Origin of the sequence: Caballeronia sp. Sq4a, assembly GCF_023170545.1 — a bacterium.
Classification (GTDB): Bacteria; Pseudomonadota; Gammaproteobacteria; order Burkholderiales; family Burkholderiaceae; genus Caballeronia.
The window spans coordinates 569953-1025595 of the sequence record NZ_CP084251.1 but is presented as its reverse complement, the minus strand read 5'-3'; the positions used below and the strand labels follow the sequence as shown (position 1 = coordinate 1025595).

The window sequence follows — 455643 nt, the reverse complement described above, 5'->3', positions numbered from 1 at the left end:
GCACACGAATCTCGGCCGCGCGTTGCTGCCGGACGAAGCCGTACGCGCCGTGGCCGACGTGCTCACGCGTCCCGCGAATCTCGAATTCGATCTGGATACCGGCGCGCGCGGCGATCGCGACGACTTGATCAACGGGCTCATTTGCGAACTGACGGGCGCGGAAGCGGCGACGGTCGTGAACAACAACGCGGCGGCCGTGCTGCTCACGTTGTCCGCGCTGGCGCCGAGGAAAGAAGTGATCGTGTCGCGCGGCGAGCTGGTGGAAATCGGCGGCGCGTTTCGCATTCCGGACATCATGAGCCGCGCGGGCGCGAAGCTGCGCGAAGTCGGCACGACCAACCGCACGCATCTGAAGGATTACGACGAGGCGATCAACGCGAAGACCGCGCTTCTGATGAAGGTCCATTGCAGCAATTACGCGGTGACCGGCTTCACGAAGGAAGTCACGACAGCCGAACTCGCGCCGCTCGCGCATGAACGCGGCTTGCCGGTCGTCGTCGATCTGGGCAGCGGCACGCTTGTCGATCTCACGCAATGGGGCCTGCCGCGCGAGGCGACCGTGCGCGAGACGGTGGAAGCCGGGGCGGATCTCGTCACGTTCAGCGGAGACAAGCTGCTCGGCGGACCGCAAGCGGGTCTCATCGTCGGGCGCAAGGATCTGATCGCGAAGATCAAGAAGCATCCGCTCAAGCGCGCGCTGCGCGTCGGCAAGCTCACGCTCGCGGCGCTCGAAGCGGTGCTGCGCCTGTATCGCACGCCCGAGACGCTGCAAGCGCGCCTCACGACGCTGCGCCTGCTCACGCGTCCCGCCGACGCCATGCGCCTTGCCGCCGAGCGCATCCAGCCCGCGTTGCAGCGCCTGACAGGCGACGCGTTCGCCGTGACGACCGAGCCGATGTTCAGCCAGATCGGCAGCGGCGCATTGCCGGTAGACGTGCTGCCGAGCTACGGCCTCGCCGTGCGGCTCGCGAGCGGCAAGCGCGGCGGCGGGCAACTGAACCGCATCGAGCGCAAGCTGCGCGCGTTGCCGCGTCCGGTTATCGGGCGCATCGCAGACGGGGCGCTCTGGCTCGATCTTCGTTGCCTCGAAGAAGCCGACGAAGCCGCATTCATCGCGCAGCTCGACGGGCAGGGCCGGAGCGAAGGCGCATGATCGTCGGCACGGCGGGGCATATCGATCACGGCAAGACGACGCTCGTGCGCGCGCTGTCCGGCGTGGACACCGACCGCCTGAAGGAAGAAAAAGCGCGCGGCATTTCCATCGAACTCGGCTACGCGTACGTGCCGCTCGCGGATGGCGGCATGCTCGGCTTCATCGACGTGCCGGGCCACGAAAAGCTCGTGCATACGATGGCGGCAGGCGCGAGCGGCATCGACTTCGCCCTCGTCGTGATCGCGGCTGACGACGGCGTGATGCCGCAGACGCGCGAGCATCTCGCGATTCTCGAACTGCTCGGCGTGACGACGGGCGCGGTGGCGCTCACCAAAACCGATCGCGTCGACGAAAGCCGCGTGCGCGAAGTCCACGCGCAGATCAGAACGCTGCTCGCGCCCACGCCGCTGCGTGACGCGCCAATCTTCGACACCAACGCCAACGCCGCCGACGATCCCGGCGTGGCCGCGCTCAACGCGCATCTTCGCGATGCCGCCGCGCACTGGCGCGCGCGCCGCGACGATGGCTTCTTCCGTCTCGCGGTCGATCGCGTGTTCACGCTGTCGGGGCAAGGCACCATCGCGACGGGCACGGCGTTCGCGGGGCGCGTGAGCGTCGGCGACGTGCTCGCGCTCGCGCCGCGCGAATCGGCGAACGAAGTGCGCGTGCGCAGCATTCACGCGCAGAATCGCCCAGCGGAGGCGGGTCACGCGGGCGAGCGTTGCGCGCTCAATCTCGCCGGCATCGAGAAAGATGCGCTCGCACGCGGCGACTGGATCGTCGATGCGCGCATCGCAAAGGCGTCGGAGCGGCTCGACGTCGAACTCACGCTGCTCGCCGATGCCGGGCTCACGCTTGCGCACTGGACGCCGCTGCATGTGCATCTGGGCACGACGCATCGCGTGGCGCACGTCGCGCTTCTGGAAGCGGACACGCTCGCGGCGGGACAATCGGCGCGCGTGCAGCTCGTCTTCGATCAAACGGTGTGCGCGCTGCCGGGCGATCGCTTCATCGTGCGCAATGCGCAGGCGAGCCGCACGGTAGGCGGCGGCCGCGTGCTCGATCCGTTCGCGCCCGCCCGCAAGCGCCGCACGCCGCAGCGTCGCGCGTGGCTCGACGCGCTGGCCGCCTGGCTCGACACGCATCGCGCCGATGCGCTTTTCGATGAGTCGCCGTACGGCTTGCCGCGCTCGCTCGTCGAGCATCTGTGCGGCCGTCCGGCGGCATCGGTCGCGCTGCCGGACGGCTTGCGCCGCGTGCCCTTGTCCGACGATGCGCTTTTCATCGCCGCCGCGCATTGGGACGCGCTTGCCGCGCGTCTCACGAGCGCGCTCGCCGCTTTCCACGAACGCTTTCCCGACGAGCAAGGCCCCGACGCCGCGCGTCTGCGCCGCATGGCCGCGCCGCTCGCGCCGGATGCGCTGTGGCGCGCCCTGATCGACGACGCCGTGGCGCGCGGGACGATCGCGCGCAGCGGGCCGTGGCTGCATCTGCCGTCGCATACGGTGGCGCTCGATGCGGCCGAAGAGACGCTCGCGCAGGCGGTGCTGGCGTCGATCGAACGCGGACGTTTCGATCCGCCGTGGGTGCGCGACCTCGCGCGTGAACACGGCGCGCAGGAAGACGACATGCGGCGCCTCCTGCGCAAGCTCGCGCGGCGCGGCGACGTGTTGCAGGTCGTGCGCGATCTCTTCTATTCGCGATCCGCGATCGCGGAACTCGCGCGACTTGCGGCCGAACATGCGCACACGCGCGACGGGACTACGAGTGCGGCGAGCGGTATCGGCGCAGCAGAGTTTCGCGATGCGAGCGGCCTCGGCCGCAAACGCGCGATTCAGGTTTTGGAGTTCTTCGACCGGGTTGGTTACACTCGCTTTCATCGCGACCTGCACCTGTTGCGCACCGACAGCCGCTGGCACGAGCCGGTCTGAGCGGCTCCCGCCACGCCCTCTGCGCTTTTTGCGCCAGGCGAACCGATGGAGCATTCCTACTACGCGCTGCTGCATCTGCTGTCGGGCCATCCCGAATGGACGCTCGCCGTCGTGCTGCTCGCGTCGTTTCTCGAATCGGTCGCGTTCATCGGCACCTTCGTGCCCGGCAGCACCGCGATGTTCATCGCGGGCGCGCTCGTCGGCGCGGGCGCGCTGAATCTCGGCTGGGTATTCGTCTGCGCGATCGCGGGCGCGATTGCCGGCGACGCCGCGAGCTTCTGCTTCGGCGCGCGCTATGCCGATGTCATCGCGCAGATGTGGCCATTCCGCCGCCATCCGGGCGCGCTCGCCGCCGGCAAGCGGTACTTCCACTCGCACGGCGCGAAGAGCGTGGTGCTCGCGCGCTTCGTGGCGCCGATGCGCGCCGTGGTGCCGGTCGTCGCGGGCCTGTCGGGCATGACGCCCGCGCGCTTTCTGGCCGTCAACGTTCTGAGCGCGCTCATCTGGGCGCCGCTGCATATCCTGCCGGGCGTGGTGTTCGGCGCATCCATCGAACTGGCTGGCGCGGTGTCGATCCGGCTGGTCGTCATACTCGTGGCCGTGACGGCGATCGGCTGGCTCGTCTTCAATCTGGCGCGCGTGATCGTCGGACATGCAAAGGGCTGGACGGTCGCTTCCCGCGCCAGGCTGCTCGCGTGGGCGCAGCGCAACGACGGCGCGCCGGCGCGAGTCGTGTCGCGCGCCCTCGATCCGGCGAATCCCGCGACTTCGCTCATCGTTGCCATTTCCGTGTTGCTGCTCGCATCGGCGATGGCGTTCTTCTACGTGATGTCGAACGTGGCGCGCGGCTCGTCGCTCGTGCAGGTGGATGTCTCGACGTACCGCCTGTTGCAGTCGTTCCGCTCGACGTGGGCCGATTCGATCCTCGACGGCGCCGCCGCGCTCGGCAGCACGCCGACCTTGCTTGCGGTCGCGGCGACCGTCATCGTCTGGATGATTTTCGAGCGGCGCTGGCGCACGGTCGCGTACTGGGTCGTCGCGGTCGTGTTCTCGCAACTGCTCGTCGCCGCGATTCGCGTGACGGCGCATCACCGCTTGCCGCTGTCGTTCGCGCCGGTGGAGCACACGTTCCCGAGCCCGCATCTCGCGGCGGCCGTCATCATCTACGGCTTTCTGGCGTTTCTGCTGCTGCGCCGCGTGGGCATGCTGACCGGCGTGTGCATCGCCACGGCGACGTCGGGCATCGTGACGGCCATCGCGCTCGCGGGCCTCTACTTCGGACGCTTCACCATCTCGGACGCGCTCGGCAGCGCGGCGCTCGCGGCCATGTGGGTGTTTCTCATCGCGCTGACGGCCGTGTGGCGGCATCCGGGCAAGCCCAGACGCCGTCCGCTGATGCCATTCGCGATCCTCGCCGTGATCTGCGCGAGCGTCGGCTTGCAGTTGAGCGACGACACGCAGGCGCACAGCGCCGCGCCGCCGACTGTCGTCATCACGCCGATCCAGTGGATGGACACCGTGTGGCGCACCTTTTCATGCTACCGATCGAGCATGGACGGCGACCGCCGCGAGCCGATTACCGTGCAATGGGCCGCGACGCCCGCGGAGATCCGCGCGCAGCTGTCGAGCCGCGGCTGGACGCAAGCCACGGGACTGACGATGAAGAGCGTGATGTCGGTCGTCTCGCCGAATGCGCCCGCGACCGCGCTGCCGGTGCTGCCGCGCCTGAACAACGGCGAGCCGTCGAAGCTCATGTTCACGCGCTCGCGTCGCGGCGCCGACGAGCGCGACGTGCTGCGCTTCTGGCCGACGCGCTATGTGCTGAAGGAACGCGCCGATGCCACGCCGACGCCTATCTGGCTCGGCTCGATCGTCCACGAGCGGCTGCGCCGTCCGTCGTGGCCGTTCAACGTGCTGCGCCCGGACCGGCGCGTTGATTCGATGGCGCTGGACCGTGGCGATGCGTCGTCATGGCACGGCATCGAAATTGCGAACAGCGCCGGGTGCGGCAGCGTGCCGGTGATGCTGGTCCAGTCGAGGCCCTGATGATCTTTGGAAGCGAATGCCGACGCGCGCGCCGCGGAGGTGGCAGTTGATTCAGATTCCGCCGTCGGCGATTGCGCAGTGGGGCGCGGCCGCGGTCTTCGGCAACGTGCTGCTGACGCGGCTGGGCGTGCCGTTGCCGTCGGCGCCGCTGCTCGTCTTCGCCGGATCGATGATTGCGAGCGGGCGGCTGTCGCTCTCGCATGTGCTGATCGCGGCGGTCTGCGGCGCGCTGCTCGGCGACAGCGCGTGGTTTTCGGCGGGGCGCATCTACGGACGGCGGCTCGTGGCCGCGCTCGCGCGCCGCTCGTATGCGATCGATTCCGGCATGCGCACGACGAGCGAGCTTTTCGAGCGGTACGGCGCGCCGATCATCGCGGTATCGAAGTTCGTGCCGGGACTTGGACTCGTCACGCCGCCGCTGATGGGCACGACGCGCATTGCCGCGGTCGTCTTCCTTCTCTGGGATGCGTCGGGCATTGTCGCGTGGTCCGCGTTCTGGGTGCTGGGCGGCGCGTTGTTCCAGCGGCAATTGCACGTCGCGCTGGTGGAGTTGCAGATGCATGGCGCGACCGTCATCGATCTGCTCGCGCTCGTCGCGTTGCTGTACTGCGCGTATCGTCTGCTGCGACGACGCACGCCGGGGCAGTCCGGCGACGATGCGCGCTGACGCGTGCGTTTTTCGTTCCGCCGCTATAATCGTGGGCTTCGTTTGTTTCAGCCGGGGAAGGCATTCGTATCCGGTGGTGCGGCTGGGCTTCAAACCCAGTTGGGGGTGTCAGACACTCCCAGGTAGGTTCGACTCCTGCTGCCTTCCGCCAATGCGCTTTGGGCGTGATGGGATGATTCATGCGCGCCGCGCGAGAAGCTTGGATGCGTGGGGAACGCAATCGACGTTTTACGCTACCAGCTAACCTCGAATCAATTCAGCCAGTCGTTCGTGACAAGTACGCAAGCGCGTCGGTCGTCGCAACCGAGCATGCCGCCGTTAGTCGGCTTTCGCGTCGCTACACCGTAACGGCCGGTGCCTAGCGTACAGCCGACGTCGCCATGTCAGCGACGATAGGCCTTCTCAGCGACTTGATAAGCCAATCTAAATAAATTACCCAGGGAGGAGGCTCAAACCGCCACCGTGAGGGGCGGCGAAGCCTGCTTTCACGGCGTTCGCATCTCCTACCATTGCAGCTAGTGCTGGCTACGGTAAGCGCAACGTTCTCGGCGTCATCTGCCGCTCGCTCCGTCGAAATGACTAGAGCCTCATAGCATGCGCCGTTGCTTCCGATTGTCGAGACCGTGTCGATCTTGCGCCATTCACTGATGACGCGATCGGCGTTCCAAAATAGCGGCCGGCGCACAAGGCATACAACACGAGAATCGCCACCGTGTAAGTCACGAACCTCGGCGACAATCCGATGAGCACGATCGCGACGACCATGAGCACCGCTTCGCCACGCTGGCCGAAAACCGAGAGCGGCATGGTGTGCGGTGCCTCGAATGTCGTGCCAAGCAAGATAAGCAAGGGAATAACCGTGATGACAAGGTGCACTGACTCCAGCACCGGAGATGCGACCAGTATGGTCGTGGTCGCGAGTGCATAGTCAAGGCGGGTATCGGCCTGTCGACGCGTGACCAGATAAGCGCTGAACAGGCAGACGGCCGCCGCAAACATAACGGAAACGGCGGCGAGCGCTCTTTCAGGAAGCGAGAACCCCAAGCTCGCGGAGAGCGCAGCCAGCGCGCCGCGCACCGAACTATTGAAAGGCGCCAAGCCGTCCTGTACCAACAAGAGTTGCGCGTGAAGCCTCGGAAGGTCGGACGCAAAGTAGTGCAGAATCACGTTCCCTCCGATGATTGCTGCCGTTACAGCCGACACGACAAGCGCAGTCAGACACGCCGAAATGACCGTGCGCCACTCACGCCGCAATAGCAATAGCCCCGCGATGCCTACGGGTGTGAGCTTAAGGACGATCGCGATGCCGAGCAACACGCCCGCTTCGTAGCGGCGGCCACGCTCGACGAGATAGAACGTTCCCGCAAGTAGAAAAAGGAGAAGCGCGTTCGATTGCCCCCAGTACAACTCGTTGAGAAGCGGGCGGCCGAGAAGTGCGACAGCAACCAGAAGGACATAGACGCTCTTGCGGTCTCCGCGGTAGGCAAGACGTGTCACGAGGCCGATTCCCATGACGAGAAAGACGATGGACATCGAAGCCCATACAATCTTGGCGCCGGACATATCAAGCAAGCTCAGCCACGAGAAGAGCACGGCAAACTGCGGCGGATAGCTGTAGAAGCTGTGCACCCCTAATTCTCTTATGCCCGCCTGCTGGAGAAAGGCTAACAAGTGGTCGGGGTCGTACATCAGCCACGCGTCGAGATGATGCTGCGCTGCGACCGTGAACGCGTAGTAGTAGAAGTTGAAGTCGCCAAGATTGTCCGCACCCCGTAACTGCATCTCACGGATGAGGTGCGGCAACCGCGCGACAGTAAAGACGACTGCGATCGCGAGCAGCACAATCGCGCATAGATCGAATGTCGGCAACCGCCTCTCGCGGAAAATCGCAGTGCGCATGGTGACCTCCTGATGGATAGCCTGAGGCCGTGCCCAGCAACGGCAGAATGCCAAATCCTGCCTGGCATAGCCGCGGCTGGAACGAACAGCCCGCTTTCACGCAACAGCATGTTGACTTCGGCGTAACGCTTGGACTTCGCAAGGCGGGAATCGACGCCTCGAATGCGGTGCCCTGTGACTCCGATGCGCGCGCCAATGCTTAGCAATGCGATACAAGCATCGGCGAGAGAATGGGCATGTCGTTCGTCCACTGATCGACCCGCGAGTTCTTGACGATGGTGGGCAAAACAACGTTTGGAATGGAAGGAGAAGATCGCAGAGTTCGCTCTCGACGTTGCATCGGCAATGTGCCGATAACCACCGCGATCACACTCCTCCTCACGACGCGTGAGTAAAGTGTAGCTCTTCGAATCAAAAGAAAACAATGTCAGGATCACAAAACGTCGCGAAAAAGTTGACTCGGCCGAATGTCGGATGTTTTATTGGGCCAACAGATGTGACGAAAACGATCCGATAGACGCGACAGGTATTCTTCGTTGGATTAGCCGTAAAGTCTGCTGAATAACGTAGAGGAACGCGATGATTTCTTTCTGGAAGACGATGACGTATGCGGCGGTCACCGTTCTATCCCTTGAGACTCGCGCGATTTCATGGCGCATACGACGTGGTCCGAACGAGCGTTCATGCGATGACACGGTTACTCGTCTTACGAGAAATGTGCGGCACTCATCATAGGAACGATCGGGCGCAACTCACAGTTGCAATTAAATAGTTGAATGGTTTCGAAGTTGTTGCCGAGGTATGGAAAACTAATAAGTCAGTTGATTAGCGCTGTAACCCACCTTGCCAAGTCCGAAAGCGGAACGATGTGTGCGGAAGAAAACATACGTGCGCAAGGACAAGTGACGAAGCCCCTGAAAACATGCATCAGGAGAACGACAAACTGCCTTCCAGTTCCGGAAAGTAGATAGGATTCCATAGTAGTGCGGTAATCTTGGCTCAGCCGCGCGCTGTCAATTATGCAACCATGGACCTCGTGAAGCGTGCAGAGGGTATTCCTGTCTATCTACAGGAGACGTCCATCCCTACATGGATCCCATCGGTATATGGACGATCGGCTGGGGCCGCGCGATCGCCTTGCTGCGGGATATCGGTAGCTCGACCTCGCTTTCTTTGGACCAGCGAACGTTCAGTCTCGCCCGCACGAAAATGGCGTGGTGGACGCTGATTATCGTGGGGTCCTACACTTATGAGTGGATCGCTTCCGGCACCATGCCGCCGCTTTCGGCGCAGGCGCTTGCGCTGATGGGCATTTACAGCGTGCTGACCGTGGGCTCGCGCAGCGTCGATCTGGCGCGTGAAACGCATTTCCCGCCGTCGGTGCCGCTCTTTTTCCGCGACCTCGTGAGCGACGAGAGCGGCGTTGCGATCCACCGGCTTCAGATGCTCGTCTTCACGGTCATCGTCGGCCTCATGTTCGTCCATCAAGTCCTGACGACCGCGTCGAAGCCTGCGCTCGAACCTTATACGTTATCGATCATCGGCATCAGCGAGACAGCCCGTCTGGACGAATCGACTGACTGGACGCACGTCCTGTCGCTGGGCGAGCAGCAGCGCTTGGCATTTGGCCGACTACTGCTTTCCCGCCCGGCTGCGGCCTTCCTTGACGAAGCGACGTCCTCAATGGACGAGGGCATGGAGGATGCAATGTATCAGCTAGTGCGCGCGCGGTTACCCAGCATGACCCTTGTCAGCGTCGGTCATCGCAGCACTCTGCTAGTTCACCACCGGTTCCAGCTAGAGTTGGATGGTGAAGGGCGCTGGAAAGTCGGCGACTGTGGGCCGTCGGCGTTACGGTCAGACCAGATAAGTGCTAGTGAAATTCTACAGACCGAAGATTATTCTAGCAACGATCGATAATGCTGATGAATCGCCGAATCGGCACAAGGTGATGATGTTCGACGTTGAGCAGCATCGCGGCGAATCATTGGCATTGATGGTCACGAGCAGGCTGCGAATCGACGGTATCGGTTGATAGGCTCGCCAAGCGGCTGCGGCAGTACTGCCGTCCACCCTCGAAGAGATCGACGTCCAATACAACGTCACGGGGCTCGTGATGTTGGGCGAGTGACGCTCCGTACTTGGCCTCGGGTACGGCTGTGCTGCGCTGGACGCGTTTATCTGCGCGCACATAGGTTCACGATGCGGACGAAGACATCGCACAAGGACTTCAAAGAAGGGCGGGTCCAAATGTAGTCAAGGCGACGCGGCTGGGAATAGTCAGTTTCCCATGTGAGAGGTTCGCTCGCGAAGGAATGTGGTCGGGAGACAGCCTGAAATCTTGTCGCTGTTACTCGAAAGTTTGGAATCTGTATCGACACACGTCAGTGACCTCGAAGCGCTTCTTGATGAGGGTCACCTTTGCGTCTTTAAGCGGCTCATCGGAAGTGATGGTAGATGCAGATACCTGACGTCGCGGGCGGTCCGGTGACCGCCATGACAGCCGTTATTTGGCGCACGTTCAGTCCGATACCCTCCGAACCTATTTACGAGCCGCCCCTCGAGGAAGCGCTGACGATCTTTAACGCGCCCCTAGCTGGATTCGCCTACCGGCGAGGTGCAGCAGGTGTTTGTGTAGATTCTGAAGATTGAAGCAAGATGAGATTGGAGCGAAGTCTCTATGGGTTGCTCCTGTTTTTTTCACGGCGGCAAGCGCATATGCGCTGGATATGCGAAGCATGCCGCCTTCAGGGCCGCCGTCTGACGTGCAGACAACTGTGCCGATGGGTTTCCAGGCGCTGACGAGCGAGCGTATCCGCCAAGTCGTTACGCGGTCAGGGCTCGATCCTGATTCGGAGAAGGGGCATTTGCTAGCGGCATTGATCGAACGGTACACGGCCGATGCAGAGTTCCGCAACGAATTCAGCACTTTCTCGAATTCGCAGGCCATGTTCGGCTTGAATCTACCTCCCGACGATCGTTTGCGAGTGCTGCACTTGTTGAAAGATCTGATGCAAGGGCCAGAGAGTGATGGCGACGCGCTTGCTGCCAACGGACGCGACTTCATGTTGATGGCAAAAGCGCTTTCAACGCGAGGCTTCAAGGATATGCTGGAGATACTCGAGCTTTACGTCAGTCGCAACGTTGCCGACGCGAACGACGAGCAATACAGCATCACTGAGCTGCTCGATGCGGAATCGGAACTCGAGTCCGAAACTGGTGTCTCGAAGTCGCCACGAGGCTCCCAACGAAGGCCCGCAAGCAGGCGGCGACAGCTTCGCGAAGAATGCACCATCAACATCCGCGCTCATACTGCATCGTTCGACGGCTGTGCTTTGCAGGAGGCGATAGATTCGGCAAGCGCGGTGCCAGGCCTGCAACCGCCAAAGGCTCGAGGCCACTAGTGCGAGGACCGAGCCCACACCTGATGGCCTGCAGTGCCGGTGACTTCGGTATGCAGCGATAGAAACGCCGCCAAAAGCAAAAGCGGCAAGAAAGGAAAACGCGACCATTGGCGACGACACGCCGATGATTTGCCGGGTCTTATGATTGAGCCAAGTAACGAGCGAATACCAGTTGCCCGGTTGGCTCAGTACGGCGGTGACTTCTATGCCGCATTCGACTCGGCCCCGTCCAGCGATACGCAACCTCGTAATAGCGTAGTCCATCGATGGTCGCGTTGAACATGGTCACCGGTGACCGGCAGTGGTGACCATTTGCGACACGTCGTCGAGCGTCGTCGGTGTGGTGGGTCGTTGAATGAAATTGCGTGTCTGAAGGCGGTCGGGGTGGCGGGTAGATCGTTTTGTCCGGCTAGATCTGCTTGGCAAGATAGGTAGCCATTGTCAAGAGAACGTCGTTGCCGTCACGTGGGCTACGGTATGGTTAATTAAAGCACGGTCCTGCCATCGTTGCACTTGCTACCCCTCGTTCAATAGAATAACGGTGCGACATTCGGAGCGCATTCATCGACGACTAGAGGGGCGCAAACACGTAAGTGTAGGTTCCGCATCCGAGGCGCGATAACTTCATTCATCGTTGCCTCCGGATACCGCTGTTGATTACAAATCGGATGTCGGTCGTCGCCGCTCGATCGACGACCGACTCGCGCTCGGACTCTGGAAGCCTCGCGGCTTCGGCCCTAACGACGGTGAGTTCTCGACGCCCCGCCCCCTCACAACCCCATCACCGCGGATGATTCCGCACAAAATCCCGATAAGACGCATACGCCGGCTTCTGCGTATGCCCGTCGCCCCGCATCATTCCATACGCGCCTTCCGCATCGTCGTAGAGCTCGTATGCCTGAATCGACTGGATGTTGTACTTCGAAGCGACGTTCACATATTCCGACATCATGTCGCCGCCCGTGAGATACCTTGCGATCTGCAAAAGCGATCCCAGGCTCGGGCGCACGCCGAATTCATTGATCCATATCGGCTTGCCCATTTGATGCAGCACCGCGAGCACGTCGTGGCAGCCCGTACCGCCGCAAGCGTTGGTGATATCGCCTTCGTTCGAGTACCAGTGCCATGCCGTAATGTCCCAGTTCACGGTTGGATGGCCCCACGAGCCGTCAGGCTGCGAACCATCGCCCAGCATCTGGTAGAACGCATAGTGCAGCCACGTGCCGCCCAGAACGATCTTCCCTTCCGTGTCCTCCGACCTGACGCCCGCAATCAGGCCGCGAATGATGCCTCGTGCAATCTCGTAGCGGTGATTGTCGTAGTGTTGCCAATAGACGCCGTCGACATTTCCGTTTAGCGTGCGCGCCTCCAGTTCGTTGCCGACCTCGTAGTACTTGTAGTGGTAGGCGCTCGCCGTCTGTTTGCCGAGCCTATAGCCCGCGTTATACGCATCTTGCTCGTTGCTATAGCCAAGACCCAGCAGCATGACCGGATAGACGGTCACGCCGCCGTCCGCCATGGTTCGTGCAATGCCCGCGAGCTTGTTCGCCGAAGCCTCGTTGTAGACCTCGTTCCGGTAGATCGTCGCGCCGAGATCGCGGAGTTGCGAAAGCTGCGTCTCAGGGCTGGAACGGTCGTATGCGCCGCCGCTGTTGTTGTGGCCATTCATGCCATAGAAGATCGAGCCGTTGGTGTTCGCACTTTTCACCGTCGCTGCGAGCGTGCTGCTCTTGTCGGTGGCTGCGTCAACGGAACTTCCGCTTTCTCCGCCGCAGGCTGCAAGCAACAGGCTCGTCATTACCGCGCTGACTACCGCGCCGCGCCTGAGCGACGTGAAGGGCCGGGTAACGAAGGAGCAAGGACGAGTCGATTTTTTCATGGTTATTAGTTGTACTAAATGCATGCCGAGTCCGCACGATGGGAGTGTGCTTTCATCGTCTCAGATGGCTCGGACGTAAAGGGAAGCAGGCCGCGCTGAAAAGGCATCGCGGCGCACATCAACCCACGAATGGATGAAGCAGATGGTTGAAACTCACTGCCAGCCAGAAGCAAGGCAGTCAAGGGCGAACAAAAAGATCGCCGATGCGTTCGGTCATGCGCGACTCATCGCACATGAAAGGCGGATTCGCGGCGATGCATGCAAGCAGCGCGGTCGATCCACGCTGACTCGAATCCGCCGCATCGATACTGAGCAGTCAGATTTACCCGTTCTATGCGAAGCGATGCGTCAAATAGGCAAGCGTTGCCGGGAACCCGAGGCAGCGGCGAAAGATTACTTCGTTCTCGCTTCGATGTAAACCTTCAGCGCAAATCATTGCGTGCGGACTCGCCAGACATTTCGACATCCTTATTAAAGTGACATCATGCGGCGAAACGGCGTATCCATTGAGGGAAAAGAGATTCACCGCGTTCTGCATTGATTCGGACAACGAATGACGGACATCGATATGAGGATTCGTGTGTGCGACTGAGAAAAGTGCGCCAGGGAGCAATTGGCGCCGACTGCTCGCGCCGAGCCCGATCATGATAGCCTCTCGTTTTTGTCGCGGCGGCGGGGCATGGGCCGCTGCCAATCTAATCGCACATCACGAACATGACGTACAGAAGTCCGCAAGTCGCCGAGTTGATGGCGCAAAGGGAGTCGCTGGAGAAGGACCTGGCCGAAGCACGGCGCAAAGAAGAGCGCCTCGCGCTGATCGAGATCGTCCAGAAGATGCGTCAGTACGGCATCTCGTTGAACGAACTGATGGGCCGTAAGCCGGGCACGCAGTATTCGGCACCGGACGCGGCCATCAAGTATCGCGATCCGGAAAGCGGTGCGACGTGGAGTGGGCGCGGTCGCGCGCCGCAGTGGATTGCGGGCAAGGATCGCAACGCGTTTCTGGTCGAACGGTCCGCGAGCCTGTCGCCGCGACAGGCTTCACAGGCTTCGCTTTTCGCGGACGAAGACTGAAGCGCGCACAGGGCTGAAGGCTTCGCGTAAGCCCATCCCGCGCGCGCGAGCGCCGTCTTACTGCGCCAATACGACTTGGGCGATCAGGCCGGTCGCTGCGGCGACGAGCACGTAGTCCGCGCCGACGCCGACCCACTGATATCCGCGCGGCGGCTGACGCAGGCCGTGGCCGCGCCAATCGTCGACCACATACTGATGGTCGCGATATTCGCTCGAAAGGCGATCGCCCTTGTGCCAGTCCGGATGACCGCGGTCGCGATCCGCATGCTCCGGCGGGCGGGGCCCGTCGTGTGCATCGTGGCCGTCGTGTGCGTCGTGGCCGTGCATCATCGGCGCGTGATTGGCTCCAGGACCGTGATTCTCATCCGGGCCGTGCCACTGCTGCGCGAAACTCGCGCCCGCAGAAAGGCCGAGACCAGCAGACAACAGCGCAACGATGATTCGTTTTTTCATGGAACGTTTATCCTCGTAGAGTAGTGATTGATCGCTCGCCAGGGTTATTGCCCTTGTGCGCGAACAGGCGGTCACTCTACTTTGCAAGGCGGCGCGATGACGTGAGATTGTGTAAGCAACGCTTACTTCGCATTACGCGCATCGGGCAGCAAGCTCGAACGGATCGACAATAGCGACGTCATATCCGCCCATAGATGACGCTGAATAAGAACAATAAAAATGTTTTTCTATCGTCGAGCGGCTTTCTGGCTCACCATGAAACGATTTAATAAAGCATGGAGCGAGACATGGAAAGCAGAGCGGATTTGAAGCGCTATGAGTTATTGATAGGCGGCGAATTCGTCGCGCCGAGCGGCGGCGAATATTCGACCAATCTCGATCCCGCGACCGAAGAGCCCATCGCGTATGTCGCGCAGGGCACGTCGGCCGATGTGGACCGCGCCGTGCAGGCAGCGCGCGCCGCATTGAAACCCTGGAACGCCATTCGCGCCGCCGAGCGCGGCCGCATCTTGATGCGGCTTGCCGAGCTGCTCCGCGAGAATCAGGAAGAGCTCGCCGCGCTCGAAAGCCTCGATGCGGGCAAGCCCATTGCCGGCGTCCAGCGCCAGGACGTGCCCGCCGCCATCGATACGCTCGCGTACTACGCCGGCTGGTGCGACAAGATCAACGGTCAGGTCGTGCCGGCGCGGCCCGACGCGCTGACGTACACGGTGCGCGAGCCGGTGGGCGTAGTGGGCGCCATCGTCCCGTGGAATTTCCCGCTGATGATCGGCATGTGGAAGATCGCGCCGGCGCTCGCGTGCGGTTGCACGCTGATCGTGAAGCCCGCCGAGATCACGCCGCTGTCCGCGCTGATGGTCGGCCGCCTCGCGCTCGAAGCGGGCGTGCCGCCGGGCGTGCTGAACATCGTCACGGGCAAGGGCTCGGTGGTCGGAGATTCGATGGTCGCGCATCCGGGCATCGACAAGATCACCTTCACCGGTTCGCCTTCGGTCGGGCGGGGCATCCTGCAAGGCGCGGCGGGCAACTTCAAGCGCGTGACGCTGGAGTTGGGCGGCAAGTCGGCCAACGTCATCTTCGCCGATGCCAACATCGACAGCGCGGTGCGCGCCGCGGCATCGGGCATCTTCTTTAACGCGGGACAAGTGTGCTCGGCGGGCTCGCGCGTGCTGGTGCAGCGCGCCGCCTACGACGACGTGGTCGAGCGCCTTTCCCAGCGCGCGCAAACCATCAAACTCGGCGATCCATCGAAGCGCGAGACGAACATGGGACCGCTGATCTCCGCCAAGCAGATGAAGACCGTGCTCGATTACGTCGATATCGGCAAGGGCGAGGGCGCGTCGCTCGTGACGGGCGGGCGGCGCTCGGGCGAGCGCGGCTACTTCGTCGAGCCGACGGTGTTCGCGAACGTCGAGCACGAAATGCGCATCTCGCAGGAAGAGATCTTCGGTCCGGTGGCGAGCGTCATTCCTTTCGACGACGAAGCGGACGCGCTGCGCATCGCCAATGGCACCGCCTACAGTCTCGCCGCCGGCGTGTGGAGCGCGGATATCGGACGGGTGCATCGCATGGCGGCCGGACTCAAGGCGGGCACTGTCTGGGTCAATACCTACGGCTACACGGACGTCCGGTTGCCGTGGGGCGGCTCGGGCGATTCAGGCTTCGGCCGCGAGCATGGCGACGTGGCCATCGAGAACTTCACGGAGCCGAAGGCAGTGTGGGTGTCGCTGACGCCCTGAGCGACCGATGACCGCCGCGCGTCGAACACGCGCGGTGGCTCTCGAACAAAGCGCAAAAGGCGGCCGAAGCCGCCCTGAGTACATCGACGAGGAAAGACTTAAACGCGCGCCTGCGCTCCTTCCTGGTCGCGCGCCCGCCAAAGCCGAGCGCGCTGCGTGCTGTCTTCGTATTGAACCGTGTTCTGCCGGCACGCCTCGATCGTCATGTTCTTGCGCTCGACGATCGCCTGGCAGAGAAACTCCGCGCTATACGCCTTGAGCAAATGCGGACACTGCGTTCCGATGTACTGCGCGATCTTTCCGTAGTCGCTGTCCGCCGATGCCAGCGAGCGATACGTGTCCGCGTCCCAGCGGAACATCAGGTCGAGTTCTTCGAAAGCGGTATTGAACGCGCAGACTTGCGCCTGAACTTCGCGGTCGTCGTTGTGCATGGCTTGGCTCATGATCGTCTCCTCAGTGGCCGCAGGGCATACACGCAGGATAGAAAAAGCCATTCATACAGGACAGTCAAAGTTTCTTCGGCTATCCATTTAGCTTCGGTTATGAATCGGGTTTACCCGTCTTGGCGACGATATGCGTGATCGCTTCGATCTGCGCGGCGCCTTCTTCGATCAGAAACCGTTTGAACGCGAGCGCCACCGGCGGCAAGCGCTTGTTGTTGCGATGCACGACAAACCAGTTGAGCATCACGGGAAAGCCTTCTATATCCAGCACGGCCAGTTTGCCGACTTGCAATTCCATGCTGATGGTATGCGCGGATAAAAAACTCAGTCCCATTCCGGCGATCACGGCCTGCTTGATGGTCTCCGTGCTCGTGATCTCCATCGCGACGTTCAGATTTGTGAGCCTGCCGGCGAAGCCTTCTTCCATTGAATTCCACGTATCGGAGCCACGCTCGCGCACGATGAAAGGTTCATCGGCAAGCGACTCCAGCGGAATATCGCTTTGTCCGACCAGCGGATGGTCCGGCGGCGCGACGATCACATAAGGGTGCGGCGCAAACGACACATTGACCGTATCCATATCGCGCGGCGGACGCACCATGACGGCGAGATCCGTCAAATTGTCGGACAGTTGATGCAGCAGTTCCTCGCGGTTATGCACGGCGAGATTGAGGCGGACATCCGTATTACGTTTAGTGAATTCGGCCAGCAGACGAGGAAAGAAGTAATCGCCCGCGCTGATCACGGCGACGTTGAGCGTGCCTCCGGAAATACCCTTGAGACGCGCCATTGCGTCGTCGGCTTCGCGGAATTGCTCGAGGATCGCCCTGCTGTAATGGAGCATTTCGTTCCCGGCCGGAGTGAGATAGATTTTCTTGCCGAGCTGTTCGAAAAGAGGCAAGCCGGCGTGCTCTTCGAGTTGCTTGACCTGCGTGGAGACGGCCGGCTGCGTGAGATAGAGCTCTTCCGCCGCCCGCGAAAAACTCAGGCGTCGCGCGACCGTTTCGAAGATTTTGAGTTGGCGCAGAGTGGCATTTCGCAGCACGGCAGGCCCTCATCCATTCACGATAGCTAACTTATACAATAATTTTTTTTAACTTTCCTTAATCATTTTTGTCCCCCACGATGCTTTCACGTGCCCCGCAGTTGTAAGCCAGTTTTCAGCCGACGCAAGAGCGCCGCAGAGCACGCAGCATCGAGCCCGACAGGGCTGCATCGACCATCCGGACTTCTTGGGAATCGCTCGAAATGATTCTTCGATCGCCTAACGCGGATGTTGGCCCCCAGGGCGAACCCATCGCCCTTCTGGACACGCGACGCCACGCCCGCGCCGCCTGGCCGGAGCACCTTCCCTGACCGACCGCAACGCCCGCCGGCCCCGCGCCGGTGATCTCGCTGTACACCAAGCGCCGCACGAGCGCAGAGACAGATATCGGAGACAGACATGGCAAGCGCAGACACGGTGGTGTCCGGGCAGTCGCACGGGCGTCATCACAACCGTTGGATCCAGCTGGCGATCGGCATTCTATGCATGGGCCTCGTCGCCAATCTCCAGTACGCCTGGACCCTTTTCGTCGTACCGATGGATGCCAAGCACCATTGGGGTCAAGCGGCCATCCAGACGGCGTTCACCATCTTCATCGTCACGGAAACCTGGCTCGTGCCGGTCGAAGGCTGGCTCGTCGACAAGTTCGGGCCGCGTCCGGTCGTGATCGGCGGATCGGTGTGCGCGGCCATCGGCTGGGTCATCGACGCGCACGCGACGAGCCTCGTCCATCTCTATATCGCGGCGGTCATCGCGGGCATCGGCGCGGGATGCGTGTACGGCACGTGCGTCGGCACGGCGCTCAAGTGGTTCCCGGACAAGCGCGGTCTCGCGGCGGGTCTGACGGCGGCGGGCTTCGGCGCCGGCGCGGCGGTCACGGTGATCCCGATCTCGAACATGATCCAGTCCTCGGGCTACGAGCACGCGTTCATGTTCTTCGGCATCTTCCAGGGCGTGTGCATCTTCCTGCTCGCGCTGATGCTCGTGCGTCCGAAGCCCCCGGTGCATGTGGCGCCGGCCAAGCGGATTGTGTCCACCAAAATCGACTACACGACCGGACAGATGGTGCGCTCGCCGCTCTTCTGGGTGCTCTACCTGATGTTCGTGTTCGTCGCGGCGGGCGGCGTGATCGCCACGGCGCAGTTCGGGCCGATCGCGAAGGAATACGGCTTCGCGAAGATGCCGGTGAACCTGTTCGGCATCACGCTGCCGCTGCTCGCGATGACGCTTTCCATCGACAATCTCTGCAACGGCTTCACGCGTCCGCTGTGCGGCTTCATCTCGGACAAGATCGGCCGGGAGAACACGATGTTCATCATCTTCCTGGGCGAGGGCGTGGCGCTGCTCGGGCTGATGCAGTTCGGCCATCATCCGTATCTCTTCATGCTGTTCGCCGCGATGACGTTCCTCTGCTGGGGCGAAATCTTCTCGATCTTCCCGGCGACCTGCGCGGACACCTTCGGCAGCAAGTACGCCGCCGCCAACGCGGGCACGCTGTACACGGCGAAGGGCACGGCCTCCATGCTGGTGCCGCTGGCATCGGTGCTCGCGTCGGTCGGATCGTGGAATGCGGTGTTCATCACGGCCGCGACGACGTCGATCTGCGCCGGTCTGTGCGCGAAATTCGTGCTCGCTCCGATGAGAAAGCGCTGGATCGAGAACACGGTCGCCGCCACCTCGGGCGATTCGTCGATCAACGCGTCGTTTCAGGCGGGCTGGCCCGAAGCGCCGGGCAAGACGTCGGTTCAATAACCAACGCTGAGGAACGCAGCGCATGCGCGAACGCCCGGCCGCTCCCGCGCATGCGCTTTCGGTGTCGCTGCATCAGTTGCGGCTTTTCGTGACGCTCGCGCGATACCGCAGCTTCACTCGCGCCGGCGACGAATTCGGCATTACCCAATCGGCGGTGAGCCGCAGCATTCGAGAACTCGAAGACGAAATCGCGCTGCGGCTGTTCGACCGGACCACGCGCCAGGTCACGCTCACCGACACCGGACGCAAGCTGCTGGCGCGCATCGCGCCGCTCGTCGAAGAACTGGAAGCGACGCTGCGGCCGCGCGCCGACAGTCAAGGGCAGGGCATTGTCCACGTGGCGAGCAGTTGCGGCCTGACGGCGAGCGTGCTTCCCGCGCTGCTCGCATCGTGCAAAGAGCGGCTGCCGGATCTGTCGATCACCGTGATCGACCGGCCGCAGAGCGCCGTGCTGCAACTCGTGCGCTCGGGCGAGGCGGAAATCGGCGTCGTCATTGCGCCGGACAATCTCGACGAACTCGCCTTCGAACCGCTCTTCGCCGATGGTTTCGCAGCGGTGGTCGGCGCGTCGCATCGGCTGGCGGACGCCGCGCGTCTGGAGTGGACGCAGTTGCGCGGCACGCCGCTCCTTCTGCTCGACGACGACACCGCCAGCCTCGCCGCCGTCGAAGCCACGCTCGCGCGCCACGCGGTGGCGGGCGCAGTGCGACAGCGGCTGACGCAGCCGGTGGCGGTGACGCGCATGGCGGAGGCCGGTCTCGGCGTCGGCGTTTTGCCGATGCACGCTCGTCTGTCTTGCGACAGCGCCCGCACGCGCTTCATTCCCCTCGTGCCCGACGCCGCTCGCGCGGTCATGATCGTGCGTCGCCGTGGCCGCGCGCTGCGCGAGGGCGCGGCGCATGTCTGGTCACACTTCATCGCATCCTCGACGCATACTCTCAACACGTCACAGGCCGTCGAGGCCTGAGCGACGCGTCCGTTCATCCCGACGACACCGCAAGGCCGCCGCCGCATGCGGGTTTTCGCGTCTGCCGCCGCACGAATCGCCTTGTCCTGGGTGAACGTGGAATGTAGTATCTTGTATATCAGAAGCGTGCGAGACTACGACTCTAGGAGACGAGCATGAAGATCTGCGTGTATGGCGCCGGAGCCATCGGCGGTTACATGGGTGCGCAACTCGCGCGGGCCGGAGCGGACGTCAGCTTCGTGGCGCGCGGGCCGCACCTCGCGGCGATGCAGGCGAACGGCGTGCGGCTTCGAATCGATGGAGAAGAGCACACCGTCAAGGTGCGCTGCACGAACAATCCGGCCGAGCTCGGGCCGCAGGACTACGTGATCATCGCGTTGAAGGCGCACTCGGTGCCCGGCGTGGTCGACCTGATGCCGCCGCTGCTCGGCCCGGATACGGCCATCGTCACCGCGGTCAACGGCTTGCCTTACTGGTACTTCTATCAGCACGGCGGCGCGCTTGCCGGCACGACGCTGCAAAGCATCGATCCGGGCGGCAGGCAATGGAGCGTCTTCGGGCCGGAGCGGGCCATCGGCTGCGTGCTGCTGCCGGCGGCGGAAATCGCGGAGCCAGGCGTCATCGAGCATCACTACGGCAAGAAGTTTCCCATCGGCGAGCCGAGCGGGGAGATCACGCCGCGCCTTCAGGCACTGCACGACATCATGGCGGCCGCCGACATGGAAGCGCCGATGCGCGACAACATCCGCGATGAAATCTGGCTGAAGCTCTGGGGCAACCTCTGTTTCAATCCGATCAGCGCGCTCACGCACGCGACGCTCGATGTCCTCACGAGCGACCCCGGCACGCGCGCGCTCTCGAAGGCGATGATGCTGGAAGCAAAGGCGATCGGCGACAAGATCGGCGTCAACTTCCGCGTGGACGTGGAGCGGCGCATCAACGGCGCGGGGGCGGTCGGCGCGCATAAAACGTCGATGCTGATGGACTGCGAAGCCGGCCGGCCAATGGAAATCGACCCGCTCATTACGGTCGTGCAGGAAATTGGCCGCCTGGTGCACGTGGAGACGCCGATGATCGATGCGGTCCTCGCATTGATCAAGCTGCGCGAAGCGGTGAATCAGGGAACCGCGCGGGCTCCAGCGCCGCCGCAGACGCAAAAAGCGGCCTAAACTGGATCGAAGGACGCCGGCGTTGTTTCTGATATACAAGATGCAAAATATGTTGCGTCCTGCTGCGACGCAACATATACTAGAGGCTCTTGAGTGATTTTGACCGGAGCCTGAAATGAGCATCGCCTTGTTGGTAGTCGTTGGAATCGCGCTGGTTGCCGTGGGTGTGAGCGTTACGTTTATGATTGCGTCGGCGGTGCCGCAGGACATGCTGCAGCGCGCACAGGAACACGGTCGCTTTGCCGGACTCGCGGCGGACGACCAGAACGGCGGTTCGGGCAAGCGCGTCGTCGCGGACCGTCCGCAAATGGGAAACCAAGCCATCAATGCCATCTGATACTCAATCCGTAGACAGGCCGGAAGTTCGCCCGAATGGGCTGACGCTTTCGCTGGAGCCGATCAACGCCACGGTTTCGCTGCGCGATCAGGCGTACGCGAAACTGCGGCAGGCGATTGCGGAGGCGGACATCTACCGTTCGCGGGAAGAAATCCGTCTGGACGAAAAAGAGCTGACGGAAGCGTTGGGCGTCTCGCGAACGCCTATCCGCGAGGCCATGACGCTTCTGGAGCAGGAAGGCTTTCTGCGCACGGTGCCGCGCCGCGGGGTGTATATCCTGCGCAAGACCAAGCGCGAGATCGTCGAGATGATCCACATGTGGGCGGCGCTCGAAAGCATGGCGGCGCGCCTTGCCACGCAGCGCGCGACGGACGAGGAAATTGCCCAGCTTCGCCACATGTTCGACAATTTCCGCGACAGCACGCCGGCCGAGCATATCGACGAGTATTCGGAAGCGAATATCGCGTTCCACCAGGCCATCGTGCGGCTGTCGAAGTCGCAGATCATCTTCGACACGATCAAGAACATCTTCGTGCACGTGCGCGCCATCCGGAAGATGACGATCTCGCAGAGCGACCGCGCGTCGCGCTCGATCGTCGATCACATGCGCATCATCGAGGCGCTGGAGAAGCGCGACACCGAGCTCGTCGAGCGGCTCGTGCGGCAGCATTCGCTGGATCTCGCGGCGTTCGTCGAGGCGAATTGCGACTTTCTGGACTGAGTTTCAAGCAGCGCGAGCAGTAAAGCAAAAGGCCGCACGGCAATCGCCGCGCGGCCTTTTTTTGCGCCCGCAAGACGCGCTAGCGCATCGCCCGCAGCATCGTTTCGCCGAGCGCCGCGGGCGAATCGGCGACGTGGATGCCCGCCGATTTCATCGCGTCGATCTTCGCGCTCGCCGTGCCCGATCCGCCCGAGATGATCGCGCCCGCGTGGCCCATGCGGCGTCCCGGCGGCGCGGTCGTGCCGGCGATGAAACCGACGACCGGCTTTTTCGTTTTCGCGTCCCTCAGGAACTGCGCCGCTTCTTCCTCCGCCGATCCGCCGATCTCGCCGATCATGATGATGCCTTCCGTCGCGTCGTCGGCGAGAAAGAGCGACAGGCAGTCGATGAAGTTCGTCCCGTTCACCGGATCGCCGCCAATGCCGATGCACGTCGTCTGGCCGAGCCCGGCCGCGGTGGTCTGCGCGACAGCCTCGTAGGTCAGCGTGCCCGAGCGCGACACCACGCCGATTTTCCCCGGCTGATGAATGTGTCCCGGCATGATGCCGATCTTGCACGCGCCCGGCGTGATGACGCCTGGACAGTTCGGCCCGACGAGCCGGCTCGCCGACCCCGCGAGCGCGCGCTTCACGCGCAGCATGTCGAGCACCGGGATGCCTTCCGTGATGCAGACGATCAGCGGCACTTCGGAGTCGATGGCTTCGAGGATCGCATCGGCGGCGAAGGGCGGCGGCACGTAAATCACGGACGCGTCGGCGCCCGTTTTCGCGACCGCATCGGCCACTGTGTCGAAGACCGGCAGGTCGAGATGCGTCGTGCCGCCCTTGCCGGGCGTGACGCCGCCGACCATTCGCGTGCCGTAGGCAATCGCCTGTTCGGAGTGAAAGGTGCCTTGCGCGCCGGTGAAGCCCTGGCAGATCACCTTCGTGTTCTTGTCGATCAAGACGCTCATGGTGGCTTCCTTTCAGTGGTGGACGGCGCTGACGATCTTGTCGGCGGCATCGGCGAGATTGTCGGCGGAGATGATGGTGAGACCGGACGTGCGCAGAATTTCGCGGCCCGCATCGACGTTCGTGCCGGCCAGACGCACGACGAGCGGCACGCGCAAGTCGACTTCGCGCGCCGCCGCGACGACGCCTTGCGCGATCACGTCGCAGCGCATGATGCCGCCGAAGATGTTGACGAGGATGCCTTGCACCTTCGCATCGCGCAGAATCAGCTTGAACGCGGTGGCGACGCGTTCCTGCGTCGCGCCGCCGCCCACGTCCAGAAAGTTCGCGGGCTCGCCGCCGTACAGTTTGATGATGTCCATGGTGGCCATCGCCAGGCCCGCGCCGTTCACCATGCAGCCGATGCTGCCGTCCAGCTTCACGTAGTTGAGGCCGTGCTTCGCGGCTTCGATTTCGGCGGGGTCTTCTTCGTCCTCGTCGCGCAGGGCTTCGACGTCCGGATGGCGATACAGCGCGTTGTCGTCGAAATTGAGCTTCGCGTCGAGCGCCATCACGTCGCCCGAACCGGTCACCACGAGCGGATTGACTTCGACCACGGAAGCATCCAGATCGACGAACGCCTGATACAGCGCGGCGATGAACTTCGACGCCGCTTTCACCTGATCGCCAGTGAGCCCCAGCCCGAACGCGACCTGCCGCGTATGAAAAGGCTGAAGGCCGGTCGCGGGATCGATCGCGACCTTGAGAATCTTTTCGGGCGTGCGATGCGCGACTTCCTCGATCTCCATGCCGCCTTCTGTCGACGCCATGACCGTGATGCGCGACGTCGCCCGATCGACCAGCATGCCGAGATACAGCTCGCGCGCAATGTCGCAGCCTTCTTCGATATAGAGGCGCTTCACTTCCTTGCCGGCCGGTCCGGTCTGCTTCGTCACGAGCACGGACGAGAGCATCTTCCGCGCGTTCTCGCGCACGTCTTCCACCGACTTCACCACGCGCACGCCGCCTTTGCCATCAGGATCGTTGGCAAAGCGGCCCGCGCCACGTCCCCCCGCATGAATCTGCGACTTGACGACCCAGACCGGGCCGCCGAGCGCGCTGGCGGCATCGGCGGCCTCCTGCGTCGTGAAGGCGACGCGGCCTTGCGGCACCGCGACGCCGTACTTTCGCAGCAGCGCCTTCGCTTGGTATTCGTGAATGTTCATTGCGTCTCCTGTTTCGTCCGGCGCGTGCTGACAGCGAGCGCTCCGGTCGTTGTCGTGGATGCGCGTGACGATGCAGTGGTCCGCGCTGATATCAGATATATCACATATCAGAGCCGTGAGGATAGCGAGCAGTCGTTTTGCGTCGCAGCAAGAACAAACGTGAAAAGCAGTTACAGCAGCAGGAAGCGTCGATCATGCACCGCATCACAGGGTTTGTTCCAATCAGAACATCGTTGACTAATACTGTGTGTGGAATATTGTATATCACAGCAACGGGACAACAGCGCGAGGTCCTGAGCGAAAGAACATCACCCCATTCGAGGAGGAGACAACACATGTCCGAAGTCGTCAGCAGCCGTCCGGAAGTCGCTCCAGCCACCACCACCGCCGATGACACGCTCAAGCAAAAGACGCGCGGCGCGGGCGTCGTCTCGGGCGGCCATCTCGTTGCGCGCGCCCTCAAGAACGAAGGCGTCGATACCATCTTCACGCTGTGCGGCGGCCACATCATCGATATCTACGACGGCTGTGTCGATGAAGGCATCCGCATCATCGACGTGCGCCACGAGCAGGTCGCCGCTCACGCCGCCGACGGCTACGCGCGTCAGACGGGCAAGCTCGGCTGCGTCGTGACGACGGCCGGCCCCGGCTGCACGAACGCGGTCACGGGCGTCGCCACGGCGTTTCGCTCGGAAAGCCCGATCATCCATATCGGCGGGCAGGGCGCGCTCACGCAGCACAAGATGGGCTCGCTGCAAGACCTCCCGCACGTCGACATGATGTCGCCCATCACCAAGTTCGCGGCGACCGTGCCGAGCACCGAGCGCGTTGCCGACATGGTCTCGATGGCCGCCCGCGAAGCGTTTAACGGCGCGCCCGGCCCGGCGTATCTGGAGATTCCGCGCGACGTGCTGGACCGTGAAATCGACGTCAGCAAGGCCGTGATTCCGCAGCCCGGACGCTATCGCGCATCGACGAAATCGGTCGGCGATCCAAAGGACATCGAAAAGCTCGCCGATCTGCTCGTGAACTCCGAGCGCCCGGCGATCCTTTACGGCCAGCAAGTCTGGACGGCGCGCGGCCACGAAGAGGCCATCGCGCTGCTGCGCGGCCTCGACATTCCCGGCTACTTCAACGGCGCGAGCCGCGGCCTCTTGCCGCCGGGCGATCCGCATCACTTCGACCGCACGCGCTCGCAGGCTTTCGCGAAGGCGGATCTGATCGTGATCGTCGGCACGCCGTTCGATTTCCGCATGGGTTACGGCAAGCGCATCAGCAAAGAGCTGAAGCTGGTGCAGATCGACATGGACTACCGCACCGTCGGCAAGAACCGCGATATCGACCTCGGGCTCGTCGGCGATCCGGGCGCGATTCTCGGCGCGGTGCTGCAAGCCGCGAGCGGCCGGCTGAAGAACGACAAGCGCCAGTCGCGCCAGGCGTGGATGCGCGAACTCGCGGCGGCGGAAGAAACCGCGACCGCCAAGCTCATGCCGCTCTTCACGTCGGATGCGAGCCCGATTCATCCGTATCGCGTCGCGCACGAGATCAACCAGTTCCTCTCCGACGACACCATTTATATCGGCGATGGCGGCGACGTCGTGACGATCTCGGCGCAAGCCGTGCGTCCGCGCCGCCCCGGCCAGTGGATGGACCCCGGCGCGCTCGGCTCGCTCGGCGTCGGCACGGGCTTCGCCATCGCGGCGGGTCTCGCCAATCCGGAGAAGGAAGTGCTCTGCTACTACGGCGACGGCGCGTTCTCCATGACCTCGTTCGACATGGAAACGGCCAACCGCTTCGGCGTGCCGTATATCGCGGTGATCGGCAACAACTCGGCGATGAACCAGATTCGCTACGGCCAGCTCGCGAAATACGGCGAGGAGCGCGGCAACGTCGGCAATCTGCTCTCGGACGTGCCGTATGGCCGCTTCGCCGAAATGCTCGGCGGCTACGGCGAGGAAGTGTACGAAGCGTCGAAGATCGCGGGCGCGTTGCAGCGGGCGCGCGAGTCGATCGCGAAAACCGGCAAGAGCGCGGTCATCAATATCTGGGTCGATCCTACGGTATACGCCCCTGGCACGATGGCCCAGACGATGTACAAATAAAGAACGCGATCGAAGACACAGGGAGACAGCCATGAACACCTCGGGCAAGGCACTGGATGGCGTACGCATCCTCGATTTCACGCACGTTCAATCGGGTCCGACCTGCACGCAGCTGCTCGCGTGGTTCGGCGCGGACGTCATCAAGGTGGAGCGCGCCGGCGCGGGCGACATCACGCGGGAGCAACTGCGCGATATCCCCGATGCCGACAGCCTCTACTTCACGATGCTCAATCACAACAAGCGGTCGATCACCATCGACACGAAGAATCCCGAGGGAAAGAAAGTGCTCGAAACGCTCGTCAAGAAGTGCGACGTGCTCGTCGAGAACTTCGCGCCGGGCGCGCTCGACCGCATGGGCTTCACGTGGGAGCGCATCCAGGAGCTGAATCCGGCGATGATCGTGGCGTCCGTCAAGGGCTTCGGGCCGGGGCCGTACGAAGACTGCAAGGTCTACGAGAACGTTGCGCAGTGCGCGGGCGGCGCGGCATCGACCACCGGTTTCGACGACGGCCCGCCGACCGTCACCGGCGCGCAGATCGGCGATTCCGGCACGGGGCTGCATCTTGCGCTCGGCATCGTGACGGCGCTGTATCAGCGCAACCGCACGGGGCGCGGGCAGAAAGTGCTCGCGGCCATGCAGGACGGCGTGCTCAACCTGTGCCGCGTGAAATTGCGCGACCAGCAGCGGCTGGAACGCACCGGCGTCATGAAGGAGTACCCGCAGTATCCGAACGGCAAGTTCGGCGACGCGGTGCCGCGCGCGGGCAATGCGTCGGGCGGCGGCCAGCCGGGCTGGATCCTGAAGTGCAAGGGCTGGGAAACCGATCCGAACGCGTACATCTACTTCATCACGCAGGCGCCGGTGTGGGGCGAGATCTGCAAGGTCATCGGCAAGGAAGAGTGGATCGAGCATCCGGATTACAAGACGCCGAACGCTCGCCTGCCGCGTCTGAAAGAAATCTTCGCGGAAATCGAGCGCTGGACCATGTCGAAAACCAAGTTCCAGGCGATGGAGATCCTGAACAAGCACGACATTCCCTGCGGCCCGATTCTCTCGATGAAAGAAATCGCCGAAGAACCGTCGCTGAGAAAGACCGGCACGGTCGTGGAAGTGGACCATCCGGTGCGCGGCAAGTACCTGACGGTCGGCAACCCGATCAAGCTCTCGGACAGCCCGACGGAAGTCGTGCGCTCGCCGCTGCTCGGCGAGCATACCGATGAAGTCATGGCCGAGCTCGGCTACACGCCTGACCAGATCGCCACGCTGAAGAGCCTCGGCGCGATCTGAGCTTTCACTCCCGATGCGCCCTTCGCGCGCTGCCCGCAACGGGCGGCGCGCGGTCCAGACTCGTCCTCGAATACACGGAGACACGCCAACATGAACAGCACGGTCGTCCAGGAACGCAGCGAAACAGTCCAATCTTCCACGCCGGCATCGAACGTCGTGCCGTTGCATGCGGCCGACGCCAAGCGCCGCGTCGCGGAAATCTTCGAGCGGGTGAAGGCCGAAGGCCGCGCGTCGCTGACCGCGCCGGAAGGCAAGCTCGTCTGCGACGCCTACGGTATTTCGGTGCCGCAGGAAGGCGTCGCGACCAGCGCCGACGACGCGGCCAAGCTCGCGTCGTTCATCGGCTTTCCGGTGGTGCTGAAGATCGTCTCGCCGGAGATTCTGCACAAGACGGAGGCGGGCGGCGTGCTCGTCGGCGTGAAGAACGAAGCGGACGTGAAGGCGGGCTTCGCGACCATCATCGAGAACGCGAAGAAGCACGACGCGAACGCGACCATCGTCGGCGTGCAGGTTCAGCAGATGGTCGGCGCGGGCCAGGAAGTCATCATCGGCGCGGTCACGGACCCGTCGTTCGGCAAGCTGATCGCGTTCGGGCTCGGCGGCGTGCTCGTCGAAGTGCTGAAGGACGTGACGTTCCGCCTGGCTCCCGTCACGCGCGAAGAGGCCGCGTCGATGCTCGACGGCATTCAGGCCGCCGATGTCCTGCGCGGCGTGCGCGGTTCGGAGGCCGTGAATCGCGAGGCGCTCGTGACGCTGATCGAGCGCGTGTCGCGCCTCGTCGACGACTTCCCGCAGATCTCCGAGATGGACCTGAACCCGGTCTTCGCGAGCCCGAACGGCGCCGTGGCGGCGGACGTGCGCATCGTGATGGACTTCGAGCCGGCCGAGCCGCGTTATCGCCCGACGCAGGAGCAGATCGTCCGGCAGATGAACCGCATCATGAAGCCGGATGCGGTCGCGGTGATCGGCGCGTCGAACGAGGACGGCAAGATCGGCAACTCGGTCATGAAGAACCTGATCAACGGCGGCTATCAGGGGACCATCTATCCGATCCACCCGAAGGCCGACGAGATCATGGGCCGCAAGGCGTACAAGAGCGTGAAAGACGTGCCGGGCGTGATCGACGTGGCCGTGTTCGCGATTCCCGCCAAGTTCGTCGCGCAGGCGCTGGTGGAGGTGGGCGAGAAGCAGATTCCCGGCGCGGTGCTGATTCCATCAGGATTCGCCGAAACGGGCAATCAGGAGGGACAGGAAGAGCTCGTGCGCATTGCGCGCCAGTACGACATCCGCATGATGGGCCCGAACATCTACGGCTTCTATTACACGCCGAAGAACCTTTGCGCGACGTTCTGCACGCCGTACGACGTGAAGGGCAAGGCCGCGCTCTCGTCGCAATCGGGCGGCATCGGCATGGCGATCATCGGCTTTTCGCGCTCCGCGAAGATGGGCGTGTCGGCGATCGTCGGGCTCGGCAACAAGAGCGATATCGACGAAGACGATCTGCTCACGTTCTTCGAGCAGGACGACAACACGGAAATCATCGCGCAGCACTGCGAAGATCTGAAGGACGGCCGCGCTTTCGCCGAAGCCGCGCGGCGCGTGTCGAAGAAGAAGCCGGTCGTCGTACTGAAGGCGGGCAGAACGAGCCTCGGGGCGCGCGCGGCGAGTTCGCACACGGGCGCGCTCGCCGGCAACGACAAGATCTACGAGGACGTGTTCGCGCAATGCGGCGTGATCCGCGCGCGGTCGCTGCGCGATCTGCTCGAATTCGCGCGCGGCATTCCGAAGCTGCCGACGCCGAAGGGCGAAAACACCGTCATCATCACCGGCGCGGGCGGCTCGGGCGTGCTGCTCTCGGACGCCTGCGTGGACAACGGCCTTTCGCTGATGACCATGCCCGACGATCTCGATGCCGCGTTCCGCAAGTTCATCCCGCCGTTCGGCGCGGCGGGCAATCCGGTCGATATCACGGGCGGCGAGCCGCCGACCACGTACAAGAACACGATCAAGCTCGGGCTCGAGGATGACCGCATCCATTCGATCATTCTCGGCTACTGGCACACGATCATCACGCCGCCGATGGTCTTCGCCAAACTCGTGATCGAAGTGAAGGAGGAGATGAAGGCGCGCGGCATCGAAAAGCCGATCGTCGCGTCGCTGGCCGGCGACGTGCAGGTGGAGGAGGCCGCCGAGTATCTGTACGAACACGGCGTGCCGGCCTACGCGTATTCGACCGAGTTGCCCGTCGCGGTGCTCGGCGCGAAATACAAGTGGGCGCGCGGCGCGGGCCTGATCTGATCCGATTCGATCCCAGGGAACGGCGCGGGCCGCGGCTCGCGCCAATTAGAAAAGGAATGCCGTGACCACCTGGATACGTTTTCGCGATGCCGACGGACATATCGGCTTCGGCACACTCGACGAGCGCTCGGGGCGCGTCGTGCAGCACGACGGCGCGCTGTTCGATCAGCCGCGCCCGACCGACATCTCCTTGCCCGTGGACGACCTCACGCTGCTCGCGCCCTGTGAGCCGAGCAAGGTCATTGCGCTCTGGAACAACTACTACGCGCTCTCGCAGAAGCTCGACAAGGCGCCGCCGCAGCATCCGCTCTTTCTGATCAAGCCGCCGATGTCGGTGATCGGGCCGAACGAGTCGATTCGCCGGCCGAAGAATTATCACGGCAAGATTGCCTACGAGGGCGAACTGGGCATCGTGATCGGCAAGGCGGTGTCGTGCGCGTCGGTGGAAGAAGCCGAGGATGCGATTTTCGGTTTTACCTGCGTGAACGACGTCACCGCCATCGAACTGCTTCAGGAAGATCCCAACTTCGCGCAGTGGTGCCGCTCGAAGGGCTTCGACACGTTCACGTGCCTCGGGCCGGGAATCGTCAGCGGGTTCGACTGGCGCAGCGCGAATGTCGTGACCACGGTGGAAGGCGTCGAGCGCCAGAACTACCCGCTCGACGACATGATCTTCTCGCCCGCCGAGCAGGTCAGCCTGATTTCACACGACATGTCGCTCGCGCCGGGCGATGTGATCGCATGCGGGACGTCCATCGGCGTCGGGTCGATCAAGGACGGCGCGCGCGTCGATGTGTCGATCGCGGGGATCGGCACGTTGTCGAATGTGCTCGCCGCGTAGAGCATAGGACCGCCACAAACGACAAAGCCGGCGCGCGAGACGCCGGCTTCGTCGCTCAAACGCGTGCGCGCTGCGGTAATGCGCAGCGCGTCGCGCCTGAAGACTACCGATCGCGATTCCACAACGCGCCCAGCAGGAACCCGACGGCCGCGGCGATCAGAATGCCGTTGATCGGCTGATCCGAGACGGCACTGCGAACGTTGTCGAGCGTCTGCCCGTACGTCTGCTGCAGCGAGCCGAGCGCCTGACGCGCCTTGCCCTCGACCTGCGTGCCGGAATCGCCCGTCAGCGCGCCGACCGCGTCTTGCACCTTGCCGACCACGTTTTGAGCCGTGCCTTCCACTTGATCTTGCACCATGGTGCCTCCCATTCTCGTTGAAGCGGTTTGCGTTGGTATTGCCCCGTTACTGCTTCGATTCAACCGGCAGCGCCGGAACGGACGATAGAGCACGCTTCGTGCCCACCGCGCCGCGCGCTCATCTGCGATTCGCCAGATCCGCCACCAGCGCGAGCAAATCGTCGATGGAAAGCGGCTTTCTGCGGAACCGCGCGTCGGGATGGTCGAGTTCCGGCGCGTTCGCGGCGGCGCTCATCAGAATGACCGGCACCTTGTTGAGCGTATCGCTTGCCGCGAGACTGCGGATCAACTCGACGCCGTCCATGTGCGGCATCATCCAGTCGGTGATGATGACGTCCGGCGCGTTCAGCTTGGCGGCGTCGAGCGCGATGCGTCCGTTCGACGCCGTCGTCACCTCGTAACCTTCCATCTCCAGCACGAGCCGCCAGGTGGTCAGGATGTCGAATTCGTCGTCGACGACAAGGATCTTTTTCATGTGCGCGGGCCGGGATCGGTCACGGACAGCGCAGGCGAGAGCGACGGATGGCCGGACAGGATGCCTGTCGGCCCGATGAAGCTCTCCGTGATATGCAGGCCGCGCGCATCGATGGTCAGGCGGCGGATGCCGGAATCGTGCGCGCTCTCGCGCTGCTTGACGACCGACACCATCCGGTAGAGCGCGGAATTGGCCTCGACGTAGCGCATGAGGACGATGTTCTCGGTCATCGCCGACGCGCGCATGGTGGTGGGCGGCGCGGTTTCGCCGTAAAGCGGCAGTTCCTCCGTGACGATGGTCGTGACGCCGGCATCGCGCAGTCGCAAAGTGAGCGCGTTCAGAAACAGTCCGAAACGTTCCGCGCGGTTGGCCGACTGATGAAAGCCGTCGATGCCGTCCACCACGAGCCGCGAAGCATCCGTGCGCGCGACGACGCCGAGCAGTTGCGCGGCAAGTTCGTCGATGGACAACTCGACTGCCGAATGCCACTCGATCGCGAGGCGGCCGTCCTTCGCCGCGTCGGTCAGATCGATATTCACCGACCGTGCCTTCGCGATCAGCCGGTCCGGCGATTCGTACAGGCCGAAATAAACGCAACGCTCGCCCCGTTCGACGCCCGCCTGCAGGAACTTGAGCCCGAGCAGCGTCTTGCCGACGCCCGACGGCCCGACGAGCGTCGTCGTGGAGCCGCGCGCCACGCCGCCGCCCATCATGCGGTCGAACTCGGGGAAACCGAACGAGAGCTTCGAATCGTAATGGCGTGGCGCGTGCTGGTTCGCGGCCGATGCCTCCAGACGCGGGTACGCCATGACGCCGCTATTCGAGATGCTGAAGAAATGCTTGCCGAGCAAGTGGTCGCGGGCGCGCAGCTTATGCACTTCGATCTCGCGCGCGCGGCGCATGCCGGTGCTGAAGCGGTTCAGTTCGATCAGTCCGTCGACGAGCGTGTGCTCCGGATGCGGCTCGTTGCCCGAGAGCGGGGCGAGAATCAGCGTGGTGCACCGCGCCGCGCTGACGAACGCCGACAGCTCGTGGATGAACTGCGAGAGTTCCAGCTCCGTCGAACTGAACTCGCGCGCGCTGCGAAAGCCGTCGATCACCATGAAGCGCGGGCGGCTCGACTTGATCGTGGAAGCGATCAGCGCGAGAAAGCCGGAAAGACCCTCGCGCATGAGTTCGTGGTAGCCGCTCACGAACAGCATGCGGCCGGAAATGGCGTTGGCGTCGTAGAAGGACAGGGCGCGCAAATGCGAGAGCAGCTTGGTGTGCGATTCCGCGATGAGCGTGATGTACAGCACCTTGTCGCCCTGCGCGACGCGATGAAAGCCGATTTGCGATGACAGGATCGTCTTGCCCGCGCCCGCCATGCCTTCGATCATGTAGAGCCCGCCTCCGACAAAGCCGCCGCCGAGTATCTCGTCCAGGCCCGGGACGCCCGTGGTGACGTTGTCGTCGTTCGCGGCGCGCTCGGGTGAAGATTCGGCGGGGAGATTGTCGTCTTGGCTCATGAAATTTTCGTTTTTACTTGGCGCACGGGCTCGTAAAGAACGCGAATTATGGCTGACTACCGGCAACGTGTCGCCGTTTGAATCGCTCGCATTCCTGTGCGGGCTTTGAGCGGGCGGCTGCGTTGAGCGTCCGCGCTGCCGTCGCAAGCGGTCCTCATAAGTGCGCCGGCGTTTCGGCCTCGCATAATCCGAGCCCGTGGCGCCCAGGGTCGCCGATTTGTCGCGGACAACGGCTGTTTGAGAACCCTCTCATGGGCGGCGGACGTCGCCGCTGGTCAAATACGGTCTTCGATGTCGTGGAGCCGCGCGTTCTCGGGCTCCGCCTCCCGGCGCGTTGCGCCAGCCTCCGTTTAGCCAGCCATGAACCGTTCGCACTCGATCTGGAGCGCCGTCGCGCTCGCCGCCTGTCTGACTTCTTACCTGCTCTCGTCGGCTACGCCTTCAAGAGCGGCCGAGCCGTTGCCGGACTCGCATATTTTTTCGGCCGCGCCGTTTGCGTTCAGCGCCGATCGCGGCATTTTCTCGCCGATGCCCATTTCACCTACGGACTCGCGCATATTTTCTCCGCTTCAAACGCCGGTTGGCCGCGAAACGGTCGAATTATCGGAAGCGCGAATCAGGCATCAGCAATTCGCATAACGCCGGTCAAAAACCGGCTCGCATTCATCGCGGCGTCTCGTCATAATCCGGGCTGATTCCATTGTCGATGGTCCGGGGATAATGCAATGAAACGCGTGCCTGTTTCGAAAGTGGCGCTGATCGCGGGCTGGTGCGTGCTGTCGATAAGCGTGCGCGCCGCGCCCGGCGAAGCGCAATCCGCCCGCGTGCCCGATACGCCGGACAATGCCTTATCTGCAAACGGCGACGTCGCCGAATTAGAAGCGCTGACCCGCGACGGAAAAATCATCACTCTGCGCAAAACCGTGAACGGCAGTTACGGCGCGAGTCTCGCGTATTATCGCGAGCAAATGACGTATTACGCGGCGTTGTTTCAGCTCGATAAAGTCTGGCGCGTGCTGAAGACGCAAAACGAGGCGCGCGCCGAATCGGTTTATTCGGATTTCGCGAAGTCGTCGGCGACGCTGGCCGATGCGGAGATTCGCCGCATCAATCTCGAAGCGCAAACGCCTTACGCCCAACGGCAGATCGCCGCGCAACAGGAACGGGCCAATCGCTTGCAGGCTGATCTCGATGTCGCTCGCGCGCAGCAAAGCGAAGTGGCGAGTCATCAGCAAGGGAGCAGGACGCCATTCGCCAATTGCGCACCGAGCAGGCGGCGGCGCAAGCTCAGCTTCGCGCGCTGCAATTGCGCGTGCTGGAATTGCAGAAGCAGGCCGACGGCGATCTTCCCGCGACGGGCAAATAACGCCTCATTCTCGGCTCGGAAAAGTTCGAAAAATTGGGATTTATCCCTGCGGGAGACGCAAAACGCGTTGCTAGAATCGCAACGCTTCAAAACGCCGCATCCCTTCCAGTCGGGAAAGCACGCGTCACTCGTATCTCAAGCGCGCCTGATTCCAGGCCTCGCGTTCTCAAGTCGAATCAAAGATGCTCAAAAAAACCGTTGCTGTCGTTTTCGCCGCCGTCGTTGTGCTCGCCGGTTGCTCCACCACTTCCGGACCCACGTTCAATATCAATGAAATCCAGACATCGGGCGGGCAGAAGGCGTTCCGTTCTGAATGCTACGGCGTGTTCCAGAACGGCAGTGCGTGCATGCAAGCCGCGCAGAAAATGTGTGGAAATCAGCCGGTCAATGTCTTGCAAAACGTGGAAGGCACGAATGGGCCGGGCAACGCAGGCGAAATCGTCTTCACGTGCGGGATGCCGCAGCCAGCCGCGGTTGCGCAGACGCCCGTTCAGCAAGCCGAACCGCAGCCGGTGGTCGCCGCGACGCCGGTCGCTGCGCCGGTGCGCAAGGTCACGCTCGACGAGAAGACCAACTTCGCGTTCGATAGCGCGCAACTCACGCCGAAAGCCCGCGCCATTCTCGACAAGCTCATCACCGATGGTCGCGGCGTGACGTTCTCGTCGGTGGTGGTGCAGGGTTATACGGATTCCATCGGTTCGGCGTCGTACAACGTCGCATTGTCCCAGCGCCGCGCGCGCGCCGTGCTGGAGTACCTGAAGACCCACGGCCTGCAGGCGCAGGACTTCGCGACCAAGGCTTACGGCGAGTCGCATCCGATCGCATCCAACGCGACGAGCGTCGGCCGTGCCGAGAACCGTCGCGTGGAAGTCGTGTTGACGCAATAACGCGCTGAGGCGTCGTACTCAGACAAAAGCAAAAGCTCGCGGACCACACAGTCCGCGAGCTTTTTTTCGTCGTCGCGGCGCTCAGAAGAGGGCGAGTTGCGCGCGTCCGCGGCCGCCTTCGAGCGTCAGGAGCGATCGCTTCCGGTCCACGCCGCCGGCATAGCCCGTCAACTCACCGTCGCCGCCGATCACGCGATGACACGGCACGATGATCGCCACCGGATTGCGCCCGTTCGCGCCGCCCACGGCCCGCGATGCGCCGGGCGGCAAGCCGAGCCGCCGCGCGAGATCGCCGTAAGTCCACGCATCGCCGAAAGGAATCTGGCGCAAAAGATCCCAGACCTGCTGCTGAAACGGCGTGCCGCGCAGCCTGACCGGGACTGAAAACGTCAGCCGCTCACCGGCGAAATATTGCGCGATCTCATCGCACGCGGCTTCGATCACGCGCGGCGCGGGCCGGCCGTCGTGGACAATCTCGTGCGGCGGCAGCCCGGCGGGGAAGTGCTTCTGCCCGACGAAGAAGAGGCCGGTCAGACACGCGTCCTCGGCGCGATACAGAATCGGGCCGAGCGGACTCGGGCGGACGTGGCATTCGATCACGCTGCGCTCTCCTGACGCGCGATGCCGTCAGATGAACGGATTGTCGGCCGTGCCGGTGGGCGCGGGCGGCTCGTCCGGCAGCTTCGCCGGCAGATGCGCGTCCTTCGCGAGCGACTCGACGATCGCGCCGAGCGCGTCGTGCAGCGCCTTCGCGGCGGCGAGGCCGGCCTGGTCCCGCGCAATCGTCAGATCGCCGCTGATCGTCACGCGCGTCTTGCCGTTGACGATGTTGATGGCGTCGCCCGCAATGTTCAGGGCGTCGGTATCGTTGGCAAAGGGCTTAAACACCTCGCAATCCTCCAATTCGTTTGTCCTTGAGCGCGTCCGGAATGCCGGGAAACGCGAGACCGCTCATGGCTTCGAGTTCGCGCACGGTCTTCATCGTATAGGTATTCGTCGGCGCGTTCTCGACGACCACCGCGAACGCGATCTGACGCTGCGGCAAATACACGACCTTGTACAACTGCGTCGGCACGAACACGCGCGATTCGCCGATCGTCTGCAATTGCCGGCCCGAGAACAGCGGCCCGGTGACGACGTACGCCTCGCCCGATTCCTCCGTGAGCCGGCGCACCGCCTGCTCGATGCGCGACCAGATGCGCCGGTTGTTCGACGGGTCCTGAGGCACGATGTTCGCGAGCGAGAACGATTCGGCCATGCCCTGCTTGCTCGCACGGTCGCCCGCCGGGCTCATGTGGCCGCGGTCGTAGCCGCTGCGCTTGTAGTCGTCGAGTTGCGCGCTGTCGCCGCGCGGCAGCCGCTTGTCGACGAAGAAGCGATTGGTGCGCGTGTTGTCCTTCGCGTCATCGACGCTCTGCGCCGTGAGATGTTCCGCCGACCACAACGGCCCGTGCGTGACGCCCGAGTGCAGGAGCGCGAAGTCCGAATAGCAGATTTCCTGCGTGGACGCGCGCATCTTCGCGTTCGTCACCACGGGTTCGCGCCCGGACGGGCTGAACTGCGGGCAGTCGTTCGCGACCGCGCTGATGCACGCGGCGCCGAGCAGCGCGGCGACGAGTGCCTTGAACCTTGCTTGCATGCTTTGAAAATCCCGACTGATTGCGATGCCTCGAAACGCCCGTCGCTTGGCTGCAATCGAAACGCGGCCAGCGGGGGCGGCACAGTATAAGGGCTTGCCGCGCGCTAGAATCGCTCGGGCCGTTCATCTCGATAAAAACAGCCCATGAAATCGATGCCTCTCTTCGCGCGCTCCCTGCTGCTGGCTCTGGCTTCGTGCGCGTCGTTGATCGCGGCAGCGCCCGCATCTGCCGATGAACCCGCTTACGGTCCCGAGTTGCAGGGCTTCGACTATCCGTATCCGGTCGCGCGCTTCGCATTCACGTCGCAGCGGCAGGTGCTGCGCATGGCGTATATGGACGTGCATCCGGCGCACCCCAACGGGCGCACGGCGGTGTTGCTGCACGGAAAGAACTTCTGCGCGGCGACGTGGAAACAGACCATCGAGACATTGTCCGATGCGGGCTATCGCGTGATTGCGCCGGATCAGATCGGGTTTTGCAAGTCGACGAAGCCCGAGCGGTATCAGTACAGCTTCCAGCAACTGGCGCGTAACACGCACGCGCTGCTCGGCGCGCTCGGCGTGAATCGCGCGACGCTGATCGCGCATTCGACGGGCGGCATGATCGCGGTTCGGTACGCGCTCATGTATCCGCAGGAGACCGAGCAACTCGCGCTCGTCAATCCGATCGGGCTGGAGGACTGGAAGGCGAAGGGCGTGCCGTCCATTTCCATCGACGACTGGTATGCGCGCGAGCTCAAGACGAGCGCCGAGGGCATTCGCAATTACGAGAAGAACACGTATTACGCGGGTCAGTGGCGCGACGACTACGAGCCGTGGGTGCAAATGCTCGCGGGCATGTATCGCGGGCCGGGGAAGGATATCGTCGCGTGGAACTCGGCGCTGCTGTACGACATGATTTATACGCAGCCCGTCGTCTACGAATTCGACCGCATCCAGCCGCCGACGCTGCTCCTGATCGGCGACAAGGACACGACGGCGATCGGCAAGGATCTCGCGCCGCCCGAGATTCGCGCGACGCTCGGGCGTTATCCCGAATTGGCCAAACAGGCGAAGGAGCGGATTCCAAACGCGACGCTTGTCGAGTTTCCGGACGCCGGTCACGCGCCGCAGATGCAGGAGCCGCTGGAATTTCATAAAGCACTATTGTTCTGGCTGGAGACTGCGCCGACGCGTTTTTCATAACTTATTTCACGATTTGATTCAGAAGTATGGATTTGATCATATTTTGGTTGATCTTGGGCCGTCTAGCGGAGCAATAACTAACCTCGCCCTATTGAGTTGTGATAGCTACTTTATACCTGTAACTCCAGATCGATTTTGCGCGCAGGCGGTTGATGCTCTCGCGAGACTTATTAAGGTATGGATAGAGCGGCATGAAAAGACAATTTCAACATTTCCTCCCTTTGGCATTTCATCCTTTCCCGGAGAACCAGTCTTTCTAGGGGCCATTAGCCAAAATTTTAAGGCATATGCGGGCAGAACGAGGCGCCCATACCAGTATTGGGAAGCAGAAATACTTGAAATTGTCAGAGACAGGATTGTTGCTGAACTCCCGTCTGGATCGGGCAGCGAAGAGTATGTTGCCACTATCAGGGACTTCGGTGGACTGGCCCCTGTCGCGCATATCGTAGGAAAGGCGATCTTCGATCTCAATCGTGAGGATACCAAGTTCGCATCTGCAGAAGGCGCGGCTTGGCAGGGTGTTGCGCTCGAGAGTTGGTTAACTCGGGCCGCAGAATACGGGGCGGAGATAGAGAAGATTGCAAAGGTTGTTGGCAATGGCTGATTATTCCCATATGGCATTTCTCGACATACTTGGCTACAAAAATTACTTGGATACTGATATTAAAAACGGTACGCAAGTGTTTCGAGAGAAAATGATCGCGGCTTTTCGCGTCTTTGATGGCGTTAATCAGGCCAATTTCTCCCATAAGGCAATATCGGATTCGATATTTATTTCCTGCTCCGATCGTACGGCGGCACCCGAATTAATTTGCGTCCTAAGGGATGTGTTTGCGTCATTTCTAGGTCAAGGACTATTGATTAGAGGCGGGGTTTCTTACGGTGAGCATTTCCAGAATCAGACGATCACTTACAGCCCGGTCCTCACAAAGGCTTATACGTTAGAGTCTGCGGTTGCCGATTTTCCGAGGATAATGATTGATCGAAATATCGCCGATATGTTCCCGGCTCTCGGAAGCGACCGCACGATACTGCGTACGGGAGAATACTGGTATCTCAATGTTGTGACTCCGGAAAACTATGAAGCGCTTTGGATAAGCGCGCGTGCGACTTTCGAAAGTAACATAGAGGAGATATCAAAAAATGAGAAAGTTCGGATAAAACACCGCTGGCTTCAAGATTATTTGATCGAGGTGGGGGAGATAATGGGGTTGAGTCGCAAACATCGATACCTGAAGACTTTCGACGTCGGTCCATGAGTTCGGTTTGCGTGGATTGATTTTGTGATGAGAAGCGGTTCTCGAGCGTCCTGAGTACGCCGACATAACGTACGGTGCGGTCGTGCGTTGCAAGTCGGCAGATGAATCAGTGCGGATTCGAGAAAGGATGCTTTGTTCCGTCGCCTCACTGCCGTTTCGCGCGAGTCCCTGTAGGACGAGAATATCGGAGGTATCGGCGAAAAGCCTATAGATGTACGTGGCTACAGCAGCCCGTCGTCTACGAATTCGACCGAATCAAGCCGCCGACGCTGCTCCTGATCGGCGACAAAGACACGACCGCGATCGGCAAGGATCTCGCGCCGCCCGAGATTCGCGCGACACTCGGGCGCTATCCAGAGTTGGCCAAACAGGCGAAGGAGCGGATTCCGAACGCGACGCTCGTCGAGTTTCCGGACGCCGGGCACGCGCCGCAGATGCAGGAGCCGGCGGCGTTTCATAAGGCGTTGCTGGAGGGTCTCGCGGCGTTGCATCCGAAAGCCGAATGACGCTTCAGCGCGAATCGCCCGCGCACGACGCCCGCTCGATCGACGGCAGCTGAACCAGCAGCGTGACGCCTCGCGCGACCATGAAAACGGTGAGCGCGAGCCATAGCCCGTGATTGCCGAGCGCGCCCGTGAAGGCCCAGGCCGCGAGCAGAAAGATCGCGGCCGATGCGGCCATCGCGCGCATCAATTCCCGCGTGCCGGTCGCGCCGATGAACACGCCGTCGAGCTGAAAGCCTGCGACGGACACGAGAGGCAGGATCGCTGCCCACGGCAGGAAGCGCAGCGCCGCCGCGCGCACGGCGGCCTGGTCCGTCAGCCGTCCGATGATCCATTCCCCGCCCACCCAATAGACGACGGAAAAGCCCGCCGCGCCGATGGCGGACCACAGCATCGTCACCTTGACGGCCTGACGGAACGCGTGCCGGTCGCGCGCGCCGGCGGCCGCGCCGACCAGCGCTTCGGCGGCGTGCGCGAAGCCGTCGAGTCCGAATGCCATGAACGTCTGGAAGTTCAACAGGAGCGCGTTCGCGGCGAGAATCGTGTCGCCCTGACGCGCGCCGACGTGCGCAAACCAGCCGAACGCGCCGAGCAGACACAGCGTGCGCACGAAAATATCGCGGTTGAGGGCGACGAGGCGCCTGATCGCGCGTGCATCGATTAAACTGCGGGGGACGAGCGGCGGCAAGCCGCGCTCGCGCAGACGCCAGAGGATCGCGAGTCCGAACCCGAAGCCGCAGAAGTCCGCGAAGGCGGTCGCCGCGCCGATGCCCGCGATGCCCCAGCCGAAGCAATACACGAAGAGCAGCACCGCGACGATGTTCACCGCGTTGATGAACACCTGCGTCGCGAGCGCGAGCCGCACGCGCTGGCAGCCCAGCAGATAGCCGAGCACCGCGTAGTTGCCGAGCGCGAACGGCGCGGCCCAGATGCGCGCGTGGCAATACGCGCTCGCCGTCTGCTGCACGGCCGGGCTGCCGCCGAGCGCGGCGAGCGCATAGCGGATGATCGGCGCTTGCAGCCCGAGCACGGCCACGCCGATCGCGAGCGCCAGCATCAGCGCGCGCAGCACGTGCGCGCGCAGCGCGGCGGCATCGCGCGCGCCGAACGCCTGCGCGACGAGCCCGGTCGTGCCCATGCGCAGAAAGCCGAAGCCCCAGAACACGAAGCTGAAGACTAGCCCGCCGAGCGCCACGCCGCCCAGATATTGCGGGCCGTCGAGATGGCCGGCGACGGCGGTATCGACCGCGCCGAGAATCGGCTGAGTCAGATTCGCGAGGACGATGGGAAAGGCGAGCGTCAGGACGCGGCGATGCCAGTGCGTGGGCAGGGCGGCGCGTTGCGAGGGATCGTCGGGAGCGGTCAAATCGGGTTCGAAGGGCGTCGTTGGCAAACGCGACATTGTCGTCAGCGCGCGGCGACGGCGCAACGGTCGCGCACGCAGCCGATAATGCGAATCCAGTCAGCGCCTTCGCCTTCGATGAGAACATTCCTGCTGTATGTCGCGACCGCCGTAGCCGAGATCGCGGGCTGCTATTTCCCGTATCGATGGCTCAGAGGCGGCGGCTCGCCGTGGCTGATCGTGCCGGGCGCGCTGTCGCTCGCGCTTTTCGCGTGGCTCTTGACCTTGCACGATGCCGCCGCCGGACGCGTCTACGCGGCGTATGGCGGCGTCTATATCGGCGTGGCGATTGCGTGGCTGTGGGCGGTCGAGCGCATCCGGCCGAGCGCGTGGGACGTGGCGGGCGCGGCGATCGCGCTCGTCGGCATGTGCGTGATCGCGTTTCAGCCGCGTTGACGCGTCACGTCGGCATCACGCATCACGCATTACGCATTACGCATTACGCATCACGCTTCGAGCGCGAGCAGCGCGAAGGTCGCGAGCCAGTGCTCGCCCATGTAATCGCCCGCGACGTGTTCGATGCCGGACGCGAGATGCTCGGCGGCGCTCGCCTCCAGCACGGCGACGCGCGCATCGCCCGCCGGCAGCGCCCGCGCGATCGTGCGCTGGCACCACGCGCGGCTCAGGTTCAGGCCGTCGAGATGCGCGAGCTTGCCGTCGCTGCGGTCCGTGACGGTGGCGGGCACGAAGAGCGTCGCCGGTTCCCGGTCGGAGAGACGCGGCAGGAAGGCGTCGAGCCAGCCGGCGAAGCGTGCGTCGGGCAGGACGTGGCGCATGAGTACGGCTTCCATCAGCGAAGGCGACAGAAACTCGTCGCCCGCCGGCTCCCACGCCTGACACCCCGCATCGTTCTCGAACCAGCGCCTCGCGGTTTCGACGAGCAGCCGTTCGAACGACGCATTGCCGACGGCGCGCGCGTAGCCGAGCGAGAGCGTCAGCGCGAACGCCATGTTGAAATGCGTGCCCACGCGCAGCGGATACGTCGACTTGGGCAGGAACTCCGTGAAGCGATCGACGAACGCATCCGCGAGCGGTTGCAGCGTGCGCGCCCAGCGCGCGCCGTCGTCCGATTGCATCGCGTGCAACTGGCCCGCGAGCGCAAGCAGCCACGCCCAGCCGTACGGCCGCTCGAAACCGCGCGACGCGGGCCGCTGCAGATAAGCGACTTCGGCGGCGACATTTGCCTCGGTGAAATGCTCGTCGATGACCGCGCGAATGCGCCCGGCTTCGGCCAGGCCGGGAAAGCGATCGAAGAGGCGCGCGATCAGCCAGTAGCCGTGCACGCACGAATGCCAGTCGAAGCTGCCGTAGAAGATCGGATGCAGCGCGCGCGGGCTTTGCGCGTCGGCATCGCTCGCCAAGACGTGATCGAGCTTGTTGGGGTACTCGCGCGTCAAATGGCCGAGCGCCACTTGCGCGAACTTCGACGCGAGCGCGGCGTCGAGCGTGACCGGTTTCTGCTTGTCCATGCAAACCTCGCGTTTCCGTTATCCGATTCGGCCTGAAACCGAGACTTTATCGATAAATGCTCGATAAAGTCTCTCATTGGGGAAATCACCTAGCCACGGGCGAGAAGAACGCCGCTCGTCCGCCGCCCGCCGTGCCTACACTCGTTGCAAGCTGTGCGAAAGGGCTTCGCGCCGATCCGCCGATTACGGGACAAGCCGTTTCGCGCGCCGACGCGCCGACGCGTCGTTTAAACTTGCGCCCGAACGCCGAAAGAGCGTTCCGTCCCGGACTCAGGCGCCGGGCTTGCCATCCGACAGAGACAAAAGAGTTCAGCACACATGACCGATCTTCCCCAATACACCGCAGAAGACACCCGGCGACGCGTTTTCGCCATCGTCGGCGCATCGTCGGGCAATCTCGTCGAATGGTTCGACTTCTACATCTATTCGTTCCTCGCGCTGTACTTCTCGGCCGCGTTCTTCCCCGGAAGCAATCCGACCGTGCAACTGCTCAACACGGCGGGCGTATTCGCGGCGGGCTTCCTGATGCGCCCGATCGGCGGCTGGCTGTTCGGCCGGATCGCCGACAAGCACGGCCGCCGCAACGCGATGATGATCTCCGTGCTGATGATGTGCGGCGGCTCGCTCGTCATCACCTTTCTGCCGACTTACGCGAGCATCGGCGCATGGGCGCCGCTCCTGCTCTTGATCGCGCGGCTGTTTCAGGGCTTGTCGGTGGGCGGCGAATACGGCACGAGCGCCACATATATGAGCGAAGTGGCGCTGCGCGGCCGGCGCGGGTTCTTCGCGTCTTTCCAGTACGTCACGCTGATCGGCGGGCAGCTCGCCGCGCTGCTCGTGCTCGTCGTCCTGCAGCTTTTCCTGTCGACGGAAGAACTGAAGGCGTGGGGCTGGCGCATTCCGTTCTTCGTCGGCGCGTGCGCGGCGCTCGTTTCGCTGTATCTGCGCCGATCGCTCAATGAAACCACGACCGCCGAAATTCGCGAGCGCAAGGAAGCCGGCACGCTCGCCGGGCTGATGCAGCACAAGGGCGCGTTCATGACCGTGGTCGGCTTCACGGCGGGCGGCTCGCTCATCTTCTACACGTTCACCACGTACATGCAGAAGTATCTGGTCAACACGGCGGGCATGCATGCGAAGACCGCGAGCAACGTGATGACGGTCGCGCTCCTCGTCTATATGCTGTTGCAACCGGTCTTCGGCGCGCTGTCGGACCGCATCGGCCGCCGCCAGTCGATGCTGTGGTTCGGCGCGCTCGCCACGCTGTGCACCGTGCCGCTGCTGCACGCGCTGCGCGACGTGACGAGTCCGGTCATGGCGTTCGTGCTCGTCGTCGCGGCGCTCGCCATCGTGAGCTTCTATACGTCGATCAGCGGTCTCATCAAGGCCGAGATGTTTCCGCCGGAAGTGCGCGCGCTGGGCGTGGGTCTTTCGTATGCGGTGGCGAACGCCGTGTTCGGCGGATCGGCGGAATACGTCGCGCTCAAGTTCAAGACGGAGGGCATGGAGTCCGGCTTTTACTGGTATGTGACGGTGATGTGCGCGATCTCGCTCCTGGTCTCGTGGCGCATGATGGACCCGAGCAAGGAAGGCTATCTGCGCAACGAACCGTAAGCTTTCTGCCGCGTCCGGACCGGCGCGGCATTCTCAATCCGGCGCGCCCGGCGCGGACATCGAAGTCCGCCCGGCTTGCCGATGTCGGTAGTATGGTGTTTTATGCGGTATGTATCGGTAGACGACGCGCCGGGCCCGGCGCGCGGTGGCAATTGGAAACAGGATAAGCATGCGCGCGGCCGGATCGCGCGCTACAGCGAGGCGCGGCGTGCTGCGTCCCGGTCTGCAGGGAGCCTGTCCATGGAAGATTTCGACGAAACGTTGTTTGTCGTCTGGCGATCGAACCTGAACGTTCTGGTCGGTTCGCCCGGCGGCGCGGCGCGTCTGGCGCGCATGATGAACTTCTCGCCGTCGTTCATGAAGCTCATCGTCGCGGGTCAGCGGGACTTCAACGAGGAGTTCGTGCGGGGCATCGAACTCGTGTCCGGCCTGCCGCCTCACTGGATGGACGAGCGCCGCAGCGCCGCCGACGTGCCCGCCGAAGTCAAGCGCGCGCTCGACGAAGAAAGGCCGTTCGCCGTCTTTCGCGGCACCGCACACCCCGCGCCGAAGCGTTCCGTGTTGCGCGGCCCGGAGCCGCTTCTCTCGCAGACGGAAGCCACGCGGCGCGTCGCCGATCTCGCGCAGCAGCAGGCCGAGGTGAACCGGCGCGATCTGCTTTTCAGGAAGAACCGCGAACTGCTGTCACAGGATTTGCGCCGGCTGGAACGCCAGCTCGGACTGCTGCAAGTCGAACCGATGCTGCCGCGAGCCGACGAACTCATCGCCTCGGACCGCATGAGCGAAGCGGCAAAGGCCGATCTGTCCGGGCGGCTCGAACAGATCGACAAGCACGTGAAGCTGTTGCATCAGCACGTCGAGAAACTGGTCGCGCTACTTTCGACGCCGGACGAGCCGGGTCCGAACGACAGCTGATTTACTTAATTCACTTCTTCGCTCGCTTGTCTTCGGCTTGCGATTCCGGCTCAGGATGCACCGCGATCGGATCGCTGGCCGGGAACGTCTCTTCGAGGGCTTCGTCGAGCAAGTCCTCCTCGTTCGCCGGGTTCTGCTTTTTCGTCGCTTCGGTCTGGCGTGGCTGGGTCATGGCGCGCTCCGCAATGTGAATCGGACGTCTCAATATAGCAGTCGCGCCATTAGCGCGCCCACCGGTAGTCCGCCGGGCGCACGCCTGTCCATTTGCGAAACGCGCGCCGGAACGCGCTGGGTTCCGAGAAGCCGAGCGCGGCGGCGATCTCCGGAATGGTCTCGTTCGTGTCCGCCAGACGCGAGATGGCGAGGTCGCGGCGCAGCGCATCCTTGATCGCCTGAAGCGTCAGCCCTTCCTGTTTCAGGCGCCGCCGCAGCGTGGCTTCGGCCATATTCAGCGACAGCGCCATGCAATCGGCGTCCGGCCAGTCCGCTGGCGCCGTCTCGCGCAGGCGCTTGCGGATGCGCGCCGCGAGCGACTCGGGATTGCGATACTTCACGATGAAGTTCGCGGGCGCGTCGCGCAAAAACGTCTTCAGTGTCGATGTCGTCTGCACCACGGCAAGCGCCGCGCACTCGGGCGCGAGATCGACATAGCTTTGCGGCTGATCGAAGCGCATCGCGTCGCAAAACATCAGGCGGTACTCGTCGCTGTCGTCTGGCTCGGCGCAGCGAAGGTTCGCGGCGAGCACCGGAATGCGCCGTCCGACCAGCCAGCACAGCAAGCCATACACGAGGATAAAGCCCGTCGCGTACGCGAACATCGTCTTCGGCGCGTGCGCGTCGCGCAGCACGATCCGCACGCGTTTCTCGTCGATGTTCGGCTCGAACGTCAACTCGTCGAGCACGAGCCGCATGAAAGTTGCGATACGTCCGAGCGCCTGCGCGCCGTCGCGCGCGCCGAGCGCCGCCTGCGACATCAGCACGAAGCTGCCGCGCCGCATCGGGTGCGGGTCCTGGCCGAAGAATTCGTCGTCGAGGGCGTCGGCTATCGCGTGCCACAGCCGGCCGTACTGCGCGGGCGAAACGCGGGCGCGCGGCGAATCCAGCATCGCCGGCGCGATGCCCGCGTTCTCTAGCAGCGTCGCGCGCGCCATGCCGCGCGCTTCAGCGCACCGCAGCGCCGCGTCGACGAGACTGATGGCGATCGAATCGCGCTCGAATTCTCTTCTGCGGATTGGGGTTGTCACTAGGTGGCGAAAGCGTTCAGTTAGCGTGATCGTTCTGGTCATCGGCCGGGCGCGGACGATTGCCTAGACTGGCGAAGCGCCCGCCGCTGACCGGCGAGCCAGTGTATCCGAACGACTGACGAGGCCATTTGCGAGTTCAACCATGATCGACAGTTTTCTCACCGAAGAGCAGCGCATGATCCGCGATGCGGCGCGCCAGTTCTCGGCTGAAGTGCTCGCGCCGAACGCGGGCCAGTGGGACAAAGACGGCGCGATTCCCGACGCCGTCGTGCGCCAGTTGGGCGAACTCGGCCTGCTCGGCATGATCGTGCCGGCGGAACTCGGTGGCACCTACAGCGACTACACCGCCTACGCGCTCGCGATGGAGGAGATCGCCGCCGGCTGCGCGTCGTGCGCGACGATGATGAGCGTGCACAACTCCGTCGGCTGCGGGCCGATTCTCGCGTACGGCACCGACGCGCAAAAGGCCGAATGGCTGCCGAAGCTCGCGAGCGGCGAAGTGATCGGCGCGTTCTGCCTGACCGAGCCGCAAGCCGGCTCCGAGGCGAACAACCTGCGCGTGCGCGCGGTCGAGCGCGACGGACAGTGGATCATCTCGGGCAGCAAGCAGTTCGTGACCAACGGTCGGCGCGCGGGCGTGGCCATCGTGTTTGCCGTGACGGACCCGGAAGCGGGCAAGCGCGGCATTTCGGCGTTCATCGTGCCGAAGAACACGCCGGGCTTCAATGTCGGACCGCCCGAGCACAAGCTCGGCATCCGCGCATCCGATACCTGTCCGATCACCTTCGACGACTGCGCGATTCCCGCCGCGAATCTGCTCGGCGCGCGCGGCGAGGGGCTCAAGATCGCGCTGTCGAATCTGGAAGGCGGGCGCATCGGGATTGCGGCGCAGGCGCTCGGCATCGCGCGCGCGGCCTTCGATGCAGCCCGCGCCTACTCGCGCGATCGCGTGCAGTTCGGCAAGCCGATCCGCGAGCATCAGTCGGTCGCGAACATGCTCGCGGACATGCAGACGCAGATCAACGCCGCGCGGCTTCTGGTGCTGCACGCGGCGCGCATGCGCACGGAAGGCGTGCCGTGTCTGTCGGAGGCGTCGCAGGCGAAGCTGTTCGCATCCGAGATGGCCGAGCGCGTGTGCTCGGACGCGATCCAGATTCACGGCGGCTACGGCTATCTTCAGGACTACCCGGTGGAGCGGCATTATCGCGATGCGCGCATCACGCAGATCTACGAAGGCACGAGCGAAGTCCAGCGCATGGTGATTGCGCGCAACGTCTAGCGGCCTATAAAAGGAGACGCCATGAATCGAGCCCAGCCGTTCATCGAAGCGAGAGACTTTCTGCTGCGTCACCGTACCGACTACGACACCGCCTATCGCGAGTTCAAGTGGCCCGTGCTCGACCGCTTCAACTGGGCGCTCGATTATTTCGATCCGATGGCGCGCGGCAACGACGCGCCCGCGCTTCGCATCGTGGATGAAAGCGGCGATGAAACGCGCCTCAGCTTCGCGGAGATGAGCGAGCGGTCGGCGCGCGTCGCGAATCACCTGCGCGCAATCGGTCTGAAGCGCGGCGAGCGCATTCTGCTGATGCTGCCCAATCGCGTCGAGTTGTGGGAAACGATGCTCGCCGCGATGAAGCTCGGCGCAGTCGTGCTGCCCGCGACGACGCAGCTCGCGAGCGCCGACCTGCGCGATCGCATCGCGCTTGGGCGCGTGGATCACGTCATCGTGGATGCGAACGAGACGCACAAGTTCGACGGCATCGACTTGCGCGGACTGCGCATGTCCGTCGGCGGCGCGCGCGACGGCTGGCTCGGCTACGACGCGGGGTACGATGCATCGCCCGAATTTCACGCGGACGCCGAAACCAAGGCGAGCGATCCGTATCTGTCGTACTTCACATCGGGCACCACGTCGAAGCCGAAGCTAGTCGCGCATACGCACGAAAGCTATCCTGTCGGCCACCTTTCGACGATGTACTGGATCGGCCTGCAACCCGGCGACGTGCACTGGAACATCAGTTCGCCCGGCTGGGCGAAGCATGCGTGGAGTTGTTTCTTCGCGCCGTGGAATGCGCAGGCGTGCGTGTTCATCCATAACTTCAGCCGCTTCGATGCCGCGCGCACGCTGAACGTGCTCGTGACGCACGACGTCACCACGCTCTGCGCGCCGCCGACCGTGTGGCGCATGCTCGTGCAGGAGCCGCTGGCGTCGTACAAGGTGAAGCTGCGCGAGATCGTCGGCGCGGGCGAGCCGTTGAATCCCGAGGTCGTCGAGCGCGTGCAGGCAGCGTGGGGCGTGCCGATTCGCGATGGCTACGGGCAGACCGAAACCACGGCGCAGATCGCCAACTCGCCGGGCCAGCGGCTCCTGCCCGGCTCGATGGGACGTCCGCTGCCGGGGTATCGCGTGGTGCTGCTCGATCCGGAAGGCAATCGCGCCGACGAAGGCGAGATTGCGCTCTCGCTCGATCCGCCGCCGCTCGGTCTGATGACCGGTTACGCGGACAACCCCGCCGCCACCGAGAATGCGATGCGCGGCGGCTTCTATCGCACGTCGGACGTCGCGGCACGCGGCGCGGACGGTTATTTCACGTATGTCGGCCGCGCCGACGACGTATTCAAGTCTTCCGATTACCGTCTGAGCCCGTTCGAACTGGAGAGCGTGCTGATCGAACACGAAGCGATTGCCGAGGCCGCCGTCGTGCCGAGTCCCGATCCGCTGCGGCTTTCGGTGCCGAAAGCGTTCGTTACGCTGCGACACGGCTTCACGATGGGCCCGGACCTCGCGCGCAGCGTCTTCGCGTTCTCGCGCGAGCGGCTCGCGCCGTACAAGCGCATCCGGCGCATCGAATTCGCCGAGTTGCCGAAGACGATTTCCGGCAAGATCCGGCGCGTCGATTTGCGGCGACAGGAAGCGGCCCGCGCGCAGGACGGCGCGCGCGGCGCATTCGAATTCTGGGAGGACGATTTCCCCGAACTGCGACAGTCGGGCGTGGCCGATGCCGCGAAATGATCGGGCGGGGCGTTGCATCGACGGTCGGAGGAATTGGCAAGCAAATGTAACGCGGGGCAGCGCGCCGCGAACCGTCGGGAAGGCCGCTGGTCGAAACGGCTCATTCACGTCGGAACATTCGAAGGAGGAACCCGATCATGTCGAATCGGTCGCTACGGATCGCGCTTTTTGCAACGGCTCTCGCAGGCGCGCTCGCGACGCCGGCCGCGTCTTACGCACAAATCAATCTCCAGCAGTTCGGCTTCGGCAACAAATCGGAGTCGTCGGGACAGGCCGGCGATAGCGGGGCGCAGCCGTCCGCGCTCGGCTCGCTCGTGCAGAACTATCTCGGCGCGAACCAGCAAGTGCTGAGCGGACAGTCGAGCCTTGCATCGGCGATGGGCATGGCGAGCGTCGCGAGTCAGGCGCAGTCGGCGGCGGGCATGTTGTCGAGCGCGACGAGCGGTGGCGCGCCGAGCACCAGCATGTTGTCGCAGCTCGGCGGCACGCAGCAGAGCGTCTCGCAATCGCTGATGCAGGCGTTCGCGAACAAGTCGGCAACGCCGCCGACCGCCGCGAGCAAGCAGACGTTCACGGACGGACTGGCGTCGTTGGGGCAGGGCGTGAAGCAGTACGCGGGGCTTCAGTCGGACCTGGGCGCGGTGAAGGACACGATGAACGTGTCGTCGCTACTGCAGGCGGGATCGAACCCGGCGACGGCGCAGGCGGCCAGTTACATCGCGCAGTCGGCGCCGGGGCAACTGCAATCGCTCGTGCAAACGTTGACGCAAGCGGTGCAGTACGCCAAGACGAACGGCATCTCGGTGCCGTCCATTGCGAGCTCCGCGCTCGGCATGGGCAAGTAAGCGGCGGTATCGCGAACGAAAAAAGGCGAGGCACGGGGCCTCGCCTTTTCATTTCTTTAGTTCGCTATTTTCGATGACTACATCGAAGCACGCCGCAGCGACAGCCGCGTCAGGATCGGCAGCGTATGCGCCCGACGCTGCTGCGATACCAGCGGCGGCAAAAAAGAGATCTCGGCGCTCTCCGCCAGATGCATGCGCGGCTCCGGGTCGAGCACTTCCAGCGCGGGCGGCTCGACGAGTTCGTCGACTTCTTCTGCCATCAGAACTTGCGCGGGCTCTTCGGCCTTGAGCCCGAGCGAACGACGCACATCGACGCCACGCGTGCGGACGGCGAAGCCCGCGCTGCGAATGAGACTTTCGCGCGTTCTCCAGAACGCGGCGGCGGACGGGGGCATGGCGTGCATCGAAACGTATTCGATCACGATTTCATAACCGCGGACTTTGGGATAATTTAGCAGTAATTTACCCGACCGGATATGTCGGGTGTAGCGGTCGATTTTCTTCGTCAGTAAATCCTGATGCAGTTCTTCGTCTTGCCAGTCGAGTTCGTCGAAAAGGCCAACATATACCTGCTTGAACAGAATATTGATTCCGATGTAATCGATGGCGTCCACGTCGCGCAGAGACATGGTCATTCCCCTACGCCCTTCAGCGGGCAAGTATCAAAGACCCGCATTGTAATGGATGTGTGCCGTCGATTTCGCGGGAAACGCCGTGGGCTGTAAGGCGCAACAGCGTTTTTAGTCACACTCCTAAGACACATTTGGAATAAATCCGACAATTGTGCGTGATTCTGTAAAAACTCATTTTGAGATAAATCACGGACGCGGCCGCGACGCATCCGCCAAACCCTTTTCTGGCGCGGCGCGGGCGATTTCCTCGTTGGCAATTGCGTCGACTTGAGGCATGGACGGCTGTTCGTTAATCCACGCATTCAAAATAGTGGACGTAACCGCAAGAATAACGGGCCCGATGAATAATCCGACTATTCCGAATGCGAACATGCCGCCGAGTACGCCGGACAGAATCAGCAGCATCGACAGATTGACGCCGCGCTGAATCAGGAGCGGACGCAGGAAGTTGTCGAGCATCGCGATCATGAGCGACCACACGAGCAACAAAGCCGCCGCGACGTGCGAGCCGTGCCAGAAAAGCCATGCGACGCCGCCGAGCAGCGGCAGAAGCGGGCCGATCTGCGCGAGACACAGCATGAGCATGACCGCCGTGATGACGCCGGCGGCCGGCACCCCGGCGATCCAAAGACCGATACCGCCGAGCGCCGACTGCGTGACCGCCGTCACGACGATGCCGAGCGCCACCGCGCGCACAGCGAGCCCGGCGAGCTTGACGGCCTCGGCGCCGCGCTGCGCCGCGACGCGCGTCGCGAAGCGCACCACGAAGCTGCCCGCCGCCTCGCCGCGCGTGTACAGAATCCCGGCGATGATGATGGTGATGACCATGTGCATCACGAACACGCCGACGACCGCCGCGTGCGAGAGCATCCAGCGCGCCGCGATGGTCACGTAAGGCTCGAGCTTCGCGAGCATGCCGCCGGGGCCGGCGTCCGAAAGCGATTGCCATTCGGTCGAGACGCGCTGCCCGACGAGCGGAACGTCGTGGACCCAGGCGGGCGGCGGCGGCAGCGCATACGTCGGCAGGCTCTTGATCGCGGACATGATCTCGCCGCCATGCAGCGCGAGCGTGCTGATCGCCTGATAGAGCGGCAGCACGATCACGATCAGCAGCCCGAGCAGCATGACCGTCGTCGCGATCCAGCGGCGATTGCCGCAGCGACGCTGCACCGCGAGCATCAGCGGCCACGTGGCGACGACGATGGTCGTCGCCCAGATGAGACCCGGCAGAAACGGACGAAGAATGAACAGGCTGCCGGCCGCGAGCGCCGAAAGAATGGCGATCACGAGCAGAATGCGGGCGATGTCGACCGGCTGTCGCGGATTCAAGTTCGGCTGCCCGTTCGGAGAGATTTGCATGATGCGAGCGTGTCGGGATGATTCGATGAGCGCGGCGAGCGGCGCATCCGCTAAGGAATAAGCCAAAGCGGTTGCGCAAGCAAGCGCCTTGCAGCGGAAGACCGCGATCATACGGTATCCGATGCATGGCGCGCCGCCGCCCGACCGCTCAATCGTAGCGGTACACGCCGCGTTTGCTCTTGCGTCCGAGATGCCCGGCGGCGACGAGTTCGCGCAGCAACGGGCACGCGCGGTATTTGGAATCGCCGAAGTCTTTCAGGAAGACGTCCATCACGGAGAGGCATACGTCGAGGCCGATCAGATCCGCGAGCGCGAGCGGGCCGATCGGGTGATTCGCGCCGAGTTTCATGCCCGTGTCGATCTCCTCGGCCGTTGCCACGCCTTCGTACAGCACGAAAAACGCCTCATTGATCATCGGCACGAGCACGCGATTGACGACGAAGCCGGGCGAATTGCGCACGCCGATCGGCGACTTATCGAGCTTCTCGGTGAGTTCGCGCACGGCGGCCACCGTTTCATCGCTCGTCTGCACGCCGCGGATCACTTCCACGAGTTGCAACAGCGGCACCGGATTGAAGAAGTGCATGCCAATGAAGCGCTCCGGATGCGCGAGCGTGGCGGCAAGCGCAGTAATGGAAATGGACGACGTGTTCGATGCGATGATCGCGTCTGCGCGCGCCGCCGCCTCGATTTGTCCGAGAATGCGATGCTTGAGATCGACGTTTTCGGTCGCCGCTTCGATCACGATGTCCGCTTTCGAAAGCCGCGCATAGTCGGTGGACGTCTCGATGCGCGCGATGGCCGCGTCGCGCGTGGCGGCGTCGAGCTTGTCCTTCGCGACGAGCCGTTCGAGACTCGCAGTCAGCGTGGCGACGCCCTTGGCGAGCGCGGCGTCGGTGACGTCGATCATGACGACGTCGAAGCCCGCGACGGCCGCGACCTGCGCGATGCCGTTGCCCATCGTTCCTGCCCCGACGATACCGACGGTCTGAATGTTCATGCTGCGTTCCTCCTGTTCGTGATGCGTTGAGTTAGTTGATTCGCGCGTCTACGCCGATAATAAACAGCCGCGTGGAGCCACGCCTTCGCCTTGCGATATTTCCTAATCTTTGACCTACACTCAGTTCATCAAACGACGGCCGCAGAGCAGTTGATAGAATGCGCGGCCCGTGATTCGCCCGTCATGGCATTCGATGCAGCGTGAACATCGTGCGGCTCCGGATTCGGGCCACGCAGAAAGCGGAGCCCGAGCGTCGCGCCGCTTCACTTTATTTCGTTTTGCGCTTCGGTCATTGTCCTGAATCAACTTTGGAAGCCGCGCCGGTCTTGCGCAACGGCGCTGCGTCGTGCTTGCCTCGCCGGACGTCCGGCAGCGTCTTTTCGGAGTCTTGAAAGTGGTGTCAATGAGAATCGGCATTTCGATGGCAAGTTACGAAGGGCAAAGCGTCTGGTCCAACGGAATGGGCCAGAACATCGTCTTTCTCGCGGAATTGTTTCAGCGTCTGCCGTTCGTTTCGTCCGTCGTCCTGATCGATGTCGGCGCGCTTTCGGCCATGCCGCAAGACGTCGATGTGGTCGGCAAGAAGCTGCGCGTGATCGGCACTCGCGAGGCCACCGACGCCGTCGATGTCGTGATCGAGCTGGGTGGCGCGCTCGATGTCGGCTGGCTCGACCTGATGCGCGCGCGCGGGCGCAAGGTCGTGTTCCATGTGGTAGGCCAGCCGTATCTCGGACTCGTCGAACCCGCCGTGTTCGCGAAGCCGAGCCACATGTCGCGCCCCGACCGCTGCGACGAAGTCTGGCTGCTGTCGAAGGACGCGCCGTCCGCGCCGATCATGCGCACGCTGCATCGCTGCGACGTGTTCGAGGTGCCGTATATCTGGCATCCGCAGTTCTTGCAGGCGCGCATGGCGCATGTCGCGCAACACGGCTACCACTACGGTTACCGCACGCGGGCGGAGGCGGGCGCGCAGGGGCTGCGCGTCGGAATCCTCGAACCGAACATCTCGGTGCAGAAAGCCTCGGCCATTCCCATGCTGATCTGCGAAGAGGCGTATCGCGCCGAGAGCGGTAGTGTCGCGTCCATGATCGCGCTCAACACCGTCCACATGAAGGAACACCCGACGCTTCTGCACATGGCGAATTCGCTCGACCTCGTGCGGGATCATCGCGCGCTCTTCGAGGGCCGGCACGATGTCGTGAGCTTCATGGCGATGCACGGCGACGCGATCGTGTCGCATCAATGGGCCAACGACCAGAATTATCTTTACCTCGATGCGCTGTACGGCGGCTATCCGTTGATCCACAACTCGCCGTGGCTTGCAGACGCGGGCTACTACTATCCCGACTTCGACGTTCAGGAAGGCGCGCGCCAGTTGCTGCGCGCGCTGCGCGAGCACGACGCCGCGCTCGATGATTACCGGGCGCGCGCCGCTCGCGTGATCGACGCCGTGAATCCGTTCAATCCGGCCAATCTCGATGCTTACGCGCATCGTCTGATGCATCTTTGGAACCGACGGAACCGGAGCGCCGCGCGATGAGCTCCATCAACACCGCCAGCAAGAAATCGCCGCGCCGCCTGCGCGTGGGCGTGTCCGTCTACGTCCGCGCAGGCGGACAGTCGATGTTCGAGAGCGGCATTGCTCAGAACGCGCTGTTCCTCATTCAACTGCTGGCGCGCTCGCCGCGCGTGGACGCGGTGTACATCGTCGCGAGCGGCGACGGCACGCGCGAGGACGCGAAACGCTTCATGGCCGATGCACCCGCGCCGATCATCGAGCCAGAATCGGCGCTCGGTCGTCTCGATGTGATGATCGAGCTGCACGCGCAGCTTCAGCGCGACTGGGTGCTCAGGTTTCGCGAGCGCGGCGGGAAGATCGTCTCGATGCGCGTCGGCAATGACTATGTGCTCGATATCGAGCGCATGATCTTCTCGTTGCCGCCAGCGGGACTCGTGCCGCAAGTGCCCTACGATGCCGTGTGGACGCTGCCCGAGTACGAAAAGTCGTGCAAGCCGTACTTTCAGGCGCTCGGCCGCGCGCCGGTCACCATCGTGCCGCACATCTGGAGCCCGATGCTTCTCGAGCAGGATGCGCGCAATCTGCCCGATGGTCTTGCGTTCGGCTATCGGCCGGGCAAGCGGCGCTGGCGCATCGGCATCTTCGAACCGAACGTCTCGTTGGTGAAGACTAGCTACGTGCCGCTGCTCAGTTGCGAGTGCGCGCATCGGGCTGACCCGAACGTGATCGACGCCGTGCGCGTCTACGGCACCGCGAAGCTGAAAGAGCAGCCGACGTTCGTCGAGTTCGCGCGCAGTCTCGACGTGGTCAGGCATAACCTCGCTTCGTTCGAAGCGCGCTTTCCGTTTGCGCAGATCGTGCCGCGCGAAGTCGATGCGGTGGTCAGTCATCACTGGGAGAACGCGCAGAATTATCTGTATTACGAGGCGCTTCACGGCGGCTATCCGCTGATTCACAACTCGCATCTCATCGGGGATTGCGGCTACCGCTATCACGGTTTCGACTGCGAAGACGGCGGCCGCGCGCTGCGCACGGCGTTCGATCAACACGACGCGAATCTCGATGCTTACCGCGCGACCGCGCAGGCGTTTCTGCGGACACTCGACCCGCTGCACGAAGCCAACGTGCGCGCCTATTCGGACGCGCTCGACGCGCTCTTCGCGAAGCCTTGATGCAACTGCCCGCGCGCTAGCCGAACGCCGTCAAATCTTTCGGCGTCAGGCCATGTGCGCGGCAATAGCCCGCGTATCGTTCCCAGCCGCTGCGCCAGTTCTCCGTGGCGAGCGTGCGCCCGTGCTCGTCGACGAACACGAGTTCGCCGTGAATGATGTTCAGCGTGATGATGTCCGGCGCGCCCGGCTGCGGCGCGACGGCTTCCGGCGTGTGGCTCGACCCGGCGGTTTCATACACGATGCTGCCCGTCTCGGCGATCCAGTCGTGCTCGCGATACTTCCAGCGCCCCTGCACCGTATAGACGATGACCGTGCCGGTATGCCGGTGGCGCGGCATCTCGCCTTTGGCCGGCGCTTTCAATAGCGCGATGGTCTCGCCGCGAATCGCGTCGAGCTTGAAGTACTTCACCATCACATGCTGGCTGTAGGGCGTGAAGGGCACCCACGGCACGTCCGCGTCGTTGAGGCAGGCGGTCTGAATCTGTTCGAAAAACATGTCGGCTCCCTGGCTTTGGCGGACACATTGTAGGCACTGCCCGGCGCGCCGAACATCGGCCATTCGGACGGCCCCTTCGTTCATGCCGAATCGCGCGGTATCTGCTATCGTCCACGCCATGCCGAACATCATCACTATTTCCAATCTCTCCAAGACCTACGCGTCGGGATTCGCCGCGCTCAAGGACGTGAACCTGGAGATCCGGCGCGGCGAAATCTTCGCGCTGCTCGGTCCGAACGGGGCGGGCAAGACGACGCTCATCTCCACCGTCTGCGGCATCGTGAGAGCGAGCCAAGGGCAGGTCACCGTTGCGGGTCACGATATCGTCACCGACTATCGCGCCGCCCGCGCGATGATCGGTCTCGTGCCGCAAGAACTGACGACCGACGCGTTCGAGACCGTGTGGACCACCGTATCGTTCAGCCGGGGACTGTTCGGGCGCGCGCCGAATCCGGCGCACATCGAGCGTGTCTTGAAGTCACTGTCGCTGTGGAGCAAGAAGGACAACAAGATCATGACGCTCTCCGGCGGCATGAAACGGCGCGTGCTGATTGCCAAGGCGCTCTCGCACGAGCCGGACATTCTCTTTCTCGACGAGCCGACAGCCGGCGTCGACGTCGAACTGCGCCGCGATATGTGGAATCTCGTGCGGGCGCTGAAGGAGAAGGGCGTCACTATCATTCTGACGACGCATTACATCGAGGAAGCGGAGGAGATGGCCGACCGCATCGGCGTCATCAATCGCGGCGAGATCGTGCTCGTCGAAGAGAAAGCCGAACTGATGCGCAAGCTCGGGCAGAAGAATCTCACGCTGCAACTGGAGCAACCGCTCGCCGCCGTTCCCGCGCCGCTCGCGCCGTACGGTCTCACGCTGTCGGCGAGCGGCACGGAACTCACCTATACGTATGACGCGCACGACGAGCCGGGGCGCATCATCGCGCTCTTGCGCCATGTCGATGAAGCCGGCGTGCGCTTCAAGGATCTGCAAACGACGCAAAGCTCGCTGGAAGATATCTTCGTGAGCCTCGTCAGGGACGCCAAATGAATCTACACGCAGTTCGTGCAATCTACCGCTTCGAGATGGCGCGCGCCGGCCGCACGCTGATGCAAAGCATCGTGTCGCCGGTCATCTCCACATCGCTTTACTTCGTCGTGTTTGGCGCGGCCATCGGCACGCGCATTCCGGAAGTGGACGGCATCAGCTACGGCGCGTTCATCGTACCGGGGCTCATCATGTTGTCGCTGCTCACGCAAAGCATCGCGAATGCGTCGTTCGGCATCTACTTTCCACGCTTCACCGGCACCATCTACGAACTGCTGTCCGCGCCGGTGTCGTATATGGAACTGGTCATCAGCTACGTCGGCGCCGCGGCCACGAAGTCGATCATTCTCGGCCTCATCATTCTTGCCACGGCGCGGCTTTTCGTGCCGCTGCGCATCGATCATCCAATATGGATGATTCTGTTCCTGTTGCTGACCTCGGTGACTTTCAGCCTGCTCGGTTTCATCATCGGAATATGGGCCGACGGCTTCGAGAAACTACAGATCATCCCGCTCTTGATCGTGACGCCGCTCACGTTTCTCGGCGGCAGCTTTTATTCGATCAATATCCTTCCGCCGTTCTGGAAGACGGTCGCGCTGTTCAATCCCGTCGTCTATCTCATCAGCGGATTCCGCTGGAGCTTCTATGGCCTCGCGGACGTGCAAGTCGGCACAAGCCTTGCGATGACGCTCGTGTTCCTGGCAATCTTCATCGCCATCGTCGCGTGGATCTTCAAGACCGGGTATCGACTGAAGGCGTAGCAAAGAGCGGCGCCACGCGACGGGAAAGGAGGAGGCGTTCATCCGATGAAAATCATCAGACGCACCAAACGAAATTTCCTCGGCGCGATGGCCGCGACGCTGGCGGGCGGCATTGCGCCGTGGCGGCAGGGGATGGCCGCCACGCGGGCCAGCGGCATTCCTGAGTTCGAGGTCGAGCACAGCCGCACGCACTGGCGCCGGCGCTTGTCCGCGCGGCAGTATCGCGTGTTGCGGCGTGGTGCAACCGAGCCGCCGTTTTCGAGTCCGCTTCTCGAAGAAAGCCGCAGGGGAACGTTCGCGTGCGCGGGCTGCGGATTGCCGCTCTTTTCGTCTGAGACGAAATTCGAAAGCGGAACCGGCTGGCCGAGCTTCTGGGTGCCGTTGGACGGCGCGGTGGCGACGCATGCGAGCAGCGCGTCCATACCGTTGCCGAACGAAGTGCATTGCCGGCGTTGCGGCGGTCATCTGGGCCATGTGTTCGACGACGGCCCGAATCCGACAGGCCTGCGCTATTGCATCAACGGCGCGGCGCTCGTCTTTCAGGCGACGTGAGATGCTGTCGGCGGCAATCGCGAGGCGTGTGTTGTTGTGCCTATGCGTTGCTTCGCCAAGCCGGGGCAAAAAAGTTCGCACTCCCTGACAATCGACAAGAGCCGCCGCGCGCCGGTCGGCATATTAAGAAATATCTAGTGGCCGATGATCCGGCACTTCTTTAAGTTGTCGCTACTTCGTTGGCAAGGATCCCGCTCGCCGACGGAGGGCGTCCGTTCATTCCCGTGTCCGGACGTCGCGCTTTCCCTGAGCGCCGGACGCGCGACATCGACGCGCGTCCACTTCCACTTTCTCCCGTCTACGCGGTCGCGGCGACCAGCCGCACGCGCGTGATCTCGGACGGCGCGCCGAGCCGTTTCGGCGGACCCCAGTATCCCGTCCCGCGACTCGTATACACCCAGAGCCCGTTGAACTTCACGAGTCCCGCGACGAACGGTTGCTGGAGGCGCACGAAGAAGTTCCACGGCAGGAACTGGCCGCCGTGCGTGTGTCCCGAAAGCTGCAACGTGAAGCCCGCTTCCGCCGCCGCCGGCGCGCTGCGCGGCTGGTGCGCGAGCAAGACGCGCACGAGCGCATCGGCCGGCGCGCCGTCGAGCGCCTTCGCCGGATCGCTGCGGTGCGCCGGGTCGAAGCTGCCCGCGCTGTAATCGGTGACGCCCGCGATCACGGCCTGCGCGCCATCATGATTCACCACCACATGCTGATTCAGCAGCACCTTTAGCCCGAGCCGACGAAACTCCGCGATCCACTTGTCCGCGCCCGAGTAATACTCGTGGTTGCCCGTCACGAGAAATGCGCCGTGCCGCGCGCTCAAGCCGGCGAGCGGGCGCGTGTGGTCCGCGAGATGCGGCACCGCGCCGTCGACGACATCGCCCGTCACCGCGATGACGTCCGGCGCGAGGCCGTTCACCGCAGCGACAATGCGCTCCACGTAAGGCCGCTTGATCGTCGGGCCGACGTGAATGTCGCTGATCTGCACGATGGTGAAGCCGTCGAGCGCGGCGGGCAGATTGGCGATCGGCACGTCGACGGTCACGATCGGCGCGCGCTTGCGGGCGTTGTAGAAGCCGATCGCGGACAGGAGGATGGCGAGTATCGGCACGGCGAGCGCGCTGTCGGCGACGAGCGCGGGCGAACCGATCGGCGCGCCGCGCAACCAGTCGGCGAGATGCACGCACAAGAGCAGGACATCGCGTGCGAACGTCAACAACAGCAGCGACGAGAAGAAGCCCATCGCGGTGAGGCCGCACCACGCGAGACGGTCCGAAAGCGGCTGCGCCTCGATGTTGCGCGCCATCATCCCGAGCGGAATCAGAATCAGCGACGCGACGAGCCACGCAGCCGCGAGCACCTTGAGCGGCATGCCGACGGGCGCGGCCGGAATGAGCCGCCAGCCGACATAGACGTGAAACAGAACACCGACACCGATGAACCGGATGAAGATTGCGGAACGTCGCATAGCGCCCCTGTCGGGCCGGGTCGGCGCTCGTTGCGCTGCGCTCCGCCCCATGAAAGATGGTTGGTGTGGATTCACAAGACGCGACGCAGACGGTCGCCATCAGGCAGCCGATTCTACCGGTTCGCCGGAATTCCCGCCTTGGGCGGTGGAAGTCGGTGCAGATGAGCGTCGGATCTACGATGTTGCACATTTGCTTCGGCGCGATCCGGCTTCCAGTGCCCACGGTATCGTCGGCTCGGATTTCAGCGCCACCGTGCAAAAAACGCACAGCCGCGAACGCGAAACTGGCAAGCATCGGCCGACTGGAGGAAGATGTGCGCCTTTCTGCTTTCGCGGCTGCGCGGCTTCAGAGCTTTGCGGCGCGCCGCCAGACTCATCTTTAGCAAGGGCTTTTTCCATGACGACCGCTTCGTCCGACCACCGCTACACAGAAATCGCCGATCTCGCCGACGACGCGCTCTCGCTGCGCGAGATTCGCCACGACATCCACCGGCATCCGGAGTTGTCGTACGAAGAGACGCGCACCGCCGCTCTCGTCGCCGCGAAGCTGGAAGAATGGGGCTGGCAGGTGACGCGCGGCGTCGGCGGCACGGGCGTCGTCGGCACTCTGAAGGCGGGCGACGGGACGAAGAGCATCGGTTTGCGGGCGGACATGGACGCGCTGCCGATCCTCGAACAATCCGGCAAACCGTACGCGAGCGAAACGCCCGGAAAGATGCACGCGTGCGGTCACGACGGCCACACGACCATGCTGCTCGGCGCGGCGCGTCATCTCGCGCGCACGCGGCGCTTCAACGGCACGGTGCACCTGTATTTTCAGCCGGCGGAAGAGCATGGCGTGCCGAGCGGCGCGCAAAAGATGATCGAGGAGGGTCTCTTCGACCGCTTCCATTGCGACGCCGTGTTCGGCGTGCACAACCATCCGGGCGCGCAGCCGGGCACGTTCCTGTTCCGCAAGGGGCCGTTCATGGCGGCGGGCGATCAGGTGTCGATCGTGATCGAAGGCGTCGGCGGGCATGCGGCGCGGCCGCATTTGTCGGTCGATCCAGTGGTTGTCGCGGCGAGCATCGTCATGGCGCTTCAGACGATCGTCGCGCGCAACGTCGACCCGGCGCAGCCCGCAGTCGTGACGGTCGGCTCCATGCACGCGGGGACGGTCAACAACGTCATTCCGAACCGCGCGACGCTCGAACTGTCGGTGCGCTCGTTCAGCCCGGAAGTGCGCGCGCTGCTCAAGCGCCGCATTCAGGAACTGGTGGAGTCGCAGGCGGCGAGTTACGGCGCGAAGGCGACGGTGAAGTATCTCGAAGGCTATCCGGTCGTCGTCAATTCGGATGCGCAGACCGAGTTCGCCACGCAAGTGGCGCGCGAACTGGTCGGCGAGGAAAACGTCGTCGCGCACGCGGATCTGCTGATGGGCAGCGAAGATTTCGCGTTCATGTTGCAGGAGCGGCCCGGCACCTTCCTGCGCATCGGCAACGGCGCGGGCGAGGACGGCTGCATGGTCCACAACCCGCATTACGATTTCAACGACAAGAATCTACCGGTCGGCGCGGCGTACTGGGCGCGGCTCGTGGAGCGGTTTCTGGAAGCGTGAGCCGCCCGGCTGCCTGAAGACTACGCAGGCAGCTTGAAACTGCCGATGGCCTCGCGCAGCACATCCACCTGATCCTTCAGCGAATGCGCGGCGGCGGCGGCTTGCTCGACGAGCGCCGCGTTTTGCTGCGTCACCTGGTCCATCTCGACGACCGCGCGATTCACCTGTTCGATGCCCGCGCTCTGCTCGCGCGAGGCATCGCTGATTTCGTCGAGGATCTCGTTCACGCGGCGCACCGACTGCACGATCTCGCCCATCGTCGCGCCCGCGTTCGAAACGAGCGACGCGCCTTGCTGCACCGTCTGCGTCGACGTCTCGATCAGCGCCTTGATTTCCTTGGCCGCCGTTGCCGAGCGTTGCGCGAGGCTGCGCACTTCCGCCGCGACCACCGCGAAGCCGCGGCCCTGTTCGCCGGCGCGCGCCGCTTCCACCGCGGCGTTCAGCGCCAGAATGTTCGTCTGGAACGCGATGCCGTCGATCACGCCGATGATGTCGCCGATCTGCTGCGAACTCGCGGTGATGCGCGTCATCGTGTCGATGACTTCGCTGACCACGCCGCTGCCGCGCGTCGCCACGTCCGCCGCCTGTTCCGCGAGCCGCGCCGCTTGCGCCGCGCTTTGCGCGTTGTTCTTCACGTTGGCGGTCATTTCGTCCATGGTCGACGCCGTCTGCACGAGCGCGGCCGCCTGTTCTTCGGTGCGTTGCGAGAGGTCGGTGTTGCCCGCCGCGATTTCGGAGGCGCCTACGTTGATGTTCTCGGTTCCGTTGCGCACGCGCGAAACGGTTTCGACGAGTCCGCGCTGCATCGTCGAAAGGGCGTGGAGCAGGCTCGTCGTGTCGTCCGGATGCACGGTCACGGCGGTCGTCAGATCGCCCTCCGCCATGCGGTGCGCGGCGCCCACTGCCAATTCCAGTTCGCCGCCGAGATTGCGCTTGATGCTGCGCACGACGACGAGCATCGCCACCGTCGCCGCCGCGCCGAGAAGCACCGTGACGAGCAGCCAGCGCAGGGCGCTCGCATAGAACGCGCTTTGCACGTCGTCCATGTACATGCCGGTCACGATGTACCAGTCCCACGGCGCAAAGCGTTGCGAATATGAGAGCTTGGCGACCGGTTTCTCGTTGCCCGGCTTCGACCAGAGATAGTTGACGAAGCCGCCGCCCGGCTGGTCGCCTGCCTTGACGATATCGACGAAAAGCCGCGTGCCCGCCGGATCGGTGTAGTTCGACATGTCCTGGCCGATCATCGCGGGCTTGATCGGATGCATGACCATGGTCGGGTGCGAGTCGTTGATCGACAGATAACCGTCCGTGCCGTAACGGATCGCGGCGACCACGGCCAGCGCCTGTTTCTTCGCCTCGTCGTCGGTCATGGTCTTGTTGGCAGCGAGCGCGGCGTAGTGCGACACGATCGCATGCGCCTCGCCGACGAGCGACTTCAACTGCTCCTTGCGGTCGTCGATCATCGACGCGCGGTTCTGCCACGCGCCGATCACGCCGATGGCGATCAGCCCGATCCACAGCACGGCGATCAGCGAGCCGAGCTTCTTGTTCAACGTCATTTTGTTCATAAGTGCGCCCGCGATGTCTTCGTTGGATTAACGTGTCTTCCACGAAGCGACGGCGCGCGCCGCCGCTCGTCTGCTTTACGGCAGGCGATGCGGCGGTTGTAGGGCGGGGATACCCGTAAAGCGAGGCTCGCGCGGCGGCTCAGAAGCGCCGGATCGGGTCCTTGTCGGGCGGCGCGTCCGGGTGCTGCGGCTCTTCCGGGCGATGCCCCGGCGAGGGCGGCGTGAGCGGATCGGCTTCCGGATCACGGTTCGGGTCCGCAATCGGGTCCGGAACGGGACTGGTCTGCAGGTCGAATTTCATGATGGTCCCCGAAAGAAGGTCACGAGGCATCGTACACGGCTGGCATGTGCAGCGTGAACGGACGGCCCGGATGCGCGTGCTCGACATCGGACAGTTCGGCGCGCGCGCGTCGCGTGATCGTATCGCTGCCGACGGCGCGCGGCTGCTCGGCGAGCACGATATGCGGCGTGCCGAGCGCGCGCGCGACCGCGACGGGCGAGGGCGCAACGGCGTCGTCGGAGAGCAGAAGCTGCGCATCCGCGATCAGGCGCGGCAGCGTGCGCGGCCCGACCGCGCCCGCCAGAAAGAGCGCCGCCGTCTGCATCGCGCCGAGCACGCCGGCGGTGCGCTCGGGATCGGGCGCGTCGCCGACGATCGCGATCTGCCAGCCATCGGCGGCGAGCTGATCGGCGACATCGGCGTATTGCTCGGCGCTCCACGCGGGCGTGGACAGGTGGCTGCCCGGATGAATCAGCACCAGCCGCTCGCGCTCGATGCCGTGAAACGCGACGAGTTCGTCGTATTCCGCGTCCGACATGTCGCCCGACGGCGCGCGCGGCCCGGCGCTCGGCGCATCGGGAACGAGCGCGAGATCCGGTGACAGCACGTCGGTCAACTGGGACAAGGGGAAAAGGGGATCGGCTCGCATTCTGACTCCTGCAAAGGGCGTGGCCGCGTAAGCGGACTGCGGGAGTAGTTCCAGCACGTCGCATGCCCAGCTGACCGTGCGGTGAGGCGCAGAGCCAAAGTAAAACCGCCACTTCGCGTCGAGCGAGAGCGGCGGTTTTCGTTGCCGGAGGATGCCAGAAGGCTCAGGTCTCGGTAGGACCGTCCTCGGCGGGCAAGGTTTGCGGCGTGAAGGCGTCGGCGCGGCGGCGGATGCCGTCGATTTCGCCGGTCACGAAGGTGCGGTTGTCGGCGGCGAGCGCCTGCTGATACGACGCGCCTTCCGGCACGCGATGCAGGAGCGCGCGCAATTCGCCCTGCGTCGTCTGCTCGACGGGCTCGTAATCGTAGAGGCCCAGCATGAGTTCGGCGCGCTGGTGCAGCAGGAACAGGCACGACGCGAACGCTGCGACGCCCAGCACTTCCTGCACGCCGAAGCGGATTTCGCGCGGCAGCGGCGAGAACGGCAGCCACGCGACGAGCGCCGCGCCGACGACCGCCAGCGCGATGGTCGCGTTGAGCAGCCAGCCGGCGCGGGCGACGATCCGCTCGCGTTCGGTGTGCAACTGCCTCGCCGACTTCGGCACGAGCGCGGTCACGGAAAGTTGCTGCTGCAAGGCGTCGAGCGGGAGAGCGGCCATGAAAGTGTCTTGAAGAAAGCGCCCAAGCGGCGCGACACCGGTATAACGCTTTGCTTACACGGCCGTTGACGATGCTTTCGTCTTGTTGCGCTCTGTTTCCGGTTGTTGCAATTGACGTCAGCGCGTCGGGTCCGTCGGGTCCTTTATCGGCGTGCGCACGGTGGCGGTGCCGTCGGCGATTTGCTGCGCGAACACGAGCGCTTCGACAATGGTTCCGAACACTTCCGCGCGGATTTTGTCGTCGGTCAGGCGCAGCAGATACGACGGATGATAGGTCGGCACGACAATGCGCCCCTTGTGCTCGATCGTCTTGCCGAGATACTCGGAAAGCGCCGTGCGATGCCCGGTCAGCGCCTTGAGCGCCGTGGCCCCGAGCGCGACGACCACCTTCGGCCCGATGCGCGTCAGTTCTTCGTCGAGCCAGTGGCGGCAGGCTTCGCGCTCGCGCTGCGACGGCGTGACGTGCAGCCGCTCGTTGTTCTGCCCGTGCGCGTCCCACTTGAAATGCTTCACCGCGTTGGTCAGATAAAGCGACTCGCGTTCGAGTTGCGCCTCGCGGATGGCCTCGTCGAGCAGTTTCCCCGCCGGACCGACGAACGGCTTGCCCTCGCGGTCTTCGTGATCGCCCGGCTGCTCGCCGACCAGCATGACGCGCGCGCCCGCCGGACCCGCCCCCGGCACGGCCTGCGTCGCGTTGCGCCAGAGCGAGCAGCGTTTGCACGCGTCAAGCGAGGGCGGCTCCTTCAGCGACGTGCCGTTGAGCGGCTCCAGATCCGTATTCAGCGCGACTTCCATGTCCGCCGGCACGTTGCACGGATGGCGGTCGCGCCGCGTGTAAGGATCGGCGCGGGCGATCAGCGCGGGATCGGCGCGCTTGTTCTCCGAGTTCTTCCAGTAGCGCACCGGCATGTGCGACGCCATTTCGGCGGCATTTTCCTGCGCCGGCGTGAAGGTGCTCTCGTAATACGCGAGCCACAATGCCTCGATGGCGTCGCCGCTCACGGCCTCGCCGCTCATGGCGTCCGGGCCCACGCCAAAGTCCATGGGCTTTTCCTCCGGCTCGCTCGTGCGGTCCACGCGCAGCAGGGCGCCGTCCCAGAACGCCGCGCCGTGCGGCGTGGCGATCATCCACGTGGCGCTGCCCATGCGCGTGGCGAAATACATGGCGGCGTGCTCCAGCAGGTCGTGCACCGGCTCGCACCAGCTGATGAACTCCGGCGGCCCGAGCGACGAATCCCGGTGCCTGAAGCGCAGCGTCTTGCGCATTCTGGTTTCTTCCGCCTCCACGATTTCGATCATTCGAAGGAGCCGCTGCCCGTCTTCGTCTTCCGGCGATGCCACCGCGCGATCGCCCTGCGTCCAGCGCCACAGCACCTTGTACAGAAACGGCCAGCGGTCCGGCGCGCGGTAACACGCCGCCGTTTCCAGCATGGCGAGAAATTCGCGGGCGATTTTCACGGGCTTCGGCGCATTCGGATTCGCCGGGCCGCACGCCGCACCGACGGTGCCGAACACGGTGGCCGATGCGCTCGACTCCCGCCACAGCACGTCTTCCGGCGGCACGCCCTCCATGACGAGCGAGCGCGCGACGGTGCGCCATGCAGCGAACGACGGATCAAGAGTGACGCTTTTCATCGGAAACCGGAACCAGAAAAAGCCGAAAAGTACTGTATATCCATACAGTAATTCTAGCGATGGCTCCGGCCGGTAGGCAACCTTTTTAAGATGGTCGTGCCCTTTTGACGCCGCGGGCCGCGTGGAGTCAGCCTTGCGGCAAATCGCCCGGCTGATCGACGTCGCGCAACACGTTCGGGTCGTCGACTTCCACCAGAAGCGGCGCCGCTGTCGCAAAAATGGCGCGCGCTCCGGCGTCGCCGTCGAGCGCGGCGAGCGTCGCGCGGTGGGCCAGCCCGAAGCCGACCGGATGCCCGCGCTGCCCGCGATACGTCGGCGCGACGAGCGCCGCGCCCGCATCCAGCGGCCGCGCGACGGCTTCGATCGTCGCGGGCTCGATCCACGGCATGTCGCCGAGCGCGACGATCCATCCTTCCGCTTCTGACGTCGCGCGCACCGCGGCGGCGAGCGTCGCGCCCATGCCGCGCGCCGCGTCCGCGCTGAAGATCACGTCGCAGCCGGCTTCGTTCAGCACGTCCGCGAGCTTCTCGGCGCCCGGCCGCACGACCGCGATGACTTCGGACGCAACGGAAAGCAGCCGCCGCGCGGACTGGAACACGACCGGCGCGCCGCCGGGCAGTGTCGCGAGGAGCTTGTTGTGCAGGCCGGAAGGATCGAAGCGGGTGCCGAGGCCCGCCGCCAGCAGGATGCCGGTCGCAGTGGACGAGTAGGTCATCGCGCGGCTCGAAGGACAAGGAAAGCCGATTGTGCAGTGCGACGAGAGGCGGGGCAAGCGCGAAGATATGCCGCGCCTGAACCCCGCCGTGATGCGCCGTCAGGCGGTGCGCGGCATCACTTTGTCGAGCGTGATCGGCAGATCCCGCACGCGCACGCCCGTCGCGTGATACACCGCATTGCCGATCGCCCCGGCCACGCCCGTGATGCCGATCTCGCCGATTCCCCGCACGCCCAGCGGATTGATGAACGGGTCCGGCTTGCCGACGAACGCGATGTCGATCTGCCCGATATCCGCGTTCACCGGCACGTGGTACTCCGCGAGATTGGCGTTGGTGTAGCGGCCATAGCGCGGGTCGAGATCGCTCTTTTCCATCAGCGCCGAGCCGACGCCCCACACGATGCCGCCCATCAACTGGCTATGCGCGGTCTTTTCGTTGAGGAGATTGCCGACGTCGTACACGCCGACGATGCGCGGCACGCGAATCGTGCCCAGTTCCGCATCGACGTGCACTTCCGCGAACACCGCGCCGAACGAGTGGAACGCGTACTCCTTCTTCTCGTCGCCGGGCTTCGTCGTCGCGATGGCTTCGATCGGCTTGCCGCCGTTGCGCGCGATCACGGCCGCCGCCGGATCGCGCTTGTCCGGGTTCGAGCGGCTCACGACCCAGCCGTTGGCCACGGTCACGTCCTCGCGCGACAGTCCCGCGACGGGCGAGCCGCGGTCGGCGATCGCCATCGCGATGAGCTGATCGCGCGCCTGTCTGGAGGCCGCCTGCACCGCCGGCGACACGCTCGCGACCGACTGCGAGCCGCCCGAGCCGGGCGCCTTCGGCAGCGACGAATCGCCGAGCGCGAAGTTGACGTAGGCGGGCGGAAAGCCGAGCGCGTCCGCCGCCACTTGCGTCATCACGGTGTACGTGCCGGTGCCGAGATCCTGCGTGCCGGCGGCGACCATCGCGGTGCCGTCGGGCAGAATGCGCGCGATCGCGGACGATTCGCTGCGATTGGCCGGATACGTCGCCGTCGCCACGCCCCAGCCGATGAGCGTGTTGTCTTCGCGCATCGACCTCGGCGCGGCGCGGCGCTTCGACCAGCCGAACTTCTGCGCGCCTTCCTGATAGCACTCCATCAGCGCCTTGCTGGACCACGGCTTCTTTTCCTGCGGCTCCATGTTCGCGTAGTTCTTGATGCGCAGCGCGAGCGGATCCATCGCGAGCTGATACGCCATTTCGTCCATCGCCGTTTCCAGCGCGAACGACCCGCTCATTTCGCCCGGCGCGCGCATGAAGGTCGGCGTGCCGACATCCAGCCTCACGAGCTTGTGCGACGTGGAAAGATTCGGCACCGCGTACAACATGCGCGTGACGATGGCCGAGCTTTCGGTCCAGTCCTCGAACGTCGATGTCGTCGACACGACGTCGTGGCGCATGCCGGTCATCGTGCCGTCCTCGCGCGCGCTGACCGCGATGCGCTGCTCGGTGAACGGCCGGTTGCCGACCATGCCGAACATCTGCGTGCGATCGAGCACGAGCTTGACCGGCCGCCCCGTCTGCTTCGCGGCCATCGCGGCCAGCACGACATGCGACCACACCGAGCCCTTGCAGCCGAAGCCGCCGCCGACGAACGGGCAGATCACGCGCACGTCGTCCTCCGGAATGCCGAAGAACTTCGCCACCGAGCTGCGCGCGCCGGAGACGCCTTGCGTGGTGTCGTAGAGCGTGAGCTTCGGGCCGTCCCAGCGCGCGAGCGTCGCGTGCGGCTCCATCGGATTGTGATGCTCGATAGGCGTCGTGTAGACCGTGTTCAGCCGCGTCGGGCCCTGGCGCAGGCCGGCGTCCACGTCGCCGCGCTGCGTCGTGATCGCGCGGCCCATCATCTTTTGCGGCTGATACGCCGTGGGCCTCGCGCGGTCGAAATCGGCGTTCGGCGTGGCGGCGTCATAGCGAATATCGACGAAACGCGCCGCGCCCTGCGCATGTTCGAGCGTATCCGCGACGACGACGGCCACCGGCTCGTTGCTGTAACGCACCTCGTTGGTTTGCAGAAGCGACAGGCCGCGAATCGCGGGCGGCTGCGCGTCGGGCTTGCCGCTGTGCGGCAGCCGCATCGCGTTGCGGTACGTCATCACGAAGAGCACGCCGGGCATGGACTGCGCGCGGCTCGCGTCGATCGACGCAATGCGGCCTTTCGCCACCGTGCTCGTGATGAGCACCGCGTGCGCGAGCTTGGCCTCGCTGTTGTCGCCGCAATAACGCGCCTGACCCGTGACCTTCAGCACGCCGTCCGTGCGATCCATCGGTTGACCGATGACACTCATGCGACACCTCCTGCGACGTTTCCTGCTTGTTGAACGGCGCGTACGATCGCCCGTTGCGCGAGCGCCACCTTGAATGCGTTGTCGCGTCGCGGTTGCGCGCCCTGTACGGCGAGCGCCGCGGCGCTTTGCAGCGTGGCGTCGTCGAGCGTCTTGCCGACGAGCGCCGCCTCGGTCGCGCTCGCGCGCCACGGCTTGTGCGCCACGCCGCCGAGCGCGATGCGCGCGGTCCTGACCGTGTTGCCATCCATCTGCAACGCGGCCGCGACTGAAACGAGCGCGAACGCGTAGCTCGCGCGGTCGCGGATCTTCAGATACTTCGAATGGTCGGCGAAGAGCGGCGGCGGCAGATCGACGGCGGTGATCAGCTCGCCCGGTTTCAGCGTCGTATCGAGGTCGGGCCGGTCGCCCGGCAGCCGATGAAACTCCGCGAACGGAATGACGCGCTCGCCGTTCGGGCCGGTCACGCGCACGACGGCATCGAGCGCGGCGAGCGCCACGCTCATGTCCGACGGATTCGTCGCAATGCACTGATTGCTCGCACCGAGAATCGCGTGAATGCGCGTGTTGCCGTCGAGCGCGGCGCATCCGGTGCCCGGCGCGCGCTTGTTGCACTGGGGAAAGCCGGTGTCGTAGAAGTAATAGCAGCGCGTGCGCTGCATCAGATTGCCGCCGACGGTCGCCATGTTGCGCAGTTGCGCCGAGGCGCCCGCGAGCAGCGCCTGCGACAGCAGCGGATATCGCTCGCGCACCCACGTGTGATTGGCGGCGTCGCTGTTGCGCACGAGCGCGCCGATGCGCAGGCCGCCGTCCGGCAACGGCGTCACGCCGCCGAGGCCGTCGATATGCGTGATATCGACGAGCCGCGCGGGGCGCGCGACGCCGTTTTTCATGAGATCGAGCAGGTTCGTGCCGCCGCCGATGAACACCGTGCCCGGCTGGCCGCCCGCCTGCACCGCCGAGCCGATGTCGGCGGCGCGCTGATAGGAGATCGCGTCCATGTCGTCTCCTTAACCGCGCGTCGAAGCGACGGTTTTCACCGCCGCGACGATGTTCGGATACGCGCCGCAGCGGCAGATGTTGCCGCTCATGCGCTCGCGGATTTCGTCGTCCGAGAGTTGCGGCGGGCGAAAGCGCACGTCGGCGGTCGCGGCGCTTGCGTCGCCGTTGCGGTATTCGTCGATGAGCGCCGTCGCCGAGCACAGCTGACCCGGCGTGCAGTAGCCGCACTGGAAGGCGTCCTTTTCGATGAACGCCTGTTGCAGCGGGCTCAGGCTGTCGGCGGCGGGCGCGAGGCCCTCGACGGTCGTCACGCTTTCGCCCTCGTGCATGACGGCGAGCGTGAGACACGAGTTGATCCGCCTGCCGCCGACGATGACCGTGCACGCGCCGCACTGGCCGCGATCGCAGCCTTTCTTCGTGCCCGTGAGGCCCGCGTATTCACGCAACGCATCGAGCAGCGTGGTGCGCGCTTCGACCTGCAATTCGTACGGATGGCCGTTGATGGTCAGCTTGACCGGCAGGACCGGCGCTGCGGATGGCGGCATCGGCGTGGTTGCCTGCGCGTCCGCTTGCTGCGAGCCGGCTTGCTGCGCGTGCGCAAGCGGCGTCGCGGTCACGGCCGCTGCCGCCGCGGCCGATTGAAGAAAACGCCTGCGCGACGGCTTTTGCGCCGCGTCGTCGACGGGAGGTGAAGCTTTATTGACTGGAGACATGGCGAAAGAAGGCTCCTCGCTCGTTCGGAAGGGCGTCGTCCGGCTCGGGTCTTCGTGGGCTGATCGCTCGCGGCCGACGCGACTTTCGGCCGATGAGCGCCGGTGCCCGGGTCCGCGCGGCGCAAGGTGTCTGCGAGCCGATGCGCAGTCGACTGTAAGGCGACCGAACGTTCGGCAATTCGCGACCGCATGTCCATGCAAGTCGGGTGCCATGGCCTGTCGCGCGGGCGTTCCGTCGTGGATTGGTCCGAGCGCCGCGCGTAAATCCTGCATCGGCGAGTAAATCCGCGTTCGCCCGGCGCTTGCCATCGTTTCGGTATTTGTCAGGGACGAGGCCGCACTTTGTGACGTTTTCCCGGCTGCGCAGGTCGCACAATCGCGTGAAGTCCGCTCCGAATTCGTCCATGACAGCCGACGCCGATCGCTACCACGCCGCCTTTTCCCACTATTCGAACGCCCGCTTCGACGACGCGCTCGCGCTGCTCGCGCCGATGCTCGCGCGCCGTCCCGCGACGAGCGAAGTCCTGAATCTCGCGGCGATGTGCGCGTTTCGCGCCGATCGTCACGAGCTGGCCGATGCTTATTGGCAACGCGCGATGGAAGAGCATCCGAACGACGCGGGTTCGTACAGCAACTTCGCGAGCGCGCTGACGGCCCGCGGCCGTCTGAGCGACGCGCGAACGCTTTATCGCCGCGCGGTCGAACTGCGGCCGGATTTCGTCGAGGCGCATTACAACCTCGCGAACGTGTCGCAGAGGCTCGGCTATAACGACGAGGCCGAAGCGTCCTTCCGAGAGGCGCTGCGCCTGAAACCGGATTTCGCGGAAGCGCATCTGAACCTGGCGGCGCTGCTCGCGCACGCGCGCCGCCTGCCCGAAGCGGAGGCGGCGTACCGGCAGGCGCTGGCCGCGCGGCCCGGCTACGCGGAAGCGCACAACAATCTCGGCAATCTGCTGAAAGACGCCGGCCGGTTCGATGAAGCCGTCGCGCACCTTCGGCAGGCCGTCGCCGCTCGCCCGGACTGGGCGGACGCGCATTTCAATCTCGGCAACGCGCACCATGCGCAAGGGTCGCTCGGCGATGCCCGCAGCGCCTACCGGCATGCCGTCACGCTGCGTCCGGATTTCGCCGCCGCGCTGAACAATCTCGGCGGCGTGCTGGACGCGCTCGGCTGCCTGAAGGACGCCGAATCGGCCGATGCGCGGCTCAATCTCGCGACGACGCTCCTGCGCGCGGGAGACTTCGCGGAAGGATGGACATGCTTCGAAGCCCGCTACGACGCGCGTCTCTCGCAGCGTTCGGTTCACCCGCCGGACGTTCCGTATCCGCAATGGCGCGGCGAACCGCTGGCGGGCAAGTCGCTGCTCGTGGTCACGGAGCAGGGCTTCGGCGACAGCATCCAGTTCATTCGCTATCTGCCGATGCTGAAGGCGCAAGGCGCGGCGAAGCTGACGGTGGTCTGCCCGCCGACGCTCGCCACGCTGCTCGAATCCGCCGATGGCGTCGCGCGATGCGTCACGCCCGATGCGCTCGCCGCGCTGCCGCCGCACGACTACTGGTGCTTTCTGATGAGCTTGCCCGCGCGCGCCGGCACGACGCTGGACACGATTCCCCGCGCGACGCCGTATCTGCACGCGAGCGCATCGCGCATCGAGTATTGGGAGCGCCGCTTGCCGGAGACGCCGAAGGTGGGCATCGCATGGTCGGGCGAGCCGCGCCCGTGGATGCCGGACTCGTTCGGCGCGTTCAGCCGCCGCTGGCTCGACGCGCGTCTGTGCGAGCCGCTTTTCGCCACGCCCGGCGTGACGTTCGTGAGCCTGCAAAAAGGGGCGACGGCGCGCGCCCAGCTTGCCGCGCTGCCCGGCCGGCTGCTCCCGCTCGATCTGATGAACGATGTCGCCGATTTCGCCGATACGGCCGCGATCATCGCGTCACTGGACCTCGTGATTTCGGTGGATACGGCGGTCGCGCATCTGGCCGGCGCGCTCGGCAAGCCGGTGTGGATACTGCTCAACGCGAACGCCTGCTGGCGCTGGCTGGAGGGCCGCGACGACTCGCCGTGGTATCCAACCGCGCGGCTTTTCCGCCAGCGCGCGCCGGGTCAGTGGATCGAGGTGATCGAGCGCGTCGTCGATGCGCTGACCCAGTGGCGGCGCTCGAAAGACGTCACGCCTCGCTCTCCATGATCCGGTCGATCCACCGCGCGTTTTCGCCCGCCGATCCGATGCCCGCGTGCTTCGCCATCGGCACGAAGAAATGCGTGGCGATCGGCAGCTTCGACGTTTGGAGCCAGTTCGTCAGATGCGCTTCTAGCCGCCGCGCGGGCGCGCGCAGTTCTTCACGCAGCACCGGCGGCAGCTTCTCGAAGTGGCGCATGTCCGTCTGATATGGCTCGGGCGCGACGCACAGCGCGTTCGGGCGGCCCTCGACATCGGCGGGAAGGCGCTCTAGCGCCTGATGCAACAGCGCGACGCCGAGCCCTTCGCCGCGCCACGGCTTACGCACTTCCCACTTGCTGATGTAGATCACGCGGTGCGTGCTGTAGATTTCGCAGAGCCGCTCGTGCCCGAGCGCTTCCGTCGATGCCAGCGCGAGCGAGAGCATTTCGCCCGAATAGGTGTCGAGCGTGTAGACGAGATCGGCGCTCTTCGTGAGCGGCGGCACCTTCACGAGCTTCAGTTCGACCGCCGCCGCGACGATATCGCTGCCCGCTTCGTGGAAGACGGCAAACGCGGTGCCGAGCCGCTCGTCGTCGACTTGCGGATACTCGTGGCGGTAGGTCATCGTGAAAAGCAGCGGGCCGATCTTCTCGCGATACGCGAGCGGCCGGTCCACGTCGTAGTCGTCCGTGCCTTGCAGGCCGTATGGATCGTAGTCGCGCTTTTCGCGGCGCTCGCCGCTTTCCACCGACGACGCGAGCGCGGCGAGCGGCCGGCGCGATTCCGGCACGAGGTCTTCCGGCAGCCCTTCCCACGACAGACGTAGGAACTCGCGTCCGCCACGGTAATGCGCCTCGAACAGCGACGCGACCGGCTGGCTCGCGACCGGATCGAGAATGCGCTGGGCGCATTCGAGCGCGCGGTCGAGCAACTGATCGGCTTCGGCGGGATCGGGCGCGAGCGGCGGTTCGTCGGCTTGCGGCGTGGCGGGCAAGCCTTGCGCGACGCGCGCCTTGTGCGCCAGTTCGAGCCACTCGTCGGCAGCGCGCTCGGCGATGAAGCCCGCCGCGATCCGGTAACCCGTCAGCACGACCGACTGGCCGGTATCGCCGAGCGGGAACACGTACTCGTCCGACATCGCTTCGTCCACGGTGACGGAGACGAACGTCTCGCGCGGCAGCGGCGCGTTGGCCGCCGGGTCGAAACGGGCGTGGGACAGGACATGCGCGGCGAGGTCGGACGCGGCGGGACCGAATTCCGAACCCGGCCCGGGAAGCAGCTTCAGAAGAGGTAAGGCGATGGGGTTGCCGATGGTGCCGATGGTGCCCGAGGTGCTCATGAGTGCCGTCTCCGATCGTGAACGGCTATCGTAACAAACCGTGCCACTTCACGAGAGCGGGCGCAGGACGTGCTTCTCGCTCGACACTTCGACCCGGTGGTGGAGAAACGCCATGAACAGCGAGATTCACGAAGGCGGTTGCGCGTGCGGCGCGTTTCGCTTTCGCGCGAACGGCACGCCGCGGCGCGTCGCGCTGTGTCACTGCATGACCTGCCGGCGCGTGCACGGCTCGGCATTCGGCGCGTACGCGATCTTTCCTCGCGATCAAGTGGAAATGAGCGGCGCGCTCAAAACGTGGGAAAGCTCGGAAGACGGGCGGCGGCATTTTTGTCCGGCGTGCGGATCGGTGGCGTATATGGAATTCGTGAGCCGCCCGGAAGTGGATCTGCCGCTCGGCGCTTTCGATGAAACCGGCCTCTTCGAGCCGACCTACGAGCTTTGGTGCGTGCACCGCGAGCCGTGGCTGCCGACGGGCGCGCGCCCGGAATATGCCGAGGAACGGACGGCATGATCGCGCACCGCCGCTGCTTGCGTCCCGAAAGGTGAGCGCCATGCCGGGACGCGAGGGACATATTCGCATCGGCATCTCGGGCTGGCGTTATGCCGGCTGGCGCGGCGTGTTCTACCCGAAGAAGCTCGCGCAGGCGCGCGAACTCGAATTCGCGTCGCGCGCGGTGCAGACGGTCGAGATCAACGGATCGCATTATTCGCTGCAAAGTCTCTCCAGCTGGCGCGCCTGGCATGAAGCCACGCCGGACGGCTTCGTTTTTAGCGTGAAAGGGCCGCGCTATCTGACCCACATGCTGCGCTTTCGCGATGAAACGGCGATTCCCGCCATTGCCAATTTCTTCGCTTCGGGCGTGCTCGCGCTCGACGAGAAGCTCGGGCCTTTCCTGTGGCAGTTTCCGCCGAACTTCAGTTTCAAGCCCGAATCGTTCGAACGGTTTCTCGAACTCTTGCCGAAGGACACGCAGGCCGCCGCCGCACTCGCCCAGCAGCACGACACGCGCGTGAAAGAGCCGTGGTTCGAGGCGCGGCGCAAGCGGGCGCTGCGCCATGCCATCGAGATCCGCCATCCGAGCTTCTGCACCGATGCCTTCGTGCGGCTCCTGCGCAAGCACGGCGCGGCGCTCGTCGTATCGGACTCGGTGGCGGACTGGCCGTATGCCGAAGACCTCACGTCCGACTTCATGTATCTGCGGCTGCACGGCACCGAAACGCTGTACGGCGGCGCCTATTCCGACGAAGCCCTCGACGGCTGGACGCGGCGCATCGAGCGATGGGCGGCGGGCGGGCAGGTCGAGGACGCGCGGCTCATTTCGACGGCGGCGGCGCGCCGCCGCGCATCGCGCGACGTGTACTGCTACTTCGACAACGACCAGAAAGTGCAGGCGCCTTTCGATGCCCGCCGCCTGATGGAACGTCTCGGCGTGAAGCCGGAAAGCGGCGGCTGAAACGCGTCGCGAACGCCGGCCGCATCGAGCTATTTCGTGTCCGAATCGAACGGGACACGGATTGTCCCGCCGGAACTGCATTCTTCATTCAACGGTCCGACCCATTGCATCGATTGCATTCGCGTCAGGAAAATAAGACGATAAGCGGCGTGCTTCGCGCGAAAGAATAAGCGGTCGAAAAAGCGATGAGCGAAGCGCGCGCGCCGGATGCGCGACAAGCGGCAGGATCGAGAACCTTTGACCTTCAAAGCCTACGAGGAGCATCGATACCATGGCGAAGCAACCGGTTAGCGGCAGCGAGAAAACCCATCCCGAGGGCGCGAAGTGCATCGGCGCGTGCGACCTCGGCGAGCAGATCGAAGTCATCGTCATGCTGCGGCGCAAGGACGAAGCGGGCTTTCGCCAGATGATGGCGCGCATCGACGCGGGCGATGCCCCCGCGCAGTCCGTCACGCGAGACGAATTCGACAAGCGCTTCGGCGCATCCGAGCACGACGTCGAGAAAATCAAGAAGTTCGCGGCAGAGAACGGCCTGACCGTCGTGCGGGCCGAGCCGAGCACGCGCAGCGTCGTGCTCAAAGGCAGCATCGAGCAGTTCCAGAAGGCGTTCGACGTGAAGCTCGAACGCTTCCAGCATCACAACATCGGCGAGTATCGCGGGCGCAGCGGCCCGGTGAACGTGCCGGACGATATCCACGACGCCGTTACCGCCGTGCTCGGCCTCGACAGCCGGCCGCAGGCGCGCCCGCATTTCCGCTTCCGTCCGCCGTTCAAGCCGGCGCGCGGCGTCACGCCGGCATCGTTTTCGCCCGTCGATCTCGCCGCTCTCTACGATTTCCCCGAAGGCGACGGCGCGGGCCAGTGCATCGCGATCATCGAACTCGGCGGCGGCTATCGCGAGACGGATCTTTCGGCGTACTTCTCGAAGCTCGGCGTGAAGTCGCCGAAAGTCGTGTCGGTGAGCGTGGACAACGCGAAGAACGCGCCGACCGGCAATCCGAACGGGCCGGACGGCGAAGTGACGCTCGATATCGAAATCGCGGGAGCCATCGCGCCCGGCGCGCGCATCGCGGTGTACTTCGCGCCGAACAGCGACGCCGGTTTCGTCGATGCCGTCAACCGCGCGATCCACGACAACACCAACAAGCCGTCCGTCGTGTCGATTAGCTGGGGCGGGCCCGAGTCGAACTGGACTTCGCAGTCCATCAACGCGTTCAACGACGTGCTGCAAAGCGCCGCCGCGCTCGGCGTGACAGTGTGCGCGGCAGCGGGCGACAGCGGCTCGTCGGACGGCGTGGGCGACGGCTCCAATCACGTCGATTTCCCGGCCTCCAGCCCGTATGTGCTCGGCTGCGGCGGCACGAGCCTCGCGGCGTCGGCGCAGTCCATCACGCATGAAGTGGTATGGAACGACGGCGATCAGGGCGGCTCGGGCGGCGGCGGCGTCAGCGCGGTTTTCGCGCTGCCCGCGTGGCAGAAGGGCTTGAGCGTCGCGCACACGGGCGGCAAGCACACGCCGCTCTCGAAGCGCGGCGTGCCCGACGTGGCCGGGGATGCATCGCCGCAAACCGGCTACGAAGTCGTGATCGACGGCGAGGAAACCGTCGTCGGCGGCACGAGCGCCGTCGCGCCGCTGTGGGCCGCGCTGATCGCGCGGATCAACGCGATCAACGGCGCGCCGAGCGGCTTCGTCAACCCGAAGCTGTACAAGGCGAAGACCGCGTTTCGCGATATCACGCAGGGCAACAACGGCAGCTTTGCGGCATCGGCGGGATGGGATGCATGCACGGGTTTGGGCAGCCCGGACGGCGGAAAGATCGCGGCCGCGCTCACGCCCGCGAGCGGTCAGGCACGGCAGTCGAGCAAGAGTTGAGGGACAACAGTGAACAACAACCACGACGACGATTCTGGAGCGACCACGATGAACTCCGATCCACTGACAACGAAGACGATTCACGGCCACACCGGCACGGGCGTCGCGCCCGATGCGGGCGCCATCGCGCCCCGGCCGGACGAGGCGAGCGAGCCCGCGGCCCAGGAGCACGCGGCGAAGGCGCCCGCCAAAGCGCTCGCCAAGAGCGCGGGCAAGAAGGACCAGCCTTATTTCGATCCGGTCGCCTACGGCAACGGCCCCGACGATTCGGTGGAAGCCACCGAAGCCGACGAGAACGCGGCGATCACGCATCACACCGCGACCATCGGCGGCGAGAAGATCGCGTACACCGCGACCGTCGGCCATCTGGTGACCGTGGACCCGAGCAGCTCGAAGCCGGACGCGAAGATGTTCTACGTCGCGTTCACGAAAGACGGCGCGAAGGAGGAAGAGCGCCCGCTCACGTTCTTCTACAACGGCGGGCCGGGCTCGTCGTCGGTGTTCGTGCTGCTCGGCTCGTTCGGGCCGCGCCGCATCAAGACGGCCATGCCGAGCTTCACGCCGCCCGCGCCGTACGAGATGGAGGACAACCCGGACAGCCTGCTCGACAAGAGCGACCTGATCTTCATCAACCCGGTCGGCACCGGCTATTCTGCGGCGATCGCGCCGAACAAGAACCGCGATTTCTGGGGCGTCGATCAGGACGCCGATTCGATCAAGCAGTTCATCAAGCGTTATCTGACGAAGAACAACCGCTGGAATTCGCCGAAGTTTCTGTTCGGCGAATCGTACGGCACGGCGCGCAGTTGCGTGCTCGCGTACCGGCTGCACGAAGACGGCGTCGATCTGAACGGCATCACGCTGCAATCGTCGATTCTCGACTATCGGCAGGCGGGCAATCCGGTGGGCGCGCTGCCGACCGCCGCCGCCGATGCGTGGTATCACAAGAAGCTCGGCGTGCATCCGACACCGACGAACCTGCTCAACTTCATGGAGGAAGTGGCCGAATTCGCGCGCACGGATTATCTGAACGCGCTGCGCAAGTTCCCGCAGACGGACGACGAAGTGGTCGAAAAGCTCGCGGAATACACGGGCATCGACAAGGTGACGCTGCTCGCGTGGAGTCTCGATATCGCCGCTTACGACAGTCGCGGCAACTCGCTGTTCCTGACGACGCTGCTCAAGTCGAAAGGCGAGTCGCTCGGCTCTTACGATGGCCGCGTGACGGCGGTATCCACAGGCATCGCGGGGAAGATCGATCCGAACAGCGGCGGCAACGACCCGACGATGACGGCGGTGAGCGGCGTGTACACGGCGATGTGGAACAGTTACCTGAACGAACAGTTGAAGTTCACGTCCACGTCTTCGTTCACGGACCTCAACGATCAGGCGTTCATCAACTGGGACTTCAAGCACACCGATCCGACCGGCGAGGAAAAGGGCGTCGATGCGAAGGGCAACGTCGTGCTGTACACGGCGGGCGATCTCGCAGCGGTGATGGCGCTGAACGTGGATTTGAAGGTGCTGGCCGCGAACGGCATGTACGACTTCGTGACGCCGTTCTACCAGACCATCCTCGATCTTCAGCAGATGCCGCTCATCGACAAGACCGTGCGGCAGAACCTCTCGGCGACGTTCTATCCGTCGGGACACATGGTCTATCTGGACGGCGGTTCGCGCACGCAGTTGAAGGCGGATCTCGCGAAGATGTACAGCGAAGCGACGTCGAACCACGCAGCGATGAGCCGGATCATCGCGCTGCAGAGGGTCACGGCGGACAAGGCGGGCAAGGCGCTTTCGCCGGAGAACGCGCAGTAAGGCGGCGCGTGCCGTTTCGGGTATCGCAACGGCACGCGCGAACGTGTCAAAGGCTCGTTAGCTGTCCGATTGGCGCGTCCTGCGCTTTCTGACACACTAGCTGCACCGCTCGGATTGGGGGTGCAGCGTGTCTCATTCTTCGAGGCAGCAACGCGCGTTGCGCTTTCTGCTCGCTGTCGCATGGCTCTTCGCGGCGCTGACGGCGGGCGCTTCCCATGCGGCCGCGCGGCTCGTGATCGGCGCGGTGCGGGGCATGGTTCCTCCGCTCGATGTCGCCGCGGGCACGGACGCGGACGCGAACGCCGCGCCGCGCGGCGTCTCCGTCGAGTTCGCGCAGGCAGTGGCCGAATCGCTCGGCATGACGCCGCAATGGCGGCGCTATCCCGATCGCGCCGCGCTCATCGACGCGCTCTCGCGCGGCGAAATCGACATGGCCACCGGCGCGACCGGCGACGATGCCGGCGGCCCGCTGTTGCTTTCGCGGCCGTATCTGCCGATCAAGACGGTGATCGTCGAGCCGCTCGCGAAGCACGCGGCCACGCATCGCATGGCGTACGTGGAGACGCAGACATCGCCCGCGCGGCTTGCGGCCGCGTATCCGTCGATGACGCCCGCCGCTTACCCCGACACCGTTTCGGCATTGCTCGCGGTGTCGCTCGGCCAAGCCGATGCGTTCGCCGGCGACGTGACCGCCGCCGCGTACTGCATCGGACACCTCGATTTGCCCGGTCTCGCGGTCACGGGCTTCGCGCCCTTCGACGAGGGCGGCTACAGCTTCGCGTTCGCGGCGAGCCGGCCGGACGCGCGGGCGCTGGCGCAGCGCGTCGATGCCGCGCTGGCGCGCCTGCCGCCGCGCTTCATGATCGTGGCCCGCGCTCGCTGGGAAGTGGCGATGACCGCGGTATCGGCGCAGGGCACGCTTGTGCTTACGCCCGAACAGAAGGCGTGGATCGCGGCGCATCCGGTCGTCTATTACTCCATGCTGTCGCACGCGCCGCCGCTCATGTTCCGCGACGCGCGCGGTCAGCCCGCCGGTCTCGCGCCGGACCTGCTCGCGGCGGTCTCGCGCATGACGGGGCTGCGCTTCGAGGGACGCCTGCGCCGCGACATCACGCGGATCGAGCATGACGTGAAGACCGGCGAATCCGCATTTCTGCCGATCAGCGTGCCGCGCGATCCCGACGATGCGGACTTCGTCGCGTCCGTGCCGTTCGGCGAAGGGCTCGTCGCCATCGTCACGCGCGCGGGCGCGCCGGCGCTCGCCGATGCCGCCGCGCTCGCCGGCAAGCGCGTCGCGCTGCCCGCAGGCTTTCCCGTGCCGCCGACGCTGACCGACAAGGCGCCGACGGCGCGCATCGTCGAAGTCGCTCCGATAGAAGGCCAGCTCGCCGCTGTCGCGAACGGCCGCGCCGACGCAACGCTGCTCGACATGAAGCTCGCCAATTACGCGATCGGCAATCCGTATCGCGGCAGGCTCGCGATCAGCGGCGTGCTGTCGTCGAAACCGTCGCCGCACGTGTTTCTCGTCGCGCGCAATCAGCCGATGTTGCTCGACATTCTGGATCGCGCGATCACGGCGTTGCCGCCTCACGAACTCGAAGCGATTCGTGCTCGCTGGCAGCTTACTGAGCATCCCGAAAGGTTGTGGGAGCAAAGGCGTCCGCGCGTGGAACTGGGCGCGGCGCTCGGCGGGGCACTTCTGCTCGTGCTCGCCGGATGGGCGGTGTCGCTGCGCGCGCAGATCGTGCGACGCATTGCCGCCGAGAACGCGATGCGCGCCGCGAAGGAGGAAGCGGAGACCGCGAACCGCGCGAAGTCCACCTTTCTCGCGACGATGAGCCACGAAATCCGCACGCCGATGAACGCCGTGCTCGGCCTGCTCGAACTCGAGCTGCGCGCGCCCGGCAACCGCGAGGCAACCGAGCGGTCGCTGCACACGGCGCATCACGCGGCGCGCGATCTCCTCGGCATGATCGACGATCTGCTCGATGTCGCGAAGATCGAAGCCGAGCGGCTGGTGCTGGCGCCGTCGCCGGTCGAGCTGTTTGGGTGGATCGCGAGCGTCGCGGCCATCTACGAGCCGGCGGCGCGGGCGAAGGGCATCGCGCTCGTCGTCGAGCGGCACGGCGAGCGCGACGCCCCGGCGTGGATCGTGGCCGACGCGCAGCGGCTGCGGCAGATCGTCGGCAATCTGCTGTCCAACGCGATCAAGTTCACCGATGCCGGCGCGGTCACGCTGTCCTGCGATGTCGCGCCGCCGCGCGACGGCAAGCGCGCGGTCACGCTGGTCGTGTCGGATACGGGCGTCGGCATTGCGCCGGAGCGGCAGGCGTCGCTTTTCACGCCGTTCGTGCAGGCCCACGACGGCGGCGCGCGGAGCTTCGGCGGCACGGGGCTCGGACTCACCATCTGCAAGCGGCTCGTGTCGATGATGGGCGGCAGCATCGCGTTTGCCAGCACGCCGGGACAGGGAACCCGCTTCACGGTGCGCGCCGCGTTTCCCGAAGCACAGGAGACGGCGCAACCACAGGCTTCCGAAATCCGCGATGCGGCGCCCGAGGTCGCGCGCGCGCTCAGGGGCTTGCGCGTGCTCGTCGTGGACGATCATCCGGCAAACCGCATGGTGCTCGACGGACAGATCCGGCTGCTCGGCGGCTCGACCGAACTCGCGGTGGACGGCCGCAGCGCGTTCGCGCGCTGGCGCGACCATCCGGGCGCGTTCGACGTGATTCTCACCGACTGCTCGATGCCCGAGATGAGCGGCGAGGAACTGGCCGAAGCGATCCGCGCCGACGAGGCGACGCACGCGTTCGGCGCACGCGCGACGCCGATTGTCGGACTGACGGCGAATGCGCAGCCCGAGGCGGCGCGGCGGGCGGTGGCGGCGGGCATGACGATGTGCCTCGTGAAGCCGATCGGGCTGGATGCGCTGCGCGATGCGCTGGCGGCTGCGACGGCCGGGAAGCATGCGACGGCGGTCGCGGGAAGCACGGACGAGCGGGAAGGTGGATTTGGGCAGGCGGGACCTATTGCTGGAAGCGAGCAAGGTGGAGTCGGGCCGACCGCGGCCGCGATGCAAACGGCGGCAGCCTTCCAGACCCCGCAAGCCACGACAACGCAGTCGACGCCCTCGCAACAGACCCGCAATGCCACACAAAACACCGACGCCACGCCGCCTTTCGACTCCGCCACGCTCGCCACTTTCGGCGATCAGGCCGCGACGCTCCTCGAAACGCTCCGATCGGCCAACGCGCAGGATCTCGAAGAGGCTCATGCGGCGAGGAACGCGTGCGATCACGAACGCCTGCGCGAGATCGCGCATCGGATGAAGGGCGCGGCGGCCGTCATCGGCGCGGCGCCGTTCAAAGAGACGTGCGTCGCCCTTCAGCGCGACTGCGATCGCGCGATCGACGAAGATCGCAATGGCGAGGACGATGCGAACATTGACGCATCGTTCGCCGCCTTCGAGCATGCCGCCCTGACACTCGATGCCGCGCTCGACGCCGCCGTCGCGCGGCCTTCGGTGTGACGACGCGCTCGCGCGTCGTCTCTCGATCGTCCTTCCGCGATCGTGTGTTCTAATTGAACCTCCGTTCATCTCGAATTAGCGGCCATGCGCTGGCCGCGCGATCAGCTTGCGCCAACGAGGCATGAATCGAAGGGATACATACGCAACCCGTCGTCGTTCGCTGGGCGTCGTCCGGGCGGCGGCCTTCGTGCTTCTTGCGCTCATCGCGACGGCGGCGACGCTTCGCACCGATGCGGCGCGCGCGCAGCAGCCGGACTGGCTCGACCCGCACGTCACGCAGGCCACCATCGTCGATACCATCTGCGTGCCCGGTTACGTCGATCGCGTCCTGCCGTCCTTCGAGACGCAGATGCGCCAGAAGGAGCGGCTCTTGAAGCAGCGCAGCATCGATGCTTCGTTCGCGTCGGAATATGCGCTGGATCACCGGATGCCGGTGCTGCTTGGCGGCTCCCCGAATTCGCCCGCCAACCTGGATGTGCGCCGCTGGGAAGGGCGCAGTGGGCAGCGTCGCAAGGAGCGGCTCGCGGTTTTTCTCAAGCGTTGCGTCTGCACCGGCGATATGACGCTCAAGGCCGCGCAGTCGGCTATGGCGGGGGACTGGGCGAATCTCTTTCCGAATCTTTCTAGTATGTCTTGTCAGGGGTTTTGATGAGGTAGGGGGAAGGTGGAACTCTGAACGCCGAACGCAAACGCAGAACGAAGAATGCAATCCGCAAAACGCAAAACGCAAAACGCAAAGCGCCGACGCCTAATGCCTAATGCCGAACGCGAACGCGAACGCGAACGCGAACGCGAACGCGAACGCGAACGCGAACGCCGAACACCGAACGCCGAACAACAATCGCCAAACGCAATGCGCAGAGCGGCAAACGCCGAATGCCGAATGCCGAACGCCAGACGCCAACGCCAGACGCCAGACGCCAGACGCCAGACGCCAGACGCCACACGCCACACGCCACACGCCACACGCCACACGCCACACGCCACACGCCACACGCAGAACGCAGAACGCAGAACGCAGAACGAAACGCAGAACGCAGAACGCAGAACGCAGAACGCAGAACCCAGAACCCAGAACCCAGAACCCAGAACCCAGAACGCAAAACGCAAAACGCAAAACGCAAAACGCAAAACGCAAAACGCAAAACGCAAAACGCAAAACGCAAAACGCAAAACGCAAAACGCAAAACGCAAAACGCAAAACGCAAAACGCAAAACGCAAAACGCAAACGCAATTCCCGCGCGTGCGGGCGCGCGGCGCGGGGTAACTAACCGCGAGCGCGACACTCACCGCCAGCTGCTAGCCGAGAACCGAGAACCGAGAACCGAGAACCGAGAACCGAGAACCGAGAACCGAGAACCGAGAACCGAGAACCGAGAACCGAGAACCGAGAACCGCGCACACTGCCACACTCGCACTCCGCAATCGCGCATTCCTTCAATCGCGCCACTACCGCCGGAACAGACCTTGCTCTTGCCATGTCGGCGAATTCAACATCACAGCCAAGCCGGTGTCCTACCAAATACCGGCTTTTTCGTCGATGCGCACATTCGTTGCAGAGGACGGTCCAGCGAACCGTCCGTAGTCGAAGCTCAAGCGGACCATTCAATGCAGGACGAAGGAAACAACGAGACGCCGATGGGCGCACGAATCACCGGGGTCGCGGCGTTGGTCGCATTGTTAGCCTGCATGCCGCAAGCTCGCACAGAACCGGCGTCCTCAGCGACGATCGTGCAAGGGCGTGCCTCGCCTGCGCCGGTGCCGCCCGCGCCGCCTCTTTTGCGCAGCGCCAGCGCGCCACGGGCGGCGAGCGCGCCGCCCCGCGCGTTGCCCGGGATGCCGGTGCCAGTGACACCGCAAGAAGCATCCGCGGCGTCAGCCGCAAGCGCAGCATCGGCAGCAAGCGGAGCATCGGCGGCAAGCGCGACATCAGCAGCAAGCGGTGCATCAGCAGCAAGCGGTGCATCTGCGGCAAGCGGAGCATCGGCGGCAAGCGGAGCATCATCAGCCGAAGCAGCATCCGCCGCCGAGGCCGCATCCGAAGCCGCCGCGCCCGAGGTCCCGCTACCGCCCGAGGCGCCCGAGTTGAACGTCGCGCAGCGCTCCGGCCTGCCGCCGGCGGGCGCCTACGCGATGCGTCAGACGTTCGCGAAAGAAGTCGATCGCCGCCTGAACGTGCCGCTCGCCGCACAACAGGCCTATGCCCGCCTGCTGCAGAACGCGCTCGACGAACACGGCCACGGCGATCTCGCGAACGAGTTCGTCGTGCTCGTCGATCGCAGCGAGAACGTGCAGGCGCTCTTCGTCTACTTTCGCGCGAAGCCGGGCGATGCCTGGTCGATGATCGGCGCATCGCCCGTATCGACCGGCCGGCCCGGCACATACGACCACTTCCTGTCGCCGCTCGGCGTCTTCCAGCACGTGCCGGGCAACATGGACTTTCGCGCGGAGGGCACGGAAAACGAATTCAAAATTCGCGGCTACGGAGCGCGCGACATGCGCATCTACGACTTCGGCTGGGCCGATGGCGAACGCGGCTGGGGCAAAGGCGGCGTCTCGCCGATGCGCTTCCAGATGCACGCCACCGATCCCGAAAAGCTCGAGCCGCTACTTGGCATGCGGCATTCAAAAGGCTGCGTGCGCATCCCGTCGACGCTCAACACGTTCTTCGATCACCACGGCATTCTCGATGCGCAGTACGAAGCGCGCGCGGCCGAAGGCGAATCCATGTGGGTGTTGAAGCCCACGCGGCAGACGACGCCGTGGGCGGGGCATTACCTCGTCGTCGTCGATAGCGGCGCGAAGGCGCGGCCCGCGTGGTCGCCGGGACCGGGCAAGGCGGCGCGGGCGCGCACACCCGTGGGCGCGAATTCCGTCGACTGAACGCGGCGAACGCTATTTGGACCGCGCGAGCACCACGCCCGCCAACGCCACGGCGAAGCCCGCCAATTGCAGCGCGCCGAGCGTCTCGCCGAACGCGAGATAGCTCATCAGCGCGGCGAGCGGCGGCGCGAGAAAGAGCAGGGCCGTCGCGCGCGACGCATCGCCACGCCGGACCATCCACACGAGCAGCGTCGTCGCGACGCCCGAGAGCATGAGCACGCCCCACGCGATGCAGGCCCACGTCGTCATCGTCGGAATGAAGCGGTGTTCGCCGAGCGAGAGCGCGAGCACCGCCGCGACGATGGCCGCGCCCGCGTTTTGCAGCGCGCTCGCGCTGCGGATGTCGGCGCTCGCGAGCGATGTCTTCTGATACAGCGTGCCTGCGGTGATCGCGAAAACAGAGACCACCGCGACCGTCACGACGAGCCATTGCGGCGCAGCGTTCGTGGTATGGACCGCCGGCGCGCCGCTTTGCGCGAGCTTCGGCGCGAGAACGAGCGCGACGCCTGCGAGACCCACGAGCAGCCCGCTCCACGATCGCGCCGAAAGCCGCTCGCCGAACACACGCGCCGCGATGGCCGCCGTCAGAAGCGGCTGAAGCGCGCCCAGCAACGCCATCACGCCGACGCCCAGACCTTGCGCCACCGCCCAGTAGCCCGCGCCGAGATACACGCCTTGCAGCAGCGCACCCGCGAAGAGATGCCGCGCGGCATCGCGGGCATTCGGCCATGGCACGCGGGCAACGAGCGCCAGCACGACGAACAGCAGCGTCGTGCCGCTAAAGCGCGCGAGCAGATACAGATTCGGGTCGACGTAAGGCGTGATCGCCCGCGCGACGATAAAGCCCGTCGACCATAGAAACACGAATACGGGCGCGATGAGCAAGGAGAGCATGAGCGAGTGTGGCAGACCAAAAAGGCAGACCAAAAAGGCAGACCAAAAAGGCAGCAGTATCGACGCATTCGCGCGTGCCGTCTTGTTCAATCGTGCACTGCCCAAGGCGCACATGACAGCGCCGCCCAGTCACGCCGATGTCACAGAGCTCTGCAATGCTTCGGCTCTACCGTCCTTTGTCATCCAGCCACGAGACACTACATGACCCGCGATTCATCCTTCGCGCGCCGGCTGCTGCCCGGCGCGTGCGCATCGATTGCACTGGCTGCACTGGCTCCTTTCGCGGCGACGCCGGCGCTGGCCGCCGACGCAGTGGTTTTGTACACCGCCGACGGTCTCGAAAATCTCTATAAGGACGTGCTGCCCGCCTTCGAAAAGAAAGAAGGCGTAAAGGTGAATATCGTGACGGCGGGAAGCGGCGAAGTGGTGAATCGCGCGACCGTCGAGAAGGACTCGCCGAAGGCCGATGTTCTCGTCACGCTGCCGCCGTTCATCCAGCAGGCCGCGCAAAGCGGGCTTCTGCAGAACTATCAGAGCGTGAACTACAAGAACGTGCCGGCCATCGCGAAGGCGCCGGACGGCGCATGGGCCACGTTCGTGAACAACTACTTCTCGTTCGCGATCAATCCGGAAGTCACGAAGACCGCGCCGAAGACGTTCGCGGACCTTCTGCATCCGAACTACGCGGGCAAGGTGGCGTATTCGAACCCGGCCACTGCCGGCGACGGCATGGCGGTCATCATCCTCACGTCCGCGCTGATGGGCGAGGACAAGGCGTTCGACTACCTGAAGTCGCTCGAACAAAGCGCCAAGTTCCATACGAAGGGCACGGGCTATCTCGACGTCCTGCTTTCGCGTAATGAAATCGCGTTCGCGAACGGCGACCTGCAAATGGATCTCGACGATGCCGCGAACGGCGGTTTGTCGATCAAGCCGCTCTTTCTCTCGCATGCCGCGGGCGAAGCGCCGACCACGTTCCAGCTTCCGTACGCCATCGGTCTCATCAAGGGCGGGCCGAATCAGGCGGAAGGCAAGAAGCTGATCGACTATCTGATGTCGGCCGACGTGCAGGCGAAGGTGCCGGACATCTACGGCATCCCGGCGCGCACCGACGTGCCGCTCGCGGGCAAGAACGGCGACGCGGTCAAGCAGGCCATTTCCGGTGTCAAGCTGATTCCGGTGGACTGGAACCAAGTGATGCAGAAGAAGGCCGGCTGGACCGACCGATGGAAGAACGAAGTCATCGGCAATTCGGGCAAGCAGACCGAAGTCGTGAAGCCGAAGTCGTGAGCACGCTTGCACTGTCGCCGGCCGCGCGCGAGGAACGCTCGCTCGCCGCGACATCCGGCGTGTGCATCGAGCGCCTGACCGTGCGCTTCGGCTCGCGAACGGTGCTCGACGACCTCACGCTCAACATCGAGCGCGGCGAGTTCCTGACCGTGCTCGGCCGAAGCGGATGCGGCAAGACCACGCTTCTGCGCTTCATCGCGGGATTCGTCAACGCGGACGCGCTTGCGGGCACGCTCAGCATCGCCGGGCGCGATTTGACGCACGTGGCCGCGCATCGTCGCAATCTCGGCCTGCTGTTTCAAAACTACGCGCTCTTCCCGCATCTGTCCGTGTTCGATAACGTCGCCTTCGGGTTGCGCGCGCGCAAGCTCAAAGCGGCGGAAATCGCGCGCCGCGTCGCCGATGCACTCAAGCTCGTGCAACTCGCCGACGCGGGTCACGTGATGCCCGCGCAGCTTTCCGGCGGCATGCAGCAGCGCGTGGCGCTGGCGCGCGCGCTCGTGATCGAGCCTGACGTGCTCTTGCTCGACGAACCGCTTTCCGCGCTCGACGCGAATCTGCGCGCGTCCGTGCGCAGCGAACTGAAGGCGCTGCACGAGCGTCTGCCGAACCTGACTATCGTCTGCGTGACGCACGATCAGGACGACGCCCTCGTGCTGTCCGATCGCACGCTTCTGATGCGCGATGGCCGCATCGCGCAACTCGGCTCGCCGCGCGAGCTGTACGACGCGCCCAACGACGGCTTCGTCGCGCGCTATCTCGGCGCGGCGAATCTGCTGCCGCCGCGCGTGGTGTACCCGGTCGGCGATGCGCGTCACGACGAGCGCGAGCGTCTTGCATGCATCCGTCCCGAGCGCTTCGCGATTGCGCCGCTCGGCGAAGGCCCGCTGCACGGCACGATTGCATCGGTGGACTGGTACGGCGCGGCGCTGTCCATTGCCGTCGCGCTCGATGCGCTGCCCGGCGAGCCCGTGCTCGTCACGATGCAGCGTGGTCACCCGCGCATGCCCGAAAAGGGCTCGCGCGTTTCTCTTCGATTCGAGGCTGACGATGTCGTCCTTGTTCGTCCCTGACAGCGTCGCGCAAACGGCAGCGAACGCGAGCGACTTCGCCGCGCATCGGGCGGCGGCGCAGCGTCGCGAGAAGCGCGCGCAGTGGCAGTTGCTTTTCATCCTTGTGTTCGTGCTCGGGCCGCTCGTCGTGTATCCGCTCGCGCGCCTCGTGTGGCTGAGTGCAACGGGTCCGCACGGCCTCACCTTCGATGCTTACACCGCCTTCTTCGGCAACCCGGAGACGCGCGGCGTGATCGGCACGACGTTCGGCGTGCTCTTCGCGAGCGCGTCGATTGCCTCGCTGCTGGGCGTCGCGCTGGCTTCGATGCTCTTCTTCCGGCCTTTTCCGGGCGCGAAGCTGCTCACACGTTTTCTGGAACTGTTCGTCGCGTTCCCGTCGTTTCTGGTCGCGTTCACGCTGATTTTTCTGTACGGATCGCAGGGCGCGGTGAGCATCGGATTGCAGCGCATGTTCTCGCTGGAAGCGCCGCCGCTCGATTTCCTGTTCGGCATCGGCGGCGTGATTCTGGCGGAAGTCGTGTTCTATGCGCCGTTCGTCGTGCGTCCGACGCTCGCTTCTTACGCAACGCTCGACATGCGTCTCGTCGAAGCGGCGAAAAGCCTCGGCGCCGATGGCTGGATGGTCGCTACGAAAGTGGTGCTGCCGATCGCGTGGCCGGGCATCGCGGCGGGGACCATCCTGTGCTTCCTGCTGACGTTGAACGAATTCGGCATTTTGCTCGTGCTCGGCAGCGCGCATCTGATTACCTTGCCCATTGCGATTTACAGCGCCGCTACGGTCGATCTCGATCTTCGCGCGGCGGCGGCGGGCTCGGTCGTCATGCTCTTGATGTCGCTGTCGCTCTACGCGCTGTACCGTCGCGTCGATGCGCGCACGAAGGGGCGCTGACATGCGGCTTTCGGCGTTCAGCAAACCGGTCTCGCTGTTGCGCATGACGGCGATGTGTCTCGTCGCGCTCGTGTGCTTCTGGCTGTTCGTGTTGCCGGTGATCGTGGTCGCGCTGTCGAGCGTGGCGTCGCACTGGTCGGGCACGATTCTTCCTGACGGCTTCAGCGCGCGCTGGTTCGCGCGGCTCGGCTCCAGCGAATTCGACGCGCTCACGACGAGCCTGACGACCGGCTTCGCTGTCGCCGTGCTCGGCACCGCACTCGGCTTGTGGCTCGCGCTGGCGCTCGAAGGGCGCGACCGTCGCGGGCTCGGCGCGCTCGGCGCGCTCGTTGATGCCGTGGCGATGGCGGGCAGCGGCGTGCCGAGCGTCGTGCTGGGGCTCGCGGTGCTGATCGCGTATCACAAGCGGCCGGTCGATTTGTCCGGGTCGGCGGCCATCGTCATTCTGGTGCAGCTCGCGCTCGTGCTGCCGTTCTGCTACCGCTGCGCCGCCGCCGCGCTGCGCCCGGAACTGACCACGTTGCGCGAAGCCGCCGCGAGTCTCGGCGCGCCGCCGCGCATGGTGTTCTCGCGCGTGGTGCTGCCGCAACTGCTGCCGGCCGTGCGCGCGAGTCTGGCGCTCGGCTTCGCGCTGTCGCTCGGCGAACTCGGCGCGACGCTCACCGTGTATCCGCCGGGCTTCGCGACCGTCCCTATCGTCGTGGTCGGGCAGGTCAATCGCGGCTACTATCTGCCCGCGTCGGCGCTTTCTTTCATTCTGCTGGCCGTTTCGCTGGCTGCGCTCTTCGTGATCGCGGGCCGCGCGCCGCGTCGTGAAAGCTAGATAGTTCGACATCCGAAATAAAATTTACCGGGTTTTCTCGCCACACAGGCAGGAACCTTCGCGCGGCTCGTCATACCAAAAAAAATAAAACTGGCGTAACCTGCCTTTTTCGGGCGGCCGCGTCCGCGCGCCTGTGCGCGAAATCAGTCGGTCATGCGAAATCCGGCCGAACTCGCGGCGCCCGTCGCTGTCGTTGCATAAGTTGAAAACACCGGAGGTTTCGATGACATCCGTCGACCTGGAATTCGACCAGCTCAATAGCACCGTCGAGGCGCTGCGGCGCTCCATCTCGAACCGCCTGATGTACGGCGTAGGCAAGGACGCGGCGACCGCGCAGCCGCGCGACTGGCTGCATGCGGCGGAACTCGCCGTGCGCGACCGGCTCGTCGCCCGCTGGATGCGCACGACGCGCCAGCAATACGAGCAGGACGTGAAGCGCGTCTATTACCTGTCGATGGAATTTCTCATCGGCCGCACCTTCACCAACGCGCTGCTCGCGCTCGGCATTCACGACGAAGTGCGCGACGCGCTCGCGAGTCTCGGCGTCGATTTGGCCACGCTGGAGGATCTCGAACCCGACGCCGCGCTCGGCAACGGCGGTTTGGGGCGGCTCGCGGCCTGCTTTCTGGATTCGATGGCGACGGTCGGCGTGCCGGGCTTCGGCTACGGCATCCGCTACGAATACGGCATGTTCCGGCAGACGATCGTGGACGGCAATCAGGTCGAAATGCCCGATTACTGGCTGCGCGCGGGCAATCCGTGGGAATTTCCGCGGCCGGAAGTGGTGTACACCGTGCATTTCGGCGGGCGGACGGTGCAGCACGACGACCGCATCGACTGGATCGACACCGAGCACGTCAACGCGATGGCCTACGACACGGTCATTCCCGGCTTCGCGACGACGGCGACGAACACGCTGCGCCTGTGGTCCGCGCGCGCGACCGATGAGTTCGATCTCTCCGCGTTCAATCAGGGCGACTACCGCCGCGCGGTCGAGGCGAAGAACACGTCCGAGCACGTGTCGCGTCTTCTCTATCCCGACGATTCCACGCAGGCCGGCCGCGAATTGCGCCTGCGCCAGGAATACTTCTTCGTGTCCGCGACGATGCAGGATTTGATTCGCCGCTATCAACGCACGCACACGCATTTTGGCCGGCTCGCGGAAAAGGTCGCCGTGCATCTGAACGACACGCATCCGGTGCTGGCCATTCCCGAACTGATGCGCCTGCTCGTCGATACGCATCGCGTGCCGTGGGACAAGGCGTGGAAGCTGGTGCAGCAAATGTTCTCGTACACGAATCACACGTTGATGCCCGAAGCGCTCGAAACGTGGGACGTCGAGATGCTCGCGCGCCTGTTGCCGCGGCATCTGGAGATCATCTTCGAGATCAACGCGCAGTTCCTGAAACAGGTCACGGAGAAGTTCGGGCGCGATGTCGAACTGATCCGCCGCATCTCGCTCGTCGACGAATTCGGCCAGCGCCGCGTGCGCATGGCGCATCTCGCCATCGTCGCGAGCCAGAAGGTGAACGGCGTCTCGAAGCTGCATTCGCAACTGATGGTGCAGAACATCTTCTCCGACTTCGCGCGCATGTATCCGGACCGCTTCACGAACGTGACGAACGGCATCACGCCGCGACGCTGGCTCGCGCAGGCGAGTCCGTCGCTGTCGTCGCTGATCGACAAGCGCATTGGGCCACGCTGGCGCACGGACCTCTTCGAACTCGGACGCCTGCGCGAATGGCGCGACGATCCCGAGTTTCGCAAGGCATTTCACGACGCGAAGTTCGCCAACAAGCTGCGTCTCGTGGAACGCGCGCGGCGCGAAGCCAACGCGATCATCAATCCCGAGGCGCTGTTCGACTTGCAGGTGAAGCGCATCCACGAATACAAGCGGCAGTTGCTGAACATTCTGTACGTGATCGTGCGCTACAACCGCATTCGCGAGAATCCGGAGCGTGACTGGACGCCACGCGTGGTGATGTTCGCGGGCAAGGCGGCGTCGGCCTACAAGATGGCGAAGAACATCATCAAGCTCATCAACGAGGTCGCGCGCAAGGTGAACGCGGACCCGCTCGTCGGCGACCGGCTGAAGGTGGGCTTCATTCCGAACTATGGCGTGAGCGTCGCGGAGCTCATCATTCCGGCCGCGGATCTTTCACAGCAGATCTCGATGGCGGGCACCGAAGCGTCGGGCACCGGCAACATGAAGCTCGCGCTCAATGGCGCGCTGACCATCGGCACGCTGGACGGCGCGAACATCGAAATATGCGAAGCGGTCGGGCGCGAGAACATCTTCATCTTCGGCAATACGACCGACGAGATCGAATCGCTGCGCGCGGCGGGGTATCGGCCGCGGCTCATCTATGAAGAGAATCCGGAGCTGAAGCTCGCGCTCGACCAGATCCGTCTCGGGCATTTTTCGCCGGACGAGCCGCATCGCTTCTATGACATCTTCCACACGCTCGTGGACTGGGGCGATCACTACATGGTGCTCGCCGACTTCGAGAGCTTCGACAAGACGCAAAGCGAGGTCGATCTCAAGTTCCGCGACAAGGACGCGTGGACGAGAAGCGCCATCGAAAACGTCGCGGGAATGGGCATTTTTTCATCGGACCGCACGATCGCCGAGTACGCGCGCGAGATCTGGCACGTGGAGCCGTTGAGCTTCGACTGACCGACGGTAAGAAGCTGGCCGCGAGCGTGCGGCCAGCCGAAAGTCACGCCTGCGGCCGCGCCGCGTGCTTCGCCACGGCCTCGCCCACGAGCGCCGCTACGCGGTCCGCGAATGCCTGATCTTTGGTGATCAGCAATTCGCGCTCGCCATCGGGCGTCGAGATCATCAGCTGATAGATCACGTCCTGCGTGATCCAAGACAGATAGCCGACCACGACGATCATCGCGCCGAGCACGAGCGCCGCGCCCGAGCCGGTTGCCACGCCGGCGCCGAGCACCGCCAGGCCGATCAGCGCGATGATGATCGGCAGCGGCTTCTTGCGCTCGACCTTCACGACCCGCGCCGCGCGCAATTCGCGCAGCGGAATCATCTGTCCGGAAGCGGAGAGGCCGGCGCGCGAGAGCGTCACGCCGCGTTCGTTGAAGGGTGTATCCATAAGCGGTTCGATTCTGTGTTGACGGCGAAGAAACCGGGCAGATTACCAGACGCCGGAGTTGAGCGAAGAAGTCGCGAACGAGGGGAATTGTAAGTGGCCGCCGCGCTCCGGCTGTCGAAATCTGTCAGCCGGCGAGCTTCTTTGCGAAAGTATCTTTAGGAGCGTTTCGCCGGCTTATTCATTTCGGATACCGAAGTATAGGAAACATGTTGTTGGCACTTCGTTCATGCCGCATCCGTTCAGTGGTGATGCGCAAACATCGCTGGACTGAGCGGTGCAAAGCGCCTTTAATGTTCGTGTATCCGCGCGACGAGCGGGTATGTGTGCGCGTTCGCGCATGGCATTGTCGAGCGCGTGTATGACTGCATCGCGTGCGCCGTGCTCGAACGTGGTCGACGAGGACAAGGAGTGACCATGAATGCAATGAGAGGGCGCGCGGTCAGTGCCGTCGTGATCGCCGCGCTGGCGCAGAACGTCGCGGCGCAAAGCAAGCCGATCGCTTACCCGTCCAAAGGGCAGAGTCCGCAGCAACAGCAGAGCGACGACGGCGCGTGCTATAGCTGGGCCAAGAGCAATACCGGCATCGATCCCGCGACGGCGTCTACCGCGCCGCCGCCGCCTTCCGGCCCCGCAGTGGGCGGCGGCGAGCGCGTGGGCGGCGCGGCGCGTGGTGCCGCGGGCGGCGCGGTAATCGGCGCCATTGCGGGCGATGCAGGCAAGGGCGCGGCCATCGGCGCGGCAGCCGGCACCATGGCGGGCGGCGCGAGAGCCCGGCAGAACCGGCGCGCGCAGCAGGCGAACGCGCAGGCGCAAAGCCAGGGCGCGATGGATACCTACTACCGCGCGTGGGCCGCCTGCATGCAGGGGCGCGGCTATTCGATCCAGTAGCGCCGGGACGGTTCGACGCATCCACTCGCGGCCGGGTTCGCGGGCATCGCGTCTCACGGCCCGGCGCTGCGGCCGATTCCCGCCGCGATGTCGCGGCTCACGCTCGCGAGCGCGCGGCTATGCGCGGCGACGAGCGCATCGAAGTCGGTTCCGGTCACCGGTTCGCGCACGACCGAGCGGCCGCTTAGCGCCGTATCGCCGCCGACGCTGCGCACGGTCCAGTGCGCATCGATCACGACCGTATCGCCGGGAACGGATTCGAACTGCTGGATATCGACGCGCACGCGCCACGCCTGCGAGTCCGCCACCGCGCGCGACGCCACCGCCACGCGGTCCGAGCCGAGCAACAGCGTGAGATCCCCGGCGATGGCATCGGCGATGCTGCTTTTGAGCGGCGCGCCCCAGCGCGCGTATTCGTTGAGCGTGACCTGATTGGCCGAATCGCGCGTGACGATCTGCGGACGATCGACCAGTTCCGGCACCGTCACGGGGCCGACGATCAGCGGCCGGCCCGGTTCGAAACGGGTCGTCGCGGTAAGCGACGGCTCCGCGCTCAGCCGGTAGAAGTTCGCGCGCGGCGACGCGCAGCCCGCGCAGATCGCGGCGGAAAAGGCTACGGACAAAACGACGGACACGAGAGCGGCGCGCATCACTTCTTGTCCTCCGGCTTGCCGCGCAGGAGCGCTTCAGGATGCTCCTGCAGATAGTCCGCGAGACTGCGGAACGAGGCCGCCGTGCGCGTCAGTTCGCGGACCGCTTCGGCCGTGTCCTGCTGCAAGCCGGAATCCGGCATGAGCGTGGAATGCGCGGCATCGAGCGCGGCGCGGGCGGCGGCGAGCGTCGTCGCGGCTTGCGGGACGATCTGCGTGTTCAGGTTGCTCATCAGCTGGCTCGTGTTGTCGAGCGTCTGCTTCGCGCTCGCCGTGAGTTCCTCGATCGGCAGCTTGTCGATGCGCGTCATGATGCGGTTGACCGAATCCTGCAACGACGCGAGGCCGCTCGGCGTGGTGGGCAAAAGCGGCGGCGTGCGGTTCCAGTCGATGCTCGCCTTCTTCGCAGTCGGGAAGAAGTCGAGCGCCACGTATAGTTGTCCGGTGAGCAGACTGCCCGTTCGCAACTGCCCGCGTAAGCCGCGAGCCACCAGCAGTTCCGCGAGCGCGCGCGGGTCGCTCACCATCCGGCCGCCCTTCGCGCCACTGGCGAAACGGGAGGTGAATCGCTCCGGATAGAGCCTCACTTCGACGGGGATGCTGATCTGCCGCGTCGCCGGATCGAAGCTCGTATAGATGGCCGATACCTCGCCGATGGTGATGCCCCGGAAATCCACCGGCGCGCCGACGGCGAGCCCGCGCACCGAGCCGTGAAAGTCGAACGCGTAGGTCTCGACGATGCGCTCCTGCACGCGCAGCGCGTCGGCGCGTGTCGGAAAGAGCGAGAACGTCGTGTTCGCGGGCGCCTCGGCCCAGGCCAGCGATGCTGCGGGCGTCTCGAACGCGAGGCCGCCGATCACCATCGAAACCAGAGACTGCGTGTTGAGCTTGAGTCCGTCGGTGCTGAGCGTGAGGTCGATGCCGCTTGCCTGCCAGAAGCGCGAATCCGCGTTCACGTAGCGGTCGTACGGCGCGTTCACGAACACGTGAAGGGTGACGCCGCTGCCGTCCTGATCCAGTTCGAACGATGTCACCTGGCCCACTTGCAGACGACGGAAGTAGATCGGCGCGCCGACATCGATCGAGCCGAGATCGGCCGCTTTCAGGATGAACTGGCGCCCCGGAACGTCGTTCGAAAAGACGGGCGGCGTTTCGAGGCCCACGTAGTCGCGCCGCTCGCGCTTCGTGCGGCCGATGTCCATGCCGATATACGCGCCCGAAAGCAGCGTGCTGATGCCCGAGACCGAGCCGCCCGCCACGCGCGGCCGCACGACCCAGAAGCGCGTGTCGTCGACGAGCATATTGCTGGCATCGCGCGTCAGCTCCGCCGTGGCGACGACGCGCGAATAGTCCTTCGAAAGCGCCACCGACTTGACGAGCCCGATTTCCACGTCCTTGAACTTGATCTTCGTCTTGCCCGCTTCGAGCCCTTCGCCGGTTCGGAAGCTGATGGTGACGGTCGGCCCTTGTGCGAGCACGGCCTGCGCCGCGAGCCAGATGCCGATCGCCACCGCGATGGCCGGCACGATCCACACCCACGGAATGCGCCAGCGGCGTCTGGGCACCACCTCGGCGTCGGGCGTCTCGTCGGGCGTGCTCATCGTGCCTCCTTGCGCGGCGTCGCGGTGTCCCAGATGAGGCGCGGATCGAACGACATGGCGGCGAGCATGGTCAGCACGACGACCGCGCCGAACGCGATCGACGCGGGACCGGCCTCGATGGTCGCCACCGCGCTGAACTGCACGAGCGCGACGAGCACCGCGATCACGTAGATATCGAGCATCGACCAGCGGCCCACCAGTTCGACGATCCGGTAGATGCGGGCGCGCTGGGCGTTGCGCTGGGTCATGCGCAGGTTGGCGCTCGCGGCGAGATAGCCGATGGCGAGGATCTTGAGCATCGGCACCGCGATGCTCGCAATGAACACGATGATCGCGAGCGGCCACGATCCCGACTGCCACAGATAGGCGACGCCGCTCAGAATCGTGTCCTTCTGCGCGCCGAAGAGGGAGCTCGTGTTCATCACCGGCAGCGTGTTGGCGGGAATGTAGAGGACCGCCGCCGCGCTCAGATAAGCCCATGTGCGCGACAGGCTGGCGGGCTTGCGCAGATGCACGCGCGCGCCGCAGCGCGGACAGCACAAGTGAGCATGCCGGCGCGCGCCGCGCGTGCACAGGCCGCAGTCGTGGCAGATGAAGATGCCGTTGGCGGCGGCGGTCGCGCCCCGCAGCGGCGTGTCCGGCGGCATGCCGGGCGGCGCCCCTTCGATGCGCGCCCACATGGCCCGCTCGTCGAATGCCGACGATGCCGCGATGAGCAGCAGCATCAACGCCGCGAGCGACCACAGCGCCGGACCCGTCACCACCGACGCGATATGCGCGAGCTTCACGACCGCAACGAGCAGGCCGAGCATCAGCACTTCGGTCATGCCCCATTCGCGCGCGACGCGCAGCAGGCGAAACACGGCATACGCGCGCCACGGCCTGCGATTCAGGTGCAGCGGCAGCAGCAGCCAGACCATGCCGAGCGCCTGCAAGCCGGGCATGAGAACCGTCGTGAAGAACACGAGCCCGGCGAGCGGCCACATGCCGTCGCGATACAGCACGCGCGCCGCGCCCATGAGCGTGGTCTGCACGAGCGAGCCGCTGACGGAAAGACCCACGATCGGAAACGCGTTCGAGATGATCCACAGCACGCAGGCCGTGAGCGCATAGGCGAGCGCGCGGTCGAATCCCTTCCGACGACGCCGGTAGAGCACGGCGCCGCATCGGCAGCAGGTCAGCGCGCCGCCGGGCGGCACGGGGTTCTCCCGCTGAATGAGATCGCATTCGTGGCACGCGATCAGCGGACGGGTGCCGCGCGAGGCGGCCGGCGCGGATGGCAGCGTGCTCATTGCAGCGCCTGAGCTGTCCCGGCCGGAGCGTTCGTGCCCGCGCTCGCCTGTCCGGTCATCTTGTCCGCCTCGACGACCCAGCCGCCGCCCATCACCTTGTAGAGCGTGACGAAAGACGAGAGCGCGGCCGCCTGCGTCTGCGTCTGCGCGAGTTGCGCGTCGAAGAGACTGCGCTCGGCATCGAGCACTTCGATGTAGCTGGTATAGCCGCCCTCATAGCGTGCCCGCGCAAGTCGCGCGTAGGTAGCGAGCGCCGTGACCTGGCGGCCTTGCACTTCGAGCTGCGTGTGCAGTTTCTCGGAGGCGATGAGCGCGTCGTCGACTTCCTGAAAGGCGACCTGAATGGCTTTCTGATACGACAGCAGCGCGGCCCGCTGTTGCGCTTCGGCGGTCTGCACCTGACCGGAGATGTTGCCCGCCGTGAAGATGGGCTGCGTCACCGCGCCCGCGAACGACCACACGCGCGACGGCCCGGTGAAGAGCGACGAGAACTGGCCGCTCGCCGTGCCGAACAGGCCGGTGATCGAAATCTGCGGGAAATACAGCGCCCGCGCCGCGCCGATGAGCGCATTCGCTGCGATCAGGTTCTGCTCGGCCTGCAACAGGTCGGGCCGGCGTTCGAGCAGATCGGAAGGCAGCCCCGCCGGAATCACGGGCGTGGCGAGCGCGCCGAGTTCGCGGCCGCGCACGATCGGCCGCGGGTTGTCGCCGAGCAGGATGGAAAGCGCGTCTTCCTGCTGCGCGATTTGCGTTTCCAGTTGCGGGATCGTGGCGAGCGACGCTTCATATTCGGACTGGCTCTGCGCCAGTTCCATCTGCGAGACTTCGCCGCCCTGAAAGCGTAGCGTGAACACGTGCACGGATTCCGCGCGGCTTTCGGTGGTTGCCTTCGCGATGGCAAGCTGCTGATCGAGGCTGCGCAAGTTCAGATACGACGACGCGACCGACGCCACCAGCGACAGGATCGTCGCGCGGCGCGCTTCCTCGCTCGACAGCAGGTTCGCGCGCGCCGCTTCCGTCAGCCTGCGGATGCGGCCGAAGACGTCGATCTCCCACGCCGCCGACACCGAAAGCTCGAAGTCGTTGAAGACCGGTCCGACGCCCGGCAGCGTAGGCTGCGGACCGGCCTGCGAGATGCGCTGCCGTCCCGCCGTCGCGCCTGCCGAGATCTGCGGGAAGAGCGCCGAGCGCGTCGTGACGAACTGGCCCATGAACTGTTCGACGCGCGCCGCCGCTATCTTCACGTCCTTGTTGTTCGCGAGCGCGGTGGCAATGAGATCGTCGAGAACGGGGTCCTGAAACTGCTTCCACCATTCGGTGTTCGCGGTATCGGCGACTTCGGTGGCGGCGAAGCGAAACGTCGCGGGCGTCGGCACGGGCTCGCGCGAATAGTTCGGCCCGAGCAGGCAGCCGTTCAGCGACACGACGCCGACGAGACCCGCAAGCGAAAGAAAGAGCCGGGCGCGCCGCATGTCAGTTCCCCTCGTTGGGAGCGGAAGGCCGCGCGTCGGCGCCGCCGCCCGATGCGCCATGAGCCTGGGTAGCGTCGGAAGCGGGCGGGGCGTGTCCGCTTTTCTTGCTCGAACGCGAGGACATTGTTTCGAGCACGTAGAAGAACATCGGAATGAAGAACACGGCGATGACCGTCGCGCCGAGCATCCCGCCGATCACGCCCGTGCCGATGGAATGCCGGCTGTTCGCCGATGCGCCCGTCGCGATGGCGAGCGGCACGCAGCCGAGAATGAACGCGAGCGATGTCATGACGATCGGCCGCAGACGTTCTTCGGCGGCGATCATCGTGGCATCGAACACGGATTTGCCCGACTCGCGGTTGATCACGGCGAACTCGAAGATGAGAATCGCGTTCTTGGCGGCCAGCGCGACGAGCATCGTGAGGCCGATCTGGAAATACACGTCGTTGTTGAGCCCGCGCAGCAGAATGGCGAGCAGCGCGCCGAAGATGGCGAACGGCACGGCCATCAGGACGCCGAACGGCAGGCTCCACTTCTCGTACTGGGCGGCGAGGATCAGGAACACCATCACGAGCCCGAATATGAAAACGAGCGCCGACGAACTGCCCGACTGTTTCGCTTCGAACGCCTCGCCGCTCCACGCAATGCCGTAATCGGACGGCAATCCGGCTGCCACTTCTTCGAGCGCCTGGATGACCTGCCCGGACGCATAGCCGGGCGCGGCGTTCGCGGTGATCTTGACCGCCGGGAAGTTGTTGAAGCGTGTGATGAGGTCGGGGCCCGTGACGTAGCGCGTCTTCACCACCGACTTGAGCGGCACCATATTGCCGCTCTTGCTCTTCACGAAGATCTGCGTGAGATCGTCGGGCCGCAGCCGATACGAAGGCTCGGCCTGCAGGATCACTTGCCAGAGGCGGCTGGAGCGGTTGAATTGCGACACGTAGAGCGAGCCGAACATCGTCTGCATCGCGCTATACACGTCTTCGACGGGCACGCCGAGCGTCTCCGCCTTGTCGCGATCCACGTCGGCAAGCAACTGCTGCGAGGCCGCGTTGAAGGTGGACGTCACGCCGGTCAGCTCGGGCCGGCGCTTGGCCTTGGCCACGAAGTCGTCGACGATCGCCGCGAACTGCGCGGTGGGCGCGTCGCCCTTGCTCTGAATCCACATTTCGGTGCCGCCCGTGGTGCCGAGGCCCGGTATCGACGGCGGATTGAGCGGCACGACAATGCCTTCCCTGATCTGCGAGAGCGCCTTGTAGGCATCGACCAGCACGGAGCGCGCGTTCTGCGTGCGGATGTTTGCGGACTTGTAGCGCTCATCGAAGCTCTTGAAGCCCACGAAGAAGGTCGACGCGTTGTTCTTGTTCTGGCTGTCGAGAAGACTGAAGCCGTCGACGGTCGCGATGCTGCCGACCGCCGGCTGCTTCAGGAAATACTCGGTGACGCGGTCCGACACTTCTCCCGTTCGATCCAGAGACGCCGCGTCCGGCATGATGACCGCGCCCAGCAGATAGCCCTGATCTTCAGGCGGCAGGAACGCCGTGGGGATGTCGCGCATCATGACGACAGCCAGCGCGATCATTCCGGCGAACAACAGCAGCGCGATGACGAAGCGTTTGATCGCCACGCGCACGACCGACGTGTAGCCCGCCGTCATGCGCGCGAACTGGCGGTCGAACCAGCGGAAGAAGCCTTTCTTCTCGTGATGTCCCGGCTTGAGCAGCAGCGACGCGAGGGCGGGCGACAAGGTCAGCGCGACGATGCCCGAGATGATGACCGATATCGCGATGGTAATGGCGAACTGCTTGTACATCTGCCCCGTGATGCCGCCGAGAAACGCCACCGGCACGAACACGGCGCACAGCACGAGCACGATGGCGACCACCGGCCCGGCCACTTCGTCCATCGCGAGTTTCGCGGCCGCCTTCGGATCGAGCTTGTGCACCGTCATGTTGCGCTCGACGTTTTCGATCACGACGATCGCATCGTCCACGACAATGCCGATGGCTAGCACCATGCCGAAGAGGGTCAGCATGTTGATCGAGAAGCCGAGCGCCGACATGCCCATGAACGTGCCGACGATGGATACCGGCACCGCGAGCACCGGAATCAGCGTGGCCCGCAGGCTTTGCAGAAACACGAACACGACGATCACCACGAGCACGACCGCTTCGAAGAACGTGTGCACGACATCGGAGATGGACGCGCGCGTGAACTCGGTGGTATCCATCGCGATCTGATAGTCGATGCCTTCCGGGAACGACTTCTTCATTTCGGCCAGACGCGCGCGCACTTGCTTCGACACGTCGAGCGCGTTCGCGCCCGGCTGCTGATAGACCGCGAGCACGGTCGCGGATTTGCCCTGAAAGCGGCTGCGAATGGAATAATCTTTCTGGCCGAGCTCCGCGCGGCCCACGTCCTTGAGACGCACGATAGCCGCGCCGCCCGACTCCGCGCGAATGATGATGTTCTCGAACTGCGACGGCTCCGTGAGCCGCCCCGAGGTCGTCACCGCGAACGACTGCTCGACGGGCGCGCCGGTCGGCGATTGCCCGAGACGTCCCACCGCGAACTGCTGGTTCTGGTTGGCGACGGCTGTCTGCACATCGGCGGCCGTGACGCCGAGTTGCGCCATGCGGTCGGGTTTGAGCCAGATGCGCATGGCGTAATCCGGCGTGCCGAAAATGCTCGCCTGATTCGCGCCGGGAATGCGCTTGAGCGCATCCAGTACGTAGACGTTCGCGTAGTTGGCGATATACGTGGCGTCGTAACGCTCGTCGGGTGAATAGATGGCGATCACCATCATGAACGCCTGCGACTTCTTCTGGACCTGCACCCCTTGCGCCGTGACCGACTGCGGCAGTTGCGGCAACGCGAGATTGACGCGGTTCTGCACGTCCACTTGCGCCAGTTCCGGGTTCGTGCCGATCTCGAAGTACGCGTTGATGGTCAGGTTGCCCGTCGAGGAACTCGACGAACTCATGTAGATCATCCGGTCCGCGCCATTGACCTGCTGCTCGATCGGCGCGGCCACGTTGTTCGCGACGACATCGGCGCTCGCGCCCGGATACGTCGCGGAGATGGTGATTTGCGGCGGCGTGATGTCCGGATACTGCGCGGTCGGCAGCGCGAGCATCGCGAGCGCGCCGCCCAGCGTGATGACGATGGAAATGACCGAGGCAAAAATCGGGCGGTCAATGCAGAAATGTGAGATGTTCATTGGCCTCTTCCGCGCGACGTGCTTCCGATGCTTCCTATGCTTCCAGCACTCGACTCTTCACATCACTTCTCGTTGTTGCCGCCGCCTTCGCTTTTCGTTTGGGTCAGGGACGCCTGCGCGCCGGGAGCGGACGTCGCGGCTGGCGCGGTTGCCGGTGCCTCGCCCGGCGTCGGCGCGCTCACCACGCGCACTTGAGAATCGGCTCCGACGCGCACGGCGCCGTCGACGATCACGCGCTCGCCCGCCTTCAGGCCGCTCGTCACGAACCAGTCGTCGCCATGCCATTCGCCGACTTCGACCACGCGCTGACGCGGCTTGGATTGATCATCGAGCACCCAGACGAAATGACTTTTCGCGCCCTGCAGAATCGCGCGCTGCGGCACCAGAATCGCGTTGGGGCGCACCGCGCCCGTCACGCGCGCCTTCACGAACTGGCCGGGGCGCAACGTGCCGCGCGGATTCGCGAACACCGCGCGCACGAGAAACGTGCCCGTCTCCGTGCTGAACGCCGGATTCGTGAAGTCGATGTGGCCGGTTTGCGGGTAGACAGATCCGTCTGCCTGAATGACGGTCACGTCGAACTTGTTGCCGGGCGGAAAGTGCAGTTCGTCTTTGCGGATCTCGTCGCGCCATCTCAACAACTCGTTCTCCGAGATGCTGAAGTTCACCCACATCGGGTCCAACTGATAGATGTAGGTGAGCAGGCCCGATTGCGTCGGCGTGACGTAGCTGCCTTCCTGCACGCGCGCAAAGCTCGACAAGCCCTTGAGCGGCGAACGGATCGTCGTATAGCTCAGGTTCAGCTGCGCGGTCTGCACTTCGCCCTGCGCTGCGATGACGGCGGCCTCGGCCTGCTTCTCATTACCGGTGGCGTCGTCGAGATCCTTCTTGCTCAACGCGTTCATCGCGGCGAGAGGCACCACGCGCGCGAGATTCTGCTTCGTGACGAAGAGCCGCGCCTGCTGCTGCGCGAGCGCGCCCTTGGCCGTTTGCAACGCGGCCTCGAAGGGGCGCTTGTCCATGAGGAACATGACCTGTCCGGCTTCCACCAGCGCGCCTTCGGTGTACATGCGCTTCTCGAGAAAGCCGTCGACGCGCGCGCGTATTTCCACTTCGCGCGAACTCTGTGTTTGCGCGGTGAACTCGAAGTCGACTGGCGTCGACTTCGACGCGACGGTGACGACGGTGACATCGACGGCCGGCCGTGGCGCTTCGGGAGGCGGCTTGTTGCACGCGGCGAGCGCGAGCAGCACGATCGAGGCAGAGCAACGCAAGCGCAGTGCGAGCATCCGGCGCGGCAGTTCGTGGAACCGCTTGCAGTCGAGCATCTGTTTGCACATGAACGCCATGAGCGCCTCCCCCCTGGGATGGCCGATAGTCGGGAGCGAACGCGCTGACGCGTGCTCGCCACGGCATGCTCGCGCGATGCATTTGGCGACTGCGTGCTAAACGACGGCGTGCCGCAAAAGCCATGGCTTTCCGAGCGACGTCATCGATACAACCGAACGGCCAAGCGACGTCAATGAGCGCGAGCCTGATACTTGTGATGTGTTAGCGGACTCCGATCGTAACGGTGCAAAGCGCCAGAAAGGTCGGCTCTCCACCGTCAGGCGTGACGTGTCGATGAGTCCAGTAATAAACGAAGACGATCCAAAACGCTATAAGAAATTTGGCAGGGATCTTGAGCGAAGGAATGGCTCTGCGCGCGTGGTGCTAAAGGCTGACGAATCGTCGCCGTGCAGGAATGTAGGGATTACTTATTATCTTCCAGGGTAGGCGTATCGATTTCGGAAACGATCGTCCTGACTATGCACACGCGTGATTTTGTCTTGCCTCATCCCGGCCGACGTGCCGACTTGCATATCGCAAATGAACGATATATACTTCGCCTCAAGACGATTCGAAACGTGCGTGCTCACCGCCGCATGTGCCGTCCGTCAAGCGCACGAGCAACGAAATGGACATCGACGCAATTCACAAGGCCCTTGCCAACCCCCTTCGCCGCGAGATTCTCGAATGGCTGAAGCAGCCGGAGCGACATTTCCCCGATCAGGAACTGCCGCTGTCGCATGGCGTCTGCGCAGGTCAGATCGATGGGCGCTGCGGCATGTCGCAGTCCACCGTTTCCGCGCATCTTGCCACTCTGCACAAAGCCGGGCTCGTCACCACCAAGCGCGTAGGGCAGTGGGTGTTCTTCAAGCGCGACGAAGCGGTCATTCAGGCGTTTCGCGATTCCATCGAGAATCTTTGAGCGTCCGGATGCGCTTCGAAGTGACAGCATCATTTCAATTCAATTAGGATTTCTTATCGTTATGCCGACTCTTTTCGATCCGCTTCAGGTAGGCGCAATCACGCTCAAGAACCGCATCGTCATGGCGCCGCTCACGCGCCAGCGCGCAGGCGTCGAACGCGTGCCTAACGCAATGATGGCGCAGTACTACGCCGATCGCGCATCGGCCGGTCTCATCCTCAGCGAAGCGACTTCCGTCACGCCGCAGGGCGTCGGTTATGCCGATACGCCGGGCATCTGGTCGGATGAGCAAGTGGAAGGCTGGAAGCTCGTGACGCGCGCCGTGCACGAAGCAGGCGGCAAGATCTTCTTGCAACTGTGGCACGTGGGCCGTATTTCGGACCCCATGTTCCTGAACGGCGAACTGCCGGTCGCGCCGAGCGCGATCGCAGCGAGCGGACACGTGAGTCTCGTGCGCCCGCAGCGTCCGTACGTCACGCCGCGCGCACTGGAACTCGATGAGATCGCGGGTGTGGTCGCGGCTTATCGCAAGGGCGCGGAGAACGCGAAGCGCGCGGGCTTCGACGGCGTGGAAGTGCACGGCGCGAACGGTTATCTGCTCGACCAGTTCCTGCAGGACAGCACCAACAAGCGCACCGACGAGTACGGCGGCCCGATCGAAAACCGCGCGCGCCTGATGCTCGAAGTGGTCGACGAGTGCATCGCCGTGTGGGGCGCGGATCGCGTGGGCGTGCATCTCGCGCCGCGCGCCGATTCGCATACCATGGGCGACAGCGACCGCGCAGCCACCTTCGGCTATGTGGCGCGTGAGCTCGGCAAGCGCAAGATCGCGTTCATCGCGGCGCGCGAGGCGGAAGGTGCGGACAGCCTCGGACCGCAGCTGAAGAAGGCATTCGGCGGCGTGTATATCGCCAACGAAGGCTTCACCAAGCAAAGCGCGGAAGCCATCATCGAGCGTGGCGATGCCGACGCCGTGGCTTGGGGCAAGCCGTTCATCGCGAACGCGGACCTCGTGCGCCGCTTCGAAATCGACGCGCCGCTGAATCAGCCGGATACCACGACGTTCTACGCGCCGGGTCCAAAGGGCTACACGGATTACCCGTTGCTGGAGACGGCGGAGTAAGCAACGCACGCTTCGAGCATGTTTTGAAAACAGCGGCTTCGGCCGCTGTTTTTTTTCGCCCAAACATCGGTTGCATGCGCTGCCATGCACAGTGCAACGATCTGATCGCTTCAAACGCACTGCGAAATTATCGCTTTCGCTCACAACCGCACCGCGAAAATAGTGTATTGGTGCGTTTGACTCTCTGCCGTCCGTGCCGCAACCACGCGCACGCGCCTCGAAACGACACCAACAAAAGATGCATGCCGCGATTCGTTTCATGAACGATTCAAGACGCCGCTCATTCCTTACGTTTCTCCCGTGCCCGTCGGGCAACCGACGGTCGCGGGTTCATCCCGCAAAGGAGCGCATATGTCGTGGCTTACGCAAACGCTGCGCAGTTACCCGGAGATCGCCATCTTTCTTTCGCTTGGCATCGGGTACTGGGTCGGCGGAAAGTCGTTCAAAGGATTCAGCCTCGGTGCGGTGACCGCGACGCTGCTCGCGGCCATCGCCATCGGGCAACTCGGCATCACCATCTCGTCGAATGTGAAGGCCGTCTTCTTCCTGATGTTCCTGTTCGCGGTCGGCTACGGCGTCGGCCCGCAGTTCGTGCGCGGCATCGCGAAAGACGGCTTGCCGCAGGCGCTTTTTTCCGTCATTCAGTGCGTGCTCTGTCTCGCCGCGCCGTATGCCGCGGCGAAGATCGCGGGCTATGACGTCGGATCGGCGGCCGGACTCTTTGCGGGATCGCAGACCATCTCGGCGTCGATGGGCCTCGCCACCGACGCGATCAATCGGCTGGGCCTTCCCGCCACCGAGACCAAGGCATTGCTCGACGCGATGCCGACCGCGTACGCCGTCACCTACATCTACGGCACCATCGGCTCGGCGATCATTCTCGCGATGCTCGGGCCGAAGCTGCTCAACATTGATCTCGTTGCCGCGTGCAAGGACTACGAGCAACAACTCGGCGGCTCGGCCGAACTCGGCGGGCCGGGCAGCGGATGGCACCAGTTCGCGCTGCGCGCCTATCGCGTCGCCGACCAGGGTCGCGCAGCCGGCATGAGCGTGAGCCAGTTGGAGGCGCTGAGGCCGGCCGGCGCGCGGCTTTTCATCGAACGCATCCGGCGCGGGGGCAAGATTCAGGAAGCGACGCTCGACGACGTGCTTCAGCCGGGCGATGTCGTCGCGGTCGTCGGGCGACGCGAGCATCTGATCGATCTCATCGGCGGCACGGCGACCGAGGTGGATGACGCCGAACTGCTCGCCGTGCCGGTCGAAGGCGTCGATGTCTATATCACCAGCAAGAACGTCGAAGGGCGCACGCTCGCCGAACTCGGGCAAACGCCGGGCGCGCGCGGCGTGTTCATACGGCGCATCAAGCGTGGCGCGACGGAGACGCTGATTCCCGTGCTCCCGAGCACCAAGCTGTATCGCGGCGACACCGTGACGCTCGTCGGACGCACGCAGGATACGACAGCGGTGGCGAACGCGGTCGGCGTCATCGACCGCCCGAGCGACGTGGCGGACATGGCGTTCGTGGGTCTCGCCATCACGCTCGGCGCGCTGATCGGCGCGATCGTGATCCGCTTCGGCGCGGTCCCGATCACGCTGTCGACGGCAGGCGGCGCGCTGATCGCGGGCATCGTGTTCGGCTGGCTGCGCGCGATCCGTCCGACGTTCGGCCGCATTCCGTCGCCGACCATCTGGTTCATGAATTCAGTAGGACTGAACGTATTCATCGCGGTCGTCGGCATATCGGCGGGGCCGGGCTTCGTCGCGGGCCTGCAAAAGCTCGGCGTGAGCCTGTTTTTATGGGGTATTTTCGCGTCGTCGGTGCCGCTCATCATCGGCATGTATATCGCGAAGTACGTCTTCAAGTTCCATCCCGCGATTCTGCTCGGCATCTGCGCGGGCGCGCGCACGACGACAGCCGCGCTCGGCATGATCTGCGATGCGGCCAAGAGCCAGGTGCCGGGCTTGGGCTACACGGTCACGTATGCGGTCGGCAATACGCTGCTCACCATCTGGGGGATGGTCATGGTGATGCTGATGACGTGAAGGCGGACGCTGTGGTCTCATCGTTTCTTCCTGTACCTGATTGCTCATTTTCTGGGGGTGTTGGATGTCAAAGTCCTCGAAGTCCGGTTCCGACGATCGTGCAGCGATGGCCTCGCTCAGCCCGTTCGAACTCAAGGACGAACTCATCAAGGCAGCGGGCGGCGGCGTGGTGGAGCGTCCCGCGAACGTCGCGATGCTCAACGCGGGCCGCGGCAATCCGAATTTCCTCGCGACCATTCCGCGCCACGGCTTCTGGCAACTCGGTCTCTTCGCGATGCGCGAATCGGAGCGTTCCTTCGCGTACATGCCCGAAGGCATCGGCGGTTTTCCGAAGCATGAAGGTCTCGAAGAACGCTTCGAGATTTTCGCGCGGGAAAACAAGGGCACGCCAGGCATCGCGTTCCTGACGGGCGCGGTGTCGTATGTGCGCGATCAACTGGGTCTCAACGCGGGCGACTTCCTCTACGAGATGTGCGAAGGCATTCTCGCTTCGAACTATCCGGTGCCGGACCGCATGCTCAAGTTGTCGGAGGTTATCGTCGGGCAATATCTGCGGCGCGAGATGATCGGCAAGCATCCGTTCGTGGGCGACTTCGACATCTTCGCGGTCGAAGGCGGCACCGCTGCGATGACGTACATCTTCAACACGATGCGCGAGAACTTCCTCATCAAGCAAGGGGACACCATTGCGCTTGGCATGCCGATTTTCACGCCTTATATCGAGATTCCGAAGCTCAACGACTACAAGCTCGAAGTCGTGAACCTGAACGCGGACGTCGCGCAAGGCTGGCAGTATTCGAGGGAAGAACTGGACAAGCTGCGCGACCCGAAGATCAAGGCGTTCTTCCTCGTCAATCCGAGCAATCCGCCTTCCGTGAAGATGGACGACGAGAGCCTGCGGTATATCGCGGAGATCGTGAAAGAACGGCCGGATCTGATTCTTCTGACCGACGACGTGTACGGCACCTTCGCCGATGATTTCGTGTCGCTCTTCGCGCTGTGTCCGAAGAATACGATTCTCGTGTACTCGTATTCGAAGTACTTCGGCGCGACGGGCTGGCGGCTCGGGACCATCGCCACGCATCGCGAGAATATCTTCGATGAGCAACTCGCCGCGTTGCCGAAAGAGCAGAAGGCGATCTTGCACGAGCGTTACGAATCCATCACGACGGAGCCGGAAAAACTCAAGTTCATCGACCGGCTGGTGGCCGATAGCCGCACCGTGGCGCTGAATCACACGGCCGGCCTCTCGACGCCGCAACAAGTTCAGATGGTGCTGTTCTCGCTCTTCTCGCTGATGGACACGCCCGACGCGTACAAGAACGCGCTCAAGCGGCTCATTCGCAATCGCAAGCAGGCGCTCTATCGCGAGATCGGTATTCCGCTGGAAGACGACGACAAGAATCTCGTCGATTACTACACGATTCTGGATATGGAATACCTCGGCGAGCGCATGTATGGGCGCGACTATGTCGACTGGGTCATGAAGAACACGAAGCCGACAGAGCTGCTCTTCCGGCTCGCGCAGGAGGCGCGCGTCGTGCTGTTGCCGGGGCGCGGCTTTGGCACGCAGCATCCTTCGGGACGCGTGTCGCTCGCCAATCTCAACGAAAGCGACTACATGCAGATTGGCCGCGCGATTCGCAAGATGCTCGATGAGCACGTCGCGCAATATCAGGCGCAGAACGGCAAGAAAGGCAAGTAGAAGACAATCGGGCCGCGCAAGGCGGCCCGATTGTCGAGTTCATCCAGCGCGACGCTTAGAACTTGTGGCGCATGGCGATGCGGAACGCCAGTTGATTGTTTTCGCCCGCGCCCGACGTGCCGAAGTAGCTCGACGACGACGAACCGATCGACGCCTGATTCTCCACGCCGTTGTTCGAACCCGAAGCCTTCTGATAGATGGCGAGCAGGTACACGTCGGTGCGCTTGCTCAACGCATAGTCGAAGCTCGCGTCGATCTGGTGCCAGTGGCCCTTCAGGTTGTCGTACAGGTCCATGTAGGTGTAGCCGAGACCTGCCGTCATCGCGGGCGTGATGGCGTACTTGCCGCCGATATCGAACGCGTTGATGCGCGAGCTCGATCCGACGATCGGCTCGAAGCGCGTGTTCGTCCACAGGCCGAAGACGGTCGCCGCGCCGAACGCGTAAGTGGCGCCGACGCCGAACGAGCGCAGGTCCTTCGCGTTGTTGGTGGTGCCGGTCGTGTTGATGTTGGCGATCGTCGAGCTGAATGCGGGCGTGGCAGCCGTCGGATAGTGAATGTCCGTGTACGCCGCGCCGATGCCGAGCGGACCGGCCTTGTAGTTCAAACCGAAGCTGTAGGCGCGCGAGGAGCCCTGCGTGGTCGTGGTGCCGACCGTCGTGTTGGGCGTGCCCGCGAACGCGCCGGCCGTGTTCGAGAAGCCGTACAACGCGCCGAACGTGAAGCCGTAGAAGTTCGCGCTCGAGAACTTGACCGCGTTGTTGATGCGGCTCGACGTCAACTGGTCGAAGTCGTTCATGTGGTACGCGTAGTTGCCGGCGACGGTCTGGCCGCCGATGGAATACGCGGAGCCGAGATAGTCGGTGCTGAAGCTGTATTGACGACCGAAGGTCAGCGAGCCGACGTCGTTCTTCGAGATACCGACATAAGCCTGACGGCCGAATTCCGCGCCGCCCTGACCGAGCGTGCCCGTGCCGCTGTTGAAGCCGTTCTCCAACGTGAAGATCGCCTTGAGGCCGCCGCCCAGGTCTTCGGCGCCACGCATGCCCCAACGGCTGGCCTGAGCCACGCCGTCGTCGTACTTCACGAGCGACTTGCCGGCGCGCGTCGTGCTGGTCGAGCTGTTGTTCACATAGCTGATGCCGGCGTCGATGATGCCGTACAGCGTCACGCTGCTCTGCGCATGAGCGGACGCGGCCATCGTGGCGAAAGCGGCGAGGGCGGCAGTAGCCAAAAGATTCTTCTTCAAAACATGCTCCGTCAGTGAGTTCGCGGTGTGGTGCGCTGCGAGGGCAGCGTCTGTGCGGCGCGTCGCGCTCTGTCTGGCGCGTGGCGGCGACGGGCGCAAATGTAGCGATGACTGAAGAAAGAAATGTGACAGGGTTTACCTTGACCTCGCGTGTCTCGCAGGTGCAACGGGGCTGGCGCATCGCGCTCAGGTGTGTCAACGCGCGCACGCGTGGCCGCGCTATGCTGGCGGTTCATCAACGCGAGCGCATGGACATGGACGAACAGGGAATCCGCGATCTGGAAGAACGGCTGAGACAGGCGATGATCGCCTCAGACGTGAAAGCGCTCGATGCGCTACTCGCCGACGATCTGAGCTTCGTCGACGCAACCGGCAAGGTCTGGACGAAGGCCGACGACCTGAACGGGCATCGCTATGGCATGCAGCGCATCGACTCGTTGAGCATCGAAGAGCAGAGCATCCGCGTATACGGCGCCTTCGCGATCACGGTGACGCGCGTCGCGATATCGGGCACGTTCGGCGGCGCGCCGTTTGCGGGCAGCCTGCGCTATACGCGGACGTGGGGCGAGACCGCAGGCACCTGGCGCGTGGTCGCGGCGCAATGCGGTCTCATGGCTTTCTAGAAACTAAGAAACGCTCAGGCCGACAGCAGCGAGCCCGTGCGATACGCCTTCGCGCCCGCGATGCGCGCGACTTCGAGACCGGCCGTCGCGAAGCGCGTGATATGCCGCGCGTACATGACGCCCGACGTGCTGCACTTGACCGTGGTCACGGTGTCGGTCAGCGGATCGACGATATCGGCGATGTGTTCGCCCGCGTCGATGAACGCGCCCACTTGCGCCCGAAACACGAGCACGCCCGACACGGGCGCGACGATCGGCTCCGCGCCCGCGAGCGGCGTCGCGGGGAACGCGAGCGCGGGCAGCGGCGCTTGCGGCGCATCGATCACGCCGCGGTGAATCAGGTAATTGACGATAGCCTGCGCGTCCTTGTCCGCGAGTTCGTGCGACACGTCGTGCTGGCTGCGCAATTCCACCGTCACCGAAATGCCGCCGTTCGGAATCGGGAAGCGATCGCCGTAACGCGCGCGCAGATCCGACCAGCAGAAGCTGTGAATCTCGTCGAACGGATTGCCGACCGAATTCAGCGCGAGCAGCGATGCCTTCGAGTCCAGATAACGCGCGAGCGGTTCCACTTCTTCCCAGATGTCCGGGTTCGTGTACAAATGCAGCGCGGCGTCCAGGTCGCAGTGCAGGTCGAGCACCACGTCCGCGTCGTAGGAAAGCTTTTGCAGCGCGAGGCGTTGCGATTCGAGCTCGGTGCGCGGCGTCTGTTCGTCGAGCGCTTCTTTCATCGCGGCACGCACGGCGAGGCGGTTCGCATCCGCGTCGTTCGTCAGGCGCGCTTCGATGCGCGGCGCGATCAGCGCGGCGAGATCGTGGAAATTGCGGTTGAAGTTGTGGCCGCTGTTGGTATCGAAGCGGCCGAGCAGATTGCCGTGCAGGAATTGATTGAGGCCGATGGGATTCGGCACCGGCACGATCACCACTTCGCCGCGCAGCTTGCCGGCGGCTTCGAAAGCGGCGAGCTGGCGGCGCAGCTTCCACGCGACCAGCATGCCCGGCAGTTCGTCCGCGTGCAGCGACGACTGAATGTAGATCTTCTGTCCGTCACCCGGACCGTAATGAAAACTGGCGATGCTGCGTGAGGTGCCGAGCGTCGGCGAGATGAGCTGGTGAGTTCTGGTCTGCATAGTGTTCGCGCGCACGCGAGTGCGCGAGGTCTTGCCTCGATGGTTGCTGGACGGGCTGAGGCGCTCCGATGCGGGGCGAGTGGGGCGCCGCGGTGTCTCCGTCCGCCGGCGCCGCCTCAGACGTTCGATCTTAGCCGAAATCGGCGCGGCGGGCGGCCGGCTTGTGGGCACGGGCGGAACGGCGCGCAATAAAAAACGGGCTCCGCGGAGCCCGTTCGTTCTTCGGCTGCTTCCGCAGAATTAGCCGCCGTACACGTCGAAGTCGAAGTACTTCTTCTCGATCTTCTTGTACGTGCCGTCCTTGATGATGTCGGCAATCGCCTTGTCGATCTTCGCCTTCAGGTCGGTGTCTTCCTTGCGCAGACCGATACCGGCGCCATTGCCGAGAATCTTCTCGTCGACGATATCCTTGCCCGCGAAGTCGAAGCCTGAGCCGCGCGGCGTCTTCAGAAAGCCGATGTCGGCCTGCACCGCGTCTTGCAGCGCGGCGTCCAGACGGCCCGAGGTCAGGTCGGCGTAGACCTGGTCCTGGTTCTGGTACGGCGTGACGGTCACGCCCTTCGGCGCCCAGTACGTCTTGGCGTAGGTTTCCTGAATCGTGCCCTGCTCGACGCCGACGTTCTTGCCCTTCAGGCTCTCGGCCGTCGGCAGGATGCCGCTGCCTTTCTTCGCGACGAGGCGCGTCGGCGTATTGAAGAGCTTGCTGGAGAAGGCGATCTGCTCGGCGCGTTGCGGCGTCATGGACATCGACGAGAGCACGCCGTCGAACTTCTTCGCCTTCAGCGCGGGAATCATGCCGTCGAAATCGTTCTCCACCCACACGCACTTGGCCTTCAGGCGCGCGCAGATTTCGTTGCCGAGATCGATGTCGAAACCGACCAGCTTGCCATCCGAACCCTTCGATTCGAACGGGGGATAGCTTGCGTCGACGCCGAAGCGGATCGTCGAATAGTCCTTGGCATGGGCCGTGACGGCGGTGAGCGACGTGACGGCGAGAAGGGACATCGACAAGGCGGCAAGCAGTTTCTTCACTGTTTTAACTCCAGAAGGTGGTCAGTTCGGCCCGGAAGGTCTCGTTCCGGTGCCGTCCGGCGAGGCGGGCGGTCGCCTGAAACAGGCCGGAAGGCGCGCATTCCGCGGATCGTGTCCGTGCAGAATCGGCAGAAGGTTACCAAGCCAAAATAGTTCGGGACCTAGTGAAACCCCGAATAGAGGTTTTGCTCCTTTCGGCATCCGTTTTCGAGCATGCCGGCCGTGCCCGAACCCGCCGCGCCGCGAGGATGATCCATCCGGTTAAGATGCGGCCTTTGCTTTGCGCGCCTCGAAGTCGAACGCCGCGCATCGCCAGATAAAAGCCCGACATGAATCAGGAGACGATACCGATGCCCACTTCACCCGCGGCGACTTCTCGCCGCGCATCCGCCGATGCCGCGCCGCCCGCGCTGTCCGCCGGCATGATCTCCGCGCGCCTCGACCGGCTGCCCGCCACGCGCACGGTATGGACGCTCGTCGTGCTGCTGAGTCTCGGCTTCTTCTTCGAGCTGTACGACTTGCTGTATTCGGGCTATGTCGCGCCGGGCCTCGTGCGAAGCGGCATTCTGACGCCGACCACGAACGGCTTCTTCGGCATGACGGGCGTGGCGAGCTTCATCGCGTCGCTGTTCGCGGGGCTCTTTATCGGCACGGTCGCGTGCGGCTGGCTCGCCGACCGCTTCGGGCGTCGCGCGGTCTTCACGTATTCGCTGCTGTGGTACACGGCGGCCAACGTCGTGATGGCGTTTCAGGACACCGCGACGGGCCTCAACTTCTGGCGCTTCATGGCGGGCGTGGGCATCGGCGTGGAACTCGTGACCATCGGCACCTATATCTCCGAACTCGCGCCGAAGCACATTCGCGGCCGCGCGTTCGCGTGCGAGCAGGCGGTGGGCTTCATGGCGGTGCCGGTGGTCGCGTTTCTCGCGTATCTGCTCGTGCCGCGCGCGCCGTTCGGCATCGACGGCTGGCGCTGGGTCGTCGTGATCGGCGCGCATGGCGCGCTTTTCGTGTGGTGGATTCGCCGCCGCTTGCCCGAAAGCCCGCGCTGGCTCGCGCAGAAGGGGCGGCTGGACGAAGCCGACCGCGTGATGTCCGCGCTCGAAGCGCAGGTGCAACGCGAATACGGCAAGCCGCTGCCGCCGCCTGCCGAGCCGGAGCCGGTTCTTGACGCCGAGAGCGTGAAGGGCGGCTCGTTCGCCCGCATGTGGCGCCCGCCCTACGGCAAGCGTGCGACGATGATGATCATCTTCAACGTGTTTCAGACCGTCGGCTTCTACGGCTTCGCGAACTGGGTGCCGACGCTGCTCATCAAGCAGGGCATCACGGTGACGTCGAGCCTGATGTATTCGAGCATCATCGCGATCGCCGCGCCCATCGGCCCGATGATCGGCCTCGCGATTGCCGACAAGATCGAGCGCAAGACGGCCATCGTCGCGATGGCGGCGGCCAATATCGTGTGCGGGCTGCTTTTCAGTCAGTCGTCGAATGCCGCGTTTTTGATTGCGATGGGCGTCGGACTCACGCTGTCCTCGAACATCATGTCGTACAGCTTTCACGCCTATCAGGCCGAGTTGTTTCCGACGAGCATTCGGGCGCGCGCCGTCGGCTTCGTCTATTCGTGGAGCCGGTTCTCCGCGATCTTCACGTCGTTCATCATCGCGAGCGTGCTGAAGGGTTTCGGCACGACGGGCGTGTTCGTGTTCATCGCGGGCGCCATGTTGATCGTGATGGCGGCGATCGGGCTGATGGGGCCGAGAACGCGCGACATGGCGCTCGAGAAGATCTCGCATTGAGACGCAAAGGCGTGCCGATTGCTGCGTGTGGGCGTTCTGTATGCCAGAATCCGCAGAACGTTCCTTGTAGAAGCCAACAATTCGAATATGTCCGACACGCTCACCCAAGTCGAAGCAGATCATGCGATGCGTAACTGGATCTATCGATCCGAAGGCCGGATTCGGATCGGTTCCGAACTGCACAAGCGCATGTTCTGCGAGATGCTGCTGACGACGCACAATCCTTACAAGCCTGCCGTCATCGAGTGGCCGAAGCTGGACCCGGCGGCGCTCAGGCGCGTCACGTCGCTGCCGATCTGGGATATCGCGGTGCAGACGGAAGGGCGCGCGTCGATTCGCGTGGCGACGTATGCGGCGAGCGTGTCCGACCCGCTGCTCAACGAAGCGCTACGCATGAACGGCGGCGAAGAGGCGCGGCACAAGCTCGTGCTGTCGAAGCTCGTCGAGGCGTACGGCATCGAACTCGCGCCCGAGCCGCCGTATCCCGCGCCCGACGACGCCCTGCGCGCGTGGATGCTCACGGGCTACAGTGAGTGCATCGACAGTTTCTTCGCGTTCGGTCTTTTCGAGGCGGCGCGCCAGTCGGGCTATTTCCCGGAGGCGCTCGTCGAGACGTTCGAGCCGGTGATACAGGAAGAGGCGCGGCACATCCTGTTCTTTGCGAACTGGGTGGCGTGGTATCGGCGCAGCTTGCCGTGGTATCGCAAGCCCGGCTTCCTGCTGAAGACGGCGGGCGTGTGGCTTTCGCTGATCCGCGATCGCATTTCGCTCGCGCGGGGTTTCGACAAGAGCGGCGCGGCGCAGGACGCGAATTTCCCGGCGAACGTCGGCGATTCGGTGGCCGGGAACGTGTCGGTGGGCGCGTTGATCGATCTGTGTCTGGTCGAGAACGAGCGTCGCATGGCGGGCTACGACGCGCGGCTGCTGCGGCCGACCACCGTGCCGATGCTCGCGCGGCTGGCGCGGCGGTTTGTTAAATAGCCGAGCTTGCCCCGGCTCCTTTCGCCCGCTCCTCATACCGCCGCGACGCATCCTCCACGTCCTGCCTGAACCGTGCCAGCGCCGCGAGCTGCGCATCCGGCGGTTGCAGCGCGGCCCACAACACATCCACCAGTTCATCCGCCGTCGTCTCGATCTGAGCCTGACTCAGGCGGCGCTTCGCAAGCGTCGCGTCCCACAGCACATGCTCCATCGGCCCGAAAACGAGCGAGCGCAACAGACGCAGCGACACGTCCGCGCGTATGTGCCCGAGCGCCTGCCCGCGCGCGAGCACGTCCATCAGCGGCGCGGTGTAGCGGCGCTGCAATTCAGTCAGCGTGTCCGACAGATCATGCTGTTTCGTGCGGCCTTCGGACAGCACCAGCGAACATAAGCCGGTGCCGTTGACGAGCATCAGCCGCAAATGCGTCCGCACGATGAACGCGAACTGTTGCCGGATCGAGCCCTCGCGCGGTAGCCCGCTCTCGAACGCGTCGATGATCTCGTCGTACCAGTCGGCGATCACGCGCGCGCACAGCGCCCGCTTGCCACTGAAGTAGCTAAAGACGGTCGCCTCGGAGATGCCCGCGCGCTGGGCGATTTCCGCCGTGGTCGCCGCGTCGTAGCCTTTTTCTGCGAAGACGTCGCGGCCCGCTTGCAGGATGTCGCGCACGCGTTGCTGCGATTTGACGCCGGCAGGCGTGCGGCGGCCGGTTCCGGTGGATTGCGTGGACATGATCGTGCCGAAGATTGTCGGGAACAAATGTGAGCGTAGCTCAAAACCCTATTGACGGCTACCCGATTTGAGCGTGAAATGAGCCACCATTCGGTTAGATGCCCGTTGTGAGCCAGGCTCAAATTCGGGCGCGCCAACCCCACTGCATATTGAGGAGACACCCATGAGCACCGTGCCGGGCCTGAACTTCGCGCTGGGCGAAGACATCGACATGTTGCGCGACACGCTCGTCAACTTCGCAGCGAAGGAGATTGCGCCGCGCGCCGCGGAAATCGACCGTACCGACCAGTTCCCGATGGACCTGTGGAAGAAATTCGGCGATCTCGGCGTGCTCGGCATGACGGTCTCCGAAGAATACGGCGGCGCGAACATGGGCTACACCGCGCACATGGTCGCGATGGAGGAAATCTCGCGCGCGTCGGCGTCGGTCGGGCTGTCGTACGGCGCGCATTCGAATCTGTGCGTGAACCAGATTCATCGCAATGGCACCGAAGCGCAGAAGCGCAAATATCTGCCGAAGCTCGTATCCGGCGAGCATGTGGGCGCGCTGGCGATGAGCGAGCCCAACGCCGGGTCGGACGTGGTCAGCATGAAGCTGCGCGCCGACGAAAAGAGCGATCACTATGTGCTGAACGGCACGAAGATGTGGATCACCAACGGCCCGGATTGCGACACGCTCGTCGTGTATGCGAAGACGGACATCGAAGCGGGCGCGAGAGGCATCACCGCGTTCATCGTCGAGAAGGGCATGAAGGGCTTCTCCGTCGCGCAGAAGCTGGACAAGCTCGGCATGCGCGGTTCGCATACGGGCGAGCTCGTGTTCGAGAACGTCGAAGTGCCGAAAGAGAACATCCTCGGCGCGTTGAACGGCGGCGTGAAGGTGCTGATGAGCGGCCTCGACTATGAACGCGCCGTGCTCGCGGGCGGTCCGACCGGCATCATGCTCGCCTGCATGGATGCGGTCGTGCCGTACATCCACGATCGCAAGCAATTCGGGCAAGCCATCGGCGAATTCCAACTGATTCAGGGCAAGGTCGCGGATCTTTATACGACGCTGCAAGCGTGCCGCGCTTATCTGTACGCCGTCGGCCGCCAGCTCGATACACTCGGCTCCGGCCACGTGCGTGACGTGCGCAAGGACTGCGCGGGCGTCATTCTCTATACCGCCGAAAAAGCGACGTGGATGGCCGGCGAAGCAATCCAGATTCTCGGCGGCAACGGCTATATCAACGAATATCCGGTCGGGCGTCTCTGGCGCGATGCCAAGCTCTATGAAATCGGCGCGGGCACGAGCGAGATCCGCCGCATGCTGATCGGGCGCGAACTGTTCGCAGAGACGGCATAAGGGCGCGCGTCATGACCATCATCGAATCGAAGCTGAATCCGCGCGGCGAGGAGTTCCGCACCAACGCGGCCGCGCTCGAAGCACTCGTCGCGGACCTGAAAGAGAAGGTCGCGAAGATCGCGGAAGGCGGCGGGCAGGCGGCGCGCGACCGTCATTTGTCGCGTAACAAGCTGCTGCCGCGCGATCGCATCGCGCAGTTGCTCGATCCCGGCACGCCGTTTCTCGAACTCTCGCCACTCGCGGCGTACGGCATGTACAACGACGAAGCGCCGGGCGCGGGCATCATCACCGGCATCGGGCGCATTGCGGGGCAGGAGTGCGTGATCGTCTGCAACGACGCCACCGTGAAAGGCGGCACGTACTATCCGGTCACGGTAAAGAAGCATCTGCGCGCACAGGAAATCGCGGAGCAGAATCGCTTGCCGTGCGTGTATCTCGTCGATTCGGGCGGCGCGAACCTGCCGAATCAGGACGACGTGTTCCCAGACCGCGATCACTTCGGCCGCATCTTCTATAACCAGGCGAACATGTCGGCGCAGGGCATCGCGCAGATTGCCGTCGTCATGGGATCGTGCACGGCGGGCGGCGCTTATGTGCCCGCGATGAGCGATGAATCGATCATCGTGAAGGATCAGGGCACGATCTTCCTGGGCGGTCCGCCGCTCGTGAAGGCAGCAACGGGCGAGGAAGTGAGCGCGGAAGACCTGGGCGGCGGCGATGTTCACACGCGGCTCTCGGGCGTCGTCGATCATCTGGCGCAAAACGATGCGCATGCGCTCGGCATCGCGCGCAGCATCGTCGGCAATCTCAATCGCGTGAAAGCGCCGACGCTCGCGCTCAAGGAACCGCTGCCGCCGCGTTATGAGCCGGAGAGCGTGTACGGCGTGATTCCGGTCGATACGCGTAAGCCCTTCGATGTGCGCGAAGTGATCGCGCGCATCGTCGACGATTCCGCATTCGATGAATTCAAGGCGCGTTACGGGACCACGCTCGTTTGCGGCTTCGCGCATATCTGGGGGCATCCGGTCGGCATCGTCGCGAACAACGGCATTCTGTTTTCCGAATCCGCGTTGAAGGGCGCGCATTTCATCGAACTGTGCTGCCAGCGCAAGATTCCGCTCGTGTTCTTGCAGAACATCACGGGCTTCATGGTCGGGCGCAAGTACGAGAACGAAGGCATCGCGCGTAACGGCGCGAAGATGGTCACGGCGGTGGCAACGGCAAAGGTGCCGAAGTTCACGGTCATCATCGGCGGCTCGTTCGGCGCGGGCAATTACGGCATGTGCGGCCGCGCGTATTCGCCGCGTTTCCTGTGGATGTGGCCGAACGCGCGCATCTCGGTGATGGGCGGCGAGCAGGCCGCGTCGGTGCTCGCGACTGTGCGCCGCGACGGCATCGAGAAGAAGGGCGGCACGTGGTCGAAGGAAGACGAGGAAGCGTTCAAGGCGCCGATTCGCGAGCAGTACGAGGTGCAGGGCCATCCGTACTATGCGAGCGCGCGGCTGTGGGACGACGGCGTGATCGATCCGGCGCAAACCCGCGACGTGCTCGGCCTCGGACTCGCGGCGACGATGAACGCGCCTATCGAAGACACGCGCTTCGGCGTGTTCCGCATGTAACCGGATGTGATGCCCATGTTCAACAAGATACTGATTGCGAACCGCGGCGAAATTGCATGCCGCGTGGCGGCGACGGCCAGGCGCCTGAACGTGGCGAGCGTCGCCGTGTATTCGGATGCGGACGCGAAAGCCAAGCACGTCGATGTCTGCGACGAAGCGGTGCACGTCGGCGGATCGGCTGCGTCGGAGAGCTATCTGCGCATCGAGCGTATTGTCGAAGCCGCGAAAGCGACCGGCGCGCAGGCCGTTCATCCGGGCTATGGCTTTCTTTCGGAGAACGAAGAATTCGCCAGCGCCTGCGAACAGGCGGGCATCGTGTTCATCGGACCGCCGGTGGGAGCGATACGCGCGATGGGTTCGAAAGCCGCAGCGAAGGCACTGATGCAGTCCGCATCCGTGCCGCTCGTGCCCGGCTATCACGGCGACGATCAGGACGCGGCGCTGCTGCAACGGGAGGCGGACCGCATCGGCTATCCGGTACTGCTGAAGGCGAGCGCGGGCGGCGGTGGCAAAGGCATGCGCGTGGTCGAGCGCAGCGAAGACTTCATGCAGGCGCTCGCGTCGTGCAAGCGCGAGGCGGCGTCGAGCTTCGGCAACGACCGCGTGTTGATCGAGAAGTATCTGCTGCGTCCGCGACACGTCGAAGTGCAGGTCTTCGCGGACACGCACGGCAACGCGGTGTATCTGTTCGATCGCGACTGCTCGGTGCAGCGGCGTCATCAAAAGGTACTGGAAGAAGCGCCCGCGCCCGGCCTCTCCGATGACACGCGTCGCGCGATGGGCGAAGCCGCCGTTGCCGCTGCGCGCGCCGTGAATTACGTCGGCGCGGGCACGGTCGAATTCATCATGACGCAGGACGGCCAGTTCTATTTCATGGAGATGAACACGCGGCTGCAAGTCGAGCATCCGGTGACGGAAATGGTGACGGGGCTCGATCTCGTCGAATGGCAATTGCGCGTCGCGGCGGGCGAGCCGCTGCCGCTGAAGCAGGACGAGCTACGCGTGAACGGCCACGCGATCGAGGCGCGCATCTATGCCGAGAATCCGTCGCGCGGCTTCTTGCCGTCGACGGGCACGCTCAAGCATCTGGCGCTGCCTGACGCCGTGGAATTCACGCTCGATGGCAACGTGCGCATCGACAGCGGCGTGCGCGAAGGCGACGCCATCACGCCGTTCTACGATCCGATGATCGCGAAACTGATCGTGCATGGCCGCGACCGCCGCGATGCGCTCGCTCGCATGGCGCGCGCGCTCGCGCAGTGCGAGATCGTCGGCTTGCAGACGAACGTCGAGTTCCTGCAACGCATTGTGAGAAGCGAGCCGTTTTCGCAAGGCGAACTGGATACGGGTCTCATCGAGCGTCATCGCGATGCGCTGTTCGCGCCGTCGCCGGTATCGCGCGGCAAGGCGCTCGCGCTTGCGTGCGCCGCGCTGCTCACGCGCGAGGGTGGCGAAGCGCACGGCCATTCGCCGTGGGACGCGCTCTCGCACTGGCGCATGGCGGGCGGCTACAGCCAGGACCTGAACTGGCGCGCGGTCGACACGGACGAGGCGCTGAAGGTCGTCTTCACGAAAGATCGTGAAAAGCGCCTGCAATGGGACGAGAAAACCGCGCGCTTCGACTGGTCGCATCGCGGAGAAACGTCGTTCACGGTCCAGCTCGACGATGCGCTCATCAAAGGTCACGTCTTCACGGACGGCGACACGTTCCACGTCTTTTACGAAGGCGCGGCGTTCGCGTTCGAATGGCAGAACCTGATGGCGCACGCAGGCGACGCGGAGCACGAAGGGCGTCTCACCGCGCCGATGCCGGGCAAGGTGATCGCCGTGTTGGTGAAAGCGGGCGCTTCGGTGGAAAAGGGCGCGCCGCTGATCGTCATGGAAGCGATGAAGATGGAGCACACGATCGTCGCGCCGACGGCGGGCAAGATCGGCGAGATTCTCTTCGATGTCGGCGATCAGGTCGCCGACGGCTCGCAACTGCTCGTGCTCGAAGCGCAGCCGGCCTAGCGCTTCTTCTTCGGCGGGCGGCCGAGCAGCGTTTCTTCGCTCTCCGCCCGCACGAGTATCTCGACGCGCCGGTTCATCGCGCGGCCTTGCGGCGTGTCGTTGCTCGCGATGGGCCGCAGATACGCCATGCCCTTGGTCGTGAGACGCTCGGCCGGCACGCCCCGCGCGATCAGCGCGCGCGCGACCGCTTCTGCGCGCGCCTGTGAAAGCGTCTTGTTATAGGCGAGCGTGCCGTCGTTATCCGTGTGGCCTTCGATCAGCACGGGCCGCATGCTGCGCTTGAGCACCGTTGCGGCGCGGTCCAGCGCCGGCAGACTGCCGCGGCGAATCTCCGCTTCGTCGGTATCGAAAAGCGCGACTTCGGGAAGCCGCATCTCCACGCCGCCGTTCACCTGCTGCATCGAGATGCCGTATTGCGCATTCAGACGCTCTTCCGTCGAGCGGTCCAGCTTGGTCCCGCAGCCCGTCAACAGCGCGAGCGACGCACATGCTGCCACCGCCAATAAGCCTTTGCCGACCATTCCGAGATTCCTGCGTTGATGCCCGAGCCGCGATTATAGGGACGACTGAGCGCAGTTTTGTAAAGAACGTTGCATCAATCGTTGCTGCGAAGTGGAACGAATCGTGCGATTACAATGCACCCGGCTCTATCGCTTTCGCTTGTTGTCGATTCCCTCAGAGGCTCCCTTTCATGGCGATTTCATCGCGCACCGAGACCACGCCCAACGCGGCGGAAGCGGCCGAGCGCACGCGCAGGATGCAGCGCGCGGCGTCGGCGGTGCTCTATACCGTGCTCGTGCTGGTCGCGGCTTATACCGCGCGCACCTTCATTCCCGCGGTCGTCTGGGCCGTCGTGATCGCCATTGCGTTGTGGCCGGCGTTCGGCTGGCTGGAGCGGCGTCCGATCTTCCGCCAGCGTCATACGCTGCTGGCGGTGCTGCTGACGCTTGCGGTCGGCTTGCTCTTCGTGGTGCCGTTCGCCGTCGTCGCGGCGCAGACCGCGGACGAAGCGCACGACATGCTGCAATGGTTCCATGAGATCCTGCGCACCGGCATTCCGGTGCCCGCGTTCGTTCAACGGCTGCCGACAGGCGGGCAGCAAATCGCGCACTGGTGGCAGGCCAATCTCGCGACGCCGCTCGAATCTTCGCCGGCGGTCAAGAACCTGCATAGCGCGACATTCGTGGCGATGACGCGGCATTTCGGCAGCCGCGTCGTGCATGGCCTCGTGATCTTCGGCTTCATGCTGATGACGCTCTTCTTCATCTTCCAGGCGGGCGCGAAGCTCGGCAGGCAACTCATCGCGGGCTCGCGGCGCGCGCTGGGCGCGGACGGCGCGGCGCTGTTGCAGCGCATGGCCGATTCGGTGCGCAGCACGGTCGTCGGCTTGGTCGTCGTGGGATTGGGCGAGGGCGCGTTGCTCGGCATTGCCTACGCCGTGACGGGCGTGCCGCACGCGACGCTGCTCGGCATGCTGACGGCGGTCGCCGCGATGCTGCCGTTCTGCGCGCCGATCGTCTTTCTCGGCTCGGCGCTTTGGCTGCTGGCGCAAGGCTCGATGATCGCGGCGGCGGGCGTGGCGATCTTCGGGCTTGTCGTGGTGTTCGTCTCGGAGCACTTCGTGCGGCCGGTGCTAATCGGCGGGTCGACGCGCCTGCCGTTTCTGCTCGTGCTGTTCGGCATTCTGGGCGGCGCGGAGACGTTCGGGCTGCTCGGGCTCTTTATCGGTCCGGCGCTGATGACGATTCTCGTCGTGCTGTGGACCGACTGGGTTCGCGCCTGACGCGTGCGTTCGGTCAGTCGCCGCGTTCCTGCACGCACACCCACGGCGACACGACCACGGCCCACAACTCGGGATCGCGCGCGGCGAGGTCGGCGGCTGTTTCGGACTGCACGCGCTCGACGAGCCCCGCCGAAAGCCATTGCGTGACTTGCTGGGTGTCGTCGCTGGCGACCGCTTCGGCCACGCTCACGAGATCGAGATCGCGCTTCACCCAGATCAGCACGCCCTTCGCGAAGAAACGTTCGAGTTCCGACCAGCCGATCTGCGCGGTTTCGGCGAGGAGCTTCACATAGAGCGGGCTGGGATTGGCGGCGTCGGTCATGGCGGGAATGCGATAAAAACGAAAGGCGTCCGACACTATAGCGCAGTGCCGGACGCCTTCTTTGCAGCCTACAGCGAATTACAGGTCGAAGAACACGGTCTCATTCGGTCCGCGCAGATGGATGTCGAAGCGGTAAATGGTCGAGGACGTGCCCGGCTCGCGCTTCGCGATCAGCGTGTGGCGGCGCTCGGCCGGCACGCTTTGCAGCACGGTGTCCTTGGCGTTCGCTTCGGCTTCGTCGTCGAAGTAGATGCGCGTGTACGAATGCAGCAGCATGCCGCGCATCAGCAGGATCACGTCGAGGTGCGGCGCGGAATCGTCGTCGGTCGCGCCGGGCTTCACCGTATCGACGATAAAGCGCAACTTCGGGTCCGTGCCCGTGCCGACGCGCGCGAAGCCGCGAAAGCCCGACTCGCGGGCTTCTTCCACGCTCTGCACGTAGCGGCCGTTCGCATCGGCTTGCGCGACTTCGATCAGCGCATCGCCGATCGGCTTGCCTTCCGCGTCGAACACGTTGCCGACCACGGCGATGTGCTCGCCCGGCACTTCGCGGTCCGCTGCCGAAGCGGTGAACAGGCTCTTGAGGTCGAAGTTGTACTGCTCCGGAACGAGGCCGTACGCGAAATACGGTCCGACGGTCTGCGAGGGCGTTTGCTTGAGGGTCGTCATGATCACTCCGTCGGGGTCTCGTCCGGGCCGCGCAGCACGATGTCGAATTCGTAGCCGAGCGCGTAGTTTTCTTGCGTCGTATCGATGGAGAAGCGCGAAACCAGCCGATGCCGCGCATGCTCCGGAATGCCCTGGAAAATCGGATCGAGTTCGAGCAGCGGGTCGCCGGGGAAGTACATCTGCGTGACGAGGCGCGAGCCGAAGTATTCGCCGAAGAGCGAGAAGTGAATGTGGTTCGGCCGCCATGCGTTCGGATGGTTGCCCCACGGATACGCGCCCGGCTTGATCGTCATGAAGCGGTAGCGGCCCTGATCGTCGGTCAGGCAGCGGCCCGCGCCGAGGAAGTTCGGGTCGAGCGGGGCGTCGTGCTGATCCGCCTTGTGCACGTAACGCCCGGCGGGATTCGCCTGCCACACTTCGACGAGCGTGTTGCGCACGGGGCGACCGCCTTCGTCGAGCACGCGGCCCGTCACGATGATGCGCTCGCCGAGCGGCGCGCCGTTCTTCGCGGCATTGCGCGTGAGGTCGTTGTCGTACATGCCGAGATCGTCCGCGCCGTACACGGGCACGCGGCGATTGCGCAGGTTTTCCTTGAGCGGGATGAGCGGCAGCGAAGGACTGCGCGACACCGACGACCGGTAGCCCGGCGACAGGTACGGCGGATGCGATTCCCAGTCGCGCGGCGTGAGAATGGGGGACGTCATGTCACTGTCTCCTGATGATGTGACGTGAATAGGATATTTCTGGCGACTACTTTATCGAACGCGCCGAGTTATGGAAAATGACGTTTTATGCGGCGAACCATAACGGCTCTTCATGGATACGGACTTCACCAACACGCGCGTCAAGTTCCGACACTTGCAGTGCTTCCTGGCCGTGACGCAACTCGGCAGCGTGCAGCGCGCGGCCGATAGCCTGTCGATCACGCAGCCGGCCGTGTCGAAAACGATCGGCGAACTCGAATCCATTCTAGGCGTGCGGCTCTTCGAGCGCGGACGGCGCGGCGCGGTGCCCACGCGCGAGGGGCGGCTTTTCGCGCCGCACGCGAGCGCGTGCGTGGCGTCGCTGCGCGAGGGCGTCGACATGCTGCTGCGGGAGCGCGGGGACGTGCCGGGCGCGGTGTCGATCGGCGTGCTGCCGACGGTCGCGAACGCGTTGCTGCCGCCCGCGTTCGCCGCCTTCCGGCAGCAATGGCCGGCGGTCTCGCTGAGCGTGCAGACGGATTCCAACGCGCCGCTGCTCGACCGTCTAAAGGCCGGCGAAGTCGATCTGGTGGTCGGGCGGCTGTCGGAACCGGAGGCCATGCACGGGCTGTCGTTCGAGCAGATTTATCGCGAGCCGCTCGCGGTGGCGGTGCGGCGCGATCATCCGCTCGTGTTCGAAACGCCGCTCACGCCGGCACTGCTCACGCGCTTTGCCATCGTCGTGCCGCCGTTCGGCACGCTCATCCGGCAGTCCGCCGAGAGCATGCTGACCGCGTTCGGCGCGCACGCGCTCACGGCGCTTGTCGAAACGCTGTCGGTCTCGCTCGGACGGTCGCTCGCGCTTCATAACGACGCCGTCTGGTTCGTGCCTGCCGGCGCGGTCGAGCACGACATCGCGCTCGGCCTGCTGGTCGCGCTGCCGATGCCGTTCGCCGGCACGGACGAGCCCATCGGACTCATCCGCCGCAACGACGCGGCGCGCACGGCGGTGGAGGAATCGCTCGTGGATGCCATCCGCGAGGCGGGACGCTTGCGCGCGGCGAGCAAATGACCGACGCACGCGCGCGGCCCGCTGTTTGCTCAGGCAGCATTTACCGCGCAAATTTCGCGGGAACAAAATACTATGACGAAAGGGCGGACATGGCGTGCTCGCGGCATCGAAAGCAAACGTTCACGGTCAACCACTCGCTGCCGCCCGGCCCTCGTTCCCGCATTCAACCCGTGCCCGCACCGTTCGCACCATGAAGACCGTACTTCTCGTCGACGACGACCCCAGCACCATCGAAGCCTGGACTCTTTGCATGCAGGGCGAGGATTGCACCGTCCTCAGCGCGTTCGACGGCAACCGGGCGTTATCGATTCTCGGCGAGCAGGCGGTGGACATCGTCGTGTCCGACTGGATGATGCCGGGTCTGGGCGGCGCGCTGCTCTGCCAGACGATGAAGAACGACGCGTCGCTCGCGCACATTCCGTTTCTGATGATCTCGGGGCATCCGAACCCGCCGGCGTTCGTCAGCTACGACGGCTATCTGCGCAAGCCGGTGGACACCGAAACGCTGCTCTCGGCGGTAAACCGGCTGTGCGCCGCGAAGAAACGCCCGCTTTACTAACGCAGTTCGGCGAGCGCCTCGTCCATTTGATGCTGCGCGAGCCGGTTCAATTCCTGCGGAATCTCGCAATCCAGCGGCAGCGGCGGCGTGACGATCACGCGAATGTGCCCGCCGCGGTCCGGCCAGCCTTTCGCGGGCCACACCTTCCCGGCGTCGTGCACGACCGGCACCACGGGCACTTTCGTCGCGCAGGCGAGCCGCACGCCGCCCGAGGCGAGCTTGAGCGGCGCATCATGGGCAACGCGCGTGCCTTCCGGAAAGATGACGACGGCATCGCCCTTTTTCAGCCGCGCCGCGCATTCCCGCGTGACCGCCTGATGCGCCTGCCGGATCGAGCCGCGATCGAGGCTCACCATGTCGAGTCCGCGCAAGACCCAGCCGAAGAACGGAATCTTCATCAGCTCGCGCTTGAAGACGAAGCTGATGCGGCGCGGAAAGAGCGCCATGAACGCGAGCGTCTCCCACGTCGATTCGTGCCGGCTCAGGATGATGAACGGTCCTTGCGGCAGATGCTCCAGCCCTTCGACCGAGCAGGTCACGCCGGCGATGACGCGCATCATCGCGACCATCGCGCGGCACCAGAGCTTCGCGAGCCAGTAGCGCCCGTTTCGGCCGACGAACGGAAAGAGCGGCAGGATCAGGATGGACCAGAGCGTGCCGCTGCCGAGCAGATAGGTAGCGAATAGCCACTTGACGAGAGTGCGGCGCATCGGGCGTGAAAGCTGTCGGATTGAAGGAAGGCGATAAGGGCAGAAGCATAGCGTATCGCTCTTTCGGGAGCTTTCATGCGCGGCTCGCGTCCGAATGCAACAATGGTCGCCGTTCAACACTTTCGGGAAAGACGCGATGGATGCAGTGCCGGTGAATTTCGACGAGGGCATGCTCGACGTCGGCGACGGACATTCGATCTACTGGCGCGCGCAGGGCCCGCGCGATGCGCCCGCGCTGCTCGTCGTGCACGGCGGCCCCGGCGGCGCGATGAACGTGAAGTGGGCGGAAGTGCTCGGCGCGGACGCGTGGCGCGTCGTGTTCTTCGACCAGCGCGGCTGTGGCAAGTCAACGCCTTTCGGCAAGCTCGAACACAACGGCCTCGACGCGCTCGTCGGCGACATGGAAAAGCTGCGCGTCGCGCTCGGCATCGAGCGATGGGCGATTTTCGGCGGTTCGTGGGGCACGACGCTCGGCCTCGCGTACGGCGTCGCGCATCCGGAACGTTGCACGGGCTTCCTGCTGCGCGGCGTGTTCCTCGCGCGTCAGGAGGATATCGACTGGTTCCTGTGGGACGTGCGTCGCGTGTTTCCGGACGCGCACCGCGCGTTTCTCGACGCGATCGAAGCCGCCTGCGGCCAGCGCCCGGCGAACGCGCAGGAGATTCTGACGCTGACCGAGGCGCCGCTCGCGCGCTTCGACGAGGCGGGCGCCCGGCTCGCGCGAGCGTGGACGCTGTATGAGACGACGTTATCGGTCGTCAACAAGCCGGCCACGGAACCCGCCGACGAGGACAAGCGGCCGAGCGCCGAAGCCAACGCCGCCGCGGTTTCCATGGCGCTGCTCGAGCGTCATTACATGGCGGAGGAATTGCCGCCGACGCCGCTATTGCCGCGCGTCGCGCGCATCGCGCATCTGCCGTGCCGCATCGTTCACGGGCGCTTCGACATGGTGTGTCCGGCGGATCAGGCGGTGGCACTCGCGGCCCACTGGCCGGGCGCGGAACTGGCCGTCGTGAGCGGGGCGGGGCACTGGACGTTCGAGCCGGGCAACGTGGCGGCGCTGCGCGTGGGCGCGGCGGCGCTTGCGGAGGCGGTTCGGGGGGCGTGAGGGGGCGGGCGTCTGCGACGATCGCGCGGCTGTCATCACCGGCACGTGAACGCGCGCAGGCGAGTAAGCGAAGCAGCGGCGTGCGCTCGCCGGCCGAGGGTACTCTTGTGGCGAAGTCACGCTCGCCGCAAATGTCGACGCGGGCGTGCCGCAAAGCGACACGCCTTTATCGGTCTGTAATCAGCGCAGGCGAGTGATCGAAGCAGCGACGTGCGCGCGGTGTCGGCGAGTGGTCGCCAGTCGAGAGTTGCGCTTGCGACGATGGCGAGCGCGGCCCGTCATCCGCCCGCAAGCGTGGCCGGACGAGCGATCGACGCGGCGGCGTCCGCGCGGCTTCGCCAGCGCTAGTCAGTCGAGGGTGACGCTTCTGACGATGGCGGGAGAGGCCCGTCACCTGCCTGCCGGCGGGTGCGGACGAGCGATCGGGCAGCGGCGTGCGCGCAACTCCCGCGAGCGGTCGCGAGTTGCTTACGACGATAGCGAGCCCCGACGAGCCATCAAGGCAACGGCGTGCGCGCCGTTTCCGCGAGCCGTCGCCAGTCCAGATCGACGCCCGCGACGATGGTCCGCTCGCCGCGCCGCGTCGCGATAGCGAGCGTCACGCACAGCGAGGTGCCCGTTACGGAGAGATACGGCGCCGACGTGATGACCTGATGCGGCTGCGCGCAGGCATCGACGAAATAGGTGCGATTGTCCCAGCGGCCGCGCGACGGGTCCGCTATCGGCGCGAAACGCTCGCTGCGCCGCTTCGCGCAGGCGCCGGGCAGCGCGGGCATGAACTCGCGGCCGGCTTCGTCGAGAAAGAAACAGCTCACGGTGCTCGGCAGCGCCAGAATCTCGGCGCACGCCGACTCGCCGCTCGCGCCGCCCGCGAGGCGTCGCGCCGCCTGCGCGAGCCCGGCGCGATACGGCATCAGCAAGAGGTCGCGCGTCAGGCGCTCGGTGCGGCGCGTCTGCGCGAGCGTGTCGAATGCCTCTTCGATCAACGCGGTGGCCGCGCCGCCCGGCATCAGCCCTTCGCTCGGCTTGCCGAGGAGATAGCCCTGCACGAAATCGACGTTGGCACGCGCGGCGAGCAGCAGATCCTCGCGCGTCTCGATGCCTTCCGCCACCACGAACATGCCCGACTGATGCAGCAGATCGACGAGCTTCGGCAGCACCCAGTCGCTCAGGTGCGCGCGCTTCTGCGCGTTTTGCACGCGGATGAGACTGCGATCGAGCTTGACGATGTCCGGGCGCATCGTCAGCAGCCGGTCGACGTTGGAGTGCCCCGCGCCGAAGTCATCGACCGCGACGAGAAAGCCTTCCGCGCGAAACGCCCGCGTCGCGCCGGCAATGCGTTCGACGTCGATGCCGCCCGACTCCAGCACTTCGATCACGAGCTGCTCGGGCGCGAGGCCGGCGTCGCGCGTGCGCTGCGCGAATTCGCGCGCATAGCCCGCATCGGTGAAGGTCGCCGGATTCATGTTGACGAAGAGCCACTGGGCGCTCGGCAAGAAGCCGGCGGCGCTGCGCAGATGCGTGAGATGGCTCAGGCGGTCCAGCTCGACGACCTTGCCCGACACGATCGCGCGGCCGAAGAGATCGAACGGACCGATCGGCGGTTCGTCATCGCTCGCGTCTTTCTTGCCGCGCAGCAGCGCCTCATAGCCGATTTCGCGTTGATGCGAGAGGCTGAAGATGGGCTGGACGTGCGTCGAGAGCGTGATGCCGTCGACGACTTCGGCGCGCCGCATCAATCTTCCACCCGTTCGCGCGGGGCGCGGCAGGCGCGCGCCGGCCAGCGGTCGTCAGGCAAAGCAGACGAGGGCGCGCACGGGTCGGCGAACAGATCGGAGAACGGCAGCACGGCAGCAATACGAAACTTCGAATGGGATGCCCACGTTATCGGCGTGCCCGACATGAACTTGAGCGCGCCGCCGGATTTGCCGGTGCACGTCCCGCGACCTATCTTTGATGATGCGGTGATACGATCGCGCTGCAACTACCTGGCGCGCGGCTCGTCGAACGCTGCATTCGAACTTCAAGAGAGACATCGATGGCGCAACAGAAAACCAATCCGAAACTCGAGCAGGCGCTGACGCGCGGCGATCTTGCTATCCGTCAGGCCAACTCGGGCCGCGCCACCGCGGTGCTGCGCGCGCTCGGGAAGATGATCGTCGAGGCATCGGCGACCATCGGCGTCGAGGCGCACGTCGTCATCCACGATGGCGACAAGATCTATGATCCCGCCGACGGCGTCTGGCCGCAGCAATTGCTCGTCTCGCTCGACGGCCCCGTCGAAGAGAACGATCCGGACGAGATTCGCACCGTCACGCTGCTCGCCGACACGCCGGGCACGGTGTTCCGGTGCGAATGGCAGCGCGCAGACGGCAATCTCGGGCGACAGGAAGGCCGGCCGCTCGCCATGGTCGCTTTCATTACGGACGTCGATATTCCCTGGCTCGACGAAGAAGACTAAGGCGGGCTCTGCCTGCACGGCAAACGCGGATAGCAGCTACGGCTGCATCCGCGTTTTTCTTTTGACGGCGTGTGCCAGCGGCAAATACGACACGCAAACGTTTCCGTCAGTGGTTTTCTATTTCGCAACCGCTTAAGAGTCATGTCTTATTTCTGCATTGACAGCTATTCTTCGAATTGCCTCTCGCGCGGGGTTTTGTCTCTGGCTTGCCCTCGTTTCGGTTCACCATTTTCGTGCACGATTATTCCCGTACGGCAGACGCTTATTCGATTGTCGAAGCCTACCGGTTGATAATTCGTTTTAGAAGTTTTCCTCCACCGACGTTGCCCGAAAGTTGCTCCTGAACAGCGGCAAGCGCGCACCCCGTTATTTGACTTCGTGAGAGGCTCGACACGCCGCATTGAGGGTCCTACCTACCATCAGCCCTCATGACGCGGCACATCCTAATCGCCGAGAAAAAATGGGGTTCAACAAATGGAACGTCTGGATCTTGCCAATCACGCCGCCGTCAACCAAGCAAATCAATTCGACAGCGCGCTTCGCCCGACGCTTACGGTCGTGCCCTCGCTTCAGAAAACCGAGCGCATGCCGTTTACTATTCGTATCGTCCGCGACGATGACGGGCTGCAAAAAGCCGTAAGCATCCGACGTTCTGCGTATGGGCGGCATTTGCCGGAATTCGCCGAGAAAATGGCGGTCGAGCGTTCAGACCGCGATCCCGGCACCGCTGTGCTGCTCGCGGAGTCGAAACTCGACGGCGCGCCGCTCGGCACCATGCGCATTCAGACCAATGCGTATGGGCCGCTCGCTGTCGAGCAGTCGATCACGCTGCCGGATCATCTCGCGACGAGCCGCCTCGCCGAAGCCACGCGGCTGGGCGTCGCGGGCGGCATGGTCGGCCGTGTCGTGAAAGTGGCGCTGTGCAAGGCGTTGTGGATGTTCTGCGAATTGCACGACATCGACTGGATGGTGATTACCGCGCGCGCGCCGCTCGACCGCGAATACGAGGCAATGTTGTTCAGAGATGTTTTCGGTGCGAATGAATATCTGCCGATGTCGCATGTCGGTGGGTTACCGCACCGAGTGTTGGCGAAAGAAGTGGCTGTCGCGCGGCAGCGTTGGGAAGAAGCGCGTCATCCATTGTTCAACTATATGGTGAACACGCATCATCCGGACATCGATCTGCAATCTGTCGATTTATCTTTTGATTGGGAAACGGTAGGATGCCCGGAGGCGCCGTTGATGGCTTATGGCCGTTAATGGCACCGCCGTTTTTCAGGGATGCACCAACGAAGGTAAAAAGTAATTAACCGGACCCCGGCGCGGTCCGGTTGGCCAAAAAGGCAGCGGTGACGGCGTGCCGTCCCGCTGTTCGCCAATGCCGGCGCGACGGGGCGCTGGCGGCGTGAACGGGGGTTGTCCAGGTATGGCGTCGGTTATTCCAGCTTCCTTATCGAGATTCAAACGAAGCGGCTCGTGGATCGACGACGCGCTGTACGCGGTCGCCGTCTACGCGGTGCCGTTTCTCATCGCGATCGGCACCATCGCCACGCTTTATTTCCTGCCGCGCCAGTACGAATCGCGCGGCGCCATTGCGCTGCCGCTGCGCGTCGTGGCGGACGAAGGCGAGCAGTTGCGACCCGCCGAGGCGCTCGCTGCGCTGAGCGGCGCGGCGCCCGTTCAGCGTTACAGCACCCATCTTTCCGAAAAGCCCGTCTGGTTCACGTTCACTGCGCCCCCGATGGGCGGCGAGTTGACGACCACGGTGGAATTGCCTTCGCGTCACGCGCAAACGCTTGCCTGCTGGGACGCAGCGACCTTGCTCCCGCTCGGCCGCGCCGACCGCGATTCGGCGAGCGGCTCGATGCATCCGGTGAAGGCCGGCTTCTTCATTCAAGCGGGGCGCCTCACGCAACCCGAGACGATCCTTTGCCGCGGCACGTACTCGGGTCCGGCGCAGATCAACGCGCTCGCGTGGAACTGGCAGGGCCTGCGCAGTTCCGCGCTCGACTTTCAGGAAAGCTCCGGTCTGATCGCGGGCGGTCTCCTGACGCTCGCCGTCTTCGTTTTCGTCACGGCTCTCATCAACCGCGAGTGGACGTACGTAATCTTCGCGGTATGGCTCGTCGGCAATCTTCGTCTGTGCGCGAACGCGATGGGCTGGGACATGCAGTGGCTCGGCCGCGTGCTGCCGTCGGAATTCATGATGCCGCTGCGGCAGATCACGTTCGCCGCCTACTATCTGCTCACGGCCGCGCTCTTTGCGCAGTTGTTCCGTCGCGAGCTACGCGTGGTCGGTTATCGGTGGCTGTTGCGGGTCATTCAGTACGTGGGCATCGTGCTGCTCGTCGCGGCGCTGGCGTTGCCTTATTCGCTGTTCATCCCGACGCTGTGGGTCATCGCGGGATTCGGCATTTGCGTGCTGGTGTTCTTCCTCGTGCGCCTCGTGTGGATGGCGCGTTCGCGGACCGTGCTGTGGTACGTGGCGTCGCTTGCCATCGTGCTGTTCGCCACCTTCTCGGAAGTGCTCGGCGCTGCATTCGGCGTGAAGCTGCTCCTGAGCGGCGTCAACACGGTCATGGCCGCGCTGTCGTCGAGCATGATGGCCGCGTTCGCCATCGCCGAGCAGATGCGCGCCGAGCGCGACGTCCGCCGGCAGGCGCAGATGGAATTGCGCAATACCTATGAAGTCACGCCCATCGGGCTCTTCACGCTCGACGAGAAAGGTCACTTCGTCCGCACGAATCCCGCGTTGCGCGCCATGCTTGACCTGCAAAAAGGCGAGTACAAGCTCCGTCACTGGCACGACTATTTCGAGCCGGGCGCGTGGGGCGCGTTGCAGGCGCTTGCGTCGAAGGGCAGCGACGGCGAACTGGAAATGAGCGGTTCGGTGGAACGCGGCACCGGCGAGCGGCGCTACTTGCTGAAGGCCATACGCTCGAACGGCTGGATAGAAGGTTCCTTGCAGGACACGACCGAACGTTCGAAAGCGGTCGAGCGCCTGCGCTTTCTCGCCGAGCACGATCCGCTCACCGGCTCGCTGAACCGCCGCGGCGTCGAGAAAGCGATCGCTGCGCAGAACGAGGAATCGCTGCCGTGGGCGCTGGCGTATGTCGATCTCGACCGCTTCAAGCTCGTCAACGACCTCTTCGGACACCGAAGCGGCGACGAAGTCTTGCGGCAAGTCGCCGCGCGCACCCGGGCGCATTTTGCGCGCAGCTATCCGGTCGGTCGCATCGGCGGCGACGAGTTCGTCTGCGTGATGAACGACACGTCGATCGAAGACGCCATCGCGCAATGCCGCGAGCTCATTTCCATTCTGAGCGACGCGCCGTATCAGGTCGGCAATCGCGCGTTTCAGGTGAAGGCGTCGATCGGGCTCGTGGAATGTTCGCAGGGCGTGCGCGTGCAGGACGCGCTTTCGCACGCCGACCGCGCGTGCCGCGAAGCCAAGAAGGTCGCGCATACGCACCTGGTCACGTATCGCAAGGGCGCGGCGGCGTTCGAGGAGCGCGCGGAAGAACTGAAGCTCGTCGAAACGCTGGGGCGCAATCGCCTGCCGCCCGGCCTCTTTCTGGTGATGCAGCCGATCATGTCGCTGCGCGCGCCGAACGAGTCGCTGAACTTCGAAGTGCTGCTGCGCATGCGCGCGCCCGACGGGACCACGCTGCCGGCCGGCAAGGTCATCGTCGCGGCGGAGGAATCGGGCAATATCGCGGCCATCGACCGCTGGGTGATTTCGACGCTGCTCGAGTGGATCGAGACGCACCGCCACGAATTGACGAACACGCAGTTTATCTGCGTGAACCTGTCCGGCGGCTCGCTCAACGACGAGCAGTTCATGGAGGACATCTTCGCGCTGTTCGCGCGGCACCAGTCGGTCGTCCAGTATCTGTGTCTCGAGATTACCGAGAGCGTCGCACTGCACGACCTTGAAAACACCCAGCGTTTCATTGCGCGCGTTCACGAGATGGGCGGCAAGATCGCGCTCGACGATTTCGGCGCGGGTTATACGTCGTTCAAGTACCTGAAGTCCCTTTCGGCGGATGCGCTCAAGATCGACGGCGAATTCGTGCGCTCGATGTGCGAGCATCCGGCGGATATCGCGATCGTCGAGGCGATCGTCGCGCTGGCGCGCAATCTCGGCATGCGAAGCGTGGCGGAGTGGGTCGAGGATATCGATACGCTGCGCGCGTTGCAGGAAATCGGCGTCGATTACGTGCAGGGCTTTCTGGTCGCGCGGCCGCAGGACAGTTCGGCCATTCTCGCGGCCCGCTCGGCGGCGAGCTTCGTCAAGGACCCGGAGGTCGTCAGCTTCGTGCAGTGTCTGTCGGAACCGGCGCAGGCCATTGCCATCGACTTCGAGCGGCGCGCGCGCGCCGCGAGCACGCACTGATACTGATAATCCGCGCGTTTTGGCGGCCGGGCTCAGGCCGCCTTCATTTCACTCAGAATCTTTTCCGCCGCAATGGGAATGCGCGTGTCGTCCCATTGCGCGAGCCATTGCAGTTCTTTTCGCGTGAAATAGCCGGCGTGATTCCGAAGCGCATATTGGAGCGCATCGACAATGTGATCGCGGATGATTTGCGGCGCATTATCGTCCGTGACGATTGCGTGAAATGCTTCGAGTGTGCTCATGTGGCGTTTGTCTCGTCGGGCATTAAAGAAATCCATTCAACATAACCGGCCAAAATTGGCGGACGAAATAGTCGGCGCGGCGCTCCGGCGTGCGCGTAGCCGGCGCTTCCTGTCTAGACAAGAAAACGAGAGAGACGCTGTGTCGTGGCCGGGAAATCCCTAATACAACGGGAGTTGTATATACAAGAACATGCGGTGAACCACTCAATGCCCGTGCGCAGGAGCCACCGTGACGTCTTCCTCCCGTTTCCGCGATACCCAGATCCGCGCCCCGCGCGGCAGCCAACTCAACGCCAAAAGCTGGCTGACCGAAGCGCCGCTGCGCATGTTGATGAACAATCTGGACCCGGACGTCGCTGAGAATCCGAACGAACTCGTGGTCTATGGCGGCATCGGGCGGGCGGCGCGCGACTGGGCCTGCTACGACAAAATCGTCGAGACGCTCAAGCGCCTCGAATCCGATGAAACGCTGCTGATCCAGTCGGGCAAGCCGGTCGGCGTCTTTCGCACGCATGAGAACGCGCCGCGCGTGCTCATCGCGAATTCGAATCTCGTGCCGCATTGGGCCAACTGGGAGCACTTCAACGCGCTCGACGCGAAAGGTCTCGCCATGTACGGTCAGATGACGGCGGGAAGCTGGATCTATATCGGCAGCCAGGGCATTGTGCAGGGCACGTACGAGACGTTCGTCGAAGCGGGACGGCAGCATTACGGCGGCACCCTCAAAGGTCGCTGGGTGCTCACGGCGGGCCTCGGCGGCATGGGCGGCGCGCAGCCGCTCGCCGCAACGCTTGCCGGCGCGTGCTCGCTGAATATCGAATGCCAGCAGAGCCGCATCGACTTCCGTCTGAAAACGCGCTACGTCGATGAGCAAGCCAGCGATCTCGACGATGCGCTCGCGCGAATTGGCCGCTATACGTCGGAGGGCCGCGCGGTGTCGGTCGCGTTGTGCGCGAATGCCGCCGACGTGCTGCCCGAGCTCGTGCGGCGCGGCGTGCGGCCGGACCTCGCCACGGATCAGACGAGCGCGCACGATCCGCTGAACGGCTATCTGCCGCGAGGCTGGACGTGGACGCAGTACCGCGACCGCGCGCAGAGCGATCCGGCGGCGACCGTGAAGGCCGCGAAGCAGTCGATGGCCGAGCATGTGCGCGCGATGCTCGCGTTCCGTGAGCAGGGCGTGCCGACGTTCGACTACGGCAACAACATCCGCCAGATGGCGAAGGAAGAAGGCGTCGAAAACGCGTTCGACTTTCCCGGCTTCGTGCCCGCGTATATCCGGCCGCTGTTTTGTCGCGGCGTCGGGCCGTTCCGCTGGGCCGCGCTCTCGGGCGATCCCGAGGACATCTACAAGACCGACGCCAAGGTGAAAGAGCTGATCGCCGACGACGCGCATTTGCATCGCTGGCTCGACATGGCGCGCGAGCGCATCCGCTTTCAGGGCTTGCCGGCGCGCATTTGCTGGGTCGGGCTCGGCCAGCGCGCGAAGCTCGGCATTGCGTTCAACGAAATGGTGCGTAACGGCGAACTGTCGGCGCCGGTCGTGATCGGGCGGGATCATCTGGATTCGGGATCGGTCGCGAGTCCGAATCGCGAAACCGAAGCGATGAAGGACGGCTCCGACGCCGTCTCCGACTGGCCGCTGCTCAATGCGCTGCTGAACACGGCAAGCGGCGCGACGTGGGTGTCGATTCACCACGGCGGCGGCGTCGGCATGGGCTTTTCGCAGCATGCGGGCGTCGTGATCGTGTGCGACGGCAGCCGCGAAGCCGACGAGCGCATTGCGCGGGTGCTGCACAACGATCCGGCGACCGGCGTCATGCGCCACGCGGACGCGGGCTATGACGTCGCGATCGAATGCGCGCGCGAGCAGAACCTCGATCTGCCGATGATTTCGCGATGAGCACGCTCTGGCATCACTGTCACGCGGCAACGATGACAGGCGGCAAGTATTCGACCATCGAGGACGCTGCGATCTTGACGGACGGCGGGCGCATCGAGTGGATCGGGCCGCTTGCCGATACGCCGCGCGATAGCGGCTGCGAGCGAGTCGACCTCGGCGGCGCGTGGGTGACGCCCGGGCTGATCGATTGCCATACGCACCTCGTCTTCGGCGGCGAGCGAAGCGGCGAGTTCGAGGCGCGTCTCGAAGGCGCGACTTACGCGGAAATCGCAGCGCGCGGCGGCGGCATCGCGAGCACGGTGCGCGCGACGCGCGAAGCGAGCGAAGACGCGCTGTTCGACGCGGCCCGCTCTCGCGCGCTGGCTCTGATGCGCGACGGCGTGACGACCATCGAAGTGAAATCCGGCTACGGCCTCGACCTCGCGAACGAACGCAAGATGCTGCGCGTCGCGCGGCGTCTCGCCGGCGCGCTGCCGCTCACGGTGCGCGCGACGTGCCTCGCGGCGCATGCGCTGCCGCCCGAGTACGCGGGCCGCGCGGACGACTACATCGCCTACGTCTGTGAAACGATGCTGCCGGCGCTCGTTCACGAAGAACTCGTCGATGCCGTCGATGCCTTTTGCGAGCATCTCGCGTTTTCGCCGCAGCAAGTCGAGCGCGTGTTCCGGACGGCGCGCGACCTCGGCGTGCCGGTCAAGCTGCACGCGGAGCAGTTGTCGTCGCTGCGCGGCGCGACGCTGGCGGCGCGCTACGAGGCGCTGTCGGCGGACCATCTGGAATACATGACGGAGGACGACGCCATCGCGATGGCGCACGCCGGGACGGTCGCCGTGCTGCTGCCCGGCGCGTTCTACATGCTGCGCGAAACGCAAGTCCCGCCCGTCGACGCGCTGCGCCGGCATGGCGTGCCGATCGCGCTGGCGAGCGACCTGAATCCGGGCACATCGCCCGCGCTGTCGCTGCGCATGATGTTGAACATGGGCTGCACGCTATTTCGTCTGACGCCGGAGGAAGCGCTGGCGGGCGTCACGATCCACGCGGCGCGCGCACTCGGTCTAAAGGAAACGCACGGCTCGCTGGAGGCGGGAAAGGCGGCCGATTTCGTGGCTTGGCGCATCAACCGGCCTGCGGAACTCGCGTACTGGCTTGGCGGCGCGCTGCCGAATCGGGTGGTTCGAAAAGGCGAGGAGATCGCCCTCGATACGCTCGCCGGATAAGACGACGCCCCGACGCTTGCGACGGGGCGCGGCTTTCGACGAATTGCGGGGTTAAGCGCGGCGTCCGCGCACCATTCCATAGATGACGAGCAGAATGATCGCGCCGATGACCGAGGCGATCCACCCGGCAGGCTGTCCCGGCTGATACCAGCCGAGCGCGCGGCCTACGTATCCCGCGATCAGCGATCCGGCAATGCCGAGCACGATGGTCATGATCCAGCCCATGCTGTCGTCGCCCGGCTTGATGGCGCGGGCGATCAGACCGACGATCAGTCCAACGATCAAGGTACCGATGAATGCAAGCATGCGGTTGCTCCTTCACGTGATTGCTGCGTGTTAGCAGATAGGGTCCGGGCGTCGCCCGGTGCTTCAACGTAGCACGGCCGGTCGCGTTTGAGTATGGCCGCGCCGGCCGTGGACGGCATAGGCCGTTCGGCTAATGCGGGTAGCACGCGGGATGCCACGCAATCTAGCAGGTAGAATTCGTTGCATTGCTTCACGCACAGACACCGCACTGCACGATGACCGACTCCGCACTCCCTTCCACCGACGAGCCGCTCCACGAAGACCGCCTCTGGCGCGACGACGGCTGGACCGCCCGCGTAATCAAGAACGAAGATGACGACGGCTGGGCCGTCGAGATGATTCAGGCGGGCGAGGCGGAACCGGCGCTCGTCGGTCCGTGGACGATGGGCCGCGACAAGAAGAACCCGAAGCCGCTGGACGCCGCCGCGTTTCGCACGCTAGTCAAGACGGCCTCCGAGGTGTTGCGCCGCCATGAGCAACAGCGTCACGCGATGCTGCACAAGAACGTCACCATCGACGTGCGCGGCGAGGAGATCACGGTCACGCTCGATATCGTTCCCGATGACGACGACCCGTACGCCGACCTGAAAGCCATCGATGCGTTCGGCGCGCAACTGGCGCACGTGCGCGTCTCGCCGGCGTTCAAGCTGAACAAGGCGAGCGCGGAGCGGTGGGCCGAGAACGACTTCGCCAAGCCGAATTGAGCGGCGCGCGCTTGCCGCGAAAAGCAAAATGCCGTCACGCGAACGTGACGGCATTTTTCTGTGCGCTGGAGCAGGCAACGCTTACTTGACGACGAACTCGATCCGACGGTTCGCGAAGCGTCCGCTGGCGGTCGCGTTGTCGGCCACAGGGTTGGCGTCGCCGTAGCCCGTTGCCGTGAGCGACTGCGGCGGCACGCCGTTCTTCACGAGAAACGCGCGGACAGCTTGCGCACGTTCTTTCGACATTTCCAGCTTCGCGGGCGGCGCGCCTACGCCGTCCGAATAGCCCGCGATGTCGAGGTTGACCATCGAACCTTTCGCCGCGCAATTCTTGAGCAGCTGCGCCGTTTCGCCGAGCGTCGCGGCCGCGCCTTCGGGCACCGTGGCGCTCGAACGGCCGAAGTTGACCACTTGCAGATCGAGCACAGCCGTGAGTTTCGGTCCGGAGCAGGCGTCGTCGGTGGCCAGCAGCGTCTTCATCGCGCTGCGGAACGACTGCGTGGCGTGCGCCACCGCGCTTTCCACGTCGAACGAGCTGACCTGGAACATGCCGCCGAGCGAGTTCTTCAGGCGATCAGTCCAGCCGAGTCTGGCGTCCGCCGCGGCGCCGCTCAACTCAACCTTGGAGCCGACGACCTTCGCCTCCGCGCCCGGCACCGCCATCAACGGCGTCAAGTCCTTGAGCCGGCCGAGCCACGGGGCGGCAGGCGTACCCGGCGCCACCGTCACGTCCGCGCTGTAGCCTTGTCCGAAACGATGCGCTAGTGCCGCAACGAGTTGCTGCTTTTCGGCGTCCGTGCCGACCGTCGCCTGAATGGAGGGCACGCCCGCTTCGCTGACGGAAAACACCATCTGCGCGTCCTTCGCTGCCGCAACCGGCGTGCTGGCTGCTGCTTCGCTCGCCGCGCCCGAATGGGCGGCGGGTTCCGAAGCCGAAGCGGCGATAGCGGTCGATGCCGTGTCCATCGGGGCCGTGGCCTGCGAAGCGGGCTGCGCGACCGTCGCAACGGGCGTCGTTGCCGCGTTCGAGCTCACATCGACGCTCGGATTGTGGGTGAAACCGCGGTAATACACGAGCGCGAGAATCGCAGCGAGCACCGCGAAAAGCAGCCACACCGCCTTGTTGGACCGCTTCGGCGCGGGCTTGCGCACGGGAGCGCGCAGCGGCGCAGACATCGTCGGCGCCGGCGCCGCCGGCGCCGCGGGGGGCGCGGGCGGAGGCGGCGGCGCCACGACCGGCGGCGTGTTTCGCGCGGGCGCAGGCGAGGCGTAGCTCGCCGAGCCCGCTGTCGGCACGGGGGGCTCGTCGGCGATATCCAGCGTCGATCCCACCGCGTCGAGCCGCGCGCCGATGCTGCTCACGAAGCCATCCACGTTGCCCACGCCGATTGCGCTCGCCGCGTTATGCGTGAGCGATGCGCGCATTTCGCCGATCTGGTCGCGCAGCAAGCCCGGCAACTGCGACAGGTTCGCCTGCGAAAGCAGGAAGTGATGCTTGAGGATGCCGAACATGATGGCCGACAACATGCCCGCGAGCGCGGACGTGGCCTGCACGGGCACGCCGGTTTCGGCCGATACCGCGTCGGTCAGCGCGTCGATGCGCTGGCCCGTCGCGCGCGAAGCGAGCAGATGACTGGACGCCTCCAGATGCTTGAGGCCGGCGGTCGTCGTGATGACATTTCGCAACTGCTCCGCCACGAAGGCGTTCGCTTCGGGCGACATGATGACGGAATACACGGCACGCGCGCCGTCGGCGAGCGCCGACCGGTCCATCACCGAGGCGACCAGCCCCGGCGCGGTACGCGCGGCCAGTTGCTGCACGATCTGCGCAGGAATGCCGAACTTCTGCGATAACTGTTCCGCGATCTCGCTGGAGATCGCGGTGTTGACCGCCTGAACCAGATTGATACTCATCGACTGCCTATCCTTTTACTATGACGCCGAGCGCGGGCGCAATGACGTGCGCATTCTATATGTGCAGGTATCCTGAAAAGTTGACGGGATATTTCTTTACACATGTGCCGCGCGCACGCCACTTCATTGAAGAAGGCGCTTGCAACGCTTGACAGCTCGTTTTCAGCGCGAACGCGCGGACGAATCCGAAAAAATGCGCGCGATGCGCGCCTTCACGCCCTCGAACCATGACGGCTTCGCGGCGGGCGTTTCGAGATTGCGCGCAGCGACGGCGAGCAGCGACAAGACGGAATGGGCGTGGATGAATCTGCGATACGATGCGTCGAGCGGCGAGGTCCACGCGCAAGAGCGGCAATCGTGCTTCGCGCAGGTGTTGCAGGGAGGTTGATCGCGATACATGGGAGGGTCCTGATTCGAGTACCCGCGCATGATGTGCCATCTTGTAACGATTGACGATCAGACGGTTCTGATTGAATCTCAAAACTGCCCGCAAACGGGGCAAAAATCCATCGGATAGCCGTTCGGGCTATGACACGACTTCGAGCGAGGAGACAGGCTCATGCACTATTTGCTGGTTTATCACCTGTGCGCGGACTATCTGGAGCGCCGCGCGCAATTTCGCGATGCGCATCTGAAGCTGGCGTGGGAAGCCGTCGAGCGCGGGGAGATCGTGCTGGCGGGCGCGCTGGACGCGCCGGCGGATCGCGCGATGCTGCTGTTTCAGGGTGACTCGCCCGACGCCGCCGAAGCGTTCGCGCGCAACGATCCGTATGTGATGAACAAACTGGTCGAACGCTGGGAAGTGCGCAAATGGAACACGGTGGTGGGCGAGGACGCGGCCACGCCCGTTCGCTAGACCCGAGACGGCGGACTCAGGCGTCCGCCGTTTCCTCGGGCCGACGTCGTGCCGCGCGATACAGGCTCGCGAGCGTGTTGTCCATTTGTTGCGAGCGCTCGAACAACTCCGCGAGCCAGTCGACGAAAACCGAGACGCGCGGCGTCGCCTGCCTGCTTTTCAGGAACGCGACCGACACCTTGAGCGGCGGCGATTTCCATTGCGGCAGCACTTCCCGCAGTTGGCCGGAGCGCAGATACGGCTGCGCCGCGATGGAAAGCGGCTGGATCAGGCCGAGCCCTTCGAGCCCGCACGCGAGGTACGCGTGCTCGTCGGCGACCTGCACGAAGCCGCGCATGCTCACGGTGAACGGCTTGCCGTCCACGTCGAACTCGAAGTCCGCGGGGCGGCCGCTTTTTTCCGGCACGCAGTTCACCGCGACGTGCTGCGCGAGTTCGTCGAGGGTCGCGGGCGTGCCGTGCTTTTCCAGATAGGCCGGGCTCGCGCACGTCACCTGTTCGAGCATGCCGAGCCGCCGCGCGATCAACCCCGAATCGGGCAATTCGCCGAGTTGAATGCTGCAATCGACGCCTTCGCCGACGAGATCCACATTGCGCATGCCGATGCCGATCGACAGTTCGATCTGCGGATAACGCGCGTGAAACTCCGGCAGCGCGGGCACGACGATCGACGTCGCGACCGTATCCGGCATCTCGACGCGCAGCCGCCCGCGCAGCCGTTCTTCGACCGCGCCGAAGCCGGATTCGAGTTCGTCGATATCGGCGAGGATCTGCGCGCAGCGTTCGTAGTAGGCGGCGCCGTCGACGGTCAGGTTCAGGCGCCGCGTCGTGCGTGCGAGCAGCTGCACGCCGACGAGCGCTTCGAGTTGTTGCACGGTCGTCGAGACGCTTGCACGCGGCATGCCGAGCGATTCGGCGGCGCGCGTGAAGCTGTTCGTATCGACGACACGCGTAAAGACACGCATGGCATGGACGCGATCGATCACGGTGAGTTTTCCTTGTTCGCGATGGATGGCGATGCGCGCGCGGCAAGCCGGAGGCGCATCGGCGAATGGTCACATCGTAAGGACCGGCGCGCGATGCGTGAATACACAAAACTGGACGATTCTTGCCTGATTCTTCCAGCAGAAAACTCGAGGCCTCAGAGCGTCGGCATTTCGCCGCGCAGACGTCCGGCGACGCCGGCGAAGTCGGTGCCCGAAGGCGCCTGATAGAGCCGCAGACCCATCTCGGGCAGGATCGCGAGCAGATGATCGAACACGTCGCCCTGAATGCGCTCGTATTGCATCCATGCGGTCGTCGCGGTGAAACAGTAGACCTCGACCGGAATGCCTTGCGATTCCGGCTCCATCATGCGAACCATGATCGCCATGTCCTGCCGTATCTCCGGATGATGCTTCAGGTACGCGAGCCCGTACTCGCGAAATGTGCCGATGTTCGTGAGCCGCCGCCGGTTCGCAGGCTCCGCCGCGAGTTCGCCGAGATTGCGGTTCGCCTGTTCGACTTCCGTCTGCTTTTGCAGCAGATAATCGTGCAGCAGGCGAAAGCGCATCATGCGTTGCGTCTCCTCATCGGTGAGAAAGCGCACGCATTGCGCGTCGATCCGCATGGACCGTTTGATGCGCCGCGCGCCCGATTCGAACATGTGCCGATAGTTGCGATAGCTCTCCGAAAAGAGCTTGTACGTGGGCACCGTCGTGATGGTGTTGTCCCAGTTCTGGACCTTCACCGTATGCAGCGCGATGTCTTTCACCGCGCCGTCGGCCAGTGCTTGCGGCATTTCGATCCAGTCGCCGATGCGCAGCATGTCGTTCGACGTGAGCTGCGTGCTCGCGACCAGCGATAGCAGCGTGTCCTTGAACACGAGCAGCAGCACGGCGGAGAGCGCGCCGAGCCCGGAGAGCATCCAGAGCGGCGAACGATCGATGAGAATGGACAGCACCAGCACGAAGCAGATCAACGCGAGCGCGAGCTTGCCGATCTGAATGTAGCCCTTGATCGAGCGCGTCTGCGCTTCCTTGCTCGCGGCGTAGACGTCCTGCCACGCGGAGAGCGCGCTGCCCGTCGCGAGGAACACGCACACCCAAGCCGCGCCGTGCGCGACGCGCTCGACGGCCGTCGCCCAGTGTCCGATATGCGGGACTTCGCCGATGCCGAGCGCGACGACCGCGAACGGCGCGGCATACCAGAGCCGGTGATACGCGCGATGCCGGATGAACGCCTGATCCCACGCCGAGTGACCGGCCAGCACGAGCAGCCGGTGCGCGATCCGGAGCAGCACACGCGCGATGACCCATTGCGCGAACTCGGCGATGACGAAGAGGGCGGCGAGTCCGAGGAGCAGTTGCGCCCAGGGCTGCGTCGGAAGATGCCGTGAAAGCGTGTCTGGAAGCCAGTCGAGATTCATGCGTGGATCATGGCCAAAGAAGTGATGCGTCCCGTATTGTGCATGAACATGCAAGGGCCGTTCGACGGGCGCATGCGGCTTATCGAAAACCCCAGTCCGATGAAAATGAATTTTTTTTGGCGGCGGTTTTAGGTAAACATACTTTCACCACGACTTCCGAGCAGCCTGCCGCCCTCGTATGTCCCGCCGCCCACCGGTCGTTTCGCCCGCGAGTGCCGATGAGCTGATCTCGACGCGCATCGCCGCCGCCATGCCGATGCTCACGCCGATTCATCAGCGCATGGGCGCATTCGTGCTGGCGAACCTGTTCCGCTCGGCGACCATGCGCATCGACGAACTGGCGGACGCCGTCGGCGCCTCGATCGCGACGGCGAACCGCTTCGCGCGGGCGCTCGGTTTCTCGGGCTATCCCGCGTTCCGCGAGGCGCTCGTGCGCGGCTTCGAGGCGACCATCGCGCCGGTCGAACGTCTGCGCTCATCGCTCGAATCGCCAGCGAGCGGCGCCGAAGTCTTCGAATCGTCGCTCGCGCAGGCAGCAGCCAACGTGCGTCTCGCGCAAACTTCGGTCGATGCCGCGAAGGCCGAAGCGCTCGTCGAAGCCGTCCTGAGCGCGCAACGCGTGTTCGTGCTCGGCTACGGCGCGAGCGCGTTTCTCGCAGGTCTCATGGAACACGGCCTCACGCCGTACTGCGCGGACGTGCAGTCGCTCGCGCTTCACGGCGGGCCGTCGCATGCGGCGCGGCGGCTCTTCACCGCATCGCGCGACGACGTGCTCGTGGCCATTTCATTTCCGCGCTATGTCGACGACACCATCGCGCTCGCGCGGCAAGCGCGGCAGCGGGGCGTGCGCGTCGTGGCGCTCACGGACAGCGGCGCGTCGCCACTCGCGTGCATCGCCGATCTCGTACTGACGATCCGCGCCGAGCGCCGCCTGGCCGCCAATTGCGATACGGCGGTGCTCGCCGTCATCGAAGCACTGTGCGACGCAGTCGCGCATCGCGCGAAACGATCGGTGGAAGCGGCATCGGGCCTCACCGAATTCGTGCTGCCGTGGCTCGTCGCGCCGCCGATGTTGAACGGGGTTGCGACCGTGCCGCCTGCTACGTCCGCGCGCGCGCCGCGTCGCGCATCCGCCAAACGACCCACTCACACGGAGCCGCGCGAAACATGAGCGCCATTCCAGTCATCGCCATTCACGGCGGCGCGGGCACGATCCTGCGCTCGGCCATGAGCACCGACGCCGAAGCGCGCTACCACGCGGCGCTCGGCGACATTCTGCGCGCGGGCCAGCGCGTGCTCGCGGACGGCGGCAGCGCGCTCGATGCCGTGACCGAAGCCGTGCGCCTGCTCGAAGACTGTCCGCTCTTCAACGCGGGCCACGGCGCGGTGTTCACCGCAGCGGGCACGCACGAACTGGACGCGTCGATCATGGACGGCGCGACGCTCGACGCCGGCGCGATCAGTTGCGTGACGCGCGTGAAAAACCCCGTGCTCGCCGCGCGCCGCGTGCTCGACGTGAGCGAACACGTGATGTTCACGGGCGCGGGCGCCGAGGCGTTCGCGCAGGCGCAAGGGCTGCAGTTCGTCGATCCATCGTACTTTCATACCGATGCGCGCTATCAGCAATGGCTTAGCGCGCGCGGCACGCACGGCACGCTGCTGGACCACGATGCCGCCACACGAGCCGCACAGCAAAGCGGCGAGGACGACCCCATCGATCCGAAGAAGAAGTTCGGCACGGTCGGCGCAGTGGCGCTCGATGCACGCGGCCATCTCGCGGCGGCCACGTCCACGGGCGGCATGACCAACAAGCAGGCGGGCCGCGTCGGCGATGCGCCGTTGATCGGCGCGGGCTGCTACGCGAACGACGCGACGTGCGCGGTATCGACCACCGGCACCGGCGAGATGTTCATCCGCATGCTCGCGGCTTACGACGTCTCCGCGCAGATGGAATATCGCGGGCTGACGCTCGAGGCCGCAGCGGAGGACGTCGTGATGACAAAGCTGCCGCGTATCGACGGACGCGGCGGTCTCATCGCCGTCGATGCGCGCGGCAACGTCACGCTGCCGTTCAACACGGAAGGCATGTATCGCGGGTTCGCGCGAGTCGGCGAACAGGCGGTCACGGCCATCTACCGCTCATGAGCGCGACGCCTACCCTACCGGACTCGCGCGTCATCGACGTGCGCGATCTGTCCGTCACATTCCGCTCGCGATCGCGGACCGTGGAAGCGGTGCGCAACATCACGTTCAACGTGGATCGCGGCGAGACGCTCGCGATCGTCGGCGAATCGGGATCGGGCAAATCCGTGACGTCGCTCGCATTGATGCGGCTCGTCGAGCATGGCGGCGGTTCCATTGCATCGGGCAGCATCGCGTTCCGGCGGCGCAACGGACAGGTGCTCGACGTCGCGCGCGCGTCGTCCGCCACGATGCGCGGCGTGCGCGGCGCGGATATCGCGATGATCTTTCAGGAGCCGATGACATCGCTCAATCCGGTGTTCACGGTGGGCGACCAGATTGCCGAGGCCATCGCGCTGCATCAGAGCAAGAGCCGCGCAGAGGCGCGCGCCGAAGCGCTGCGGCTGCTCGATCTCGTGCGCATTCCCGAAGCGCGCCGCGTTTTCGCGCGTTATCCGCATCAGTTGTCGGGCGGCATGCGCCAGCGCGTGATGATCGCCATGGCGCTTTCCTGCAAGCCCGCGCTCTTGATCGCCGACGAACCGACCACCGCGCTCGATGTGACCATTCAGGCGCAGATCCTGCAACTCGTGCGCGGCTTGCAGGACGAGATGAACATGGCGGTGATCTTCATCACGCATGACATGGGCGTGGTGGCGGAAGTGGCGGACCGCGTGCTGGTGATGTATCGCGGCGAGAAAGTGGAAGAGGGCCGATCCGACGAACTGTTTCGGAGCCCGAAGCATGCATACACGAAGGCATTGCTCGCTGCGGTGCCGACGCTCGGCGCAATGCGCGGCACCGACCGTCCCGCCAAGTTCCCGATTCTCGAAGTGGCTCCGGCAGACGTGGCCCCCGACGACGCGAGCGCGCTGCGGCCATCGGCGGCAGTGGAGCACGAAGTGCAGCCCGCCGTCGATGAAAGCAGTCAGCCGATTCTGCGCGTGCGCGATCTCGTCACGCGCTTTCCTGTCAGAAGCGGCATCTTCGGGCGCATGACGGCGGCGGTGCATGCCGTCGAACGCGTGAGCTTCGATCTGCGCCGCGGCGAAACGCTCGCGCTTGTCGGCGAATCGGGCTGCGGAAAATCGACGACCGGGCGCTCCCTGTTGCGCTTAGTGGAGAGCCAGAGCGGTTCTATCGAATTCGACGGACGCGACATCAGCGCGCTGCAAGGCCCCGAGCTGCAAGCGTTGCGGCGTAACATCCAGTTCATTTTTCAGGACCCGTTCGCATCGCTGAACCCGCGTCTCACGGTCGGCTTTTCGGTGATGGAGCCGCTGCTCGTGCATGGCGTCGCGAGCGGCAAGGAAGCGCAGGCGCGCGTCGACTGGCTGCTCGACAGAGTGGGCTTGCCGCCCGAAGCGGCGCAGCGTTATCCGCACGAGTTTTCAGGCGGCCAGCGCCAGCGCATCGCCATTGCACGCGCGCTTGCGCTGAACCCGAAGGTCGTGATCGCCGATGAATCCGTCTCCGCGCTCGATGTCTCCGTGCGCGCGCAGATCGTGAATCTGATGCTCGATTTGCAGCGCGAACTCGGCGTCGCCTACCTGTTCATTTCGCACGACATGGCCGTGGTGGAGCGCGTGAGCCATCGCGTCGCGGTGATGTATCTCGGGCAGATCGTCGAGATCGGGCCGCGCGCCGCGGTATTCGAAGCGCCGCGTCATCCGTACACGAGGAAGTTGATGAGCGCTGTGCCCGTGGCCGATCCCGCGCGCCGTCACGCGAAACGCATGCTGGCCGCCGACGAAATCCCGAGTCCCATTCGCAAGCTCGGCGACGAGCCTGTGGTCGCGAAGCTCGTCGCGGTCGGGCCCGGCCATTACGTTGCCGAGCATCATGTCGGCGGCGCTTATTGAGCGATGAGTCGATATCGCAGCACATCGTTGTGAACCATAACGTCAAGCCAAGGAGCCTCACGATGCCGTCCTCTCGTCCTTCACCCTTGCGCGCGCTCATATCCGCGAGCGCGTTCGCCGGATTCGCTGCATTCGCCGCGCTCGGTCCTGTGTCTGCGTACGCGCAAAGCACTGCTGTCATGGCGGTCGCCTCGACCTTCACGACGCTCGATCCGTACGATGCGAACGACACGCTCTCGCAGGCGGTCGCGAAGTCGTTCTACCAAGGGCTCTTCGGCTTCGACAAGGACATGAAGATTCAGCCCGTGCTCGCGACGAGCTACGAGGCGAGTCCCGACGCGAAGGTGTACACCATTCATCTGCGCCAGGGCGTGAAGTTCCACGACGGCACCGACTTCAATGCAGAAGCCGTGAAGGCCGTCTTCGACCGCGTGACCGATCCGGCGAACAAGCTCAAGCGTTACAACCTGTTCAACAAGATCGACAAGACCGAAGTGGTCGATCCGTACACGGTGAAGGTCACGCTCAAGATTCCGTTCTCGGCGTTCATCAACGTGCTTGCGCATCCGTCCGCGGTCATGATCTCGCCGACCGCGCTCAAGAAGTATGGCAAGGAGATCGCGTTTCATCCGGTGGGCACGGGACCCTTCGAGTTCGTCGAGTGGAAACAGACCGACGATCTGAAGGTGAAGAAGTTCGCGGGCTACTGGAAGAAGGGCTATCCGAAGATCGACATGATCGACTGGAAGCCGGTCGTCGATAACAATACGCGCGCCGCGCTCATGCAAACGGGCGAAGCGGACTTCGCATTCCAGGTGCCGTTCGAGCAGGCGGCCACGCTGAAGTCGAGCCCGAAGGTGGACTTGATCGCTTCGCCTTCGATCATCCAGCGCTACATCAGCATGAACATGCAGCAAAAGCCCTTCGACAATCCGAAGGTGCGCGAGGCGCTCAATTACGCGATCAACAAGGAAGCGCTGGTCAAGGTCGCGTTCGCGGGCTATGCGGTGCCCGCCGAAGGCGTCGTGCCGCCCGGTGTCGACTACGCGACGAAGACCGGCCCGTGGAAATACGACCCGGCGAAGGCGCGTGAACTGTTGAAGGAAGCGGGCTATCCGAACGGTTTCGAAACCACGCTGTGGTCCGGCTATAACCACACGACCGCGCAGAAGATCATCCAGTTCGTGCAGCAGCAGCTCGCGCAGGTGGGCGTCAAAGCGTCGGTTGAGGCGCTGGAAGCGGGGCAGCGCGTGCAGCGCGTCGACAGCGCGCCCGATCCCGCGACGGCTCCCGTGCGCATGTACTACATCGGCTGGTCTTCGTCGACGGGCGAAGCGGACTGGGCCATCTCGCCGCTGCTTTCCAGTGCATCGTTTCCGCCGAAGCTCGCGAATACCGCGTACTACAAGAACGAAAACGTCGATGCCGACTTGCAGAAGGCGCTCGCCACCACCGACCGCAACGAAAAAGCCGCGCTCTATGCGGATGCGCAAAAGCGCATCTGGGCCGACGCGCCGTGGATTTTTCTCGTGACGGAGAAGGTCGTGTACGCGCGCAGCAAGCGTCTTTCCGGCGCGTATGTGATGCCGGACGGCTCGTTCAATTTCGACGAGATCGTCATCAAGTAAAGACCCGCGATGCTTAACTTCCTTGCCAAACGCCTGCTCGGGCTGCTGCCGACGCTCTTCATCGTCGCGGTGCTGGTGTTCATGTTCGTGCATCTGTTGCCGGGCGATCCCGCACGGCTCGCAGCCGGGGCCGAAGCGGACGAAGCGACGGTTGCGCTCGTTCGCGCGGACCTCGGCCTCGACAAGCCGCTGCCGCAGCAACTCGCGAGCTTCTTCGGCAAGGTCGCGCATTTCGACTTCGGCAAATCGACGCGAAGCAAGCGCCCCGTGAGCACCGAAATCGCGGAGCGTTTCATGCCGACGCTGTGGCTCACGCTCGCCAGCATGGCGTGGGCCGTGGTGTTCGGCATGAGCATCGGCATCGTGTCGGCGGTATGGCGCAACCGGTGGCCCGACCGGCTCGGCATGACGCTCGCCGTGTCGGGCATCTCCTTTCCTGCGTTCGCGCTCGGCATGCTGCTGATGGAGATTTTCTCGGTGAAGCTCGGCTGGCTGCCTATCGTCGGCGACGGCACCTGGCAAAGCTACGTGCTGCCATCGCTCACGCTCGGCGCGGCGGTGGCCGCCGTGATGGCGCGCTTCACGCGCGCTTCCTTCGTCGAAGTGCTCGGCGAAGACTTCGTGCGCACGGCGCGCGCGAAGGGCGTGCACGAGCCGATCGTCATCGTGAAGCACTGCCTGCGTAACGCGATGATTCCCGTCGTCACCATGATGGGTCTGCAGTTCGGCTTCCTGCTCGGCGGTTCCATCGTGGTCGAGAAGGTGTTCAACTGGCCGGGGCTCGGGCGCCTGCTCGTCGATGCCGTCGAGATGCGCGACTATCCGGTGATTCAGGCGGAAGTGCTGTTGTTCTCGCTGGAATTCATCGTCATCAATCTGGTGGTGGACGTGCTGTACGCGGTCATCAACCCGACTATCCGCTTCAAGTGAGGACGGCATGAGCGTAACCGTGCAAGCCGCACACGACACGCAGCAGAACGTCCGCACGCCGTGGACCGAGTTCTGGCGCAAGTTCAGGCAGCAGCATGTCGCGATGGTCGCGGCGGTGTTCGTTCTGCTGCTGATCGTGATCGCGATCATCGCGCCGTATATCGCGCCTTATGACCCGGAGAACTACTTCGATTACGATGCGCTCAACGCGGGTCCCTCGGCTGCGCACTGGTTCGGCGTCGATTCGCTGGGGCGCGACATTCTCAGCCGCATACTCGTCGGCAGCCGCATTTCGCTGACGGCCGGTTTGCTGTCGGTCGTGATCGGCGCGGTGATCGGCACGTTCTTCGGCCTGCTCGCGGGCTACTACGAAGGATGGTGGGACCGCATCGTGATGCGCATCTCCGACGTGCTATTCGCTTTTCCCGGCATTTTGCTCGCGATCGGCGTGGTCGCGATTCTCGGCAACGGCATGGTGAACGTGGTCTGCGCGGTCGCCATCTTCAGCGTCCCGGCGTTCGCGCGACTCGTGCGCGGCAATACGCTCGCGCTCAAGCATCTGACGTATATCGAGGCGGCGCGCAGCATCGGCGCGTCGGACTGGACGATTATCGTGCGACATATTCTGCCGGGCACGATTTCGTCGGTGGTCGTGTATTTCACGATGCGCATCGGCACGTCGATCATCACGGCGGCGAGCCTCTCGTTTCTCGGACTCGGCGCGCAGCCGCCGACGCCGGAGTGGGGCGCGATGCTCAACGAAGCGCGCGCCGACATGGCGATGGCGCCGCACGTCGCCATCTTTCCGAGCCTCGCGATCTTCCTCACGGTGCTCGCGTTCAATCTGCTCGGCGACGGTTTGCGCGACGCGCTCGATCCGAAGCTGGACCGGCCGTGAGAAAAGCACCGCATATCGGCACATTGCAAGCCGGCGCACGCGCGACGATAGCGGATGTCGCGGGCGTCACGGTGGGGCACTGCACGCTTGATGCCGGCGACGTGCAGACCGGCGTGACCGTCGTGCTTCCGCACGGCGGCGACCTGTATCGCGAGAAAGTGCCTGCCGCCGCGTGCGTGACCAATGGCTTCGGCAAGAGCGTCGGCCTCGTGCAAGTGGATGAACTCGGCGTGCTCGAAACGCCGATTGCATTGACGAATACGTTCGGCGTCGGTGCCGTTGCAGCGGCGCAGATTCGTTCGGCGTGCGAATCAAATCGGGACATAGGGCGTGAGTGGCCGAGCGTCAATCCGCTCGTCTTCGAGTGCAACGACGGTTATCTGAACGACTTGCAGGCGTTCGCCGTCGACGAGGCGCATTACCGCCAAGCGCTCGCGGGATGCGCGAAGGATTTCGCGCGCGGTGCGGTCGGCGCGGGGCGCGGCATGTCGTGCTTCGAACTAAAAGGCGGCATCGGGTCGGCGTCGCGGATCGTCGATATCGGCGGGAACGCTTATGTTGTCGGCGCGCTCGTGCTCGCCAATTTCGGGCGCTTGCCCCAGCTTACGATAGCGGGCGAGCCGGTCGGCCTCGGGCTGCACGCGGCCGCGCAGAGTCAGATAAAGCCGGAGCAAGGCAGCATCATCATGCTGCTCGCGACCGATGCGCCTTTGGACTCGCGACAATTGCGACGCATGGCAATGCGCGCGGCCGCCGGCCTGGCGCGGACGGGCTCGGTCTACGGCCACGGAAGCGGCGACATTGCGCTCGCGTTCTCGACGGCGTACACCGTGCCGCACGACGCCGCATACATCACGCTGCCGCCTTTGCTTTCCGACGCGCGGCTCGATCCGCTGTTTCAGGCGGCTGCCGACAGCATCGAACAAGCGATTCTCGATGCGCTCTTCAGCGCGGAGACCGTGACCGGCCGCAACGGGCATCTGCGGCTATCTCTCACGGACGCATTGCAACCGACGCCATGAAAGTGCTGATCTCAACGGACATCGAAGGTATCGCGGGTGTGTTTCATCCTGAGCAAACGCGGCCCGGCAACGCGGAGTACGAGCAGGCGCGACGCTGGATGACGCATGAGGCGAACGCGGCGGCCGAAGGCGCATTCGAAGGCGGCGCGTCCGAAGTCTGGGTGAACGATTCGCATGGCGGCTTTCGCAATTTCTTGCCCGATGCGTTCGATGCGCGCGTGCGGCTCGTGCTCGGCAAGCCACGCACGCTAGGCATGATGGCGGGCCTCGAAGCATCGCCTGATCTGGTGTTCATGGTCGGCTATCACGCGCGCGCGCAAAGCCGCGGCATTCTCGCGCATACCATCAACAGCACGGCGTTCGCGCGCGTGACGATCGACGGCGAGGAGGCCGGCGAGGCGGCGCTCTACGGCCGGCTCGCGGAAGAACGCGGCGCGCGCGTGGCGCTGCTCACGGGCGATGACGTCTTCGGCGCCGAGACATTGCCCTTGTTCGAAGGCGCGCGCTTCGTCTGCGTGAAATCGGCGCACGGCTATTCGAGCGGCGTCACGCAGACGCCGGCTGCGGCATGCGAAGCGATTCGGCGCGCGGCGAAAGAGGTCGTCGAAGGCGCTGCACACGGGCGCTTCGGCACGCGCCACGGCTCTTCGACACGACACTGCGAACTGCGCGTCCAGACGAGCGCGCTCGCCGATCTTTTCTGCCAGTGGCCGTCGCTCGAACGCATCGACTCGGTCACGCTCGCCTTCGATGCGCCCAGCGCCGAGCATGTCGTTCGCACGCTCAATTGCCTTTCGGCAATGTCGTTCATGTTGCGGTGAGGGCCGGAAGTATCGTTAGAATGGAGCCCTTGAGCAGGCACGCTCCATCCAATGCTCGGCAGGCGAAGTGTCATGCATGACGTCAGGCTCGCACACAACGACGACACCGCGCTCGATCCGGCCGATCCCACGCTCGTCATGCGCGGATCGCTGTTCATCGACGGTCACGAAGCCGGATGCTGGGAAGCCCGGCGCGACGGCACCTGGACGGCGCATCTGCGGCACAGCCAAGGATGGATCGTCGAGCCGAGCCGCGCCGCGCTGATCGAACGGCTGGCTCGCGGAGCGTGACGTCGGCACGCCCGCTCTTTCATCAAGATAACTGAAGAACTACATGTACCTGTCGATCATCGCGGTGGGACTCGGCGGCGGCCTCGGCTCGCTGCTGCGCTGGGCGCTCGGACTGCGCCTGAACGCGGTCTTTCCGAACCTGCCGCTCGGCACGTTCGCGGCCAATGTCATCGCGGGCTACATCATCGGCGTGGCGGTTGCGTTCTTTGCGCGCGTTCCGGATCTCTCCGTCGAGTGGCGGCTTTTCGTCATCACCGGTTTGATGGGCGGCCTGTCCACGTTTTCGACGTTCTCGGCGGAAGTCGTCGCGCATCTTCAGCAGGGGCGGCTCGGCTGGGCGCTGGCGGAGATCGCCATCCACGTCGGGGCGTCGCTCGTGATGACCGCGCTCGGCATCGCAACGGTGGCCGTCGCGAGCTGATCGGCGACACGTTCGCGACACCTTTTGGCTTTTATCCCGCGCCCGTTTCCTACAATCCTTCCCGCGTTCAGACGCCCGACACTTCGCCGCGCTTTCAGCGGCTCGAATTTTTATTGCAACACAGAAGGTGAAGACATGCCCGAGTTCCCGCTTATCGAAATCAGACCGTACCGGGCGAGTGATCTCGACGGCGTGATCGACCTGTTTCTCCGCGCGGTGCGCGAGACTGCATCGGCGGATTACAACCAGAAGCAGATCGACGTCTGGGCGCAGGCCGATCCCGACGAATGGGCGCTCGCCCGCGCGAGCCGCCCGACGTGGGTCGCGTTCAGCGGCGGCCAGCTTGCCGGATTCGCCGATCTGGAGCGAAACGGCCTGATCGACATGATGTTCGTCCACCCAGAGCACCAGCGCAAAGGCGTGGCGACCGCGCTGCTCGCGCGCATCGAAGCCGAGGCGGGCGAGGCGGGCATGCAGGTGCTGCACACCTACGCGAGCGCGACAGGCCGGCCGTTCTTCGAGTATTGCGGTTTCACGATGCTGCTGGCACGCGCGGTCGTCGTGCGCGGACAGCGGTTCGTGCAGTTCGTGATGGAGAAAGTGCTGTGAGCATCGCGGCTTCTGTATAGACAAGCGTCGCCTATATCCGTTATTCGGGCTAAGGGGAATCCCGGAAAGCCACTTGTTTCGCCGTTTATGCCCGTTTAGACTGGCGTCTGACTTGTATAGACAGGATGAAACATGATTACGCTGACGCCCGGAAAACTCACGCTGCCGCAACTGCGCCGAATCGCGCGCGGCTCCGAATCTCTGCGGCTCGATCCCGCGAGCTTCGACGCCATCGACGCCAGCGCGCGCGCGGTCGCGGCCATCGCCGCGAAGGGCGATCCGGCGTATGGCATCAACACGGGCTTCGGGCGGCTCGCGAACACGCATATTCCTGCTGACCAGCTCGAACTGTTGCAGCGCAATCTCGTGCTGTCGCACGCGGTCGGCGTGGGCGAGCCGATGTCGCGTCCGGTCGTGCGGCTGCTCATGGCGCTGAAGCTGTCGAGCCTCGGGCGCGGCCATTCGGGCATCCGCCGCGAAGTGATCGAGGCGCTCGTCACGCTGTTCAACGCGGACGTGCTGCCGATCATCCCGGTCAAGGGGTCGGTCGGCGCATCCGGCGATCTCTCGCCGCTCGCGCATATGTCGACGGTGCTGCTCGGCATCGGCGAAGTCACCATTCGCGGCGAACGCGCGAGCGCGCTCGACGGTCTTGCGGTCGCCGGCCTGAAGCCGCTGACGCTCCAGGCCAAGGAAGGGCTCGCGCTGCTGAACGGCACGCAGGCATCGGCGGCGCTCGCGCTGTATCACCTGTTCGCCATAGAGGACCTGTTCCGCACCGGCCTCGTGGCGGGCGCGCTGTCGGTGGACGCGGCCGCGGGCTCGGTGGTGCCGTTCGATGCGCGCATCCATGAGTTGCGCGGGCATCGCGGGCAGATCGACGCAGCGGCGGCGTATCGCGCGCTGCTCGCGGGCTCGGGCATCAATCTGTCGCACGCGGATTGCGAGAAGGTGCAGGACCCGTACAGCCTGCGCTGCCAGCCGCAAGTGATGGGCGCGTGCCTCGACCAGATGCGCCACGCCGCCGACGTGCTGCTGATCGAAGCGAATGCGGTCTCCGATAACCCGCTGATCTTTCCCGATACCGGCGAAGTGCTGTCGGGCGGCAATTTCCACGCTGAACCGGTTGCTTTCGCCGCCGATAACCTCGCGCTCGCTGCCGCCGAAATCGGCGCGCTGGCCGAGCGGCGCATCGCGCTCTTGATCGACGCCACGCTTTCCGGCCTGCCGCCGTTCCTCGTGCGCGACGGCGGCGTGAACTCCGGCTTCATGATCGCGCACGTGACGGCGGCGGCGCTCGCCTCCGAGAACAAGACGCTGGCGCATCCCGCTTCCGTCGATTCATTGCCCACGTCGGCGAATCAGGAAGATCACGTTTCCATGGCCACGTTCGCGGCCCGCAAGCTCGGCGATATCGCGAGCAACACGGCCAACATTCTCGCCATCGAACTGCTGGCGGCGGCGCAGGGCGTCGATCTGCGCGCGCCGCACAAGACGAGCGCGCCGCTCATCGAGGTGATGAACACGCTGCGCGCGCACGTGCCGCATTACGACCTCGACCGCTACTTCGCGCCGGATATCGCGGCCATCGCGAAACTGGTCGAGCAGGGCGCGATCGCGCGGCATAGCCCGTTCGTATTTGCTTCGGAAGCCGCGGAAAAGGCGGAAGCGAGCGCATGAACACGCCCGCGTATCAGGAGATCAAGGACTACATCCTGCAGCGCATTCACATCGGCGAGTGGCGCGAGGGCGATCAGGTGCCGTCCGAGAACGAGCTGGCGCGCGAGTTCAAGGTCGCGCGCATGACCGTGAACCGCGCGCTGCGCGAACTGACCGCCGAACAGGTCCTGACGCGCGTGCAAGGCGCGGGAACCTTCGTCGCGCAGCCGAAGTACGCGTCGACGCTCGTCGAGATTCGCAGCATCTCGGACGAAATCGCTGCGCGCGGTCATGCGTATCGCGCGCACGTGCTGCATCTGGGCGCATCCATCGTGGACGAGGCGCTCGCCGGCGAGATGCAGCTCGCGCTCGGCAGCCCGGTGTTTCATTCGCGCGTGCTGCACTTCGAGAACGACGAGCCGGTGCAGCTCGAAGAACGTTACGTAAACCCGGCGCTCGCGCCGGAGTACGCGCGGCAGGATTTCACGACGATCACGCCGAACCAGTACCTGATGATCGCCGCGCCGCTGCAGCGCGTGGAGTACCGGATCGAGGCCTCCGTGCCGTCGCCCGAAATCCGCGCGGCGCTCGCGATGGGCGAGCACGAGCCGTGTCTGTTGCTGCATCGGCGCACGTGGTCGCGGGATGCCGTCGCGTCGGTCGTGAATCTCTGGCATCCCGGCGACCGTTATCAATTCACCGGGCACTTCTGACGTGACGATCATTCCTGCGGCTTCGCTCATCGCCGTGCCGTGGAGGAACGGCGGCGGCATCACGCGCGAGATCGCGGCGGGGCCGCCGGGCGCGTCGCTCGATGCGTTCGCGTGGCGGCTGTCGGTCGCGGACGTGTCGTCGGATGGCGCGTTTTCGGCGTTTCCCGGCGTGGATCGCGCGCTCGTCCTGCTCGACGGCGCGGGCATGCTGCTCGCCGAAGCCGGCGGCCGCGAGCATCGGCTCGACGAACCGCTCGCGATGGCGCGCTTCGCGGGCGAAACGCCGATCCACGCGAGTCTCATCGACGGGCCGACGCGCGACTTCAACGTGATGGTGCGGCGCGACCGGGCGCGCATGTCGGTGTGCGTCCGGCGCGCCGGGCGTCATGAACTGGCGCAGGAGCACGACGTGACGTTCGTCTACTGCGCGAGCGGCAGCCTGAATATCGCGTCTGCCGACGGAACGCGCGCAATGCTCTATCCGGGCGATACCGCGCGCATCGAGCGGACTTGCATCGTCGACGCCGCGGGCGATGCCGCGTGGCTCTGCATCGGCATCGAGGAGAGATGAGCTTGAACCTCTATTTCGCGGACCACGCGCGCTTGCCCGATGGCTGGCGGCGCAACGTGCTGATCGAGTGGAGCGACGACGGCGCGCTCACGCGCGTGGAGCCGGACAGCGCGGCACCCGCTGGCGTCGAGCGAGCGAAAGGCCCGGTGTTGCCGGGCATGCCGAATCTGCATTCGCACGCGTTCCAGCGCGCGATGGCCGGCCTCACCGAATATCGCGCGAGCGCCGCCGATACCTTCTGGAGCTGGCGCGACCTGATGTACCGCTTCGCCGCGAAGATCGGGCCGGACGCGCTCGCGGACATCGCGCATTGGCTCTACATCGAAATGCTGAAGGCGGGCTACACGTCGGTCTGCGAATTCCACTACGTGCATCACGCGCAGGACGGCTCGCCGTATGCGAACCGCGCGGAACTCGCCGAGCGCGTGGTGGATGCGGCAGAACGCGCGGGCATCGGCATCACCATGCTGCCGGTGCTCTATCAGTACAGCGGCTTCGGCCGGGCCGCGCCGCGCGACGATCAGCGCCGCTTCCTGCATACGCCCGAGAGTCTGCTCGACATGCTCGATGCGCTCGCCCGCGCCCGGCCGGAGGACGGCGCGCGGCGTTACGGCGTCGCGCCGCATTCGTTGCGCGCGGTCTCGGGCGAATCGCTTGCGGCGCTGCTCGAAGGCTTCGACGCCCGGTTCGATCGCACTCCGGTGCACATTCATATCGCCGAGCAGCTTGCCGAAGTCGATGCGTGCGTCGCCGCGACCGGTCAGCGGCCGGTGCAGTGGCTGCTGGATCGCTTCGACGTGGATGAGCGCTGGTGCCTCGTCCACGCGACGCATATGGACGCGAGCGAATGCAACCGGCTTGCCGCGAGCCGTGCCGTCGCCGGCCTTTGCCTGACGACGGAGGCAAATCTCGGCGACGGCTTCTTCGCGGCGCGCGACTATCTGGATGCGGGCGGGCGCTTCGGCATCGGCTCGGATAGTCATGTGGGCGTCGACTGGCGCTCCGAACTGCGGCTGCTCGAATATGGCGAGCGTTTGCTGCGTCGCGAGCGCAACGTGCTGGCGTCGGCTGGCGACACGCGGCCGGCCGACCGTCTTTTTGACGCCGCCCTCGACGGCGGCGCGAGCGCGACCGGGCGGCGCGTCGGTGCGCTCGCGGCGGGCATGCGCGCGGACTGGATCGTGCTGGATGAAGCGCATCCCGGCATCGGTGGCCTTTCCTGCGACGCGTGGCTGTCCAGCGCAGTCTTCTGCGAGCATGGGCAGACGCCGGTGCGCGACGTGTTCGTCGGCGGTCGCAAGGTCGTGACCGACCGCCGCCACGTCGACGAAGAACGGGCACTCGCGCGTTATCGCGCGGCGCTCGGCGGACTGCTCGCGTAACGTTCAACTTCCGGAGCCGCAGACATGGATACCGTTCACGATTGCTCCATCTACACGCTGGAACGCGGCACCGCGCCGCTTTTGATTTCGATCCCGCATCGGGGCACGCGCATTCCGGAGGCGCTCGTCGAAGAGATGACGCCAGTGGCGCTGCGCGTCGACGATTGCGACTGGCATCTGGAGCGGCTGTATGCGTTCGCGCGCGAGTTGGGCGCGTCGATTCTGCTGCCGGAATATGCGCGTTACGTGATCGACCTCAACCGCCCGCCCGACGACGCGAATCTGTATCCCGGCCGCGACACGACGGGTCTCTGTCCCGTCGATACGTTCGACAATGAGCCGCTTTACCGCCCGGGACACGCGCCGTCGCGCGAGCAGATCGAGGCGCGTCGCGCGCTGTACTGGCAGCCGTATCACGACGCGCTCGCCGGCGAGCTCGCCGCGCTACGCGAAGCGCACGGGCGCGTGCTGCTGTGGGAAGCGCACTCCATCCGTTCGGTCGTGCCGCGTTTCTTCGAAGGCCGCTTGCCCGACTTCAACTTCGGCACGGCAGACGGCGCATCGGCGGCGCCGGGACTCGCGGAGCGGCTGGCGGAGGTCGTATCGCGTGACGGGCGATATACCAGCGTCGCCAATGGGCGTTTCAAGGGCGGCTACATCACGCGGCGCTACGGCGAGCCGGCGCGCGGCATCCACGCGGTGCAACTGGAACTGACGCAGGTGACGTACATGCAGGAAACGTCGCCCTATGCCTACGACGACACCCGCGCCAGCGCCGTTCAGCCGCTGCTGCGCGAATTGATGACCGTGGCGCTCGAACATGTGGAGGCGCGCTGACTGCGGCGTTTGTCATCTGCCCGGTTCAACGCCTCGATTATTGCTCGTTGAACAAATATCTTTCATGAGAATCGGGGTTTCCCCTAGGTCGATGACCTCCTAAACTTCTCTCCAAGCGAAAGGAAATCAGAAAACGCTTAAAAAGCTCTCCGGTTTCCAATCGATCTGACAACAAGATATTGGAGGTCATCATGATCAAGTCATTCGTTCCGGCACTCGTCATCGCTTCGGCTCTGGCCGCTCCGACTTTCGCCTTCGCGCAAAACAACGCGCCCGTGACGCGCGCGCAAGTTCGCGCAGAACTCGCCCAGTTGGAAAAGGCTGGCTACAACCCGTCGCAAGACCGCGTGAACTATCCGCAAGACCTGCAAGCCGCTCAGGCGCGCGTGAACGCCGAGCAAGGCGCGGCTGCAACGACGTCGTATGGCGCATCGACCGCTGGCAACGCCCAGTCGGGCGCGCGTGCAGCCGTCACGATGTCGGACCGCAACTCGGTCTACTTCGGCCACTAAGCCGGACTCTGTGATCCCGCAGCGGATAGCGCGCGGCGGGTAGCAGGAGCAGGGAAATCGTAGTGAAGAAAGCGCCGGCCGCGTTATCGCAGCCGGCGCTTTTTGCTGTGCAGTCGGCACGCGCGAGGCCGCCGCAGCGAAGTTTCATGCGCCTGAAAGCATAATCCGGCACGCTAAGGTCTTCGTCCCGCATCATTGCCGATGCACATCCTCACGAAGTGTCTCCTCGCCAGCGCCGCCGTCGCGCTGAGTCTCGCGTGTTCGCCCGCGCGCGCGGGCAATCCCGATGCGCTCTGGCAAATCGTCCACGACCGCTGCGTACCGGCCGCCGACGGCGCGCACATGGAGCAGCCTTGCGCCGACGTGAACGTCGCAGGCGGCTATGCGGTGCTCAAGGACATCGTCGGCGTCGCGCAATATCTGTTGATTCCGACCGCACGCGTGAGCGGCATCGAAAGTCCGGCGCTCTTGCAACCGGACACGCCGAACTACTGGCGCGATGCATGGAACGCGCGCCATTACGTCGACGACGCGCTGCGCCGCCGCTTGCCGCGCGACGAGATGTCGCTCGCGGTCAATTCGGCGAGCGGGCGCACGCAGAACCAGTTGCATATCCATATCGACTGTCTCGCGGATGACGTGGCAGAGGCGCTGCGCGAAGCGGGCCCGGGCATCGGCACGCAATGGACGCCGCTGCCCGTGCGCCTTCACGGACACAGGTATCGCGCGTTGCGCATCGACGACGCGGACTTGTCGCGCACCGATCCGTTCAGGCTGCTGGCCGCCACCGTCGCGCAGGAAGGCGGTTCCATGGGCGATCAGACGTTGCTGCTCGTGGGCGCCGAGCGCAGCGACGGCGCGCCCGCGTTCTTTCTGCTCAACGATCACGTCGGTCCGGGCAATTTCGCGTCGTCGGAAGAATTGCAGGATCACACCTGCGCGCTGGCCGGACGCGCCGTCGTCAAGCCGTGAGCGCGCAGGATCGGTCCAAACCTCGCGGTCACTCGCCGATCAGATGCAACACCAGTTCGCGATGATGCGGCGCCGCCCGATGCTCGAACACATAGATGCCCTGCCACGTGCCGAGCACCATGCGGCCGGCTTCGACCGGAATCGAAAGCTGGACGGTGGTGAGCGCGGTGCGCAGGTGCGCGGGCATGTCGTCGGGGCCTTCGGCGTCGTGGATATAGCGGCCGGGCGCTTCCGGCGCGACCGATTCGAAATACCGTTCGAGGTCCGCGCGCACGTCCGGGTCGGCGTTTTCCTGAATCAGCAGCGACGCCGACGTATGACGGCAGAACACCGTCAGCAGGCCCGTGCGGATATCCTGCAAGTCGATCCAGCGGTCGATGTCGCGCGTGACTTCGTGCAGGCCGCGCGAGCCGGTTGCGAGCGTCAGATGGTGGAGTGCCTGTTTCATGTCGTTTTCGATCCGAGGAAAAGTGCCTGTTCAGTGTAACGGCTGGCTCGCGCGATGATGGTCTATGCTTGGCGCGTGCCGTTCACACGATCGGACGATCATGCGCAAACCGAAGACCACCGCGCTGCTCGGAGTATTGCTGGCATTGCACGCGCTAGCCGTCGGCGCCGACGAGACGCTCGCCAATCGCGGCAACGACCCGTTCCTGCACGTATCGAACGCCATCGCGGATTGCCCCGCGCCGCGCGGCCCGTTCGAGACGGAAGCCGAATGGCTCGACGAAGCGCACTATCGCATCGAGCGCGGCAACAGTTGCTGGATCGCGGGCCGTTGCCGTCTGCCGAACAGTTACGACTACGACCGCGAGATCGCCGAAAGCGTCACGCGCCGTCTGAACGCGTTGAATGCATGGCTTCAGTGGCGCGACAAGACGAGTCTGTGGCTCACGCTGCAGCGCCGCTTCGTCTACGTGGACGGCTGCGTGTCGCCGGATTTCGACCGCGCGCGATTCGTGGCGGGCCTGAGCGAGACGGCGGACGTCGAGAAGATCATCGACCGCACGACGGTTCTATCGCCTAAGCTGAAAGCGAGACCCTGCGCGACGCCGGCCTCGGCCGGCGATTGCCGATGATGAGAACGATGCCCGCTGACCGGCTCCTGCCGCTGGTCCGACGCCTCTTGCTGCTGCTGGCGTTCGCCGTGTTCCCGCTTCACGCGGCAGCTGCGGCGCCCGTCGTCGTGATTCCGCTGACCGGCGCGGTCGGCCCGGCGAGCGCGGATTTCGTCGTGCGATCGCTCGCCCGCGCCGCGGACGAACGCGCTCAACTTGCCGTCCTCCGGATCGACACGCCCGGCGGCCTCGACCTTTCCATGCGCGCCATCATTCAGGCGATCCTCGCTTCGCCGGTGCCGGTCGCGGCGTACATCGCGCCGAGCGGCGCGCGGGCGGCGAGCGCGGGCACGTATATCGTGTATGCCGCGCATATCGCCGCGATGGCGCCCGGCACGAATCTCGGCGCGGCCACGCCGATCCAGCTCGGCGCCGGTGGAGCGGAGCGCGCGGCGTCGGGCGCGGCGGAGGGGGCATCGACCGAAACACGCAAGCAGGTTCACGACGCCGCCGCGTATATCCGCGGCCTCGCGCAACTGCGCGGGCGCAACGCGCAGTGGGCCGAACGCGCGGTGCGCGAGGCCGTCGCGCTCTCGGCCAACGAGGCGCTCGCGCAGAAGGTGATCGACCTCACCGCGACCGACATTCCCGATCTGCTCGCCAGACTCGACGGCCGCCGCGTGCGCACGGCGCAGGGCGAGCGCGTGCTGGCGACGCGCGAGGCGAGCGTCGTCGCGTTCCAGCCCGACTGGCGCAACCGTTTTCTCGCGGCGATCACCGACCCGAGCGTCGCGCTCATACTGATGATGATCGGCATGTACGGCCTCTTCTTCGAGTTCGCGAATCCGGGCTATGTGCTGCCGGGCGTCGCGGGCGCGATTTGCCTGCTCGTCGGCCTGTTCGCGCTGCAATTGCTGCCGGTGAGCTATGTGGGCCTCGGCTTGCTGATGCTGGGCATCGGCTGTCTCGTGGCCGAGGCGTTCCTGCCGACGTTCGGCACGCTCGGCATCGGCGGCATCGTCGCGTTCGCCATCGGCGCGCTGATGCTCGTGGATACCGACGTGCCCGGCTTCGGCGTTCCGCCCGGACTCGTCGCCGCGCTCGCGCTGTTCTCGGCGGTCTTCGTGTTCGCGGTGTCGGGGCTCGCGTTGAAGGCGCGCAGGCGGCCCGTCGTCAGCGGCGGCGAGGCCATGCTCGGCAGCATCGGCGTGATGCTGGAGGGCGGCGAGGGCGTCGGCTGGGCGCGCGTGCAGGGCGAACGCTGGCGCGTGCAGCCGGCATCGCCCACTGCGTTGCCGGGGCAGGGCGCGCGCGTGCGCGTGACCGCGCGCGACGGACTCACGCTGACCGTCGAGCCGTTCGACGAATCACATCACAATGCAGCTTGAACGAGGCTAAAAACATGGGGCTGACTTTCGGTTTCGGCGGCATCGTCCTCGCGCTCGTCATTTTTCTGCTCGCGTCGGCGGTGCGCATTTTTCGCGAGTACGAGCGCGGCGTCGTGTTCATGCTCGGGCGCTTCTGGAAGGTGAAAGGGCCGGGGCTCGTGCTCATCATTCCGGTCGTGCAGCAGGTCGTGCGCATGGACCTGCGCACCGTCGTCTTCGACGTGCCGCCGCAGGACGTCATCACGCGCGACAACGTCTCGGTGAAGGTGAACGCGGTCGTCTACTTTCGCGTGGTCGATCCGGAGAAAGCCGTGATTCAGGTCGCGCGCTATTTCGACGCGACGAGCCAGCTCTCGCAGACGACGCTGCGCGCGATTCTCGGCAAGCACGAACTCGACGAACTGCTGTCCGAGCGCGAGCGCCTGAACAGCGACATCCAGCGCGTGCTCGACGCGCAGACGGACGTGTGGGGCATCAAGGTGTCGAACGTCGAGATCAAGGACGTCGATATCAACGAGACGATGATTCGCGCGATCGCCCGCCAGGCCGAAGCCGAGCGCGAGCGTCGCGCGAAGATCATTCATGCGGAAGGCGAATTGCAGGCATCGGAGAAGCTGCTGCAGGCCGCGCAAATGCTCGCCCAGGCGCCGCAGGCGATGCAACTGCGGTATCTGCAAACGCTGACGACGATCGCCGGCGACAAGAATTCGACGATCGTGTTTCCGGTCCCGGTCGATCTGGTCAGCGCGGTGATCGACCGGTTCGCGAAGTCCTCGAACCCTTAGACGAGCGCGGGAAAGTCGAGCGTCGTGTCGTTCACGCGATTCACGAGGTTCGTGAAGTTGATGACGCTCATCGCGAACAGCGCGTCGATGACTTGCGCCTCGCTATAGCCTGCTTCGCGAACATCGGCGAGCACGCGGGCGTCCACCGTGCCGCGCGAATCCGCCACGTGCCGCACGAAGCGCACGAGCGCATCGCGCTTCGCATTGCCGGTGGCGTCGCCCGCGCGGATCTGCTGCGTTTCGTCTTGCGTGAGCCCGACCATCTTGCCGACGACCGTATGCGCAGCGGCACAGTAATCGCAGCCCGCCAGTTCGCTGACGGCGAGCTTGATGGCTTCGGCATCGGCCTTGTCGAGACTGCTCTTCGCAAGCACGGCATCGTTGGATAGCGCCGCGCCGAGCGCCGCCGGGCTGTGCGTGCCGATGGTGGCATACGCGTTCGGCACGCGGCCCGCGGCCTTCTTGATGGCGCTGAAGAGCTCGGCAGTCTTGCCGGTGGCTTCGTTGACGTTGACTTGGGAAAGACGTGACATGGTGTGCTCCGGTTCGTTGGTGAGCCATCTGAATGGCGTGAGTCAACTGTAGGCCGGAGCAGGGTTGCCGTGAATGCGCGCGCGTCTCAACGAAACGCGCGATCGTCTCATCTTCTATTGCACCGTCGCGAGCACTTCTCTTACCGTCGTGAAGATGCGGTCGATCTGATCGTCTTCGATGATGAGCGGCGGCGAGAACGCGAGCGTATCGCCGGTATAGCGCACGAGCACGCCTGCCTCGAAGCACTTGACGAACGCTTCGTAGGCGCGCGCGCCGGGCGCGCCGTCGCGCGGTTCGAGTTCGATGCCCGCGACGAGCCCGAGATTGCGAATGTCCTTGACGTGCGGCGCGTCGCGCAGCGCATGCGCCGCGCTTTCGAACGCCGGAGACTTCGATGCCGCGCGGTCGAACAGCTTGTCGCGCACGTAGAGGTCGAGCGTCGCGATGGCCGCGGCAGTCGCGGCCGGATGCGCCGAGTAAGTGTAGCCGTGAAAGAGTTCGATGGCGTTCGCCGCGCCCGCATCGATGATCGTGTCGTGCACCTTGCGCTGCGCCGCGACCGCGCCCATCGGAATGGACGCGTTGTTGATCGCCTTGGCCATGGTGATGAGGTCCGGCGTCACGCCGAAGAACTCGCTGGCCGTCGCCTTGCCGAGACGCCCGAAGCCGGTGATGACCTCATCGAAAATCAGCAGAATGCCGTGCTTCGTGCAGATTTCGCGCAGCTTCTGCAAGTAGCCTTGCGGCGGAATCAGCACGCCCGTTGAGCCCGCTACCGGCTCCACGATCACCGCCGCGATCGTCGACGCATCGTGCAGCGCGACGATGCGCTCCAGTTCGTCCGCGAGATGCGCGCCCCACGCCGGCTGGCCCTTCGAGAACGCGTTGTGGGCGAGATCGTGCGTATGCGGCAGATGGTCGACCGAGGGCAGCAGCGCGCCCGAGAACGTCTTGCGGTTCGGCGCGATGCCGCCCACCGAAATGCCGCCGAAGCCTACGCCGTGATAGCCGCGCTCGCGCCCGATCAGCCGCGTGCGCTGGCCTTCGCCGCGCGCGCGATGGTAGGCGATGGCGATCTTGAGCGCCGTGTCGACTGACTCCGAGCCCGAGTTCGTGAAGAAGATCCGGTCGAGGCCGTCGGGCATCAGTTCGGCCACTTTCGTCGCGGCTTCGAACGCGAGCGGGTGAGCCATCTGGAACGTCGGCGCGAAATCCAGCGTGCCGAGCGCCTTCTGCACCGCCTCGACGATTTCCTCGCGGCAATGACCGGCGTTCACGCACCACAGCCCCGCGCAGGCGTCGAGCACGTCGCGGCCATCCGTCGACCGGTAGTACATGCCTTTGGCGCTTTCCAGAAGCCGCGGCGCGGCCTTGAACTGGCGATTCGCGGTGAAGGGCATCCAGAAAGACGACAGGTCGTCGATGACGGGGCGGGCGTTCATGGCTTGGTCTCTCCTCGAAAGAACGGTCACTGTATGTCGACGCAATCTTGCGCGGCATAGACAGTTGCTTCACCGCGCTGCCAACTGTGCTGGCAAAATGGGGCGAACTGTGCTGGCAAACCTTGGCCGATTGAACCGATGATCGAACTCAACCTGGAACGCGGCTCGCGGCAGGCGCCGACGCTCGTCGAGCAACTCGTGCGCGCGTTTTCATCCGCCATCGAGTCGGACGCGTTGCGCGCCGGCGCGCTGTTGCCTTCGGTGCGGCGTCTTGCCGAAACCGAGCGCCTGAGCACGTTCACCGTGACCGAAGCGTACGGCAGGCTCGTGTCGATGGGCCTCGTCACCGCGCGGCGCGGCTCGGGGTATCGCGTGGCCGTGCGCGGGCGGCGCGCGCCGACGCGCTCGGTCGAATGGCAGCCGCCGAGCCTCACGGCGACATGGCTGCTTTCCGATGTCTTCGCGGACCATTCGGTGCCGATCAAATCCGGCTGCGGCTGGCTGCCGAACGAATGGGTCAACGAAGGCGGGCTGCACCACGCGTTGCGCGCAGTGAGCCGCGTGCCGGCGGCGCGCATCGCGGATTACGGGCATCCGTACGGCTTCGCGCCGCTGCGCGAGCGCATCGCCGAGCAAATGGACCGTCACGGCTTGCCGGTCGATGCCGCATCCAACGTGCTCTTGACGAGCGGCGCGACGCAGGCGCTCGACCTGATCGTGCGCACCTTGCTGCGTCCGGGCGATGCCGTGGTCGTCGAAGATCCCGGCTACTGCAATCTGCTCCAGATTCTCAGGCTCGCCGGCCTGAACGTGCATGGCGTGCCGCGCACGGTCGCGGGCATCAACACGGACGTGTTCGAGCGCATCGTCACGGAGCATCGTCCGAAGGCCGTCTTTCTCAACACGACGCTGCAGAATCCGACCGGCGCGACGTTCAGCATGGCGTCGGCGTTCCGCCTGATGCAGATCGCCGAGCGGCATGGCCTGTGGGTCGTGGAAGACGATGTGAACCGCGAGCTCGCGCCGACCGGCGCGCCGTTGCTCGCGGCGCTGGAAGGGTTGAGCCGCGTCGTGTATGTGGGCGGCTTCGCCAAGACCATTACGCCGTCGCTGCGCTGCGGCTATGTCGTCGCCGAACGCGACGTGCTGCGCGAACTGGCGCGCACGAAGATGGCGGTGGGACTCACGTCGTCGGAGGCGACGGAGCGCATCGTCGAGAAGGTGCTGACGGAAGGGCGCTATGCGCGGCACGTCGAATTCGTGATCGACAAGCTGAAGGACGCGCATGCGGTCGTCGAGCAGCGCATGGATGCGCTCGGCGCGACACTGTTCCGTCGTCCGCGCGCGGGTCTTTTCGTTTGGGCGGAGTTGCCGATCGATCCATCGCATGCGAGCGATGTCGCGACGCGCGCGCTCGAACACGGCATCTGGCTCGCGCCGGGCTCGTATTTCCGGCCGGGCGATGCGCCTAGCGCGTGCTTTCGCTTCAACGTGCCGTATTCGCTCGACGACGCGCTGTGGACTTTTCTCGGCAAGTCGCTGTGACCGCTAGGCAGCGGCGCGCGGACTCGCGCTCAGGCGATGCAGATGCGTGCGCGGCCGCGCTGCGCTCTTGCGACCACGCGATGCCGCGAGGTGCGCCTGCAACCGCTCGCACACGTCTTTTCTGCGCACCGGATTGAGCGGATCGCACAGACGAATGGTGAGCGTGGCGGCTCGTGCGTGCAGGGGCACGAGCGTGTCGGGCTCCGGCGCTTCCCAGAGCACGACGGTATGCGTGCCGTCCGATACTTGCACGATCTGAAAGTGCTCGAGATCAACCTTGCCGAGCTCGTGAGGTTCGATCGAATGATGCATGATGCCCCCGAAAACAGTCTCTCTGTGCATTGCCGGGCATGCAAACACTATGCCGATGCTTCGATCACGCAGCTTTCCCGCATGCTAGCGGGGCGACGTGTAATTTTCAGCATGACGTGCGTGAAAAAAAGCCATCGGCGCGCCAACGCATGTGTTGGCGCGAGCCCTACAGCGCGCTCGCGCCGTCTGCTTTCTTATGCTTATTCGCCGTAAATATCGAAGTCGAAGTACTTCTGCTCGATGCGCTTGTACGTGCCGTCTTTGATCATCGCAGCAATTGCGCCGTCGAGCTTCTCTTTCAGGTCGGTGTCTTCCTTGCGAAGACCGATCGCGGTGCCGGGGCCGAAGATCGCGCTGTCTTCGAGAGCCGGGCCGGCGAAAGCGAACGGCTTGCCGCGCGGCGTGTCGAGAAAGCCGCGTTCGGCCTGCACCGCGTTTTGCAGCGATGCGTCGAGACGTCCGGCGAGCAGGTCCGCATAGACCTGATCCTGATCTGCATACGATACGACCGTCACGCCTTTGGCGCCCCAATGCGCCTTCGCGTAGCTCTCCTGCATCGACCCTTGTTCGACGCCGACCGATTTGCCCGCGAGCGATTCGGCCGTCGGCTGAATCTTCGAGTCGCGCTTCGCGACGAGTCGCGTGGGCACATGAAAGAGCTTGCTGGAGAACGCGATCTGCTTCACGCGCGCCGGCGTCATCGACATGGTGGACAGTACGCCGTCGAATTTGCGCGCCTTGAGGCCGGGAATCATGCCGTCGAAAGCGTTTTCGACCCATACGCACTTTGCGTCGAGACGGCGGCACAGTTCGTTGCCGACATCGATATCGAAGCCGACGAGCTGGCCGTCCGGTGCTTTCGATTCGAAGGGCGGATAACTGGCATCGACGCCGAACCGGATCGTGGACCAGTCTTTCGCATGCGCGCCGATAGACACGGCCAGCATGGAACTCAACAACACCGTCAACAGCGTCTTCACGTTCGTCTCTTCCTAGCGATAAGTTTGAATAGTTCTCGGACTGCCGCCGAAGATTATAGAGGCGTTAAGCATGCGCTAAAAAAATGGCCGCGATATTCGCGGCCATTCGGTTGAAGCATTGTGTTGCTGCCAGCGGTTCGCTTAGCTCGCGCGCACTTCGATGCGGCGCGGACGCGCTTCTTCACGGCGCGGAATCGTGAGCTTGAGCACGCCGTTCGTCAGGTTCGCGTCGATCTTCGTGGTGTCGAAGTCGTCGCTGACGGTGAAGGCGCGGGCGAAGCGCGGCGCGCGCACTTCAGCGTGATGCACACGCAAGCCGGCTTGCGCGGTAACCACCGCTTCGGCTTCGATATAGAGCCGCGCGTCATGCACTTTCACGTCCAGCTTTTCGCGCGGCACGCCGGGCAGGTCGGCCCACAGCGTGATGCCGTGGCTGTCTTCGACGATATCGACCGCGGGCGTAATGCTCGCGCGGCGCGCGTGCTCTTCATTCTTGCGCGTCACGTCGCCTTCGTTGCGCTGCGCCAGTTGAGTGGTGTCGTTCATCGTGAGCTCCCGAATGCTGAATTACTGAATGGTGATGGCGCGGGGCTTGGACGCTTCGCGCTTGCCGACGGTGATGGACAGCGTGCCGTTCTCGTAGCGCGCCTGCACCTTGTCGATGTCCGCGTTCTGCGGCAGTTCGATCACGCGGCGGAAGCTGCCGGTGAAGCGCTCTTTCGCATAAGTGCGCGCGCCTTCGGTCAGCGTTTCGGCCTTGCGCTCGCCGCTGATCGTGAGCGTGCCTTTGTCCACGGTCACATCGAGCGATGCCGGATCCACGCCGGGCGCGAACGCGACGATCTCGACCGCCTCGTCCGTGCTGCCGATATTCAATTGCGGAAAGACATCCGCGCGGCTGGTCCGGATGCTCGATGGCAGGTTGCCGAACAGCGTCGACATTTGCCGCTGCATGCGATCCAGCTCCGCGAACACGTCGCCGCCAAAGTAGAAGTCACTCATGATCCAGTCTCCGAAAATGCGGCCGCATGAAGGCCGGCACAGTGCGTTGATCCTTGTGGGCAGCGCGTTCGAGCTCACTGCCCTCGGATCGAAAAATAGGTGCCAAGACGCTCTTTTCAATAAGCCGGAATGCATTTTCAAGCGCATTTTTTATTCGTTCGGCGACTCTTGAAATGCGTTTTGCGACTCATAGATTGGACCGTTTGAGCGTTAGCCGCTAACGAATTCAATCCGCTCTTACAATGGGCGATCCAACCAGTGGCGGGGACGACAAGATGAAGGTGTGCATTTACGGCGCGGGCGCAATCGGCGGATGGATGGGCGTGCGGCTCGCGCAGGCAGGCTGCGATGTCAGCGTGGTCGCGCGCGGCGCGACGCTCGATGCGCTCACCACGCGCGGCCTGCAGCTCGTGGAGAAGGACGCGACGCATACGGCGCAGGTCCGCGCGAGCGCCGCGCCCGACGCACTGGGGCAACAAGACCTCGTGGTGGTCGCCGTCAAAGCGCCGGCGATGGCATCCGTGGCCGCGCATATCGCGCCGTTACTCGGCGCGCGGACCACGGTGCTCACTGCGATGAACGGGGTGCCGTGGTGGTTCTGCGAGGGCTTAGGCGATGCGTTCGCCGGCAAGCGACTCTCCTCGGTCGACCCGCACGGCACGATCGCCGCCGCGATACCGAGCGCGCAGACGGTCGGCTGCGTCGTTCACGCGAGTTGTTTCGTAGAAGCGCCGGGCGTCATCCGGCATCATCAGGGCAACGGGCTGATTCTGGGCGAGGCGACCGGCAAGCCGAGCGCGCGCGTCGAATCGCTCGTATCGCTCTTTGCGCGGGCGGGCTTCGACGCTTCCGCTTCGCCGCAGATTCAGCGCGACGTGTGGTTCAAGCTGTGGGGCAACATGACGATGAACCCGATCAGCGCCATCACCGGCGCGACCACGGACCGCATTCTCGGCGACGATCTCGTGCGCGGCTTCGTCACGCGCATCATGCTGGAGGCGAAGGAAATCGGCGCGCGCTTCGGCATTCCGATCGAACAGGAGCCGGCAGACCGGCATGCCGTCACGGCGAAACTGGGCGCGATGAAGACGTCGATGCTGCAGGACGTCGAAGCGGGCAAGGCCGTCGAACTCGATGCGCTCGTCGCGTCGGTGCGCGAACTCGGCGCGATGACCGGCGTGCCGACGCCATTCACCGACGCGCTGCTCGGCCTCGCGCGCCTGCATGCGCGCACGCTGGGTCTTTATCCGGCGCAATGAGTAGCGAGTCGAGGACGTGATGAAAGAATCATCGAGTGAACTCGTCGCCATGCGCGACATGCTGCGCGAGTTCGTGCGCGAACGCGACTGGCGCCGCTTTCATGCGCCGAAGAATCTCGCGGCGGCGCTGAGCGTGGAGGCGAGCGAGTTGCTGGAGCCGTTCACGTGGCTTCAGAGGGGCGACAAGGCCGAACTCGACGACGCGAAGCTCCGCGCCATTCGTCATGAGATGGCTGACGTGCTCGCTTATCTCGTGATGCTGGCCGACGCGCTCGATGTGGATCTGCATCAGGCGTTGCTGGAGAAGATGGCGCTGAATCGCGCGAAGTATCCGGCGCACAAGGTGCGCGGCGACGCGCGCAAATACAGCGAATACGATGAATGACGAGAGTGGCGCACACGATTAAGCTCCCATGATTCACTAACGACCGAGGATGCCGATGGATTTTTCGCTTTCGCCGGAGTTGACCGAATTACAGGCGCGGGTGCGCGCGTTCATCGCCGATGAAATCGTGCCGATGGAGCGCGATCCGCGCTGCACGCCGCACGGACCGAACGAAGCGTTACGCGCCGAACTGATCGCGAAGGGCCGCAAGGCGGGCTTGCTGTCGAGCCATATCTCGCCGGAGTTCGGCGGGCTCGGGCTCGGTCATGTCGCGAAGGCGATTCTGTTCGAGGAGGCGGGGTATTCGCCGCTCGGCCCTGTCGCGCTGAATATCGCCGCGCCGGACGAGGGCAACATGCATCTGCTCGAAGCCATCGCGACGCCCGAGCAGAAGGAACGCTGGCTGCGTCCGCTCGCGGCGGGCGAGATCCGCTCCTGCTTCTGCATGACCGAGCCGTCGCCCGGCGCGGGCGCGGACCCGGCGATGCTCCAGACCACCGCCACGCGCGACGGCGACGAGTACGTGATTCACGGCCGCAAGTGGTTCATCACGGGCGCCGAGGGCGCGGCAGTCGCGATGATCATGGCGAAGTTCGCGGACGGCCCGGCCACGATGTTTCTCGCGGACATGTCGAGTCCCGGCATCGTCATCGAACGGGCGATGGATTCGCTCGATACGTGCTTTCCCGGCGGCCACGGCGTGGTGCGCTTCGACGGCCTGCGCGTGCCGGCGTCGAACGTGCTGGGCGAACCGGGCGAAGGCTTTCGTTATGCGCAGGTGCGTTTGTCGCCCGCGCGTCTCACGCACTGCATGCGCTGGCTCGGCGCGGCCCGCCGCGCGCATGACGTGGCGAGCGATTATGCGCGGCAGCGTCAGGCGTTCGGCAAGGCGCTAGGCGAGCACGAAGGCGTCGGCTTCATGCTGGCGGACAACGAGATGGACCTGCACGTCACGCGGCTCGCCATCTGGCATTGCGCGTGGGTCCTGGATCAGGGCGTGCTCGGCAAGCACGAGTCGAGCATCGCGAAGGTCGTGTCGTCGGAGGCGCTGTGGCGCGTGGTCGACCGTTGCGTGCAGGTGCTGGGCGGGCAGGGCGTCACGCACGAGACGGTCGTCGCGCGAATTTTCGCGGACATGCGCGCCTTCCGAATCTACGACGGCCCGTCGGAAGTGCATCGCTGGAGCATCGCGCGGCGCATCTTGCGTGGGCCGAAGCCGGCTGCTTGAGGCGGCTGCTTGAGCCGGCTGCTTGAGCGCGATGACGCGCGCCGCTTCAGTGCGTCATCGGCGGCGCGTCGGCTCGTCGCTGCGCCACGATGCGGCCCGCGCGCATGGCATTGTCCGGATAGTTGATCCAGTCGTTCGGATCGTAGCCCGCAGCGATCCACGCGTGCAGTTCATAACGAACCTGCGCGCGTGTCTTGGGCGCGGACGAATTGTCGGCGAGCGGCTGCGCAAATGCAGACGCGGCCCAGCACGCAGCGAGCGCGCCGAGCATGATTCGGGAAGTAGCTTTCATGAGTCCCTCTTACGCCGCTGATGACGGCTTACTCATTCTAGGACACAACGCCGAATGTCACCGGCGCGCGCTCAACGTGATAGTCCGATGACTTCTGCAATGAAAGGATCGCTTCCATTCGCCTTTCGTTCAGCGACGCGGTGTCTCGCAAAGCGCACGACTGGGGAAAGCCCGTGTTGCAATGCAGCATGTCATTGAGTATGCTGTCTTAAGCGGGCGCTGACGCCCCTCGTTTAGTCATGGTGCCCTGAACGATTTCCGCGTACGGGCAACGCAAAGAGAAGCGCCCGACATCAAGGGCGTTCGTCTAGGCAAGGCAGCAAGCCTTACGGACGTCAACTTGAAGGAGCCGCATGTATGGACTTGACCGGATCATCGAAGCCGACGCTGCATATCTTCCACCAGGAAGGGGGATGGCATTGGGGCATCACCGTCGAGCGCGCGGCAGGCGGCGGCATGAAGGTGGTCGCCTATAGCGACGAAGGCTTCGATTCCGAAGACGAAGCCCGCGAGGACGGCGAACACGTGCTGCGCTCGGAAGACTGGCGTTCGCGTCAACGATTCAGCCGCAGCGAGCGGCGCACCGGCTGCTCTTGAAATCGCGGCGCGTCGCTGCCTTCTTCCTCATCTTCCATCAAGCGACAATGCTCCTCCGCCTAGCGTGCTAAGAAACGCTAGCTTGTGGCGGCAATCAACTGCCTCCGCGTCTTATGCGGACGGCCTTTCGAGCGGCGGCGTGCCCTCGTGAAAGAACTTCTTGAGTTCCGTTCTCAGCTCCGGCGAATCCTCATGCTGATGCATGCTCACCGCATGTTGCACGGCGGCTTGCATCAATTCGTCTTCGGAGTCGGCGGCGAGGGCGATCGTGCAGTTGCTGTCGCTCGAGCACTCGCGGCAATCGATGTACATGCGTGTCATGGCGTCCTCCTGGCTTGAAGGCGCTGAGTTCAGTATAGGCGGTCGTTTCGGCTGCGATGGCGATTTGCGCGCGCCTGCGCAGTCGCGTAACGTTCATGCTCATGAACGGTTTCTCGATTCCCGACACGACCCTTGCAGCGTACCGCGCTGCCATCTACCGGATACACGGCGAGCCGCCCATCGATATGAAGATCGGCGAGAAGAACGCGTCCGTCGCCGCGCTGCTGGGCCGTCACGGTGTTGCCAGCGCAGTGTTCGTGACCGCGTTCAATCCGTTTGGCTGTGAGCTGAGCGCCGAGCAGAACGCCGCGAGGCAGCGGGCGCTCGAAGCGTATATCGCTCAAGCAGGGTGGATGGCGCTAGCGGGCGAAGGCTTGGATCCGAACAATGTATGGAGCGCCGAAGCGAGTCTGTTCGTGCTCGGCGCGACCGTGCTCGACGCCGACGATTTCATGCTGGCGTATGAGCAGAACGCCGTCGTGGTCGTCGAGGGTGATGGGTTGCCGAGGTTGCGCGTGCATCCGCGATGTCGGTGACTTGACCGAGTGCTTCGACGCCGCTCGATCTGATGCAGGGGAAGGGCGTTGCGTGTCGCGCGACGTTCGCCGTTCTGGCAGGGCATGAACACGCTCTTGTTCCTTGCTCTCGCTAATGCGCGCGCTGGCTGATGCGGGGCGGGTCGCTCGCCCTTGACGCGATATTCGCGACCGAACTCAATATCTGCTGCTTTCAAAATGGCGCGGTGTTGCCGCCTGCGGATGGCAGGGCTTCTGGTTGAATACCGAAGACGACAAAGAGACTGATCTGCATTGAACCGACGGGCTCGTCGCTCGGATCTGCTTCGTCCAACGCCGACTGCGATGCATTCACCGGGCCACGCGTGATTCTCAATCTGCCGAAGCTGACGAACGCTGCGAACTGCGGATTCGCACACCAACGAGCGAGGCGAATGGCCGCTATGCGGGCGCGGCGAGCGTGCGCTTCATCTGCAACACGACGTGGGCTGGGGCAATAACCCACATCAGCGGCTCGCTTGAGGCATCCCCAACAGCGATTCTTGCAAGGGATGCGGTGGCGGAGGTTGTGGCTGCGCCACTATGAAAGCATCAACGCGCCGCACGGCAGCGCTTCTGTCGTTGGTACTGCGAACTAGTTTACCGTCGCGATGACGAGCGAAAAGACCGTCGCGATGGCGTACCGCGCACCAGACGATGCATCGACGGCACGACGATTCAATGCGCGCTGCTGACCGGGCACGTCGACCTAATGATAAAGCGCACCGGCGGGGCCGACCGAGCGCCAACCTCGTCATGAGGCACTCTTGGTGAGCGTCCGAAACGGGCCAGCACATCTGCGTCCTCACTAACGTCGCGCGAAGCGAACGCATATCACGGCATGCCGCTCATATCGCTCGCGTTGGCCGCCTAGACCTCCGTTTCTGTCGATTAGGCGCTGGGCGTTATAGGCGTGCATGGCGACCGCATCCAGCTCCCCGAATGCGCAGTAGCACCAGCGGAGCATCACCCGTTGCTTTCACGCAAATGAGCACGGGTGCAGCGATAAATCCCACCTTCAAGCCTGCGACAGGTCATACGTGATCGAGCGAGAGCAGCGCTGTCGATTTCGGACTACTCCCATATTCCCCAATGCTGATCGCGGAAACCTGTCGATTCAGGCGGGCAACACGCTACATGTGACCGGCAGCGATCTGGTGGCAGGCCAGAACGTTGTGGGGACCGCCGCCAATGTGATCGTCGATGCGGCGACGGACACCTCGCATCGGGCAAGCAGCGAGCAGTCGAGCAGCAGCGGGATGACCATCGGTCTCGCGGGCAGCGTGGGCGATGCGATCAACAACGCCTACTCGGAAGGCCGGGCAGTGGGGCACTCGGCTGAGAGCGGCAACGACCGTGCTGCGGCGCTGCACGCGATCGCTGCGGCGGGCGATGCGGCGCTGAGTGGCATCGGCGCAGACAGTGCCGTCGCCGCTGGCAACAAGCCCGATATCGGCGTCAAGGTGAGCTTCGGGTCGAGCAGCAGCCGCAGTGATTCGAGCGAGAGCCAGACGACCCATCGCGGCTCGAGCGTGAGCGCGGGCGGCACGGCGGCGTTCGTGGCCACAGGCGACGGCACGCCCGGCAGCGGTAACGTCACGATCGCCGGTTCGAACGTGAGCGCGAACGACGTGGTGCTCGCCGCGAAGAATCAGGTGAACGTCGTCAATACGACCGATACGGACTCGGCGCGCAGCTCGAACAGTTCCAGCAGTGCGAGCGTGGGCGTGCAGTACACGGTGGGCGGCGGCTTTGGCGTCTCGGCGGCGATGTCGAACGCGCACGGCGATGCCAACAGCGACGCGGCGAGCAATGACCCCCAAGCAATGGCAGCAGCGCTGGCCGATTACGACAATTGGCGGGAAGGCGGTGACTCGCGCGCGATGCTGCAGGCAGGAGGCGGCGCACTGATCGGCGGGCTGGGTGGCGGTGTGATTGGTGCATTCGGCGGCGCCGCCGGCGCGGCCATCTCCTCGAAGCTCGCGGACCAAACGAAAGCGGCGGCGGATGCAGTGACGGGCGCGACAGGCTCCTCCTTGATAGGCAATCTCGCCGGTAATATCCTGTCGGGATTGGCCGGCGCAGCGGTGGGCGGTTCGGCAGGCGCGGCAATGGGCTCGAACGTTAACCTGTACAACCAGGGGAATGATAGGGACGCAGCGGCCAAGGATGCCCATGTCAAAGCTGTAGTCGCGCAAGCCCTGGGCAATCCGCCTGATTTCAACTCGTTCTCGGTCGGTGCGCTGATTAATCAGTTCGTGGGATTAGTGAAGTCCGGTGGACGAACCCCGCCGTCCGATCCCAACCCGTTAGTCGAGGCGAACAATAACAGCAAGCCGCCAGCCACTGGCGGGGCGGTCGTTACGCCGCCTGCGATGGTTTGCGTACCGAATGCCGGATGCGCGACGACGGCTCCTGTTGCGACGCCTGGGACGGCGGGGTATGTGCCGGGTAATGCTACGCTGAATAGTGGGACTCAAGAAAGCACGCAAAGGCCAAACATCGTCATTGATGACAAGATTGGCAATCAACTTGGCCCGCGTGGTTGGACCGAACAAGACATTCAAAATGTCATCGACGACGGTCCAGTCGGGACAACAATGGATAAACGTTCAGGTTCGAAGACGCCAGACGGAGTGCCGAGAAATGATACGGCATCGGTTTACGGTTCAAAAAATGGATATGTTGTCGTGAACGATCGTACAGGCGAAGTCGTCCAAGTAAGCGGAAAGAATGATCCCGGCTGGATTCCAGACAGTCGAATTCAATGGAAGTGACCATTATGCGTATCGATCTCCAAAAGCTCTATACATCGTCGACTGAGTATTTCGACCTCAACGGAAGCGTGATAATGAAGCTGTCCATGGAAGCCGCGCTTGCCGTGTGTGCCCAAGCACTCGAACGCGGCTTCGTCGTGGCGCGTATCGAGGGCGGTGTATGGCATAACCCTGGTTTCGAGGCTCGCCTGGATTGCATTTGGGACGGCGTACAACCTCCGTGTAGTCGCCACGCGGCTCAAAAGAATAACCTCGCGGCGGCTGACTTTATTCGATCCGAACAAGGCCAGCACGACGTGTTCGTACTTTCGACTGTGCCGATAGCAACTCAGTAGGATCGAGAATCACCTACAGAAGTTTGCACTTAACGAAAAATATGAGAATGCAAGTCGCTAAAGAGGGCATGATGAGTGACGAGTGGAAAGTCGAACACGATCTTGGTCAGTATCGGTTGATGCTTGACCATCTAACAGCATATCGCGAGAAGAAGCTTGGAATCCACGCCTTGCTGTCAGCGTTGAAGGGGCTGCTGACTGCGTTGGAATCCAAAAACGGTGATTGGTTCGAAGAAGCCATAAGTGAACGAGCTAATCTCGAGATACTCTATGCGGTTGAATGCGACAGATGCGAAGAAGCGGGCTGCGGTTTCGATGCAGTTGACAAAGTGTTGTTTGAACTGGCCTCAGTTAAGAGGTCAATCCAGAATATAGAATTGATCGCGCGGGAGCGACTTGGTGCTTTGAGTTAGCCGGCTACTTTGTATTCTTACGATGAGTGAAGACCTTCGCGAGACGCAGCGGAAAACGTGCGAAAGATTGAATGCCGCGTTCTTTGGATGCGACGTTAACCTCAAACTAGGAATCTCCCGCAACGTAAAGGAGGGTCTTCGCCCGTTGAAAGGGCTTCGACTTCAACCGGAAGGCGATACATGTGGTTGGTACATTTGGGGAGGCGAGCAAATGTCCGAGGCGCCGGACTTCTTCGTTCCTCTGCATGCAGCACACATCGAAGATTGGGCACCCTTGGTCATCCCCTATCTCGGGTTGCCGCCCGGCTGGAGATTCCTCGTGACCGAGCAATATGAAGACGTGTGGGAAGATCCGCATTTGCTCAATGGACGAGATGGAACGTAATCAAGCTGACAAGCGCAAATGTTGCTGCGCCGTGATCAACGTTTCCGCTAGCGACAGGGCGGGCCTCGATTGGCAATTCGCTTCTTTGCAGCATGCTGAAAGCCGTATTGATGAGCTATGAGTGCGGCTTCTAGATTGCAGCCCCGTCAAATGTGACCAAAAATTGAAGCGTATGGACGAAAGTGCAAATCGAGCACGTCAGCGTCTTTTAGGTTTGCTGCATGCGATGCTGAACGGAGAGCTCTCATACTTTGAAGGTGCAGCAGAGGTCCTAAGAATTGACTTGCGGTTGATCGGTATCCCAGAGCGAGATCCGGATTTGCAGAAATTTGTGCTTATCCGGTCAGGAACGGACCATCTGCCGCTCAAGCAACAGCAAGAACTTTGGTCAGCTGAGGCTCTGAGCAGGCTACGTGACGAGTTCGCCCAAACAGAAAGATGGGCGGAATCGTTTGCCGCTGAGGCGTGCCGAGATCTCATCGAGCGCTTAGAAGTGAATCAACAAAGCTAAATCGCCGGGTGTGGTCGTTTGGTCCCCCCTTCATTGACTTGTCATCATGAAAATCCGAAAAAGGCTGGCGGCTTTCCCGCTCACAGCCGTGTTTACACTCGCGCACGCGCAGCAGACCCCGCCCGACGTCGCAGCTGCCGCACGCACGAACGCCGAACAACAACAGCAGCTCCAACAGCAACGCGAGGCGCAGCAGCGCGCGGCGACGGTTGCGGCTGCCGTTGTTCGCTCCGCTGCACCATCGGCGGAAGGATGGCCAGTCTTGCCGCCCGAGACGCCATGCTTCCGTATTGACAGGTTCGCGCTGGGCGTGCCGGCAACGCTGCCCGATGCGGTCCGAGCCAAAGGCGCATCGGCGTTACCGCTCGATTCGTTCGGCTTCGCGCGTGAATGGCTTGACCATTACAACGGGCAATGTGTCGGCAAGGAAGGCGTGAACGTACTGACCAAGGGATTACAGCAGGCGATCCTCAGTCGCGGCTACATCACGACTCGCGTGTTGCTGCCCGAACAAGACCTGTCGAGCAGCGTGCTGAAGTTTGCTCTCGTGCCAGGCGTGATCCACGATGTGCGGTTCGCAGAGCCTTTGTCATGGGGCACATGGAAGACCGCATTCCCGACACGCCCCGGCGACATCCTCGACCTGCGCGACCTCGAACAGGGCGTCGAGCAGATGAAGCGCGTCGCATCCCAAGACGTCGACATGAAGATCGAGCCGACCAACGTGCCGGGCGAAAGCGACGTCGTGCTCACGCTCAAGCGTGCGAAGCCTTGGTCGCTCGTCGCCTCGGTCGACAATTCGGGCAGCCGAGCGACCGGCAGGCTCCAGGGCAATCTAAGCCTCGGCCTCGACAATCCGCTCGGACTGAACGACATCTTCACCGTCGGCGCGAATCAGGACCTTGAGTTCGGCGACAAGGGTCTTGGCTCGCACGGTTTCAACGGCTCGTATTCGATCCCGTGGGGTCACTGGACTGCAACGCTCTTCGGTAACACGAACACGTACTATCAGCAGATCGCGGGCGTGAACCAGACCTTCGTGTCGAGCGGCAACGCGCAGACCGCAGGATTCAAGCTGGCGCGCGTGCTGCATCGAGGCCAGAACGATGTCTTCGGCGGCTATGTGCAGTTGTCAAAGCGTTTCGGCGCAAGCTTCATCGACGACACCGAGATCGTGCTTCAGCATCGCAATAACACATTCTTCGAAACGGGGCTGACGGACCGCCATTACTTCGGCGGTGCGCAGTTCGATGGCTCTCTCGCGTACCGGCAAGGCATTAACGACTTAGGCGCAACAGGTGATCCATCGCAGCCAGCGGATGCCAACATCGCGCCGACTCCTGCAACGAAGCCGGCAGGTCCGACGTACCTCTACCACATGGCCGTTCTCGATGCGAACCTATCGGTGCCATTCGCGATCGTATCTCAACCGCTTCGCTACGTGACGACCTTCCACGGCCAATACACTAACGACACGTTGTTCTACATCGACGACCTGACCATCGGCAGCCGATACACCGTGCGCGGCTTCGACGGCGAGCAGATGCTGGCAGGCGAAAAGGGCTTCTACTGGCGCAACGAGCTGCAAGCGCCAATCGGCAGGAGCGGGCAGACGCTTTATGCGGGCATCGACTACGGCCACGTATTCGGACCGAACACGGCGTTTCTCGCAGGCACGCAACTCGTCGGCGCGGTAATCGGCCTTCGCGGGGGTGTACCGTCGAAATACGCCGGTTTCAGCTACGACCTGTTCGCCGGAACGCCGCTCTACAAACCGGCCACGCTGGATACATCGCGCGTGACCGTCGGTTTCCAGATGACCGCGCAGTTCTGAGGCGACGACGATGCGTCATCCCTACCATCACCGCCCTCGTTGACGAAGCTACACGCGCGCGCGTCGCAACTCGGCTGCACTCGCTACCGGTCCGACGCCATGCGCTGTTCCGGATGTCGACGCCTTTACGGGCGCCGATGGCGCGACGTTGGTATATGGTGTCATCACCGAACTGCTGAACCGCTATCCCTTACGGTCCACTCACGGGCGTCGAAATCAGCGAGGCAAGTCAAGCGAACACAAAGCCGCACTCGTGCAAGCTTTTTGTGAATGCCCGCAGCGCTTGATACGATTCACGAGACGCTTTGCGAGACGGGGTAAGTATGACGAAAGCGGGTTGACACGCGATCCGTCCGACTGAGGCCGGCGTGAACCGCCCGCCCGGTGCATATCCAATCACCTCGCCACAACGGCAACTCCAAATGACAGCGCCATGCACACTCTCGCCGACCGAAGCCCCCGCCGACGTCCGCGTATGGCTCGTCGACATCGATCTCAACGCGCCGTTGCCGAAAGCAGCCGAGGGCGTCTTGCATGCCGACGAGCTCCAACGCGCAGCCCGCTTCCTGCGACATGAAGATGCCGCCCGCTTTGCCACGATGCGCGCCGCGCTGCGCCGCCTGCTCGCCGCGCAACTCGGCGGCTCACCCGCGAGTCTCGCGCTTGTTTCGGATACAAATGGCCGTCCCACGCTCGCCATCCCCCACGCGCCCGATTTCAACGTCGCGCATTCGGGCGAGCATGGATTGATCGCGATGTCATTCGAGCGGCGCGTGGGTGTCGACATCGAAGAGGCGCGGCATTCGTTCGACTGGCGCGAACTGAAATCGACCGTTCTGCATGCTGCGGACCAGCGCATCATCGACGCCCTGCCGCAAGCCGATCAGTCCGACGCTTTCCTCGCATGCTGGACCGCAAAAGAGGCGCTGCTGAAGGCGCATGGCGTGGGCATCGGCAGCCGCGCACTGGCGATGCACGGCTTTTCGGTCCTGCCGCGCGATGGCGCGCGCTATGCGCTGTCCGATGAAGCAGGCGCGTATCGCGCAGTGTCGCTCGCCGCGCCTCGCGGCTACGCGGCCGCGCTGGCGTGGTCGGCCGAGTGAACGTCAGACCGTATGATTGCGCATCAGATCGCGATGCGTGAGATACAGACGCAGATCGAACTCGATCTGATGGTAGCCCGGCTGCATCAGCTCACACAGGCGATAAAACGCCTTGTTATGGTCGCTCTCTTTGAGATGCGCGAGTTCGTGCACGACGATCATTCGCAGAAATTCGGGCGCCGTGTCCCTGAACAACGACGCGATGCGGATCTCCTTCTTCGCCTTCAGCTTGCCGCCTTGCACGCGCGAGATGGCGGTATGCAGGCCGAGCGCGTGCCGTAGCACGTCGAGCTTGCTGTCATAACAGACCTTGTCGATGGCCGGCGCGACACGCAGGAATTCGTTCTTCAGATCGGCGCAGTACTGATACAGCGCGCGGTCCGACTGGATGGCGTGCTTCGAGGGATAGCGCGCGTCGAGATACGGCCCGAGCTGCTGCTGGGCGATGAGTCGGCGCACCTTTTCCTGAAGCGTGCTCGGGTAGGCGCTCAGGTATTTCAGGTGTTGCATGACGGCTGACGAGATAGAGGGCCTTGGCGGGATACGTCGACGCGCGCGGTAGTCGCGCAACGTTGCCATCAATCATTTTAGTCATAGACGCGCGAGCTCGCCGCCACCCTGCGCGAATGGTGCCCCAGCGCACGCAATTGCGTAAGTTTGTGTATCGCGTCGCACACTGAAGCATGCGCCGTGCGAATATGCGCGCTTTCTTAAGCAAGCGGTTCAAGGCAGGTTCACATGGCATCGAGCAAGGCCCATCATGCGACGGGATGGGCGGCGGGAATCATCGCGGCGGCGCTGGTCACGAAGGCAGCAGGCGTCGACTATCTGTCCTGTACGCTGGCCGTTTTGGGCGGCGTGATCGGGGCGACCGCGCCGGACTGGCTCGAAGTGGCGTGGTGGACCCGCAAGCGAAAGCTGTGGATCACGCATCGCACGCTCACGCATTGGGGCGTGGGCTGGGCCGCGCTTCTGGCGTTGTCATGGCATCTGCTCGGGAAACAACCCGCCGTGCCGTTGGCATTCGGCTTCGCGTGCGGCGGCATCATGCATTTGCTCGCGGACTGGCCGAACCCGCTCGGCGTCCCCTGGATCGGTGGACGCCATTCGTTGAGATTGTGGACGAGCGGGCATTGCGACCTGATCGTCGTCGGCGCTGCGTGGATTGCGGCACTTTATGTCGCCGACGGTGTCTGGTTTCATCATGCGTATGGCCGCATGCTGCTCAACGCGTTGCGCGTCTGATCGCAATAGAATCCTGCCAGTTCTCACTACGCTACCGGACCTCGACCCATGCATATGAATCAAGCGCGAAACCGCATCTTTCTCGTCCTCTTCGTATTGGCCACGCTCGTGCTCGGCGGATGCGCGGGCTTCATGAACCGCGATGCGTTGCGCGTCAGCGTTGCGGGCATCGAGCCGCTCGAAGGGCAGGGGCTCGAAATGCGCTTCGCCGTCAAGCTGCGCGTGCAGAATCCGAACGATACGCCGATCGACTTCGACGGCGTCGCGCTCGATCTCGATGTCAACGGCCGCGCCTTCGCGAGCGGCGTGAGTCCGCAGCGCGGATCGGTGCCGCGTTTCGGCGAACTGGTGGTGTCCGTGCCGGTGACGGTGTCGGCGTGGTCGGTCGCGCGGCAAGCGTTGGGCTTCGCAAGCGGCGACGAGGTGACCAAGGTGTCGTACGTGGCGCGTGGTCGTCTCGCAGGCGGGCCGTTTGGCGGCGCGCGCTTCTCAGACCAGGGAACGATCGACTTCCCGACCGGAAGCGGCGCGTTCGGCTATTGATCCGTCGCTACGCATGCAACGAGCGCCCGCAGGCGCTCGTTCGAATCAACGGCTTGTCGATCTACGCGCCTTAGTGCGTGACGTGCAGGCCGTTTGCCTCGTCGTGGTGGACTTCGACGTGCGCGTTGCCCGGCGCTGCGTCGTGACGGGCAATCTCTTCCTGGCGCTTGTGCTCTTCACGCGCCGCACGCGCTTCGCGTTCGTTGCGGGCATCGCGCTCGCGTGCCTCATCGACGCGCTCGCGATGCTCCTTGCGCTCGAGTCGGAAATGGCGCTCGGCTTCGTGTGACTTGGCAAATGCACCGGCCGACAGGCAGGCGATGAGAGCAGCAGCAAACAGCTTTTTCATGTCGAACTTCCTTACTGTGAACATGCAGACCGGGTGATCTGCCATGCCCAACCAACGTTCCCATTCGTCACGCGTTGACGCCTGTTGCTTTGGTGTAAGGACATTCAACAATGTTTCGCAGATCAGCGCTAAGAAGCCTTAACAAAATGAGCGAAGGGGCTGTTAACTCTCGATGAATGCTGTTAACCTTTTCATTGTTTCGACGACGAAAAGGACATGGCCAAGCCGATACTCGACGACGAACTGTGGGCACTCATTGAACCGCTGCTGCCCCCGCCCAACCCACGACGAACCCGTTACCCAGGGCGCAGGCCGCTCCATAATCGTGCGGTGCTCACGGGCATCCTCTTCGTCTTACAGACGGGCCTGCGTTGGGACCTATTGCCTCGCGAGATGGGCTGCGGCAGTGGCATGAGTTGCTGGCGTCGTTTGCGTGACTGGCAGGCCGCCGGCGTCTGGGAGCAGTTGCACGAGGTGCTGCTTGCGCGATTGCGCGCAGCCGACCAAATCGACTGGTCTCGCGTCATCGTCGATTCCTCCTCAATCCGCGCTGTGGGCTCAGGTCAAAAACAGGACCGAATCCCACAGACCGCGCGCGACCCGGTTCAAAGCACCATCTCATCACCGAGGCCCAGGGTATCCCGCTTGCGGTGATACTGACCGGCGCCAACCGAAACGACGTCACTCAACTTCAATCGCTGGTCGAGGCTATTCCGCCCATCAGCGGCAAGCGTGGCAGACCGCTATCGAAGCCTCGGGTCGTTCAGGGCGACAGAGGCTACGACCACGACAAATACCGACGTCCACTGCATGCCGCCGGCATTGCAACCGAAATCGCTCGACGCGGTCAGCCTCATGGAAGCGGGCTGGGCAAAACACGCTGGGTCGTGGAGCGGACCATTTCGTGGCTTCACAACTTCCGCCGACTGCGCATCCGCTTCGAACGGCTCGCTTTCATACACGAGGCTTTCCTCAAAATCGCTTGCTGCATCATATGCTGGCGGCAGCTGCAAAAGTCATTCTGTTAACGCCTCTAAGTCGAAGTGGTCTATGTAAGCAATGCATCCTTAACGGCGCATGAAGTAAGGGATGCGAAGCAATGAACGGAGTGCTGCCTTTCACAACGCGCGTTTTCGGAAACTTTGGCCGATGCATGCTAGATGTTGTGCACGAAATTGCGGCTCCTCGTCTTTACATTTCGTAATCGCAAGACTTTAATCAACGAGCGGACGAACATGTCCGTCATCGCAATCCGCTTCCTCTCCGATGCTTGGCGTCGGTGGCGCGCGAAGCGGAATTCTTGCGCTTTCACGTTCCAGATGGCAGGTCGGGCACGTCGCGGCGCGCTTCTCATGCAGCGAGGTCATCCATGATCAACTTCCCGGTCGACGCAATCGACACGCTCAAATCCGCCGTGCGCGGCAAAGTCATTTCGCCCACCGACTCCGACTACGACGAAGCACGCAAGGTGTGGAACGCAACCATCGACAGGCGCCCGGCGCTCATCGTGCGTTGCGCGGGAACGGCCGACGTGATCGCGGCGCTCGGTTTCGCGCGCGAACACGGCGCGCTGCTTTCGATACGCGGCGGCGCGCACAATATCGCGGGCAGCGCGGTGAGCGACGATGCACTCATGATCGACCTGTCCGCGATGAAGTCGGTCCGTATCGATCCGCAAGCGAAACGCGCCTATGTCGAGCCGGGCGCGCTGCTTTCCGACTTCGATCACGAAGCACAGGCCTTCGGTCTCGCGACGCCGCTCGGCATCAACTCGACGACGGGTGTGGCGGGTCTCACGTTAGGCGGCGGCTTCGGATGGATCAGCCGCAAATATGGCGTGACGGTGGACAATCTCGTCGCCGCGGACATCGTGACGGCAGACGGCACGTGGCGCCGCGTCAGCGCGGAATCGGAGCCGGAACTCTTCTGGGCGCTGCGCGGCGGCGGAGGCAACTTCGGCATCGTGACGATGTTCGAATTCCGCCTGCATGAAGTGGGGCCGCAGATCTATGGCGGGCTCGTCGTGTATCCGCTCGAACAGGCGGAGCAGGTCTTGCCGAAGTATCGCGCGTTCATCGCCGACGCGCCCGACGACCTGACGGTATGGGCGGTCCTGCGCCTGGCGCCCCCACTCCCGTTCCTGCCGGCCGAGGTGCATGGCAAGCCGGTCATTGCGCTGGCGTGCTGCTATATCGGTGATGTCGGGCGCGGTCCCGAGGCGTTGCAGGCGGTGCGCGAATTCGGCACGCCGTATGGCGAGCACCTCGGCCCGATGCCTTTCACTGCATGGCAGAAGGCGTTCGATCCGTTGCTGACACCCGGCGCGCGCAACTATTGGAAGTCTCACAACTTCGCCGCGCTCAACGACGAGACGTTGCGCATTCTCACGGACGCAGTGAAGGCATTGCCGTCGCCGCATTGCGAGATCTTCATCGGCGCGATGGCCGGCCAGACGAACCGCGTTCCCTCGAATGCGACCGCTTACGCGAATCGCGATTCGGTATTCACCATCAACATACACGGTCGCTGGACGGAAGCGGCGGACGACGACACCTGCACGCAATGGGCGCGCGACATGTTCACCGCATTGACGCCGCATGCGCTGGGCAGCGTCTACGTGAACTTCCTGACGGGCGACGAGGGTGATCGCGTGAAAGCGGCCTATGGACCGAACTACGAGCGGCTCGCAGAAGTGAAGCGTCGTTACGATCCGGAGAACGTGTTCCGCAGTAATCAGAACATCCAGCCTGCATAACGATTCGCGCGCGCCGCGCGAGCGAGCGGCGCGCGTCGTTCATCTACGTTCATCGACGTTCATCGACGTTCCACGTAGCGCTGCCCGCTCACGGCGCCGTTGTCGTTGTCGTCATAAACCAGCATGCGTGTTTCGCTGCTCAAGCAGGCTTGCAACACGCCGAGGAATCTTGCGTCCACGGCAAGACGCAATCGGTTGAAGCGATGCTGCAACCGGGCCTGTTCGAGATACGCGGCAATGGCTCGGGCAAAGGTCTCGCGGTCTTTACCGCTCGCGTCGCTTCGCGCGGGAGCGGTATTCCTGATGTCCTCCACTTGCTGAAGATCGACCTTGAGTCCGCGCGTTTCGAAGATGCGGGCGCGATGCTCGTCGGCGGCAAGAACCCACGTGATGGCGGTCATGATGCTTCCTCCTGTTCGCCCGGCTTCGAGCGACGCTCGCGTCATTGTGCGCCGATTCGCGGTGCTCAACAGTCCGTTGTACTGCCGCATTGCAGCATGGAACCGGTACGCGTGAAGCGTTCATGCAGCGCGAAAGCCTTCTCCAGGCAATGCGGCGTCTGTCCACCGCGCGCTTGTGCGTCGCGGTAATAGTCGCGCAAGAAATCGCGATACAGCGGGTGCGCGCACTTGTCGATCACCGTCAGCGCACGTTCACGAGGCGCAAGGCCGGTCAGGTTAGCGAGTCCGCGCTCGGTCACGATCACGTCCACATCGTGTTCGTTGTGATCGCAATGCGGCACCATTGGAACGATGCTCGAAATGCAGCCGTCCTTCGCAATCGATTTCGTCGCGAACACTGCATACGATGCATTGCGCGCGAAGTCGCCCGAGCCGCCGATGCCGTTCATCATGTGCGTGCCGCCGACATGCGTCGAATTCACGTTGCCGTAGATATCGGCTTCCAGCGCGGTGTTGATCGCGATGAGTCCGAGCCGGCGAATGACTTCGGGATGATTGCTCACTTCTTGCGGGCGCAGCACGAGCCGGTCGCGATAGCGATCAAGATCGTTCAGGACCTGTTCCTGGCGTTTGGCCGAGAGCGTCATCGACGCGCCCGACGCGAAGGCGAGCTTGCCGGCATCGAAGAGATCGAAAGCCGAGTCTTGCAGCACCTCGGAATAGAGCGTGAGTGCTTCGAAGGGCGACGCGGCGAATCCCGACAGCACCGCGTTCGCAATGGTGCCGATGCCGGCCTGCAACGGCGGCAAGGTCTTCGGCAGGCGGCCGCGCGACACTTCGTGCTGAAAGAACTCGACGAGATGACCGGCGATCAGCGCGGTCTCTTCATCTGCGGGCAGCACGGTCGAAGGACTGTCCGGCTGATTCGTGATGACGATGGCCGCGATCTTTTCGATGGGAACGTCGATGCAAGTGCCACCGATACGATCGCTCGGACTAACTATCGGCAGCGGCGCGCGTGACGGGCGCGGCGCGGGCGACCAGATATCGTGCAAGCCTTCAAGCGTCAAAGGCTGCGCAAGATTGATCTCCACGATGACCTTTTGCGCCAACATCGCAAAGGTCGCTGAATTGCCGACCGATGTGCTCGGCACGATGCCACCCGACTCGGTGATCGCCACAGCTTCGATGATCGCGATATCGAGTGCGCCGAGGCGCTGGTCGCGCAATAGCTCGACGGTCTCCGACAGATGCTGATCGACGAACATGACGTCGCCGCGATTGATGGCGCGACGCAACGTGGCATCGACCTGAAACGGCAAGCGACGCTCAAATGCGCCCGCTTCCGTGAGAAGGCGGTCGATGTCGTTGCCGAGCGACGCGCCGGTAATCAGCGTAATGCGCAGCGGATCGCTTTCCTCACGCGCACGGCGCGCGATTTCGAGGGGTACCGCTTTCGCATCGCCGGCGCGGGTAAAGCCGCTTGAGCCCACGCGCATGCCATTGCGCACGAATTGCGCTGCATCGGCTGCGGATGTGATCTTTGCGCGTAGCGCGGCACAACGAATGCGGTCTTCCAACATCAAATACTCCACGAACACTGAATGAATCGAGCGCTCGCATGCGCTTCGCCCCGTTAGGACGAACGGGCGCGCAAACACGGACGCACGTTGGCGCCGGTTCCGAATAGATCGTGATGACTGGCTTATCGCGGCAGTGCGCGAGGGTCGGAGGCAACAGAGGCTTGCGAGCGCCGCCGCGATTATAGGTATTCATGGGCGCTTTCATAGTCGCATGTCATTGCGCGACTATTCAGGATGCAGTCTTTTGCGCTTTGTCTAATTTCATGCTGGTGCAATTGCCGGCGATGACTCCGCTCACGTCCTTACGTTTCGCTCCACATGCGCAGAAGGTTGTGATAACAGCCGACGAGCGAGCGCTTCGCGGCTTCGTCGCCATTCGTCGCATTGAGACGCTGTATCGAGTTGTCGAGATCGAAAAGCAGCGCACGTTGCGCATCGTCGCGCACGAGGCTCTGCGCCCAGAAGAAGCTGGACACGCGCGCGCCGCGCGTGACCGGACGCACCTGATGCAGGCTCGTTGCCGGATACACGATCGCATGGCCCGCGGGAAGCTTCACTTCCTGCACGCCATATGTGTCTTCGATGACAAGTTCGCCACCGTCGTAATCTTCAGGGCGCGAAAGAAAGAGTGTGATCGATACATCCGTGCGAACACGGGCTCCGTGGCCCGGCACGATGCGAATGGCGCCATCGACGTGACTACCGAAATGCATGCCGCCTGCATAGCGATTGAAAAGCGGTGGATACACGCGGTTGGGCAGCACCGCGCTAATGAAAAGCGGATGACGTTCGAGCGCACCGACGATCACATCGCCCATTTCGCGGGCAATGGCGGAGCCTTCGGCAATCTGTTGATTGCGTTTGACGGGCGCGCCTTGATAACCCGCGGTGGCGCGGCCGTCGACCCATGAGTCGGTGTCGGCTTCGAGGCGCGAGCGCATCGCAGCGGCGTCTTCGGCGCTCAGGACGCCCGGTATCGAAAGAATCATGGCAAGGGCTCGGTGATGTCGCTGCGCGCGCCAACGTGCGAGTGACGCGCGCTTAAGGTCAAAGGTGCATCAGCGGAAGCGGTAATTCAACGTCGCGAGGAACGTGCGGCCAAGACCCGGCACCGCGCGTCCGCCGTCGGACGGAATCAGGGCATCGTAGTACTTCTTGTCCGTGAGGTTCACCACGTTGAACTGGATATCGTAGCGTTTCTGATGATACGCGGCCATTGCATCCCATCGCGTATAGCCGCCGACCTGCACGAGGTTGTTGTTGGCCGCATAGCGCGACGACACGTACGATGGACCGCCGCCGAATTCCCAGTTCGGCGTGACGTTATACGTGGACCACAGCGTCAGCATGTGATGCGGCGTGTTGGCGAGCGTGTGGCCGGTGGTGCCGTCGAGCGCCTTCTCTACGGTGCCGTCCATGTACGTATAGCCGCCGAACACCTGCCACTTGTTCGTGATGTGGCCGGCGACGCCGAGCTGATAGCCGCGCACGCGCACATCGCCATCGAGCGTGTATTCGCCGGTGGAAACCTGCGTGCGCGCGTTGGTTTTCTCGATGTTGAAGAGCGATTGCGTCAGCGAAAGCCCGCCGTTCAGCAGGTCCCACTTCGAGCCTATCTCATATGAGCGGTTCTTCTCCGGCGGCGTGTTCTGCTGGTTGTTGGTCAGCGTGAGGGCTTCGAGCGACGGATTGAACGACGTGCCATACGACACGTAATACGACTGCCATTCGGTCGGCTGCCATACGACGCCGGTGCGCACGCTCGTGAAGTAGTTCGTCTGCGTGGCATAACCCGGTGCGTTGATCGAGTTATGAATCGATGCTTCATAGCGATCCCAGCGCACGCCGCCGATCCACTTCCAATGCTCGCCGAAGGAGATGGTGTCGTTGAGATACAGTCCGATGCCGTTCGCGCTGGATTCCGCAAGATTGGTGGCGACCTCGCGATAATTCGACGGACGCGTCGTATAGGTCGGATCGACAAGCGGCACGATCGCGAGCGTATTGGACGGCAGGCCCGGCGTGGTCGCGGTGAAGCTCTGGTTGCTATAGGTCTCGTGGCTCAAATCGACGCCGACGAGCATGTCGTGCTTGAGGAAGCCCGTCGCGAACTTGCCTTCGAAGTCGGTCGTGTTGTAGACCGAGTGGTCGTTGATGTTGCGGTCCTTGCCTTGCAGTCGCACGTAAAGCGAAGAAAGCGGCAGCGTGGTGTAGTTTCCGTTCGTCAGTGCAGGGGATGTGCCGAGCGGTCCAGTCAGCACGGCGGCCGCGTTCGTCGCGCGCGCTTCGGTGCTGTAGTGACTGAATTGCGTCTGATTGCGCAGCGTGAAGACATCGTTGAAGCGATGCTCCACGCGCGCGTTGAGCGTTTGCACGTCCTGAATGGTGCGGTCGTCGGTGAAGCCATAGAACGTCTTCGTATCGACCGGCGCCGGATGTCCGTTGAGCGGCGGAATGCCGTAGTCGGGCTGATCACGGTTGTGCTGAATGAGGGCGGATAGGGTCACTTGCGTCGGCGTGCCGATGCCGAACTTCACTTCCGGCGCGACGCCGTAATCCTTGCTCTTCATCTGATCGCGGGTCGAGCCCAGGTCCTGACCGAACGCGTTGATGCGAAACGCGGAAGTCTCGGTCATCGGCTGATTCATGTCGACGGTCGTGCGGTAGCGGTCGTGCGTGCCCGCTTGCACGGATACATCGGCGCGCGGCTTCAGCTCCGGCTGCTTGCTCACCTGATTGATGACGCCGCCTGTCGAGCCACGCCCGAAGTACAACGACGACGGCCCGTACAGCACATCGATGGATTCGAGGTTGAAGGTATCGCGATAGTACTGGCCGCGGTCGCGGAAGCCGTCGAGATAGATATCGGTGCGCGCGGTGAAGCCACGCAAGTTGATGTTATTGCCGATCTGGCCGCCTTCCGCTGCGCCGAGCGTGACGCCCGGCACGTTGCGCAGCGCGTCGGAGAACGAGCTGACCGCCTGCGATTGCAGAACCGCTTTCGGCACGACGACGACTGCTTGGGGAATGTCGCGCAATGCGGTGGGCACCTTTGCGCCGACGCTCGATACTTCGGGCTGAAAGTCGCGCGACGTGTCGCTTTGTCCCGTCACCTTGACGGCGGGCAGGGCGGCGGTTTCCGGCTCGGCCGTGGCGGAATCTGCGTTCGCGCCTGCGGCGTCTCTGGTGCTGACTGCTGAGCCGCTCTGAACGGAGGCGGCGGCTCGCGTGTTCTCTGTTGCCGTTTGCGCGTGAAGCGGCGTGGCCATCGGCACCGTTGCCACACTGACCAGGGCCGCGGCGAGCGGCGTTTTCCTCAGCATATCGTTCCCCGATATTTTGTTAGTGGATTCGGAACGTCGACGGACGCCTGTTTGTCCGCCACGCGTCATTTGCCTCCGGCTTGGCTGCACGGCGCTAAATGAGAATCAGTATCATTACACAACTTGACAAGATTTTGTAAGTAGCCGTTGGAGCTGGTGGGGTTTCTGGCGCGCGGCGGATTGCATGCTGCATGCACCATCCCGTTCGCAAAATGCACTTGCATTGCGCATTAACGAAGCGGTCGCACCAAGACGGATCGGCCGCGGCTTTGCGTGATAAGGGCGTTGCACTGTCCTTAAGCGGCCGCACAGCTTTCGAGCACGCAATTGCACTCCAAATGCGCGGATGGCCCGGATTTTGCACATGTCGCCGTTTTTTTTGAGACGTCCGCCGACATGCAGGCACTTCAATCCGGTACCGACACCCTGTTCCTATTGCTGGGCGCCGCCATGGTGCTTGCCATGCACGCGGGTTTCGCGTTCCTCGAACTCGGAACAGTCAGGCGCGAGAATCAGGTGAACGCGCTCGTCAAGATCCTCGTGGACTTCGCCGTATCCACCCTCGCGTACTTCTTCATCGGCTACAACATTGCATACGGCGTGCAGTTCATGCACGGAGCCGACGTGCTCGCGCAGCACAACGGCTATGCGCTCGTGCGCTTCTTCTTCCTTTTGACGTTCGCGGCGGCGGTGCCGGCGATCGTGTCGGGAGGCATCGCCGAGCGTTCGAAGTTCAACCCGCAGCTATTCGCGACCTGCGTGATCGTCGGGTTCATTTATCCATTGCTCGAAGGCATCGCGTGGAACGAACGGTTCGGCGTTCAGTCGTGGCTCACGCAGGCTTTCGGTGCGCCGTTTCACGACTTCGCCGGTTCGGTCGTCGTGCACGCGTTCGGCGGCTGGGTCGCGTTGCCGGCGGTGCTGCTGCTCGGGCCGCGCCACGGTCGTTATCACAAGGACGGACGCATCGCCGCGCACCCGCCGTCGAGCATTCCTTTTCTCGCGCTCGGTGCATGGGTGCTCGCGGTCGGCTGGTTCGGCTTCAACGTGATGAGCGCGCAGACGGTCGACAAAATTAGCGGCCTGGTTGCGGTGAATTCACTGATGGCGATGGTCGGCGGCACTCTCGCCGCGTGGGTCGCAGGGCGCAACGATCCGGGCTTTGCCTATAACGGTCCGCTGGCCGGACTGGTCGCGGTATGCGCCGGTTCCGACGTGATGCATCCGCTGGGCGCGTTGATCGTCGGGGCCGTGGCGGGCGTGCTGTTCGTGCAGATGTTCACCTGTGTGCAGAACCGCTGGCGGATCGACGACGTGCTCGGCGTCTGGCCGCTGCATGGCCTCTGCGGCGCGTGGGGCGGCATCGCGGCAGGCGTCTTCGGGCAAAAGACATTCGGCGGCATCGGCGGCGTGTCGATGTGGTCGCAATGCATCGGCACCGTCGGCGCGGTCTTGCTCGCGCTCGCGGGCGGCGCTGCCGTCTACGGCGTCATCAAGATGACGGTGGGACTGCGCCTCGACCGCGAGGACGAGTTCAACGGCGCGGACCTGGCCATCCATCGCATCTCTTCGACGCCGGATCGAGAAATGGCCGGCTGAACTCGCAGTTCGCCCTCCGGCCGTCAGCGCCGGATTGCATGCAAGATGCACCGCATTGGCATTTTGCATGCCGCCGCCGGCCGGATCAGCAACTTGCCGCGAGCCGGCGCAAAACGGGGAAAAAAGCCCGGGCATGCGCTTCGCTGAAACCGACCGCTCCGACATGACCGGCGCGGAACCGGCAAAGCGACGCGTGCTTTGCCTGATTGATGCAGAACCTTCGATTGACGAGAATCGCGGCCCGGTCACGGTCGGCTTGCTATGCCGATGCGTGCTCGCCGGTTACGATATACCGGCCGATCCCCAACAAGGCCGAGAGCTTGAATCCTACAGAGACCGGGTCCTTCGATTTGCCGCTCCCGTCGCGCAACTTCTCGTTGACGCGACGCGTGCTGCTGCTCGTCCTGGCCGCGTCTGTCGCCGTTCCGCTTGCCTGTCTCGCTATCTACGGCTATTACGACTATCAGCGCCGGTTCGCCGAGGCCAGCGACCTGACCGAGCGGCTCGCGCGCGTGGCGAACGAGCACGCGCTCAAAGTGCTGGACCTGAATCAGCAACTGGAGACGCGCGTCGTCGACATGCTGGGCGACAGTGGCGACGCGGACATCAAGTTGCGCGAGGAAGCCTTGCATCGCGCGCTCGACGACATGAGCGGCACGCTCGCGCAGGTCGCCGCCATTTCGGTCTTCGGCGCGAACGGCGCGCTGCTCGTGAATAGCCGCCGGTATCCTGCGCCGGACGTGTCGATTGCCGAGCGCGACGACTTCCTCTCGGCCCGCGCGTTCGCGCCGGTCACGTATTTCTCATTGCCGTTGCGCGGCAAGGTCGCGCAATCGGACGTCTTCACGACGACGATGGGGCGCATCAGCCATAACGGGCAGTTTCTCGGCGTGGTGTCGATTGCGCTGAATCGCGATTATTTCGTCGACTTCTATCGCGAGATCGCAGCGGGCGACTCAGCACTCGTGATCGGTCTTTATCGGCGCGATGGCGGCATTCTCGTGCGCTATCCGCCGAGCCCGGCGTCGTCGCAAGCCGCGAACAACACGCCGTTCACCGACGCGTTTCGCAACAACGAGCTCTTCGGACGCGTGCGCATGACATCGACCATCGATCACGTCGAGCGCGTGCTTGCCTACCGGCGTGTCGGCGATTTTCCGCTCTATGTCGCGACCGGCTATGCGACGTCGGTCGTGCGCGCGCAATGGCGGCAGAACCTCGCGCTCGTCGCAGCGATCGCGGCGTTGCCATGCATGGCCGTATGGCTTCTCATCGCGTTCTCCATTCGCCGGCTCGACGCGGAGCGCGCCGCGTGGGAACGCTGGCAGGCGGAAGTCGCGACGAGGCTTTCCGTCGAAGCATCGACGCGGCAATTGCGGCGCATGGGCGCGCTCGGCAATCTGGTGGCGAACGTCGCGCACGATTTCAATAACCTGCTGATGGTCGTGTCGTCGAACATGGCCTTGGCGCGGCGCAAGCATTTCAACGATGTCGAGAGCGAAGTGCTCGCGGTGGAACGCGCGACGGCCGGCGCGGAGTCGCTCGCGCGGCGGCTGATGAGCGTCGCGCGCAAGCATCCGCTGAAGCAGGAAGTCATCGACCCCGCCGCGTGGATCAGAAGCATGCTCGAAATCGTGAAGCGCGCGGTGCATCCGTCGGTCTCGCTGACGGTCGAGTTCTCAGCGGACGTGTGGCCCATCATGGCCGATGCCGTGGAACTCGAACTGGCGCTCGTCAACATCGTCGCGAATGCGAGCGAGGCGATGCCGCATGGCGGGCGCATCGTCATTCGCTGTCAGAACGCGCGTTTGCGTGGCGCGGAAACCGATCTGCCCGATGGCGAATACGTGCTCATCTCCGTGACGGACAACGGCGAAGGCATGAGCGAAGCCGTACTGCGCCGCGCGTTCGAACCGCTCTTCACGACCAAGGTACGCGGCGCGGGCACGGGTCTCGGACTCTCGCAAGTGCTGGCCGCGTGCGAACAGGCGGGCGGCAGCGCGCGCATCACGAGCGTGCCGGGCGCGGGCACCACGGTTCGGCTTTATCTGCCGAGGCATCACGGACCGGTAACGGCGCCTCCGGCTAAGCCCGTCGAGATGGAGAAGGAGAAGCCGCCGGCCAAACCGCAGCAAGTGGCGGACGACGACCATCCGTTCCAAGGCATGTCGGTGCTGCTCGTGGAAGACAACACCGACGTCGCGGCGGGCGTCATGGCCGTGCTCGAAGTCTTCGGGTGCACCGTGCATCACGAGGAAAGCGCGGATGCGGCGTTCGCGCTCATGGGCGAGGGCTACAGCTTCGATCTCGTGCTCTCGGACGTGCAGATGCCCGGCAAGATGAACGGCATCGACCTCGCGGAGCAGATCACGAAGCGGCTGCCATCGCAAAAGCTCGTGCTGATGACGGGCTATGCCGACGAGATCGAACGCGCGAAGCATCTCGGCGTGCCGATTCTCGCGAAGCCTTTTGACATGGACGACTTGCGCGATCTCATCATGGACGGCGTGCCGCACTGAGTGCACGTTACTTATGCTTCGGCATGGGGCGCGCGCCGACGAGAGGATTGAACGACCGGCGCTTCTCTGCCGACGCTTCCTCGTCGGCCGAGGCTTTCGCGCGGCGCGCATTCGTGCGCTTGCCGCCGAGCTGATCGAGCAGGTCTTCGTCGTCAGTGGCTTCTTCGTCTGCTTCCTCGTCGTCTTGCGCGGGCGCGGCGGTCGCTTGTCCGGCACCCGCGAGATCATCCATGACGGAGACGAAGTCCTTCTGCGCGGACTTGAGCGCGCGGCCCGGCATCATGATGAGCACGACCGCTTCCTGCACGGTGTGATCGTCGACGGTATGCAGCGTGCCAGCTTCCGTCCAGTCGATGCCGCTCCCGGCATACGCCGCGATCACATGTTGCAGCACCGCAGGCGAGAGCACGCCGGCATCGTATAAGCCGACGATCTGCCGTTCGGCAAGCGCGAAGAGACTCGTCTTCGGAGCAGCGCTTGCCTTCGATGCGGATTTGCGGGCGGCCATGTTATTTCGATTTTGGCGCGACCCGCCATACCGTATTGCCGACATCGTCGGCGACCAGCAGGCCGCCTGCGTGGTCCACGGCCACGCCGACAGGACGCCCCAGCGCATGCCCGTCTGCCGAAAGAAAACCGGTCAGGATATCTTCGGGCGGACCGGAAGGCTTGCCATCCTGGAACGGAACGAAGATGACCTTATAGCCGCTTCTCGGCTTGCGATTCCACGACCCGTGCTGACCGATGAACGCGCCGTTCCAGTAATGCTGCGGAAAGGCTTTTGCGTCGTAGAACGCGAGACCGAGCGAGGCCGTATGCGCGCCGAGCGCATAGTCAGGCACGATGGCCGACTCGACCAGATCCGCGCGCTGCGGCTTGACGCGATCATCGACATGCTGGCCGTAATAGCTATAAGGCCAGCCATAGAACGCACCGTCCTTCACCGCCGTCATGTAGTCGGGGACGAGCTCGTTACCGAGTTCATCGCGCTCATTCACGGCTGTCCATAATGCGCCGGTTTGCGGCTGCCACGACATTCCGTTCGGATTGCGAAGTCCCGTTGCATAGAGACGGGTCTGTCTACTCGCGATATCCACTTCCATGATGGCCGCGCGCCCGTTCTCTGCGTCGATGCCGTTCTCCGCCGCGTTGCTGTTCGAGCCGACCGTCACATACAGCCGCTTGCCATCCGGACTCGCGATGATGTTCTTGGTCCAGTGATGGTTGATCGGCCCAGCGGGCAGGTCGATGAATTTTTCGCCCGTCGATTCGATCGTCGTTTCGCCTGTCCGATACTCGAAGCGCAGCACGGCATCGGTATCGGCGACATAGAGATCATCTCCGACCAGCGCCATGCCGAAGGGCGAATGCAGATGATCGATGAATACGGTGCGCGTTTCCGCGACGCCGTCGCCGTCGGCATCGCGCAACAACACGATGCGATCGGGACTCGGCATGCCCGCGCCCGCGCGCTTCATCACCTTCTTCATGACGGCGCCCTTGATGCCCGAGTTCGTATCGTGCTCGGCGGGAGCATTGCTCTCGGCAACGAGCACGTCGCCGTTGGGCAGCGTGATGATCCAGCGCGGATGATCGAGCCCGGACGCGAAAGCCGTTACGTCGAAGCCCGCTGGCGATATGGGCTTCTGGCCATCCGCCCACTGCTTCGCGGGCGCGATGTTCACCGTCGGCAACAACGCGCGGCGCGGCGCGGGAAGCTCGGGATCGGGCCCGAAGTCAGTCGGATAGTCATCCGCGAGCGCGATGCTGCACGAGACGGTCAGCATCGCCACGAGCGTTACGCGTAGGCACTTTCGCGCGTCGGAAAGCGCCATCCATCAGCCTCCGCCGATGCCCTGCACGATCTTTCCCGTGCCGTCGCAAGTGGGACAATCGCCGCCGTCTTGCTTGCCTGTGCCGTTGCAGTCGGGACAGATGTCTTCGCCGGTGCCGGGTGCGCCCGGCTCGGCTTCATCGCCCGGACTGAGAGGAGGTTCTTGCGCCATGACTGTCTCCTAGGTTGGTATGCCTTGGCGAGAAGCAAAGACTATTCCGCGGTGACGTGCCAAGCGGTGCGTTCGTCTTCAGGGCTTGCGTCCGAATGCTTCGCGCAAGTGCCGCTTCGCTTGCTCGAGCGTATTGCGCCGCGTCTTCGGCAAGTTGCGGCCGGCTCGATTGATATAGAAATTCAGCATCGACATGGCCGACTGGAACGGCGTGCCCTTGCGCCGTTTGCTCTCGGTCGACGAGCGTTTGAGCGACTGCGCAATTTCTTCGGCGTTGCCGTTCTTGAAGATATCGCGCTGAATATCCATCGCGTCGCTCGTTTCCATCACATGATGCGACCAGCGGTGCGTCGAATTGGCGGACTTCGCTTTCTTGCTTCCGGATTTCTTGTGATCGCTCGCGAGCGTATGGCGCTGCCGTGTGGTGCTGCGCTTGCCCGAACCCGTCTTGCCCGCGCTTCCTCCGGTCTTCTTGGTCTTGCGTTCCGTCGGCATGACGGTTCCTCCATTAACGTTTATGTTTCATCAGCCGATGCGCTTCCCGCAGCGCATCCACGATAGCCTGATAAGCAGCATGGCGCGTGTCCGGGTCGGGCGCGCGCAATACATACGATGGGTGATACGTGGCGACGACCACGCGCCCCTCGTGCTCGATAGGGTGCCCCATCGACGCTTGCAGTTTGGCCTTCGAATCGCGCAGCACCGACTTGAGCGCGGTCGCGCCCAGCGCGACGATCACCTTCGGGTCGATGTCGGCCGTCTCGCGGTCCATCCAGTAGTGGCACGCGTCGATCTCGCGCTGGGCCGGCGTCTTGTGCATGCGGCGCTTGCCGCGCGGTTCCCATTTGAAGTGCTTGACGGCATTCGTCACATAGACTTCCTTGCGCGCAACGCCGGCTTCTTCGAGCGCGCGGTCCAGCATCGCGCCAGCCGGACCGACAAAGGGCTTGCCTTGCAAATCTTCCTGATCGCCCGGTTGTTCGCCGACGATCATCAGCGGCGCGTGGCGCGGACCGGCGCCCGGGACCGCTTGCGTCGCGTCTCTGTACAACGCGCAACGATGACAAGCGTCGAGCGAGTCCGGTATTTGATCGGGCTCTACGCCGGGCTGCGGGGTCGTGGCCATGAGGACCTTACGCGAAGGGGCGGGGTGACAAGGCCGTAAACGGAATCATGGGCATGCGTTCTCCGAGACTTTTGGAAGCGAGTAGCAATTGCCGAACCTTCGTCCGCAAAGCTGTGGGAATGCCCGTTGCTGATTCCCTGAGTACCTGAGCAAAGGAGGCCAGCGATGAGCAACAACGATCGTATCGAAGGACCGGGCAGCACCGACAAGCCGCTCGGCGATGCAGGCAGCGGAGCCACCGGCGGCGGTTCGTTCGGCAATCTTCCGGGACCGGGCGCGGCGACGGGCGGCGATCCGCATCAGGGCGTGCGTCAGCCGAATGCGGGCGAAGTGGAACCGGAGAATCGTCGTCTGGATCAGCAGCCGCATCAGACGGCGGAAGTGCCGCTCGGCTCGGGCAATCGTCCGGAGCCGGCGGGACGAGGCGGACAGGTCAGCGACGTCGCGGCATCGCCGGGACAGGACGTGCCGCCGCGCGGAAACTGATTCACGAAGCACAAGCGCAAAAACACAAGCGCAAAAGCAAAGCGGCCGCTTATCGCGGCCGCTTTGCTTTCATGCGGATGTGCCGATCAACGCGTGGCAATGTACATCGTGATTTCAAAGCCAAAGCGCATATCGGTGAAGCTAGGGGTTTCCCACTTCATAGAGCCTCCTTGTGCATTGAGCGGCCGACGGATGCCGTGCCGTTGCGCGGTTGTTTTCCTGAGCGCGTGCAGCGCGGCGCTCAAATCGACGCTCTTTCATCCTAGCGCGACTTCGCCGCCTGCATCATTGGAAATTGCCTCGGCATTCATTTAATTTATTTATGGCGTCATAGCGGCCGCGGTCGGCTTCCGGAATCGTCAGGGTTCGTACTGACTTTGTCAGGGTCGGTTGCTTCGTCGCGTTCCATCATTTCGCCCGGACGCGGGATAACCCTATCTACATCCTCCGGCCGTATATTGTTCAGCTCGTTGCCGCCGGGCGCGTGCGATTTGTCGTGTGTATCGGGTGCTTTCGGGGTTTCAGCCATTGGATTGCCTCGTACGATGATTCATTCGGCGCGCGCCGCTTCGCGCAGCACGGCGGAGTCACTGTCGTAATTGCGATCGGCGATTTTCCTGAGCACGGCCAGCACTTCGCCGTCCGCGCCGTTGCTTTTCGCCAGCGCCATCAGCTTTTCCTTGTGCATCGGATATTCCGCGCCCTTGAGCGCGCGCGCGATGGCGTCCGGCCCCGGCTCGTCCAGATGCCGTTGGTCCTGCGACTGCGCGGGATGTTGTGACATAGCGCCTCCTTTCCAGTTGATCTGCAACGTCGAAAGGGCAGCAACGCGCATACCCGTGCAGGCTTGTTCCGGGCGCGACTGATGCTACGCAACCCGTAACAAACGTCAGAAGGAGGACACGCGCATGACTATTTCCGCGGAGCGACTCTCCGATACCGAGATCAAGGTCGAAGAGACCATCTATACGTTCGATGGCAAAGACAGGGCAGACGCGTTCCAGCAATGTCTGGGAAGCGACACGCTCGACGCCTGCACTCGCAACCACGCGCCTGTCTCCACGCGCGCCGCGACGACGACGGGCGGCCCCGCAGAAGGCGAGCCGGGCAGCATCATTTCGCCGTCGCTCGGCGGCATGCCCTGATCGCCGTTCGCGATCAGAGCAGCGAGTGCGTCGTCGAACGCGGCGCGAGCGATTCGCGCGTCAAGGCTTCGAGCGGCAATGGCTTGTCGAAGAAGTAGCCTTGCGCCTGCGCGGCGCCCATGTCGCGCAGGACCGCGAGGGTCGCCGCATCTTCGACGCCTTCGGCGACGAGCGTCAGGTCGAGTGATTCGGCCATGCGCACGATCGCCCGCACGATAGCGCGGCTGCGCGGGCTGCGCGTCAGTTCGAGAATGAAGGACTTGTCGATCTTCAGGCCGCTGAACTGATACTGATGCACGTAACTGAGCGACGAAAAGCCCGAGCCGAAATCGTCGAGCACGACGGACATGCCGTTATCGGCCAGCCGCTGCATCGTGCGCCGCGCGAGATCCGGTTCGGCGACGAGCGCGCCTTCGGTCAGTTCGAGGCACACGCGTGATGGCGACACGCGATAGCGCCGCAATAGCGCGAGCACGTCGTCGGCGAACTCGGGGCGCGTCATGCTATAGCTCGAACAGTTGACGTGAACCGGCGGCCAGTGCACGAAACGCTCGTTCGATAGAATGGCCGCGACACGTTCGAGCATGTAGAGATCGAGTCGGCCGATGAGCCGCAGCCCTTCCACTGCAGGCAGGAATTCCCCCGGCCCCACGATGCGCCCATCCGCCTGCCGCCAGCGAATCAGCGCTTCCAGCGCCACCACTTCACCGCTTTTCACATCGACGATCGGCTGGAAGTAGGGCAGCAATTCGTCGTCGCGTTTCATTGCATTGCGCAACGCGCCTTCGCGTTCGACCTGATCGGTCACTTGCCGGCGCAATTCCTGATTGAACACGACGAAGCTGTCGCGTCCCGCGTTTTTCACGCGATACATCGCGGTATCGGCGTCGCGCAACAGATCGGCGGGCTCGGTATGAAACTGACTGTCCGCGCTGACGATGCCGATACTGCACGACGAAAACACCACGTGCTCTTCGATATGAAACGGCAGATCGAAGGCCGCGAGAATGCGTTTCGCGATGGAGACGGCATCCTGAACGACCGCGTTCGGCGAAAGAATGGCGAACTCGTCGCCGCCGAGACGCGCGAGCAGATCCGACGCGCGCACGCAGGCGCCGAGGCGCGCGGCGGCCTGCACGAGCAGCATGTCCCCGAAATGATGACCGAGACTGTCGTTCACGACCTTGAAGCGGTCGAGGTCGATGAACATCACCGAAAGATCGTGGCCGCGCGCCCGATAGTCGTTCCACGCGCCCTGAAGCCGCTGCATCAGATGGCTTCGGTTGGGCAAGCCCGTGAGCGAGTCATGCGAATTCTCATAGACGAGGCGCGCATTCACTTCGTCGAGTTCGCGCGTGCGCGCCTGCACGCGCGCTTCGAGTTCGAGATTCGCGGCGTGCAACGCTTCGGCGTCGCGACGGCGCGAGAGAGCCGTGTCGATATGGCGCGATACGAAGGTCAGCAGTTCCTGATCGCGCAACGAGTAACGAACGAGCGGCGAATAGCTTTGCACGGCCAGCACCCCGCGCACGACATCGCCGTCGAAAAGCGGAATGCCGAGCCACGAGCGCAGCCGCACCGAATCGCTGTCTGCCTCGAACGCGCCTTCGCTGATGAGCCGCACCGCTTCCTGATGATCGATCAGCCGCGGGCGACGCTCGCGGATCACGTATTCCGTCAAGCCGCGCCGGCCGCGTCGCGGATCGGGGCGTTCGTGCACGATCTCGTCGACGTAATACGGAAACGACACCTCGTCGGTTTCCTTCTCGTACAGCGCGATATAGAAGTTGCGCGCATAGAGCAGTTCGCCGACGATGCCGTGCAGACTGCGAAAGAACTCCATCGTGTCGCCCGGCCGGCTCGACAGTTCGGCGATCTGATAGAGCGCCGCCTGCAGATGCTCGGAGCGCTCGCGCTCCGCAATGCCGTGGCGCAGCGCGGCGTTCAGTTGCGATAGTTCCGACGTGCGGCGCGCCACCTTTTCTTCGAGATCCGCGCGATGCAGGATGCGGTCGAGCGCCATCGCGACATGCCGCGCCACCACGAGAAAGAGCGCGCGGTCCTCCGCCGTATAGATGCGCGAGACGTCGTAGACCTGCATCGCGAGCATGCCGAACACTTCGTCGGACGCGTTCTTCAGCGGCGCGCCCATCCAGAACTCGGGGCGGTCGCCGAGGCAGTAGAAGCGGCCCTCGCGCTCGGCCGCCGTGATGTCCGCCGTGGTCACGAAGAGCGGCTTGCCGCTCGTCAGCACGCGGCCTGTCATCGAGAGATGATCGGGGTCGAGGATATCGAAGTTGTCCGCTTCGACGACGTCCTTGTCGATCACGTCCACGTAATACGGGTACGTGATCTTGCCGGTCTTACGGTCGTACAGCGCGAGATAGAAGTTTTCCGCGTCGATCAGCGTGCCGAGGCGCTCGTGCACGCAGCGCAGAAACCCGGCGCGGTCAGGCACCGAACTCGCCAGATAAGCGATCTCGTACAGCACGCGCTGCGTAAGTTGCGCGCGCGCGAGGGCGTCGGACTGCACGCGTTCGCCCAGACGCCGCGCGAGCTCGGCGAGATGCGCGTCGTCGCGTTGCGCGAGCGGCGCGAGCAGCCAGCCGAGCACGCCTTCGCCGCGGCCCGTCGGCCAGCGGTGCCAGCCATGCGCGGCGCAGAGGCCCTCCAGGCGCTCCTCGGGGATGCTGCGCGGCCAGACGAGCGGGGCGTCGCCACGCCGCGCGAGATGCAACTGCTCACCCGCGCGATACCACGCCCACGCCTGTCCGCAACCCGTCGCGGCGGCGTCGCGCAGCAACGCCTCGATCGGGTCGGCATCGGACACGTCGGTTCCGGGCGCGCCGGGCGTCGAAACGGGCGCGTTATACGCGGAAAACACACTCATCGGCGCTCCAGGCCATTCGGATTTCGTTGACCGCCGAGGCGGCGGTCCGCTCTTTTTCGAGCGTTCGCTCTTACCGGGCTAACGGCAGCCAGAATACAGGCTTGAGCTTCAGGGAAAAAAATCGTGCGAGAGCGTGTCAGCCAGCGGACGCGCCGCTGCCCGCAAAACGTTCGCGGTAGGCCTGCGGCGACACGCCGAGCGAGCGCAGGAAGCCGCGCCGCATGGTTTCCTCGGTGCCGAAGCCGCAGCGCGCCGCCACGCGCTTGACGGGCAGCGCGGTATCGCCGAGAAGACGCCGCGCGGCTTCCAGCCGCATCCGTTCGATGGAGCGCGCGGGCGTCACGCCGGTTTGCGCGCGGTAATGGCGCACGAAGCTGCGCTCGCTCATGCCGACGCGCGCGGCGAGCGTCGCCACGGAGAGATCCGCCGCCAGATTCTCGGCGATCCACGCGTGCAGCTCACCGAAGCGGTCGCCCGCTTTTTGCAGGGACAGCGCGGCGCTGAACTGCGCCTGCCCGCCGGGGCGCTTCAGGAACACGACGAGATGGCGCGCGACTTCGAGCGCAAGCGCGCGCCCGAGATCCTCTTCGACGAGCGCCAGCGCCAGATCGATGCCCGCCGTCACGCCGGCCGACGTCCAGACGGCGCCGTCGCGAATGAAGATGGGATCGGACTCCACGCGCACGGCCGGAAAGCGCGCGGCAAGCTCCTCGCAGCGGGTCCAGTGCGTGACGGCGCGGCGCTCGTTCAGCAGGCCCGCCGCAGCGAGCAGAAACGCGCCGGTACACACGGACGCGGTGCGCCGCGCGTGCCGGGCGCGTTCGCGCAGCCAGTCGACGAGCGCCGTATCGCGCACCGCGCCATGCACGCCCCAGCCGCCCGCGACGATCAGCGTGTCGCACGGCGCGTCGGCCGCCGGCAGCGGATGACCGACGAGGCCGAGTCCCGCCGAAGCCGTCGCCGCCGCGCCGGGCATGATCACCCGCGCGCGATACGGCCGCGGCATGCCCGCCGCCACGGCCAGCTCGTTCGCCGACGCGAACACTTGCAGCGGCCCGGCGACATCGAGCAGTTGCACATCGGGAAAGGCGAGCACGTCGACGTCGCGCGGCGTCGGATCGGAAGGGCGGCTCATGGTGGCGGAAAACGTGGGCTGGCTGTCGATTTCGCCATAGCGTAGCCGGGTAGCATGGGTTCGTCCACTCACATCGACCAAGGAGAAAGCGATGACCTTGCACATCGGCCTGTTGCTGTTTCCGGGCGTGCAGCAACTCGACATGACCGGCCCCTACGACGTCTTCGCGCACATGCCCGGCGCAGAGGTCCACCTGATCTGGAAGACGCGCGAGCCGGTGCGATCGACGGCGGGCATGGTGCTCACGCCGGACACGACATTCGCCGACTGCCCAGCGCTCGACGTGCTGTGCGTGCCTGGCGGCGGAGGCGTCGGCGCGCTGATGGAGGACGACGAGACGCTCGCGTTCCTGCGCCGGCAAGCGTCGGACGCGCGCTATGTGACGTCCGTTTGCACCGGCGCGCTCGTCCTCGGCGCGGCCGGGTTGCTGCGCGGCAAGCGGGCGACGACGCATTGGGCGTATCACGCGCTGCTCGCCGAACTCGGCGCGATACCGGTGCGCGGGCGCGTGGTGCGCGACGGCAACGTGCTGACGGGCGGCGGCATTACGGCGGGCATCGACTTCGCGTTGACGCTCGCGGCGGAACTCATCGGCGAGCAGGGCGCGCAGGCGATCCAGCTCGCGATGGAATACGCGCCCGCGCCGCCTTTCGATGCAGGCGATCCTGACCGCGCGAGCCCCGATGTGGTCGAGATGGTGCGACAGCACGAGGCTGCGTCGCTGGCGGCGCGGCGTGACATCACGCAGCGCGTCGCGCAACGGCTCAACGCGAGCGCGTGAGGACTAGAAGCGCTTCTGCATGAAGTAGCGCGATCGTTCGCCGTGGAAGCCCGGCAACTCGCCGAACGTCTGATAGCCGCAGCGCGCGTAGAGGTCGCGCGCGTGCGGATTGAGCGTATCCAGCCAGGCGGCGGCGCAACCGCGCTTTTTCGCTTCATCTTCCGCCGCGTCGAGGGCGCGCGTGGCGAGGCCGCGGCCGCGCGCGTCCTCGCGTATCCAGAGCCATTTGATGAAGAGCCAGTTCCACGCGGTAAAGCCCGCAAGTCCGCCGACGAACGCGTCGTCCACGTAGAGTGACACGGCGAGATCGCGATGTCCGCTCGGTCCGAGCTGCGCCGCATTGAACGCGGCAAGCCCGCCCGCGACTTCCTCTTCGAACGATTCGTCGATCCAGTCGGTGACGGACACGCTTACGTCGCTCATGTCACACGCTCGCGGCCGGCGCGACGGATGCGCCCCTGATCCCGTGCCGCGCCAGTGCTTCGGCGACGAAACCCGAACGTTTCACGTCTTCGACGAATTCGCGCAGCATGTCGGCGGCTGCTTCGCCGCGCGATTTCGGCAGCCCCATCGCCTGCTGAATCACCATGAAGCGTTCGTTCAAGAGACGCAGGCCGGGCGTGCGCGCGGCATCGGCTTCCAGTTGCTGCTTGACACCCGCAGCCACTTCGAGCCCGTCGCGCAGAAAGGTCTCGACGACCGCTTGCGACGAAGCCGCCCGAACGATCTGCGCATGCCTGATCTCGCGCGTGAGAAAGAGGTCATAGGCGCTGCCCTTGCCGACCACGATGCGATTGTCCGCGCGGTCCACTTCGTCGTTGCGCGTGAGCGGCGAGTCGTCGCGCACGAGGTAGAAGCCTTCGATCAACACGTAAGGCGCAGTGAAGGCGATGCCCGCGCCGCGCGAGGGATCGATCGCGAAGAAGCCTATATCGGCCGCTTCATTCGTGACGGTCTCCACCGATTTCGCCGCGGTGTCGAAAGCCGCGAACGCGACGTCTACGCCGAGCCGCGACGCCAGTTCCCGCGCGAGATCGACCGATACGCCGCCGGGCTCGCCTTCGCTATCGCGGTGCGCAAGAATGGGATTGCCCAGATTGACGGACGCGCGCAGCACGCCTGTCGGCGCGATGGCTTGCAGCAAGGTCGAAGAAAGAGTCATGGCTTCGTGCGCCTCATGTTGCATGAGCATGCAGAATACGCGAACCGTGACCACGCTTGCAAAAGGATACTGCCATGCCCGCACCGCTCGATGCCAAAGCCCTCATCACGCGCCTCGACCTGCAGCCGCATCCCGAAGGCGGCTACTTTCGTGAGACGTATCGCGCAGAGCAGCGCGTGACGCGCGAGGGCGCGAGCGAAACGCGTTCGGCATCGACGGCGATCTACTATCTGCTATGCGAAGGCGCGCATTCGGCGTGGCATCGCATACGCTCGGACGAAGTCTGGCACTTCCATGCGGGCGATCCACTTCTCGTGCATGTGCTCGATGCGCACGGCGCGCTCACCACGCACCGGCTGGGCGATATGACGCAGCATGTCGACATGGTGTTTCAGGCGGTCGTCCAAGCGGGCAACTGGTTCGCCGCGGAATGCAGCATCGCGTCGGGCGCGTCGCTTGTCGGGTGCACGGTTGCGCCGGGCTTCGAATTCAGCGAGTTCGAGCTGGCCCGTTCCGATGAACTCGCGGCGCTTTATCCGCAGCATCGCGAACTGATCGAACGGCTCGCTTAGCGAGGCAGCGCAATGCCGAGCGTCGCGCAGACGAACGCGCCGATGCCCTCTATGTCATCGAGGGCGAGCACAGGCAAGGCTGATTCGATGGCGGCGGCGTTATCCGTTGCGATGGCGAGAATCTCGACATCGGTCAGATAGAGCGGGTCCTTGCCCGTCGACGGCCGCACGACTTCGAGCCGTGGCATGGCTTCGCGCGCGAAGCCTTCCACGATCACGAAATCGGCGTGCGAAAGGCGCGCGGCAAGCGCCGCGAGCGGCGGCTCGGGTTCATCGCTGAGTTCGTGCAAGATGGCATAGCGATACGGCGACGCGATCAGCACTTCACTCGCGCCCGCGCGACGAAAGCGCGCGCTGTCCTTGCCCGGCGGCTCCAACTCAATGGAATGATGACTATGCTTGATGACGTTGACCGTGAGTCCCTGCGCGCGAAACCACGGCAGCAGGGCTTCGATCAACGTGGTCTTGCCCTGGCCGGAGCGCCCGGTAATGCCGAAAAGCGGCGGGTGCGACGAATTCATGCGATGGTTGTGTCGTTGTCGTCATCGAACGGGTTTGGCAAGTGTAGCGGCTCCGTGGCGAGCCGGGCCGAATCGCGCTATCGTCAGGCATCGTGCTTGCATCGACCGCGCTGCACTGCGTAACGCGCGAGGCACGTGGAACGTGTCGAGCATCAGCGCACTTCACAGGATCAGGACATGGCCGAAGACAATCTCAGCACCGCTCTCGCTCCGCAGCAATTTTCCATCGACGTCATGCTCGAAAAGTACGCCAAGGGCGACGAGACGCGCGTCGACGATATCTATCGACGCGTGGCGCGCGGCGTCGCGCTCGCGGAACCGCCCGAAGCGCGCGCGAAGATCGAAGCCGAGTTCGTCGACAACTTCAAGCGCGGCGCACTGGGCGCGGGCCGCATCATGAGCGCGGCGGGCGCGGGCATCGATGCCACGCTCATCAACTGCTTCGTGCAGCCGGTCGGCGATGCGATACAAGGTGTCGATGACAACGGCCTTCCCGGCATCTACGTCGCGCTGTTGCAGGCCGCCGAGACCATGCGGCGAGGCGGCGGCGTGGGGTATAACTTTTCGGCAATCCGTCCGCGCGGCGCGCGTGTGCATTCGACAGGGTCGGCCGCGTCGGGGCCGTGCAGCTACATGGACGTGTTCGATGCCTCGTGCCGCACCGTGGAAAGCGCGGGCTCGCGTCGCGGCGCGCAGATGGGCATTCTCGACTGCACGCATCCGGACCTGCTCGAATTCATCGCGGCGAAACACACGAAAGGGCGCTGGAACAACTTCAACGTATCAGTCGCGGTGACGGACGAATTCATGCAGGCCGTCGCCGATGACGCCGTCTGGCAGCTCGTGCACAAGGCGGAGCCGTCGCCGGCGCAACGCGCATCGGCCGATATCCGGCAGCGTGAAGATGGCCTGTGGGTGTATCGCGAAGTGCGGGCGCGCGAGGTGTGGGACACGATCATGCGTTCTACTTACGATGTCGCCGAGCCGGGTGTCGTCTTCATTTCGCGCATGAACGACGACAACAACCTGCGCTCGCTCGAAGCAATTCGCGCGACGAATCCGTGCGGCGAGCAGCCGCTTCCCGCGTATGGCTGCTGCAATCTCGGGCCGCTCAATCTCACGCGCTTCGTGTCCGATCCGTTCGCCCAGATGCGTGGCGGCGCGCCGGGATTCGATTGGGAAGGCCTCGCGCAGACGACGCGCACGCAAGTCCGCTTTCTCGACGACGTGCTCGACGTGACGCTGTGGCCGCTGCCGGAACAGGCGCGCGAGGCACAGGCGAAGCGGCGCATCGGCGTGGGCTTCACGGGGCTCGGCGATACGCTCGTCATGCTCGGCTTGCGATACGACTCGCAGGAAGGACGCGACTTCGCCGCGCGCGTGGCCCGCACCATGCGCGACGAGGCGTATCGCGCATCCGTGCAACTGGCGCGCGAGCGCGGCGCTTTTCCGCTTTTCGACGCGCGACGCTATCTGGAACAAGGCACGTTCGCGTCGCGCCTACCCGACGACATCACCAGCGCGATTCGCGCGCACGGCATTCGCAATAGCCATCTGCTTTCCATCGCGCCGACCGGCACGGTGAGCCTCGCGTTCGCGGACAACGCGTCGAACGGCATCGAGCCCGCGTTCTCGTGGACATATCAACGCACCAAGCGCATGGCGGACGGCTCGCGGCAGAGCTTCGCGGTGGAAGACCATGCGTACCGTCTTTATCGCGAGATGGGCGGCGACGTGAACGCGTTGCCCGATTACTTCGTGAGCGCGCTCGACATGTCCGCGCACGATCACCTCGAAATGATGGCGGCGGTGCAGCCTTTCGTGGATACGTCCATCTCGAAGACGGTGAACGTGCCGGCCGACTATCCGTTCGACAAGTTCCAGGACCTCTACTTCGAAGCATGGCGGCGCGGGCTCAAGGGTCTTGCCACGTACCGCCCGAACGATACGCTCGGCGCGGTGCTTTCGGTGACGCCGCAGGAGACGCCGAGCGATTCTCCCGATCCCGAACTCGACCTCGATCCGCTGCGCATCGCGATCGACCATCGGCCGCGCGGTGAATTGCCCGCGATCATCGAAAAGGTCGAATATCTGACGCAAGCGGGGAAGAAGTCGCTGTATCTCGCGGTGTCGTTCATCGAAGTGACCGGGCGCATCGCGGGCGAGGACGTAACCATCGAGCGTCCGATTGAATTCTTTATACCGACAGGGCAGAGCGACGAATCGCAGCAGTGGATCACGGCGACGATGCGTTCGCTTTCGCTCGCCGCGCGTGGCGGGTTTGCGGCGCGCACGTTGCAGGACATGCGCAAGGTGTCGTGGGACCGGGGACAAGTGCGGCTCGGCGATGTCGAGCGGCTCGACGGTCATCGCAGTCCGCGTTGGCACGACTCCGAAGTCGCGGCGCTGGCTTACGCGATCCAGCAGATTCTGTATCGACGCGGTTTTTTGGATGCAGAAGGCAATCAGGTTCCTTCGCGCGTGCTCGCGCGCAAGCGCAGCGAGGCGGCGGCGCCTCTGCGCACGTTGCAGCCTGAGGACGAACAGGACGCGCCCGACGACGTCGTTGAAGCGCCCGTCGATCCGCATGGACTCGCGCAGATGCACGGACGCAAATGCGCGACGTGCGGCGCGAATGCGGTGATTCGCAAGGATGGGTGTGATTTCTGCACCGCTTGTGGGGAGATTGGTGCGTGTGGGTGAGCCGCCGGTTCACTTGAATTTAAAATCCAAAGCGCCATTCGCGCGCCGATAACTTCAGGTCAGCAGCGACTCTCCCCGACTCGCTGCTGACCGTTCGTCTCTCCTCCCTTCACCCCGCAACACTGCCTCTCCCCAAGCGAACAGCAGCTTCCATCGCGCCCCGTCAATCATTAAAGACGACTTACTAATTAAGAATTCTCGGGTGTCTTTCGAACTCGATTGATTGGAGAATTCCGCCCGGGTGCTTTCAACTGGACAGGCTAAATAACAACCGAGGGCCGCGCCGTCGCTTGCTCACGCAGTCTCGGCCACAGGCGAATGCACTTGTCCGGCGTCAAGGGGAGCGTGCGCTGTTGCCGTATCGGCGCAGCGCCGCGCTCGAATGTGGATCCCACTTTTTTTACTTGCTTGGAGTTTCGAAAATGAAGAAGTCCGTTATCTCGGCTTTCATCGCTGGCGTGTTGAGCCTGGCTGCCGGCGGCGCGTTCGCGTCCGATGGAACCATCACGTTCAATGGCGCGCTCACGGCCACCACCTGCACGATCAACGGCAATGGCACGTCGTCGAAAAACTTTAGTGTCGATCTGCCGACCATTTCGACTTCGACTCTGGTAAAGGCCGGCGATACCGCCGGCGATACCGGATACAGCATCGCGTTGAGCCAATGCGCGCCGGTAACGGGCTCAAGCAAGGCATCGGTGTTCTACGAAGCAGGCACGACCGTCGATCTCGCCGATGGCCGCCTGAAAGTTGCCGCTGGCGGCGCCCAAAACGTCAAGTTGGAGCTGCTTAACGAGGACGAGTCCTTAATCAAGGCCGGCTCTGCTCGGGACCTGCAAAATTCGAAACCTGCCGACATCTCTTCGGGCGGGGCCACGCTGAGATACATCGTCCGCTACTACGCCACCGGCGCGACGTCCGCAGGTCCGGCGAACTCGTCGGTCGTGTACAGCATCGACTACCAATAAGCGGTGTCGTGACAGCGGGCCATTCGCTTCGCACATGCGCGAATGGTCCGGTGCAAGGGCGGGCGCAAGCCCGCCTCTCCTTGATATCGTGCTTCGCTTGGGCGCTTCTTCGTCACTATGAAACTGTTTAGCCGACTCGCATCCGTCGCGGTGCTCCTCGCCGCGATCCAGGGCTTCGCCCCGCAGGCCCGTGCTTCGGTGGTCATCGCCGGTACGCGCGTGGTGTACAACCAGAGCGATTCAGAAGTCACCGTCAAGCTGACCAACAACGGCAAGCTCCCCGGTCTCACGAAAGTATGGATCGACAAGGGCGATGCCGACGCCAAGCCGGATACGATCGACGTGCCGTTCACCATCACCCCGCCGATGATGCGTATCGATCCGGGCAAGTCGCAAACGCTGCGCATCATGTCGACCGGCGAGCCTCTTCCCGGCGACGCCGAATCCGTCCTCTATCTGAACGTGCTGGAAGTGCCGCCCAAGCCGACGGGCGATGAAGCCAGCGCCAATCAGCTGCAACTCGCGTTCCGCACGCGCATCAAGTTCTTCTATCGCCCGACGGGGCTGAAGGGGCAGGCGAGCGACGCGCCCGAAGCCATCGTGTGGCATCTGAAGCGCGAAGGCGGCAAGAACACGCTGGTGGCCGATAACCCCACGCAGTACCACGTATCGTTCGACCGCATCGACCTCACGGATGGCGTGCATACGGCGCAGTTCACCGACGGCGGCATGGTCGGACCGGGCCAGAGCCGCGCGTTCCCGCTCAAGGGCGAGCTTCCCGCAGCCGGCGCGAAGGTGCGCTATACCGCGATCAACGACTACGGCGGACCGCAGGCCGGTGACGCCACGCTCGCGCCCTGACCGGCGGCATCGCCGACCAGCGCGAGCCGGCCGCGGCGCTCGCGCCGCAATGACCCCGTAAAGATGAACTAGCGTGCATGCCCGCCTGGCATGCCGGGGACTGGCTTTGCCCGAACACTTCGGATACCTGAATGAAAACGCACTACTGCAGCGCCCACCTGTCCGGCGCGCGTTTAAGACCTGTCACGCTGTTCACGCTCCAGGCTTTGGCCGCAATGGGCGTGAGCGCCCACGCGTGGGCGGACGCTTCTGCGCAGCCCGCAGCCGTCGAATTCAACGAGCAGTTTCTCGATTCCGGCGGCAGCCAGAAGCTGGACATCTCACGCTTCAATCACGGACAGCCGGTCCTGCCGGGCACGTATCGCGCCGATACTTACGTCAACAACGTATGGCGCGGCAAGTTCAGCGTCGATGTGCGCGACTCCGCGGAGCATCCCGGCGTCGTGCAACCGTGCGTGACGGCGGATCTGCTCGAACGCTTCGGCGTCGATTTGCGCAAGCTCTCGCCCGAAGCCGCCGCGAAGCTCGAAGCGACCGGCAATGCGTGCCTGACGCTGCCTGAGTTGATCCCGGGCGCGATCGCCACGTTCGACGGCGGCGAGCAGCGCCTGGATGTGAGCGTGCCGCAAATCGCGATGAACAGCAGGGCGCGCGGCTATGTCGATCCGAAGTATTGGGACGACGGCATCAACGCGGGCACGTTCCAGTACAACGCGAACGTGTATCACAGTTCCGCCGGCGGCTACGACAACAACTCGGCCTACCTCGGTCTGATCGGCGGCATCAACGTCGGTCCGTGGCGCTTCCGCTATCAGGGCAACGTTACGCACAACAGCATCGGCGGCTCGCATTATCAGAGCGTGCAGACCTATGCGCAGCGTGCGTTCAAGGACATCAAGAGCCAGTTCACGGTTGGCGACACGTTCACGGACGGCGCGCTGTTCGACAGCTTCGGCTTGCGCGGCGCCACGCTCGGCACCGACGACCGCATGTTCCCGGAGTCGCAGCGCGGCTACGCGCCGGTGGTGCATGGCATCGCCAATAGCAATGCCCGCGTGCAGGTCCGGCAGAACGGCAACATCATCTACGAGACGACGGTCGCGCCGGGCGCGTTCGAGATCGACGACCTGTATCCGACGGGCTATGGCGGCAATCTCGATGTGATCGTCACCGAGGCCGACGGCACGCAGCACATCTCGACCGTTCCTTATGCCGCGGCGGTGAACGCGCTGCGGCCAGGCGTCACGCGTTATAGCGCGAGCATCGGCGAGTATCGCGATCCGAACATCGATATTCATCCGTTCGTGTCGCAGTTCACGCTGCAGCGGGGCATCAGCAATCTGGTGACGCTGTACGGCGGCGTGAGCGCGGCGGACATGTACTTCTCGACGATGATCGGCACCGCGCTCAATACGAGCGTCGGCGCATTCGGTCTCGACGTGACGCAGGCAAGCGCGAGCTTCAAGGGCTACGGCACGCGCAACGGGGCGAGCGTGCGGCTCAGCTATTCGCGCCTGTTCGAGCCGACGAATACGAATATCGCGATTGCCGCGTATCGCTATTCGACGAGCGGCTTCTTCTCGCTGCCCGACGCTGTGACGATGCGTCAGTTGAACGCCGAGCATCAACTCGGCCTCATGACCGCGCTGCAAAAGTCGCGCGTGCAGTTCACGCTGAATCAGAGCATCGGCGAGGGCGCGCGCTACGGCTCGCTCTATGCGATGGGTTCGTTCCAGACGTACTGGAACCGCTCCAGTCACGATACGCAGTTGCAAATCGGCTACACCAACAGCTGGAAGCGCATGACCTACGGCGCGTCGTTCGTGCGGCAGTTCCAGGTGAACACGGCGCGGTGGGACAACCGCATCATGCTGAACATGTCCATCCCGCTCGGGTTCGGGGCGCACGCGCCGCAGTCGACGACCAACTTCCAGCACGACAGCAGCGACGGCAGCTCGACCATTCAGCAATCGGTCACGGGCACGCTCGGCGTCGACAACGCATTCAGCTACGGCATCAACGCGAACTTCAACGACGGCGGCAGTCACGCCAGCAGTTCGGCGAGCGCGGGCGGCAACGTCGGGTATGTCGCGCCGTTCGCGATGCTTACCGCGAACGCGAGCACGGGCCGCAACTTCTCGCAGGTCGGCGCGGGCATGTCGGGCGGCGTGGTGGCATGGCGCGACGGCGTCGCGTTCACGCCGAACATGGGCGATACGGTCGCGGTCGTCGAAGCGAGCGACGCGGCCGGCGCGCGCCTCGCCAACGGCGCGGGCTTGCGCGTGGACCGGTGGGGACACGCTGTCGTCTCCGGCATGCAGCCGTATTCGAACAACGACATCGAACTGGACCCGAAGGGCTTGCCGATCAACATCGCGCTGAAGTCGACCGTGCAGCGCACCGCCCCGACTGCTGGCGCGGTGGTGCGCCTCAAGTTCGAGACGGAGAACATGGGCAAGCCGGCGGTTATGCGCGTCTCGCAGGCGGATGGCAAGCCGCTGCCGTTCGGCTCCGAAGTGTTCGACGCCGAGAATCGCAGCGTCGGCACGGTGGCGCAGGGCAGCCGCATCATCGCGACCGGGCTGAAGGCCGACGCCGGCACGCTGAACGTGAAGTGGGGCGAAGCACCCGAGCAGCGTTGCGCGGTGCGCTATCAGTTGCCCGCGGTGACGGATGCCTCGAAGCCGAACTCCATCAGCATATCGGACGCTGTCTGTCAGTGAGCGCCGTTCACATTCATTGAATCAGGAAATCAAAATGAAATTCATGGATCGGCTTGCAGCCGGACTGCTGCGGTGTGTGTTGTGCTGGATCGCTGCACTGGTGTTCGTGCCGTCGTCCGCTTGGGCGACGGCGAACTGCACCGTCAACTACAGTTCGTTCACGTTGACGCTGCCGCCGTCGGTGGCGGTGGCGCGCGACTTGCCGAATGGATCGATTCTGACGGCATGGTCGCTTTCCGCCTCGAAGAACGACTATTGGACCTGCATCGTCACAGGGCAGGTCTATACGGGGACCGACTTCGAAACGGCGGGCATCACCACAGGCGGGCCGACGGTGTACACGGCCAACTACCAGGGCGTCGATTTCGAGGTGTATCCGACCAACGTGCCGGGCGTGGGCATCGCAATGGGCGGCTATGTCATTCCGAATAGCCTGCCGGCCGGGCCGCGCACCTTCTCGAAGCTCGGGCGTCAGTGGAATACGAACGGCACGATCTACAACGGCGGACAGTTGATCGTCGCGCTGGTCAAGATCGGCGACATCACGCCGGGCACCGCCACCGGCATGGTCGCGCAGGCGTTCTCGTGGCAGACGCTGACGCCGCCGCCCGCGGGGGACGTGCCGTCGGCCGGTGTCATCAACTTCTATATCACGCCGGTGGTCATTACCGTGCTGACGTGCCAGACGCCCGATGTCACGGTGCCCATGGGCATTCAGGGACCGGCGGACCTGCCGAACATCGGGCCTGCGCCGAACAAGGTGTCGTCGTTCAACCTGAGCCTGAATAACTGCCCGGGCGGAACGGCGGTGAGCGGAACATTGGCGGGGCAGATTCACAGCATCCAGTACAGGATCGATCCGTCGAACGGACTCGTGTCCGGCTATAGCAACGTCGCCTCGTTGAGCGGGTCGCCGAGCGCGGCGGGCGTCGGCATTCAGCTCTACGACCAGACAGGCGCGGTGTTTCCGTATGGCACGTATATGACGCTGAACGGCTTCGACAGCACGAACGGCGGCAACTACACGATACCGATGCAAGCGCGCTATTACCGCACAGGCGCGCTCGGCGCCGGTCCCGCGAACGCGACCATGACGATGACCGTGCTGTACCAGTGATCCGTTCGGCGGCGGCATGGGCGGGTGTCCCTATCGCCGTCGAGCGGCCAGCAACAGAAATCAAGGAGAAGCAAAAATGAAGAAACTGAAAATCGGGCTCGTGGCGCTTGGGCTGACGAGTGCTGCGTCGGCGTTCGCGGCCGATGCAACGCTGACATTCACCGGCACCATCATTCTGCCGACCTGTACCGTCGATTCGAACTCGGTCAATCAAACGATTGCGCTCGGCACCGCGAGGACGACGGACTTCGCCGCCGTGGGCAACACGAAGAACCCGACGGCCTTCAACATCACGTTGAACAGCTGCGCACCGAACACGAACGTGGCGATGACGGTCAACGGAACCTCCGATACGGTGCAAAGCGTGCTCAAGAATACGGGCACGGCCGGGCAAGTCGGCGTGCAGCTGCTAAAGGCCGTCAACGCCGGCGATACGACTGGCTCGCCGATTACGCTCAACTCGTCCCTGAACATAGGAACGGTCGATGCGACCAACACGATGACGATTCCGATGGTGGCCCAGTTCTACCGTCTCGGTGCCATGACAGGCGGCACCGTGTCCGCCACGGCCACCGTCAACTTCGCCTATAACTGATCAGCAGGATTGCAGAACATCCGCGCGAGACCCTATAGTGTTGTGCCGGGTCCGCGCGGAGAATCGGGACGTTGGCGCGCCCAACGGCGTCATCGTCCCTTGTATGTTGGAACCTAGAGAAACTGAAATGCAAAGAATAGACCGAAACGGCTTGAATTACAGCGATGTGGCGGGCGGCGCCGCCAAGGCATCGAGCAGCGCGTCATCCACCACGAACGTCAGGATTTCGATTGCGGGGGCATCGAGCGGGGGCGGCGGCGGCGCGAACGACAACCCGAACGACAAAGCCACGCTTGCTATCGGAGTCAGCACGCACTGATCGCCGGTTCAGTAAAGAAGGCCATCCTCGGTCGGGGATGGCCTTTTTCTTTTGGGCGTTCACGTGACGCAAGTTTGCTGCTGTTGAACAGTCATATGCCCGATAAATCTGCGAGTCCACATGGATATCGCACCGCTTCGCTTACGAGTCGATTAATAAGCTGCCATTGCCAAACGAATCATCGACTGGAATTGCCTCTTGTCGCTTCTTTCAGAGTTTTCGTGGTTTACCGTCATACGCGAACTATCTAAGATCCGTCGTTCAGGAATATTAAACATTTCCTGACGAAGCCCAGAAGCAGGAAGGGCAGATGATCGCGTGGAACGAGTTCAGTTCGGACCACGCATATTTAGCAATTTGCAGGAGGAGTTGAAATGCAGAAAATCGAACGTAACGCACTGGCTCAAGCATCGCTGGCTGGCGGTTGCCACAAGGCAAGCAGCCGCTCGTCGTCGAACACGACGGTGGTGATCTACATCCAGGGTAGGTAAGTCGCTGCGCTTCGCATAACCGGCTGTTTCCTCGCCTGAGCCGTATCCGCGAGGGACAGCCAGAGCGGGGCAGGGCCGCGGACCCGCCCCGCCGTGTTTGAGAAAGAGTTCTTCATGCCTGCTTTGCGTCCCGCGCTGAAAAAATGGCTTGCCTTGCGAAAGCATCGCATGCGGCGGTTGATCGTCGGCCGCATTCCTATGCGTGCGGTCGAAGCGCTTGCGCGTTTGTCGTGGCGCGTGCGTAGCCTGTTCGACGCAACATGCCGAGCGAATGGCCGCATTCGCGTCGAGCTTGGAAGCGCGGTTCTTCGTCTGCCACCAGGCCGCGCGAATCGGGCGTGCTTCGGCGCGCAAGTCGAGAAACTCATCGATCAGCGCATCTATTTCGGCCGCGATATTCGCAAGCGCGAAGCGTGGGCAGATCTAGATGCCATTGCCACGATCCTGGTGAGTGCCGTAGAAAAGCTTAAACGCGAAGCGCCCGAGCGGCCGGTATTCATCTCGCCGTTCCACTTCGTGTCTCAGTACGCGAACATTTATATCGTCGAGCGCATGGCGGCGCTGCTGGGCTTGCAGTCGATGTCCGTGGTGTCCGGCGTGCCGCGAAATCAATACGGCGACGACCATGCGCTGATTCCCGGCATCAAGGTGCTTTACACCTATGGCGATGCGAACCGCAACGGGCTCGGCGTGCGCGTGGCGCGCTCCCTCAAGCGCGACGGCGTGGCGGTGCTGTTCAGCGACGTGCCGCCGTTCACCATGCACCGTTACCCGATGGAGACCGTGGAAGTCACCATGTTCGGCAAGAGCGCCCGCATACACAACGGCGTGTTTCGCATGGGTGAGACGTTCGGCGCGGTGCTGTTGCCGTTCTATCTTCGCTTCGCGCGTGGGCGCTTTGAGGCGCGTCTGTTCGATCCCCTTCCGCTCGACGGGCCCGAATCGCCGCAGCGTCTCGCCGGCTATATCGAAACGGCCTTGAGCGACAACTACGAGCAGTGGCTCCCGGCTGGCCATCCCGCCATGTACGCGTTCGCACCCTCGCGATAAGCGCCGCACGCGAACCGGCCTCGTATTACACGCAACCATTCATGCAACCCACCGATATTCCCGAATTCAAAGATGTCCCGTGGCGCTGGATAGCGTACGCCACCTCGATTTTCACCATCGTCGCGGTTGCCTTCGGTTTCGTGCATGAGATCGAGCTCAAGCAGGACGTGACCGGCGAGGTCGTCTCCGCATCCGAGGTCAAGGTTCAGGGACTGACGGGGCTCGTGTCGGCGATCTACGCGCGGCCATCGGAGCACGTCGATCCGGGCACGCCGCTGTTCCGTCTTCAGCGCGACTTTTCGCTGACCACGGACGGCCTGCGTCGGCAAGCCTTCGACGAAAAGATGCGCGACGACCAGATCCGCTCGATCGACGAGCAGTACAGCGAGCGCCGGGTTCAATTGAATGCGCAGCGCGAGACGGCGCGGCTGAGCGAAGCCAGCAAGCGCGCGGAACTCGGCTCCCTCGATGCCCAGATCGCGCAAAACACCCAGCTCGTCGGCGAATTCGAGCAACGGCTCGCGCGCCTCAATTCGGTCTCCGAGTACGTGACGGCGGACAAGCTCGAACAGGCTCGCGCCGATGTGCATCAGGGCAAGGTGACGGTCGCGCAGAGCATCGCGCGCAGGCAGCAACTGGCGGGTGAGCTGGGCGCGTCGACTAGCAGCCAGACCGATCTCGAAGCGCAGTTGCGCGAACTCGATGCACGGCATGCACGCGACGTGCAGGACGTCCGCGCGCGTTTCGAGCGCGAGCGTCAGGACTCGACGGTGTCCGCGCCGAAGGGCGGCGTCGTCACGTTTTCCAGTCTGGTGGCGGGCCGCATGCTCGCGACCGGCGATGTCGCGATGGTGATTTCCACCCAAGAGAGCGGCCCGCTGCGCGTGGCGTTGAGCATTCCTTCGCGCCGACGCGGCTTCGTGCGCGAAGGCCAGATCGTGCGCCTCAAGTTCGATGCGTTTCCGTACGCGAAGTTTGGAACCTACGAAGCGCGCATCGATTCGATTTCCGGCACCACCGTGCTGCCCGCGAGCCCGGCCGCGCCGCCCGGCACGCCCGGCGCGCCCGACCCGTCCGAAGAGACGCAAACCACGAAGGAGTCCGACGGCGACTATCTGGCCTGGGCGACGCTGCGCGGCAATACCTTCGATTTCGACGGGCAGCACTTCAAGATTCTTCCGGGCATGCGCGCGACGGCCAGCATCGTCGTCGAGCGCCGGACGATTGCCGAGTGGGTGCTGGCGCCGCTGTTCAGAATGCTGAGAGGTTGATGTGCGCGTTATCTATCAAAACGAAGTCGCCGAATGTGGCTACGCGTGTCTGGCGATGGTGCTATCCCATCTCGGCCGCGCGACCGAAGTGCGCGAGCTGTCTGCGTACAAGCCGATCTCGGCAAATGGCCTGTCGCTGATGGACCTGTACGATGTCGCCATCGACTTCGGGCTTGCGGTGCAGGCGTATCGTTTCGATGCGTCGGACCTCTCGGCGGTCAAGAAGGGCTCGATACTGCATTTCGGCGGCGCTCACTTCGTCGTGTTCGAGAAAGCGGGGCACGGCTATGTGCGCGTGATCGATCCCGCCACGGGTCGTCGGCGCGTGTCGATGGACACGTTCCGCTCCGCCGTCTCGGGCTTTCTGCTCGAATTCGCGCCCACGCCGCAGATGCCGCGCATTCGCGCCAAGTCGCGCGTGCCGGCGGCGCTCAAGCGCGTGCGGGCCCTCAGTCCGCAGATGAAGGCGCAAATCGGCAAGATCGTGTTCGTCGCGCTCGGCAGCCAGTTCGCCATTCTCGCCGCGCCGTACTTCGGCAATCTCGTGCTCGACTACGTGGTGGCGGCGGACAACCGCAACCTGCTGAACGTGCTCGTCGCGACCTTCGCCAGCATCTTTTTGCTGGGGGCGCTCAGCGAATTCGTCCAGAAGTACCTCACCGAGTTGCTCTACAACATCACGCAGATCAACTCGACCGAGGGCCTGCTCGGCCATTTGCTGCGCAATCCGATGCCGTGGTTCGAGGAGCGCCACGTCGGCGATGTGTTCGCGCGCGTGAAAGCGCAGGACGAGATCAGCGTGTTCACCACGCGCACCACGGTGTCGCTTTTCATCGACCTGACGGTCGGCGCGCTCGCGCTCGTGCTGATGCTCATACAGAGCCGTCAGCTGGCGGGCGTCGCATTGCTGATCTTCGCCGTCTACGTGGGGTTGGCGGTCAGCATGTTCGCGGCGATGCGCGACAACCATGCACTGGTGCTGGAAACATCCGCGCGTTGCGACGACTCGCTGATCGAAACCATTCGCGCCGCCTCGCTGCTGAAGCTGGCGCAAGGCGAGACGCGGCGCACCGCCATCTACATGACGATCTACAAGGCGTATGCGGCGGCGCTTCTCAAGAGCAGCCGTCTCACGTGCACGCGCGACGGCTTGCTGAAGCTCGTGACTTACGCCGATACCATCGTCATCACGTGGCTGGCCGCGCGCCTGATGCTCGGCGGGAAGGTGTCGGTCGGCGTGTTCTACTCGTTCCTGATCTACAAGTCGCTCATGTCCGAGCGGCTCGCGAGCGGGATCAACGCCACGTTCCAGTACTTCATGCTGAGCGTGCCGACGGCGCGCGTCGACGATATCGTGGAGAGCGAGAACGAACGTTATACGCCGCTCGCGGATACGCAGCGCGCCACCGAAGTACGGTCCTTCAACGATATCGAAGTGCGCGACGTGACGTTCAGCTACGGCATTTCCGACGAGCCGATTCTCAGGAACGCGAGCATCCATATTCGCCGGGGCGAGAAGATCGCGATCACCGGTCCGTCGGGCAGCGGCAAGTCCACGCTGTTCAAGCTGCTGTCGGCGGCGGAACCGCTCCAGCACGGACATATAGCGCTCAATGGCATCGCATGGCCGAACCTGACGGTCGATGAAATCCGCCGACATCAGGCGCATATGCGGCAGGGCGACATCATTCTGCACGGCTCCATTGCGGATAACGTGACCCTGTTCGCTGCCGAGACCGACGAAGACCGCATTCACGCGATTCTCGCCGACGTCGGCCTCCTCGACGACATCATGCGTTTGCCGATGCGCACGCGCACCGTCATCAGCGACACGATCGCCAATATCTCGGCCGGTCAGCGGCAGCGGCTGCTGCTCGCGCGCGCGCTATATCAGCAGCGCGAACTGCTGCTGCTCGACGAACCGACTTCGAATCTCGATCCGGCGTCCGTGCGGCGCATCGCTTCGCTACTGCGCAATCTCGATCGCACGGTCGTCGTAATCACGCATGACATGTCGCTCGCTTCCGCGTTCGACACGCGTTATCGGTTCGCTGCCGGCGCATTGGTGCCGGAGAGCGATGCATCGAGCACGGCCACGGCAGACGAGACGCTCCATGCTTAAGCGACGCATTTCGCTGGCGGCGCTGGCGTGCGCGCTCATCTTTGCCGATGCCGCGCGGGCGGACGATCTCGTCGCCATCGTGCAACAGGCGCTCGATCACGACGCGGAACTCGGCCAGGCGCAGGCTGCGTATGAAGCCGCGAAGCAGGCGGTGCCCATCGCTCGGGCGGCACTCTTGCCGCAGATCGCGGGCGGGTGGGGAAGGTCATACAACCGCATCGACATGGATGGGTTTCCGCGCCAAAAGTACTGGCAGAACGGCTGGATGGTGACCATGACGCAGCCGCTCTTCGACTGGAGCAAGTGGACCGCTTACCGGCAGGCGGATTTCGTCGTCGCACAGGGCGCGGTGGATTTCGCCGGCGCGCAGCAGGCGTCGATTCTGCGCGCCGTGCGCGCGTATTTCGACGAGCTTGCCGCCGAAGACGATGTGAAACGCAGCACGGAGTATCTCGCCGCCATCGACGCGCAACTGGAACAGGTGCGTCGAAAGCGCGCCGTGGGCGAGGTGACGCTCATCGACCAGCGCGAAGCCGACACCGCGCGCGAGCAGGCGCAACTGCAACAGGTGGATGCGCGCGAAGAACTCAGTGCGAAGCGCCGCGCGTTGCAGCAGGTGACCGGGCGGCCGTTCGCGGCGCTCGCCCCGTTGCCGGCGGGGACAGCCTTGCCAACGCTCGCGGAAGGCGAGGAATCGTGGGTCGAGCAAGCCAAGTCCCGCGGCTACGAGGTGCAGTCGAAGCAACTCGGCTGGGAGATCGCCAAGTTCGATTCGGCGAAGGCTCGGGCGGCGCATTATCCGGTTGTCAGCGTGACGGGCAGTTATACGCCCGCTGGCGCTGCCTCCGGTTATTCGCGCCCGACGACGACCACGACCGGCATGCTGCAAATCCAGATTCCGCTCTATTCCGGCGGCGAGATTCAGGCGCGCATGAAGCAGTCGCTAGCTCTCGAAGACAAGGCCAAAGAAGGCTACGAACTTGCTTCGAATCAGGCAGAGGCTTCCGCCCGCGACAACTTCGCCAAGTACGTGCGCGAACGCCAGCGGACGGATGCGCTCTCGCATCTCGTGGAAAGCGCCCGCGATACGCTCAGTGCCACGGAAGTCGGTTTTAAGATCGGAAGCCGCACCGGCAACGACGTGCTACGCGCCATCGACGCGCTGTACACCGCCCGCCGCGATCTGCTGCGTTCGCGTTATGCGGCGGTCGTGGCGTTTTTGCAATTGAAGGCGGACGTCGCTACCTTGAGCACCGACGACATCGCGGACCTGAACGGCAAGCTCTGCTGTTCACTGCAAACGTCGAGCGCGGACGTGCGCTAGACGTCGCCCGTCACTCCGCGCTCGCGGCCGCGCGCTTCACCGCCCGAACCACGCGCGCGAGGGCTTTCAACGCATCGGCGGGGGCGTCGGCGAATTGCGCCGCGACGATCGCGCCATCCACAGCGAGCGCGAGCGCCTGCGCGTCGGCCTTCGCGGTGCGCGACGGCGGCATCAGCGCGCGAATCGCGGCGGTCATGTCGCGCTTGTGTCGCCGCGCGATCTCGACAGCCTGCGGCAGCGTGCCGCCGACTTCGACCACCGAATTGATGAACGCGCAACCGCGATACGCCTCGCCGCCGAACCATTCCGCGAGCGTCGGTACGAGCGCCGAGAGCGTGCCGCCGTGACGCGCAAGGCCGTCGCGGAACCACGTCATCCAGTTGTCATGCCGGTATTCGAGAAACGCGACGATGAGGTCGTCCTTGCTCGCGAAGTATCGATAGAACGTTTTCTTCGCCACGCCCGATTCCGCGATCACGCGGTCGATTCCCGTCGCGCGGATGCCGTCGCGGTAGAAGAGGTCGTGCGCGGTGCGCAGAATGCGGGCATCCGGTGGAAGCTCGGTCGAGTCGGCAGGGGAGGCGATCACGTTCATGCAGCCAATTGTAGACAGGTCTGTCTACCTGCGCTAGAGTGCGCTTCAGGTAGACAACCCTGTCTACCACGCGCAACGTCAACAGGACATGCCATGGAAACCAGACCGCCTCTCCCGCCGTTCGACGCTGAAACCGCCGCCTTGAAGGTTCGTCTCGCCGAAGACGGCTGGAACACGCGCGATCCCAAGCGCGTCGCGCTGGCGTACACCGAGGACACGCGCTGGCGCAACCGCGCGGAGTTCGTCAACGGACGCGCGGAAGTCGAGGCGTTTCTGCATCGCAAGTGGGTGCGCGAGCTCGATTATCGGCTCATCAAGGAGCTATGGGCGTTCACCGGAGACCGCATCGCCGTGCGCTTCGCATATGAATGGCATGACGATTCGGGCAACTGGCACCGCAGCTATGGCAACGAGAACTGGCAGTTCAACGAGGCCGGGCTCATGACGCATCGGCATGCGTCGATCAACGATCTGCCGATCAAAGAATCCGAGCGCAAGTATCACTGGCCGCTCGGGCGTCGCCCCGACGATCACCCGGGACTGAGCGATCTCGGGCTCTAACCGAAGAAAGGCGAGCGACGCTCACATATCGCGCCGCCGGCGGAACGCCCACCATCCGGCGAGCACGGTGAAGCTCGCGACGATCGCCACGAGCAGCCAGAAGCCGTGATGATTCTCGGCGAGCGGTATGCCGCCGACGTTCATGCCGAAGAAACCGGCCACGATGTTGATGGGCAACGCGAGCACGGTCACGAGCGTCAGCGTGAAAAGCGTGCGGTTGCTCTGCTCGTCCATGCGCGTCGCGATTTCTTCCTGTAGCAGCTTGATGCGCTCGACGAGCCCGGCGAGATCGTTGAGGACGAGCGAGAATTCCTCGGTCGCGTCGCGCAGGTCCTGGATGTCCTGCGCGTGCAGCCAGCGCGGCGGGCGCGCGAGCAGCCGGAACACCGAGCCCGGTTCGGGCGCGAGCAGCCGTTGCAGCCTCACGAGCACGCGCCGCTGCGCGCCGAGATCCGAGCGGGTCGTGGACGCATGCGTCGACAGAAAGCGATCTTCGATGCCGTCCACTTCCGCGCTCGTCCGCCGCACGATCTGCACGAGCAGATCCGCCTGATCGCGCAGCAGATGCGCGAGCAGTTCCGCCGGCGAGCGGAACACTTCGCCGCGCCGCACGGACTCGCGCAACGAATCGATTGAACGCAGCGGCTTCATGCGCGCGGTGACGAGCAGCTTCTGGTGCGTGTACACCCAGAGCGTCGCGATTTCCGAGGGCGTCAGCTCGAAATTGAACATGACGTCGTTGATGACCGCGAACAAGGCGCCTTCCTGATGCTCGATGCGCGTCGAATGCGAGCCCTCATGCAGCGTGTCGAAGAACGCGTCGGGTAAGCCGAGCCGGGTTTTGATCCAGCGCTCGCATGCGCTGTTGGCGAGGTCGAAGTGCAGCCAGAGGAACTCTTTGGCCGTGTCGTCGCGGCCGACCCAGTCGCTCGCCTGCTCGGAATCGATGGGCTCGCCCGGTTGATCGACGCGAAAACGGAAGCCGCAGACGAGGCCGGTGAAGTCTGAACCGTAGAGCGATGTTTGCGGGATAGCGGTTTTCATGCGGTCGTTATGTGCGGTCGAAGACTGGCGGCTTGCTTCGTCAGGCGCTAGTGTGCCACCGCTCGGTGCTGGCGACGCAGGTTTGGCGCTCATCGCTCGTGGAAACAATCGCGGCATTCGTGTCGCGGAATGTAAGAATGATTGTCATATTGACAGCGTATGATGACCGGACACGCGACGATAGACGCCGGACCCGGCGCGCGCCGACTGTCAAACTTGGGGAGAAGCGTTGTGGATGATGACCGTGACGATCTGGATGGCGCGACGCAAACCACCGCGGCGGGACTGATACGCCTCGCCTCGGTGATATCCGGCCTGGCGCGCGACGGCGCGCTCGACACGCGCTTCGGCGCGAAGCTTTTCAAGCGGCTCGACAAGGAAGCGCGGCGCGTGGCGGCCGGCGGCGAACCGGCATGCGAACAGGCCGACCGCGATGCGCTCGTGGCCGCGCTCGGCGAGCTCGACCTGGCGCTGCGGCAGCGCGACGCCGCCTCGCTGGTTCAGGCGAATGCGCGGCTGCGCGAGAGCGAAGAGAGCGCCGCGAAACGGCGCAAGGGCAAGCGCGAAGCGGGCGCATGACGGGTCGCCCGCCCGGGCGCGATTCGTGCGATACGGCGGTCAGATGAATATCGCGACTTGCCATGCCCGTGAATTTGCATTCGCCCCAATGCGCTCTCTGGACCAACCGCAGTATCGACGTCGATCTCCCGTGCTGGCGGATTCTCGTCGTCGATGACAACGCTTCCAGCGCCGAGGCGCTCGCCGCGGCCCTCACTGCCGACGGATTCGAGACGCGAGTCGCCTTGTCCGGCGTCGACGCGCTGCATGCGGTCGACGGCTGGGTGCCGCACATCGTCATTCTCGATATCAGCATGCCGGAGCACGACGGCTTCGCGACCGCGCGTGTGCTACGGCGCATCGCTCGTACGCGCGACGCGGGAATCATCGCGTTTACGGCGCTCGGCGAGGAGCTCGTGCGCACGAAAGGGCTGCACGCCGGCTTCGACGCGTATTGCCAGAAGGGCAACTCGCCTGCGACGCTCGTCCACCTGATGCAGCGTCTCGTCCACTGATAACGTCCCGAATCGGCCTTCGACGACGCCGATCGGCACGAGATTGTTCTGTCCCTAGCGAACAGCTTAATTGACGCCCGTCGCGCTCAGCGCCGTACGCAGCGCGGCTTTGAGCCATTTCGCACGCCCGTGCGGCCAGAGATTGTTGGCGCTGGATGAAAAGTGTATTGAAATATATCGGGATAAAAAAACGATAGTAGGGGTATACACTGCTTTCCATCGACGTAGCAGACAGTTTCTCGCAAGACCGCTGCGGCGCTTTCTGATTGAACGTCAACCGTCTTTGGAGATCACCATGAAACGCAATCTTCTCGCTACCCTTCTTATCGCCGCTTCCGCCACGCTCGCTGCGCCCGCTTTCGCAAGCGGCTACGGCCCGGCTCCGTTCTATCGCCCGGCTGCCGGCGCTCCGACGTCGCAACAAGGCCCGAGCGCCCAAGCGATCGCTGCTGAAGAGCACGCACACGGCGTCGATGCTAACGCCTACGGTGGTTCGCGTGACTCGCTGGCTCAGTCCGGCGCCCGCACGAAAGCAGCAAACAGCACCAACTCGGTCTTTTTCGGTCACTAATCGAACCGGTCTGGCCGGCTTATCCGCCGGCTCTCAAGACTGAAGCGACCCATTCGGCGCCCGGCGCGGCAGACTCACAAGGTCTCTCCGCTCCGGGCGCCGATGCTTTTGCGCCGCCGATTCAGGCGTTGACGATCGCGCCGCGCATCACGCTGGCGAGTTCGGACGCCTCGAACTTCGAGACGTACGCGTTCGCGCCGACCTTGCGCACGTGCTGCTCGTTCGCCGATCCCGACAGCGACGAGTGAATCACCACCGGAATGTGCTGCAAGCCGCTGTCCGCCTTGATGCGGCGCGTGAGCGTGAAGCCGTCCATCTCGGGCATTTCGAGGTCGGTGAGCACGAGCGCGATTTCGTCCGAGACTTCGGTGCCGTGCTTCTGCGCCTTTTGCAGCGCGGCTTCGAGCACATCCCACGCTTCCTGCCCCGTCTTCGTCATGACGAACGGCACGCCCATCGCGGTCAGGCTCTGTTCGATCAGCGCCCGCGCGACGCCCGAATCGTCCGCGGCCAGCACGCGCGCGCCCGGCTTCAGTTGCAGACGGCCGGTGCGCGCTTCCGTGATGTCCGATTCCTGGCCCGGCAGCACGTCCCGCACGATGCGCTCGACATCCAGCACCTGCGCGAGCCGCGATCCGTCGACGTTGCCGTCGAGGCGCGCGAAGCTCGTCACCGTGCGTCCGCTCGAATGCGACTCCGCCGACAACACCTGATTCCACTCCAGGCGCACGATATCGTCGACTTCCTCGACCGCGAAGCCCTGCGTCGTGCGAGCGAACTCGGTCACGAGCAGAATCTTGGGGCCGTTCTTCGGGCGGCAGCCGGTGATGCGCGCGAGGTCGATCACCGGAATGATCTGTCCGCGAATGTCCGCGACGCCGAGAATCTCCTCGCTCGAACCGGCGACGGCGGTGATCGTCGGCATCGCGAGGATCTCGCGCACCTTGAACACGTTGATGCCGTACAGTTCGCGCTGCTCCGAATCCGGCGCCTCGCCCAGCTTGAAGAGAAGCAACTCGAACATGTTGCTGCCCGCGAGCCGCACGCGCTGCTCGATATCCTGTTGTGAATTGCTCACTGCTTCTCCTGTGGTGTGGGCGCTTGCGCCGCGTAGTCCTGGCGGAAGACGGAATTTCCGCGCGATGCCTGATTAGCGGCACGAATCGGCGAAACTGAAGGCAGGGAAAGCACAGGTGCCACAGCGATGCGTGTCCTATACTCTTCGCGAATGGTCGGGTTAATGCCGATGAATGCATCGGACGGAAGCCTTACGCTCATACAGCGCAGCAACGTGTTCCGGATACAACGCAGCGCGCCTGACCGTCCACCACGCGGACGGCGAACGGCGCGCAAGTCAGACGGAGGCGGTCGATGGCAACAGTCGCAAAGGTTCTGAGCTCGAAACCCGAACAGACGGTCTATACGATCGCGGATACGGCGCCGGTCTTCGACGCGATCAAGCTGATGGCGGACAAGCACATCGGCGCGGTGATCGTCACGCGCGGCGACGAAATCGTCGGCATCATGACCGAGCGCGACTATGCGCGCAAAGTCGTGCTCATGGACCGCTCCTCGAAAGACACGCCGGTGCGCGACATCATGACTTCGCACGTGCGCTACGTGCGGCCCGACCAGACCACCGACGACTGCATGGCGCTCATGACCGACAAGCGCATGCGCCATTTGCCGGTGATCGACAACGGCAAGCTCGTCGGCATGATCTCCATCGGCGATCTGGTCAAGAACATCATCTCCGAGCAGCAGTTCACCATTCAGCAACTCGAGTACTACATTCGGGGCGAGCACACGTAAGCATCAGGCGGCGCACGCTCCCGTTGTAAGGCTTTCGTTATAATCGGCACGCTCGCCGGCCGCTTCGATGCGTCTCGGCGCACGCAATCATGCGACGAACCGCAAGGAGCGCAGCCGATGACCGTGTCCGCACCTTTGGCCGATGCGTCGGCCGCCGCCCGCGCGCTCGCGCCCGACGCGCCGTTTTTCATCGTGATGAACGCCGGTTCCGGGCGCAGGCAAGCGGACGAAACGCGCGCGGCATTGGCGCGCGAATTCGGCGCGGCGGGCCGGCGCTTCGATCTGCGCGTGGTCGACAAGCCCCCGCGTCTCGCCGCCGCCGCGCGCGAAGCCGCCGAGCACGCCCGCGCGCAACGCGGCGTGCTCGTCGGCGCGGGCGGCGACGGCACGCTCTGCACGGTCGCCGAAGCGGCGCTGAAAGCGGACGTGCCGTTCGGCGTGCTGCCGCGCGGCACCTTCAACTACTTCAGCCGCGACCACGGCATTCCCGCCGATCTCGACGCATCCACGAAACTGCTGCTCGACGCGCGGGCCTATCCGGTGCAAGTCGGGTACGTGAACGACCGCATGTTCATCGTCAACGCGAGCCTCGGGCTGTATCCGAAGCTGCTCGAAGACCGCGAAGCCTACAAGCGGCAATTCGGCCGCAGCCGGCTCGTCGCGCTGTGGTCGGCGCTTTTCACGCTGTTGCGGCGGCATCGTCATCTGAGGCTGCATATCGAGCATGAGGGACGCACGCGCGAAGTGCGTTCGTCGACGCTCTTCGTCGGCAACAACCGGCTCCAGCTCGAACAGATCGGCATGGCCGAGGCCCGCGCAGTGGAACAGGGCTTGCTCGTCGCGATTGCGCCGCGGCCTATCGGGCGGCTCGCGCATCTGCTGCTGTCGCTGCGCGGCGCGGCGGGACGTCTCGCCGATTCGGATCACGTCGAGAGCTTCACGTTCGACCGGATCACGGTGACGCGGCCGTCGCGCGGCATGCGGTCGACGGGCAGACGCCGCGTGAAAGCGGCAACCGACGGCGAAATCGCGTGGCTCGACATGCCGCTCGAATTCCGCGTCTCCGAACGGCCGCTGCTGTTGCTCAAGCCCGAGCCCGACGTGGCCGAAGCCAATCGCTCATGACCGTATTGCTGCATATTTCCGATCCGCATTTCGGCACCGAGCGACCCAAAGTCGTCGCGGCGCTGCTGCGTCTTGCCGAAGCGGTGCCGCCCGATGTCGTGATTCTTTCGGGCGATATCACGCAGCGGGCGCGCCGCTATCAGTTCGACGAGGCGCGCGCCTTCATGAATACGTTCGGCGCGACGCCCGTCGTGATCGTGCCGGGCAATCACGACATTCCGCTCTACGATGTGTTCACGCGGCTCATGCGCCCGTACGCGAACCATCAACGCGCGTTCGGCGCGGAACTGGAGCCGTCGTTCGAATCGCGCGATGTGCTCGTGCTCGGCGTCAACACGACGCGGCCGTATCGCCACAAGGACGGCGAAGTGTCGATGCCGCAGATCCGGCGCGTCGCTGCGCGGCTGGAGACGGCGAGCGCGGCGCAGTTGCGCGTCGTGGTCACGCATCAGCCGGTGGCGGTGTCGCGCGCGAGCGACGAGACGAACCTGCTGCACGGGCGCGAGCGCGCGGTGCCGCGCTGGGCGCGGGCGGGCGCTGACCTGATTCTAGGCGGGCATATCCATCTGCCGTACGTGCTGCCGCTGCACGATACCTTCGCCGACCTGCCGCGCCGCATGTGGGCGGTGCAGGCGGGCACGGCGCTGTCGTCGCGCACGCGGGCGACCGTCGGCAATTCCGTGAACGTCATCCGCTACGCGTGCAACGCGACGGGGCGGCGCGCGCGCGTGGAACGCTGGGATTACGCGGAGTCGAGCGGCCGCTTCGAACAGCTCGCGTGTCATGAACTCGCGCTCGACAGTGCGTCGCAGACTGCGGCGCTGACATCGGCCGAATGAAGCGCGCGCCTGAGACAATAGACGGCCGACAGGAGACGACATGAGTTTCGAACTGACGATGCTGGCCTGGACGCTCGTGCTCGCGCTCGTGCAAGTGCTGCTGCCGGCGCTCTTGCGCAACCGCGAGACCGGCATCCGCTACAACACCGGCCCTCGCGACGGCCCCGCGCCGCCGCCCGGCAAGCTCACCGCGCGTCTGATGCGCGCGCAGTCGAATCTCTTCGAGACGCTGCCGGTCTTCGCGGTGGCCGTGCTGATCGTCCACGTGACCGGGCGCGAGAACCCGCTCACGCACTACGGCGCGCTGGCGTACTTCGTCGCGCGGGTGGTCTACGTGCCGCTGTACGCCGCGGGCGTGCCGTTCCTGCGCTCGCTCGCGTGGCTGGTTTCCGTGGTCGGCATCATTCAGATCCTCGTTCCCATTATTTAGAGAGAAGTGCTCATGAGCGATTCACCGTCGGTGGTGGAAATCGAAACTGCGCCGAATCCCGAATTCGCCGTCATTCTGATGCACGGCCTCGGCGCCGACGCGAACGACTTCGTGCCGCTCGTGCCCGAGCTGCGCCTCGCGGATGCGCCCGCCGTGCGCTTCGTCTTCCCGAACGCGCCGGAGATTCCGGTCACGGCGAACAACGGCTACGTGATGCGCGCGTGGTACGACATTCTGTCGTTCGAGGGCATCAACCGGAAGGTTGACGAAGCGGGCATCGAGGCGTCGGTTGAGCGCGTGCGCGCGTTGATCGCCGAGCAGAACGCGCGCGGTATTCCGACCGAGCGCATCTTCATCGCCGGCTTTTCGCAGGGCGGCGCGATGACGTATCACGCCGGTCTCACGCATCCGGAAAAGCTCGCGGGCCTGATCGTGCTGTCGGGCTATATCCCGTCGCCAGGTCTGATCGATGCCTCGATCAGCGAAGCCAATCGCGCCGTGCCGGTGTTCGCCGCACACGGCAGCTTCGACGACGTGCTCGACGTGCGGCTCGGCGAGGAAGCGTGCGAATTCGCGCGCGGCCACGGTTGCGCCGTGGACTGGCACGCGTACCCGATGGCGCATACGGTCTGCATGGAAGAGGTCGAGGCGCTGCGGGCGTGGTTCGCGGCGCGGCTCACCGGCCGTTGAACGAATCCGCCGCGATCATCGACACCATGCCGCGACGCAGTTCGGCCGGGCTCACGGGCTTGCTCAACACGTCGTGGTCGCAGGCGAGCGGCACGATGGTCGCCGCCGGCTCGCCGGTCACGACGAGGCAAGGGCACGCGCGCCCGAGCTTGCGCGCGCCGAGCATCGCCACTTCGCGCGCGGTTTTCGCATCGCCCAGGCGGTAGTCGGTGATGATGAGATCGGGGAAACGTTCGATGGTCGCGAGCATCGCTTCGTATTCTTCGAACGTCGCGGCCGAGTCGTAGAGCACGCCCCATTGCGAAAGCAGCGCCTCCGTGGAGGCGCGCACGAGACCGTCGTCCTCCACGAGCAGCACATAGCGCCCGTCCAGTTGCGCCGCTTCGGCAGCTTCGGAGCGCGCCGGCGCGCGCGCGGACGGCTGATCGGGCGACGGCCCGCATAGCGGAATATCCACCGAGAAGCGCGAGCCACGTCCTTCGGCGGACTTCAGTTCGATGCGGTGTTCGTCGAGCATCGAAATCACCGCATTCACGATCGACAGGCCGAGCCCCAGCCCCTTGTCGCGGTCCTGCTCCGGGTTATCGACCTGAAAGAACGGCTGAAAAATGGCGTCGAAGTAATCGGCCGGTATGCCGATGCCGTTGTCGAGCACGTCGATACGCGCGCGCGTCGGCGAGCGCACCACGCCGACGATCACCGTCGGCTTCGCGCGCTTGGCGGTATCCGCGTACTTGATGCCGTTCGACACCAGATTCGCCACCGCGCGGCCGAGCCAGTGCGCGTCGCTGCGCACGCACACGACATCGTCTTTCGGCAGGCGCAGGCGCAAGTCCACGCCACGGCTCTTGGCGAACGGGCGCAACTGCTCGGCGGCTTCCTCGACGATCTCGCGGACATCGAAGACGTGATAGCGCGGCACGACGCGCCCCGATTCGAGCCGCGACAAGTCCAGCACGGCGTTCAGAAGGCGCGCGAGAATCACCGACGAGCGCCCGCATTCGTTGATGAGCCGCTCCGCCTGATCGAATTCCTCGTTGCGAATGGCTTCGGCGGCGGCTTGCAGAAAGAGATTGAGCGCGTGCATCGGCTGCCGCAGGTCGTGCGTCGCGGCGGCGAGGAAGTTCGATTTCTCGCGGCTCGCCGTCTGCGCGGCGATCATCTGCTGTTCGCGCAGCGCGAGCAGCGCGTTGGTCTTCGTCTCCTGATCCTTCTTTGCGATTTCCAGTTCGCGATTCTTGCGTTCGAGCGAGCCGTTCGCGCCGCGCAGTTCGTCGTTGAGCGACGCCAGCGCGCGCTCGGCGAGATACCGTTCCCGCGACACGCGCTCGGCGTGCGCACAGACGCCGTGCCCGACCACCACGACGTTGAACATATAAAAGAGCCCGGCGAAGAAATCCTCCGCGTTGAGTAGCCCGACCGTGATCTGCATGAAGACGACGGAGGCCATCGTAATGACGCCGACCATCAGCGCGGCGCGCGAGCGCAGATAGAAAAAGCTGAACTGGAAAAAGAGCGCGAGGTACAGGCCGATGAAGTACTGCGTGTAGTTGTACGGCGCGGGTGTGATCGCCACCATCGTCAGAATGAGGCAGAGCAGGCCGTAAATGCCGGTGAGGATGACGCGGTGCGCGGTCGCGTGCGAGCGAAACGACGGCCGCAGCACCAGAAAGCCGACGCAGATCAAGAGCGCGACGCCGGCGAAGCGCAGCGCCAGAATGTCGGCGAGCCGCACGTTGAGCGCCTTGTTGCCGCGCACGAAGCTGAAATCCCACCACAGAAAGCACGTCCAGATGACGAGCGCGAGCAGCGCCGACGCGCGCCGGAACGCGCAGAACCGCTGGCTGTGGTCTTCGAGGAACTGCGCTTCGAGCGCGGCGTCGGCGAACGGTGCCGGAATCGACAGGTTGCGCACGAGACTCGCGCCGGCTTCGCGCGCGGCGGCGGTCAGGATTCCTTCGGCGCGCACGGAGGCGGCGCGTGGCGGGACGGCCATCGTCGGGATCTCGAAAGAGCGGTGCAAGGGAGGTTAACTACTTTAGATGAACGCTGCCATGTGGCAACGCCTTTTTTGCGGGCCGAGCCGCTGCGGGCGGCAAAAACTGCGGTCTCGGGGATGGAGATTGATTTCCGGGAGCGCAGAAAGCCGAACGGCGAGCGGACCAAGTGCTTGCCGCTCGCCGTTTCGAAGGACAGCCTTGACCGATCCCCGCGCGGTCGAGCGCGGTACCAGCCGATGACTTACGACTTCGCTTTGGCTTTCGTGGTGCGCTTGCCGACGCTCATTTCCTTCGCGCCGGCGGTCTTCGCGGTGGACGCCTTCGTGCCGGCGGTTTTCTTGCGGCTCGACATTTCCGTGTCGGCGGGATGGCTCGCCTGAGCCTTACGCGGGGATGGCATGATGGACCTCCTTCAGTGAGTGTCGAAGCGACACACTGATAACCTTAGGACGCGTGCAGCCGCTATTCAAGCGATCACGAGTCCGAGCGCGAAAACGCTTCTGAGAGCGAAGCAATTGATTGCGCCCCCGCATGCGCGGCGTGCGGGCGCTTCAGCCGATCAGCTTGAGCCCGGCCGGCAAGGTCTCGCCGAACACGCGGCCTTCGTCGGCGCGATCGAGCGCGACGGTCTCGCTCACCATCGCGATCCACGATTGCGCGGCGCCCTGCGTCGTGAGCCGTTCGATGACGGCGGCGCGCACGTCGTCCGCGATGTCGCGCGAGCGGTCGCCGGTCATGCGCGCGATCTGCACCGCCGCGAACGCCGCAGGCTCGACCTTCTTCCAGTCGAGCGCGAGGATGGCATTGAGCCAGCGCGCCGCGACGTCGGGCGGCACGACGCCATGCGCGCTGCCATAGAACGGCTGTCGCGCGCCGATGCGCCCGACCGCCCACCAGCTTTGCAGATTCTCCGAAGGCTTCTTCAGGCGCGTGAGCAGCCACTCGCCGACCTCGACCTTGCGCTCGACCGGCACGCGTTCGAGCGATGCCGCGAGCCGCACCATGTCCTCGTAGCCCGCGCGCGCCGCGCCCGCCGCTCGTCGATAGCGGCTGGTGCCGGGCGGCTGGAGCACGAACGCCATGTCGTCGAGCAGACGCAGCTGCGCCGCTTCATCGAGCCCGCCCGCCGCGCGCCGCCAGAGCGTCCACCATTCCGACCAGATCTGGTTCTCGTTGACGTACTGGATGCCCTGATCGAAAAGCGTCCACAGTTGCTCGACGCGCCATTCGTCGAGCGGATGCCCGAAGCCGGGACGCATCGCATAGCCCGCGAGGTTGAGCCACAGGCGTTCGTGGTCGGCGCTGCGCCGACGCTTCTTCGCGCGGTCCCACAGCGCGCCGAACAATTCGCGCAGAAGCGCGATGTCCCACGTGTCGCGCGGCCCGAGCGCCTGTTCGAGCTGCGCGCGCAGCCGCTTCACTTCCTTCGGGGCGACGTCCTGCGCGCGCGTCCCGAAGGTGCGGTCGATCAGTTCGATGGCTTTCGGCAGCGCCGGATGCGTCTCGCCGGCGGCGGCATCGCCCTTCGGCTCTTCGCGGCGCAGCTGGAATTCGAGCAGCCAGCGTTGCGCGGGATCGTCGGTGGCGATGCAGTGCATCTCCAGCGTGCCGACTTCCGTGAGCGACGTCGTAAGTTGCACCGGCGTCTCGCTCGGCTTGCCGGCGTTCGCGTGGCCGCGCGGATCGACGACCGTCGCGATCGGCGGCAGGCGCACGAAGTCGCCGCCTGCGGCGCTGACATCGGCGATTTCGCCTGCCCGGTACGCGGTATCCGCCACCGACGAGACGAGGTGAAAGCGCACCGGCGCGCCGAGTCGCAGCGCGAAGGTGCGATCGGCGAGATGGATGGCCTGGCCTTCTTCGGTGCCGCGCGGCAGCACGCAGACGCCGCGCGAGGCGTCGCCGTCTTCGTCGAGCAGCAGAAAGTAGCTGCGAGCCGAGCCGCCGCCGATCTTCGGCGCATGGCCCGCGCGCGCGAGCGCATAGGCGACCGCGCCGCGCGCGACGGCCACGTCGGGATCGTCGTTCGCGAGCACGTGCACCGGCTCGCCGCGCCAGTGGCCGAGCGTATCGGCGACGCGTTTCGCCAGCGGCGCCGCGCGAAAGACGCCGCCGTTCAGCAGCAGCGTGTCGGGAACGGGAAGGGCGTCATCGGCTCTCGGAGCTTCGCGCAACGCATCGCGCAACGCTTCGCGCGAAGGCGTCGCATGTTGCGCGAGGAACGCCGCGACGTGGCGCGTGATCGCGGGATCGCTCGCATAAGGCAGCCCGAATTCGACGATGCCGGCGCGCGTGCGGCCCGGCCGCTCGTTCTCGGACACGAGCGGAAAGAAGCCCTCGACGATGATCCGTTCGATCTCTTCGCGCGTCACCTCCGCCGAGCGCGCGCCGCCGATCAGCTTCGATCCCGCGCCGAGCAGCGTGATCGACGCCGACGCCGGCGCGTTCTCGCCGAGCAACTGCTCCTTGGCGGCGCGGCACCGCTCGACCAGTTGCGACAGCCGCGCCGCCGACAGCCGCCCGTCGCCGCCCGCGAGCTGCTTCTCGACGAGATGCGCGAGCGCGAGGTCCATGTTGTCGCCGCCGAGCATCAAGTGATTGCCGACGCCGATGCGCGTGAGACGCGGCTCTTCGCCGTCGCCGGCTTCGACCTGAATGAGCGTGAGATCGGTCGTGCCGCCGCCGACGTCGCAGATCAGCACGAGGCGCGTCTTCGCGAGTTCCTCGCCGAGCGTTTCGCGGTGGTGAAAGAGCCAGTCGTAGAACGCGGCCTGCGGTTCTTCGAGAAGCCGCAGCGCGTGAACGCCGGCCATGCGCGCTGCTTCGACGGTGAGGGCGCGCGCGCCTTCATCGAAGGAAGCGGGCACGGTCAGCACGATGTCCTGCGCTTCGAGCGGCGCGTCGGGGAACTGCTGGTTCCACGCGGCGCGCACGTGCGCGAGATAGCTCGCGCTCGCGGCGACGGGCGAAACCTTCGCGACATCGTCGCTCGCGCCCCACGGCAGAATCGGCGCGACGCGATCCACCGATCCATGCGAAAGCCAGCTTTTCGCGCTCGACACGAGCCGCCCCGGCACCTGCGCGCCGAGATGGCGAGCGAGGCGGCCGACGACCGCGGGCGGCTCCGTCGCACCGGCCGGCGACCACGGCAATTGCACGTCGCCCGGCGCGAGCTCGCCCGGCGCGGGGTGATACCGCAGCGACGGCAGCAGCGGCTGCGCGGCGACTTCGCCGGGACCGACGAGCTGCTCGACCGGAAACACGCGGATATCGTTCGAGCCGGCCTCGGCATAGGCGACGACGGTATTGCTCGTCCCCAGGTCGATGCCGACGCGATACCGCGCGCCCGACGCCGACGGCTTTTTCTTGCGCGCCGACACTTACAGGCCCGCGCCGTGATCCGCGCCGTGATCCGCGTTCACGCTGCCGCGCACGTCGAACTCGACCTTCCAGCGTTCCTGCGACCCGCGCGGGACCGCTTCGAGTTCCAGCGTGCCGGCTTCCGTCACCCGCGCGTGCAGCTTGACCGGCACCACTTCGCCGGGCGTTCGTCCTTCGGACGGCAGCGATGCTTCGATTTCTTCCAGTTCCTGCAATTCGTCCGGCTGCCAGTAATCGAGCAGCGTGCCGACCTGATCCTGCCTGCGCACCGACGAGCCGAAGAAGCGGAAATGCACCGGCTCGCCGACGACGAGCCCGAACTCCTGCGCCGGCAACGCCGCGTCGGTGCCTTCCTCCATGCCGAACGGCGCGACACACAGCGCGGACACGGGCGGTTCCAGTCCGGGCACGGCCGGCATCGCAGATTCGACCGCCACGTAATACGCCCGCGCCGTGCCGCCGCGAATGCGCACGCCCTTGCCACGCCGCACGTAGCCGTAATAGGCCGCGCCGCGCGCCACCGCGAGGTCGAGATCCGCGCCTTCGAGCAGCCGCGCGGGCGGCGCGTTCTCGGCGGCGAGCCACGCGTTGAGCGTCGTCATCACGCGTTCGACCAGCAAGTGCGACTTGAACACGCCGCCGTTGAACAGCACGGCGGTGGGGTGCAAGAGCGTCGCGCCGGGCGGCACGTCGCGCTGGATGCCTTCCACTTCGGCGAGCGCGTTCACTTGCCGGCCGAGGAACGCGGCCAGATGGCGCGTGACGGCTGCATCCTGCGCATACGGCAGCCCGAGTTGCGTGAGACCGACGCGAGCGCGCGCGACCGGGCGGGCGGACGCGTCCACTTGCGGGAAGAAGCCTTCGAGCAGAATCTGCGTGAGCTCGGCGCGCGTGAGTTCGGTGCGCAGCGATCCACCGATCAGCTTCGAGCCGCGGCTCGGCACGACGAGCGGCACGGTGTCGGTACTGGGATCGGAGAGCAGTGTTTCCTTGGCCGACCGGCACGCGTAGGTCAGCGCGCGCAACTGCCACGGATCGGGCTGCGTGCCTTGAGTCGCCAGCTTGCGAGCGACGACGTGCGCGAGCGCGAGATCCATGTTGTCGCCGCCGAGCAGAATGTGCTCGCCGACCGCCACGCGATGCAGTTCGAGATTGCCTTCGCGCTCGACCACCGCGATCAGCGACAAGTCGGTCGTGCCGCCGCCGACATCGACGACGAGAATCACGTCGCCCACCTTGACCTGCTTGCGCCAGCCGCCGCCCGACTTCTGGATCCAGCTATAGAGCGCCGCTTGCGGTTCTTCGAGCAGCGTCATGCGCGCGTAGCCGGCCGCCGCGGCCGCTTCGGCCGTGAGCTCGCGGGCGGCGGGATCGAACGAGGCGGGGATCGTCACCGTGACGTCCTGCTGATCGAACGGCGCGTCCGGATGCGCGTGATTCCACGCCTCGCGCAAATGCGTCAGATAGCGCACCGAGCTTTCCAGCGGCGACACGCGCTCGACTTCCTCAGGCGCGTCGGCCGGAAGGATCGCGGCGCGCCGGTCCACGCCGGGGTGGCACAGCCAGCTTTTCGCGCTCGACACGAGCCGGATGGGCGTGCCCGCGCCGCGGCTGCGCGCCAGTTCGCCGACGATGAAGGGCCGCTCTTGCGTCCACGGCAGCGTGAGGTCGCCGGGCGCGAGTTCGTTCGGATGCGGCAAGTAGAGGAACGACGGCAGCAGATCGCGCTCCTCGGCGGCGCCGGGCGCGGTCAACTGGGCGATGGAAAGCACGCCCTGCGCGGTCTTCTCGCCGTCGCTCGCGGACAAATCCACGTACGACAGCGCGCAATGCGTCGTGCCGAGATCGACGCCGATCGAATAGCGCGGCGTGTTTTGCTGATCGAAGTCGCTCATAGCTCCACCTCCGCCGGGGCGACGATGCTCGCGTCATGCGTCTGCGCGAGCTTCGGCAGGCGCGTTTCCTCGACCTTCCATCCGCGATGGCTGATGCTGCCGTTGAACGGCGGTTTGCCGACGACGTTGCCCGTGAGACGCACGGCGCTTGCGTCGAAGCCGTCTTGCAGCGTGATGCGGCTGCCTTCCGCTTCGCTGCGCACCGGCTTGATGGTGAAGTGCTCGCGCAGCACGGCGCGGCAGCCGTCGTGCACGAGGCGCGCGGCCGCGCCGATGTCGGCGTCGCTGTAATTGGCGATGTCTTCCTCGACGAAATCGATGAAGCGGGCGTCGCGCTGGAGGAGGCCCAGCAACTGGAGCGCGGCGACCGGGCTCGCTTCCTTCAGGGGCGACGGCGCGGGCGCTGCCGGGGCAACGGGCGCTGCGGCGGGAGCGGGCGTCTTGATGGGCGCCTCGGGTGCTTGCGGCGCTTCGCCGGCTTCGCGCAGACGCTGCACGCGGCCGGCGAACGCGCTGTTGCCGAGGATGCCGAAAAACGCGCCGAAGGCGATGGACAGCCGGCCAAAAAAGGACGGATTCATGTCGGTCATGGATGATGCTCCTGTAGGCCGCGTTCGAGGACGACCTCATCCTCGGGCGGCGCGGGTGGCCGAGTTCGGTGGCTGACCGGCCGCAAAGGGCCGGTTGCCGTGGATGCTGCGTCGGCGCGACATGCATCGCGCGCCGGTGAGACGAGCGCAGGAAACGCCGGGGCGTTCGTGCCTCATCCCGTTATTGTCCATGAAGTTGCGGATCACGCGGGAAAACATCCTCGCGGGCGGGTTTGGGCGGGCCGCTCGTTGGGGCGTTGGACGCGGTGGCGGCGCTCATTCTCGGGATTTGCTGGGGTAAGTCAAGGTGGGGCGGGGTGTGCACGGCGCGGGGGGGCATGGCTGAAGCGTCGAGCTCTCGCGGCCGGGCGCCTAGTCGGGCACGTCCGGGGCCGGTTCCCGGTCCGGGTGCGGGTGCGAGGTTGAGTTCGAGGGCAAGTCCACGCGCAAGCTCAGGTCCTAACCCGAGCCGCGAGCCCAGCCCCGAGCGGTGGCGCGGAGCCTCGGCTTGCAAGCTGCCACGCGCAGACCGCAACCCGTAGCCAAAGCCGCAAGGCACAAGCCGATGCGGCCGCGCGAAGCATCCACGAAGTTTATTGAGCGAAGCGCAATCGCTGGCGGGCGTCGCATCACACAAGCAGCGCGGACGACACCATCTAAACGGCGATGCCATCACGGCACCGGCGAGTGATCATCCAGCCGAACGAGGCGGGGCGGAGCCGAAGCTCGAACGCCGATCGCCCAACGCGGTCCATTCACCGATTCTTGTGGAATGCGCCATCTCCGGTGTGGTCCGCGCCGCTTCAGGCTCTCACATCAAACCCGGCGACATACCCCACCGCATCGCGGCCATCCCACACGCGGCCGTCGCAGAACATAGCGGTTTGCCCTTCCGCAGGAATCGGCACGCCCGAAGCGCCCGCCGCCTCGCGATACAGCGCCGTTTGATTCACAGCCGCGGCCACGGCGGCGTCATCGCTCTCGCCGGCGAGCATGCCCCATCGACGGTACTGCGTGATGAACCACAAGCCTTCGGAGGCGCGCGGATAATTCACCGCGCCTTCATCGAAGAAGCGCACGGGCGCGATGCCGCGCGGCGAGCCGAGCCGTGCTTCGATCAACTCGCGCGGCACGCTCAGCAAATCCGACGAAGCGAGCGCTCGCGCAATTTCCGCGCGGTGCTCGGGCCGGTCGACCCACGCGCACGCATCGAGCATCGTGCGCACCAGCGCGCGCGCCGTGTTCGGATACAGCGCGACGAAATCGCGCCGGCAGGCGAGCACCTTCTCAGGATGATCCGGCCATATTTCGCTCGTATGGACGACCGTGCGTCCCGCGCCACGCGCTTCGGCCACCGCATGCCACGGCTCGCCCGCGCAGAAGCCGTCGAGCGTGCCTTCGGCGAGCGCCTCGGCCATGCGCGGCGGCGGAATCACCACGCTGCGCACGTCGCGCAGCGGATGCACGCCATTCGCCGCGAGCCAGTAGTAGAGCCACATCGCATGCGTGCCGGTCGGGAACGTCTGCGCGATAACCGGCACGCGACCGAGCGATGTCAGCGCGTCCTTCACGCGGGCCCCTTCGCAGATCGCGTCGGCGATCGGATTCGAGAGCGTGATCGCCTGTCCATTGCGATTGAGCACCATGAGCACGGCCATGTCAGCCTGCGGCCCGCCGATGCCAAGCTGCACGCCATACACGAGTCCGTACAGCGCGTGCGCCGCGTCCAGTTCGCCCGACAGAAGTTTGTCGCGCACGACGGCCCACGACGGCTGCCGGCACAACTCGATCTCGATGCCGTGGCGCTGTCCCATCTCGCGCAGCGCGGCGGCGGCGAGCGGCGCGGCGTCGCTGAGCGCAACGAAGCCGAGCCGCAGATGGGTGCGTTCGGGCGCGTGCGTGGCGGATGAAGCGGATTTGGGCGAATTCATGACTTGATAGGGAGTACTGTCTAACCGAGCAGGTCGGCCACGGAAAGAAGCTGACGGGCGATTTCCGCGACTTTCACGCCCTGATCCATCGCGCGTTTGCGCAGCGTGGCGTAAGCGTCGTTTTCCGACATGCCGCGCCGCTCCATCAACAGACGCTTCGCGCGGTCGATCAGCTTGCGTTGCGCGAGTTCGTTCTCGACTTGTTCCAGCCGCAGCCGCAGTCGCGTCTCGTGGGCGAAGCGCGCGAGCGCGACCTCGATGATCGGCGCGAGCCGCTCCGGCGCAAGGCCCTCCACCGAATAGGCCGTCACGCCCGCGCCGACGGCCGCGCGGATGAACTGCTGGTCCGCGTCGTTGCTGAACATCAGCACGGGGCGCGGGGCGGCCTGATTCATCACCGCGAGTTGTTCGAGCGTGTCGCGCGAAGGAGAGTCCGTGTCGATGATGACGACATCCGGCTTCTGGTTCTCGACGGCCGCATGCAACTGGGCAGGCGCGGCGACCTCAGCGAGCATCTCATAGCCCATGCGGGCGAGCTGATCGCGAAGATCGCCGATGGGCTTGTCTGTGTCGGTGACGAGTAGGACGCGAAGCATCTGTTGAGCGGGAGGCGGTGTTCGGGGTATCGGTGGATTCGACTCTAACGCACGGCGCCACAAGCGAAAACCTGGCCGAATGGCATAGGCCGCATGACGGCGTCGCTCAGGCCGCGTGAGCGAAACCGTGCTCGCGGCGCGCCGCCGAATCAACCGCAAAGCCCACCGCTTCGCCGATCGCTCCGCCCACGAAGATCACAGCCGGGCTGCCGAGTCCGGCTGCGGCGGCATCGGTGGCAAGGCGATCGAGCGTGGTCACGAGCCGCTTCTCATGCGCCGAGCCGGCGTGCTGCACCACCGCCGCCGGCGTGCTGGCGGGCAGCGCGTCGAGCAGCGTCGTCGTGATGCTCGCAATGCGGCTCATGCCCATGTAGATGGCGAGCGTCATGCCGGTGGCCGCGAGCGCGCGCCAGTCCGGTTCGCCGTGATCCTGCATGTGCGCTGTCACGAAGGTCACGCCCTGGCAATGGTCGCGATGCGTGAGCGACACGCCGAGACTCGCCGCCGCCGCAAAGCCCGACGACACCCCGTTTACGATGTCCACCGCAATGCCCGCGCCGCGCAGCGCGGTCAGTTCCTCGCCTGCGCGACCGAACAACAAGGCGTCGCCGCCCTTCACGCGCACGACGTGCAGGCCCTTCTTCGCGTAACGCTGCATGAGGCGCTCGATGAACGCTTGCGGCGTGGACTTGCAGCCGCCGCGTTTTCCCACGCGAATCACGCGAGCGCGCGGCGCGAGCGTGACGATGTCCTGATTCGCGAGGTCGTCGAGCAGCAGGATGTCCGCTGAGACGAGCACGTTGGCGGCGCGGATGGTCAGCAGATCGAGGTCGCCCGGGCCTGCGCTCAGCAGCGTGACTTTGCCTGGGTTCTTCGCGGGAGTGGTGCTCATATTCGGTCCTGTATCGCATGTTGCTGGAATCGGCGCGGCGAACGCGCAAAGCGTCCGCTCGTGTCGGGCACGAGGGACGCCGTTGTCCGTGGTTCGCAGTCGGTGCGTTCGATCCGTCAATACTCATGCGCCAACGGCGCCGTTGCCGCGGCCTTCCTTCCAATGCAATAAGCGGGCCATTTTCTTTGCAGATGCCATTCGCCACGAAGAAGTCGCGCGGACAATGGGTATCGGCGTGCGCTAACCGGTTCGTACACGTGCGGTCACGCATCGCGCTTCGCACGCGATGAGTGCTGCGTCGCACCATCGCTGTGCCGGCGTGCATCCGAATGCGACGCCCGATGCATGCACGCAACGAGTGCGCTCTCCGCGCAAAGCCTTACGCCGCAAGCGAAAGCGGACGATGCCACGCGCATGGCATAGGCCTTGCCTTTAGTCTCGCCATCGGATCAACGGCGATCCGTCCTGAACATAGCGCCCGGCTGATTGAAGCCAAGTGGGCACGGACAACGGCGTCCCCTGCATCTGGCCATCGGCCGGATGCGCGGGACGCCTTTCTTTTTGCGGAAAGACGATGGATAAAGCCACCCGAATCGATCTATTCAGCTTGCGCACTGCGCCGATGCGCGCCTTCCATCTCACGTGGATGGCGTTCTTCGTGTGCTTCTTCGCGTGGTTCGCGTGCGCGCCGCTCATGCCGCTCATCAAGCGCGAATACGGACTCAACGCAGACCAGATCGCCAACATCAACATCGCAGCGGTTGCGGTGACGATTCTCGTTCGGCTCGTGGTCGGCCCGATGTGCGACCGCTTCGGCCCGCGCAAGGTGTACAGCGCGCTGTTGCTCGTCGGCGCGGTGCCGGTCATCGGCGCGGCGCTTTCCACTGGGTACGACAGCTTCCTGTGGTGCCGGCTCGCGATCGGCGCTATCGGCGCGAGCTTCGTCATCACGCAGTACCACACGTCGGTGATGTTTGCGCCGAACGTCGTGGGCACGGCCAACGCGACGACCGCGGGTTGGGGCAACGCAGGCGCGGGCGCGGCGCAAGCCATCGTGCCCTTGCTCGTCGCGGCAGCGATTGCATTGGGCGCAGGCGAAGCATCGGCATGGCGTATCGCGCTGATCGTGCCGGGCCTGGCGATGCCTGTCATGGCTTTCTTCTACTGGCGTTATACGCAGGACTGTCCGCAAGGCGACTTCGCGCAACTGCGTCGGGCGGGCATCGCCATCGACGGTGGCAAGAAGGGCGGCTGGCAGAGCTTTGTCACCGCCTGCGCGAACTATCGCGTATGGATGCTCTTCGTGACCTATGGCGCGTGCTTTGGCGTCGAGGTGTTCATCCACAACATCGCGGCGGTCTATTACGTCGATCACTTCGGGTTGTCGCTCGGTCAGGCGGGCATGGCGGCGGGCAGCTTCGGCTTGCTTGCGTTGTTCGCCCGCGCGCTCGGCGGCTGGCTCTCGGATAAAGCCGCCGCGCGGCGCGGCCTCGACATTCGCGCGACGTTGCTCTTCGTGCTGATCGCGGGCGAGGGCATCGGTCTGTATGCGTTCGCGCATGCGGACAGCATCGCGCTTGCCGTCATCGCGATGATCGCCTTCGGTCTCTTCACGCACATGGCATGCGGCGCGACCTATGCGCTCGTGCCGTTCATCGACCGCAAGGCGCTCGGCGGCGTGGCCGGCGTGATCGGTGCGGGCGGCAATGCAGGCGCGGTAGCCGCGGGCTTTCTGATGAAGGGCGTCGGCAACGTGCAGCAGACGCTCTCGCTGCTCGGCGTGCTGGTCGCGGGCTCGGCGCTGTGCGCCATCGCCGTGCGCTTCTCTCCCGAACACAAGGCCCGCGAAGCCGCGCTGCGTGAAAGCGCGCTCGCAGTCAATAACGGCGTTGCCCACTGAGGAAAGGTCCCTGTCATGAAGATCGTTGTCATCGGCCACGGGATGGTCGGCCACAAATTCCTCGAATGCCTCGCGGAAAGCGCCAATGAAGCACTGCATGTCACGGTGCTGTGCGAGGAACCGCACGCCGCGTACGACCGCGTGCATCTGTCGGAGTTTTTCGCGGGCAAGTCGGCGGACGACCTCTCGCTCGTCGAAGCACGCTTCTTCGAGCGTTCCGGTTACGCGCTGAAGCTGAATGCGAGAGCCGTCGCCATCGACCGCGCGGCGCGTACCGTCACGGCATCGACCGGCGAAACGCTCGCCTACGACAAGCTCGTCCTGGCGACCGGATCGTATCCATTCGTCCCGCCGGTAGAAGGTAAGGATCGCGAAGGATGTTTCGTCTATCGCACCATCGAAGACCTGGAAGCGATGCAGGCGTTCGGCGCGCGTTCGAAGACGGGCACGGTGGTCGGCGGCGGTTTGCTCGGGCTCGAAGCCGCGAAGGCGCTGCGCGACATGGGGCTTCAAACGCACGTCGTCGAATTCGCGCCGCGCCTGATGGCCGTGCAAGTGGACGAAGGCGGCGGCCGCGTGCTGCGAAGCAAGATCGAGGCGCTCGGCGTGACGGTGCATACGAACCGCAACACGCTTGCCATCGTCGACGGCGAAGGCGCGTTCAATCGCATGAACTTCGCGGACGGCGCGCATCTCGACACGGACATGATCGTGTTCTCCGCAGGCATTCGTCCGCGCGACGATATCGCGCGTTCCGCAGGGCTCGAAGTCGGCCCGCGCGGCGGCATCGTGATCGACGACGCCTGCCGCACGAGCGACGAGCATATCTACGCGATCGGCGAATGCGCATCGTGGAACGGTCAAGTGTTCGGCCTCGTGGCGCCGGGCTACGACATGGCGCGCATCGTCGCGAAGCAGTTGTCGGGCGAAGCAGCGTCGTTCGCGGGCGCGGACATGAGCACGAAGCTCAAGCTGATGGGCGTGGATGTGGCGAGCATCGGCGATGCGCACGCGAAGACGCCCGGCAGCCGCTGTTATCAATTCAGCGATGAACGCAAGCAGGTCTACAAGAAGCTCGTCGTATCGGAATGCGGCAAGTATCTGCTCGGCGGCGTGATGGTCGGCGATGCGACCGAATACGGCACGCTCTTGCAGTTGATGCTGAACAAGATGGAACTGCCCGAAGCGCCGGAATTCCTCATTCTTCCGCAAGCCGACGGCAAGGCCAAACCGGCGCTCGGCGTCGAGGCATTGCCGGACGCAGCGCAGATCTGCTCGTGCAACAACGTGAGCAAAGCCGAGATCTGCGCGGCGGTCTGCGCGGGCGCGACGAGCATCGGCGCATTGAAGAGCGCGTGCAAGGCGGGCGCATCGTGCGGCGGCTGCGTGCCGCTCGTCACGCAAGTGATGAAGTCGGAGATGAGTCGTCAGGGCCTGGCGGTGAACAATCACCTGTGCGAACACTTCGCTTATTCGCGGCAAGAGCTGTATCACATCGCGCGAGTCGAAGGACATCGCACGTTTGCGTCCCTGCTCGCGAAACACGGCAAGGGCCTTGGCTGCGATATCTGCAAGCCCGTGGTCGCAAGCATTCTCGCTTCGTGCTGGAACGAATTCGTGCTCAAGAAAGAGCACGCCAGCTTGCAGGATTCGAACGACTACTACCTCGCCAACATCCAGCGCGACGGCACGTATTCCGTCGTGCCGCGCATGGCGGGCGGCGAAGTCACGCCCGATGGCCTCATCGCCGTCGGTCAGATCGCGAAGAAATACGGGCTCTATACGAAGATCACGGGCGGGCAACGCGTGGATATGTTCGGCGCGCGCGTCGAGCAATTGCCGCTCATCTGGGAAGAACTCATTGCGGCCGGCTTCGAATCCGGACATGCGTACGGCAAGGCGCTGCGCACGGTCAAGTCGTGCGTCGGCTCGACGTGGTGCCGCTACGGAGTCGGCGATTCGGTCGGCCTCGCCGTGCAACTGGAAAATCGCTACAAGGGCTTGCGCACGCCGCACAAGATCAAGTTCGGCGTATCGGGCTGCACGCGCGAATGCGCCGAAGCGCAGGGCAAGGATATCGGCGTCATCGCGACCGAGAAAGGGTGGAACCTCTACGTCTGCGGCAACGGCGGCATGAAGCCGCGTCACGCGGAACTGCTCGCATCCGATCTGGATCAGGCGACGCTCGTGCGTTACATCGATCGCTTCCTGATGTTCTACGTGCGCACCGCCGACCGCCTGCAGCGTACCAGCGTATGGCGCGACAACCTCGAAGGCGGTCTCGACTATCTGATCGATGTGGTCGTCAACGACAAGCTCGATATCGCCGATGAGCTGGAAGCCGAGATGCAACTCGTCGTGGACACGTACGAAGACGAGTGGAAGAAGGCCGTCACCGACCCTGAAACCCGCAAGCGCTTCCGTCATTTCGTGAACAGCGACAAGGGCGATGAGACCGTGACCTTCGTGGAAGAGCGCGGCCAGATCCGGCCCGCGACGCCGGATGAGCGCAAGACTAAGCGCATCGAAATTCCCGTTGTTGTCGAAACCGTCTGAACACAGGAGCACACCATGAACGACCGTATCGAACCGGACTGGACCGCCGTTTGCGAACTGGACGATATCGTGCCCGACACGGGTGTCTGCGCGCTCGTCAACGGCGCGCAGGTCGCCGTGTTTCACGTCGCGGCGGATGCGAACACGGTGTACGCCATCGACAACGTCGACCCGCACTCGCAGGCCGCCGTGCTCTCGCGCGGCATCGTCGGCAGTCTCGGCGAACGGATCGTCGTGGCCTCGCCGCTCTACAAACAGCACTTCGATCTGCGCACGGGCGAATGCCTCGAAGCGCCGGAGCGTTCGGTCAATGCGTATCGCGCGCGCGTCGCGGGCGGCAAAGTCTGGATCGCGGCATGAGAACCGAATATGCGGTTGCGGCTGCGGCAGGCGCGGCTGGCGTCGAGAGGCAGAAGCTCGTGGTAATCGGCAACGGCATGGCCGGCATGCGCACGGTCGAAGAGTTGCTGAAGATCGCGCCTGAGCTGTACGACATCACCGTGTTCGGTGCCGAACCTCACGGCAACTACAACCGCATCATGCTCTCGCCGGTGCTCGCCGGCGAAAAGAGCATCGACGATATCGTCATCAACACGCGCGAATGGTATGACGCGAACGGCATCACGCTGCATGCGGGCGATGCGGTCGTCGAAATCGATCGTGCGCGCCGTATCGTGCGATCGGAGAAGGGACGCGAAGCACGGTACGATCGCTTGCTGATCGCGACCGGATCCACGCCGTTCGTGATTCCCGTGCCCGGCCGCCATCTGCCGGGCGTCATCGCGTTCAGAGATATTCGGGATGTCGAAGTGATGCGCGAGGCCGCGCGCCATCATCGCCGCGCCGTTGTCATCGGCGGGGGACTGCTGGGGCTCGAAGCGGCGAACGGGTTGCAGCGACAGGGCATGTCGGTGACCGTCGTGCATGCGAGCGATAGCCTGATGGATCGGCAACTCGACGCGAGCGCGTCCGCGCTGCTCAAGCGTTCGCTCGAAGCGAAAGGCCTCTGCTTCGCGATGGCCGCGCAAACCACCGAGATCGTCGGCGACGAACGCGTGCGAGCGGTGCGCTTTGCCGACGGCACCCAGATCGAGGCGGACCTCGTCGTGATGACCGCGGGCGTGCGCCCGAATATCGCGCTGGCGAAGGCTTCGGGCTTGCACTGCGATCGCGCGATCGTCGTCGACGATACGCTGCAAACGTTCGATCCGCGCGTGTATGCGGTCGGCGAATGCGTGCAGCATCGCTCGGCCACGTTCGGTCTGGTTGCGCCGATCTGGGATCAGGCGCGCGTGGCCGGCGCGCATCTCGCGGGCGCGGGGCATCGGCGTTACGTGCAGCGTGCAACCGCGACCAAGCTGAAAGTAACCGGTGTGGACCTGTATTCCGCGGGCGATCTCATCGGCGGCGAAGGCAGCGAAGATCTCGTGCTGCGCGATCCGCGCCGCGGCGTGTACAAGCGACTCGTGCTGCAAGCGGGCCGCGTGATCGGCACGGTCCTGTACGGCGACGTGAAGGACGGCGGCTGGTACTTCGATCTGATTCAGAGCGGCACCGATGTTTCGCGCTATCGCGACCGCTTGTTGTTCGGCAAGACACTTTGCGAAGGGGCCGCATGAGTAGCATGGACATCATTCCCATCACGCGCGCCGATCCGGTCGGCGTGCGCACGACATGCCCTTATTGCGGCGTGGGATGCGGCGTCGTCGCGACACGGCGCACGCCGGTCGACGTTGCGATTGCAGGCGACGAAGCGCATCCGTCGAACTTCGGCCGTCTGTGCGTGAAGGGCTCCGCGCTCGGCGATACGGTGGGCCTCGAAGGGCGGCTGCTGAATCCGAAGTTGCGCGACAAGGCGACGGGCGCACTCAGCGACGTGTCGTGGGACGATGCGATCGGCACGGTGGCGAGCGGCTTTGCGCGCATCATCGCCGAACACGGCGCGGATGCCGTTGCGTTCTATGTGTCGGGGCAACTGCTGACGGAGGACTATTACGTCGCGAACAAGCTCATGAAGGGCTATATCGGCAGCGCGAACATCGATACGAATTCGCGGCTCTGCATGTCGTCGTCGGTGGCGGGGCACAAGCGCGCATTCGGCGAAGACCTGGTGCCGATGAACTACGAAGACCTCGAACTCGCGGACCTGATCGTGCTCGTCGGATCGAACACGGCGTGGTGCCATCCGATCCTTTTTCAGCGCATGATGAAGGTGAAGGAAGCGCGGCCGGACGTGAAGATCGTCGTGATCGATCCGCGCTACACCGCGACGTGCGAGATGGCGGACCTGCATCTCCCATTGAAACCCGGCAGCGACGTCCGGCTTTTCAACGGACTGTTGGCGTTTCTCGCGGCGCATGGCACAACGGATGCCGCGTTCGTCGACGCGCATACCGATGGCTACGACGCGGCGCTTTCGGCAGCGGGAGCCGCGGACATCGAACAAGTGGCGCGCGACTGCAAGGTCGATGCGCACGACCTGCTCGCGTTCTATCGACTTTTCACGCGCACCGAGCGTGTTGTCACCGTCTATTCGCAGGGCGTCAATCAGTCGAGCGCGGGGACGGACAAGGTCAACAGCATCATCAACTGTCATCTGGCGACGGGGCGCATCGGCAAGCCGGGCATGGGGCCTTTCTCGTTCACGGGCCAGCCCAATGCGATGGGCGGCCGCGAAGTCGGCGGCCTCGCCAACACCCTCGCCGCGCATCTCGAACTGGATAGCGCGATGCACCGCGACACGGTGCAGACGTTCTGGTCTTCGCCACGCATGGCAGCGCGCGTGGGTCTGAAAGCCGTCGAACTGTTCGACGCGATCGAAACGGGCCGCGTGAAGGCAGTGTGGATCATGGGCACGAATCCGGTGGTGAGTCTGCCCGACGGCGATCGCGTCAAGCGGGCGCTCGACAAGTGCGAACTGGTCGTCGTATCGGACATCATCGAGAAGACGGATACCAATGCCTTCGCGCATGTGCTGTTGCCCGCGCTCGGATGGGGCGAGAAGGAAGGAACGGTGACCAACTCCGAGCGGCGCATCTCGCGTCAGCGCGCGTTTCTGCCCGCGCCGGGACATGCGCGTGCCGATTGGCGCATCATCTGCGATGTGGCGCGGCGCATGGGCTACGATGGTTTCGACTTCGACGCGCCGCACGAGATTTTCGATGAACACGCGCGTCTTTCCTCGTATCGCAACGATGCGGAAAGCGGCGTGTATCGCGCATTCCATATCGGCGGACTGAGCGATCTGACACGCGAGCAATACGATGCACTAGAGCCGGTGCAATGGCCTTTGCGTGCCACCAAAGCCGCCAGCAACACACGGTTGTTCGAAACGGGCCGGTTCAGTCATGCAGACGGCCGCGCGCGTTTCATCGCAACGCCGCCGCGCGCACCCGTCAATGCGCCCGATAGCGACTACCCGTTCGTGCTCAATACCGGACGCGTGCGCGACCAATGGCACACGATGACGCGTACCGGTCGTTCAGCGAAGCTCGCAGGACATATCAGCGAGTCGTTCATCGACATGCATCCGCAAGACGCGCTCGCATGCGGCGTGCGTGAAGGCGAACTGGCGCGGATCACGAGCCGCTGGGGTTCCATGATCGCTCGCGTGCAACACAGCGGCGGCATGCAGCGCGGCAGCGTTTTCGTGCCGATTCACTGGAACGACCAGGTGGCATCGGATGCGCGCGTGAGCGCAGTAGTGAATCCCGTTGTCGATCCGGTGTCGGGCGAGCCCGAGTTCAAGCATACGCCCGTGGCCGTCGAGAAATTTCATGTGACGTGGCACGGTTTCTCGCTTTCGCGCAGCACGCCGGCGCTCGATTCGGTCACGCACTGGACGCGCGTTCACGGCGACCGTTTCATGCGTTATGAACTCGCGGGACGCAATCGCTTCGATGCCTCGCATGGCGAACATCACGACTGGGCGCGCGCGTTTCTCGGCGTCGACGATCCGCACGCCGACTGGATCGAGTATGAAGACAAGAGCGCGGGCGTGTATCGCGCGGCGCACGTGGTAGACGATCGCATCGAGAGTTGCCTGTTCATCAGCGAGCGCCCGGACCTGCCGGCGCGTGCTTGGCTCGCGAGTCTCTTCGTTAAGGAGCGTCTGAGCGATGAAGACCGCGCGAGCCTCTTGCTCGGCCAGGCGATCGGCAAGGGCGAGGATACGGGACCGACGGTGTGCTCGTGTTTTGGCGTGGGCCGCAACACGATCTGCAACGCGATCCGCGAGAAAGGGCTGAAAACAGCGGCGCAAGTCACCGCCTGCGTGAAGGCGGGCGGCAATTGCGGGTCGTGCGTGCCGGAGTTGAAGAAGCTCATCGTGGAGACAGAGATGGCGCAACTGAGCGTCGGTTGACCCCTTGCCTCGTCATCCGGCGGGCCGCACGCCGATCTTGCCTTCGCGTGTCTGCGATGAGTGCGGCGCGCCGTTCTTCGCGAGGGTATGCTCAGTGCCGCGCATGCGTAGTTCGTGCATCGGCCGATCGTGGTTGCCGAAGCGCGCGACGGAGAACGCGAATGTATTGATGCCGTTCGCGCTCGTGGCCGACACCGTGCCGCGATGCATCTCCGCGACCGCTTTCACGATGGCAAGCCCGAGCCCGTGATTCTCGCGGCTATTCGTTCGCGAACTCTCCGCGCGATAGAAGCGGTCGAACAGATGTTCCATGATGTGCGGCGCAATCGGCTCGCCGGGATTGGCGACCGCTATGCGCACGCGCGTCTGCTCCCGCTTGATCGAAACCGATATGGTCGCGCCCGGCGCGCAATGCTGAATCGCGTTCATCACGAGATTCGACAACGCGCGTCCGAATAGCGATGTGTTCACGAAAGCCCGCGCATCTCCGCTCGATACCGCGCGCACGTGCGCTTCTTCGAGCGGAATCTCGAGGAAGTCCAGCGTGCGTTGCACTTCCGCGGCGAGCGACACTTCCACGAGGCCCGTCGCGCGTTCGCCCTGATCGGCGCGCGCGAGGAACAGCATGTCGTTGATGATCGCGCGCACGCGCTCGAATTCCTCCAGATTCGACTGCAACGTATGACGCAATTCTTCTATTGGACGATCCCGCGTCAATGCCACTTCGGTTTGACCGATGAGAATGGTGACAGGTGTGCGCAATTCGTGGGCGACATCGGCGTTGAATGCTTCGAGACGCCCGTATGCATGATCGAGTCGTTCCAGCGCGCCGTTGAATGACTTCGCGAGGTCTTCCAGTTCGAGCGGCAACGAACGCGTGTTGAGCCGTTGCGAGCGATTGTTCGGGCTCACGCTCTGCGCATCGCGCGTGAGCCGCGTGAGCGGCGCTAGCCCGAGCCGCGCGACCGAGTAACTCAGCAGCAATACAGCAACCGTCGCGAGCGCCGTCAGTGCGGCGAGCGCTACGCCGAATACGCGCATGGTGCGCACGTTCGGCGAGCAATCCACCGCGACGAAAAGCTGTAGCGGCGGACGGTCGGCGTTGGGCGGGATCGTGAGCGTGGTCATCAGCATGTCGTACGCGCGGCCTTCGGGCTTGAAGCGCGCATAGCCGCCGAGCACGCGTTTGGTGACGTGCCCCGCAGGCGGCGTGCCGTAGCTGAAGCGCGCGTCGTTGCTCGTCACGGCGAAAAGCGTGGAGCCGTCGCGCGGCGTGATATCCGCGAGCTTCTCTTTCGCGATCTTCCACTTGTCCGCGTTGGACACATGCGTGACGATGAGCCGCGCAATCTCGGCGCGGTTGTCGAGCGAATCGCGCAAGTGCTGTTCGAGCTGCACGCGAAGCACGAGAAAAAGCCCCGAGCCCACGAGCGAGAACACGAACAGCGCGACGAGCGCGAACATGACCGCAAGCCGCCGCGCGATGGAACGCTGCGAACGCGGCAGATTCTGTGCGTGCGGACCGTCGTGCGATGCTGCCCACGGAACGTTCATGATGGCCTCGCGTCTTCCCTCGTGTCACGTGCATCGCGCGGCTCGCGCACTTCGAGCACATAGCCCATGCCGCGCACCGTATGCAGCAGCTTCGTGCGAAATGGTCCGTCGAGTTTCGCGCGCAAGCGTTTGATTGCGGTCTCGACCACGTTCGTATGGCTTTCGAAATCCACTTCCCATACGAGCTCGGTGATCGCCGTCTTCGACAGGATATCGCCGTGACGACGCGCGAGCACGCTCAAAAGCTGAAACTCCTTCGCGGTCAGATCGAGGCGCACGCCGTCCCGCGTTGCGCGTCGTCCGATCAGATCGACGTAAAGATCGCCGACCGAAATCAGCGTGGATTCCTGCGCGCGCGTGCGCCGTGCGAGCGCATGAAGCCGCTCGACGAGTTCCAGAAAAGAGAACGGCTTCGTGAGGTAGTCGTCCGCGCCTTCGCGCAGTCCGCGCACGCGGTCATTGATGTGATCGCGCGCGGTGAGCATGATGACCGGCGTCGACTTCTGCATGCGCAGCGCCTTGAGCACGGCGAAGCCATCGCGCCGCGGCAGCATCACGTCGAGCACGATCACGTCGTAGTCGTATTCGACGGCGAGATGCGTGCCTTCTTCGCCATCCATCGCGACATCGACGACCCAGCCCTGCTCGGTCAGGCCGGAACGCAGGTAATCGACCACCTTGTGTTCGTCTTCCACTATCAGGACTTTCATGCCTGCACCTGTGTGTTCAGTGTGTGCTTATTGTGTCGCGGCGGTATTCACTTGGCCCGCGCGTCGGCGACATCTTGCGTCTGCGCCGGTTCGCTCACATCCCATCCGCCGCCCAATGCCTTCACGAGCGCGACCGATACCGTATGCTGCTGGCCGCGAATCTGCACGTCCTGCCGCTCGCTCGTGAGCAACTGCTGCTGCGCCGTGATGACATCGAGATAGGCGACGAGGCCGCCGGAATAGCGGTCATTCGCGAGCGAGAGCAGACGCTGCGCATCCATCACGGCGGCATGCGACTGTTTTGCCGCGCCGTCCAGCACGGAGAGCCCGACGATGCCGTCCTGTACTTGCTGGAACGCGTTCAGCACGGTCTGACGGTAATTCGCTTCGGTTGCGCGATACCCCTCGCTCGCGAATGCGACCGCCGCCGAGCGACGGCCGCCATCGAACACGACCTGGCTCGCCATCGTGCCGATGGTCCACAAGAGACTCGGCGCAGAGATCAGGCTCGTGAGCGCGGTGCTTTCCCAGCCGATGGAGCCGTGCAACGTGAGGCTCGGAAAGAACGCGGCTTTCGCGACCCCGATCTGCGCGTTGGCGGCGGCCATCGCGCGTTCCGCGGACGCGACGTCGGGTCTGCGTTGCAGCACGTCGCTCGGCACGCCGAGCGGTATCGGCGGAATCGGGCGTTCATCGACCTTCGCGGCAATCGAGAATCGCGGCGCGGGCGTGCCGACCAGCGCGGCGATCGCATGCTCGTATTGCGCGCGCTGATTGAGCAGCAGTTGCGCTTGCACACGCGTCGAATCGAGCTGCGATTGCTGTTGCAACACATCGAGGCCGGATACCGCGCCGAGACTATGCTGCGTGTTCACGTAGTCGAGCGCCTTCTCCTGCAACTGCACCGAGCGATTGAGCACGTCTATCTCAGCATCGAGTTCGCGCATCGAGAAGTAAGCGCTCGCGAGATCGGTGGTCAAGACGAGGCGCGCGTTGGCGAGGTCATCGCGCGTCTGGTCTTCCGATGCCTGCGCGCTTTCCACTTCGCGGCGAATGCGGCCGAACAGATCGAGGTCGTAATCGACCGTGGGCGCGAGCTTGAGGTCGTTCTGCACGGTCGACATGCTCGGCGTGCTGTAGTTGTTCACCGGGCGATTGCGCGAAGTGCGCGTGCGTGCCGCCTGTGCGCCAAGATCTACTTCGGGCAGCGCGAGCGATGACGTCTGCGCGAGTGTCGCGCGAGCCTGCTCGTAATGCGCGCTGGCGGCGGCGAGCGTCTGGTTCTGCGCGAGCGCCTGCGTTTCGAGCCCGTCGAGAACGTCGTCATTGAAGCCGCGCCACCAGTCGAGAGCAAGCGGCGCATGCGAAGGCTCGCCCACGCGCCAGTACGAGTCCGTCTTCCATGTCGGCGGCGTCTCGGCAAGCGGGCGCTGATAGTCGGGTCCGACCGTGCAGGCCGCGAGCATCGACAGCAACGCGATAGAGGCGATGCGTCTCATGATGCGGCCTTCTTGTCGCTCGCCTGCTGCTCGGGTTGCTGCGGTTGTTGCTGCTGCTCGTGCTGCTGGCCTTGTTGCGGCGCGATCACGACATGATCGCCGTCCGCCACCGAGTCGCTCGGGTTGATGATGATCTTGTCGTTCGCTTCGATGCCGCTCTCGATTTCCAGCGTCTGGCCGAGATCCTGCGCGATCACGATCTTGTGGAGATGCACATGTCCGCTCGAATCGACGACGGCGAGGCGCGGACCCTCCGAGCGAAACAACAACGCATTGCCGGGAACGATCAGGCGCGCATGCGCGACGGACGGCACCGCGACCTGCACATACGCGCCGGGGCGCAGACGTCCATCGGCATTGGGCAACGTCACTTCGATTTGCAGCGAACGCGTGGGCACGTCGATCGCGCCGGAGATGTGCGTGATCTTGCCGTGGAACTGTTGTCCCGGCAACTCGGCTTGCGTGACGACCACCTGCTGCCCGACCGACACGTTCTGCGCGTACGCCTGCGGCAGTTGCACATACACGCGCAACGGATCGGACTGCGCGAGCGCAAAGAGCGCACGGCTTGCGCCACTGCCCGCATCGATGAGATCACCGACATCGACATTGCGCTGTGTGACGACGCCAGCGAACGGCGCCACGATACGCTTGAACGATTCGAGCTGGCGCAGGCGCTTCACGTTGGCATCGGCTGCCGCGAGGTTCGCGACATCCTGGTTATAGGTGCTCTGGCGTTCATCCAGTTCCTGCTGGGAAACCGCATCGCGTTGGCGCAATTGCTTCCACCGTTCGAGCGATGTCTTCGCAAGCCCGAGGCTCGATGCGGTCTGGTCGCGTTGCGCGACGGCCTGCGCGAGTTCCTGATCGATCTCGGGCGTGTCGAGATCGGCGAGCAATTGTCCTTGCTTCACGCGCGCGCCGATATCGACGTACCAGTGCAGCAGATAACCGGTTGCGCGCGCGTAGATCGGCGACTCGACGAAGCCGCGCAACGTGCCCGGCAGCGTGGTCTCGCCGCTGCCGTCCGTCTGTGTCGGCGACGCCACGTTGACGTATTGCTGCGCGTTCTGCTGCGTGCGCGTGGCGACCGAACGGTTATGCAAGAGGTCGCTCACGACCGTGCGCGCGGCGCCTATCGCCAGCAGCGCGAGCACGATCACGATTGCAATCTTCGCGCGCTTCCATTCGAGATTGCGCGGCGGCAACGCCGGGCCTTCGTCGGGATCGCGAGCGGGAATGGCCAGCGATGCGTGGTTCTTTTCAGTCATGTTCGGCTTCGGGCGTAATGCGGTTCAATGTTGATCGTGATGCTGCGCTTCGTCTTTGCGCCGCGCGCGGCGTGCGAGCCGCGCGTGAATGCCGGCGAACACGAGCGGCACGAAGAAGAGCGTCGATACCGTTGCGAAGAGCAGGCCGCCGATGACCGCGCGGCCGAGCGGCGCGTTCTGCTCCGCGCCTTCGCCGAGGCCGAGCGCCATCGGAATCATGCCGATGATCATCGCGAAGGCGGTCATCAACACGGGGCGAATGCGGCTCGCGCCGGCTTCGAGCGCGGCCGTGAGCGGCGGCGCGCCGGCCGCGAGGCGTTGCCTTGCGAAGGACACCATCAAGATGCTGTTGGCGGTGGCGACGCCCATCGTCATGATTGCGCCGGTCAGCGCCGGAACGGACAGATGCGTGCCGGTGAGAAAGAGCATCCAGATGATGCCTGCAAGCGCGGCAGGCAATGCGCTCACGATGATGAGCGGGTCGATCCATGACTGAAAGTTCACGACGATCAGCAGATACACGAGGACGATCGCCATCGCGACGCCGACGCCCAGGCCGAAGAACGATGTGCGCATGGTCTCCACCTGTCCGCGCACGGCGATCTGGCTTCCGCGTGGCAGCGTGCCCCGCGCCTGATCGACGAGTTCGTTCACGCGACGCGCGACGCTGCCGAGATCGCGTCCTTCCACGCTCACGAAGATATCGATGACAGGGCGGATGTTGTAGTGCGACACGACCGCGAACTGACTCTGCGGCGAGAGGCGCACGAGGTTGCCGAGCAATTGCGTCGGCCCCGTGCCGGGCGCGGATACCGGCGTGCGCATCAGTTCATCGACCGACGATATCTGATACTGCGGCGTCTGCACCGCCATGTTGTATTCGACGCCGTTGCGCGGATTGAACCAGAAGCCCGGCGACGTCTGCGAGCTGCCCGACAGCGAAATCAGCACGTTTTGCGCGACATTGCTCGCAGACAGATTGAGCTGCTGCAAGCGCGTGCGGTCCATCACGAGATTGAGCGTGGGTTGGTCGAGCTTCTGCTGGATATGCGTGTCCACGTTGCCGGGGATCATGCGTATCTGCTTCATCAGGTTACTGGCAACCTGGAAATTGCCTTGCTGGTTTTGCCCTTGGATCTGCACGTCGATGGCCGCGGGAAGACCGAAGTTCAGGATTTGCGTGACGATATCCGCTGGCTGAAAGAAGAATTCGACGCCGGGAAAAAGGCGCGGCAGCAAGGAACGCAACTGGTCGATGTAGGTTTGCGTCGGCGCATGATCGGGCTTGAGCGCGACCTGTATCTCGCCATCCAGCGTGCCGATCGTGCCCGCGTTGCTATACGACAAGTTGATGCCGCTATACGGCAGGCCGAGGTTGTCGAGAATGGTGGCGAGTTCGTCCTGCGGCACGACCTTGCGCACGACTTTCTCCACTTCGTCCGCAAGACGCGCCGTTTCCTCGATGCGCGTGCCGGTCGGGGCGCGCATGTGCATGCGGATATCGCCGGCATCCACGCTCGGGAAGAAGTCTTCGCCGAGCACGAATACCAGTCCTGCCGACAACAGACAGAACCCCAGAAATAGCGAGCCGAAGACGCGTCGCCGCACGAGCAGGCTGCTCAGAATGACGATGTAAGCAGCGCGCATGCGTTCGAAGCCATGATCGAACCGGCGATGCAGCCGCATGAAAAGATTCGGTTTGGCCTTCGCATCCGCTGCGTGCGCGTGTCCCATCAAAAGCATCGCGAGCGTCGGCACGAGGGTGCGCGAGAGCACATAGGACGCGAGCATCGCGAAGACGACGGCTTCCGCGAGCGGCACGAACAGGTAGCGGGCCACGCCGGTCAGGAAGAACATCGGCACGAACACGATGCAGATGCATAGCGTCGAAACGAGCGCTGGCACGGCGATTTCGCCCGCGCCTTCGAGAATCGCTTCATGCAAGTCTGTGCCCATGTGCAGATGGCGCTCGATGTTCTCGATCGTCACGGTCGCGTCGTCGACCAGTATGCCGACAGCAAGCGCCAGGCCGCCGAGCGTCATGATGTTGATGGTCTGCCCGAGCGCATGCAATGCGAGCAGCGAAGAAAGAATCGACAACGGAATCGAGACAGCGATGATGCACGTGCTGCGCCAGTTGCCGAGGAAGAGCAGGATCATCGCGGCGGTCAGCGCGGCGGCAATCAGCGCTTCGCGCACCACGCCTTCGACGGCGGCCTTGACGAAGACGGACTGGTCGAAGAGCGCCGTGATCTTAAGATCTTGCGGCAGCGCCGCGCGCGCTTGCGGCAAAAGGCTGTGCAACGTATTGACGATGGCGAGCGTCGACGCATTGCCGTTCTTCAACACGGAGATGAGCACGCCGCGCCGGCCGTCCTGTCGCACGATATTCGTCTGCGGCGAGGAGCCGTCGCGTACGTGCGCCACTTCGCGCAAGTACGTGGTGGCGCCGTTCACCGTGCGCACCGGGATGTCGTTCAGGCCCGCAACCGTCGTCGGCGAGCCGTTCATGTTGATCGTGTATTCCTTCGAGCCGATCTTCGCGGTCCCGGTCGGAAGAATCAGGTTCTGCGCGTTGACGGCGCTCACCACGTCTATCGGCGTGAGGCCCTTGGCAAGAAGCGCGCGCGTGTTCAGGTCCACGGAAATCAGGCGCGTCTTGCCGCCATACGGATACGGGACGGCCGCGCCCGGAATGGTCACCAGTTGCGGGCGCAGAAAGTTGAGCGCGGTGTCGTTCAGTTCCTGTTCCGACTGCTTGGGACTCGACAGGCCGAGCTGGATCACCGGAATACTCGACGCCGAATAACTGATGACGAGGGGCGGTGTCGCGCCCGGCGGCATCTGCTTGAGCTGCGCCTGTTCGACGGCGACCGTCTGCGCAATCGCCGTCTGAATGTTGGCGGTCGGCTGCAGGAACAGCTTGATGATCGCGATGCCCGGAAGCGACTGCGACTCGATGTGCTCGATGTTATTGACCGTCGTCGTGAGACTGCGCTCGTTGACGGACGTGATGCGATTGGCGATGTCCTGCGACGACAAGCCCGTGTACGTCCAGATGATGCTGACCACGGGAATGTCGATCTCTGGCAGCACGTCTACCGGCGTCGTCAAGAGGACGAACGGCGTGGCCAGCACGATCATGATGGCCATGACGATGAACGTATAGGGGCGCTTCAGCGCAACGTTGACGATCCACATTGAGTCGTTAGGAGAGTGCGGGGAAGGGCGCCGGAATCGTGCTTGTCAGCGCGCGGCGTTCCACGAAGAGGCGGGCGCCTTACGTTCGGTGCCGATATGGTAGTGCGCGGGCACCAACGAGATAATGACGCGAAAATGGCGCTGCCGTCATATTCGATCGATTACGCCCGAACGTTCGGACGTTTATGAATCGCGGAGCGACCGCGCGAGCCGATCGCTCCGTAATGGCATCAGTTCACGTTGCCGTTGGTGTCGTTGGGTGATGATTGCGGAGCCGCCGTGCGATACACGCTTGCGCCGGTATAGATGCCCTCGCGTCGGTCGAGGAAGCTGCCGGGATATCGTTGATCGTCGACGCCCGGAAAGTATCCGGCCCGCTCGGCTCGGATCAGGTCGTCGCGGACTTGCTGCCGTGTCAGACCGTTCGACTGCGCGGCGGCGGCAAGCGGCGAGAGTGCGAACACAACGATGGCAATGCGCGTGACTGGCTTCATGGCGAACTCCTCATGCAGATGATGGACGGACGCAAATCCAATGCGTCCACGGCAGAGCCGCCGTGGACCGGTCCATTGTAAGCACGAGCGTTAGCAAGAATTCGCCTGTTTGCGGCGGTTTTATCGGACGCTGCGAGGGAATGCAGTGAACGAATGCGCGGACTATTGCGGCATCTGCTGCGAAGGCGTATTCGACATCGTACCGCCCGAGGCCGACGTGCCTTCCGGCGATGCGCCATACGCCGTGCCTTCATGCACGCGTGCTTCGGCCGCTTCGATGTCATTGGGATAGAACGCCTCGCGTGCCGCCGGCCGATAGCCGGCCTGCTCCAGTTGCTGAAGGTCCTGCTTGACCTGATCGCGCGTGAGGCCTTGCTGGGCCATCGCGGCGACGGGCGAGGCGATGAGCGCGGCGGCGACGATACGCATGACGAGTTTCATGGCGAACTCCTGATACGGGTGAATGGCGATCGCGGCATGCGGTCGGGACGGTGAGCGAAAGCAGAGAACAGCGCTTTCGCCACGGCTGAATTCTATTTGTCGTACCGTGACGAGATGCTGGCGCGCACATGACGTTTCAGTCAGCGGCGCACGCGTGTCGGCTGCCTGAAAGACGGCACGGCCAGTGATAGACTCGCCTGCGCGCGAAGCCCGCCCATCGGACGAAGGGTTCAACGCCGCGCCTTTTCATCGAACCGGATACGATCAATTGCCGTTCAAGCTGCCGACTACCGCTACCGCTCCGTTCTGCCCGTCAGAAGTGAAAGGCTCCGTCGTCGTTGCGCCGGGCACGCCGCTATGGAAGAAGCTGCTGCAATTCGCGGGGCCGGGGCTGCTCATCTCGATCGGCTACATGGACCCGGGCAATTGGGCAACCGACATCGAAGCAGGCTCGCGCTATGGCTATAGCCTGCTGTTCGTCGTCGTGTTGTCGAGCATCGCGGCGATGGTGCTGCAATGCCTGTCGATGCGCCTCGGCATCGTCACCGGCCGCGATCTCGCGCAGTTATCGCGCGAGCGTTACGCGAAGCCTGTCGCCAATGCGCAATGGATGCTCGCGGAGTTGTCGATCATCGCGTGCGATCTCGCCGAAGTGCTCGGCGGCGCGCTCGCGTTTCATCTGCTCTTCGGCTGTTCGCTGATGTGGGGCGTGATTCTCACGGCATTCGATACGCTGATCGTGCTGGGGCTGAAGGGCAAGAACTTCCGCGACCTCGAAGCGATCATGCTCGGGCTCATCGCGACCATCGGCGTGGGATACATCGTGGAACTGGCGCTCGTCAGACCGCACTGGCCGTCCGTCGCGGCGGGACTCGTGCCGTCGATCAACGTGCTGTCCGAGCGCGAGCCGCTCTATCTCGCCATCGGCATTCTGGGCGCGACCGTGATGCCGCATAACCTGTATCTGCATTCGTCCATCGTGCAGACACGCGTGGTCACTCGCGAGCCGAAGGCTCTCGCTTCATCGATCAGGCTTTCGCGGCTCGACACTATTGCGTCATTGATGCTTGCGCTCCTGATCAACGCCGCGATCCTGATTCTCGCGGCCTCCGCGTTTCATGCGACCGGTCACACGCAAGTGACCGAAATCGAGGACGCATACAAGCTGCTCGCGCCCATCGTCGGCAGCGGGCTTGCCGCGATTTTGTTCGCAGTGACGCTCTTCGCTTCGGGTCAGAGCTCCACCTTCACGGGGACCATTGCAGGGCAGGTCATCATGGAAGGCTTTCTACGCCTGAAGATTCCGTGCTATCAGCGGCGCTTCATCACGCGGGCGCTCGCGCTCGTGCCTGCGCTGATCGGTGTCTATATGCTCGGTAACGGCGCGGTCGGCAAGCTGCTCGTCGCGAGCCAGGTCGTGCTGAGTCTGCAATTGCCGTTCGCGCTGTATCCGCTGATTCGCATGACGAGCGATCGCACGCTCATGGGCAGCTTCGCGAACGCGTCGCATACGAAGCTCATCGCGTGGCTGCTTTTCGTCGTGATCAGCGCCGCTAACATCTGGCTCGTCGTGCAGACCGCGACGGAGTGGTTCGCGTAAGCGCGAGGCTCACGCGAACCAATTACGGCTTACTTGACGACAGCGACCGGCGTGTTCGATTTCGCCGCGACGGCAGCGGGAATCGCAGCGTCGGCGGGCAGTGCCTGATCGACCGTCGTGCGTCCGCCATCGCGGAAGAACGCGAGTTCAGCCGCCTTGTTCAGCACGAGAATGCTGATGCGCCGGTTCGTCGGCTCGTCGATGACGTCCTTGTTGAGCGGCAGGACGTCGGAGAGACCGCGCACCTGCAGCACCTTGCCTTCGTTCATGCCACCGGCGACCAGCGCGCGCCGCGCCGCGTTCGCGCGCTCGCTCGACAGTTCCCAGTTCGAATAGCCTTTCTGGTTGCCGGAGTAAGGCACGGCATCCGTATGCCCTGCAATCGACACGCGATTGTCCACGTCGTTGAGCGATGCGCCGATGTTCGACAGAATCGTCGTCACATAGCTTTCGAGCTTCGAGCTGCCCGATGCGAACATCGGCCGCTTCAGTGAATCGACGATTTCGATGCGCAAGCCTTCGCTCGTGATCGCAATGCGGATCTGATCCCTGAACGCGCGCAATGCGGGCGTGTTTTCGATCAGCGCGGTCAGCTTTTGCTTCAACTGTTGAAGACGCTGCATGTCGTCGACAGCGACTGCCGCGCGCGCGATGGAAGGCGGCACCGGCTGCGTCTGGCTCTTGTTGGCTTCGCCGGGACGCGAGCTGGACAGGTCCTTGCCGCCGCCGTTGACGACGCTCGTATGCGCGGAGGCGCCGCCTTCGTTGCCGAACAGCGCCGAGAGCGGCGTATTGAAGTATTGCTCGATGCCTTCCTTGTCGTACTTCGACGTGGAGCCGAGCAGCCACATCAAGAGGAAGAACGCCATCATTGCAGTCACGAAGTCCGCGTAGGCAATCTTCCACGCGCCGCCGTGATGGCCGCCGTGGCCGCCGCCCTTCTTCTTGCGACGCACGACGACAGTGGGCGCGAGCACGGATTGCAACGGGTCGCGTGACGGTCTTTCAGCCATGAACGATGCTCCTTGTGTCTACGCAGCAGCGGGTCAGGCCGACTTCGGCGTCTTGGTGGCGCGCACGGCGTCGTCCAGTTCCTTGAAGCTCGGACGGTCCGCCGTGAAGAGCACCTTGCGGCCGAACTCGACAGCGACCGTCGGCGCGTAGCCGTTCATCGATGCGAGCAGCACGGACTTCACGCACTGGAACGGCTTGGCTTCGGCGGCGCCCTTCGCGTTGAGCAGGTCCGCGAGCGGGCCGATGAAGCCGTATGCGAGCAAGATGCCGAGGAACGTGCCGACGAGCGCACCCGCGATCATCTCGCCGAGCACGGCGGGCGCAGCGCCCACCGAGCCCATCGTATGCACCACGCCCATCACCGCGGCGACGATGCCGAATGCCGGCAAGCCATCGGCCATCTTCTGAATGGCGTTCGCGGCCACCGCGCTTTCCGTGTGATGCGTCTCGAGTTCCTCGTCCATCAGGTCCTGCAATTCGAGCGCGTTCACGTTGCCCGCCGACATCATGCGCAGGTAATCGACGATGAAATCGAGCAGGTGATGATCCGCCATCACGTGTTCGTACTTCTGGAAGACCGGGCTGGACTCGGGCGCGTCGACGTCTGCTTCGAGCGCCATCATTCCTTCCTTGCGGGCCTTTTGCAGCAGTTCGTACAGCAACGCGATGAGCGACAGGTATTTCTCTTTGCTATACCCACCGCCTTTGAAAACCTTGGGCAGCGCCTGCAATGTTTTCTTGAGCGTGGACGTGGGGTTCGATACGACGAAAGCCCCGATGGCCGCGCCGAAAATACACAGCAATTCGAAAGGCTGAACGAGGGCCGCGAGGTGACCGCCGACCCCCATGAAGCTCCCGATGACGGAGCCGATGACGACTACCCATCCGATAACGACAAACATGATTTCTCCGCAAATGTCCGGGCGTTGCGAGCCGTGCGCGCTCGTCAGCGAAACACGCACGGCTCGCAATGCATTGTCTGCATGATGCTGGGCTTTTTAACGGCGCAGTACACGCCGACATTTAGGGTGGCGCCCGCAAACATTTCGACGCGGCCTCGCCCGAGGTAAAACTTACGGCGTGCTTTACGCGCAAGGTAATGGATTGCTGCCGTGCGCTTCGTCTAACATCGGCGCATGGACACGACACTGACAGAAGCTAAGCCGCGCGCGCCGGGCGTCACGCCTGCCACGGTCGGCATGTTGCTGCGCGAATGGCGTCAGCGCAGGCGCATGAGTCAGCTGGAGCTTGCTTGTATAGCGGACGTTTCGACGCGCCACTTGAGCTTTATCGAATCCGGACGCTCCGTGCCGAGCCGCGATATGTTGATCCGGCTCGCCGAGCAACTCGACGTGCCCTTGCGGGAGCGCAATGCGCTCTTTCTCGCCGCGGGCTATGCGCCGCTGTACAAGGAGCGGGCATTCGCGGACCCGGACCTCGAGCCCGCGCGGCATGCCGTCGAGCTCGTGCTGAAGGGCCACGAGCCGTATCCCGCGCTCGCGGTGGATCGTCACTGGACGATGATCGCCGCCAACGCCGCGCTGCAACCGCTCGTCGCGTCGGCGGATGCGTCCTTGCTTGCGCCGCCGGTCAACGTGCTGCGCCTCTCGCTGCATCCGCGCGGGCTCGCGAGCGTCATCGAGAACTGGCACGAGTGGCGGGCGCATCTGCTCGCGCGGCTGCGTCGGCAGATCGACGTGTCAGGCGATCCGACGCTCGCCGCGCTGCTCGACGAACTCGAAGCGTATCCGGCGCCGCCGCACGCGGGACGCGCCGAACGCGGCGCAACCGATCCTGTCGTCGTGCCGCTGCGCTTGCGCACGGAGTTCGGCCTGCTGTCGCTCATCAGCACGACGACGGTGTTCGGCACGCCGGTCGATATCACGCTTTCCGAGCTCGCAATCGAAGCGTTTTTCCCCGCAGACGACGCCACCGCGCGCATACTCCATCGGGCGCACGGCGAGCGTCGCTGACGGGTGATGTGGAACCTGCTGCCGCCGCGCGAATCAATCAACAGGAGGGGAGCGGCGTGCTGCCATACGCGCGCGCCGGTGCCTGCGTCAGCTTTTGTCCAACCAACGCAGAAGGCAGCCATGATTCAGACATTCGAACACGTGATCGGCGGCGAGCGCATGCAGTTTTGCGCGAGCATCGCGGAAGGCGGCGGACCGCAGCGCGTCATCATCAGCCGGGCGGACTCGGCGGAATCGCTCGTCATCGTCCAGGCCGATGGCATCATCGGCACGATCAGGGCGGAAGTGGAAGCGCCGGATACGTTCGTCGCGGACGCAGTGCGCAAGGCGCAGCAGGACGCGTTGATCGAACGCGCGCTGGAAACCGGCGAGGTTCAGACGACGAGCCTCTAGCGTGTTTTTATCCGACCGATGCCCGCGCAGCCCGGAAGGGTGCGCGGGCATTCGTGTCATGCGGACATGAACGAGCCGCTACATGCGCGGCTCGCCGTTCTTCGGATCGGCCGGGACGAGCGGCATCGCGGAATCGGGACCGTCCGGCATGTCGGGATCGTCGGGATTCGGCGCGGCATCCGGATCGAGCAACTTGTCCGGATCCGGTTCGACGGTTTCTTCCGGGGCGTGTGGCTGGCTGGACATGATGCGGGTTCTCCTTGAAGTGACTTGAGCCGGTTCGCAACCTGTGTTCCCGCCGATGCCCACGCGCTATTTCACCGCGCGTCGCGGCCGGTTCGCCGCTTCATTGTCGTCCGTCGCCGTCCCGCCGCGCACGCCACGCGCGATGACTGCCGCGCACGCCAGCATCGCCACCGACGCAGCCGCCGACCAGCGCACCGCATCGACGATGTGCGCCGATGCCGCCGCGCCTCCCGCTTGGCCCGCCAACGCGCCGAACGCGGCCACGCCCATTGCGCCGGCGGCCTGCCGCGCGGTGTTCAGCACGGCCGACGCCGTGCCTGCGCGCCGCTGGCCGACGGTGCCGAGGAGCGCCGTGGTCATCGCCGGGACAGCCACGCCCATGCCGGACGGAATCAGCAGAAACGGAAGCAGCAGAGCGACCGTCGGCGTATGGGCATCGACGAATGCAAGCGACGCGAAACCCGCCGCGTCGAGCAATGCGCCGGCGATCATCGGGCCGCGCGAGCCGAAGCGCGCCACCACCGGACCGCTCGCGAGATTCGACAACAGGAAGCCGCCCGTGAGCGGCAAAAACGCGAGGCCGGTCTGCAACGGCGTCTGGCCGAGCACGCGTTGCAAATACAGACTCAGCACGAACACGCTTCCATAGTAGGTGAAGTTCACGGCGATGCCGAACAGCACCGCGGCGCTGAAGGTGCGCTCGCCGAAGAGCGCGAGCGGGAGCATCGGCGCGCGGCTTCTTCTTTCGACTGCGATGAACGCGGCCGTCGCCGCCACCGCGATCGCGAATGCGCCGGTCACCAGCGGATGCGACAGCCCGAGCGGCCGTGCTTCGATCACCGCGCCGACCAGCGCCGTGAGCGCGACGATGGCAAGCGCCTGGCCGCTCAGATCGATGCCGTCGCCGCGCCCGTGCGACGGCGACTCGTCCACCCATGCGAGCGTCGCCGCGACGCCCGCCGCGCAGATCGGCAGATTGACCCAGAAGATGCTGCGCCAGCCGAACGCGGCGATCAGCGCTCCGCCGACAATGGGGCCTGCCGCGATGGACACCGCGCCCGCCGCCGTCCACAAGCCAACCGCGCGCGCCCGCACGCGCCTGTCCTGGCCGCACGCGGCGTTCAGCAGCGCGAGCGAATTCGGCAACATCGCTGCCGCACCGACGCCCTGAATCGCGCGGGCGGCGATCAGCTGCGCGGCATCGCGTGAAAAGGCGCACGCCAGTGAAGCGAACGCGAAGACCGCGAGACCGCCGACGAACAGCCGCCGCGCGCCGAACCGGTCGCCGAGCGAGCCGGCCAGAAGCATCAGCGCGGCGAATGCGAGCGCGTAGGCGTCCACGGTCCATTGCAGGCTCGCGACGCTCGCGCCGAGATCATGTGCGATGCTCGCGAGCGCGACGTTCACGATCGACACATCGAGCTGCGAGACGACGAAGCCGACACTCGTCGCGGCCACGACGCACAACTGGCGGGAAGACAGGTTCGAGTTCATGCCGCTCATCGTAGGCGCGTGGCGCGCGGGATGTTTCGGCCTCGCCTGAAATGAAAATGGCGCACCGCCGAGGCGTGCGCCATTGTCTTGCCGTCACAACGGAACGGCTCGCGGGTTCAGCGCGCCTCCTTGATGAAGAGCGCGGTCACCGCGCCGACCACGCACAGCGCGCCGACATACAGCGCGGGCGCGGCCGGGCTCGATTTCATCATCAGCGAAACGACGATCGGCGTGAGTCCGCCGAACACCGCATACGCGACGTTGTACGAAAACGAGATGCCCGAAAAGCGCACGGCGGGCGGGAACGACTTGACCATCACGAACGGAATCGCGCCGATCACGCCGACCGTGAAGCCCGTGAGCGCGTACCACGGCAGCAGCGTCGAGGCATCGAGCGCCACTTGCTGGAACAGCGCGTAGTACGAGCCCGCCAACAGGAACGCGCCGACGAAAAGCGTCTTGCCCGCGCCGATGCGGCCGGCAATCGCGCCCGCGAGCACGCAGCCGACCGTAAGGCACAGCGTCGCGGCGCAGTTCGCGATCAGCACCGTGGCCGGCGCAATGTGGAACTGCTTCTGGAGCAGCGTGGGCGTCATCAGGATCACGACGACGATGGCGGCCGAGAGCATCCACGTGAGCAGCATCGACACGATGACGGCGCGGCCGTGGTCGCGCAAAACGGCCTTCAGCGGGAGTTCCGCCGCGAGCGATTTGCGCTTCTGGAGTTCGGCGAACACCGGCGTTTCATGCAGCCAGCGGCGCAGATAGACCGAGCAGAGTCCGAACAACCCGCCGAGCAGGAACGGCAGACGCCACGCGAAGCTCGCGACATCGGCAGGAGCAAACGTCTTGTTGATGGCCGTCGCGATCAGCGAGCCGAGCAGAATGCCCGCGGTCAGGCCGGCCGTGAGCGTGCCGCACGCATAGCCGATGTGACGGCGCGGCACGTGTTCCGAGACGAAAACCCATGCGCCCGGCACTTCGCCGCCGACCGCCGCGCCCTGCATCACACGGAAAACCAGCAGCAGAACGGGCGCCATCAGGCCGAGGGACGCGTACGTGGGCAACAGACCCATCAAGAGCGTCGGGACCGACATCAGCAGGACGGAGAGCGTGAACATGCGCTTGCGTCCGAGCAGATCGCCGAAATGCGCCATCACGATACCGCCGAGCGGCCGCGCCAGATAACCGGCGGCAAAGATGCCGAAAGTCTGCAATTGGCGCAGCCAGTCAGGAATGGACGCCGGGAAAAACAGCTGGCCGATGACCGGCGCGAAGAACACGAAGATGATGAAGTCGTAGAACTCGAGCGCGCCGCCGAGCGCGGCGAGCGCGAGCGTCTTGTAATCGCCACGCGTGAGCGCGCGGCCGGCGGCGTGCGACGCGCCGTCGAAAGGTGTTGCCTGCATCGAATGAGAACCCGTAATGAGAAAAGCCACGCGTGCGGTCGAGCGACGCATGGGACGAGGCGATGCCCTGCGGGATGTCGGACGCGCCGGGTGAGCGCGAAAACGGGAACGACTGGGGCGCGGTCCAAAACCGGCGCCCGTCACCGCGCTGCGCATGTCGGCGGACAGCCGTGTCGCAGCTTGCGCTCGCGCCGTCTCGGTAAGGCGGCGGAAGCGGGGACTTTCGGCTCGATGTAAGCCGAAGGCGGCATGTTACAGGATGTAAGTCGCCACTACACAAAAAATCACGTTTAGATGTGGCGCGCTCGCGCCATTGGCGGCGCGCGGCGGTTACATGCGTTGACATTTCGGAGGAGTCCGATGGGAAAGGGTGGGCGCGCTGACCAGAATGCGTGCCTGTATTGCCGTCTCTTTTTGTAACGAGACGCCCGGGGAGATGCCGCGAGAAGCGGTATCGGCCCATGTCCTCAGACTCATCAGGCTTGACACTATGCGCGTCGCCGTTTTGCAAACCGACCCAAGTTACCGAAATCTCATCGCCGAAGTCGTCAAACGACTCGGACACACTGTCGTCACCTTCGGCGACGGCCTGCTGCTTTCCAAGGCGCTGTCGCGTTCGACCGTGGATCTGCTGATCCTCGACTGGAACTCGACGGGCCTCTGCGGTCTCGATCTGCTGAAATCCGTGCGCTCGAGCTTCGGCGAGCGCGTTCCCGTGATGTTCGCCACGGCCGACGGCGCCGAGCACAACGTCGTCTGCGCGCTGACGGCGGGCGCGGACGACTTCGTGGTCTATCCCATCCGTCCGGGCGAATTCGGCGCGCGTGTCGAAGCGTTGCTGCGCCGCGCGTACCCGACGACGTCCAGCGCGTGCCTGGAGATCGGGCCGTATCGCTTCGATTCGCGCCAGCAGACCGTCACCGTGCGCGGCCGCCCGGTGCAATTGAGCGGCACGCAGTTCCGGCTGGCGCAGCTCTTCTTCTCGAATATCGGTCGGGTGCTGTCGCGCGATCACATTTTCGCGATGGTGTGGGGCCGCGAATTCCGCGAAACCACGCGCACCATTGATAGCCATGTGTCGCGCCTGCGTCTCGCGCTCGAGATCGAGCCGGTGAATCACTTCCGTCTGCAGCCGGTGTACAAGAGCGGCTATCGGCTGCTCCATCTTTACGACGACGGCGAGGACGCGGGCGACGATCGCGTGGAAACGGAGCATGCGCGAATCGCTGCTTGAGGCGTTTGAACGAAGCTGATCGGAGATGCCGTCGTGAGACGGCATTTTTGTTTTTGCAAGCCGGATGCAGCGCTTTGGCTTGCGACGCTCGTCGCACGATAGCGGCAAGCGCGGCAGGCGCTTGCGCTCTCTGGCCGGGCGATGGATGCGGGGCAGCATGTCAGCGCGAGCATCGCCGGGGCGTCGTGCGCGGTGAGACGGGAGGCGCACCGTGCGTTGGTCGCGGTGGGGTAGGCGCGGCATCGGCGGCCACGCGACGGCGGACAGCATGTGCGACATCGCCCCGAGGAGCGATGCGTCGGCCCGACTCGCGCCTTTCCGGCTCGCGCGGCGCCGGGGCTCGCGCTGCGTCGGACTTGCGCGAACGCGGCGCCTTCTGCGCAGCGGCAGGCTCTTTTCGACGGCGGGCGGCGCCGAAGTGCTGAACAGCGCCGCATTGCGCCGAGCGAAGACGCCTCTCGTCAGCCCAAAACGAGAAGTCGCGGGGCATGTGCGAGCCGGTGATTCCTCAGCCGTTCGCGACTGCCCCAGTGCGCGGGATTAGACAACCGAGCCGGGTGAATCGAATGCAGCGGGCCACTTGTTCACACGTTGCATTGCGACCCAACTTAGACACTGTCTCACGCGCTCATTACCGCCACGACCGTGAGCACAATAATCGCAATACCGAGAAGCCACGCGGCGACGGGATTCGTGCCTCCACGACGGAGTAACTCAGCGTCGCGTATTTCGGCCGGTAAGGGAGAATCGCTTACCTTCTTGATGATCTTTTCGGCGTGCGCCAAGTAAATGGAATTCCCGCATAACCCCATTGCCAGCGGAAATGCGTAGGAAAGCGCACGATTGATGCCCTCGCTCAGCGAAGACGTGGCTAAGGCACAAACCAGAGCGATTGCAATGTATGCGGCGGCTTGCCAGTGCATTTTCCTGTACACGAGCCAGACCGGCCCTAGTAGGAATGCGGCGCCGTTCCAGCTTCGCTTCGACGTGCGCGGGTTCTGAATCACCCATTTGCGACTGTAGTAGTCGACATTCTTTCCCACGAACAGTGCCATGTCGCGATCAAGTTGAAATGATGCGGATCGTGCGTCGGTTTCTGACACGGCTTGCTCATTGATTTGATTCATCGGCGATTTTTATTGTATTAATCAAAAGCAAACAGCTTCGCACGATCGGCGTAGTGGCGTCCATGTGTGCGCCCCGGTTTGATAAAATGTTTAAATTCATTAGGCAGGCTAAACGACGATGCAAATCAAATTTCGGGACTCCGTCGTTTGGTGTCATGCGCCCGTCGATTAGTGAAAAAGCGAAGTGAGCAGGCGTGCAAGCGTCTCGAGAATCGTCGTCGGCACCACCTCATTCTGGGAATTGCGGCGCAGGCCAGATGCGTGGGTCAGGGCTGCGACGTCGATCAGGAAAAAGGGGCTCATGATTCGTTACCTCAGTTGCGTTTGAATAGGTGCAATTTTGAGATAGCGTGCCTTTGCTTGCCATCGGACGTATCTCAAAATTGCGCCGGCTTTGCGCTACGAGGAAACGCGCCCAGCAGGACCCGTTATTTTTGGTCGGGCGAGCATTGGCCGCGCAGCAGCGCCCATTCCTCGCACGACTTGCCGCTTGGAAAGCGGCACATGCCGATCTGGCCGTCGTCGCTATCAACGATTTGCGGCGTCCCGCCTCGGCGGATGCAATTCGTGGAAGCCGGGTTGGGTAGTCCTATCTGCGAATCGGCGCGCGAGGCGGGCTGGTCTGCAGGAACGCCGGTGGCGGAAGGGACAGGCGACATGCACGCTGCCAGTAGAACGGCAACGGCGAATGAGGTGGCGAGCTTGAACATGGACGAGCGACTCTATTCGGAAACCTGAGCACTGCGAATATATCAAGCGCTCCCCGCGCCGTCGAATTCTCGCGCCGTCGGTTCGAGCCGAGCGGAGCGTGGCGCGCCGCCCGCCCGCCAACCCTCATCCCGTCTGCTCAACCGGCGTCACGTCGACCTCGATCATCTGCGTGCCGCGCAGCACCGCGACCTTCACCGCGCGTTCGATACGCGATGCATCCAGCGCGCGCTGCAAGCCGTCGACGCTATCGACGTTCACGCCATCCACCGCGACGATACGGTCGCCCGTGCGCAGTCCGCCCAGCGCGGCCGGGCTGCCCTTGACGACTTCCATGACGTGCACCGCGCTCGCCGACGTCAGCCCGAAGAAGCGTTGCACGCGCCGCGACACCGGCGCCGTCGTTCCCGCCACGCCGATATACGCGCGCCGCACGCGTCCGTACGCGAAGATCTGCATGATGACCCACTTGGCCGTATCGATGGCAGTCGCGAACGAAATGGCCTGCGCGCCCGAAATGATGGCTGTGTTCACGCCGATCACCTGTCCCGCCGAATTGATGAGCGGACCGCCCGAGTTGCCGGGATTAAGCGCGGCATCGGTCTGGATCACGTCGTAGATCATGCGGCCGGAGGTGGAGCGCAGCGACCGCCCGAGCGCCGAGACGACGCCTGTCGTCACCGTCTGAGCGAGGCCGAGCGGATTGCCGACCGCGATCGCGATCTGGCCGACGCGCAGCTTGCCCGATTCCCCCAGTTCGACGTGCGGCAGCGGCTCAGGCGAGCCGATGCGCAACACCGCGAGATCGCTGCCCGGATCGTCGCCGACGAGATCGGCGTGAAAGTGCGCGCCGTCAGCGAGCGTCACGGTAATGCGCGTCGCGCCGTGAACGACGTGGCTATTGGTCAGCAGATAACCGTCGGGCGTGAAAATGAAGCCCGAGCCGGTGCCGCCCGCCTGACGGCGCGCGCCGCGGGCATCGGCCAGTTCGCGCTCGACCGAAATGAAAACGACGGCCTGCTGCACGCGTTCCAGCGCGCCGATCACGGTGCGCGAATACGCATCGAGCAACGCGGTGTCGTCGAGCGGCTGCGGCGGTGACTGCGAGGCGTCTTGCGGGCCGCGCGCAAGATCGTCGATGAATTGTGGCCGGCTTCCCATGTTGGACTCCCGATATTCGAGAGGCGAAATGCAGGCCGCGCCGGCGGTTTTCAAGCCCGCGCGGCGGCTCAGACGCGGCCGGCGGCGCGGGCGAGCAGGTTCATCGGCCCGAGCGTTTCGACGATGCGGCGCTGGGCATCGTCGCGCACGAAAAGCGAGCCGGCGAAGCCGAGCGCGTTGATCGCGATGCCTTCGACATCGGCCGCCGTGCGCGGCACCGCGAGCATCCAGCGGCGCGTGACGAGCAAGTTGTACGGCGCGGCCTGATGCGTTGCCCCGGCGACATCGAGCGGCTCGACGCCAATCGCGTCCAGCAACCGTCGATACGTGTCGTGCGCGTGTTGCGGCGTGTTGTCGGACGGGGCGTCGAGCCACGCCGCCGCGTGACCGAACGCGAGCCCCGGCACGCGGAAGATCGCGCGGTCCTTCGCGTTCCGGATCAACGGCTCGATGGGCGCCGCGAGACCGTCGAGCGGCAGCCGTACCATCTGCATGTGTTTGTGCGGCTGGCTCGATCCGGCGACGGCGCCGCCGTTGTAGAAGCCGAGTCCGTCGAACTGGTTCAGGCACGCGAGCAGGGCGGCGAAGTCGTCGGTATCGAGCAAGGCTTCCTGTGGCTCGAACTGCGTGGTCACGATCAGCAGATGGTGCGCGAGGACATTGAACTTGTTCAACAACAGGAAATGCCGCTCGCCGATATCGCCGACGCGCAGGGCGTCCTCGCACGGCGAGAACGGATCGCGCCACGCGCTTGCCGCATCGGTGGCAGACTTGGCCGCGAGCTTCGCGGCCTCTTCCTTGCGCGCGAGATTCGCCGCTTGCCGCACGAGAAAGCGCACGCCGCCTTCTTCGATGACATGCTCGATCGTGTCGAACGGACGCAGCGCGCCGCACGCGAGCGCGCGCGCCGTCTGCTCGACGACGGCTTCCCATGAAGGCGCTTCTGGCAGTGAAGTTGAGCTCATGTTTCTGACGAGTGATTGCCGGAACGAGCATTCTGCTGCGTCTGCGCACATTGCGTGCAGAAGCTGTTTCCGGGCGGCCGCTATGAAACGTCTGCGCAGCGAAACGGCACGGAATAGCTTCGATAGTTCAGACTTTTCGGCGTTCATTTATTGCGGTGACTTGGATAGACTTTCTCGCACTCAGTCGTTCGCAAACGCAGTTATCCGTTCGTTGTACATAACGAATAGACGTCATGACTGAGCGCCACGCTGGTCCGGGATTGCGCGCGCAGCGCAGATCGCTTCCGGCGTATTACCTACATTCTTTGTTTTTAGCGAGAGGCACTCTCATGCAAAAGATCGACCGCGCAGCTCTGGTTCAGGCAAACATCGCTGGTGGCACCGCCAAGGCGTCGAGCACGTCTTCGTCCACCACCAATGTCTCCGTCACGATCACGGCTTAACGCTGCGACGTCGGCGTTACAGCACTATCGCTTCAACCGTTATTCAAGAAGGTATGCACATGCAAAAGATCGAACGCGCTGCTCTGGCTCAAGCAAGCATCGCTGGCGGCACGGCCAAGGCGTCGAGCTCGTCGTCGACCAACACGACCGTGGACATCAAGATCTCGGCGTAAGGTCGCCGCTCTCTTCGTGAGAGCGTGACCCGGTTGTGCGAAGGCTCCCGTTTCAGGGGGCCTTTGTCGCAGGACAAGTCACTCCCAGTCTTCCTCGCCGTTCTTCGGCTCCGGCAACGTCAAACCGGACGCTGGCAGCGGCAGCGCCGTTTTGTAGCGCACCTGCTTGAGCGCGAAGCTCGAGCGAATGTTCGACACGCCCGGCATCTTCGTGAGCCGCTCCAGGATGAAGCGCTCCAGCGCCGCCACGTCGGGCAGCACCACGCGCAGCAGATAGTCGGCATCGCCCGTCATCAGATAACACTCCATCACCTCCGGGCGCTCGCTGATCGCCTGCTCGAAGCGCGCCAGCGCGTCCTTGATCTGCTTTTCCAGACTCACCTGAATGAACACGTTGATGCTGAGTCCCAGCGCCTCCGGACTCAGCAGCGTGACGTGTTGCCTAAAAAGCCCGGCTTTCTCCAGCGCGCGCACGCGATTGAAGCAGGGCGTCGGCGACAGGTTGACGGCGCGCGCAAGTTCCGAATTCGTAATGCGGGCGTTGTGTTGAAGCTCGTTGAGAATGCCAATGTCGATGCGGTCGAGCCGCTGCTTCGTCTGTGAGCTCATAGTTCAAACGTTCCTGTTTCGCGCGTTTTCGCAGAATAAGAACACTACCGCAAAGCGATCTCGCAGCCAAATGAGATGCACATTCTGTGCGCGAGTGGTTATCCTCGACTGATACTAGCCTGCCAGCGGAGCCGCGCCATGACCGATTTGTCGAACGGAACCAGTCAGCTTCTTTCTCTTGCGCGGGGGCGTGAAGACGCGGACCCCGGCGAAACAGCCGAGTGGCTGGATGCGCTCGATGCGGTCGTTGGCCACGTCGGGAAGGAGCGCGCGCAGTATCTGTTCGACCGCCTCGCGGAGCATGCGCTGTCGGTCGGCGTCGAATCGGCGCGGGCCCGCGCGACGCCATACGCCAACACCATTCCTGTCGAACAGCAGCCGCCGTATCCGGGCAACTTCGAGATCGAAGAGAAACTCGCCGGCGTGCTGCGCTGGAACGCGCTGGCCATGGTCGTGCGCGCGAATCGCGCCTACGGCGAACTCGGCGGCCATATCGCGAGCTACGCGTCGGCCGCGGATCTCTTCGAAGTGGGCTTCAATCACTTCTTTCGCGCAGCGGGCAGCGACCACGGCGGCGATCTCGTCTACTTTCAGCCGCACTCGTCGCCGGGCGTGTATGCGCGGGCCTTCCTCGAAGGCTTCCTCGATGAAGCGCACTTGCAGCACTACCGGCGCGAGATCGGCGGGCCGGGGCTGTGCTCATATCCGCATCCGTGGCTGATGCCGGATTTCTGGCAATTTCCGACGGGCTCGATGGGCATCGGGCCGATCAACTCGATCTACCAAGCGCGCTTCATGCGCTATCTGCAAAACCGCGGCCAGAAGCAGACGGAAGGGCGCAAGGTCTGGGGCTTTTTCGGCGATGGCGAGATGGACGAGCCAGAGTCGATCGGCGCGCTGTCGCTGGCTTCGCGTGAACGGCTCGACAACCTTGTGTTCGTCATCAACTGCAATCTGCAGCGGCTGGATGGACCGGTGCGCAGCAACGGGCGCATCGTCGACGAACTCGAAGCGCAGTTCACCGGCGCGGGCTGGAATGTGATCAAGGTGCTGTGGGGATCGGACTGGGACGCGCTTTTCGCGCGCGACCGCACCGGCGCGTTGCTGCGCGCGTTCGCGCATACCGTCGACGGCCAGTTTCAGACCTTCTCCGCCAACGACGGCCGCTACAACCGCGAGCGCTTCTTCGGCCAGAACCCGGAACTGGCCGCGCTCGCCGCGCATTTGTCGGATGAAGACATCGACCGTTTGCGGCGCGGCGGCCACGACGTGCGCAAGCTGCATGCGGCGTACGCCAAAGCGCTCGCCCACAAGGGCCAGCCGACGGTGATCCTCGCGAAGACGATGAAAGGCTTCGGCATGGGAACGGTCGGGCAGGGCCGCATGACCACGCATCAGCAGAAGAAGCTGGATCTCGACGACCTCAAAGCGTTCCGTGACCGCTTTCGCCTGCCGCTTTCCGATGCCGACGTCGAGGCGCTGAAGTTCTACAAGCCCGCCGACGACGCCCCGGAAATGCGGTATCTGCACGAACGCCGCGCGGCGCTCGGCGGCTACCTGCCGCGGCGACGCGCGAAGGCGTCGGAATCGCTCGTGCCGCCTGCGCTCGGCACGTGGGCGCAATTCGCGCTCGACAGCGCCGGCAAGGAGATGTCCACGACCATGGCGTTCGTGCGCATGCTCGGCAGTCTGATGAAGGACGCGACGCTCGGCCCGCGCATCGTGCCCGTGGTGGCCGACGAGGCGCGCACCTTCGGCATGGCGAATCTGTTCCGGCAGGTGGGCATCTATTCGCCGCTCGGCCAGCTTTACGAGCCGGAAGACATGGGCTCGATGCTCTACTACCGCGAGGACACGCGCGGGCAGATTCTCGAAGAGGGCATCTCCGAGGCGGGCGCGATCTCGTCGTGGATCGCGGCGGCGACCTCCTATAGCGTCCACGATCTCCCGATGCTGCCGTTCTACATCTACTACTCGATGTTCGGCTTCCAGCGCATCGGCGACCTGATTTTCGCGGCGGCCGACCAGCGTTCGCGCGGTTTTCTGATCGGCGCGACGTCCGGGCGCACGACGCTCGGCGGCGAGGGCTTGCAGCATCAGGACGGCACGAGTCATCTGACGGCATCGACCATTCCGAACTGCCGCGCCTATGACCCGGCGTTCGCGTACGAAGTCGCGGCGATCGTCGACGAGGGCATGCAGGAGATGTTGACGCGCCAACGCGACGTGTTCTACTACCTCACCGTCACGAACGAGAACTACGCGCAACCCTCCGCGCCCGGCAAAACGCTCGATCCGGCCACGCGCGAAGGCATTCTGCGCGGCATCCACCGCATTTCCGGCGCTGACGAGGCGAGTAGCGCTCAGTTGCAACTGCTCGGTTCGGGCGCGATCCTGAACGAGGCGATCGCCGCGCGCGCCATGCTCGAAGCCGACTGGAACATCGCGGCGGCCGTGTGGAGCGTGACGAGCTATGCGGAACTGCATCGCGATGGCGCGGCGTGCGAGCGCATGGACCGCCTCTCCGACGACGCGCCGACGCCCTATGTGACGCGCGCGCTGCAGGCATCGCGCGGGCCGGTGATCGCCGCGACCGACTACGTGCGCGCGGTGCCCGAGCTGATTCGCGCGTATGTGCCGCGCCGTTATGTGACGCTCGGCACCGACGGGTTCGGGCGCAGCGACACGCGGCAGTCGCTGCGCGCGTTCTTCGAGGTGGACCGCGTGGCCATCGTGCTTTCGGCGCTGAAAGCGCTGGCGGACGACGGCCTGATCGAGCGCGCGGTGCTGCGGCTCGCACGGGAGAAGTACGGCGCGACGCATGCCGAACGCGACGCTCCGTGGACGCGCTAGGCGCTCAGTCCTAGAAGCGCGCGCACTTCGTCGTCGCTCGTCTGCTCGAAGTCGATGTAAAACTGCCCGACGCCCAGAAAGTGACGCGGCTGAAGCACGCAGACGCATGCATCGACGGCTTCGGCGAAGCGCGACGCCGCATCCAGCGGCGCGACCGGCAACGCCGCGATCAGGCGCGCGGGCGCGGCGCCGCCGTTGCGCAGCGACATCGCGGCGGCGCGCATGGTGGCGCCGGTGGCCATGCCGTCGTCCACGACGATCGCGACCTTGCCGGCGGTATCGAGCGGCGGACGCGACCCGCGATACATCGCCTCGCGCCGGGCCAGTTCGGCGCGCTCGCCCTCGATCACGGCGTCGAGTTCGGGCTTGCTGACGCCCGCATAGCCGACGATGCGGTCATCGAGATAGAAGGCGTCGCCGGACGCGATCGCGCCCATCGCAAGCTCGGGCTGCGACGGCACGCCCAGCTTGCGCACGATGAGCACGTCCAACGCAGCGCCAAGCGCGCTCGCCACTTCGAAGGCTACCGGCACGCCGCCGCGCGGGAGGCCGAGCACGATTACGTCGTCGCGGTTCGCGTAGTCGGCGAGCAGCGTGGCGAGTTCGCGGCCGGCTTCGCGCCGGTCCTTGAAGAAGGAGTCCATGTGGCTTGGGTCTTGCCGGCGCGTGGGGCTGTCGTCCTGATCGACATCACGCCGGGGCACGCGTGATGGCCGCACGGCGCGGGTCGCCGGGCGTTTGCGCGCATCCGCCTAGAGGAGCATCCCTACATCGTAGGCGATAAATCGTCTGTTACCCATGTGAACGAGCGCTCGCGCACGGCGGCGCGGCACGAACCGGCCCGGCGAAAAAAAAGCGCCCCGACTCGGGGGCGCTTTTGCATGAGGGATTCGAACGCTCAGAGATTCGCGCGCACTGCGTCCCTGAGAGCGTCCATCACGATGCCGTAATTGAGCGGAATGTCCAGCGAGTCCGAGTAGCCCGTTTTCTCGGCTGACTCGGCGGGCGCAGCGCCGACCGGAATCGGCTCGTAGGCAGTCTCGCCTGCCGGATTGTTGCGTCCTTCGATGGCACTCTGCAATTGCGGATTCTTCACGATTAACTCCTTTCCGGTAAGGGAGCGGCGAGGACCTGCAAGATAAACCAGTGTCGTGACAAATTGACGACTTCGATTGAGCACGCATCCGCAACATAGGCGTCCGGCGCGCCGGTATTCGCCGTAATGACGCAATGTCAAAGAGCGCGGGGGCTCTAGTGTAACGGCGGCGCGCGTCGGGCGAAGCGATTTTTTCTTATGACGCCGGCGGAGCGGTATCGGACGCGGACGTGACAAAGCGGCGCGGAAATTGCATCCCCGCATCGGGCGCGTTGCTGGACTCAGCGGCGTCCCGTACGATCGTTCTCGCCAACGGCTGTTCGCGGGAAGGAATCCGAACCATCAGGACCGCTCACTCGACGTTCCTTATCGGCGTCCGGCGCGAGAGGCGCGCGCGACGACCATGCGCACGCGGCAAAACAAGGAGAAAAGAAACATGAGCAGGATCGCGATCATCGGCGCTACCGGCAATGTCGGAAGCCGGCTCACGCACGAAGCGTTGCGGCGCGGACACACCGTGACGGCGCTCGCCCGCGACACGTCGAAGCTGGAAACGCGCGAAGGTCTCGACGCGCGAGACGTGGATGCGCTCGATCTCGACGCGCTCGCCGATGCCATCGCCGGACACGACGCCGTCTTCAGCGCGACGCGTTTCTCGACCGTGCCCGAGAGCGCGATCGTGGGCGCGGTGAAGCGCGCGGGCGTGGAGCGGCTCTTGGTCGTGGGCGGGGCGGGCAGTCTGTATCTCGCGCCCGGCCAGCGCCTGCTCGACGCGCCGGGCTTTCCGGACGCCTACCGCGCGGAAGCGACAGCTGGCGCCGCGTTTCTCGACGCCCTGCGCCGCGACCGCGAGCTGAACTGGACGTTCGTGTCGCCCTCGGCGGAGTTCGTGAGCGGCCCGCGCACGCAGCGGTTTCGCACGGGCGTCGACGAACTACTGGTCGATGCCAACGGCCGGAGCTGGATTTCCTTCGACGATTTCGCGATCGCGTTTCTCGACGAGTTCGAACGCGGGGCGCATATCAAGCAGCGGTTCACGGTCGGCTATTGACCGCAGGCGGCCGCACGAAGTGCCGCCCGCGCCGCCCGCCCGCCGCCATTCCTCAGCCGTGGACGTCGGCTTCGACTTCTTCGGTCTTGGGCATCGCGGCGGCGAGAATCATCGCCGATGCGTTCTGGGGCTTCGGATCGCGCTGCGACGGCCGATAAACCTGATCCCCGCGATGGATCGGCATGCCCGAAAGCGAGCACACGCCGTCGCCGGACGCAGTGGTAGCGCGCCAGCCCTGATAGCCGTAATGGCACGTTCCCGGATCGGACCAATAAACAAGCGCGGTCGCGCTGCTCGGGCGCTCGATCACGCGCACGATGGCTTGCGGGAAAGGCAAGCGGTCGTTCGACTCCCGCGGATGCGTGCGATTCCAGTCGCGGGTCAGGCGTTCGAGGAAGGCGCTTTCGGCGCGGGCCGTCTTCTGCGACGGCGCGGTCCGCCCCGACTCGACGGGGATCGTTTCAAGTTGGTGGACGGTCTGTGACCACGGGTCCGCTCTTTTCGAAAAAGCTGTCATGGCATTGTTCCAGGCTTTGACTCGACCTAGAACGTACGTCATTAAGCATATTCCGATAAATACGGGATAGGTGAAAACACTGTCCCGTTACTACGAATAATCCGAAAGGGGAGCGAGCGGGGTTTGGATGCGGGCCGCCGGGTTGGTATGTGGACCGGCGCGCAGCCTTGCGTGGCGGGGGTTTGCGGCGGGTCTCGCCTTTGATCGAAGGCCGGACGGCGCGGGACTGTCTAGTCGCGGCAGGGAGACAAACGGCTCGCTTTTCCGTACGGGCGACGTGGGTTTGTCGGACAGATCAGGCGGCCACGTCTGTGTGGGAGCCCCGGCCGTTCGGTCTGGCGCTCGTGCGCGGGTCGCGTCTGAGGCGCAAGGATGCGACCGAGCCGGCCGGCTCAGACGGCTGCACGCGGCCCTATGGTGACCCCTGTCGGACAAGGCGACACGGCCGCCGTCGCGGTCTCGGCCCACTGCCGCGCACGTACGGACGAATCGAGACCGGGCAGGCGCCGGTCAAAAACAGATGGACAAGTGGGAGTGCGGCAATGGGCCGACCGGTGACGTTTGCCGAGCAGTTCAGATTGGTCGGCTCAGGCGACGAAAGTGCGACGACGCGTTGATATAAGAATGGTTGCGGACGCGAAACGAGCACGAGAGCAACCGACGGGAGAAAACCGCAGCGCGAGCGAGCAAGAAATGGCGCCTTGCCCACAAGGCCGGATGAGCGCGCGGAGTCTACGCCCGGCGGCGAGCGCCGCCGTGGGCTCGGTTTCGGCTATAGCGAGGGCACGATTCAGCGGGCGTTGAGACCGAAAGAACCAGACCCTAGTGCGGGCGCGTGGCCCAGCGCGGGAGGCCGTCCTATAAGCCTGCGTTTTGATCCACCGCCACGGCCTTGGACCGAAATCGCCCGCAGCCAAGAGCTCTGCGAGCGCAAGTCGAAGCAATAATCGGCGGTAAGCCGTTTGGCGGCGGAACCGCGGTTTGACGCCCTCAGGCGAGAAAGAGCGAGCGCCGCCGTGGGCTCAGTCCCAGCCATAGTGCGGGCCATTCAGCGGGCGTTGAGCCGGACTCGAAACGAACAGGCCTTAGTGCGGGCGCGCGGCCAAGCGCCGAAGCCCCCTGTATAAGCCGACAATCTGATCCACCGCCAAGGCCTCGGACCGCAATCGCCCGGGCTTAAAAGCGTTGCGAGCGCAAGTCGAAGCAACACTCGGCGGTAAGCCGTTTCGCGGCGGAACCGCGCTTCGGCCCGCTCAGGCGAGAAAGAGCGAGCGCCGCAGTGGGCTAGGTTTCGGCCATAGTGCGGGCCGCTTTCTGCGGGCGTTGCAACCGACTCGAAAGGAACAGGCCCTAGGGCGGGCGCGTGGCCGCCGTCGAAGCTCGCGGGATAAGCCGGCGTTCTGATCCACGGCCACGGCGTTGGACCGCTATCGCCCGCGCCGGAAAGCCATGCGAGCGCAATAAATGCAGCAACCGGACGGTAAGCCAATTTCGCTGCGAAAAATGCAGTTCGGCCCGCTCAGGCGAGAACGAGCGTCATGAGGATTCAGGGAGAGAGGGCGCCAGCAAGGCCATCGCGCCCGCCGTCCTTGGGGGAAAAAGCGGCAGGGCCGGGACTACCTTTCTGCTCGACGTACCCGAGGTCGCCCAAGCCACCTTCGCAACAACTCCCGTCACGCGACTACGATGCCGCGCGTCTGCCTGACGCGCAAATCGCGCCCGCGTTCAACGAACGCATCGGCGCGACCGACCCCCTCAGGAAAGCGCAGCACATTCGCTGCATTCTTGTGCAACCTGCAACCCATCGGTCGATGCGGGCTCCACGAACGGCCGCCACACCGGCGCAGTCGGCGCGAAATCGTCGAGCATGGAGAATTGTTCGAGCGACGTGTTATCGAACATGATCGACCTCATTGTAATTTAGTTAGTTAAACGAAGTAATTCAACGCGAGACGACGTTGTTTCGCACCGGCGACCCATTCGCATACTCGACGATCCCACGATTGCGCGCTTCCGCTTGAGCGGCGACCGCATCGCCCCACATGCTGCGCGACGGATAGCTATTGCGATTCAACACCGGAAGCGAGCCGTCGGAGTAAGCCGCTGCAAGTTCCGCACGGACTTGCGCGCGCGTCTTCGGTGCTTCGCTCGTGCTCGACGTGGTCTGAGTCAGATACGTCCCCGCACGGCCAATGCCTTGTCCGCCTTCAGCGAAAGCCGTGCTCGAAATGACGGCAGAGATAGCGGCAAGCGAGACACTCGCGACGATAAAGCTTTTCATGTTGCGACTCCTTTCGATCCGTTCCATATGCATCGGGATACGACGCATCGTTCACATTGAGCGATGCGTCGTGGCAGGACGAAATGTAGTCGCGCGGTGCCGGCGGATAAATGCCTCATCCGCGAATAGATTTATCGACATCCGCGAATAATCGCTCGCGGCGTCGTCATTGAAGTAAGCGGGAAATGAGAGAAATGCTTTCCATCACGGCGATGGAAAGCATTCGAGAAACGAGAAGAACAGCGACGCTTCGTTAAACGACGACGTCTGCCGTGCCTGCCACTTCGGGAGTGCCATGACGCACGATCATCGGCGATGCGGTGCTCGTCGGCAGGCAACGCTCTTCCGCATCCTTCTGTCCTTGCAGCAGCGGGCAGCGTTCGAATAGCTCGGCAACCCAGTCCACGAACACGCGCACTTTCGGCGACAAATGCCGGTTATGCGGATAGACCGCGGAAATAGGCATCGGCAAGGGATTCCATTGCGGCAAGACTTCGATGAGTTCGCCCGAGCGCAAATAAGGCAGCGCCATGAAACGCGCGACCTGCACGATGCCGACGCCCTTCAGCCCGCAGCTCAAGTACGCTTCGGCGTCGTTCACTGCGATCATGCCGCGCATCTTCACTTCGATGGTTTCACCGTCCACGACGAAATCCATATCCATAATGCGGCCCGTGCGGCTCGAAAAATAATTCACTGCCGTGTGGTTCTGCAAATCGTCGAGCGTCTTGGGCGTGCCGTGACGCTCCAGATATTGCGGACTCGCCACCGTCACGCCCTGGAACACGCCGATGCGCCGCGCGACGAGACTCGAATCCTGCAGCGTGCCCACGCGAATCACGCAGTCGACGCCTTCCTGAATGAGATCGACGGGCTTGTCGCCGAAGCCCATCATCAGCTCGATATCCGGGTAGCGCGTGTGGAAATCGCATAGCTGAGGCATCACGATCAGACGCCCGATTGCGCCCGGCATGTCCACGCGCAGCTTGCCGTGCGGGCCTTTGCCGTTGTTGGAGAACGTGCTTTCCGCTTCTTCGATATCCGCGAGAATGCGCACGCAGCGCTCGTAATAAGCCGCGCCGTCCGGAGTGAGATTGAGCCTGCGCGTCGTGCGCTGAAGCAGGCGCACGTTGAGAAACGCTTCGAGGTTTTGAATGATCGTCGTCACGGACGCGCGTGGCAGATTGAGCGTATCCGCTGCCCGCGAAAAGCTGTTCGTGTCGACGACGCGGGTAAAGACCTGCATTGCTTGTAGCCGATCCATGTTCTCGTACCTTCGATGCTGAGTGAGCGAGGAATTAAGCGGGTGGCTAAGAAATGAATTGCGCGGTCTAGCCACGATTGCCCCGATTGTTCGGGGCGACCGAATTGTGTTGCCGGATTATAGGCATTTATCTAAAAAGGCGTGGACTCCAGAATTCGCACCATCGCAACTCATGCGCGGACGCCTTGTACGCAAGGCCGTGCGAACGGAATAACCATGGCAACACTGCTGGATCAGGAGCAACGCCCGAGACTGTGCATCGAAGAGGTGCATATCGCAGGGCACGTCCAGCCAATCGTGCTGCGCAGCTACCGCCCGGCATCCGATGGCACTGTCTTGCCCATCGTGCTCTATTTTCATGGCGGTGGTTTTACACACGGCAATCTGGACGATGCCGACATCGCCGCTTCGACCATCGCGCGCGATACGCCGGCGTGGGTCGTGTCCGTCGGCTATTCGCTCGCGCCGGCCTATCCGTTTCCCGCCGCGCCGGAAGACGGCTATCGCGCGGCGCAATGGGCCTTCGCGCATGCACGCGGCCAGCGCGCGGACCCGCAGCGCATGGGCGTCGCGGGCCACGATGCAGGCGGCAATCTCGCGACGTGCGTGGCTGCCATCGCTCGCGATCGCGGCGACATTCGCGTGTCGGCGCAGGCGCTGCTCGCGCCGCTGCTCGATCCGAGCATGACGCGCGTGGCCGACGAGCGCAAGGTTCTGTGCCCCGATCTCGAACTCAGCGAGTGCGCGCGCTGCTATCGCGCCTACTTGCCGAATCCGTCGCAACGTTTGCATCCGTACGCCGCGCCGCTCGAATCGCGGCGTCTCGCTGGCTTGCCTCCTGCATTGATCGCGAGCGCGGAGCATGACCTGCTGCATATCGAAGCCGAGAAATACGCGGCCGAACTCATTGCGGCGGGCGTGCCGACCGAAGTCACGCGCCACTGCAAGGCATCGCACCAGGCGCTCGCGGCGCATGCGGCGGCATTGAAGGATGTCGTCGCCTTCTTCAGGAAACGGCTCGCGCGCACCACATAAGCGCAAAGCCACGCACCACAACAATACGAACTCAACGCAACCGGAGCTTTCCATCATGATGTTCACTCGCAAACGCATCTACGCCGCGCTAGGCGCGACGCTGATCATCGCAGGCGCGGGCGGCTATACCGTCTGGCGCGGCCAGGGCGACGCGGCCATCAATCAGGCGCGCGCCGCGGCACACAGTCCGACCGCCACCGAAGTGGACGTGGCGACCGTCGTGTCGAAGACCATCACGGATTGGCAAAGCTATTCCGGCAGGCTCGAAGCGGTGAATCACGTTGACATTCGTCCGCTCGTGCCCGGCACCATCGTCGCGGTTCATTTCAAGGACGGGGCGCTCGTGAAGAAGGGTGATCCGCTCTTTACCATCGATCCGCGTCCCTACGAAGCCGAAGTCGATCGCGCACAGGCGCAGCTTGCGGCAGCGCAGGCCCGTAACGGCTATACGTCGACGGATGCTGCGCGCGCCGAACGTCTGCTCTCGGACAACGCCATTGCCAAGCGCGACTACGACGAAAAGCAGAACGCCGCGCGCGAGGCCGTCGCGAACCTGAAGGCCGCGCAGGCCGCGCTCGAAGCCGCGAAGATCAACCTCGCGTACACGCATATCGTCGCGCCGGTGTCGGGCCGCGTCTCGCGCGCGGAACTGACGGTCGGGAACATCGTGTCGACGGGCGCGAATGCGCCGCTTCTGACGACGCTCGTCTCGGTTTCGCCGATCTACGCCTCGTTCGATGTGGACGAGCAGACGTACCTGCGCTATCTCGGCCGCGATGCGAGCAGCACCGTGCCGGTCTCGCTGGGCCTGGCGAACGAGGACGGCTATTCGCGCGAAGGCGTCGTCGATTCGGTCGATAACCGGCTCGATACGACGTCCGGCACCATCCGCGTGCGCGCGCGCTTCAACAACCCGGATGGATCGCTCGTGCCGGGGCTCTACGCACGCATCAAGGTGGGCGGCGGCACGCCGCATCCGGCAGTGCTCGTCGACGACGCCGCCATCGGCACGGATCAGGACAAGAAGTACGTGATGGTCGTGGACAAGGACAACCGCGTGCAATACCGCGAAGTCACGCTGGGCCAGACGCATGACGGCCTGCGCGTCATCGCGAAGGGACTCGCTCCGGGCGAGCGCATCGTCGTGAACGGCTTGCAGCGCGTGCGTCCGAACGATGTCGTGAAGGTCAACGCCGTCGCCATGAACAACACCGGCGATGCGCCCGCGGTGAAGACCGCATCGGCACAGTGATGCGCGTCATTCGTAACGAACAGAACCCGTCATGAACATATCCAAATTCTTCATCGACCGCCCGATTTTTGCGGGCGTGTTATCGGTGGTCGTGCTGCTGGCCGGGATCATCGCGATGTTCAGGCTGCCGATCTCCGAGTATCCGGAAGTCGTGCCGCCTTCGGTGGTCGTGCATGCGCAGTATCCGGGCGCGAATCCGAAGGTGATCGCAGAGACCGTCGCTTCGCCGCTCGAAGAGCAGATCAACGGCGTAGAGGACATGCTCTACATGCAGTCGCAGGCCAACAGCGACGGCAACCTGACGACCACGGTCACCTTCAAGCTCGGCACCGATCCGGACAAGAACACGCAGCTCGTGCAGAACCGCGTGAATCAGGCGTTGCCGCGTCTGCCGCAAGACGTGCAGCGGCTCGGCGTGACGACGATCAAGTCGTCGCCCACGCTCACGATGGTGGTCCACCTGAACTCGCCCAACGGCCGTTACGACATGACGTATCTGCGCAATTACGCGCTGATCAACGTGAAGGACCGGCTCGAACGCATCGCCGGCGTCGGCGAAGTGCAACTGTGGGGCTCGGGCGATTACTCGATGCGTGTATGGCTCGATCCGCAAAAGGTCGCGCAGCGCGGCCTGACGGCGACCGATGTCGTCAACGCCATTCGCGAGCAGAACGTGCAGGTCGCGGCCGGCGTGATCGGCGGTTCGCCCACGCTGCCTAACGTGCCGCTGCAACTGAACGTGAATGCGCGCGGCCGCTTGCAGAACGAGTCGGAGTTCCGCGATATCGTGCTGAAAACGTCACCGGACGGCGCGGTCACGCATCTGGGCGATGTCGCGCGTGTCGAACTCGCGGCATCCGAATACGGCTTGCGCTCGCTTCTCGACAACAAGTCGGCCGTGGCTATCGCGATCAATCAGCAGCCTGGCGCGAACTCCCTGCAAATCTCCGACGAAGTGCGCAAGACGATGAAGGAACTGCAGGCGGACATGCCCGCGGGCCTCGAATATCAGATCGTCTATGACCCGACGCAGTTCGTGCGTTCCAGTATCGAAGCCGTGATCCATACGCTCGCGGAAGCCATTGCGCTCGTCGTGCTCGTGGTGATCGTGTTCCTGCAGACGTGGCGCGCGTCGATCATTCCGCTGCTCGCCGTGCCGGTGTCGATCGTGGGTACGTTCTCGCTGCTGCTCGCATTCGGTTTCTCGATCAACGCGCTGTCGCTCTTCGGCATGGTGCTCGCCATCGGTATCGTCGTGGACGATGCGATCGTGGTGGTCGAGAACGTCGAGCGCAATATCGAAGCGGGCTTGTCCGCGCGAGAGGCGACGTATCAGGCCATGCGAGAAGTGAGCGGGCCGATCATCGCGATTGCGCTGACACTGGTGGCCGTGTTCGTGCCGCTCGCGTTCATGTCCGGCTTGACGGGCCAGTTCTACAAGCAGTTCGCGATGACCATCGCCATCTCGACGGTGATCTCCGCGTTCAACTCGCTGACGCTGTCGCCCGCGCTGGCCGCGCTGCTGCTCAAGGGTCACGACGAGCCGAAGGACTGGCTCACGCGCGGCATGGATCGCGTGTTCGGGGGCTTCTTCCGGCGCTTCAACGCGGTGTTTCATCGTGGCTCCGAGTCGTACAGCAAGGGCGTGAAAGGCGTCATCAACCGCAAGGCGATCATGATGGTGCTTTATGCGGTGCTGCTCGGCGGCGCGGTATTGATGGGCAAGATCGTGCCGGGCGGATTCGTGCCCGCGCAGGACAAGGAGTATCTGATCAGCTTCGCGCAGTTGCCGAACGGCGCATCGCTCGACCGCACCGAAGGCGTGATCCGCGAAATGAGCGCCATCGCTCTGAAGCAGCCGGGCGTCGAAAGCGCGGTGGAGTTTCCGGGCTTGTCGGTGAATGGCTTCACCAATTCGTCTAGCGCGGGCATCGTGTTCGTCACGCTCAAGCCGTTCAAGGACCGCGTGCATGACAAGGCGCTTTCCGCGAACGCCATCGCAGGCGCGCTGAATCAGAAGTATGCGGGCATCAAGGGATCGTTCATCGCCGTGTTCCCGCCGCCGCCGGTGCTCGGCCTGGGCACGCTCGGTGGCTTCAAGATGCAGCTCGAAGATCGCGGCGCGCTCGGCTATGCGGCGCTCGCCGATGCCACGCAGGCATTCATCAAGCGTGCATCGCAAACGCCGGAACTCGGGCCGACGTTCTCCAGCTATCAAATCAACGTGCCGCAGCTGAACGTCGATCTGGACCGCGTGAAGGCGAAGCAACTGGGCGTCTCCGTCACCGACGTGTTCGACACGATGCAGGTGTATCTCGGCTCGCTGTACGTGAACGACTTCAATCGCTTCGGCCGCGTGTATCAGGTGCGCGTGCAAGCGGATGCGCCGTTCCGCGCGAATCCGGAGGACATCGGCCTGCTGAAGACGCGCAATGCGAATGGCGACATGGTGCCTTTGTCGTCGCTCGTGAAAGTCTCGCCGACGTATGGCCCCGAAATGGTGGTGCGCTACAACGGCTATACGGCAGCGGACATCAACGGCGGTCCCGCGCCCGGCTATTCGTCGGGGCAGGCGCAGGCGGCGGCCGAACGCATCGCTGCGGAAGTGCTGCCGCGCGGGATCAAGTTCGAATGGACCGATCTCACGTACCAGCAGATCCTCGCGGGCAATGCGGCGCTGTGGGTGTTTCCGATCAGCGTGCTGCTCGTGTTCCTCGTGCTGGCCGCGCTGTATGAAAGCCTGACGCTGCCGCTCGCGGTCATCCTGATCGTGCCGATGAGTATCTTGTCCGCGCTGCTCGGCGTATGGCTCACCGACGGCGACAACAACATCTTCACGCAGATCGGCTTGATGGTGCTCGTGGGCTTGTCTGCGAAGAACGCGATTCTGATCGTCGAATTCGCACGCGAACTGGAAATGCAGGGGCGCTCCATCGTGCAGGCCGCAATCGAAGCCAGCCGCCTGCGTCTGCGTCCGATTCTGATGACGTCCATCGCGTTCATCATGGGCGTGGTGCCGCTCGTGTTGTCGTCGGGCGCAGGCTCTGAAATGCGCCACGCAATGGGCGTCGCGGTGTTCTTCGGCATGTTGGGCGTGACGCTCTTCGGCCTGATGCTCACGCCGGTGTTCTACGTGATCCTGCGCAAGCTGAGCCGCACCGAACATGTGACGGACAAGCATGGCACGCATCCGCAGATGCGCGGTATCGGCGCATCGTACGAGGCGCAATGAGGTCGATAATGAACAAGATGCCTATACAAAAATGGCTGGGTTTGCCCGCGTTGATGAGCGCGTTGCTGGTGGTCGCAGGATGTTCGCTCGCGCCCACGTATGAAAAGCCGGACGTCAACGCACCGAGCGCCTATAAAGAAACGCCGACGCTCGCGCCTTCGGAAGCGGGCACCTGGAAGACCGCGCAGCCTTCGGAAGAGATGATGCGCGGTGAATGGTGGACGCTCTTCGACGATGCCACGCTCAACGATCTGGAACGTCAGGCGCAAGAAGCCAATCAGAACCTGAAAGCCGCGGCGGCGCGCGTGAAGGAAGCGCGGGCGATCAATCAGACCGCGCGCGCGGGGCTGTTTCCGACACTCGACGCAGGCTTCGGTCCGACGCGCGAGAAGCTCTCGCCCGCATCGCAGTTCCTGCCTCCGAACGCTAACGTTCCGGCGCAGACGTTGTGGCGCGCGCAGGCGAGCGTGTCGTACGAGGTGGATCTGTTCGGGCGCGCGTCCAATACCGTGCAGGCCGCCAACGCCGACACGCAGCAAAGCGAAGCGTTGTTCCGTTCCGTGCAGCTCGCGTTGCAGGCGGATGTCGCGCAGAACTACTTCGAGCTGCGCGAGCGCGATGCCGAACTGGACGTGTACACGCGCACCGTGACGCTGCGTGAAGAAGCGCTGAAGCTCGCGGAGCGACGGTTCGCCGAAGGCGATATCAGCGAGTTGGATGTCGCACGCGCCAAGTCGGAACTCGCGACCGCGCGTTCGGATGCGATGACCGTGCAACGGCTGCGGGCGGCATCCGAGCATAGTCTCGCGGTGTTGCTCGGCAAGACGCCCGCCGAGTTTTCGATGGCCGCTAATCCGCTCAAGCCTGTCACCGTGCACGTGCCGCCTGGCTTGCCGTCTTCCTTGCTCGAACGTCGCCCGGACATTGCGGCAGCGGAGCGGTCGATGGCGGCGGCGAATGCGCGAATCGGCGTGGCGAAAGCGGCGTTCTTTCCGTCGCTCACGCTGACGGGCTCGGGCGGCTTCGAATCCGCCACGCTCGGCGATCTCTTCAACTGGTCGAGCCGCACGTTCCTGCTCGGACCGTTCGCGGGCACCATGCTGAACCTGCCCATCTTCGACGGCGGGCGTCGCAAGGGCAACCTCGCCAATGCGCGCGCCATCTACGAAGAGGACGTGGCGAATTATCGCCAGCAAGTGCTTGTGGCGTTTCGTGAAGTCGAGGACAACCTGTCGGACTTGCGCATTCTGGAAACGCAGACGGCGACGCAAGCCGATGCGGTGAATGCGTCGGTACGCGCCGCGCAACTGTCGCGCAGGCAGTACACGGAGGGCGCGGTGAACTATCTCGACGTGATCGACGCGGACCGCACGGTGCTGCAATCGCAGCGCGCGGCCGTTCAGCTCGCGGGCGCGCAGGCGGTATCGACCGTCAACCTCGTTCGGGCTCTAGGCGGCGGCTGGGGCGATGCAATGCCCACGCCCGTGCCAGAACCGAGCCTCGCGCAGAAGTAACGCCAACGCACAAAGCCCCGCTCGAAGCGGGGCTTTTGTCATGAAGGCGATTGTTCGTCGCGAGGAACATATGTCTTCACCTGGCGCCCATTTATCCCGCACGACGCGATCCCTAGAATCTCAATCATGGGAACGGGAGCGTGCTATGAGAGCTTTGATCGAAAGACAGCTATATCAACCGTCAGTGGTCCTGCCACTGCTTCTTCTAACGCGCCTGATGGTGTCGCTCGACTTCAATCTCGCGCAAGTTGCATTCGTGGTGCTGCTCAGAGGCTCGCAGCAGGTCTATCATTTCGTGCATCAGGCGGCGCTGCGTCAGCGCGGCGGCACGGCGGTGGAGCGCATCGCCTGCCGTCACTGCTGCTGAACTTACTCAATACACTTCGGGGACGTACATCGATTCCGGCACGGGCTGACGCAGATAATCGGGATTGAACACGCGCTCGGGCAGCGTGATCTGCGGGTGCTCGATCTCGTGATACGGCACCTGGCTCAACAGGTGATGGATGCAGTTGAGGCGCGCCCGCTTCTTGTCGACAGCCTGAACGACCCACCACGGCGCTTCGGGAATATGCGAGCGTTGCAGCATGACTTCCTTCGCCGCCGTGTACGCTTCCCAGCGACGGCGGCTCTCCAGATCCATCGGACTCAACTTCCACTGCTTCAGCGGATCTTCGATTCGCGCCTGAAAGCGCACTTCCTGTTCGTCGTCGGTGATCGAGAACCAGTACTTGATGATCTGGATGCCGCTACGCACCAGCATCTTCTCGAACTCCGGTACCGAGCGAAAGAATTCCTCATACTCTTCGTCGGTGCAGAAGTGCATCACGCGCTCGACGCCCGCGCGGTTGTACCAGCTGCGGTCGAACAGCACGATCTCGCCACCCGCCGGCAAGTGCGAGACGTATCGCTGAAAGTACCATTGCGTGCGCTCGCGATTGTTCGGCGCGGGGAGGGCGGCGACGCGGCAGACACGCGGATTCAACCGCTGCGTGATGCGTTTGATCGCGCCGCCCTTGCCGGCGGCATCGCGCCCCTCGAAGATCACGACAAGCCGGTGGCCCGTATGAACCACCCAGTCCTGTAGCTTCACCAACTCGCCCTGTAGCCGGAACAACTCGCGGAAATAGGTCTTGCGAAGCTGCCGCTCTTCGTCCGAGAACGCCGCTTCGCCATCGAGGAAGCGATCGTCGATTTCCATCTCGAACTCTTCGTCGTAGCTGTCGATCAGGTCGGCGTGAAAGCGGCGCTGCTTGTCCGTCGTCGTCATTGAATGCTCCATGTGCGTGCTATGGCCTGCTCTTGGTGCAGTGTGCGGGCGGCGCAGAACGCCCGATGGTGACGTTCCCGCATGGCAGTCGTATGACACCGCCTTCCGCGTCATCTCGCGTCATTCATTGTATGAAGCCGCGCGCTTTATGACACGAGCCGCGCGACCCTTAGAATGGACGAGCGTTTGATGGCATCACGATGGCACAACCATTCCAGAGGCGAACCGCACGATGATCGACACACCTGGCGCAATTCCCTTTTTCGACGCGGCGCAAACCGCGCGCCTTCTGCCTTACGACCGCTTGGCGGATACGCTTGCCGCGACGATGCTCGATTATGCAGCCGGCCGCATCGAGAGTCCGGAGCGGATGGTCGTCCCGCTCGCGCACGGCGGGGTGATGCTCTCGATGCCCGCGACGGCCGCCGACATTGCCATGCACAAGCTAGTGAACGTGTGCCCGGGCAATGGCGCGCGCGGCCTCGCAACGATTCACGGTCAGGTCACCGCTTTCGACGCCACCACGGGCGTGCCCCAGTTCATGCTCGACGGTCCCACGGTCACGGGTCGCAGAACGGCCGCGGTCTCCATGCTGGCGATACGCGCGCTGGCGGCCGACATTCCACGCGAAGTGCTTGTGATCGGCACCGGAAAGCAGGCGGTGTCGCATGTGGAAGCGCTCGCAAGCCTGTATCCGGACGCGCGCCTATTCATTCTCGGCTCGCGTGCGGGGCGCGCGAGTGCTTTCTGCGCGGACCATGCCGCGCTTTCGCCGAACCTGATCCCGCTCGAAGGTCCGGCGATACCGGACTCCATCGACGTGGTGATTACCACGACCACCAGCAAGACCCCCGTGTACACGCTTGCGGCCAGCGCGGCGCGACTCGTGATAGGCGTAGGTGCATTCACCGCCGATGCCGCCGAAATCGCCGCTTCGACCGTTCAAGCCAGCGCCTTGTTCGTCGACGATCTCGCAGGCGCGCGCCACGAAGCGGGCGATTTCATCCTCGCCGGAATCGACTGGAACGTGGTGCGGCCGCTCGCGACGGCGCTTGCATCGCATGAAAGACTCGACGTTCCGGTGGTTTTCAAGTCGGTCGGATGCGCGGCCTGGGACCTCGCGGCCTGCCGCGTTGCGAGGGCAGTTTTGTCCGACCAGAGCCAAGCCGGGTGACAGGTGGAACAACCTTTGCTGTAAGTTTGCTCGATGACGATTGCGCGACGGCGCTCAAGCACTCCAGCGAATGAACAGATCAATGAACAGTCGAATCGACACCGACCGGGCAGCATGGCCGGCAGAATACCGAACCGCCCATAGCAACGACCTTGCGGTTGCGCGGGCGCCGGCGCCTTCTGTGCAGGGGCGCGCCGCGCCGCCCGCCGCTTATTTCATCTCCGTCCTCGAGATGGCGACGGGCGAACAGCTCGGCAACGAGGAACGCGTGCGCGCCGTCGCCATGCTGGAGACGGAATTCGGCGCGGGACGGCCACGTACGCTAAAAGAGGCGGTGCGCATTTGCGCCGCCGCCATCGATTCCTCTACTTTGCAGCGCATGGCGCGCGGAGCAAAGGCCTGATTCGAAGCGCCGAAAGCGGTCATGGCAGACGGTCTTTAAGCACATTCTTTCATCAACGTGTAAAAGAAACGTGCTACTTGACGGTCTGAATGACTTCGAAGCCTTCGAATTCAGGGTGCCCGAGATAGAGCTGGCGCGTCTCGCCGCCTGCGTTGCGATGCGCGGCGCGAAAGGCGTCGGACCGCGTCCAGTCTTCGAACGCCGCCCGATTCGCCCAGATCGTGTGGCTCGAATAGAGGACATGATCGTCCTTGGCCGGGCCCTTCAGCAAATGAAATTCGACGAAGCCGGCGACGTCCTTGAGATGCGTGTCGCGGCTCGTCCATAGGCGCTCGAAGTCGGCTTCGGCGCCGGGCACGATCTTGAAGCGATTCATGGCGATATACATGTCGACGTTTCCCTTTGTGGTGATTGAACGAACGAAGGCTTAAGAGCGCGCCAGTTCGACTATCGTCGCAAATCCGCCGAAGAACATGCGCTTCGCATCGAACGGCGGCTCGCCGTGCTCCATCATCGCCTTCAGACGCGGGTCATTCATGACCTTTGCGTTGACTGCGTCGCGCTGCTCGCGCGATTCATAGAGTATCCACGAGAACGCAATCGTTTCACCTTCCTTCAACTGCACGCTCTGCGGAAATGAAGTGACTTCCCCGGGCTTCACGTCGTCGGCAATGCTCTCGACGAATTGCAGTGCGCCGTGCTCCAGCCAGATCTTGCCCGCCTCTTCGGCCATGACGCGATACGCGTCGATCTTGCCGATGGGGACAGGTACGACGAATCCATCCACATAGTGCGCCATGTGAGCCTCCTTGAGCGATATCGACAGCGTCATGCCGTCAATTGCATTGGAGCCCGAGCCGCACGACGAAGTTCAGGCCACGGTCCAGACGCCGCACCGCCGGTCATAGTCGAGCGATATGGACGACAGGGGCGCGAAGTCCATCGCGAAGATGGATTCGAGCGGGTCGCCTCGCACATGCGCCAATGCGGCTTTGACGACGATGGCATGCGTGACGATCAAATAACGTTCGGTGCGGGCATTGTCGTGCACAAGAGTTGCCAGCGCTTTCGCAATGCGTTCGGACAGCATCGCAATACTCTCGCCGCCGTGCGGCCGCGCGTCGACATTCGTGAGCCATGCGCTCATGCCTTCAGGCTCCTTGTCGGCGATGGCGCGTATCGCATGCCCGCGCCAGCGGCCGTAGTCGATATCGCTGAAGGCGTCGCACGTTTCGACGCTGCTTGCTATCCATTCGGCCGTCGCGCGGGCAACGGCCGCGGGACTCGCTATCACGCGGCCGTCGAAATGCGCGAAGCGCTGCGCAAGCGCCGCGCGGTCATCGCATGCAGGCGGCTCCTCGCCCGTCGGAAAGCGGGCGGCTTTCATCGCGTGCGTGGCGGCGTGGCAGAGAAGCGTGAGGTTCAATGAAGGAGGCAATGGGCGCATCGTTGCTTTACTTTGCCCGCAATCGTCCTAGAATGGCAAGCTTGCAGTGCGAGGAAGCCGGTGCAAGCCCGGCACGGTCGCGCCACTGTAAGCGGCTTTCGTGAGAACGACAGTCCGCGAGTCAGACCCCGCTGCAAGCTCTTTCGTCTATTGGGACGCGCTTTTCCCTCGGAGAAACTCAATGAATGTCGCTCACGCGCCGGTCTATTCCGCCGCTTCCGTTTCGCCCGCCGTCGATGCGCCGGTGCCTATTCCGGTACGTGAAGTCTTGCCTTGGGCCGTGTTCATCGGCCTGATCCTTTTGATCGCCATCTATTTCGTCGGCGCGGAGCAGGGCGCGACGTCCATCTTCTCCGGCATGTACGTTCACGAATTCGTGCATGACGGCCGGCACTTGCTCGGCTTTCCCTGCCACTAAGGGCGCGTCATGATTCGCAGCTTGTTGATACGCGGCATGATCGCGGGTCTCGTCGCGGGCCTGCTCGGCTTCGGCTTTGCGAAGCTCGTCGGTGAGCCGTTCGTTGCACAGGCCATCGCGTTCGAAGGAGAACATGCGCATGGACATAGCCCTCAGGAAGCCACGGCTCATTCACACGATCACGACGGCGATGAAGAACTGGTGAGCCGGGACACGCAGGCCGGTCTGGGTCTCTTTACCGGCGTGGCAGTATTCAGCGCTGCGCTCGGCGGCATTTTCTCGCTCGTCTTCGCGTTCGCTTATGGACGGCTCGGCGCATTGCATGCGCGCGGCACATCCGCGTTGCTCGCGATATTCGGTTTCTTAAGCGTGGCGGTCGTGCCTTTCCTGAAGTATCCGCCGAACCCGCCGTCGGTCGGCAACGCGGCGACGATCGGTCCGCGCACCGCATTGTTCTTCGGCATGTTGGCCCTCTCCATCGCGGCAGCGGTGTTCGCCGTCGCGCTGCAAAGGCGGCTGCGCGTGCGGCGAGGCGAGTGGAACGCGACGATGATCGCAGGCGCTTTTTATATCGCATCGATGCTGCTTGCGCAGTTCGCGCTGCCGCGTATCGAAGAAGTGCCGGCCGGCTTCTCGGCGTCGTTGCTCTGGAACTTTCGCATCGCGGCCATCGGCATTCAGGTCATCATCTGGACGACGCTCGGGCTCTTGTTCGGCGCGCTCGCTGCCCGCGAACTCGAGCGGCCCGCATTGCGCAAAGTGGCGGCCGTCTAAGCGTTTTCTCGCGACAATGCCGCTTGCCTTGCGGGCAATTCATCCAATAGCGCGAGTTTCGCGGCATCGTCCATCGAACGGAACGACTTGATCTCTTCGCGGCTCCTGAAGCATCCCGCGCACAGACCGTGTGCGGGATCGATCTTGCATACGCCCGTGCACGGCGAACCGACCGGCTCTTGCGACTTCGCGCGTGCAATGGTGAAGGCGAGGTCGATGATCGTCATAGCGATTCACCGCGAAAGAGCGCCGCGGCGGCGGCCGGATTCGATGGCCAATACGCGTGCATATACGTGGCCGTGATCGGACCATGGCGATAGAGGGCTTCGCCTTCGGCGCCTGTCGTTGCATGCTTCGAGGTCAGATGCGGCTGCATGGGTGTATCGAGCGTGGAGTAATGGAACGTGTGGCCGGTGAGCGCGCCATGCGCGGTATCGAGCCTTTGCATTGCAAGACGCGCGAGACGGCGCTGCATGAAGGCGTTGCCGGGCAGAAGACCGAGCATCGCATGCTTCGTGCCTTCCACGTCCGTCAGCGTGTCGAGCAGATACAGCATGCCGCCGCATTCAGCGACGACGGCTCTTTCACGCGCCACATGCGCTTGAATCGCTGTCCGCGTGCGAAGGTTCGCGGCGAGCGTGGCCGCTTGCAGTTCCGGATAGCCGCCGGGAAGATAGAGCGCGTCGGCATCGGCGGGCACGGGTTCATCGGCGAGCGGCGAGAAGGTGCTGACGCGCGCGCCCATTGCGTGCAGCAAGTCGATATTGGCCGGATAGACGAATGAAAACGCAGCATCGCGCGCCATGGCGATATGCAAGCCTTCGAGCAAACGCGGCGGCGCTTCCTGCATCGCGTCCTCGAAGCGCACAGGCGGCGGTAGATCGGCAAGCGTGGTAGCGGCAATGGCATCGGCGGCGCGATCGAGACGCGCATCCAGTCCCGCCACTTCCTGCGCTTGCGTCAAGCCCAGGTGACGCTCGGGCAGCGCGATGTCCTCTGCATTCGAAAGATGCCCGCAATAGCGCAGTCCATCGGGGATGGCTTCGGCCAACATCTGCGCATGCCGCGCCGATGCAACGCGGTTGGCTAGCACGCCATGGAACGGCACGTCCGCGCGATAACGCGCCAATCCGAACGCGATTGCGCCGAACGTCTGCGCCATGCCATGCGCGCCGATCACCGCGAGCACCGGCACGTTGAACGCGGCAGCGAGGTCGGCGCTGCTCGGCGTGCCGTCGAAGAGACCCATGACGCCTTCGATCAGGATCAGATCGGCTTCGCGCGCGGCCTCTGCGAGCAACGCGCGGCATGCGTCGAGACCGACCATCGACAGATGCAGCGAATAGACGGGCGATCCGCATGCGCGTTCGAGAATCATCGGATCGAGAAAATCGGGACCGGTCTTGAATACGCGCACGCGCAGGCCACGCCGCGCATGATGACGCGCAAGCGCGGCCGTCACCGTGGTCTTGCCTTGATGCGACGCGCTCGCGCCGATGAAGAGTGCGGGGCAGGAGGGCATGAGTTCAGTACTCGACGCCACGTTGCGCCTTGACGCCCTGCTCGCGATACGGATGCTTCACGAGCCGCATCTCCGTGACGAGGTCGGCCAGTTCGACGAGCGCATCCGGCGCATGACGGCCCGTCACGACCACATGCAGCATCGCGGGACGCGCCTTCAGCACATCGAGCACTTCGTCGAGCGGCAAGTACTCGTACTTGAGCACGGCGTTGAGCTCATCGAGCACGACCATTTGATATTCGCCGCTCTCGATCATGCGCCGCGCTTCGTTCCAGCCTTTGCGCGCGGTCGCCATGTCGGCCTCGCGGTTTTGCGTGTTCCATGTATAGCCGTCGCCCATCGTCACGAAATCGCAATTGGCGACCGCGCTCAGAAAATCGCGTTCTGACGTATGCAGCGCGCCTTTGATGAATTGAACGACGCCGAGCTTCATGCCATGCCCGAGCACGCGCACCGCCATGCCGAAAGCGGCCGTGGTCTTGCCCTTGCCATTGCCTGTGTTGACGATCAGGAGACCCTTCTCGTGATCGGCGGCGGCCTGCTTCTTTTCGTGGCCTTCCTTGCGACGCTGCGTCATGCGCAGATGCGATTCCGTATCGGTTTTCATGGGCTCTTTCAGGCTTTCTTCGTTGCTATGGCGACGGTCACATGACCGTCGATCATCTTCGGCACCACAAGCTCTCCGCCCTCGCTCGCAAGCAGCGCGCTAGGCTCGCACACGCCCTCGGCGGGCATGTGCGCGAGCTCGTCCGCGCGATAAAGGCGCAATGGCAGGGCATGACGCTCGCAGAAAACACGCAAGCCGGCTTCGTCGTGTTTGATGTCGATGCTCGCGACCACCGCGATGTGCGCGAACGTGAGTTCCGGTGCTTGAAGCGCACCAAGCGCATGAAGCGCACGAAGCACGGCCGCTTCTATCGCATCGGCGCTTACGCCGCGTTTGCAGCCGATGCCGACGGCGAGATGGCGTCGGCTCACGCAAGGAAGCATCATCGAACGAATGGACGGAATGCGTGCGCCGCGCATGCGTCCCTCGCGGATGGCGGCGTTCGGCGAAGGCATCATGATGGCGAGATGCGCTTCGTCCCCTGCGCTGGCCGGTATCCGGGCTTGCGTCCGTCATCGCGCAGCCTTCCCACCGTGAACGGGCAGTGGCCGTGTGCGCCATGCGCGATATCATGCAAGCCGATACCGCCGGTCGCGTACCGTTGCGGGGACAGCACAGGTTGGCGAGCGCTTGCATGATCGTGAAGACGCCGCTTCCTGTTTCCCGTTTAACTGCGCGTTTCGTGTGAACGCGCGAGCACCAGTCGCGCGCCAACGATACCACATGCACCGGTTTCGGCGCCGGCTTCCTTGACGCTCTTTCGCAGGCAGCCTAGACTTCACGCAGTTCTGGTGCCCGCGTGCGAGCTTCTTTCGCATGCAGTTAAACGGGAAGCAGGAAGCGGATGCGTTCATCATGTGAACGGACGCGCGCCAACCTGCGCTGCCCCCGCAACGGTAAGCGACCGGCGGTATCGGCAAATACGATATCGCGCGTTGCGCACGAAGCCACTGTCGGTACATGGCAGGAAGGCTGCGCAACGAGGTCGCAAGCCCGGATACCGGCCAGACTTTCGCAGGGTTCACGCCGCGGGGATGCGGCATGGTCCATGATCCATCAGTCGTGCGCTTTTTCCCGCAGATCTCGCCGGCGATACCTTCCTCGCGCGACGCACGCACGACGCACGCACACACGAGCCACGGAGCGACGATGCAAACCCGCAAGATACCCGTCACGGTCGTGACCGGCTTTCTCGGCAGCGGCAAGACCACCTTGATGCGCCACATCATGTCGAATGCGCAGGGCTTGCGCCTTGCTGTCATCGTGAATGAATTCGGCGAGCTCGGCATAGACGGGGAAATCCTGAAGGGTTGCGGCATCGGTTGCGACGACGAAGCCGGGTCCTCCGAGCGCAATCTCTATGAGCTCGCTAACGGGTGCCTGTGTTGCACGGTGCAGGAAGAGTTCTATCCGGTGATGGAGCAGTTGCTGGAACGCCGAGAGCGCATCGATCATGTGTTGATCGAGACGTCGGGCCTCGCGTTGCCCAAGCCGCTCGTGCAGGCATTCAACTGGCCGTCGATCAAGAATGCGTTCACGGTGGATGCCGTGATCACGGTGGTCGATGGTCCTGCCGCCGCAAGCGGACAGTTCGCCGCGAACCCCGCAGCGGTCGATGCGCAACGCAAGGCCGATCCGAATCTCGATCACGAATCGCCGTTGCACGAGCTATTCGAAGATCAACTGTCTTCGGCTGATCTCGTGATCGTCAACAAGACCGACCTCATGGACGCCGACGCACTGCGCCGCGTGGAGGCACTCGTGCGGCCCGAGATTCCGCCGCAAGTGAAGGTCGTGCCCGCGCAAATGGGCAAGCTCGATCTGCATGCGCTGCTCGGTCTGCAATCGGCGTCCGAGGACAGCATTCATCTTCGCCACGATCATCACGGTTCTGCCGACGATGAAGGCCACGTGGACCATCACCATGACGAATTCGATTCGGTCGTCGTCGAAGGACAAGTGGAATCGCGCGAACAGGCCATTGCGGCGTTGCAGGCGCTCGTGGAGAGCCACACGATCTATCGCGTGAAAGGGTTTGCCGCGCTGCCGGGCGCGGGCATGCGTCTCGTGGTGCAAGGCGTGGGCCGGCGTTTCGACAGCTATTTCGACCGGCGCTGGAACGAAGGCGAAGCCGCGAGCCGCTTCGTGCTGATCGGAGAAGACCTCGATGGTCCAACCTTGCAAGCAGCGTTGAACGCGGCGCTGGCGAACGCGCTCGCGCAGGCCTGACGCAATGCATCTGTTACGCACGACGCCCGGAGGTTTCGTCGATGACGCAGCAGGCGTCATGCGTATCGAGCAGACGCGCGCACCGATCGTCGTGCTAAGTTCGGCCGATACCACGCTCGCGCTGCTTGCAAGCGTGTTTCCGCGTCTGGAGCCGGGCTTTCCCGAGGTGCGGCTCGCGAATCAATCGTTTCTGCGCCAGCCCGCATCGGTCGACTTCTATGTCGACGATGTATTGCGTCATGCACGCGTCGTCATCGTCGATCATCTCGGCGGTGAATCGTACTGGCCTTATGGCATCGAGCGAATCGTGGCGCTCGCCGAGCGCGAGAAGCAGATGCTCGCCATGTTCTCGGGCGATCTCACCGAAGACCCGAATCTGATCAGCAAAAGTACCGCGGATGCCGCGTTCTGCCGAGAGTTGTCACGCTATCTGCGCGAAGGCGGCGCGGGCAATGCCGAGGAATTCCTGCGCGCGATCGGTTATCACGCGTTCGGCTTCGGTCGCGCGCCGCAAGCGCCGCGTCCGCTGCCTGCCGTGGCCATCTATCATCCCGAGCGCGACATCGCCGCAATCGACGACTGGCGCGCGCGCTGGACCGACGGCGCGCCCGTCGTCGCGATCCTGTTTTATCGCGCGCATCTGCAGGCGGGCAACACCGCTGTATTCGATGCGCTCATCGAAGCGCTTGAAAAGGAAGGGCTGAATCCGCTGCCGATCGCGATTGCTTCCCTCAAGGAAAACGTGAGCCGCGAAGTGATCGCGCGCTTGTGCATGGAGCATCGCGCATCGCTCGTATTGAACACGACTGCGTTTGCAGCGAGCGTGATCGGCGAAAGCGAAGACTTCGACATTGCGGGCGATGCGCCCGTGCTGCAAGTGATACTGAGCGGCGGCAATCGCGAAGACTGGGAAAAGGACAACCACGGCCTCAACTCGCGCGATGTAGCGATGCATGTCGCGCTGCCCGAGGTCGATGGCCGCATCATCACGCGCGCGGTCAGCTTCAAGGGACTCGCGTATCACTGCGCGCAGACGCAAGTGGACGTGGTCCGTTATCAGGCCGATGCCGAACGCGTTCGCTTCGTCGCCGAGTTGAGCCGCCGCTGGTGCAAGCTGCGGCATACGCCTAACCACGAGAAGCGCATTGCGCTCGTGCTCGCCAACTATCCGGCGAGCGAAGGGCGCATCGGCAACGGCGTGGGACTCGATACGCCGGCATCCGCGGTCGGCATCCTGTCGATGCTCGCCCGCGAAGGCTATCGCGTGGGCGAATTGCCGGAGAGCGGCGACGCGCTCATCGCCGCATTGACGCAAGGCGTGACGAACGATCCCGTGGTTCGCGATATGCGACCGGCGTTGCAAAGCCTTTCGCTCGACGACTATCTCGACGCTTATCGCGCGTTGCCCGCCGATGCACGCGCCGCGCTCGAAAAGACCTGGGGCGCGCCGCAAGACGATCCTACATTGAGGCGCGGCCGCTTCATGATCGCGGGCTATCGCTGCGGCGAAGTGTTCGTCGGCATTCAGCCGTCGCGGTCGCGCGAGCGTAACGACTACGCGAGCTATCACGATGCCGAACTTGTCCCGCCGCACTCCTATCTCGCGTTCTATTTCTGGCTGCGCATGCGCTTCAACGCGGACGCGCTCGTGCATGTCGGCAAACACGGCAATCTGGAATGGCTGCCGGGCAAGAGCGTCGCGCTGTCGGCATCGTGCTGGCCTGATCTGATTCTCGGGCCGATGCCGCATCTTTATCCGTTTATCGTCAATGATCCGGGCGAGGGCAGTCAGGCCAAGCGGCGGGCGCAAGCGGTCATCATCGATCATCTGATGCCGCCGCTCACGCGCGCCGAGAACTACGGTCCGCTGCAAGACCTCGAACGGCAAGTCGATGAGTACTACGAAGCATTGATGGTCGACGTTCGGCGCGCGAAGCTGTTGCGCAAGTCCATACTCGCGAGCATCGTCGAGAACAAGCTGCACGAAGAGCTCGGCCTCGATGCCCCGCGCGATACATCGGGCGAAGACGCGTTGCTCACGCGCGCCGATGCGTATCTGTGCGAGCTGAAAGAAGCGCAGATTCGCGATGGACTCCATGTTTTCGGCGTGTCTCCGCAAGGCGTGCAGCGGCGCGATACGCTGCTTGCGCTCGGGCGTTTTCCGATCGGCGACGGTCAGGGCGCGAACGCCAGCCTCATCACCGCGCTCGCGCGCGATCTGCAATTAGGCGATGACTTCGATCCGCTCGACGCCGACTGGGCCGCGTCGTGGCAGGGACCGCGTCCGCAGGCATTGCAGTCGATGAGTGATGCTCCCTGGCGTCATCACGGCGACACGCGGGAGCGGCTGGAATGCCTCGCCATGCAACTTCTCGAAGGCGAAGCGGCCGCGCCCGGTTTGCATACGGAACGCGTGCTCGCGCGCTTACATGGCGATGTGCTCGCGCGGCTCGATGCATGCGGACCGCAAGAGTCACTGCAACTTAAGCGCGGTCTCGAGGGCCGCTTCGTTCCGCCGGGGCCGAGCGGTTCGCCATCGCGCGGCAGACCCGACGTGCTGCCGACGGGGCGTAACTTCTATTCGGTCGATACGCGCGCATTGCCGACGCAAGCCGCCTGGTCGCTCGGGCTCAAGTCCGCGAACTTGCTCGTCGAGCGGCACGTGCAGGACCACGGCGATTTTCCGCGTGCCATCGGTCTGTCCGTGTGGGGCACGGCCACCATGCGCACCGGCGGCGACGACATCGCGCAGGCATTCGCGCTCATCGGCGTGCGGCCGAAATGGGCGGCGGGCAGCCATCGCGTCACCGACTTCGAGATTCTGCCGATCTCCATCTTCAACCGGCCGCGCATCGACGTTACCCTGCGCGTATCCGGCTTTTTCCGTGATGCGTTCGCGAATCTCATGCATCTGTTCGATGCGGCCGTGCAGGCCATAGCGGACCTCGAAGACGAGCCGGAAGACGTCAATCCGATTCGCGCGCGTATTTTGCGTGAGCGCGACGAGTTGATTGGACGCGGCGTCGATGCCAAGGAAGCTCGGCTGCGTGCCGGCTGGCGCGTGTTCAGCACGAAGCCGGGCGCGTACGGCGCGGGCTTGCAAGAACTCATCGACCTGAAGCAATGGGAAACCGATGCCGACCTGTCCGCCGCTTATCAAAGCACGGGCGGCTATGCCTATTCGCAAGCCGTCGACGGCGCCGAAGCCCGGTCTACCTTCGGCGCGCGGCTCTCGACACTCGATGTGGTGCTTCAGAATCAGGATAACCGCGAGCACGACTTGCTGGATTCGAACGACTATCACCAGTTTCAGGGCGGAATGATCGCGGCCGTGCGTTACTTGTCGGGCGTGCAGCCGCAGGCGTACAACGCGGATCACAGCAACCCCGCCGCGCCGCGCATGCGCACGCTGAACGAAGAGATCGCGCGTGTCGTGCGCTCGCGCGTGGTCAATCCCAAGTGGATCGACGGCGTGAAGCGGCATGGCTACAAAGGCGCGTCGGAACTCGCCGCGACGGTCGATTATCTCTTCGGTTACGATGCCACCGCGCGCGTCGTCTCCGATCATCAATATGCGCTGGTCACGGATGCCTACGTGAACGATGCCGGTACGCGCGAATTCATCGCGCGGCACAACCCGCACGCGCTCCAGTCGATCTGCGAGCGCCTGCTCGAAGCGATGCAGCGCGGGCTGTGGCAGGAACCCGGCGCCTATCGGCAGTCCGTGACGCAGCATCTGCTCGATGTCGAGCAGCAACTCGAAGGCCGACAGACTTGAACGAAACCTCATTTTTCCCCGCGTTTCCTTTCACCGCGCTCGTCGGGCAAGCGCCGTTGCAACAGGCGTTGCTGCTCGCGGCTGTCGATCCGTCATTGGGAGGCGTGCTCGTGAGCGGGCCGCGCGGCACGGCGAAATCCACGGCGGCGCGCGCGCTCGCTGAACTCTTGCCGGAAGGAAAACTCGTCACCTTGCCGCTCGGCGCGAGCGAGGAGCAACTCATCGGCACGCTCGATATTCAAAGCGCGTTGCGCGATGGCGGCGTGAAGTTCTCGCCGGGCTTGCTCGCAAAAGCGCATCGCGGCGTCCTGTATGTCGACGAAGTGAACCTGCTGCCGAATCCTCTCGTCGATCAACTGCTCGACGTGGCAGCGAGCGGCGTGAATATCATCGAACGCGACGGGATATCGCATCGGCATGACGCGCGGTTCGTGCTGATCGGAACGATGAATCCGGAGGAGGGGGAACTGCGCCCGCAATTGCTGGATCGCTTCGGGCTTGCCGTCGAACTCGCGAACTGCTTCGACGCCAACGTGCGCCAGCGGATCGTCAAGGCGCGACTCGCATTCGATTCGGATGCCGAAGCATTTCGCGCGCAGCATGCGGATAATCAGGCGGCGCTCGCCGAACGCATCGAAGCGGCGCGCGCGGCACTCGACCAGTTCGATTTCGATGACGTCGTGCATGCGCATGTGAGCGAGCTGTGCATTGCAGCCAACGTCGATGGCCTGCGAGCCGATCTCGTGATGCTGCGCGCGGCGCGTGCGCTCGCGGCGCTCGAAGGCGCGGAATACGTCGAAACGAAGCATGTTGATTGCGTGGCCGATGCGGTATTGCGGCATCGCCGGCGCGAGCCTGAGGCGCCAAATCGTGAAACATCGCGCGAATCATCGCGCCCGGAAGGCAGCGCGAATACCCCGCAAGGCGGCGACTGGGGCTACATGCCGCCGGAGCCCGTCGGCATCGCGAAGGTCAAGCAGGTCAGGCCGCTCGCCGCAAAAAAAGCCTGAGCCATCGAAGGCCCGACGCCGATGCGAACGCGCATCGTCTTCGATGGCAGGAGGCGCGTTCGCGTGGGCGAGAACATGGGCGTGAAGGGCTCGCTACTGCATCGGTCGACTGGATGGCGACGCTGCGCGCCAAACGCAACGCACGCTTCGATGCCGGTCACTTGCGCTATCGACGCGGCCAAGGCGAAGCATCCGCGCTGCATTGCTTCGTGCTCGATTGCTCCGGCTCGATGCTCGGCGGCGAACGCCTCGCGCGCGCGAAGGGCTTGCTGATCGCGCTGTTCGACCGCGCGTATCGCGAACGCGCGGAGGTCGCGCTGGTGTGCTTCGGCGGGGGACGCGCGGAAGTGCGTCGTCAGCCGGGAACGGCGCATTGGTTCAATGACCGCTGGATCGCGCCGATTGGCGGCGGAGGCGGCACGCCGCTCACGCTCGGATTAGCGACGGCATCGACCGTGCTTGCGCGAGCCGCGCGTCGCAAGCCTTCGCAACGCCGCTGGCTGTGGCTGTTGAGCGATGGACGCACGAACGAGCGGCCCGCGGCGCCCGCGCTTGCGGACCGTATCGTCGTGGTGGATTTCGAGGAAGGACGCGTGCGGGTCGGCGGGGCGCACGCGCTGGCGCTCGACTGGCGCGCGCAGCATATACCCGCCGAATCGCTTCAATACGAGCGAGGCGTATAGACCCATTCGCCGTCGCCGATCACGCGCGTCTTAGACGACCCGACGATCACCATCGTTCGCATATCGACGAGACCGCCGTGCAATTCGCCGAGCGTCACGACGCGCATCGTTTCTGCCGGACGTCCCACATCGCGGCCGAGCACGACGGGCGTAGCCGCGTCGCGATACTCGCGCACGATGTCGATTGCGCGATCGAACTGCCACGGTCGCGCCTTGGATAGCGGGTTATAGAACGCCATCACGAGATCCGCTTCGCTTGCATGCCGGATGCGATGCTCGATCACGTCCCAGGGCTTGAGGTTGTCCGATAGCGACAGCACGCAGAAGTCATGGCCGAGCGGCGCGCCCGCGCGCGCGGCCGTTGCGAGCGACGCGGACACGCCCGGCACGATAGCGAGTTTCACGGCGGCCCATTCGGCATGCGTTGCCCATCCCTCGTCGAGCGCTTCGAGCACGGCGGCAGCCATCGCGAAGACGCCGGGATCGCCCGACGATACGACCACGACCTTTCGCCCTTCGCTCGCGAGTTCGAACGCATGTCGTGCGCGCTGCAACTCCTCGCGGTTATCCGTCATGTGGATGCGCTGGTCTGCGCGAAACGGGCCGGCCATGCGCACGTACGTTTCATAGCCGAGAACGTCGTGCGCGGAAGCGAGCGCGGCTTGTGCGGCAGGCGTCATCAAGTCTGCGCTGCCGGGGCCTAGACCGATGACGGTCAACGTGCCACGCGCGCGACCGATGGACTCCACGTCGAGAGGCGCGTGGCCCACGCTCAGCGCGATTCCGTTCGCGCGAAGCGCGTCATTAGGCGGCTGTTCGCTGCTGAAGCGAAGGGGCACGTTGAGCGCGTTGGCAGCATCGCTGAGCGCATCGAACGTCATGCTTTCTGTCGGTGCGACCAGCGCGGCAAGCGCAAGCGGCGAGAGCCCGTGCTCGCGCAATGCATGCTGAACGCGATCAGCAGTCGCATCGTCCTGCGCTTCGATCCACGCGGCCACGCAACGCGGATGAATCACGAGACTGCTCTCGTCGTTCATCACATGCGGCGTGATGCGCACGGCAAGGCGCGCGTCCTCTGCGCGGGGCAAGTCGGCCTGATTGAGCCACGGTGCATGGCCTTCCACGCGCGTGGTTTCGCCCGCGAGCAGATCGGACACGAAACGCTTGCCGCGCTCCATATCCGCCAGCGCGTAGCCATCGGGCGGCGCGAGCAGGCACATGCCGAAGCGCAGTTCGCCGCTCGTCGTGATCGCGGGCGTGATATCGAGCGCCGCGCCGATCTCGCGCGCGAGCACATTCACGCCGCTCGTGCCACCGAGCAGCGGCACGACGGCGCTGCCATCCTGCGCGACCGCGAGCACTGCCGGCTCCGCGCATTTGTTCGTGAGACAAGGCGCGAGCGAGCGAATGACGATGCCAGCCGCGCACAGCGCGACGATAGGCGTGGCTGCCAGATAGAGCGCTCGCACGTGCGCGCCGAAATCGTCGTAGGCGATATCGGCATGAACCCGGTTGGCGAGACCATGCACGAGCGACCCCGGATAACGCGCCTGAATGCGGCGCGCGACAGGAAGCGCGCTTTCGCCGAGCACGACGATCGCGATCGATGACGCCGCGTTCATGCCTGCCATTTCTTCCCCGGCACGACGAGCAGCGAGAAATAGGGCGACGCCATCGGATCCACTTCATCGAGCGGCACGATCCGTTGATTCGCCATCGTCGCGCGCTCGACATAGAGCGCGCGCTTGTCCAGCCCCAGATCGGTGAGCACGCGCCGCACTTTGTCGAAGTTGCGGCCGAGCTTCATCACGACGGCAGCATCGGATGCTTCGAGCTTGCACTTCAACTCGTCTTCCGGCAGCACGCCGGACAGCACGCAGAGACTCTGATTGCGATAAACGAGCGGCACGCCGAGCACGGACACGCCGCCCAGCATCGAACATACGCCGGGCACGACATGCGCATCGAAACGTCCGGCGAGACGGTCGTGCAGATACATGTACGAACCGTAGAAGAAGGGATCGCCTTCGCAGATCACGGCCACATCGCGGCCCGCTTCGAGATGATCCGCAATGGCGAGCGCGGCTTCGTCGTAGAACGCGCTGATGATCGTCTCGTAGCACAGCGGCGGTTCGAGCGCTTCGGTCGTCACCGGATACACGAGCGGCAGGCGTGTCTGCGCGTCGTCGAGATGCGCTTCGATGATGCCGAACGCGTTGCCCTTCTTGCCCTTCGCGACGAAATACGCGACCACCGGCGCGGACTTCAGAAGCCGCAGCGCTTTCACGGTAATGAGTTCGGGGTCGCCTGGACCGACGCCGAGACCATACAGGCGTCCGCTCATCATTCGTTCTCCGAAGCAAGTGCATTGACTGCGGCGGCGGCCATCGCGCTGCCGCCGCGTCGTCCGTGTAATGCGACGAAGGGCACGCCGCGGCTGTCGGCTGCGAGCATCGCCTTCGATTCCGCCGCGCCGATGAAACCGACTGGGAAGCCGAGAATGAGCGCGGGCTTCGGCGCGCCGGCATCGAGCATGTCGAGCAGATGAAAGAGCGCGGTAGGCGCGTTGCCTATCGCGACAACCGCGCCTTGCAGATGCGGCCGCCAGAGTTCGAGCGCAGCGGCAGAACGCGTGTTGCGCATCGCGCGGGCGCGCTCGGGCACGGACGGATCGCCGAGCGTGCAGATGATGCGGTTACCGGCCGGAAGACGCGCCTCCGTGATGCCGTGGGCGACCATGCGGGCATCGCAGAGTATCGGCGCGCCGGCTGCGAGAGCCGTGCGTCCCGCGTCGCCCGCGCCGGGAGAGAAGCGCAGATCGTCGACGATATCGACCATGCCGCACGCGTGAATCAGCCGCACGGCGAGCTTTTCGAGGTCGGGCGGAATGGCGCTCAGGTTCGCTTCGGCGCGGATCGTCGCGAAAGACTGGCGATAAATCTCGGCGCCGTCGCGGATATAGTCAAGCATCGGCATGGCTCCGGGCGAGCCACGCGGCCGCCTCTTCGATAGATACGTTTGGTGCGACGAGGCGCGCGTCGACATACAAGTCATAGCGTCCAGGCGACACCGCAATCAATGTGTTCGCGACGGGATGCGCGGCGGCGCACGAGCGTTCGCAGCCGCTTAGATGCACATCGTCGTGCACAGGCAGCAGCGCGGCGAGGCGGTGCGCATCGGCTTTGGTATCAGCGCGACTCTTCGCGCAACCCGACGAACCGGCGCACGCGATGAGGCGTGCAAGCGGATGGTCTGCGCGCGTGATAAGGCCGAGCGCGTTCATGCGATCGAGCACGTGTTCTGCATGTCGCGGCATGACGCCGGGTACGAGCACGCCTTGCCAGGGCGTCATCAAGAGCCGGCCTTGCGCGTGTGTCGAAGCAAGATCGGCGAGCGCGTCGAGCGTGGCGGCGTCGAGCCGTCCCAGTTGCGTCTGCGCGCCGACATACCCGTGCGCGCCGTCCGGCATCGGATGCGCGCCTAAGCGCAGCGCGTCGTTGACCGGCGCGCGACGCCAGGCCGTATCGATAGGATCGAACGAAAGCATCGCGAGAAAGCGCGTCACGCCGATTCGCGCGAGCAGGTCACGCATGCGATGTTCGTCGTTCGAAGCGAGCGCAACGAACGCGCGCAGCGCCGCGAGCACGAAGTCCACGACACGCTCTCGCGCGATGCTGCCGAGCGCGGGTGAGTCGTTCATACGATGCGGCATCGAGCCCGCGAAGCCGAACGCGTAACGCGCGCCGTCGTCGAGCGCGGAAAGCCACAGATCGTGCGGATGATCGAGCATCGCGAGCCGTTCGCCGCCGTCGACTTGCAGCGCGAATTTCGGCGACAACGCGTGCAGCGCGGCATCGGACTGCATCGCGGTGACGATGGCGGCGGCGAGGCCGCGCGTGGCGTCGCTCGCGAGTGGACTCAGCATCACGTTGCGCAAGTCGTCGCCGCCTTCGGCTTGTGGACCGAGGCCCGCGTTCAGCGCGAGATCGACGAGTTCCGCGTGGGCATCGGCGCGAATGCCGCGCAGTTGCAGATTCGCGCGATTGGTCAGCTCGATGACGCCCGAGCCGCACCTAACGGCCGCGTGCGCGACGGCATGCGCCGCGTGCGCGTGGAGCTCGCCGCCGGCAAGACGCAGGCGCGCGAGCCCGCCGTCGCGCGCCTGCACGATGCGCATGAGGCCGGGACAAGCCGATGGCCGCGGTGTCGGAAAAGAAGCGTTCAAAAGCGTGACCGGTGCGATTCTCGCTTCGGGCGATGCCACCGGTACACCCCGCCCGGACGGCGTCGCGCGAATAATGCGTGCAAAGCGTGAGTCGGCAGGTCTCTTGGCTGGCAGGTCTGCGCCCGCGCCGGCCTTCCCGGTATAAACCAGTGGCAGTGGAGCGCGGACTCGCTGCGTACAATTGCGGGGGCAGCCACAGTTTCGCTGTGTTCCCTGTTAGGCCCGCGGGTTGAACCGTTGGGCACCGACGTACCGATGTATTATGCCCGCTTTTATCGACCATCAGAACGCTTCGTGCAGGGCATCGTCGCATGAAGCGCGTCGCGAACCGCAAGGAGGGCACGCCCCATGTCGAGCTGGCTGACCGTGGTAGGCATCGGCGAGGACGGCTGGCAGGGCCTCAGCCGCGCGGCGCGACGGGCGCTTGTCGAGGCCGGCGCGATCCACGGCGGCGAGCGTCATCTTGCGCTCTTGCCTGCGCGTATAGCCGCGCGCCGCGTGCCGTGGCCCAGCCCGTTTTCTCTCGATGCCGTGCTTGCCGAGCGCACGCGCGGCATGCCCGTATGCGTGCTCGCGAGCGGCGATCCCATGTTCTTCGGCGTCGGCGCGACGCTCGCTCGCGAGCTTTCCGTCGACGAGATGCGCGTGATTCCCGCGCCTTCGTCGCTGTCGCTCGCCGCTGCGCGTTTGCACTGGGCGTTGCAGGACGCGCGCTGCGTGTCGCTTGTCGGGCGGCCCGTTGCGTCGCTGCTCGCGCATGTGTTTCGCGGCGAGCGCCTGCTGGTCCTGAGCGCGGACGGCGCGACGCCCGCTGCGATCGCAGCGCTCTTGACGGCGCATGGATTCGGCCCGAGCCGCATGACGGTGTTCGAGCATCTCGGCGGCGTGAACGAACGCCGCATCGACGAGCGCGCGGACGACTGGCGCGAGCCGTTCGTGGCGTCGCTCAATCTCGTGGCCATCGAATGCCGCACGCATGCGGGTCATGCCGGGCCGCCGCTCACGCCCGGCCTGCCCGACGACGCCTATCGTCACGACGGCCAGCTGACCAAGCGCGATGTGCGCGCCGTCACGCTCGCGCGCCTTGCGCCGCAGCCGCGCGAACTGTTGTGGGATGTGGGTGCGGGCTGCGGGTCGATCGGCATCGAATGGATGCGCGCGCATGTGTCCTGCCGTGCCATCGCCATCGAAGCGAACGAGGGCCGGCAGCGTCTGATCGAACATAACCGCGATGCCCTCGGCGTCCCCGCGCTACAACTCGTCAAGGGCGAGGCGCCCGCCGCGCTCGCGGGCCTTCCCGCGCCCGACGTCGTGTTCATCGGCGGCGGCGTGACCGTGCCGGGCGTGCTCGATACGTGCTGGTCGCGACTGCGTCAGGGCGGGCGGCTGATCGCGAACGCGGTCACGCTGCAAAGCGAAGCCGCGCTCGTCGACTGGCGCGCGCGGCATGGCGGTGAACTCGTGCGCATCGGCGTGGCGCAAGCGGAACCGCTCGGCGGCTTCGATACCTGGCGGCAAGCGTTGCCCATTACGCTGCTGTGCGCAAGCAAGCCGTGACCGCATTCGACGCTCATCATGCGTGACGAGACATCGGAACAACCCGCGCCGCTCAGAAGCGGCTACACGACCGGAAGCTGCGCGACCGCGACGAGTCTCGCAGCCGCGCGTCTGTTGCTGACCGGGCAGGCGAGCGATCGCGCGGAGATCGTGTTGCCCAAGGGCCAGCGCGTCACGATGAAGCTCGAATTCTGCCGCGCGGTCGACGGCATGCGCGATGCAGCGGAAGCGGGCGTCATCAAGGATGCAGGCGACGATCCGGACGTGACGCATGGCGCGCTCGTGTTCGCGCGCGTGTGTCTCTCGGCGGCTACGGGCGTGCGCTTTCACGCCGGACCGGGCGTGGGCACGGTGACGCGGGCGGGCCTGGCGCTTTCCATCGGCGAGCCGGCCATCAACCCCGTGCCGCGCAAGATGATGACCGAGCATCTCCTCGCGCTCGCGCCGCTCGCGGACTATGCGGGCGGCTTCGATGTGACGATAGGCGTCGAGCATGGCGAAGCGCTCGCGCAGAAGACGATGAACCCGCGGCTCGGCATCGTGGGCGGCTTGTCGATTCTCGGCACCACGGGCATCGTCCGGCCGTTTTCCTGTTCGGCGTATATCGCCTCCATTCATCAGGGCATCGACGTGGCCCGCGCGAACGGCGTGCGGCATATCGCGGCCTGCACCGGCAATCAGAGCGAAGACGCGATGCGCGCGCGCTACGGCTTGCCGGATATCGCGCTGATCGAAATGGGCGACTTCGCGGGCGCGGTGCTCAAGCATCTGCGTCGCGCGCCGGTCGAGAAGCTCAGTCTGTGCGGCGGCTTCGGCAAACTCAGCAAGCTCGCGGCGGGACACATGGACCTGCATAGCCGCAGCTCCAGCATCGACTTGCCTCTGTTGGCGTGCTGGGCTGCGGAGGCGGGCGCGAGCGCGGCGCTTCAGTCGGCCATCCGCGCGGCGAATACGAGCCAGGAAGCGCTGAAGCTGGCGCGCGCCGAAGGCATCGCGCTGGGCGACCTCGTCTGCGCGCGCGCCCGCGACGTGGCGCTCGATACCGTGCCGAGCGGCGTGATCGTCGAGACGTTCGCAATCGACAGGCAAGGCGTGATCGTCGGGAGCGCCGCATGACGCGCGGGTTGCTGCTCGGCGGAACGGGCGACGCGCTCGCCATCGCACGAAACATGGGCGCGCCGCACGTCTACAGTCTCGCGGGACTCGCTCGCGTGCCGACGGATCTCGCCTGTGCCGTGCGCGTGGGCGGCTTCGGCGGCGTGGCGGGTCTCGTCGATTATCTCCATGCTGAACGGATCACGCTCGTCATCGACGCGACCCATCCGTATGCCGCGCAAATGAGCCGCCATGCGCGCGAAGCCTGCACGCTGGCGCATGTGCCGCTCTGGGCCGTGCGCCGGGCCGCATGGCAGCCGCAGCCCGGCGACGACTGGCGCGATGCGGCTGACTGGCGCGGCATCGTCGAACGTATCGCGCCGTTTCGCCGGCCGCTGTTCACACTCGGACGCGAGCCGCTCAAGCATCTCGACGAGATCCCCGCGTCGCAGCACTGGACCATTCGCTGTCTCGGCGCGCACGAAGGGACGGCGCGCGCCAGCATTCTCGATGCGCGCGGACCGTTCGATATCGACGGCGAGCGCGCCTTGTTCGACGCGGCTCGCATCGATGTCGTCATCAGCAAGAACAGCGGCGGCAAGGCAACCGAGGCGAAGCTCGCGGTGGCGCGCGAACGGCACTTACCCGTGGTGATGCTCGCGCGGCCGAAGCTGCCCGAAGCAGACCGCGAATTCGACGACCCCGCGAGCGCGCTTCATGCGCTGCTCGCTCTCGACTCTCACTGACATGACGGTCTATTTCATCGGCGCGGGCCCGGGCGATCCGGAACTCATCACCGTCAAAGGGCAAAGGCTGATTCGCGCGTGCCCCGTGATTCTGTATGCGGGATCGCTCGTGCCGGAAGGCGTGCTCGAAGGGCATCGGGCGCATCGCGTCGTGAATACGGCGGAACTCGATCTCGATGCCATCGTCGCGTTATTGCGGCAAGCGCATGCGAATGGCGAGGATGTCGCGCGCGTGCATTCGGGCGATCCGTCGCTGTACGGCGCGATTGGCGAGCAGATTCGTCGACTGGAAATGATAGGGATTCCTTATGAAATCGTGCCGGGCGTGACGGCGACGGCGGCATCGGCGGCGGCGCTCGGGCGCGAGCTAACGCTGCCCGGCATCTCGCAGACGGTGATCCTCACGCGCTATGCGGCGAAAACGTCGATGCCGCCCGGCGAATCGCTCGCGGACCTGGCGCGTCATCGCGCAACGCTCGCCATTCATCTCGGCGTGCGGCATATCGAGCGCATCGTCGCGGATCTGTTGCCGCATTACGGCGAGGACTGCCCGGTTGCGGTGATCTTCCGCGCAAGCTGGCCGGACGAAGAACGCGTGCAGGGCACGCTCGTCGATATCGCGCAGAAAGTGCGCGCATCGGGCATGGAGCGCACGGCGCTGATTCTCGTGGGCCGCGTGCTCGACGCGCGCGATTTCGCCGATTCGACGCTCTACGCGAAGGACTGAGCGTCCATGCGCGATCTCGACGCCGTATTCGATGCGCTCGCGAAATCCGCGTTTCGCCGGCGATTCGCGCTCGGCGTGCGCGAAGGCCGCTATCTGCGCGAGCGCGGCGTGGAAACGGTGATCGCGCAGGCGCATGAACTCATCGCGAAACGGCTCGCGCCGCAGGCGCCGCTCAACGACGGCAAGCAGACGCCGTTTCGCGGGCATCCCGTATTCATCGCGCAGCATGCGACGGCAACGTGCTGCCGGACCTGTCTCGCCAAATGGCACGGCATCGCGGCGGGAAAAGTGCTCGACGATGCGGAGCGCCAGCATGTGGTCGATGCCATCGAGCGATGGCTGCGCGGGCAGCCGATGCCTCCTTCCGCTGAAAGCACCGAGGACAACCCGCAGCGCGAGTTGCCCTTCTGACGCTCAGTGCGGCTTCTGCTCCCGCGACACGGCAACGCGGCGCTTGCTGGTCGCGCGGCGCGCCAGCATGTTCAGTCCTTCGACGAGCGCGGAGAACGCCATCGCGGCGTAGATGTAGCCCTTCGGTACGTGGGTGCCGAAGCCTTCCGCGATCAGCGTCATGCCGATCACCAGCAGAAAGCCGAGCGCGAGCATCACGATGGTCGGATTGCGTTCGATAAAGCGCGAGAGCGGCCCCGCCGCGAACAGCATCACGGAAACCGCCGCGATGACCGCGACGAACATGATCGGGATGTGCTCCGTCATGCCGACCGCAGTCACGATGCTGTCGATGGAAAACACGAGATCGAGCAGCAGAATCTGGCCGATGGCCGACAACGGCGTGAGCCGCGCGCCGGATGCGGGCCCGGCGTGATCCTCGGCGTCGTGCGTGACGTGATGATGAATCTCGCTCGTGGCTTTCCACACGAGGAACACGCCGCCGGCAATCAGAATCAAATCGCGCCACGAGAAGCCGTGGCCGAACGCTTCGAAGATCGGCGCGGTGAGCCGCACGATCAGCGCGACGGTGCCGAGCAGGCCGAGTCGCATCACGAGCGCGAGCCCGATGCCGATGCGCTGCGTGCGCGCCCGGTGCTCGGCTGGCAGCTTGTTGGTGAGGATCGAAATGAAGATGAGGTTGTCGATGCCGAGCACGACTTCCATCACGACGAGCGTCGCGAGGGCCGCCCAGGCGGCGGGGTCGGTGAGAAGGGCGGCGATGTAGTCCATGCGATGCGTTATTCGTAGGAGGGAAGAGGCGTGATCTTAGCCGGTGCAGCCGGTATTATGAAAGCTATTTGAAACCTTCGCCGGCCCTTGGTTCCGCAGAAGTTCGCTTCAGCGGTAAGTTCGCCGTCGAAATCCGACAAATAACCGAACTAGGGCGGAAAAGTCCTCCTGTTCCGATGATGCGCCGCAACGAATGCGGGTAAACTCCAATGCTTCGATGCGGCCGCTGTCGAGCCGCTCTTCGTCCACCTACTGCATTGCGCAGCACACACGGTCACGCCGCATGTCCGGACAATCCAAACGCCTCGTCGAGCTCGACTTCTTCCGGGGGCTCGTGCTCTTGATTATTGTCGTCGATCATATCGGCGGCAGCGTGCTGTCGCACTTTACGTTGCACGCGTTCGCGCTGAACGACGCCGCCGAGGTCTTCGTGTTTCTCGGCGGCTTCGCCACCGCGACCGCTTACGCGTCTCTCGCTCAGCGCCGGTCGGAGCGCGCCGCGGGCCTGCGTTTCGTGCGGCGGGCGTTCGAGATCTACCGCGCGTTCCTGATCACCGCCGCGCTGATGCTCGTGGCCACCTTCCTGCTGCGACCGTTCTATGGTCACGCGCCGAATCTCGTCCTGCACGACCTTGACACGCTGACGGCGGCACCGGTGACGTCGATCGCCCAGATTCTGACGTTCGAGCGCCAGCCGTATCTGGCCGCTGTCCTGCCGATGTACGCGTTGTTCGCGCTGGCGGTGCCGCTCGTGTTGCCGCTCGCGCGCACGAAGCCGTGGGTTTTGCTGGGCCTGAGTCTCGCGCTTTGGTCGTTCGCGCCCGGCATCGGCGAATATATGCCGTCCGTCGACGACAACCTTTGGGACTTCAACCCTGCCGCCTGGCAACTCATGTTCACGCTCGGCGTGCTCGCGCGCTGCCAGCCGGTTTATCAGCGCGTGGCGTCGCACCGCTTCGGCTGGACGATCAGCGCCGCCGCGCTCGCGGTGATCGTCGGCATGGCGTATTACAAGCTGCTCGTGCTGCCGCCCGTGCTCGACAGTGCGTTCAAGCGCGACCTGGCAGGCGCGCGCGTCGTCAATTTCCTCGCGATCGCGTGGATCGCGACCAACCTCGCGCGGTACGGCGTGGTGAAGGCCGTCGCCAGCCGTTTGCCGTGGATCGGTGCGATAGGGCGCGACGGCATGGTGTGCTTCGTCGCGGGCACGGTGATTTCGCTCGTCGTCGATTCGATCCTTTTCACCTTCACGGACGGGCTCGTGAACGTGCCGGCCGGTCTGGTCGGCGACGCGGTCGCGATCATGGCGCTGCTTTCCGTGCCGCGTTTGCGCCAACCGGTGGCGAACTGGCTCGGCATGCGGACGCGCGTTCCTGCGGCGAGCGCTGCCGTGGTTGCAGCGGCGGAGAATCCGGCGCGCGGCGTGCGCTGAGTTTGACAAGAAGGCACCGCCGTTTTGACGGTGCCTTTTTTTGAAATCTGTTTTGCAACTAACGGTCTTGGGCATCGACGCCAGTTAATCGGCGGGGCACGAGGCTTGCAAGGAGCCTGCTGTTCACAACAAAAAAGGCTCGTTCATGCTCAAGCTCGCTATTCTCTTCGCGGTCATCTCGGTCATCGCCGGCTTCTTCGGTTTCGGACGCGTTTCCTCAGGCGCGGCCGGCATCGCGAAGATCTGTTTCTTCATCTTCCTCGTGCTGTTCGTGATCTTTCTGGTCGTCGCGATTTCGGCGGGGTCGCTGGTGCTTTGACGCGGCGCGTTTGTACGCGAGCGCGACGAACCCCGCTCAGCGTTCGCCCTCGATCCGCCCCACGCCCGCAGGCGAGGGCAGCGCACCGCTGCGGTCTTTCAATCCGACGCCCGTCAGCCCGAGCCGCCGCGCTTCGTTCAGCAGCCAATGCAGCTTGAACGCGGCGGCATCGTAGCCGAGTCCTTCGGGGCGCACGTTCGAAATGCAGTTGCGCTCGGCGTCCATACGCCCGGCGCGTGGCTCATAGGTGACGTAAAGCCCGAGGCTGTCGGGCGAACTGAGGCCCGGCCGCTCGCCGATCATCACCACGACGATCCGCGCCCGTAAAAGCTCACCGATGCAGTCGCCCAGCGCGACACGCGCCTGCGTCGCGATGACCACGGGGCCGATGTTCCAGCCGTCGAGCATGGCGCGCAATCTGGACAACAGCGGCGCGACGTGGCGCTGCGCAGCGAACGCGGAAAGGCCATCGGCGGCGACGAACACGACATCGGGCGCACCGCCGTGCTCGCTGACGTACGCGGAAAGGCGCGCGGCGCTGGCGTCGTCAAGCATGCGGCCCATGTCAGGCCGACGCAGATAGTGATCGCGATCCGGCGCGGCGCTCGCGACTTCGAGCGTCGCAAAGCCGGCTGCGCGCAGCGCTTCGCCGAGCGATGCGGTGTCGAGCGGCTGATGCACCGCGTCGCGCGCCTGCGCGTGCGCCAGTTGAAACGCGAGAAGCGGCGCCGTCGGCAGACTGTTGCCCGCGCGCCCGAGCGCGATCCGCGCGTTCGTGAACCGCTTGAGCGCGTCCCAAGGGTCGGCGTCGATCCGGCTTGGCGTGCCGTCGTCGGTCATGAGTCGATCCAGTCAAGAAGCGGTTGTCGCATTGCGCCCGATGAATGCGGCAGCAGCGCGCCGCGCGCATCTGTCACCCGCATTCGCGCGAGCCACGCCTCGAATTCAGGCGCGCGCTTCAGATTCAGGACGCGGCGCACGTATAACGCATCGTGGAACGACGTGCTCTGATAGTTGAGCATCACGTCGTCGGCGCCGGGCACGCCCATGATGAAATTGACATTCGCGACGCCGAGCAGCGTCAGAAGCGTGTCCATATCGTCCTGATCGGCCTGCGCGTGGTTGGTGTAGCAGATGTCGCAGCCCATCGGCACGCCGAGCAGCTTGCCGCAGAAATGATCTTCGAGTCCCGCGCGGATGATCTGCCGCCCGTCGTACAGATACTCCGGGCCGATGAACCCGACCACCGTATTCGTCAGAAGCGGCCGGAAGTGTCGCGCGACCGCGTAGGCACGCGCCTCGCAGGTCTGCTGGTCGACGCCATGATGCGCGTTCGCGGAGAGCGCGCTGCCCTGACCGGTCTCGAAGTACATGACGTTGTCGCCGACGGTCCCACGCGCGAGCGATTGCGCCGCGTCGTGCGCTTCCTGCAACAGCGCGAGCGACACGCCGAAGCTCGCGTTGGCGCGCTCCGTGCCCGCAATCGACTGGAACACGAGATCGACGGGGGCGCCTTGCTCGATCGCCGCGAGCGTGTTGGTCACATGCGTGAGGACGCACGACTGCATCGGCACGTCGTAACGCTGGCGGAAATCGTCCATCATCGTGAGTAGCGCGGCAATGTCCGCGGGCGAATCGGAGGCCGGATTCACGCCGATCACGGCATCGCCGCAGCCGTAAAAGAGGCCGTCGAGCATGGAGGCCGCGATGCCCTTCGGATCGTCCGTCGGGTGATTCGGCTGCAAGCGCACCGACAGCCGGCCCGGCAAGCCGATGGTCGTCCGAAAGCGCGTGACGACAGGGCGCTTTCTCGCGGCGAGAATCAGATCCTGATTGCGCATGAGCTTGGAGACGGCGGCGGCCATTTCGGGCGTCAGGCCCATCTGCACGGCTTCGAGCGCCGCAGTGTCGGTCGTATCCGACAGCAGCCATTCGCGCAAATCGCCGACCGTCAGATGCGCGATGCGCGCGAACGCGGCGGCGTCGTGCGTATCGACGATCAGCCGCGTGACTTCATCCGTTTCGTACGGGATGAGCGGCTCATCGAGGAATGCGCGCAACGGCAGGTCGGCGAGCGCCATCTTCGCGGCGACGCGCTCTTCCTCGGTGGCCGCCGCGACGCCCGCGAGTTCGTCGCCCGACCGCTGCGGGCTCGCGCGGGCGAGCAGCGTCTTGAGGTCGTCGAAACGGTAGCGCCGCACGCCGATAGTTGCCAGATAGCCCATCGATTCTCCTGCCCGCATGACCGGATTCGCGATGCCCTTACTGTAACCGCATCGCGGCGCGCGCAAAAATCCGCCGCAAAACCGAATTCGCTCTCCGTGCGATAATTTCGGGCTTCGCCGCCGCCGAATCGCGCTCAAATTCCGTGAAAAACCTGCTCGTTTCAATCGACCGTCTTCAGGATTTCGATGAAATCGTCGATGTCCGCACGCCGCTCGAATTCGCCGAGGATCACATTCCCGGCGCGATCAACGCGCCGGTGCTCGAAAACGAGGAGCGCGTGATCGTCGGCACCATGTACAAGCAGGTGTCGCCGTTCGAGGCCACGCGCGTCGGCGCGGCCATGGTCGCGCGCAACATCGCGCGTCATCTGGACACGATCTTCGCGGACCGCCCGCGCAACTGGCGGCCGCTCATCTATTGCTGGCGCGGCGGCAAGCGCTCCGGCTCCATGACGACGTGGCTGAACATGATCGGCTGGCAGGCGCGGCAGCTCGATGGCGGCTACAAGAGCTACCGGCGCGACGTGCTCGACAGGCTCACGGCGTTGCCGGCGCAATTTCGCTTCATCGCGCTGATCGGCCACACGGGCAGCGGCAAGACCCGGCTCTTGCACGCGCTCGCGCAAGCGGGCGCTCAAGTGCTCGACCTCGAAGGGCTCGCGGCGCATCGCGGCTCGCTGCTCGGCGCGCTGCCGGGGCACGCGCAGCCGTCGCAGAAAGCATTCGATTCCGCGCTCGTCCATACGCTGCGCGGCTTCGATCCGGCCAAGCCCGTTTTCATCGAGGCGGAAGGCCGGCGCATCGGTTCAATCTCGACGCCCGACTCGCTGCTCGACAGCCTGCACGCGGCCGCCTGCGTGGAAGTGGAAGCGCGCCGCGAGGACCGCATCGCATTTCTGTTGCAGGACTACGCGCATCTTTTCGACGAACCCGCGTTCTTCAAGGCGCAGTTGTCGAAGCTCGTCGCGCTGCATAGCCGCGAGCGCGTGGAGCATTGGCATCGGCTGATCGACGAAGGCCAGCGCGCCGCGCTGTTCGCCGAGCTGATCGACCGCCATTACGATCCGGCGTACGGCCGCAGCAGCCGCGCGCTTTACACGCAGTTGCCGCACGCGGCGCATATGCTGTTTCGTCCGAACGACGCCGACAGCGTCGATCAGGCCAAGGCGCTGCTTGCGCAGTTATCCGAGACGACGCCGGCGCTCGGCTGATTTTCTTTTTTCGATTCGACCAAGAATATGACCACGCTTCGACAACCCCGCGTCGCGCTCGGCTGGCTGGTGTTCCTGCTGATCGCCGTCGCGGGCCTTTTCTATGTCAAATGGTTTCCGTACTACAACCGTGCGTTCGTCGCGGCGAGCCAGCATTCCATCGGCAAGTCGATTTTGATGGGCGCGTCCGCGAGCGCGCCGGAGCCGTCGTGGCAGGCCGCGCTCGATTATGCGATGGCCTACGGCAAGGCCATCTGGCAGGCGATGGTGCTCGGCCTGTTGCTGGGCTCGGCGGTGCAGGCGCTGATCCCGCCGCAATGGGTCGCGCGCGCGCTCGGGCAGCATAGCTTCGGCAGCGTGATCAACGGCGGACTGATGTCCTTGCCCGGCATGATGTGCACCTGTTGCGCGGCGCCGGTCGTCGCGGGGCTGCGGGCGCGTCAGGCGGCGCCGGGCGCGGCGATCGCGTTCTGGCTCGGCAACACGGTGCTCAATCCGGCGGCGCTCGTGTTCATGGGCTTCGTGCTCGGCTGGCAGTGGACCGGCCTGCGGCTGGTGCTCGGCGTGTTGATGGTATTCGGCCTCGGCTACGCGGTGAACCGCATGGTGACGCCCGCGCAGGCGACGGCATCGCGCGAGGCGCTCGCGAAGCTGATCGAAGAAGACGAGCCGGGCACCGCGTTCTCGCGCTGGATCAAGATTCTCGGCCGCATGACGCTGCGGCTCGTGCCCGAGTACATCGTGCTGGTGCTGCTGCTGGGCGCGGCGCGGGCGTGGCTCTTTCCGCATATCGGCCCGGATATCGGTAACGGCGCGCTGTGGATCGTCGCGTTCGCGGTGGCGGGCACGCTGTTCGTCATTCCGACGGCGGGCGAAGTGCCCATCATCCAGGCGATGCTGTCGCTCGGCATGGCGGCCGGCCCGGCGGGCGCGCTACTGATGACGCTGCCGCCCGTGAGCGTGCCATCGTTCGCGATGCTCGGCCGCTCGTTTCCGGCGAAAGTGCTGGCGTTCGTGGCGGGGGCGGTGGTCGCGTTCGGCGTGGTCGCGGGCGCGATTGCGGCGACGTTATTTTGACGTTCGCCGCAACGTCCTCGCGGTTCAATGTATCGCCGTCCCGAGCCGAATCAACAGCTTGAACGGCAGCGCGAGCAGCATCGCGCCGCCGACGCCCGCCATCCACAGCGCGACGAACCAAAACAGCTTCGTCGCGCGCGTCATTGCAGCGTCTCCGCCGCGCTCAGTGGTAGTGATGTTCGCCATGACGCACCTTTCCTCGGAATACCCAATAGCCCAGCGTCGTGTACGCGATGATGACCGGCAGAATCACCGCCGCGCCGACAATCGTGAATAGCTGGCTCGACCGCGGCGAGGCCGCATCCCAGATCGACACGCCGGGGAAAATGTCGTTCGGCGAGATGCTCGCGACCAGTCCCGCGTAACCCAGCACCACGAATCCGAGCGCCACGGCGAACGGCCGCTTTTCGTGGCGCGACAAGATGGACCGCCGCATCGCCCAGGCGCATGCAAGGACGAGTATCGGCACCGGCAGCATGCGATAGAAAAGCGGTGAATCGAACCAGCGGGACGCGATGCTCGCATCGAGCAACGGCGTCCATACGCTGACGACGGCGATCGTCGCGAGTTGCAGCAGCGTCAGCGGCCACACGACGCGGTACATGCGCCGCTGCAAGTCGCCTTCGGTTTTCGCAATCAGCCAGCACGCGCCCAGCAGCGCATACGTGACGACGAGCGCGCCGCCCGTGAACATCGAAAACGGCGTGAACCAGCCGAAGGCATCGCCGGAAAAGCGGCCGTCCGCGACCGGAATGCCGTCGAGGAACGCGCCCAGCGCCACGCCCTGAAAGAACGTCGCGCCCGCCGAGCCGCCGATGAACGCGAGATCCCACATTGGTTTGGTGCGCGACGCCTTCGCGCGAATCTCGAACGACACGCCCCGGAAAATCAGGCACACGAGCATGAGCACGAGCGGCAGATAGAGCGCCGAGAGCACGGTGGAATAGACCATCGGGAACGCGGCGAAGAGGCCGGCGCCGCCGAGCACGAGCCACGTCTCGTTGCCGTCCCAGACGGGCGCGACGGTGTTCATCATGACGTCGCGGTCGTGCTGGTCCGGAAAGAACGGAAAGAGAATGCCGATGCCGAGGTCGAAACCGTCGAGCACCACGTACATCAGAAGACCGAGCGCGATGATCGCGGCCCAGGCGAGTGTGAGGTCCATGGTCATGCTCCTTCGATGGACTGATTGGGCAACGAAAGCGGGCGGCGGGCGGTTTTCGCCGATGAAGCCGGCGCGTGCGGCGTCTCGCCCGGCAGCGCAGGGCCGTGCCGAAGCAGCTTCAGCAGGTAGTAGATGCCCGTGCCGAAGACGATCGTGTAGACGACCACGAACGCGAGCAGCGACACGCCCACCTGCTGCGCGGTGACGGGCGAGACGGCATCGGCCGTGCGCATCACGCCGTAGACCACCCACGGCTGACGGCCGGCTTCGGTCGTGACCCAGCCCGCGAGCAGCGTGATGAAGCCGGTCGGCCCCATGACGAGCGCGAAGCGATGGAACCAGCGCGCGTCGAACAGCCTGCGCTTGCGATGCAGCAGCCACCCGGCGACGGACATCACGATCATCAGCACGCCGAGGCCCGCCATCACGCGAAAGCTCCAGAACACGATGGTCGAGTTGGGGCGTTCATCCTTCGGGAAAGACTTCAGGCCGCGAATTTCGCCGTTCCAGCTATGCGTGAGGATCAGGCTGCCGAGATGCGGAATCTGGACCGCGTATTTGGTGGTTTCGGCCTGCATGTCCGGAATGCCGAACACGTTGAGCGCCGTGCCGCCTTTCTCCGTGTCCCAGATGCCTTCTATCGCCGCGATCTTGGCCGGCTGATATTCGCGCGTGTTGAGGCCGTGCGCGTCCCCGACGAGCGCCTGAACGGGCGTCAGCGCGAGCAGCAGCCACAGCGCCATCGAGAAGGTCTTCTTGATCGCAGGATCGCGCCGGCCCTTCAGCAGATGCCATGCGCCCGTTGCCGCGACGACGAGCGCCGCCACGATGAACGCGGCAATCGCCATGTGCGCGAGCCGATACGGAAACGAAGGGTTGAAGATGATCGCGAACCAGTCGACCGGCACCACATGATCGCCTTCGATGCGAAAGCCTTGCGGCGTCTGCATCCAGCTATTCGAGGCGAGAATCCAGAACGTGGAGATGAGCGTGCCGATGGCGACCATCAGCGTCGCGCCGAAGTGCGCCTTCGGGCCGACCTTGTTCCATCCGAACAGCATGATGCCGAGGAAGCCCGCTTCGAGGAAGAACGCGGTCATCACTTCGTAGGTCAGCAGCGGGCCGGTGACGGGACCGGCGAAGCTGGAAAAACCGCCCCAGTTGGTGCCGAATTCGTACGCCATGACGACGCCCGACACGACGCCCATGCCGAATGCGACTGCAAAGACCTTCGACCAGAAAAGGCACAGTTCCTTGTAGACCGGTTTGCCGGTTTTGAGCCATGCGCCTTCGAGCACGGCGATGAAGCTCGCGAGCCCGATGGACAGCGCCGGAAAGATGATGTGAAACGATACGGTGAACGCGAACTGTATTCGCGCCAGATCGAGTGCTTCAGGAGTCGATTGCATGATGACGTCTGCTACGTTGCGTGTTTCGGCCGGGTCGGCCGTACTTCGATTTGCGTTGGTAACGGGGCAGAGCGTAGCGCTGAATCGCGCGAAGTGTTGCGCTGCGTCAGCAAAGCCGGCTTGCGCGGAAATGCCGCAGTTTCTGCGTAGGAACGCGTCTATTTGCTTGAAAACGCGAGGTTTTCGAGATGGCGGGCGCGACCGGCATGACAGACGCGAGCGGGCATCGTCGCGACAATCGACCGCACTGCATCACGCGCTTTGCAGGACATTCGGCAATGCGTTCGCGTCGAAACAGGCGGACGAACTTTGACGGACCGGCCGCGTAGAGAAGGGCGCCGGCGCGGGTACGATAATCGCTTTGTCAGCAGCGCGCGACGCGCCAACTAAACGGAGAAAGCAACATGCGCCTCGATGATGAAGCGGAAAGTCAGAACGTCGAAGACCGGCGCGGCTCGGGCGGGTTCAGCATTGGCGGCGGCTCGATCGGGATCGGCACGATCATCGTCGCGCTGGCGGCGTCGTATTTTTTCGGCATCAATCCGATGACGATCATCAACGGCGCGCAGGTTCTGCACGGCAATGCGCCGCAACGCCAGGCCGCGCCGAGCGACGCGCCGCCCGCCAACGATCCGGGCGCGGTGTTCGTGCGCCGCGTCCTCGGCAATACGGAACGCACGTGGGAGCACATCTTCCGCACGCAGTTCAATCAGGACTATCCGGCGCCGAAGCTCGTGCTGTTCTCGGGCGGCACGCAGACGGCATGCGGCATGGGCCAGGCGGCAATGGGGCCGTTCTACTGTCCGGCCGACCGCAAGGTCTATATCGACTTGTCGTTCTACCGCGAGTTGCGCGACCGTTTCGGCGCGGGCGGCGACTTCGCTCAGGCTTATGTGATCGCGCACGAGGTGGGGCATCACGTGCAGAACGTGCTCGGCATCTCGGACAAGGTGGACCAGGCGCGGGCGCGGATGTCGCGCGAGCAGGCGAATGCGTTGTCCGTGCGCGTCGAATTGCAGGCGGACTGCTTCGCGGGCGTGTGGGCGGCTGTGGCGCAACGGGACAATGCGAAGCTCATCGAACCGGGCGACTTCGAGCAAGGCTTGAACGCGGCCGGCGCGATCGGGGACGATCGCTTGCAGCAGGAAACGCAAGGGCGCGTGGTACCGGAAGCGTTCACGCACGGGACGAGCGCGCAGCGGCAGCGCTGGCTGCGGCGAGGGATGTCGACGGGGGATGTCAAGCAGTGCGATACGTTTTCGGCGCAGGGGTTGTAGGGCGGCTCAGGTTTATGCGCATAACGTCGAGAGGGCAATAGTGACCGCTCCGCTGTCCGATCACCGCCCTTAAGAGGTAGGTTATTCCGAAATTGCTTGACGACCGCGCGGTCAACGGCGACGATTCCCTGAAACCAATAAGAATCGTCCGACCAATGACCGCACAATCCACTTCCCCCGTTTCTCCGGCTCTTGTCCGCCTCGCCGTCAGCGACATCCCGCTGAACGCGCCCCTCGGAGCGCCGCTCCTGGGACCTGACGGCGCGCTGCTTTTCGAAGCAGACGTCGTCATCCCCGACGAAACCACGCGCGATTTCCTGTATCGACACTTCGAGCCGCACCGCGCCACCAATGAGCCCGCGACTGCGGAACCGAGCAGTGATGCAGGCCGCGAAGCGCCGCTGACGCTCGACGACATGGGGCTTTCGATCGGTGGCCGTGTCGGTCTGCGCGGCGGCGGGTGGTCCGCGTCCGCGACGTACGCGAGCCGCGTCATCGGTTTCTCGGCTGTGCGGCGCAACGGCGAGCGGTCGCTCTTCGTCACGCAGCCGGTGATGACCGGCGTCGCACCGCTCGAACTCACGCGTGGCGAGACGGTGGAACTCGTCGCGCTCACGGGCCGCGGCGTATTCCGCTTCGCCTGCACCGTCGATGCGACGAGCCGCGAGCCGCTCAGCTATGTCGTGCTGTCCGCGCCGGGCGCTATCCGCCGCCTGCGCACGCGCAAGTTCGCCCGCATGCCGACACGGCTCGCGGCGCTTTATTCGATCGAAGGTCAGCCGAGCGCGTCACCGCAACTCGGCCGCGTGAGCGACATCAGTCCGTACGGCATGTCGTTGACCGTGCCCGCGCCGACCGCGCAGGCAGGCGACCGCCTCCGCCTGTCGTTTCGCTTCAGCACGGATGGCATCGACGTGGAGATCGATACATCGGCGTTGGTGCGCCACGTCGGCGCGGCGGAATCCGGCGACGCGGGCATCGCATACGGACTCGAATTCGAAGCGCTGGAACCGTCGCAGCGTATCGCGCTGAAGTCGTTCATGGCGGAGCATCACTGCTAGACGACTTCGAGCGAGCGTATCGGCTCAGCTGCCCGGAAAGCCGTCGGGAAAGAGTCGCTCGATAGCCGCTTCGAAATGCTGGACCGGCGCGGCGCCGCGCAGGGCGATGGGCGGCGGCGGCTCTTTTCCGGGTGCCGGCTCGCGCGACAGCACCGCGAACGGAACGCCGGTCACGCCGATTTTCTTCGCGAATTCCTCGTCTTCAACGACGAGATCGGTGTACGTGCCCTCATCGAGCGCTTCTTCCAGAAGTTCGGGATCGACGCCACAGGTCGCGGCGATGTCCAAGAGCGCGTCGGTATCGCCGATATCGATTCCTTCCTCGAAGTACGCCTTGAAAATCGCGCGATGCACGACGTCGTAGCGGCCCGACTCACGCGCGAAGAGCGCCGTCTCGGACGCCTTGCGGCTGCGCGGCGCGACGGGCGGCATGCGCATGAGCAGCGCGCGCTCGTCGGCGAGCGGGCGCACCGACTTCTCCCACGACTCCGCGATGTGTTCGCTATTCGGATCGAGCAGCGGCGCGGGTTCCGGACGCAGCTCGAACGCGTGCCAGCGAATTTCGACCGCGTCCCCGTAGGCGTTGCGCAACTGGTCGAGCACCGGCGTTTCCAGATAACAGAACGGACAGACGAAGTCGGACCAGACGTCGATGAACAAAAGGGGCGTGGATGCCATGAAAGCCTCGAAACGAATGAAGTGCGGCGGCGTCGCCAGCGAATCCGGTATGTTAGCGCGTGCCGCCGCGCGCCGCGAAGGCGCCCGGTTTCGTCAGAAGCCGCCGTCGATCTCGATCTTGCTGCCGTCGAAGAAGCGCGACAGACGGAACGCATGCGGATCGACGAGCGGCGCGTCGTTCGCGACGATATCGGCCATCAACTTGCCCGCGCCCGGTCCGATGCCGAAGCCGTGCCCCGAGAACCCCGTGCCGATGAAAAGCCCCGGCACGCGCTCGACGCCCGAAATGACGGGCACCGCATCCGGCGTCACGTCGATATAGCCGGCCCACGACTGCTCCACCGTCACATGCGCGAGCGAAGGGAAAATGGACCGAAACTCGGCGAGCGCGGTTTCGTTGAAGGCTTCGACGGGCGCGGGGTCGAGCGTGCGCACGCGCTCGAAGACGGTTTCGCGGTCGAGCGGCCAGCGGCGCGGGCGGCGCAACTCCTCGAAGAAACGCGCGTTGAAGCCGAGCTTGATGGAACCGAGCTGGCTCTTGAGCGCGGGCAGGAACTTGCCGAACAGACGAAAGCTGTCAGGCGTAATGTCGCTATAGCTGCGAAACGCGTTCGCAATCGAATAGCCGCCGTCCAGCCGCCTGCGATACCCGACCGACTGATTGCACGCGCTCACCTCCGGGCCGCCGGGCAGCGGGGCGGTGCGCACGACCGACGAGCGCACCATCAATTGCGGCACGTCCACGCCGAGATTGCCGGCGAAGAGCCGCGTCCACGCGCCGCCCGCGATCACCACGCTGCCGCACCGAATTCGCCCGTGTTCCGTCACGACGCCGCTCACCGCGCCGCCGCTCGTTTCCACGCCGCGCACGGCGCAGGGCATCGCGATCTTGACGCCGCGCTCGCGCAGCGCGGCGGCCATCGCGGGCACGGCGCGTTGCGGTTCGGCGCGGCCGTCGCTCGGCGTGTAAATGCCGCCTGCGAAGCGTCGCGCAGCGCCCGGCATGAGCGCGGCCGTTTCTTCAGGCGACACGATGCGCGAATCCAGCGCCCCGCGTCCGACCTTCGCGACGGCGCGCGCGAGCCACGCTTCGTGATCGGCTAGGGCGTCGGCGTCATCGGCGGCATACAAAATGCCGCATTCGCGATAGCCGCTGTCGATTCCCAGATTCGCGTCCATGCGACGCCACAGCTTCAGGCTTTCGAGGCTGAGTTCGAGCTCGCGCAAGTCGCGGTGCGTCGCGCGGCACCAGCCCCAGTTGCGGCTCGACTGCTCGCCCGCGACGTGTCCTTTCTCGCACACCGCGACCGACAGCCCTTTCTCCGCGAGAAAGCGCGCGGTGTTGATGCCGATCACGCCGCCGCCCACGACGACGACATCGACGCGCTCGGGCAGCACGACATCTTCGGCAATGCGTTCGGTCGGCGGTCCCATGCTAGGCGGCTCCCCGGGTCGCGGCGCGTCGTGCGAGTGGAATCATGTATTAAGCATGCAGAGAGTTGAACGAGCCCACGCATCCTAAGTGAATCGGCGGTGCTTCGCCATCTGAACAAAAGTCGTGCGGCAGCGCGCTTCCTGCGCCGCGAGCACCGATCCGCTACGATGGACCCGACGCTTCGCGCAGTGCTTCGGCGCGACGCGTTCATCGACAAGCGTCATCGAGACCGGACGCGTCGTGCGCATTGATCGAAGCGAGGCCAGCGCGCCCGGTCGAACGCAACTGAAACCATCTTCACGGAGAACTCTCGTGCAAAAGACTGCATCGGCTAAATGGAGCGGCGGCATCAAGGACGGCAAGGGTTTCATCTCGACGCAAACCGGCGTGCTCAACGAAGCGCCGTATGGATTCAAGTCGCGCTTCGAGGAAGGTCCGGGCACGAACCCCGAAGAACTGATCGGCGCGGCGCACGCCGGCTGCTTCACGATGGCGCTCTCGCTGCAACTCGAACAGGCGGGCATGAAGGCGGAAAGCCTCGAAACGAAGTCGACGGTCACGCTGGAGAAAGACGGCGAAGGCTTCACGATCACGTCGTGCCAGCTCGACCTGAAGGCGAAGATTCCCGGCGGGGACAAGGCCGCGTTCGACAAGGCCGCTCAGGCGGCGAAAGAAGGCTGCCCGGTGTCGAAACTGTTCGCCGGCAACGCGAAGATCACGCTGAACGCCGAACTCGAGTCGTAATTCGCCACCGAACGGCGCATCGCGGACGGCTCAGGCCGTCCGTTTCGTTTTGTGTCGCGCTATTGCGCGTTGTCGTCGGCGCGCGGTCCGCCCGCTATCATGCCGATGGATCGTCGCCGCAGGCCGACGATCCCATTCACCCGACAAGCCCGGAGCGCCGATGAAACTCAAGCTCGACTGGACCCTCGTTGCGCCGATTCTCGCGCTCGTCGTGCTCGGCGCGGCCGCGCTCATTCACGGCGCCGTGCTGACCGCGCTGGCGGCGGTCGCGCTGGCGTTCGCGGTGTTCGCGGCGGTGCATCACGCCGAGGTGGTCGCGCATCGCGTCGGGGAGCCGTTCGGCACGCTGGTGCTCGCGGTGGCGGTGACGGTGATCGAAGTCGCGCTGATCGTCTCCGTGATGCTGTCCGGCGGTCCCGAGAAGGCGGCATTGCCGCGCGATACGGTGTTCGCCGCGATCATGATCTGCGGCAACGGCATCGTCGGGCTGTGCCTGCTGATGGGCGGCCTGCGACATCATGTGCAGGACTTCCAACTGCAAGGCGCGAGCGCGGCGCTCGCCATTCTCTGCGCGCTTTCCGTGCTGACGCTCGTGTTGCCGAACTTCACGAGCACGGTGGTCGGCCCGGCGCTTTCGACGTCGCAACTGATTTTCGTCGGCGTGGTGTCGCTCGTGCTGTACATGATGTTCGTGTTCGTGCAGACCATCCGCCATCGCGATTATTTTCTGCCGTTCGAGCCGAAGGCCGCGAGTTCGCCCGATGCCGCCGACGACGGCCCGCACGCGCCGCCGCCGAGTAACGGTGAAGCGTGGATCGCGCTCGCGTTTCTGATGCTGTCGCTCGTCGCGGTGGTCGGGCTCGCCAAGCTGCTTTCGCCGGCCGTCGAGGCGGGCGTGGCGGCGGCAGGCGCGCCCGAGGCGGTCGTCGGCGTCGTGATCGCCGCGCTCGTGTTGCTTCCCGAAGGCTTCGCTGCGTTGCGCGCGGCGCGGCTCGACCGCTTGCAGACGAGCCTCAACCTCGCGCTCGGGTCGGCGCTCGCCAGCATCGGATTGACGATTCCGGCGGTGGCAATCGTGTCGATCGCCATCGGACAGCCGATCGCGCTCGGCCTCGCGCCGAAGGAAATCACGATGCTCGCGCTGACGCTCGTCGTTTCCGTCATCACGCTCGGCACGGGCCGCTCGACGGTGCTGCAAGGCGTCGTGCATCTCGTCATTTTTGCGGCGTTTCTGTTCCTTTCTGTCGTGCCGTGACGCATTGCGTTTGCTACCATTCAGGGTTTTCCCGAAAGGGGCCACCGCGCGCCGCGTGTTTCGAAGTAGAGGAACGCAGCGCGCCAGCAATCACCGCAAGTCTCGAAGGATTGGAATGTCGCAGAAGAAGTTCGTCAGCAAGTCCGCATCGTTCGCTCTGCGCGCGATGCTCGCCGCACTCGCCATCACCTCGTTCTCCGCGCACGCGAAGGACATCACGCAAATCCGCTTCGCCGTGGACCCGTCGTATCCGCCGTTCGAATCGAAGCAGCCTGACGGCAAGCTCGTCGGGTTCGATATCGATCTCGGCAACGCCTTGTGCGCGCAGATGAAGGTCAAGTGCGTCTGGGTCGAGAATAATTTCGACGGCATGATTCCCGGCCTGAAAGCGCGCAAGTTCGACGCCGTGCTCTCCGACATGGGCATCACCGAAGAGCGTCTGAAGCAGATCGACTTCACCGAGCCGCTTTACGACACGCACGCGCAACTCGTCGCGCGCGCCGGCTCGGGCATTCTCCCGACGCCGCAGGCGCTCAAGGGCAAGCGCGTCGGCGTCGAGCAGGGCACCGTGCAGGAACGCTACGCGAAGGCGAAGTGGGAACCGCAAGGCGTGACGGTCGTCGCGTACGGCGATCAGGAACAGGTCGAAGGCGACCTCGTCGCGGGCCGCATCGACGCCATGTTCACGGACGCGGCGCAGGCGGCCATCGGCTTTCTGAAGAAGCCGCAGGGCAAGCCGTTCGCGCTCGTCGGGCCGATCGTGGAGGACAAGGCGCTCATCGGTCCGGGCACGGCCATCGGCCTGCGCAAGGGCGACGCCGATCTGCAGAAGGGCCTGAATCAGGCGTTCGACGCGATCAAGAAGGACGGCACGTTCAAGCGCATCATGGCGAAGTACTTCGCGACCGACGTTTCCATTCAGTAAGCGCCAAGCGTCGCGCATCCGGTCGAAAGGCATCGCTCGCGGTGCCTTTGCTTTTTTCAGGCGGCAGTTTCGAAGGTCAGGCGCCATGCAGATTCACGATCATCCGCTCGTCGGCGCCGCGCTCGGCACCCGGCGCGCGATCAGGAGCTATTCGTTCGGACCGGCCGACGACGCCACGCCGAAGGTCTACATCCAGGCATCGCTTCATGCCGACGAGTTGCCCGGCATGGTGGTCGCGTGGATGCTCAAGCGCCGCTTCGCCGAGTTCGAGGCCGCGGGGCTGCTCCACGCGCGGGTCGTGCTCGTGCCGGTGGCGAATCCCGCCGGGCTGGATCAGCACTGGTTCGGCACGCACATGGGCCGTTTCGACATGCAGTCGGGACACGACTTCAACCGGCGCTTTCCCGATCCCGGCCCGGCGCTGGCGACGCATCTCGAAGGCCGCCTGACCGACGACGCCGCGCGCAACGCAGACCTGATCCGCGCCGCGTTGCGCCGGCATTTCTCCGCGAGGGAAGGCGCGACGGAACTGGAATCGCAACGCATCGCGCTGATGCGTCTCGCCTGCGACGCGCATCTCGTCATCGATCTGCATTGCGACTGGGAGGCCGTCGCGCATCTGTACACGACGCCGGATGCGTGGGCCGCCATCGAGCCGCTCGCGCGCTTTATCGGCAGCGAGGCGCAATTGCTGGCGGACGTGTCGGGCGGCGAGCCGTTCGACGAAGCATGCACGGCGACCTGGCGCTTCTTGCGCGACGCGTTCGACACGCGTTTCCCGATTCCGACGGGCGTCACGCCGGTCACGCTCGAACTGCGCGGCGTGCGCGATGTATCCCACGAGATGGCGGCGCACGACGCGCAAGCGATCGTCGATTATCTGACGCACGCGGGATTCATTCATGGTGATGCGCCCGAGCCGCCGCCGCTCTGCCATCCCGCGACGCCGCTTTCCGGCTGCGAGTACCTCCATGCGCCGGCGTCGGGCGTGATCCTGCATCGGCGCGAGGTCGGCGAGCGCGTGCGTGCCGGCGAGACGATCGCCGACATCCTCGATCCGATAGAAGACCGGCTCGTTCCGCTCGTCGCGCAGACGAAAGGCGTGCTGTACGCGCGCCACTGGACGCGCTTCGCGACGACGGGAATGCTCGTCGCGCGGATCGCGGGCAACGGGCCTGCGCGTCACGGCGAATTGCTGGCGAAGTGAGAAATCGGAAAATGCGACCGGGAGACTGACAAGAGACGGTGTAGCTTTTTTGAGAATTGGTTGCAATGCAGCATGAAAAGCGTATAGTTAGGGTTATCCCCTAGCTACTTACCCTGAGAGCCTTTCATGAAAACCACCGCTCAACAATCTGTGCTCGTTTCGTTCGGTTCGTGGATGCGCGCGGCGAAGGCTGCGGTGCGTCGCGAGTGGAATCGCGCGCTGCAATTGCATCTGCAGAACTGCGAGATCCTCGTCGAAGCGTATCGCAAGTAAGTCCGAGTCCGCCTCGGCCTGACGCCCGGTCAAAGCGCATCAGCATTGGACAAAGCCCCGGAAGCAAGCGCTTCCGGGGCTTTGTCGTTTCAGCGCACTGCGTTCAGATCGCCCAGCCGCCGAGATAAAAGACCGCGAGCGCCGCTGCGATCGCCACCGTTCCCACGTTCAGCTTGCGAATCTCGCCCGCGACCACGCGCCCGATCACCAGCGTGCAAAAGCCGAGCATGATGCCGGTCACGATGTTCGCCGTCAGCACGATGAACACCGCGCAGACGAGTCCGGACATCGTGTCCACCGTGTCGTCCATGTGCAGCTTCGCGACGTTCCCGAGCATCAGCAAGCCGACGTACATCAGCGCGGGCGCCGTCGCGTAAGACGGCACGAGGCTCGCGAGCGGCGAGAGGAACATCACCGCGAGAAAGAGCGCGCCCACGACGCTCGCCGCGAGACCCGTTTTCGCGCCCGCCGCCACGCCGACCGACGATTCGATATACGCCGCCGCCGGCGCGCCGCCGAAACACGCGGAGAAAATCGAGCTGATGGAATCCGCCGTCAGCGCGCGGCCGCCGTTCACGATGCGTCCATTCGCGTCGATCTGGCCCGCCTGGCCCGCGACCGCGCGGATCGTGCCGGTGGCGTCGAATACCGCGGTCATCACGAGGGCGAGCACGCTCGGCAGCACGGCCATCGACAGCGCGCCTTTGATATCCATCGCGCCGATCAGCGACGCATGACCCGGCGCGGACAGCGACGGCAACGCGAACACGCCATGAAAGCGCACGGCCGGATCGATCACGAGGCCGATCGCCGAGAGTCCGATCACCACCAGCAGAATGCCGCCCGGCACGCGCCGGCGCTCCAGACCGAAGATCGCCGCGAGTCCGGCCACGGACATCAGCACGGGCAGCGCCGTGATGTGACCCAGCGAGACCGGCATGCCCGGCGCGGGATTCTTCACGATCATGCCGACATCGTTGGATGCGATCAGAAGCAGAAACAGCCCGATGCCGATGCCCGTGCCATGCGCGACGCCCGTCGGCAGATTGCGCAGAATCCACGAGCGCACGCCGGTCACGGAAATCGCCGTGAACACGACGCCCATCAGGAACACCGCGCCCAGCGCGATGGCGGGCGAGAGCCCCTTGCCCAGCACGAGGCCGAACGCGGTGAACGCAGTCAGCGAAATGGCGCAGCCGATGGCGATCGGCAGGCGCGCCCACACGCCCATCAGCAGCGAGCCGAACGCGGTCGTGAGGCACACGGCGACGAACACCGCGCTCGTATCGAAGCCCGCCTTGCCGAGCATGCCGGGCACGACGAACACGGAATAGACCATCGCGAGAAAGGTCGTGACGCCGGCCACGACTTCGCGTTTGGGCGTGCTGCCGGCTCGCGAGATGCCGAAGTAGCGGTCGAGCACGCCGCCGCTGGCCGTCTGAACATCCTGTTCCCGATTGACGGGCGTGATATCGCCAAGCTGCTGGGCGGGGGATTCCAACATGAGCTGCTCCTTTATCAGCACGCTGAAACGAATGGCCGTGCGCGCGTCGATGCGCACCGCGGTTCCGTCGTCAGGGTCGTCTCGTATGTAGTTCTGGATGGGCCGGGCGCGTCGCGCGCAGCGGCGCATGGTGCACTCGGTCAGGACAGAGACTAGGGGAACGAAACGCGCGGTCCAATCCCGCGCGAAACATGCCGCTCATGCCAGCATTCTTATATTTCTGAGCATCCCGCCTAGGACGGGCGTAAGAGCGCGACCGGCGAAGGCCGGACTAGGGCAAATGCCTAGTCCGGAGCGCTCACGATACTTTCACGCTGTAAGCGTCGGTGTGTCTTTACTGAATGACGCGCGACACGCCACGTCCGCGCGGATCGGACATCGGCTCAGGCGTTTCGCCGTTGATGCGGATAGCCTGAATATCGCCGTTGAAGCCTTGCATCGAGAACGTGTAGCCCTTCGCCTGTAGTTGCTTCACGACCTCCGGATCGAGCTGATGGAACGGCTCCTGATAGATCGTGTTGGGCGGCAGCAGTTGATGGTGAAAGCGCGTCGCGCCGACGGCTTCCGGCAACGGCATCTGGAAGTCGTACACGTTCGACAGCACCTGGAAGATCGACGTGAAAATGCGCGATCCGCCCGGCGTGCCGATCACCATCGCGACCTGATCGTCCTTCGTGAGGATGGTCGGCGTCATCGACGAGAGCGGGCGCTTGCGCGGCGCGATGGCGTTCGCGTCGCTGCCCACCACGCCGAACATGTTCGCCACGCCCGGTTTCGCGGAGAAGTCGTCCATCTCGTCGTTCAGCACGACGCCCGTGCCTTCCGCGACCACGCCCGCGCCGAAGTAGCCGTTGATCGTGTACGTGTTCGACACCGCGTTGCCCCACTTGTCGACGACCGAGAAGTGCGTCGTCTCCGCCTTCTCGGGCATCGAGGTGCCGAGCCCCGGCTGCACGCTCTTGGTATCGGACGGCGTCTCCGGATTCACTTCCTGCGCGCGCTTCAGGATGTAGTCGTCGTCGATCAGTTGCGCGACCGGCACCTTGTAGAAGTCGGGATCGCCGAGATACTGCGCGCGGTCGGCGAACACGCGCTTCTCGATCTCCGCGACGAGGTGAATGTACTGCGCGGAATCCAGCGGCACGCCTTCGAACTTGTCCTTCAGGTCGGCCTTCATCTTCAGCAACTGCACCAGGCCGACGCCGCCCGAGCTCGGCGGCGGGGCGGTGATCACGCGATAGCCGTTCCAGCTCGCCACCACCGGCTGCCGCCAGACCGCCTTGTACTCCTTCAGATCGCGCGCGGTGATGAGTCCGTGTCCGGTCATCGACGTGGCGATCAGCTCCGCGGTCTTGCCCTGATAGAAGCCCTTCGCGCCCTTGTCCGAGATGCGCTGCAACGTCTGCGCGAGATCCGGCTGCTTGAACACTTCGCCCGCTTTCATGCCGCCGAAATACAGGTCGAAGTTCGTCTTGCCGGCGAAGTCTTTCGACGCGCGATCGCGCCGCTCGATCAGTTGATCGTCGACGACGAAACCGTCCTGCGCGTACTGGATGGCCGGCGCGAGCACCTGCTTCCATTTCAGCCTGCCGAAACGCTTCTGCGCCTCCCACATGCCTTCCACCGTGCCCGGCACGCCGACCGCGCGATGCCCGTACAGGCTCATGCCCTTGATGACCTCGCCCTTGTCGTCGAGGTACATGTTGCGCGTGGCGGAAATCGGCGCGCGCTCGCGGTAGTCGAGGAAGTAAGGCCGATGGTCCACGTAGAGCGTCATGAATCCGCCGCCGCCGATGTTGCCCGCTTCCGGATACGTGACCGCGAGCGTGAACGCGATGGCGACGGCCGCGTCGACCGCGTTGCCGCCCTGCTTGAAGATCTGCTCGGCAGTGTCGGCGGCGTACTTGTCGGCGACGGCGACGGCGGAGGCGGTCAGGACTTGCGGCTGCGTGTCCGCTGTCTTCGCATACGCGGGCGACGTTTCGACGAAGCCCGCGACGCTGAACGCGGCGACGGCCGCGGCCGTCAGCGCGAGGGACCGAAAGCGATGTTGCTGTTTCAACGGCATCTCCTGCATTCTCCTTTTTTCGGTAACGAGTTGCGCCTTATAACACGGCCGGCGCGCCTCACGGCATCAACTGGCCGCCGTTGACGTCGATGATCTGACCGGTCACGTAGCGCGACATCGCCTCCGACGCGAGATAGAGAAACGCGCCGCTGCAATCGTCCGCTTCGCCGATATAGCCCATCGGGATCGACTTGCGGAAGCCTTCGAGTTGCTCGGGCGTCGAGAAGCGGTCGTGAAACGGCGTGCCGATCACGCCCGGCGCGACGGCGTTCACGCGAATGTGGTCGGCGGCGAATTCCTTCGCCATGCCCTTCGTGATGGTGCTGACGAAGCCTTTCGACGCCGCATACAGCAGCGCGCCCGGACCGCCGCCATTGCGCGCCGCCACTGACGTCACGTTGATGATCGAGCCGCCGCCGCCCGAGCGCAGCGAAGGCAGCGCCGCGCGCGTGAACGCGACGACCGAGCGCGCATTGATGTTGATGACGTCGTCGAAGAGTTCGTCGGTCGCGCTTTCGAGCGGCTCGCGCTTCACGAGACTGCCCGCGTTGTTGATGAGCACGTCGATCTTGCCGAACGCATCGACCGTTTGCGCGACGGCGGCCACGATCGCCTTCGAATCGCGCACGTCCGCGCCGACGGTGATCGCGCTCACGCCGAGCGCGCGCACGTCTTTCGCGACTTCCTCGGCCTGGTCCTTCGAACTGTTGTAATGCACCGCGACATTCGCGCCGTAACGCCCGAACGCGCGGGCCGCCGCCGCGCCGATGCCCGTGCTCGCGCCCGTGATAAGAATCGACTTGCCTTTCAGATCGTGCATGAGTGCTCCGTTTGATGGGGAAGTGGGACGTGCTCCGACCGAGAGTATGAAGCGAATAGTGAAAACTTGTTAAGGGCGCGTGGCGGCGCTTTGCGGCGCTCGCCCAAAACCGGCACCATTTGAGGTGCGCCGCCGGTGGCGAATGCGGCGTCCGCTAACCTTTGCCGATTCCAGGAGGCATTCATGAGTGCACCAGTCGATCCCATCCCCGAAGGCCGTCTTGGCGTGATTCCGTATATCGCGGTGGCGGGCGGCGTCGCGGCCATCGACTTCTACAAGAAAGCGTTCGGCGCGATCGAACTCTTCACCATGCAGGAGCCGGGCGGGCGCGTCGGGCATGCGGAGCTGCTAATCGGCGGCAATCCGTTTTATCTGAGCGACGAATTCCCCGAAATGGAGGTGAGAGGTCCGCTTGCGATCGGCGGCACGCCGGTGATGCTGCATCTGTACGTGGAAGACGTCGATGCCGTGGTGCAGCGCGCGGTCGACGAGGGCGCGACCATTCTGCGTCCGGTCGAAGACCAGTTCTACGGCGACCGCGGCGGCAAGCTGCGCGATCCGTTCGGCCATGTCTGGTGGATCGCGACGCACAAGGAAGACGTATCGCCCGAGGAATTGCGCGCTCGCGCCGAGCGCCTCTTCGGCGGAGCCTGATCTTGCGGTGAGCGTGTCGTCGCGCAATTTCCGCGACGACACGCTGCCGTCCGTTCTGTCGAGCCGCCGCAGGCTCGCACCGGTCCCAGTCGCTCATTCGGGCGATATTTTGAAAAATTTCGTCATCAAGCGCGATTGCGGGTGGCATCCGCATGACCGATGCGAAATACTCGCTGCCAGTCATCAAGCGCGCCGAGGCCGCTCGGAAATCTTCCAGACAGCGGTGCATGCCTTTGGCATTTATCAGTGATGCTAAGTGTTAGATGCCGTTCCGTTTAGCCAGACTCGGCTAAACGCGGCGACATTCAAGCAACGAAAACAAGCAATACAACGAGACAAGAAGGAATCCTATGAAGTCGTTCGCCGCTTTTGCTTTCCTCCGACGCGGGTCAGTCGCTGCGGCCAGCGCCGCGTTTCTGTTTGCGGCGATGCCTGCCGCAGCCGCCATCGTCCCGCCCGGCGTGACGCTTGCCGCGAAGCAGGAACTGGTGCGCAACAACGGTTCGGAAGTGGAGACGCTCGATCCGGCGCTCGTCGAATCGGTCGGCGCGGCGAATCTGGCGCGCGACCTGTTCGAAGGGCTGACCGCCACCAACGGCGACGGCGCAGTCGTTCCCGGCGTCGCGGAGAAGTGGGAGCAGAAGGACCCGACCACGTGGATCTTCCATCTCCGCAAGAACGCGCGCTGGTCCAACGGCGACACGGTGACCGCGAACGACTTCGTCTACGGCTGCCAGCGTTTCATCGATCCTAAAACGGCGTCGTCGTACGCGAGCGTGTTCGGTCCGTTCCTCCTGAACGGCGCGGAGATCGTCGCGGGCAAGAAGCCGGCGAGCGCGCTCGGCGTGCGCGCCATCGACGCAAACACGCTCGAAGTCAAGACTTCGGGTCCGGTGCCTTTCCTGCCGGAATTGATGTCGAACGCGAACCTCGGGCCGGTGCATCGCGCGACGGTGGAGAAGTTCGGCAAGGAGTGGACGAAGCCGGGCAATCTCGTCACCAACGGCCCGTTCCAGCTGAAGGACTGGCAGGTCAACAGCAAGCTCGTGCTCGCGAAAAACCCGAATTACTGGGACAAGGATCACGTCCAGTTGACCAAGGTGACGTATTTGCCGGTCGAGGACGAGAACACGGACGTCAAACTGTTCCAGTCGGGCGAGAACGACATGACGTATCAACTGCCCACCGGCACCTATGCCAAATACCGTCAGCAATTCCCGAAAGATATCCGCAACTCGCTCGTTCTCGGCACGCGCTACTACAGCTTCAACAACCGCGATCCGCTCCTGAAGGACGTGCGCGTGCGCAAGGCGCTCTCCATGGTGATCGATCGCGATCTGCTCGCGCAACGCGTGACCGCCGACGGCCAGACGCCGAGCTACGGCCTGCTGCCGAAGGGCGTGAGCGGCGCGGACGTATCGGCCTATGAGTGGGCGAACTGGCCGATGGACAAGCGCGTCGCGGAAGCGAAGAAGCTGCTCGAACAGGCGGGCGTGAAGCCGGGCACGACGCTGCGCTTCGCAATGAATACGAGCGACTACAACAAGAAGATGGCGATCTTCGCGGCGTCCGAATGGAAAACGAAGCTGGGTCTTGCCACCGACATCGAATCGATGGAATTCAAGGTGCTCTTGAAGAAGCGCCATGACGGCGACTACCAGATCGCGCGCAACGGCTGGGTGGCGGACTACAACGACGCGACGACCTTCCTCACGCTCGTGCAGTGCAAGTCCGAGCAGAACGACAACTTCAACTGCAATCCGAAGGCCGACGCGCTCGTCAAACAAGCAAGCGAAACCACGGATCTCGTCAAGCGCAAGCAGTTGTTGACCGAGGCGGCCAAGCTCGTGATGGACGACTATCCGATGCTGCCGCTTCTGCAATACGGCTTGCCGCGCCTGGTGCGCAGCACGGTCGGCGGCTATTCGCTGAAGAATCCGGCGGACCACTACGGCAGCAAGGACCTCTACATCGTCAAGCATTGACGCGAAGGACGCGCTCTCATGTGGTCATATGCCCTGCGTCGCGTGCTGCTCACGCTGCCGACGCTCCTGATCGTCGTGACGGTCTGCTATCTGCTGCTGCACGCCACGCCCGGCGGTCCGTTCGACGGCGAGCGCAAGGTCTCCGCCGAAGTGCTCGCGAACCTGCAGGCGAAGTATCACCTCGGCGAGCCGTTGTGGAAGCAGTATCTGCTTTACCTCGACGGCCTGCTGCACGGCGACCTCGGCGCGTCGTTCCGTTACGCCGACTGGAGCGTGAACGAACTCGTGCTGCGCGCGCTGCCGGTGTCGCTCACCATCGGCGGCGCGTCGATGGCGCTCGCCATCGTCATCGGCGTGCTGCTCGGCGCGGGCGCGGCGCTGCGGCGCAATAGCATCGCGGACTACGCGCTGATGCTCGTCAGCAACGCGGGCAATGCGTTTCCATCGTTCGTCATCGGGCCGGTGCTGATTCTCGTCTTTGCCATCGGCCTCAAGTGGCTGCCGGCGGGCGGCTGGAACGGGGCAGACGCGCGCTACATGGTTCTTCCGGTCGCGCTTCTCGTGATGATCAACGTCGCGACGGTCGGCCGCGTCACGCGCGCGAGTCTCATCGAAGTGATGAACACGCCGTACATTCGCACCGCCCGCGCGAAGGGCTTGCCGATGCGCGCCATCGTGCTGCGCCATGCGCTCAAGCCGACGCTGATCCCGGTCGTCTCCGTGATCGGGCCGCTCGCGATCTCGTCGATCACGGCGGCGGTCGTCACGGAGTCCGTGTTCTCGCTGCCCGGCATCGGCAAGCTGATCGTGAACGGCGCGGCCAATCGCGATTACACGCTGGTGCTCGGCCTCGTCGTGCTGGTCACGGTCGTGGCCGTGCTGCTCAACCTGCTGGTCGATCTCGCGTACGCGTGGCTCGATCCGAAGATCCGTTACTGAAAGGGCGCGCGATGAAATCTGCTTCTCTGGCGCCTTTGCTCGAACAAGCGGTCGCGGGCCGCAGTCCGTGGCAGGACGCGCGCGCGCGCTTTCTGCGCAACAAGGCGGCGGTCGTGAGTTCCGCGCTGCTCGCCGTCATCACGCTCGCGTGCATCGTCGGGCCGTGTGTCTTGCCGAACGCGTTCGATTCCGCCGACTGGAACGCGATGAGCGCGCCGCCCACGTTCGCTCACTGGCATCTTTTCGGCACGGACGAAACCGGCCGCGACCTGCTCGTGCGCTGTCTGGTGGGCGGGCGCGTCTCGCTGATGATCGGCGCGCTCGCCACGCTGACGTCCGTGACGCTCGGCATCGTGTGGGGCGCGATCGCGGGCTTCGTCGGCGGACGCGTCGACAACGCGATGATGCGCTTCGTCGACATGATGTATGCCATTCCGTATCTGCTCATCGCCATTCTGATGGTGACGCTGCTCGGCCGCGAGTTCTATCTCGTCGTGCTGACCATTACCGTGTTCTCGTGGATGGACATGGCGCGCGTCGTGCGCGGCCAGACGCTCGCCATCCGCTCGAAGGAATACGTGGAGGCCGCGCGCGCCATCGGCGTGCCGACGCGGCGCATCATCGCGCGGCATGTCGTGCCGAATCTGCTCGGCATCGTCGCGATCTATACGACCGTCACCGTGCCGGGCGTGATTCTCACGGAGTCGGTGCTGTCGTTCCTCGGACTCGGCGTGCAGGAGCCGATGACGAGCTGGGGCGTGCTGATTCAGGACGGCGTCGGCGTGATGGAAGCGTCGCCGTGGATTCTGCTGTTTCCGGCCGGGCTGCTGTCGGTGACGCTCTATTGCATCAATTTTGTCGGCGACGGGCTGCGCGATGCGCTCGATCCGAAGGACAGGTGAGCCATGCCGCTAGTCGAAATCAACGATTTGCGCGTCGAGTTCTCGACACACGACGCCACCGTCCGCGCGGTCAACGGCGTGAGCTTTACGCTGGAGGAGGGCGAAACGCTTGGCATCGTCGGCGAATCGGGCTCGGGCAAAAGCCAGACGGTGCTCGCCATGCTCGGGCTGCTGGCGTCGAACGGGCGCGCAAGCGGCCGCGCGATGTATCGCGGCGATAACCTGCTCGGCATGTCCGCGAAGGCGCTGAACCGCATTCGCGGCAACCGCCTCTCGATGATCTTTCAGGACCCGATGAGCTCGCTCAATCCGTACCTGACGATCGAGCGGCAAATGACCGAAGTGCTGGAACTGCACAAGAACATGACGCGCCGCGAGGCGAAGAAGCGGGCCATCGCCATGCTCGAAGCCGTGCGCATTCCCGAGGCGGCGCATCGCATCGGACAGTATCCGCACGAGTTGTCGGGCGGCACGCGGCAGCGCGTGATGATCGCGATGGCGCTGCTCTGCGAGCCCGAAGTCCTCTTCGCGGATGAGCCAACCACCGCGCTCGACGTCACCGTGCAAGCGCAGGTGCTGCAACTGCTGCGGGACTTGCAGCGCGATTTCGGCACGTCCATCGTGTTGATCACGCATGATCTCGGCGTCGTCGCCGGCCTGTGCGAAAAGGTCATGGTGATGTACGGCGGCCGCGTGATGGAGCAGTGCGATGCCGCCACGCTGTTCGCGAAGCCCTCGCATCCGTACACCATCGGCTTGCTGCGCGCGTTGCCGCGCCTCGACCAGCAGGGCGGCGAGCTCACCGGCATTCCCGGCAATCCGCCGAACATGGCGCATCCGCCGGCGGGCTGCCCGTTCCAGGAACGTTGCGCGGATGCCGCCGCAGAATGCGCCGAGCGCGCGCCCGGGCTTGCGGCGGTCGACGGCGTCCATTGGCTGCGCGCATGCCATCGGCCGGTGGATGCGCTGAAGACGCGTTATCGGAGGGCGAGCCATGTCTGACGCGGCATCGACCATTCTTTCCGTGCGCGACATGCGCGTGCATTTCCAGGTGAAGGCGAAGAGCCGCCTGCCGTGGGCGCCCGCGCGCACGCTGAAGGCCGTCGACGGCGTGAGCTTCGATCTTCGCGCCGGCGAGACGCTCGGCGTAGTCGGGGAATCGGGCTGCGGGAAGTCGACGCTTTCGCGCGCCATTCTGAACCTGATTCCGGCGACGAGCGGCGACATCGTCTGGATGGGCACGAATCTCACGCGGGCCTCGCAGCGCGAATGGCATGCGGCGCGCGCCGACGTGCAGATGATCTTTCAGGACCCGCTCGCATCGCTCGATCCGCGCATGACGGTCGGGCAGATCATCGCGGAGCCGCTGACCGAGCATCGGCCGGGTATCGGCAAAGAGGAAAGTCAGGCACGCGTGCGCGCGATGATGGCGAAAGTCGGCCTGCGCGAGCAGATGATCAACCGGTATCCGCACGAGTTTTCGGGCGGGCAGTGCCAGCGTATCGGCATCGCGCGCGCGCTCATCGTGGAGCCGAAGCTCGTGATCTGCGACGAACCCGTTTCCGCGCTCGATGTCTCCATTCAGGCGCAGATCGTCAATCTGCTGAAGTCGTTGCAGTCGGAGATGGGGCTGTCGCTCATTTTCATCGCGCATGATCTGGCGGTGGTGCGCCATATCTCGGACCGCGTCATGGTGATGTACCTGGGCCGCGTGATGGAGCTTGCCGACAAGCAGGCGCTTTACGAGACGCCGCGGCATCCGTACACGCGCGCGCTGCTTTCGGCGGTGCCGGTGCCTGATCCGGCTGTCGAGCGCGGCAAGACCGTGCAAATTCTGTCCGGCGATATCCCGAGTCCCATGAGTCCGCCTTCCGGCTGCGTGTTCCATATGCGTTGCCCGATGGCCGAGGCGCGATGCGCGTTGGAAACGCCCGAATTGCGCGTGCTCGATAACGGCGCGTCAGCCGCGTGCTTTTTCGCCTGATGCGCAAGTTTCCATAGCCCGCGATATGCACGCGTAGGAACCCTAAGCGCGCGTCGCTCGTCCCGACTGCCTCGGTCGCCGGGCGCGGCTCGTTGCAGGCCGTCGATTTTGAGAGTTGGTGTGTGTAGTCCGCAGGTTGAGTCAGTCGTTGGAGATACTTTTCGTGAAAAAAGAAAAACTGTCAGTCGCACTTTCGATTTTGCTGTTCAGCGGCGCGATGGCCGCGACCGTGGCCGCATACGGCCAGGAAGCCGATACCGACCCGCTTTCGCGCCATACCGAAACCGTTCCGAGTTCGCCGCCCAATACCGAAGCCGATGCGCCCGTGAGCAGCCAGGCGAAGTCGAAGGGCTTCATCGAGGACTCGCATTTCAATCTGCTCGGCCGCTCTTTCTCGGAACACTTCGAACCGGAGGGCGCAAAGAAGAAGGACGCGTGGGTGCTCGGCGCGCAGGCGGTGTTCGAATCCGGTTTCACGCGCGGGCTGGTCGGGCTCGGCGGCGACGTGTCGATGTTCGGCGCGTTCAAGCTGAACGGCGGCAACGGCGCGGGCACCCGCGTACACGTTGGCACGGACGGCGGCGGGGCGAACCAGCTTGCGTGGGCGTATCCGGGCGTGTGGGACGTGAAGGCGCGCGTGTCGAACACAGTGCTCAAATACGGCCAGCAACTCTTCGACAACCCGTTCCTCGTGCCGCACGACAACCGCGCGCTGCCCCCGACGTATCGCGGCTTCTCGCTCGCGAGCGACGAGGTCAAGAATCTCACGCTGAAGGCCGGCACGGTGGATGGCGTGATCTCGCGCGGCATGACAACCGTGACGGGGCTTTCAACCGAATACGGCGGCAAGCACGTCTCGCAATTCACGTACTTCGGCGGCGACTGGACGCGCGGCGACGATACGGCGGTCACGCTGTACGGCAGCATCGCGAATAACGTCTGGCAGCAGTACTATCTTTCGGCGACCCAAAGCATCGGCGACGCGAAATCCGTCCGCTGGACCGGCGCCCTCAACTATTACTACACCGGCGCCATCGGCGACAAGCGTCAGGGGCCGATCAATAACAACGCGTATAGCCTCGCGCTCGCCGGCACGCATGGCGCGCACACGCTGCAATTCGCCTTCCAGCAGATTCTCGGCGACCAGATGTTCGACTACATGCACGAGTCGGGCGGCGATTATCTTTCGAACTCGCTGGATGTGGACTATAACCAGCCGCACGAAAAGTCAGTCAGTCTTTCTTATTCGCTGAATCTCAAGGACTATGGCATGCCCGGCTTCAAGGTGACGACGTGGGTCGCCTATGGGTGGGGCGCAGACGGCAGCGCGATGGCGAATAGCGGCACGGTCAACGCGAGGAGCTATATCGTGAACGGCGAACCCGTGCACGGCACGCATCACGAATTCGGCATTATTCCGAGTTACACGGTGCCGGACGGCAAGTTCAAGAACGCGTCGGTCAAGTTCTATTACATGCATCACCAAGGCAGCAAGTATTATTCGGACGGAACCAGCGACATTTATCGGTTGATGGTGAATGTGCCGTTTAATGTGTTTTGAGGGGATGCATGGCGTGGCGGGTAGTGCCGCCACGCTTCGGAAGACGGCCGGCTCCATCCGTTCTGCTCCTCAGACTTCATCGGGCGTGTAGGGGCGAACGACTCTGACAAAGCTATCGCGGCAAGTCAATTGAATATCGAGCCCGATATTCGGCATGAGGTCGAACCTGATCAGATCGTCTGGCGTTCTCGAAAAGCGCACGTCTGCAATCCATGCCGCTTCCAGCATTACATTCACGTCAATTTCTGAGCTGGTTATGTCGAGCAGTTCGAGCATGATCAAGTGACCCTGGATCCCGTCGTTTTTTGGTGGACCATAACGATTGTGGAGAATCTCCAATTCAAGATCCACCAACTCGCGTAGTTTTCCCGACGGGCCGCGCTCCGTCCTTCCCCGCTTGAGACAGAAAGTTCGCACTGCAGAGTCGTGGAAAGAGGGAAAGCAATCAAATACTTCAAGCAGCGATTCGCAATTCCGAACCATTTCCCAACCGCGAAGATTGTCCATACAGGTTTGGTTAGCGAGGGTTGATAGGCGACATTGGTAGATGCGCATTATCTCGTACCGCGCCATCGAAATTATGGCCGTGAGCGTCTCCGTGACTTTCATGGTACTGAGCGCATAGGTTGCCATCGCCATCGAAGTAGTCGACGTCAAGTCCATTCGCATTGATGCGGAAGCCGCCCGGTTCGTTTCCCGTCAGCCCGACGCCTCGCGCCGCAACGTCGAAACTGTCGTCGTCGCTCGCATTCTCCGCTCCGTACTCGAACGGCTCCGCGTCAGCCAAACCTTCTCCCACCGAATCGCCGCCGTCCTTGTCATCGCGTACGCTTCCAATAGCCCGCGCGATCCTGCCATCCGGCAGCCTATCGCCCGGCTCTGCGCGCCAGGCTGCCATGCAGTCGTCGGCAAAGAGCCGAATGGGGGCAGGGCGCTCGTACGAGCGAACCGCCGGTATTGGCGACGCGCGCCTGAAAAGCTGCGATGGCGTGAACGTCACCGAAGGTAGCCGGGGCATATCACTACCGCCGCTGCCGCTGAGACCGCTTCCCCGCGTATCCGGTATCGTCACGAGTTCGCCGGATTCGATAGCACGACGCACCTTCCATCGCGCGTTAGAGACGTCGGCCTCGTCGATGCCCAAGGCAGCTTGCAATCTCGCCATCAACGCCTGATCGCGCATCCAGTCGACTGCGTCCGCCAGGAACTTGCGTCTGCTTTCAGCGGCGCGCAGCTTTTCGTCCGCGCTGACGAAGTGTCTGTCGCGCCTGAGGTACAACGTGAGCGACCACTTGTCGGCTCTTATTCCGCTATGCACTTGCGCGTGCTCCCCGATACCCGATCGGGAGGATTGTTATCACGCGGCAACAGGCGAGGAATAGTGCGTTTGTCTGAAAGTTGGGGCGATGGCGGCCGGCGCGTCGCAAAGATGCGTCCAGCAGCATGCTGCACGTCGAGAGCGCTTTGATCGCGAGGACACGCCGCGCATGCGCCACATGCGGCGCGCCCGATGATCGCGTCTCCGAAACAGAAGTGGGTAAGAAAAACGAACCCGCCGTTGCCCAGCGCGGGTCCGTCTTCTCGACCCAAATCAACGCTCAATCGAGCGCCGCAGCCGGCCCGAAGAACTCATAGCGGCTCTGCGCTTCCGGCACGCCGAGCGCCTTCAGATGCTTCTTCACCGCCTTCATGAACGACATCGGCCCGAGAAAGTAAGCATCGACGTCGCGGTTCGCAGGCAGCCACTGCTCGAGCAGCGTTTCGTTCACGAAGCCGACGCCGTGCGGCTCGCTGTCGCCGGCGCGCCGATTCTCATAGCAATAGAAGCGTTTGAGTTGCGGGTAACGAGCGGCCAGTTCGTCGATCGTCTCGCGGAACGCGTGCGCCCCGCCGTGCCGCGCCGCGTGGATGAAATGGATCTGGCGCTTAGTCGTGGCGAGCGCGGCGTGGAGCATCGCGAGCGTCGGCGTAATGCCCACGCCGCCGCTGATCAGGACGAGCGGCTTGTCGCCATGTTCGAGCCTGAAGTCACCGGCGGGCGGATACAGGTCGAGCGTGTCGCGTTCGTGAATGCGGTCGTGCAGGAAGCTCGACACCTTGCCCTCCTTCTCGCGCTTGACGCTGATGCGATATTCGCGACCGTTGGGCGCCGCCGACAGCGAGTAGTTGCGACGCAGTTCCTCGCCGTCGATGAACACACGTAGCCCGATGTACTGCCCCGGATGAAAATCGAGGAGACTGCCGCCGTCCTCGGGCACGAGATAGAACGACGTGATCTCGTCACTTTCCGCGACCTTGCGCGCGACGACGAAGCGCCGCGTGCCGCGCCATCCGCCCGGCGCGTGTTCGCGCTCGCTGTAGATCCCTTCCTCCAGGCCGATGAGCAGATCGGCTAGCTGACCGTAAGCAGCGGCCCACGCCTCAATGACGGCGTCGGTGGCGATGTCCGCGCCGAGCACTTCGCGAATCGACCGGAGCAGGCAGCTTCCGACGATCGGATAATGCTCCGGCTGAATATTGAGCGCGACGTGCTTATTGATGATCTGCCCGACGAGTCCGCCGAGCTTGTCGAGCTCGTCGATATGCCGCGCGTACATCAACACGCCGTTGGCGAGCGCGCGTTGCTGGGCGCCGCTTGCCTGATGCGCCTGATTGAACATCGGGCGCACTTCGGGGTGTTCGTTCAGCATGGTGGCGTAGAAGTGGCGCGTGAGCGCTTCGCCGCCGCTTTCCAGAAGCGGCACGGTCGCTTTGATGATGGCTCGATGTTCTGCTGACAGCATGGTGTAGTCCTCGTGACAAGGGCGGAGCCGAAAAGCTCCGCGAGCGGTTTGTGCCATCACCTTATACAGCTTCTATGCCAGTGTAGAATTACCGCTGATTCAACGACTTGCGGGGAAAGATGGTCACTTCGACTCTAGTCCAAAAGACTGCCGATGTAGTCGCAATGACTTCACGCGTCGTCCTGGATGCCCTTGTTCCGCTAATCGAAGACCTGTCGCAGGACATCCCGGAGAGCGAGCGCTATCGCCGGCTGCTGAGCACGCTGCGCGCGCTTTTCCCGAGCGACGCCGCTGCGCTGTTGCGGCTCGATGGCGAAACGCTGGTGCCGCTCGCCATCGACGGGCTATCGAGCGATACGCTCGGCCGGCGCTTCCTCGTGCGAGACCATCCGCGATTCGCGCGCATTCTGGCGCGCCCCGAGCCGACGCGCTTTCCCGCGCATTCGAGTCTCCCCGACCCGTACGACGGCCTCGTCAAGCACGCGGGCGCACACTTAGAAGTGCACGACTGCCTCGGCAGCCCGCTTTTCATCGGCGGACGTCCGTGGGGCGTGCTGACGCTCGATGCGCTCGATCCCGCGCGTTTCGACGGCATCGACATGGCTTCGCTCCAGGCCTTTCTGAGTCTGACGGCGGCGACCGTGAGCGTCGCCGAGCGCATCGACCGACTGGCGCGCACGAGCGAGGCGGAACGCCAGCGCGCCGAGGTGTATCGGCAGGCGAGCGGCCCGCGCCGCCGCGAGATGATCGGCAGCAGCGCGCCGCAGAAGCATTTGCTGGAAGAGATCGGGATCGTGGCGTCGAGCGACCTGACCGTGCTGATTACCGGCGAAACGGGCGTCGGCAAGGAACTCGTCGCCTCCGAGATTCACGCGCGTTCGCCCCGCGCGGACAAACCGCTCGTGAGCCTCAACTGCGCGGCGCTGCCGGATACGCTCGTCGAAAGCGAACTCTTCGGACATGTGCGCGGGGCGTTCTCGGGCGCGTCGTCGGACCGGCGCGGCAAGTTCGAACTGGCGGACGGCGGCACGCTCTTCCTCGATGAAGTCGGCGAACTGCCGCTTGCCGTGCAGGCCAAGCTGCTGCGCGTGTTGCAGAACGGCCAGTTGCAGCGCATCGGCTCGGACAGCGAGCATCGCGTGGATGTGCGGCTGATCGCTGCAACGAACCGCGATCTGGCCGAAGAAGTGCGCGGCGGACGCTTTCGCGCGGACCTGTATCACCGCCTGTCGGTGTATCCGCTCGTCGTGCCGCCGCTGCGCGCGCGTGGTCGCGACATCTTGCTGCTCGCTGGCTACTTTCTGGAGGAGAACCGGTCGCGGCTCGGCCTGTCGGGCCTGCGACTTTCCGCCGATGCGCAGGCCGCGCTGCTTGCCTACCGTTGGCCGGGCAACGTGCGCGAACTGGAGCACCTCATCGGGCGAAGCGCGTTGAAGGCGCTCGCGGGGCATCGCGAACGGCCGCGCATCCTGACGCTCTCCGCTGCGGACTTCGGCATCGGCGATACGGCGAGCGTCGCGCCGCCCGCACCGCTCGCATCGGATGCGCCCGCCGCTGTCGGCTTGCGCGAAGCGGTCACGGCATACGAGCGCACGCTGGTTCTCGATGCGCTCGCGCGCAATCAGCAGAACTGGGCATCGACGGCGCGCGAGTTGGGCATCGACCGGGCGAACCTGAACCGGCTCGCACGACGCCTCGGGCTCAAATAAAGAGTGCGAATCTCGAAAACAAATCGCCCTCTCCGCAGAGCCAATCCATAAGCACCACAGAGACCGTCAACCGCTTGGTTGAGCATCTCGAAATAATGCGCGCCTTTGATCAAACGCAAAGTTTTGCGTTGTCTTGTCACGCGCAGCGATCGCATGTATTGAGACAATCTGAGGGCTGGAGAAAACGAAGCGCGTCTCCTACCATCTGAAGAGCCAAGCACAGCCCGCCACCGGCAAGACCTTCAGCTTTGAAGAACAGCGTCGCCGTCTATCGCATGCAACCCGTTGCATGCGACCGGCCGCGCGTCCAAACGAAAACGGCAACCTGAAACGGGGGATACGTGGGAAACGTGGCTCAGCGCAGCGCCTTGTTGCTGATTTCGGCGCTCTTCACGTTTTGCGGCTTCGACGCATGCGCCGCGGACGCGCCTCTCGAACGCGCGCCCGACACCATGCAGGCGCGCGTCATGGGTTGCGCCGCGTGCCACGGCGCGCACGGCGAGGGCACGGACAACGATTACTTCCCGCGCCTTTCCGGCAAGCCCGCCGGTTATCTGTACAACCAATTGCTCGCGTTTCGCGACGGCCGGCGCAAGTATCCGCCGATGAACTACCTGCTTGCGTACTTGCCCGACGCGTATCTGAAACAGATCGCCGATTATTTCGCCGCCGAGCGCCCGCCGTTCCCGCCGCCGTCCGCCGTCACCGTCGATGCAAAGACGCTCGATCTCGGCAAGACGCTCGTCATGAAGGGCGATGCGTCGGGCAAGGTCCCGGCGTGCGTCAGTTGTCACGGTGCGTCGATGACCGGCATGGAGCCGGCGATCCCCGGGCTGCTCGGCCTGCATGCCGACTACATCAGCGCGCAACTCGGCGCATGGCGTTACGGCACGCGTTCGACCGTCGCGCCGGACTGTATGCGGCAGGTCGCCCAGCTTCTGAGCGAGCGGGACATCACCGCTATCTCCGCCTATCTGGCTTCGCTGCCCGCGCCGGCGAATCCGACGCCCGTCGCCGCCGGCTCGCTGAAGATGCCGCTCGCGTGCGGCAGCGTCCAACACTAGAGAGGGCCGACGTGCTTCGTTTCAGACAACTTGGGGCGCTTGCCGTAGCGGTCTTCTTCGCGGCGTGCGCCGTGCCGGCCGGCAACGCGCTCGCGCAGGCGAAGACCGCCGATGCCGACACGGTCAAGCGCGGCGAGTATCTGGCGCGCGCGGGCGATTGCATCGCGTGTCACACGCTGCCGGCGGGCAAGACCTTCGGCGGCGGCCGTCCGATGGACACGCCGTTCGGCACGCTCTACACGCCGAATATCTCGTCGGACAAGGAGACGGGCCTGGGTTCCTGGACCGCCGACGAGTTCTACAACATGATGCACACGGGCCGCTCGCGCGACGGCTCGCTGCTCTATCCGGCCATGCCTTTCGCGTCGTACACAAAAGTCACGCGCGCCGATTCGGATGCCATCTACGCATTCCTGATGTCCACGCCGCCCGTGCATCAGCCGAACCGTCAGCATGAATTGCGTTTCCCGTTCAACCGGCGCGAACTGCTGATCGGCTGGCGGTCGCTATTTTTCAAGCAAGGCGAGTATCAGCCCGATCTGAAGCAGTCCGTCGAATGGAATCGCGGCGCGTATCTGGTCGAAGGTCTCGGGCATTGCTCGATGTGCCATACCGCGATCAACGCGCTCGGCGGCAACGTGAGTTCCAAGGCGTTCGAGGGCGGCCTCATTCCGATTCAGAACTGGTACGCGCCGTCGCTCACGTCGAACAAGGAAGCAGGTCTCGGCAACTGGAGCATGGACGACATCGTCGGCATGCTGCACGCGGGCGTCTCGGATCGCGGCGCGGTGTACGGCCCGATGGCCGAGGTCGTCTACGACAGCCTGCAATATCTGAACGAAGACGACGTGCGCGCGATGGCCGTCTATCTCAAGGCGCTGCCCGCGCGCACCGGCGACAAGTCGGAGCCGCCGACGCAGGCCGTGGTCGAGCAGCGCACGAGTCTCTCGCCGCTCGGCAAGAAGATCTACGACGCGGAATGCGCTGTCTGTCACGCCGCGGAAGGTCAGGGAAAGCCGCCGCATTTTCCGCCGCTCGCGAACAACCAGTCGATCGTGATGAGCTCCGCGGTCAACCCCATTCGCATGGTGCTCAACGGCGGCTATCCGCCCGGCACGTTCAAGAATCCGAAGCCCTATGGCATGCCGCCGTTCGCGCAGTCGCTGTCGGACGTGGAGGTAGCGGCGGTGGTCACGTATATCCGCACGACGTGGGGCAATAACGGCACGCCGGTCTCCGTGAAGGAAGTCAACGAACTGCGCTCGGCACCCCTTTACTAGTCTCGACACGACCATGAACGACGATCCGAACGAAGACGCCAGACTCGACGAAATCGTGCGCAGCGGGCCGGGCGGGGCGCTCGCGCTCGCGGGCATCGCGACGGCCATTGTCATCGGCATCTGGTTTGTCTTTTACTTCGCCGTGTTCCTGCCTCGCGGCGTGATCCAGTGACTCATTGGTCCACTCATTGATCGATACAGCAGCGATATATGGCCATCCATCCAGGTTCACATGAAGTCGCGGAGCGCGTCGAGAAACGCTGGGCGATGCTCGTGCTCGCCATCGTCGCCGTGCTGGTCGCGATGGTGGTCTACACCGGCCTGCACTGGGCGATGATGCCGCCCTCGCGCGTCGAGACTGTGCGGCCGGAGACGCTGCACGTGTCGGGCGAATTCGTCGAAAGCAATCTGGGCACGGCGCCCGAGGCCGACGGCTCGGTGACGGTGCGCGTCGTCGCGCAGCAGTACTCGTTCACGCCGCAATGCCTGCTCGTGCCGGCAGGCGTGCCGGTCACGTTCCGCGCGACGAGTTCGGATGTCGTGCATGGCTTTCTGATCACGAAGACCAATATCAACTCGATGCTGGAGCCGGGCTATGTCTCGACCTTCAAGACCACGTTCGACGAACCCGGCGACCATCTGATGCCGTGCCACGAGTTCTGCGGCGTCGGGCATCACGGCATGTGGGCGCATGTGAAGGTGATCGATCGCGCCGAATTCATGCAGATGGCCGACAAGCTGCCGGCCCATTCGCGGAGACTGTCCTGTGTTAAATAGCAAGCGCCTTATCCTCGCGCACTTCTGGCTCGCGTTCGCGGCCTTCGGCGTCGCGCTGTTGCTCGGCGCCTGGCAGATGTTCGCGCGCAGTCCGCTCTTCATCGGACTGCAAAATCCCGAGATCTATTACCGGTCCGTGACGGCGCACGGCTCCGCGATGGGCTACGTGTTCCCGACGCTCATCGCGATGGGCTTCGGCTACGCGGTGAGCGAGCTCGCGCTCAAGCGCGCGCTCGTGGGCGCGCGCTGGGCATGGCTCGGCTTCTGGCTGGTCGCCGTCGGCTCCGTCATGGCGATGATCCCGGTCGCGATGGGCCTGGCCTCCGTGCTCTACACTTTCTATCCGCCGATGATCGGCAACGCGTTCTACTATCTCGGCGTGGTGCTGGTGGTGGTCGGATCGTGGATCTGGGTCGCGCTGATGTCGGTGAACCTGCACGCGTGGAAGCGCGACAACCCCGGCAAGACCGTGCCGCTGCCGATGTTCGCCACCGTCGCGGGCGCGTATCTGTGGGGCTGGACGGCAGTCGGCGCGGCCATCGAAGTGCTGTTCATGATCCTGCCGGTGGCGATCGGCTGGAAGAGCACCATCGACGCGGGTCTCGCCCGCGTGTTCTTCTCGTGGACGCTGCACGCCATCGTCTACTTCTGGCTGATGCCCGCGTACATCGCGTATTACACGATCATCCCGCGCGCCATCGGCGGGCGTCTGTATAGCGACGCGATGGCGCGTATCTCGTTCATCCTGTTCCTCGTGGTGTCGATGCCGATCGGCATTCACCATTTGTTCGCCGATCCGCAAGTGGGCTCGGGCTTCAAGTTCATGCATTCGGTGTTCACCGCGCTCGTCGCCGTGCCGACGCTTCTGACCGTGTTCACCATCTGCGCGTCGGTGGAGATCGCGGCGCGACTGCGCGGCGGCCGCGGCGCGCTCGGCTGGATTCGCGCGCTGCCGTGGGACAACCCGATGATGCTCGCCGTCGCGTTTTCGTTCGTGATGCTCGGCTTCGGCGGGGCGGGCGGCATCATCAACATGAGCTATCAACTGGATTCGACCGTCCATAACACGCAATGGGTCACGGGCCATTTCCATCTGATTTTCGCGGGCGCGATCGTCATCATGTACTTCGCGATCGCTTATGACCTGTGGCCGCATCTCACCGGCCGCGCGCTGCGTGACGTAAAGCTCATGCGCTGGCAGTTGTGGCTGTGGTTCATCGGCATGATCGTGCTGACGTTCCCGTGGCATTACGTCGGCGTGCTCGGCATGCCGCGACGCATGGCGTTCTACGATTACAGCGATCCGCAGATCGCGGCGCAGGCGGCCTCCGTCGTGACATCGACCATCGGCGGGTTCATTCTGGTCGTGTCCGCCATTCTGTTCTTTGTCGTGCTGATACGGGCGCACGGCGCGCCGCGCGTGAGTGTCGAAGAGTTCCGCTTTAGCCGCGCGGTGCACGAGCCGCGCACCGTTCCGGTCGCGCTGAACAGCTTCGGGCTGTGGATCGCGCTGATGATCGGCCTCACGCTCGTCAACTACGGCTATCCGATTGCGCAGCTCGTGGCGCGCTCCGATACGTCGGTGCCGGCCGTTCCGATCGGAGCGCAGCGATGAGCGACGAACGTCTCTTCACCTTGCGCAACCGCTGGTTCGCGACGAGCGTTTTCGCCACGGTCGGCGTCGCGGTGGTATCGGCGCTGATCGGCTTCGTGTGGCTGCCGTCCGCGCAGCGCGACGCCTCGTTCACCGGCGTGTGGAACGCCATCTGCAGCGCGGCGGGCGTGCCGCGCGTGTGGCACAGCGGCGACACGACCGTCCAGCCGACAAGCAGGCTGTCCGCCGTCGAAGTCACGCCGCAACTGCTCGCGCACGCGAGCGCGAACTCCATCGGGCGCGGCGCGACACTCGCCTTGCGCTGCACGATGTGTCACGGCGAACGCGGCATGAGCCAGGCGAATTCGCCGAATCTCGCGGGGCAGTATGCGTCGGTCATCTACAAGCAGTTGGTGGACTTTCAGACCGGCGCGCGCACCAATGCCGTGATGTCGCCGATGGCCGTGAACCTGAGCGATCAGGACATGCGCGATCTCGCCGCCTACTATGCGAGCCTGCCGAGGCCGCCCGCGCAGCGCAAGGTCAGCGATTCGCTCGCGCCGGGCATCGTCTCCCACGGCGCGCCGATGCGCAACGTCGCGCCGTGCGCCGCGTGTCACGGCGGTATCGACAACAAGGCGGGCAGTCCGTGGATCGACGGCTTGCCGGCGGCGTACACGAAGGCGCAACTGATCGCGTTCGCGAAAGGCACGCGCACCAACGACATCAACGAAGTCATGCGCAACGTCGCGCGCAACATGACGCCGGAAGAGATCGATGCCGCGTCCGCGTACTACGCGCGCGAGTTGAACAAGCAGTAGGCGGCCGCGCGGAATCGCCGCCCTGGGCGCAGGGGCTTCGTTGCCGCGCCCGGATGCTTTCTGTATCGTGGACCGTTGAATGCTGGCAACGCAGGACAGCCGGCACAACGGAAGACGACTACATGAACGCATCGAGCAGCACCATTCAGACGGATGTATTGATCATCGGCGCCGGGCCCGTGGGCCTGTTCGCCGCGTTCGAGGCGGGCGTCCTCGGGCTGTCGTGTCATATCGTGGATGCGCTGGGGCGCATCGGCGGCCAATGCATCGAGCTGTATCCCGACAAGCCGATCTACGACATCCCCGCCATTCCCTCGTGCACCGCGCGAGATCTGGTCGACCGGCTCCTCACGCAGATCCGCCCGTTCGACGTGCCGATTCATCTGGACCAGCGCGTGCAGTCCGTCGAACAGCGCGACGATCACCGCTGGACGGTGCGCACGGAACAAGGCATGACTTTCGATGTCGCCGCCATCTTGATCGCGGCGGGCAACGGCGCGTTCGTCCCGCAGCGTTTGCAATTGCCGGAAGCGGCGGCGCTCGAAGGGCGCGACGTGCTCTACAGCGTCGCGCGTATCGCGGATTTTCAGGACCGCGAGGTCGTGATCGCGGGCGGCGGCGATTCGGCGCTGGATTGGGCGAACGCGCTCGCGGGCGTCGCGCGCAAGCTGACGCTCGTGCATCGGCGCAACGGCTTTTCGGCGGCAGCGGCCTCCGTCGCGGCGATGAAGGCGAAGGTCGAGGCGGGCGAGATGAGCTTCGTCGTCGGCATGATCGATTCGCTCGACGCGCCCGATGGCGCGCTGCGCGGCGTGCGCATCAAGCACGTGGAAGGCGCGACGGATATCGCGGCGGACAAGCTCATCGTGCTGTATGGACTCGTCGCGGATCTCGGGCCGATCGCCGGCTGGAATCTCGATGTGCGCGGCGGCCGCATCGAAGTCGATACGTCGAACTACGAATCGTCGCGGCCGGGCATTTTCGCGGTCGGCGATATCGCGAACTATCCGAACAAGCAAAAGCTCATTCTCTCTGGCTTCCACGAAGCGTCGCTCGCGTTGCGCAAGGCTTATTCGTACGCGTATCCGGACAAGAAGCGCACGCATATCCATTCGAGCTACGACGCGAAGCTCGCCGAGCGCGTGCAGGCCAGCGCAACGGACGCCGCGCATCCCGCGGGCTGACGGCAAGCGCGCCGGAATGCGGAGAGCAGGGTGATCGGGCGAATCATCCGCTGGCTGTTGCTGCTCGCGTTCGTCGCGGCGCTGGTGCTGGCGTACGGCGTGTACACGCGACGCATCGCCGTGCCGGAACGCTACGATCCGTTCGCGCCGCTCGACGTGCGCGCGCCGCCCGGCCCGCTGACCGATTTCAAGCTCTGGCGCACGACCCACGACCCGCAACTCTGCGATGCCGCGCTCACGCAATCGGGCCTTCAATATCGGCCGATCGCGGACACGTCCGGGCCGGGCGGCTGCGAACTGAAGGACGTCGTGCGCGTCACGCAATCGGACGACGTGCGCTTCAGCGCGCCGTTTCTCGCGACGTGTCCGCTCGCGCTCGGCATCGCGTTCTTCGAGCATCAGTATGTTCAGCCCGCCGCCATCGACGTCTTCGGCGAGCGCGTGACGCGCATCGAGCATGTCGGCAGCTACGCGTGCCGCAACGTGAATCATCAGAAGGACGCGGGGCTGAGTCAGCATGCGAGCGCGAACGCCATCGACCTGACCGGCTTCGTGCTCGCAAACGGTCGGCGCATCACGCTCGCGCGCTGGGACGACGACGCAGCGTCGCCGGACGCGGTGTTTCTCCGCCGCATTCACGACGGCGCGTGCCGTTCGTTCGACACCACGCTCGGGCCCGACTACAACGCGTTGCACAAGACGCACTTTCACGTCGACATGGGCCCGTATCGCATCTGCCGCTAATGCACGCGCGAGTCGGAATCCAACGTGAGGTTCGCTAGAATCGGGATGAACGCGGCGTGCGTCATGCGATGCGCGCCGTCCGCATTTCATCTCCTACCGAAAGGAAAGCGCGCATGACGAACCAAGCGGCCCCGATACAGGAACCCTATGAACGACGCGCCTTGCTGCTGCATCTCGGCGATGTGCTGGAGACCGTGTTTTGCCTGAGCCAATGCGCCGACGAGTACGCGAGCATCGGCGACGCGGTGCGCGGCAACGACGCGCTCGCGGGCTTCACGCTGCTCGGTTTCGTCGATGCGCGCATGTCGCCGCGCGAGTTCATCCGGCGCGCATCGGGCGCGTTCTTCGTGTGGCCGAAGGCGCTGCTCGACGAATCGCTGAATCGTCCGATGCTCGCGAACACCGTGAAGCACGATCTCTTCGAGGACAACCCGACCGGCTGGCGCGCGTATGTGGAGGAGAGGCGCGCCGAAGTGCCGTGGTTCGGCGAGGACTTGCCCGAGATCGCCGAAAGCGCGGCGCCCGCGCATGCAGCCCGCGAGGACGCGCCGAAGCAAAAGAGCGAGGACGCGCCGAAGCAGAAAAACGAGACGCAAAAGCCGTCTCGCTATCTCACGTGGCCCTGGCCGAACAAGACGACGTGAGCGCGGCTCGCGTCCTTCGCACGATCAGGGCTTCTTGCCCATGCTGCCCGCGTCCGTATCGAAGCCGAGGCCGTTCGGGCGCTTCGGCGGCGGCGCTTTTCCCGCCGACGTCTTGCCCGGCTGCGTTCTCAGCACGCCGCTCGCGTGCTCAGCCGCGACGGCCGGCGGCGTGACGTTCTGTTCCTGAAACGCGGGCGTGCTGTCGTTGTCCAGCCGGCTCGGTTTCGTCTGGTTCGGCTGCGTGGTCTGCTGACCGCTCGGATGGCCTTCCGGCCTCGACGTCGGATTCTGCGCGTTCGCCGCCAGTGCGAACGTGGCACCCGCCAGCATCGCCGCCAGTCGTGCCGCTGCTCCAAAAGTGGGTCTCATCTCGTTCTCCCAATGTTCTGTCCTTTGCTTCTGTAAAAGCAAGCGACGGACCCGGCCGGCGTTTTCCTTGTCGATGCGCAAGGTGTCGCGTCGCCGGAGAAGCACGCGCCGGAATCCGTTGTCCGCTGTCAAAGAGGCGCGCGCAGGCCGCCGGGACAATCGGGCTTTCAACCGGGAAAGCGAAAGATGAGAACGAAACTTCGGGCGATGCTGCTGGCAAGCGCAGCGATATTTGCGGGGACGGCACATGCGAGCGATTCACCACCGGCCAGCGATGCAGCGATGACCGGCATTCACGCGGGCGACGTGCTCGTGCGCTTGCGGGCGATCAGCATTCAGCCGCAGGTGTCGGCGGGCGGAACGCTCGGCTCGCTGGGCGTCGATGTGAACAACGCGATCGTGCCGGAGCTCGACTTCACGTACATGATCCGCGACCAAATCGGCGTCGAGCTGATTCTCGCGACGTCGCGGCATCAGGTGACATCGAACATCGGCGGACTGGGCGGCGTGGGCGTGTTGCCGCCGACCGTTCTGCTGCAATATCACTTCAATCATCAGGGCCATGTGCGGCCGTACGTCGGCGCGGGACTGAACTACACGTACTTCTACAACGACAAGCTAAAGGCCGGCGATACGCCCGTGTCCATCAAGCGCAGCAGCTTCGGCCCGGCGTTGCAGGCGGGCGTGGATGTCGACGTCGCGAAGAACGTCTTCGTCAACGCGGACGTGAAGAAGATCTGGATGCGCACGAGCGCGTCGGCGGGCGGGGCGGATCTGGGCTCGCTCAAGATCGATCCGTGGGTGCTCGGCGTGGGCGTCGGCATGAAGTTCTGACGCGGCGGCGGGGCGCGCCGTGTGCGGATTTTGGCGGAAGATGCCGGTGCTTCTGGCGTGGCGCGGTGCGTGAGCGCGGTATCCTTGACAGCAGGCCCGGCGCAGACTCGCGGCCATACGCGCGAGCGACGCGGTGGCGAGCGAACTGCAACGACTAAAAACACCGCATCGGGGAACGCAGTCAATGAAACCTTCACATCTCGCGGGAATCGCCTTGCTCGTCGGCTCTTGCGCCGCTCTCGCGCAGCAGCCGATGACCTTGCCCGGCCGCAGCCAGAGCGCGGGACAACAGGCCGTGGACAACGCCGCCTGCTATGCGTACGCCAATCAGACGACGAAGGTCAACATGGCGCGCGAGTCGCAGGCCGCGCCGAAACAGAGCACAGCCGACACGCGCACCATAAGCCCTCCGCGTGCCGTCGAACCGCCGCTGCCGCCGACCGCATCGGGCGCGCTCGCGGCATCGGCTGCGTCGCCGGCTTCGGGGACATCGGCCGCGGTGGCGGCGTCGGGGGCATCGGCGGCGGTCGCCGCGGGCGCATCGGCGCCGCGCGGCGCGTCGGCGGCAATGGCGGCGTCCGGCACCGCAGGCACGGGCATGGCAGGCATGCCGGCGATGCCGGGCATGGCGAGCGGCGCATCGGATGCGCTCTATAGCGGCGACATGAAGATGCCGCCGCTTCCGCCGCCCGAGCCGCCGATGGTTCGCTACTGGCGCGCGTACAGCGAGTGCATGCAAAACCGCGGATACTTCGTGCGATGAGCGCCTGAGCGCGCTCGGGCTTCGTCGCGCGGATGCGGCGAAGCAGGCAACGCCGGGAGCGATGTATGAGCCGCCATTTCATTCACGAAGGACATTGCGCGTGTGGCGCGGTTCGGGTGCGCGTGTTCGCGGAGCCGAACGAGGTCAATCTGTGTCACTGCATCACGTGCCGCCGCATCCACGGCGCGCCGTTCGGCGTGTACGCGATTTTCGCGCGCGACGCGGTGGAGGTGTCCGGCGATACCATCGCGTGGCAAAGCTCCGCGACGGGCCGCCGCCATCACTGTCCGACGTGCGGTTCGCCGGTCTATCTCGCGTTCGATGGCGTGCTGGAGATCGAAGTGCCGACCGGCATCTTCGATGAAATCGGGCTGTATCCGCCCGAGTATGAGATCTGGCGCGATACCGCCGAGCCGTGGCACGACGCTCAAGGCAGGGCGCGTTACGTGCGCAGCCGGCCTCATTAGCAGCTGGGCAGTCCGCGAGCGGGTTGGCGTCGTCCGTTTCAGCGCAAACGGCGCGGCCTCAGTAGCGGGCCACACTTCAGGATCGATGCGACGACGGCCGCCTTGAGATTCAGCGGCAACGAAGATGCGCGGACACGAACGCCAAGGCCGCCCGCGATAGCATCTCAGCGGTCCACAATCGAGCTGACGCCGTCCGCTTCCGCACGAGCGGCGCGACCGATGCGACGACGCCCGCATTGGGATTCAGGGCAACGAACACTGCGCGGGCACGACCGCCAAGCCGGACGCGATAGCGGCTCGGCGGCCCACAATCGAGTGGACGCCGTCCGCTTCCGCACAAGCGGCGCGGCCTCAGTAGCGGAACGACACTTCACAATCGATGCGACGACGCCCGCCTCGAGATCCAGCAACAACGAGAACTGCGCCGACGCGGACGATCAGGGCCAGCCGCGCTACCCGCGCAGCCGCCCAGATCAGCGCCTCAACACTCCACAATCGCCTTCACGACGCCCGCCTTCGGGTCCAGCAACGAAGAAAACTGCGCGGGCACATCGTTGAGCGCCATGCGATGCGTGTTGAGCGCATCCGTCGGCACGTCGCCGCGGCGCATCGCGGCGAGCACCGTTTCGAAGTCCTCGGGCGTCGCATTGCGGCTCGCGAGCAGCGTCGCCTCGCGCTTGTGGAACTCGGGATCGGCGAAGGAGATGCGGTCCGGCACGATCGACACGAGCACGTACTTGCCGCCATGCGCGATGAACTCGAAGCCGCGCTCCATCGCGCGCGAATTGCCGGTCGCGTCGAACACCACGTCGAAGAACTCGCCGTTCGTCAGTTGCGACAACTCCTCCTTGTCGCGCTCGCCGATCTGCACGGTGGCGTTCACCTTGAGTTCGCGCTTGCAGAACGCGAGGCGGTCTTCGCGCGTATCCAGCGCGGTGACGTTCGCGCCGCGCAGCCGCGAGAATGTGATCGCCGCCATGCCGATCGGTCCCGTGCCGACCACCAGCACGCGCTGGCCCGGCTGCACGTCGGCGCGGCGCACGGCATGCGCGCCGATCGCGAGGAATTCGACCATCGCCGCCTGATCGAGCGTGACGCCTTCGGCCTTATGGACGAATTGCGCGGGCAGATTCAGGTATTCCGTGAACGCGCCGTCGCGATGCACGCCGAGCACCTGAATGTTGACGCAGCAGTTGGTCTTGCCCTGACGGCACGCAATGCACTTGCCGCACGACAGATACGGCATCACATAGACCGTATCGCCCGCTTTGAGGCCGCTCGCGGCGTCGGCTTCCTCGATCACGCCGGACAACTCGTGGCCCATCACGCGTGGATACGACAGATACGGCTGGTTCCCGGTGAAGATGTGCAGGTCCGTGCCGCACACGCCGACGCGCTTCACGCGCAGCAGCACTTCGTTCTCGGCGCGCTGCGGCTTCGCGCGTTCTTCGGCCTTGAGGGTGCCGGGGGTTTCGCAGATGACGGTCAGCATCGTGTCTCTCGTTCGAATAAGGTGGGGCAGCGCATCAATCTATCGGCGCGCCGCCGTTTGGTCAAGCCAATTCCAGAATCGACGAAGTGGTAAGGCCGGTGCATCGGTAGGCATTAAGCCTTATATTTTCAAGATACCGCACCGGCAACTACCGCGCGTTTTTTTGCGCACCAAGGACAGCACGTGCTTTCACTTCATGACTTTGTCGAGCGGCATCCGCGGCTCTTCGTACTTTCCGGCGCGGGCATCAGCACCGAGTCCGGCATTCCCTGTTATCGCGATCGCGAAGGCCAGCGTACCGGCCGCGCGCCGATTCTCCTCAAAGACTTTCTCGGCTCCGATTACGCGCGGCGGCGCTATTGGGCGCGCAGCCTGATCGGCTGGCCGGTGGTGGCGAGCGCGCGGCCCAACGCGGCGCATCACGCGGTGCGGGCGCTGGCGGCCCGCTCGCGCGTGCATCGGCTGGTGACGCAGAACGTCGATGGACTGCACACGCGCGCCGGAAACCCGGACGTGATCGAACTGCACGGGAACATCGGCCGCGTGCGCTGCATGGACTGCGGCGCGCGGCACGAGCGGGCGGAGGTGCAACGCCTGCTCGAAGCGGCGAATCCCGACTTCGTGGGCTACACGGCGCCTGCGGTGCCGGACGGCGACGCGCTGATCGAAGACCTGGACTTCGGCGCCTTCGACGTGCCCGGCTGCACGCGTTGCGGCGGGCTGCTCAAACCGGACGTGGTCTTCTTCGGCGAAGGCGTGCCGCGCGAGATCGTGCAGGACGCGGCAAGCGCGCTCGACGGCGCGGACGCGATGCTCGTGATCGGCTCGTCGCTGATGGTCTATTCCGGCTACCGCTTCTGCGAGTGGGCCGCGAAAAGCGGCAAGCCGATCGCGGCCATCAACATCGGCAAGACGCGCGCCGATGCGCTGCTCGCGCTGAAGGTGGAAGCACCGTGCTCGGAGGCGCTGGGCGAACTGATCGCGCGGCTCGACGCGCGATCGGCAGGCAGCGAGGCCGCGCCCGCCTAGCTTCTTATTCGGCAACACCCCGAGCACCTGGGCCTGCCGCTCGGCATCCGACCTCCGCTATAACAGCGCGGGCCGCGTTGCGATGAAGATGTCGAACCTTCGCTGACCGCGCGAAGGTCCAAGCACCGTGCTCCGAGGCGCTGGGCGAACTGATCGCGCGTCTCGACGCGCGATCGGCAGGCAGCGAGGCCGCGCCCGCTTAGCTTGCCTAGCTTCTTGCCTCGCGCGACAACACCCTGCGCCTGGGCGTGCTGCTCGGCATCCGACCTCCGCTAGAACAGCGCGGGCCGCGTTGCGGTAAAGATGTCGAATCTTCGCTGCCCGCGCGAAGGTTGAAGCACCGTGCTCCGAGGCGCTGGGCGAACTGATTGCGCGGCTCGACGCGCGATCAGCAGGCAGCGAAGCGGTGCCCGCCTAGCTTGCCTCGCGCGCTGACGGGGAAGCGCCAAGTTCAGAGCGGCTGGGCATGTTGATCGCGCGGGTCGACGCGAGGCCCGTGGATGGCGAAGCCGCGCCCGCCTAGCTCGCTTGGTTCGACAACACGCCAAGCGTCTTGGCGAGCCGCTCGGCATCGGACATCCGCGAGAACAACGCGGGCGTCGCGCGGGCCGGGGTCACTGTGGAGATGTAGAACCTTCGTCGCGCGCGCTGAAGGCCTACGCGACCTCATTGCGCGGCTCGATGCACCATCCCAATCAGCGAACCGCGCCCGCCTAGTACGCCTCGCGCGACAACACGCCAAGCGCCTCGGCCAACCGCTTTGCATCCGACATCCGCGAGAACAGCGCGGGCGTCACGCGCACCACGTCTCCCGCGTCGGGACCCGGCCGCGTCACGGTGAAGATGCCGAAGCGTTCGCGTAGCGCATCGCACGTCGCGCGGGCGCTCTGGCCGTCGAGCCGGAAAGCGGTGATGCCGACCGCCATCGACGGATCGTCCGGCGTCAGAATGCGCACGCCCGGCAGCGCGCGCGCCGGCTTTACCCACGCATCGCGCAGCGCCCGCAGACGCGCTTCCTTCGCACGTGCGCCGATGCGCGCGTGCAAGTCCAGCGCCGCCGGCACCGTGAGCCACGCGGCGAAATTCGGCGAGCCGGTATGCACGCGCGAGCGGATGTCGTCGGCGGGCCAGGCGCGGTCGCCCAGATACGGATCGATGTTGTCGAGATGTCCACCGCGAATGTAGATCGCGCCGCAGCCGAGCGGCGCGCCGATCCACTTGTGCAGATTCAGCGCGGCGAATGGCACATCGAGCGCGGGCACGTCGAAATCGAGCGCGCCCCAGGAATGCGCGGCATCGGCGATCACGTCCGCGCCTGCTTCTTTCGCCAGCGCCGACAGTTCCGCGACCGGCATCACGAGGCCGGTGGCGAAGCAGACGTGCGAAACCAGCACGAGCCGCGTTCGCGGATGCTGGCGCAGCGCTTCAGCGTAAGTGTCGATGACCGCGCGGCGGAAATCCTCGCCCGCGCGCGGTTCGGGAATCGTGATCCGCACCGGAGTCACGCCGCGCCGCTCGCGCAGCCATTCCATCGCGTCCTTGCCGCACGGGTAGTCGAGATCGCTGTACAGCACGGTGTCGCCCGGCGACAGGCGGTTATAGCCGCTGATGAGCGCGAGCAGCGCCTCGGTCGCGTTGCGCGTCAGTTCGATTTCGTCGATGCCGCAGCCCATCGCCGCCGCGACGCGGTCGCGCAAGCCGTCGTGGATCGCGCCCCAGTGCGGGCGCACGAGCGTCGTCGTTTCGTAATTCAGGCGGTCGATCCAGTGATGGAACACCGACTTCACCGGCTCGGCCATCGCGCCCCAGTAGCCGTTCTCCAGATTGACGACGGCATCCGTCTGCCGATACAGCGCGCGCACGGCGTCCCAGTAGGTCTCGTCGGTGGAGACGTCGGCGGACGATGCAGGCGTGGGCGGCAGCGCGCGCAACGCGGCGTCGAATTCGGGCGTGCGGATATCGAGCGGATCGGTCATGAGGAAATCGGGCGGGGAAAGGCGTCAGTATCGCCCATCGCGCGACCGGCGTTCCATGGACAGCGCGTCGACGATTCGCCGGTCCAGCCCTTCAGACCTGCGCTCGCCGCGCCGTAATAAAAATGAACGCACGATGCGACGTCAGCAAACGTTCGCGCGTGCTTTTTCACGCCGAAGAGCGTGAGCGCCATGCACACAACGAATTTCCGGACCTGAGAGAGCCCAAGCGTGAATCTCCGCAACATCACCATCAAAAACAAACTGATCGCCGGCTTCGGATTGCTCGCCGTGCTGCTCGTGCTGGTCGCGGGCATGTCGCTGCGGGCGCTGTCCACGGCGACCGACGGCTTCGCGCATTACGTGCACGGCATCAACGCGCGCGCCGACGTGGCCGCGCAGGTCCGCGCCGCCGTCGACCGCCGCGCCATCGCAGCGCGCAACTTGGTGCTGGTCACGAAGCCCGCCGATGTCGAACTGGAGAAAGCCGACGTCGAGCGCGCGCACGCGGACGTCGAGGCGCGCCTCAAGCAGTTGCAGGACATGATCGCCTCCGCAAGCGACGCGAGCGACAAGGCGCGCAGTCTCGTCGCCGAAATGACGCGCGTCGAGGCGCTGTACGGGCCGGTTGCGACCGCCATCGAAGCGCTCGCGCTCGCAGGTCGTCACGACGAGGCCGTGTTGAAACTCGACGAGGATTGCCGCCCGCTGCTCGCGCGCCTCGTGAAGGCGACCGAAGACTACGCGGCCTACACGAAGGTGCGCCGCGACGACATGGTGCGTCAATTCGAGGCGAACTATCAGGCGCAGCGCGACTTTCTGTTCGCGCTCTGCGTGTTCGGCGGACTGTTCGCCGTGATCGCGGGCATCGCGGTCACGCGTTCCATCACCGCGCCGATTGCCGAAGCGGTCGGAATCGCGCAGACCGTGGCGCGCGGCGATCTGCGCAGCCGGATCGTCGCCGAGACGAAGGACGAAACCGGCGATCTGCTGCGCGCGCTCGCCGACATGAACGCGCGCCTGACGGAAACGGTCAGCTTGGTGCGCGAAAGCGGCGGTGCCGTCGGCAGCGCGGCGAAGGAACTCGCGGTGGGCAATACCGACCTGAGCCAGCGCACCGAAGAACAGGCGGCGTCGCTACAGGAGACGGCAGCCAGCATGGAGCAGCTCACGTCGACGGTCCGTCAGAACGCGGACAACGCGCAGCAGGCGAGCTCGCTGGCATCGAATGCGTCGGAAGTCGCGCGCAAGGGCAACGATGTCGTCGGCCGCGTCGTGTCGACGATGCAGGGCATCAGCGACAGCTCGGCGCGGATCGCGGAGATCACCGGAATGATCGAGGGCATCGCGTTTCAGACGAACATTCTGGCGCTCAACGCGGCGGTCGAGGCGGCGCGCGCGGGCGAACAGGGACGCGGCTTCGCGGTCGTCGCAACCGAAGTACGCAGCCTCGCGCAGCGGTCCGCGACGGCGGCGAAGGAGATCAAGGAACTGATCGCGGAGTCGGTCGACAAGGTGCGCGACGGCTCGGCGCTCGCCGGTGAAGCTGGCTCGACGATGAGCGAAGTCACGCAGGCGGTCGCGCGCGTGACCGACATCATGGAGGACATCGCGGCGGCGTCCGTGGAGCAGGGACGCGGCATCGAGCAGATCAATCAGGCCATCACGCAGATGGACGAAGTGACGCAGCAGAACGCGTCGCTCGTGGAGGAAGCGGCGGCCGCGTCGCAGGCGCTTGAAGAACAGGGGCGCAAGCTGAACGAAGTGATGGCGTTCTTCAGCGTCGAAGCGGGCGGTCCGGCTGTCGCGGCGCCGGCGCCGGTCGTCGCGCGCAAGGCAACGCGGCCCGCGCCGGTGCGTAAGGAAGTGGCAACCGCTGACGCTGATGCGAGCGGATGGAGCACGTTCTGAGGGCGCCAACCGCCCCCGCCGCGCTCACGCGTTCACATCCACGATCACGCGCCCTTTGATCTCGCCGCGCAGCAGGCTCGCCGCGCTTTCCGGCGCATCGGCGAGCGAAATGGCGCTCGCGACGCGCTCGATGGTCTCGACGGGCACGTCCGCAGCAATCGCGTTCCACGCCGCGATGCGCCGTTCGCGCGGCACGTAGACGCTATCGACGCCGAGCAGCGCGACGCCGCGCAGAATGAACGGCGCGACCGTCGCCGGAAAATCCATGCCCTGAGCGAGCCCGCACGCGGCGACCGCGCCGCCGTATCGCAAGCTCGCGCAGACGTTGGCGAGCGTGTGGCTGCCGACGCAATCCACCGCCGCCGCGAACCGCTCCTTCTGCAGCGGCTTGCCCGGCGCGGACAACGTCTGTCTGTCGACGATATCCGCCGCGCCGAGTTCGCGAAGCCGCGCCGCTTCCTCGGGCCGGCCCGTCGATGCCAAGACGCGATAGCCGCGCTTGGCGAGAATCGCCACCGCGAAGCTGCCGACGCCGCCGTTCGCGCCGGTCACGAGCACGTCGCCATCGCCGGGCGCGACGCCGTGCTGCTCCAAAGCCTGCACGCAGAGCATCGCCGTATAGCCGGCCGTGCCGACGGCCATCGCCTGACGCGTCGTGATGCCCGCAGCGAGCGGAATCAGATGCCCGGCCGGCACGCGCGCCTTCTGCGCGAGACCGCCCCAATGCGTTTCGCCCGCGCCCCAGCCGTTCATCACGACGAGGTCGCCCGGCTCGTAATCGGCGTGCGTGCTCTCCTCGACGACGCCCGCGAAGTCGATGCCGGGCACCATCGGAAAGGTGCGCACGACCGGTCCCTTGCCCGTGATCGCGAGCGCGTCCTTGTAATTGAGTGTCGAATATTCGATGCGCACGAGCACGTCGCCCTGCGGCAAACGCGACTCGTCGATTGACTGAATGGACGCAACCGTGCGGTCGTCCTGTTTGTCGAGCAGCAGCGCGTTGAACATAGGAGTTCCGTCGAACGTAAGAGGGATGCAGCGGCGGCCGCGCCGCTGCGTCATTCAATCACCAGGTCAGTGATGTTCGGCGTCGGCGCGCGGCGCCGGCGTGGACTTCACCTTCGAGTACTGAAATTCGGGCAGCGCCTTGATGGCGTCCTTGGTCGCGCCCGGCAGCACGAGCTTGCCGTTCTTCACGTCGAACTGCTCGATGGGAATCGCCACGTCGTGGTGCGACACGCCGAGGAACTGATTGGCCGCGATGATCGCGAACGAGACCGAATGGTCGGGCGCGATGATGATGTCGTGGATCACGCCGACGCGCGCGCCTTCGTCATTGACGACAGGCTTGTTCAGGATCGACTTCTTGACGCTCCATCCGTCGATGATCGCGGTCGAGACCTGGACGGACACGCCGAGCGGCTGCGCGCCCGCGACCTGCGCGAACGAAGAGGTGGAAGCGAGGCCGATGGCCGACGAAGCGAAGAGCGATGCCACGAGTTTCAAGTTCATATCGATTCCTCAAAAGATTTGGCAAGACGGTTCTGCGAAAAGGCGCAATGGACGGCGCGGTAGCAGTTTGACCGTTTCCCGGGGCTTTTGCATGAACCGCGTCGCCGCTCTTTTTCTTTCTTCCGCCACTCAGTGCGATATGTGCTTGAGCGCGTTGCCTTTATGGACCGCGCGCTTGCCGCTCTTGTCGCTTTCGACTTCGTAGTGGGGATCGTCTTTCGACGCGTTGACCGTGTGACCGTCGAGCGTGGTGCGCTCGGAAATGACGCGCACCACGCGGCCCGTGGTTTCGCCCTGCGGCGTATTCCAGCTTACGTGGTCGTGGACTTTCAGCGATCGGCTCATGTCGGGCTCCGTTGAAGTAGACATGCGCATGTTGCAACGGCCATGCCCGTCGCCCGAATCAGCGCAGGCGCATGAGCGTCGCTTCGTCCGGCTGGCCGTCGAAATGGCGGCGCAGCGTTTCGTCGAAGACCGGCTCGTCGGGCGCGGCGCGCGCGAAGAGCGTCATCGACGAATGGAATTTCATGTGGTCCGGATAGCCGAAAATGTCCTCGACGCTGCGCCCCTCGACGCCATTGACGATGCGCGTCAGTTCGACGAGCCGCGCGCCCAGCACCGGATGCGCGAGATACGCCTGCGCCTCGGCAAGCGACTGAATCGCGTAACGCTGCGCCATCGGGCTGTGCCCGAGCCCGGCGATCTGCGGAAACACGAACCACATCCAGTGCGTGCGTTTGCGGCCGGCCGACAACTCGGCGCGCGCTTCATCGATGATGCTTTCCTGCGCACTCACGAAGCGTTGCAGGTTGAACGGATCGCCCATCGATTGTCTTTCTCCCGTTGAACGTCACGCGACGGCTTCCTGGATTCGCCGTCTCAGCGCCGCATCCGGATAGACGCCGATGCCCGCGTGAACGTTGTCGATCATGTACTCGCGGCGGCCCGTGCCCGGAATGACGCACGTGACCGCCGGATTGCCCAGCACGAACTTGAGCAGAAGCTGTGCCCAGCTCGCGCAGCCGAGTTCCGCCGCGAAAGGCGGCAGCGGCTTGCCGCGCAGCTCGGCCAGCAGCGACCCGCCGCCGAACGGCTGATTGACGATCACCGCGACGCCACGGTCCGCCGCGAGCGGCAGCAGGCGCGCTTCGGCGTCGCGGTCGTTGGCGGCGTAGTTGATCTGCACGAAGTCGACGCGCTCGGCGCGCAACACGGCCTCAACCTGCGGGAACGCGCTCGAAGTGTAGTGCGTGATGCCGATATAGCGCACGCGTCCGGCGGCTTTCCAGTCGCGCAGGGTGGCAAGCTGCGTGCGCCAGTCGAGGAGATTGTGGATCTGCATCAGATCGATGCGGGGCGCGGCGAGGCGCTGCATCGACTGCTCCATTTGCGCAATGCCTTCCTCGCGGCCTTCGGTCCAGACCTTGGTCGCGATGAACGCCTTGTCGCGCGCGTGCAGTTCGGTGACGAGCGCGCCGGCGACGGCTTCGGAGCTGCCGTACATCGGCGAGGAATCGATGACCGAGCCGCCCGCCGCGAACAGCACGCGCAGCACGTCGGCGAGTTCGCGGCGGCGAGCGGCGTCGTTGCCGACATCGAACGTGCGCCAGGTGCCGCATCCGACGACCGGCAATGCCTCGCCGGTCGAGGGAATCGGGCGCTTGTGCATCGGCTCGATGGCCGCGTCCGCGGCGAATGCGCCAGCGCCGGGCAGGGCGAGCGCGGCGGCCGCGGTCGCGCGCAGGAAGTCGCGCCGGCCGGGCGAGCACCGCGTGTTGACAGGCTTCATGACTCCGACTCCCGCTTTCGTTGTGCAGGAGCCACAGAATAAACCGCGCGGCGCCGACCCGCGCGCTACTTCTTTCTCGCTTCCTCCAGACACGCGGCGAGTTTTTCGAAGTAGGCGAGCGCCTTGGCGGTCGGCACCACCGATTTCGTGCGCAAGTCCGCGCCGGTTTCATCGAGCGTGACGAGACCTTGCTGTTTGAGGCGCGTGAGCTTGCGGTGGACCGTGGCGGGCGCGCCGGCGACCGACAGCGCCATGGTTTCGGTGACCGTCAGCGTGCGGCCCGCGTGCCAGGCCGCCGTCAGCGCTTCGAGAAGGCGCTCCTCCGCCGCGTCGAGCTTCGGCACGGAAGGCAGCGCCTGCACGGCCTGCGCGAGATTCAGAAAGCGAAAGTAAGCGTCGACGAGCGGTTTCTTCGTCATTGTCATGCGCTTGCTCCAGCGTCCAGGGAATTTGACATCGTAGTGCACTGAATCATACTTGTCTGCCTGTGGCGCTCCGTCCACAAAAAAACTTATCAAGCTGATAAGCAAATGCTATGATGCGAAGTAATCGAGTTGGCAATGAATTGCTGAATAAGGCTGATTGCTGCGCGAGAACCTGAGAGAGATGAGAAGCAGTGAAAACAGGCGCCGCCCGGTATTCGAGCCGGGCGGCGTCATTCCTCGACCGGTTCACGAGTCGGTTCACGAGTCGCTCAAGCGCCGCCGCAACGGCGGGACTGTCACCATCACCCATAACGCCAGTTTGATTGCGTAAATCACGATCAGACTGCCGGACAAATCGCCCACCACCATGACCACGAAGCGCTTGCCCGCGCCCGCGGCTTCGCCATGCATGGCGAGCCATATTTGATGCAGCGCCGGACTGGCAATCGAATACAGCAGAATCAGCAAAAGAAGACGCTTCGCCGTCAAGTTCGATAACGACGTGCGCAGGCCGAGCGCGCCAGTTGCGAACAGATAGATGAGATAGGGCGCCAGTGCCGAAATGGTGCCGTAAAAAAGCGAGCGCACCGGATCATGCGGGAAATACAGGAAGACGCAACTCAACCAGGCTGCGCACAGCATGCCTATTGCGCCGGCTTCCCCGAAGAGCAGCGTACAGAGCAAGCGCATGCCGGCCGGCAGATAAATCCAGTTAGCGCCGGGCACGTACTCGGAATGCGGAAACAGTAATTCATTCCCGACAAGCGTGATGAGAAAGAGCGCGGCCGTGCCCGCGATTATCGGCACGCGTTGACGAAGATATTCCATGACATGTGATAACGGTGAGGCAGCGGCGCGAGTCGCGCTAAAGTGCGACTTTCAGTTCGGCTGATATGCGCAAATCGCAAACATGCAGCGTTATTTTATTGATCGATTCCCGCTGCAACACGCCTATCATTTAAGTCGGCACCTTTTATTACATCGAAAGAAGCAGTCGATCTGGCATCGTGCGCCGTCATTCGTTCTCGTTCTGAAAATGCACGTTGAATCCGACGTCCAACTCTCGGTCACCATCGACAGCGTTCGCACATTGCGCATGGCACGGCGGGCGCCCGAAGCGCAAGCCATGCTGCGCGAGATCGCCGCGCAGCCCGATGCCGGCGGTGTGCGGGCGGGGCAGATGGGCATCGACATGAACTGTCTCGGCATGTACGCCGAGGCCGAAGCGCGGCCTTCGCTCTCCGAGGTCGGACGTGTTCCGCTATCAGTTCACGCCGTGGTATCCGTCCATGCGTCTGTAGCAGAAGACGCAAGCTCGGCGACTGATCGCATCCGCCCGCGGAAATGCGGGCGGATCTGCATCGTTTTTGCCGCGTCGAATGACGCTTACGGCTTGCGCAACGCCTGAGCGCGCCGAAAGCCGCGGAAGCGTTCGCGTTGGTGTTCTTCGTCGAAATGCGCGCGCGCCGGCTTCACGAGATCGCTGCGCGAGACGATGCCGACAAGCCGCATCGACGCCTTATCCGCCACGACCGGCAGGCGTTCCAGGTCATGCACGGCAAGGCGCGTCGCAGCGAGACGACACGGTTCGCCGGGCAGCGCGACGGCAGGCGCGGCTTCGTTCTTCTCCGCGAGCGCCTCGCCGATGGTGACGGCGCCCGCGTGCGACGCCTCGCCGAGCGCCGCCAATGCCGCGCGATCCAGCATGCCGACGAGCGCGCCGTCGCGCACCACCGGATACGCGCGGTGCGCCTGCTGCGGCCCGAAATGCCGCGCGAGCACGTCAGCGAGCGGCGTCGCGGCGTCGATCGTGTTCACGTCGCGCGTCATCACTTCATCGACGTGGTGGCGCTCCAGCGGGTCCACCCCGTATTCGCGATAGATGTGATAGCCGCGCCGCGCGATCTTCTCCGTCATGATCGAGCGGCGCATCACCACGGTGGCGAAGCCGTGCGCGACGAGCGTCGCCGCCAGCAGCGGCAAAAGCGCGTTGCTGTCGTGCGTGAGGCCGAACGCGAAGACGATGGCCGTGAGCGGCGCGCCGAGTGTCGCGCCGAGCGTCGCGGCCATGCAGACGAGCGGCCAGAGCGCCGTGTCGTGGCCCGGCAAGACCGCGCCGAGCACGGTGCCGAGGCCCGCGCCGAGCATCAAGAGCGGCGCGAGCACGCCGCCCGACGTACCGGACGCGAGCGCCACGACCCAGATCACCGCCTTCACGGCCAGAATCGCGAGCGCCACCTGAATGGCGATGTGCTGATGCAGCAGATCGCCGATCACGTCATAGCCGACGCCGAGCGCGCGCGGTTCCAGATATCCACCGATGCCGACCACGACGCCGCCGATGGCCGGCCACCACATCCAGTGCAGCGGGAGCTTGCCGAACCCGTCTTCGAGCTTGTAGAGCGCCGCCGACAGACCCGACGCGAGCACGCCCGACAACAGCCCCGCGACGAGGCACGACAGCAGCGAAATCATGTGCGGCGGCTGCGTTTGCATCGGGAAAAGCGCACCGGTGCCGAACACGAACGCCCGCGCGAAGCCGGCCACAGCGCACGCGAGCGCCACGGGCAGAAAACTGCGCGGCCGCCATTCGAAAAGGAGCAGTTCCACCGCGAGCAGAACCGCGGCGACCGGCGTGCCGAACACGGCGGTCATGCCCGCCGCCGCGCCCGCCACGAGCAGCGTCTTGCGCTCGGCGGCCGTCACGTCGATGCACTGCGCGATCAGCGAGCCGAGCGCGCCGCCCGTCATGATGATCGGACCTTCCGCGCCGAACGGCCCGCCGCTGCCGATTACGATGCCCGAGGACAGCGGCTTGAGCACCGCCACTTTCGGCGACATGCGGCTCTTGCCGAAGAGAATCGCTTCGATCGCTTCGGGAATGCCGTGACCGCGAATCTTCTCGGAGCCGAAGCGCGCCATCAGTCCGACGATCAGCCCGCCGATCACCGGTATAACGACGACCCAGGCCCCAAGCGTATTGAGCGCGGGCGAGCGGTCCTCGATGAAGAACGTCTGGAAGAAGAACAGATTCGTGAAGAGATGAATGAGCGCGAGCAGCACGACCGCTGCAAGGGTGCTGATGCCGCCGATCACCGCCGCGAGCCCGCAGATGCGCAGCAGCCGGTCGTTCACGGAAAAGTCGCGTTTATGATGATTCATGCCTGTCACTCCAGAAAACTCCGCGAGACTCAGAGATCGATTTGCGGGACGCGGAACGCGCCGTCGAGCGATTTCAACTCCGCGCGATGCAGCGCCGCGAGGCGCGCGAGCACCTGCTCGCCGCGCGCTTCGAGATGCACTTGCACTTGCCGGCGATCCTCCGCGCTCTGCTCGCGCCGCACGAGCCCGAGCGCTTCGCAGCGCGTGACGAGCGCCACGACGCCGTGGTGATGCGATTGCAATCGCTCGGCCAACTCGCCGACCGTCGCCCACCCGCGGCCCGGAAAGCCCTTGATGTGCAGAAGCAGCAGGTATTGCAGCGGCGTGATGCCTTCTTCCTGCGCGGCGCGCTCCGAGAACCGCTCGAAGCGGCGCATCTGATAGCGGAATTCGGAAAGCTGCTCGAAGTCCGGCTTGGTCAGGGTGCGTGCGTTTTTCATCGTTTTTTCAGGAGCTCTTGCGCTCGCTCGCGAAGCTCTGGCGATACAGCCCCGAGATCAGATCCGTTTCGGTGATCATGCCGAGCAGGCGCTCGTTGTGATCGACCACCGGAATGTGGTGGTGCCCGAAGTCCGCGAACATCGGCACCAGTTCCGCGATGGGCGTGCGCGAGTCGATCGTGCAGACATCGGTGGTCATCAGCGAGCCGACGCGCGCCGGCGCTTGCGACGGGCCGCGCATGATGCGCTCGACGGCGCGCGCGAAGGCATCGCGGGGCGCGGACCGGTGCGCGGGCGCGAGGTCCGCTCGCGTGACGATGCCCCGCACGCGGCGCGTCATGTCGATCACCGGCAGCGCCTTCACGCGATGCCGGGCGAGCAGCGCGAGCGCCTCGTCGACCGTGGTGTCGGGCGTCACGGAGACGACGCCGCGCGACATGATGTCCGCGCAGCTGAATTCGGTGAAGCGGCGCGCGTAGGCCTGCAACTGCGTTTCGCGCAGCAGTGCTTCGAGATCGTCCGGATCGACGTCGAGCATTTCGCTGCGGCGTGCGAGCACGGCTTCGAGATCGGCGCGCGTGAAGGCCGCGCCGTCCGGGGCTTTCGGCGACGCCTGCGCGACGTGCGGATAACGGTGCCCCGTCAGCGCGTGATAGACGATGGCCGAGCACAGCAGCGCCGCCGACTGGATGGCCACCGGCGCGAGCACGAAGCCGTAGCCGAGCGCGTGGATCGACGGGCCGCCGAGCACCGCGGTCAGCGCCACCGCGCCCGAAGGCGGATGCACGCAGCGCAGCGCGAACATCCCGCAGATGGCGAGCGCGATGGCGAGCGCCGCGGCATCGACGGGATCGTGAATCAGCGCGGCGCACGACACGCCGACGATCGCCGACACGAGATTGCCGCCGATGATCGACCACGGTTGCGCGAGCGGACTCGCGGGCACGGCGAAGAGCAGCACGGCGGACGCGCCCATCGGCGCGATCAGGAACGGAATCGCCGCGCTATCGCCGACGAGCAGACGCGCGATGCCGCCCGTCAGCGCAATGCCGATGAGCGCGCCCGCGCCCGCGCGCAGCCGTTCGGTCCATCTGAGCGTGACGGGAGCGGGAAGGAAGCCATGTAACCAGCGGAAGAGGACGGTGCGCGACACGTTTTCAGCGAGGAGTTCTTGTGGGAGGTTCAATGAATCGCGCGTCGGGAACGCGGCGAAGCGTGAAATTATATCGCAACGTGATACAAATTGTCGCGGCGACATCGGCTCAGGTACGATGAACGTTCGCGCGTTTCCTCGTGAGCCGAACATGAGCCGGTTCTTCAGGCAAATCCCGTACGCATTGGCTTCGTGCCTGGTCGCGCTCGGCGCCTGGGCCGCGCCGGCGCCGGACGCCGACGAGCCGTCCACCGTCGTGTCCGACGTGCACGAGTTCGTCGTCGCGGACGACGGCTCCGTCAGCGAGGACGACCGCACCGTGCTGCGCGCGAACACGGCGGCGGGCGTCGACGAGATCGCGCAGCGTTACGTGTGGTACGACCGCAGCGTGTCGAAGGTGGACATCGTGGAGGCGTATTCGGTCGATGCGAACGGCGCGCGCCATGACGTCTCGTCTGATCAGATCCGCGATATTCAGGAGCCGCGCTCGGCGGGCGCGCCGACGTTTCAGGACGCGAAGCTGCGCGCGGTGATCTTTCCGGCTGTGGGCGTCGGCTCCACCGTGCACCTGCACTCGCGCAAGAGCCAGGCGAGCCCGGTCATTCCCGGCCAGTTCGGCTATTACGTCGAGCCGGGACAGCGGCCGGTGCTGGATCAGCAACTCGTTTTCGATCTTCCCGCGGCGAAGCCGCTCTACGCCGATACGCGCGGCTATGTCGCGCGCGCGCCTGTCACCGCAAACGGCCGCACGCGCTATGTGTTCGATTACCGTCGCGAGCAGATCGCGCGCATCGAAAGCGGTTCCGTCGGCTATGCGCAATACGGCGACCGGCTGATGGTGTCGACATTTCCCGACTACGCGAGCTTCGCGGCGAGCTATCGCGCGTCCGCCGCTGATGCGAGCGCGAGCGATCCCGCCGTGCGGGCGCTCGCTCAAACGCTGACCGCCAACGACGCCGACGCCCGCGCGAAGGCCCGGACGCTCTACGACTGGGTGCGCCGCAACATCCGCTACGTCGCGATGTTCATCGGGCAGAGTCCGGCCGTGCCGCATCGCGTGACGGACGTGCTCGCGAACCGCTACGGCGACTGCAAGGACCATGTCGCGCTGTACGGCGCGCTGCTCGACGCGGTCGGCATTCGCAACGAGCCCGCGTTGATCGGCCTCGGCTCGGTTTACTCGCTGCCTTCGGTGCCGGGCTACGGCGCGGGCGCGATCAATCACATCATCACGTATCTGCCGGACTTCGCGATGTTCGCGGACAGCACGGCGTCGAGCGTCGAGTTCGGCTTCTTGCCGCTGGCGGACATGGACCGGCCGACGCTGCTCGTCGATAGCGGTGCGCTCTCGCGCACGCCCGCGACGCAGCCGTTGTCGCGCACGGCGCGGCTTCAGATCGACGTCGCGCCGCAAGGCGAGGCGACGTTCGCATATTGGGTGCAAGACGCGGGATGGAGCGCCGAGCTGGAGCGCATGAATCTGCGGCTCGCGAGCGCGCAGCGGCGCGACCAGATCGCCGCGGACCGCCTGCGTTTTACGAACTTGCGCGGTGCGGGCGCGCTGACCACCACCGATGTCGATGCCACCAGCGGCCCGTTCGCGACGACGCTGCGCGGCACGCTCGACGACGTCGTCTGGCCGACCGGCACGACCGCCTTGCCCGCGCTCACGAGCCTGTCGGGCGGCATCGCCACGCAGACGCGCAACTGGCTCGCGGAACGCTCGCGCACGCAGCCGTATCTGTGCGTGGGCGGCGCTTACGACGAGGTATCGCAGATCGTGCTGCCGAAGACCATGCGAGTCGCCGAAGTGCCCGACGATCTCGAACTGACGAGCGGCTTTTTCCGCTATCGCTCGCGCTATGTGTTCGATCCGGCGAGCAATGTGATCCAGGTATCGCGCACGCTGGATGCGCGCTTCGGCAAGCAGGTCTGTTCGCCGGACGATTTCGAGGCGTCGCTGCCGGCGCTTCGAAAGATCGAACGCGATACGCAGGCGCAAATCATCGTGAAGGTATCGGCGCAGTGAGCGCGGTCACTGCGTGTCGCGCGCCACGCGAAAGCCGTTCTGCGATTGACGCACGCTCGCGCTGTACTTGAAGCGCGTGGCCGATTGCATATAGTCGCCGCCTTCGCGCCAGGAGCCGCCGCGAATGACGCGCACCGAACAGGAGGGCTCGTCCCACACGCGGCCATCGACGGGCGCGCCCTTGTATGAGCTATGCCAGCAGTCGGCAACCCATTCCCACACGCTGCCGTTCATGTCGTAAAGGCCATACCCATTCGGCGCGAACGAACCCACGGGCACCGGCGCATCCGCGTGATACGGCTCGCCGCAGTCCTTGCAGTCGGCGGTGCCTTTTTTCATCTGATCGCCCCACCAGAACGTGCTTTGCGTGCCGCCGCGCGCGGCGAACTCCCATTCCGCCTCGCTCGGCAGACGATACGGCTTGCCGCCTACTTTGCTCAACCACTTCACGTAGACCTGCGCATCGTCCCAACTGACATTGCGCATCGGCGAATTGGGCGGCGGCGGGGCGCTTGCGTTGCTGTCCGGCGCGATGCGGGTGCAGGCGCCCGCATCGGCGCACGCATTCCATTGCTCGACGGTCACTTCGTATTTGCCGATGGCGAACGGCCGCCCGAGCGTCACGCGATGCGACGGCTTCTCGCCGGGATCATCGTTGTTGCTGCCCATCGTGAATGCGCCCGGCACGATGGGAATGAGCAACGGACACTGCGGACAGTCCTTGATCTCGTTGCCCGTGGGCTTGGCCGTGGTGTTCGTCGGTGCCATTGGTTTGGCGCTCGCGACGGGGCTGGGCGGCTTGGCCGAAGCCGATACGGGAGCCGATGCTGGAGCGGACGCTTGAGCCGATGCAGGAGCCGCAACAGAAGGCTTCGCGCTCGCCGTCGCTTTGAGCCGCTCGATGCGCGCCTTCGCAAGTGCCGCGAAACGCCCGTTCGGATACGACTTCAAATACGCCTCGTAATCGCTCGGATACGTGCTGTCCTTGATCGATTCCCAGAACGCCAGTTCGTATTGCTCGCTGCTGTCCTTCGGCAAGATGCCGCGCATGCGGATCGGTCCGCCATCCATACCGGCGGATTCGGCCATCGCCGGCAGAGCGACCGTTGCGCGTCCGAGCGTGACATTGCCGGTCAATGTCGATGCCACCCACGGCCGCTGTGCGCCCCGCGAGGCGTTGGCGACGTCGGACGCGGCAGTATCGAATGAAGCGGACGTCATCTGCTTGTCTCTCGCGAATGCGCGTAAAAGCGCTGCGGTATAGCGACCGTTGCGTCCATCCTCGGCTGCGCCAGCATTGAGTTGCGCTGCGAATGCGATCAGCGTTCGCGGCGGAAGTTGAAGAGGTCCGGCCGAAGCATGAGGCGATGAATCGTCGAGGCACATGTCGAGTATGACGATGTTCGTAGCAAGCGGCCTCGCACGCGCCATGCGCGCCGCGAGATCCTGCGCTGCGATGCCTTTCTCGATGTTGCTTGCATCGATCGGCAAGAGCAGCGCCTGTCCGCGTGCCTCTACGCCGTGCCCGGCGAAGTACACCAATGCGATGTCTCGCGGACCGAGATGATCGATGAATGACTGAATGGTTTGCTGCATTGCATCGGCATTCAGATTCGTGCGGCGCGTCACGTCGAAGCCCATTGCGGAGAGTGCGGCGCTCATGTCTCTCGCGTCGGTGGCCGCGCTGCTCAGCGGCTCTTCGCCGTAACGGTCGTTGCCGATGACGAGCGCGACGCTATGCGCTGAACCGTCGTGATCGATGAGTACGGGAGCGGGCGACTGTCCGGATTGCGCGAAGTCTGCGTTCATGGCGACGAACACAGTCGCAACGAAGAATATCCGCCACATATTCATACCCTGTCCGTATGGCGTTGAGGGAGACGCACGTGTGCCGCACAAACAACGATAGCACGCTGCCCGCCACGTTTTGATCCCCTAAACGTAGGTATCCGCATGCAGCGTCTGCGACCCCTCGCACGCATGTATCTTTTCAAATCGTTACGTCCTAATCTGAACACAGAGCTTGATCGTTGGCCTGTGAACGGCCTTTCTTTGAAGAGGCATCCGAAACATGCTGAGAAGAACTGTGCTCGGCGCGCTCGCTTCGATAGCGGCGCTGGCCGCGGACGCGTCGTTTTCCGCCGGGCGTACCCGCAGCCCGGCACCCGCGAACGCAGAGGCGTACATCATCTGGCCGCCCGACGGCGCCGTCCTTTCAGGCGGCAAGCTATGGGTGCGCATGGGCCTGCGCAACATGGGCGTGTGTCCGAAGGGCATCGATATGCCTAACGTGGGCCACCACCATCTGCTGATCGATACGGACCTTCCGCGGCTGGATCAGGAGATTCCGTCGGACCGCAATCATCTGCACTACGGCGCGGGCGAAACGGATGCGCGCGTCGAGTTGCAGCCCGGAAAGCACACGCTGCAACTGCTCATGGGCGATTACAACCATGTACCGCACGATCCGCCCGTTTATTCGAAGAAGATCACGATCACGATGAAATGAGCCGGGCCGTCGCTTCGTCCGATGCACACCGTCCGGCGCACATCCTGAAGGTACACGACATGAAACGACGCACTGCCGGCGCACATTCGTGCGCACGTTCGATTCTGCTCGCCGCGGCGTTAGCCGCGCCATTCCACGCGAGCCACGCGGCGGGCGGACCGACGCCCGCGCCCGCCAACGCGCACGCGTATATCGGCTATCCCAACGACGGGCAGACGCTCCCGGCGGGGAAACCATTCCGCGTATGGTTCGGGCTGCGGTTCATGGGCGTGGCTCCGCGCGGCGTGAAGTTTCCGAACACCGGACATCACCATCTATTGATCGATACGGATTTGCCGCCATTGGATCAGGAGATTCCGTCCGACCGTAATCATCTGCATTACGGCGCAGGCGAGACTGAGACCATGCTCGAATTGCCGCCGGGTAAGCATACGCTTCAACTCTTGATGGGCGACGACCGGCATATCCCGCACAATCCGCCCGTCTATTCGAAGAAGATCACGGTCTACGTCAGGTGAGAGTGTCGGTGAAAGACGAACAGTCGGACTCCGAAGTGTTTGTCTGCAACCGATCGCGAACGCGGACTGGCATCGGGCAGTTGGAGTGAAAAGCCTTGTACCGCAAGGCATCGCAGGAATCAGCGCAAAGATGGCATACCCCGTGCATTGTACTGGCCCGAGCAAACAGATTGCTCGAACCCACCCGACGCGCAATGCGCACCCAAGGAGAACCACCATGAAGACGCTGACGATCCTCGACATTCCCCTTACCGAAGAACTCGACCGCCGCGCGATGTCGGCGGTACGGGGCGGCACCTCGTTCTACTTTCCCGGCTATGACGTCTCGAAGGTCGAGCTCTCGTTCGACACGCAGCAGTTCATCGGCCAGACGCAGAACACGCAAAGCCAGAACGGCGTGAACGTGGCGTTCGGCGGCAATATCACGGCCCACGTCGCGCCGAAGCAGCAAGCGACCAACACGAGCACCATCAACATCGGATCGGGCTTCGAGCTCCGCTGATCGACCACCATCCATCACTCTTAAGCCAGGAACCGACATCATGTCTACGCTGACCATCCACGATCTCGTCCATCACGCCGAACTGGGCCGCCATGAAATGTCCGCAGTGCGCGGCGGCACCGGCTTCTATTTCCCGAGCTACAAGTCGAGCTTCGATCTGAGCGCCACTACGCAGCAACTGACTAATCAGGCGCAGAACACGCTCAGCGCAAACGGCGTGAACAACGCTTTCACGTATGACACCACGGCGAAAGTCGCGCCGCATCAGAAAGCGGACAACACGAGCCACATCAACGTCTATGAGCCGTATGCGGCGTGAAGCAGGAACACGCCGGATAACGGCGGAGTAGGTGTTTCATGTTGTTGGCAGTAGGGGTGGAGCACGGGGAGCTCCGCTGCATCAACCGCCTGTCGCAAGGCGGCGCGGATCGCTCGTCGTTCCCGAGACGGCGAGCGAACCGCACCCGAGCGCGGTGATGAAGATACGCGCATTCCTCGTACTAGCGTGATCGTCGGAGCAGATCGTGCGAGCTTTAATCCCCTCGTCGCGCCTTATGACCGCATGCGCGATACTCTTTGCCGCCGTGCTGCTCGCCGGCTGCATCGATGTGAATGTGCCGGTCTATAAGCGGCCCGATACGCCGGAGAAGACGGCGTTCACCACGATAAGCGTCCCCAAGGCCGCTCCCGCTGAGACCATTCGCCCGGATTGGTGGAAACAGTTTCAGGATCCGTATCTCGACGGACTGATCGACAAGGCCATTAACGGCAACTTCGATATCAAGGTGCTTGCAGCGCGAATCCAGGTTGCGGGTGCGCAAATCGGCGAGGCGCGCGCGGGCGCACTGCCTTCAATGGATGTGGGCGCCGGCGCCAGCTTCGAAAAGACGACGGGCCAGCCATTCACGAAGCAATACAACCTCGGCACGCAGGTGAACTGGGACATCGACATCTGGGGCGCGGTGGAAAAAGGCGTGCAGGCGCAAAAAGCCGAGTATCGCGCGAGCGAAGCGGACTGGCGTGCCGGCTATCTCGAGCTCGTCGCGAACGTTTCGACGACGTACTTCCAGATCCTTCAGTTCGATGACCAGATTCAGCAGCAGCTGCTGACCATTGCAACGAACCAGAAAATACTGACGATATTCGAGGGCATGGAGAAGAACGGCCTGGTGCCGCATACGCAGGTGCTGAATCAACGCGCCGAACTGAATCGTCTTACGCGTGATCTGCTTGAACTGCGCCGCGCTCGTGACCTTGCGGACAATGCGCTGGCTACGTTGACCGGCGTGCCGGCTGGCGAATTCAAAGTGCCCGACGGCCAATTGCAGAAGCGCGTGCAGATTCCGCCTGTGCCTTCCGGACTGCCGTCGCAGTTGCTTGCGCGGCGGCCCGATCTGATTGCCGCTGAGTATCGCGTCCTCGAGTCTTACGATCTCGTCGGACAAGCGAAACTCGCGCAGTTACCCACGATCAGCCTGACAGGGCGTGGCGGCACCGCGAGCTTTGCGTTGACGGACTTATTGAAGTCCTTCACGTTCAGCTTCTTACCAAGCATCAATATTCCGATTCTCGACCCGAGCGTGCGCGCGCACGTCAAGACCACTGAAGCGCAAAGCACGGTCGCGGAACAGCAGTATCGAAGCACGGTGATGAATGCGTTCGAGGAAGTGGAGAATGCGCTCGTCAATCTGGATTCGCATACGAAGCAGCGAGAAGAATTGCAGCAGGAAGTCGCGCATCTGACGATCGTCGCCGCGCAGATCGATGCGCAACTCAAAGAAGGCGTGATCTCACAACTCGAAGTGTTCGAGACCGAACGCACGCTGCTCGCGGCACAACTCGCGTTGCTCGCGAATCATCAGCAGATCTTGTCGGACACGGTCACGCTCTACAAGGCGCTCGGCGGCGGATGGCCGGCGGTCGACGTACAGAGCGCCGCCATTGCAAAATATCAGTGAATCGCATGGCTAACGATCGTACCGGAATACGCGACGTCGACACGATGACGTTCGCTCACTCTAATGCCCAATTGACTAAGCGAATGCGTGTCTTACACTTCGAACAGCCGCTCTCTTCGCAGCGGTCCGACGCATCCTGTGAACTGACATGGCTCCAGGCGAACCGATAGCCGAACCGCAGCCGCGCGTGGACGAAGCATTCGATGTCGTCCTTCAGCCGGCGTCGCGCGGCACTCCAGCGCATGCGTTGAGCGAGATTCGCATCGAGGACGATCTCTTCGCGATCGGCCGCGGCGAAGCGCCATTCGACGAGAGCCCGCCCGAAGCCGTCGCGCAACTGTCGCGCCGTCACGCGCGCATCTTCGTCGAGCACGGCTGCGTCTATATAGCGGACTTGGGGAGCAAGAACGGGACGACGTTGAATGGCACGCCCGTGCGTGATGTCCCCGCTCGCGTCAAAAGCGGTGACGAGATTGCGTTCGGTAGCCGGCTCGCGTATCGCGTGCAATTCGTGCCCCGCCGGCGTCGAATCCATACAGCGAAGCAGGTCGCGCTCACGCTCGTGCCAGTGCGCGAAGAACTCGGTCTCGAACCGATCGAACTCACGCAGTTTCCATTTTTAGTCAGCAAGACCGACGACATCTTCGCGCGTTATCGCCCGCGTCACCCGCATCAGGTCAACTACGTGTCGCGCCGTCACGCGCATGTGTTCGTAAGAGGCGGAGCGCCGTTCGTCGAAGATCTCGGCAGCACGAACGGCACTTTCGTCAACGGCCAACGCATGGGCGACTCGGCTATCGCACTCAAGGACGGCGACACGGTGGCGTTCGGCGGCACGCATTTCGTCTATCGAGTGAGTCTGCATGGCGACGAAAGCGAATCCACGTTGACTGAAATGGCGGTCCCAGCGCAGCCTGATGCGCACCACGAGCGCGACAGCGACAAGACGACTTTCGTCGGCTCTGCGCATTCGTTTCTCGACATCTTCTGCGTGGACCATGCCGCGCAGGGCGATGATGAGATCAACGCCGACGCCCAGGCCGACTCGGCTCAAAAGCAACAGCGCGGCGAGGTCAAACCTAAACGCGGCAAGTGGGCTCTCTTCATTCGCGAGTTGCAACGGGCGTTCATAGGCGAGGATCAGCACGTCACGCGGCGGGCACGCGTCGTCACTGTCTGCGTGTTGTTGGCGTTTGCAGCTGGAGGCTTCGCGCTTTTCCATGCCGGATCACTCGAGCGCCGCGCGAAGTCGCTCATGGCAAACGGCGACTATGCGCAAGCTGCGGTGTTGAGCAACGACTATCTCAGCACGCATCCGCACGACGCGCCGTTCGCGTCGATGAACACAGAGGCCGTTCTAAAGGCCGACGTGCCGCGTTGGCTCGTCGCGTTGCGCAAAGGCGATTATGCGCAGGCGGACAGCATCATCGCGCAGATGGAAGCGTTGAGCGAGCACAACGCGGACGTCCGTCCCATGCTCGATGAATTGCGCTGGATCGGCAAGCTCGAACGTTTCGTCATGAGCCGTGGCGGCCCTGACGCGCCCGTTCGAATGTACGCAGACGAACCGCGCATCGCGGACATCCTTAAGCATTGGGAAGCGGATGCGGGAAGTCATCAGCGCGATCTGGACCGCATCGCGGGCTACGTGCCCGAGTTTCGCGATCCTTACGCGCTCGCGCTCAGCCATCTGCGCAAGCTGCAAAGCGATGATTCGGTCTATCTCGCCGCCATCGATCGATTGAATGCGAGTGTCGTGAAGAGCCTCGCCACGGACGACCTCGATGCGATCGATGCCGCGTTGAAGGACTATGCAGACCGGTATCCGCGTCTGGGCGGTCTCGATCGCCTGCGCGCCGATGCGAATGCCTACGCGAGCCTCAAGCACGCGATGACCGCGAAGAGCCTCGCACCGCTCGCCGACTGGATTGGAGCGACCACATTCTCGATGCCGCCTTTCAAGGAGAGGTTGGCGGAATTGAGCGCGCACCAGTTGCCGCCCGCCCCTGTGATGGCGCAATACGCCGCTGTATCCGATGCCTGGCGCAATGGGCGCAGTGCCCAGGCAATTGACCTCTTGACGAAGATTCCGCAAGGCAACTGGACGCCGACCTTGCAGAGTGAAATGGCTCACAAGAAGGCGGTGGCCGCCCAGTTCGACGAGTTGCAAAAGACACGCGGCTCCGGACGCTATGACGACGCACTGCTTTCGTTCTATGAATCGCTCGACCCGCAGAGCGACGGCTATTTCGTTAAAGCCGTTGCGCCCGACGTTGCAGCGCTCAACGGCAAGGCAGCCGCGAGAGGACAAGCGTTGATGACTCATGCGCAGACGCTTTGGGAGCAGTACCGGACGAACGGTGGAATAGGCGGGTCGCAACGGCTGGAGTCGGATGTGTCGGATGGCTTTCGCACGCAGGCCAAGCGCTTGTCGGATGCGCGGGACGCTTCCGTTCGCGGCATGCGCATGCTCAGGCAAGCGTCGCAAAACGGCGCGGCGGATCAAGGCAAATGGAATGCGCTGAGCAAAGAGATCGATGACGAAGCGGCTCTGCAACGGCGCTCTCTGCAAGACCTTCGCATGGTGCTGGATCCGTCGCTGCTGCAAGCGAAACTCAACCTGATTGGAGGGACGAGCGGTGAAGCGCAACGCGCCCCTTAGGCCATTCTCCGAAGCGCTCGGCGATCACGGCGCGGAAGGCGTCGCGATTCTGACCGCTGAGCCGCTGAAGCTCACGCAAGCCGTGGTGCTTGCCATGGTCGCGCTCGTGGTTGCGGCGCTCGCGTGGTCCTTCATCGGTCACGCGGACGTCCTCGTTACCGCGCAAGGCACGCTTGCGCCCGAATCAGAGGTCCGGCGCTTCTACGCGCCTATCGACGGAGAACTGGCCGACCTCTATATCGCGGAAGGGCAACCGGTGCGCAAGGACGACGTCGTGGCGCGCCTGAACGCACGAGGTGCAATCGAAGCCGCGACGAACGCACTGGAAGCGCAACTCAAGCTCGACGACGCTGAGCGCGAATGGAAGCAGTTTCCCGAGAAGAAGTTGCTGATGGAACGAAGAATTGCCGCGCTCAAGGACCAGATGGAAGTGGAGGAACATCAGCATCAGCAGCGAGTGAGCGAAGGCACGAGCAAGCTCGCCGAAGGGCAGAAGGCGCAGCTCCAGGAGCAGCGCAGCGTACTGGAGAATGCGCGCCGCGCTCGCGATGCCGCGAAGAGCGAACTGGACCGCTTCGCGCGACTCTTCGCTTTGCCGGGCGGCGGCGGCGTGTCGGAATCGCAAGTGGAAGCTAAGCGCAATATCTATCTCGAAGCGGATGGCGCCTATCGCGTCGAACAGGCGAAGCTCGCTGAGCTCGACTTTCGCTTGAGCCATGAATTCAAGCAAGCAAAGGCGCAACTCGAAACGAGCGGTCAGGAAGCAACGAGCCTCAGGCTGCAATACGAGTCGGCCATGCGCGAGGTGACGAGCACGGAAGACAAGCTGCGATTGCAATTGCAGACCGCGCGTCTCGTCGCGGACGCCGCTGCGCGCATCCGTTTCGAGAACATCGACAAAGACAACTTTCTGCTGATTCTGGCCCCTGTGTCGGGCGTGGTCACGGACGTAACCTCGACTCAGCCGGGAGACAAGATTCAGGCGAATACGCCGCTCGGCGGAATTGCGCCGGCAAATGCGCGGCCGGTCCTGAAGATAGAGATCGCCGAGCATGATCGCGCGTTTCTGCGCGAAGGACAGCGCGTGAAACTCAAGTTCAATGCGTTTCCTTATCAACGATATGGCGTGATCGACGGCACGCTCGCCTTCATCTCGCCAGCGACGAAGCCGGGCGCAATCGCGAAGCAACCGGTCTATGAAGGACGAGTGACGCTGGACCGCGACTACTACCAGATTGCCGGTACGCGATATCCGCTTCGCTATGGCATGACGGCTTCCGCAGAAATCGTGGTGCGCGAGCGGCGACTGATCGACCTCGGGCTCGATCCCTTCCGAAGCGTAGCAGGCTAGCGGGCTAAACCGAACGGAGAACGACATGACGGCGATTGTGCGAATCGACGATGAAGTGGTCGATGTCGACGAATTTCTCAGGCTTCTGAAACTCAATGGACAGTTCGACGGACTCGTCGAGCAACTGGTTCGCGACAAGCTCACGGTGCGCGCGGCAAAGAAGGCCGGCGTCACGCTCACGGCGGACGAGATACAGACCCGCGCCGATCAGTTCCGGCGCATCCGCGGGCTGCACCGCGCAGCGGACATGAACAACTATCTTGACGCGCTCAATGTGAGCCTCGACGAATTCGAGGCCTATATCACCGATACGCTGTACCAGGAGAAAATGCTGGAGCAGGTAGGCACGCAAGGCGCCATCGAAGAGTATTTCCAACTTAATTCGCCGCGATTCGACGGCATCGAAGTGCGTCATATCGTTTTAGATTCCGAAGGAAGCGCGAAGGAGATGATGTCTTATCTCAACGACGATCCCGACAGCTTCGCGGACATGGCGCGCGAACATTCCCTCGCTGATACGCGCGAAGAAGGCGGACTCATCGGCCGCGTGATGCGCGGACAGTTGCGGGCGGATATCGAGGCCAAGGTGTTCAATGCCGAGCCGGGCGACCTGCTGGGTCCGTTCGTCTCCCCAGACGGCGCCTCATACGAGATCTTTGCGGTGACGTCCAAGTATCCCGCGCAGCTGGACGAAGACACGATAGCGGAAATCCGTCGGCTATTGCGGGAGGAATGGCTCTTTGCAAGAGCGCAGGAACATGTGATTCAGGCGCGCTGAACATTGCACATGGACATGGACGCACCATCAAACCTCGACTCGCTCGCCAGTTTCCTCGCAACGGTGGAGATATTGTCACCGCTTTCGCGCGATGAAATCGAGCAGTTGGCGCAACACGCGGAGTCGCGCCGCTACGGCTTCGGCGAAACCGTGTGCAATGCCGGCGACGTGGCTGATGGCCTCTATGTCGTAAGAGCAGGCTCCGTGCGCATATTCACCGAGGAGCATGGCAAAGAGATCAGCATGGGCCTGAAGAAGGAGCGCGAGACATTCGCCGATATCGCGATGCTGCGCGACTATCGGCATGAGTCGTCCGTGCGGTCATCGGGCAAGACCGAACTTTTGTTCATACCGCGTCGCGCGATCGAGCCCGTCATCGCGAAGAATCCCGCGGCGCTCGCGTTCGCGACCAGCTATGTCGCCATTGCTTCAGCAGGCGGTTTCGTCGCCAAGCTGTTCGACCTGCGCGGCAAGCTCGACAAGGCGGAACTCGAAGAATGCGTGAGAAGCGTCGGCGTCAAGCGTATCGCTGAAGGGAAGGAGATTCTCAGGCAGGACGCTCGCGACGACAGGCGCCTCTATGTCGTGCGTCAAGGGGAAGTGCGCATCGTGCGCGAAGAAGGCGGGCATCAGTACGTGCTGGCAACGCTCGGCCCCGGCGAGATTTTCGGCGAGAAGGCGTGCGTGATGCGTCAGGAGCAAATGGCCTCGGCCATTGCGAACGCTGATACGCGCTTGCTCGTCATTCCCGAGAAGACAGTGCACTTCATCATCGAGCGCAACGTCAGGCTGCGTGAAGTGCTCGAAGAACGCATTCGCTTCAGCGAGCGGGAGTTACAGCGGCAAAAGAAGCTCGCGGAACGCCGCAGTCTTCCCGCGATGCTCGATTTGCACAGCAAGCCGGAACTCGGCGAACGAGTCATCAAACGCTTTGCATGGGTGCAGCAGGCCGAGGAGATGGATTGCGGGGCCGCGTGTCTTGCGATGATCTGCCGGCATTACGGCATCGGCATGACGCTCGGCAAGCTGCGCGAACTGGCTAACGTGACGACGCAAGGCGCGACGCTCGACAGTCTGGCGCGCGCGGGCGAGGCGCTCGGCTTCACCACGCGCGGCGTGCAGTGCACCTATGAATCATTGCGCGGCTTCGAATTGCCGTTTATCGCGCACTGGGAGGGCTATCACTACATTATCGTCTACGGCATTTCGAAGGCGAACGTGTGGGTGGCGGACCCGGCGATAGGCTTCAAAAAGATGACCGTGGACGAGTTCGAACGCGGCTGGAGCGGTACGTGTCTCGTCTTCTCGCCAGCGCACGATATGGTGCAGAAGGCGGTATCCAGTTCGCCGTGGATACGCTTCGTCGGATACATGAAGCCGTACCGCACCATCCTGCTGCATCTCTTTCTCGCCACCTTCGTCATTCAGGTCCTGGGCGTGATTCCACCGCTCATCATCCAGAACATTCTGGACGGCGTGATCGTTCACCAGAATGTTGGATTGCTCCACGTGCTGATTGCCGGACTGATTATCTCGAACGTCTTCTCGCAACTCATGTCCACGATCCGCGCGTATCTGGCGAACTTCATGATGCGCAATATGGACTTCGTGATGATGTCGCAGTTCTTCAAGCATACGTTCTCATTGCCGTTCAGCTTCTTCGCCAAACGCAAGACCGGGGACATCTTCGCGCGTTTTCAGGAAAATCACACCATCCGCGCGTTTCTGACTGAATCCACGGTCACGACAGTGCTGAACCTGTTGATGATCTTCATCTACTTCACCATCATGTTTCTCTACAACGTCAAGCTGACGTTGCTGCTGATTGCGTTCATCATTCCACTGATGGCGCTGACCGTGCTCGCCACGCCTCGCATCAAGCAGAACGCGCGCGAGACATTTTCGTCGGGGACGGACGCCCGGTCGTACCTGATGGAAGCGCTGGGTGGCGCGGAGACGGTCAAGGGAATGGGCATCGAGCGGGCCGTTCGCCTGAAGTGGGAGAAGAAGTACGCCAAGTCGCTCGAGATTCAATATAAGTCTCAACGCTTCAATATTGCGGTCGGCTTCTGTAGTCAATTGCTGAATGCCGCCACGACCATTGCAGTGCTATGGGCCGGGGCGAATCTGGTGCTCGCGCGCGAGTTGACGATTGGCCAGCTCATCGCGTTCAACGCATTCATGGGCAGCGTATTGTCCCCGCTCATGGGCCTCATCAATCTCTGGAGTCTGCTCAACGATGCCGGCGTCGCCATGGAGCGTCTCGGCGATGTGCTGGACATCGAGCCCGAGCAGAAGCCAGCGGACATGCAGCAACGCGTGATGCTGCCCGACCTTCAGGGCGACATAAAGTTCAACGGCGTCTACTTCCGCTACGGCGACGGCGACACGCCTTATGTGCTCGAGAACATCAGCTTCGATATCAAGCCGGGCGAACTCATTGCGGTGGTCGGACGCAGCGGATCGGGAAAGACGACGCTCGCGAAACTGCTCGTCGGTTTCTATGCGCCGACGGAAGGCAAGATGACCGTCGATGGCTACGACATCAACGTGATCGACAAAGGCTTCTATCGCGCGCAGATCGGTTATGTCATGCAAAGCAATTTGCTGTTCTCCGGTACCATCGCCGACAACATCGCAAGCGGCGACGAAGCGCCGGATCGCAAGCGCATCGAAGAAGTCGCGAAGATGGCCGACGCGCACGGTTTCATCAGCAAGATGCCGCTCGGCTATGAGCAGGTGGTCGGCGAACGCGGCGTGGGACTATCGGGCGGTCAGATGCAACGCCTGTGCATTGCACGCGCGCTCTATCATGACCCGCGCCTGCTGGTATTCGACGAAGCGACCTCCGCGCTCGATACGCAATCCGAAAGCAATATTCTCGGCAACATGCAGGAGATTTTGAAAGGGCGAACGGCCGTCATCATCGCGCATCGCCTGTCGACGATCATGCGCGCCGACAAGATCCTCGTGCTCTACGAGGGCGGCATCGTGGAGCAGGGCAAGCATGATGAGCTTGTCGCGAGAAAAGGCATGTACTACCAACTCGTGCAGAAGCAATTGAGCGCAGCATGAAGATACTCGACCAACCGGAAAGCGACAGCAACGTACCTGCATCGGCTATTTCGTATGCGGGTCTCATCGAGAAGATCGAGATATTGCGCTCGACGCTGCGGTGGACCTCGCGCCTCGAACGCCCCGAGATCGAGAAGCTGTTGCGACAGGCGAGCGCGCTGCGCGACGAGGTCATGCAGCTCTCGCACAAAGAGCGTTTCGTACAGGCTGCGGCGTCGGAGCCGAAGCGGGAGATGTCGCCGGGCGCCAGGCGACAGGCACTCCTGGAACGCAGCTTCATTTTCGAAGGCACGTTCGGCGATAACCCGAAGCTGCTCGAGGCGCTGGAAATCGCGGAAAAAGCGGCGCCGACCGATCTGCCGGTACTGATCGACGGTGAGAGCGGAACCGGCAAGGAATTGATGGCCAAGGTCATTCACGCGAACGGCTCGCGCGCGGACAAGCCGTACATTTCCGTGAACTGTGGCGCGATTCCGGAGAATCTCATCGAATCGGAACTATTCGGGCATCGGAAGGGCGCATTCACGGGCGCGACGAACGACCGCAAAGGAAAGTTCGAGAGCGCGCATACGGGAACCATCTTTCTCGACGAGATCGGTGAGTTACCGCTGTCGGGCCAAGTCAAATTACTGCGCGTACTCGAAGCGCATGAAATACAGCGCGTCGGCTCTGACGAGCCTATTGCAGTCGATACGCGCATCGTCGCGGCGACGAATCGCAATCTGCGGCGCTGGTGCGAGGAAGGGCGGTTTCGCGAAGACTTGTTCTATCGTTTGAGCGTCATTCATTTGACGCTGCCGCCATTGCGTGAACGGCGCGATGAAATTCCGCTTCTGCTCGCCTATTTCGGCGACGAAGCAGCGGCTGCGCTCAAGCGCCGTCCGGTGAAAATATCGCCGCGGCTGCGGGATTTCCTGCGCAGTTATGACTACCCCGGCAACATCCGCGAGTTGCGCAACATGGTTTATCGGCTTGCTTGCCTCGCAGGCGAGATGGCGGATATCGAGCATCTGCCGGTGGACATACGCCCGAAGTCATCGCTCGCCATTGCGATGGGAGCGCCTTCGGCAAGCGGCGAAGGTGTCGCCATGGCCGGCTCGCTGAGCGAAGCGAAGCGTGTAGCCAGCGACGAAGCAGAGCGCGCGTTTCTCGAACGCGGCTTGCAGGAAGTAGGCGGCACGGTAGCGGAACTTGCGCGGCGCTACGACATGAACCGCTCTCACTTGCAAATGCTTCTGAAGAAGCACGGGCTTCATTCGAAAGACTTCAGGCTCGCAGCGCAACGAAATAAGCAGTGAGCGAGCGTGGTTCACAGAGTGGGATTCACTTGCGTTCTGTCCGACCCGAGAACGTCTTCGGCGTGAGCGACGACGAGTGAAATGTTATCTCGTCCACCGCGCTCCAGCGCCATTTCCAGCAGCCGCTGCGCCGCCGCCTCGCAATTGCCCGGCGCCAGTTCGCTCGCCATTTCGGCTTCGGTTACTTCATTGGACAAGCCATCGCTGCATAGCAGGAACGTATCGCCGTCGGCGAGCGCGACGCTGCTTTCGTCGAGTTCCAGTGTGTCGAGCGCGCCTACGGCACGCGTAATCAGATGCTGCGCGGGATGATGCAATGCTTCTTCCGCCGTCAATTGGCCGCGTGCCTTGAGTTCTTCGACATGACTGTGATCGCGCGTCAACTGTGCGAGGCGGCCGTTGCGGAATAGATAGATGCGGCTATCGCCAGCCCAGAGATAAGCGCACGCGCCGCCGCGCGCGGCAAGCAATACAACCGTACTGCCTATGCGCGATACCTGTCGCCGTGCTGCCTCTGCACGAAGTTCATCGTTCACTCGCAGAAGCCGATCTCGTGCTTCTGCGATGACGTTCCCCAGTGCGCCGCCTTTTGATAAGCCAGTAAGGCGCTCGATCACCATGCGGCTTGCGAGATCGCCCACTGCATGTCCGCCCATGCCGTCGGCCACGGCCCATAGACCCTGCTCGGGCGAGTTAAGCACCGCGTCCTCGTTGACTAAGCGCACGCAGCCCACGTCCGAGCGCGCGGCGGATGTCCATCCGAACTCTGTTGAGAAGGTCACGCCAGTCTCCTTGAACGGACGCTAATGCAGTGCAATCGTGCTGCGCGCGATGTCAGCCTGCGCGATTCGCCGATATTGCATTGGGCGTCACCGTGAGGCTCGCTCCATCACCGGAATTGCGCACGTCGACGGACTGGAACTGATTGATCATCTGGCCGGCGGTGAAGTTGTTCGTAATCTCGTAGACGTTCACGACGCCGCCGAAGTTCGCGTGACGGTCCGCTATGAACGGCGTGATCCAGCCGTAGACCCATGGCGCGCCGCCTCCTCCGGCAATCGCGGACATTGCCGTGCGGTCGAGCCGGCGGTCGAAGGCGAGATCGGTGATGGTGAGCGTGGCCATTGTGCCTCTCCAGGCTGTGTCATAGGAACGCACGAAGTCAATGCAAGGCCCGTGCCGATTGCGTGCGCCTCCCGAGCTGTCTAATCGACGGACTTCCGCGCACTTACCCGACCGGCGATGTTAGCGGCTCGCCAACATTGTCTGCCGAAGAGAATGCTATAAACCGACACCGCCTTTAATCCCGAACTGACGCTCCACACCCAACGAAAGGGGCAGTAGAGCGTTGGCCCGGCCTCAACACATCTGGCTAGCCGACGCATCGCATGCATCGCTGAAGTCCGCAAATCAAGGCTCCGCAACGACTGGCAAGAAAGCTGCAAACGAAATGGCAAACGGGCGCGAAACGAACACATCACGCCGAGCCTGCGAAAGATGGAGCGAGCCATGTCAATCACGTCAACGTCGATCAGGACCAATCAGGCGCCCGTACCGCGCGTGCTTGCGTTCGATGACGAACCGCCGGTCGGCAGCGAACTGATCACGCGCCGCTGCGGCTATGAACACCACGGCCTCTATGCGGGCAACGGCAAGGTCATTCACTATGCGGGCTTCGCCAAGTCATTGCATCGCGGTCCCGTCGAAGAAGTGAGTGTCGCGCAGTTCGCAGACGGCTACGGCGTCATCGTTCGTCAACACGCGTCAGCGTACTTCGTCGGCGTCGAAGCGGTGCGTCGCGCGCGCAGCCGTCTTGGCGAGAACCGCTATCGCCTTCTGACCAACAACTGCGAGCACTTCGTCTCGTGGTGCCTGTTCGGCGAGGCGCGCAGCACGCAAGTGCGCGCCTGCCTCGTTCATCCTCGCGTCGCCATTCACGCGGTGAGAGGGCTCGTTCGAGCCTATATCGCCGCGCAGCGTCGCCGCCGCGCGAATTCACTGCCTGCCTGCGCCACGGATTGCGCCGCACTGGCCATCTAAGGGAGACCATCATGCAAACTTCGGCAAACTCACTGCACAGCGCCGTCGACAAATGGCTCGCGCCGACCGTCGCCCATCCCGCGCGCGTCGCGCAACTGTGCCGCTCGCACGTCACGGGTATGCGCTATGTGCGCATCGAGGGCTGGCATGGCGGGGCGCTGATCGACATCATTTTCTTTCGTCACGACGACGGCACATGGAACGTCTTTCCGCCTCAGGCACGCCGTCCCTCGATGAATGCCCAGCGGCTTGCAGCTTGAGCCGAACAATGCCTCGCTTTGACACGGGCGACGTGCTGCCGCTACGCTTGGCACGACCGCCCGCGTCCGTTGTGGCGTACGATGGGGCAGTCATGGTACTTTTTACGTCCGTGAACCAACTCGTACATTTTTCGAGGTATTGTCGATGACCCAGCCGCAATCCGCTGACCTTTCCACGGCCGCCGGCGCGATCCCCGATTCCGAAGCCGGGAATAACCCGCTCGGCATTGCGGGGCTGGAGTTCGTGGAGTTCTCGAGCCCGGATCCACAAGGCCTTGCGGAGCTGTTCGAACGGCTAGGCTTCGTGCCGGTGGCGCAGCACGTCAGCAAGGCAGTGACGCTCTATCGTCAGGCCAGCATGAATTTCCTGCTGAACGCCGAGCCCGATTCCTTCGCCACGCGTTTCGCAGAGACGCATGGCGTGGGCATCGCGGCCATCGGCATTCGCGTGGTGAACGCGCAAATCGCTCATGAACGCGCAGTGGACTACGGCGCGTGGGACTTCGAGGGCGAGAAGATCGGCCCTAACGAACTCGCCATTCCCGCTATTCAGGGTATCGGCGATTCGCATATCTATTTCGTCGATCACTGGCCCGGCAAGAACAGCGGCGAAGCCTCGATCTACGACATCGACTTTCGACCGCTCGATCATGAGCCGACTGGAGTCGGCGGTACGGGCCTGCTCGAAGTCGATCACTTCACGCAAACCGTCGGCGCGGGCCGCATTCAGGAGTGGCTCGATTTCTACCGGGAAGTGCTGCATTTCGAAGAGATTCACGAGGTGCATCCGGACTGGCACGTATCGCAAGATTCGGCTGTCACGGTTTCGCCGTGCGGTTCTATTCGCATTCCCGTGTATGAAGAGGGCACGTATCGCACGGACCTCATGCAGCAGTATCTGCCGGACCATGAAGGCGAGGGCGTGCAGCATATCGCGCTTGCGTCGTCGGATATCTTTGCTTCTGTCGATGCGCTGCGCGCACGCGGAGTGCGCTTTCTCACGCCCCCGCCGCGCTATTACGACGAGATCGACACGCGTTTGCCAGGACATGGCCTCGATATCGAGCAACTGCGTACACGCGGCATTCTCGTCGACGGTGAAATACTTCCGGACGGCACGCCGCAACTCTTTCTTCAAACGTTTCTCGAACGGCGGCCCGGCGACATGTTCTTCGAGATCGTCGAGAGACGCGGACATCATGGCTTCGGCGAAGGCAATCTCGATGCGATAGCAAAGGCGCAACGCTGACCGCGCGCGCCTTTGCCATCATTGCATCACCGCACGACGATGGTTCCCGTCATATGCGGATGCAACGAGCAGAAGTACTTGTACGTGCCCGGCCGATCGAACACATGCGAGAAGGTGTCGCCGCTATCGAGCGGGTCCGATTTGAACGACTTCGTTTCATCCACGACGGTATGCAGCATGTCGTCGCGATTGATCCACGTCACCTTCGTACCGGCCGGGACCGTGAGCGTCGGCTGGCTGAACGCGAAGTTGTCGATGGTGATGGTCGGCGCCGCTACCGCTGCGACTTGTTGCGCTGGCTCTTCGGCGCAAGCGGAGGGCATCAGGCCGAAGAGTCCCTTAATGATGATTGCAACCGCTAGCTGACGCACGCATCGTCCCGCGAAAGAGGCATTCATGCGCGTGCTCCTTCGAGTGACGTATCGACGATGGCCAACTGTTCGCGTCCCGGTATATGCGTGACCGCTCGCAGACCGAGCATGGACCGTAGCTGTTCTGCACCGACTTTCATGGGTCCGGGACCGGCTGCCGAACCGGGCGCAGGCTGAGGAAACGCAGTCGACATCGCGGAATAGAATCGCATGTCGCCTTCCACTTTCTGCGCGACCTGATGGACGTGTCCGTTCAACACTGTCACGGAACCGAAGCGCTTCAGAAGCGCGAGCGCCTGCGCGCTGTCGTCGGTGCCCCAGCCCCATTGCGGGTAGAGCGCCCAAAGCGGAATATGCGCGAAGACGACAATCGGCGTGCTGCTGCTTCTTGCCTGCAGGTCCTGTTTGAGCCACGCGAGTTGTGCGTCGCCGAGAAAGCCGAGGCCGCCACCCTTCAGGTCGAGCACATTCGTCAGGCCGATGAAATGCACACCGCCCTCATCGAAGCTGTACCAGTGACGCGCGCCACCTTTGCCATACTGGTCCGCGAAGCCCGCAAAAAACGGATCGCCGTTTTCGACGAGCACGTCGTGCTCGCCGGGCACGTAATGCACGGGCATACCGGCATCGTTGATGATCTGCGTGGCCGTGTCGAATTGAGCGGGCTTGGACAGGTGCGTGATATCGCCTGTGTGGATCATGAATGCGGGACGCTGAGGCATCGCGCGGACATGACTAATGGCCTCCTGAAGCGTGCCTGTCGGCTCCGTATTCGGATCTTTGTTGAATCCGATATGACTATCGCTGATTTGCACGAAACTGAAAGCGCGCGTGGTTTCTGCCGCATGAGCCGACGAAATCAGTTGCGAGCGCGGCACGCCGCCGCTGATCGTCCAGAGCACGCCCGCACCGGCCCACGCCATGCACGAGAGTGCGGTGCGCCGGCGTTTGCCGTGATCGTCGAGTTCGGACGGACAAGATAGGGAATTCAGTTCGGTTTGCACGGCGGCTCCTTGTTGAAGTGACGTATCCAGCGTCCATCGAACCGGCGCAGCACCTCCGATATTCCCGATAGAAATTATTTTGCCCCCGGTCGAAATACGAAGGAATAAATCGGCGAAACAAGCGGTAACAGCGAGTGTGAGCGCAATCAATAGGTTCCAATTCGGTGGCTTTGGGAGATCCGCGCAATGTGGCCAAGCAGGTCGAAGGTAGACGAGTCCCCGCATGCGCGCTTCGAAGCGACGGTCATGCCGCACCTCGATGCCGCCTATAACCTTGCGCGCTGGCTGTCGGGCAGCCCGAGCGATGCCGATGACGTCGTGCAGGAAGCCTATCTGCGCGCGTTTCGTTTCTTCTCGGGCTTCGAGGACGGCGATGAGTCGAATGCGCGGGGATGGCTGCTCGCCATCGTGCGTAATACATGTTTCACGGAGTGGCGTCGTCGCGTGCAGTTGGCCGACGCGACGCCGTATGACGAGGAGATCGCGGGCGACCAGGCATTGCCGGGATGGTCTGACGATGCCGGCGTGAGTCCCGAGACGCTCGCCGTGCGCAAGGACGAGGTGCAACTGGTGCATCGCGCGCTGGAGTCACTGCCTCTGGTCTTTCGGGAGGTGCTGGTGCTGCGTGAGTTGGAAGACATGAGTTATAAGGAAGTGGCCGCCATTACGGGCGTGCCGATAGGAACCGTGATGTCGAGACTCGCGCGCGGCCGGAAAATGCTGGCGGCAGCCGTGCGCGCAGCTCAGGGCGACAGACCGAACGTGCGGCTCGTGCGCAAATCAGAACCGGGTCATTCCGAGGAATCGGGCAATGGACAATAACGAAACCGCCTCGCTCGAAACGAGGTTGACCGATGGCTCGCTGTATCACCACGCGCCGGCGCACCTGCGAGCGCAAGTGCTGGCGCGCGTGCGGGACGAAGCGGCTCGCGAAGCACGCCGGCAATCGCCAACGCCTAACACGCGCAACACATGGCGGCTGCCTTTTTCCGCGCCGTGGCCCTTCTTCGGCGGGGCATTCGCAGGCGCGACGCTATCGGCAGTCGTGCTGGGCGCCGTGCTGTGGATTCAGACCGCCGCCCGCATGCCGGCCGAATCGCCGATCGCGCAAGAGATCGTATCGAGCCATGTGCGGGCGCTGATGTCGGATCGTCCAATAGACGTTTTATCCAGCGATAAACATACGGTAAAACCGTGGTTCAACGGTCGCATCGACTATGCGCCGCCTGTCATCGACCCGGCAGGACCTGGCTATGCGCTGGTCGGCGGACGGCTCGACTACATCGGGCATCGTCCGGTGGCGGTGGTCGTTTATCGCTATCTGAAGCATCCGATCGACGTCTACGTGTTCCCCGAAAAAGCGTCGGGAGGGGCGCAAAAGGACGCGAAGGCAGTCGTCACGCGCTCGGACGACGGCTATGCGCTTGCCCGCTGGAATCAGGACGGCATGACATTCTGGGCCGTGACGGATGCGTCCGGCGCCGTGCTGCATCAGTTCATACAGGCGATCGAGGCCGGCGCGCCTCGCTAAAGCACATAGCACGACACTTCTGGACGACGCGCATTTCGCACTGCGCTCATTTGGTGTTACCTTGCCCGAAACGGACAAGGAGACGCCATGAACAACAGCAGCGCCCCGCCTCGTCACCACGCCTTCTCGTCATCGGCACGGCTTGTCGAGCGCGGCAAGATCGTGTCGGCGCGCGAGGCCGTGCGCCTCATCCGGTCGGGCGACACAATCGCAACGAGCGGCTTCGTGGGCGTTGGCTTCGCGGAAGAAGTGGCGATGGCGCTCGAGGCGCGCTTTCTCGAAGGCAAGACAGCAGGCGACGCCGAAGCAGACGAGCCGATCGCGGATCTCACGATCGTCTATGCCGCCGGCCAAGGCGATGGGCGTGCGAAAGGCCTCAATCATTTCGCGCACGAAGGGCTCGTGAAGCGTGTCATCGGCGGCCACTGGGGACTCGTTCCCGGCTTGCAAAAGCTCGCCATCGAGAATCGCATCGAAGCGTATAACTTGCCGCAAGGCGTGATTTCGCAGCTGTTTCGCGATATCGCGGCGCATCGTCCGGGGCAGCTATCGACTGTCGGTCTCGGGACCTTCGTCGATCCGCGCAATGGCGGAGGAAAACTCAATGCCCGCACGACCGAGGATATCGTGCGTCTCATGCAGATAGACGGTACCGACTATCTGTATTACAAAGCCTTTCCCATCGACGTCGCAATCGTGCGCGGGACGACGGCCGATCTGAACGGCAACATCACGATGGAGAAGGAAGCGCTGACACTGGAAGCACTCTCCATTGCAATGGCCGCGCGCAATTCCGGCGGCATCGTTATCGCGCAAGTGGAACGGCTCGCCGAGTCGAACACGCTCAACGCGCGGCAAGTGAAAGTGCCGGGCGTCATGGTGGATTGCGTCGTTGTCGCGCGCCCGGAGAATCACTGGCAGACCTTCGGCGAGCAATACAGCGCCGCGTTTTCCAGCGAATTGCGGGTCGCCGCGGGTTCGCTGCCGCCCATGCCGCTCAATGAACGCAAGGTCATCGCGCGTCGCGCCGCGTTCGAACTGATGGCCAATAGCGTGGTCAATCTCGGCATCGGCATGCCGGAAGGCATTGCGAGCGTGGCCAACGAAGAGCAGGTGATCGACCTCTTCACGATGACCACCGAACCGGGCGTGATAGGCGGCATCCCGGCTGGCGGCCTGAATTTCGGCGCGGCGACGAATACGCAGGCGATCATCGACCAGCCTTACCAGTTCGACTTCTACGATGGCGGCGGCCTGGATATCGCCTTCCTCGGGCTTGCGCAAGCAGACCGCGAAGGCAATCTCAATGTGAGCAAGTTCGGACCGAAGCTCGCCGGCGCGGGCGGGTTCATCAACATTAGTCAGTCGGCAAAGAAGGTGGTTTTCGTCGGAACGTTCAACGCGGGTAAGCTCGACATTCTTATCGAAGACGGCAAGCTCATGATTCGCCGAGACGGAAATTGCCGCAAATTCTTGGATGCCGTCGAGCATCGCACGTTCAGCGGGCCCTATGCCGTGGAGCGCGGTCAGAAGGTGATTTACATTACCGAACGCTGTGTGTTCGAACTGAGTAGCGAGGGATTGGCGCTGAAGGAAGTGGCGCCCGGCATCGATGTCGAGCGCGATATCGTGGCTCACATGGACTTCCGCCCCTTGATGACGTCCGCTCCGAGCCTGATGGATCCGCGCATTTTCACGGACGAGCCGATGGGTCTGCGCAAGATACTGCTAGGCCTCGATCTCTCGGAGCGATTCAGCTACGACGCCGACAAGAACCTTTTCTTCATCAACTTCGAAGGCTTTGAGGTGGCGAGCCTGCACGACGTCGAAGCAATTCGCCTGGAAGTCGAGAAGCAACTCGCGGGCGTGAGCGTCAAGCCGCACGCTATCGTCAACTACGATAACTTTTCCATTCGCCCGAGCATGCTCGACGCTTATTCGGAGATGGTCACGCGGCTAGTCAGTCGGTTCTATGGCGGCGTAACGCGCTATACGACGAGCAGCTTCCTGCGCATGAAACTCGGCGATGCGCTGAAACGCCGGGGCGTCGCGCCGTATATCTACGAAAGCCCGCAAGAAGCGCGCGAACATGGCACCCGGCGGCCTCGTCAACCTTAGCTTCTTGCTGTTTGAGCCGGAGGCGTTTGCTTGTCCACGCGCAAGCGGCTATGCCGTATGCCGTATGTGAAGTAAATGACGATGCCGATCGCCATCCATATGATGAGCCGTATCCATGTATCGGCAGGCAAGCCGGACATGAGGAACACCGACGAGATCGCCCCTAACGGAGCCACGATGAACACGGCGGGCGTTTTGAAGGCCCGCTTCAGCTCGGGTTGCTTGATGCGCAACACCAGCACGCCGACGCAGACCACGGCGAACGCGAACAGCGTGCCGATGCTGACGAGTTCGCCTACGAGACCGATCGGAAGCAGCCCTGCGAGGACCATGACGATCAGGCCGGTAATGATCGTCGTGATGTACGGCGTATGGAAGCGCGCATGAATCTTCGAGGCGAAGGGCGGCAGCAAGCCGTCGCGCGCCATCGAATAGAAGATACGCGGCTGGCTCAGCAGCAGAACGAGAATGACCGATGTCAGGCCGAAGATCGCGCCCAGCTTCACGATAGGCGAGAGCCAGCGCATGCCGATGGCATCCACGCCGACTGCGATCGGGTCGGACACATTGAGCTTGTCGTACGACACGATGCCAGTCAGCACGTACGAGACGAGGACATACAGAATCGTGCAGATGGTGAGCGAGCCGAGCAAGCCGATCGGCATGTCGCGACGTGGATTGCGCGTCTCCTGCGCGACGCACGACACTGAATCGAAGCCGATATAAGCGAAGAAGACGACCGCCGCTCCTCGCAGAACGCCGCTCATGCCGTACACGCCGGATTCACCGGTATTGGGCGGAATGAATGCGCCGGTCGGATTCTTCGCAGTGACCCAATGACTCGTGTCGACATACGCAATGCCTGCCGCGATGAACGCGAGCACGATAAGCACTTTGATAACGACGATGAAGCTGTTGACCCGCGCCGATTCGCGAATGCCTATCACCAGCAGGATGGTGATGAGCCCCACGATGACCATGGCCGGTACGTTAAGGATAGCGCCCGCGTGACTCCATCCCTTGGCGGGGTCATAGGCGAAGGGCGCTTGCGAAAGCTGCGCAGGAATATCGATATGCAGTGAATGCAGAAAGCTGACGACATAGCCCGACCAGCCGATCGCCACGGTCGTCGCGCCGACTGCGTATTCCAGTATCAAGTCCCAGCCGATAAGCCATGCGATCAGTTCGCCCATCGTCGCATAAGCGTACGTATAGGCGCTTCCTGAGACGGGTACGGTCGAAGCCATTTCCGCATAACAAAGGCCGGCAAGCGCGCATACGATTGCGCCCAGCACGAACGATATGACGATGGCAGGGCCTGCATTCGAAGCCGCGGCGTGTCCCGTGAGCACGAAAATGCCTGCCCCGATGATGCAGCCGATGCCGAGCATGGTCACATCGAGCGCGGTAAGCGAACGTTTCAACGCGTGGCCGCCTTGCTCCTGCAAAACCTCTTCAGTTTCCGATGCTTCTTTTTGCAGTGCAGCGACGGTCTTTCTCTGCATGACGGCCACGATCACCTCCGGTCCCTTGGCAGGACAGTTGCAGGGCGACGAGTCGACGCCGGCCTGGGGTTTCAGTTTCGTAATAGCAGATTTTGCCGAGGAATACGAGAACGAAGCCGCGCATGCCCGAGCGCATGGGTCAAGAAACGCCCGGTCGCTTAAGCATTCCCTGTGCCGAAGACCGCATGCTCAGCGGGGTGATTCGTGGCGGTGGTCCGCTCTCGCGCGGAGCGGCACTATAATCGGCTTGTCGGTTTCGCTTTGACCAACGGGACCTGTTGCACGAAGGCGCAACGCTCTCTGATTATTCCTTGACGTGGAGATCAAATATGTCCATCCGCATTGGCGATGAAGCCCCCGATTTCACCGCAGAAACCACCGAAGGCCCGATTCGCTTTCACGAGTGGATCGGCGACAGTTGGGCGATCCTCTTCTCGCATCCGAAGGACTTCACGCCCGTCTGCACCACCGAGCTCGGCTATATGGCGAAGCTGAAACCCGAGTTCGACAAGCGCAACACCAAGATCATCGGCTTGTCGATCGATCCGGTCGACAATCATGCCAAGTGGGCGAAAGACATCGAGGAAACACAAGGCACGGCCGTCAATTACCCGATGATCGGCGATGCGGACCTGACCGTCGCCAAGCTCTACGACATGATTCATCCGAATGCGAGCGGCGGCGGTCCGCGCACGGCCGTCGATAACGCCACCATTCGAGCCGTGTTCATCATCGGTCCGGACAAGAAGATGAAAGCGACCTTCACGTATCCGATGAGCGCGGGCCGCAACTTCGACGAAGTGCTCAGGTTGCTGGACGCGCTGCAACTGAACGCGAAGCACACCGTCGCCACGCCGGTCAACTGGAAGCCGGGCGATGACGTCATCATCCCCACCTCGGTTTCCGACGAAGACGCCAAGAAAAAGTATCCGGAAGGCTTCAAGACGCTCAAGCCTTATCTGCGTACGGTCGCGCAGCCGAAGTAAGCGGTTGCCGGACCTTCGATGCGCTGTGCGGTGTCCCGCGCAGCGCATGTTCTCAGACGTGCCCCGTGCGTCTTTCCGGGGACGTGTCGACTTCTCCCGGACGGCGCAGCATCTTGTCTACTTCACCCGCGTGCAGTTCTTCGGTCTGAATCATCTGCCGCGCATATTCTTCGAGCGCGACCGAGCGGTCTTCCACGAGTCTCAGGAGATCGCGATAAAGGTCCAGCGCGACTTTTTCTGCTTGCAGCGACTCGCGAAGAATGGTCGCGATATCGAACGTGTGATTGTCCAGCAGCGGGCCGATTTCCAGCGATGGATACGCGCCGAGCGTGGTGATCCATTCGCCCGCCTGATGCGCGTGCGTCAACGATTCATCCGCCTGCGCGCGCAGCCATGAAACGATCGGTATGCGCCCGAACCCGAAGACGAGAAACGAATAGTGCGTGTAACGCACGACGCCGGCGAGCTCGGATTCGAGAATCCGGTTCAATACGGCGACGACCTCTTCCTTGTCGAGTTCTGCCATCTCTGCCTCCGAGTCTCAATGCCGAGCGGCTGGCACACCGAATCATTGACCGAATCATCGATCCATTGTAGTCATTGATTCCTGCACTCGCATTGGAAAAGGCAGAGGCGATTACACGGCTTCTTCGATCCACATCGAAGCAGTACGCTCGAGCATGTGCGTCATGATCGAACGCGCGCTGTCTGCATCGCCCGCGTCGATGGCGCGGACCACTTTGCCGTAATCGCTGATCTCGGACTCCGGCATGCGTGAGAGCCCCTGAGAGTGATTGCGCAACGTGGCTTTGATCGTCCTCATGGCCACACGCACCACACTACCCATCTGGCGCAAGATCTCGTCGCCGCTCGCATCGAGAATAGCGGTCAACAACGCTTCTTCCGTGGCCGCGTGGGAAGTCTCTTCGGGACTCGCATGCACGAGCCGCTGAAACGCGGCATTGATACCGATGCGCTGATGCCTGTTCGCGCGCGCCGCCGCAAGCGCGGCCGCCGGTGGATCGACGAGCGACCGGAACTCGACGAGACGTCGCAGGCAGTCCGGATCGGGCAGGGCACGCAAGCGCCACTCGGCCACTTCAGAATCGATGATGAGCCACTCGTGCGCAGGCCGAATGCGGGTGCCTGTCTTAGGCCGCACGTCCAGCATGCGCCGCGAGATGAGAATGCTCAACGCCTCGCGCATGATGGTGCGGGAGACACCATGCTTCTGCGAAAGAAGGATTTGAGGCGGCAGAACGTTGTCCTTGTATTCTCCGTTGATAATGCCCGCGACGAGTTGGTTCACCACGCGCTTGACGAGCGATGCTTCATATCCATGGTTCATTTTTTGTTCTCGTGAAAACACCCCACGCTCCGGCTGCGCGTCGCCCGTTGCCGGGCCGCTACCGCTTTTCCTGCCATGCGGCGCCTCGGCGCGCCGTATATTGGTCTCCCTACATTGCCTGCCTTCCCGGCACCTTCGGCCGGGAAGGCGTGCAGCACACACCCCATAGCGGTCGGTCATGGTCTGGAAACGCGCCGTCTATCCGCTGCAGCAAGCGTATCGTCCCTCGGCATGCTTTAACAATATGGTTCATTGGGAATTCGACTGACTATCGTGCGTCGTCCCACAAAGTTGCGCCGGCATACAAAGCGCAAGCGTTTGCGGGTCTAAGCCCGCGCCGGAAGCCTTCAGCGGTGTTGTGATATTTTCCCGTTGCAAAGCGAACGGACTTCGCGTGATGCAGTGACCAGGAGAAAGGAAACATGAAGATTGCTGTCATGGGTGCGGGCGCAGTGGGCTGTTATTACGGCGGCATGCTCGCTCGCGCAGGACATGAAGTCGCGCTGATTGCACGGCCCCAGCACGTCGAAGCAATCCAGCGCGAAGGCTTGAGACTCGACACGCAGACTTTCGATGAGCGCGTTCGCGTTGCGGCCAGGACAGACGCGAGCGCGGCAAAGGGCGCGCAGTTAGTGCTGTTCTGCGTCAAGTCGACGGATACGGACAGCGCCGCACGGGCACTTGCGCCATATCTCGATCCACGCGCGCTGGTCTTGTCACTGCAGAACGGCGTGGAAAATGCCGAGCGCTTGCGCCAGTTGTTGCCGCAAGAAGGCGCGGCGGCCGTAGTCTATGTTGCTGCGGAAATGGCAGGTCCGGGGCATATTCGACACCATGGACGTGGCGAACTGGTCATCGAACCTTCGAGCATGAGCGAAGACGTCGCGCATATGTTCGCCGCCGCGAGCGTGCCTACCGAGATATCGGACAACGTGCGTGGCGCGTTATGGGCGAAGCTCGTTCTCAACTGTGCGTACAACGCGCTTTCGGCCATTGCACAGGTGCCTTATGGACGACTGGTTCAGGGCGAAGGCGTCACGCGCGCGATGCGCGATGTCATCGACGAGTGTGTTGCCGTCGCCAAGGCCGATGGCGTGAAGCTCCCGGGCGATGTGGATGCCGCCGTGCGCCGCATCGCGGAGACCATGCCGAACCAATATTCGTCTACGGCCCAGGATCTCGCGCGCGGCAAGCACAGCGAGATCGACCATCTCAACGGTTTGATCGTTCGTCGCGGCGAAGCGCTGGGCGTGCCCACGCCCGCTAACCGCATGCTGCACGTGCTGGTCAAATTGGTCGAAGCCAAGGCGGAATGAGAACGCGGCGGGCAGCGCAGGAACGACCGATGCTGAATGTTGGGAGCAGGCGCAGAAATGCTGTCGCGCCGTCTAACAACTGGAGGATCTGTCATGAAGTCGATCGTTAAAGCAGTCGCTGCTGCCGCTGTGCTCGCTGCCCCGGCGCTTTGCTTCGCGCAAGCCGGCTCCGCCGTCGATCGCGGTCAGGTGCAGCAGGATCTGCGGCAGGTAGAAGCCGCAGGCTATAACCCCGGACAGTCGGATCGCACGACCTATCCGAGCGATGTCCAGAAGGCAGAAAGCCGCGTCTCGGGCCAGAATAGTGCAATGCAGGGCGCAACGAGCGCATATGGTGGCGTCGACAGCGGGACATCCGCAGCGGGCATGCGCGCATTGCGACCGATGAACGACGGAAACAAGCCGGTCTATTTCGGGCACTGATCTCCGGCGAGAAGCACATCATTGACGGCGGGCTACTGCGAGGGCGTTGAATGGACGTCTTCGCAGCAGCCCCTCGTGCTTATTGGTGACGCTCGGGCCCTGAAGCCTGATTGCACCTGTCTATGACTATTTCAATTCGCTCCCATTAAACGACCATTGAGATCGCCCTTGTCAATACTGTGCGATTGATGCGTTTCCCGACAACCTCTGTTCAATCAGCGGTGCTTAGTCAGCGTGAATAATAAAGATAATCTTCAGCGACTACGTATGAGTTCGCTTATCGGCTCCGGGCCAATGACTCATGCGAACGCACCAGAAGGAAGAACTACCGGTTGACAGTTTGATGAAAAACACGAGGCTGCAAAAACAGCATTCTGTTCTTGGTTAGGCGCGATATGTTTGCTAGCATGTAAACACCATCGAGCCGAACCAACAACGGCTTTCGCTCGGTGGCACAGCATTCATCGTTAATGATTGTCACGCACTGGCAGTCGCTTGCCGAACGTTGACGCAATGCTAACAGAACCTCTCACTCTTTAACTGCGTTCCAATCTTCGCATCGAGCGAATCGACGCTAATTGGCCGTGCCAGTCATGTCGAACATGACTGTGAGTATCGGCATTTCTCTTTGCTTTGACAGTTGAAGCAGGCCAGTTTCAGCCGCCATCGGCTTTAGCGGATGGTGTGCAGTCGCGCGCCTGCAATCCGTGATATGGCGGGAGGGAAAGTGGAAACCGAACTGAGTCTGAAACTCGCAAAGGCATTGCGACGCTGTGCGTTACATCGGCAATTGCTGACTTATCAGCGTTTTCATGCGTTGTGCGACAAGAGCGTGCCGCTGACACAGCGTTACGCCGCTTTGGAGTCTGCTGTCAGGACGCTGGGTGACGTCGAGGATATCGACTATGGCGTGCTGCTGGCGCTCGACAGCGGCTTGCCCGGAGCCGAGTTCTTCCAGCGTTACTTGCGCTACCGCCGCGGCGAATACGTCGCAATGATGGGCGACCCGCGATTTCATCGTCAGACAGTGGCCTCGAAGAAGGCCCTTGTCGCCCGAGAGCGCGACCGTGTCTACGCACATGCGCGCCTTGCTGCACAGGAAGCCGTGAATCCCGCGATGGCCGCCTGGAGCGGAGAGAGTATATGGGCGGTGCCTTCGTCTACCACATCACAATGACTCAGGCGCTGCCATAGCCGCCAATCACTAGCTTATTCAAACGAAATGTCGGAAGCCGACATTGCGAAGTCGACTTGCTCAATATAATCGCGACAACCAGCACACCGACGCTGCGGATCTCGCACGACGAATCCCGCGGCAAAAGGCGAGCAAAGGGAGCGGGGGCATCCCTTGGGATTCGTGTACGTCGCCAGAGCGAGGACAGAACAATGAGACCGGTCGTATTCGGTGGGCGATTGGGGTGGCTGCATGCAGGAACGGGTAAGCGGGGCGTCGTGCTTTGCAATACCTATGGCCATGAGTATGTCTGGACCTATAGCGGCTTGCGTCTGCTTGCGGAGTTGCTCGCAGCCCAAGGCCTTTGGGTCTTGCGTTTCGACTACATCGGCACTGGCGATTCCATCGGCGACGATGCCGCGCCGGGTCAGTTCGAGTCGGCGGTCGATGACATCGGCGCCGCCGTCGATTTCCTGAGAGAGCAGACGGGCGTCGAGCATGTGGCGCTTTGTGGCTTCCGAGTGGGCGCTGCTTTCGCATTGCATGCGGCACTGCGCCGCCCCGTGGATGAACTCGTGCTCCTTGCGCCCGTTGTCAGTGGACGCACGTACATGCGCGAACTCAGTGTGACGCGCAAGACCTGGCTCGAAAAGCTCGCTGCGCCGTTGCGCGAAATACAGCCACAGGACGGTCCGCTGAACGTTCTCGGTCAAAGCTATGGCGAAGACTTCAGGCGTGATCTGGAAGCCATCGATCTGGCAGCCAGCGTCAAACAATCGGGCATTGCACCCGCACCGCGCGTGCTGTTGATGCACGGACGTGTCGGTTCGAAAGACGCGTTACGCGATGCGCTGGCTTCGCTCGATGTCGATGTACAGGTTCAGACCTTCGACGACCTCACCGGATTCATTCAGGAATCGGCCTTCATGGTGATGCCGCATGCAGCGTTCGCGCAGGCGGTGCAGTGGCTTGCCGACGGGACTCACGACCGTAGCAACGAACCGTTGATGACGTCTGAATGGCCCGAAGACTTAAGCATCGAAACGCCCGAGGCCATCGAGCGGCCCGTGAGAATAGGCGAGGACGGTCTCATCGGCATCATGTGCGAGCCGCGCCGTACAGTGTCGCGTGGTCCCGCATTCCTGCTTGCCAATACATCGGCGAGTTCGCGTGTAGGCGATAGTCGGCTCTCCGTGCGCATTGCGCGCGATCTCGCACGACGTGGCATCGCTTCGTTGCGTTTCGATGCGCGTGGCCGCGGCGATAGTCCCGCTGCGCCGGGCGTGGGTCAGACGGATACGCCCTATAGCCGCATCTATCATCCTGTTGCGACGCGCGATACGGCGGCGGCCGCGCGGTGGCTCTCGCAACGCGGCTACGCGTCGATCTACTCGTTCGGCATATGTTCCGGCGCCTATCACGCACTCAAGGCGGCCGCGTCGGAGCCCGCCATTACAGGCGTGATCGCCGTGAACATTCCGACGTTCAAACAGCCAGAGGACAAGTCAGCGGACGAGATGCGTCAATCGACACGCAATTCGATGGCGGGCTACGCAGCGTCGATGTTCGAGTTGCAGAAATGGAAAGCGATACTACGCGGCGATAAAAACCTGCTGCGCGTGCTCGGCTTCATTGCGGGTTATGCCGGGACGCGCATTCGTTCGCGCATCGCGGACCTGTTCCGCCTCGACAGTTCCACTGTTGCATCTGTCGAGCAAGCGACGACGCCCCAAGCGATCGCCCGCGTGCTCGATGCCAAGGGCGTCAAGACCTTGCTCGTCTATGGCAGCTATGACGCGGGGCTCGATCTGCTGGCTGCGCATTGCGGCAAGCTGGGCGTGCGCTTGTCGCGATACCCGAACGTCCGCGTGATGACGTTTCCGGACATCGACCATTCGCTATTCAATCCGGCGAGCGCGGCGCAAGTCATCGCGCTGTGCGAGAGCGTCATCAAGGAAACGAACGCGCCGGTACGAGAGGGAACAATGGGCGTGCGCGCGCCCGCTGTCTCCTGAGCGAATTTATCGAACGCCGACGCGATAGCGCGTGATCTGACTGTAGCGCTCTCCGGGCCTCAGCACCACGCGCGACGCATCCGGCATATTGATCTGGTTCGGAAAGGCACCGGCTTCGAGGCACAGCCCCGCATGAATGCGATACGGCTTCCCGTCGCGGCCGGGCACGCCTTGCAGATGGTTGCCGGTATAGAACTGCAAGCCGGGCGCGTCCGTCGATACGATCAGCTCTCTGCCGCTCGCAGGGTCGTACAGCACCGCGACCTTGCGCACGCCGCCATCGTTCGTATCCGGCAGGATATAGCAATGGTCGAAGCCGCCGGCGCGTGAAAGACGAGCATCGGGCCAGTCCAGTCGCGCGCCGATCGGCGCGCCCGCGCGAAAGTCGAACGCATTGCCGACCACGCTTGCGGGAGCGACGGGAATCATCGCGTCGTCTATGTCGAAGAAGCTATCTGCGTCTATCGCAATGACGTGGCCGCGTATATCGCATGCGCCAGGCGTACCGTCGCCGGACAAGTTGAAATAGGCATGATTCGTCAGATTGATGGGCGTGGGTGCGTTCGCGACGGCATCGTACTGAATCGTGAGCGTGCCGTCGTCGTCGAGCGCATAGCGCACGGTCGTTATGACGTTGCCTGGAAAACCGGCATCGCCTTCCGGCGACTCGTGAGTGAGTACCAATGCGCCGTCGCTCTCGCGTGCGCTCCAGATCGCGCGATGAAACCCCGCTGCGCCGCCATGAAGATGTTGCGAGCCTTCGTTGCGATCCAGCGAATAACTCACTCCGTCCAGCATGAAGCGGGCGTCGCGAATGCGATTGGCCCATCGCCCGATAATGCCGCCCAGATACGCGCGACCCTTTAGATAGGCTTCGGGCGTGTCGTGTCCGAGCAGAACGTCGGCGACGCGGCCCGCGCGATCCGCTGCATGCCATGAGACGAGCGTCGCGCCGAGATCGCTGATCGCGACTCTCATGCCGTGCGCGTTGCGCAGCGTAAAGAGACGCACGCTGTCGCCGCCTGGCAGGCTGCCCCAGCGCTCGGCGGAGATTCGGTCGGCGTTCGTTCGGGCAGCGCCCTCGGTGTCGGCGATATTCATAAGTCGATACCCTTCGTGGCGTCAGGCGGTGTGCGACGACGTGGCCTGAAGCCGTTCCTGATATTCACGCGGTGTGCAATCGAGCTCGCGCCTGAAAACGGCGTACATGTATTGCAGCGATGTGAAGCCACAGCGTATCGCCACCTCCGCACTGGGTATGTCCTGTTTCGCAAGCAATTGCTTGGCCACCTGTAGCTTGTGGCTGAGGATTTCCTGATGAACGGTGCAACCCAATTCGCGCCGGAAGTGATCTTCGAGCGAAGAACGCGATACACCGACGTAATCGGCCACCTGGTCGGTCTTGATGCCCTGACATCCGTATTGGCGAATGTAATGGCGCGCGCGCATCACGTAAGGGCTCGCCACGGGCTGATGGCGTGTGGATTCGAGCACGTTGATGCCGACCGGCGGCACGAGTATTCGCCGCCCTGCAAAGCGCGCCCCGCCGAGCATTTGATGCAGCAGGTGCGCGGCCGTTCGTCCCATTTCCTCTGTTCCCTGAATCACGGAAGACAGCTCGATGCGTGTGAGCGAGCGCGTGAGCGGATCGTTGTCGATACCGATGATCGCGACTTCCTCGGGCACTGCAATGCCTGAAATGAGGCACGCTTGCAGCAGATGTCGAGCGCGCGCATCGGTGACGGCGATGATGCCGACGGGCTTTGGCAGACTGTGCAGCCACGATGTGAGTTCGGCGCTCGCCTGGCTCCATACCGGGGCGCTCGTCGGCAAACCGCGATGGATCTCCGCTTCGAGTCCGTCCGCCTCGACCAGCGCCTGAAACGCGCGTTCGCGCTCCTGAGCCCAGCGGTTCTCGCTCGATTCCGGCAGGCTGTACAGCGCAAAGCGTTGCAGCCCCGCGCTGATGAGGTGCGTATAGGCGAGCGATACGAGCTTGGCGTTGTCTGTGGCGATATACGGCAACGATGCGGGGTAACACGCTGCGTCGTGATACGAGCCGCCCACGGCGACGACAGGAAGCGGGCAATCGGCAAGCGCGTCGCAGACGGCGGGGTCATCGAAATCCGCAATGATGCCGTCGCCGTCGAAACGTTCGATGCCGGTCAACCGCGCCCTGAAATCCTCTTCGAGAAAGAGGTCCCAAGCGACCCGCGTAGAGAGCAGATATTGGCCGATGCCCGTGATGATCTCGCGGTCGTACACCTTGTTGGCGTTGAAGAGCAACGCGATGCGATGCGGACGATTCATGAAAATCTCTTAGCGGACTTAAGGGTTTTCCATATGTGAAGCGTGACTGCCGACTATGCAGCCGCTTCATTCTAATGGCATGCGTCAATCAACTCCGGCCATTGCCAAGAATCGCTAATCGCGCTGGCGAATTTCGCAATTGAAGCACCGGGCGCGCGGCTGGCAGCATGGCGTCACTCTAAAGCGCGACTCGAATGCGCGCATTCGAAAACAGGAGACGCGATGCCTTCGCTCGAACATCTTCCAAGCGCCCGTTTCGAGGGCGCGGGTTCAGACAATCCATTCGCTTATCGGCATTACGATGCCGACAAGATGGTCCTCGGCAAGCGTATGGCCGATCATCTGCGGCTTGCCGTATGTTACTGGCATTCATTCGCGTGGCCGGGCGTGGATGTGTTCGGCGCCGGCACGTTCGATCGGCCGTGGCATAAGCAGGGCGATGCGATGGAAATGGCGCGCATGAAAGCCGACGCCGCGTTCGAATTCTTCGGGAAACTCGGCACGCCGTTCTATACGTTCCACGATACCGACGTCGCACCGGAAGGCACGAGCATTCGCGAATACGTCGACAACTTCAAGCGCATGCGTGAGTACCTCGCGAGCAAGCAAGAGGCAAGCGGCGTGAAGCTGCTCTGGGGCACGGCGAACCTGTTCTCGAATCCGCGCTATGCAGCGGGCGCCGCCACGAACCCGAACCCGGACGTATTCGCCTTCGCCGCCACGCAAGTGCGCGAGGCGCTGCAAGCCACGCTCGATCTCGGCGGCGAGAACTATGTGCTGTGGGGCGGCCGCGAGGGCTACGAGACCCTTCTGAACACGGATCTCAAACGCGAGCGCGAACAGCTTGCGCGCTTCCTTGCGATGGTCGCGGAACACAAGCACAAGATCGGCTTCAAGGGCGCACTGTTGATCGAGCCGAAGCGGCAAGAGCCGACCAAGCATCAATACGATTACGACGTCGCCACCGTGCATGGCTTTCTTACGCAATTCGGCCTGCAAGACGAGTACCGCGTGAACATCGAAGCCAATCACGCAACGCTTGCCGGGCATTCGTTTCACCACGAAATCGCGACGGCCTTCGCGCTCGGCGTCTTCGGCAGTATCGACGCCAATCGCGGCGATCCGCAAAACGGCTGGGATACGGATCAATTTCCGAATAGCGTGGAAGAACTCACGCTCGCGCTTTACGAGATTCTGCGCAACGGCGGCTTCACGACAGGCGGCATGAATTTCGATTCGAAGGTACGCCGACAGAGTATCGATGCCGAGGATCTGCTGCATGGCCACATCGGCGCAATCGACGTCATTGCGATAGCGCTCGAACGCGCAGCGAGGCTTGTCGAGAACGATCGGCTCGCCGAACTGAAGGCAGACCGCTATGCCGGTTGGGAATCCGAATTCGGGCGCAAGGTGTTCGCGGGCGGCTATTCACTCGACGCACTGGCGAACGATGCCATCTCTCGCGGAATCGATCCTCGACATGTGAGCGGCCAGCAGGAGCGCCTGGAGAATTGGGTCAACCGCGCGATCTACGGTTGAACGACGCCAAAAAACGTTAGCGCGAGCGGTCGATTTCGCAATTGCAGCGCGGGCGAATAGCGGCCACTCTTCGAGTCGAAACAATCAAAGCGACGCCAGCGAACACGTATTCGCGGCGCACTGTATGTAACGCCGGGCGCTCTCGCACGACTACGCCCGCGGCCATCCAAAACAGGAGTGAGACATGAAATCATCCATTCGCCGTTCGGTACTGAGTTCGCTCGTCTGCGCCACCATGTGCGCGGGCTTTTCACTCGCGGCGCCGCTCGCGCATGCAAGCAAGGACAAGCCCGAGATCGGCTTTTGCATCGACGACCTGCGTGTGGAGCGCTGGTCGCGCGATCGCGACTATTTCGTAGCGGCCGCCACGAAGCTCGGCGCGAAAGTGTCGGTGCAGTCCGCCGACGCAAGCGAAGCGCGTCAGATTTCGCAGATCGAGAACCTCATTTCGCGTGGCGTCGATGTCATCGTGATCGTGCCGTTCAATTCGAAGACGCTCGGCAATGTCGTGGCCGAAGCGCACAAGGCGGGCATCAAGGTCGTGTCGTATGACCGCCTGGTGCTCGATGCCGACATCGATGCGTATATCTCGTTCGACAACGAAAAGGTCGGCGAATTGCAGGCGCAAGGCGTCTATAACGCGCAACCCAAGGGCAATTACTTCCTGCTCGGTGGCGCGCCCACCGACAATAACGCGAAGATGTTGCGAGAAGGGCAGATGAAAGTGCTGAAGCCCGCTGTCGATCGCGGCGATATCAAGATCGTCGGGCAGCAGTGGGTGCCGGAATGGAGCGCATCCACGGCGCTGCGAATCACCGAGGATGCATTGACCGCGAACAACAACAAGATCGATGCGATCGTCGCATCCAACGACGGTACGGCGGGCGGCGCCATTCAGGCGCTAGCCGCGCAGAAGCTCGCGGGCAAGGTGCCGGTGTCGGGGCAGGACGCCGACCTCGCCGCGGTCAAGCGCCTCGTGGCCGGCACGCAGACCATGACGGTCTACAAGCCTCTGAAACTCATTGCAGGCGATGCCGCCAAGCTTGCCGTCGATCTCGCCAAGGGCGACAAGCCCGCGTTCAACGCGAAATACGACAACGGCAAGAAGCAAGTCGACACGGTCCTGCTGCAGCCGACATTGCTGACCAAGTCCAATGTCGATGTCGTCATCAAGGACGGCTTCTATTCGCAAGCGCAACTGGCCGGCAACTAATGGTCCTGCGGGCGTTGCCTTCGGCGATGCCCGCTTCGTTCAGCACAGTCAGGACACCAAGCATGGCACAGGCGCTATTGGAGATGCGCGGCATCGCCAAGTCGTTCGGGGGCGTCAAGGCGCTCGACGGCATCGACCTCGTCGTGAATCAAGGCGAATGCGTGGGACTTTGCGGTGAAAACGGCGCAGGCAAGTCGACGCTCATGAAGGTGCTGTCGGGCGTCTATCCGCATGGAACGTGGCAGGGCGAAATCATCTGGGATGGCAAGCCGCTCCGAGCGACCGGCATTCGCGACACCGAGCAAGCGGGCATCATCATCATTCACCAGGAACTCATGCTCGTGCCGCAACTGTCGGTGGCCGAGAACATCTTCCTGGGTAACGAGATCACGCTGCCCGGCGGGCGCATGAATTACCCGGCGATGTATCAGCGCGCAAGCGAACTGCTAGGCGAGCTGAACATACAGGGCATCAACGTGGCGCAGCCGGTGATGAACTACGGCGGCGGCCACCAGCAATTGATCGAGATAGCGAAGGCGCTCAACAAGAAGGCGAGACTGCTTATTCTCGACGAACCTTCTTCATCGCTTACCGCGTCGGAAACGCAAATCCTTCTGGATATCGTGCGAGACCTCAAGCGGCGCGGCGTCGCCTGCGTGTATATCTCGCACAAGCTCGATGAAGTCGAAGCCGTGTGCGACACCGTGACGGTCATTCGCGACGGCAAGCACGTCGCGACGCATCCGATGCGTAACGTGAACACCGACCGCGTCATCGCGATGATGGTCGGGCGCGAGATCACGAATCTCTTTCCGCGCCCTGCGAAGGAAGACCGCCAGCCGATCGGCGAAGTCGTGTTCGAAGCGCGTCACGTCACGTGCTTCGATATCAACAATCCGAACCGCAAACGCGTGGACGACGTGTCATTCGCGCTGAGAAAAGGCGAGATTCTCGGCGTCGCGGGGCTCGTCGGCGCGGGGCGCACCGAACTCATGCAGGCAGTGTTCGGCGCATACGCGGGCGAGAGCGCCGCGCAGGTCATCGTGAAAGGCAAGCCCGTTTCCATTCGCACGCCCGGCGACGCGATCGCGGCAGGCATCGCCATGGTGCCCGAAGATCGCAAGCGTCATGGCATCGTTCCGCAACTCGGCGTCGGGCATAACATCACGCTCGCGGTACTCAGGCGTTTCGCTAAAGGCGGACGTATCGATACGGCTGCGGAACTCGACACCATTCACACCGAGATGAAGCGGCTCTCCGTACGCGCGGCGCATCCGATGTTGTCCATCGCGAGTCTGTCGGGCGGCAATCAGCAGAAGGCCGTACTCACGCGCATGCTGTTGACGAATCCCGATGTGCTGATTCTTGATGAACCCACGCGCGGCGTCGACGTAGGCGCGAAGTACGAAATCTACAAGCTGATGTTCGAACTCGCGCAACGCGGCGTATCCATCATCATGGTGTCGTCGGAATTGCCGGAAGTGCTCGGTGTCTCGGACCGTGTGCTCGTCATCGGCGAAGGCCAGTTACGAGGCGACTTCATCAACGACGGCCTCACGCAAGAAGACATTCTTTCGGCCGCTATCGCAACGCGGCAGGATACCGACTCAATCGATTCAGCGAGCCTCGCATGACTCCCGATCTCATTTCGACGCCCAAGCCAAGCAAGGACGAGAAGGGCGCGCCGCAGCCCGCCGGCCAGCGCATGAAGCAGCTATTCACGCGCTATAAGCTCTTAGCGCTGCTGCTCGCCGTCGCCGTCATCTGGCTGTTCTTCTCGTTACTGACCAATGGCGCGTTCGTCACGCCGCGCAATCTCTCGAACCTTTTGCGGCAGATGTCGATTACCGGCATGCTCGCGTGCGGCATGGTATTCGTCATCATCTCCGGCGAGATCGACTTGTCCGTGGGCTCGCTGCTCGGGCTGCTCGGCGGCGTGGCCGCGATTCTCGATGTCACGTATCACTGGCCTATTGCGGCCACCTTGCTGGTCGTGATGATGCTCGGCGTTGCCATTGGTCTTTTCAACGGCTGGTGGTCCACGTATCGAAGAGTGCCCTCGTTCATCGTCGGGCTAGGCGGCATGCTGGCGTATCGCGGCGTGTTGCTGGGTATAACCGGCGGTTCGACCATTGCGCCGGTGTCGGATTCACTCGTGTTCATCGGGCAAGGCTACTTGCCGCGCGTGGCCGGCGATACGCTCGCCATCGCGCTCTTCGCTCTGCTCGCAGTGTTGACCTTGCGTCAGCGACGCAGCCGTCAGCGTTATGGCTTACCGGTTGTCGCGCCGTGGCAGGACGGCGTGAAGATTATCGCAGCGGGGGTGATTCTCTTCGCGTTCGTCGCGACGCTCAACCGTTACGGTGGCATTCCGGTGCCTGTGCTCGTGCTGCTCGCGCTGCTCGGCGTCTTCACCTACATTGCGACGCAAACGGTCTTCGGCCGGCGCATCTATGCGGTCGGCTCGAATCTGGAAGCGACGCGCCTCTCCGGCATCAACACCGACCGCGTGAAGCTCGCTATCTTCGCGCTCATGGGCTTGATGTGCGCGTTCGGCGGACTCGTCAATACGGCGCGTCTCGCGGCTGGCTCGCCTTCTGCGGGATCGATGGGCGAGCTCGACGCCATCGCGGCATGCTTCATCGGCGGAACGTCGATGCGTGGCGGCTCGGGGACCGTGTATGGCGCTATCATCGGCGCGCTCGTGATGGCGAGCCTCGACAACGGCATGTCGATGCTGGATGTCGACTCCTATTGGCAGATGATCGTGAAGGGCGCGATCCTCGTGCTCGCCGTGTGGATCGATGTCGTGTCGGGAACTGCGCGTCGATAAGCGCAAGCAGCGAGGTGCCGGGCGCCAGGCGGCCGCCCACGCATCGACGAGGTAAAGTACGAGGCTACGTTTCATCCCTCGTGCTCTCATGTGTGCATCGCTTCTGCTTCGAGAAATATTGCGCGTCGTGGCGCGCCGGTACCGTTTGCCCGCGCTCGCTGCCTTGTCCGATGGATCGTCGATACCGTTACCCGCCACGGCGCTTGCAATCGTCATCGAACAGGCACGCTGCGCGATCTCTCGAGGCGAAGCGCCGACCGTATCGATGAAACAGGCCTTTATCGAAGGGCTCGCACGCCTGATCGAAGAAGCCTTGCACGACGAATCCGGCGACCCGGTCTTCAAGGCCACGTTGCTCCGGCACCGCGTGGCGGAAGTGCGTGAATACGTGTCGCTATCGGCGCACGCGAAGCAGGATCGTCGATCCATTCGCGCCAGTGTCAACGCCATCGCTCATCCCGGCAAACAGCGCACGTCGTCGGATGCGCATCGCGAGGGGTTGGCGCAATTGCACGCTTATGCGTCATCGCCTAACTTTTCCGGCCTTGCCGATATCGCGCAACACCTGCTAACCATTCCCGGATTCGCCGACGAACCTCGGTCCCGTGATGCGCTGACGCGGCTGATCGAAAGTCCTTCCTTGCTTCGGCTACAACGTCTCGAAACGCTGCTTCGGGATGAGCACGTGCAGGCGTATCTGTCGCTATGGGACCGGCATGGTCCGCGTTCGGGCAGCGCGCAAGCGGCCGCGGAAGGTAACGCATCGCAGAAGCGCGGGGCAGCGGCCGAAGGGCGCGCCAGTCACGCGTTGCAAGCTATGGCAGACCGTCTTGGAGACGAAGATGGTGATCGCGCGGCGTATCGCGTCGTGACCTCCATGCATGTTCCTGCGTCCATTCCGGGGCGCGCCGAACGTGCCAAGAGCGAGTGGGATGCGGTGCTGCTCAAGCGGGCCAACAACGCCGATGAAGCGCCGGAATGGGATGTCTGTCTGCTCGTCGAATCGAAGGCCTCTGTCGATGCAGCGACGACCGATCTTTCCCGGCTGCTTCGTGGTATCGAACTCCTTGCGCATGCCGAGGAAAACGTCTCGTACGCATTCGATACGGCTCAAGGCGCCGTGCGTTTGCGCGGTTCGTCGCTACACCGCCTGACCACCGACGAGGCCGGTTTGCATCGCACCGTTCTCTACTGCTGCGATGCGCCTGCCGACACGGCGCAGCGCGTGCTCGGCGCGGGCAGCCGCATGCAGCTGCTGTCGGCGCAAGCGAGCCTCGATTACGCGTGCATGCTGCAAGACCATCGACCAGCCGATGTCCGAATGCTCGAACCCGTGTGGGATGATCTGCTCGAGTCGCCTCGCTGGCGCGGCGTGTTGGACCAATACCCGATGCTGCAACGAGTGCGCGAACTCATGGTCCATACGGAAGACTTGCTGGTTGCAATCGATCAGGTCTCGCCGAATGAATGAACGCGCATGTCCGTCATCGGCCGCTGCGCGCCATGCTCGAGAGCACGCCGTCGCGACGAATCAGCCCATGAAACAGGGCCGCGGCGAAGTGCATCACGAACGTCGCGAACAACAGCAGCGCGAGGTACGTATGCGCGCTTCTCAGCAACGCATAGAGACGCACGTTCACCGGCGCGATCGGCGGCAGATGCACGCCGCCCAGCATGACGATCGGAAATCCGCCTGCGGATAGCATCGACCATCCGACGAGCGGCATCGCGAAGAACAGCCCATAAAACAGCCAGTGCGAGCCATGCGCGATGCGTTGCTGCCAACGCGGCATGTCGTCGGGGAGGGCGGGCGTGCGGTGCGTCATGCGTACGGCGAGACGCAGCACCGTGAGCGCAAGAATGACGATGCCGAGAGGGCGATGTATCGCGATGAACGTCTGATGCCACGACGAGAGCGTCGCGACCATGCCGACACCGATGAATAACATGCCAGTCACGAGGACCGCCATGAGCCAGTGAATCCAGCGCGCCGCCGGACTGAAGTGGTTCGCGTCAGTGCGCTTCATGATGCGCCTCCTCATGCGTTCTGCGGTTGAACGAAACGGCATACGCGGACGAACGCGCCGCGAGCAAAGGATCGTCGGAGACCATGAGGCCAGCGGGCAACACGGTCGGATCGAAGTTGATGTCGCGGCAAGCGCCGTCGGCTTGCGGGCTCTCGCGGTCGATCACGAGCGTGCCTGCGTCGATATGCTTCCGGTCGTCGGGCCATGCTTTGGTCGCGTCGTTGGTGACGTCTCCCGGTTGCGCGACGGTCAGGATCAGGTGCCACCGTTGCGGGCCGTGAGCGAGGCGATCTCTCAGTTCGTCGTCGAGGAAGTCGTGACGCGCGGCGTCGCGTTGCGATACCGCCTCGTAGTTGGCTTCGGGCACGAGGGACCAGCGCACGGCATGCGTAACGCCCGAAGCGTCGGTCGCTCGAAACGCGTTGATGCCGTAGTAGGCGGCATTCGCGAAGCTCGATGAGGGCGCGTGCGCCTTGACCCAATCGCGAAAGGGCCGGGTTTCAGGATGCGCCGCAAAGAACGCGGCGAGCTTCGCGGGATCGGGCTTGCCGGTCTTCGGATCGGGACGCGATGCGATCAGCTGCTCATAAAACCCCTGCGCACTGTTCACGATGAACATAGGAGTACTGTTCATTGCCGTGCGCCACTGTTCGCCATCGCGCAGCCGGAATTCGAGCGCGAGGCTGCGCACGGGATTGCCCGAATCGCTGACGAACGGATTCGGGCCGGGTATCGCGAACCGGCCTGTCACCGGCGTGCGCTCCCGCCTGAACACTTCGGCACGGGAAAGCGATGACGCGTTGCCGTTGCCGTCGAACCAGCCTTCGACGCATACGCCTTTCGCATGATTGCGCCGGTATCCCGCGTGCACGCCGCTCACACTTTCGAGTGTGTCGACGATTTTGGTCGAAGTCAGCCTATGCGTGTCGCCGATGCCCGCCACGTAGGCGAACGCAGTGCCGATGGCGAGCACGCTGCCGCCGATGACCGCCAGTTTCGCGAGGTCGCGTGCATGTCGCCTTGGACTCCGCAAGAGTCTCATCAGTGAGAAGGGTGCCTGTTTCATGGTGTTTCGCTCGCTGTTCGATGGATCAGTGACGCGAACACAAGTGCTTGCAGCGTTATTCCAGCAAGGTGTCGATTAAATTCTTTGGAATAGATCGGCTCCGCGGACGGTTTGCCTTCATGCAAGCCCAATGAATTCTTTCTCAAGGAGTCGAACATGAACATCGCCAAAGTTATCGCCGTTTCCGCCGCACTCGTCGTCTCGACGGGCGCATTCGCGCAAGGTCTCACGCGCGACGAAGTGCGCGCGCAACTCGTGCAGGCCGAGCAGAACGGCTCGCGTCTCGTGACCGATGCCTCGTATCCGGACGTTAGCCCCATCTATCAGAACCAGAGAGCGCGAATGAAAACGCCGGAGAGCGGCGCGTATGGCGGCATGAGGACCGCGTCGGGCGCGGGAAGTGCGTCGATGAGCCCGTCCGATTGCGTGGGCCCTTACAGCTTCTGCCACATCTATGCGGGCTCGTGATCGCCACAAAAAAATCGACGCTCGCGGGAATAAACGCCTCGCAACGTTGTTTGCAATCGAAGACGACCTTTCCAGCGCGCAGGACAACGACCGTGGACCCGCACTCCGACACTCGCCTTTCCGAAGCCGACGTACAGGCCTTCGCCGACGGCCTGCTCGCGTCGGAACGGGCCGCGTCGCTGCATGCCTATCTCGCTCGCCGGCCCGAGGAAGCGCGCAGAGTGGTGTTCTATGATCGGCTCAATGCGCAGTTGCGCGAGATGTTCGGCGACGAACGCAGCGCGCGGCAAACGAGCCATCGGCGGCCGGGGGCGCGGTTGCGGCTGTGGGCAGCCATTGCCGGTTGTCTTTCGCTAGTGATCGCCGCGATCTGGGCCACGGTGCGCCTACCGGACGCGGCATTGGAACGCGCAGCCGTGTCCGCATTGGCGATTCAGGCGACGATGCCTGCGCGCGCGGCGAGCATCGCGGACGCGCCCGATCTGTCATCGGCGGGCTTTCACGCCGTCGATGCGACGAACGTCACGCTCGGGGCTTTCTCGACCGTGAAGGTGTTCGCGTATCGCAATGAGAGAAATCAGCCGCTCGTGCTGCTCTCGACGTGTGCGCCGCCGCCGTTCATGCGTGCAACGTGGCACGCGCATAGAATCGGAACCGTGCGTCTTGTCGAATGGATATCGACATCGGGCGTTCGCACGGTGGTCGGAGCTCGCGCCGGTACGCCGGGGCTCATGCGTGCCGCCGAAGTGTCGATGGCTCGTCAGAACATGCAATGGAATGAACGATGAACGCAAGATTGCCCCGCGAGGTGCGCCGATGAGCGTGCGCGAACAACTCATGGATCATCTGCCGCGCTTGCGTCGTTATGCTCGCGCGTTGATCCGCAATCAGGAACTCGCCGACGATCTCGTGCAGGACACGCTGGAACGCGCGCTCAGGCACACGGACAAGTTTCAGTCGGGCACCGATCTGCGCGCGTGGCTCTTCACGATCATGCATAACGTCTTCGCAAATCAGACGCGACGCGCGGATGCACGCGCGGTGCATGTTTCGGTCGACGACGATCCTCTCGACGAAAGCCAGTTCGCGGTGGCAAGCCGGGACACGCAATCGCTCGAAATGCGAGACCTCGATTACGCGTTGCAACGGCTGCCGGTCGAACAGCGTCAGGTGGTGCTGCTGGTCGGGCTCGAAGAGATGTCGTATGCGGAAGTGGCGCTCGCGCTGGAGATTCCGCTCGGCACGGTCATGTCGCGGCTATCGCGTGGACGGGAAAGGTTACGCGCGCTCATGGCGGGCAAGCAGGAAGGCGTGCAACTGAAGGTGGTGCGATGAACAAACAAACGACTCCCATCAGCGAAGAGGAAGTCCAGGGCTATGTCGATGGCGTGCTCGCCGAGCACCGGCGCGAAGAGATCGATCGGCTGCTGGAGACCGACCCTGCGCTCGCAAGTCGCGTCAGCGATTACTTCGCGTTGAGCGGCATGCTTCACGATCGCTTCGATCGCGTATTGCAAGAACCGTTGCCGGAGCGTCTGACGCGCGTGCTGGACACCTTGGATGCGCCCGATGCGCCCGATGCCAGCACCACGCGCGCCGCAAAGGTGAACGCCGGCCGAGGTCCCGCGGCGAACTGGCCCAAGTATGCGGGCATGGCGGCGGCGCTCGTGCTCGGCATAGGCATTGGCGTGGCCGGCATGATGAGTCCGCCTGCGCGCGACATGCTCGCGTCCGGCGATGAGAACGCGTCGCTTCGTCATGCGAGCCTGACGAAGGACGAGTCGTTCGCGCGGCAATCCGCGATCGCGTATGTCACGTATGCGCCGATGGTGACGCGCCCGGTCGAGGTCGGCGCGGATCAGGAAGAGGAACTCGTCAAGTGGCTGTCGAACCGGCTCGGCACCGACGTGCATGCGCCAGTGCTCACGCGCGTGGGGTTCAATCTGATGGGCGGACGGCTCTTGCCCGGCGACGAAGGTCCGATTGCGCAGTTCATGTATCACGACGCCAAGGGCGAGCGCATCACGCTCAACGTGTCGCATCGCAAGGTGAGCACCGACGTGACTGCGTTCAAGCTCTATCAGGATGGCTCCGTCAATGTGTTCTATTGGGTCGATGGCGACTTCGGCTATGCCGTGTCGGGTGCGATCCCGCGTCCGCAATTGCTCGCCGTGTCGCATGACGTGTACGAACAATTGACCGCGAGGAACGGGCAGGGCGCGGCTGCGCGATGACCGCATGCGAGGTGCCTACGCTCGTGCGCTTGCCGTCGCGGCCCGGTGCGGTATATGGTGACGAAGGCGCGCATTCGATCAAGCGCGCCGCAACGCACACGGAGACACGCAGGACATGACGGCAACAGAAGCAATACGCGCATTGCGCGAGACCCTCGGCGCGGAAGTGGTCGCGCTTCCGGAAGAATTCGGCGACCGGCGTGTCGTGGACTGGAGCGGACTGCCGGGCGAGATTCCGCTTGCGCTCATTCGCCCGCGCACGACTGAAGAAGTGGCACAGGCGCTTTGCATTTGCTCGCGCTTTCGGCAACCCGTGGTCACGCAAGGCGGATTGACGGGACTCGTCGGCGGAGCGAATGCGCGCGGCGGCGAAGTGGCGCTGAGTCTGGATCGCATGAATCGCATCGTGGAGATCGACGAAGTATCCGGCACGATGACGGTCGAAGCCGGGACCGCGTTGCAGACCGTGCAGGAAGCGGCGAGCGCGGCGGGCTTCTATTTTCCGCTCGATCTCGGCGCACGCGGCAGTTGTTCGATCGGCGGCAATCTCGCGACCAACGCGGGCGGCAATCGCGTCATCAAGTACGGGATGATGCGCGATCAGGTGTTGGGGCTGGAGGCGGTGCTGGCAAGCGGTGCCATCGTCGGCGATCTCAACAAGATGATCAAGAACAACAGCGGCTACGACTTGCGGCATCTTCTGATCGGAAGCGAAGGCACGCTTGCCGTCATCACGCGCGTCGTGCTGCGTCTGCGTCCGAAGCCCACTGCGACGGCGACTGCGTGGTGCGGCTTGCCGGACTTCAACGCCGTGACCACGCTGCTCGCGCGTTCGCAGGCGAGGCTGGCGTCGGGCGTGTCGGCATTCGAGGTCATGTGGGCCGGGTATCACGATGCGGTGCTCGCCAACTTGCCGCAGTTGCGCGCGCCGCTCGGTTCAGCCCATCCATTCTATGTCTTGCTGGAAAGCGTCGGGACCGATCCGGCGCGCCACGGCGAAGCGTTCGAGGAGTTTCTCGGCGCAATGCTGGAAGAAGGCATCGTGACGGACGCGGCGATAGCGTCGTCGGAGGCGCATGCGCTTGCGTTCTGGGCGATCCGCGATGCGCCCGGCGAGTATCAGCGGTTCATACCGAACCACGCCGCGTATGACGTGAGCTTTTCCATCGCGCAAGTCGGCGAGGCTGCCGCGCGCTGCGAGTCGCGTCTGCGCGAGCACTGGCCGCAGTCCCTCGTCATGATCTACGGGCATCTGGGCGACGGGAACATTCATATCGTCGTGGACGTGCCGGGCATGGGCAAGCACGACCATGACGATATCGACCGCGTCATTTACGACGTCACGCGCGAGTTGAACGGGTCGATATCAGCGGAGCACGGCATCGGCGTCAAGAAGCGAGCGTTCCTTTCGCAAAGCCGTCGCGAGACCGATATCGACGCGATGCGTGCGATCAAGAGCGCGCTCGATCCGCTCGGGCTGTTGAATCCGGGCAAAGTGGTCTAGGCGTTCGTCCGCTGGCGGGTTGGCTTTCGTCGTGTACGGACTAGGCGAGCGCCATGCCTTCCGATGCGAACACGTCGCCCGCTGCGGATCCGTCGAATGAACCGATCGCGCCGCCCGAGCGCAAGCGGAGTCCGACGCTCGGCACGCCGCCGGATGTGAATCCGGCGCGCCCGGGCGCGTCGCCGGCGCAAGAGAGCTCGCTCGGCGCGTCGGACCGGATGCCGCCGGGGAATAAGCCGGCCATGTTCGGCAGAATGCTTCACGGGCGCAGCGAAGTCTGTTTTGGGCGCTTACTAAAACATCGCTAATTTGTGTTATGTCAACTTACGCCCAGCGCCGGAGCGCTCGCGTTTCGCCCTCAAGTCCACGGCACATGCGTACGATCCAGATCCCGGTCCAGCTGATACGCCGCGCTGATCAACGCCAGATGCGTCAACGCCTGCGGAAAATTGCCTAGGGCCGCGCCGTTGGTCGCCACTTCTTCCGAGAACAGCCCGAGATGGTTCGCATAGGCGAGCATCTTCTCGAACACGAGCCGCCCTTCGTCCACGCGACCCGAGCGCGCGAGCGCCTCCGCATACCAGAACGAGCACGCGCTGAAGCCGCCTTCCATGCCGGGAAGACCGTCGAGCGTCGTGCCGCGCGTGTAGCGGAACACCAGCGGATCCACGCGCAGATCGCGACCGATCGCATCCAGCGTGCCGGTCCAGCGCGGATCTTTCGGGCCGATAAAGCGCACGAGCGGCATCATCAACGCGGATGCATCGAGCGTCGATGAACCCGGCGTCTGCACGAATGACTGCAGCTCTTCGTTGAAGAACTGCTCGTGTATGTCGCGATGAATGTCGTCGCGCGTCTGAAACCATGTCGCGAGCGGCGCAGGAAGCGAGCGCTTCTGCGCAAGACGCAGCGCGCGATCCACCGTCACCCAGCACATCAGCCGCGAATGCAGCAGCGGCCGCTTGCCGTTGCGAAACTCCCATATGCCGTGGTCGGCCTCGCGCCAGTGCTTCACCACATAGTCGACCGTTCGGGTGACATGCTGCCAGCCTTGATACGAAATCGCCGCGCCATATTTGTTGTAGAGATAAACGGAGTCGAGCAGCGCGCCATAGACATCGAGCTGGGTTTGTCCACGCGCGCCGTTGCCCACGACAAGCGTGCCCTGCGTCGATTCGCCCAGCGTCGAGAGCTGCGTCTCGTCGGGCGCGGGCTTGCCGTCCACTGCATACATGACGGCAAGCGATCCGTCGGAACTGCAATTGCGATTGCGCTCGGCAATCCAGTGCATGAAGCGCTCCGCCTCGCCTGTATAGCCGAGACGCAAGAGCGCATAAACGGAGAATGCGGCGTCGCGAATCCAGGTATAGCGATAGTCCCACCGGCGTGAGCCGTCCTGCGCTTCCGGCAAGCCGAACGTCGGCGCCGCGACGATTGCGCCATGTTCGTCCGAGCTCAGCAGCTTGAGCGTCATCGCGGAACGCAGCACGACTTCGCGATATCGTCCGCGATAGATCGAGCGAGACGACCACTCTTTCCAGAACGCGATCGTCTCCTGCAACATGCCGTCGAACTTCTCTTTGGTGTCGAGCTTCGGCATGTCATCGACCGCGCCTAGCGCGAAGCAGGCCGAATCGCCCTCTTTCATGTCGAGCGTCGCGCGCACGCCATCACGCTCGATGGAAAGCGGCACGCTCGCGCGCAGTTCCAGCGGCGTGCCGTTGTCGGCTCTCGTGAATTGCACGCCCTTTTCTACCGCATGTGCCGTATGCGAAACACGCGCATAGTCGAAGCGCGGATCGCAGCGGATATCCAGTGTCATGCGCCCATAGACGATGCGCACGATGCGCATCACGCAGTTGGGCACCACATCCACCCGCGCGTCAGAAGACGGCACGGGCATCAGGTCCAGCAACTCGCAGACGCCCTCGCCTGTCATGAAGCGCGTGAGCAGCACGTTCGTCTCGGGCAGATACATCTGCTTGACGTTGGCGTTCGGATCGCGCGGGGAGATCGCGAACGCGCCACCGTGCTCGTCGTCCAGAAGCGACGCGAACAGCGTCGGCGAATCGACGCGCGGAAAGCACATGAAGTCGATCGTGCCGCGCACCGAGACCAGCGCCGCCGTCTTCATGTTGCCGATGATGCCGCGTGCATCGACGGGCAGGACGGCGGGCGGAATCTGCTGCGATGGATGGCCCAAGGGAATGCGCTCCGGCTTGACGTTCCAAGCCGTTTAGCAAGGGGCATTCCCGTGAGGCGTCGCGTCGAGGACAAACGTTGGACGCGACGGATGTTTGATCTTAACGCGCTGCGGTCGTGTCGCTGGGACCGGAGACGGGCTGCATCGGTGCTGCGGTGAAGCTCGCTTCGCTCGCGGGCACGTCTTGCGTCGCGATGGCGTCGTGCGTCGTCGGCATGTCGATGCTGGCGTGATGCGACGACCTGCCATAGCTCGCGATATAGAGCGTCACCGCGACTGCCACGCCCACGAGCACCGCGACTACGGCCACGCCCGATGACTTGCGCTTCATCTCATCCCCATTTCGTGTTGACGTGCCAGCGTAGCATCGATGAGCGATGCGCACCGTGGGGCGACGCGCATTCGCTCGCGCGGGGATTTGGTCGTCGCGTCAAATGGATAGCGAGCGGGTCCCCGGCTTGTCCACAGGGTTGAGCACAGAAAGTGTGGATAAGCTCGGCGCGGCGCGTTGGCTCGCTGCCGTGCCTTACATCGCCCGACACGCCTCCGCGCACTTCCGACACGCGTCACTACAAGCCTGACAATGGCTCGCAGTATGCCGACTACACTCGTCCGCGCATGCATCGCAGATTCGCGCGCACAGGTCGAGGAAATCGCGCATGAACTGCGTATCGCGCGCCAGCGATTCCGACGTGAAGCGGCACAGCGCCGCGCAGTCGAGGTCCAGACGAATGCACTTCTCCATGTCCGGCAGATGGCCTTCCGCAATGCACGCGGAGGCGCAGCTGTCGCAAGCGGCGGCGCATCGGTCCAGCGCGGCAATGCAGTCGATATAGTCGCTCATTCGGCAAATCCTCGTCAGATAGTTGGACTAGCCGCGCGTCGATTGCGGCGGCACGGGGTTGTTGTCCTGCGCGGTCGGCAGCGCGTTCTCGCTCGCGGGATGCTTCTGCTTTTCGCGCTCATCCAGTTTCTCTTGCCGCGTATCGCCAGTGGCCGGAGCGCCCACCGGTTCATCCATGTCGTCGGCCGTTGCGCGCGAGCCGTCGTTATCGCCTGAAATCTGAGTCATGCTGCCCTCCTTTGGCGGGGTCATCGTTCCTGGAGGGTGCAGCAAGCCGCGGTCCCGTCGTGCCGCTCAGGGCTGCATTTCGATCGCTTCGTATCCGCCTTCCGGAACCTTATCCATCGACATGAACAGCATGCGCAGCTCCGTGCTCAAGCCGTGAAAATGGCACATGAACGTATCCGGCTTCGCGTAGTACCACGGCGTGTTGAGTTCGTTGAAGCTCACGAGGTCCGCAGAGTCCGGCTCGGGGCACAGGCCATGCGAAATCATCTGCTCCATGAAATAGAACTGGTCGCCCTGGCTCGAAAACGTGTACTTGATGTCCTCCGTTTCCAGCACGCGCGCAAGGACGCTTTGCAGCACGTTTGCATTCGCCTCGGTGTTGCGAAAGCCCATCACGCCCGAATTGAAGCGCCAGCCGCAGATATCGGCGGTTAGCACGCGGTCGCGGCCCTCGGTGAATCGTTCGAGCTTCACGAAAGGATTCATGACGAGAATGTCGGCATCGATCCAAAAGACCCATTCGTGATGCGGCAGATACTTGGCGAGCAAGAACGGCTTCGACCAGTTGCCGCATGCTTCGCGCTGAAAGTCGGCGGGCACCGCGCGATGCTGATACAGCGTGTAGCCGTGGCGCTCGCAGAACGCGCGCAGACTGGCTTCGCCGAAGCGCGCATAGCCCGCGATGTTCGGCGTGTACAACATGACGACCGCGATCGCCCTGCCCGGCTGATAGACGGTCAACGGCTCGTCGGTATCGCATTGCGGTGGCGGCAAGGCGTCGAAGAACGCGCTGTGTCCGGCCGCATGGCACGCGTTCAGATGACGCGTGAACACGGCTCGCCAGCGCGGACCGTACTTGCTATAGAGACGCGGCGTGAACACGAGCGACACCGCCACCACCGGCGTGCCGCGCAAGTCCGGGTGCTGCCCCGACCACATGGATGCAATCGGTATCACGCCGTTCAACAGGTCCCAGTCGGCGACTGTCGGAAACGCCTCCAGCAATTCTTCTTCCGTGACGAACTTGCCGTATTCGTAGAAGGCCCGGCATCGCGCTGCCATGCCACGCGCGATGCGGCGGTTCTCTTCGTTATTTCGGATAACGAACATTTCCGTATTGATGCCAAAGAAGCCTTTGGTCACGAGGCTGTCTCGTCCTTCCATGATCCGGCCGAAATCTTCGAAGCGAACGAAGAGCGCATTCTCCGTCGCGAAGATGACGACCTCGCCTTCGGCCGCGCGCGCGAGCCGGTCGCTGATCATCTGGTATTTGAAGAGGACACCGAGTTCGAGCGAATCGACGCTGCTCGACATCGACTCGTCGTAATGAGCCGCTTGCGTTCGGCGACAGAACTCGGCGTGGTTGTCGCGTGACGATGTCGCGCGGCGGTCGGAGAAGCAGCTAACCAGTGTGACCATGTTGTACCGGCAAGTGGATAGCGTGGACGCACGAAGCGCGGCGCAAGAGGCCGCGCGCAAGGGGCCATAGCATATCCGTTGCAGTCAACGAACTTGCAAATTATTGCGTCAACCGAAGTATCGCTGCGCGCAGCGAAGAGCGACCCGCGCTCAATTGTAGGACGCGCGCAGAAGCATGAAAGCGCTAACGACCGACGGCGCGCTCGCCTGTTCGAAGCACGCGCACGATGCCCACCGCGACGCCGATCGCGGCCGCTGCCGCCGCTCCGACAAGCGACACCTGCGCGCCGTGTTGTCCATACATGCCGAACGCAACGGCGGCCAGCGCCGCGCCCAGCGAAAGGCCGACCATGCGGGCCATCGTCATGAGACCGCCCGCCGCGCCGCTGCGTTCATGCGGCGCGGACGTCAGCATGATGCGATTGTTCGGCGTCTGAAAGAAGCCGAATCCGATGCCGCACACCGCGACGCGCCACGCGATATCCACGTTCGAAGGCGATGCCGGCAGTCCGATCAAGAGGCATAGCCCGATCGCCATGATGCCCAGTCCCATGCCGCCGATCAGCCCCGGCGCGTACCGGTCCGACAGGCGACCGGCGAGCGGCGCGACGAACACGATCACGAGCGGCCACGGCGTGACGAGCAGTCCGGTCGTCGTCGCGCTGCGGGCGAACTGGTGCTGGAGCATGAACGGCAGCGCGAGATAGGCGAGCGTCTGCGCCACGTACGAGCAGATGGAGGTCAGCGAGGACAGCGAGAGAATCGGAATGCGCAGCAGATCCAGCGGCACGAGCGGCGCGGGCCGTCCGCGTTGATGGCGCATGAGCGCGAAACCGGCGACGCACGCGCACGCGATCTCGACGAGAGGCAGCGCCCGCAGTTGCACGTGACCCTCGCCCGCGCGCTCGCCTGCGCCGAGCCCGCCCACGCCCAGAATGAAGAGCCCGATGGCGAGCGCGCTCAGCGTCGCGCCCGCGAAGTCGAAGCGGCGCGCGGCGTTCGGCGTGCCGGGCGGCAGCATCGTGCTGGCGAGACCGAGGCCGATGATGCCGAGCGGCACGTTCACCGCGAAGAGCCAGCGCCATCCGGCGACCGACAGAATCCCCGCCGCGACAGTCGGCCCGAGCGCCGCCGAGAGCGCCACGGTCAAGCCGAGCAGCGCGACGCCGCGCCCGACGAGCTTCGGCGGATAAACCTGCCGCAGCAGCGCGGGCACGATGGTCGACATGCATGCGCCGCCCACACCCTGAATCGCGCGAGCAGCGACCAAGAGCGGCAGCGTCGGCGCGAGTGCGCAGCCTATCGACGCCAGCGTGAAGACCACGAAGCCCCACAGGAACACGCGCCGGAAGCCGAGCTTTTCGCCGAGCGCGGCGAGCGGCAGCACCGAGACGGCGACCGCGAGCTGATACGCGGTGACGACCCAGACGGTATCGGCTGCGCTGCGCGAGAGGTTGTGCGCGATGGTCGGCAACGCGACGTTCGCGATGGACGAATCGAGGTTGCCGAGAAACGTCCCGAGCAGCACGGAGACGACTGCCCAGTAATTGACGCGGTCGGCGGGTATGGCGCTAGTCATTCGTTGTTCTGGAATGCCCGCAGGAGACGGACCCGCGCGGCGCCCGCATGGTAATGGATACAGGCGTGCGTGTGCAAAAGCGTGCTGTGCGCGATTGCGGGTGATTGTGAGGCGCGAACGATCGTTCGTCTTAGCGGCGCTCAGATGACCGTGGGCATGCTCGCTCGTCTGTCGGAGCTCCGTGCTTCGCGGCGTCCGTGTCGAGCGTGGCGCGTTGCTCGCGGACTTCACAGGATTCAGCCGGCCTCAGAGCGGCCAAGCCGTCGACCGCGTGACTATAGACGGCGCTCGGGCGCAAAGCCGGTCGAGCGTGCAACGGTGGGATCATCGTGAGTCGTCATGTGAACGCCCCGCGGCGGATGGCGTCCATCCAGTTCATCCCTGCCGTATTGAATGGCGAACTGCTCGGCTGCCCGGGCCGTGGCGAACGGTCGAAACGGGCCGATCGCGCGCCGCACGCCGTCTGGCCGCTCGATCAGAACCGTCGCGATGAACTCGCCGGCCGCCCGCACGACGACCGCCGACAACTCACACCCGCGGTACTCCACTGGAATGGCGTCCATCTGATCCTCGCTTTGGAAAGGCTCGAATGCCAAGCCGTCTCTCGCATGCCGACGGCGTTCGGTATCAACGCCTCCTTTGTAGCGCCGAAACAAAAAACAGGACGTGCGTCGACGAACATTACGTCCGCGCCGGATGCGACGTGGAACCGCATGGTGACGCGCTACGACCGCGATGCGGACATCATCGAAGCGGGCATCGGCATGCGTTTCTGACCGCGCCGTTACGCCCGTCGCGTTTCGCCGCTGGCGCGGTACTTGCGTTTGGACGAGCCGTCATTCGCTCTCAACGGCTCCTCCATGATCGACGTCCCGCGCAAAACGCTGCTCATTTCTCCCCATCTCGACGACGCCGTGCTCGGCTGCGGCGCGTCGCTCGCCGGCGCCTCGAACGTACTCGTCTGCACGGTTTTCACGGGCTGCCCCCCTGCCGATGCCAGCACGGACTGGGACGCCCAGTGCGGCTTCTCGGACGCGAAGCAGGCGATGGTCGCGCGCATCGAAGAAGACAACCGCGCGCTCGGGCTGCTCGGCGTGACGCCGCTGCATCTCGGCTTCCTCGACTCGCAATACGTGCCTTTCGCGCCCGACGCCGACAAGCCCACGCGCGCGACGTTGACGCAGGCGTTTCTCGACGCAATAGACCAGCATCGCCCCGAAACGCTGCTGATCCCGCTCGGCCTGTTTCATTCGGATCACGCGCTCGTACACGAGGCCGCGTGCGATGCATGGTTGCGTCATCCCGAGCTGCCGTGCATCGCATATGAAGAGGCGCTGTACCGATGCAAGCGCGCGCTCTTGCAGCAGCGGCTCGCGGACTTGATGGAACGCGGCATCGACGCCACGCCGCTCAATGCGCGCCTTCCCGAGCATGCGGAAGCCGCGCGCCGCGAAGCGTTGAAGCGCGACGCCGTGAACGCGTATCCGAGCCAGTTGAAGGCGTTCGGTCCGAACGGATACGACGACGTGTTCCTGCCCGAGCGATTCTGGACGCTCGAACCCGCGGAGCAGCGCGCATGAGCGCCGTCCCGCAACCTCTGGAGCAATCCTCGGCGCGCCCGCGTCACGACGCAGCCGCGCGCCTGAGCGTGGTCGTGCTGACCTACAACCGCGCGGACCAGGTGCTCGACACGCTGGAACGACTCGCGGCGCTGCCGGATCGCATCGACATTGTCGTGGTCGATAACGCCTCGTCCGACGATACCGCGGCACGCATCGCGCAAGCCTTCCCGTTCGTCGAACTCGTCGTCGCGCCGTCGAACATGGGCGCGGCGGGGCGCAATCTCGGCGTGGCGAAGGTCCGCACCGAGTACGTCGCCTTCTGCGACGACGACACGTGGTGGAGCCCCGGCTCGCTCACGCGCGCAATCAAGATTCTCGATGCCTCGCCGCGCGTCGCGGTGCTGAGCGCGCGGGTGGTCGTCGGCGAAAACGGCGATGCCGACGAAACCTGCGAGCGCATGCGCGTGAGCCCGCTCGGCGCGAACGGTCTGCCGGGGCCGGCGCTCATCGGCTACATGGCCGGCGCGAGCGTGTTTCGCACGAGCGTCTATCGAAAGATGGGCGGCTATGAGCCGCGGCTTTTCATAGGCGGCGAGGAATCGCTGCTTGCGCTCGACATGCTCGATCACGGCCACGCGCTCGTCTATGCAGACGAACTCGTGTTGCATCATCACCCTTCTCCCATACGCGACAGCGCCTTGCGCAGACGCCTGCTCGCGCGTAACGCAGCGTGGGTCGCGTGGCTGCGATTGCCGCTCTCCGAAGCCTTGCACGCGAGCATGCAGGCGCTCGCCGTGATGCGGCGCGAAGGCGCGTTCTGGCGAGATGCGATTCAGATGTTGCGTGGATTGCCCTGGGCGCTCGCACATCGGCGCGTAGTCGGCGCTCACGTGCGGATCATGCGATCGATCGTGCGCGAAGACGATCGCCGCCATGCCCGGGCGGAAGCGAGCAAACACGCCACGATACCGGCAGACGCTACACACACCGTGTAAAACCGCGCCGCTGCTGTCGAAGCTACGTCTAACGAAATTTTGTTCGTCCCGCAACGAACCAACGATTCTGCGCAATTTTGCGCTGGTGGCACAACGAATGCTCACAGGCCATCAAGCTTCGAAAGACGCGGCAATCCCTGTGCGCGCTCAACGGCTCGAAGCCCATTTCGAACAACGCGAATCGAGGGGGCCTACACGTGAAGATCGCACTTATCAGTGAGCATGCGTCGCCTCTCGCGGTAGCGGGCGGTGTCGACAGCGGCGGGCAGAATATCTATGTCGCGCACGTCGCGCGGCAGCTCGCGCGCAACGGCCATCAAGTGGATGTCTTCACGCGCCGCGACCGTTCTCTGTTGCCGCTGGTGTCGCGTTTCGAAGGCATACGCGGCATTCGCGTCATCAACGTGCCGGCGGGTCCGCCCGTGCAACTGGCGAAGGAACAGCTTCTTCCGCACATGGACGAGTTCGCTCGCTTCATGATCGGCTTCTTCAGGAAGCAGGCAACGCCTTATCACGTCGTGCATGCGAACTTCTTCATGTCGGGACTCGTCGGCATGCGCATCAAGGAAGCGCTGGGCGTGCCGCTCGTCACGACGTTTCATGCGCTCGGCCGCGTACGGCGCATTCATCAAGGCGCGGGCGATGGCTTCCCCGATGAACGCTTCGACATCGAAGACGCGCTCGTGCGCGAATCGGATTCGGTGATCGCGGAATGCCCGCAAGACGAAGCGGACCTCGTGTCGCTGTATCACGCTGAGCGCGAACGCATCGACCTCGTGCCGTGCGGCTTCGACAGCACCGAGTTCCATCCGATGAAGAAGGCCGAAGCGCGTGAGCGTCTCGGCTGGCCGCAGGACCGCTTCATCGTGCTGCAACTCGGACGCATGGTGCCGCGCAAGGGCATCGACAACGTGGTGCGCGGCATCGGCCTCTGCAATCGCGCACTGAACGAAGACGCGCATCTGTATGTGATCGGCGGCAACTCCGATGAAGCGAATGAGATCGCGACGCCGGAAATCGGGCGTTTGCGCGGCATTGCGCAGGAATGCGGCGTGGCCGACAAGGTGAACTTTCTCGGCCGTCATGGAAGACAACGCCTCAAGACCTTCTATAACGCAGCCGATGTGTTCGTGACGACGCCGTGGTATGAGCCGTTCGGCATCACGCCGCTCGAAGCCATGGCATGCGGCAGGCCGGTCATCGGCGCGGACGTGGGCGGCATTCGCTATTCGGTGGCACACGAGGAAACGGGCCTGCTCGTGCCGCCGAAGGACCCGCGCGCGCTCGCCGATGCGCTCGCCACTTTGAAGCGCGACCCCGCGCGCGCCGAACGCATGGGTGCTGCGGGCCTCGAACGCGCTCGCGCGATGTTCACATGGTCCGGCGTCGCGCAGTCGCTCGAACGCGTCTATGCGCGCGTGGCGGGCGTCGATATCGCGCAGGACCTCGACAGCCGGCGCGCCGCATACGGCAGCGCCACCGCATGAAGCCCGCCGTTTTCCTCGATAAAGACGGCACGCTGCTCGACGACGTGCCCTATAACGTCGATCCCGCGAAGGTGCGTCTTGCGCCAGGCGCACGCAATGCGCTTGGCATCTTCGCGCGCATGAATGTGCCGATTGTCGTCATCAGCAATCAGAGTGGTGTCGCGCTCGGCAAGTTCGATGAATCCGCGCTTCGGCACGTCGAACGCAAGTTGCACGAGCTCGCTGCCGAAGCGGGCGCGCGGCTCACGGGCATCTACTGGTGCCCGCATCATCCGCAAGGGACGGTCGCACGTTATGCACGCGCATGCGAGTGCCGCAAGCCCGCGCCGGGCATGATTCAGCGGGCCGCGCGCGAACTGAACCTCGACCTGGCGCGAAGCTGGTTCGTCGGCGACATCCTCGACGATATCGAAGCAGGCCATCGCGCGGGCTGCCGCGCGGTGCTGATCGACAACGGCAACGAGACGGTGTGGCAGCGTGGTCCGTTGCGTGAACCGGATGCCACTGTGAAGGACATGGGCGAAGCCGCGCGCATCATCGAGCGTGCGTGGCATGCGACGGAGCTCGCCACATGAAGCGCGATCCGTCACGGGCGAGCGATATCGCCATCCCTCTTCAGCCCGCGAACGCGCACGCGCGCGCGCCGGCCATCGCGCCTCAGCGCGTATGGGGCGCGGACGTGCGGCGCATTCTCTGCATTCGACTCGACAATCTCGGCGACGTGCTGATGACGACGCCCGCGCTGCATGCGCTGAAACACGCGTATCCGGGGCGGCATCTCACGTTGCTTGCATCGCGTTCGGGCGCGCAGGCGGCGCGCTTCATCGACGATATCGACGACGTGATCGAATACGACGCGCCGTGGGTCAAGCATGACAAGCCCATCGATGCGAGCGGCGACATCGCGATGTGCGAGCGGCTTGCATCGCTCGGCTTCGATGCCGCCGTCATCTTCACGGTCTATAGCCAGAATCCGCTTCCCGCAGCGATGTTTTGCCATCTGGCGAAGATTCCGCTGCGCCTCGCGCATTGCCGCGAGAATCCATATGACCTCCTAACCGATTGGGTCGCGGAACGCGAGCCGCAAATGGGCACGCGACACGAAGTCGAGCGTCAGCTTGCGCTCGTAGAAAGCGTCGGCGCAACGAACGCGGATACGCGCATGCGATTCGCATTGCGCGCCGAAGACGAGGCGTCGCTTGCGCGCAAGCTCGACGAACGCGGTGTCGATCTCGACGCGCCCTTCTTTGTCATGCATCCCGGCGCGACCGCTGCATCGCGGCGCTATCCGCCCGAGCGATTCGCGCAGGCCGCGCGCGTGCTCGCGGATCGAACCGGCTGGCCCGTGCTCGTGACCGGCTCGGCGAGCGAAGCCCCATTGTGCGACACCGTCAGTGCCGGCGATGCGCGCGTGATTAGTCTCGCGGGCGCGCTCGAACTGGGCGAGCTCGCGGCACTGATCGCTCATGCGCGCGTGCTGATCTCCAACAACAGCGGTCCCGTGCATATCGCATCGGCGCTTAACGCGCCGGTCGTCGATCTGTATGCGCTCACCAATCCGCAGCATATGCCGTGGCAAACGCCGCATCGCGTGCTGTACCGCGATGTGCCTTGCCGCTGGTGCTATCGCAGCGTGTGTCCCGAAGGGCATCACGCGTGTCTGCTCGGCGTGAGCGTCGATGAAGTCGTCGATGCCGCGCTGTCCTTACTCGATGCCCGCACCGAACAACATCCTGCTCATCTGACACTACCCTGAGAGACGCGCCTTATGTACACACTCGGAATCAATGCGGTCTATCACGACAGCGCGGCGGCGCTGGTTCGCGACGGCGTCGTGATCGCGGCGGCGGAAGACGAGCGTTTCACGCATGTGAAGCATGCTAAGCGCCCCGTGCCTTTCTCGACTTGGCAGCTTCCTTTCGATGCCATCGACTATTGCCTGAAGGAAGCCGGCATCGAACTCGCGGATATCGACCATGTAGCGTATTCGTACGATCCGCATCTGTTCTCGGGCATGCCCAAGCAGGCGAAAGCGACCATCGCCCTGCCCTTCATGCCGTCGGAGCATGTGACCGGCAATCCCTCCGAGTCGCCGTGGGACCCGCTTTTCCTGAGCTATATCGTCAATGCGCGCGGCCAGTTGCTCGACGGCGCGCCGCATCATCTGAAGAAGCGTTTCGCAAGCGGCGGACGCGCGCCGCGCTTCGAGTGGCACAACGTCGATCATCATCTGTCGCATGAGGCGAGCGCGTTTCTCGCGGCGCCGTATGAGAACACGGCGGTGCTCACGATGGACGGCCGAGGCGAAGGCGTGACGACGAGTCTTGGCCAGTTCGTCGATGGCGAATACAAGCGCCTCAAACAGGTGGAACTGCCGCATTCGCTGGGCTTGCTCTACGAAGCCGTGACGGACTATCTCGGCTTCCTTCACTCGTCGGACGAGTACAAGGTCATGGCGCTCGCCTCCTTCGGCAAGCCCGCATACGTCGATCAGTTTCGTGAGATCGTGAAGTATCGCAACGACGGCAGCTACACCGTGGATGCGCCGCGTCTCGTTGAGCGCTTCGGCCCGCGACGCGAGCGCGGCGGTCCCCTCACGCAGCATCACTACGACATCGCGCATTCGCTGCAAGTGGTGCTCGAAGAAACGGCGCTGGATCTCGCGCGCTGGCTGCATGAACGCACCGGCCTCAAGCATCTCGCGATGGCGGGCGGCGTCGCGCTCAATTGCGTGATGAACGCGCGTCTGCGCGACCGTGGTCCGTTCGAAGACATCTGGGTTCAACCTGCTGCGGGGGATGCGGGCACCGCGCTCGGCGCCGCGCTCTGGACCGACTATCAGGAGCGCGTGAAGCAAGGCGATAGCAGCCGCCGCTGGCACATGAATCACGCGTATCTCGGCCCGCGTTATGAAGACGACGAGATCGAGCAGTTCCTCAAGTGGTCGAAGACGCCGTATCGCCGGCTGAACGACATTGCGAGCGAAACCGCTGAGATTCTGGCGTCCAATCGCGTGATCGGCTGGTATCAGGGACGCACGGAATTCGGTCCGCGCGCGCTCGGCGCCCGCTCGATTCTCGCGTCGCCGATCGATCCGTCCATGCAGGCGCGCCTGAACGAGATCAAAGACCGCGAAGACTTCCGGCCGGTGGCGCCCGTGGTGATGGAAGAACATGCTGCGGACTGGTTCGTCGATGCACGCGTCGCGCCGTTCATGCTCTTCGTATTCGATGTGCGCGAGGACATGAAGTCGCGCATTCCGGCGGTGACGCATATCGACGGCACGGCTCGCGTGCAGACCGTGAACCGCTCGCAGCATCCGCTCTATTACGACTTGCTCGCTGCATTCAAGGCGCGCACGGGCGTGCCGGTGCTCGTGAATACGTCGTTCAATACGCGCGGCGAGCCGATGGTCAATTCGCCGCGCGATGCGCTCGAATCGTTCTGGACCTCGCCGCTCGATGCGCTCGTGATCGGGCCGTTCCTGATCGAGAAGCCGGGAGTGCGTGCATGAGCACGATTGCAGGCTCGTTTCCCTACGACGGCGCGAAGGACGCGTCCACGCAGCGCAATGCGGGCGCAGCGGCGGGCGCGGCCCTCGACGTGTCGGTGGTCGTGCCGACGTATCGGCGGCCCGACATGCTGGAACGCTGTCTGCGCGCGATCATCGCGCAGGACTACGACAAGGCGCGCTTCGAGATCATCGTGTGCGATGACGGTCCGGATGAAGCCACGCGCTCGCGCGCGACCGCGCTCGCACGCGAGTTCGACGAAGCACCCCGCATCCGCTATGTTCCCGTCACCGCGACGCAAGGCCCGGCAGGCGCTCGGAATGCGGGATGGCGCGCATCGGGCGCGCCGCTGATCGCGTTCACCGACGACGACACGATCCCCGATCCGCATTGGCTCGCCGCAGGCGTCGCTGCGTTGCGGGCGGGCGCGGACGCCGTATCGGGGCGTATCGTGGTGCCGCTCGGCCCCCGTCCGACCGATTACGAGCAAGACGCAGCCGGTCTCTCCCGCGCGGAATTTGCGACGGCTAATACGTTCGTGACGCGCTCGGCGCTTGCACGCGTGGACGGCTTCGATGCCCGCTTTACGTCGGCGTGGCGCGAAGACTCCGACCTTCAGTTCGAACTGATGCGCATCGGCGCGCACATCGTGCGATCGCACGATGCAATGGTTCTGCATCCGGTGCGGCCCGCGCGCTGGGGCGTGAGCTTGTCGCAGCAGAAGAAGAGCCAGTTCGATGCGCTGCTCTACAAGAAACATCGGTCGCTCTTCAAGACACGCATTCGCAGCCTGCCGCCGCTGCTCTATTACGCGATCATCGTCGCGGTAGTCGTGGCCGTGTTCGCGCTCGCGAACGGCAACAACAAGCTCGCGGGCGTCTGCCTCGCGGCCTGGCTCGGCATGACCGCATGGTTCTGCTTCAAGCGCCTGAAGTCGACCGCGCTGACACCGTCGCACGTGCTAGAAATGGCGTGGACATCGCTATGGATACCGTTTCTTTCGGTGTACTGGCGAATTTACGGCGCCATTAAGTTCCGCGTGGTATTCATATGAAATCGGAGAGCGTCGAGCGCATTGCGATTTTTCGGGCGCTTCAGCTCGGCGACATGCTGTGTTGCGTGCCCGCGATGCGTGCGCTGCGCCGCGCTTATCCGAATGCACACATCGCGCTGATCGGGTTGCCGTGGGCGCATAGTTTCGTCGAACGCTATGCGCATCTCGTCGATGAATTGATCCTGTTTCCGGGCGCCGTCGGCTTTCCGGAGCAGGAAGAAACGGACGCGCACCTCCCCGCCTTTTACGATGCCATGCGCGCGCGCCGCTTCGATCTCGCGATCCAGTTGCACGGCAGCGGCGGCGTGGCGAACGATATCGTCGAAGCGATGCACGCGCGGGTCAACGCGGGCTTTCTCAAGCCCGACGAAGCGCCGCGCGCAGGCGTCTTCATTCCGTGGCCGGACGCGTTGCAGGAAGTCGCGCGCTATAACGCGCTGATGCAGGCGCTCGGTATCGATGCGCACGACACGCAGCTAGAAATTCCGCTCACGCAACACGACACGCGCGAGTGCGATGAACTGATCGAACGATATGGCCTCGACACTGCGCGGCTTGTTCTCGTGCATGCCGGCGCCCAGTTGCCTTCGCGACGCTGGCCTGCGGAACGCTTCGCGCAAGTGGCAGCCGCGCTTTCGAGCGATGGCTGGCAAGTCGCGTTGACCGGCAGCGCAGGCGAAGCGGCCATCACCGCGAGCATCGCGAACACGCCCGGCGTGAACGCGATCGACCTGACCGGCAAGACATCGCTCGGCGGGCTGGCGGCGCTCGTCGCGCGCGCGCGACTCATCGTGTGCAACGACACGGGGCTTTCGCACGTGGCGGCCGCGATGCGAACGAAAAGCGTCGTCATCGCATCGGGCAGCGACACGCAACGCTGGGCGCCGCTCGATCACGACAGGCATCGCGTGCTCGCGGACTATCCGCCATGCCGTCCGTGTTCGTTCCGCGAGTGTCCGTATGGGCATCCTTGCGCGCTCAACGTGAGCGTCGCGCAAGTGCTCGATGTCGCACGACTTCAATTGCCCGTAGAAAAACTGGAAACCGATGCCCACTGCTAATCAACGACGTCTGCGCGTGCTCACATGGCACGTGCACGGCAACTACCTCTACTACCTGACTCAGGCGAAGCACGATTTCTATCTCGTCACGAAGCCCGGTCATCCGCCCGGCTACGCGGGCAAAGTCGGCGTGCTGCCGTGGGGCGACAACGTCCATGAGGTACCCGCCGACGAAGTCGCGTCGCGTGAGTTCGACGTCGTGCTGTTTCAACATCGCACGCACTGGGACGACGATCGCATCAACCTGCTTTCGGATGCGCAGCGGCGCTTGCCTCGCGTGTATATCGAACATGATCCGCCGCAGGAGAATCCGTTCGAACAACGCCATTGGGTGCAGGATCGCGACACGCTACTCGTGCATGTGACGCACTTCAATCGCCTGATGTGGGACAGCGGCGAGACACCGACGCGCGTGATCGAACATGGCGTGGTCGTGCCGGAAGGCGTGCGCTATACGGGCGAGAAGGAACGCGGCATCGTCGTCATCAATCATTTGCGGCAGCGCGGGCGCAGGCTCGGCAGCGACGTGTTCGCGGATGTCGCGCAACGCGTGCCGCTCGATCTGGTCGGCATGGACGCGGAATCGGCGGGCGGTCTGGGCGAGATCGGCAATCTGGATCTCGCTGCGTTCTCCGCGCAATACCGCTTCTTCTTCAACCCGATTCGCTGGACGAGCCTGGGCCTCGCGATCGTCGAAGCCATGACGATCGGCATGCCGATCATCGGTCTCGCGACGACGGAACTCGCCACCGTCATTCGCAATGGCGAGAGCGGCTTCATTCATACCGATACGAACGCGCTCGTCGATGTCATGCAACAACTGTTGCGAGATCCCGCGGAAGCGCGGCGTCTCGGCGAAGGCGCGCGCCGTCTCGCGGTCGAACGCTTCAACATCGGCCGCTTCGCCGCCGAATGGGAAGCGACCTTGCGCCATGTGTGCAGTTGACCGACCGCGACCCAATCACCACAAAAAGGAACCGACATGAAGGAAGCATATCGCAAGCGCATTCTGGTGACGGGCGGCGCGGGCTTTCTCGGCTCGCATCTTTGCGAACGCCTGCTGGCGCAAGGGCACGACGTGCTGTGCGTCGATAACTTCTACACGGGCACGAAGGACAACATCGCGCATCTGCTCGACAGTCCCAACTTCGAACTGATGCGTCATGACGTGACCTTCCCGCTGTACGTGGAAGTCGATGAGATCTACAACCTCGCATGTCCTGCGTCGCCGGTTCATTATCAGCATGATCCGGTGCAGACCACGAAGACGAGCGTGCACGGCGCGATCAACATGCTCGGGCTCGCCAAGCGCGTGAAGGCCAAGATCTTTCAGGCATCGACGAGCGAAGTGTATGGCGATGCGCGCGTTCATCCGCAACAGGAAGCGTACTGGGGCAACGTGAACCCGATCGGTCCGCGCTCATGCTATGACGAGGGCAAGCGTTGCGCCGAGACGCTCTTCATGGACTATCGCCGCCAGCATGGTCTCAACATCAAGATCGCGCGGATCTTCAATACGTATGGCCCGCGCATGCATCCGAGCGATGGCCGCGTGGTCTCCAACTTCATGATGCAGGCGCTCGCCGGCGAGCCGATCACCGTCTACGGCGAAGGCACGCAGACGCGTTCGTTCTGCTATGTGGACGACATGGTGGACGCCTTTATCCGTTTGATGAACACGCCCGACGACGTGACGGGCCCGGTCAATCTCGGCAATCCGCATGAACTGTCGATGCTGGAGATCGCGCAGCGCATCGTCGCGTTGACGGGCTCGAAGTCGGAGATCGTGTTCCGCCCGCTGCCGATGGACGATCCGTGGCACCGTCAGCCGGATATCACGCACGCGCGCCAGCTTCTCGGCTGGGAGCCGGTGACCGTGCTCGACGAAGGCTTGCGCCGCACCGCCGCGTACTTCCGGCAGATCATCGAGGCGCAGCAGACTCGTTCAGCACTGGCTACGCTTTGACGTTGAATCCCGGCAGTCCGCGCGCTTCGTCTTGACGAGAAGCGGCGACTGCCTGCGCGAGCGCCTTGGCGAAACCTGCAATCGACGAGAAATCGCCCTGCACCCGCTCGCGGAAGTACCCGGCCCACGGGAACTTCGCATTGGCCTCGGGAGGATCCGAATAGACGCCCGCCATTCGCACGAATGCGGCAAGGCTCAGATACGGATCGTCCGGCATCGCGGCAATTGACGGCGGCAGTGCTTCGACCGGCGTTTCGCGGCCTTGCTCGTCAAACGGATGAAGCCAGCGCCGCTCGCGCAACGCGGCGATAAACGAAGCTTGATCGCGGTCGCTGTAGTCGCACGCGATCATGACCGGCACGACCTCGATGCGCAGTTCATACCACGCGCGCGCCCAGTGATGATGATCGATCACATGCAGCGTGCCGCCTGGCCCGCGTACCACGCGCAGCGCGTGCTCGCGCAGGAATGCCGCGCGTTCGTGCTCGGGCGTGCTGCTCGTCAAATGCATTTTCTCGCGCACGTGTTCCATGCCGAGCGCCCCTTGCGTCGGCTTTAGTTCAACGATGCGCGCCGACGATTCGGTGTCCATATCGTCTCCTCATGCTTCGGTTCGCACGGCGACCTGCCTGATCGCCGCGATCAGCCGCTCGGCGGGAACGGGCTTCGTCAAGTGCAACTGAAAGCCTGCCATCTGCGCGCGCAGCCGGTCTTCCGTCTGCGTGTGCCCTGTCAACGCAATGGCCGGCATGCGTTCCCCGAGCGACACACGCCGGCTGGCTTCCAGTTCGCGCACGCGGCGCAGTACCTGATAACCGTCCTCTTCGCCGAGCACGATGTCGCACAAGAACGCATCGGGCCATTCCTGCGTGGGCGCTTGCGCGAGCCATTCGAGCGCTTCCTTGCCCGACGCCGTCAGTCTCACGCCCGCCCCGGACATCTCGAGCACCGCGCCGAGCGCCTCGCGAGCGGCGTCCTGATCGTCCAGCACCATGACGCACAGGCCCTCCAGATTGCCGGTAACGTTTGCGTTCGGCTCCGCGAGGCCCGCGAGACTGTCGGTATCGACCACGGGACGCAGCGGCATCATCGCGACATAGGCGAGGTGGCCGTCGACATAGCCCACCGTGAACGTGCCGCCCGTTTCCGCCAGCGCCTGTTCGAGCCGGCGAGCCTGCTCCTGCGAAAGCGGCGCGGGCTGCGCGCGACGGCCCAGCACGCAAACGCGCACCTGGTTCGCTTCGCGTTCCACACGCAGCTCGACGCGCTCGCCACGCTCCGCCGCGCGTATCTCCGTGCGACACAAGTCCGCGATCACGAACTGCAGCACGCCGGGGTCGCCGGTCACGCGCAAGTCGGCATCGGGCATCATGGTGTAAAGCTGCACGCCATGCTCGACGATCTCCTCGTGCAGACCATCGACCACGCCCGCGATCAACGCGCCGAGCCCGACCGGTTGCGCCGACACCTTGCGCTGCACTTGCGCGAGCTCCCCTTGTTGCGATTGCAGCGCCCACATACGCGCGTACACGCCACCGCGCTCGATCAATTCCGCATGCTGACCTTGCTCGACGATGCGGCCGTGCTCCATCACGAGAATCCAGTCGGCATTCACGACAGTCGAGAGCCGGTGCGCGATGACGATGGACGTGCGGCCTTGCGCGAGCCGGTCGAGTTCGCTTTGAATGGCGCGCTCGGAGCGCGTATCGAGCGCCGAGGTGGCTTCATCGAACACGATGATGCGTGGATCTTTGAGAATGGCGCGCGCAATCGCGATGCGTTGCCGCTCGCCGCCCGACAACCGCACGCCGCGTTCGCCGACGCGCGTGTCGTAATGATCGGGCAATCGTTCGATGAAGCTGTCCAGTTGCGCCGCACGCGCCGCGCGCACGACATCGGCGCGCGTGGCGGACGGCCGGCCATAGGCGATGTTATAGGCGATCGTATCGTTGAAGAGCACCGTGTCCTGCGGCACGATGCCGATGGCTTCGCGCAGGCTCTTTTGCGTGACCTGCCGGATGTCCTGACCGTCGATGGTAATGACACCCGCCGTCGGAGAATAGAGCCTGAACAGCAGCTTCATGAGCGTGGACTTGCCCGAGCCGCTACCGCCCACCACCGCGAGTTTCTTGCCCGGATGCGCGCGAAAGTCGATATCGCGCAGTATCTGTCGCGCCGGATCGTAGCCGAAATCCACATGCTCGAATTCGATCTCGCCGGCCGTCACGACGAGCGGCTTGGCATCCGCCTCGTCCACGTCTTCACCGCGACGGCCCCGCGCAAGCAGAATCTCGAACATGCGTTCGACATTGACGATGGCATCGTTCGTCTCGCGAAAGACGAAGCCGAGCGTGTTGAGCGGCGCGCACACTTGCACGATATACGCGTTCACGAGCACGAGGTCGCCCACGCTCATCGTGCCCGCCACCACGCTCTGCGCGGCGAGCAGCATCACGGCCGCGATGCCGATGGCGATCACGGTGCTTTGCCCCACATGCAGGATCGTCAATGCGCGCTGGTTCGCGGTGCGCGCGTCGACCCACTTGTCGAGCACGCTGGAAAGACGCTGGCGTTCTACGTCTTCGCTCGCAAAGAGCTTGACCGTCTCGTAGTTCAGCAAGCTATCAACGAGGCGGCTGTCCGATTGCGCTTCGAGCCGGTTCACCGCGCGTTGGAAACGCATGCGGTAGCGCGTGAAAATCAGCGTATAGATCGCGTAGCAAACGAACGTCGCGCCGATCGCAACCATGAACGTCTTCGCATACTGGCTCACCATGATGGCGACGACCGTGCCGATTTCGATCAACGTCGGCACGATGGTGAAAATGGCCACGCCGAGCAGAAAGCCGATACCGTCAGCGCCTTTTTGCACGTCGCGCACCACGCCGCCTGTTTCACGCTGCGCATGGAAACGCGCGCCCATGTTGTGCAAATGAGAGAACGTGCGCGCTGAAAACGATGCGACCGTGCGTTGCGTGACGACGCTGAACAGCACGTCACGTGCTTCGTTGAGCACGTCGCCGAGATAGCGCATCAGCACGTACGTCAGGATCACGAAGACCGGAAATACGGCGTTCGCGGTGGGCTTGCTGAACTCGTCGATGACGTGTTTCAGCATCAGGGGAACGGATACCACCGCGAGGCGCGACGCAATCATTAACGCAACGGCACCGAGCGTCTGCAAGCGAAACGTCCAGATCGCCTGCCAAAGGTCCTTCACGATGCGGTTACGAACTTGCGAGCGGCTGATTTCCGTGGACGCAGTCATCATGTGCATGCTTCCATTCTCGTTGTCGATGCAAGCAACGCGTAAAGCGGCAGCAAGTGCCGCGCCCGCGCACGCCCGTTCGTCTTTTGATGCCTAGAAAAGCGCTTGCTGTCCCGACATCAGCGTGGCGAAGTCGTTGCGCAGGAAGGGCAGGATGCCGTCGGCCACGGGCTGTAGCTGCTTGCTCACGTAATGCTCGTAGTCGATAGGCGCATGACGCGCTTCGACCGGCTCGGGGCCGCCCACCGTCATCACGTAGCTGATCCATCCACCGTTCTGATATTGCAGCGGGCGTCCCTGCTGCGCGTTAAATTCGTCGGCGGTCCGCGCGGCGCGTACATGCGGCGGCACGTTGCGCTCATAGTCGTCGAGGCTGCGGCGCAGGCGCTTTCGATAGATCAACAGGTCGTTCAGCTCGCCGCGCCGCGTGCGCTCGACGTAGTCGCGCACGTAGTCTTCATAAGGCTCGTCCTTGAAGATGCGCATATAAAGCTCTTGCTGAAAACGCTGGGCGAGCGGCGTCCAGTCCGTGCGCACCGTCTCTAGCCCTTTATAGATGATTTCTTCGCTGCCGTCCGCGCGTTGCGTGAGTCCCGCATAACGCTTCTTGCTGCCTTCGTCGGTGCCGCGAACCGTCGGCATCAGGAACCGCTTGAAGTGCGTTTCGAATTGCAGTTCCAGTGCGCTTTCGAGGCCGAATGTTTCGCGCAGATGCTCGCGCCAGTAATCGTTGACATGCTCGACGAGCGCGCGGCCTACACGCGCGGCGTCGTCCTCGCTGCGGGCGCGGCGCAGCCACACGAAGGTCGAATCGGTATCGCCGTAAATGACGCTGTAGCCGCGTGCTTCGATCAGCTCGCGGGTGCGATGCATGATTTCATGGCCGCGCATGGTGATGGACGAGGCGAGCCGCGGATCGAAGAAACGGCAGCCGCTCGAACCGAGCACGCCATAGAACGAGTTCATGATGATCTTGAGTGCTTGCGAAAGCGGCTTGTTGCGCTGACGCTTCGCGGCCTCGCGCCCTTCCCATACTTGTTCGACGATGGCCGGCAGACAATGCTTGTCGCGCGAAAAGCGCGCGCCGCGAAAACCGGGTACGGTGCGCGTCTGTTCTTGCGTTTCGCTCATGCCTTGCGCAAGACCGACGGGATCGATTAGGAATGTACGAATGATCGACGGATACAGGCTCTTATAGTCGAGCACGAGCACGGAATCATAGAGACCGGGCCGCGAATCCATGACGAAACCGCCAGGACTCGCTTCTTCCGGCACGTCGCCGAGATTGGGCGCAACGTACCCTAAGCGATGCATGCGCGGCATGTACAGATGCGTGAACGCCGCGACCGAGCCGCCGCTGCGGTCGGCGGCCAGTCCCGTCACCGTCGCGCGTTCGAGCAGGAACGGCAGAAGCTCGGTCTTCTCGAAGATCTTCGTGACGAGCTCGCAGTCGGTCAGGTTGTAGCGTGCGAGCGCGGGCTTGTCTTCGCGAAAGCGCCGCGCGATCTCGTCCATGCGGGCGTACGGACTGTCGATCGCCTTGCCTTCGCCCAGTAGCGATTGCGCGACGTGTTCGAGACTGAACGACGGAAAGTTCCACGTCGCCGAGCGCAACGCCTCGATGCCGTCCACCACGAGCCGTCCCGCGACGGATGCAAAGAAGTGATTGCGCTTCATGCCGTGCTCGCGCCATTCGATCACGCTGCCATCCCGGCCAATGGCCAGCGGCACGTCATAAGCGTCGGCATGCTTCTGCAGCACGCGCAGATCGAACTGCACGACGTTCCAGCCGATGATCGCATCGGGATCGTGCTCGGCGATCCACGCGTTGAAACGCTGAAGCATCTCGGCGCGGCTCGCGCAATATTCGAGGTCGAAGTCGAGCGGCGGATGCGCGTCGCCCGTGGGTGGCCCGAGCATATAGACCTGCCGCGCGCCGCAGCCTTCGAGCGCGATGGAATAGAGCTCGGCCGTGGCGCTCGTTTCGATATCGAGCGAGACAAGCTTGAGCGTTGGACGATACGCCGGCGCAGGCTTCAGCTCACTGTGAACCACGCCGTCGCGCGCTTCGCCTTCGAAGGAAACGGGCGCGGTGATGAACCGCTCCATCAGATAGCGCTCGGTCGGACGGATATCCGCTTCGTAGACGGTCACGCCCGCATTCTTCAGCGTCTTTTCGAGCGCGAGCAATTGACGATACTGCGCGCAGTAGAGCCCTAGAACCGGCTTCTGTCGAAAATCCGTGAGCGGCAGTTCGCGCAATTGCGCATCGCGCACCGCTCGCACGAGCGGCTCGGCCTTGTCGCGATCTTCCGCGCGGATGAACGCAACCGGCGTTTGCGGCGCGATGCGGACCTTGCGGGGACCGTGATCGGTGGCGAGCCAGAACTCGACCTCGGTGCCCGCGGCCGTATCGCGCCAATGACGCGTCAGCAAAAAGCCCTGCTGGGAGTGATTCGGTGCCTGAGCCAAGGCGTGTCCTTCGAAAGCGCGTGCCATCGAAGCATTTTACTTTGGGGGCAGAAAATGCAGCGGCGCGCATGGAAAGCGCGCCGGCGTGAACGAAGCGAGAAAGCTGGTGCAGAAAGTAAAACGCGGTAGCGGCTTGCCGGTCATCCACCATCCAGAACATCCACGCTGGATGGTCCTCGAAGGATGCGCCGGCGCCGCTACCGCCTAAGCAGCCTGTGCGACCAGGCTTGCGCGCGGCGGCTGCAAGGCCGCCACGTTTTCGAGTGCGACATGCGCCGGAAACTCCGGTGCTGGCGGCACTTCGCTCTTGCTAGACACAACCTCCAGAGCGGCTTCTTGAACGGCCTGTCGAGCGGCCGCCGCTTTCTTGGTCTTCCCCGCGCGTGACGGCGGCTGGCAGGCCCCGCACACCACGTTGTTCTGCAAATCATGTTTGTGTGCGACAAACTTCCCGGTGCAGCGGCAGCACGCTGTCATCTGCAGCATGCCCGCGTCGAAGAAGCGCACAAGAGTCCAGGCCCGCGTAAGGTCGAGTACCGCCTCGGCGCCGCTATGATTGCAGTGCTCGAGATACAGCCGATACCCCTTGGTCAACGCATCGAGATGCGAACAACCGGCTTCGTTCTTGAGGAACGTATAGGTGTTGTAGAAAAGCGATGCGTGGATATTCGCGAGCCACGTCATATACCAGTCCGCCGAAAACGGCAGCATGCCTTTGGGCGGCGACACGCCCTTCACTTCGCGATAGAGACGAATCATGCGATCCCGCGAAAGCGTGAGTTCGCTCTCCAGCACTTGCATGCGCGCGCCGAGTTCGATCAGCGCGATGGCGCGGAACACTTCCTGGGCGTCTTCGGTGAGGCTCTTCTTCAGCATGGCTCGCTCCGTCTCTCTTAAGCGAACTGTTCGGCCGGCTGGCCAGCCAGCAGGATGGCTGCGTGCGTCGGCGCGATGTCCGCGTTCTTCGCGGGCTGCGTCAATGCGGACAGCATCGAGTGATCGTTGAAGCGGAAAGCGCACAGCAAGTTGTCGGATTGCGCGAGCTTGACGACCTGCGCGAGCGTGAGCCCCGACAGGAGGTCAGCCAGTTCGGCCGACAGCCCGAGCCGAAACATGCCGATGGCCCGGTCCTCGCGCAGCAGACGCTGTGCGAGCATGATGTAAGACAAGTTGATTTCCCGGATCGATTCCAGCGTCTCGCGACCGTTCATGGTTGCTGCTTCCAGTAAATCCCCGATTTTCTCGCCGGCTTTTGCCGATATCTTTTTTGTGCCTCACCGGGCTCTCTTCGCCCGGCTACGAACTTTGATACAGGCCGTTACAACTTGTAACAACACTGTGAAACGGATTCTAAGTACGGCCTTAATCGAACGCAAGACCATCTCAATAATATTTTGTTGCAAATAACACTTTCGATCGGTAACGTTTGCTTCGTCGAGAAACCGGCAAATTTTACTGCGTTTCGACGTGAGTTTTTCGTCTGTTCGTTCGAATTTCGCGAGGCTGGTTTTTTATATGAGTAATTGCCTGACGTCCGGAACAACGGGGCGTTCGGGCATTCGGTTGACAGATCGAAGGGATATTTTTGAGACGCGCTTTGGGCCAAAAAGCGGTAAAAAAGCCGCGATACCGGAAATTACCGATCCGCGGCTAAAGATGTAATAGATTCTGATGTCGTGTTACTACGTTGTGACATCGGACAAAACGAGGGTTTGCCCGATGCTTACCGCTGAGGGACGCCTTTGCGCCACGCGCCCCAGTGCGAGACGATTTCCTGAACGAAAGGATTGCCGGTCAGATACAAATTCTGGATGGCGGGTGTA

At 64.1% G+C, this 455643-nt stretch carries 426 protein-coding genes, 1 tRNA gene, 1 pseudogene and 4 riboswitches (2 of these 432 cut by a window edge); of the genes and pseudogenes, 243 read left to right on the top strand and 185 right to left on the bottom strand.

Annotated features, from left to right (window positions below):
* From selA to LDZ24_RS18660, 5 genes are all read left to right on the top strand, one after another.
* Positions 1-1153, top strand: partial view of an L-seryl-tRNA(Sec) selenium transferase gene (gene selA, locus LDZ24_RS18680; protein WP_248322688.1) — the 3' portion only. It extends 299 nt beyond the left edge of the window; the window shows 1153 of its 1452 coding nt (coding positions 300-1452); its start codon lies off the left edge, out of view; it ends in the stop codon at positions 1151-1153.
* Positions 1150-3084 carry a selenocysteine-specific translation elongation factor gene (gene selB, locus LDZ24_RS18675; protein ID WP_248322687.1) on the top strand — a complete coding sequence of 645 codons (1935 nt, stop codon included), beginning with the start codon at positions 1150-1152 and terminating at the stop codon, positions 3082-3084. The genes selA and selB overlap by 4 nt, the downstream gene beginning before the upstream one ends.
* A gap of 45 nt (positions 3085-3129) precedes the next feature.
* Positions 3130-5130 (top strand): VTT domain-containing protein, encoded by a 2001-nt coding sequence (locus LDZ24_RS18670; RefSeq protein WP_248322686.1) that lies wholly within the window; start codon positions 3130-3132, stop codon positions 5128-5130.
* Positions 5131-5176: 46 nt separating this feature from the next.
* Positions 5177-5797, top strand: a complete 621-nt coding sequence (locus tag LDZ24_RS18665; protein WP_248322685.1) for a DedA family protein — start codon at positions 5177-5179, stop codon at positions 5795-5797.
* Between the two features lie 55 nt (positions 5798-5852).
* Positions 5853-5948: transfer RNA gene (locus tag LDZ24_RS18660), tRNA-Sec, on the top strand.
* Positions 5949-6376: 428 nt separating this feature from the next.
* Here LDZ24_RS18660 and LDZ24_RS18655 read toward each other — a convergent pair.
* The gene (locus LDZ24_RS18655; RefSeq protein ID WP_248322684.1) at positions 6377-7696 is read right to left on the bottom strand and encodes a glycosyltransferase family 87 protein; all 1320 of its coding nucleotides are present in this window, start codon (positions 7694-7696) and stop codon (positions 6377-6379) included.
* Positions 7697-8785: 1089 nt separating this feature from the next.
* On the opposite strand from LDZ24_RS18655, the gene LDZ24_RS18650 reads away from it, so the two are divergent.
* Both LDZ24_RS18650 and LDZ24_RS18645 read left to right on the top strand, forming a co-directional pair.
* The gene (locus tag LDZ24_RS18650) at positions 8786-9616 is read left to right on the top strand and encodes a hypothetical protein (RefSeq protein ID WP_248322683.1); all 831 of its coding nucleotides are present in this window, start codon (positions 8786-8788) and stop codon (positions 9614-9616) included.
* Positions 9617-10344: 728 nt separating this feature from the next.
* Positions 10345-11100: a hypothetical protein gene (locus tag LDZ24_RS18645; protein ID WP_248322682.1), complete on the top strand. Its 756-nt coding sequence runs from the start codon at positions 10345-10347 to the stop codon at positions 11098-11100.
* A gap of 781 nt (positions 11101-11881) precedes the next feature.
* Here the strand turns inward: LDZ24_RS18645 and LDZ24_RS18640 are convergent.
* A complete protein-coding gene (locus LDZ24_RS18640; protein ID WP_371747435.1) occupies positions 11882-12808 on the bottom strand; it encodes a lipopolysaccharide biosynthesis protein in 927 nt (308 codons plus the stop codon).
* 313 nt (positions 12809-13121) lie between these two features.
* Here LDZ24_RS18640 and LDZ24_RS18635 point away from each other — a divergent pair, with 313 nt between their 5' ends.
* Positions 13122-13397 carry a hypothetical protein gene (locus tag LDZ24_RS18635; RefSeq protein ID WP_248322680.1) on the top strand — a complete coding sequence of 92 codons (276 nt, stop codon included), beginning with the start codon at positions 13122-13124 and terminating at the stop codon, positions 13395-13397.
* Between the two features lie 296 nt (positions 13398-13693).
* On the top strand, positions 13694-14053 hold the full coding sequence (locus tag LDZ24_RS18630) for an H-NS family nucleoid-associated regulatory protein (protein ID WP_248322679.1): 360 nt from the start codon (positions 13694-13696) through the stop codon (positions 14051-14053).
* Positions 14054-14110: 57 nt separating this feature from the next.
* Here the strand turns inward: LDZ24_RS18630 and LDZ24_RS18625 are convergent, their stop codons facing one another.
* A complete protein-coding gene (locus LDZ24_RS18625) occupies positions 14111-14506 on the bottom strand; it encodes an RcnB family protein (protein ID WP_248322678.1) in 396 nt (131 codons plus the stop codon).
* Between the two features lie 287 nt (positions 14507-14793).
* Here LDZ24_RS18625 and LDZ24_RS18620 point away from each other — a divergent pair, with 287 nt between their 5' ends.
* The gene (locus LDZ24_RS18620) at positions 14794-16245 is read left to right on the top strand and encodes an aldehyde dehydrogenase family protein (protein ID WP_248322677.1); all 1452 of its coding nucleotides are present in this window, start codon (positions 14794-14796) and stop codon (positions 16243-16245) included.
* Between the two features lie 98 nt (positions 16246-16343).
* Here the strand turns inward: LDZ24_RS18620 and LDZ24_RS18615 are convergent, their stop codons facing one another.
* Together LDZ24_RS18615 and LDZ24_RS18610 are read right to left on the bottom strand one after the other, a co-directional pair.
* Positions 16344-16688 carry a hypothetical protein gene (locus tag LDZ24_RS18615; RefSeq protein ID WP_248322676.1) on the bottom strand — a complete coding sequence of 115 codons (345 nt, stop codon included), beginning with the start codon at positions 16686-16688 and terminating at the stop codon, positions 16344-16346.
* 97 nt (positions 16689-16785) lie between these two features.
* Positions 16786-17730, bottom strand: a complete 945-nt coding sequence (locus LDZ24_RS18610; protein ID WP_248323344.1) for a LysR family transcriptional regulator — start codon at positions 17728-17730, stop codon at positions 16786-16788.
* Positions 17731-18132: 402 nt separating this feature from the next.
* On the opposite strand from LDZ24_RS18610, the gene oxlT reads away from it, so the two are divergent.
* From oxlT to LDZ24_RS18585, 5 genes are all read left to right on the top strand, one after another.
* On the top strand, positions 18133-19485 hold the full coding sequence (oxlT, locus tag LDZ24_RS18605) for an oxalate/formate MFS antiporter (protein WP_206469222.1): 1353 nt from the start codon (positions 18133-18135) through the stop codon (positions 19483-19485).
* A 22-nt stretch (positions 19486-19507) separates the two neighbouring features.
* On the top strand, positions 19508-20452 hold the full coding sequence (locus LDZ24_RS18600; protein ID WP_248322675.1) for a LysR family transcriptional regulator: 945 nt from the start codon (positions 19508-19510) through the stop codon (positions 20450-20452).
* 155 nt (positions 20453-20607) lie between these two features.
* Complete coding sequence (locus LDZ24_RS18595) at positions 20608-21621, top strand: 2-dehydropantoate 2-reductase (RefSeq protein WP_206469224.1); 1014 nt, start codon at positions 20608-20610, stop codon at positions 21619-21621.
* Between the two features lie 115 nt (positions 21622-21736).
* Positions 21737-21958, top strand: coding sequence for a hypothetical protein (locus LDZ24_RS18590; RefSeq protein ID WP_248322674.1), 222 nt, complete (start codon positions 21737-21739; stop codon positions 21956-21958).
* Entirely contained in the window at positions 21948-22679 is a 732-nt protein-coding gene (locus LDZ24_RS18585; protein ID WP_175941041.1) for a GntR family transcriptional regulator, read from the top strand. Before LDZ24_RS18590 ends, LDZ24_RS18585 begins: the two co-directional genes overlap by 11 nt.
* A gap of 79 nt (positions 22680-22758) precedes the next feature.
* Here LDZ24_RS18585 and sucD read toward each other — a convergent pair whose 3' ends face one another.
* Together sucD and sucC are read right to left on the bottom strand one after the other, a co-directional pair.
* Entirely contained in the window at positions 22759-23631 is an 873-nt protein-coding gene (gene sucD / locus LDZ24_RS18580) for a succinate--CoA ligase subunit alpha (protein ID WP_248322673.1), read from the bottom strand.
* Positions 23632-23643: 12 nt separating this feature from the next.
* Positions 23644-24834, bottom strand: a complete 1191-nt coding sequence (sucC, locus tag LDZ24_RS18575; protein ID WP_248322672.1) for an ADP-forming succinate--CoA ligase subunit beta — start codon at positions 24832-24834, stop codon at positions 23644-23646.
* Positions 24835-25169: 335 nt separating this feature from the next.
* Between sucC and LDZ24_RS18570 the strand changes: the two genes are divergently transcribed.
* From LDZ24_RS18570 to LDZ24_RS18555, 4 genes are all read left to right on the top strand, one after another.
* A complete protein-coding gene (locus tag LDZ24_RS18570) occupies positions 25170-26936 on the top strand; it encodes a thiamine pyrophosphate-binding protein (protein ID WP_206469230.1) in 1767 nt (588 codons plus the stop codon).
* A 31-nt stretch (positions 26937-26967) separates the two neighbouring features.
* Positions 26968-28224 carry a formyl-CoA transferase gene (gene frc / locus LDZ24_RS18565; protein WP_175941045.1) on the top strand — a complete coding sequence of 419 codons (1257 nt, stop codon included), beginning with the start codon at positions 26968-26970 and terminating at the stop codon, positions 28222-28224.
* Between the two features lie 90 nt (positions 28225-28314).
* Positions 28315-30522, top strand: a complete 2208-nt coding sequence (locus tag LDZ24_RS18560) for an acetate--CoA ligase family protein (protein WP_248322671.1) — start codon at positions 28315-28317, stop codon at positions 30520-30522.
* 61 nt (positions 30523-30583) lie between these two features.
* A complete protein-coding gene (locus LDZ24_RS18555) occupies positions 30584-31363 on the top strand; it encodes a fumarylacetoacetate hydrolase family protein (RefSeq protein ID WP_248322670.1) in 780 nt (259 codons plus the stop codon).
* A 103-nt stretch (positions 31364-31466) separates the two neighbouring features.
* Here the strand turns inward: LDZ24_RS18555 and LDZ24_RS18550 are convergent, their stop codons facing one another.
* The 3 genes from LDZ24_RS18550 to LDZ24_RS18540 form a co-directional block, all read right to left on the bottom strand.
* Positions 31467-31721, bottom strand: a complete 255-nt coding sequence (locus LDZ24_RS18550; RefSeq protein ID WP_248322669.1) for a CsbD family protein — start codon at positions 31719-31721, stop codon at positions 31467-31469.
* A gap of 118 nt (positions 31722-31839) precedes the next feature.
* The gene (locus LDZ24_RS18545) at positions 31840-32196 is read right to left on the bottom strand and encodes a response regulator (RefSeq protein WP_248322668.1); all 357 of its coding nucleotides are present in this window, start codon (positions 32194-32196) and stop codon (positions 31840-31842) included.
* Positions 32193-33704 (bottom strand): ATPase domain-containing protein, encoded by a 1512-nt coding sequence (locus tag LDZ24_RS18540; RefSeq protein WP_248322667.1) that lies wholly within the window; start codon positions 33702-33704, stop codon positions 32193-32195. Before LDZ24_RS18540 ends, LDZ24_RS18545 begins: the two co-directional genes overlap by 4 nt.
* Before the next feature lie 251 nt (positions 33705-33955).
* Between LDZ24_RS18540 and LDZ24_RS18535 the strand changes: the two genes are divergently transcribed.
* The 3 genes from LDZ24_RS18535 to LDZ24_RS18525 all read left to right on the top strand — a co-directional run bounded on the left by LDZ24_RS18535 (position 33956) and on the right by LDZ24_RS18525 (position 35957).
* Positions 33956-34399, top strand: a complete 444-nt coding sequence (locus LDZ24_RS18535; RefSeq protein WP_248322666.1) for a hypothetical protein — start codon at positions 33956-33958, stop codon at positions 34397-34399.
* Positions 34400-34429: 30 nt separating this feature from the next.
* On the top strand, positions 34430-35344 hold the full coding sequence (locus tag LDZ24_RS18530; RefSeq protein ID WP_248322665.1) for a DUF2968 domain-containing protein: 915 nt from the start codon (positions 34430-34432) through the stop codon (positions 35342-35344).
* Positions 35345-35471: 127 nt separating this feature from the next.
* The gene (locus LDZ24_RS18525; protein WP_248323343.1) at positions 35472-35957 is read left to right on the top strand and encodes an OmpA family protein; all 486 of its coding nucleotides are present in this window, start codon (positions 35472-35474) and stop codon (positions 35955-35957) included.
* Positions 35958-36038: 81 nt separating this feature from the next.
* Here LDZ24_RS18525 and LDZ24_RS18520 read toward each other — a convergent pair whose 3' ends face one another.
* Genes LDZ24_RS18520 through LDZ24_RS18510 form a run of 3 tightly spaced genes read right to left on the bottom strand, consistent with a single transcriptional unit; the run spans position 36039 to position 37596 of the window.
* Complete coding sequence (locus LDZ24_RS18520; RefSeq protein ID WP_248322664.1) at positions 36039-36557, bottom strand: methylated-DNA--[protein]-cysteine S-methyltransferase; 519 nt, start codon at positions 36555-36557, stop codon at positions 36039-36041.
* 27 nt (positions 36558-36584) lie between these two features.
* Positions 36585-36845, bottom strand: coding sequence for a hypothetical protein (locus LDZ24_RS18515; protein ID WP_175941054.1), 261 nt, complete (start codon positions 36843-36845; stop codon positions 36585-36587).
* Positions 36838-37596 carry a DNA/RNA non-specific endonuclease gene (locus LDZ24_RS18510; protein ID WP_248322663.1) on the bottom strand — a complete coding sequence of 253 codons (759 nt, stop codon included), beginning with the start codon at positions 37594-37596 and terminating at the stop codon, positions 36838-36840. The genes LDZ24_RS18515 and LDZ24_RS18510 overlap by 8 nt, the downstream gene beginning before the upstream one ends.
* Positions 37597-37740: 144 nt before the next feature.
* On the opposite strand from LDZ24_RS18510, the gene LDZ24_RS18505 reads away from it, so the two are divergent.
* The 4 genes from LDZ24_RS18505 to LDZ24_RS18490 all read left to right on the top strand — a co-directional run bounded on the left by LDZ24_RS18505 (position 37741) and on the right by LDZ24_RS18490 (position 40546).
* Positions 37741-38781 carry an alpha/beta fold hydrolase gene (locus LDZ24_RS18505; RefSeq protein WP_371747434.1) on the top strand — a complete coding sequence of 347 codons (1041 nt, stop codon included), beginning with the start codon at positions 37741-37743 and terminating at the stop codon, positions 38779-38781.
* A gap of 13 nt (positions 38782-38794) precedes the next feature.
* Positions 38795-39385 carry an AAA family ATPase gene (locus tag LDZ24_RS18500; protein ID WP_248322662.1) on the top strand — a complete coding sequence of 197 codons (591 nt, stop codon included), beginning with the start codon at positions 38795-38797 and terminating at the stop codon, positions 39383-39385.
* Positions 39378-40040 (top strand): hypothetical protein, encoded by a 663-nt coding sequence (locus LDZ24_RS18495; RefSeq protein WP_248322661.1) that lies wholly within the window; start codon positions 39378-39380, stop codon positions 40038-40040. Before LDZ24_RS18500 ends, LDZ24_RS18495 begins: the two co-directional genes overlap by 8 nt.
* Positions 40041-40141: 101 nt before the next feature.
* Entirely contained in the window at positions 40142-40546 is a 405-nt protein-coding gene (locus tag LDZ24_RS18490) for an alpha/beta fold hydrolase (protein WP_371747433.1), read from the top strand.
* A gap of 4 nt (positions 40547-40550) precedes the next feature.
* On the opposite strand, the gene LDZ24_RS18485 is transcribed toward LDZ24_RS18490, so the two are convergent.
* Positions 40551-41945, bottom strand: coding sequence for an MATE family efflux transporter (locus tag LDZ24_RS18485; protein WP_371747432.1), 1395 nt, complete (start codon positions 41943-41945; stop codon positions 40551-40553).
* Positions 41946-42023: 78 nt separating this feature from the next.
* On the opposite strand from LDZ24_RS18485, the gene LDZ24_RS18480 reads away from it, so the two are divergent.
* Complete coding sequence (locus LDZ24_RS18480; RefSeq protein ID WP_248322659.1) at positions 42024-42341, top strand: YnfA family protein; 318 nt, start codon at positions 42024-42026, stop codon at positions 42339-42341.
* Positions 42342-42391: 50 nt separating this feature from the next.
* On the opposite strand, the gene LDZ24_RS18475 is transcribed toward LDZ24_RS18480, so the two are convergent.
* Positions 42392-43414: a DUF2891 domain-containing protein gene (locus LDZ24_RS18475; protein WP_248322658.1), complete on the bottom strand. Its 1023-nt coding sequence runs from the start codon at positions 43412-43414 to the stop codon at positions 42392-42394.
* Between the two features lie 318 nt (positions 43415-43732).
* Between LDZ24_RS18475 and LDZ24_RS18470 the strand changes: the two genes are divergently transcribed.
* Together LDZ24_RS18470 and LDZ24_RS18465 are read left to right on the top strand one after the other, a co-directional pair.
* Positions 43733-45028 carry an MFS family transporter gene (locus LDZ24_RS18470; RefSeq protein WP_248322657.1) on the top strand — a complete coding sequence of 432 codons (1296 nt, stop codon included), beginning with the start codon at positions 43733-43735 and terminating at the stop codon, positions 45026-45028.
* 240 nt (positions 45029-45268) lie between these two features.
* Complete coding sequence (locus LDZ24_RS18465) at positions 45269-45943, top strand: hypothetical protein (protein ID WP_248322656.1); 675 nt, start codon at positions 45269-45271, stop codon at positions 45941-45943.
* Positions 45944-45953: 10 nt separating this feature from the next.
* On the opposite strand, the gene LDZ24_RS18460 is transcribed toward LDZ24_RS18465, so the two are convergent.
* The gene (locus LDZ24_RS18460) at positions 45954-46115 is read right to left on the bottom strand and encodes a hypothetical protein (protein WP_248322655.1); all 162 of its coding nucleotides are present in this window, start codon (positions 46113-46115) and stop codon (positions 45954-45956) included.
* Between the two features lie 49 nt (positions 46116-46164).
* Complete coding sequence (locus LDZ24_RS18455) at positions 46165-47229, bottom strand: AraC family transcriptional regulator (protein WP_371747430.1); 1065 nt, start codon at positions 47227-47229, stop codon at positions 46165-46167.
* Between the two features lie 103 nt (positions 47230-47332).
* On the opposite strand from LDZ24_RS18455, the gene LDZ24_RS18450 reads away from it, so the two are divergent.
* From LDZ24_RS18450 to LDZ24_RS18440, 3 genes are all read left to right on the top strand, one after another.
* The gene (locus LDZ24_RS18450; RefSeq protein WP_175942376.1) at positions 47333-48466 is read left to right on the top strand and encodes an acyl-CoA dehydrogenase family protein; all 1134 of its coding nucleotides are present in this window, start codon (positions 47333-47335) and stop codon (positions 48464-48466) included.
* A gap of 21 nt (positions 48467-48487) precedes the next feature.
* Positions 48488-50203 carry an AMP-binding protein gene (locus LDZ24_RS18445; protein ID WP_248322653.1) on the top strand — a complete coding sequence of 572 codons (1716 nt, stop codon included), beginning with the start codon at positions 48488-48490 and terminating at the stop codon, positions 50201-50203.
* A gap of 137 nt (positions 50204-50340) precedes the next feature.
* Positions 50341-51048 carry a hypothetical protein gene (locus tag LDZ24_RS18440; protein WP_248322652.1) on the top strand — a complete coding sequence of 236 codons (708 nt, stop codon included), beginning with the start codon at positions 50341-50343 and terminating at the stop codon, positions 51046-51048.
* Between the two features lie 77 nt (positions 51049-51125).
* Here the strand turns inward: LDZ24_RS18440 and LDZ24_RS18435 are convergent, their stop codons facing one another.
* From LDZ24_RS18435 to LDZ24_RS18425, 3 genes are all read right to left on the bottom strand, one after another.
* Positions 51126-51683 carry a DUF6572 domain-containing protein gene (locus tag LDZ24_RS18435; protein ID WP_248322651.1) on the bottom strand — a complete coding sequence of 186 codons (558 nt, stop codon included), beginning with the start codon at positions 51681-51683 and terminating at the stop codon, positions 51126-51128.
* A 183-nt stretch (positions 51684-51866) separates the two neighbouring features.
* On the bottom strand, positions 51867-53039 hold the full coding sequence (gene ydiK, locus LDZ24_RS18430; protein ID WP_248322650.1) for an AI-2E family transporter YdiK: 1173 nt from the start codon (positions 53037-53039) through the stop codon (positions 51867-51869).
* 148 nt (positions 53040-53187) lie between these two features.
* Positions 53188-54039 carry a 3-hydroxybutyryl-CoA dehydrogenase gene (locus tag LDZ24_RS18425; RefSeq protein ID WP_248322649.1) on the bottom strand — a complete coding sequence of 284 codons (852 nt, stop codon included), beginning with the start codon at positions 54037-54039 and terminating at the stop codon, positions 53188-53190.
* Between the two features lie 403 nt (positions 54040-54442).
* On the opposite strand from LDZ24_RS18425, the gene LDZ24_RS18420 reads away from it, so the two are divergent.
* Together LDZ24_RS18420 and LDZ24_RS18415 are read left to right on the top strand one after the other, a co-directional pair.
* Positions 54443-55579 carry a DUF2827 domain-containing protein gene (locus LDZ24_RS18420; protein WP_248322648.1) on the top strand — a complete coding sequence of 379 codons (1137 nt, stop codon included), beginning with the start codon at positions 54443-54445 and terminating at the stop codon, positions 55577-55579.
* The gene (locus tag LDZ24_RS18415; protein ID WP_248322647.1) at positions 55576-56730 is read left to right on the top strand and encodes a DUF2827 domain-containing protein; all 1155 of its coding nucleotides are present in this window, start codon (positions 55576-55578) and stop codon (positions 56728-56730) included. The genes LDZ24_RS18420 and LDZ24_RS18415 overlap by 4 nt, the downstream gene beginning before the upstream one ends.
* 16 nt (positions 56731-56746) lie before the next feature.
* Here LDZ24_RS18415 and LDZ24_RS18410 read toward each other — a convergent pair whose 3' ends face one another.
* Positions 56747-57226: a 2,4'-dihydroxyacetophenone dioxygenase family protein gene (locus LDZ24_RS18410; RefSeq protein ID WP_248322646.1), complete on the bottom strand. Its 480-nt coding sequence runs from the start codon at positions 57224-57226 to the stop codon at positions 56747-56749.
* A 118-nt stretch (positions 57227-57344) separates the two neighbouring features.
* On the opposite strand from LDZ24_RS18410, the gene LDZ24_RS18405 reads away from it, so the two are divergent.
* From LDZ24_RS18405 to msrB, 3 genes are read left to right on the top strand one after another with little or no spacing between them, the layout of a single operon-like run.
* Positions 57345-58271 carry an ABC transporter ATP-binding protein gene (locus LDZ24_RS18405; protein WP_248322645.1) on the top strand — a complete coding sequence of 309 codons (927 nt, stop codon included), beginning with the start codon at positions 57345-57347 and terminating at the stop codon, positions 58269-58271.
* Positions 58268-59029: an ABC transporter permease gene (locus LDZ24_RS18400; protein ID WP_248322644.1), complete on the top strand. Its 762-nt coding sequence runs from the start codon at positions 58268-58270 to the stop codon at positions 59027-59029. Before LDZ24_RS18405 ends, LDZ24_RS18400 begins: the two co-directional genes overlap by 4 nt.
* Before the next feature lie 45 nt (positions 59030-59074).
* Positions 59075-59581, top strand: a complete 507-nt coding sequence (gene msrB, locus LDZ24_RS18395) for a peptide-methionine (R)-S-oxide reductase MsrB (protein ID WP_248322643.1) — start codon at positions 59075-59077, stop codon at positions 59579-59581.
* Positions 59582-59879: 298 nt separating this feature from the next.
* On the opposite strand, the gene LDZ24_RS18390 is transcribed toward msrB, so the two are convergent.
* Positions 59880-61040, bottom strand: coding sequence for a metallophosphoesterase (locus LDZ24_RS18390; protein ID WP_248322642.1), 1161 nt, complete (start codon positions 61038-61040; stop codon positions 59880-59882).
* Between the two features lie 397 nt (positions 61041-61437).
* Between LDZ24_RS18390 and LDZ24_RS18385 the strand changes: the two genes are divergently transcribed.
* Positions 61438-62637: a M20 aminoacylase family protein gene (locus LDZ24_RS18385; protein ID WP_248322641.1), complete on the top strand. Its 1200-nt coding sequence runs from the start codon at positions 61438-61440 to the stop codon at positions 62635-62637.
* A 20-nt stretch (positions 62638-62657) separates the two neighbouring features.
* On the opposite strand, the gene LDZ24_RS18380 is transcribed toward LDZ24_RS18385, so the two are convergent.
* From LDZ24_RS18380 to LDZ24_RS18340, 9 genes are all read right to left on the bottom strand, one after another.
* On the bottom strand, positions 62658-64199 hold the full coding sequence (locus LDZ24_RS18380; RefSeq protein WP_248323341.1) for a methyl-accepting chemotaxis protein: 1542 nt from the start codon (positions 64197-64199) through the stop codon (positions 62658-62660).
* Positions 64200-64347: 148 nt separating this feature from the next.
* Entirely contained in the window at positions 64348-64509 is a 162-nt protein-coding gene (locus tag LDZ24_RS18375; RefSeq protein ID WP_175941075.1) for a hypothetical protein, read from the bottom strand.
* A gap of 19 nt (positions 64510-64528) precedes the next feature.
* Complete coding sequence (locus LDZ24_RS18370) at positions 64529-65137, bottom strand: glycosyltransferase family 9 protein (RefSeq protein WP_248322640.1); 609 nt, start codon at positions 65135-65137, stop codon at positions 64529-64531.
* Between the two features lie 163 nt (positions 65138-65300).
* Positions 65301-65795, bottom strand: coding sequence for a hypothetical protein (locus LDZ24_RS18365; RefSeq protein ID WP_248322639.1), 495 nt, complete (start codon positions 65793-65795; stop codon positions 65301-65303).
* Between the two features lie 117 nt (positions 65796-65912).
* Positions 65913-67430, bottom strand: a complete 1518-nt coding sequence (locus LDZ24_RS18360) for a UdgX family uracil-DNA binding protein (protein WP_248322638.1) — start codon at positions 67428-67430, stop codon at positions 65913-65915.
* 127 nt (positions 67431-67557) lie between these two features.
* Complete coding sequence (locus LDZ24_RS18355) at positions 67558-68145, bottom strand: NTP transferase domain-containing protein (RefSeq protein WP_248322637.1); 588 nt, start codon at positions 68143-68145, stop codon at positions 67558-67560.
* Positions 68146-68244: 99 nt separating this feature from the next.
* Positions 68245-70464, bottom strand: a complete 2220-nt coding sequence (locus LDZ24_RS18350) for a xanthine dehydrogenase family protein molybdopterin-binding subunit (RefSeq protein ID WP_248322636.1) — start codon at positions 70462-70464, stop codon at positions 68245-68247.
* Complete coding sequence (locus LDZ24_RS18345; protein WP_248322635.1) at positions 70461-71462, bottom strand: xanthine dehydrogenase family protein subunit M; 1002 nt, start codon at positions 71460-71462, stop codon at positions 70461-70463. The genes LDZ24_RS18350 and LDZ24_RS18345 overlap by 4 nt, the downstream gene beginning before the upstream one ends.
* A 9-nt stretch (positions 71463-71471) precedes the next feature.
* The gene (locus LDZ24_RS18340) at positions 71472-72176 is read right to left on the bottom strand and encodes a 2Fe-2S iron-sulfur cluster-binding protein (protein WP_248322634.1); all 705 of its coding nucleotides are present in this window, start codon (positions 72174-72176) and stop codon (positions 71472-71474) included.
* A gap of 404 nt (positions 72177-72580) precedes the next feature.
* On the opposite strand from LDZ24_RS18340, the gene LDZ24_RS18335 reads away from it, so the two are divergent.
* A complete protein-coding gene (locus tag LDZ24_RS18335) occupies positions 72581-74362 on the top strand; it encodes a tetratricopeptide repeat protein (RefSeq protein WP_248322633.1) in 1782 nt (593 codons plus the stop codon).
* On the opposite strand, the gene LDZ24_RS18330 is transcribed toward LDZ24_RS18335, so the two are convergent.
* Positions 74343-75674, bottom strand: a complete 1332-nt coding sequence (locus LDZ24_RS18330; protein ID WP_248322632.1) for a GNAT family N-acetyltransferase — start codon at positions 75672-75674, stop codon at positions 74343-74345. The genes LDZ24_RS18335 and LDZ24_RS18330 overlap by 20 nt on opposite strands.
* A gap of 112 nt (positions 75675-75786) precedes the next feature.
* Here LDZ24_RS18330 and LDZ24_RS18325 point away from each other — a divergent pair, with 112 nt between their 5' ends.
* From LDZ24_RS18325 to LDZ24_RS28150, 7 genes are all read left to right on the top strand, one after another.
* Positions 75787-76185 carry a GFA family protein gene (locus LDZ24_RS18325; RefSeq protein WP_248322631.1) on the top strand — a complete coding sequence of 133 codons (399 nt, stop codon included), beginning with the start codon at positions 75787-75789 and terminating at the stop codon, positions 76183-76185.
* Positions 76186-76225: 40 nt separating this feature from the next.
* Positions 76226-77128: a DUF72 domain-containing protein gene (locus tag LDZ24_RS18320; protein ID WP_248322630.1), complete on the top strand. Its 903-nt coding sequence runs from the start codon at positions 76226-76228 to the stop codon at positions 77126-77128.
* 271 nt (positions 77129-77399) lie between these two features.
* Positions 77400-79001 carry a protease pro-enzyme activation domain-containing protein gene (locus LDZ24_RS18315; protein ID WP_248322629.1) on the top strand — a complete coding sequence of 534 codons (1602 nt, stop codon included), beginning with the start codon at positions 77400-77402 and terminating at the stop codon, positions 78999-79001.
* Positions 79002-79049: 48 nt separating this feature from the next.
* The gene (locus LDZ24_RS18310) at positions 79050-80819 is read left to right on the top strand and encodes a S10 family peptidase (protein WP_248322628.1); all 1770 of its coding nucleotides are present in this window, start codon (positions 79050-79052) and stop codon (positions 80817-80819) included.
* 127 nt (positions 80820-80946) lie between these two features.
* Complete coding sequence (locus LDZ24_RS18305) at positions 80947-84348, top strand: ATP-binding protein (RefSeq protein ID WP_248322627.1); 3402 nt, start codon at positions 80947-80949, stop codon at positions 84346-84348.
* 187 nt (positions 84349-84535) lie between these two features.
* Positions 84536-84997, top strand: a complete 462-nt coding sequence (locus LDZ24_RS18300) for a hypothetical protein (protein ID WP_248322626.1) — start codon at positions 84536-84538, stop codon at positions 84995-84997.
* A gap of 1437 nt (positions 84998-86434) precedes the next feature.
* The gene (locus tag LDZ24_RS28150; RefSeq protein ID WP_371747429.1) at positions 86435-87232 is read left to right on the top strand and encodes a L,D-transpeptidase; all 798 of its coding nucleotides are present in this window, start codon (positions 86435-86437) and stop codon (positions 87230-87232) included.
* Between the two features lie 12 nt (positions 87233-87244).
* On the opposite strand, the gene LDZ24_RS18290 is transcribed toward LDZ24_RS28150, so the two are convergent.
* The gene (locus tag LDZ24_RS18290; RefSeq protein WP_248322625.1) at positions 87245-88126 is read right to left on the bottom strand and encodes a DMT family transporter; all 882 of its coding nucleotides are present in this window, start codon (positions 88124-88126) and stop codon (positions 87245-87247) included.
* A gap of 201 nt (positions 88127-88327) precedes the next feature.
* Between LDZ24_RS18290 and phnS the strand changes: the two genes are divergently transcribed.
* The 5 genes from phnS to LDZ24_RS18265 all read left to right on the top strand — a co-directional run bounded on the left by phnS (position 88328) and on the right by LDZ24_RS18265 (position 94878).
* Positions 88328-89416 carry a 2-aminoethylphosphonate ABC transporter substrate-binding protein gene (phnS, locus tag LDZ24_RS18285; protein WP_248322624.1) on the top strand — a complete coding sequence of 363 codons (1089 nt, stop codon included), beginning with the start codon at positions 88328-88330 and terminating at the stop codon, positions 89414-89416.
* A complete protein-coding gene (gene phnT / locus LDZ24_RS18280; RefSeq protein ID WP_248322623.1) occupies positions 89413-90489 on the top strand; it encodes a 2-aminoethylphosphonate ABC transport system ATP-binding subunit PhnT in 1077 nt (358 codons plus the stop codon). The genes phnS and phnT overlap by 4 nt, the downstream gene beginning before the upstream one ends.
* Entirely contained in the window at positions 90467-91378 is a 912-nt protein-coding gene (gene phnU / locus LDZ24_RS18275; RefSeq protein WP_248322622.1) for a 2-aminoethylphosphonate ABC transporter permease subunit, read from the top strand. Before phnT ends, phnU begins: the two co-directional genes overlap by 23 nt.
* 43 nt (positions 91379-91421) lie before the next feature.
* Complete coding sequence (gene phnV, locus LDZ24_RS18270; RefSeq protein WP_248323339.1) at positions 91422-92201, top strand: 2-aminoethylphosphonate ABC transport system, membrane component PhnV; 780 nt, start codon at positions 91422-91424, stop codon at positions 92199-92201.
* A gap of 223 nt (positions 92202-92424) precedes the next feature.
* A complete protein-coding gene (locus LDZ24_RS18265) occupies positions 92425-94878 on the top strand; it encodes a glycogen/starch/alpha-glucan phosphorylase (RefSeq protein WP_248322621.1) in 2454 nt (817 codons plus the stop codon).
* 43 nt (positions 94879-94921) lie between these two features.
* Here LDZ24_RS18265 and LDZ24_RS18260 read toward each other — a convergent pair whose 3' ends face one another.
* Positions 94922-95314: a DUF6232 family protein gene (locus LDZ24_RS18260; protein ID WP_248322620.1), complete on the bottom strand. Its 393-nt coding sequence runs from the start codon at positions 95312-95314 to the stop codon at positions 94922-94924.
* 423 nt (positions 95315-95737) lie between these two features.
* Between LDZ24_RS18260 and LDZ24_RS18255 the strand changes: the two genes are divergently transcribed.
* On the top strand, positions 95738-96202 hold the full coding sequence (locus LDZ24_RS18255; RefSeq protein WP_248323338.1) for a YMGG-like glycine zipper-containing protein: 465 nt from the start codon (positions 95738-95740) through the stop codon (positions 96200-96202).
* 53 nt (positions 96203-96255) lie between these two features.
* Here LDZ24_RS18255 and LDZ24_RS18250 read toward each other — a convergent pair whose 3' ends face one another.
* From LDZ24_RS18250 to LDZ24_RS18225, 6 genes are all read right to left on the bottom strand, one after another.
* Positions 96256-96852 carry a membrane integrity-associated transporter subunit PqiC gene (locus LDZ24_RS18250; protein WP_248322619.1) on the bottom strand — a complete coding sequence of 199 codons (597 nt, stop codon included), beginning with the start codon at positions 96850-96852 and terminating at the stop codon, positions 96256-96258.
* Entirely contained in the window at positions 96852-98453 is a 1602-nt protein-coding gene (locus tag LDZ24_RS18245; RefSeq protein WP_248322618.1) for an intermembrane transport protein PqiB, read from the bottom strand. Before LDZ24_RS18245 ends, LDZ24_RS18250 begins: the two co-directional genes overlap by 1 nt.
* Positions 98450-99745: a paraquat-inducible protein A gene (locus tag LDZ24_RS18240; RefSeq protein WP_248322617.1), complete on the bottom strand. Its 1296-nt coding sequence runs from the start codon at positions 99743-99745 to the stop codon at positions 98450-98452. Before LDZ24_RS18240 ends, LDZ24_RS18245 begins: the two co-directional genes overlap by 4 nt.
* Positions 99742-101217 (bottom strand): efflux transporter outer membrane subunit, encoded by a 1476-nt coding sequence (locus tag LDZ24_RS18235; RefSeq protein WP_248322616.1) that lies wholly within the window; start codon positions 101215-101217, stop codon positions 99742-99744. Before LDZ24_RS18235 ends, LDZ24_RS18240 begins: the two co-directional genes overlap by 4 nt.
* A 1-nt stretch (position 101218) precedes the next feature.
* Positions 101219-104437 carry an efflux RND transporter permease subunit gene (locus LDZ24_RS18230; protein WP_248322615.1) on the bottom strand — a complete coding sequence of 1073 codons (3219 nt, stop codon included), beginning with the start codon at positions 104435-104437 and terminating at the stop codon, positions 101219-101221.
* Between the two features lie 62 nt (positions 104438-104499).
* Positions 104500-105786, bottom strand: coding sequence for an efflux RND transporter periplasmic adaptor subunit (locus LDZ24_RS18225; RefSeq protein WP_248322614.1), 1287 nt, complete (start codon positions 105784-105786; stop codon positions 104500-104502).
* A 608-nt stretch (positions 105787-106394) separates the two neighbouring features.
* Between LDZ24_RS18225 and LDZ24_RS18220 the strand changes: the two genes are divergently transcribed.
* The 4 genes from LDZ24_RS18220 (at position 106395) to LDZ24_RS18205 (ending at position 111559) form a co-directional block, all read left to right on the top strand.
* Positions 106395-106688, top strand: coding sequence for a helix-turn-helix transcriptional regulator (locus tag LDZ24_RS18220; protein ID WP_248322613.1), 294 nt, complete (start codon positions 106395-106397; stop codon positions 106686-106688).
* 61 nt (positions 106689-106749) lie between these two features.
* Positions 106750-107811: an alkene reductase gene (locus LDZ24_RS18215; protein WP_248322612.1), complete on the top strand. Its 1062-nt coding sequence runs from the start codon at positions 106750-106752 to the stop codon at positions 107809-107811.
* 351 nt (positions 107812-108162) lie between these two features.
* Positions 108163-109854: an aspartate-alanine antiporter gene (gene aspT, locus LDZ24_RS18210; protein WP_248322611.1), complete on the top strand. Its 1692-nt coding sequence runs from the start codon at positions 108163-108165 to the stop codon at positions 109852-109854.
* A 64-nt stretch (positions 109855-109918) separates the two neighbouring features.
* Positions 109919-111559 carry a bifunctional aspartate transaminase/aspartate 4-decarboxylase gene (locus LDZ24_RS18205; RefSeq protein WP_248322610.1) on the top strand — a complete coding sequence of 547 codons (1641 nt, stop codon included), beginning with the start codon at positions 109919-109921 and terminating at the stop codon, positions 111557-111559.
* A 55-nt stretch (positions 111560-111614) separates the two neighbouring features.
* Here the strand turns inward: LDZ24_RS18205 and LDZ24_RS18200 are convergent, their stop codons facing one another.
* Complete coding sequence (locus LDZ24_RS18200) at positions 111615-112808, bottom strand: porin (protein ID WP_248322609.1); 1194 nt, start codon at positions 112806-112808, stop codon at positions 111615-111617.
* A 254-nt stretch (positions 112809-113062) separates the two neighbouring features.
* On the opposite strand from LDZ24_RS18200, the gene LDZ24_RS18195 reads away from it, so the two are divergent.
* Positions 113063-113431: a nuclear transport factor 2 family protein gene (locus tag LDZ24_RS18195; RefSeq protein ID WP_248322608.1), complete on the top strand. Its 369-nt coding sequence runs from the start codon at positions 113063-113065 to the stop codon at positions 113429-113431.
* Between the two features lie 14 nt (positions 113432-113445).
* Here LDZ24_RS18195 and LDZ24_RS18190 read toward each other — a convergent pair whose 3' ends face one another.
* Together LDZ24_RS18190 and LDZ24_RS18185 are read right to left on the bottom strand one after the other, a co-directional pair.
* On the bottom strand, positions 113446-114561 hold the full coding sequence (locus tag LDZ24_RS18190; protein WP_248322607.1) for a succinylglutamate desuccinylase/aspartoacylase family protein: 1116 nt from the start codon (positions 114559-114561) through the stop codon (positions 113446-113448).
* Between the two features lie 240 nt (positions 114562-114801).
* Positions 114802-115593, bottom strand: a complete 792-nt coding sequence (locus LDZ24_RS18185) for an ABC transporter substrate-binding protein (RefSeq protein ID WP_248322606.1) — start codon at positions 115591-115593, stop codon at positions 114802-114804.
* 350 nt (positions 115594-115943) lie between these two features.
* Here LDZ24_RS18185 and LDZ24_RS18180 point away from each other — a divergent pair, with 350 nt between their 5' ends.
* On the top strand, positions 115944-117389 hold the full coding sequence (locus LDZ24_RS18180; RefSeq protein WP_248322605.1) for an MFS transporter: 1446 nt from the start codon (positions 115944-115946) through the stop codon (positions 117387-117389).
* Between the two features lie 87 nt (positions 117390-117476).
* Complete coding sequence (locus tag LDZ24_RS18175; protein ID WP_248322604.1) at positions 117477-118370, top strand: ferritin-like domain-containing protein; 894 nt, start codon at positions 117477-117479, stop codon at positions 118368-118370.
* Here the strand turns inward: LDZ24_RS18175 and LDZ24_RS18170 are convergent.
* Positions 118363-119103, bottom strand: a complete 741-nt coding sequence (locus LDZ24_RS18170) for a TetR/AcrR family transcriptional regulator (protein WP_248322603.1) — start codon at positions 119101-119103, stop codon at positions 118363-118365. The two genes, LDZ24_RS18175 and LDZ24_RS18170, sit on opposite strands and share 8 nt — an antisense overlap.
* A gap of 163 nt (positions 119104-119266) precedes the next feature.
* On the opposite strand from LDZ24_RS18170, the gene LDZ24_RS18165 reads away from it, so the two are divergent.
* The 3 genes from LDZ24_RS18165 to LDZ24_RS18155 are packed head-to-tail and all read left to right on the top strand — an operon-like array spanning position 119267 to position 124077.
* On the top strand, positions 119267-120448 hold the full coding sequence (locus tag LDZ24_RS18165) for an isovaleryl-CoA dehydrogenase (protein ID WP_248322602.1): 1182 nt from the start codon (positions 119267-119269) through the stop codon (positions 120446-120448).
* An 11-nt stretch (positions 120449-120459) separates the two neighbouring features.
* The gene (locus LDZ24_RS18160; protein WP_248322601.1) at positions 120460-122067 is read left to right on the top strand and encodes a carboxyl transferase domain-containing protein; all 1608 of its coding nucleotides are present in this window, start codon (positions 120460-120462) and stop codon (positions 122065-122067) included.
* Between the two features lie 15 nt (positions 122068-122082).
* The gene (locus tag LDZ24_RS18155; RefSeq protein ID WP_248322600.1) at positions 122083-124077 is read left to right on the top strand and encodes an acetyl/propionyl/methylcrotonyl-CoA carboxylase subunit alpha; all 1995 of its coding nucleotides are present in this window, start codon (positions 122083-122085) and stop codon (positions 124075-124077) included.
* Here LDZ24_RS18155 and LDZ24_RS18150 read toward each other — a convergent pair.
* The gene (locus tag LDZ24_RS18150; RefSeq protein WP_175941142.1) at positions 124074-124598 is read right to left on the bottom strand and encodes an OmpA family protein; all 525 of its coding nucleotides are present in this window, start codon (positions 124596-124598) and stop codon (positions 124074-124076) included. The genes LDZ24_RS18155 and LDZ24_RS18150 overlap by 4 nt on opposite strands.
* A gap of 170 nt (positions 124599-124768) precedes the next feature.
* On the opposite strand from LDZ24_RS18150, the gene LDZ24_RS18145 reads away from it, so the two are divergent.
* Positions 124769-125860: an AI-2E family transporter gene (locus LDZ24_RS18145; protein WP_248322599.1), complete on the top strand. Its 1092-nt coding sequence runs from the start codon at positions 124769-124771 to the stop codon at positions 125858-125860.
* 13 nt (positions 125861-125873) lie between these two features.
* On the opposite strand, the gene LDZ24_RS18140 is transcribed toward LDZ24_RS18145, so the two are convergent.
* From LDZ24_RS18140 to pcaH, 3 genes are all read right to left on the bottom strand, one after another.
* The gene (locus tag LDZ24_RS18140) at positions 125874-126182 is read right to left on the bottom strand and encodes a DUF2288 domain-containing protein (RefSeq protein WP_206469326.1); all 309 of its coding nucleotides are present in this window, start codon (positions 126180-126182) and stop codon (positions 125874-125876) included.
* Positions 126183-126260: 78 nt separating this feature from the next.
* Positions 126261-126851, bottom strand: a complete 591-nt coding sequence (gene pcaG / locus LDZ24_RS18135) for a protocatechuate 3,4-dioxygenase subunit alpha (RefSeq protein WP_248322598.1) — start codon at positions 126849-126851, stop codon at positions 126261-126263.
* A 2-nt stretch (positions 126852-126853) separates the two neighbouring features.
* The gene (gene pcaH, locus LDZ24_RS18130; RefSeq protein WP_248322597.1) at positions 126854-127555 is read right to left on the bottom strand and encodes a protocatechuate 3,4-dioxygenase subunit beta; all 702 of its coding nucleotides are present in this window, start codon (positions 127553-127555) and stop codon (positions 126854-126856) included.
* A gap of 112 nt (positions 127556-127667) precedes the next feature.
* Here pcaH and pcaQ point away from each other — a divergent pair, with 112 nt between their 5' ends.
* Entirely contained in the window at positions 127668-128606 is a 939-nt protein-coding gene (gene pcaQ, locus LDZ24_RS18125) for a pca operon transcription factor PcaQ (RefSeq protein ID WP_248322596.1), read from the top strand.
* Between the two features lie 190 nt (positions 128607-128796).
* Positions 128797-129165, top strand: coding sequence for a PleD family two-component system response regulator (locus LDZ24_RS18120; RefSeq protein ID WP_206469330.1), 369 nt, complete (start codon positions 128797-128799; stop codon positions 129163-129165).
* Here the strand turns inward: LDZ24_RS18120 and LDZ24_RS18115 are convergent.
* Complete coding sequence (locus LDZ24_RS18115) at positions 129162-129875, bottom strand: 1-acyl-sn-glycerol-3-phosphate acyltransferase (RefSeq protein WP_248322595.1); 714 nt, start codon at positions 129873-129875, stop codon at positions 129162-129164. The two genes, LDZ24_RS18120 and LDZ24_RS18115, sit on opposite strands and share 4 nt — an antisense overlap.
* Positions 129876-130011: 136 nt before the next feature.
* Between LDZ24_RS18115 and pip the strand changes: the two genes are divergently transcribed.
* Positions 130012-130983 carry a prolyl aminopeptidase gene (gene pip, locus LDZ24_RS18110; protein WP_248322594.1) on the top strand — a complete coding sequence of 324 codons (972 nt, stop codon included), beginning with the start codon at positions 130012-130014 and terminating at the stop codon, positions 130981-130983.
* Positions 130984-131480: 497 nt separating this feature from the next.
* Here pip and LDZ24_RS18105 read toward each other — a convergent pair whose 3' ends face one another.
* Complete coding sequence (locus LDZ24_RS18105) at positions 131481-132719, bottom strand: EAL domain-containing protein (protein ID WP_248322593.1); 1239 nt, start codon at positions 132717-132719, stop codon at positions 131481-131483.
* 302 nt (positions 132720-133021) lie between these two features.
* Between LDZ24_RS18105 and LDZ24_RS18100 the strand changes: the two genes are divergently transcribed.
* The 3 genes from LDZ24_RS18100 to LDZ24_RS18090 all read left to right on the top strand — a co-directional run bounded on the left by LDZ24_RS18100 (position 133022) and on the right by LDZ24_RS18090 (position 137840).
* Positions 133022-133444 carry a hypothetical protein gene (locus LDZ24_RS18100; RefSeq protein ID WP_159834340.1) on the top strand — a complete coding sequence of 141 codons (423 nt, stop codon included), beginning with the start codon at positions 133022-133024 and terminating at the stop codon, positions 133442-133444.
* A 585-nt stretch (positions 133445-134029) separates the two neighbouring features.
* The gene (locus tag LDZ24_RS18095; RefSeq protein ID WP_371747428.1) at positions 134030-134704 is read left to right on the top strand and encodes a hypothetical protein; all 675 of its coding nucleotides are present in this window, start codon (positions 134030-134032) and stop codon (positions 134702-134704) included.
* Positions 134705-134870: 166 nt separating this feature from the next.
* The gene (locus LDZ24_RS18090) at positions 134871-137840 is read left to right on the top strand and encodes a bifunctional diguanylate cyclase/phosphodiesterase (protein WP_248322592.1); all 2970 of its coding nucleotides are present in this window, start codon (positions 134871-134873) and stop codon (positions 137838-137840) included.
* Between the two features lie 32 nt (positions 137841-137872).
* On the opposite strand, the gene LDZ24_RS18085 is transcribed toward LDZ24_RS18090, so the two are convergent.
* A complete protein-coding gene (locus tag LDZ24_RS18085; RefSeq protein WP_248322591.1) occupies positions 137873-138082 on the bottom strand; it encodes a hypothetical protein in 210 nt (69 codons plus the stop codon).
* A gap of 229 nt (positions 138083-138311) precedes the next feature.
* Between LDZ24_RS18085 and hutU the strand changes: the two genes are divergently transcribed.
* Together hutU and hutI are read left to right on the top strand one after the other, a co-directional pair.
* Entirely contained in the window at positions 138312-139985 is a 1674-nt protein-coding gene (gene hutU, locus LDZ24_RS18080) for a urocanate hydratase (protein ID WP_248322590.1), read from the top strand.
* Positions 139982-141202: an imidazolonepropionase gene (hutI, locus tag LDZ24_RS18075; protein ID WP_248322589.1), complete on the top strand. Its 1221-nt coding sequence runs from the start codon at positions 139982-139984 to the stop codon at positions 141200-141202. The genes hutU and hutI overlap by 4 nt, the downstream gene beginning before the upstream one ends.
* Before the next feature lie 51 nt (positions 141203-141253).
* Here the strand turns inward: hutI and LDZ24_RS18070 are convergent, their stop codons facing one another.
* Entirely contained in the window at positions 141254-141508 is a 255-nt protein-coding gene (locus tag LDZ24_RS18070; protein WP_248322588.1) for a GlsB/YeaQ/YmgE family stress response membrane protein, read from the bottom strand.
* A gap of 215 nt (positions 141509-141723) precedes the next feature.
* Here LDZ24_RS18070 and LDZ24_RS18065 point away from each other — a divergent pair, with 215 nt between their 5' ends.
* The gene (locus tag LDZ24_RS18065) at positions 141724-142212 is read left to right on the top strand and encodes a hypothetical protein (RefSeq protein ID WP_175941174.1); all 489 of its coding nucleotides are present in this window, start codon (positions 141724-141726) and stop codon (positions 142210-142212) included.
* 81 nt (positions 142213-142293) lie between these two features.
* Here the strand turns inward: LDZ24_RS18065 and LDZ24_RS18060 are convergent, their stop codons facing one another.
* Both LDZ24_RS18060 and LDZ24_RS18055 read right to left on the bottom strand, forming a co-directional pair.
* Positions 142294-144126 (bottom strand): OmpA family protein, encoded by a 1833-nt coding sequence (locus LDZ24_RS18060; protein WP_248322587.1) that lies wholly within the window; start codon positions 144124-144126, stop codon positions 142294-142296.
* A 162-nt stretch (positions 144127-144288) separates the two neighbouring features.
* Positions 144289-144525, bottom strand: coding sequence for a hypothetical protein (locus LDZ24_RS18055; RefSeq protein ID WP_248322586.1), 237 nt, complete (start codon positions 144523-144525; stop codon positions 144289-144291).
* A gap of 160 nt (positions 144526-144685) precedes the next feature.
* Between LDZ24_RS18055 and LDZ24_RS18050 the strand changes: the two genes are divergently transcribed.
* Positions 144686-144982: a YciI-like protein gene (locus LDZ24_RS18050; RefSeq protein WP_248322585.1), complete on the top strand. Its 297-nt coding sequence runs from the start codon at positions 144686-144688 to the stop codon at positions 144980-144982.
* 16 nt (positions 144983-144998) lie between these two features.
* Here LDZ24_RS18050 and LDZ24_RS18045 read toward each other — a convergent pair whose 3' ends face one another.
* Both LDZ24_RS18045 and LDZ24_RS18040 read right to left on the bottom strand, forming a co-directional pair.
* Positions 144999-145967, bottom strand: a complete 969-nt coding sequence (locus LDZ24_RS18045) for a LysR family transcriptional regulator (protein ID WP_248322584.1) — start codon at positions 145965-145967, stop codon at positions 144999-145001.
* Positions 145968-146122: 155 nt separating this feature from the next.
* Positions 146123-147388 (bottom strand): mechanosensitive ion channel family protein, encoded by a 1266-nt coding sequence (locus LDZ24_RS18040; protein ID WP_248322583.1) that lies wholly within the window; start codon positions 147386-147388, stop codon positions 146123-146125.
* A gap of 178 nt (positions 147389-147566) precedes the next feature.
* On the opposite strand from LDZ24_RS18040, the gene LDZ24_RS18035 reads away from it, so the two are divergent.
* The 18 genes from LDZ24_RS18035 (at position 147567) to LDZ24_RS17950 (ending at position 164697) form a co-directional block, all read left to right on the top strand.
* Positions 147567-148559 carry a MurR/RpiR family transcriptional regulator gene (locus LDZ24_RS18035; protein ID WP_248322582.1) on the top strand — a complete coding sequence of 331 codons (993 nt, stop codon included), beginning with the start codon at positions 147567-147569 and terminating at the stop codon, positions 148557-148559.
* The gene (locus tag LDZ24_RS18030; RefSeq protein WP_248322581.1) at positions 148556-149533 is read left to right on the top strand and encodes an isoaspartyl peptidase/L-asparaginase family protein; all 978 of its coding nucleotides are present in this window, start codon (positions 148556-148558) and stop codon (positions 149531-149533) included. The genes LDZ24_RS18035 and LDZ24_RS18030 overlap by 4 nt, the downstream gene beginning before the upstream one ends.
* The gene (locus LDZ24_RS18025) at positions 149530-151431 is read left to right on the top strand and encodes a dipeptide ABC transporter ATP-binding protein (RefSeq protein WP_248322580.1); all 1902 of its coding nucleotides are present in this window, start codon (positions 149530-149532) and stop codon (positions 151429-151431) included. The genes LDZ24_RS18030 and LDZ24_RS18025 overlap by 4 nt, the downstream gene beginning before the upstream one ends.
* A 62-nt stretch (positions 151432-151493) precedes the next feature.
* Positions 151494-153059 carry a glutathione ABC transporter substrate-binding protein GsiB gene (gsiB, locus tag LDZ24_RS18020; protein ID WP_248322579.1) on the top strand — a complete coding sequence of 522 codons (1566 nt, stop codon included), beginning with the start codon at positions 151494-151496 and terminating at the stop codon, positions 153057-153059.
* A 9-nt stretch (positions 153060-153068) separates the two neighbouring features.
* Positions 153069-153989 carry a glutathione ABC transporter permease GsiC gene (gene gsiC, locus LDZ24_RS18015; protein ID WP_175941194.1) on the top strand — a complete coding sequence of 307 codons (921 nt, stop codon included), beginning with the start codon at positions 153069-153071 and terminating at the stop codon, positions 153987-153989.
* Positions 153990-153996: 7 nt separating this feature from the next.
* Positions 153997-154887, top strand: coding sequence for a glutathione ABC transporter permease GsiD (gene gsiD, locus LDZ24_RS18010; RefSeq protein WP_248322578.1), 891 nt, complete (start codon positions 153997-153999; stop codon positions 154885-154887).
* On the top strand, positions 154884-155909 hold the full coding sequence (locus tag LDZ24_RS18005) for a P1 family peptidase (protein WP_248322577.1): 1026 nt from the start codon (positions 154884-154886) through the stop codon (positions 155907-155909). Before gsiD ends, LDZ24_RS18005 begins: the two co-directional genes overlap by 4 nt.
* On the top strand, positions 155906-156730 hold the full coding sequence (locus LDZ24_RS18000; protein WP_248322576.1) for a M55 family metallopeptidase: 825 nt from the start codon (positions 155906-155908) through the stop codon (positions 156728-156730). Before LDZ24_RS18005 ends, LDZ24_RS18000 begins: the two co-directional genes overlap by 4 nt.
* Positions 156731-156802: 72 nt before the next feature.
* Positions 156803-157021 carry a hypothetical protein gene (locus tag LDZ24_RS17995; protein ID WP_248322575.1) on the top strand — a complete coding sequence of 73 codons (219 nt, stop codon included), beginning with the start codon at positions 156803-156805 and terminating at the stop codon, positions 157019-157021.
* Positions 157022-157064: 43 nt separating this feature from the next.
* Positions 157065-157442 carry a fluoride efflux transporter CrcB gene (gene crcB, locus LDZ24_RS17990; RefSeq protein ID WP_175941203.1) on the top strand — a complete coding sequence of 126 codons (378 nt, stop codon included), beginning with the start codon at positions 157065-157067 and terminating at the stop codon, positions 157440-157442.
* 135 nt (positions 157443-157577) lie between these two features.
* Complete coding sequence (locus tag LDZ24_RS17985; RefSeq protein ID WP_248322574.1) at positions 157578-158051, top strand: GNAT family N-acetyltransferase; 474 nt, start codon at positions 157578-157580, stop codon at positions 158049-158051.
* Positions 158052-158183: 132 nt separating this feature from the next.
* A complete protein-coding gene (gene hutH / locus LDZ24_RS17980) occupies positions 158184-159731 on the top strand; it encodes a histidine ammonia-lyase (protein ID WP_248322573.1) in 1548 nt (515 codons plus the stop codon).
* Positions 159728-160423: a histidine utilization repressor gene (gene hutC / locus LDZ24_RS17975; protein WP_248322572.1), complete on the top strand. Its 696-nt coding sequence runs from the start codon at positions 159728-159730 to the stop codon at positions 160421-160423. The genes hutH and hutC overlap by 4 nt, the downstream gene beginning before the upstream one ends.
* A gap of 1 nt (position 160424) precedes the next feature.
* The gene (locus tag LDZ24_RS17970) at positions 160425-160994 is read left to right on the top strand and encodes a HutD family protein (protein ID WP_248322571.1); all 570 of its coding nucleotides are present in this window, start codon (positions 160425-160427) and stop codon (positions 160992-160994) included.
* Positions 160991-162376: a formimidoylglutamate deiminase gene (locus LDZ24_RS17965; protein ID WP_248322570.1), complete on the top strand. Its 1386-nt coding sequence runs from the start codon at positions 160991-160993 to the stop codon at positions 162374-162376. The genes LDZ24_RS17970 and LDZ24_RS17965 overlap by 4 nt, the downstream gene beginning before the upstream one ends.
* 24 nt (positions 162377-162400) lie before the next feature.
* Positions 162401-163213 (top strand): N-formylglutamate deformylase, encoded by an 813-nt coding sequence (hutG, locus tag LDZ24_RS17960; RefSeq protein ID WP_248322569.1) that lies wholly within the window; start codon positions 162401-162403, stop codon positions 163211-163213.
* 194 nt (positions 163214-163407) lie between these two features.
* Positions 163408-163725 carry a DUF4148 domain-containing protein gene (locus tag LDZ24_RS17955; protein ID WP_248323337.1) on the top strand — a complete coding sequence of 106 codons (318 nt, stop codon included), beginning with the start codon at positions 163408-163410 and terminating at the stop codon, positions 163723-163725.
* 201 nt (positions 163726-163926) lie between these two features.
* Positions 163927-164697: a CDP-diacylglycerol diphosphatase gene (locus tag LDZ24_RS17950; protein WP_248322568.1), complete on the top strand. Its 771-nt coding sequence runs from the start codon at positions 163927-163929 to the stop codon at positions 164695-164697.
* 28 nt (positions 164698-164725) lie between these two features.
* On the opposite strand, the gene LDZ24_RS17945 is transcribed toward LDZ24_RS17950, so the two are convergent.
* Positions 164726-165145: a secondary thiamine-phosphate synthase enzyme YjbQ gene (locus LDZ24_RS17945; RefSeq protein WP_175941218.1), complete on the bottom strand. Its 420-nt coding sequence runs from the start codon at positions 165143-165145 to the stop codon at positions 164726-164728.
* Positions 165146-165245: 100 nt separating this feature from the next.
* Between LDZ24_RS17945 and LDZ24_RS17940 the strand changes: the two genes are divergently transcribed.
* From LDZ24_RS17940 to LDZ24_RS17930, 3 genes are read left to right on the top strand one after another with little or no spacing between them, the layout of a single operon-like run.
* A complete protein-coding gene (locus LDZ24_RS17940; RefSeq protein ID WP_248322567.1) occupies positions 165246-165776 on the top strand; it encodes a BON domain-containing protein in 531 nt (176 codons plus the stop codon).
* Positions 165776-167143 carry a nodulation protein NfeD gene (locus LDZ24_RS17935; protein WP_371747466.1) on the top strand — a complete coding sequence of 456 codons (1368 nt, stop codon included), beginning with the start codon at positions 165776-165778 and terminating at the stop codon, positions 167141-167143. The genes LDZ24_RS17940 and LDZ24_RS17935 overlap by 1 nt, the downstream gene beginning before the upstream one ends.
* Positions 167144-167157: 14 nt before the next feature.
* The gene (locus LDZ24_RS17930; RefSeq protein WP_175941221.1) at positions 167158-167928 is read left to right on the top strand and encodes a slipin family protein; all 771 of its coding nucleotides are present in this window, start codon (positions 167158-167160) and stop codon (positions 167926-167928) included.
* On the opposite strand, the gene LDZ24_RS17925 is transcribed toward LDZ24_RS17930, so the two are convergent.
* On the bottom strand, positions 167925-168461 hold the full coding sequence (locus LDZ24_RS17925; protein ID WP_175941223.1) for a carboxymuconolactone decarboxylase family protein: 537 nt from the start codon (positions 168459-168461) through the stop codon (positions 167925-167927). The two genes, LDZ24_RS17930 and LDZ24_RS17925, sit on opposite strands and share 4 nt — an antisense overlap.
* Before the next feature lie 114 nt (positions 168462-168575).
* Positions 168576-169904 (bottom strand): aspartate aminotransferase family protein, encoded by a 1329-nt coding sequence (locus tag LDZ24_RS17920; protein WP_248322565.1) that lies wholly within the window; start codon positions 169902-169904, stop codon positions 168576-168578.
* Between the two features lie 138 nt (positions 169905-170042).
* Here LDZ24_RS17920 and LDZ24_RS17915 point away from each other — a divergent pair, with 138 nt between their 5' ends.
* Positions 170043-171449, top strand: coding sequence for a PLP-dependent aminotransferase family protein (locus tag LDZ24_RS17915; protein WP_248322564.1), 1407 nt, complete (start codon positions 170043-170045; stop codon positions 171447-171449).
* Positions 171450-171452: 3 nt separating this feature from the next.
* Here the strand turns inward: LDZ24_RS17915 and LDZ24_RS17910 are convergent, their stop codons facing one another.
* The 4 genes from LDZ24_RS17910 to LDZ24_RS17895 form a co-directional block, all read right to left on the bottom strand.
* On the bottom strand, positions 171453-171761 hold the full coding sequence (locus LDZ24_RS17910; RefSeq protein ID WP_248322563.1) for a hypothetical protein: 309 nt from the start codon (positions 171759-171761) through the stop codon (positions 171453-171455).
* Between the two features lie 200 nt (positions 171762-171961).
* Positions 171962-172741: an ABC transporter substrate-binding protein gene (locus LDZ24_RS17905; protein WP_175941232.1), complete on the bottom strand. Its 780-nt coding sequence runs from the start codon at positions 172739-172741 to the stop codon at positions 171962-171964.
* 141 nt (positions 172742-172882) lie between these two features.
* The gene (locus LDZ24_RS17900) at positions 172883-173287 is read right to left on the bottom strand and encodes an Hsp20/alpha crystallin family protein (RefSeq protein WP_248322562.1); all 405 of its coding nucleotides are present in this window, start codon (positions 173285-173287) and stop codon (positions 172883-172885) included.
* Between the two features lie 21 nt (positions 173288-173308).
* A complete protein-coding gene (locus LDZ24_RS17895; RefSeq protein WP_175941236.1) occupies positions 173309-173743 on the bottom strand; it encodes an Hsp20/alpha crystallin family protein in 435 nt (144 codons plus the stop codon).
* 275 nt (positions 173744-174018) lie between these two features.
* Between LDZ24_RS17895 and LDZ24_RS17890 the strand changes: the two genes are divergently transcribed.
* The 3 genes from LDZ24_RS17890 to LDZ24_RS17880 are packed head-to-tail and all read left to right on the top strand — an operon-like array spanning position 174019 to position 176615.
* Positions 174019-175002 (top strand): 2-dehydropantoate 2-reductase, encoded by a 984-nt coding sequence (locus tag LDZ24_RS17890; protein ID WP_248323336.1) that lies wholly within the window; start codon positions 174019-174021, stop codon positions 175000-175002.
* 19 nt (positions 175003-175021) lie between these two features.
* Positions 175022-175387 (top strand): nucleotide pyrophosphohydrolase, encoded by a 366-nt coding sequence (locus LDZ24_RS17885; protein WP_248322561.1) that lies wholly within the window; start codon positions 175022-175024, stop codon positions 175385-175387.
* A 55-nt stretch (positions 175388-175442) separates the two neighbouring features.
* Positions 175443-176615, top strand: a complete 1173-nt coding sequence (locus LDZ24_RS17880) for an acyl-CoA dehydrogenase family protein (RefSeq protein ID WP_248322560.1) — start codon at positions 175443-175445, stop codon at positions 176613-176615.
* Between the two features lie 46 nt (positions 176616-176661).
* Here the strand turns inward: LDZ24_RS17880 and LDZ24_RS17875 are convergent, their stop codons facing one another.
* Positions 176662-176907: a DUF4148 domain-containing protein gene (locus LDZ24_RS17875; RefSeq protein ID WP_175941240.1), complete on the bottom strand. Its 246-nt coding sequence runs from the start codon at positions 176905-176907 to the stop codon at positions 176662-176664.
* 357 nt (positions 176908-177264) lie between these two features.
* On the opposite strand from LDZ24_RS17875, the gene LDZ24_RS17870 reads away from it, so the two are divergent.
* A complete protein-coding gene (locus tag LDZ24_RS17870; protein WP_248322559.1) occupies positions 177265-177504 on the top strand; it encodes a hypothetical protein in 240 nt (79 codons plus the stop codon).
* Between the two features lie 111 nt (positions 177505-177615).
* Here LDZ24_RS17870 and LDZ24_RS17865 read toward each other — a convergent pair whose 3' ends face one another.
* Complete coding sequence (locus LDZ24_RS17865) at positions 177616-177825, bottom strand: DUF1059 domain-containing protein (RefSeq protein WP_248322558.1); 210 nt, start codon at positions 177823-177825, stop codon at positions 177616-177618.
* Between the two features lie 101 nt (positions 177826-177926).
* Here LDZ24_RS17865 and LDZ24_RS17860 point away from each other — a divergent pair, with 101 nt between their 5' ends.
* Complete coding sequence (locus LDZ24_RS17860) at positions 177927-178361, top strand: DUF3293 domain-containing protein (RefSeq protein ID WP_248322557.1); 435 nt, start codon at positions 177927-177929, stop codon at positions 178359-178361.
* A gap of 193 nt (positions 178362-178554) precedes the next feature.
* Here LDZ24_RS17860 and LDZ24_RS17855 read toward each other — a convergent pair whose 3' ends face one another.
* The gene (locus LDZ24_RS17855; protein WP_248322556.1) at positions 178555-178695 is read right to left on the bottom strand and encodes a hypothetical protein; all 141 of its coding nucleotides are present in this window, start codon (positions 178693-178695) and stop codon (positions 178555-178557) included.
* A gap of 724 nt (positions 178696-179419) precedes the next feature.
* Here LDZ24_RS17855 and LDZ24_RS17850 point away from each other — a divergent pair.
* The 7 genes from LDZ24_RS17850 (at position 179420) to LDZ24_RS17820 (ending at position 185737) form a co-directional block, all read left to right on the top strand.
* On the top strand, positions 179420-181156 hold the full coding sequence (locus LDZ24_RS17850) for a colicin E5-related ribonuclease (protein ID WP_248322555.1): 1737 nt from the start codon (positions 179420-179422) through the stop codon (positions 181154-181156).
* Positions 181147-181491, top strand: a complete 345-nt coding sequence (locus LDZ24_RS17845; RefSeq protein ID WP_248322554.1) for a colicin immunity protein — start codon at positions 181147-181149, stop codon at positions 181489-181491. Before LDZ24_RS17850 ends, LDZ24_RS17845 begins: the two co-directional genes overlap by 10 nt.
* 47 nt (positions 181492-181538) lie before the next feature.
* On the top strand, positions 181539-181904 hold the full coding sequence (locus LDZ24_RS17840; protein ID WP_248322553.1) for a hypothetical protein: 366 nt from the start codon (positions 181539-181541) through the stop codon (positions 181902-181904).
* Between the two features lie 22 nt (positions 181905-181926).
* Positions 181927-182289, top strand: coding sequence for a hypothetical protein (locus LDZ24_RS17835; RefSeq protein ID WP_248322552.1), 363 nt, complete (start codon positions 181927-181929; stop codon positions 182287-182289).
* A gap of 172 nt (positions 182290-182461) precedes the next feature.
* On the top strand, positions 182462-182800 hold the full coding sequence (locus LDZ24_RS17830; RefSeq protein WP_248322551.1) for a DUF2489 domain-containing protein: 339 nt from the start codon (positions 182462-182464) through the stop codon (positions 182798-182800).
* Positions 182801-182846: 46 nt separating this feature from the next.
* Entirely contained in the window at positions 182847-184634 is a 1788-nt protein-coding gene (locus LDZ24_RS17825; RefSeq protein ID WP_248322550.1) for a ShlB/FhaC/HecB family hemolysin secretion/activation protein, read from the top strand.
* Between the two features lie 422 nt (positions 184635-185056).
* Complete coding sequence (locus tag LDZ24_RS17820) at positions 185057-185737, top strand: 4'-phosphopantetheinyl transferase superfamily protein (RefSeq protein ID WP_248322549.1); 681 nt, start codon at positions 185057-185059, stop codon at positions 185735-185737.
* Between the two features lie 3 nt (positions 185738-185740).
* Here LDZ24_RS17820 and LDZ24_RS17815 read toward each other — a convergent pair whose 3' ends face one another.
* Complete coding sequence (locus LDZ24_RS17815; RefSeq protein ID WP_244849998.1) at positions 185741-186247, bottom strand: M48 family metallopeptidase; 507 nt, start codon at positions 186245-186247, stop codon at positions 185741-185743.
* Between the two features lie 228 nt (positions 186248-186475).
* On the opposite strand from LDZ24_RS17815, the gene LDZ24_RS17810 reads away from it, so the two are divergent.
* Together LDZ24_RS17810 and LDZ24_RS17805 are read left to right on the top strand one after the other, a co-directional pair.
* Positions 186476-186982, top strand: coding sequence for a metal-dependent hydrolase (locus LDZ24_RS17810; RefSeq protein WP_248322548.1), 507 nt, complete (start codon positions 186476-186478; stop codon positions 186980-186982).
* Positions 186983-187030: 48 nt separating this feature from the next.
* Positions 187031-187525, top strand: a complete 495-nt coding sequence (locus tag LDZ24_RS17805) for an LEA type 2 family protein (protein WP_248322547.1) — start codon at positions 187031-187033, stop codon at positions 187523-187525.
* Positions 187526-187595: 70 nt separating this feature from the next.
* Here the strand turns inward: LDZ24_RS17805 and LDZ24_RS17800 are convergent, their stop codons facing one another.
* Positions 187596-187919 (bottom strand): hypothetical protein, encoded by a 324-nt coding sequence (locus LDZ24_RS17800; RefSeq protein ID WP_248322546.1) that lies wholly within the window; start codon positions 187917-187919, stop codon positions 187596-187598.
* Positions 187920-188090: 171 nt separating this feature from the next.
* Between LDZ24_RS17800 and LDZ24_RS17795 the strand changes: the two genes are divergently transcribed.
* Both LDZ24_RS17795 and LDZ24_RS17790 read left to right on the top strand, forming a co-directional pair.
* A protein-coding gene (locus LDZ24_RS17795) for an IS5 family transposase (protein WP_248320663.1) occupies positions 188091-188902 on the top strand; the annotation gives its coding sequence in 2 pieces (ribosomal slippage) (positions 188091-188439 and positions 188439-188902; 813 coding nt in all).
* Between the two features lie 341 nt (positions 188903-189243).
* Positions 189244-190629 (top strand): FAD-binding oxidoreductase, encoded by a 1386-nt coding sequence (locus LDZ24_RS17790; RefSeq protein WP_248322545.1) that lies wholly within the window; start codon positions 189244-189246, stop codon positions 190627-190629.
* A gap of 59 nt (positions 190630-190688) precedes the next feature.
* On the opposite strand, the gene LDZ24_RS17785 is transcribed toward LDZ24_RS17790, so the two are convergent.
* The 4 genes from LDZ24_RS17785 to LDZ24_RS17770 form a co-directional block, all read right to left on the bottom strand.
* Positions 190689-191030: a host attachment protein gene (locus tag LDZ24_RS17785; protein WP_248322544.1), complete on the bottom strand. Its 342-nt coding sequence runs from the start codon at positions 191028-191030 to the stop codon at positions 190689-190691.
* Between the two features lie 65 nt (positions 191031-191095).
* Positions 191096-192613, bottom strand: a complete 1518-nt coding sequence (locus tag LDZ24_RS17780; protein ID WP_248322543.1) for an acetyl-CoA hydrolase/transferase family protein — start codon at positions 192611-192613, stop codon at positions 191096-191098.
* Between the two features lie 302 nt (positions 192614-192915).
* Positions 192916-193602, bottom strand: a complete 687-nt coding sequence (locus tag LDZ24_RS17775) for a Fe2+-dependent dioxygenase (RefSeq protein ID WP_248322542.1) — start codon at positions 193600-193602, stop codon at positions 192916-192918.
* 69 nt (positions 193603-193671) lie between these two features.
* Entirely contained in the window at positions 193672-195936 is a 2265-nt protein-coding gene (locus tag LDZ24_RS17770; protein WP_248322541.1) for a TonB-dependent siderophore receptor, read from the bottom strand.
* Between the two features lie 396 nt (positions 195937-196332).
* Between LDZ24_RS17770 and LDZ24_RS17765 the strand changes: the two genes are divergently transcribed.
* Both LDZ24_RS17765 and LDZ24_RS17760 read left to right on the top strand, forming a co-directional pair.
* A complete protein-coding gene (locus LDZ24_RS17765; RefSeq protein WP_206469388.1) occupies positions 196333-197535 on the top strand; it encodes an ammonium transporter in 1203 nt (400 codons plus the stop codon).
* A gap of 320 nt (positions 197536-197855) precedes the next feature.
* A complete protein-coding gene (locus LDZ24_RS17760) occupies positions 197856-200054 on the top strand; it encodes a hybrid sensor histidine kinase/response regulator (RefSeq protein ID WP_248322540.1) in 2199 nt (732 codons plus the stop codon).
* 7 nt (positions 200055-200061) lie between these two features.
* Here LDZ24_RS17760 and LDZ24_RS17755 read toward each other — a convergent pair whose 3' ends face one another.
* The 5 genes from LDZ24_RS17755 to LDZ24_RS17735 all read right to left on the bottom strand — a co-directional run bounded on the left by LDZ24_RS17755 (position 200062) and on the right by LDZ24_RS17735 (position 203186).
* Positions 200062-200562 carry a hypothetical protein gene (locus tag LDZ24_RS17755; protein WP_248322539.1) on the bottom strand — a complete coding sequence of 167 codons (501 nt, stop codon included), beginning with the start codon at positions 200560-200562 and terminating at the stop codon, positions 200062-200064.
* Position 200563: 1 nt separating this feature from the next.
* A complete protein-coding gene (locus LDZ24_RS17750) occupies positions 200564-201841 on the bottom strand; it encodes a sorbosone dehydrogenase family protein (RefSeq protein WP_248323335.1) in 1278 nt (425 codons plus the stop codon).
* 51 nt (positions 201842-201892) lie between these two features.
* Positions 201893-202060 (bottom strand): hypothetical protein, encoded by a 168-nt coding sequence (locus LDZ24_RS17745; RefSeq protein WP_175941287.1) that lies wholly within the window; start codon positions 202058-202060, stop codon positions 201893-201895.
* Between the two features lie 78 nt (positions 202061-202138).
* On the bottom strand, positions 202139-202555 hold the full coding sequence (locus tag LDZ24_RS17740) for a DUF3175 domain-containing protein (RefSeq protein ID WP_248322538.1): 417 nt from the start codon (positions 202553-202555) through the stop codon (positions 202139-202141).
* 13 nt (positions 202556-202568) lie between these two features.
* Positions 202569-203186 carry a UdgX family uracil-DNA binding protein gene (locus LDZ24_RS17735; protein WP_248322537.1) on the bottom strand — a complete coding sequence of 206 codons (618 nt, stop codon included), beginning with the start codon at positions 203184-203186 and terminating at the stop codon, positions 202569-202571.
* Between the two features lie 165 nt (positions 203187-203351).
* Between LDZ24_RS17735 and LDZ24_RS17730 the strand changes: the two genes are divergently transcribed.
* Entirely contained in the window at positions 203352-203672 is a 321-nt protein-coding gene (locus LDZ24_RS17730; RefSeq protein WP_175941294.1) for a hypothetical protein, read from the top strand.
* 86 nt (positions 203673-203758) lie between these two features.
* Here the strand turns inward: LDZ24_RS17730 and pqqA are convergent, their stop codons facing one another.
* Positions 203759-203833, bottom strand: coding sequence for a pyrroloquinoline quinone precursor peptide PqqA (gene pqqA, locus LDZ24_RS17725; RefSeq protein WP_008353049.1), 75 nt, complete (start codon positions 203831-203833; stop codon positions 203759-203761).
* Between the two features lie 389 nt (positions 203834-204222).
* The gene (locus tag LDZ24_RS17720; protein ID WP_175941298.1) at positions 204223-204456 is read right to left on the bottom strand and encodes a DUF2795 domain-containing protein; all 234 of its coding nucleotides are present in this window, start codon (positions 204454-204456) and stop codon (positions 204223-204225) included.
* 124 nt (positions 204457-204580) lie between these two features.
* Here LDZ24_RS17720 and LDZ24_RS17715 point away from each other — a divergent pair, with 124 nt between their 5' ends.
* Positions 204581-204817 carry a hypothetical protein gene (locus LDZ24_RS17715; protein WP_248322536.1) on the top strand — a complete coding sequence of 79 codons (237 nt, stop codon included), beginning with the start codon at positions 204581-204583 and terminating at the stop codon, positions 204815-204817.
* Between the two features lie 13 nt (positions 204818-204830).
* On the opposite strand, the gene LDZ24_RS17710 is transcribed toward LDZ24_RS17715, so the two are convergent.
* Both LDZ24_RS17710 and LDZ24_RS17705 read right to left on the bottom strand, forming a co-directional pair.
* Positions 204831-207707 carry an EAL domain-containing protein gene (locus LDZ24_RS17710; protein WP_248322535.1) on the bottom strand — a complete coding sequence of 959 codons (2877 nt, stop codon included), beginning with the start codon at positions 207705-207707 and terminating at the stop codon, positions 204831-204833.
* Between the two features lie 136 nt (positions 207708-207843).
* On the bottom strand, positions 207844-208842 hold the full coding sequence (locus tag LDZ24_RS17705; protein WP_248322534.1) for a GlxA family transcriptional regulator: 999 nt from the start codon (positions 208840-208842) through the stop codon (positions 207844-207846).
* 91 nt (positions 208843-208933) lie between these two features.
* Between LDZ24_RS17705 and LDZ24_RS17700 the strand changes: the two genes are divergently transcribed.
* Positions 208934-209623 carry a DJ-1/PfpI family protein gene (locus LDZ24_RS17700; RefSeq protein ID WP_248322533.1) on the top strand — a complete coding sequence of 230 codons (690 nt, stop codon included), beginning with the start codon at positions 208934-208936 and terminating at the stop codon, positions 209621-209623.
* A 3-nt stretch (positions 209624-209626) separates the two neighbouring features.
* Here LDZ24_RS17700 and LDZ24_RS17695 read toward each other — a convergent pair whose 3' ends face one another.
* Positions 209627-210046, bottom strand: a complete 420-nt coding sequence (locus LDZ24_RS17695) for an N-acetyltransferase (protein WP_248322532.1) — start codon at positions 210044-210046, stop codon at positions 209627-209629.
* 1 nt (position 210047) lies between these two features.
* A complete protein-coding gene (locus LDZ24_RS17690; RefSeq protein WP_248322531.1) occupies positions 210048-210785 on the bottom strand; it encodes an ABC transporter substrate-binding protein in 738 nt (245 codons plus the stop codon).
* Between the two features lie 74 nt (positions 210786-210859).
* On the opposite strand from LDZ24_RS17690, the gene LDZ24_RS17685 reads away from it, so the two are divergent.
* Positions 210860-211357: a cupin domain-containing protein gene (locus LDZ24_RS17685; RefSeq protein ID WP_248322530.1), complete on the top strand. Its 498-nt coding sequence runs from the start codon at positions 210860-210862 to the stop codon at positions 211355-211357.
* Here LDZ24_RS17685 and mobB read toward each other — a convergent pair.
* The gene (gene mobB, locus LDZ24_RS17680; RefSeq protein ID WP_248322529.1) at positions 211354-211878 is read right to left on the bottom strand and encodes a molybdopterin-guanine dinucleotide biosynthesis protein B; all 525 of its coding nucleotides are present in this window, start codon (positions 211876-211878) and stop codon (positions 211354-211356) included. The two genes, LDZ24_RS17685 and mobB, sit on opposite strands and share 4 nt — an antisense overlap.
* A gap of 177 nt (positions 211879-212055) precedes the next feature.
* On the opposite strand from mobB, the gene LDZ24_RS17675 reads away from it, so the two are divergent.
* The 6 genes from LDZ24_RS17675 (at position 212056) to LDZ24_RS17650 (ending at position 220845) form a co-directional block, all read left to right on the top strand.
* Entirely contained in the window at positions 212056-214581 is a 2526-nt protein-coding gene (locus LDZ24_RS17675; protein WP_248322528.1) for an adenosylcobalamin-dependent ribonucleoside-diphosphate reductase, read from the top strand.
* A 422-nt stretch (positions 214582-215003) separates the two neighbouring features.
* The gene (locus tag LDZ24_RS17670) at positions 215004-215549 is read left to right on the top strand and encodes a fimbrial protein (RefSeq protein ID WP_248322527.1); all 546 of its coding nucleotides are present in this window, start codon (positions 215004-215006) and stop codon (positions 215547-215549) included.
* Between the two features lie 117 nt (positions 215550-215666).
* Entirely contained in the window at positions 215667-216410 is a 744-nt protein-coding gene (locus LDZ24_RS17665) for a fimbria/pilus periplasmic chaperone (protein WP_244850029.1), read from the top strand.
* 131 nt (positions 216411-216541) lie between these two features.
* Entirely contained in the window at positions 216542-219133 is a 2592-nt protein-coding gene (locus LDZ24_RS17660) for a fimbria/pilus outer membrane usher protein (RefSeq protein WP_248322526.1), read from the top strand.
* A 34-nt stretch (positions 219134-219167) separates the two neighbouring features.
* On the top strand, positions 219168-220250 hold the full coding sequence (locus LDZ24_RS17655) for a fimbrial protein (RefSeq protein ID WP_248322525.1): 1083 nt from the start codon (positions 219168-219170) through the stop codon (positions 220248-220250).
* A gap of 76 nt (positions 220251-220326) precedes the next feature.
* On the top strand, positions 220327-220845 hold the full coding sequence (locus LDZ24_RS17650) for a fimbrial protein (RefSeq protein WP_248322524.1): 519 nt from the start codon (positions 220327-220329) through the stop codon (positions 220843-220845).
* A 156-nt stretch (positions 220846-221001) separates the two neighbouring features.
* Here LDZ24_RS17650 and LDZ24_RS17645 read toward each other — a convergent pair whose 3' ends face one another.
* Positions 221002-221157 carry a hypothetical protein gene (locus LDZ24_RS17645; protein WP_248322523.1) on the bottom strand — a complete coding sequence of 52 codons (156 nt, stop codon included), beginning with the start codon at positions 221155-221157 and terminating at the stop codon, positions 221002-221004.
* Positions 221158-221769: 612 nt separating this feature from the next.
* Here LDZ24_RS17645 and LDZ24_RS17640 point away from each other — a divergent pair.
* The 4 genes from LDZ24_RS17640 to LDZ24_RS17625 are packed head-to-tail and all read left to right on the top strand — an operon-like array spanning position 221770 to position 227422.
* Positions 221770-222705: a hypothetical protein gene (locus LDZ24_RS17640; protein ID WP_248322522.1), complete on the top strand. Its 936-nt coding sequence runs from the start codon at positions 221770-221772 to the stop codon at positions 222703-222705.
* A gap of 41 nt (positions 222706-222746) precedes the next feature.
* The gene (locus tag LDZ24_RS17635) at positions 222747-223976 is read left to right on the top strand and encodes an HlyD family efflux transporter periplasmic adaptor subunit (RefSeq protein ID WP_248322521.1); all 1230 of its coding nucleotides are present in this window, start codon (positions 222747-222749) and stop codon (positions 223974-223976) included.
* Position 223977: 1 nt separating this feature from the next.
* Complete coding sequence (locus LDZ24_RS17630; protein WP_248322520.1) at positions 223978-226098, top strand: peptidase domain-containing ABC transporter; 2121 nt, start codon at positions 223978-223980, stop codon at positions 226096-226098.
* A complete protein-coding gene (locus tag LDZ24_RS17625) occupies positions 226091-227422 on the top strand; it encodes a TolC family outer membrane protein (RefSeq protein WP_248322519.1) in 1332 nt (443 codons plus the stop codon). Before LDZ24_RS17630 ends, LDZ24_RS17625 begins: the two co-directional genes overlap by 8 nt.
* 10 nt (positions 227423-227432) lie before the next feature.
* On the opposite strand, the gene LDZ24_RS17620 is transcribed toward LDZ24_RS17625, so the two are convergent.
* The gene (locus LDZ24_RS17620; protein WP_248322518.1) at positions 227433-228017 is read right to left on the bottom strand and encodes a TetR/AcrR family transcriptional regulator; all 585 of its coding nucleotides are present in this window, start codon (positions 228015-228017) and stop codon (positions 227433-227435) included.
* A gap of 93 nt (positions 228018-228110) precedes the next feature.
* Between LDZ24_RS17620 and LDZ24_RS17615 the strand changes: the two genes are divergently transcribed.
* Complete coding sequence (locus tag LDZ24_RS17615) at positions 228111-228578, top strand: nuclear transport factor 2 family protein (protein WP_248322517.1); 468 nt, start codon at positions 228111-228113, stop codon at positions 228576-228578.
* 21 nt (positions 228579-228599) lie between these two features.
* Here LDZ24_RS17615 and LDZ24_RS17610 read toward each other — a convergent pair whose 3' ends face one another.
* Positions 228600-229622 (bottom strand): transporter, encoded by a 1023-nt coding sequence (locus tag LDZ24_RS17610; protein ID WP_248322516.1) that lies wholly within the window; start codon positions 229620-229622, stop codon positions 228600-228602.
* A 231-nt stretch (positions 229623-229853) separates the two neighbouring features.
* Between LDZ24_RS17610 and LDZ24_RS17605 the strand changes: the two genes are divergently transcribed.
* From LDZ24_RS17605 to LDZ24_RS17595, 3 genes are all read left to right on the top strand, one after another.
* The gene (locus LDZ24_RS17605; RefSeq protein WP_248322515.1) at positions 229854-230201 is read left to right on the top strand and encodes a hypothetical protein; all 348 of its coding nucleotides are present in this window, start codon (positions 229854-229856) and stop codon (positions 230199-230201) included.
* 62 nt (positions 230202-230263) lie between these two features.
* A complete protein-coding gene (locus LDZ24_RS17600) occupies positions 230264-230695 on the top strand; it encodes a response regulator (protein ID WP_175941343.1) in 432 nt (143 codons plus the stop codon).
* Positions 230696-230990: 295 nt separating this feature from the next.
* Positions 230991-231266 (top strand): hypothetical protein, encoded by a 276-nt coding sequence (locus LDZ24_RS17595; RefSeq protein WP_248322514.1) that lies wholly within the window; start codon positions 230991-230993, stop codon positions 231264-231266.
* Between the two features lie 121 nt (positions 231267-231387).
* Here LDZ24_RS17595 and LDZ24_RS17590 read toward each other — a convergent pair whose 3' ends face one another.
* On the bottom strand, positions 231388-232344 hold the full coding sequence (locus LDZ24_RS17590) for a chemotaxis protein (RefSeq protein ID WP_248322513.1): 957 nt from the start codon (positions 232342-232344) through the stop codon (positions 231388-231390).
* A 293-nt stretch (positions 232345-232637) separates the two neighbouring features.
* Between LDZ24_RS17590 and LDZ24_RS17585 the strand changes: the two genes are divergently transcribed.
* The 5 genes from LDZ24_RS17585 (at position 232638) to LDZ24_RS17565 (ending at position 236162) form a co-directional block, all read left to right on the top strand.
* Entirely contained in the window at positions 232638-233078 is a 441-nt protein-coding gene (locus LDZ24_RS17585; RefSeq protein ID WP_175941349.1) for a CBS domain-containing protein, read from the top strand.
* Between the two features lie 117 nt (positions 233079-233195).
* Positions 233196-234203 carry a diacylglycerol kinase family protein gene (locus LDZ24_RS17580; protein ID WP_248322512.1) on the top strand — a complete coding sequence of 336 codons (1008 nt, stop codon included), beginning with the start codon at positions 233196-233198 and terminating at the stop codon, positions 234201-234203.
* The gene (locus tag LDZ24_RS17575; RefSeq protein WP_248322511.1) at positions 234200-235042 is read left to right on the top strand and encodes a metallophosphoesterase; all 843 of its coding nucleotides are present in this window, start codon (positions 234200-234202) and stop codon (positions 235040-235042) included. Before LDZ24_RS17580 ends, LDZ24_RS17575 begins: the two co-directional genes overlap by 4 nt.
* Before the next feature lie 40 nt (positions 235043-235082).
* A complete protein-coding gene (locus LDZ24_RS17570) occupies positions 235083-235472 on the top strand; it encodes an MAPEG family protein (RefSeq protein WP_248322510.1) in 390 nt (129 codons plus the stop codon).
* A gap of 12 nt (positions 235473-235484) precedes the next feature.
* Positions 235485-236162, top strand: a complete 678-nt coding sequence (locus LDZ24_RS17565; RefSeq protein ID WP_248322509.1) for an alpha/beta hydrolase — start codon at positions 235485-235487, stop codon at positions 236160-236162.
* Here LDZ24_RS17565 and LDZ24_RS17560 read toward each other — a convergent pair.
* From LDZ24_RS17560 to cobA, 8 genes are all read right to left on the bottom strand, one after another.
* A complete protein-coding gene (locus LDZ24_RS17560) occupies positions 236149-238158 on the bottom strand; it encodes a hybrid sensor histidine kinase/response regulator (protein ID WP_248322508.1) in 2010 nt (669 codons plus the stop codon). The two genes, LDZ24_RS17565 and LDZ24_RS17560, sit on opposite strands and share 14 nt — an antisense overlap.
* A gap of 245 nt (positions 238159-238403) precedes the next feature.
* Positions 238404-238562 carry a hypothetical protein gene (locus LDZ24_RS17555; RefSeq protein WP_248322507.1) on the bottom strand — a complete coding sequence of 53 codons (159 nt, stop codon included), beginning with the start codon at positions 238560-238562 and terminating at the stop codon, positions 238404-238406.
* 151 nt (positions 238563-238713) lie between these two features.
* Entirely contained in the window at positions 238714-241542 is a 2829-nt protein-coding gene (locus LDZ24_RS17550; protein ID WP_248322506.1) for an Hsp70 family protein, read from the bottom strand.
* Positions 241543-243438 (bottom strand): Hsp70 family protein, encoded by a 1896-nt coding sequence (locus LDZ24_RS17545; protein WP_248322505.1) that lies wholly within the window; start codon positions 243436-243438, stop codon positions 241543-241545.
* A complete protein-coding gene (locus tag LDZ24_RS17540) occupies positions 243435-244028 on the bottom strand; it encodes a DUF2760 domain-containing protein (protein ID WP_248322504.1) in 594 nt (197 codons plus the stop codon). Before LDZ24_RS17540 ends, LDZ24_RS17545 begins: the two co-directional genes overlap by 4 nt.
* 803 nt (positions 244029-244831) lie before the next feature.
* Positions 244832-245959, bottom strand: coding sequence for a CmpA/NrtA family ABC transporter substrate-binding protein (locus LDZ24_RS17535; RefSeq protein WP_248322503.1), 1128 nt, complete (start codon positions 245957-245959; stop codon positions 244832-244834).
* A gap of 20 nt (positions 245960-245979) precedes the next feature.
* A complete protein-coding gene (locus LDZ24_RS17530; RefSeq protein ID WP_248322502.1) occupies positions 245980-246555 on the bottom strand; it encodes an ANTAR domain-containing response regulator in 576 nt (191 codons plus the stop codon).
* Between the two features lie 106 nt (positions 246556-246661).
* Positions 246662-247447, bottom strand: a complete 786-nt coding sequence (gene cobA / locus LDZ24_RS17525) for a uroporphyrinogen-III C-methyltransferase (protein WP_248322501.1) — start codon at positions 247445-247447, stop codon at positions 246662-246664.
* 574 nt (positions 247448-248021) lie between these two features.
* Here cobA and LDZ24_RS17520 point away from each other — a divergent pair.
* Genes LDZ24_RS17520 through LDZ24_RS17500 form a run of 5 tightly spaced genes read left to right on the top strand, consistent with a single transcriptional unit; the run spans position 248022 to position 256266 of the window.
* On the top strand, positions 248022-249347 hold the full coding sequence (locus tag LDZ24_RS17520) for an MFS transporter (RefSeq protein ID WP_248322500.1): 1326 nt from the start codon (positions 248022-248024) through the stop codon (positions 249345-249347).
* Between the two features lie 15 nt (positions 249348-249362).
* Complete coding sequence (gene nirB / locus LDZ24_RS17515; protein WP_248322499.1) at positions 249363-251903, top strand: nitrite reductase large subunit NirB; 2541 nt, start codon at positions 249363-249365, stop codon at positions 251901-251903.
* A gap of 15 nt (positions 251904-251918) precedes the next feature.
* Positions 251919-252263 carry a nitrite reductase small subunit NirD gene (gene nirD / locus LDZ24_RS17510; protein WP_248322498.1) on the top strand — a complete coding sequence of 115 codons (345 nt, stop codon included), beginning with the start codon at positions 251919-251921 and terminating at the stop codon, positions 252261-252263.
* The gene (locus tag LDZ24_RS17505; RefSeq protein WP_248322497.1) at positions 252260-253522 is read left to right on the top strand and encodes an NAD(P)/FAD-dependent oxidoreductase; all 1263 of its coding nucleotides are present in this window, start codon (positions 252260-252262) and stop codon (positions 253520-253522) included. Before nirD ends, LDZ24_RS17505 begins: the two co-directional genes overlap by 4 nt.
* A 5-nt stretch (positions 253523-253527) precedes the next feature.
* The gene (locus tag LDZ24_RS17500; protein WP_248322496.1) at positions 253528-256266 is read left to right on the top strand and encodes a nitrate reductase; all 2739 of its coding nucleotides are present in this window, start codon (positions 253528-253530) and stop codon (positions 256264-256266) included.
* 12 nt (positions 256267-256278) lie between these two features.
* Here the strand turns inward: LDZ24_RS17500 and LDZ24_RS17495 are convergent, their stop codons facing one another.
* From LDZ24_RS17495 to LDZ24_RS17465, 7 genes are all read right to left on the bottom strand, one after another.
* Positions 256279-257820: a heavy metal sensor histidine kinase gene (locus tag LDZ24_RS17495; RefSeq protein ID WP_256465396.1), complete on the bottom strand. Its 1542-nt coding sequence runs from the start codon at positions 257818-257820 to the stop codon at positions 256279-256281.
* On the bottom strand, positions 257817-258530 hold the full coding sequence (locus tag LDZ24_RS17490) for a heavy metal response regulator transcription factor (RefSeq protein ID WP_175941383.1): 714 nt from the start codon (positions 258528-258530) through the stop codon (positions 257817-257819). Before LDZ24_RS17490 ends, LDZ24_RS17495 begins: the two co-directional genes overlap by 4 nt.
* A 47-nt stretch (positions 258531-258577) precedes the next feature.
* On the bottom strand, positions 258578-260029 hold the full coding sequence (locus tag LDZ24_RS17485; RefSeq protein ID WP_248322495.1) for an efflux transporter outer membrane subunit: 1452 nt from the start codon (positions 260027-260029) through the stop codon (positions 258578-258580).
* Entirely contained in the window at positions 260026-261300 is a 1275-nt protein-coding gene (locus tag LDZ24_RS17480; RefSeq protein ID WP_248322494.1) for an efflux RND transporter periplasmic adaptor subunit, read from the bottom strand. Before LDZ24_RS17480 ends, LDZ24_RS17485 begins: the two co-directional genes overlap by 4 nt.
* Before the next feature lie 24 nt (positions 261301-261324).
* Positions 261325-264501: an efflux RND transporter permease subunit gene (locus tag LDZ24_RS17475; protein WP_248322493.1), complete on the bottom strand. Its 3177-nt coding sequence runs from the start codon at positions 264499-264501 to the stop codon at positions 261325-261327.
* A gap of 230 nt (positions 264502-264731) precedes the next feature.
* A complete protein-coding gene (locus tag LDZ24_RS17470) occupies positions 264732-264995 on the bottom strand; it encodes a DUF4148 domain-containing protein (RefSeq protein ID WP_248322492.1) in 264 nt (87 codons plus the stop codon).
* Between the two features lie 162 nt (positions 264996-265157).
* Positions 265158-265436, bottom strand: coding sequence for a DUF4148 domain-containing protein (locus tag LDZ24_RS17465; protein ID WP_248322491.1), 279 nt, complete (start codon positions 265434-265436; stop codon positions 265158-265160).
* A 268-nt stretch (positions 265437-265704) separates the two neighbouring features.
* Here LDZ24_RS17465 and LDZ24_RS17460 point away from each other — a divergent pair, with 268 nt between their 5' ends.
* The gene (locus LDZ24_RS17460) at positions 265705-267036 is read left to right on the top strand and encodes an Nramp family divalent metal transporter (protein ID WP_248322490.1); all 1332 of its coding nucleotides are present in this window, start codon (positions 265705-265707) and stop codon (positions 267034-267036) included.
* 29 nt (positions 267037-267065) lie between these two features.
* On the opposite strand, the gene motB is transcribed toward LDZ24_RS17460, so the two are convergent.
* Positions 267066-268049, bottom strand: a complete 984-nt coding sequence (motB, locus tag LDZ24_RS17455; RefSeq protein ID WP_248322489.1) for a flagellar motor protein MotB — start codon at positions 268047-268049, stop codon at positions 267066-267068.
* Positions 268050-268082: 33 nt separating this feature from the next.
* On the bottom strand, positions 268083-268952 hold the full coding sequence (motA, locus tag LDZ24_RS17450; protein ID WP_248322488.1) for a flagellar motor stator protein MotA: 870 nt from the start codon (positions 268950-268952) through the stop codon (positions 268083-268085).
* A gap of 234 nt (positions 268953-269186) precedes the next feature.
* Between motA and LDZ24_RS17445 the strand changes: the two genes are divergently transcribed.
* Positions 269187-270023 (top strand): helix-turn-helix domain-containing protein, encoded by an 837-nt coding sequence (locus tag LDZ24_RS17445; RefSeq protein WP_248322487.1) that lies wholly within the window; start codon positions 269187-269189, stop codon positions 270021-270023.
* Between the two features lie 120 nt (positions 270024-270143).
* The gene (locus LDZ24_RS17440; protein ID WP_206469460.1) at positions 270144-270416 is read left to right on the top strand and encodes a hypothetical protein; all 273 of its coding nucleotides are present in this window, start codon (positions 270144-270146) and stop codon (positions 270414-270416) included.
* A 78-nt stretch (positions 270417-270494) separates the two neighbouring features.
* On the opposite strand, the gene LDZ24_RS17435 is transcribed toward LDZ24_RS17440, so the two are convergent.
* The 3 genes from LDZ24_RS17435 to LDZ24_RS17425 all read right to left on the bottom strand — a co-directional run bounded on the left by LDZ24_RS17435 (position 270495) and on the right by LDZ24_RS17425 (position 273565).
* Positions 270495-270662, bottom strand: coding sequence for a hypothetical protein (locus LDZ24_RS17435; RefSeq protein WP_206469462.1), 168 nt, complete (start codon positions 270660-270662; stop codon positions 270495-270497).
* Positions 270663-270728: 66 nt separating this feature from the next.
* Positions 270729-272165 carry an MFS transporter gene (locus LDZ24_RS17430; protein WP_248322486.1) on the bottom strand — a complete coding sequence of 479 codons (1437 nt, stop codon included), beginning with the start codon at positions 272163-272165 and terminating at the stop codon, positions 270729-270731.
* Positions 272166-272272: 107 nt separating this feature from the next.
* Positions 272273-273565, bottom strand: a complete 1293-nt coding sequence (locus tag LDZ24_RS17425; RefSeq protein ID WP_248322485.1) for an MFS transporter — start codon at positions 273563-273565, stop codon at positions 272273-272275.
* A 490-nt stretch (positions 273566-274055) separates the two neighbouring features.
* Here LDZ24_RS17425 and LDZ24_RS17420 point away from each other — a divergent pair, with 490 nt between their 5' ends.
* Positions 274056-274799 carry a response regulator transcription factor gene (locus tag LDZ24_RS17420; protein ID WP_206469465.1) on the top strand — a complete coding sequence of 248 codons (744 nt, stop codon included), beginning with the start codon at positions 274056-274058 and terminating at the stop codon, positions 274797-274799.
* Positions 274800-275419: 620 nt separating this feature from the next.
* Here the strand turns inward: LDZ24_RS17420 and LDZ24_RS17415 are convergent.
* From LDZ24_RS17415 to LDZ24_RS17395, 6 genes are all read right to left on the bottom strand, one after another.
* Positions 275420-275926: a DUF2628 domain-containing protein gene (locus tag LDZ24_RS17415; protein WP_248322484.1), complete on the bottom strand. Its 507-nt coding sequence runs from the start codon at positions 275924-275926 to the stop codon at positions 275420-275422.
* Positions 275927-276094: 168 nt separating this feature from the next.
* Positions 276095-276229 (bottom strand): hypothetical protein, encoded by a 135-nt coding sequence (locus tag LDZ24_RS27990; RefSeq protein ID WP_256465395.1) that lies wholly within the window; start codon positions 276227-276229, stop codon positions 276095-276097.
* A gap of 125 nt (positions 276230-276354) precedes the next feature.
* Positions 276355-276636, bottom strand: coding sequence for a DUF333 domain-containing protein (locus LDZ24_RS17410; RefSeq protein ID WP_248322483.1), 282 nt, complete (start codon positions 276634-276636; stop codon positions 276355-276357).
* A 124-nt stretch (positions 276637-276760) separates the two neighbouring features.
* The gene (locus tag LDZ24_RS17405) at positions 276761-277795 is read right to left on the bottom strand and encodes a S1C family serine protease (RefSeq protein WP_248322482.1); all 1035 of its coding nucleotides are present in this window, start codon (positions 277793-277795) and stop codon (positions 276761-276763) included.
* A 68-nt stretch (positions 277796-277863) separates the two neighbouring features.
* Positions 277864-278760 carry a DUF4922 domain-containing protein gene (locus LDZ24_RS17400; protein ID WP_248322481.1) on the bottom strand — a complete coding sequence of 299 codons (897 nt, stop codon included), beginning with the start codon at positions 278758-278760 and terminating at the stop codon, positions 277864-277866.
* Positions 278761-279454: 694 nt separating this feature from the next.
* Positions 279455-279985, bottom strand: coding sequence for an Lrp/AsnC family transcriptional regulator (locus LDZ24_RS17395; protein WP_248322480.1), 531 nt, complete (start codon positions 279983-279985; stop codon positions 279455-279457).
* Between the two features lie 138 nt (positions 279986-280123).
* On the opposite strand from LDZ24_RS17395, the gene mdeB reads away from it, so the two are divergent.
* Positions 280124-282838, top strand: a complete 2715-nt coding sequence (gene mdeB / locus LDZ24_RS17390) for an alpha-ketoglutarate dehydrogenase (RefSeq protein WP_248322479.1) — start codon at positions 280124-280126, stop codon at positions 282836-282838.
* On the opposite strand, the gene LDZ24_RS17385 is transcribed toward mdeB, so the two are convergent.
* Positions 282835-283482: a phosphoribosyltransferase gene (locus LDZ24_RS17385; protein WP_248322478.1), complete on the bottom strand. Its 648-nt coding sequence runs from the start codon at positions 283480-283482 to the stop codon at positions 282835-282837. The genes mdeB and LDZ24_RS17385 overlap by 4 nt on opposite strands.
* A 254-nt stretch (positions 283483-283736) precedes the next feature.
* A complete protein-coding gene (locus LDZ24_RS17380; protein WP_159833576.1) occupies positions 283737-283934 on the bottom strand; it encodes a hypothetical protein in 198 nt (65 codons plus the stop codon).
* Positions 283935-284370: 436 nt separating this feature from the next.
* On the opposite strand from LDZ24_RS17380, the gene LDZ24_RS17375 reads away from it, so the two are divergent.
* Positions 284371-284985, top strand: a complete 615-nt coding sequence (locus LDZ24_RS17375; protein ID WP_175941421.1) for an NAD(P)-dependent oxidoreductase — start codon at positions 284371-284373, stop codon at positions 284983-284985.
* Positions 284986-285037: 52 nt separating this feature from the next.
* Here the strand turns inward: LDZ24_RS17375 and LDZ24_RS17370 are convergent, their stop codons facing one another.
* From LDZ24_RS17370 to LDZ24_RS17355, 4 genes are all read right to left on the bottom strand, one after another.
* Positions 285038-285502: a DUF3331 domain-containing protein gene (locus LDZ24_RS17370; RefSeq protein WP_206469470.1), complete on the bottom strand. Its 465-nt coding sequence runs from the start codon at positions 285500-285502 to the stop codon at positions 285038-285040.
* A 1755-nt stretch (positions 285503-287257) separates the two neighbouring features.
* The gene (locus tag LDZ24_RS17365) at positions 287258-287404 is read right to left on the bottom strand and encodes a hypothetical protein (RefSeq protein WP_248322477.1); all 147 of its coding nucleotides are present in this window, start codon (positions 287402-287404) and stop codon (positions 287258-287260) included.
* Positions 287405-287444: 40 nt separating this feature from the next.
* Positions 287445-287783, bottom strand: a complete 339-nt coding sequence (locus tag LDZ24_RS17360; RefSeq protein WP_248322476.1) for a DUF4148 domain-containing protein — start codon at positions 287781-287783, stop codon at positions 287445-287447.
* Between the two features lie 253 nt (positions 287784-288036).
* Positions 288037-289047, bottom strand: a complete 1011-nt coding sequence (locus tag LDZ24_RS17355; protein WP_248322475.1) for a LysR family transcriptional regulator — start codon at positions 289045-289047, stop codon at positions 288037-288039.
* A 216-nt stretch (positions 289048-289263) separates the two neighbouring features.
* On the opposite strand from LDZ24_RS17355, the gene LDZ24_RS17350 reads away from it, so the two are divergent.
* From LDZ24_RS17350 to LDZ24_RS17330, 5 genes are all read left to right on the top strand, one after another.
* Positions 289264-290082, top strand: a complete 819-nt coding sequence (locus tag LDZ24_RS17350) for an alpha/beta hydrolase (protein ID WP_175941431.1) — start codon at positions 289264-289266, stop codon at positions 290080-290082.
* Between the two features lie 55 nt (positions 290083-290137).
* On the top strand, positions 290138-291334 hold the full coding sequence (locus tag LDZ24_RS17345; protein ID WP_248322474.1) for an efflux RND transporter periplasmic adaptor subunit: 1197 nt from the start codon (positions 290138-290140) through the stop codon (positions 291332-291334).
* 31 nt (positions 291335-291365) lie between these two features.
* Positions 291366-294566, top strand: a complete 3201-nt coding sequence (locus LDZ24_RS17340; protein WP_175941435.1) for an efflux RND transporter permease subunit — start codon at positions 291366-291368, stop codon at positions 294564-294566.
* 8 nt (positions 294567-294574) lie between these two features.
* A complete protein-coding gene (locus tag LDZ24_RS17335) occupies positions 294575-296080 on the top strand; it encodes an efflux transporter outer membrane subunit (protein WP_305854709.1) in 1506 nt (501 codons plus the stop codon).
* Between the two features lie 145 nt (positions 296081-296225).
* Positions 296226-296447, top strand: a complete 222-nt coding sequence (locus LDZ24_RS17330) for a hypothetical protein (protein WP_175941439.1) — start codon at positions 296226-296228, stop codon at positions 296445-296447.
* 6 nt (positions 296448-296453) lie between these two features.
* On the opposite strand, the gene ppk2 is transcribed toward LDZ24_RS17330, so the two are convergent.
* Positions 296454-297350: a polyphosphate kinase 2 gene (gene ppk2 / locus LDZ24_RS17325; protein WP_175941441.1), complete on the bottom strand. Its 897-nt coding sequence runs from the start codon at positions 297348-297350 to the stop codon at positions 296454-296456.
* 232 nt (positions 297351-297582) lie between these two features.
* Here ppk2 and lhpI point away from each other — a divergent pair, with 232 nt between their 5' ends.
* Both lhpI and LDZ24_RS17315 read left to right on the top strand, forming a co-directional pair.
* On the top strand, positions 297583-298524 hold the full coding sequence (gene lhpI / locus LDZ24_RS17320) for a bifunctional Delta(1)-pyrroline-2-carboxylate/Delta(1)-piperideine-2-carboxylate reductase (RefSeq protein WP_248322472.1): 942 nt from the start codon (positions 297583-297585) through the stop codon (positions 298522-298524).
* Positions 298525-298606: 82 nt separating this feature from the next.
* Positions 298607-298927, top strand: coding sequence for a hypothetical protein (locus LDZ24_RS17315; RefSeq protein WP_244140097.1), 321 nt, complete (start codon positions 298607-298609; stop codon positions 298925-298927).
* A gap of 73 nt (positions 298928-299000) precedes the next feature.
* Here the strand turns inward: LDZ24_RS17315 and LDZ24_RS17310 are convergent, their stop codons facing one another.
* The 3 genes from LDZ24_RS17310 to LDZ24_RS17300 form a co-directional block, all read right to left on the bottom strand.
* Positions 299001-299315 (bottom strand): antibiotic biosynthesis monooxygenase, encoded by a 315-nt coding sequence (locus tag LDZ24_RS17310; protein WP_175941445.1) that lies wholly within the window; start codon positions 299313-299315, stop codon positions 299001-299003.
* Between the two features lie 39 nt (positions 299316-299354).
* On the bottom strand, positions 299355-299726 hold the full coding sequence (locus LDZ24_RS17305) for a DUF1428 domain-containing protein (RefSeq protein ID WP_248322471.1): 372 nt from the start codon (positions 299724-299726) through the stop codon (positions 299355-299357).
* Positions 299727-299798: 72 nt separating this feature from the next.
* Positions 299799-300374, bottom strand: coding sequence for a histidine phosphatase family protein (locus LDZ24_RS17300; RefSeq protein WP_371747427.1), 576 nt, complete (start codon positions 300372-300374; stop codon positions 299799-299801).
* Between the two features lie 27 nt (positions 300375-300401).
* A riboswitch (cobalamin riboswitch) is annotated at positions 300402-300525 on the top strand.
* A 30-nt stretch (positions 300526-300555) separates the two neighbouring features.
* Between LDZ24_RS17300 and LDZ24_RS17295 the strand changes: the two genes are divergently transcribed.
* Both LDZ24_RS17295 and LDZ24_RS17290 read left to right on the top strand, forming a co-directional pair.
* Positions 300556-300792, top strand: a complete 237-nt coding sequence (locus tag LDZ24_RS17295; RefSeq protein ID WP_248322469.1) for a CbtB-domain containing protein — start codon at positions 300556-300558, stop codon at positions 300790-300792.
* 9 nt (positions 300793-300801) lie between these two features.
* The gene (locus LDZ24_RS17290) at positions 300802-301566 is read left to right on the top strand and encodes a CbtA family protein (RefSeq protein ID WP_248322468.1); all 765 of its coding nucleotides are present in this window, start codon (positions 300802-300804) and stop codon (positions 301564-301566) included.
* Here LDZ24_RS17290 and LDZ24_RS17285 read toward each other — a convergent pair.
* The 4 genes from LDZ24_RS17285 to LDZ24_RS17270 are packed head-to-tail and all read right to left on the bottom strand — an operon-like array spanning position 301563 to position 304153.
* Complete coding sequence (locus LDZ24_RS17285; RefSeq protein ID WP_206469483.1) at positions 301563-301793, bottom strand: DUF1289 domain-containing protein; 231 nt, start codon at positions 301791-301793, stop codon at positions 301563-301565. The genes LDZ24_RS17290 and LDZ24_RS17285 overlap by 4 nt on opposite strands.
* A complete protein-coding gene (locus tag LDZ24_RS17280) occupies positions 301790-303088 on the bottom strand; it encodes a cobyrinate a,c-diamide synthase (protein WP_248322467.1) in 1299 nt (432 codons plus the stop codon). Before LDZ24_RS17280 ends, LDZ24_RS17285 begins: the two co-directional genes overlap by 4 nt.
* Before the next feature lie 4 nt (positions 303089-303092).
* Positions 303093-303695 (bottom strand): cob(I)yrinic acid a,c-diamide adenosyltransferase, encoded by a 603-nt coding sequence (gene cobO / locus LDZ24_RS17275; RefSeq protein ID WP_248322466.1) that lies wholly within the window; start codon positions 303693-303695, stop codon positions 303093-303095.
* A gap of 8 nt (positions 303696-303703) precedes the next feature.
* Complete coding sequence (locus LDZ24_RS17270; protein ID WP_248322465.1) at positions 303704-304153, bottom strand: cobalamin biosynthesis protein; 450 nt, start codon at positions 304151-304153, stop codon at positions 303704-303706.
* Positions 304154-304165: 12 nt separating this feature from the next.
* Positions 304166-304414, bottom strand: a riboswitch (cobalamin riboswitch).
* 53 nt (positions 304415-304467) lie between these two features.
* Positions 304468-304719, top strand: a riboswitch (cobalamin riboswitch).
* 125 nt (positions 304720-304844) lie between these two features.
* Here LDZ24_RS17270 and cobW point away from each other — a divergent pair.
* The 4 genes from cobW (at position 304845) to LDZ24_RS17250 (ending at position 311395) form a co-directional block, all read left to right on the top strand.
* A complete protein-coding gene (gene cobW, locus LDZ24_RS17265; RefSeq protein ID WP_248322464.1) occupies positions 304845-305924 on the top strand; it encodes a cobalamin biosynthesis protein CobW in 1080 nt (359 codons plus the stop codon).
* A gap of 4 nt (positions 305925-305928) precedes the next feature.
* The gene (cobN, locus tag LDZ24_RS17260) at positions 305929-309702 is read left to right on the top strand and encodes a cobaltochelatase subunit CobN (RefSeq protein ID WP_248322463.1); all 3774 of its coding nucleotides are present in this window, start codon (positions 305929-305931) and stop codon (positions 309700-309702) included.
* A complete protein-coding gene (locus tag LDZ24_RS17255) occupies positions 309699-310712 on the top strand; it encodes an ATP-binding protein (protein ID WP_248322462.1) in 1014 nt (337 codons plus the stop codon). Before cobN ends, LDZ24_RS17255 begins: the two co-directional genes overlap by 4 nt.
* Before the next feature lie 113 nt (positions 310713-310825).
* The gene (locus LDZ24_RS17250; RefSeq protein ID WP_248322461.1) at positions 310826-311395 is read left to right on the top strand and encodes a VWA domain-containing protein; all 570 of its coding nucleotides are present in this window, start codon (positions 310826-310828) and stop codon (positions 311393-311395) included.
* Here LDZ24_RS17250 and cobJ read toward each other — a convergent pair.
* Genes cobJ through cobG form a run of 4 tightly spaced genes read right to left on the bottom strand, consistent with a single transcriptional unit; the run spans position 311374 to position 315572 of the window.
* Positions 311374-313017 (bottom strand): precorrin-3B C(17)-methyltransferase, encoded by a 1644-nt coding sequence (cobJ, locus tag LDZ24_RS17245; protein WP_248322460.1) that lies wholly within the window; start codon positions 313015-313017, stop codon positions 311374-311376. The two genes, LDZ24_RS17250 and cobJ, sit on opposite strands and share 22 nt — an antisense overlap.
* Entirely contained in the window at positions 313014-313742 is a 729-nt protein-coding gene (locus LDZ24_RS17240) for a precorrin-2 C(20)-methyltransferase (RefSeq protein ID WP_248322459.1), read from the bottom strand. Before LDZ24_RS17240 ends, cobJ begins: the two co-directional genes overlap by 4 nt.
* Positions 313739-314365, bottom strand: coding sequence for a precorrin-8X methylmutase (locus tag LDZ24_RS17235; protein ID WP_248322458.1), 627 nt, complete (start codon positions 314363-314365; stop codon positions 313739-313741). Before LDZ24_RS17235 ends, LDZ24_RS17240 begins: the two co-directional genes overlap by 4 nt.
* A complete protein-coding gene (gene cobG, locus LDZ24_RS17230; RefSeq protein ID WP_248322457.1) occupies positions 314358-315572 on the bottom strand; it encodes a precorrin-3B synthase in 1215 nt (404 codons plus the stop codon). The genes LDZ24_RS17235 and cobG overlap by 8 nt, the downstream gene beginning before the upstream one ends.
* Before the next feature lie 123 nt (positions 315573-315695).
* Positions 315696-315884: riboswitch (cobalamin riboswitch) on the bottom strand.
* Between the two features lie 84 nt (positions 315885-315968).
* On the opposite strand from cobG, the gene cbiE reads away from it, so the two are divergent.
* Genes cbiE through LDZ24_RS17205 form a run of 5 tightly spaced genes read left to right on the top strand, consistent with a single transcriptional unit; the run spans position 315969 to position 320156 of the window.
* The gene (gene cbiE, locus LDZ24_RS17225; RefSeq protein WP_248322456.1) at positions 315969-317177 is read left to right on the top strand and encodes a precorrin-6y C5,15-methyltransferase (decarboxylating) subunit CbiE; all 1209 of its coding nucleotides are present in this window, start codon (positions 315969-315971) and stop codon (positions 317175-317177) included.
* Between the two features lie 18 nt (positions 317178-317195).
* On the top strand, positions 317196-318293 hold the full coding sequence (locus tag LDZ24_RS17220) for a cobalt-precorrin-5B (C(1))-methyltransferase (RefSeq protein ID WP_248322455.1): 1098 nt from the start codon (positions 317196-317198) through the stop codon (positions 318291-318293).
* On the top strand, positions 318290-319018 hold the full coding sequence (locus tag LDZ24_RS17215; protein WP_248322454.1) for a cobalt-precorrin-6A reductase: 729 nt from the start codon (positions 318290-318292) through the stop codon (positions 319016-319018). The genes LDZ24_RS17220 and LDZ24_RS17215 overlap by 4 nt, the downstream gene beginning before the upstream one ends.
* A gap of 1 nt (position 319019) precedes the next feature.
* Entirely contained in the window at positions 319020-319745 is a 726-nt protein-coding gene (gene cobM, locus LDZ24_RS17210) for a precorrin-4 C(11)-methyltransferase (RefSeq protein WP_248322453.1), read from the top strand.
* Positions 319746-319751: 6 nt separating this feature from the next.
* Entirely contained in the window at positions 319752-320156 is a 405-nt protein-coding gene (locus tag LDZ24_RS17205) for a DUF4186 domain-containing protein (RefSeq protein ID WP_248322452.1), read from the top strand.
* A gap of 3 nt (positions 320157-320159) precedes the next feature.
* On the opposite strand, the gene LDZ24_RS17200 is transcribed toward LDZ24_RS17205, so the two are convergent.
* Positions 320160-320927: a TerC family protein gene (locus LDZ24_RS17200; protein ID WP_175941497.1), complete on the bottom strand. Its 768-nt coding sequence runs from the start codon at positions 320925-320927 to the stop codon at positions 320160-320162.
* 283 nt (positions 320928-321210) lie between these two features.
* Between LDZ24_RS17200 and LDZ24_RS17195 the strand changes: the two genes are divergently transcribed.
* The gene (locus tag LDZ24_RS17195) at positions 321211-322359 is read left to right on the top strand and encodes an OpgC domain-containing protein (RefSeq protein ID WP_248322451.1); all 1149 of its coding nucleotides are present in this window, start codon (positions 321211-321213) and stop codon (positions 322357-322359) included.
* A gap of 145 nt (positions 322360-322504) precedes the next feature.
* Positions 322505-322678, top strand: coding sequence for a DUF1328 domain-containing protein (locus LDZ24_RS17190; protein WP_159833772.1), 174 nt, complete (start codon positions 322505-322507; stop codon positions 322676-322678).
* Positions 322679-322714: 36 nt separating this feature from the next.
* Here the strand turns inward: LDZ24_RS17190 and eutC are convergent, their stop codons facing one another.
* Both eutC and LDZ24_RS17180 read right to left on the bottom strand, forming a co-directional pair.
* Entirely contained in the window at positions 322715-323518 is an 804-nt protein-coding gene (gene eutC / locus LDZ24_RS17185; protein ID WP_248322450.1) for an ethanolamine ammonia-lyase subunit EutC, read from the bottom strand.
* Positions 323515-324903 carry an ethanolamine ammonia-lyase subunit EutB gene (locus tag LDZ24_RS17180; RefSeq protein ID WP_248322449.1) on the bottom strand — a complete coding sequence of 463 codons (1389 nt, stop codon included), beginning with the start codon at positions 324901-324903 and terminating at the stop codon, positions 323515-323517. The genes eutC and LDZ24_RS17180 overlap by 4 nt, the downstream gene beginning before the upstream one ends.
* A gap of 143 nt (positions 324904-325046) precedes the next feature.
* Between LDZ24_RS17180 and mnmH the strand changes: the two genes are divergently transcribed.
* Together mnmH and LDZ24_RS17170 are read left to right on the top strand one after the other, a co-directional pair.
* A complete protein-coding gene (gene mnmH / locus LDZ24_RS17175; RefSeq protein WP_248322448.1) occupies positions 325047-326114 on the top strand; it encodes a tRNA 2-selenouridine(34) synthase MnmH in 1068 nt (355 codons plus the stop codon).
* A gap of 27 nt (positions 326115-326141) precedes the next feature.
* Positions 326142-327191 carry a permease gene (locus LDZ24_RS17170; protein WP_248322447.1) on the top strand — a complete coding sequence of 350 codons (1050 nt, stop codon included), beginning with the start codon at positions 326142-326144 and terminating at the stop codon, positions 327189-327191.
* Positions 327192-327215: 24 nt separating this feature from the next.
* Here LDZ24_RS17170 and LDZ24_RS17165 read toward each other — a convergent pair whose 3' ends face one another.
* From LDZ24_RS17165 to LDZ24_RS17155, 3 genes are read right to left on the bottom strand one after another with little or no spacing between them, the layout of a single operon-like run.
* The gene (locus tag LDZ24_RS17165; protein ID WP_248322446.1) at positions 327216-327377 is read right to left on the bottom strand and encodes a hypothetical protein; all 162 of its coding nucleotides are present in this window, start codon (positions 327375-327377) and stop codon (positions 327216-327218) included.
* Positions 327355-328356 carry a cytochrome d ubiquinol oxidase subunit II gene (cydB, locus tag LDZ24_RS17160; protein WP_206469509.1) on the bottom strand — a complete coding sequence of 334 codons (1002 nt, stop codon included), beginning with the start codon at positions 328354-328356 and terminating at the stop codon, positions 327355-327357. Before cydB ends, LDZ24_RS17165 begins: the two co-directional genes overlap by 23 nt.
* Positions 328357-328358: 2 nt before the next feature.
* Entirely contained in the window at positions 328359-329765 is a 1407-nt protein-coding gene (locus LDZ24_RS17155) for a cytochrome ubiquinol oxidase subunit I (protein ID WP_248322445.1), read from the bottom strand.
* Positions 329766-330169: 404 nt separating this feature from the next.
* Between LDZ24_RS17155 and LDZ24_RS17150 the strand changes: the two genes are divergently transcribed.
* On the top strand, positions 330170-331042 hold the full coding sequence (locus tag LDZ24_RS17150; protein ID WP_248322444.1) for a neutral zinc metallopeptidase: 873 nt from the start codon (positions 330170-330172) through the stop codon (positions 331040-331042).
* Positions 331043-331197: 155 nt separating this feature from the next.
* Positions 331198-332103 (top strand): flagellar brake protein, encoded by a 906-nt coding sequence (locus LDZ24_RS17145; RefSeq protein WP_248322443.1) that lies wholly within the window; start codon positions 331198-331200, stop codon positions 332101-332103.
* Positions 332104-332127: 24 nt separating this feature from the next.
* Here LDZ24_RS17145 and LDZ24_RS17140 read toward each other — a convergent pair whose 3' ends face one another.
* Both LDZ24_RS17140 and LDZ24_RS17135 read right to left on the bottom strand, forming a co-directional pair.
* On the bottom strand, positions 332128-332781 hold the full coding sequence (locus LDZ24_RS17140) for a DsbA family protein (RefSeq protein WP_248322442.1): 654 nt from the start codon (positions 332779-332781) through the stop codon (positions 332128-332130).
* Between the two features lie 93 nt (positions 332782-332874).
* Positions 332875-334215, bottom strand: a complete 1341-nt coding sequence (locus tag LDZ24_RS17135) for an FAD-binding oxidoreductase (RefSeq protein ID WP_248322441.1) — start codon at positions 334213-334215, stop codon at positions 332875-332877.
* Between the two features lie 313 nt (positions 334216-334528).
* Here LDZ24_RS17135 and LDZ24_RS17130 point away from each other — a divergent pair, with 313 nt between their 5' ends.
* The 5 genes from LDZ24_RS17130 (at position 334529) to LDZ24_RS17110 (ending at position 338620) form a co-directional block, all read left to right on the top strand.
* Positions 334529-334960 carry an OsmC family protein gene (locus LDZ24_RS17130; RefSeq protein ID WP_248322440.1) on the top strand — a complete coding sequence of 144 codons (432 nt, stop codon included), beginning with the start codon at positions 334529-334531 and terminating at the stop codon, positions 334958-334960.
* Positions 334961-335120: 160 nt separating this feature from the next.
* The gene (locus LDZ24_RS17125) at positions 335121-336215 is read left to right on the top strand and encodes a calcium:proton antiporter (RefSeq protein WP_248322439.1); all 1095 of its coding nucleotides are present in this window, start codon (positions 335121-335123) and stop codon (positions 336213-336215) included.
* A 115-nt stretch (positions 336216-336330) separates the two neighbouring features.
* Positions 336331-337140 (top strand): ABC transporter substrate-binding protein, encoded by an 810-nt coding sequence (locus LDZ24_RS17120; RefSeq protein WP_371747426.1) that lies wholly within the window; start codon positions 336331-336333, stop codon positions 337138-337140.
* A gap of 85 nt (positions 337141-337225) precedes the next feature.
* Complete coding sequence (locus LDZ24_RS17115) at positions 337226-338347, top strand: succinylglutamate desuccinylase/aspartoacylase family protein (protein WP_248322438.1); 1122 nt, start codon at positions 337226-337228, stop codon at positions 338345-338347.
* A 126-nt stretch (positions 338348-338473) separates the two neighbouring features.
* On the top strand, positions 338474-338620 hold the full coding sequence (locus LDZ24_RS17110; protein WP_175941675.1) for a hypothetical protein: 147 nt from the start codon (positions 338474-338476) through the stop codon (positions 338618-338620).
* Between the two features lie 103 nt (positions 338621-338723).
* Here the strand turns inward: LDZ24_RS17110 and LDZ24_RS17105 are convergent, their stop codons facing one another.
* The 3 genes from LDZ24_RS17105 to LDZ24_RS17095 form a co-directional block, all read right to left on the bottom strand.
* Positions 338724-340124: an NCS2 family permease gene (locus tag LDZ24_RS17105; RefSeq protein ID WP_248322437.1), complete on the bottom strand. Its 1401-nt coding sequence runs from the start codon at positions 340122-340124 to the stop codon at positions 338724-338726.
* Between the two features lie 334 nt (positions 340125-340458).
* Positions 340459-342192, bottom strand: a complete 1734-nt coding sequence (gene ggt / locus LDZ24_RS17100) for a gamma-glutamyltransferase (RefSeq protein ID WP_248322436.1) — start codon at positions 342190-342192, stop codon at positions 340459-340461.
* Between the two features lie 58 nt (positions 342193-342250).
* Entirely contained in the window at positions 342251-343012 is a 762-nt protein-coding gene (locus LDZ24_RS17095) for an SDR family NAD(P)-dependent oxidoreductase (RefSeq protein ID WP_248322435.1), read from the bottom strand.
* Between the two features lie 183 nt (positions 343013-343195).
* On the opposite strand from LDZ24_RS17095, the gene LDZ24_RS17090 reads away from it, so the two are divergent.
* The 8 genes from LDZ24_RS17090 to LDZ24_RS17055 all read left to right on the top strand — a co-directional run bounded on the left by LDZ24_RS17090 (position 343196) and on the right by LDZ24_RS17055 (position 351037).
* Positions 343196-343666 carry a VOC family protein gene (locus LDZ24_RS17090; RefSeq protein WP_248322434.1) on the top strand — a complete coding sequence of 157 codons (471 nt, stop codon included), beginning with the start codon at positions 343196-343198 and terminating at the stop codon, positions 343664-343666.
* 7 nt (positions 343667-343673) lie between these two features.
* Entirely contained in the window at positions 343674-343916 is a 243-nt protein-coding gene (locus tag LDZ24_RS17085; protein ID WP_248322433.1) for a hypothetical protein, read from the top strand.
* Positions 343917-344016: 100 nt separating this feature from the next.
* Positions 344017-345651, top strand: coding sequence for a peptide ABC transporter substrate-binding protein (locus tag LDZ24_RS17080; RefSeq protein WP_248322432.1), 1635 nt, complete (start codon positions 344017-344019; stop codon positions 345649-345651).
* An 18-nt stretch (positions 345652-345669) separates the two neighbouring features.
* Entirely contained in the window at positions 345670-346590 is a 921-nt protein-coding gene (locus LDZ24_RS17075; RefSeq protein WP_248322431.1) for an ABC transporter permease subunit, read from the top strand.
* Positions 346591-346601: 11 nt separating this feature from the next.
* Positions 346602-347492 carry an ABC transporter permease subunit gene (locus tag LDZ24_RS17070; protein WP_248322430.1) on the top strand — a complete coding sequence of 297 codons (891 nt, stop codon included), beginning with the start codon at positions 346602-346604 and terminating at the stop codon, positions 347490-347492.
* Between the two features lie 3 nt (positions 347493-347495).
* The gene (locus LDZ24_RS17065; RefSeq protein ID WP_248322429.1) at positions 347496-348494 is read left to right on the top strand and encodes an ABC transporter ATP-binding protein; all 999 of its coding nucleotides are present in this window, start codon (positions 347496-347498) and stop codon (positions 348492-348494) included.
* The gene (gene oppF / locus LDZ24_RS17060) at positions 348487-349476 is read left to right on the top strand and encodes a murein tripeptide/oligopeptide ABC transporter ATP binding protein OppF (protein ID WP_248322428.1); all 990 of its coding nucleotides are present in this window, start codon (positions 348487-348489) and stop codon (positions 349474-349476) included. The genes LDZ24_RS17065 and oppF overlap by 8 nt, the downstream gene beginning before the upstream one ends.
* A 163-nt stretch (positions 349477-349639) precedes the next feature.
* On the top strand, positions 349640-351037 hold the full coding sequence (locus tag LDZ24_RS17055) for an OprD family outer membrane porin (RefSeq protein WP_248322427.1): 1398 nt from the start codon (positions 349640-349642) through the stop codon (positions 351035-351037).
* A gap of 69 nt (positions 351038-351106) precedes the next feature.
* Here LDZ24_RS17055 and LDZ24_RS17050 read toward each other — a convergent pair whose 3' ends face one another.
* From LDZ24_RS17050 to hmpA, 3 genes are all read right to left on the bottom strand, one after another.
* Positions 351107-351544: an immunity 50 family protein gene (locus LDZ24_RS17050; RefSeq protein WP_248322426.1), complete on the bottom strand. Its 438-nt coding sequence runs from the start codon at positions 351542-351544 to the stop codon at positions 351107-351109.
* 10 nt (positions 351545-351554) lie between these two features.
* Positions 351555-352355, bottom strand: a complete 801-nt coding sequence (locus tag LDZ24_RS17045; RefSeq protein WP_248322425.1) for a hypothetical protein — start codon at positions 352353-352355, stop codon at positions 351555-351557.
* Between the two features lie 280 nt (positions 352356-352635).
* On the bottom strand, positions 352636-353820 hold the full coding sequence (gene hmpA / locus LDZ24_RS17040) for an NO-inducible flavohemoprotein (protein ID WP_248322424.1): 1185 nt from the start codon (positions 353818-353820) through the stop codon (positions 352636-352638).
* A 119-nt stretch (positions 353821-353939) separates the two neighbouring features.
* Here hmpA and norR point away from each other — a divergent pair, with 119 nt between their 5' ends.
* From norR to LDZ24_RS16990, 10 genes are all read left to right on the top strand, one after another.
* Positions 353940-355529, top strand: a complete 1590-nt coding sequence (norR, locus tag LDZ24_RS17035; protein WP_248322423.1) for a nitric oxide reductase transcriptional regulator NorR — start codon at positions 353940-353942, stop codon at positions 355527-355529.
* Between the two features lie 452 nt (positions 355530-355981).
* Entirely contained in the window at positions 355982-356593 is a 612-nt protein-coding gene (locus LDZ24_RS17030) for a c-type cytochrome (protein WP_175942426.1), read from the top strand.
* Positions 356594-356604: 11 nt separating this feature from the next.
* Positions 356605-357873 carry a cytochrome c gene (locus LDZ24_RS17025; RefSeq protein WP_371747425.1) on the top strand — a complete coding sequence of 423 codons (1269 nt, stop codon included), beginning with the start codon at positions 356605-356607 and terminating at the stop codon, positions 357871-357873.
* Between the two features lie 13 nt (positions 357874-357886).
* Positions 357887-358045, top strand: a complete 159-nt coding sequence (locus tag LDZ24_RS17020) for a hypothetical protein (protein WP_175941648.1) — start codon at positions 357887-357889, stop codon at positions 358043-358045.
* A 38-nt stretch (positions 358046-358083) separates the two neighbouring features.
* Positions 358084-358650, top strand: a complete 567-nt coding sequence (locus LDZ24_RS17015; RefSeq protein ID WP_175941646.1) for a cytochrome C oxidase subunit II — start codon at positions 358084-358086, stop codon at positions 358648-358650.
* Positions 358640-360265, top strand: a complete 1626-nt coding sequence (locus tag LDZ24_RS17010) for a b(o/a)3-type cytochrome-c oxidase subunit 1 (protein WP_248322422.1) — start codon at positions 358640-358642, stop codon at positions 360263-360265. Before LDZ24_RS17015 ends, LDZ24_RS17010 begins: the two co-directional genes overlap by 11 nt.
* Positions 360262-361065, top strand: coding sequence for a cytochrome c (locus tag LDZ24_RS17005; RefSeq protein WP_248322421.1), 804 nt, complete (start codon positions 360262-360264; stop codon positions 361063-361065). The genes LDZ24_RS17010 and LDZ24_RS17005 overlap by 4 nt, the downstream gene beginning before the upstream one ends.
* Before the next feature lie 122 nt (positions 361066-361187).
* A complete protein-coding gene (locus LDZ24_RS17000) occupies positions 361188-362249 on the top strand; it encodes an NAD(P)/FAD-dependent oxidoreductase (RefSeq protein WP_248322420.1) in 1062 nt (353 codons plus the stop codon).
* Between the two features lie 30 nt (positions 362250-362279).
* Positions 362280-362993, top strand: coding sequence for an extensin family protein (locus LDZ24_RS16995; RefSeq protein WP_248322419.1), 714 nt, complete (start codon positions 362280-362282; stop codon positions 362991-362993).
* 113 nt (positions 362994-363106) lie between these two features.
* Positions 363107-363637 (top strand): hypothetical protein, encoded by a 531-nt coding sequence (locus LDZ24_RS16990; protein WP_248322418.1) that lies wholly within the window; start codon positions 363107-363109, stop codon positions 363635-363637.
* Positions 363638-363661: 24 nt separating this feature from the next.
* Here the strand turns inward: LDZ24_RS16990 and LDZ24_RS16985 are convergent, their stop codons facing one another.
* A complete protein-coding gene (locus tag LDZ24_RS16985; protein WP_248322417.1) occupies positions 363662-364006 on the bottom strand; it encodes a hypothetical protein in 345 nt (114 codons plus the stop codon).
* 186 nt (positions 364007-364192) lie between these two features.
* Here LDZ24_RS16985 and LDZ24_RS16980 point away from each other — a divergent pair, with 186 nt between their 5' ends.
* The 3 genes from LDZ24_RS16980 (at position 364193) to LDZ24_RS16970 (ending at position 366070) form a co-directional block, all read left to right on the top strand.
* Complete coding sequence (locus LDZ24_RS16980) at positions 364193-364840, top strand: OmpW family protein (protein ID WP_248322416.1); 648 nt, start codon at positions 364193-364195, stop codon at positions 364838-364840.
* A 184-nt stretch (positions 364841-365024) separates the two neighbouring features.
* Positions 365025-365603 carry a hypothetical protein gene (locus LDZ24_RS16975; RefSeq protein ID WP_248322415.1) on the top strand — a complete coding sequence of 193 codons (579 nt, stop codon included), beginning with the start codon at positions 365025-365027 and terminating at the stop codon, positions 365601-365603.
* A gap of 65 nt (positions 365604-365668) precedes the next feature.
* On the top strand, positions 365669-366070 hold the full coding sequence (locus LDZ24_RS16970) for a GFA family protein (RefSeq protein ID WP_248322414.1): 402 nt from the start codon (positions 365669-365671) through the stop codon (positions 366068-366070).
* A gap of 481 nt (positions 366071-366551) precedes the next feature.
* Here the strand turns inward: LDZ24_RS16970 and LDZ24_RS16965 are convergent, their stop codons facing one another.
* Positions 366552-367562, bottom strand: coding sequence for a zinc-binding alcohol dehydrogenase family protein (locus tag LDZ24_RS16965; RefSeq protein WP_206468337.1), 1011 nt, complete (start codon positions 367560-367562; stop codon positions 366552-366554).
* Positions 367563-367742: 180 nt separating this feature from the next.
* Between LDZ24_RS16965 and LDZ24_RS16960 the strand changes: the two are divergent.
* A pseudogene (locus LDZ24_RS16960) lies at positions 367743-368591 on the top strand (NAD-dependent protein deacetylase); the annotation flags it as partial.
* A 713-nt stretch (positions 368592-369304) separates the two neighbouring features.
* Here LDZ24_RS16960 and LDZ24_RS16955 read toward each other — a convergent pair.
* A complete protein-coding gene (locus tag LDZ24_RS16955; protein ID WP_248322412.1) occupies positions 369305-370567 on the bottom strand; it encodes an aminotransferase class V-fold PLP-dependent enzyme in 1263 nt (420 codons plus the stop codon).
* Positions 370564-370758, bottom strand: a complete 195-nt coding sequence (locus LDZ24_RS16950) for a hypothetical protein (RefSeq protein ID WP_248322411.1) — start codon at positions 370756-370758, stop codon at positions 370564-370566. The genes LDZ24_RS16955 and LDZ24_RS16950 overlap by 4 nt, the downstream gene beginning before the upstream one ends.
* A 37-nt stretch (positions 370759-370795) precedes the next feature.
* Here LDZ24_RS16950 and LDZ24_RS16945 point away from each other — a divergent pair, with 37 nt between their 5' ends.
* Positions 370796-372475 (top strand): methyl-accepting chemotaxis protein, encoded by a 1680-nt coding sequence (locus LDZ24_RS16945; protein WP_248322410.1) that lies wholly within the window; start codon positions 370796-370798, stop codon positions 372473-372475.
* Between the two features lie 24 nt (positions 372476-372499).
* On the opposite strand, the gene LDZ24_RS16940 is transcribed toward LDZ24_RS16945, so the two are convergent.
* From LDZ24_RS16940 to LDZ24_RS16910, 7 genes are all read right to left on the bottom strand, one after another.
* Positions 372500-373483: an MDR family oxidoreductase gene (locus LDZ24_RS16940; protein ID WP_248322409.1), complete on the bottom strand. Its 984-nt coding sequence runs from the start codon at positions 373481-373483 to the stop codon at positions 372500-372502.
* A 66-nt stretch (positions 373484-373549) separates the two neighbouring features.
* On the bottom strand, positions 373550-373987 hold the full coding sequence (locus tag LDZ24_RS16935) for a PRC-barrel domain-containing protein (protein ID WP_248322408.1): 438 nt from the start codon (positions 373985-373987) through the stop codon (positions 373550-373552).
* A 129-nt stretch (positions 373988-374116) separates the two neighbouring features.
* Positions 374117-374332 carry a DUF2945 domain-containing protein gene (locus LDZ24_RS16930; RefSeq protein ID WP_159833678.1) on the bottom strand — a complete coding sequence of 72 codons (216 nt, stop codon included), beginning with the start codon at positions 374330-374332 and terminating at the stop codon, positions 374117-374119.
* A gap of 58 nt (positions 374333-374390) precedes the next feature.
* On the bottom strand, positions 374391-374813 hold the full coding sequence (locus tag LDZ24_RS16925; protein ID WP_248322407.1) for a DUF1810 domain-containing protein: 423 nt from the start codon (positions 374811-374813) through the stop codon (positions 374391-374393).
* Between the two features lie 24 nt (positions 374814-374837).
* Positions 374838-375776 (bottom strand): aldo/keto reductase, encoded by a 939-nt coding sequence (locus LDZ24_RS16920; RefSeq protein WP_248322406.1) that lies wholly within the window; start codon positions 375774-375776, stop codon positions 374838-374840.
* Between the two features lie 65 nt (positions 375777-375841).
* Positions 375842-376201, bottom strand: a complete 360-nt coding sequence (locus tag LDZ24_RS16915; protein ID WP_175941611.1) for a winged helix-turn-helix domain-containing protein — start codon at positions 376199-376201, stop codon at positions 375842-375844.
* A gap of 258 nt (positions 376202-376459) precedes the next feature.
* On the bottom strand, positions 376460-377029 hold the full coding sequence (locus LDZ24_RS16910; RefSeq protein ID WP_248322405.1) for a hypothetical protein: 570 nt from the start codon (positions 377027-377029) through the stop codon (positions 376460-376462).
* Positions 377030-377111: 82 nt separating this feature from the next.
* On the opposite strand from LDZ24_RS16910, the gene LDZ24_RS16905 reads away from it, so the two are divergent.
* Positions 377112-377609: a hypothetical protein gene (locus tag LDZ24_RS16905; protein ID WP_248322404.1), complete on the top strand. Its 498-nt coding sequence runs from the start codon at positions 377112-377114 to the stop codon at positions 377607-377609.
* Here the strand turns inward: LDZ24_RS16905 and LDZ24_RS16900 are convergent.
* From LDZ24_RS16900 to LDZ24_RS16890, 3 genes are read right to left on the bottom strand one after another with little or no spacing between them, the layout of a single operon-like run.
* The gene (locus LDZ24_RS16900; protein ID WP_248322403.1) at positions 377588-379363 is read right to left on the bottom strand and encodes a chloride channel protein; all 1776 of its coding nucleotides are present in this window, start codon (positions 379361-379363) and stop codon (positions 377588-377590) included. The two genes, LDZ24_RS16905 and LDZ24_RS16900, sit on opposite strands and share 22 nt — an antisense overlap.
* 29 nt (positions 379364-379392) lie before the next feature.
* The gene (locus tag LDZ24_RS16895) at positions 379393-379803 is read right to left on the bottom strand and encodes a MarR family winged helix-turn-helix transcriptional regulator (RefSeq protein WP_248322402.1); all 411 of its coding nucleotides are present in this window, start codon (positions 379801-379803) and stop codon (positions 379393-379395) included.
* Positions 379804-379810: 7 nt separating this feature from the next.
* Positions 379811-380956, bottom strand: a complete 1146-nt coding sequence (locus LDZ24_RS16890; protein ID WP_248323331.1) for an HPP family protein — start codon at positions 380954-380956, stop codon at positions 379811-379813.
* Positions 380957-381107: 151 nt separating this feature from the next.
* Between LDZ24_RS16890 and LDZ24_RS16885 the strand changes: the two genes are divergently transcribed.
* Entirely contained in the window at positions 381108-382985 is a 1878-nt protein-coding gene (locus LDZ24_RS16885; protein WP_248322401.1) for a DUF3857 and transglutaminase domain-containing protein, read from the top strand.
* 6 nt (positions 382986-382991) lie between these two features.
* Here LDZ24_RS16885 and LDZ24_RS16880 read toward each other — a convergent pair whose 3' ends face one another.
* Entirely contained in the window at positions 382992-384833 is a 1842-nt protein-coding gene (locus tag LDZ24_RS16880; protein WP_371747424.1) for an SUMF1/EgtB/PvdO family nonheme iron enzyme, read from the bottom strand.
* Positions 384834-385056: 223 nt separating this feature from the next.
* Here LDZ24_RS16880 and LDZ24_RS16875 point away from each other — a divergent pair, with 223 nt between their 5' ends.
* From LDZ24_RS16875 to LDZ24_RS16830, 10 genes are all read left to right on the top strand, one after another.
* Positions 385057-385494: a DUF4399 domain-containing protein gene (locus LDZ24_RS16875; RefSeq protein WP_248322399.1), complete on the top strand. Its 438-nt coding sequence runs from the start codon at positions 385057-385059 to the stop codon at positions 385492-385494.
* A 59-nt stretch (positions 385495-385553) separates the two neighbouring features.
* Positions 385554-386012 carry a DUF4399 domain-containing protein gene (locus tag LDZ24_RS16870; RefSeq protein ID WP_175941597.1) on the top strand — a complete coding sequence of 153 codons (459 nt, stop codon included), beginning with the start codon at positions 385554-385556 and terminating at the stop codon, positions 386010-386012.
* 217 nt (positions 386013-386229) lie between these two features.
* Positions 386230-386514, top strand: a complete 285-nt coding sequence (locus tag LDZ24_RS16865; RefSeq protein WP_248322398.1) for a hypothetical protein — start codon at positions 386230-386232, stop codon at positions 386512-386514.
* Positions 386515-386554: 40 nt separating this feature from the next.
* Positions 386555-386833, top strand: a complete 279-nt coding sequence (locus LDZ24_RS16860; RefSeq protein ID WP_248322397.1) for a hypothetical protein — start codon at positions 386555-386557, stop codon at positions 386831-386833.
* 235 nt (positions 386834-387068) lie between these two features.
* A complete protein-coding gene (locus LDZ24_RS16855) occupies positions 387069-388472 on the top strand; it encodes an efflux transporter outer membrane subunit (RefSeq protein WP_248323330.1) in 1404 nt (467 codons plus the stop codon).
* Between the two features lie 148 nt (positions 388473-388620).
* Positions 388621-391134: an FHA domain-containing protein gene (locus LDZ24_RS16850; protein WP_248322396.1), complete on the top strand. Its 2514-nt coding sequence runs from the start codon at positions 388621-388623 to the stop codon at positions 391132-391134.
* Positions 391112-392485, top strand: a complete 1374-nt coding sequence (locus LDZ24_RS16845; RefSeq protein WP_248322395.1) for an HlyD family efflux transporter periplasmic adaptor subunit — start codon at positions 391112-391114, stop codon at positions 392483-392485. Before LDZ24_RS16850 ends, LDZ24_RS16845 begins: the two co-directional genes overlap by 23 nt.
* 25 nt (positions 392486-392510) lie before the next feature.
* On the top strand, positions 392511-393263 hold the full coding sequence (locus LDZ24_RS16840) for a peptidylprolyl isomerase (RefSeq protein WP_248322394.1): 753 nt from the start codon (positions 392511-392513) through the stop codon (positions 393261-393263).
* Positions 393264-393278: 15 nt separating this feature from the next.
* Positions 393279-396338, top strand: a complete 3060-nt coding sequence (locus LDZ24_RS16835) for a peptidase domain-containing ABC transporter (protein ID WP_248322393.1) — start codon at positions 393279-393281, stop codon at positions 396336-396338.
* Entirely contained in the window at positions 396335-397636 is a 1302-nt protein-coding gene (locus LDZ24_RS16830; protein WP_248322392.1) for a sigma-54-dependent Fis family transcriptional regulator, read from the top strand. The genes LDZ24_RS16835 and LDZ24_RS16830 overlap by 4 nt, the downstream gene beginning before the upstream one ends.
* Before the next feature lie 11 nt (positions 397637-397647).
* On the opposite strand, the gene LDZ24_RS16825 is transcribed toward LDZ24_RS16830, so the two are convergent.
* Positions 397648-398418, bottom strand: a complete 771-nt coding sequence (locus tag LDZ24_RS16825; protein ID WP_248322391.1) for a PP2C family serine/threonine-protein phosphatase — start codon at positions 398416-398418, stop codon at positions 397648-397650.
* A gap of 52 nt (positions 398419-398470) precedes the next feature.
* Positions 398471-398761, bottom strand: coding sequence for a hypothetical protein (locus LDZ24_RS16820; protein WP_175941576.1), 291 nt, complete (start codon positions 398759-398761; stop codon positions 398471-398473).
* Positions 398762-399145: 384 nt separating this feature from the next.
* Here LDZ24_RS16820 and LDZ24_RS16815 point away from each other — a divergent pair, with 384 nt between their 5' ends.
* The 3 genes from LDZ24_RS16815 to LDZ24_RS16805 all read left to right on the top strand — a co-directional run bounded on the left by LDZ24_RS16815 (position 399146) and on the right by LDZ24_RS16805 (position 401185).
* On the top strand, positions 399146-399676 hold the full coding sequence (locus LDZ24_RS16815; RefSeq protein WP_248322390.1) for a lecithin retinol acyltransferase family protein: 531 nt from the start codon (positions 399146-399148) through the stop codon (positions 399674-399676).
* Positions 399677-399687: 11 nt separating this feature from the next.
* Positions 399688-399936: a hypothetical protein gene (locus LDZ24_RS16810; RefSeq protein ID WP_248322389.1), complete on the top strand. Its 249-nt coding sequence runs from the start codon at positions 399688-399690 to the stop codon at positions 399934-399936.
* 145 nt (positions 399937-400081) lie between these two features.
* On the top strand, positions 400082-401185 hold the full coding sequence (locus tag LDZ24_RS16805; RefSeq protein WP_248322388.1) for a 4-hydroxyphenylpyruvate dioxygenase family protein: 1104 nt from the start codon (positions 400082-400084) through the stop codon (positions 401183-401185).
* Between the two features lie 26 nt (positions 401186-401211).
* Here the strand turns inward: LDZ24_RS16805 and LDZ24_RS16800 are convergent, their stop codons facing one another.
* Both LDZ24_RS16800 and LDZ24_RS16795 read right to left on the bottom strand, forming a co-directional pair.
* Positions 401212-401583, bottom strand: a complete 372-nt coding sequence (locus tag LDZ24_RS16800; RefSeq protein ID WP_248322387.1) for a cupredoxin family copper-binding protein — start codon at positions 401581-401583, stop codon at positions 401212-401214.
* A complete protein-coding gene (locus LDZ24_RS16795) occupies positions 401580-402479 on the bottom strand; it encodes a metallophosphoesterase (RefSeq protein ID WP_248323329.1) in 900 nt (299 codons plus the stop codon). Before LDZ24_RS16795 ends, LDZ24_RS16800 begins: the two co-directional genes overlap by 4 nt.
* Positions 402480-402746: 267 nt before the next feature.
* On the opposite strand from LDZ24_RS16795, the gene LDZ24_RS16790 reads away from it, so the two are divergent.
* From LDZ24_RS16790 to LDZ24_RS16780, 3 genes are all read left to right on the top strand, one after another.
* Entirely contained in the window at positions 402747-403382 is a 636-nt protein-coding gene (locus tag LDZ24_RS16790; RefSeq protein ID WP_248322386.1) for an RNA polymerase sigma factor, read from the top strand.
* Complete coding sequence (locus tag LDZ24_RS16785) at positions 403372-404091, top strand: anti-sigma factor (protein WP_248322385.1); 720 nt, start codon at positions 403372-403374, stop codon at positions 404089-404091. Before LDZ24_RS16790 ends, LDZ24_RS16785 begins: the two co-directional genes overlap by 11 nt.
* Before the next feature lie 87 nt (positions 404092-404178).
* The gene (locus LDZ24_RS16780; RefSeq protein WP_248322384.1) at positions 404179-406209 is read left to right on the top strand and encodes an acyl CoA:acetate/3-ketoacid CoA transferase; all 2031 of its coding nucleotides are present in this window, start codon (positions 404179-404181) and stop codon (positions 406207-406209) included.
* Here the strand turns inward: LDZ24_RS16780 and LDZ24_RS16775 are convergent.
* Positions 406206-407714 (bottom strand): amino acid permease, encoded by a 1509-nt coding sequence (locus LDZ24_RS16775; protein ID WP_248322383.1) that lies wholly within the window; start codon positions 407712-407714, stop codon positions 406206-406208. The two genes, LDZ24_RS16780 and LDZ24_RS16775, sit on opposite strands and share 4 nt — an antisense overlap.
* 329 nt (positions 407715-408043) lie before the next feature.
* Here LDZ24_RS16775 and LDZ24_RS16770 point away from each other — a divergent pair, with 329 nt between their 5' ends.
* Positions 408044-408700 (top strand): peroxiredoxin, encoded by a 657-nt coding sequence (locus LDZ24_RS16770; protein WP_175941559.1) that lies wholly within the window; start codon positions 408044-408046, stop codon positions 408698-408700.
* Positions 408701-408752: 52 nt separating this feature from the next.
* Here LDZ24_RS16770 and LDZ24_RS16765 read toward each other — a convergent pair whose 3' ends face one another.
* Both LDZ24_RS16765 and LDZ24_RS16760 read right to left on the bottom strand, forming a co-directional pair.
* Positions 408753-409226: a bacterioferritin gene (locus LDZ24_RS16765; protein WP_175941557.1), complete on the bottom strand. Its 474-nt coding sequence runs from the start codon at positions 409224-409226 to the stop codon at positions 408753-408755.
* A 111-nt stretch (positions 409227-409337) separates the two neighbouring features.
* Positions 409338-410048 (bottom strand): FadR/GntR family transcriptional regulator, encoded by a 711-nt coding sequence (locus tag LDZ24_RS16760; protein WP_248322382.1) that lies wholly within the window; start codon positions 410046-410048, stop codon positions 409338-409340.
* 422 nt (positions 410049-410470) lie between these two features.
* Here LDZ24_RS16760 and LDZ24_RS16755 point away from each other — a divergent pair, with 422 nt between their 5' ends.
* From LDZ24_RS16755 to LDZ24_RS16740, 4 genes are all read left to right on the top strand, one after another.
* Positions 410471-411364 (top strand): ketopantoate reductase family protein, encoded by an 894-nt coding sequence (locus LDZ24_RS16755; protein ID WP_248322381.1) that lies wholly within the window; start codon positions 410471-410473, stop codon positions 411362-411364.
* A gap of 93 nt (positions 411365-411457) precedes the next feature.
* Positions 411458-411787 (top strand): DUF4148 domain-containing protein, encoded by a 330-nt coding sequence (locus LDZ24_RS16750; protein ID WP_248322380.1) that lies wholly within the window; start codon positions 411458-411460, stop codon positions 411785-411787.
* A gap of 727 nt (positions 411788-412514) precedes the next feature.
* Entirely contained in the window at positions 412515-412964 is a 450-nt protein-coding gene (locus LDZ24_RS16745; protein ID WP_248322379.1) for a hypothetical protein, read from the top strand.
* Between the two features lie 209 nt (positions 412965-413173).
* Entirely contained in the window at positions 413174-414976 is a 1803-nt protein-coding gene (locus tag LDZ24_RS16740; RefSeq protein ID WP_248322378.1) for an alpha/beta fold hydrolase, read from the top strand.
* Positions 414977-414982: 6 nt separating this feature from the next.
* Here LDZ24_RS16740 and LDZ24_RS16735 read toward each other — a convergent pair whose 3' ends face one another.
* Both LDZ24_RS16735 and LDZ24_RS16730 read right to left on the bottom strand, forming a co-directional pair.
* Positions 414983-416077 (bottom strand): aldose epimerase family protein, encoded by a 1095-nt coding sequence (locus tag LDZ24_RS16735; protein ID WP_248322377.1) that lies wholly within the window; start codon positions 416075-416077, stop codon positions 414983-414985.
* Between the two features lie 21 nt (positions 416078-416098).
* Positions 416099-417286, bottom strand: coding sequence for a DNA-binding transcriptional regulator (locus LDZ24_RS16730; RefSeq protein ID WP_248323299.1), 1188 nt, complete (start codon positions 417284-417286; stop codon positions 416099-416101).
* A 222-nt stretch (positions 417287-417508) separates the two neighbouring features.
* Between LDZ24_RS16730 and xylA the strand changes: the two genes are divergently transcribed.
* The 5 genes from xylA (at position 417509) to LDZ24_RS16705 (ending at position 424342) form a co-directional block, all read left to right on the top strand.
* On the top strand, positions 417509-418825 hold the full coding sequence (xylA, locus tag LDZ24_RS16725; protein WP_248323298.1) for a xylose isomerase: 1317 nt from the start codon (positions 417509-417511) through the stop codon (positions 418823-418825).
* A 184-nt stretch (positions 418826-419009) separates the two neighbouring features.
* Complete coding sequence (gene xylF, locus LDZ24_RS16720) at positions 419010-420038, top strand: D-xylose ABC transporter substrate-binding protein (RefSeq protein WP_248323297.1); 1029 nt, start codon at positions 419010-419012, stop codon at positions 420036-420038.
* Positions 420039-420100: 62 nt separating this feature from the next.
* The gene (gene xylG / locus LDZ24_RS16715) at positions 420101-421672 is read left to right on the top strand and encodes a D-xylose ABC transporter ATP-binding protein (RefSeq protein ID WP_248323296.1); all 1572 of its coding nucleotides are present in this window, start codon (positions 420101-420103) and stop codon (positions 421670-421672) included.
* On the top strand, positions 421669-422871 hold the full coding sequence (locus tag LDZ24_RS16710) for a sugar ABC transporter permease (protein WP_248323295.1): 1203 nt from the start codon (positions 421669-421671) through the stop codon (positions 422869-422871). The genes xylG and LDZ24_RS16710 overlap by 4 nt, the downstream gene beginning before the upstream one ends.
* 265 nt (positions 422872-423136) lie before the next feature.
* Positions 423137-424342: a 3-deoxy-D-arabino-heptulosonate 7-phosphate synthase gene (locus LDZ24_RS16705; RefSeq protein ID WP_371747455.1), complete on the top strand. Its 1206-nt coding sequence runs from the start codon at positions 423137-423139 to the stop codon at positions 424340-424342.
* A gap of 13 nt (positions 424343-424355) precedes the next feature.
* On the opposite strand, the gene LDZ24_RS16700 is transcribed toward LDZ24_RS16705, so the two are convergent.
* Together LDZ24_RS16700 and LDZ24_RS16695 are read right to left on the bottom strand one after the other, a co-directional pair.
* Positions 424356-424898 carry a cytochrome b gene (locus LDZ24_RS16700; protein ID WP_248323293.1) on the bottom strand — a complete coding sequence of 181 codons (543 nt, stop codon included), beginning with the start codon at positions 424896-424898 and terminating at the stop codon, positions 424356-424358.
* Positions 424885-425940: a catalase family peroxidase gene (locus LDZ24_RS16695; RefSeq protein ID WP_248323328.1), complete on the bottom strand. Its 1056-nt coding sequence runs from the start codon at positions 425938-425940 to the stop codon at positions 424885-424887. Before LDZ24_RS16695 ends, LDZ24_RS16700 begins: the two co-directional genes overlap by 14 nt.
* A 180-nt stretch (positions 425941-426120) precedes the next feature.
* On the opposite strand from LDZ24_RS16695, the gene LDZ24_RS16690 reads away from it, so the two are divergent.
* The 5 genes from LDZ24_RS16690 (at position 426121) to LDZ24_RS16670 (ending at position 430170) form a co-directional block, all read left to right on the top strand.
* Positions 426121-426432, top strand: coding sequence for a DUF4148 domain-containing protein (locus tag LDZ24_RS16690; RefSeq protein ID WP_248323292.1), 312 nt, complete (start codon positions 426121-426123; stop codon positions 426430-426432).
* A gap of 92 nt (positions 426433-426524) precedes the next feature.
* Positions 426525-427220 (top strand): anti-sigma factor, encoded by a 696-nt coding sequence (locus LDZ24_RS16685; protein ID WP_248323291.1) that lies wholly within the window; start codon positions 426525-426527, stop codon positions 427218-427220.
* A 28-nt stretch (positions 427221-427248) separates the two neighbouring features.
* Positions 427249-427767 (top strand): sigma-70 family RNA polymerase sigma factor, encoded by a 519-nt coding sequence (locus tag LDZ24_RS16680; RefSeq protein ID WP_206469523.1) that lies wholly within the window; start codon positions 427249-427251, stop codon positions 427765-427767.
* Positions 427764-428666, top strand: coding sequence for an anti-sigma factor (locus LDZ24_RS16675; protein ID WP_248323290.1), 903 nt, complete (start codon positions 427764-427766; stop codon positions 428664-428666). The genes LDZ24_RS16680 and LDZ24_RS16675 overlap by 4 nt, the downstream gene beginning before the upstream one ends.
* A 115-nt stretch (positions 428667-428781) precedes the next feature.
* Complete coding sequence (locus LDZ24_RS16670) at positions 428782-430170, top strand: FAD-binding oxidoreductase (RefSeq protein WP_248323289.1); 1389 nt, start codon at positions 428782-428784, stop codon at positions 430168-430170.
* A 40-nt stretch (positions 430171-430210) separates the two neighbouring features.
* On the opposite strand, the gene LDZ24_RS16665 is transcribed toward LDZ24_RS16670, so the two are convergent.
* From LDZ24_RS16665 to LDZ24_RS16635, 7 genes are all read right to left on the bottom strand, one after another.
* Complete coding sequence (locus LDZ24_RS16665) at positions 430211-430414, bottom strand: hypothetical protein (protein WP_248323288.1); 204 nt, start codon at positions 430412-430414, stop codon at positions 430211-430213.
* A 114-nt stretch (positions 430415-430528) separates the two neighbouring features.
* A complete protein-coding gene (locus LDZ24_RS16660) occupies positions 430529-432373 on the bottom strand; it encodes a glycoside hydrolase family 15 protein (RefSeq protein ID WP_248323287.1) in 1845 nt (614 codons plus the stop codon).
* 100 nt (positions 432374-432473) lie between these two features.
* Positions 432474-432704 carry a hypothetical protein gene (locus tag LDZ24_RS16655; protein ID WP_248323286.1) on the bottom strand — a complete coding sequence of 77 codons (231 nt, stop codon included), beginning with the start codon at positions 432702-432704 and terminating at the stop codon, positions 432474-432476.
* A 195-nt stretch (positions 432705-432899) separates the two neighbouring features.
* The gene (locus tag LDZ24_RS16650; protein WP_248323285.1) at positions 432900-433217 is read right to left on the bottom strand and encodes a four-helix bundle copper-binding protein; all 318 of its coding nucleotides are present in this window, start codon (positions 433215-433217) and stop codon (positions 432900-432902) included.
* A gap of 27 nt (positions 433218-433244) precedes the next feature.
* On the bottom strand, positions 433245-433445 hold the full coding sequence (locus LDZ24_RS16645) for a hypothetical protein (RefSeq protein WP_248323284.1): 201 nt from the start codon (positions 433443-433445) through the stop codon (positions 433245-433247).
* A 66-nt stretch (positions 433446-433511) separates the two neighbouring features.
* The gene (locus LDZ24_RS16640; RefSeq protein WP_248323283.1) at positions 433512-434759 is read right to left on the bottom strand and encodes a hypothetical protein; all 1248 of its coding nucleotides are present in this window, start codon (positions 434757-434759) and stop codon (positions 433512-433514) included.
* Between the two features lie 289 nt (positions 434760-435048).
* Positions 435049-436443, bottom strand: coding sequence for an MFS transporter (locus tag LDZ24_RS16635; protein WP_248323282.1), 1395 nt, complete (start codon positions 436441-436443; stop codon positions 435049-435051).
* 359 nt (positions 436444-436802) lie between these two features.
* Here LDZ24_RS16635 and LDZ24_RS16630 point away from each other — a divergent pair, with 359 nt between their 5' ends.
* From LDZ24_RS16630 to LDZ24_RS16580, 11 genes are all read left to right on the top strand, one after another.
* Positions 436803-437219: a hypothetical protein gene (locus LDZ24_RS16630; RefSeq protein ID WP_248323281.1), complete on the top strand. Its 417-nt coding sequence runs from the start codon at positions 436803-436805 to the stop codon at positions 437217-437219.
* Between the two features lie 84 nt (positions 437220-437303).
* Positions 437304-438023, top strand: a complete 720-nt coding sequence (locus tag LDZ24_RS16625; protein WP_248323280.1) for a PIG-L deacetylase family protein — start codon at positions 437304-437306, stop codon at positions 438021-438023.
* Positions 438020-439000 carry a glycosyltransferase family 2 protein gene (locus LDZ24_RS16620; protein WP_248323279.1) on the top strand — a complete coding sequence of 327 codons (981 nt, stop codon included), beginning with the start codon at positions 438020-438022 and terminating at the stop codon, positions 438998-439000. Before LDZ24_RS16625 ends, LDZ24_RS16620 begins: the two co-directional genes overlap by 4 nt.
* Positions 439001-439197: 197 nt before the next feature.
* The gene (locus LDZ24_RS16615; RefSeq protein ID WP_248323278.1) at positions 439198-440487 is read left to right on the top strand and encodes a glycosyltransferase family 1 protein; all 1290 of its coding nucleotides are present in this window, start codon (positions 439198-439200) and stop codon (positions 440485-440487) included.
* Entirely contained in the window at positions 440484-441062 is a 579-nt protein-coding gene (locus LDZ24_RS16610; RefSeq protein ID WP_248323277.1) for an HAD-IIIA family hydrolase, read from the top strand. The genes LDZ24_RS16615 and LDZ24_RS16610 overlap by 4 nt, the downstream gene beginning before the upstream one ends.
* Positions 441059-442243: a lipopolysaccharide heptosyltransferase II gene (gene waaF, locus LDZ24_RS16605; protein ID WP_248323276.1), complete on the top strand. Its 1185-nt coding sequence runs from the start codon at positions 441059-441061 to the stop codon at positions 442241-442243. The genes LDZ24_RS16610 and waaF overlap by 4 nt, the downstream gene beginning before the upstream one ends.
* 12 nt (positions 442244-442255) lie before the next feature.
* Complete coding sequence (locus tag LDZ24_RS16600; RefSeq protein ID WP_248323275.1) at positions 442256-444001, top strand: carbamoyltransferase C-terminal domain-containing protein; 1746 nt, start codon at positions 442256-442258, stop codon at positions 443999-444001.
* Positions 443998-445053, top strand: a complete 1056-nt coding sequence (locus tag LDZ24_RS16595; RefSeq protein ID WP_248323274.1) for a glycosyltransferase family 2 protein — start codon at positions 443998-444000, stop codon at positions 445051-445053. The genes LDZ24_RS16600 and LDZ24_RS16595 overlap by 4 nt, the downstream gene beginning before the upstream one ends.
* A complete protein-coding gene (locus LDZ24_RS16590) occupies positions 445050-446114 on the top strand; it encodes a glycosyltransferase family 9 protein (protein WP_248323273.1) in 1065 nt (354 codons plus the stop codon). Before LDZ24_RS16595 ends, LDZ24_RS16590 begins: the two co-directional genes overlap by 4 nt.
* Positions 446101-447060, top strand: coding sequence for a glycosyltransferase family 4 protein (locus LDZ24_RS16585; RefSeq protein WP_248323272.1), 960 nt, complete (start codon positions 446101-446103; stop codon positions 447058-447060). The genes LDZ24_RS16590 and LDZ24_RS16585 overlap by 14 nt, the downstream gene beginning before the upstream one ends.
* Before the next feature lie 36 nt (positions 447061-447096).
* Positions 447097-448080, top strand: coding sequence for a UDP-glucuronic acid decarboxylase family protein (locus tag LDZ24_RS16580; RefSeq protein ID WP_248323271.1), 984 nt, complete (start codon positions 447097-447099; stop codon positions 448078-448080).
* On the opposite strand, the gene LDZ24_RS16575 is transcribed toward LDZ24_RS16580, so the two are convergent.
* The 6 genes from LDZ24_RS16575 to LDZ24_RS16550 all read right to left on the bottom strand — a co-directional run.
* The gene (locus LDZ24_RS16575; RefSeq protein ID WP_248323270.1) at positions 448070-448672 is read right to left on the bottom strand and encodes a ParB/Srx family N-terminal domain-containing protein; all 603 of its coding nucleotides are present in this window, start codon (positions 448670-448672) and stop codon (positions 448070-448072) included. The two genes, LDZ24_RS16580 and LDZ24_RS16575, sit on opposite strands and share 11 nt — an antisense overlap.
* Before the next feature lie 9 nt (positions 448673-448681).
* Positions 448682-451348, bottom strand: a complete 2667-nt coding sequence (locus LDZ24_RS16570; RefSeq protein ID WP_248323327.1) for an ATP-binding cassette domain-containing protein — start codon at positions 451346-451348, stop codon at positions 448682-448684.
* A 93-nt stretch (positions 451349-451441) separates the two neighbouring features.
* Entirely contained in the window at positions 451442-453847 is a 2406-nt protein-coding gene (locus tag LDZ24_RS16565; RefSeq protein ID WP_248323269.1) for a DNA polymerase II, read from the bottom strand.
* 177 nt (positions 453848-454024) lie between these two features.
* Positions 454025-454696 (bottom strand): flagellar transcriptional regulator FlhC, encoded by a 672-nt coding sequence (gene flhC / locus LDZ24_RS16560; RefSeq protein WP_175941722.1) that lies wholly within the window; start codon positions 454694-454696, stop codon positions 454025-454027.
* 17 nt (positions 454697-454713) lie between these two features.
* Positions 454714-455031, bottom strand: coding sequence for a flagellar transcriptional regulator FlhD (gene flhD / locus LDZ24_RS16555; RefSeq protein WP_175941724.1), 318 nt, complete (start codon positions 455029-455031; stop codon positions 454714-454716).
* A gap of 512 nt (positions 455032-455543) precedes the next feature.
* A protein-coding gene (locus LDZ24_RS16550) for a purine nucleoside permease (protein ID WP_371747465.1) crosses the window boundary here: on the bottom strand, positions 455544-455643 show its end. The gene runs 977 nt beyond the window's last position; only the last 100 of its 1077 coding nucleotides appear in the window; its start codon lies off the right edge, out of view; its stop codon occupies positions 455544-455546.

Coding starts and splice junctions, on each gene's coding strand:
- selB (WP_248322687.1), top strand. CDS start 1,150: ATGATCGTCGGCACGGCGGGGCATATCGATCACGGCAAGACGACGCTC.
- LDZ24_RS18670 (WP_248322686.1), top strand. CDS start 3,130: ATGGAGCATTCCTACTACGCGCTGCTGCATCTGCTGTCGGGCCATCCC.
- LDZ24_RS18655 (WP_248322684.1), bottom strand. CDS start 7,696: ATGCGCACTGCGATTTTCCGCGAGAGGCGGTTGCCGACATTCGATCTA.
- LDZ24_RS18650 (WP_248322683.1), top strand. CDS start 8,786: ATGGATCCCATCGGTATATGGACGATCGGCTGGGGCCGCGCGATCGCC.
- LDZ24_RS18635 (WP_248322680.1), top strand. CDS start 13,122: ATGGTTGAAACTCACTGCCAGCCAGAAGCAAGGCAGTCAAGGGCGAAC.
- LDZ24_RS18630 (WP_248322679.1), top strand. CDS start 13,694: ATGACGTACAGAAGTCCGCAAGTCGCCGAGTTGATGGCGCAAAGGGAG.
- LDZ24_RS18625 (WP_248322678.1), bottom strand. CDS start 14,506: ATGAAAAAACGAATCATCGTTGCGCTGTTGTCTGCTGGTCTCGGCCTT.
- LDZ24_RS18620 (WP_248322677.1), top strand. CDS start 14,794: ATGGAAAGCAGAGCGGATTTGAAGCGCTATGAGTTATTGATAGGCGGC.
- LDZ24_RS18615 (WP_248322676.1), bottom strand. CDS start 16,688: ATGAGCCAAGCCATGCACAACGACGACCGCGAAGTTCAGGCGCAAGTC.
- oxlT (WP_206469222.1), top strand. CDS start 18,133: ATGGCAAGCGCAGACACGGTGGTGTCCGGGCAGTCGCACGGGCGTCAT.
- LDZ24_RS18600 (WP_248322675.1), top strand. CDS start 19,508: ATGCGCGAACGCCCGGCCGCTCCCGCGCATGCGCTTTCGGTGTCGCTG.
- LDZ24_RS18595 (WP_206469224.1), top strand. CDS start 20,608: ATGAAGATCTGCGTGTATGGCGCCGGAGCCATCGGCGGTTACATGGGT.
- LDZ24_RS18590 (WP_248322674.1), top strand. CDS start 21,737: ATGAGCATCGCCTTGTTGGTAGTCGTTGGAATCGCGCTGGTTGCCGTG.
- LDZ24_RS18585 (WP_175941041.1), top strand. CDS start 21,948: ATGCCATCTGATACTCAATCCGTAGACAGGCCGGAAGTTCGCCCGAAT.
- sucD (WP_248322673.1), bottom strand. CDS start 23,631: ATGAGCGTCTTGATCGACAAGAACACGAAGGTGATCTGCCAGGGCTTC.
- sucC (WP_248322672.1), bottom strand. CDS start 24,834: ATGAACATTCACGAATACCAAGCGAAGGCGCTGCTGCGAAAGTACGGC.
- LDZ24_RS18570 (WP_206469230.1), top strand. CDS start 25,170: ATGTCCGAAGTCGTCAGCAGCCGTCCGGAAGTCGCTCCAGCCACCACC.
- frc (WP_175941045.1), top strand. CDS start 26,968: ATGAACACCTCGGGCAAGGCACTGGATGGCGTACGCATCCTCGATTTC.
- LDZ24_RS18560 (WP_248322671.1), top strand. CDS start 28,315: ATGAACAGCACGGTCGTCCAGGAACGCAGCGAAACAGTCCAATCTTCC.
- LDZ24_RS18550 (WP_248322669.1), bottom strand. CDS start 31,721: ATGGTGCAAGATCAAGTGGAAGGCACGGCTCAAAACGTGGTCGGCAAG.
- LDZ24_RS18545 (WP_248322668.1), bottom strand. CDS start 32,196: ATGAAAAAGATCCTTGTCGTCGACGACGAATTCGACATCCTGACCACC.
- LDZ24_RS18540 (WP_248322667.1), bottom strand. CDS start 33,704: ATGAGCCAAGACGACAATCTCCCCGCCGAATCTTCACCCGAGCGCGCC.
- LDZ24_RS18535 (WP_248322666.1), top strand. CDS start 33,956: ATGGGCGGCGGACGTCGCCGCTGGTCAAATACGGTCTTCGATGTCGTG.
- LDZ24_RS18530 (WP_248322665.1), top strand. CDS start 34,430: ATGAAACGCGTGCCTGTTTCGAAAGTGGCGCTGATCGCGGGCTGGTGC.
- LDZ24_RS18510 (WP_248322663.1), bottom strand. CDS start 37,596: ATGCAAGCAAGGTTCAAGGCACTCGTCGCCGCGCTGCTCGGCGCCGCG.
- LDZ24_RS18505 (WP_371747434.1), top strand. CDS start 37,741: ATGAAATCGATGCCTCTCTTCGCGCGCTCCCTGCTGCTGGCTCTGGCT.
- LDZ24_RS18495 (WP_248322661.1), top strand. CDS start 39,378: ATGGCTGATTATTCCCATATGGCATTTCTCGACATACTTGGCTACAAA.
- LDZ24_RS18490 (WP_371747433.1), top strand. CDS start 40,142: ATGAATCAGTGCGGATTCGAGAAAGGATGCTTTGTTCCGTCGCCTCAC.
- LDZ24_RS18485 (WP_371747432.1), bottom strand. CDS start 41,945: ATGTCGCGTTTGCCAACGACGCCCTTCGAACCCGATTTGACCGCTCCC.
- LDZ24_RS18480 (WP_248322659.1), top strand. CDS start 42,024: ATGAGAACATTCCTGCTGTATGTCGCGACCGCCGTAGCCGAGATCGCG.
- LDZ24_RS18475 (WP_248322658.1), bottom strand. CDS start 43,414: ATGGACAAGCAGAAACCGGTCACGCTCGACGCCGCGCTCGCGTCGAAG.
- LDZ24_RS18470 (WP_248322657.1), top strand. CDS start 43,733: ATGACCGATCTTCCCCAATACACCGCAGAAGACACCCGGCGACGCGTT.
- LDZ24_RS18465 (WP_248322656.1), top strand. CDS start 45,269: ATGGAAGATTTCGACGAAACGTTGTTTGTCGTCTGGCGATCGAACCTG.
- LDZ24_RS18460 (WP_248322655.1), bottom strand. CDS start 46,115: ATGACCCAGCCACGCCAGACCGAAGCGACGAAAAAGCAGAACCCGGCG.
- LDZ24_RS18455 (WP_371747430.1), bottom strand. CDS start 47,229: ATGACCAGAACGATCACGCTAACTGAACGCTTTCGCCACCTAGTGACA.
- LDZ24_RS18445 (WP_248322653.1), top strand. CDS start 48,488: ATGAATCGAGCCCAGCCGTTCATCGAAGCGAGAGACTTTCTGCTGCGT.
- LDZ24_RS18440 (WP_248322652.1), top strand. CDS start 50,341: ATGTCGAATCGGTCGCTACGGATCGCGCTTTTTGCAACGGCTCTCGCA.
- LDZ24_RS18435 (WP_248322651.1), bottom strand. CDS start 51,683: ATGACCATGTCTCTGCGCGACGTGGACGCCATCGATTACATCGGAATC.
- ydiK (WP_248322650.1), bottom strand. CDS start 53,039: ATGCAAATCTCTCCGAACGGGCAGCCGAACTTGAATCCGCGACAGCCG.
- LDZ24_RS18425 (WP_248322649.1), bottom strand. CDS start 54,039: ATGAACATTCAGACCGTCGGTATCGTCGGGGCAGGAACGATGGGCAAC.
- LDZ24_RS18420 (WP_248322648.1), top strand. CDS start 54,443: ATGAGAATCGGCATTTCGATGGCAAGTTACGAAGGGCAAAGCGTCTGG.
- LDZ24_RS18415 (WP_248322647.1), top strand. CDS start 55,576: ATGAGCTCCATCAACACCGCCAGCAAGAAATCGCCGCGCCGCCTGCGC.
- LDZ24_RS18410 (WP_248322646.1), bottom strand. CDS start 57,226: ATGTTTTTCGAACAGATTCAGACCGCCTGCCTCAACGACGCGGACGTG.
- LDZ24_RS18405 (WP_248322645.1), top strand. CDS start 57,345: ATGCCGAACATCATCACTATTTCCAATCTCTCCAAGACCTACGCGTCG.
- LDZ24_RS18400 (WP_248322644.1), top strand. CDS start 58,268: ATGAATCTACACGCAGTTCGTGCAATCTACCGCTTCGAGATGGCGCGC.
- msrB (WP_248322643.1), top strand. CDS start 59,075: ATGAAAATCATCAGACGCACCAAACGAAATTTCCTCGGCGCGATGGCC.
- LDZ24_RS18390 (WP_248322642.1), bottom strand. CDS start 61,040: ATGCGACGTTCCGCAATCTTCATCCGGTTCATCGGTGTCGGTGTTCTG.
- LDZ24_RS18385 (WP_248322641.1), top strand. CDS start 61,438: ATGACGACCGCTTCGTCCGACCACCGCTACACAGAAATCGCCGATCTC.
- LDZ24_RS18380 (WP_248323341.1), bottom strand. CDS start 64,199: ATGACGTTGAACAAGAAGCTCGGCTCGCTGATCGCCGTGCTGTGGATC.
- LDZ24_RS18375 (WP_175941075.1), bottom strand. CDS start 64,509: ATGAAATTCGACCTGCAGACCAGTCCCGTTCCGGACCCGATTGCGGAC.
- LDZ24_RS18370 (WP_248322640.1), bottom strand. CDS start 65,137: ATGCGAGCCGATCCCCTTTTCCCCTTGTCCCAGTTGACCGACGTGCTG.
- LDZ24_RS18365 (WP_248322639.1), bottom strand. CDS start 65,795: ATGGCCGCTCTCCCGCTCGACGCCTTGCAGCAGCAACTTTCCGTGACC.
- LDZ24_RS18360 (WP_248322638.1), bottom strand. CDS start 67,430: ATGAAAAGCGTCACTCTTGATCCGTCGTTCGCTGCATGGCGCACCGTC.
- LDZ24_RS18355 (WP_248322637.1), bottom strand. CDS start 68,145: ATGACCTACTCGTCCACTGCGACCGGCATCCTGCTGGCGGCGGGCCTC.
- LDZ24_RS18350 (WP_248322636.1), bottom strand. CDS start 70,464: ATGAGTGTCATCGGTCAACCGATGGATCGCACGGACGGCGTGCTGAAG.
- LDZ24_RS18345 (WP_248322635.1), bottom strand. CDS start 71,462: ATGGACGCGATCTCCTATCAGCGCGCCGCCGACATCGGCTCGGCGGTG.
- LDZ24_RS18340 (WP_248322634.1), bottom strand. CDS start 72,176: ATGTCTCCAGTCAATAAAGCTTCACCTCCCGTCGACGACGCGGCGCAA.
- LDZ24_RS18335 (WP_248322633.1), top strand. CDS start 72,581: ATGACAGCCGACGCCGATCGCTACCACGCCGCCTTTTCCCACTATTCG.
- LDZ24_RS18330 (WP_248322632.1), bottom strand. CDS start 75,674: ATGAGCACCTCGGGCACCATCGGCACCATCGGCAACCCCATCGCCTTA.
- LDZ24_RS18325 (WP_248322631.1), top strand. CDS start 75,787: ATGAACAGCGAGATTCACGAAGGCGGTTGCGCGTGCGGCGCGTTTCGC.
- LDZ24_RS18320 (WP_248322630.1), top strand. CDS start 76,226: ATGCCGGGACGCGAGGGACATATTCGCATCGGCATCTCGGGCTGGCGT.
- LDZ24_RS18315 (WP_248322629.1), top strand. CDS start 77,400: ATGGCGAAGCAACCGGTTAGCGGCAGCGAGAAAACCCATCCCGAGGGC.
- LDZ24_RS18310 (WP_248322628.1), top strand. CDS start 79,050: ATGAACTCCGATCCACTGACAACGAAGACGATTCACGGCCACACCGGC.
- LDZ24_RS18290 (WP_248322625.1), bottom strand. CDS start 88,126: ATGCTCTCCTTGCTCATCGCGCCCGTATTCGTGTTTCTATGGTCGACG.
- phnS (WP_248322624.1), top strand. CDS start 88,328: ATGACCCGCGATTCATCCTTCGCGCGCCGGCTGCTGCCCGGCGCGTGC.
- phnU (WP_248322622.1), top strand. CDS start 90,467: ATGTCGTCCTTGTTCGTCCCTGACAGCGTCGCGCAAACGGCAGCGAAC.
- phnV (WP_248323339.1), top strand. CDS start 91,422: ATGACGGCGATGTGTCTCGTCGCGCTCGTGTGCTTCTGGCTGTTCGTG.
- LDZ24_RS18265 (WP_248322621.1), top strand. CDS start 92,425: ATGACATCCGTCGACCTGGAATTCGACCAGCTCAATAGCACCGTCGAG.
- LDZ24_RS18260 (WP_248322620.1), bottom strand. CDS start 95,314: ATGGATACACCCTTCAACGAACGCGGCGTGACGCTCTCGCGCGCCGGC.
- LDZ24_RS18255 (WP_248323338.1), top strand. CDS start 95,738: ATGAGAGGGCGCGCGGTCAGTGCCGTCGTGATCGCCGCGCTGGCGCAG.
- LDZ24_RS18250 (WP_248322619.1), bottom strand. CDS start 96,852: ATGCGCGCCGCTCTCGTGTCCGTCGTTTTGTCCGTAGCCTTTTCCGCC.
- LDZ24_RS18245 (WP_248322618.1), bottom strand. CDS start 98,453: ATGAGCACGCCCGACGAGACGCCCGACGCCGAGGTGGTGCCCAGACGC.
- LDZ24_RS18240 (WP_248322617.1), bottom strand. CDS start 99,745: ATGAGCACGCTGCCATCCGCGCCGGCCGCCTCGCGCGGCACCCGTCCG.
- LDZ24_RS18235 (WP_248322616.1), bottom strand. CDS start 101,217: ATGCGGCGCGCCCGGCTCTTTCTTTCGCTTGCGGGTCTCGTCGGCGTC.
- LDZ24_RS18230 (WP_248322615.1), bottom strand. CDS start 104,437: ATGAACATCTCACATTTCTGCATTGACCGCCCGATTTTTGCCTCGGTC.
- LDZ24_RS18225 (WP_248322614.1), bottom strand. CDS start 105,786: ATGGCGTTCATGTGCAAACAGATGCTCGACTGCAAGCGGTTCCACGAA.
- LDZ24_RS18220 (WP_248322613.1), top strand. CDS start 106,395: ATGGACATCGACGCAATTCACAAGGCCCTTGCCAACCCCCTTCGCCGC.
- LDZ24_RS18215 (WP_248322612.1), top strand. CDS start 106,750: ATGCCGACTCTTTTCGATCCGCTTCAGGTAGGCGCAATCACGCTCAAG.
- aspT (WP_248322611.1), top strand. CDS start 108,163: ATGTCGTGGCTTACGCAAACGCTGCGCAGTTACCCGGAGATCGCCATC.
- LDZ24_RS18205 (WP_248322610.1), top strand. CDS start 109,919: ATGTCAAAGTCCTCGAAGTCCGGTTCCGACGATCGTGCAGCGATGGCC.
- LDZ24_RS18195 (WP_248322608.1), top strand. CDS start 113,063: ATGGACGAACAGGGAATCCGCGATCTGGAAGAACGGCTGAGACAGGCG.
- LDZ24_RS18190 (WP_248322607.1), bottom strand. CDS start 114,561: ATGCAGACCAGAACTCACCAGCTCATCTCGCCGACGCTCGGCACCTCA.
- LDZ24_RS18180 (WP_248322605.1), top strand. CDS start 115,944: ATGCCCACTTCACCCGCGGCGACTTCTCGCCGCGCATCCGCCGATGCC.
- LDZ24_RS18175 (WP_248322604.1), top strand. CDS start 117,477: ATGTCCGACACGCTCACCCAAGTCGAAGCAGATCATGCGATGCGTAAC.
- LDZ24_RS18170 (WP_248322603.1), bottom strand. CDS start 119,103: ATGTCCACGCAATCCACCGGAACCGGCCGCCGCACGCCTGCCGGCGTC.
- LDZ24_RS18165 (WP_248322602.1), top strand. CDS start 119,267: ATGAGCACCGTGCCGGGCCTGAACTTCGCGCTGGGCGAAGACATCGAC.
- LDZ24_RS18160 (WP_248322601.1), top strand. CDS start 120,460: ATGACCATCATCGAATCGAAGCTGAATCCGCGCGGCGAGGAGTTCCGC.
- LDZ24_RS18155 (WP_248322600.1), top strand. CDS start 122,083: ATGTTCAACAAGATACTGATTGCGAACCGCGGCGAAATTGCATGCCGC.
- LDZ24_RS18150 (WP_175941142.1), bottom strand. CDS start 124,598: ATGGTCGGCAAAGGCTTATTGGCGGTGGCAGCATGTGCGTCGCTCGCG.
- LDZ24_RS18145 (WP_248322599.1), top strand. CDS start 124,769: ATGGCGATTTCATCGCGCACCGAGACCACGCCCAACGCGGCGGAAGCG.
- LDZ24_RS18140 (WP_206469326.1), bottom strand. CDS start 126,182: ATGACCGACGCCGCCAATCCCAGCCCGCTCTATGTGAAGCTCCTCGCC.
- pcaG (WP_248322598.1), bottom strand. CDS start 126,851: ATGACGACCCTCAAGCAAACGCCCTCGCAGACCGTCGGACCGTATTTC.
- pcaH (WP_248322597.1), bottom strand. CDS start 127,555: ATGACGTCCCCCATTCTCACGCCGCGCGACTGGGAATCGCATCCGCCG.
- pcaQ (WP_248322596.1), top strand. CDS start 127,668: ATGGATACGGACTTCACCAACACGCGCGTCAAGTTCCGACACTTGCAG.
- LDZ24_RS18120 (WP_206469330.1), top strand. CDS start 128,797: ATGAAGACCGTACTTCTCGTCGACGACGACCCCAGCACCATCGAAGCC.
- LDZ24_RS18115 (WP_248322595.1), bottom strand. CDS start 129,875: ATGCGCCGCACTCTCGTCAAGTGGCTATTCGCTACCTATCTGCTCGGC.
- pip (WP_248322594.1), top strand. CDS start 130,012: ATGGATGCAGTGCCGGTGAATTTCGACGAGGGCATGCTCGACGTCGGC.
- LDZ24_RS18105 (WP_248322593.1), bottom strand. CDS start 132,719: ATGCGGCGCGCCGAAGTCGTCGACGGCATCACGCTCTCGACGCACGTC.
- LDZ24_RS18100 (WP_159834340.1), top strand. CDS start 133,022: ATGGCGCAACAGAAAACCAATCCGAAACTCGAGCAGGCGCTGACGCGC.
- LDZ24_RS18095 (WP_371747428.1), top strand. CDS start 134,030: ATGCCGTTTACTATTCGTATCGTCCGCGACGATGACGGGCTGCAAAAA.
- LDZ24_RS18090 (WP_248322592.1), top strand. CDS start 134,871: ATGGCGTCGGTTATTCCAGCTTCCTTATCGAGATTCAAACGAAGCGGC.
- LDZ24_RS18085 (WP_248322591.1), bottom strand. CDS start 138,082: ATGAGCACACTCGAAGCATTTCACGCAATCGTCACGGACGATAATGCG.
- hutI (WP_248322589.1), top strand. CDS start 139,982: ATGAGCACGCTCTGGCATCACTGTCACGCGGCAACGATGACAGGCGGC.
- LDZ24_RS18070 (WP_248322588.1), bottom strand. CDS start 141,508: ATGCTTGCATTCATCGGTACCTTGATCGTTGGACTGATCGTCGGTCTG.
- LDZ24_RS18065 (WP_175941174.1), top strand. CDS start 141,724: ATGACCGACTCCGCACTCCCTTCCACCGACGAGCCGCTCCACGAAGAC.
- LDZ24_RS18060 (WP_248322587.1), bottom strand. CDS start 144,126: ATGAGTATCAATCTGGTTCAGGCGGTCAACACCGCGATCTCCAGCGAG.
- LDZ24_RS18055 (WP_248322586.1), bottom strand. CDS start 144,525: ATGTATCGCGATCAACCTCCCTGCAACACCTGCGCGAAGCACGATTGC.
- LDZ24_RS18050 (WP_248322585.1), top strand. CDS start 144,686: ATGCACTATTTGCTGGTTTATCACCTGTGCGCGGACTATCTGGAGCGC.
- LDZ24_RS18040 (WP_248322583.1), bottom strand. CDS start 147,388: ATGAATCTCGACTGGCTTCCAGACACGCTTTCACGGCATCTTCCGACG.
- LDZ24_RS18035 (WP_248322582.1), top strand. CDS start 147,567: ATGTCCCGCCGCCCACCGGTCGTTTCGCCCGCGAGTGCCGATGAGCTG.
- LDZ24_RS18030 (WP_248322581.1), top strand. CDS start 148,556: ATGAGCGCCATTCCAGTCATCGCCATTCACGGCGGCGCGGGCACGATC.
- LDZ24_RS18025 (WP_248322580.1), top strand. CDS start 149,530: ATGAGCGCGACGCCTACCCTACCGGACTCGCGCGTCATCGACGTGCGC.
- gsiB (WP_248322579.1), top strand. CDS start 151,494: ATGCCGTCCTCTCGTCCTTCACCCTTGCGCGCGCTCATATCCGCGAGC.
- gsiC (WP_175941194.1), top strand. CDS start 153,069: ATGCTTAACTTCCTTGCCAAACGCCTGCTCGGGCTGCTGCCGACGCTC.
- gsiD (WP_248322578.1), top strand. CDS start 153,997: ATGAGCGTAACCGTGCAAGCCGCACACGACACGCAGCAGAACGTCCGC.
- LDZ24_RS18000 (WP_248322576.1), top strand. CDS start 155,906: ATGAAAGTGCTGATCTCAACGGACATCGAAGGTATCGCGGGTGTGTTT.
- LDZ24_RS17995 (WP_248322575.1), top strand. CDS start 156,803: ATGCATGACGTCAGGCTCGCACACAACGACGACACCGCGCTCGATCCG.
- crcB (WP_175941203.1), top strand. CDS start 157,065: ATGTACCTGTCGATCATCGCGGTGGGACTCGGCGGCGGCCTCGGCTCG.
- LDZ24_RS17985 (WP_248322574.1), top strand. CDS start 157,578: ATGCCCGAGTTCCCGCTTATCGAAATCAGACCGTACCGGGCGAGTGAT.
- hutH (WP_248322573.1), top strand. CDS start 158,184: ATGATTACGCTGACGCCCGGAAAACTCACGCTGCCGCAACTGCGCCGA.
- hutC (WP_248322572.1), top strand. CDS start 159,728: ATGAACACGCCCGCGTATCAGGAGATCAAGGACTACATCCTGCAGCGC.
- LDZ24_RS17965 (WP_248322570.1), top strand. CDS start 160,991: ATGAGCTTGAACCTCTATTTCGCGGACCACGCGCGCTTGCCCGATGGC.
- hutG (WP_248322569.1), top strand. CDS start 162,401: ATGGATACCGTTCACGATTGCTCCATCTACACGCTGGAACGCGGCACC.
- LDZ24_RS17950 (WP_248322568.1), top strand. CDS start 163,927: ATGCACATCCTCACGAAGTGTCTCCTCGCCAGCGCCGCCGTCGCGCTG.
- LDZ24_RS17945 (WP_175941218.1), bottom strand. CDS start 165,145: ATGAAACAGGCACTCCACCATCTGACGCTCGCAACCGGCTCGCGCGGC.
- LDZ24_RS17940 (WP_248322567.1), top strand. CDS start 165,246: ATGCGCAAACCGAAGACCACCGCGCTGCTCGGAGTATTGCTGGCATTG.
- LDZ24_RS17935 (WP_371747466.1), top strand. CDS start 165,776: ATGAGAACGATGCCCGCTGACCGGCTCCTGCCGCTGGTCCGACGCCTC.
- LDZ24_RS17930 (WP_175941221.1), top strand. CDS start 167,158: ATGGGGCTGACTTTCGGTTTCGGCGGCATCGTCCTCGCGCTCGTCATT.
- LDZ24_RS17925 (WP_175941223.1), bottom strand. CDS start 168,461: ATGTCACGTCTTTCCCAAGTCAACGTCAACGAAGCCACCGGCAAGACT.
- LDZ24_RS17920 (WP_248322565.1), bottom strand. CDS start 169,904: ATGAACGCCCGCCCCGTCATCGACGACCTGTCGTCTTTCTGGATGCCC.
- LDZ24_RS17915 (WP_248322564.1), top strand. CDS start 170,043: ATGATCGAACTCAACCTGGAACGCGGCTCGCGGCAGGCGCCGACGCTC.
- LDZ24_RS17910 (WP_248322563.1), bottom strand. CDS start 171,761: ATGCATCATTCGATCGAACCTCACGAGCTCGGCAAGGTTGATCTCGAG.
- LDZ24_RS17900 (WP_248322562.1), bottom strand. CDS start 173,287: ATGAACGACACCACTCAACTGGCGCAGCGCAACGAAGGCGACGTGACG.
- LDZ24_RS17895 (WP_175941236.1), bottom strand. CDS start 173,743: ATGAGTGACTTCTACTTTGGCGGCGACGTGTTCGCGGAGCTGGATCGC.
- LDZ24_RS17890 (WP_248323336.1), top strand. CDS start 174,019: ATGAAGGTGTGCATTTACGGCGCGGGCGCAATCGGCGGATGGATGGGC.
- LDZ24_RS17885 (WP_248322561.1), top strand. CDS start 175,022: ATGAAAGAATCATCGAGTGAACTCGTCGCCATGCGCGACATGCTGCGC.
- LDZ24_RS17880 (WP_248322560.1), top strand. CDS start 175,443: ATGGATTTTTCGCTTTCGCCGGAGTTGACCGAATTACAGGCGCGGGTG.
- LDZ24_RS17875 (WP_175941240.1), bottom strand. CDS start 176,907: ATGAAAGCTACTTCCCGAATCATGCTCGGCGCGCTCGCTGCGTGCTGG.
- LDZ24_RS17870 (WP_248322559.1), top strand. CDS start 177,265: ATGGACTTGACCGGATCATCGAAGCCGACGCTGCATATCTTCCACCAG.
- LDZ24_RS17865 (WP_248322558.1), bottom strand. CDS start 177,825: ATGACACGCATGTACATCGATTGCCGCGAGTGCTCGAGCGACAGCAAC.
- LDZ24_RS17860 (WP_248322557.1), top strand. CDS start 177,927: ATGAACGGTTTCTCGATTCCCGACACGACCCTTGCAGCGTACCGCGCT.
- LDZ24_RS17845 (WP_248322554.1), top strand. CDS start 181,147: ATGGAAGTGACCATTATGCGTATCGATCTCCAAAAGCTCTATACATCG.
- LDZ24_RS17840 (WP_248322553.1), top strand. CDS start 181,539: ATGCAAGTCGCTAAAGAGGGCATGATGAGTGACGAGTGGAAAGTCGAA.
- LDZ24_RS17835 (WP_248322552.1), top strand. CDS start 181,927: ATGAGTGAAGACCTTCGCGAGACGCAGCGGAAAACGTGCGAAAGATTG.
- LDZ24_RS17830 (WP_248322551.1), top strand. CDS start 182,462: ATGGACGAAAGTGCAAATCGAGCACGTCAGCGTCTTTTAGGTTTGCTG.
- LDZ24_RS17825 (WP_248322550.1), top strand. CDS start 182,847: ATGAAAATCCGAAAAAGGCTGGCGGCTTTCCCGCTCACAGCCGTGTTT.
- LDZ24_RS17820 (WP_248322549.1), top strand. CDS start 185,057: ATGACAGCGCCATGCACACTCTCGCCGACCGAAGCCCCCGCCGACGTC.
- LDZ24_RS17815 (WP_244849998.1), bottom strand. CDS start 186,247: ATGCAACACCTGAAATACCTGAGCGCCTACCCGAGCACGCTTCAGGAA.
- LDZ24_RS17810 (WP_248322548.1), top strand. CDS start 186,476: ATGGCATCGAGCAAGGCCCATCATGCGACGGGATGGGCGGCGGGAATC.
- LDZ24_RS17805 (WP_248322547.1), top strand. CDS start 187,031: ATGCATATGAATCAAGCGCGAAACCGCATCTTTCTCGTCCTCTTCGTA.
- LDZ24_RS17800 (WP_248322546.1), bottom strand. CDS start 187,919: ATGGCAGATCACCCGGTCTGCATGTTCACAGTAAGGAAGTTCGACATG.
- LDZ24_RS17790 (WP_248322545.1), top strand. CDS start 189,244: ATGATCAACTTCCCGGTCGACGCAATCGACACGCTCAAATCCGCCGTG.
- LDZ24_RS17785 (WP_248322544.1), bottom strand. CDS start 191,030: ATGACCGCCATCACGTGGGTTCTTGCCGCCGACGAGCATCGCGCCCGC.
- LDZ24_RS17780 (WP_248322543.1), bottom strand. CDS start 192,613: ATGTTGGAAGACCGCATTCGTTGTGCCGCGCTACGCGCAAAGATCACA.
- LDZ24_RS17775 (WP_248322542.1), bottom strand. CDS start 193,602: ATGATTCTTTCGATACCGGGCGTCCTGAGCGCCGAAGACGCCGCTGCG.
- LDZ24_RS17770 (WP_248322541.1), bottom strand. CDS start 195,936: ATGCTGAGGAAAACGCCGCTCGCCGCGGCCCTGGTCAGTGTGGCAACG.
- LDZ24_RS17765 (WP_206469388.1), top strand. CDS start 196,333: ATGCAGGCACTTCAATCCGGTACCGACACCCTGTTCCTATTGCTGGGC.
- LDZ24_RS17755 (WP_248322539.1), bottom strand. CDS start 200,562: ATGGCCGCCCGCAAATCCGCATCGAAGGCAAGCGCTGCTCCGAAGACG.
- LDZ24_RS17750 (WP_248323335.1), bottom strand. CDS start 201,841: ATGCTGACCGTCTCGTGCAGCATCGCGCTCGCGGATGACTATCCGACT.
- LDZ24_RS17745 (WP_175941287.1), bottom strand. CDS start 202,060: ATGGCGCAAGAACCTCCTCTCAGTCCGGGCGATGAAGCCGAGCCGGGC.
- LDZ24_RS17740 (WP_248322538.1), bottom strand. CDS start 202,555: ATGCCGACGGAACGCAAGACCAAGAAGACCGGAGGAAGCGCGGGCAAG.
- LDZ24_RS17735 (WP_248322537.1), bottom strand. CDS start 203,186: ATGGCCACGACCCCGCAGCCCGGCGTAGAGCCCGATCAAATACCGGAC.
- LDZ24_RS17730 (WP_175941294.1), top strand. CDS start 203,352: ATGAGCAACAACGATCGTATCGAAGGACCGGGCAGCACCGACAAGCCG.
- LDZ24_RS17720 (WP_175941298.1), bottom strand. CDS start 204,456: ATGTCACAACATCCCGCGCAGTCGCAGGACCAACGGCATCTGGACGAG.
- LDZ24_RS17715 (WP_248322536.1), top strand. CDS start 204,581: ATGACTATTTCCGCGGAGCGACTCTCCGATACCGAGATCAAGGTCGAA.
- LDZ24_RS17710 (WP_248322535.1), bottom strand. CDS start 207,707: ATGAGTGTGTTTTCCGCGTATAACGCGCCCGTTTCGACGCCCGGCGCG.
- LDZ24_RS17705 (WP_248322534.1), bottom strand. CDS start 208,842: ATGAGCCGCCCTTCCGATCCGACGCCGCGCGACGTCGACGTGCTCGCC.
- LDZ24_RS17700 (WP_248322533.1), top strand. CDS start 208,934: ATGACCTTGCACATCGGCCTGTTGCTGTTTCCGGGCGTGCAGCAACTC.
- LDZ24_RS17695 (WP_248322532.1), bottom strand. CDS start 210,046: ATGAGCGACGTAAGCGTGTCCGTCACCGACTGGATCGACGAATCGTTC.
- LDZ24_RS17690 (WP_248322531.1), bottom strand. CDS start 210,785: ATGACTCTTTCTTCGACCTTGCTGCAAGCCATCGCGCCGACAGGCGTG.
- LDZ24_RS17685 (WP_248322530.1), top strand. CDS start 210,860: ATGCCCGCACCGCTCGATGCCAAAGCCCTCATCACGCGCCTCGACCTG.
- mobB (WP_248322529.1), bottom strand. CDS start 211,878: ATGAATTCGTCGCACCCGCCGCTTTTCGGCATTACCGGGCGCTCCGGC.
- LDZ24_RS17675 (WP_248322528.1), top strand. CDS start 212,056: ATGGCCGAAGACAATCTCAGCACCGCTCTCGCTCCGCAGCAATTTTCC.
- LDZ24_RS17670 (WP_248322527.1), top strand. CDS start 215,004: ATGAAGAAGTCCGTTATCTCGGCTTTCATCGCTGGCGTGTTGAGCCTG.
- LDZ24_RS17665 (WP_244850029.1), top strand. CDS start 215,667: ATGAAACTGTTTAGCCGACTCGCATCCGTCGCGGTGCTCCTCGCCGCG.
- LDZ24_RS17660 (WP_248322526.1), top strand. CDS start 216,542: ATGAAAACGCACTACTGCAGCGCCCACCTGTCCGGCGCGCGTTTAAGA.
- LDZ24_RS17655 (WP_248322525.1), top strand. CDS start 219,168: ATGAAATTCATGGATCGGCTTGCAGCCGGACTGCTGCGGTGTGTGTTG.
- LDZ24_RS17650 (WP_248322524.1), top strand. CDS start 220,327: ATGAAGAAACTGAAAATCGGGCTCGTGGCGCTTGGGCTGACGAGTGCT.
- LDZ24_RS17640 (WP_248322522.1), top strand. CDS start 221,770: ATGCCTGCTTTGCGTCCCGCGCTGAAAAAATGGCTTGCCTTGCGAAAG.
- LDZ24_RS17635 (WP_248322521.1), top strand. CDS start 222,747: ATGCAACCCACCGATATTCCCGAATTCAAAGATGTCCCGTGGCGCTGG.
- LDZ24_RS17625 (WP_248322519.1), top strand. CDS start 226,091: ATGCTTAAGCGACGCATTTCGCTGGCGGCGCTGGCGTGCGCGCTCATC.
- LDZ24_RS17620 (WP_248322518.1), bottom strand. CDS start 228,017: ATGAACGTGATCGCCTCCCCTGCCGACTCGACCGAGCTTCCACCGGAT.
- LDZ24_RS17615 (WP_248322517.1), top strand. CDS start 228,111: ATGGAAACCAGACCGCCTCTCCCGCCGTTCGACGCTGAAACCGCCGCC.
- LDZ24_RS17610 (WP_248322516.1), bottom strand. CDS start 229,622: ATGAAAACCGCTATCCCGCAAACATCGCTCTACGGTTCAGACTTCACC.
- LDZ24_RS17600 (WP_175941343.1), top strand. CDS start 230,264: ATGCCCGTGAATTTGCATTCGCCCCAATGCGCTCTCTGGACCAACCGC.
- LDZ24_RS17595 (WP_248322514.1), top strand. CDS start 230,991: ATGAAACGCAATCTTCTCGCTACCCTTCTTATCGCCGCTTCCGCCACG.
- LDZ24_RS17585 (WP_175941349.1), top strand. CDS start 232,638: ATGGCAACAGTCGCAAAGGTTCTGAGCTCGAAACCCGAACAGACGGTC.
- LDZ24_RS17580 (WP_248322512.1), top strand. CDS start 233,196: ATGACCGTGTCCGCACCTTTGGCCGATGCGTCGGCCGCCGCCCGCGCG.
- LDZ24_RS17575 (WP_248322511.1), top strand. CDS start 234,200: ATGACCGTATTGCTGCATATTTCCGATCCGCATTTCGGCACCGAGCGA.
- LDZ24_RS17570 (WP_248322510.1), top strand. CDS start 235,083: ATGAGTTTCGAACTGACGATGCTGGCCTGGACGCTCGTGCTCGCGCTC.
- LDZ24_RS17565 (WP_248322509.1), top strand. CDS start 235,485: ATGAGCGATTCACCGTCGGTGGTGGAAATCGAAACTGCGCCGAATCCC.
- LDZ24_RS17560 (WP_248322508.1), bottom strand. CDS start 238,158: ATGGCCGTCCCGCCACGCGCCGCCTCCGTGCGCGCCGAAGGAATCCTG.
- LDZ24_RS17555 (WP_248322507.1), bottom strand. CDS start 238,562: ATGCCATCCCCGCGTAAGGCTCAGGCGAGCCATCCCGCCGACACGGAA.
- LDZ24_RS17545 (WP_248322505.1), bottom strand. CDS start 243,438: ATGAGCGACTTCGATCAGCAAAACACGCCGCGCTATTCGATCGGCGTC.
- LDZ24_RS17540 (WP_248322504.1), bottom strand. CDS start 244,028: ATGACCGACATGAATCCGTCCTTTTTTGGCCGGCTGTCCATCGCCTTC.
- LDZ24_RS17535 (WP_248322503.1), bottom strand. CDS start 245,959: ATGAATTCGCCCAAATCCGCTTCATCCGCCACGCACGCGCCCGAACGC.
- LDZ24_RS17530 (WP_248322502.1), bottom strand. CDS start 246,555: ATGCTTCGCGTCCTACTCGTCACCGACACAGACAAGCCCATCGGCGAT.
- cobA (WP_248322501.1), bottom strand. CDS start 247,447: ATGAGCACCACTCCCGCGAAGAACCCAGGCAAAGTCACGCTGCTGAGC.
- LDZ24_RS17520 (WP_248322500.1), top strand. CDS start 248,022: ATGGATAAAGCCACCCGAATCGATCTATTCAGCTTGCGCACTGCGCCG.
- nirB (WP_248322499.1), top strand. CDS start 249,363: ATGAAGATCGTTGTCATCGGCCACGGGATGGTCGGCCACAAATTCCTC.
- nirD (WP_248322498.1), top strand. CDS start 251,919: ATGAACGACCGTATCGAACCGGACTGGACCGCCGTTTGCGAACTGGAC.
- LDZ24_RS17505 (WP_248322497.1), top strand. CDS start 252,260: ATGAGAACCGAATATGCGGTTGCGGCTGCGGCAGGCGCGGCTGGCGTC.
- LDZ24_RS17500 (WP_248322496.1), top strand. CDS start 253,528: ATGGACATCATTCCCATCACGCGCGCCGATCCGGTCGGCGTGCGCACG.
- LDZ24_RS17495 (WP_256465396.1), bottom strand. CDS start 257,820: ATGAACGTTCCGTGGGCAGCATCGCACGACGGTCCGCACGCACAGAAT.
- LDZ24_RS17490 (WP_175941383.1), bottom strand. CDS start 258,530: ATGAAAGTCCTGATAGTGGAAGACGAACACAAGGTGGTCGATTACCTG.
- LDZ24_RS17485 (WP_248322495.1), bottom strand. CDS start 260,029: ATGAGACGCATCGCCTCTATCGCGTTGCTGTCGATGCTCGCGGCCTGC.
- LDZ24_RS17480 (WP_248322494.1), bottom strand. CDS start 261,300: ATGACTGAAAAGAACCACGCATCGCTGGCCATTCCCGCTCGCGATCCC.
- LDZ24_RS17475 (WP_248322493.1), bottom strand. CDS start 264,501: ATGTGGATCGTCAACGTTGCGCTGAAGCGCCCCTATACGTTCATCGTC.
- LDZ24_RS17470 (WP_248322492.1), bottom strand. CDS start 264,995: ATGAAGCCAGTCACGCGCATTGCCATCGTTGTGTTCGCACTCTCGCCG.
- LDZ24_RS17465 (WP_248322491.1), bottom strand. CDS start 265,436: ATGAAACTCGTCATGCGTATCGTCGCCGCCGCGCTCATCGCCTCGCCC.
- motB (WP_248322489.1), bottom strand. CDS start 268,049: ATGGCTGAAAGACCGTCACGCGACCCGTTGCAATCCGTGCTCGCGCCC.
- motA (WP_248322488.1), bottom strand. CDS start 268,952: ATGTTTGTCGTTATCGGATGGGTAGTCGTCATCGGCTCCGTCATCGGG.
- LDZ24_RS17445 (WP_248322487.1), top strand. CDS start 269,187: ATGGACACGACACTGACAGAAGCTAAGCCGCGCGCGCCGGGCGTCACG.
- LDZ24_RS17440 (WP_206469460.1), top strand. CDS start 270,144: ATGATTCAGACATTCGAACACGTGATCGGCGGCGAGCGCATGCAGTTT.
- LDZ24_RS17435 (WP_206469462.1), bottom strand. CDS start 270,662: ATGTCCAGCCAGCCACACGCCCCGGAAGAAACCGTCGAACCGGATCCG.
- LDZ24_RS17430 (WP_248322486.1), bottom strand. CDS start 272,165: ATGAGCGGCATGAACTCGAACCTGTCTTCCCGCCAGTTGTGCGTCGTG.
- LDZ24_RS17425 (WP_248322485.1), bottom strand. CDS start 273,565: ATGCAGGCAACACCTTTCGACGGCGCGTCGCACGCCGCCGGCCGCGCG.
- LDZ24_RS17420 (WP_206469465.1), top strand. CDS start 274,056: ATGCGCGTCGCCGTTTTGCAAACCGACCCAAGTTACCGAAATCTCATC.
- LDZ24_RS17415 (WP_248322484.1), bottom strand. CDS start 275,926: ATGAATCAAATCAATGAGCAAGCCGTGTCAGAAACCGACGCACGATCC.
- LDZ24_RS27990 (WP_256465395.1), bottom strand. CDS start 276,229: ATGAGCCCCTTTTTCCTGATCGACGTCGCAGCCCTGACCCACGCATCT.
- LDZ24_RS17410 (WP_248322483.1), bottom strand. CDS start 276,636: ATGTTCAAGCTCGCCACCTCATTCGCCGTTGCCGTTCTACTGGCAGCG.
- LDZ24_RS17405 (WP_248322482.1), bottom strand. CDS start 277,795: ATGGGAAGCCGGCCACAATTCATCGACGATCTTGCGCGCGGCCCGCAA.
- LDZ24_RS17400 (WP_248322481.1), bottom strand. CDS start 278,760: ATGAGCTCAACTTCACTGCCAGAAGCGCCTTCATGGGAAGCCGTCGTC.
- LDZ24_RS17395 (WP_248322480.1), bottom strand. CDS start 279,985: ATGAGCTCACAGACGAAGCAGCGGCTCGACCGCATCGACATTGGCATT.
- mdeB (WP_248322479.1), top strand. CDS start 280,124: ATGACCGATTTGTCGAACGGAACCAGTCAGCTTCTTTCTCTTGCGCGG.
- LDZ24_RS17385 (WP_248322478.1), bottom strand. CDS start 283,482: ATGGACTCCTTCTTCAAGGACCGGCGCGAAGCCGGCCGCGAACTCGCC.
- LDZ24_RS17375 (WP_175941421.1), top strand. CDS start 284,371: ATGAGCAGGATCGCGATCATCGGCGCTACCGGCAATGTCGGAAGCCGG.
- LDZ24_RS17370 (WP_206469470.1), bottom strand. CDS start 285,502: ATGACAGCTTTTTCGAAAAGAGCGGACCCGTGGTCACAGACCGTCCAC.
- LDZ24_RS17365 (WP_248322477.1), bottom strand. CDS start 287,404: ATGTTCGATAACACGTCGCTCGAACAATTCTCCATGCTCGACGATTTC.
- LDZ24_RS17360 (WP_248322476.1), bottom strand. CDS start 287,783: ATGAAAAGCTTTATCGTCGCGAGTGTCTCGCTTGCCGCTATCTCTGCC.
- LDZ24_RS17355 (WP_248322475.1), bottom strand. CDS start 289,047: ATGGATCGGCTACAAGCAATGCAGGTCTTTACCCGCGTCGTCGACACG.
- LDZ24_RS17350 (WP_175941431.1), top strand. CDS start 289,264: ATGGCAACACTGCTGGATCAGGAGCAACGCCCGAGACTGTGCATCGAA.
- LDZ24_RS17345 (WP_248322474.1), top strand. CDS start 290,138: ATGATGTTCACTCGCAAACGCATCTACGCCGCGCTAGGCGCGACGCTG.
- LDZ24_RS17340 (WP_175941435.1), top strand. CDS start 291,366: ATGAACATATCCAAATTCTTCATCGACCGCCCGATTTTTGCGGGCGTG.
- LDZ24_RS17335 (WP_305854709.1), top strand. CDS start 294,575: ATGAACAAGATGCCTATACAAAAATGGCTGGGTTTGCCCGCGTTGATG.
- LDZ24_RS17330 (WP_175941439.1), top strand. CDS start 296,226: ATGAGAGCTTTGATCGAAAGACAGCTATATCAACCGTCAGTGGTCCTG.
- ppk2 (WP_175941441.1), bottom strand. CDS start 297,350: ATGACGACGACGGACAAGCAGCGCCGCTTTCACGCCGACCTGATCGAC.
- lhpI (WP_248322472.1), top strand. CDS start 297,583: ATGATCGACACACCTGGCGCAATTCCCTTTTTCGACGCGGCGCAAACC.
- LDZ24_RS17315 (WP_244140097.1), top strand. CDS start 298,607: ATGAACAGTCGAATCGACACCGACCGGGCAGCATGGCCGGCAGAATAC.
- LDZ24_RS17310 (WP_175941445.1), bottom strand. CDS start 299,315: ATGTATATCGCCATGAATCGCTTCAAGATCGTGCCCGGCGCCGAAGCC.
- LDZ24_RS17305 (WP_248322471.1), bottom strand. CDS start 299,726: ATGGCGCACTATGTGGATGGATTCGTCGTACCTGTCCCCATCGGCAAG.
- LDZ24_RS17300 (WP_371747427.1), bottom strand. CDS start 300,374: ATGCGCCCATTGCCTCCTTCATTGAACCTCACGCTTCTCTGCCACGCC.
- LDZ24_RS17295 (WP_248322469.1), top strand. CDS start 300,556: ATGAATGTCGCTCACGCGCCGGTCTATTCCGCCGCTTCCGTTTCGCCC.
- LDZ24_RS17290 (WP_248322468.1), top strand. CDS start 300,802: ATGATTCGCAGCTTGTTGATACGCGGCATGATCGCGGGTCTCGTCGCG.
- LDZ24_RS17285 (WP_206469483.1), bottom strand. CDS start 301,793: ATGACGATCATCGACCTCGCCTTCACCATTGCACGCGCGAAGTCGCAA.
- LDZ24_RS17280 (WP_248322467.1), bottom strand. CDS start 303,088: ATGCCCTCCTGCCCCGCACTCTTCATCGGCGCGAGCGCGTCGCATCAA.
- cobO (WP_248322466.1), bottom strand. CDS start 303,695: ATGAAAACCGATACGGAATCGCATCTGCGCATGACGCAGCGTCGCAAG.
- LDZ24_RS17270 (WP_248322465.1), bottom strand. CDS start 304,153: ATGATGCCTTCGCCGAACGCCGCCATCCGCGAGGGACGCATGCGCGGC.
- cobW (WP_248322464.1), top strand. CDS start 304,845: ATGCAAACCCGCAAGATACCCGTCACGGTCGTGACCGGCTTTCTCGGC.
- cobN (WP_248322463.1), top strand. CDS start 305,929: ATGCATCTGTTACGCACGACGCCCGGAGGTTTCGTCGATGACGCAGCA.
- LDZ24_RS17250 (WP_248322461.1), top strand. CDS start 310,826: ATGGCGACGCTGCGCGCCAAACGCAACGCACGCTTCGATGCCGGTCAC.
- cobJ (WP_248322460.1), bottom strand. CDS start 313,017: ATGAACGCGGCGTCATCGATCGCGATCGTCGTGCTCGGCGAAAGCGCG.
- LDZ24_RS17240 (WP_248322459.1), bottom strand. CDS start 313,742: ATGATGAGCGGACGCCTGTATGGTCTCGGCGTCGGTCCAGGCGACCCC.
- LDZ24_RS17235 (WP_248322458.1), bottom strand. CDS start 314,365: ATGCTTGACTATATCCGCGACGGCGCCGAGATTTATCGCCAGTCTTTC.
- cobG (WP_248322457.1), bottom strand. CDS start 315,572: ATGCGCATCGTGCAGGCGCGCGACGGCGGGCTCGCGCGCCTGCGTCTT.
- cbiE (WP_248322456.1), top strand. CDS start 315,969: ATGTCGAGCTGGCTGACCGTGGTAGGCATCGGCGAGGACGGCTGGCAG.
- LDZ24_RS17220 (WP_248322455.1), top strand. CDS start 317,196: ATGCGTGACGAGACATCGGAACAACCCGCGCCGCTCAGAAGCGGCTAC.
- LDZ24_RS17215 (WP_248322454.1), top strand. CDS start 318,290: ATGACGCGCGGGTTGCTGCTCGGCGGAACGGGCGACGCGCTCGCCATC.
- cobM (WP_248322453.1), top strand. CDS start 319,020: ATGACGGTCTATTTCATCGGCGCGGGCCCGGGCGATCCGGAACTCATC.
- LDZ24_RS17205 (WP_248322452.1), top strand. CDS start 319,752: ATGCGCGATCTCGACGCCGTATTCGATGCGCTCGCGAAATCCGCGTTT.
- LDZ24_RS17200 (WP_175941497.1), bottom strand. CDS start 320,927: ATGGACTACATCGCCGCCCTTCTCACCGACCCCGCCGCCTGGGCGGCC.
- LDZ24_RS17195 (WP_248322451.1), top strand. CDS start 321,211: ATGTCCGGACAATCCAAACGCCTCGTCGAGCTCGACTTCTTCCGGGGG.
- LDZ24_RS17190 (WP_159833772.1), top strand. CDS start 322,505: ATGCTCAAGCTCGCTATTCTCTTCGCGGTCATCTCGGTCATCGCCGGC.
- eutC (WP_248322450.1), bottom strand. CDS start 323,518: ATGACCGACGACGGCACGCCAAGCCGGATCGACGCCGACCCTTGGGAC.
- LDZ24_RS17180 (WP_248322449.1), bottom strand. CDS start 324,903: ATGGGCTATCTGGCAACTATCGGCGTGCGGCGCTACCGTTTCGACGAC.
- LDZ24_RS17170 (WP_248322447.1), top strand. CDS start 326,142: ATGACCACGCTTCGACAACCCCGCGTCGCGCTCGGCTGGCTGGTGTTC.
- LDZ24_RS17165 (WP_248322446.1), bottom strand. CDS start 327,377: ATGGCGAACATCACTACCACTGAGCGCGGCGGAGACGCTGCAATGACG.
- cydB (WP_206469509.1), bottom strand. CDS start 328,356: ATGGACCTCACACTCGCCTGGGCCGCGATCATCGCGCTCGGTCTTCTG.
- LDZ24_RS17155 (WP_248322445.1), bottom strand. CDS start 329,765: ATGCAATCGACTCCTGAAGCACTCGATCTGGCGCGAATACAGTTCGCG.
- LDZ24_RS17150 (WP_248322444.1), top strand. CDS start 330,170: ATGCGCCTCGATGATGAAGCGGAAAGTCAGAACGTCGAAGACCGGCGC.
- LDZ24_RS17145 (WP_248322443.1), top strand. CDS start 331,198: ATGACCGCACAATCCACTTCCCCCGTTTCTCCGGCTCTTGTCCGCCTC.
- LDZ24_RS17140 (WP_248322442.1), bottom strand. CDS start 332,781: ATGGCATCCACGCCCCTTTTGTTCATCGACGTCTGGTCCGACTTCGTC.
- LDZ24_RS17135 (WP_248322441.1), bottom strand. CDS start 334,215: ATGGGACCGCCGACCGAACGCATTGCCGAAGATGTCGTGCTGCCCGAG.
- LDZ24_RS17125 (WP_248322439.1), top strand. CDS start 335,121: ATGAAACTCAAGCTCGACTGGACCCTCGTTGCGCCGATTCTCGCGCTC.
- LDZ24_RS17120 (WP_371747426.1), top strand. CDS start 336,331: ATGTCGCAGAAGAAGTTCGTCAGCAAGTCCGCATCGTTCGCTCTGCGC.
- LDZ24_RS17115 (WP_248322438.1), top strand. CDS start 337,226: ATGCAGATTCACGATCATCCGCTCGTCGGCGCCGCGCTCGGCACCCGG.
- LDZ24_RS17110 (WP_175941675.1), top strand. CDS start 338,474: ATGAAAACCACCGCTCAACAATCTGTGCTCGTTTCGTTCGGTTCGTGG.
- LDZ24_RS17105 (WP_248322437.1), bottom strand. CDS start 340,124: ATGTTGGAATCCCCCGCCCAGCAGCTTGGCGATATCACGCCCGTCAAT.
- ggt (WP_248322436.1), bottom strand. CDS start 342,192: ATGCCGTTGAAACAGCAACATCGCTTTCGGTCCCTCGCGCTGACGGCC.
- LDZ24_RS17095 (WP_248322435.1), bottom strand. CDS start 343,012: ATGCACGATCTGAAAGGCAAGTCGATTCTTATCACGGGCGCGAGCACG.
- LDZ24_RS17090 (WP_248322434.1), top strand. CDS start 343,196: ATGAGTGCACCAGTCGATCCCATCCCCGAAGGCCGTCTTGGCGTGATT.
- LDZ24_RS17080 (WP_248322432.1), top strand. CDS start 344,017: ATGAAGTCGTTCGCCGCTTTTGCTTTCCTCCGACGCGGGTCAGTCGCT.
- LDZ24_RS17075 (WP_248322431.1), top strand. CDS start 345,670: ATGTGGTCATATGCCCTGCGTCGCGTGCTGCTCACGCTGCCGACGCTC.
- LDZ24_RS17070 (WP_248322430.1), top strand. CDS start 346,602: ATGAAATCTGCTTCTCTGGCGCCTTTGCTCGAACAAGCGGTCGCGGGC.
- LDZ24_RS17065 (WP_248322429.1), top strand. CDS start 347,496: ATGCCGCTAGTCGAAATCAACGATTTGCGCGTCGAGTTCTCGACACAC.
- oppF (WP_248322428.1), top strand. CDS start 348,487: ATGTCTGACGCGGCATCGACCATTCTTTCCGTGCGCGACATGCGCGTG.
- LDZ24_RS17050 (WP_248322426.1), bottom strand. CDS start 351,544: ATGGACAATCTTCGCGGTTGGGAAATGGTTCGGAATTGCGAATCGCTG.
- hmpA (WP_248322424.1), bottom strand. CDS start 353,820: ATGCTGTCAGCAGAACATCGAGCCATCATCAAAGCGACCGTGCCGCTT.
- norR (WP_248322423.1), top strand. CDS start 353,940: ATGGTCACTTCGACTCTAGTCCAAAAGACTGCCGATGTAGTCGCAATG.
- LDZ24_RS17030 (WP_175942426.1), top strand. CDS start 355,982: ATGCAGGCGCGCGTCATGGGTTGCGCCGCGTGCCACGGCGCGCACGGC.
- LDZ24_RS17020 (WP_175941648.1), top strand. CDS start 357,887: ATGAACGACGATCCGAACGAAGACGCCAGACTCGACGAAATCGTGCGC.
- LDZ24_RS17015 (WP_175941646.1), top strand. CDS start 358,084: ATGGCCATCCATCCAGGTTCACATGAAGTCGCGGAGCGCGTCGAGAAA.
- LDZ24_RS17005 (WP_248322421.1), top strand. CDS start 360,262: ATGAGCGACGAACGTCTCTTCACCTTGCGCAACCGCTGGTTCGCGACG.
- LDZ24_RS17000 (WP_248322420.1), top strand. CDS start 361,188: ATGAACGCATCGAGCAGCACCATTCAGACGGATGTATTGATCATCGGC.
- LDZ24_RS16990 (WP_248322418.1), top strand. CDS start 363,107: ATGACGAACCAAGCGGCCCCGATACAGGAACCCTATGAACGACGCGCC.
- LDZ24_RS16985 (WP_248322417.1), bottom strand. CDS start 364,006: ATGAGACCCACTTTTGGAGCAGCGGCACGACTGGCGGCGATGCTGGCG.
- LDZ24_RS16980 (WP_248322416.1), top strand. CDS start 364,193: ATGAGAACGAAACTTCGGGCGATGCTGCTGGCAAGCGCAGCGATATTT.
- LDZ24_RS16975 (WP_248322415.1), top strand. CDS start 365,025: ATGAAACCTTCACATCTCGCGGGAATCGCCTTGCTCGTCGGCTCTTGC.
- LDZ24_RS16970 (WP_248322414.1), top strand. CDS start 365,669: ATGAGCCGCCATTTCATTCACGAAGGACATTGCGCGTGTGGCGCGGTT.
- LDZ24_RS16965 (WP_206468337.1), bottom strand. CDS start 367,562: ATGCTGACCGTCATCTGCGAAACCCCCGGCACCCTCAAGGCCGAAGAA.
- LDZ24_RS16955 (WP_248322412.1), bottom strand. CDS start 370,567: ATGACCGATCCGCTCGATATCCGCACGCCCGAATTCGACGCCGCGTTG.
- LDZ24_RS16950 (WP_248322411.1), bottom strand. CDS start 370,758: ATGGCGCTCACGCTCTTCGGCGTGAAAAAGCACGCGCGAACGTTTGCT.
- LDZ24_RS16940 (WP_248322409.1), bottom strand. CDS start 373,483: ATGTTCAACGCGCTGCTGCTCGACAAACAGGACGACCGCACGGTTGCG.
- LDZ24_RS16935 (WP_248322408.1), bottom strand. CDS start 373,987: ATGAACTTGAAACTCGTGGCATCGCTCTTCGCTTCGTCGGCCATCGGC.
- LDZ24_RS16930 (WP_159833678.1), bottom strand. CDS start 374,332: ATGAGCCGATCGCTGAAAGTCCACGACCACGTAAGCTGGAATACGCCG.
- LDZ24_RS16925 (WP_248322407.1), bottom strand. CDS start 374,813: ATGGGCGATCCGTTCAACCTGCAACGCTTCGTGAGTGCGCAGGAAAGC.
- LDZ24_RS16920 (WP_248322406.1), bottom strand. CDS start 375,776: ATGAAGCCTGTCAACACGCGGTGCTCGCCCGGCCGGCGCGACTTCCTG.
- LDZ24_RS16915 (WP_175941611.1), bottom strand. CDS start 376,201: ATGACAATGACGAAGAAACCGCTCGTCGACGCTTACTTTCGCTTTCTG.
- LDZ24_RS16910 (WP_248322405.1), bottom strand. CDS start 377,029: ATGGAATATCTTCGTCAACGCGTGCCGATAATCGCGGGCACGGCCGCG.
- LDZ24_RS16905 (WP_248322404.1), top strand. CDS start 377,112: ATGCAGCGTTATTTTATTGATCGATTCCCGCTGCAACACGCCTATCAT.
- LDZ24_RS16900 (WP_248322403.1), bottom strand. CDS start 379,363: ATGAATCATCATAAACGCGACTTTTCCGTGAACGACCGGCTGCTGCGC.
- LDZ24_RS16895 (WP_248322402.1), bottom strand. CDS start 379,803: ATGAAAAACGCACGCACCCTGACCAAGCCGGACTTCGAGCAGCTTTCC.
- LDZ24_RS16885 (WP_248322401.1), top strand. CDS start 381,108: ATGAGCCGGTTCTTCAGGCAAATCCCGTACGCATTGGCTTCGTGCCTG.
- LDZ24_RS16880 (WP_371747424.1), bottom strand. CDS start 384,833: ATGTGGCGGATATTCTTCGTTGCGACTGTGTTCGTCGCCATGAACGCA.
- LDZ24_RS16875 (WP_248322399.1), top strand. CDS start 385,057: ATGCTGAGAAGAACTGTGCTCGGCGCGCTCGCTTCGATAGCGGCGCTG.
- LDZ24_RS16870 (WP_175941597.1), top strand. CDS start 385,554: ATGAAACGACGCACTGCCGGCGCACATTCGTGCGCACGTTCGATTCTG.
- LDZ24_RS16865 (WP_248322398.1), top strand. CDS start 386,230: ATGAAGACGCTGACGATCCTCGACATTCCCCTTACCGAAGAACTCGAC.
- LDZ24_RS16860 (WP_248322397.1), top strand. CDS start 386,555: ATGTCTACGCTGACCATCCACGATCTCGTCCATCACGCCGAACTGGGC.
- LDZ24_RS16855 (WP_248323330.1), top strand. CDS start 387,069: ATGACCGCATGCGCGATACTCTTTGCCGCCGTGCTGCTCGCCGGCTGC.
- LDZ24_RS16850 (WP_248322396.1), top strand. CDS start 388,621: ATGGCTCCAGGCGAACCGATAGCCGAACCGCAGCCGCGCGTGGACGAA.
- LDZ24_RS16840 (WP_248322394.1), top strand. CDS start 392,511: ATGACGGCGATTGTGCGAATCGACGATGAAGTGGTCGATGTCGACGAA.
- LDZ24_RS16835 (WP_248322393.1), top strand. CDS start 393,279: ATGGACGCACCATCAAACCTCGACTCGCTCGCCAGTTTCCTCGCAACG.
- LDZ24_RS16830 (WP_248322392.1), top strand. CDS start 396,335: ATGAAGATACTCGACCAACCGGAAAGCGACAGCAACGTACCTGCATCG.
- LDZ24_RS16820 (WP_175941576.1), bottom strand. CDS start 398,761: ATGGCCACGCTCACCATCACCGATCTCGCCTTCGACCGCCGGCTCGAC.
- LDZ24_RS16815 (WP_248322390.1), top strand. CDS start 399,146: ATGTCAATCACGTCAACGTCGATCAGGACCAATCAGGCGCCCGTACCG.
- LDZ24_RS16810 (WP_248322389.1), top strand. CDS start 399,688: ATGCAAACTTCGGCAAACTCACTGCACAGCGCCGTCGACAAATGGCTC.
- LDZ24_RS16805 (WP_248322388.1), top strand. CDS start 400,082: ATGACCCAGCCGCAATCCGCTGACCTTTCCACGGCCGCCGGCGCGATC.
- LDZ24_RS16800 (WP_248322387.1), bottom strand. CDS start 401,583: ATGAATGCCTCTTTCGCGGGACGATGCGTGCGTCAGCTAGCGGTTGCA.
- LDZ24_RS16795 (WP_248323329.1), bottom strand. CDS start 402,479: ATGGCGTGGGCCGGTGCGGGCGTGCTCTGGACGATCAGCGGCGGCGTG.
- LDZ24_RS16790 (WP_248322386.1), top strand. CDS start 402,747: ATGTGGCCAAGCAGGTCGAAGGTAGACGAGTCCCCGCATGCGCGCTTC.
- LDZ24_RS16785 (WP_248322385.1), top strand. CDS start 403,372: ATGGACAATAACGAAACCGCCTCGCTCGAAACGAGGTTGACCGATGGC.
- LDZ24_RS16780 (WP_248322384.1), top strand. CDS start 404,179: ATGAACAACAGCAGCGCCCCGCCTCGTCACCACGCCTTCTCGTCATCG.
- LDZ24_RS16775 (WP_248322383.1), bottom strand. CDS start 407,714: ATGCAGAGAAAGACCGTCGCTGCACTGCAAAAAGAAGCATCGGAAACT.
- LDZ24_RS16770 (WP_175941559.1), top strand. CDS start 408,044: ATGTCCATCCGCATTGGCGATGAAGCCCCCGATTTCACCGCAGAAACC.
- LDZ24_RS16765 (WP_175941557.1), bottom strand. CDS start 409,226: ATGGCAGAACTCGACAAGGAAGAGGTCGTCGCCGTATTGAACCGGATT.
- LDZ24_RS16760 (WP_248322382.1), bottom strand. CDS start 410,048: ATGAACCATGGATATGAAGCATCGCTCGTCAAGCGCGTGGTGAACCAA.
- LDZ24_RS16755 (WP_248322381.1), top strand. CDS start 410,471: ATGAAGATTGCTGTCATGGGTGCGGGCGCAGTGGGCTGTTATTACGGC.
- LDZ24_RS16750 (WP_248322380.1), top strand. CDS start 411,458: ATGAAGTCGATCGTTAAAGCAGTCGCTGCTGCCGCTGTGCTCGCTGCC.
- LDZ24_RS16740 (WP_248322378.1), top strand. CDS start 413,174: ATGAGACCGGTCGTATTCGGTGGGCGATTGGGGTGGCTGCATGCAGGA.
- LDZ24_RS16735 (WP_248322377.1), bottom strand. CDS start 416,077: ATGAATATCGCCGACACCGAGGGCGCTGCCCGAACGAACGCCGACCGA.
- LDZ24_RS16730 (WP_248323299.1), bottom strand. CDS start 417,286: ATGAATCGTCCGCATCGCATCGCGTTGCTCTTCAACGCCAACAAGGTG.
- xylA (WP_248323298.1), top strand. CDS start 417,509: ATGCCTTCGCTCGAACATCTTCCAAGCGCCCGTTTCGAGGGCGCGGGT.
- xylF (WP_248323297.1), top strand. CDS start 419,010: ATGAAATCATCCATTCGCCGTTCGGTACTGAGTTCGCTCGTCTGCGCC.
- xylG (WP_248323296.1), top strand. CDS start 420,101: ATGGCACAGGCGCTATTGGAGATGCGCGGCATCGCCAAGTCGTTCGGG.
- LDZ24_RS16710 (WP_248323295.1), top strand. CDS start 421,669: ATGACTCCCGATCTCATTTCGACGCCCAAGCCAAGCAAGGACGAGAAG.
- LDZ24_RS16705 (WP_371747455.1), top strand. CDS start 423,137: ATGAAACAGGCCTTTATCGAAGGGCTCGCACGCCTGATCGAAGAAGCC.
- LDZ24_RS16700 (WP_248323293.1), bottom strand. CDS start 424,898: ATGAAGCGCACTGACGCGAACCACTTCAGTCCGGCGGCGCGCTGGATT.
- LDZ24_RS16695 (WP_248323328.1), bottom strand. CDS start 425,940: ATGAGACTCTTGCGGAGTCCAAGGCGACATGCACGCGACCTCGCGAAA.
- LDZ24_RS16690 (WP_248323292.1), top strand. CDS start 426,121: ATGAACATCGCCAAAGTTATCGCCGTTTCCGCCGCACTCGTCGTCTCG.
- LDZ24_RS16680 (WP_206469523.1), top strand. CDS start 427,249: ATGAGCGTGCGCGAACAACTCATGGATCATCTGCCGCGCTTGCGTCGT.
- LDZ24_RS16675 (WP_248323290.1), top strand. CDS start 427,764: ATGAACAAACAAACGACTCCCATCAGCGAAGAGGAAGTCCAGGGCTAT.
- LDZ24_RS16670 (WP_248323289.1), top strand. CDS start 428,782: ATGACGGCAACAGAAGCAATACGCGCATTGCGCGAGACCCTCGGCGCG.
- LDZ24_RS16665 (WP_248323288.1), bottom strand. CDS start 430,414: ATGGCCGGCTTATTCCCCGGCGGCATCCGGTCCGACGCGCCGAGCGAG.
- LDZ24_RS16655 (WP_248323286.1), bottom strand. CDS start 432,704: ATGAAGCGCAAGTCATCGGGCGTGGCCGTAGTCGCGGTGCTCGTGGGC.
- LDZ24_RS16650 (WP_248323285.1), bottom strand. CDS start 433,217: ATGAGCGACTATATCGACTGCATTGCCGCGCTGGACCGATGCGCCGCC.
- LDZ24_RS16645 (WP_248323284.1), bottom strand. CDS start 433,445: ATGACTCAGATTTCAGGCGATAACGACGGCTCGCGCGCAACGGCCGAC.
- LDZ24_RS16640 (WP_248323283.1), bottom strand. CDS start 434,759: ATGTCGAGCAGCGTCGATTCGCTCGAACTCGGTGTCCTCTTCAAATAC.
- LDZ24_RS16635 (WP_248323282.1), bottom strand. CDS start 436,443: ATGACTAGCGCCATACCCGCCGACCGCGTCAATTACTGGGCAGTCGTC.
- LDZ24_RS16630 (WP_248323281.1), top strand. CDS start 436,803: ATGGCGTCCATCCAGTTCATCCCTGCCGTATTGAATGGCGAACTGCTC.
- LDZ24_RS16625 (WP_248323280.1), top strand. CDS start 437,304: ATGATCGACGTCCCGCGCAAAACGCTGCTCATTTCTCCCCATCTCGAC.
- LDZ24_RS16620 (WP_248323279.1), top strand. CDS start 438,020: ATGAGCGCCGTCCCGCAACCTCTGGAGCAATCCTCGGCGCGCCCGCGT.
- LDZ24_RS16610 (WP_248323277.1), top strand. CDS start 440,484: ATGAAGCCCGCCGTTTTCCTCGATAAAGACGGCACGCTGCTCGACGAC.
- waaF (WP_248323276.1), top strand. CDS start 441,059: ATGAAGCGCGATCCGTCACGGGCGAGCGATATCGCCATCCCTCTTCAG.
- LDZ24_RS16600 (WP_248323275.1), top strand. CDS start 442,256: ATGTACACACTCGGAATCAATGCGGTCTATCACGACAGCGCGGCGGCG.
- LDZ24_RS16595 (WP_248323274.1), top strand. CDS start 443,998: ATGAGCACGATTGCAGGCTCGTTTCCCTACGACGGCGCGAAGGACGCG.
- LDZ24_RS16590 (WP_248323273.1), top strand. CDS start 445,050: ATGAAATCGGAGAGCGTCGAGCGCATTGCGATTTTTCGGGCGCTTCAG.
- LDZ24_RS16585 (WP_248323272.1), top strand. CDS start 446,101: ATGCCCACTGCTAATCAACGACGTCTGCGCGTGCTCACATGGCACGTG.
- LDZ24_RS16580 (WP_248323271.1), top strand. CDS start 447,097: ATGAAGGAAGCATATCGCAAGCGCATTCTGGTGACGGGCGGCGCGGGC.
- LDZ24_RS16575 (WP_248323270.1), bottom strand. CDS start 448,672: ATGGACACCGAATCGTCGGCGCGCATCGTTGAACTAAAGCCGACGCAA.
- LDZ24_RS16570 (WP_248323327.1), bottom strand. CDS start 451,348: ATGACTGCGTCCACGGAAATCAGCCGCTCGCAAGTTCGTAACCGCATC.
- LDZ24_RS16565 (WP_248323269.1), bottom strand. CDS start 453,847: ATGGCACGCGCTTTCGAAGGACACGCCTTGGCTCAGGCACCGAATCAC.
- flhC (WP_175941722.1), bottom strand. CDS start 454,696: ATGCTGAAGAAGAGCCTCACCGAAGACGCCCAGGAAGTGTTCCGCGCC.
- flhD (WP_175941724.1), bottom strand. CDS start 455,031: ATGAACGGTCGCGAGACGCTGGAATCGATCCGGGAAATCAACTTGTCT.